Source organism: Clostridium manihotivorum, assembly GCF_004015185.1.
Taxonomy (GTDB): Bacteria; Bacillota; Clostridia; order Clostridiales; family Clostridiaceae; genus Clostridium_AR; species Clostridium_AR manihotivorum.
In genome coordinates this window covers 5,132,348-5,593,720 of record NZ_CP025746.1, presented here as the reverse complement: position 1 = coordinate 5,593,720, position 461,373 = coordinate 5,132,348, and the positions used below count along the sequence as shown (strand labels likewise).

The following is a 461,373-nucleotide window of genomic DNA, read 5'->3' as shown; positions in this document are numbered from 1 at the left end:
TGAAACCAGATGATGAAGTTATGCATTATATTTATATTACAGATGAATTCGAAAAGCTTTTAGGTGCTGTACCTATAAGGGACTTACTTATTAGTAGTAGTGAAACAAAGCTTAAAGATATAATGGATAGAAGTGCTATTAGCATTAAGTATAATCTGCATATTGACGAAGCTATAGAGTTAATAACTAAATATGATCTGTTATCTGTACCAGTTACAGATGAGGAGGATAAACTTGTAGGCATAGTTTTAATTCATGATATTGTGGATGAATTCTTACTCCCAACCTGGAGAAAGAAAGCCAAAAAAGCTGTTTAATATTATTTAAAATTTAGTTGACATTTAATGCAAATGGCATATAATAAAATTAAGATTAATCTTATCAAAATACTCAACTTTAAATGCAAGGAAAAAGTAAAGTATCATAAATGAAGGTTTCAGAGAGGAAGAGATGGTGTGAATCTTCTACTTGGATTTTATGAGAAGTGCGCTTTGGAGCTGGTAGCCGAAATTTTTAGTAGGTGTCCTCGGGAATGCCCGTTATAGCAGGAAAGCATGATAGTGCTTTTTATGAGTGAGATTTTTATCTAAGTAGAGTGGGATCGCGGAGTTTACTTCGTCTCTAATAAGGAGATGAGGTTTTTTTTTATTCTTTATGAATGTTTTCTTAGATAAAGTTGTAGGTAAGTATGCTTGTAAGGCTTAGTAGCAATTATAAGTGGAAGGATAAAAAATCAAGACTTTTCAATAACTATAAAAAGTCAAAGGTATAAAAAGATAACTTATACTATTTATAGCAGTTATCTTTGATATAAATATATAAATTATTAGGGGTATCTAAAAAGAATAAATTATAATTTTGGAGGTAGAGAGATATGATATTCAATAATGCATTAGAGTTACTTGGAAACACACCAGTATTGAAGGTAAACACTTTAACAGGAGAGAATTCCGCAGAAGTATATGTAAAGTTAGAGAAATTTAATCCAGGTGGAAGTGTAAAAGATAGAGCAGCTTATGGAATGATAGAAAAAGCTGAAAGCTTAGGATTATTAAAGGTTGGAGATACTATAGTAGAGCCTACAAGTGGTAATACTGGAATAGCTTTAGCTATGATTGGCAAGCTAAAAGGATATAAAGTTGTAATAGTAATGCCTGAGACAATGAGTAAAGAAAGAAGAGACCTAATTAAAGCTTATGGCGCTGAACTCGTATTAACAGAAGGTGCTAAGGGAATGAAGGGAGCTATTGCTAAAGCAGAAGAATTAGTTAAAGAAAACGGCTATTTCATGCCTCAACAATTCTTAAATGTAGCTAACCCAGAAAAACACTATGCAACTACAGCAGAGGAAATAGTTAAAGATCTACCAGATATAGATGTATTTGTAGCTGGAGTTGGAACTGGTGGAACAATATCTGGAGTTGGTAAGAAGTTAAAAGAGTTAAAGAGTGATGTTACAGTGGTAGCAGTTGAACCTGAAAAATCACCTGTAATCTCTGGAGGTGCTCCAGGACCACATAAGATTCAAGGTATAGGAGCTGGATTTGTTCCTGAAATCTATAACAGTGATGTTGTAGACAAGGTAATTCAAGTTAAGGAAGAAGATTCATTTGCAGCAGCAAGAAACTTTGGAGCTAACGAAGGAGTACTTATAGGCATATCTTCAGGTGGTGCACTTCATGTTGCTTTAGAATTAGCAAAAGAGTATGGACCAGGTAAAAAGATTTTAGTTGTAGCACCAGATGGAGGAGAAAAATATCTTTCAATGGGCCTATATGAATAATATAAAGGTGTGATAACAATTGTTTAAGAACCTTAGGTACGATATAAAAAAGATACTTGAAAATGATCCAGCAGCTAGAAGCTGGCTTGAAGTTTTACTACTTTATCCAAGTGTTCATGCAGTTAATGGACACAGAGTATCTAGTTGGTTTTACAAAAGAAAAATGTTCTTTATAGCAAGACTAATATCCCAAGTAGTAAGATTTTTTACAGGTATAGAAATACACCCAGGAGCTAAGATAGGCAAAGGCTTATTTATAGATCATGGCATGGGAGTAGTTATAGGAGAAACTAGTGTTATAGGCAATGATGTTGTTATATATCATGGAGTTACTCTTGGAGGTACTGGAAAAGATAAAGGTAAAAGACATCCTACCGTTGGAGATAATGTAGTTATAGGAACAGGTGCTAAGGTTCTTGGACCTATAACTGTAGGAAATGGTGCAAAGATTGGTGCAAACTCAGTAGTACTTGAAGATGTACCAGCGGGAGCTACAGCAGTTGGAATACCAGCCAGATTTATAGTGAAAAATACTCCCATAATCGAGATTGAAGATTATAGGGGAAGAAGAAAGAAAATATATAATAATATGGTGATTTAATATTATGGATTTATCAAATGAAATAATAAAGTACTGTGCTTCTCTTGGACTTGATTCAATTGGCTTTGCAGAGTGTAGAGTTTATGAAGAGTTAAGAAGCTTTTATAGCGAAAGAAAAGCTAAGAGTTTAGAAAATGAATTCGAAGAAAAAGATATAGAAAAGAGAATAAATCCAAATAATTATATGAGTGAGGGAAAGACTATAGTATCTATAGCTTTCCCTTATCTGCATGATACGGATTATATAGAAAATGGATTTTCTTTGTATACTAGAGGCAAGGACTATCATAATGTAGTACATAGTTACTTAGAAAAGGTAGTTGGATTTATAAATAGCTTAGGAGGAAATGCTATTGCTTTTACTGATAGCAATACTTTGCCAGAAAGATATATAGCTTATCTTGCAGGTATAGGTTTTGTAGGTAAAAACAATATGATAATTACTAAGAAATATGGTTCTTATGTATTTTTAGGAGAAATAATAACTGATTTGGTTATACCACAATCCACAAGCAGAACCTTTGAAGATATAAAGAATTTTAAAGAATGTGGTATTTGTGAAAAGTGTTATGCAAGCTGTCCTACAAAATCTATAAATTCATATAGTAAGAATCCTAATATCTGTATGTCTTACATAACACAAAAGAAAGAAATTGATGATAGCTTTTTTCCTTTAATGGATGGTCGTATGTTTGGATGTGATAGCTGCCAAAAGGGATGTCCTTTTAATGAACATATAGATTTAACAACTATTGAAGAGTTTTACCCTCTGAACTTTATGCAAGATAATAGTGAGGATAGTATAATAAATATTAATAACTCAGAGTTTAAAGCTACTTTCAAGAATGCCTCTTGTGGATGGAGAGGAAAAAATATTTTAATAAGAAATGCACTTATTAGAAAAGCTTTATATAAACACATGGATATTTCAAAGTATAAACTTAATTCACCGTATTTAGAAGAATATAAAGAACGAATTGTACGCTTTAAAAAGGGGAGATGAAAAAATGAAAAAAAGTACTAAAAATATATTAGACCTATTAAAAGAAGAATATCCAGATGCACAGTGTGAACTGAATTATGGTACTCCTTTTCAACTTCTTGTAGCTACAATACTTTCCGCTCAAACTACAGATAAAAAGGTTAATGAAGTCACTAAAGATCTATTTGAAAAATATCCAACAGTAGATGATTTTTTAAAGATATCTCAAGAGGAATTAGAGGAAAGAATAAAGCAAATAGGACTTTATAGAAATAAGGCTAAGAATATAATGATGATGTGCAGGCAGCTTAAGGAGAATTACAATGGGGAAGTGCCTAAAACTATGGAAGGCATAACTTCATTGGCTGGGGCTGGAAGGAAAACTGCTAATGTGGTGCTTTCAAATGCATTTGGAGTGCCATCTATAGCAGTTGATACTCATGTTTTTAGAGTATCTAATAGGATTGGTCTTGCGAAATCTGAAGATGTATACGAAGTTGAAATGCAGCTTCAAAAGGAGCTGCCTAAAAAAGAGTGGTCTCTTGCTCATCATCTTCTTATATTTCACGGGAGAAGATGTTGCACAGCTAGAAATCCTAAGTGTGAGATATGTCCTATTAAGGAAATGTGTAAATATTATAAGAGTGCAACTAAAAAATAATATAAGTATGATAAGGTTAGCATGTATAGATGGAGGTAGAAGTCCTGATATACATGCTTTTTTTCTGTGTTGATGTTCCTCATATTCGTTAAGAGAGGCAGATGCACAAAAAACTTACTGAAGAAGGTCGGCTATGAGGTCTTTTTACAACTAAACATATGAATATTAAGATAGTTACAAGAACATACAATAATAATAAAAATATGATATTTTTTGAGGTATTAAGAGTAAATAATCAGAATGAGAAGCTGAATTATATCTTTTACTATTATTAAATTAAAATACTAAGCACACTTCAATAAAAACAAACAATTAAATAGCGATAATTGCGATATTTAAATTTTTCAAAATATTATATAAAATAGTATAATTAATAAGTAAATTACATTTTATGTATTAGGTGGTATAATAATATGGATTCACTTATAGATAAATATAGAAAAATATCAAAATATGTAGGATTACAAGATATGCTGATGATTTTATTAACCATAGCGTTTGTAATATCAATAAGTATATTTAATAAGTATAAGGATTATAACTTTAGTGAGGTTTTTATTTCTATAAGATTATTAATAATTTTTGCTGCTTTAATATGTATATACTTATGTTTTTTATACATTTCTCAAGAAGATAATATTATGTTTTTGACAGTTTGTTTTTCCATAGTATATTTTTGTTTTGAGTTTATGTTTAGAGCAGTTCTATTAAGGTTAAATATAAATAATGTAAATAATATATTGGAGATGAGTAATATCAAATATCCATTTGTTTTTGGACCTATATTAAGACCATTAATGATATTACTTTCAATTAAGTTTAGTAAATATAAATTTACGCCTACAATGAAGAAAAGTATATTAATACTTGTAGTAGCCTTTTTTTTAGGAGGGGGGACAGTTTTAGTTGATATATATGTGTTGTTGCCAAACTTCGTATATTTATCAGAACAGAGAATTATTGTGACCATAATAGATACAGTTTTAGTAAATGTGATCGCCTTAATTGTTTGTATGGCATGTAATAAAGATAAGTATTCACATAAGGTAGTATATTACTTAATATTACCGGTTTTTGCTAAGAGTTATAGTTTTTTTTCCAGTGGGAATAAGTCAATATATATGATTGGTTCAGAGGTAATAATACTATTTATTTTAGTAATGCATATAGCAAACATAGGTCTCTTATGGAGCAAAAGAGTTAGAGAAGCATATTCAGGTATTACACAACAGGATATTGAAGTAGTAGCCAGGAATGAATTTGCTAATAGAGAAGTAGAAGAACAGGAAAATGAATGCATTAAGGAAAATGATTTAAGAAATATGAGCGACTTTATACAGTCCTATTTTTTAATTGAAGAAAATATAAAAGATATGCTATTTATAGTTGATATAGAGGGGAAAATTAGCTATGCTTCAAAGTCATTTTTTTCTTTAACTGGTTTTAATGAAGATGAGATAATTGGAACAAGCTTTTTTACAATTACACATCCAGAAGATATTATAAAGGCAAAGCTTCTAATTAGTTTGAAAAAGAATGATATAGTTCCTATAGTTCATAGGATTAAGCAAAATAACGGAAAATACATTTGGACTGAATCGATAGCAGACTTAATTTTTGAAAATGATAATATAACAGGTAAAATTATTGTAGCAAGAGATATAAGTTATAAAAATTTATAAGTTTAGGGGAAGGATAATAAAAATGAATCATAAAAGCCAAGAAAGGCACATTTCATATTTTAGTATTTATATGACATTCATTTTTCTGATTCTTTTACAATATGGTTCTAGTGTAGAAACAAAAATATCAAAATCATATAGTGATGGAATAATACTTGCTGAAGCAATATTGACCCTTACTGCAGCTTTGGCAATCTTGATATATTTAGATACTGTTAAACAAAGTTATATTTTATTCTGTGGCTTATTCTTAATGGTGTTTTTTGGGGTAAAGCTTATGGAAGCTATAGATGTTCTGAGAAGTGGAAATAGCATCTTCAATATGTATAACCAAGATTTTATTTGTACAAAATATACAATTACTAACCTAATAGGGGCCTCTGGCATAATCTTTTGTATTTTTAATGATGACATAACTACAAATATGAATGGGAAGAAACTAAAACTATATTCTGGAATAAGTTTAATAATAGGTGCTATTTTGTATTGTTTAGATGTTAAAGTTGTATATCCATACATATGTAATCTAACTTCCTATGGGAAAAGTGCTATAAGCTTATTAAACTTATTGACTATATTAGTTTTGATTATAGTACTGGTTAGGAAAGAACAAGAGTATAAAGAGCCTATGGTAGGGTTTCTTATAGTAGCTACGCTTTTAGAACTGTTCTACCATATTTATACATATTGTGATTTGGGAAGAAAAACTGTTCTTTTCTATTTTGCGGATATCTATTTTTTTCTTTCGGTTTCTGTAGTTATAATAGGTGTATGCATATGTCTTAAGGAAAGATATAAAGAAGTTGCAGATTCAGCGAAAGAATCAAATGAGGTTAAAAAGGATATTCTTAAGTATTATAAAATTCTTGAGGAGACACCTAATTACGTTTTTATACTGGATAGAGATTCAACTATTCATTATGCTAATACTGCAGTTGAAAATTTCGTTAAATCAAACTATGGCTCTGAAAATATAATAGGTAAAAACGTTGATGAAGTAATTACAGTGAAGAATAAAAAATATTCAATGGATAAGATTAGTAAGGTTGTAGATGTAAAAAAGAAATGGTCTGGTGAAAGTAAGCTTAGAGGGCCAAATAAAATTTTTTATTTTAATACATATGTTAGTGAATTAATAGTAGATGGCAAAACTTTATATTTAGGCATTATGAATGATAATACTGATTTTATAGATATGTCTTTGCAGCTTCAGAAAAGTGAGAAGAAGTTTAGACAGATTACTGATAGCGTACATGACTTAATATGTAAGATTGATGTTGAAGGAAGAATAGATTATTGTTCACCATCATATACGAATCTTTTTGGAGGCAATTATGAAGAGTATAAGAGGGTGCCTTGGGTTCATAATGTTGTTGAAGCTGATATAGATAAGGTACTAGGTGACATAAAGCTTTGCTTTGAGCAAAATAAAACAGTTACAAATGAGTGTAAGATGGAGTCAGGACAAAATACATATATTTATGTTAATTATGTTATCAATCCAGTTGAGGAGAATGGGGATATTGATGGAGCTATTATAAGTGCTAGAAATATAACATATAAGAAGTTAGCTGAAAAGGAACTTAAGGAAAGCGAACGAAAGTATACAGAGATATTTAATATGTGTCCGGATATGATATATGTTCTTGACTCTAAGACTCTAAGAATAACTGATGTTAATCCAGCAATGTGTGAACTTTTAGGAAAGACTAGAGATAGTATACTAAATAGGTATTTAAAACAAGTATTTGATGATATAGACTATGAAAGTGAAATTAATATAATTAAATACTTGAATGAGGGGCTTATAGTTAGAGGGCATGAAGTTTCTTTTTCCTTCTACGGAGAAGCTAGGTACTTGGAAGTAAATTATTCTCCATTAATTGAAGATGGGGAGCTTACAAAGATAATCTGTTTGGCTAGAGACATAACTGAGAAGAAAAAGATTATTGAACTTAAGGAAGAGCATGAAAAGGATAGAAAAAAGTTAGATGAAACACTTCAATATGATCAATTGAAAACAGAGTTTTTTGCTAATATATCTCACGAGCTAAGGACTCCTATAAATGTTATATTCTCTGTTATACAAGTATTGGATTTGTATAGGAATGATCAAAATGAAATAAGATTACCTTATGATAAATATAGTAATGTTCTAAGACAAAATTGCTATAGGCTTTTAAGGCTTATAAATAATTTGATAGATATTACAAAAATAGATGCTGGATATTTAAAGCTAAATTGCGGCATGTACGATGTGGTTAAGATTATAGAAGACATAACTATGTCTGTAGTAACTTATGCAGAAAACAAAGGTATAGATGTAATTTTTGATACCTACATTGAGGAGTTATATATATATTGTGATCCAGATAAAATAGAAAGAATAATATTAAATCTTCTATCTAATGCCATAAAGTTTACAGATAACAACGGTAAGATTTTCGTGCTAATGGAATTATGGGGAGATAGTGTTAGGATATCTGTAAGAGATAGTGGAAAAGGTATCCCTGAGGATCAGTTAGATATTATATTTGAGAGGTTTAGACAAGTAGACAAGTCTTTGGCAAGAGAGCATGAAGGTAGTGGCATAGGACTTTCCTTAGTAAAGTCTTTGGTTGAGCTTCATGGAGGTACTGTAACTGCTAAAAGTATTTTAAATGATGGAAGTGAATTTATAGTAGATATACCAATAGTAAAAATTAAAGAGATACAACAGTCGCCAACAATTATAACAAATGAGGATAATAGGATTGAGAGAATTAATATTGAATTCTCAGACATATATGAGATAAGCTAGATTTTCTATATGCAAAGTTAATTTATACTTGTTCGACAATAGTTGTTTTTGGGGTTTCCTGGCATTAATGAATTAAATAGTTGAGTTATGAATTACATAACACCTTTAACCAATTTAATTAAAGTGATATAATTAACAAGGTTTGATTATATTTATAGATATATATTTTTTATATTCTAAGAAGCTTAAATTAGTATTAATTTGTTTTATTCTTTAGGAGACTATAGTGCATGCCAGATTTTTCTCATAAATTGAGAAAGGAAGCTGCAAAAAAAAATTCACTTAAGCGAATTTTTTATAACTTGAATTTCTATGAGATGTGGCATATGTAGAATATAAAAAATACTAATGTCTTTGGAGGGATTATAATGAGAGTCGGAGTTATAATGGGGGGCATATCCTCAGAAAGAGAAGTTTCTTTAAATAGCGGACAATCTATATTGGCAAATTTGGACAAAAATAAGTATGAGATTATACCAGTTGTCATTGACAGTAAGGAAGACTTATTCACTAAAGTTAAAGATATAGATTTTGCTTTACTTGCTTTACATGGGAAATTTGGAGAAGATGGAACAGTTCAGGCGGTCCTTCAAACTATGGGAATACCTTACTCAGGGTGTGACACTTTAAGCAGTGCTGTTTGCATGGATAAAGATATGACCAAGAAGGTATTAAAGTCAAGAGATATTAGAACTGCACCTTGGTTTAATGTATCTTCTGTAGAAGAGATTGATTATAATAGGATAGAACAACTTGGATATCCAGTAGTGGTAAAGCCCAATAATGGTGGGTCATCAGTTGCTACCTTTGTAGTTAAAGAAAAATCAGAAATAGAAGCTGCAGTTATTGAAGCTTTAAAATGGGACAAAGAAGTTATGATTGAAAAGTATATAAAAGGTGATGAAATAACTTGCCCTATATTAGATGACGAGATGTTTCCTATTTTAGCTATTAAGCCAAAATCATCATTCTTTGACTATACTTCAAAGTACTCTGATGGAGGGGCAGATGAGTTTGTAGTTGAGTTAGAACCATCGTTGCATAAACAAGTTGAAGAAATGGCAATAGCTACTTACAAGGCACTAAAATGCAGTGTATATGCTAGAGTTGATATGATAGTTAAAGATGGTATTCCATATATATTAGAAGTTAACACACTACCAGGAATGACTAAAAATAGTCTTTTTCCAAAGAGTGCGGCTGGTAAGAATATAAGCTTTAGCGGCTTGTTAGATAGAATAATAGAAATATCCTTAAGAGAGCGTGCTTAAGCTTAGAACATCTAAGATGATTGAATAAATTTTGTAATATCGGTACTTTTAATATATCGTGTTGAAATTAAGTGGTTAGTCATCCGATGCTTAGATGATAGATGTATCACTTCGTAATAAAATTTATATTTTTAAATTCCTTCGCCAAAACCCGTGAGAGATTTAAAAATAGCCTAAATAAAAAGTCATGACAGTATGTAATAAGCTGTTATGACTTTTTATTTAGGTCTACGATATGATGTATCTATAGGGAACCTTTATGAAAAACTTAATTTATACTTGTTATAAAATCCCGGCTTCTGGGGATTTTGTGGCATTTATAAATTAATAGGTGAAGTTGGTTCCCTATAAGCATTCTTCCAGTAGTAGATTTAAGATAATATTAAGAATTTAAATAGATAATTATTAAGATATGTTATTTATAATAAAAAATAGATTTCATAAGGTATTGGGTTGAAATTAAGTGGTTAATCATCTGATGTTTTAAGTAGCTTGATAATATAGCATCTCCTATATAATTACTTTATTTTAACGATATTACTAAACATAGCCTAAAAAGTAGGCTAAAATTAAAAATAGGAGTATATAGAGTCAAATTATATGAACTCGATATTAATATTATTCGTGGTAAAATAGTGATAATTAATATTACAGATATATGGTATGCTTATGGTTAGGAGTTATATAACAGAAACTTTGATTTGAAAAGTCAGACGTTGAAAAAGTACTTTAGGAAATAGCGTCTTAGATAGTGCTTTATAAATTATATACAAGAGGTGAGTAATAGATTATGGAGAAAGAAACTATACTTATTGTTGATGATGAAAAGGAAATACGAGATTTAGTAGAAATATACCTTAAAAATGATGGGTTTAAAACTATAAAAGCATCTGATGGGTATGAGGCGCTTAAGGTGCTTGAAGAAAATCATGTGGACTTAATTGTATTAGATGTAATGATGCCAAACCTTGATGGTATAGGTGCTTGTATGAAGATAAGAGAAGAACGCAATACACCAATAATAATGCTATCTGCCAAAAGTGAGGATATGGATAAAATATTTGGTCTTACTACTGGAGCAGATGATTATTTAACTAAGCCATTTAATCCTTTGGAATTGCTTGCGAGAGTAAAATCTCAACTTAGAAGATATATAAAGTTAAATAACAACTCAGTTCCTAAAGCTAAAGATAATATAATTGAGATAGAAGATTTGACAATAAACATAGATACTCATGAAATTGATATTAGTGGAAAGGAAGTGAAGCTTACTCCTATTGAATTTGATATATTTGCTCTTTTAGCAAAGAACAGGGGAAAGGTCTTTTCTATAGAAAATATATATGAGAGTGTTTGGAATGAGAGCTTTATACAATCCGATAATACTGTAATGGTGCATATTAGAAAAATAAGAGAAAAACTTGAGGAAAATCCAAGGAAACCTAAATATATAAAAACCGTTTGGGGAGTAGGATATAAAATTGAAAAATAGAAGATTCTTTAAATTTAGATTGCTTAGATGGATATGGCATTGGAAAATAATGAAGCCTGCTAGAATAATATTCAATATGTTCAGGGCAAGGATGGAAAAGAGTATAAGATTTGAGCTAGTAGTTACTTTTGGGATATGCTTTGTTATAGCATTGATTGCTTATGGGATATCAAATGATATGTTAAGAGATAGCTATAAAACCGCAACACTTGTCTATGATGATAGTGAAATACAGGATAGAGCTCAAAGGTTCTCAAATTATCTTATAAATGTTAAGGATTTATCCCCAGCTGACTCCAATGCAATGAAGAAAAGTGTTGATAGATTTTACGGTTCAGATTCTAATGAAAAGGTGATATTGACAGATTTAGATGGAAAAATAATATACAAGACATCAAATGTTACGCAAACCTCAGTGGATGTCTATGCTACTATAAAGTATGCTATGGAAACTTACTCGAAAAAATCTAGTAGTTATAGTAAATCGGAAGGAAAGGAATTTGTAATATTTTATCCTTTATATATACAGAATGAAAAGATGTATTTATTCATTTTCGCAACTCCACAAGCAAGAATGGAATATAACGAAACCTATTCTTCAGGATCCATAATGGCTATTATTATAGCTGTGATTGTATTTGTTACTAGTTTTATATATATAACAAACAAAAAAATGAAGTATATAGAAGAGATATCTGAAGGGTTAAGAAAAATTGCAGCTGGAGATTTAAAGTTTAGAATAGAGGGAAGAGGAAAAGATGAACTTAATAATCTTGCGGAAAATATTAATTACATGGCTTCTGAAATACTGCATAGGATGGAAGCTGAAAGGAAGGCAGAAAAGACAAAAAATGAGCTTATAACTAATGTATCTCACGATCTTAGAACTCCGCTTACCTCAGTTATGGGGTACATAGGCCTTATTAAAGATGGAAAATATGAAGATGAAGTTCAAATGAGAGAGTATTTAAATATAGCTTTTAATAAGTCAGAGAAGATAAAGATTTTAATAGAAGATCTTTTTGAATATACTAAGTTAAATAATAAAGGCGTAACTCTCTATAAGGAAAGAGTGAATTTGAATGAATTCTTATCACAACTGATAGAGGAACTTATGCCATTATTTGATAAAAGAGAGCTTATGGTTCATAAAAGATTTACTGAAGAAAAGCTAGAAGTTGATTTGGATGTAAATAAAATACTTAGGGCTTTTGAAAATTTACTGGGAAATGCTATAAAGTATTCTTATTATAATACTAATATAGCAGTTAGTTTAAAAAAGGAAGAGGAATATGCACTTATATCCATAAAAAACAAAGGTGATAATATACCTAGAGAAAAACTGGATAAACTTTTCGAGAGATTTTATAGAGCAGATGAGTCTAGAACCTCTGAAAATGTAAGTGGAAGTGGACTAGGGCTTGCTATATGTAAAAATATCATTGAACTCCATGGAGGAAGGATATGGGCTGAGTGTCAGGGAAATGATATAACTTTCTCAGTAATGCTACGATTATAGTTAAATACAATAAATAATTTTAGTTTTTGTAACCTTGCTTGTACAATAATAATACTCTAATACTATGATTATTATTATAGTTGGAGGAACTATGCAAAATAAGACAATGTTTAGTACCTTCGGGGCTGACATAAATGAGTACAAAGAAGGGGTTAACTTCACAGTATTAGCTAAAACCGTAGATTTTTTGTATTTAAGAGCCTCTGGTTCTGGATCAGGAAGGTTTAGGGTAGATAGAAGATTTATTGAGTTTGCTAGAGGATCTAGATCTGTAGGTATACCAGTTGGAGCGTATCACTATGCACTTCCATCAGCAGATTATGCTACTGCGGATAGTCAATGTGATGCTTTTATAGGGGTACTACAAGATGGGTTTGGCCAAGGTGATTATGGAGATTTATTTCCAGTACTTGATGTAGAGGCACCTACTGATAAGTCTATAACAACTACACAGCTAGTAAATTGGGTAGACCGTTTTAGAAAGCGCTTTGAAAGTAAGACAAGAAGAAGACTTATGCTGTATACAGGAGTATTTTTCGTTAATCTATATGATGATCTTAAGGTTCCAGGAAAAGGTTATCCACTAAGTAATATGCCACTTTGGATAGCTATGTATAAAGAAATAGCTGGAAATCCACCTGTTCCACCAGATATTGGAGGATGGAAGAGATGGAGAATATGGCAGTATACAGAAAAGGGAGATATTCCAGGCGTAACTCCACCTGTAGACTTAAATTATGGACCAGATAGTATTGATATGCTGATGCCGCCAACTGATGTGAAAGGACTTTATGCAAGAACGGACAATAAGAATATATATGTTTCTTGGACAAAGAATAGAGATAAGGATCTTTTGGGATATAATTTATTTGTAAACAGCAATTACGCAGGAACTGTAGGGGTAAATGATACTTATTACGTTATACCAAGATCTAAGTTTAATCTACCAGCTGGAAGACCTATAGAAATAGGTATAGAGGCTTTTGATTTTGATGGAGACTTTTCTAAGAAGAGGACTAAGTTTTTAATTCAACCAACTAGAAGTGATGATCCATTGGAATATGGAACCTATTTTGATGATGAATATTTTATGTTTGGTCAAAATGAGGAGTAGTTATATCATGGTAATAAAAATGCCCTTTTTTAAGGGCATTTTTATTATATTTTCTTTTCTAATAAGGCTTGGAATATTATATAGGGACCCTTTATGAAAACTTAATAGTTGAAGTTGGTTCCCTATAGAGTTTGTGAGTAAGCTACTACTAGCTTTAAGGTTTCAACAATTGAATCCATATGAGTTCTTTCATAGGCATGGGAGGCAAAAACACCAGGGCCTATAAGAGCAGCACTTATATCCCATCCAGCACCTAAAGCAGCTGAAGCATCTGATCCATAATAAGGATAAATATCAATCTTGTAATCTATAGATTTATCTTTGCAAACGTCTATGAGCTTCTTTCTTAAATTATAGTCATAAGGACCAGAAGAATCTTTTGCACATATACATACAGCATACTCCGAGGAATTCTGTCCAGGACCAGGAGCTCCCATATCTACTGCTATAAACTCTTTTACATGTTCAGGTAAACCTGCTTTAGCGCCATGGCCCACTTCTTCATAAGTAGAGATGAAGAAATGAGTATTGTATGGTAGCTTTAAGTTATTTTCAGAAATATACTTTATTGCAGTGAGAAGGATTGCTACACTTGCTTTATCATCTAAATGTCTACTTTTTATAAAGCCCTTTTCTGTTACAGTTGCTCTAGAGTCAAAGCATATAAAATCACCAACATTTATTCCTAAAGCTTCTGTATCTTCTTTGCTAAATACTTTTTCATCTATTATAACTTCCATATTTTGAGCTGTTCTTTTTAGTTCTCTAGCTTCATCACCACTTATGTGAACAGAAGGTTTTATAGTTTGAATAGTCCCAGTATATGTTTTGTTATCCAAGGTTTCTATGGTACAGTTTTCTCCATCTATGGAGGTCATCATGAATCCTCCAACTGGTGTGAGTTCTAAGGCTCCGTTGCTTTTTATTTCCTTTACCATTGCTCCTAAGGTATCTATGTGGCCAGAAAAAACTCTTTCGTAGTTCTTGTTTTCTCCCTCGAAACTTACTAAAATTGCACCTTTGTTTGTTAAGCTATATTTAACGTTTAGCTTGTCTAACTCCGAAACTACATATTTCCTAATATTATCAGTATAACCAGTAGGACTAGGTGTAGATAATAAATTAATTAAATAATCTTGTATAACATTTCTATCAAAATTCATTTTATACCCCCAAAAATATTAATATAGTATAAATTATACAACTAAAGATGAGAAAATAGAAATATACAAAATTAATTAAAAAATAAAGTGAAATTATATGATAAATTTTGAAAAATGTCGCACTATAGATAATAGGATATTTTTTTGTAAGTTACTACTAAAAATACGGTTTACAATAAAAGTATATTTATTAATATTTTCTTTTATAGTATAATTAAGAGTACAAAAAAAGTATACCAATCTAATTGTTAAATACTTTAGAAATAATGACTTCTTAGATTTATGAAGAGTAAACAACTTTAGATGGTTCATCTAGAGATGTACTTATTTTATATCCAATATATTTATATTAACTATGATTCATCAGGTCAAGTTGAAGGTAGTAAAGTGTACATCTACATCAAGGAGGAGAAGATATATGAGCAGCAAAGTAAGAAAAACTAAGGCACTTAAATGGGTCGTAGCTGGAACAGTAGCTGTAGTTGTAATTGGATTGTCTGGATTTGGTGGATATGCCATGACGGTAAAGAACCAAGTATCAAAATGGGACAATAAAATATACCAAGGCGTTAAGGTTAATGGTGTAGATCTTTCAGGTAAGACCAAAGAAGAAGCAATTAAGCTATTGGAAGATAGTTTTTCAGGAACTATAAAGCAAAAGAAGCTTGTTGTTAAAGCGTTAGACCAAAGTTTTGAACTTGACTATTCAAGTCTTAGTCCTCAATTTAATGTTCAAGAAGTTGCAGAAAAGGCTATAAAGGAAGGAAAAGACTTATCATTATTTAAAAAGAATGATGTTATAAAAAATGGTCTAGGTAAAGATATTCCTTTAGAGTTTACTTATGACGAAAGCAAGTTAAAGGCTTTTGAACAACAGATTGAGAGTAAGATAAATAAGGATCCTGTAGATGCTAAGCTTACAATAAGTAATGGAAGTATTAGTGTTACAGACGATCAAATAGGGCATAAAATTAAAACCGAAGAACTGGACAAGTTGATTAAAAATAGCATAAATGGAAAATTAGAGGTGAGTTCTGTGGTTAATGCACCTATAGAAGAGACTAAGCCTAAGTATCCTAAGGCTGAATTAGCTAAAATTGATAGCAAGATCTCTACTTTTTCAACTAGTTTTGCTACTTCAAATCCAGGAAGATCAGCAAACGTAACTTTAGCTAGTAGTTTTATAAATGGTAAGCTTTTAATGCCAGGAGACACCTTTAGTTATAATCAGTCTGTCGGAGAAAGAACCACTGAGAGAGGCTTTAAAGATGCTGCTATATTTGTAGGCGACAAGGTTGAACAGGGTGTTGGTGGCGGAATATGCCAAGTTTCTACCACATTATATAGAGCAGCAATGAGAGCTGGTGTAAGATCAACAGAAAGATACAATCATTCTATGCCCACAAGCTACTCGCCAGTTGGACTAGATGCTACAGTTTACTGGGGCTCCTTAGATTATAAGTTTAAGAATACTTATAATTTTCCTATATACATAGAATCCTACACAAGTAATAAAAATGTATATGTTAATTTTTATGGAAATGCAGCAGGTATGGGCGGAAAGACTTATGAACTATTTGCTGAAACTTTAGAAAAATATGATCCTACTATAACCAATGTAAATGATGCTAGCCTTCCAGAAGGGCAAAAACAATGGGATAAGAATCCGGTTACTGGATATAAAGTGAAGAGTTATCTTGTAACATATCAAGATGGAAAAGAGATAGCTAGAGACAACATAGCTACTGATATATATCAAAAAGTTAATGGTGTGTTAAGAGTTGGAACAAAGAAGGCGGCTCCAGTTCAGGCTCAGCCAGTGGAACAGCCTCAGCAAGCACAGCAAGCACAGCAAGCACAGCAAGCTCAACAAGCTCAACAAGCACAACCAACTCAAGCTACTCCCGCTGCTCCGGTTGCGCCAACTCAAGCAGCTCCAAACACTCCAACCACAGCAGGTACTAATCAATAAAATATCTATACTTAAAAAGTCATCCTAATATAGGATGGCTTTTTTTACTGTTATGGAAACTATAAAATTTCTTGTTGTCTAAACCGAGTAGTATGAAGGCTTTAGAGCAGATATTTAGGGTGAACAGTAAAAAAATAAATAATCTAAAAAGGTATTGACATAAATTTAACTATTGCATATAATTTGATTATGTTAAATTAAATTGTATAAAATTAATATTAAGAGGAGAATGAGAATATGATAAAAGAAGTTGTTAACAATAAACTGGAAGAGGTTATGAAAGATTCAAAGAATGTAGTACTAGTAGATTTTTGGGCTACTTGGTGTGAACCTTGTAAGATGATATCACCTATTTTGGATGAACTTTCAGAAGAGTTAGAAGGTAAAGTTGAATTTGTAAAAGTTAATGCAGATCAAAACAAAGAATTAGTAAGTAAATATCAAATATCAGGAATACCTACAATGTTAATATTTAAGCGAGGAGAATTAGTTGACACATTGAATGGATTTAACCCTAAGGTTAAGCTATTGCAAGTTTTAAATAAGTACATATAAGGAAGGTGATTCATATGGAAAGATACGATATAGCTATAATTGGAAGCGGCCCAGCTGGGTTATCAAGTGCTATAAATGCTAAAATAAGAAATAAAAATATTATAGTATTTGGAAACAGTAATTTTAGTAATAAATTAATAAAAGCACCTAAAATCAATAACTATTTAGGTATACCTAATGTTTCTGGCAGTGAGCTTAAAGAACAATTTCAAAAACATCTAGAGCATATGGACATTGAAATTGTAAATGAAAAGATTAACTCAGTTTATGCAATGGGGGATTATTTCACTTTATCAGCTAATGAAAAAATGTATGAAGCAGCTTCGGTTATAATTACTTCCGGTGTAGAGTTTAGTAAACCTATAAAAGGTGAAGAAGAATTACTTGGTAAGGGAGTAGGTTATTGTGCTACTTGTGATGCTCCTCTGTATAAAGGTAAAGTAGTTAGTATAATTGGATATAATAAGGAAGCTGAAGAAGAGGCTGTTTATGTAAGCGAATTGGCAGCAAAGGTCTACTATATACCAATGTATAAGGATGAAGTAGAGTTTAACAGTAGTATAGAAGTAATAAGAAACAGACCTACTGAAATAGTAGGAGAAAAAAAGGTGGAAAAATTGATACTGTCAGAATGTGAAGTTATTACTGATGCAGTATTTATAATAAAGGATAGTGTATCCCCAAGTCAATTAGTACCAGGATTAGAGATGGTTGGGGAGCATATAAAAGTGGATATTAATATGAATACTAACATAGAAGGCTGCTTTGCTGCTGGGGATTGTGCTGGTAAGCCATATCAATATATGAAGGCAGCAGGACAAGGACAGATAGCTGCATTAAATGCAGTTTCATATTTAGATCAAAATAAATAATATATATGTTAAATATTTATTAATTAATATAAATTATTAAATAAACATCTATAAAGGTATTGACATGGAATAAAATACTATATATAATCAAATTATACTAAATTAAATTGCACTCAATTAAACTATATTTAGAAAATATATAAAATAATGATGAAATGAAAAGGAGGAAGCTGGTTAATCTTTAGAAAGCTAAAATGATGCCAGCGACAAAATTATGTCAGTTTATGATTTTAAAGCAAAGACTATCGATGGACAAGAAATATCTTTAGACAAATATGCAGGTAAGGTTTTACTAATAGTTAATACTGCTAGTAAGTGTGGATTTACACCTCAATATGAAGGACTAGAAGCACTTTATAAAAAATATAAGGATCAAGGACTTGAAATACTAGGTTTCCCAAGTAACCAATTCGCAGGACAAGAACCTGGTGATAATGGTGAAGTTAAGAACTTCTGTCAAATAAATTATGGAGTTTCATTCCAATTATTTGAGAAAACAGATGTAAGAGACGAAAACGCTCATCCACTATTTAACTATTTAACTGAGAAAGCTCCTTTCCAAGGATTCAATATGAACCATCCAGTAGGAAAGCCATTATTAGAAGCTTTAGAAAATAACTTCCCTCAATTCTTAGAAGGAAATTCAGTAAAGTGGAACTTTACAAAGTTCTTAGTAGATAAAGAAGGAAATGTGGTTTCAAGATTTGAGCCAACTTCTGAGCCAGTAGAAATGGCTGAAGCTATCGAAAAATTACTATAATAAAAAGTTTTATCATATAAACATATAAATTAAGTTCCGATACAGGAACTACTAAAAAGCACACTTGATAAAGGTGTGCTTTTTTATTGTCTGGGAATCCGCCATGAAAGCTAAGGTCTCACAGACCATAATGAAAAAGCTTTTCTTCTCATAGAAAATTAATAATGTGATAATAAATTAATTTTCATAGCAATTAAAGTATTAATAAATATTAAGAATATGTAATATTTTTATTATGTGAAGGAATTGTAATAAATAGATAGAATTAGGAGAAGTATGAAAAATGTAGTAGGTATAATATACATGTATTAATTTGAATATTATTATCCTATAATGTTTAATGCAAATATATTATTAAATAGGTATTGTTAAGGTATGGTGCTGAAATTACGAAGTTAGTTAATTAATTTCTATAGCTAACTCACATATGATCTACTGTATAACCACTTAATTTCAACTATATTATTAAACATGGCCTAGAATAAATATTTGCTAAGTACAAAAATATATAGAGAGAATATAAAAGGGAGTTTAAGGCATGAGAGAAAGAGAAATTATTAGTAAAGTACTGGATAATCTTAATAAGGTTATAATAGGAAAACAATCTGAGATTAATAATATATTAAAGGGAGTAATTGCAAATGGGCATATCCTAATAGAGGATGTCCCTGGTGTAGGGAAAACTACCTTGGTTAAGGCACTAGCAAAGACAATTGACTTAACTTATAGTAGAATTCAATTTACTCCAGATCTTCTTCCTTCTGATATAACAGGTATTTCCATATATAATCAAAAGAATATGGAGTTTGAGTTTAAGGAAGGTCCTATATTTTCTAATATAGTATTAGCAGATGAAATTAATAGAACATCTCCAAAAACTCAATCGGCACTTCTTGAAGTAATGGAGGAAAATCAGGTTTCAGAGGGAGGACAAACTCATAGGCTAAAAAGTCCATTTATAGTAATGGCAACACAAAATCCCATAGATTACGATGGAACTTTTAGATTGCCAGAGGCTCAGCTTGATAGATTTATAATAAAGGTTTCTTTAGGATATCCATCTTCTGAGGCTGAGGTGGACATACTAGAAAAATACAGAGAGAAAAGTCCGCTAGAAGATTTAAGTAATGTGGTGACAGCTGAGGATATATTATATCTTCAGGATGCAGTAAAAAAAGTGAAAGTGGCAACGGCTGTAAATGAGTATATAGTCAGAATTGCAAATAAAACAAGAGAAAGTAACTATATATCTTTAGGGGTAAGTACAAGAGCCATATTGTCACTTCAGAAGGTTGCTCAGGCAAGTGCGTTACTAAATGGAAGAAACTACGTTATTCCAGAGGATGTAAAAGAAAATGCTGCGTTAGTGCTGAGTCACAGAATAATAATGTCTTCAACTGGAAAAGCAAACGGCTATGGAGAGAGGGAGACCATAGAAGATATATTAAGAATGGTAGAAGCGCCAAGGGTAACTTTCAATGGCTAAAATAAGAATAAGTATAAAATACCTAGTACTCTTGATACTTTCTGCTATATTTTTATATGTTCAGGGAGGTAGCTTAACACATGTTATATTCTATATGTTGTTTATAACCTTTTTGATAAGTTTTATTTCGATAATTATAGCAAGATTTGGCTTAAACATCAGCAATGTTACAACTGCAAGATTTTATACTTGTGGAGAGAAAGAGTATATTGATACTATGGTTAAAAACAATACAATTTTTATTCTCCCTTATTGTAATATAACCAATGAAGGCATAGCAAAAATTAAGAAAAACTATTCAGGTGATGCTGTAACCTTATCTGTTAATGAGCATCGAATAATATCTGAAGAGCTTATCTACATATGTAGAGGAAAGTTTGATTTAGGAACTTATGAAGTTGAACTTAAAGACTTATTTGGAATCTTTAGTTTAACATATAAGATAGAGGGGAAGAAGCAGATTAAGATATTTCCGAGGGTATATGATGTAAGTGGAATGAGCATAAGAGGTTCAGACATTATTGAGAATACACTTTCAGTGGTAACAAGCAAAGAAGATCCACACTCCACAAAGGATATGAGAAAATATAGAGAAGGAGACAGTCTAAAAAGGATAAACTGGAAGGTAAGTGCAAAGCTAAATGATTTATATGTTCGAAACTTTGATACTGTCTCTGGTGAAGAGTTTAATATATTCATTGATATGAATCAAAGCAATTACTTACTTGATCCTTATGGTAAAAATGAAGAGATGCTAATGGACTTTTCAGCCTCCTTGATATATTCTTTCTTAAAGAGGAGTATATCTACTAGATTATTTGTAAATAACCTAAAGGAAGAGACTTTAGAAATAGAGAATAAGATAGACTTTGAAAAGTTCTTAAACTATTTGATCGAGCATAAAAGTGAAGGAACAACACCTATAACTAGCTTTATACAAATGCAAAAGCTAAGGCTTTCTTCTGTAGCTGGAATGGCTATAATAACTCATACCTTATCAGAAAAGCTTCTTACCTTCATGATGGAAAATAAAGAAAGGGGAAATTCCTTTGTTTTATTCTATCTTAAGAGCGAAATAAATGAGGATTCTGTACTTGCTATGAGTAATATTGGGATTGTATGTCATAAGATTGACGAAGAAATCCTTGATGAAGAAGTTGCTGTAAGCATAGAAGAGCTTATAAAAGGGCAGGTGAGCTAGTATGGAGTGGATTAAGGAAAAAAGTTTAAACATTATAGTAAGTTTTTTAAATATATTACTTGTTATCTTGACATTAAGAGCTTGCTTAGATATAGATGGAACTAATTATTTCTTTATAATTATCTTATTCCTTATAGGTTTGTCAATATACTGGGTTTATGACGAGAAGGTCAAGTCATTGGAGAAAAAACTTATATTAACTATGGGCTTGCTTTGCTTTATACTACTTTTAACAATAGTTTTTAAGCTGTTTATCACTTCTTTTGTAGTAAATGGTATAACAAGAAATATGAATTTAATCAATGCTAATATGAGAGCAGGAAGATCCAGTGATTTTTCTCTTATAGAGAATTTGCTGACTATAATTATACCAACTGCAACTCCGATTATCATGTGGATGTTAAAAAGAGGTCTTGCAGACATACTGGTTTTAGTAAATATAATTATAATGACTCTCTATTGGTATTTAGGATACTATGAAGAAATCAATAAGGTAATGTATTTATTTGTTTTTGTAAGCATGGTAACCTATGGGATTAATCATTTTGGAGTCTATATAAAGAAGCTTAAAAGAAAAGAAATTAAAAATAATATAATAAGTTCGAGAGTACTGGCTTCTGTTATAACTTTAGCAGTTGTAACATCAATAGTTATATCAGTAATACCTAAGTCTGCCAGTGGTAGGTTTTCAAAAATTATTACTGACAAGGTTGTTGAAAATATAGCTGACAATGGTGGCAATCTAGGAAATCCAGATAAGTATGGGTATTCCCTAGCTAAGTCAGGTTATGCTGATACCTCTAAAATTTTAGGAGGCCCAATAAGCATAGATGATAGAGAGGCGCTTAAGCTAGAGTATAAAGGAAGTAATAAATCTCCTATATATCTTAAAGGTTCGGTAAAAGATAAATATACAGGATCAGCATGGGTACCTGATTATAAGCAGATAGAAAAGGCTGATAGTATGGATCAATCATATAATAATAGTTTTGTAGGAACAAATGTTGAAACTATGACTATACATCCAGATTACGTAACTACTACTACGCTTTTTGCTCCGTATTATCCATTCTTTGTTAAGTTGAAATATAATAGTGACAATGCTACTTACGTTGATAAGGCCAATGAAGCCTTTTACGCTCAAAGGCCAATCAAGACAGAATATACCATAAATTTTTATTCAAGAAGTGATTATGATACTTTTCTTGATCAAGCTCCAACTAAACCTGAAGCTATCCAAACTGTTGCGTTGTTTAATAATGGTGATTTGTCTAATTACTTGCAGCTACCAGATACTATTACCCAAAGGACTGTTGATCTTGTTAGTCAGATAGTGAAGGGAGCATCTTCAAACGCTGAAAAGACTTATAAAATAAAAGAATATTTAACTAATAATTATCAGTATAGTTTAGATGTATCTAGTGTACCTGACGGCAGAGATTTCGTTGATTATTTTTTATTTGAAGAGAAGAAAGGTTATTGTGTATATTTTGCTACAGCTATGACTGTCATGTGTAGAATTGCAGGAATTCCAGCAAGATATGTGGAGGGATTTAAGGCAACCACTGATAAGCCATATAATAACATGTACAAGGTTACCAATGAAGATGCACATGCATGGTCAGAAGTCTATTTGGGTGGACAACAAATTCAAGGAGATCATGTAGCTAGAACAGTAGTGTTTACTAAAGTGGATACAGCACCTAGTGCATATCAGTATAGACATAAGAAAACAGTTGACAATGACAGTGTAGCTAGTGCTGTTAGCGGAGGCGATATAAAGAGTTCTTCAAGCAATTCTTCAAAGACAAGTATTAAGGATAAGGAACAAGATAATAAATTAGCTTCTGAGGATAAAGCTTATTACTATAAATATATAAAGATTATATTACCTATAGCTATTGTATTAATTTATTTTCTTGTAAGAATAGTTGCTTTCAATTTAAGAAAACAAAAGGTTTATAAATATAGCAGTCTCATACCTTTATATGAATATTCTTTATCCAGATTAAGAAAGATAAAAATAACCAAGGACTTAAGTGAAACTGATTTAGAATTTGCTGAAAATATTAGTGATGAGAAGTTATCGGTTATGCTGAAAGAATTAATCGATAATATCTATAGAGAATTCTATGGAGAAGAAAAGAATCTAAATTATAACAGAAGTGACTTAGTAAATTATATTGAAAGTATACTTAAAGATAATCAAGGAAATATTAAATATGTAATAAGAAAATACGTATTATTTTAGTTAATAGTAGATATACATGTTAGCCAGTCCATAAAGCTAGTATGTATATCTATTGTTTTACTGTCTAGGAAAGTATAAATCAAATCCTTATGTTTTTTGTGAAGGATTACTGGTATAATATTCAAGGATATGAAAATGATAATTTAGTAAGATAAACATAAAAAATATACATAAATAGGAGTATTATATGAGTTACAAATTAGTATGTATAGATATGGATGGAACTTTATTAAATAATAAAAAGAAGATATCAAGTTATAATAAGGAAATGTTGCAGAAAGCCCATGATAAGGGAGTACATATTGTAATAACTACAGGAAGAATCTTCAATAATGCTCTGCATTATTCTAACTTATTGGGTGTTAAGTCTCCTGTTATAGCCACAAATGGAGCTATAATACGAGAAAAGGACAAAGGCGTAGTAATATATAAAAATGCACTTAGTACAGAAACTTGCTTAAGATTGTTAGAGCTATCACAAAAAAGCGGTGTAAAAATGCATTTCTATACCACCGATAGAATTTTTGCCAGCAGTAGATTACATGGTGTAGCACTTAAGTTATTCATGTCTTTACCGTTACCTAAAGATTTAAGACTTAAGATTAGATATGTAGGAAAAAAGGAAGAATGGGAGGAAGTATTCAATCATCATAAGGATGAGTTTGTAAAATGTATTGTTTTTAGTCCTAGCAGAAGCACATTAAAGAATTTTAGAAAAGAGCTTGCAGCCTTTGACGATATAAGTATAACAAGCTCAGGGTCTAACAATGTAGAAATCCTTAATAAGGATGTTTCAAAAGGAAAAGCCGTGGAAGTTCTTGCGAATTACTATGGTATAAGTAGAGATGAAATAATGTGTATAGGTGACAACGAGAATGATATACCTATGATAAAATATGCAGGGCTTGGAGTAGCGGTATCTAATGGCATAAAGGAACTAAAAGATGTTGCTGATTATATAACGGATACAAATGACAGGGATGGAGTAGGTAAGGCTATAGAAAAGTTTATTATTTCAAAATAGATACTAAAGTTTAGGGCTCATTATTTAGTTATATTTGATTAAGATAATAAAATATTGTAATATAATAAGATGAAGCAAAATCTTATAATTTAATGTAACATTTCGGAGGAAATAAAGTGAATCTTAATATAGTTCTATATCAACCAGAGATACCTCAAAATACAGGTAATATAGCTAGAACCTGTGTATTGACTAATTCTAAACTTCATTTAATAAAGCCCTTAGGTTTTAGCTTGGATGAAAAGCATGTAAGAAGAGCTGGACTTGACTATTGGCAATATCTAGACATGGAAATTTATGAAAGTTATGAAGAGTTCATGGAAAAAAATAAAGGCGCTAGAATATTCTTGTCCACAACTCATGCTACAAAGTATTATGACGAAGTTGAATACAAAGAAGGAGACTTCATAATGTTCGGTAGAGAATCATCTGGAGTTCCTGAGAATGTTCATAATGACGTAGATGGAATAAGAGTTCCGATGATAAATACATCAACTAGATCTCTAAACTTATCAAATACGGTTTCAATCATCGCATATGAGGCATTGAGACAAATTGGATTTCCTAGTATGAAATAAATAGGGGGAGTTTATATGGAAAAGATTAAAATAATTACTGATAGTACTGCTGATATCCCCATGGAGTTATTAAAAAAGCATGATGTGGATGTATTGCCACTTCTTATAAACTTTGGAGAGGAAAGTTATCTAGATGGTGTAGAAATAGAACTTAAGACTATGTTAAGGCGTATAGAAGAAGATAACGCCCTACCAACTACAGCTCAAGTTACTCCAAATAGATTTTATGAATGCTATAAGAAGTATTTAGAAGAAGGATATAAGATTATATCCATACATTTATCCTCGGATATGAGTGGAACCTATAATTCTGCATGTATTGCAAGAGATATGTTCGAAACAGAGGATATAGTGGTTATTGATTCTAAGAATGTAACCTCTGGTCTTGGAATAGTTGTATTAAAGGCAATCAATCTGAGAGATAAGGGTGTCAGTTTAAAGGAAATAGAAGAGAAATTAAAATTGACTATTCCTCATATCAAAAGTGCTCTTGGTTTTGAGAGCTTGGATAACTTGGTTAGAGGAGGAAGACTATCTAAAACTGCAGGGGTTATTGGAAGTGTTCTTGGAATAAAGCTCATATTAGAGGTTAAAGAAGGAAAAATGTCAGTTATGGACAAGGTTAGAGGTAGCAAAAAAGCTGCTAAAGAGATAGTAAATACCTTTGAAACCTTGAAGCATAAGAAAGATGAGCCTGTAATTTTATTGCATATTGAGAATCAAGATATTTATGAACCATTAAAAGATTATTTGAATGAAAATAATATTGATTATATTGATGCTGAGGTTGGCTGTACAGTAGGTATACATTCAGGCCCTAAAGCATGTGGATTATTTTTTATTGAGGAATTTTAATTTAGTTATTGATTATTATGGAATAATATATTATGCTAAAAAAAGACAATGTGGTCATTTAGGCCTCATTGTCTTTTTTTTCTACTTAACCTGCCAAATTTTCCTCACCTATGTTCGGAAAGGCAGATGCGCAAAAAAATTTACTGAAGAAAATCACTTCAGCAAATTTTTATTCTTTAGAAAATTATAATTCAGATAAGGTTGTACATAAGTATTTGTATACAGTTTAAATGTAGATATCGGAAAAGAATAAAAAAAGAAATTATGTCGCCTGCCAAATTTTCCTCACCTATATTCGGAAAGGCAGATGCGCAAAAAAAATTTACTGAAGAAAATCACTTCAGCAAATTTTTTGTAGAACCCTGTAACTAGTAGAAATATGCTGGCATTATTTACCGTCAGGTATTGAGAATAAAGATTGCTAAAATATTATATACTTATTAATAGAAGGGAAATCAATAAGTAATAAATAATATTATAATTTACGAATACTCCATGGAGATTAAAGTAGAAATTATCGTGAATAACTATTTTTATTGAGTAAAATTTTAATATTATTAAAATTTTACTAGAAAAATATGATGCCTTTAGATAAATTTAGTAATATAAACGAAAAAAGTGTTTCATTTATGTTTAACGTATGCTATAATGACAACGGGAAAATGTTTACCAAAATATACTTGTGTTACTACAGTTTACAACAGTACTCCAGTTAATGGTTTTAGGTAGCATTTAAGGGTGTTTGTTATATACAATTATTTACTAGGTTTTAAAATATCACTTTTAGGACATGTATATATTAATTATTTGTATTTATAACAGACCTTTTTTTATACTTAAATAAATGCATATCTGTTGTCTGATAGGAAAGTGGTTACATATTTTATTTTCGGTTTCATAATTCTAATTTTAATAAGCAAATGGTTGGTTATATGTTTGTAACCAAACAATATATAAATATTAGGAGGGATCTGTAATGAACAAGAAAAAATTAATTGCTGCTATGGCATCTGTAGCTGTTGTAGCAACCCTATTCGCTGGTTGTGCTAGCAAGTCAAATGACAATAAGTCAACTACTGACAATTCATCTTCTACTAAGAAGGTAATGGTTGGTCTTTCAACTGATGAAGGTGGTTTAAATGATAAGTCCTTTAACCAAGCAGCTGATACTGGATTAAAGAAAGCTGCATCAGAACTTAATTTTACTTATAAAGCTGTTGAATCAAAGTCTAAGGATGATTATGAATCAAACTTAGATGCATTGGTATCAGAAGGTTCTAACCTAGTTGTTGGAGTTGGATTCCAAATGTCGGATGCTGTTACAAATGCTGCTAAAAAGCATAAAGATACAAACTTTGCTATAGTAGATTCTGCTGTTGATGCTTCAAACGTAAGATCAATACTATTTAAAGAACAAGACGGTTCATTCCTAATGGGAATAATAGCTGGTAAGATGGCTGGAACTGGTAAAGTAGGTTTCGTTGGTGGAAAAGACCAAGAACTTATTCAAAAATTCGAAGCAGGTTTTGCAGCTGGAGTTAAAGCTGTTAACCCAACTGCTGCTGAAGATTTAATCGGAAGAAAGACAGTTCAATATGTAGATAGCTTTACTGATGCTGCAAAAGGAAAAGAAGCAGCTAAGAACTTAATAAATGCTGGTTGTACAGTAATATACCATGCAGCAGGTGGTGCTGGAGAAGGTATGTTCCAAGCAGTTCAAGAAGCAAATAAGAATGGTAAAAAGGTTTGGGCTATCGGAGTTGATATGGACCAAGCGGTTACACTTCCTCAATATGCTGATATAATACTTTCTTCTATGATAAAGAAGGTTGACTTTGCAACATACCAAGCAGGTAAAGATATAGTAAATAACTCATTTAAGGGTGGTACTGTAGAACTTGGATTAAAAGAAGGCGGAATTGATATAGCTGGTACTTCAAGCAAGAATACTCCTAAAGATGTTCTTGATTTAGTAGCTAAATATCAAGCAGCTGTAAAAGATGGTAAGATAGTAGTTCCAACAAAGCCAGCTGATGTTAAGAGCTTCTCACCAGCTGCTGTACAATAATTAAATATTTTCTAGATATTAATAAGAGCTAGATGTTGCTACATCTAGCTTTTTTAAAGATTTAAAGACTATTTCCAAGTTTAATTTAGGAGGTATTAACAGTGACAAAAGTGGTAGAAATGAAGGGCATAACCAAAATATTCCCAGGGACTGTAGCCAACGATAATGTTAATTTTGATCTTAATAAAAGTGAAACTCATGTTTTGCTTGGAGAAAATGGCGCTGGAAAGACCACTTTAATGAACATACTATATGGTTTGTACCAACAAGAAAAGGGTGAAATATACGTAAATGGACAGCTTGCTAAGATAACTAACCCTAATGATGCTATAAAGCTAGGAATTGGTATGGTACATCAACATTTTATGCTTGTTCACAATTTTACAGTTGCAGAAAACATAGTTTTAGGTATAGAGCCTAAAAAAGGCTTAAAGGTAGATATGAAGAAGGCAATAGAAGATGTTAAAGCTATTGCAAGTAAGTATGGTTTCAATATAGATCCTAATGAAGTGATAGAAGATATAACCGTTGGTAAGCAGCAAAAGGTAGAGATACTAAAAGCTCTATACAGAGGAGCAGACATATTAATACTTGATGAACCAACAGCAGTTTTAACACCTCAAGAAATTGATGAACTTGGAGTTATTATAGACAATCTAAAGGCACAAGGTAAGTCAGTAATTCTTATCACTCATAAGCTTAAAGAAGTTATGAAGATGAGTGACAGAGTAACTATAATAAGAAGAGGTAAAGTAACAGGTACTGTTAATACAAAGGACACTAATATCGACCAATTAGCGGAGCTAATGGTAGGAAGAAAAGTAAATCTTGTAGTAGACAAGGATGAAGCGAAGGTTGGTCGTGAAATCCTTAAGATAGAAAACTTAAATGCCAATGACAATAGAAAAATTGCTGTAGTTAAGAACCTTAACCTTACAGTGCATGCTGGTGAAGTAGTTGGTATAGCAGGGGTAGATGGTAATGGTCAGTCAGAGTTTATAGAAGCTTTAACTGGTCTTAGAAAAGCGACTAGTGGAAAAATAACTATAAATGGTAAGGATATATTTAATAAGTCACCAAGAATGGTTATGGAATCTGGAGTAGGACATGTTCCAGAAGATAGACATAAAAGAGGACTAATACTTAAATATTCATTATTTGAAAATTCCATTTTAGGAATTCATAGAACTAAACCTTTTAGCAAAGGGGTAGTATTAAACTACAATGAAGTTAGAAAACATTGCAACAAGCTTATAGAAGAGTTTGACGTAAGAACACCAAATGATGAGGTTATGGCTTCTGCCCTATCAGGAGGAAATCAACAAAAGCTTATAGTAGCTAGAGAGATCTCAAAAGATCCAGAACTTCTAATAGTATGTCAGCCAACAAGAGGTCTTGACGTTGGAGCTATAGAGTATATTCATAAGAGAATAATAAAGGAAAGAGATAATGGAAAAGCAGTGCTTCTAGTTTCCTTAGAGCTTGATGAAGTTATGTCTTTATCTGATAGAATAGCAGTAATGTATGATGGACAAATATTAGATATAGTAGATAGAAAAGATGCTACAGAGCTAAAGCTTGGAATACTTATGGCTGGTGGTAGTCTTAAGGATGATAAGAAAGAGGTGAAGGGTCTTGAGTAAAACGGCATCAACGAATAAAGAAAATAAATTATTTGCAATAGTAAAACCTATTTTATTCCCACTAGCAGCTATAGTTTTTTCTATATTCATTTCAGGATTTTTCGTAATATGGGCAAAGGGATACTCAATATTAGATTACTTTACGGCGTTAGGCGACCTTTTTAGAACCATATGGAAGGGATCCTTCGGTAGTGAGATGAATGTATTCAATACTATCTTCTACTTAACACCACTTTTATTTACCGGTGTGGCTAACGCAGTAGCTTTCAAAACAGGTTTGTTTAACATAGGAGGAGAAGGTCAATTCGTAATTGGTACACTTGCAGCAGCTCTAGTAGGTGTTATACCAGGACTACCAGCCTTTATCCATATTCCTCTAATCTTGATATCTGGTATATTGGCAGGAGGCCTTTGGGCGGCAGTACCAGGATATCTTAAGGCAAAGATGGGAACCAATGAAGTTATTAACTCGATCATGATGAACTATATATCAATGTATGTTGCAAACTTTATAATCCTTAGAACTTCCTTTGGCGTTAAAGGAAAGTCTGCATCTCCATTAATAAAAGAAAGTGCAAGGCTTGCTAGATTCATACCAGACTATCAAGCAAATATCGGTGTATTTATCGGAATAGCAGTGGCAATACTTATAACTTGGCTTTTATGGAAGACTACTATAGGTTATGAGCTTAGAGCAGTAGGCTTGAATCCACAGGGAGCTGAATATGGCGGAATAAACATCTCAAAGAACATAGTTCTTGCAATGGTTATATCAGGAGCTATAGCAGGGCTTGGTGGAGCAGTTCACTTAGCTGGTGGTAAGTACTACACAGATGATTTTAGTACTCTTCCTGGTTATGGATTTACAGGTATGGCAGTAGCTCTTCTTGCGAAAAGCCATCCGATAGGATGTATCTTTGCAGCAGTACTTTTCGGAGCTTTAAACAGCAGTTCAAAGGTGCTACAGCTAAATGGTATACCAAAGGAAATAGTTTACCTTATACAATCAATAATAATAATCTTTGTAGCAACAGACTATATTGTTAAGTACTTTGCAGAAAAGAAGAAGAAGGGGGCGATGATCAATGGCTAGTATAAATATAATAATGGAACTGTTATCCTCAACTCTAGCTCTTGCTACTCCTTTAATATTTGCAGGTCTTGGTGGAGTTTTTCAGAAAGATCAGGAGTTGTAAATATAGGACTTGAAGGTATGATGATCATGGGAGCCTTCTTTGGAGTATACGGGTCCTTCCTTACAGGAAGCGCTCTAGTAGGGGTGCTATTTGCCCTGATTGCAGGAGGAGCTATAGCTCTAATCCATGCTTTCTTAAGTATAAATCTAAAAGCAGACCAAGTAATATCAGGTACAGCTATAAATCTTTTCGCTCAAGCCTTAGCGGCTTTCCTTATCTTTAAGCTTTTTGGAAAGGGCGGACAAACAGATGGAGTTACTGGTTTAGCTTATAATATACCAAAAGCATTAAGAAATATGCCTGTATTAGGTAAGTTTGTAGGAGATTTAAACTGGTTTGTTTACGCAGCGGTCATAGCTGTATTTATTGCTCACTTTGTACTTTATAAGACTCCATGGGGCTTAAGAATAAGAGCTGTTGGAGAGCATCCAAAGGCAGCAGATACTCTAGGAATAAACGTATATAAGGTAAGATATATATGTGTTGTGCTATCAGGAATGCTTGCAGGTCTTGGTGGAGCAGCTTTATCCCTTGGAACTACACCACTATACAGAGATGGTATGGTGTCTGGTAAAGGATTTATAGCATTAGCAGCAGTAATATTCGGTAACTGGAAGCCAAAGGGAACTTTACTTGCTTGTTTGTTATTCAGCTTTGCAGATGCGTTCCAGTTAAAGTCACAGCTTCTAGGACTAAACCTGCCAACAGAAATATACTCAGTATTCCCATATATAATAACAATGATAGCGCTAGCAGGATTTGTTGGTAAGACTCAAGCACCAGCAGCAGATGGTGTTCCTTACCAAAAAGGTCAAAGATAGGTTAGGCAGATGCGCAAAAAAAAATCTCTAAAGAAAATCGCTTTAGAGATTTTTTTATTTCATCCATCCATTTATTTAGAAGCTATAGAGTAGCTTAGGATGTTTTTTACTTTTGGTACTAGATACTTTGTGCCACCTATGGATTTTGCATCTTCCATTATCATAGAAACTACTATTTTTGGATTATCCATATTCATTCCTACGAACCAAGAGTTTTCTTTAGCGTTAGGGTCATCTTGGGTGGTTTTAAGCTCAGCAGTACCAGTTTTTCCTCCTATATTTGCTCCGTCTATCTTAGCAAGACTAGCTGTAGCTGAAGGACTGTTTACAACAGCAACAAGATCATCCTTTAAAATAGAGATATTCTCCTTTTTAATAGCTCCTTCCTTCCATACTTTTGGTTTATCCTTGTCGTTTAATTCTAAGATAGGAGTCATAATGTTACCATCATTCACTACGGGACTGTATAAAAATGCGGCTTGTAATGGAGTTATAAGTAGCTCACCTTGACCATAACCTGTATCAGCTAAAAGTTCTTCATTTTTAATAGTATTATTATTAGCTATTTGATTTTTAGCCATAGGGTATGAAAAAGGAAAGTCTTCTCCAATACCGAAGGCTTTAGCGCCTTCAACAAATTTATCAGTGCCTATCTTTAAGGCTTGCTGTGCAAAGTAAATATTGTGGGAGTATATTAAAGCATCTCTTAAGTTTATAGGCTTACCTGGGTCAACCATAGTTGTTATCTTCTTACCTCCCCAGGAGCTATCTTTTTGCCAGCTTGTACCTTTTATGTCTAAGGTTTCATTTGGGTCAATTATTTTGTTATTAAGTCCTATGGATGCAGTAACAAGCTTAAATATTGATCCTGGTGCATAGGAGTTGTTAAATCTACTATCGGACATATCTTTCCATGAAGCATCAAATTTAGTCTTAATGGTATTTGTTTTATATGTGACAAATACATTAGGATCATAAGATGGTGAGCTTACAAGGGAAAGAACTTCTCCAGTTTTTGGATCTATTGCTGAAGAGGCACCTTTTTGGCCGCTCATTTCAGTATAAACTTTTTGTTGAAGTGGTAGATCTATAGAGAGTTTTATGTTTTCTCCAGGTACAGGATCTTTCTTTGTGATTACAACTTCTGTGTCTTTATTTTCTACTTTTCTACTAATATAAAGCTTTAGTCCATCCTGTCCTTTTAACCTTTTTTCGAAAATTTGTTCTAATCCTGCTTTTCCGATAGAACTAGAAATACCATAACCATCCTTTTTGTTTTTTTCTAACTCTTCTGAAGTAATAGATCCAACATAACCAATTAGAGAGCCAATTGCTTCGCCACCATTATAAACCCTTGAAGCCTTTTCAATATACTTTACTCCAGCTATATCCGTAGCTTTTGAAAGCTTATCTTTTTCGTCAAGGGATACATCAACAATTGGAACAAATTCATCTAACTTTTTATCAGCATCCTTAATTTTACTATTTATAAAATCTGGACTTAAGTCGAGAATAGAAGCAAGAGCTTGAACACTGGCATCTTTAGTTGGAAGAAACTTCTTAGGGTGAATACCAAGTGAGGCTACCTTGTCGTTATAAGCTAATTTTATTTGTGATCTGTCTGCTATTTCACCTCTTTGAGCAGTTAGCCTTTGAATTTTTACTTTTTCACCTTTCTCCATCTGAGGAAATATGAGTTTTTCACTCCACTGTATTTTCCATAAGTTATCTTTATCCTTTTTATCAGAGGATTTCACTAATGGAAGGTTGTAACTATCGATGACTAACTTTCCAAAACTGCTATCCATGGATAGATTAAATGGAATGTTAAGTGAGTCCTTTTTTTCCTTGTCAGCAGTGGACAAATCTTTTGCGGTGGCAGTTATATTATTACTTTCCAGGCTACTGTATATATTATTGTATTTATCAGTGAAGTCTTTTTCTGTTATGTAGGATTTGGATTTATCATCCAACATTGCGTACATACCTTTATAGTCTTTTTTACTTAGAGCGGTCTTGAATTTATTAAAGGCATCAGAAGGTTTTTCTTCCTTTGAGCAACCTATAATAAACATAGGAATTAGTAATACTAGAATTGGAATAAAATATTTAAATTTTTTGTTCAATATTAATACCTCCTTTGAAATTTATTTTATGTAATTGTACTGATTTTAATGGCTAATAATATAGCATTTCCTGCATAACCAAGTATTTTAAACGAAAATTTTAAACATAGATAACAATCAAAGTTATTTGATATGTATTATATATGATTTGAAATTTTCCTTCATAATATTATACCATAAAATGGGTATAGGTTAATTAAATTACATAATAATTCAACTAATTTACTAGAATAATAAATTGATATTGTTATAAATTATATGTATATAGATAAAGCACTTCAATATAAAATTGGACATAATAATACTAGGTTTTGATATGTGACTTATTTGTAGTTCAAGGGCGAAGTTATTTATCTTAAGGTTAAATAAAGCATCTAGTTTGGAGGGGGAAATATGAAAAATAAGATATTTAATTCTATTATAGTTATGATTGTAATATCTAGTATGCTAGCTGGCTGTAGTAGCAAGAAAGAAGCCTCATCCAAAGAAGGAAGTAGTAAGTCAAAAACAAAAATATCCTTAATAACTGATGAGGCAGGTACAAAGGATAGATCATTCAATCAAGCTGTATGTGAAGGTGTTGAAAAGGCTTCGAAGCAATTTGGTGTTTCTACAAATATAGTAGAATCCAAAAGTAAGGATGATTTTCAAAAAAGTATAGATACTGCCGCTAAGGAAAGTGATTTAACTTTTGGTGTAGGATATTTGATGGTAGATGCTATTACTAGGGCTGCAAAAAATAAAAGTGATAAGAACTTTGTTATAATTGACGCTCTTGTTGATGTACCCAATGTGAAGTCCGTAACCTTTAATAATGAGGAAGGCGCGTTTTTAATGGGTATAATTGCAGGGAAGATGACTAAGACAAATAAAGTCGGTTTTATAGGAGGAGCTGAAACACCTATATCCGAAAGTTTTGAAGTTGGGTTTGCTTGCGGAGTTAAAGCTGTCAATCCGTCAGCTTTTGAAGCTATCATTAGTAAAAAGAATGTAAGATATGTAGGAACTTTTACCGATAAAGATAAAGCATATTCTTTAGCAAAAGAACTTTATGATAGAGATTGTGATATTATATTCCATGCAGCAGGAACTGCAGGAGAAGGTGTTTTTAAGGCTGCAAAAGAAAGTAAAAAATGGGCTATAGGAAATGATGTGGATCAAGGAGAGCTTTATGAAAAATATACAGATGTTATTTTATCCTCAATGGTTAAGAATTTAGATAAGGTCTCCTACCAGGCTTGCAAAGAAAGCATAGAAGGAAAGTTTAGAGGCGGAGAAAACAACGTGGTTAAGCTTGGGCTTTCTGGAGAAGGTATAGAGATAGCAAAGTCAACCGCCAATAATACGCCTAAGGATATAATAAGTCTTGCAGAAAAATATAAGAGTGAGATAGTTAGTGGTAAGTTTAAGGTTCCAACAAGAATGGAAGAAGCAAGAGAATTTGCTCCACCCAATATAGAGTAGAAGGTAAAATACCCTATTTAGATTAAGTGGTTTGGTAATATGATGTTTTAATGAGCTCACTCATATAGCATCTTCTTCATAACCACTTAATTTCAATAATAATATTAAATATAGACAAAAAATAAGTATTATATAAATTTATCTTGGTTCACCTTTTGTTCATACTTGTTATTTTTGTGATTTTAAAATAAAATTAAATAATAAAGTTGTACATTTATATAATATAGTGAAGAGGTATTTATATGGGGATGGAGTTATCGTTTAAATTAACCCAAGAACAAAGGCTGATTTTAACTCAAAAAATGCAGCTTTCAATAAAAATACTTCAAATGTCTAACGTAGATTTAGTTCAGTACATTGAAAAGGAGTATTCAGAAAATCCTGTTCTAGAAGCAGAGTATAATAATAATTACCAAGAAAAGACTGAGGTAAATGATAGAATAGATTACAAAGAAATAATAAAATACTTGGAGTTTGATAACTATGGTTCTCAAACTTCTTCCAGCTATGACGAAGAAGTATCGCCGTTTATGTTTATTTCATCAAAGAAATCTCTAAAGGATTATCTTCATGAACAAATACTAATCTTAAATATAGACGAATACTTGAAGAATATATGTGATTATATAGTAGAAAGTATAGATGGAAGAGGGTATCTTGATATTAGTTTAGAATCCCTAAGTAAAGAGATAAATATATCTTTGGATTTGGCAGAGGATGCTTTAGCTGTGGTACAAAATCTTGAACCTGTTGGTATAGGAGCAAGGGACTTAAAAGAATGTCTTAAGTTGCAACTCATGAAAAAGGGTATGTTAGATGATATTTTGGATAGTATTGTAAACGAACACTTAGAGGATATAGCTGAAAATAAATACAATATTATTGCTAAGAAGTTTTCTATAAGTGTACAAGATGCTCAAAGATATGGAGATTTAATTAAAACTTTGGAGCCAAAGCCGTCAAGAGGTTTTTATACTGGAGATGAGGAAAGGTTTATAATACCAGATGCTGAGATAAGAAAGCTAAATGATGAATTTATCATAATAATGAATGAGAAGGTTTTACCTAGCCTTACTATAAATCCTTTATATAAGGAAATTATATATCAAAGCAAGGACAAGGATGCGGAGAGCTACGTAAAAGAGAAAATAGATAGTGCTATGTTCTTGATTAAAAGCATTGAGCAAAGAAAAAGTACATTACATAAGGTTTTAGAAAAGATAGTTGAAAAGCAAAAAGGTTATTTTGAAAAAGGTGAACAATATCTAAAACCTATGACCTTGAAGGAAATTGCAGAAGAGCTTGATATGCATGAATCAACTATTAGTAGAGCTGTTAAAGAAAAATATATTTTGATAGCTAGAGGTACTGTGAAAATTAAGGATTTATTTACCACTGGTATACAAACAGAAGGAAATAATGAAGATTTAGCTGTTATTAACATTAAAAAAGCTATTAAAGAACTTGTTGATGGTGAGGATAAAAAGAAACCATTTTCTGATCAAGTTATATGCGATGAATTAAATAATAGAGGAATGAATATTTCTAGAAGAACTGTAGCAAAATATAGAGAAGAAATAGGAATTAAATCCTCTAGCAAAAGAAAAAGATTTTAAATTAAAAATGAATATCTTTATATTCAATAATATTAGTATAATTAAGGCATCACTAATGTATTAAGCAATTAATCTTTAATATTTATAGTGATGTTTTTGCTTTTTATATATGCATTATTGTCTAATGTTTGAATTTTACCAAATTTAATGCATATAACTATTTGAAAAAAATTAAGAGGATTTGTAGTAATATTTTTGGTAAATATTTTCTGAATCAACTTTAAAATCATAATACCTTGGTTTATAATATTATTTGTGGGACATTAAAGTATTTAGTGGGACGTTAGGTGACCGAAGGAGTGTTTATCTTGCAAGAAATATTAAAACTACAAAAAATGATAGTGCCTGAACTAGTGGATTTACTAGAGAAAAGATATAGCATATTAAGGGCAATATACTATAACCAACCAATAGGAAGAAGAATATTAGCAAATATGTTAAGCTTAGGGGAAAGAGTAGTGAGAACAGAGATAAATTTTTTAAAGTCTCAAGGGCTCATAGAAATAAATACTCCAGGTATGACCGTAACGAAAGATGGAGAAGAGATATTAGAGAATTTAAAAGACTTTATCCATGAAATAAAAGGGCTGTCAGATGTAGAGGAATTTATAAGAAAATCCTTAGGTACTAAGAAGGTTATAGTTGTTCCAGGAGATATGGACACTGATCATACCATAATAAAAGAATTAGGGAAAGCAGCAGCTAACTATGCAAAATCCATAATAAAAAGTGATAATATAATTGCCATAACAGGAGGCAGTACAGTAAAAGAAGTAATAGACAACTTTCCTAAGATAAACAACACACATAATATAATGGTTGTTCCAGCTAGGGGAGGAATGGGTAAAAAAGTTGAAACTCAGGCTAATACTCTTGCTGCAAGACTAGCTGAAAGACTAAATGGAAGCTATAAGATGCTTCATGTTCCAGAAAACTTGAGTGAAGAGATTTTAGAAACTCTTATTCAAGAAAGGGAAATTAAAGATGTTATAGATACTATACATAGGGCGGATATACTTATATATGGTATAGGTAGAGCTGACAAAATGGCTCTTAAAAGAGGATTATCACAAGAACAGTTTGATAGACTTAAAAGCTTAGGTGCTGTTGGAGAGGCTTTTGGATTTTATTTTAATAAGGAAGCTAAGATTGTAAGTGTAAATCAAACCCTTGGAATAAATATAAATGATGTAAATAAGATTTCCACTCATATTGCAGTAGCTGGGGGGAAAGATAAAGTAGAAGCTATACTTGCTACAGAGTTAAACAAAGAAAATGGTGTGCTCATAACTGATGAAGGTGCAGCAGAAAAAATAGTTGAAATAATAAAGAAAAGCGTATAATTTTTTTGCTAAAGAAGAAATATAACTATAGGTTTTTGCATTAGACTTAATTTATTTTTCACTAATTTGGCATTAAGTTTTATTACTTAATATTCCAAGTGAGGCGACTTTAATAATTTTTTTACATTTTTTTTTAATTTACTATTTAAAAATTCTATTAAGTATCTTATAATATGAATGTGGGACGTAAAAAACATAACTGGGACGTAAAGTGACCATTAACTTTAGTTCTGTAGTTTATTTATTGTTCTATGCTAATATGGATTACAAATTTAAAATGTTTTAAACTTTAATTACATAATAACTTTAATAAGTTGAAACATTATTAATTTGTAAATAAATTTGTTATAAATATTTTAAATAATATTTTATATAAAAAGTTTTTAGGAGGTAGTTCAAATGGTAAAAATAGGTATCAATGGTTTTGGAAGAATAGGACGTCTTGCTTTTAGAGCAGCTCTTGACAACAAGAATGTAGAAGTTAAGGCAATAAACGATCCATTCATCGACTTAGATTACATGGTATACATGTTAACTTACGATTCAGTTCATGGAAAATTCGAAGGTGAAGTTTCAGTAGACAAGGCAAACAATGCCCTAGTAGTTAATGGACAAACTATAAAAGTATTTGCTGAAAAAGATCCTGCAAACATAGCTTGGGCTTCAGCTGGTGCTGAATACGTTGCTGAATGTACAGGTGTTTTCACAACTGTAGAAAAGGCTTCAGCTCACTTCAAAGGCGGCGCTAAGAAGGTTGCTATATCAGCTCCATCAGCAGACGCTCCAATGTTCGTTATGGGAGTTAACAATGACAAGTACACTAAGGATATGACTGTTGTATCAAATGCATCATGTACTACAAACTGTCTTGCTCCTTTAGCAAAGGTTATAAACGACAACTTTGGTTTAGTTGAAGGTTTAATGACTACAGTTCATTCAACTACAGCTACTCAAAAGACTGTTGATGGTCCTTCAAACAAGGATTGGAGAGGTGGAAGAGCTGCAGCTGCTAACATCATCCCTTCATCAACTGGTGCTGCTAAAGCAGTAGGTAAAGTTATACCTGAATTAAACGGAAAATTAACTGGTATGTCATTCAGAGTACCAACAATCGACGTTTCAGTTGTTGACTTAACTTGTAGATTAGAAAAAGCAGCTACTTATGAAGAAATAAAGGCAGCTGTTAAGAAGGCTTCAGAAAATGAATTAAAGGGTATTCTTGGATACACTGAAGATGCAGTTGTTTCAACTGACTTCATCCATGACAAGAGAACTTCTATATTCGATGCAGAAGCTGGTATATCATTAAACGGAAACTTCGTTAAGTTAGTTTCTTGGTATGACAACGAATGGGGTTATTCAAACAAGTTAATCGACTTAATGATCCACATGTCAGAAGTTGACGCTAAATAGTTTAAACTATTTAAACTGATATAACTCTGTTAGATAACAGAATTTAAGTAATATTATATAGGTCTGGTTTTGTAGTTATGGCTATAAGGCCAGACCTTTTAAAATTTTAAATTATGAGGTGAAAATCCATGAGTTTCAATAAGAAGACAATTGAAGATGTTGAAGTAAAAGGTAAAAGAGTATTAGTAAGATGTGATTTTAACGTTCCTCTAAAAGATGGCGTTATAACAGATGAAAATAGATTAGTTGGAGCACTTCCAACAATAAAATACCTAATAGCTAATAATGCAAAGGTTATACTTTGCTCACATTTAGGAAAAGATGCTTCTAAGTCTTTAGCACCAGTTGCTAAGAGATTAAGCGAAATGCTAGACAAAGAAGTTGTTTTCGCTGCGGATCAAGAAGTAGTTGGAGAAAATGCTAGAAAAGCTGTAGCAGAAATGAAAGAAGGAGACGTTGTTCTTCTTGAAAACACAAGATGCAGAAAAGAAGAAAGCAAAAACGGAGAAGAATTATCAAAAGAATTAGCTAGTCTTTGTGATATATACGTAAATGATGCTTTCGGAACTGCTCACAGAGCTCACTCATCAACAGAAGGAGTTACTAAGTTTGTTGATACAGCTGTATGTGGATACTTAATTCAAAAAGAATTAAAGTTCTTAGGAGAAGCTGTAAACAACCCAGTTAGACCTTTCGTTGCTATATTAGGTGGAGCTAAGGTTTCAGATAAGATAGCTGTTATAAACAACCTATTAGATAAGGTTGATACTATAATCATAGGTGGAGGAATGGCTTATACATTCTTAAAGGCTCAAGGATATGAAATCGGAAGCTCATTAGTAGAAGCTGATAGATTAGACTATGCTTTAGAAATGGTTGAAAAAGCTAAGGCTAAGAATGTTAAGTTCTTATTACCTGTAGACCACAGAGTAGCTGCTGAGTTCAAAGATGTTGAACCTAAGGTTACTGAAGACCAAAACATAGAAGCCGGATTTATGGGACTAGATATAGGACCAAAGACAGAAGCTTTATATGCTGAAGCTATAAAAGATGCTAAGACTGTAATCTGGAACGGACCAATGGGAGTATTCGAATTCGAAAACTTCAATAAGGGAACAGTTGCAGTTGCTAAGGCTATGGCTGATGCAGATGCTACAACAGTAATAGGTGGAGGAGACTCAGCTGCTGCTGTTAATATACTAGGCTTTGGTGACAAGATGACTCACATCTCAACTGGTGGTGGAGCATCTCTTGAATTCTTAGAAGGAAAAGACCTTCCAGGAATAACAGCTTTAAACGATAAATAATAGACTTTATTAGTGTGGGGGGCGGCTTAGGTCGCTCCTTATAAACTAATAAATCTATAATGTTAAAAATAAAAGAATTTAACAATATAACTTTTTATGTTTTTTAAAAGTTAAAAAGATAAGAAGTTAAGAATTTATAGATTCTATGCGGCTTGAGCTTAAACTTGTTAAGTTAAGATCAATGGATGTTATAGAAATTAAAAAATTATGAGGTGAAAGATATGAGAAAGCCAATAATCGCAGGAAACTGGAAGATGCATTACACTGTTGATGAAGCAGTTAAGTTTATAGAAGAATTAAAGACATTAGTAAAGGATGCTAGCAGTGAAGTTGTAGTTTGTCCAACATTCGTAGCTTTAGATGCTGTTAAAAAAGCAGTAGCTGGAACTAACATAAAGGTTGGAGCTCAAAACATGCACTGGGAAGAGAAAGGTGCTTTCACTGGAGAAATAGCTCCAGGAATGTTAGAAGCTTTAGCTATAGATTATGTTGTTATAGGACACAGCGAAAGAAGACAATACTTTGCTGAAACTGATGAAACAGTAAACAAGAAGTTAAAGGCTGCTTTTGCTCATAAGATAGTTCCAATACTATGTGTTGGTGAAAGCTTAGAAGAAAGAGAATCAGGAAAGACAGATGCAGTTATAGAAGCTCAAATAAAGGCTGACTTAGCTGGATTAACTAAAGAACAAGTAGAAGAATTAGTTATAGCTTACGAACCAATCTGGGCTATAGGAACTGGTAAAACAGCTACTAAAGAACAAGCTAATGAAACAATAGCTGCTATAAGAAAGATGGTTGCTGCTTTATTTGGAGCAGAAGTTGCTGACAAGACAAGAATCCAATACGGTGGAAGCGTTAAGCCTTCAACAATAAAGGAACAAATGGAGCAATCAGATATTGATGGTGCTTTAGTTGGTGGAGCAAGTTTAATAGCAACTGACTTCGCAGCAATAGTTAACTATTAAGATCTACCATGTTTAATTAGTACTTTGCAATTAAGATGTGTAGCAGCTTTGCAATAGCATCTTAATTTAATGCTATTATTAAACTTTTAAGATATAAACAATAGTGACAGGCAACTAATACCAATTGTTTGTTGCTATTGTTTTTTATTTTCTAGCATATTATAATTGAGTGTGTAAATCTTATATATTTTATCGTACATAAGATTAAATTAAGGCTATGTTAAAGTATTGAAAGCTTAAATATTTGAATTTAATGCAAGCTTATAACAATGCCTAAGTTAACTATTTATAGTATTTGATTAAGAGAGTTCTCTTAAAATGTATTAATGAATAATGGAGGGTAATATGACTAAAAAACCAGTAATGTTAATGATATTAGACGGATTTGGAATAGCTCCTAAGTCAGAAGGAAATGCTGTAGAAGCAGCTAACAAGCCGAACTTAGATAGATACTTTAATGAATATCCACATACAACTATTCAAGCAAGCGGAATGGATGTAGGGTTACCTACAGGACAAATGGGTAACTCAGAAGTAGGACACTTAAATATAGGTGCAGGAAGAATAATATATCAAGAGCTTACAAGAATAACTAAAGCTATAGAAGATGGAGATTTCTTCGATAATGCTGAGTTAAACCTAGCTGTTGATAATGCATTAAAGAATGATAGTGCATTACATTTATTAGGTCTACTTTCAGATGGTGGAGTTCACTCACATATAGAACACTTAAAGGGATTATTAGCTTTAGCTAAGAAAAAAGGTTTAACTAAAGTTTATGTACACCCATTTATGGATGGAAGAGACGTTGCTCCTTCATCAGGTAAAGGCTTTATAGAAGCTCTAGAAAGCTATATGAAAGAAATTGGCGTAGGTAAGATAGCTACAGTAAGTGGTAGATACTATGCGATGGATAGAGATAACAGATGGGAAAGAGTTCAATTAGCTTATGATGCAATAGTTAACGCTAAGGGTGAAACAGCTAACAGTGCAGTTGAATGTATGGAAAAATCATATAGTGATAACAAAACTGATGAGTTCGTTTTACCTTGCGTTATCTTAGAAGATGGACAGCCTACTGGAAATATCAAAAACGGAGATTCAGTAATATTCTTCAACTTCAGACCTGATAGAGCTAGAGAAATAACTAGAGCTATAAATGATAAGGAATTTGCTGGATTTGAAAGAGAGACTTTAGATCTTACTTATGTTACTATGACTCAATATGATAAGACAATTGAAGGTGTTCATGTAGCGTACAAGCCACAAACTATAACTAATACTTTAGGTCAATATGTTTCAGATAAAGGCTTAAACCAATTAAGAATAGCTGAAACTGAGAAGTACGCTCACGTAACTTTCTTCTTCAACGGTGGAGTTGAAGCTCCAAACAATGGCGAAGATAGAGCTCTTATACCTTCACCAAAGGTTGCTACTTATGACTTAAAGCCAGAAATGAGTGCTTATGAATTAACAGAAGAACTTTTGACAAGACTAGATTCTGATACTTATGATATGATAATACTTAACTTTGCTAACCCAGATATGGTTGGACATACTGGAATTCTTGAAGCAGCTAAGAAGGCTATAGAAGCTGTAGATGAATGTGCAGGTAAGGTAATAGAAAAAGTTCTTGAAAAAGATGGTACTGTATTTGTAACTGCTGACCATGGTAATGCAGAAATAATGATAGACCAAACAACTGGTGGACCAATGACTTCTCACACAACTGAACCAGTTCCATACCTTTGGGTATCAAAGACTGCTAAGGGTAAAGACCTTAGAGAAGGTGGAAGACTTTCTGACATAGCTCCAACAATGCTTGAAGTTATGGGCTTAGAAGTTCCAGCTGAAATGACAGGAAAATCACTTATAAAGTAATCTACGGTTAAAATTAAGGCTATGTTAAAGTACCGTGCTGAAATTGAGTGGTCAATCATCGGATGCTTAGATGAGCTTATTATAATAGCTCGCTCATTTAGTATCTCCTTCATAGCTGCTTAATTTCAATAATGTTATTAAACGTAGCAAAATTGAAAGCTAAAAGCTTCTCCATATATGGAGGAGCTTTTTCATTTTTAAGAAATGTGCAAGTTTAACAACATATAAAATTAGTCCTTTAAAGTAGTTATGCTATGCCGTTTAGATTGTATGTAAAAACAAAATAAAGTACTTTATTCAAATCCTAAATAAATCAACTCTTAAATCCTAAGGATATTCTTTAAATTCTGAATTTTAATTACTATGTTTTGATAAAGAATTAAAATAAGAGGCTTTTTATTGATATATAGCTTTAATAATGGAGGATATATTTATAAAATAATAAAATTATAAAAATATAAAAATATAATATTGATTTAGCAATGTAAAGGTTTTTTTATTTAAAAAATATATAATAATTTTAAAAATATGCAGGAAACATTATATAATTATGCAAAGTTTTGAATATTTATTGACTACATCTTCATAAGTTGTTAATATATAAATAAGTAAAAAACTAACGTTTGATGTAATGTTTTATTAAAAAAACATCGCATTTTTTGATATAACGATAAAATATTTTGAATTTATTAGCTTGTTTGTTTTTGGGGGATTGTCGTTTAAAGGGGGGCTATTATGATTGAATTAGAAGGTTTGAATAAGCATTTTGGAAAACTTCACGTATTGAAAAATATAAATTTATCAGTTAAAGAAGGAGAAAAGTTAGTTGTTATAGGGCCAAGTGGATCTGGAAAGAGTACATTGATTAGATGTATGAACTTTCTAGAAGAGCCTACTTCAGGTAAGGTTATTGTTGATGGGGTTGACCTTACTGCACCTAAGGCACCAGTTACTAAAGTAAGGCAATCAGCTGCTATGGTGTTCCAAGGCTTTAACTTATATCCACATAAAACTGTACTTGAAAACTTGACTTTAGCTCCAATAAAGATACAAAAGGTGTCTAAAGAGGAAGCAGAAAAAACAGGACTTGAATATTTAGAGAGAGTTGGATTAAAACATAAAGCAAATGCTTATCCATCACAACTATCTGGAGGGCAGCAACAAAGAGTGGCAATAGCAAGAGCTCTTAATATGCATCCGAAAATAATACTTTTTGATGAACCTACATCTGCTCTCGATCCAGAGATGATACAGGAAGTCTTAGATGTTATGGTTAGCTTATCACATGAAAAGATAACAATGGTAGTTGTTACTCATGAAATGGGGTTTGCTAGACAAGTTGCAGATAGAGTTATATTTATGGATGGTGGAGAAATAATCGAGCAAGGGACTCCAGAGCATTTCTTTAAAAATCCTACACACGAGAGGACAAAGATATTTTTAAGCAAGATATTAAGATAATTAGGGGGTAAAGCAATGAAAAAGATAACTTCGATTTTAGTCCTTGCATTAACGTTAACATTAGCAGGCTGTTCTTCTGGGCCAAGCAAGACTGCTAGTTCTAGTGGTGGTAAAGATAGTAAGCCGGCAGAAATACAAAAAATAATAGATAGAGGAACTCTAAAGGTTGGTGTAAAAGTAGATGTTCCTAAGTATGGTTATAAGGATCCAAGTACAGGTAAAATTGATGGTTTTGAAATTGATATAGCAAGAGCTGTAGCTAAGAAAATATTAGGTGATGAAAATAAGCTTGATCTTCAAGCGGTAACAGCTAAGACTAGAGGGCCACTTTTAGATAGTGGAGAAGTTGATATGGTAGCTGCTACCTTTACCATAACCGATGAAAGAAAGAAAAGCTATAACTTTTCTGATCCATATTTTACAGATGGAGTAGGTTTGTTAGTAAAGAAAGATTCTGGAATAAGCAGCTTTAAAGATTTGAATGGAAAAAAAGTAGGAGTAGCACAAAGCTCAACTACAAAAAAGGCTTTACAAGCTGAAGCTGATAAACAAGGCATTAAGCTAACTTTCTCAGAATTTGCTAGTTATCCCGAGATAAAAACAGCTTTATCTTCAGGAAGAGTTGATTGTTTCTCAGTAGATGGAGCTATACTTCTTGGATATTTAGATGACAACACTAAAATATTATCTGACAAGTTTAGTCCTCAAGATTATGGTATTGCATCAAAGAAAACTAATACTGAATTGGCAAAAGTCATAAATGAAACCATTTCTGAAATGAAAAAATCAGGTGAACTTGATAAGTTAATTAGTAAGTGGGGGCTTAAGTAATGAACGGACCTTTTGCCTGGTTCAAATGGCAGGCTCTGTTTACTGATTGGAGAGTATTTTTTGATGGTTTCACGATGACACTTAAAGTATCTATATTGGCACTTATTTTATCTTTAGTAATTGGAGTATTATTTGGTATGTTTTCTACTTCTAAGATAAGAGTCTTAGAAGTAATAAGTCGTATTTATGTAGAGTTTATACAAAATACACCATTATTAATTCAAGTATTCTTCTTGTACAATGGACTTCCTCATCTTGGAATAGTACTACCTGTATTTGCTATAGGTGTATTAGGAATTGGGGTATACCATGGAGCTTATATCGCTGAGGTAGTAAGAGCGGGGATAAATTCTATAAATAAAGGTCAATTAGAGGCAGCGTACTCTCAAGGGTTTTCCTATTGGGAAGCTATGAGATATATAATATTGCCACAAGCAAAAAGTATAATGCTTCCTCCATTAACAAATCAGGCTGTTAATCTTATTAAAAATACATCAATACTTTCAATAATTGCAGGTGGAGATTTAATGTATCAAACGGATTCTTGGTCAAGTGGCAACTTATACTATGGACCAGCTTATGTTGTTACAGGGATACTTTATTTAATTATATGCTTCCCATTAACAAGCCTTGCAAGAGCTTTAGAAAAGAATGAAAGTAAGATGTTTAACAGAAATCAATCAGAAGAAGACAAACTTGACTACAAAGAGGAGGCCACAGCGTGATGGGTGAGTTATTTTCTTTTACTAATTTAAAATTCATACTTCAAGGTTTTGGCCTTACGCTTTATATAGCTTTAGTAACCATAATATTAAGTATGATATTTGGAACCATACTTGGTATATTAAGAAGCACCTCTAAGGGGGTTGCAGGTAAATTGTCAGCTCTATATATAGAAATAGTTAGAAACACACCTGCACTCTTATGGATTCTGGTAACGAGGTTTATAGTAAATATGAAACCTGTAAACGCAGGTATATTGGCACTAACTTTATTTACTTCTGCTATAATTGGTGAGATAGTAAGGGGTGGGCTTAACTCTATAAAAAAAGGACAATGGGAGGCGGCTCACTCTCAAGGTTTTACTAATATTCAAACCTTAAGATACATCATAATACCGCAGGCTTTCAAAAATATGATTCCTGCTCTAGTATCTCAATATATTACTGTAATAAAGGACACATCTTTCCTATGGGGTGTAGGAATAGAAGAGGTTACGGGAAAAGGAATGATTTTAATGGGAATGTACGCAAGTACAACTCAAGTATTCCTTATATTTGGAACTATTGCATTATTATATTTTGTGGTAAATTATATCCTGTCATTAACCTTTAGAGCACAGCAACAAAGATTAATATTACAGGTATAAAATTAATTTTGCGGGTAATAATAAAAAAGAGTTGTGGTTGTAAAACTAAAACAATATAGCTGTTAAGACTACAGTTATACTTTCAACTATAGTTAAGGGATTTTTATGAGAAGGATGTTGTATAGTTGATAAATCACTTTATATCACAGTTTAATTGAATAACACAGTAGGGTGCTGATAAAGTTATATATTAAATTTCATAAAGTGATTTATCCGGACTTACAATATCGTATATTATTAACAATTTAATATTTGAATGTTTGTTTGAAAATGTCAGGGGATTATATTTTCAAGCATACATTTAATAGTGATGCTAAATCTCTATGTCCCCCATAGAGTTGCCTCCTAGGTTTATACCTAGGAGGCTATTAACAATTAAAGAAAACTTATAAAAAATTATTAAACTATGATAATCTTTTATAAAGCCCTCATTTCGTTGAAAAAGTAGTTTGCTCTTTTGAGTCTACAAAATTGGGTTCAACGAAAAAGGAATGAACTTTATAGAGTTTTATAAAGTTTTGTCAATGGCTTTTATAATGTTAAATATGAATATGAAAATTTATTCTTTATATTTTTTTATGTAAGAATAGTTTCAATATCGTTATTCCTTTGAGTAAGCACACAATAAAGCATCAGATCACTGGCTGCTTAATTTCAGCAGGTTCTAATAGTTGAAAATGATAAGCTTATTATTAGAAAAACTAAAATTACAAAATTGTAATTTTAGTTTTTATTTTTTTGTAATCTTACTATATTATTATTTTACAATAGAGAAGTTAATGATATAGAACCTTTAAAGGTTTATAAAATGCTATATTATTACAGCATGAGGCTCATTAGTAATTAGCCGATAGAAGTTCTATTATAAATTAGCTCTGTGTACCTAATATGGAACAACCATATGAATTAGGTTTTCAAAATATAAATTTAAAATTGAAAATAAGCTATGGGAGGCCGTTATGGAAATATTAAGAGTTGAGGGACTAACAAAGAAATATGGTAAGGGAAACAATGAAGTTAAGGCATTAAGTGAAGTGAGTTTTTCTGTTGATAAAGGAGAATTTTTAGCAATAGTTGGACCTAGTGGATCTGGAAAAAGCACTTTATTACATCTGCTTGGAGGTGTGGACAATCCTACCTCAGGAAAGGTTTATATAGATGGAGTGGATATGTATGGCTTGAAAGAAGAGGATTTGTCTATACTTAGAAGAAGGAAGGTTGGCTTTGTATTTCAATTCTACAACCTTATACCAGTATTAACTGCGGAAGAAAATATAACCATGCCTGTATTGTTAGATAATAGAAAGCCAGATAAGAAGTATATAGAAGAGATAATGGAGGTCTTGGGAATAAGCGATAGAAAAAATCACCTTCCTACAGAGCTTTCAGGTGGTCAGCAACAGAGAGTTTCCATTGGAAGAGCACTTTCAAATAAGCCTTCAATAATTCTCGCTGATGAGCCTACAGGAAATCTTGACACCAAGAACTCAAAGGAAATAATGGAGCTCTTAAGATATTCAGTTAAGAAATATAATCAAACCTTAATACTTATTACTCATGATCTAAATATAGCAAAAATGGCAGATAGAGTTCTTACTATAGTAGATGGTGAGGTTGCTAGTAACGAGGTGATGGATATATGAGGAAGTACTCGGACATAACAGCAAGATATTTGAAGGAGCATAAGAAAAGAAGTGTTTTGACTGTAATAGGTATAATAGTGTCCATAGCAATGTTCACAGCAATAGGAACTATGTACTATAGTGCTATTAACGGAAGAATGGATCAAATAAAAGCGGAAGGGGGAGACTATGAGGTCAAGTTTATAGAGCTTACAAAAGAAAAGGTTCAGAGCTTAAAAAGTAATGTAGAGATTAAAGGTGGAGGCGTTACTACAAGTTTAGCTAGTATAGAATTTGATACAGACAATAATTCAGTCAATAAAAAGCTTCTTGAAATAAGTGGCTATGATAAGGAGGCTATTAATAATACCTTTAAAGTAAAACTTGTGGAAGGTAGAATGCCTAAAAATGAAAATGAGATAATTGTAGAGAATAGACTTTATAAATTACTAAAGGATAAGAAAAGTAATTTATCTATAACAGGCAAGTTACTTAAAGATGGAAAAGCAACTGATGATAGCAAAACTTATTCTATTGTGGGAAGTTATGAAAACACAAAATCAATGAAAAATAATCAATATTATTCTATAACTTATTTAGAAGGCTTAGACAACCAAGGGAATTACGAGTATTATGCTAATCTGAAAGAAAAGAAAGATAAAATTGCAATAGGCAAAAAGGTCGCAAAGGATACTAATTCTAAGGTTGAGTTTAACAATGATTTATTGTACTTATATGGTCAGGGAGAATTATCCGAAAGAAATGATGCTTTGATAGGGATGTTCGCTATAATTGTGATTTTTATTATAGTATGTACAACTGTAGTTATATACAATTCCTTTAATATTTCTGTTGCGGAAAGAATAAAGCATTTTGGCATACTTAGATCCACAGGTGCCACAAAGAAGCAGATAAGAAGGCTTGTATTTAAAGAGGCTGCGGTTATGAGTATAATATCTATACCAATTGGTATAATTACTGGGTTTATAGGTATATATATAACCTTTTCTCTTATAGGAGCTGTAGATGGAATTCTGGGAAGTAAGCCAAGACTAAATCTTCAAATTATAGGTTTAGCTACAGCTCTAGGGTTAGTGACTATATTTATATCAGTTTTTATACCTGCAATTAGAGCTTCAAGAGTTTCACCGATAGAGGCGGTAAGAGGAGCTGGAGTAGTAAAAAGAGAAAAGTTTAAAAGAAGGAAGGCTTATCTTACAAAGCTTATATTTAAGTTCGAAGGGCAGGTGGCCTATAAGAATATAAGAAGAAGTCCTAAAAAGTTTTGGATTACGATCCTGTCTCTGATGGTATCTGTGGTAATGTTTATTTTCTTTGCAAATTTCTTGGATTATACTAAGAGCATGATTAGTGAAATATACACATCAGCAGCCTTTGACTCAATGTTCTCTAAGGAAGGAGCAGAAGGCTACAATGATAAATTTGTAGAGGATATTAAGGGGTATGAAGGAGTGGGAGAAGTCTATAAGATGAACTCAGCTTCAGTTACTCTACCAGTGGATAACAATAAAGTAAATAAAGATTATTTTACTAATTTAGGTGTAAAGGATAAATTCAATTACTATAAAGATAAAGCATTAGTTACATCCTTTATAATGGGCTATGATGAAAAAGCTTTTAACTATGCTAAGGATAAGCTGAAGAAAGGAAAACCTAGTTATGAGGACTTTGTCAATGACGGCATTATAGTTTTAAATAGAAGTAAGGGGATTGGAAAGAAAAAAAGAATTGATTACAATGAATTAACCAATTATAAATTAGGTGACAAGGTAAAGTTGCCTAGGATAAACTCTCAATATATAAAAGAAAATAAGGTGGATAATGCCAAAAGAATTGTTGATAATGACCAATATATTACATTTACAGTAGTAGGAGTAGTAGATGATGAACCAATGCTACATGAAGTGATGCTTAATGGTGTAGGGTTTATGGTAGCTAATGACAATTATTCTAAGCTCACAGGAGTCAAGGATTATAATACACTTGCAATAAAGTTTGTAAACAAAAGTTCCAGTGAGGAGCTATTTGATAAGTTTACCATAAAGGCAGAGGGAGCTAATGGTAGCTATATTGATAATTATAAAGAAATGGAAAGTACAAGGAAGCTTATGTTTCAAATTTCGGTGCTTATATATGGATTTATAACCTTGATAAGCATTATTGGTATAGTAAACATAGTTAATATAATTACTATAAATCTTCTTGTAAGAAAAAGAGAATTTGCTATATTTAAAGCCATAGGTATGACTAAAAAACAGTTTAAGAAATTAGTATTGTTAGAAGGCATGTTGCATGGTATTTTGGCATCTGTATTTGGAACGGTAGTAGCTTTTCTATTGGTTAGATCGTCTCAACAACCTATGAATAAAGTTATCAATATTGCTTATAACCAAGCCGTTTGGCCTTATATTGTAGGAGTTTTAGGTGTTATAGGTATTACTTTCTTAGCAGCACTTATACCTCTTAGAAGATTAAATGATATGAATATAATGGAGAGTTTACGATTGGAAGAATAGCTAGGATATTTAACATGAAGAATCATTTGATTCCATTAAAGACTTACCTGTGAAACAGTTTAATTGTAACGATATTGTTAGAGCTAATTATGATATTAAGATAGAAACACTAATTACTTTTAATTAGTGTTTTTGTGTATATTTGGTATAATGTTTGTGAGTGTCTTTAAGTTTACATTGAAATATAGAAAGGGAAGTATATGAGAGTTTTACTGGTAGAAGATGATATAGCTTTGTCAATGGGAATGGAATATGCCTTGAAAAAAGAAGGCTTTGAGGTTAAGGTTTGTAAAAATCTTAAAGAGTCAAGAGCGGAGTTTAATAACGAAATAGCGTTGATTTTATTGGATATAATGCTTCCTGACGGTACTGGATATGATTTCTGTCAGGAGGTAAGAAAAGGCAGTGATGTACCTATTATATTCATGACTGCATTAGAAGAAGAGGGAAATATAGTAATGGGATTAGATATGGGAGGAGACGACTATATAACTAAGCCTGTAAGGATCCGGGAACTAGTATCAAGGATAAATGCAGTGGTGAGAAGGAAAGGTGCTGTGAAAGAAGAAACTACTAGCACAATAGTTTCGGGAGATATAATTATAGAACCTTTAAAGTGTAAGGTGTATGTAAATAAAGTAGAAGTTCCGTTTACAGCAGGTGAGTATAGATTATTGCTTCTTTTAATAGAAAACAAGGGAAACGTAATACCTAGAAATACAATATTGGAGAAGCTATGGGACTGTGATGGCAATTTTGTAGATGGTAATACTCTAAATGTCTATATAAAGAGGCTTAGAGAAAAATTAGAGGATGATACTAAAACTAGTAGATATATTGAGACCATAAGAGGCTTTGGGTATAGGTGGAAGGAAGAGGTAAATAGTAATGGAACTTTTCAATAATAGAGAGATTAAAAAATTTACCTTTAAGTTTCTTACACTATTTATATTATTCATAATAGCTATTCAGCTGCTCAATCTATACAATATTAGAAGACTAAATCAAGTTATAATAAAGCAAAATATAGGCGTTATTGGAGCTTTAGTAAAAGAAAACCCGGCCAGTGAAAAGGCTATAGTAGATAATTACACTAAGGGCTATGATAGCAACTACAACTATGGTTTGAGTGTTATGCAAAAGTATTCCTATGACGAAGGCTTAGAAGCTTATAAGAATCCTACTATGAATAGCTTTTACACCTATGGAAGGTATAGTTTGATGTTTTGTACTTTGGCCTTTGGTGTTGTATTCTATTTTTTACTTTTGATTGATATAAAACAAACTTTTAAAAAGATTAAAAGCTTTGCTTTAGCTGCGGAAAGAATAGTTGAAGGTGACTTCACAAATTACTTTGAAGATGGGCGTGAAGGAGATATCTATGTTCTAGGACATCAGTTCAATCAGATGACTAAGAGGCTTAAGGAAAGCATTGAAAAGCTTAATAAGGAGAAGCTAAACCTTAAAGATATAATAGCTGATATTACACATCAACTAAAAACGCCTTTAGCTTCACTTATAACCTTCAATGAGATAATAAGAAACGAGCCTTACATGGAGTGTGAGGAGAGAAATAGATTCTTAGATATGAGTAAAGGCCAGCTTGATAGAATGGAATGGCTAATAAAGAGTTTATTAAAGATGGCAAGGCTGGAAGCAGGAGTAATAAACTTTAATATTAAGGAAAATATAGTGAAGAATACTGTTTTAAAAGCAATAGAAGGAATAGAACTTAAGGCAAAAGAGAAAAATATAACTATTAGCATTAAAGGTGATGAATATGTGACTTTTAACCATGATTCTGAGTGGACTGGTGAAGCATTATCAAACATAGTTAAGAATGCTGTAGAGCATGGGAGAAAATATGGTAAGGTAGAGCTCTCTTGGGACGAAACTCCATTATTTATAGAACTTAAAATAGAGGATGATGGTGCTGGCATTGCTAAAGAGGAAATTCCAAAGATTTTTAAGAGGTTTTATAAAGGGCAATCTTCAGCTAATCCTACAAGTATAGGTATAGGACTGTATATATCTAAAAATATAATCGAAGCTCAAAGTGGTAGCATTAAGGTTGAAAGTAAACAAGGCATAGGTACCAAGTTTATCATAACTTTTTTAAAGCATATAATATAAAAATTCATGCTTTATATACAGTGTAAGGTATGGCTTTTAAAGTACTATTTTTGAAGCTATAGGGTTCCATTACGAAAACTTAAGTTATGCATGTTCGAAAATCGTGGCTTCTGAGGATTTTTGCGGCATGCATAACTTAATAGTTGAAGTTGTAAACATATATAGGGTTCACAGCTGAAAACTTAAGTTATACAAGGTAGTTTCTAGCATATGCTAGCGAATAAATTTCATCTTTCTTAACATTAAGTTCGGTAAAGATATTTTTAATATCTGAAATAAGTTCATAAATAGAAGATCTTACAGATGGTCTAAACAGTTTCGCCTTCAAGTTACGCCATATATGCTCCTGTGGATTCATCATTGGAGAATATTTGGGGAAATTTATTATCTTTAATCGATCTCTATTTTCAAAGTAAAATTTTTTCATAGAGTTGCTTGTATGGTTTTTAGCATTATCCATAAATACAACTACTTTTTTGCCTTCATTTAAGTCAAGCAAATGGCTAATGTGAGATTTTACTTCTTCCGATGTTATTGATTTATTAGATTGGTAGATATCATTAACAGTATGGAAATCATTTAAAATTGAAGTTGAGCCAATAATATTAACACCGTCGTGAGAACCGTTTTTTTCAAGAACAGGGGGATGGCCAATAGGGCTCCAAAATTGACGATTATCTGACTCTACGCTGACGCCAGTCTCGTCTAGTGCATAAACCACTATATCAGATGAAGACTCTAAAGTACTCAGTAGATTTGGCATTTTTTTTAAACTCCTCTTGTTCCTTAATATCTGCTTTTGTTGGCTTAGGTTGAGCACGTTTATAGGATATACCTTGGCAAAGTAAAACCTGCCTTATGGTTTCTTGACACACTCTTATTCCATATGTTTGCTCAACATAATATGATAAAAGGGCACATGTCCATGTATGCGCGGTAAATGCAAAATCTATAGGAGTTTTATTATTCACAACGTATACTATGTCATCGACTATACTAGGTTCTAATTTACTAACAGATCCGCCACGATGATCTACTATGGCTTTGAGCCCAGAACTATTCCAATCAACAATATATTTTACGATTGTAGGGTTGCTCAAGCCAGTGAAAGCCATGATCTCTGGAGTGCTTTTATTAAAATATCTCATTATTATTACAGTTAAAAACGTTCTACTATATTTAGATTCTATGGTGTTTTTTAGCTCAATCAAATTTTCAATTGTTTCTCCGTGTAAGGACTCTATTTTAAAATGTTTTCTACCCATGATATAACCACCTTTCTCCGTACATTTAGTATTTGATAAAGAAATGTGGTTATTCAGAATAACTTAAACTTAGGGCTGGGAACCCTATAAGTGTTCACCAATCTTAAGCTTTAATGAATCTACACAAAGCATTAACCTGATTTTTTATATTATGTGGCTGTACTTTTTGAAATTATTAAGCTTAAGCATTAAAAATTCTTAGCTATAAATAAAAATGATAAATGAATAATAATTATTAGATAGAAGTAATAAACAAGCTAAAAATATGAGAAAAGTTTCACAAAGAATCACTAAATTTATCTGAAAATTACGATTTAAATGTGAATTGTAATGAAAGTTGTTATCAAATGATTGAAAAAGTCTTTTACATGATTTATAATAAAGTTAACCAAATGAGGAAATGCAATAATAATTTACTATAATATAGAATAAAAATATTATTAATGCACAAACTTGTAATAGTTAAATACATTTTAAGAGATAATACTATAGGTATTTATTTACCTATATTAATAAGGAGGAATTTAGAATGAAACAATATGTTGAAATTGTAGATGTTCTTGCAAGACAAATTTTAGACTCAAGATGCTTCCCAACTGTAGAGGTAGAAGTAGTACTTGAAGATGGTACAATAGGAAGAGCTGCTGTTCCATCAGGTGCTTCAACTGGTATCTATGAAGCTGTTGAATTAAGAGATGATGACAAAACTCAATATAATGGAAAAGGTGTTTTAAAAGCTGTTCAAAACGTTAATGAAACAATAGCTACAGAACTAATAGGAATGAATGTTTTCGATCAACCTTTAATAGACAAAACATTAATAGAGTTAGATGGTACTGATAACAAAGGTAAGCTAGGAGCTAATGCTATACTAGGTGTTTCACTAGCAGTTGCAGAAGCAGCAGCTAAGTATCTAGGACTTCCTCTATATCAATATATAGGCGGAGCTAACGCTAAGGTTTTACCAGTGCCTATGATGAACATAATCAACGGTGGAAAGCATGCTGACAACTCAGTAGACTTACAAGAATTCATGATTATGCCAGCAGGAGCTAAGAGTTTTAGCGAAGCATTAAGAATGAGTGCTGAAGTTTATCATTCATTAAAGAAGATATTAAATGATAAGGGTTATGCTACTGGTGTAGGCGATGAAGGTGGATTTGCTCCAAACCTAAAGTCAAACGAAGAAGCTCTACAAGTAATAATAGAAGCTATAAATAAAGCTGGTTACAAGCCAGGTGAAGATATCTTCATAGCTATAGACTGTGCTTCATCAGAATACTACAAAGATGGTAAGTATGTATTAGAACATGAAGGAAAGACTTTAGACGCAAATGAAATGGCTGATTTCTTAGCTGCTTGGGTTGAAAAGTATCCAATAATATCAATCGAAGATGGTATGGCAGAAGAAGATTGGGAAGGTTGGAAGATTCTAACTGATAAACTAGGTGGAAAGATACAATTGGTTGGTGATGACCTATTTGTTACTAACACTGAAAGATTATCAAGAGGAATTCAAAGCAAGACAGCAAACTCAATACTTATAAAGCTTAACCAAATAGGTACTTTAACAGAAACTTTAAATGCTATTGAAATGGCAAACAGAGCTGGATACACAGCTGTAATTTCACATAGATCAGGTGAAACTGAAGATACTACAATAGCAGACCTTGTTGTAGCTGTAAATGCTGGTCAAATTAAGACTGGTGCACCAGCTAGATCAGAAAGAGTTGCTAAGTACAATCAATTACTTAGAATTGAAGAAGAATTAGATGAAATCGGTGAATTCAGAGGCCTAGGTGCATTCTTCAACATTAAGAAGTAATATAAACTAATTGTGAAAAACAGTTACCTTGAGGTAGCTGTTTTTTTACTTTTTGCTTACAACTAATTATTGTAAATAATATCATGGTGTGTTATGATTTATTTATATGCATAGTTTTAGAAGTAAAGCTTAATTTATATTATTATACAGTATATGAACTTTGACTATTATATTCTACTAAGGTATTATTATAGTTAATTATTTTAAGATTGATAGTTGAGTTTATAAGTGTTTATGTGAAGAAGTTCCTACTATTAAAAATTGATTTAGGAGTTCACAATATAAATTAATCTAAAGTTTAGAACATAATAAAATTATTTAAGAAGATGAAAAGCCAATGAATTCAGGAGGTGACCACAATGTATTATAATGTTTTAGTAGCATTAGAAATTATTGTCGGAATAATCATCATAGTATCAGTATTGCTACAACCAAGTAAAGCTGACGCTCTAAGTGGATTAATCCAAGGTAAAAGCGAAACCTTTTTCTCAAAGAACAAGGGTAGAACAAAAGAAGCTGCAATTAGAAATGTAACTATAGTTGCATCAATAGCATTTGCAGTAATCACTTTAGCTCTTAACTTAATATAATAAGTTAAATATAAAGGCTGGTCTTTTTTGACCAGCCTTTATATATTATTATGAGTTTTAGTATTTAAGAAGACTATTTGTAAAAAGCTAGGCAGGGCTTAGAGATGAATTATTAGAAAATAAAAAAACACTAAGGCAAAAGCCTTAATGTTTTCTTATTGTTGTGAATAGCATTAAAAAGAGTGAGGTCGGTTTTGAATAGGAAGTAAGTATCATTAATCTAGTTCTTCAAACATATCTACTGGTTCACCACATATTGGGCAGAGCCAGTAATCAGGTAAATCTTCGAAAGCTGTACCTGCTGGGATATCTTGAGAACTATCGCCAATAGCTGGGTCATAAATATAACCGCATTCTACACAAACGTATTTTTTCATGACTTCCTCCTATGTAGCTTGTAAGATTATTATAATGCATACAAAAATAAATATCAATAGAAAATTATTATTAATTAATAAAATATTCTTTTGTCTTAACTAAGAAGACTTTCTGTTAATTTATCTTTATTTGCTTTAATTAGTTTATCCAATTATAATAAAGATAAATACAAGTTTTTCATAAAATATGCTAATTTTTTATCTCATATATTCTGTATAGGTAGACAATTCAATTACTTTCCTCAAGTAGATGAAAACTTCCTGCATTAAAATAATAAGTTTATTCTAATATGGTGTGTTATTAGATTATGTAATTTTATATATTAATCTATTATTTAGAAATTTAAGGTCTCTCTAGGAAACTTTTTATATTTTTATAGATTAAGAAAAGGTATTGCTATAAAGAGATAATTGAATGGCTAGTAAGTAGTTTAACTATAAAGTATTAAAGATATTATATGGGGAAAAATAAATAATAAAAAATTAAATAGATAATAAAAGGTTCTATTATTAAATACAGCCTAACAAAAAAATAAATAATATGGAGGAATGATGCTATGGGAATAAAGCAAACGCTACTTAGTTTCATGCGAGAACCAGCTTATAGACCAATGGATATTCAAGATTTGGCAACAATTTTTGATATAAATAGAGATGAATATAAGGCTTTTAAAAGAGCTATAAAGACTATGGAAAGAGAAGGTCTTATTGTAAGAACTACTCATGATAGATTCGGACTACCTGAGAGAATGGGGCTTGTAGCTGGTAAGATACAAGTGCATCAAAGAGGTTTTGGATTCGTCATACCTGATGAGGAAGGCTTAAAAGATGTATTTATACCAAGTTCATCAATGAACGGAGCTATGAATGGAGATAAGGTAGTAGCGAAGATACTAAAAGAAGATGATAAAGGCAAGAAGTGTGAAGGCGAAATAGCTCAAATAACTGAAAGAGCCAATAAGAAGATAATAGGGGTATATGAAGATTCAAAAAACTTTGGATTTGTTATTCCTGAAGATAAGAGAGTACAATTTGATATATTTATACCTAGAAATGATAGAAACAACGCCCAAACTGGTGATTTGGTAGAGGTTGAAATAGTAAAATGGCCAGATCAAAGAAGAAACCCTGAAGGAATAGTTAAAGATGTTTTAGGCAAAAAGGGAGAAAAAGGCCTAGATATCCTGACTATAATCAAGAAGTTTGGGCTTCCAGAGGAGTTTCCAGATAAGGTATTAGAATATGCTGAAAATATAGAAGAAGAGATATCACAAGAGGAATACAAGAGAAGAAGAGATCTTCGTAATGTAAGAATGGTTACTATAGATGGCGAAGATGCTAAGGATTTAGATGACGCAGTAAATATAGAAAGACTTCCAGGAGGAAACTATAGATTAGGTGTTCACATCGCAGACGTAACTCACTATGTTAGAGAAAAGAACCCTCTTGATAAAGAAGCTCTTAAGAGAGCAACCTCTGTTTATCTAATAGATAGAGTTATACCAATGCTGCCTAAGAAATTATCTAATGGCATATGTTCACTTAATCCTAGAGTAGACAGACTTGCTTTGAGCTGTATCATGACCATAGATAGAAACGGAACTGTGGTAGATCACGAGATAGTTGAAAGTGTTATAAGGACCTCTGAAAGAATGACTTATAAAGATGTTTCGGCTATATTAAAGGACGATAATGAAGATCTTATAAAGAGATATGATTATCTTTATGATGATTTTAAGGCAATGGAAGAATTGTGCTTAATACTTAATAAGAGAAGAACAAAAAGAGGTGCTATAGACTTTGACTTCACAGAATCTAAGATAATATTAGATGAGCTTGGTAAGCCAATAGAGATCAGACCATATGAAAGAGAAATAGCTAATAGAATAATTGAAGAGTTCATGCTTGTATGCAATGAAACTGTGGCTGAATACATGTACTGGACTAAAACTCCATTTGTGTACAGAATACATGAGGAACCAGACCAAGAGAAGTTAGAAAGATTTAAAAACTTTATATACAACTTAGGATATACAGTAAGATGGGCACAAGACATCCATCCATCAATGCTTCAAGACGTGCTTGAGATGATAAAAGGAAAGAATGAGGAAACTGTTGTAAGTACTCTTCTTCTTAGAAGCATGATGCAAGCTAGATATGCACCAGAATGTGTAGGACACTTTGGTCTTGCTGCAAAGTACTATTGCCACTTTACATCTCCAATAAGAAGATATCCTGATTTACAAATTCACAGAATAATAAAGGAACATCTTCATGGCAGAATAGATGAAAAGAGAGTTGAAAGACTAACTAAGATCGTTGATGTAGCATCTAAACAGTCTTCTGATATGGAAAGAGTAGCACAAGAGGCAGAAAGAGAAGTAGATGATTTAAAGAAAGCTGAATATATGTCTTACAGAATAGGTCAAGAATTTGTAGGTGTGATTTCTTCTGTTACAAACTTTGGTATGTTTGTAGAGCTGCCAAACACCATAGAAGGTTTAGTTCGTATAGCTGATTTAGACGATGATTATTACGTATACGATGAAGATCACTTGATGCTTATAGGAGAAAGAACAAAGAAGATTTATAGATTAGGTGATAGCGTTACTGTAAGATGTTCAAGGGTAGATATAGACAATAGAGAGGTTTACTTTGATATTATACCAACAGAAGAGGAACTTGAAATAGATCTTCCTGTACCAGATGTAAAAGGAATGTTAAATGATATAGATGACGAAGAGGAAGACGAATTTGATGAGTTTGAAGAAGGATATTGGGAAGACAGTGAAGAAAAACACGAAAACCAAAATCTAATTAAAATATAAGTAATTACTTGTATTAACCTCTTAACAATAGATAATACTAAACTTATAAACAGCCACCTTATAAAAATATAATTTATAGGTGGTAAAGTTAAAAATGTATCAATTCAACCTGAAAAGTATTTTAAACTTCTTCAAGTTTCTAATGGGAGAACTTAAAATATAAAATTTAAGTGGATTGATACATTTATTTTAAGTATGTCTACAAAAGATTAGGAGGTAGTACAATGGGATTCTATGAAGTTATTGAAGAAAGACAAAGTATAAAGAGCTTTAATACACAAGGACCTATAGAAAAAGATAAGCTTAACAGAATGATTAACGCAGCAATGATGGCTCCATCATGGAAGAATAATACTAGTTATAAGATTATATTAGTGGATGATAAGAAGGTAAAGGATACAATAGCTGATACAGTTCTAAATGATGACGGACAGGTGTCTAGAGGAATAAAAGATGCACCATTACTTGCAGTGTTTGTAGCAGCACCAGATAAATCAGGTGAGTTAGACGGCAAGGAATATTATCTAGTTGATGGAGCTATAGCAATGGAGCATTTCATTTTAGCTGCTACAGCTGAAGGATACTCAACTTGTTGGGTAGGCGCAGCCAATGAAGCTGATGTTATAAATATCATCGGTGGTCCTAATAATTATAAGCTAGTTGGTATGACTCCAGTAGGAAATAGTGATGAACAAAAAGATCATAATCCTAAAAAGGACTATAATGACTATGTATTCCTAAATAGATGGGATAATTCTTTTGTAAAAAACTTTTAGAATATAAGTAAGATAGTGTAAGTGAAAAATACTACCGCTAGTTTTTGCGGTAGTATTTTTTATTATGTGTTTTAGAGTTAAAAAAACTACTGGCTAAGAGGATGGACCTGACTTTAATTATGTTAAATTACATTGTTGAAATACAGCTTTCATTTTATATTGTATACAGATCAACGATGATATCTAAAGTGCTATGAAAAGTATAATGAAAAAGGTGGTCTTGCTCTTAGAAAATTATATTAGCAAGTCTTAGATTACAATAAATTTGCTATAGGATGATAATTATATTGACAAAAATTGTAACACAACTATAATGTAGTTATGTTACAAGTATAATTACGGAATAGAAAGTGAATAACTTTGAATAATGGGAGTGGTATAGTTGATGTGGCCTTTGAAAAAAACATATTATAGAACTGTTCAAGCCTTTGTAAGAGCAGGAACCAATATAATTAAATTTAAAGAACCTGAATTGTTAGTTGGAGAAGGAGCTATAAATAAATTACCTAAGGTTCTTAAGGATAAGGATATAAATGGGGTTTTAGTTATAGTGAGTAAAACTATATTAAAATCAGGAGCACTAGAGGAATTTTTTAAGGAAATGAAAAGCAAAAATATTGCTTATGAAACTTATGATAGTGTAAAGCCTAATCCTACCATAGAAAACATAGAAGAATGCTTAAAGGTATATAAAGATAATGGTTGCAATGCTATAGTTGCTATAGGTGGAGGCTCTCCTATTGATTGTGCTAAGGTAGTGGCAGCTAGAGCTTCTAATATGAATATGCGAATTAAGGATTTAAGAGGCTTTATGAAAGTGAAAAAGCCTATTCCTCCATTATTTGCAGCACCTACTACAGCAGGAAGTGGATCGGAAGTTACAGTTGCCGCGGTAGTAACTGATTCACAAACTCATGAAAAATATGCTATAGCAGATTTTAAGCTTATACCTGACTATGCTATATTAGACCCTGCTTTAACAGTTGGGGTACCTCCTCACTTAACAGCTGCCACTGGTATGGATGCGTTAACTCATGCTGTTGAGGCTTTTGTAGGAAAGAACGGAAATGATTTTACCGATAGTAAAGCAAAAGAGGCAACTAAGATGATCGTTGAGAGCTTAGAAGCTGTATACAAAGATGGAAGAAATATTGAAGGACGTAATAAGATGCTATTAGCCTCTAATTATGCAGGGCAAGCCTTTACTAGAGCCAATGTGGGATATGTCCATGCAATAGCTCACAGTATAGGAGGCTTATACGGGGTAGCACATGGACTAGCAAATGCTATAATTCTACCAAAGGTATTAGAGTATTACGGGGAAGCTTCTCATAGTAAGCTAGCAGAACTTGCTTTATCTTCAAATATAGGAAATAAAAATGAATCACAAAAAGTCTTAGCAGAGAAGTTTATTAATAAAATTAAAGATATGAACAAGAATATGGGTATTCCAGAAGGAATAAAAGAACTGAAGAGTGAAGATATACCTCTAATTGCTAGAAGAGCGATTAAAGAGGGAAATCCAAGCTATCCAGTTCCTAAGATAATGAGCATTGATGAATGTGAAGAACTTTTAAAGAAGTTAAAATTATAGCATCTAGATTTTATAAATATAAGGATCTGTTAAAGTGCTGTATTGAAATTAAGTGGTCAGTCATCCGATGCTTAGATGAGCTTGCGCAAAGAATTAATATGATTTTGTCATATTCCATGGCTAAAACTGTAAACTCACTACGTTCGAACAGTACAGTTTTACTCTTTATTTAACCATTCACTATTTATAAATCTTATGTATATTAATAATGCCATTAAGATAAAGAGTAAAAAGAGAGAATATGTCGCCTGCCAGAATTTCTTCACATACGTTCAGAAAAGGCAGATGCGCAAAAAATCACTAATGAAGAACGTATTAGTGATTTTTAAAGCCATTCCATCTGAAAAAATCATTTAATTCTAATTGCTCGCTCATATAGCATCTCCTTCATGACCACTTAATTTAAATAGTATTTGTAAAGATAGTTCCAATTAAGCTATGCATAATAAGGTTAATAAGTCTTCTTATATGCATGGCTTTTTTTGTGTGTACATAAGATTATAAAATATTTAGTATTTAAACCTATTAACATTAAGTTGGTAGAACAACTTGTTAGGATACAGTAACAAATAAAACGTATCCTTATGCCAAATTTTCATCATATAGCCTTGAGGAGGTAGATGTTCATAAAAGCTCACTGAAGAAGGAAATTTAAGTTGGAACTACTATACTAAGTTGTTAATATGTTTCCTTAAAAGGATTATTTTGGATTATTTCTTGATTTGTAAACAAATATATACTCCAATATCTCATTTAGAAGCCATTAATATAGTTGAATTAACTACATTTGCTAAGATATGGCTAGCTAATAAATATCACAAAAATATTGAAAATGAGAATAATTATCAGTATAATGAGAGTGAATGTATAGCTGATAATTAATAGTAATTAGGAAAGATTTTTATCTAGAATAAATTATTATGGTTAGAGATTAATTTAAGCTATATATTCTGCAATCATAATACTAATAGATGAGGTGTAAGATGTACAAAGAAGAAATAAAGAAGGTTGCTCACTCTGCAGAGATTAAGAGCGAATATATTAATGATAGTATTTTTAAGTATTTCCTGTTAGCATTTATGGCTGGCTTTTTTGTAATAGTAGGAATAGCACTTTCTTACTCAACAGCAGGCATAATAAATGTAGATGGAAAGCTCTATGGAAAGTTAGCAGTAGGACTTACCTTCTCCATAGCTTTAGGATTAATTTACTTTGCAGGAGGAGAGCTTTTTACAGGCAATTGCTTTGTATTGACAGTGGGGCTTTTAGAAAAGACTATTAGTATAAAGAATACTCTAAAGCTACTTATAGTATGCTACTTAGGTAATCTAGCAGGTTCTATAGTATCTGCATACATATATGTAAAAAGTGGAGCTCCAATTGGGGTTGCTGATAAGTACCTTTTAAAGGTAGCAGAAAGCAAGACCCATTATCCAGCTGATGAACTGTTTTTAAAAGCTATACTATGTAATTTTATAGTTTGTCTAGCAGTTTGGTTATGCTACAGATTAAAGGAAGAAACAGCTAAGCTTATGATGCTTTTCTGGTGTATATTTGCTTTCGCAACAGCAGGTTTTGAGCATTCTATTGCAAACATGGCTGTATTCTCTGCAGCTTTAATACTCCCACATCCAGATACCTTTACCATGGCAGGTGTACTACATAATCTTGGATGGGTTACGCTAGGTAATATCTTAGGCGGATCACTATTCCTAGGCTTACCTTACTGGTATGTTAGCCAAGGGAAAAAGGGCAAGAAATAGATTTAAAAATTATTTAATTAAAGATAGAACGATGTAAATGTTTGAACTTGTTATTAAATGGCTAATATATTATAATATAGGCAATATAATATCATTAGGATGTGATAATTTGGCTAGAAAGAGTGATAATAAGACTTTAGCTGAAAATAGAAAGGCTAGACATGACTATTTTGTGGAAGAAGCCATGGAAGCTGGAATAGAGCTAGTTGGAACAGAAGTTAAATCAATAAGAGCTGGAAAAGCAAATCTTAAGGATTGCTATGCAGACATATATAATGGAGAAATTTATATAAAGAATATGCACGTTAGTCCTTATGAACAAGGAAATATTTTTAATGTAGATCCTCTTAGAGAGAGAAGATTACTTTTGCATAAAGAAGAAATAAGAAGACTTACAGGGCTTATTCAACAAGAAGGCTTAACCTTGATACCTTTAGCACTTTATCTAAAAGGTAGTAAGGTTAAGGTAAATCTAGCTGTTTGTAAGGGTAAGAAGAATTATGACAAGAGAGATACTATGCTTGAAAAAGCTCATAAGAGAGATATCGAAAGACAAATGAAGGAAAAATCAAGATACTAAAAAGTCATGCTCATGAAGAGCGTGACTTTTTTTGCTTTTAAAACTAGTGTAAAAATTTTTTTGGCTAAATCTAGTAATTTCAATGACTTAGATCTGATGTTTAGAAAGTTTTTATCATATAGTTTACGAATTTTTGTATCTATCAATACAAATAAAAATAAGTAGCAGGCCAGTGAGAAATATAGAAAAGATTTTTTTGTGAAAAAAATGTATTTATTAGAGAAAAAATTTACTTTAAATGATAGAAAAGTTCGTAAAAATGGATATTAGAAGGATATTTGTATTTATATGACATAAGAGTTATAATAACCTAGGGTGGTTAACCATAGACAATTTAATAGTCTCTCGGAATTATGAGTGATTATTATAGTCCTATCGGGGTAGCGTACATTAAAAAGTGAATATTATCCAAAGATTTACAGAGAATGTGGAATATTAATAAAAATGAGCATAACTAATAGACATAGCTGCCGCTATGTTTTAAAATAATTATGTATTGATTAAGCGGCTTGCAAAATCAATTTTTTGAGATCTGACTCAAAAGGCAGATCCCAGGCATCGAGATGTTGTAGCATCAAGATGTTATAGAGGCGGCAGTACCACATCTTAGTAGAGCGGTGTCTGCCGCTTTCTAATAGAAAGTCTATTTTTTGTCGTTTATTAGAACGTTCTACGGAAGTTCTTGAATTATATTCTACTTTCCATTCTTTACTATCCCTTGGTGGGATGTTTATCAATCTTGGATTATCTTTCATTGCCAGATGCACCGTTCTCCCGTATTTGGAATCAGAACAAGGGTGTTCGCAGGAACATCCATACTTTCTACTTGTTAGAGGACAATGGAATTTGATACGGTGTTTCTTTTTTCAACACCATCACGATTCATCTTACGGCCTGCTTTGCAGACGGGAATACCATCTTTACCAATGATAAAATCATCTTTATATTTAACTTTGATGCCACGTTTCTCATTCAAGTCAATAAACGGAGTTATTCCTTCTTGCTTGAAGTATTCATAAAATGGCATGGCATCATGAGCAGAGTCGAGAATAATTTTGTCTATTTTAAAGTCATGAAGTAAACTTTTCATGCGAAAAAACGCATGGAGAAATCCATGGGAGTCATGCCTTGAGGCTGGCCCAAACAAAGGGAATACTGGAAGATCACTATCAGAATCAGATGCAACAAACATGTAGAGATCATATCCATGATAAAAACAGTCTCTTGATGAATCCCAGCCGATGTCACAGTCAGGCTGAGAAAAGAATCTATCGCAAGTACAGTCAGTAATACCTTTGGAAATACAATCACATACACGGTGTTTTCGTTCTCTTGCAGAGGTAGCGACTGGTGTGCCATCACCTGCAAGAGCTAAGTTCTCTGTATTGATCAGTCCCTTTTGTATAGAAAGATTAAGAAACTCATTTTTATATAAATTAAAAAGGGAACTATAAGGTTGTTCATCACTTAAAAAGATACTCCTTGTAATTCTTTTAATAGTTGTTCTACTGTTGTCTTTCAACTGGATCAGCTTTTAAACCTTTCTTTTAGGTTTTTTTACAGAAGTTTTTAAAGGTTGTAACTGAGATGAAAGATTGTTATTATCAGAATCCCATAAGCGGCTAAAGAAGTCATAAAAAGTACCAACACCAGGAGTGTCGCCTACTTCAAATCCGCTCAATATAGCATAAAGAGGGTTGATCTTAAGTTGTGCAACCCAATCAGTTACTGAAGTAACTTTAAAATCAATAGATAAAAGATATGATCTATGCATACAAGAAGGATTTCTCGGCTTCGGACCGAAAATGGAATATTTATTTTTCAGATGTATTTCAGTATATGAGAGGTCTAGGTTCCAGAAACGATCAATGATATCCCAGGTAGAACGCGCGATAGCATCCGGATTAGGATAATATTTACGAAGCATTTCAACAACAAATTTTTGATAGGCGGAATGGCCGCCAGAGTAAACAGGTAACATTAAAAATCTCCTCCAATCGAAAAATATACCTTATATTTAAGGGGCGCGTAGCGCCGCATTTTTCGATATTTTTGTCAAGTGCTTTTAACAAAAAAGTGGGGGATTTCAATAAAAAAGGAATCTTTAAGCCAGATAAATCAAGGCTTAAAGATTCCGAGAGATTATTTTATTATAAAGGAGGTGAAAGTTTTGAAATCTAATATAGTAAATAAACTAACGATCCAGCTTAATCAACAATTTTATGATGAAGGTGATATATATATAACTATAGGAATTAAGTTTGGGTTTTCTATAAGGCAAGTATTTATATTACCAAGGGAAGAAATTAAGGAACTTAATCAAGCAAGTGGAGAAGTTTTTGTTAACTACATAGCTTTAATTATGAAAGAAAAGCATAAGATTAATATTAAAGGAAATGTGAAGACCGGCATTACTTATATTTCTATGAAAACTAATAAAGATAGTTTTGATGAACAATTGACATTGCTTTTAAAAGTTTTGTATGAGGATGAAATTGATGAAGAAATATTTAATAAAGCTAAAGAATTAGCAAAGGATAAGTTTTCTTATAACTATAAAAATGTTAATTTCAGAGCCTACTATCATATGATGGAGTTTTCTAATATAAATAAGAGATTTAACTTAAGGAACCTTACAAAGGACTTTTTGGATATAGATGTTCAAAGTTTTAAAGAGTTTTATGAAAATATAGTTATTTTACAAAACAGTATTCTCTTCATAAATGGAGACTTAAGAAATCTAAATGAAAGCAACGCATTTAATTTTATAGAAGGTATTAAGACCCAGGAGCTTTATGTTGCCCCTATAACAGAAGTTATAAATGATTATTTGCAAAGTGATGTACACTTAGTTGATATTGCTAGAGAAAATGTGTCTTTGGGTGGAATAAATTTCAGCTTCTTTAATGAAGAAGTATCAATAACAGAAAAGCAGCTTTTAATATCAATAATAAATCAAGTTATATTTAAAGAAAAAGGACAAGTACTAATCGATGAATTTGATAATAGCTTAGTTTATTTTAATTCAAAGCTAGATATATATAGTACAAAGATAATTGATTATTTAAATGAAGAAAGTATATCAAATGCTAAGGACAGAATGTTTTATCAATTAGCATTCATATTAGAAAAAAGGCCTTATTTATTCAATAAGTACTGTATTGATCTATATTCAAAAGGAATAGACATAGATGAATACTTTGGTCTTTTGAACAAATGTGACTTTGAAATGATAAAAGATATTTATGCAAATGGCAACTTGAAGATAACAGATGCCCATCTGCTATATGTAAAGGAGGTGTAGAATAATGGCTCAGATAATTATTAAGCCTGAAGAATTACAAACTGAGATAACTACTGCTAGAGGCTCAAATGATAAGGTTAAAGCTTTAAAGTATAAGGCTGATAAAAAGTCTATACAGCTTACAAGCATGGATAAGTTTCTAGAATGTTTAGAAGCTCTAAACTCAGCTATAACAAGTTTTGGCAATCTCACAGAAATGGATTTACATACCTTAGAAATAGTTAGAGGTAATTGGATGAAGCTAGATGAAGATTTAGCCACAAAGACTTTTGGTGAGAGGGTAATGGATTCATTGAAAAAATAAAATTTTATAGTATTTTAAAGGTGGAATTAAAGTGACTAGATTAGTAAATAGCAATGTTGCTGAAATTTTAAGTCAAATTAATCAATATAAAAAGACAGTACAAGATGCCTTTTATGAACAGTATAAAAATATATTTATACTTACACAAACCAATAACTTTAGAGGTGAAGGTGCTGATGCATATAAAGAGTATTTATTAAGCGTTACTATAAACTATATTAATACCTTTATCAATATTTCAGAACAGGTTTCAGCTACCATTGAAAAAATGCATAGCAGCTACATTGCTTTAGAAAATTCAGAGCAGGGAAGTATAGATACTTCTACTGTTGAAGAGGTTAGAAGAAATTTAAATAGTAAAAATGAAAAATTTCAATATTTAGTAGAAGAAATTGATGAGTTAAATAGAGAAGCTGCTCAGTATATCTCTGTTAGAGGCTTAAACAGCTCCGATATATCAGCAACTTATAGTAATATAGATACTGAGTTATATAACATTTGTGATGACTTAACAAAGGCCGATGAGGCTGCATTAAAAGAAGCTAATAATCTATTTGAAGAAATAAACGAATTAGCTAATCAACTAAAAACTATAGCCAATGATTATCATAAGGATAAAAAAATATCAGCAGATATGGTAAAGGATATACCGTCTCAGCAATGGTACAAAACAGAAAGTAATAAGAATTTAAGTTTGCTTATGAAGGAAGATCCGTTTTTTTATAGTGCAAATGCAAAATATCGTTCTGAAGGACAGTGGGCTAAAGGAGCAACAAGTGATGTTTATATATATGGGGGATATTCGGCTTACGGAGGAGCATACACTGCGAATACAAATGATGGAGTTTCATCGTTAGATGCAAATGGGTCATTGTTTAATGCATATGAAGCGGCACAAGCTACAAAATACTTCAGGCAAAATGCTAATTTATCCTTAGGAGCTGCAGCAGTTTCTGGAAAGATGGGATTTTCAAAGAACTATATTGGTTTTCAAGGTAAAGGATCAGTGGCTGCAGTAGATGCAAATGCATCAGTTGTATTAGGAACAGATAAGTTCAATGGATATGCTAAAGGTAATGCTACATTTCTTTCTGCTAGTGGTTATACTAACTGCTATGTTAACCCAAGTAATGGGGATTTTGATATAGGAATTGGAGGGAAAGCTACTGCTGCAGAAGCATCATTTAGTCTAGGAACATCTATTTTAACAGTTCCAGCACAAAATAGTTCTTCGCAAGAATATATAGGGGGACTTGTTAAGGTTTCAAAATCTACATCCTTGTTGGCAGGTAGTATAAAAGCTAAGGTTGGGGCTGGTGGGTCTGCAGACTTTGATTTATCAAGCACTAAGGTATTAGATTTTGGAGAAATAAATGTAAATGCGCTTCATGTAAAATTAGGAGGAGCTCTAGGTATTGGATTAGATGTTGATGTTACAATACCAGTACCAACAATTGATTTACCTTGGGAAAGCTAAAATAATGGAGAGTGATTTGAATGAAAAGTATAGGAAAACTATGGTGGCTATTTTCAATAGTAGAGGTTGTATCAACATTTCTTAATCCTTATATAGGGTTTTGGGGATTTATTAATGGAACAGAGTTATTTTTTCTAAGTATTATATTTTTGATTGTATTCACTAATGAAAGAGTTATTGAAAAGCATGGAATGAATAATGTTTTAAAAACATCTATTAAATCATATGGAAATATAATATATATATTATCAGTTATATTTTTCTTAATAAAAACGCTAATAAGTCTAGGTATTTTTATTATAGGATATGCTAATAACGATATAATGGCACCTTATGAGATTTGGAGCAATCCAAAACAAATGAGTTTAATATTTTTAGTACTTGAAATGATTTTTAACGTATTGCTATTGATATCGCTTATATCTAAAGGCAGAAGTATAAAAAGAATAGTTAAAGAATATGAGTAAAGCATATGTTGAGAATAACTAAATTTTGTTTAATATCTAAAGTAATTTGAAATTTAATTGTGCTTTATGGACAGGCAAGCTTAGATAATTAGCCTAAAAGTTTATTGCTAGTGTTGGATGTATATTAATTAAGGTGACATATTAGGAAGTGAATAAAATAGATAAGTTAGGAAAGTTATGGTGGTTATTTGCAATAGTAGGGGTTGCATCAACCTTCCTTAATCCTTATGTAGGGTTTTGGGGATTTATTAATGCAATAGAGTTATTTTTTCTAAGTATTATATCTCTGGTTCTATTTACTAATGAAAAAGTTGTTGAAAAACATGGAATGAATAATGTGCTAAGAGTATCTATTAAATCATGCGTAAATAATATATACGGTTTATCAGTTATATTTTTCTTAATAAAATTATTTATAGGTGCAAGTATTTTTATTGTAGGATATAAAAATAACATTATAGCTGCACCTTATGAGATTTGGAGTAATCCAAAACAAATGAGTTTAATATTTTTAGTACTTGAAATGATTTTTAACGTATTATTGGTAATATCGCTTATTTCTAAAGGTAATACTATAAAAAGGATGGTTAATGAATATGAATAAAGAAAACTTTAAGACTTTAAATAGACTATGTGTTATTAGTGTAATAATTTCCATGGTAATAGGATTCTTCAATCCTTATGAACATTATTTGGCTTTAGCTTTTAATCTTTGGTATCCTTTTGCTATGTTTATTTATTTCATAAATGTAAAGGTTGCAAGAAAAGCTGCAAAAAGTAGTGTTTTTAGAGGAGGCATGAAAACTTATGTCAATGATTATAATCAAGTTATGGGGGGAAAGATCTTAAAAATATTTATGGTAGGAGGACTGTGCTTCTTAAAAATAATGTTTCTAGTTACTGAATTTGTATTTTATTCAGGACAAACTAATATGGTTGTGAACTATTGGGATAATAAGTTTTTGTTGGACAACGCATTGTTAATGTTTATATTATCAACAATAGCTGAAACAGTAGTGGTGGTTATATACTGCATAAGAATCTGGAAAGAAAGAGATCAGGGAGATGAAGCTACTTTATGTCGTTAGAAAGTTTAAAGAGAAGAAGAAGCGAATATAGAAAGAAACTTGCTGAAGAAAAGGCTAAATTAGATGAGTATAGAAAAAAAGCAGAGGCACTAGATGATTTATATAAGAAGATGAAAGAAAAGAAGTCTGACATGAAGGGTTTAGATAAAGATTTAAAAAGTTTTTCTGATGAGTCATATCCATATTGGCAAGGCAATGTATTTAGAAATAGATATGAAGTCAAGGTGAAAACGGATTTAATTGATGATGGCTATGATAAGATGATAGATATAATAGATGCTAATTTAGATGAAATAAATAATGAAAGAACTCGTTATGAAAACTTAGTTTATGAATCTAATGGAATAATAGGACGGATAGAGGAAGCCATAAATTCTATTATTACGCGTATTGAAAATTGGGTTAATTAGGAAGTGATTAAAGTGGCAATAAAAATAAAGGTAGCAAAAGTGCATGAAAGCCAGCTAGGTGATGAGGAAATAAAAAGAGAAGTTTCAGAAGTTCAAGAATTCTTTAATACTACTGATTTTCAATACTCTGAAGGCACTATCAATTTTGTTATGTTAAGAGGTATATATACTCATGTAAAAAGGTCCATGCTTATAGTGGGGGTATATGTTAATAAAACAGATAAGTGTATTCATGGAATAAGCAGTGAATTAAACTTGAAATTCAAAAACCTTAATGCACAGATTTTAACTATTGAGACTATGTTTCCAGAAGAATTTATAGGAAAGCTTGATGTAGATGAAGGTTTACTTATTCATATAGATGTACCGGTCATAGGGTTAGATAAAGATGCTATATTTAATATTAACGACATAAGCGGTGGATTAAGTAATGTTAAGCTTATTATTTAGAGGATTGGACTTAATAAATTTTATAGATAGCTTACGAATAAGGAAAATACAGAGCTACTTCTTTGAGTGGCTCTGTATTTATTTCAAAGGCTAAGAAAAGTTAGCATCAAGATACTTTTTAGGCCTTATGGGTAAATGTTTCTAATGAGATATTTTTTAGGATTTTAGTCATCCTTAGTTACCTGAAGTTCAGCAACTATATCATTTTTTCTATATCCAACGAGATCTTTAAATCTGGAATAAATTTTTAGATTATTCAGAAAATTATCTTCGAAAGCAATTAGCTTTAGATACTTTTCTCCTTCAATAGCTTTTTCTAAGCAGTCAAAAGCTAGGTCTATGCGCCTAAAGATAGAAAAAATCCTACACTTATAATAGTAAGCAATGTAGCAGTTATTATCTAGTTCAATAGCTTTATCTAAGGAAGTTAAGGCTCTAAATAAATCACCTTCAAAGAAGAGTATATTACCAAGTTCGTAGTAGGCCCAGGGGAGAGTGGAGTCTACAGATATTATGGATTCGTACATTCTAGCAGCTGAGCTAAAGTCTTTATTCTCAAAATATAAATCACCAAGTAGCTTAAAAGTATTTACACTTTTTCTATTTATTTTACTATATCGTAAGAGATATTCTTCACACTCATCATATTTTTTCTGAATATATAAACATATACCTTTACCGTAAAGAGCAGCAGGTAAATCTTCATTTATACTAAGGGCCTTATCAAAACTTTCTAAGGCTTTACTCACATTACCAAGAATATAATAACAGTTACCTTTATTAGCGTAAGGTGCTGCAAACTTATCATTTAGTTCTATGCACTTATCAGCATATTCTAAGGCTTTATCCATAAGCTCAGCTTCAAAGTAAGCATAACTTATGTTGTTGTATAGCATACTGCTTTCAATTTTGGCGTCTATTGCTTCATTGCAAACCCTAAGTAAATTTTTTATATCCTTAGTTTCTGTTAATATCTCTATCAAGAGGGAATAGTAAAAATCTTCGTCTAAAATCTTTCGCTTAGCTTCAAGCAAAGAAATGGTTCTATCATAACGTTTCCTTCTATATAGTCTTAAAGCTTTTTTCTTCGTCCTTGTTTTTTCATTGTTTACAGAGTAGTAGAATATAAGCGCGAACATAATCACAGCTACTATTACAAATACCCACTTCATATCGATACCTCCGTTGTTAGTTCATACTCTATTATATGAAGGAAGGTTACAAATTGGGGACAATTAAAATATGATAAAAACTGCTGAAAGGCGCATTATTACTATAAATTCTTATAAATTTAAGAATTTATAAATATATGAAGATAAAAATATATAAATAAGAAAAAATTTATTGGGTTATGCATTGTAGGGGATACCGAATACTGTATTATTAGCTTTTTAATTAATATAAAAATGAGATTTATATACTTAAGCTATTATTAATTCCACATACATCAATTATAAGCAACATTGGTATCAATAACTGTGTTGAAATAAATTGATTAATGCTGTAATATAATATTTGTGATGAGGAGTTAATAACTAAAAAACATCACAGTGAACTTGACATAACAGTCAATAAGGTTTATAATTAAGATTCAGAAAATTAAATATAATAAATTATAGCGTTTGCAAATTCATTACCTATAATATGGGGATGCCTTGGCTTCGACGGGGGTAAGATGGGTTTGATAAGCGAGCCGGGGGAAGCATGGTCCCACGTGATCAACTATGCACTAAATGTAAACGCAGAAGATAATTTTGCATTAGCTGCCTAGTAGCAGCTCGTCAGCCTAAGAGTCCCGCGACTTAGGATCTGGCGCCGACAGCGGGGACCCGAGCCCAGGAAAGCTTTGACCTAGGAACGGAATTTATGAAGCTACTAAAGCAAGAAGCCTGTCTATAGGCGTCTTGTGGAGGGAATGTTAAATTATAGACTACGCTCGTAGAAAGTCAAGCTGGTCTGCTTTCGGACACGGGTTCGACACCCGTCATCTCCACCATTAAAATCCACGACATATTTGTCGTGGATTTTTTATTGGAAAAACAAAATTAAATGTATAAATATGGTATAATTACCGTGTTGAGTTATAGTGCATTTTTGTTTTGGAGGCATATAATGGTGAAAAGTAAAAAAAGAAGAAAAATGAAAGAAAAGATAAAGAGAATGGAGAAGATTAAAAGTGGAAAATTAGTAAGGTTTAATTTATCCAATTCTCCAGTGAAGTATAGGGGATTTAAAGATAAATATAATTATCAAACTAATATACATAATTTGATTTACAAAGATGCTAGTTTTGAAAATGTTAAATACCATGCATCAAATATAACTAAATGTAATTTTAAAAATACAAAGTTACTTGGAGTAGAGTTTACAAGTTGCAATTTAAAAAGTACATCCTTCAAGAATGCTATATTAAGAGATGTTATCTTCTTTAATTGTAATTTGAAAAATACTGACTTTGAAGATGTAAAATATGATAATGTAATTTTTATTTCAACTAATTTAGAAAATGCTAAGAACCTTAATTTGAATAATAAATCTTATGTTTTAAGAACTTATCCTAAAGTCATATTAAATAAAGAATTATGTGAAACTGTTTCAAAGTTATCAGAATGTGAAAAAATATATAAATATCATGTATTACATGTTAAGAAGAATAAAATTAATAGATGGAATTTGAGTATACTTCAAAATTACTATGACAATAGATTACAAAGGGCTCTTGAGGCATTATATAGAAGAAAAAGTAAGTATGCATTTTATACGGTGTATGCATATAGGAGAATGATTGACTCATATTTACATATATGATATATTATAGTTGTCCTGCTCCGGAACAGGGAAACTTGTGAAAACCATATAGACAATTGGGGACACGTTATGTTGGTTAGTATTCGAGGAGGGATGCCTATGGTAAATAAAATTTTAACAGTAATTGCTTTTTTAGGTTTTACGTTAGAACAAGTTTTAAATAGTTCAATCCCATTCCGATTACTCGGGGTTAAATGTAAGCATAATATTTTTAATATACAAATTCAAGGGGAGATTTTAAGGGAGATGTATCGCCTCCAGCATATAAAACCCTAGACAGAAATGTCTAGGATTTTTACCTATTTAATTGAAATAAATCTATCATAAAATTCTTGTTTCTTTTCTAGAAGTTCCTCAGAATACCTGCCATTTCTAGGTGTTAAGCTTTTGTATTCATTTATAATCATTGAAGCTCGGCGCTTTTTACTTTCAATGACAAGATAGGGTTCTATCATTTCTAGAAAGCTTATAGCGTCATTATACTTCAATATATATGAAAAACAATCTCTATGTTTTTCAGTATCATAATTTTTCTTTCTTTTAATTACTCCGGTATTTATTTTGTTTTTAATCCATTGCAGAAGTTCTAAGGTTGTAGAAGCTATGGAAACACATGGAGCATGAAATTCATTGCTATGAAACTTGGTTAGCATAATGCTACCTTCGCCATCAATTATTCCAGCAATATAAGCTTTTTCCTCATTTGTCAGCATAAGTACCTCCGAAAGTGGTATGTATTGGAGTTAGTATAATAATAGTATTATTTACATTTGCTTAAAATTTAATAGTATTTTGATTTTAGTACGTGATAGACATAAATGTTTATGCTAATCTAAAATTAGGTCAAGTGCTCATTGAAAACTAGGTCATTTCTTTAATAAAATATGCTATCTTATTAGCATCATGCTAATAGGAGGGCAAGGGGGAATGATCTGATTGCTACAGAAACAAAAAATTATCTTAAAGCACATTGACGGAATGACAAAACAAGCTATTGAAAAAGAACTACAATGAGTAAAGACGCTGTCAACAAGTATATCAAGGAGTATTAACTTCAAAAATCGGAACTACTACAAACTAATCAAAAACTGGACACATCAGAGTTTATTCAAGCAGTTGTAGAAAAGCCATCTAAAGATCCATCAGAAAGTTTTCTAGTATACTTTGAAGTTTGTTCTTTGATATTTTTCAGCAACGTGGATAGTAGCTTCCTTCGGAAGTACTTGCTGCTATAATATGAATAGTATTATTCTCATCAAATTAATGCAGTATCTTAATATTCTTCAAATTCACATCTCCAAACATAGTTTTTATTTATTATAAGTATAATGGTCTAAGAAAACTCAACAAAAATATGAGTTAAATATAATGAACCTGATATAATAAAAGTATCAAAAGAAAGCAGGTTTTCATTATGAGAAAAAGAACATTCACACCAGAATTCAAAGCTAAAGTAATAATAGAGCTACTAAAAGGCGAAAAGGAGTTGAGCCAGCTGGCAAGTGAACACGAGATTGCTCCAAACCAGTTGCGTAACTGGAAGAGCGAATTCCTCGAAAACGCCGCCAATGCCTTTGATAATAAAAAGGATGAAAAGCTTAAAGAAAGCCTTAAATCAAGCGAAGCGGAGAAGGATGATCTATATAAGAAAGTTGGTCAGTTAACTACGCAGGTTGATTGGCTCAAAAAAAAATCTGAAGAACTCTTTGGACCTGATTGGGAGAGTAAATTTACTCCGCGCCCAAAAAGATAGCAAGGAACTCCCTTTATCCACAGTAGCTGAATTACTGGACGTAAACCGTACCAGTGCATACTACAAGAGTAAAAGTCCGTCTGAAACAGAATTAGCTATAAAAGACTCCATAGATAGAATGCACACTGACAACCCATCCTGGGGCTCCAGGCAGATTTCAAAGCATTGCAACAAGGATTCGATATAGGTAGATTGAAGACTCGCAGGTACATGCAGGATATGGACATACATGCGATCTACCCTAAACCCAACCTGTCCAAGCCTGCTAAAGGACACAAGATATACCCTTATCTTCTTAGGAATGTGGATATTGTAAGGCCGAATCAAGCATGGTCTATCGATATAACCTACATCCGCCTCAAACATGGTTTTGTCTATCTGACAGCCATTATCGACTGGCACAGTCGTCTCATCGTAGGCTGGGAGCTGGACGATACGTTATCCACAAATATGGTTAAAAGCGCTCTTGAAAAAGCCTTTTCTGTTGCTAAACCTGAAACATTGAACTCTGATCAAGGCGACCAATTCACAGGTCATGAGTATATTAGCTTTGTGGAAAACCATAGAGTCAAAATTAGCATGGATGGTAAGAGCAGATGGGCAGACAATATCATGATTGAACGCTGGTTCCGCACGCTCAAATATGACGAAGTCTACCTGAAGGACTATGTTAACATAAGAGATGCCCGTAAGCAGATTGGTGATTTTATCCACAGCTACAATTTTGAAAAGCTCCACTCTGCACTTGGCTATCAAACTCCGGCAGAAAACTACTATCCTGTGCTACTTGGTATTACTGCATAGTGCAACTACATAATGGTAAAATATGGTTCATTGTAAACTTAAATATTTTTGTCTTGACAATCGAGCCACTATAATAATTAATATATCTGTTAATGTAAGCTCATTAGCAGCGGAAAGAATTATAAGAAATAGGATTGCAAATATAGGTAAAAGTACCATTTGCAATCTCTTAAAAAAAAGAAACTCATATAATAGATAAGAGCTCTGTAACTAAAGTTTGTATAGATGATTTTGCAATGAAAAAACGTAGCACTTATGGAACAGTTATGATTGATATTGAAACAAAACATATTGTAGACATATTAGATTCTAGAGAATTAGATAATGTTGTTGAATGGTTAAAAACATATCCTAATTTGGAGGTGATTTCACGAGATGGGGCCCAGACATATGCAACTGCTATAAAGAAAGCTCATCCAAAATCAATTCAAATCAGTGATAGATTTCATATATTGAAGAATTTAACAGACTACTGCAAAAACTATCTAACTAAGATACTGAGTTTTAATGTAAAGTTGCAAAAACAAACAAGCAGAAATCTTAAGCAGGAAACAGCTTACGGTAATACGAGAAAGCTTAATAGAATAAATCAAGCAAATATTCTATATGATAAGGGTAAATCTCCTAAAGAAATAGGATTAGAATTAAAGATGGACATACGTACTGTTAATAAATATCTTTCTCTGGACAAGTCTGAGTTAATTCTTAAGGAAAATGATTCTCCAAATTTAAATCATAAAGAAAATGTTACTAAGAAAGAGAAAAACTTAAATCAAGTTCGTAACTTGCATAAGCAAGGTTACGGAATAAGAGAAATTTCAAGAGAAACAGGAATATCAAGACAAACCGTTAGAAGATACCTTGATAGTAATGCTTGCGCAGTTCACGGCACATTTGGAATTTCTAAAAAATCTCCTTTGTCACCATTTCATAGCATAATTGATGATTTACTTACAAAAGGATATACATTTAGAATAATTGAAGAACATTTACGTTTAAACGGTTATACAGGCTCCGCTTCAGCAATAAGAATGTATTCTACAAGAAAAAGAAGACTAATAAAGCAAGTTATAGATTCTAATTATCTGAAGTATGAATTGATTGATCGTAAATATCTTATAAAATTACTATATAAGCCACTAGATAAAGTCAAGGCTATTTCAATTGAACAATTAGAAGTAATAGGTAAAGAATATCCTATCTTGTCTAAAATATATTTATTGGTAGATTCATTCAAGAAGATTTTATTTAGCAAGAAACCAAACGCTTTAGACACTTGGCTTGAAGATGCTAAGAAGTTAAATATATCTGAAATCAACAGTTTTATTAAAGGATTAACTAAAGATATAGCTGCAGTCAAAAATGCTATCATGTATAAATATAGTAATGGATTAGCAGAAGGCAGTGTAAATAAGATAAAGGTAATAAAGAGAATAATGTATGGAAGGTGTACTTTTGAGACCATACGTAAAAAGGTTCTTTCCTACGAAAGACTTCGTACTTTCAACTAACTTTGGAAAGAACCCAAAAGTACTTGACAATCTACACCGATAATTGAGCTTTCTAAGTAAGATACATCTGTTTGATGCTTCTTTACGATTTCCGGCTCAAATGAGCCGTCACGGTCTCTAGGAACATCAAGGTCAAATAATCCTAAGTCGGACTTCATTGTTTTAAGACTCTTGCCATTTCTACTGTTAGTTGTATTCTTATTTTTATAGTCGTGATTAGCATAACCTAGATGTTCATTAATTTCTCCTTCAAGCATTTGCTGAAGTAATCCTCCAAGCAAATCTTTCAATACATTTTGAATATCCTCAGCTGTTTTTATATTTGGATCCTTAGCAAGCATTTTTATTAATTCATCTTTAGAAAAAGACATAGTCTGTGCTACCTTCATACTGATAATTTATTATATCATCTTCTGAAGTTTACACAGACTATTTTACACTCTCAATAATATCGAGGATACTAATATTTACCCATCTCCCCAGCCATATACCCTCCTAAACATTTTTGTCTAGGGGGTAAACTATTTGATTTTTGCTTTAAACTGTTACTGGATATATTCTTCCCATAAGATTATTTGTATAGGCTAGTTTTCCATCCACAGTTATTACAACAGCACCCATACCATTAATGCTATTGACTCTACGAATAATTGAAGCTGCATCTAATCCAAACAATTTTGTAGTATATATATCACAGTCTAGGGACTTGTCAGCAATAATAGTTAAGGAAGCTATATTGCTTTCTATTGGGTAGCCTGTTTTGCTGTCAAATATATGATGGTATCTACTACCATCCTTTTCAAGCACTCTCTCATATATTCCGGAGGTTACAACGGATTGATCTTTTATTTTTACAAGTGCCACCGCATTGCCTCTTGGTAGAAATGGATTTTGTATTCCTACCTTCCAGTCACCACCTTCAGATGGTGAGTCTCCAAAGACTAGGACGTTACCTCCCATATCTACCATAGCTGAAACAGCACCGTTTTTCTTAAATAGTTCCATAACTTTATCAGCAAAATATCCTTTGGCTATGGCTCCAAGGTCTATTTCAATGCCTTTTTTCAAGAAATACACAGTCTTTTTTTCATCATCTAGTTGTATATTCCCAGGCTTTAAAAGCTCTAGTACCTTTACTATAGCTTCTTTTTCAGGTACATGTGCTTCCTTAAAACCTATTCTCCATAATTTTATTAATGGACCTATTGCAATATTTAAATATGAATTCTCACATAGACTATGATCTTTTCCTATTTTTATCAGATCATACAGTTCCTCATCTACTTCTTGTGGAGCCAAATAAGCTTCTTTTTTTAGCATGGCAAGCTGTGAGTTATCACTGTTGGCACTAAAGACTTCTTCATAGTGAATCAGCAGGTTCTCAGCCTTTTCAGCAAGCTTTTCAGCTGACTCTCCCTTTATATATAGAGAGATTTTTGTTCCCATAAGATATATTATCTTAGTATACTCATTCATCTTGATCTCCTATATTGAAATTATTTTGCCCATGAGCTAGAAATGCATCTATAAGGTCTTTATCAACGGCATTTAGTTTTTTTTCACTGTGATATGCAATAAAATAATCTAAACTAAGCTCATCCATTGGAACTTCATATATATTGTATTCAGATGGACACTCCTTTACATAGATGCTTTCTGGTATAAAGGTCAGGCCTAAATTACTGGTTGCAAGTTCACGAACCGTATTGATTTCAGTGCTTTCCATTATGATTTTGGGTTGCACCTTATAAAGGCTGAATAACTGATCTATCTGCTTTCTTATAGCAGAACCTTTGGAAGTTAGTATGAGCTTTTGACACAGTAGCTTGTTTATATCAATATTTCCTTCTGGAATAATGGCCACGTCTTTCTGATATAGATCACAGCAGCGAGGAATAATAGCACGGTATCTGTGTCTGCCCCAAGTAATGGAGTTTAAGTTAGGAGAAATATTTGTTGAATTTTGTCCAAGCCAAAAATCCAATTCACCATTCTGAGTTAGTTTTTCATTTTTTTCTGGCAAAGCCTCTGAAAGCTCTATTCTACAGTTTGGATGCATATCTAAAAACTTTGGTAAAAAAAGAGGTAAAAGGTAGGTTCCAAGGCTAGGAAGTACTCCTATCTTGATAACCTTGCTATCTATATCTGACACAGCTGATATTTCCCTAAGCAGCTTAGCATAATTATTTTCTATTGAAGTTAAATACTGATAATATATCTTTCCCTGCTCCGTTAATCGATATGGCAGATTGCTACGATTGATAAGCTCACAGTCTAACTGACTTTCTACCCTTTTAATAACCTGTGTCAAATAAGGTTGAGAAATATAAAGTGATTTGGCAGCCTTGCCATAATTACTGTATTTTAAAATGGCATCAATATAATACAAAATATCTTGAGAATAGTATTTTGACATTTAAATCATCCTTTTGTGAAACAATAACGTATTTTTTAATGTGTTTGATTATAACAAATATGTTATCAAACTTCAATAAATAACTATTAGATATAATATACTCAACATGTTAAAATTATATCAAGGAATTATTGAATTATGAAATCATGAAATTTTGAAATAGAGAAAGGGGATTACTATGAAGTATTTAGCAATTGTAGGTACTAACTCAGACGTGTCAACTAATCGTATGCTGCTTCAATTTATGCAAAAGCATTTTTCTAATGAGGCAGAGATCGAACTATATGAAATTAAGGCTTTACCTGCCTTTAATGAGCCAGAGGATACTGATATTCCTGAAAAGGTAGCAGAATTATCTGATAAAATTCTTAAAGCAGATGGAGTAATAATAGCAACTCCAGAGTATGACCATGCCATACCTGCGGTTTTAAAGAGTGCTCTTGAATGGATTAGTTACACTAGTCAAGCACTTACTGACAAGCCTGTTTTAATTGTGGGAGCTTCTCTTGGTACACTTGGTTCTTCTCGTGCACAGGCACATCTTAGACAAATACTTGATTCACCTGAGCTTGCGGCTAGAATAATGCCAAGCAGTGAATTCCTTTTAGGAAGATCACAAGGTGCATTTGATAGCGAAGGAAATCTTATTTATTTAGACAAGCTATCAGAGCTAGATGAAATTTTTAGAGAGTTTCTTCTATTTACAGATATTACATCAAAACTTTTAGCAGAAAAAGCTTTAAATAAAAAAGTAAAAAAATTCACTTGGCAAGAGTAGGAGGATTAATATAAATGAAATTTATAGCAATTGTTGGAACTAGTGCAAAAAGATCATATAATCGTAAACTCCTTCAGTTTATGAAAAAGTACTTTGAGTCAAAGGCAGAAATAGAGATACTTGAGATTAAAGATGTTCCTATGTTTAATCAATCTGATAATCAGTCCTCAAGTGAAGTGATACAGATGTTCAATAATAAGATTACAGAAAGTGATGGTGTTATTATAGCTACTCCTGAGTATAATCACTCAATACCATCTAGTCTTAAGAGTTTAATTGAATGGCTAAGCTTTGATCTTCATCCACTTGCTGGCAAACCAGTAATGATCCTTGGTGCTTCTCTTGATACTCAAGGTTCTTCTCGTGCACAGCTACATCTTCGTCAAATCCTAGATGCACCAGGTGTTGATGCAAATGTAATGCCAGGATATGAATTTTTACTTGGAAGTGCAAATAAAGCATTTGATGAACAAGGTAATCTAAACAATGAAAGAACCATAGATTTCCTAGAAATATGCTTCTTACGTTTTATGCGTTTTGCAAAGATTTCAAATCAGCTAAACGAAGAAGAAGAGTTTACCTTCAAACCAGGAGTATATGAGGTAAGTGCAATAGGGCACAGCGGAAGTCTTCCAATGAAGGTATCCTTTAGTGAGAACAGAATAGAAAGTATAGCTATAAATACAGAGGGCGAGACAGAAGGTCTTGCAGATGTAGTTTTTGTAAGAATTCCAGATAAAATAATCGAAGGACAGACATTGAATGTTGATGCTCTTTCAGGTGCTTCAGAAACTAGCAATGCTGTAATAGACGGTGTAGCAAAAGCAGTTAAACTTGCAGGAGTTAATCCTGACATACTTAAGAGACGTCCAAAGCCTGCTAGCAGCTTAATTAAAGAAGACGAAGAATATACTTGTGATGTAGTAGTTGTAGGTGGAGGCGGCGCTGGACTAAGTGCGGCTGCAACAGCGCTGCAAAATGGTTCAAGTGCTATTGTTCTTGAGAAATATCCAGCAGTAGGTGGAAATACAATACGTTCAGGTGGTCCTATCAATGCTGCAGATCCAGAGTGGCAGATGCAGTTTGAAGAAAATCTAGGAGAAAGACATACCATCGAAGCACTACTAGATACAGATGAGAGCTTGATTCATCCAGAATACATAGATGATTTCCGTGCACTTAGAAAAGAGTTTTCAGCTTACCAGGAGAAATTCGGTACACAAAAGGGACATCTATTTGACTCTCCACTACTTCATAGAATGCAAACATATTTTGGTGGTAAAAGAACTGACCTTAATGGCAACACCATATACGGACAATATGATCTAGTAAAGATACTTACAGACAGAGCTTTAGAAAGTGTTAAATGGTTAGAGGAAATAGGGGTTGAGTACGATAAGAGCATAGTATTTGCTCCTGTTGGTGCACTTTGGCGTCGTGGTCATAAGCCTACCAAAAGCCATGGTTCATCCTTTATACTTGCACTAACAAAATATGTACAAGATAACTCAGGAAAAATCATTACTGATAGCCCTGTAAAAGAATTTATCATAGAAGATGGCGAAATAAAAGGAGTTATAGCAACTGGTGTTAATGGCCAAAAGATAACTGTTCATGCAAAAGCAGTAGTGCTAGCAAGTGGTGGTTTTGGTGCAAACACAAAGATGCTAAAAGAATACAACACTTACTGGAATGAAATTGCTGATGATGTAAAGACTACTAATTCCTACGCTATGACTGGTGATGGAATATTACTTGGTAAATCTGTAGGAGCAGCACTTGTAGGAATGGGCTTTACTCAAATGATGCCTGTAGCCGATCCTGAAACTGGTGAATTATTCAGTGGAGTTCAAGTACCTCCTGAAAACTTTGTAATGGTTAATAAAGAAGGAAAAAGATTTATTAATGAATTCTCTGGAAGAGATGTTTTAACAAAGGCTGCTATTGAACAGGGTGGTTTATTCTACCTTATAGCTGATGATGAAATAAAGAAAACTGCAGCTAATACAAGTCAAGAAAGGTTAGACCGTCAGGTAGAAGCTGGTACTTTATTTAGAGCAGATACCCTAGAAGAGTTGGCAGTAAAAGTTGGAATGGACCCTGCAGTTCTTGTAGACACTATTAATAAATATAATTCATATGTTGATGCAGGCTTTGATCCAGAATTCCATAAGGATACCTTTAGCTTAAAGGTTGAAAAAGCACCGTTTTATGCTACTCCTAGAAAGCCAGCAGTTCATCATACAATGGGTGGACTTAAGATAGACACTAAAGCTCACGTATTAGACGAAAATGATAAACCAATAAAAAATCTTTATGCTGCTGGAGAAGTTGCTGGAGGTATCCATGCAGGTAACCGTCTTGGCGGTAATGCATTAACTGATATATTTACCTTCGGAAGAATTGCTGGTAAAACTGCAGTTGATGAAATGAAATAAAAATAAGAAAAACTTGTTTTAAGCAATCAGATAAATTAAGTAATAGGTATATATATGAGTGTAAAAGCTTAACACAAAATTTTGTTGATAAAGTAATAATAAAGACCACATTGAGGTAATATTCAATGTGGTCTCTAATATTTGAAGATATTTTGTAGGAACTGTTCTTGTAAACTTAATAAAGAAGGGGAAGCCACTTTGTCCCATTCATCAATTTAATTATCCCCTCTAACTCTTCACATAAAGTTTTTGCAAGAGTATAATCATTAGCTTTTAAAGCCAACTCTATTTTGGTTTCAAGAGCTTTTTTGTTTTGTTCAACTTCTAGATAGTCTTTGTCAAAATAATTAGAATAGATCATTTTCCTAAATTTACGTATGCTCATTTTTCTAATTGACTTATCTTCAATGATTAAAACGGAATCCATACAATTTACTATTGAATAGAAATCATGAGAAATCATTAGGATTGAACCTTTATAGTTTTTTAGGGCTTTTTCTAGAGCCACTTGTGAATAGGTGTCTAAATGACTTGTTGGTTCATCAAGAAGCAACATATTTGCTTTACTAGAAGAAAGTTTAGCCAATTGAAGCATATTTTTTTCGCCGCCGGATAAAGTTCCTATCTTTCGATTCATTTGTTCTTCTCCAAAACCATAGGTTGAAATATATTCTTTAATCTGGTCATAAGTCTTAAAACCAGCATCGAAGAATTCTTCATGTATGGTATTAGAATCAGTTATTGTTTTGTCTTGGATTTGAGATAAATAAGCCACTTTAATGTGTTCACTTAACTCAATAGAAATATGATTATTTTCAAATATATCTTGAATAAGAGTAGTTTTTCCAGTACCATTTAAACCTATAATGGCTACTTTATCAGTTGAATTAAGTTCAAAGCTAACATTTTCTAGAAGTACCTCGTCAAAGGCAACACTGTAATTATTAACTTTTAGAGCAATGTCTTCTTCTATAATATTATCTGGAACTAAATCTATATTCACTTCTTTAATATCCACAAAAGGTGCTTTAATTCTACGTTTTTCTAATCTTTCTTGAATTTTAACTCTGGCATTTAGAGTTTTTCCTCTAAAAGATTCAGCATTCTCAGTAGCAATAATTCTTAGTTTATTAATTAAGATTTCGTTTCTTTCAATTTCTGCAGTATCAGCAGCAGCTAGTTCTTGCAATTCAATTTTAGTTTGAAGCAGTGAAAAGTTATAATCAATATAGTTGCCATCGAATTCTTGTAGTTCTAGGTTTTCAAGATGAATAATTTTGTTAAAGCAGTGATTCAATAGATATCTATTATGTGTAATAATTAACATTGTTCCCTTATGTGAATTAATAAGATTTTTAAGGGAATTAAGGTTTTTGAAATCTAAAAATACATCCGGTTCATCCATAATAATTAAGTCTGGATTGGTTAGCATTGCTTTTATCACTTGGATAAGCTTGAATTCACCGCCACTTAGATCAGATATCATTGAATCTTTATGATTCATTAAATTTGCAAGGTTTAAATTTTTATTAATAGTATCTTCAAAAAAGTCCCCATCAATTGCATTGAATGCATCTAGAGCTTGTTGATATTTTTCTAGTAGAGTATCAATATCCGAAGAGGTTTCCATTTCGGTACAGATAGAGGTTATTTCATTTTGTAGTTTAATAAAATATTCTCCTATATATTCGAAAACTGTAATTTCTTTTGTTTTTTCTAGCTGAGAGAATTGACTTACATATCCGATTTTACAGTTTGGGTCCATCTCTAAGGTACCATCGAACATATATTTTTCAGGATCCATAATTATATCTATGAGAGTACTTTTGCCAGTACCATTTGTTCCTATAAAAGCACAATGTTGACCATATTCTAAGGTAAATGAGATTTTGTCATATAGGTCCTTTTGGGGAAATGAGTAGGATAAGTTATCGATTTTTAACATATTAGACCTCGCTTTATAATTAAAAAAGAGCCTATAAGATAAGCACTTTAATATAGTCTTTAGTATTTTAAATGTTACATTATATATTTATGTAATACTTTTTACTAAGGTTAACATTGAAAGCATAACACCTTTTTCGATTAAGTTCAAATCTTTATATAAGCAGATTAGCAAATATCTAGGATATTCTAATATATAATTCATTAAAGAATCTACATGTCATGATGTTGTATGATTTTTTCATTATATATAAATGAAGTATTTCAGATATTTTTTGTAAAGAGAGGAATACTGATAAAGAATTTCTAATAAGAAAGTTTACATATATGAACCTATCTTAGTATATGATACAATGTATTGATTGGTATTTATAAAAAGGAGGATTCAAATGCAAAATTATAAGATGATGATAGCCTATGATGGTAGAAAATATATAGGGTATAATAAATCCAAGGATAATGCGGAAAAGAGTATTGAAGGTAAGTTGGAAGCGATATTATCAAAGCTTTATGAAAAAGATATAGAGGTTATTGGTGCAATTAATACTGATGCTGGAGTACATGCTAAAGGGCAGATTGTGAACTTTATAGCACCAGATAACAAATTAAGTGAAAAAGAAATCTTTGATTATTTTGAAAAATACTTAACAGATGATATTATCATATTATCAGTAGAGGCTGTGGATGAAAGATTCCATAGCAGATATTTAATGAAAAGTGCAACTTATGAATATAGATTATGGAAGAAAGATGCACCTAATCGTCCTTTGTTTGAAAGACATTATGTTCACTTAATGAACCAAACAATAAATGTAGCTAAAAGTAAAGAAGCTGCAAAGTACCTTGTAGGTGAACATGATTTCTTAGCTTTTACTACTAATAAGAAAACAAAGAAATCGGTTAAAAAAATACTTTCTCTTGATATAAGTGAAACCAAAAATGAAATTATTATCATAATTACAGCAAATGGATTTTTACTAAATATGGAAAGAATAATAGTTGGTACATTAATTCAAGTGGGGATTGGTCAATTGCCTGTAAATACAATTGAGAAGGCTTTTAAGTCTAGAGACATGAATGATGTAGGTCATAAAGCTAGTGCAGATGCACTTTGTTTATTAAGCATTCAATACTAATACATATATCTTTTTTAAAATCTATATTATATCTTTACAGTTAGGTATATCACAAATGACATAGATTTTTTTATGATAGTTACCAGCGTTAAGATGGATAAAGGTTACATAGCATAGATGAATTATAGTTAGTGGATTTCAAAGTTAATGCTTTGATTCTACAAGAAACCCTAGACAGCAATGTCCGGGGTTTTTGTCTATTTGAGTAAAATAAAGCTTTCATAAAATTGATGTTTAATTTCAATAATTTCTAAGGCTATAGAAGTAATTGCAACCAATTAAGCGGAGCTTTAGAAGCGATGAACAAGATGGCTTCATTGGTCAAATAACTTTAATAGCTCAACTGTCTTTGCTGACTTATGTGAATTTTTCACTGGAATCTTCTAAGCTCAAGGAGCTGGCGTGCAATCAAACTTTATGACTGCTGTTAGAGGTGTCTTATTTGTGCCTATTTTGATTATAGGAAACATGCTATTTGCTGTTAATGGTGTTATTTGGACTATGACAGCTACAGAAGGTATTTCATGTGTGATAGGAATTATTCTATGGTTAGGGGTTAGACAGAAGGGTATAATAGAAATGTCTGTGAATGAATAAAGAAGATCTAAATAAGTGTAAGCCCAATTAAGGAATAATATTCCCTGTTATGTCTTAATTGGGCTTATGCAATACCAAGTTATTTTTGTATTTGTTCTATCCAATTAAAAAGCCTATGCGTATCTATATGAGCAAAGAAAGACAGTACTTGCTTTGTGGAAAATTAGGACAAAGGATATCAACTTATATGAGGATATTGAAAATTTATTAAAGAAGAATTTCACGCAATACTTAATACTTCATAACAGCTGTAAAGACAGCTCCTTATTAGACTATTATTCAACCAGGTACTCCTCTTAAGTACTAACCACAATAAAGTGGCTTCTAACATCTGGAAAGGAATCAGACATTAAAAAAATTCTTGAACAAATTCAAAGTAGCTTTGATATCAATGTGTTATAATTTAAGAAGCATTAGTTAAGAATTAAAAGGTAATCTATATAAGAAAGTGAGGCTTAGAAGAGAAAGTAATGAGAGATTATTTAAAGTTTTTTGAAGAAGATGAGCATGAAGGTAAAACTTTTAATACAACAGGCTTGTGCATATCTGATAAGCATTATATGGTGAATATAGATTATAAACTAAAGAGCATAATTAAGTTAATTCAAAAAGAACATTATTTTATAATAAACAGACCTAGACAGTATGGGAAGACAACAACACTTCATACTCTTGAAGAAATACTAAAGACTAGATACAAGGTTATAAGTTTAGATTTTGAAGGGTTAGGTTCTGTATTTGATTCAGAAGAAAGTTTTTGTAATTACTTTATGAATGCTATTAATGAGTCTATTGGAGTAGAATTAGATACAGTTTATACATTCGTAGATTTAATTAATAATATAAAGAAAATAACTAGCAACATGGAAGTTATATTGATTATTGATGAAGTGGATAAAGCTTCAAATAATAAGTTGTTTTTAGATTTTTTAGGGATGCTTAGATCATTATATTTAAGTAGAGCAAAAGTAAATGGAACTACATTTAAATCAGTAATTTTAGCAGGAGTACATGATATTAAAAACTTGAAGATAAAATTTAGAGATGATTCAGATATAAGATATAATTCTCCTTGGAATATAGCAGTAAAGTTTGATATAGATATGAGTTTTAATGAATTTGAAATAGGAACTATGCTAGAGGAGTATTCAAAAGAAAATAATTTAGAATTAGATATAGAAAAATTGAGTAAGGAAATATCTAAGTTTACCAATGGATATCCTTTTTTGGTATCTAGGGTATGTCAAGTTATAGATGAAGATATATTAAGAGACAATAAAAGGCCTTGGCTATTAGAGGAAATTCAAAAAGCAGTAAAAATAATAGTTAATGAAAAAAATATGCTTTTTGATGATTTGATAAAGAATATAGAAAATAATAAGGAACTATATGAATGTATATATAATGTACTCATATTAAATATTAATCAAGTATTCAATATAAACAATCCAGTAATAGAACTCGGACACATGCTTGGATACTTAATAGCAGATAAAAATAATAATGTAGCAGTGTCTAATAAAATTCTCAGGGAAGTAATTTATAATTACATGATATCAAAAATGAATGTGACTAATATGAGTTCTTATAATTTTAAGGATAACTTTATAACAACTAATAACGGCTTGAATATGGAACAGATACTTTTAAAATTTCAGCAATTTATGAAAGAAAATTATAGTTCAAAAGATGTTGAATTTTTAGAAAGGCATGGAGTTTTGCTATTTTTGTCATTTTTAAAACCAATAATAAATGGTGTTGGGTTTGATTATAAGGAAGTACAAATATCAGAAGAGAGAAGAATTGATGTAGTGATTCAATATAATCAAAATAAGTATGTTATTGAAACAAAAATATGGCATGGTGACATAGCGCATCAAAAAGGATTAAAACAGCTAAAAAACTATTTAAGCATAGAAGGATTAGGTAAAGGATATCTTTTAATATTTAGTTTTAATAAAAACAAAGAATATAGTAGCAGAAAATATAGCATAGAAGAAAAGGAAATATTTGAAGTTGTTGTGTAGTAATTTATCATTAATAAATATATTGTCTTAACAATTAGAACCATCAAAATGTAAAAATCGTATTTTGGTGGTTTTTTAATATGAAGAATTGAGCCTATAATATTATCTCAGTATCCGACAACATTATAACTATTTATTAAATTTGAAAAGAGGTATGAATATGAACACATTAGGATGGATTGGATTGGGTCATATGGGAACACCAATGGCAACGAATCTTTTAAAAGAAGGAAATAAAGTTAATGTATATAATCGTTCTGTAGAAAAGGCAGTAGCTTTGGTTGAGCTAGGTGCAAATACGATGAGTTCGCCAAAGGAGACAGTGGAGCAATCGAATATTATTTTTATTATGTTATCAGATGCAAATGCTGTAAGGGAAGTATTAATTCAGGACAATGGAGTTTTACAGGCTATTAAGCCAGGAAAAATAGTAGTAGATATGAGTACAATTTCACCACAGGATTCAATATCATTTGCAAAAATGGTATCAGAAAAAGGAGGCGCTTACTTAGATGCTCCAGTATCTGGTTCGGTTGGAGCAGCTCAATCTAGACAGTTAGTCATACTTGTAGGAGGAGATGAGGATGCTATAAAAACATGTACACCTTATCTTAACATTTTAGGCAAGGACATTATATACTTTGGAGATAATGGAAGAGGTACTTCAGCAAAGTTATCAATAAATCTTCTACTCGGGATTATGGGGCAAGGATTTGCTGAAACTTTAGTATTTGCAGAAAAATTGGGTGTGGATAAAGAAAAAATGATAGAGCTGATTTCAAAGTCTTCCATGAATAATGGGCTATTCCAACTTAAGAAAGATATGTATATTAAGGAAGAATTCTTAGCTCAATTTATGTTAGAATTAATGTCAAAAGACTTAGGTCTTGTTAAGGCTGAAGCCGATAGAATGAAAACAATATTACCACTAGGTGAAGAAGTAAATAAAGTTTATATTTCTGCAAAAGAAAGTGGAAAAGGGAAGCTAGACATGGCAGCAGTTTATATGGAGTTAAAAAATATCTGGTAAGAAAAAGTTTATAATGAATTTATGTTGATATATAATAGATATAAAAGATTTTATAGAATTGAGGTGAAAGGTATGGCATTAGCAAAGAATATATCTATTTCATTAGATGAGTTTTTGAAGATGAGAGAAGAAAGTGATAGTATCTTAGAATATATAGATGGAGTAGTATATATGTCACCGTCACCATCTACAAAACATCAAAGGATTTCCAGTAGACTACAAATAAAGATGGGCATTTACTTGGAAGGTAAGACCTGCGAAGTTTTTTCAGCACCTTATGATATTGAATTGAAAAAAGATAAACTTGATGGAACAAAAATAGTTGTACCTGATTTGAGTATAATTTGTGATAAAAGTGGGTTTACGGAAACAAAGTATATAGGAGTTCCATCTTTGATAGTCGAGATACTTAGTCAATCTAATCAATCGCATGACTTAATAACTAAATTGAACCTATATATGAAATATGGAGTACAGGAATACTGGATAATTAATCCTATGTTAGAGTCTGTCACTATATACACATTAAATGATGATGCTATGTATGAACAATTAGATATGAAGACTTCAATAGGAGTAGTAAAATCTAAGGTTTTAGAAGGATTTACTTTGGATTTGAAAGAGATATTTTAGTTAGAGAATTTATTATGAGAATATGAATTAATAAAATTTATTAGTTTGATAGATATAAAAGGTAATAATTTACCATTAGAATAATCACCCCTAGACAGTGATGACTAGGGATGCATAATTTTAAAGGATAAGATATAGTGTAATATTTATAGTCAATAATTTTAAGATTAAAATAGATAAGGAACTAAAGCTATGACAATGGAACTTGAAAAATACTATAATAAGTTTTGTGAAGATAAAAGATTAACCAGAAGGCATGGACAAGTTGAATATATTACTTCTATGAAATATATTCATGATTATTTAGATAATAATAAAGCTGCAAAAATCTTAGATGTTGGTGCAGGAACTGGTAGATACTCTGTACAGCTAGCAGAGGAAGGCTATGATGTTACTGCTATAGAGCTTGTGAAGCACAATCTAGGAGTTTTAAAATCAAAAGGAAGTACAGTAAAAGCAATGCAAGGGACAGCTCTAGATTTATCTAGATTTGATGAAAATACTTTTGATGTTACCTTGGTGTTTGGCCCAATGTATCACTTATATAAGTTTGAAGATAAGGTAAAGGCGCTGGAAGAGGCTAAGAGAGTAACCAAGGTTGGCGGAATTATCTTAGTGGCGTACTGCATGAATGAATATAGCATAATAACCTATGGTTTTAAAGAAAATAATATACTTAAATCTATTGAGAATGGTAAGGTAAACGAGAACTTTCATATTATAGCTGAACCAGAGGATTTATATGATTATGTAAGAATTGAAGATATTGACAAGATAAATGAGGCTGCAGCAATAGAGAGAGTAAAGTTAGTTGCAGCGGATGGTCCTACTAATTATATGAGACCTATATTAAATGCTATGGATGAAGATACCTTCAAGGTTTTCATTGAGTATCATCTTTCTACCTGTGAAAGACCTGATCTTTTGGGGGCAAGTGCGCATACTTTAGACATTTTGAGAAAGAACATATCTTAGTATAATATAACCCACAAGGAAATCTATAATTAACAATTTCCTTGTGGGTTTAATTTATAGCCACATAACCACGAAGCTAAAGCTTTATGAAATATAATAGTGATAGCTTGTCTCTTTATGAAGCTATAAAATAAGATGGTAGCTAAGCTGGATGCTTGCAGATTAATTAATAATATATAAATTTCTATATTATTAATTAAAGTATATCTGTAACACCATTTACATTAGCTTGCTCATTTTCATCTAGTGGAATAACTAAGCACTTCTTACCGTCTATGATTTGTGATTTTATTTGAGATATCTTTTGAGGTTTTACTTTAACTACAATATCATATTCTGAATCAGTAGTATTATCTATACCAGTATCTGTGTCTACCTCAGAAGCAAAGTTAGCATCTAAACTGATATCCAAAGCTGTTTCTGAATTAGCCTCAGAAGCGCTATCTAAATTTGAAGTAGTTTCTTCCAAAGTTCTATTATTATCTGTTTCTACAACTGCCTCTTTTTCTAAGGTCAAAGCCGCTTCCTGTTTTGTTTGTTCCAGTCTTTCTTCTAATATACGAACTTTCTTTTCAAGCTTTTCTTCTTTTTTTCTCTGCTCATTTACTGCAAGAGCTTTCTTATCTATTAGGTTGTCTATTACAGGAGGAGTATCACTAAATTTTTCTGTATAAGTTCTTTCTATTTTTTCAGTGATTTCTTCTGGAATACCACTTTCAATAAGAATTTCTTGAATATTATCATTGGTAAGAACTATAGGTTCAGCATCTTTACCGTTTATTGCTACGTTTTCTTCTACCATGTTATTGAGGGTTTCTTGAATTTCCAACAATATGTGCTCGGATTTTTTGTCATCATAACCAACAGCTTTGCTAATTATAGTTTGGAAAACTTCCTTTTGTTCTGTAGCAGTTTGCTTTGAACTGCAGCCTAGAGCTTCTTCCATTAATTCTGGATGAGTGTCCTTAGCATTCTTAGCATAATACATAATTGAGTGAATATCAGAGCTACGGTCAATAAACGCTGGATAAACAAAGCCAAGATCAGGGGCACCAACTACCCAATCTCTGATACGGGCACCAATTCTATTCTCGTCCTCAAAGTATCCAAGAGCTGGTTTTGAAAGTGTTACTGGGCATATTGCACATAAAATATATTCATATACTTCTTCAGATTCATCTAACTTAGCATTATCTGTAGTTCTTGTAAGCACATCGTAAGCATCGTGAAAAACAAGTATTAAATAGTTACCTGCATAGTCGTAGCTATCTATGATTAATCTATAAAAGTCATCTAGTAGTGCATCATTCTTTAATCCGCTTTTCTTTAATTCCAATAAAGAAAGCTGTTTACTTCCGATACCTCCTTCTTCAAGAGGAAAGTTAAGCTCTAGAAGGTTGTTTCCTACTGTTCCAGATAACACCTTTTTTGCAACTTCTAAATACTTAAAGAATTCTTCTTCTCTTAGGGTTAAAAAGGTTTCTTTAATCTTTAATACTGTATTTTTTTCAGCATCTACATAGCAGCCACACATTTTTGTAAAGGTACAGTCGTCCTTTTTTAAACGTCTTTTCAATTCTAATACATCTTTTTTTCTCATATATATTCCTCTCGTTTCATGAGTTTTACATGGATGTCCACTTTACAATAAAATAGCTTATCCATAGTACAGCTTTAGCAAAAAAATATGCTACTAAATATAGTATAGGGTTCAATGGACAGGTCTGCAAGTGATTAAATAAGTTAACCCATGATAAAAATGTCATGGGTTAGGTAGATTTAGCGAATTTTTATAAATGATTAATTTGTTAAATAATTATATTCCTTGGGCATACATAGCTTCAGCGACTTTAATAAATCCAGCAATATTAGCCCCTATCACTAAGTTATCTTCGTACCCGTATTCAGTTGCAGCTGTACTGCATTTTTCATATATTCCTTTCATTATGGTTTGCAGCTTATCATCAACTTCTTCAAAGGTCCAGGAATACCTCATGCTATTTTGAGACATCTCTAGAGCAGATGTAGCAACACCTCCTGCGTTAGCAGCTTTGGCAGGACCAAAAATGATTTTATTCTCAATAAAAAGGTCAACGGCTTCTATTGTGGAAGGCATATTTGCACCTTCACCAACGGCGTAACAGCCGTTATCAATTAAGATTTTAGCAGAGTTTTGATCTATTTCATTTTGAGTAGCGCAAGGAAGGGCTATATCACACTTTACTGTCCATATTCCAATGCACCCTTCAGTATATGTGGCAGTAGGATGATATTTTATATATTCACTTATTCTTTTTCTTTCTACTTCTTTAATCTTTTTTATTGTATCTAAATTTATCCCGTTGTCATCATAAATATAGCCACTAGAGTCGCTCATAGCTATAACCTTAGCGCCTAATTGAGTTGCTTTTTGATGTGCATAAATAGCTACGTTGCCTGATCCTGAGATAACAACATTAGCACCATAAAAAGATTTACTCTTTGCTTTTAAGGCTTCATTCATAAAGTAACATAGGCCATAACCTGTTGCTTCAGTTCTTCCTAAGCTTCCTCCATAGTTCAAGCCTTTGCCAGTTAGAACTCCAGTAAATTCATTATTTATTTTTTTATACATACCATACATATATCCTATTTCACGTCCGCCAACCCCTATATCTCCGGCTGGTATATCTGTATTTTCACCAATGTGCCTATTAAGCTCTAACATAAAGCTTTGACAAAATCTTTTTATCTCTGAATTTGACTTACCCTTTGGATCAAAATCACTACCACCTTTACCGCCTCCAATGGGAAGACCAGTTAATGAGTTTTTGAATATTTGCTCAAAACCTAGGAATTTTACTATTCCAATATTAACTGATGGATGAAATCTTAATCCACCTTTGTAGGGCCCTATAGCACTATTAAATTGAACTCTAAAGCCACGGTTAATATGCTCTACGCCTTTATCATCAATCCATGGAACTCTAAAGATTATTTGTCTTTCAGGTTCAACGATCTTATCAAAGATTTTATCTGTAACCCATTCAGGATGTTTTTCTGCAACTGGCTCTAGTGATAATAGTACTTCCTTTACTGCCTGATGAAACTCAGGTTCATTTGGATTTCTTCTCAACACATCATCCATTACATTTTTTAATATATTCATTTTTATTTCCTCCGCTAACTATGCTCTATATATTTATATACCTTATAAGGGGAATATATTTTTACAGCTATTAATTAATAGTAACCACTTAATTTCAAAAATATTATTAAATATAGCCTATTTTTAAAATAACATATGTGTAAGTACTTAAGATTTCATTTTAATTTATGCTATTTTTTTAGATATATACTGTTGTAGCTTTGTTAGTCATTAAGAGTGGAGAAAATAAATATAATTTGAAGAAGAGAATAAGCATAAAGAAGGATACTAATTGGCTAGTTTTAGCATGCCAGGAGAAAAAGATCTAGAAAAATGTATAATGAGTAGTTATGGAGTTTTATTTATATGGTTTAACATACTTAAATTTACATATGTAAAGGATTAACATATAATTATGTAAAGGGTATATATATAGGTATCCTTTACGAAAACTTAATTTATGTATGTTCGATAATACCGGCTTCTGGGGATTATCGGGCATATATAAATTAATAGTTGAAGTTGGATACCTATAGGGAACCTTTATGAAAACTTATAATTGGGTTAACTTAATATATGAGAGGTGAATATAATGTACACAAAAATTGATTTGAGTGGTACTTGGGATTTTGAACTAGACGAGAAGAAGAAAGGCATAAAGTATCCTTTTAATGATAAAATCCTACTTCCTGGAACAACATCTAATTCTCAAAAAGGTAAGAAAAATAAAAGTATAGAGGTTGGGTGTTTAACTGATGAATATAAATTTGAAGGATATGCTTGGTTTTCCAAAGAAATTGAGGTTCCTGATGATATTTATGATAAGACAAGCTTTTTGTATCTAGAGCGTACCCGTATTACTACTGTCTGGATAAATAATGTGAAGGTTGGAACCAAAAACAGTCTTTGTACTCCTCATATTTATGAAGTAACAGGGTATTTAAAAAAGGGAAAGAATTTAATTACTATACTTGTGGATAATACAGCTTATCCTACAAAAGGAGGGCATCTAACCTCTCAAGATACTCAAACTAATTGGAATGGGATTACTGGAATAATTGAATTGCAGGTATTTAATAAAGCATATATAGAAGATGTTCAGGTTTATCCGGATATAAGAGAAAAATCAGTTAATATAAAAGTAAAAAGTGTTGGTACAAGCAGTGGGAGTATATCAGTATCAGCAGTTAGTTTTAACAGTAAAATTGGACATGTAGTAGAAGAAAGAAGCTTCAATTTTGATTCAAATGAAATATCTATAGAGTATCCATTAGGTGAAGAGGCTCTACTTTGGAGCGAGTATGAACCTAATTTGTATAAACTTTACCTTAAAATGATTATTGGTGGAATAACAATTGATACAAAAGAAATCACATTTGGTATACGTGAATTTAAGGCCAGCAAAGACAAGTTCGAAATAAATGGGACAAAGACTTTTCTTCGTGGTAAGCACGATGGCATGATTTTCCCACTTACAGGCTTTGCTCCAACAACCATAGATGAATGGCTAAAGGTGTTGCAAATATCAAAAAATTATGGAATAAATCATTATCGTTTCCATACCTGTTGTCCACCAGAGGCTGCCTTTACAGCAGCAGATATGCTAGGCATGTATATGGAGCCAGAACTACCATTTTGGGGAACCGTAACTGATGAAAAGGATGAAAATCATAATCAAGCTGAACAAGATTTTTTGATTAGTGAAGGCTTTTCCATTCTTAAAAGCTTTGGCAATCATCCATCTTTTGTGATGATGTCTTTAGGAAATGAGCTTTGGGGAAGTAAAGAAAGATTAGATATTATACTTAAGAATTATAAAAGTTTTGATAATCGACATCTTTACACACAGGGCTCAAATAACTTTCAGTTTACTCCAGTTATTTTAGAAAATGATGATTTCTTTTGTGGGGTAAGATTTTCAAGGGATAGACTGATAAGGGGATCTTATGCTATGTGTGATGCTCCACTGGGACACGTTCAAAGAGATATGCCTAATACAATGAAGGATTACGACGAAAATATAGCACCATGTTATACTAATTCTGGTGATAATGCTGAAGAAGGTACTGGAGATACTGTAGAGATTCAGTTTGGAACTGGAGTAAAGAAGGTTAGAACTACTAGTTCTAATGATAATCTTATCCCACAGCTTCCTGTAGTGTCCCATGAGATTGGTCAGTATGCAACTTTTCCTAATTTTCATGAAATAGAAAAATATAAAGGGTCATTAAAAGCAAAAAACTTTGAGGTATTCAAAAAACGTTTGGAAGAAAAAAACTTGGCACACCTAGCAGATAAATATTTTAAATGTTCAGGAAAGCTTTCAGTAGCTTGCTATAAGGAAGAGTTAGAAGCAGCCTTTCGCTCAAGGAAGTTAGCAGGATTTCAAGTTTTAGATATTCAAGACTTCTCTGGGCAAGGAACAGCTTTAGTTGGAATATTAGATGCATTTATGGAGTCAAAAGGCCTAGTTTCTCCAGAGGAGTGGAAAAGCTTTTGTTCCGATATGGTGCTTTTAGCCAGATTTGAAAAGTATAATTATGTAGAAAAAGAAAATTTCAACGCTCATATTGAGCTTTGCTGTTACAGAAATCTTAAATTGGAAAGTTTAAGATTATCATGGCGTCTTAAGGATAGCACAACAATATACGAAAATGGTGAGGCTTATATTTCAGGTACTCAAGATAATAATTACATTGATATCTGTGATATTAGCTTTAAGATGCCACAGGTAGAAGGTATGAAAAAAGTTACTTTAGAACTTGAAATAGAGAAACTTAATATTCATAACAGTTATGATTTGTGGATTTATCCAGAGGAAGTTTCTATTGATTATTCAGCTTTAAACATATTTAATGAATTATCTTCAGAAGCAGAAACTTTACTTGAAGATGGACAAAATGTAATTCTTTTGCCAAAGCTTAATGTATTAAAAAACTCTATCCAAGGTTTCTACGCTTCAGACTTTTGGTGCTATCCAATGTTTCGCTCCATTTCTGAAAGCATGAAAAGGGAAGTGCCAGTAGGGACCATGGGCTTACTTATAAAAAATAATCATCCTGTTTTTAAGGATTTTACTTGTGAGGAGTACTCTACTTATCAGTGGTGGAGTATAGTTTCTAATTCACGTTCTATTATAATGGATAGTACTCCAAAGGAATTAAGTCCTATAGTTCAGACCATTGACAATTTTGAAAGAAATCATAAGCTAGGTATGTTGTTTGAATGCAATGTGTCGAAGGGGAAACTCTTAGTTTGTACTTGTGATTTTGATAAAATAATGGATAAACCAGAAGGAAGACAATTCCTGTTCAGTATTCTGAATTATGTACGTTCCAAGGAGTTTAAACCAGATACGGACATGACTATCTCTGAAATAAGAAATATTATTTAGTATAAGAAAAAGTTTTACTAAGGAAATTTTCTATAAAAACGTAAATCACCGTTATGAGCATATAAGTAGGATTTATAAAATTCACCATAGAAATGTGGTGAATTTTTATTTATAATGAAAAAGGTTATAAATTTAATATATACAAATAAAATAAAGATACATTTATACAAGGAGTCATTAGATGAAATATTACTTAGCACCTATGGAAGGAATTACTGGATATATATATAGAAATACCTATGAAAAGTTTTTTCATAATATTGATAAGTACTTTACTCCTTTTATTGTTACCAATAAGGGATCAAGTCTTAAAAGTAAAGAGCTAAGAGATGCTCTACCTGAAAATAATAAGGGAATGAATATAGTCCCTCAAATGCTTAGCAACGATGCAGAGGATTTTATTAATACTTCTAGAAAGCTACAGCAATTAGGATACAATGAAGTTAATTTGAATTTAGGATGTCCTGCAGGAACAGTTGTGTCAAAAAACAGGGGATCAGGATTTTTAGCATTAAGGGAAGAGTTGGACAGATTTCTAGAAGAAATATTTAAAATGGATGATATTAAGATTTCAGTAAAAACTAGAATAGGAAAAACTAGCCCAGAAGAATTCTATGAACTTATAAAAATTTATAATAAATATCCTATGGAAGAATTGATTATTCACCCAAGAACTCAAAAGGATTTCTATGGAAACAAGCCTAATCTACAAGTATTTAAAGACGCAATGTCCTTAAGCACTAATCCTATATGCTATAATGGTGACATTTTCACCTTACAGGATCATAATGAATTAATAAAGGCTTTTCCAGAGTTAAATACTATGATGTTAGGAAGAGGTATATTAGCTAACCCGGGCTTGATGGATGAGATAAGAAGTAATGATAATATAGATAAGAAAGTATTAAAAGAGTTTCATGATGAAATTTTAAGTACTTATATAGAAGTATATAATGATGAAAAAAATGCTATGTTTAGAATGAAAGAACTATGGGGATATATGATTTACATATTTTCTGATAATAAGAAATATGGTAAAAAGATAAGAAAATCACAAAATTTAAGCGAGTATAAGGATGCTGTTTCAAATTTGTTTGAAGAGCAAGAAATAATAAAAGGCGCGGGATTATTTTACTCTTTATAGGCTAATAACATCTAGATATATTGAGCGTTTATCTATTAATTAATAGATTTAAAGTTAAATGGAGCTATGTGCCTATTTATTAGCATGTAGCTTCATTATTTTATGTGTTTTTATTTAGCTGTAGAGGAATATTTTAGTATAATAGTTAGAAGAGGTGATTTTTTTGAATGTTAATTACTTTTTGAGTATAATCTTGTTGGCATCAGCTTTGATCTCACTGCTGTTAGGCTATTTTTCATGGCAGAGAGATAAGAAGTATGCTGCTATAGCTTTAATACCTGTAGCTATTTACTCTTTTGGATATGCCTTTGAAATATTATGTACAAGCATTGAAGCAGTAAAGTTTTGGATTAAAGTAGAATATCTAGGGGTATCTTTTTTACCTGTAGCTTGGTTGCTATTTGCCATTAATTTTAATGGGTATAGAGGGAGGTTTAAAGATAGGAGATTATTTTTACTGTATGTTATTCCTATTATTATATTGGTACTAAACTATACCAATGATTTTCATCATCTCTTTTATAAAAGTCTATCTATGAATACTAGTGGTATTTTTCCTATGGTAGAGATAGTACAGGGGCCTTGGTATTGGGTGAATATTGCATATACGTATTCAATAATGGTACTAGGCTTAATTACTTTTTTATCAGCATATTTTAAGGCTGTATCAATCGTAAAAAAGCAAATGGTGTTTTTAATGATTGCCTGGGTTATTCCATGGGTTTCAGACATAATTTATATGTTTAAAGTTTTGCCATTTCGTTTAGATTTATGTCCCTTCGCATTTTCTATTTCTGGTTTAATTTCTAGCTTTGCTATATTGAAATTTAAGTTGCTTAAAATAACACCAATAGCATTAGAAAAGGTTTTTTCTAACATGTTAGATGGAGTTGTAATACTTGATTATGAAAATAATATAGTGAATTTTAATAACGCAGCTAAAAAGGTTATATCAGAGCTAAAGTATATAGAAGCTGGGGATAAGAAATTTGATGAAGTATTTAAGAATTATGAGGAGTTATTACTAGCGGCAAATAATGATTCTTGTAATGAAAGTATAATTAATATAGAAAATAACAAGCAATTAAAATATTATAGACTTAACATTAATAAAGTATATGAAAAAAATGGTGAAGTCATCGGAAAGATATTAATTTTCAATGATGTTACTGAATTGCTATTACAAAGAGAAGCCTTAGCTGATAATCTGAATTTTATCGAGACTCTTATAGATGCAATTCCTAATCCTATATACTCGAAAGATAAAGATGGAGTATATAACCATTGTAATGCTGCTTTTATAGAATACATAGGAATTGAAAAGAAACAAGTTATAGGGCAGACTGCCTATGAAATATTTGAAAGTGAATCAGCAGAGATTTATAATTACGCTGATAAAAATTTAATGGAAAGTAGAGAAACTCAGGTTTATGAGTCAAGACTTATGCATAGTGACAACACTGAGCACGATGTTATTTTCTGCAAATCTGTAGTTACAAATGAGCATGGAGATAATAAAGGCCTAATAGGAGTAATTCTAGATATTTCGGAACAGAAGAAAAGTAGAGAAAGAATAGATAAGCTAATGACTTTAAAAGAAGCTATGTTAAAGATAGGATATAGCATTAATGAAATATCTAATATTAATGAGTTACTTCAACTGATATTAGATAAGGTTATTAATTGCATTGACCCGAGAAGCTGCGGTTCTGTTCTGGTATTAGATGATGATGAAAATTTAAAGATAGCTGTAGCTAAAGGATATAAGGCAGAGGAAATTGAGAGATTCTCAATAAAGCTAGAAGATGGATGGTTCAATGAAGAAGAAAGATCTCATAAGACAGTAATTGTTAATGATATAGACAAAATTAATCCTACAGGTATGTTGGATACAGAGGATGGAATAAAAATAAAATCTGCTATAAGTGCCCCAATTTTTATAGACGATAAGTGTTATGGTTTTATCAATATAGATAGTGTTTATAGTAATATCTTTGACGAAATAGATAGAGAACTAATGGAATATATGGGTAATCAAGCTTCTATTGCAATATCTAAACATAAACTCTATGAAGAAACTATATATTTATCTAGGTATGATAAATTAACTAATGTGTATAACAGAAGCTATTTTGAGCAAGAAGTGAAAAGTATCATTGCTAAGGATAGCATGGAGGTAAGAGAATTTTTTGTAGTAGTTTTTGATTTGAATGAACTTAAGTTTATTAATGATAACTATGGACATTTAGCTGGAGATGAGCTTATAAGATCCTTTGCTAGAGGACTGACTGGACTTCTTAGAGATTCTGATATTATAGGGAGATTTGGTGGAGATGAATTTGTTGGAGTATTCTTTAATGTAGATTTAGAAAGCTTAACCAATAGATTTGAAAAATTAATCGATGATTTTAGAAAGAATCACATAAGCTTTGGAGGAGAAAGATTTATATGCAGCTATAGTTATGGTATTGCTAATTATCCTAAGGAAGATAAAGAATTTGATAAATTGATAAAAATTGCTGATAGACGTATGTATGAATACAAACATATAATAAAAAGTAAGAACAAGGTAACTAAATAGATACATATTAATGAGATTTTTTTGATAATATTCAATATTGTTGGGGAAAAGATTGAGCATAGTATGTCGAAGGCTAACATAAAGGCCGTAGACTACTTATAACAGGAGAATATATGAATTTTATAGCAATAGATTTTGAAACTGCAAATGAAAAGAGAAATAGTCCATGTTCTATAGGTATAGTGGTTGTAAAAGATGGACAATTAGTAGAGAGAATACATCACTTGATAAGACCTATGGAGATGAGATTTATGCCAATAAACATTGGAATTCATGGAATTAGGCCAGCTATGGTAGAGAAGGAGCCAGAGTTTGATGTAGTATGGGAAAAGATTAAGCATCATTTCAATGGTAACTTAGTAATAGCTCACAATGCTTCCTTTGACATATCGGTTTTAAGAAAAACTGCAGAGCTTTATGATATTGAGCTTCCTACATTTCAATATATATGCACCATGAAACTAGCTAAAAGCTTTTATAAAGGTATTGAAAATGCTAAGCTTAACACAGTAAATGACTTTTTAGGTTATGAGTTTAAGCACCATGATGCATTATACGATGCTCTAGCCTGTAGCAATATACTTCTTAATATATCTGAAGAGCTAAATTGCTGCGATATTGACGAAATATCTAAGCTGCTAGGGGTAACTATAGGATATGTAGATAGAAATGAGTATAAAACATCTTCAACTAAGGGGAAGGTGTATAAAACCTCTAATAAAATTCATGACTATAAAAAAAATAGAGCATTTGATGAATTAATAACAGAGGCTTTTAAAGATGAGGTAGTAGTATTTACTGGAAAATTAAATTCTATGTCCAGGGATGAAGCTATGAGAGTTGTAAGAAAACTTGGTGGAGCTACAGGAAGTTCTGTCAGTAAAAAGACTACTATTCTAGTCACTAATATGAAGGATATAGAGAGTTTACGCAAAGAAGAAATGAGTATTAAGCTTAGAAGAGCAACGGATCTGAAAGCTATAGGTCATAACATAAGCTTTCTAGATGAAGAAGAATTCTTAAAGAGGTTTAAATATATTAAATCATAGTACTCAAATATCATTCAAACCCTGATGTTTCCAATAAATTCTTAACTTGTTATATTGTTTTAAAGTTATAAATATAACAAGTTAAGAACTTTTATTCTTTAGAAGACTATATTTTAGATAAAGCTATACATAACTATATGTATATGCCTTAAATGTATAGATTGGAGAATGAATAAAAAAGAAAAATTATGTCGCCTGCCAAATTTTCCTCATATGCATTCGAAAAGGCAGATGCGCAAAAAAATTATATTTGGCAGATATGGAAAAAAGTCCGCTAAAGATAATCATTTTAACGAACTTTTATACATTATTAATAAAGGTCATATTATAAGCATTTCTAAATTGCTTTGGAGTTAAGTTTTCATATTTCTTAAATAGCTTAAGAAAGTATTTTTCATCAATGAAGCCTAATTCTTCAGCGATTTCTTTTATATTTAAGCTTGAGTTGCATAATAGCTGTTTGGCTTTGGATATTCTTAAGTTATTTATATATTGCTGCATACTCATCCCCATTCTTTTCTTAAAATAACGAGCTAGATATTCTTTGGAAAAGTTGAATTCATAAGATACATTTTGCAGTGATATATTTTGAGTTATATGAATCTTTATCCATTGCAATATTTCAGGTAATATGTCTTCATCCTTAGCATTCTTAACAGAAGAATCAAAGTTTAACAGGACCTGTTCAGTGACTTCTATTAAGAGGGAGGTAAGGTTATAGTTTACACTGTGACTGGTATAATACGTTGATTGCGATAGATGCATCAGTTGCCTGAATAACACATTTATTCTGTCTAAATTTAAGTTCCTTGATATGGTAGGAATAAGTACACTTGAGTTTAAACCATTAAAATAAGGATTACTTTTAGCCATAGATATCTCAGTCATAGCTTCCTCATGATTATAAAGTGTACAATCGTCATTACAATAAAAATGGAGCCAAAAGAAGGAGGTTCCTTTTTCCGAATAGTCATATCCTTTATGGTTACGATATGGTTCTAATAGTAATAATTCCCCTTCCTTTAATTCATACTTTTCATCATCTTGTTCTATATACATAGTTCCCTTATTCATTATAATAAGCTCATAGTTGTCTATGGTTCTCTCCATATGTAACCATTTACTATCAGAAGTGAAGTTACCACAATTAGAGAAAATTAAAGGAGAACTAATATCAGCTTTTAGATATTTCATTGGTCAATTTTCGCCACCTTTTGTTAATATAGTCTACCGACAAGGGATTTTTATTGTGTCATAGTAGTATTGTACAGTGTATTAATTTGTTTGTAAAACTAATATAGTGCACCTTTTAATATTTAAGAAACAATAGACTTTATCCTAAGGTATAGGTGCTGTTGGAGAATTTCATATAGCATCTTCTGTATAACCAGTAAATTTTAATTATATTTTTCGACATAGTCTATAGTTAATAGGATATAACTTATTCTTATAGTATTGAAGTGAGACAGCACATAGAGAATAGAAAGTTACTAATGAAATATTTTTAAAGGGAGTTGAGATATTTATGGAAAAAGTGCAATTACTAGATGGTATATTTAAACAATCTCAAGAGAAAGGCAAAGAATATCTTATTTATTTAGATGCGGATAGACTTTTAGCACCTTGCTATGAAGCGATAGGAAAAAAACCTAAGAAGCCTAGATATGGTGGATGGGAGTCAAAACCTATAAGTGGACATTCACTAGGGCATTTTTTATCAGCCTTAGCTACTATGTACGTGGAAGATAAGGATGAGAGATTAAATGATAAGCTTAAGTACGCGGTATCTGAACTTGCATATCTACAGAGCCTAGATGAGGAAGGATATGTTAGTGGCTTTCCAAAAGATTGTTTCGTAAAGGTTTTTAGTGGAGACTTTAATGTTAATAGATTTGAGCTTGGTGACAGCTGGGTTCCTTGGTATAGCATTAATAAGATTTTTGCTGGACTTATAGATGCTTATGTATTTACAGGTAATGAACAAGCACTTGAAGTAGTTAAGAAACTTTCTGATTGGGCTAAAAAAGGAACTGACAATCTTACAGAGGAACAATTTGATAAGATGTTATATTGTGAGCATGGTGGTATGTGTGAAGCCATGGCAAAACTTTATGAGATTACTAAAAATGAAGACTATCTGCAATTAGCTAAGCGATTTTATCACAAGGAAACTTTAGTTCCTTTAACTGAACTTCAGGATGAGCTAGAAGGAAAGCATGCTAATACTCAGATACCAAAGGTTATAGGTGCTTCAAAGTTATATGAGCTTACAGGAGAAGAAAAATACAAAAATGCTGCTAAGTACTTTTGGAAGGTAGTTACTAAGAGTCGTTCTTATGCAATAGGAGGAAATAGTATAGATGAACATTTTGGAAAGCCAAGCACAGAAAGATTAGGGGTTACTACAGCTGAAACCTGTAACACTTATAATATGCTAAAGCTTACAGAACATCTATTTGCTTGGGAGCATGAGGCTGACTATATTGACTACTATGAAAATGCTCTATACAATCATATACTTGCCTCTCAAGATCCAGAGTCAGGTATGAAGACTTACTTTGTATCCACTCAGCCAGGACATTTTAAGGTTTATTGCTCACCGGACAATTCTTTTTGGTGTTGTACAGGAACTGGAATGGAGAATCCAGGAAGATACACAAGGAATATATACTATAGAGAAGAGGATAAGCTTTTCATAAATCTATATATTGCTTCAAGAATACAGTTAGAGGATAATGGGATAGTTTTAAGACAAGAGACTAAGTTTCCTGAAAAAGATAAAACAACACTTATATTTGAAGAAGCAGAAGAAAAGTTCATGACTATAAATATAAGAGTTCCTTACTGGGTAAGTGGAGAAGTTAAAGTAGTTGTAAACGGCAAAGAAGAGTATACAGGTTCAGAAATGGGATATATAGCTATAGAAGGCAATTGGAGAAAAGGCGATGTTATAGAAGTATCCCTGCCTATGAATGTGCATGTGTATACATCAAAGGATGATTCTCATAAAATAGCCTTTATGTATGGACCTTTAGTACTTGCAGGAGCACTTGGAAGAGAAAACTTTCCAGAGACAGATATTTTGGATGATCATTTGAAGTTAAACCACTATCCAGGAATTGCGGTTTCCGCCTTAGTGACAGATGAATTTGAAAATTGTATAAAGCCAGTTGAAGGTACTAGCTTGAACTTTGAAACTGAAGCCATAGCAGAGCCTGGACATAAAAAATATACTTTGATTCCTTTTTACATGCTTCATCATCAGAGATACACAATTTATTGGACAAGAATGACACCAGAAGAATATAAAAAAGCACAGCTTACTGAAATGGACTATGAAGAAAGCTTAAACAAAGTAACGATAGATCAAGTTAATCCAAATGAACAGCAGCCAGAAATAGAACATAAGCTAAAACAGGAAAATTCAAGCTCTGATTATTCTAGTGAAGCTGGAAAGGGCTGGCGTCAAGCTATGGACGGAGGATATTTTAGCTATGAGATGAATGTAAGAAGTGATGGTGAAGTATACTTAGCAGTGACTTATTGGGGTGAAGATAAGGAATGTTTCATTAATGGATCAAGATATGTTAGAGAATTTGGAATTTATGTAGATGGAACTTTGATAGCAGAGGAACTATTAAATGCTAGCAATCCACAAACCTTATTTAATAAGTTCTATCCTATACCAAAGAGTCTAACTGAAGGAAAGTCAAAGGTTGAAGTCAAGTTCTTATCAAGTAAAGAAAAGATTGCAGGAAGAGTATTTGGAGTAAGGATTACCACAAGTAATGAAGTATAAACAATAATCCTAAGCATAGCTAAAACAATAATTTAAAGTAAAGACTAAAACTCAGGATTTTCACGAGCTTTTAGTCTTTTGTATTTATAAATATAAAATCAAGTTATCAGTAAGATATACAAACTTTTATATGATAGTCATCCTATGCTAAAACACTATAGTGAAAGCTAGATAATTAGCTTGTAATATAATATATTAATAAGCTTTTTGTAAACTCAATTGACGGTGAGTAGATATAGTGTTATTATTAAATGAGAGTTATTATCAATGAGGTGAAATATATGATAAAACATAATATAAAAGTAATAGATATTGTTAATGAAGCAAAGGGAACTAAAACTTATTATTTTGAAAGGCCAGAAGGCTTTAATTGGCAAGAAGGTGCACATACCCATATTGCCCATGTTGGTTTTGATGCTGGTGAAAAGCCTAATAGGGATTTGGTTAGACATATGTCCATAATGACTTTGCCTAGTGAGGGTAAAATTGGGATTACAACAAGATTTCCAAGTTCTCCTTCTCAGTATAAAAGTAAATTAGCTGAACTGAAAATAGGGGATGAAGTGGTATTATTCAAACTAGGCTCTGTATTGACTTTGAGACGTGAAAATAGACCTGTTATTCTACTTTCCATGGGAGTAGGAATTGCAGCCATGAGACCTATTATCCTCTCATATAAAAATGATAAAACTAATGTACCTTATGTTATAAATGTAAATGTAGATTCATCGAAAGAATTTATTTATAGAGATGAGTTAGATAAGCTACAAGACGAAGATTATAATAATCATTGGGTAAGATCTAGGAAAGAATTTTATGAGAAGCTTGAACAATTGGTTGAAACAGAAGATGCTATCTATTATATAGTTGGAAGTTATTTATTTGATAAGGATGTAATACAAAGATTAGTTGGAAAGAATGTTAAGGCTGAAAATATCTTAATAGACAAGAAAGATTGGTCAATAGGGGAATTTTTAGAGAACTAGTTAGGCATTATAATATAAGAACTATATTTCATTACGTTTTGACTATAATAAATGATGATTATGAAGTGAATTGTATCGATACAATTCACTTTTTTAGTTTTTTATGATATTTTATTAATATTATAAATTCGGAAGAAAATAGGAGGTATTGTTGATGAATGATAAATTTGTCTATGCGCCAGGTCCTACTAGTGTGAGAGAAAACGTGAGATTAGAGAGGGCAAAGGCCACTACAAATCCAGATGTTGACGAAGAATTCGTAGAATTTTACAAGAATACTTGTGATAAGATTGGGAAGATAATAAAAACCGAAAACCCAGTATACATATTAAGCGGAGAAGGAATTTTAGGCTTAGAAGCAGCCTGTGCATCTCTTACTGAACCTGGAGATAGAGTGCTTGTATTGGACAATGGCATCTATGGAAGAGGATTTAAAGATTTTGTTGAAATGTATGGAGGTGAAGGAGTACTTTTTTCAGATGAATACAACAAAGCTATAGATATAAATAAACTAAATGAATTCTTAGATAAGGATCATAACTTTAAGTATGCAACTATAGTTCATTGCGATACTCCTACAGGTGTTCTGAATGATTTGTCTAAAATATGTCCTCTGTTAAATGAGTATGGCATATTAACTGTTGTAGATTCTGTTTCAGCTATGGCAGGCGAGGATATAAGAGTGGATAAGTGGAAGATTGATATAGCTTTAGGTGGATCACAGAAAGCTTTTTCAGCACCAGCTGGACTTACTATGGTTAGCGTCAGTGAGAAAGCTAAATCAGCTATGAATAATAGAAAAACTCCTATAACAGGATTTTATTGTAACTTGACCATCTGGGAAAACTACTATAAAGACAAATGGTTTCCATACACTATGCCTATAAGTGATATTATGGGTCTAAGTAAAGCTGCAGATAATATTTTGGAAGAAGGCATTGAAAATGTCCTTAGAAGACATGAAAGATGTGCAAATGCAGTAAGAAAGGCTATAAGAGAATATGGGCTAGAGTTATTTTTATCTGATGGATATTCAAACACCGTTACGGCTGTAAGAATACCAGAAAATATAGGGGCATTAAAACTTAAAGAGCATATGTTGAAAAGTTACAATACTTTAATAATAACTTCACTGAAACCATATTATAATGAAATCTTAAGAATAGGTCATATGGGAGAGAATGCTCGTGAAGATAAGTTAGTTTATGCTCTAAGTATAATTGATAAAGGCTTAAAAGATTTAGGTTTTGAAACAGACAAAAACTTGGTGAGCTTATATAATCAGTATTTAACTGAGTAATTAAAAATCATATATTATTAAGATATTTGTATACCCTGTTGAAATTAAGTGGTCAGTAATCCGATTCTTAAACGAGCTTTATCATATAGCATATCCTTCATGACTACCTAATTTCAATAACAATAATAAAAATAGTAAATAAAGGTGGGGCAAGATAATGGAAATAAATAGAGAGAAAAGTAGATTTACAACCAAATACTTGGTGCAGACAGCGCTACTAATAGCATTGTTTTTTGTAGCAACTTCCTTAATTAAGATTAGATTACCTTTTGTATCTAATGGGGGGCTAGTTCATCTTGGAACTGCAATGTTATTTATAACTGCAATAGTATTTGGAAAGGAAAAAGGAGCCATAGCAGGGGCTATAGGTATGGCAATCTTTGATTTGTCTTCAGGCTGGGCTCTATGGGCACCATTTACTTTTGTAGTAAGAGGAGTTATGGGCTACATGGTAGGAGCTATAGCTTGGAGTGGAAAGAAAGAAGGCAATAGTATTGTGTTAAATATTGCTGCCATTATTTTATCTGGAATCTGGATGATATTTGGATATTACATTACTGAGGGAGTTCTTTACGGAAATTGGGTAGCACCAGTGCAATCAATACCAGGAAATGTTACTCAAATTGTTATAGGTTTAGTATTTGGGTTACCTATTGCTAAGATATTAAAGAGATATGCTAAATATATATAAGAATAAACTACCAATACGAAATCTATATCCAAAACTTATCTGAATTTTGAGAGAAGAATTTGGATATATAAATTGTATTACGAAGTAGTACATCTATATCTTAAAAAGCAATGAAAATATAAAGCTCTAGCAGCAAGTGATCAACTAATTGCTAGAGCTTTAATTTTTAATTTTAATAATAACTTTAGTGAATTTTTTACAAAAGTCTAAATTACATTAATTTAAGGTTCTACTCCATATTTTAATACTCCGGAAAGGTAGCCTGTAACCTTGTTCCAATCTGCATAAGCAGTTGAACTAGAGTTGAAGGAATAGTCTCCAGTTTGAGTATAGTTACTCCAATCAACTTTAGAGACTCTAACTTGAATTTCTACGCTTTGACCAGCTGCAAGAGTACCTGCACCACTAGTGAAGCCTATTTCAACGTAAGAATCTGCACCAGTCTTTGCTGTTGATAACTTACCAAAGGTTCCAGTAACATTGCTTGAGCCTACTGTAGACCAATCGCAGAAGAAGTTTTGTGCTTTATCTGTATCTGCAGTGTAGTAGTAACGTATCTTTACATTTGATAAAGTTATAGAAGATGTACTTGTATTTGTAAGCTTCAATTTTGGATTAAGTGTATTGGAAGAAGCCACTGTAGTACCATTGAATTCTTGTATTTTTATACTTGCAGATTGATCTGAGGAATCTATTATATTTATTCCCATAACAGGATCATTACCTGCGCTAAAATCAAAGGTAAGATTTGTAGTACCAATTGGCTGTTTAGCAAGATAATTTTTAGATATAGTTACAGTATTGCTTGAAACAGTATAGTCTGTACCTGCTACCAATACTGTTGAGCCGTTAGATATTGAATTTAAGGTATTTCCATTTAAGCTCATAGTTACAGATATATCAGTTTGAGCGGAAGCTTTTACATCGAAGGTAGCTGTGGTAGGGGTAATTGTAGAACTTGGAGATATTGTTGTACCTATGCCGCTCATTATAGCATCAATAATACCTTGCTGAGTTACAGCATTGGTAGATCTATTAAATAATCCAAAGCCATATGCACCATTATAACCATTGTCCCAATATACTGGAACAGCACTATACTGTTTTGCTGTAGAGCATACTGCTTTTGCAAAGATAGCACGATAAGTGTTGTTAGTTGAATCAGCACTAGTTTTATCTACTGAGCCATATTCGCCTAGTACAACTGGGTATCCTTGAGTTACAAACTTGTCGTACATAGATTTTAATTGAGCTGTCAAATAATCTTCTTGGCCCCAAGTTGATTTTCTTGAGCTATTGGTAGAGGTTGCTCCCCACTGAGTTATTGTTCCAGATTCTTCTCCACAGAAATCCCAAGGAGAATAGTAGTGAGCGGAAAGCATTATTCTCTTTTCTGAAGCAGGAATTGTAGCTGATCTATAATTGTCTGTAGGAAGTGCAAAACCGTAGTTACCTACTGTATAGTCAATGTTTGTGTTCCAACCAGGTATAAGCAGCCATCTTGCGCTGTTATTGCCGCCAGTTTGTCTTACAGTATCAACAAAGATTTGATTGTAGGCGTTTACATTTGAATAGTAATTAGGGTTAGGTGCACCATAGGTACCATCAAACTCTTCATTCATAGACTCAAATATCAAGCGTTCATTGTAATTTACGAAAGTATTTGCGATTTGCTGCCATACTTTTTGATATTTAGCTTTAATAGTGGTTTGGTCGCTTGAATCGCATAATAGCCATGAACCACTAACAGATTTGTAACCATCACCATGCATATTAATGATTACATATAAGCCTTCGCTGTAAGCATAATCTACCACTTCTTTTACTCTAGCAAGCCAAGTTGGATTAACAGTGTAATCAGGAGCATTTCCTATTGTGTTTAAATAAGAAACTGGAATACGTATTGTTTTAAAACCAGCAGCTTTCACCTTCTGAATTAATGCTTTAGTTATCGTTGGATTGCCCCAAGCAGTTTCACTAGGGGTACCGCTGTTATTTGCTTCAAGCTGGTTGCCTAAGTTCCAGCCTGCACCCATTGAGGAAACAATTTGAGAAGAATTTAATTGCGTAAAATCACTGGTTAAAGTAGTAGCTGCATGAGCCACTACCCCCCAGCTAGGAACAACATTTGCTAATAAGAAAGCCACAACCAGTAGGAATAGTTTTGATGATTTAACTTTTGACATAATAAAACATACCTCCTATTTTCTTTTTAGACTCTATTTAAGTACCATAATATAGCCTTTTTTTATTGAACTAAAATTTGTATGATAATATAAATTGTCCATTTTTTATTCACATAGTTGTAATGCATAAAGGTATAGTTGATTTAGAGACTTTATAAACACTATTTAAAAAGTAAGCAAAGTTGAAAGGTACATTAGTTGCCATTAATACCACTCATTATAGCGTTGATGATTCCTTGTTGAGTTACAGTGTTATTGGATCTGTTGAATAGACCGAAGCCGTACTGACTGTTGTAGCCGTTGTCCCAGTATACAGGAACTGAACCATATTTTTTTGCAGTAGAGCATACAGCTTTTGCAAAAGCAGCACGATAGGTATTGTTTGTTGAATCTGCACTTGTCTTATCTACTGAACCATATTCGCCTATTACTACTGGATAACCTTGGGTTACAAACTTATCATACATTGATTTAAATTCAGAGTTTAAATAGTCTTCTTGTCCCCAAGTTGACTTCTTTGAAGTGTTTGTAGCAGTTGCTCCCCATTGAGTTATATTGCCTGATTCTTCACCACAGAAATCCCAAGGTGAATAATAATGTACGGAAATCATTATTCTTTTTTCTGAACTAGGTACAGTTGATGATCTGTAAGTATCCTTAGGTAGAGCAAAGCCGTAGTTTCCAGCGGTGTAGTCAATGTTTGTATTCCAGCCAGGAATAAGAAGCCATCTTGCACTGTTATTACCACCAGTTTGTCTTACTGTATCAACAAAAATTTGATTATAAGCATTTATATTTGAGTAATAAGTGGTGTTAGGTGTGCCATAAGTTCCATCAAATTCTTCATTCATTGATTCAAAAATGAGATGTTCATTATAATTTACAAAGGTATTAGCTATTTGCTGCCAAGCCTTTTGATATTTAGTTTTAATAGTAGCTTGGTCACTTGAATCGCAGATAAGCCATGAACCACTTACTGACTTATAACCATCACCATGCATGTTAATGATTACATATAAGCCTTGGCTATAAGCGTAGTCAACTACTTGTTTTACTCTAGACAACCAAGTTGGATCGATAGTGTAATTAGGTGCACTACCTATTGCTTTTAAGTAAGATACAGGTATACGGATAGTCTTAAAGCCAGCAGCTTTAACTTTTTGGATTAAGGCTTGAGTAACCGTTGGGTTGCCCCAGGCAGTTTCACTAGGAGTACCATTGTTATTTGCTTCAAGTTGATTACCTAAGTTCCAACCTGCGCCCATAGCTGAAACAATTTGAGAGGAGCTAAGTTGCTTGAAATCAGAAGTCAATGAAGGTGCAGCCTTTGCTACAGTAGTCCAATTAGGCATAGCACTGGTAAATAAAAATGCCATTGCTAATAGAAGTGGTCTAAAGGATTTTATTTTAGAAATCATAATATATTACCTCCAAGTTTTATTTTTTTGCTTTATTAAGGTGCCTTGTTGAAATTAAGTGGTCAGTCATCCTATGCTTAAATGAGCTTGCGCAAAGTTACTAATAGCCCGCTCCTGTAGCATCTCTTTCATGATTACTTAAATTCAACAATATTCCTAAACATAGCTTGTTTTTATATCTGTGTATACTTAGAAAATAAGATTGTCTATGCTAAAGCGCGAGAAGTTAGAATAGTGCCTTTTAGCAACTACGAAAAATAACGTTAATTTATTAATATAGCAAGGGATGGTCTATTGTTTTTAAGTAATAGATTTCAAGTATGGAATTTGTTATGCTAAAAATAGATGTACTAATATAAAAAATATATATACCTTTAAGTTAGCTGAAAAATACTTTAAGAATCGCTTACATATTTGTACTTTATTAATAATTAGTTTATCTTTGGATTAAAAGTTAAATCGGTGTCTAAGAAGATTGTTGGAATTAAAAAGATAATAATAGAGTTAAATTAATAAGTTTAAATTGAGAAATTTGAAAAATAAAATAAATATTATTAATAGAAGTGTGTAAGGTTTATTGAAAATTAGAAAGAATAATCATAAAATATTGCTATTTTATTACTTTGACAATTGCAATTAATGTTACGTAAGAGCTTGCCTATGTTTCACCTCCCTTTATTTTTTTAGATATAATTACTAGTTTTGATACTATACTTACATAATATAGAAAATTTCACCTGATGTAAATAGCAAATTTAATAAAATTTATGTTAAAAACTCTCGATAAATTTATCGAGAGTTTAGAGTGTTATTTTGTATTAAAGTTACCACTTGAAGGCCCTCTAAATCAGTTTCCAACTTTCCTTTCTGATACTGATGTTGTATTTGAATCTTTTGAGATAATTTTTTTTGAGTATTCTATAAACTTTTTAGAAGCGGGAGAAACCTGTTTTAAGGACTTAATTCCTATTCCTAGACTTCTAAAAGAATAGGGTTCAAGAGGTAAGGAGGTAACTTGGTTTGACCATTCTTGAATTATAAGTTTAGGAAGTATGCTGATACCAAGATGGTTTGCAACCATTGATATTATAGCGTAGTCATCTGTTGAAGAAAACCTTATGTATGGTGTAACTTTTGCCTTGGTCAGTGCTAAATGAATGTCAGAGTCAATTCCCTGAGCAGAGATGATAAAAGGTTGATTTTGAAAAGCTGAAATTGAATAGGCTCCACTACTTGGTATAGGAGAGTCTTTTGGCAGTATGGCCATCAGTGGATCAACTTGTAGGGATACCCAATCAAAGCTTTGGGAATCTCTTTGGCTACAGAACCCAAAGTCTACTGTGCTGTTTTCAATCCAAGATTCTATTTCATCTATTCCGCCCTCTTTCATATGAATATCAATGTTAGGAAAATCCTTTTGAAATTCATAGATAATCTTAGGAAGCCAGCTTATAGCAATGCTTGAATAGGTTCCTATGGTAATTGAGCCTGTTACTAAGCCATTTATGCCGTTAATGGTTTGTTCTAGTCGAGAATTGTCTGAAAGTAGCTGTCTTATAAGAGGTTCAATTCTCTTTCCGTTGTCAGTAAGAGATACTCCTTTTCTAGTTCTAATAAACAATGAAAACCCCAATTCAGTTTCTAAGCTTTTTATTATGTGACTCACGCCAGACTGAGTATATCCCAGCTTATCTCCACTTATTGTAAAGCTACCTGTTTCAGCCACATCAGCAAAAAGCTCATATTTTTTAAGATCCAATAAATGCCCCCTCCTTGAATTTTTATGTGATTGTTTTCATGACAAAATTTAATGTCTAGCATGGAAAAGTGTAATTTTACTATTTCTATAATATGTATTATTATATTGAAAAAGCAATAACAATACAATAATATACATTAATTACTTTATACGGAATAGAGTTTAGTGAAAGGGGGTATGGCATGGAGTATTATAATTTTCCGCTTAAGCAACATATAGGTGTAGCTTCGCTTCCTTTGGTTAAGGTAGGACAGTTTGTAAGGCGAGGACAACTCATTGGGGAGAAACCCAAAGGAAACTTGGGAAGCAATATTTATTCCAGTATTGATGGCAAAGTTACGACAGTAACCACTGAATATATTGAGATTGAGAAAAGCTGTGAAAGTAGCCATGATAAGTATATAAGGTTGAAAGCTGAAGATCCACTGGAGCTAATAGAGGAAGCAGGAATTGTTGGTCTAGGTGGAGCAGGGTTTCCTACATATGCAAAGCTTTCAAAACCACTTAAGCTAGGTGGTACAGTTATAGTTAATGCCGCTGAATGTGAACCAATTTTGAGCCACAATATTTTAAGCATTGAGAAGAAAGCAGAGAAGATAATCAGAGGACTCCAAATAGCCATGAAGATTACTAATGCGGAGCATGGAGTGGTGGCTATAAAAGAAAAAAATACAAAAGCTGTAGAAGCTTTAAAAGAAGCTACTTCCAATCATTCTATTGAGATAAGTCTTCTTTCAGATATGTATCCCATGGGTGAAGAGAGAGCTATTATCAGGGAAGTAAAGGGAAAACTACTTGAGGTTAACCAGCTTCCCTTTGAAATAAATAGTATAGTTATAAATGCAGAAACTGCCTACAGGATCTATGAAGCGGTTGATGAGAAGAAACCGTTAATTGATAAGGACATTACAGTAGCAGGCAAGTTAAAGGGAGAGCTGATTCAAGTATTTGAAGATGTTCCTATTGGTACAAAGGTCAAAAGCCTTATAGATAAAGCTGGAGGATGCCAGTCAGAATACGGGGAAATAATTATGGGAGGACCATTTACTGGAAAGCGAACATCTTTAGAGGCAGCAGTAGTAAAGACTACTGGGGGAATTATTGTTACTGAAACATTCCTAAAGGGGCCTGATAAACTTGGACTTTTAGTATGTGCTTGTGGAGAAGATAAAGAAAGATTGCTTGAGATGGCAGAATCTATGGGCTCAGAAGTTGTAGGAATTGAATATTGTAAACATGCAAAGCAAGTGAAGCAAGGTTACAAATGCGAAAATCCAGGAATATGTCCAGGACAAGTACAGAAGGTAATGGCATTGAAGAAAGCAGGAGCAAAAGCAATTTTAATAAGCAACTGTTCTGATTGCACTAACACAGTAATGTCCTGTGCTCCAAAGCTTGAACTGCAAGTGCATCATTGTACTGATAGTGCACTTAGAGCAGTAAATCACAGACTTATAAGAAAACTTAAAAGCAGTTAAAGGTATAAAGGTGTACCACTTCAATTAGTAAGATATTTTAAATCACCTCTAGATTATGAGGGGAGGTAATTTAAAATACAACTTCTATTGGAGTGGTATATATTTTTAGAAAAAGTTAGTTTGTTTGATTAAAATTCATCTAAAGATACACTACTTAGCACCAGGACTTATCAAGATTAATCTTCATGGATTTATCTATACAACTTTCTTTTAAGGAATTAATACAAATTATGATTTTGTTAGAATATTTGATTTATAAATACAAAAATAAATTAAGCAATAGGCATAAAATACTAAGAAAATAGGGGGCTATAAATATGTCAATTAATAAAGAAACCTTGGAAAAACACTTAAAAGATCCTGCAATCTTTTGCTGCCAAAGAAAAAAAGGGTTAAAGATAAGCGTAGAGGACCTAGAGGACCCAACAATATTTGAGGATATGGTTGAATCAGGACTTATGACTTTAAGTGAGGACGGTCTCACTATTGAGCAGGTTTTAGGAAGAACCTTAGTTGTGGATGTTGATGCTCTTACTCCAATAGTCTCTGATATGGTTGATGGAGTTAACTATTCAGAAGGAAGTGTAAAAGCAAAAGAGATAGATGATAAGAAAGAAGATGGACTTAAAAAACTTAATGATGAAGGTCTGATTCATATAGAAATAGAAAAATTGGAAGGTCTAAAACTAGATATACCACTTTCCATGCTTAAAGGGCAAGCTTTAATTCCTGTTAGTGAAAAGGAGTCAGAAGTTACTTTAGAAGATAAGGTGGTAAGAACTTTAGTTAAAAAATATTACAGTGTAAGAGACGTAAGGCTTGGAGAGGAGACTTCTTTTTCAGAAGGAGTATTGACCATTGATGAAGATGTAATAAGTAAAGCTCTTAAAGCAGATCCATTAGTAAAAGGCTTAAAAATGGATATCATTAAACCAGATAATAGGCATGTTTATACTGAAACTATAATGGATGTATGTCCAGTTTCCACTAAGGTTCAAGGTAAGCTAGGAGAAGGAATATCTCACACTTTGGACGGAGTTGTGTTTATGCTTACTGGAGTGGATGAAGATGGTGTTCAGGTGCATGAGTTTGGATCTTCAGAAGGATATTTGGATGAAAAGATGGCTTTTGGAAGGCCAGGATGTGCAGATGAGGAAGATATTATAATTCGTGTTCATGCAACTATTCAGCGTGGAACGGGAATGGAGAGAAGAGGACCTTTTGCAGCTCACTCTGCTCAAGATGTGATAATCCAAGAAGTTAGAAACATAATAAAAAACACATCAGAACCAGTGGCAAAAGAAAAGATATGCAAGGATGTAAAAAAGATAGGACGTCCAAGAGTTGTGCTTATAAAGGAGATAATGGGGCAGGGCGCTATGCATGATAATGTCCTTTGTCCAATAGAGCCAGCAGGTATACAAGGGGGACAAAAAAATGTTGATCTTGGAAACGTACCTGTGATGATGACACCTAACCAAGTACGTGATGGAGCTATTCATGCACTTACTTGTATCGGACCAGCAACTAAAGAGATGACAAGACATTATTTTCGTGAACCACTGGTAGAAGCCTTGGCAGAAGATGAAGAATTAAACTTGGTTGGAGTTATATTTGTGGGAAGTCCTCAGGTTAACGATGAAAAAGCATATGTTTCAGAACGTCTAGGAACTTTGGTAGAAGCTTTGAATGTAGATGGAGCTATTGTTACAACTGAAGGGTTTGGAAACAATCATATAGATTTTACTTACCATATTGAACAAATTGGTATGAGAGGCATTCCAGTGGTTGGAGTATCCTTTTGTGCATATCAAGGACAGCTAGTTGTAGGAAATAAATATATGGATGCAATGATTGAGATCAATAAGGATAAAGAAGGCTTTGAGAACGAAGTTGCAGGTTGCAGCTCTATTACAAAGCTAGATGCAGATAGAGCGATACTAATGCTAAAAACTAAGATGGCAGGTATACCGATAGAACCAGCTGAAGCTAAGTGGAAACAAGAAGTTATAGATAATAATCAAAGAATTGTAGATGAGGTATTAGCAAAATGATTGATCTAAATCCAGTTTTAACTAAGGGGAAGATAGTAGAGATAAATGATACTGCTGTAAAGGTGGATGTGCAGGGGAGATTAGGTACTATATGTGTTCCACTAAGATGGGTATTTACAGATAAAAAGCTTGAGGCAGGTCAGATGGTAGAGTTCTATTTCAGTTATATGCAAACCATATGAAGATGTACCACTTGAATTCTAAGATTATTTTCAATACCCCTGTAGTTTCTAAGAGGAGAATTTGAAATTATAAATTTTAATATGAAGCGGTGTGTCGATAAAATGAATATTTTTTTACTTTACAATTAAAAAAAGAAGGAAAGCTTTAGATATATCAATTAGCGAGGAGGAAGTAAAATGAAACTTACTACAGCAGTAGGATTAAAATCGGAGATATTTGTTCCAGTAACACCAAAACCAGTTTGGACACCACTATCAAAGCCATTAAGTGAATGTAAGGTTGCATTTATTACAGCAGGAGGTATTCATAAAAAAGATCAGAAACCTTTTAATACAGCAGGTGACTATAGCTATCGTCCAATACCATCAGACACTCCAACAAGTGAACTAATGGTTACACATGGAGGCTTTGATAATTCGGATATTAATAAGGATGTAAATGCTATGTTTCCGCTAGATAGATTACGTGAGTTAGTTACAGAAGGCTTTATAGGAAGCTTAGCAGAAGAGATGTACGGCTTCATGGGAGGAGGCGGAAACGTTGATAAGTTTAGAAATGAAACTGGTCCAGAGATTGCAGCAAAGCTAAAGGCTCAAGGAGTAGATATTGTTCTGTGTACTGGAGGCTGCGGTACTTGTCACCGTTCAGCTACTATAGTAACAAGAGCCTGTGAAGAAGCAGGAATGTCCGGTATAGTGATTGCGGCTCTCCCACCTATTGCAAAGCAGCAAGGTGCTCCACGTATTGCGGCAGCTCATGTACCTATAGGTTCCAATGCTGGAGAGCCAAATAATATTGAGATGCAGATGGGCATACTTAAAGATTCGCTTCAGTGCGTAGTGGAATTTGATCATTTTGGACAGACGAAACTGTTGGGGTATGAGTATAGGCATAATGTATAGTGGAGAGTTTAAAGTTGAGAGTTGAGAGTTGAGAGTTGAGAATTGAGAGTTGAGAGTTGAGAGTTGAGAATTGAGAGTGGAGAGTTATTCTGGGGGAGTAGCGTGTTGAAATTTCATATAAATATGCACACTTCAAAGCTTTTATGGGTTTTGAAAGAAGAATTTAAAGATATAAATCTTAGTATGAAGTGTTTCAGCTATAGCAGCTCCTGTGTAATCACTTAATTTCAACAGTAGTATTGGATATAGCTTTTTAAAAAGTTAAATTACATTGAAAAGTTATATAAACTTATAGATACAGGAGGCTGTGATGGAAAGTTTACCTAAGTTACCAAAGGCTCAAAAAACATTTTTTGCAGTTGATTCACATACCATGGGAGAACCCACAAGAATTATATTACATGGCTTTCCTGAATTAGAGGGTAAAGCCATAATGGAAAAGAAAAAATTCCTTGAGAGCAATTATGATAACTACAGAAAAGCTCTTATGCTTGAACCAAGAGGTCACAAAGATATGTTTGGTGCTATAGTTATTGAACCAACCTGTGAGGAAGCTGACTTAGGAGTAATATTTATGGATAGCGGCGGTTATTTAAATATGTGTGGACATGGAAGCATAGGAACTGCCACTGTAGCCGTAGAAACAGGGCTGGTTAAAGTAAAAGAACCTTATACGGAAGTAGTATTAGATACTCCAGCAGGAATAATTAAAACTAATGTAAGAGTTGAAAAGGGAAGAGCAGTAGAAGTAAGTATTTTGAACGTTCCAGCTTTTTTGTATAAAAAAGATTTAAGGGTAGAAATTAAGGGATATGGAATTGTTACAGTTGATATTTCTTTTGGGGGAAGTTTTTTTGCACTAGTAGATTCAGAGAAGCTTGGGATTTCCATTGAACAAAGAAACTTAAGTGTTCTAACTGATTTAGGAATGAAGCTTATAAGAAAGATTAATGAATCAGTTCAAATAACTCATCCGTACTTAGACATCACCAAAGTTGATCTGGTAGAGTTTTACGGAAAGCCAGATAATCCTAAAGCTGATCTGAAAAATGTTGTCATATTTGGTGAAGCACAGGTGGATAGATCACCCTGTGGTACAGGAACTAGTGCTAAGCTTGCCTATCTATATGAAACTGGCAAGATAGCCTTAGGGGAAGAGTTTGTTTATGAGAGTATAACCGGATCTATGTTTAGCGGTAGAGTAACAAAAGAAATTAACCTAGATGGAAGAATAGCCATAATTCCAGAGATCACAGGTAGCGCATACATCACAGGAATAAACCAACTTATCCTAAATGATTACGACCCACACCAATATGGCTTCCTAATAGGTGGGACAGTGGGGACGGAGCTAATGTCCCAAAGTGATTGCTCGGCCATTATGAAAGTAGTTTGATTTAATGCTTATATGAAATAAGGTTAGTAACTTTTGATGGAAATAAGAAATAGAAATTAAGAGTTTAATGTAGTTATAGAAGAAGGGAATATAAATGATGAATTTTAATTATTTCTTACCTGTGAATTTAATTTTTGGTACTGGCAAAATTAACTTGTTAGGTAAAGAAACCTCAAGATGTGGAAAAAAGGCTTTAGTGGTTACTGGGAGAAGCAGTACTAAAAAGACAGGGTTACTTGATAAGGCTCTAGAACTTCTAAAGGTGGAAGGCGTTGAAGCAATTGTATTTGATAAAGTTGATCAAAATCCATTAACCACTACAGCACAAGCTGGAGCATACATGGCAGTGGAAGCAGGATGCGATGTTGTGGTTGGAATTGGCGGTGGGAGTATAATGGATGCAGCTAAGGCCATTGCTTTTATTGCTAAAAATCCTGGAGATATTTCTGAATATATATTTGGAAGAAAAATTGGTGTAGAGGCACTACCTATTGTCCTTGTGCCAACAACTGCTGGTACAGGTAGTGAGGGTAATAACTTTGCGGTTTTAACCAATCCGGAAAATGGAGATAAGAAGTCCTTAAGGACTAACGCCATCTATGCCAAGGCTTCAATCATAGATCCACAGCTTATGGTTACTATGCCTAAGCAAACTATAGCTGCAGTAGGCTTTGATGCCCTTACTCATAGTATGGAAGGTTATGTATCAAAGGCTAGTCAGCCAATCACAGATATGCAGGCTATTTATGCCATGAAGCTTTTAGCAGAAAACTTAAAAAAGGTATATGATGAACCATCGGATTTGGAGGCTTTTGAAAAGGTCACTCTTGCATCAACCTTAGGAGGAATGGTAATAGGAGTAGCTGGTGTTGCAGGAGCTCATGCCTTAGAGCACCCTGTCAGTGGACTTAAAGATGTGGTGCATGGGAAGGGATTAGCAGCTCTAATGCCAGAGATAATACAAAGGTCATACTATTATGCTCCTACAAAATATGCCGTTATATCAAAGATTTTAGGTGGAACTGATGAGAAGGATTGCTCAAAGGTTGTTCGTAAATTTCTTGAAGCTATAAACTTAAGTGTCACCCTTGGAGAAATGGGAGTAACTCATGAGGATGTAGATTGGATGGCGGAAAACTGTATGAAGGTATCTTTGGTATCAGTAAAGAACAATCCGAAGGAATTTACTTTTGATGAAATTAAAGAGATTTATCATGCGTGCATATAGAGAGAGGACAGCTATATTTATAACTTAACTCTTTAAAATTCAGTGTTATTAATGCATGGTATAGAAATTAAGTAGCTAATAATCACTAACTACTTGATTTAAACGATATTGTTAAAACTGAACTAAGTGTATTAATAAGTATTATTAATCAAATATCCGTTAGTTAAGTAAATAATAAATTGAAATTTATGTAATAAGGAGATTTTTGATATGAGATTAAGAGAATCAGACCTAACTGCAGAGGAAGTAAAAGAATTAGTACAAAAATATATGATTGATACCTATGAGAGATATGATTTTATTTGTGAATACTCAAAAGGTATGTATCTTTACAATGAAAAAGGTGAGGGGTATCTTGATTTTTATGGAGGAATAGCTGTAAATAGTGCAGGAAACTGTAATGAAAAGGTTGTTGCTGCCATAAAAGAGCAGGCAGAGGATGTAATTCACACGTTTAACTATCCATATACTATTCCTCAAGCTCTTTTGGCAAAAAAGATATGCGATACTATAGGGATGGATAAGATATTTTACCAAAGCACAGGAACTGAGGCCAACGAAGCTATGATTAAAATGGCTAGAAAATATGGAGTAGAGAAGTATGGAGAAAATAAATATCAAATTATAACAGCCAAGAATAGCTTTCATGGAAGAACCTATGGATCTTTGACAGCTACAGGGCAACCAGATAATGCTTGTCAAATTGGACTAAAACCTATGCTGCCGGGATTTTCCTATGCTGATTTTAACGATTTAGAATCTTTTAAGGAATTGGTTACAGAAGATACCATAGCAATTATGATAGAACCAGTACAAGGAGAAGGAGGAGTGGTACCAGCTACTCAGGAATTCATGGATGGAATAAGAGCCCTTTGTGATGAAAAGGGACTTCTGATGCTTTTAGATGAAGTTCAGACTGGATGGTGTAGAACAGGAAGTGTTATGGCATATATGGACTATAATATAAAGCCTGATATTGTTTCTATGGCCAAAGCTATGGGAGGGGGAATGCCTATTGCTGCAATTTGTGCAAACTCAGAAGTGGCTAAGGCCTTTACAGTAGGTTCTCATGGTACAACCTATGGAGGAAATCCAGTTTGCTGTGCGGCCTCTCTTGCCCAGATAAATGAGCTTTTAGACAATGACTTAGCAGGAAATGCTAGGGAAGTAGGTAACTATTTTATGGAGAAGCTAAGAACTCTTCCACATGTGAAGGAAGTACGTGGTAAAGGTCTTCTTGTAGGAGTTGAATTTGATGCTCCCGTAGGCAAGGATATTAAACATGGCTGCTTTGACAGAAAGCTTTTAGTTACGTTAATAGGAAATTCAATAATACGTATGGTACCACCGCTTATAGCTTCTAAGAAAGATTGTGATAAGGCTTATGATATTTTAAAGGAAGCTGCAGAAGAAGCATATATATAAGCATCTCCCTAGATTATTATATATAATAAAGAGAGTATATCTAAGAAGCATTTTATATTAGAACACACAACAATATCTTTTGATACTATTGTGTGTTCTTTGTTATATAGATTTACTAAGGGTTAAGTATAGTTATTAAAAATACAATATAGAACAATTAAATACATAGTCTAAGTTAAAATATATAACTTATTAAATAAACTTCATTACTTTGATTTAAGTAATTTTCAACAATTGTAACAAGTAAGATACATTATGTTTTTAGGATTGGATATAGTGTAACTTATTTCTTTAGTTTCATTAATTTTACTCGATAATATTATAGACATAATATTTTGGAGGGAAAACATAAATGAAATTCAACACTATTAAGAAAAAACTCATCTTTGCTTTTATACTGATAATATTACTACCTATGGGCACTACCGGTATAATTTCAAATGTAATAATGTATAATAATCTAAAATCATCTTATACGAGCTCTATAGAGAAGTCATTGACTGGAGTAAATAATGTTATAGATGAAACCTATACTGGATATGAAGCAACCTTATCTCAAATAACTGAGAATTCAATAGCAAAATCATCTTTAGTAAATCCTAACGGAGTAATAGTAAAGAAAGAACTAAATGGAACTATTAAAAGCAACTCAAGAATATTAAATGCATATATCGCTACTGAAGATAAGAATATGTATATATTTCCAGAGACTGAACTTCCTAAAGGCTATGACCCTACAGCTAAGTCTTGGTATAAGGATACTATCTCAAAGGATGATATACTTTGGCAGGATGCCTATAAAGATATAGCAACAGGCAAGATGGTAGTGACTGCAACGAAGAAGATATTTGATGAATCAGGTAAAGCAATAGGAGTTGCGGGAATAGATATTGATATAACGAATATTGCAGAGCTATTTAACAATACTCAAATAGAAAAGACCGGTGAGATCTTACTAATGGATAAGACTGGTGTAGTAATAGCCACAAAGAATAAAAATCTACTAGAAAAGAACTTAAACCCTGATAGAGTAAACACCAATGCAGATACTAAGGATCAAAAGATTGATAATGCTTTCAAGGATAAAGCAGAAGTATCTTGGATGAAAGATGTTATGGCTGGAAGTAGTAAGCTTGAACAAACTAAATTTCTAGGAAGCGATAAATTCATATATTCTGTTAGTAATAAGAAATCTGGATGGAAGCTTACCGGAATGATTGAGACAAGTGAAGTATATTCTAAAATTCGCACTACGGTTTTAATATTGACAGGAGTATTTATTTTATTTATAGTAGCAGCTTTATTTGTAGGAGTGTGGATTTCAAGAGGCTTAACTAATCCAATAAATCAACTAAAAGAGGCTATGAAAAAAGGAGAAGCGGGAGACTTGACCATAGTTACTAGTATCCATACTTCTGATGAACTCGGAGAGCTTGGAAGAAGATTCTCTAATATGGTCGATAGTGTTAAGGACTTAGTTTTGTCAGTTAAAGGATCTGCTATTAATGTCCTAAACTTCTCTGAAAATCTTACTAGAAGAGCAGAAGAGGTAACTACTTCAAGTGAAGAGATAGCAAGAGTTATAGATGAGATTGCTAAAGGCGGACAAGAACAGTCCTATGAAGTGGAGAGAGCATCTCAGGTTACAGTGGAGTTTAATAACAGTCTATCTCAAATTAAAGAATATAATAATAATATAAATATTGAAAGCAAAGAGATGGAAGCCAGCAGTATAAAAACAATGGCAGCCTTTAAAGAACTTAAAACAAAGAATGAAAGCACTATAAACGGAGTATCTCAGATTTCTGAAAGCATCGGTGTTTTAGCAAAAGAAACGGAGGATATTGGACAAATACTAAGTACAATATTGAGTATATCCTCTCAAACTAATCTTTTAGCATTGAACGCAGCTATAGAAGCAGCTAGAGCAGGAGAATCAGGAAGAGGCTTTGCTGTAGTAGCCGAAGAAGTGAGATTGCTTGCAGAACAATCAGGGGCTTCTGCTGAAAATATAAGAAATATAATAACTAGAGTTATAGAAACAACTAAAACAGCTGAAATAAACATGGGTAACATTAAGAAAGATGTAGAGAACCAAAACTATGCAGTTGAAACTACTGAACAAAGCTTTGTCTACCTTAATAACTCTATAGAAAACATAATAGAAAAAATTACTGCAATGAATGAAAGTATAGAGGAAATGGTAACTAACAGTAGTATACTTACATCCAATATACAAAATATTTCTTTTGTTTCAGAGCAGTCAGCAGCTGCAACGGAAGAAGTAAATGCAAGTGTAGCTAACCAATTAAATGATATACAGAATGTAAAGGCACAAGCTGATGAGCTTTATGTTTTGGCTCAAACTTTAGAAAAATTGATAGAGAAGTTTAAGGTTTAGCATCTGATTTTTTATTCTTTAGGAATCAACCATGAAGGCTATAGTCATCAAAAAAGTGTGGTGAAAAGTTTGTCTTTTCCGTACAGAATTATAACTTAGATAGAGCTGTGGATAAGTATTTATAGAAAGCTTAAATAAGTATATGGCATTTTTAACAAAGTCATATAATGAACAAAACCATGTCAAACTGAGAAATATAATTTATATAATCTCAAGTTAGCCATGGTTTTATTATTATAAAAATGCTATCATTATTAATTCATAAAAAATTTAATTATAGCTTTGATGCAATAATTGATTTAACAGTAGATGGTAATTCGTCTTGAGCCTCTTTTGATAGGTTGGCTGTCTCTATAGCAGGATGTATGAAAACTTCTACATCTGCAGGTTTTATCTTGTTGCCATTAGCCTCCATAAGCTTATAGGAACCACTAATTGTAACTGGAACTATTGGTACCTTAGCCTTTGTAGCAAGTTTAAAGCTCCCAGCTTTAAATTCACCTAATGGGCCTCCCTTGCTTCTAGTTCCTTCAGGAAATATCACTAGAGAGTGTCCCTTCTTTAATATCTTTACTCCTTCTACTATAGACTGAGCGGATTTTCTTAGGTTGTGTCTATCTATAAATACACAATCCATATACTCCATCCAAGTTCTAAGCAGTGGTACCTTTTTTATCTCAACCTTAGATATATATCCCTTTGGTTTATTTATATAACTCATAAAAAGCGCAATATCAAAATTACTTTGATGATTGCTTATAAATACTACAGGAACATCCTTTGGAATATTATCTTCTCCATGAACTTTTACCCTTGCACCACTCATTCTTACATGGGAAGCTGCCCATTTTGAAGTTATTTTATGTATTTCCTCTTCAAAGGCTTTCTCATCTAACTTATTTTTTAATCTCTTAACTTTATACATCTGAGGTACTTTTACCACAAGGCTGGCAGCAAAATTTGTATACCAAGCAATTGTTCTAAGCATATATATATCCTCCAATTATCAATGTGTTATAAAATAAAATATCTCTAAAAACTTGTTCAAGTATAGGTTTTAAGTATAAATAAAATTTTTTAACTAACCTACAAAGTAAAATTAAGCTTTCTGAAGTAACTCTTAAGCTATTAATATAAGTATTAAGCTTTAGTAACAGATATTTTACACCTAGTATTATACTACACAGTCGGATGGGATTAAATGTATTATTATAAAATTGTATGATTTGCTATAATTAAGCTTAGGATAGTTAGTACATTTTTGTGTATAAACAATTGAGTAACTAAGTAAGGTAGGAGGATTTTAATAAACCTTGAATATAAATAATTTGTTTTTTCATATAAATTATTGTAACATGAGGCAAGCGGATGAACCGTGGAAATATAAAGCTAAGCTTACAAGAACCCTTGATCACCATGAATTGCTACTTGCAACTGGTGGAAAGGGAAGCGTAGTAATTGCTAATAGAAGATACAATGCACAGGCAGGAGATATATTTTATATCCCTGAACATACAATGCAGTCAATAGAATCAGATTTTAATGACCCACTATATTTTATTTCAGTACATTTTTGTTATGCAAATGTATTTTTTAGTGATAATAACTGGTCTGTCAAAAGTGAAGCTAGAGAGCTTCCACTTAGTTCAATAAAAAAGGTTGAAAATATTTATCAGATAAACCACTTGTTTTGGCGTTTGGTAAGCGGATGGTATGCGAAACTGCCAGGATATGAATTTTCTTCGAAAGCTTTGTTACAGCAGTTGATTTTTGAACTATATACAAATGAAAAGGTAGAAAATCGCAACTATTCTGTTGAACTTAAGATAGAGAGCGTAATTAAGTACATGCATGAAAATATAGATAAAAAGTTGACCTTATCACAATTGGCAGATATGGTGAATTTGTCACCTACTTATTTATCAAGAGCCTTTAAAGAAAGGACAGGCTATTCGATAATATATTTCTTTAATAAGTTAAAGATTGACAAGTCTAAAGAGCTTATTATAGATGGAGATAGAAAGATAAAAGAAGTTGCAAAAGAGCTTGGATTTGGGGATGAGTTCTATTTTAGTAGATTGTTTAAGAAAATAGAAGGGGTAAGTCCATTAGATTTTTATAGCAATAATGTCCATGAATTTTAGTATAGTACATGGAATAAAGCCTATCTTTAAGTTATTATATAAGACGGAATCGTTAAAGATGCACCACTTCAATCTGAGAGCTATGTTTAATACTTCCCTAGTTTCTTTAGGAGAATTTGAATATATAAAGCTCAGTATGAAGTGGTGCATCCATAAGTTAAATCAACGAACAAAAGAAAGAAGGCTTTATTTATGAAACTGTGGAAAAGAAATCTAATAGTATGCTGGTTTGGGGTTTTTGTGACTAATATAGGAACCAGTCAGATTGCTCCAGTACTGCCTCTATTTATAAAGCACCTTGGAGTACATAACACAGAAATGATTGAGCAGTTCTCAGGATTTGCTTTTGGAATTAATTATATGCTCTTAGCAATTTTTTCTCCAATATGGGGGCACTTTGCAGATAAGGTTGGAAGAAAGCCAATGCTGCTTAGATCAAGTTTTGGAATGGCTATTGTCATATTTAGTATGGGGTTTGTACAAAATGTGTATCAGCTTATAGGACTTAGAATGCTGCAAGGAGTTATAGCTGGATACACTACAGCTTGCACAACTTTGATAGCTACTCAAACAGAGAAAGAACATGCAGGATGGGCCTTGGGGTCACTTGCTACAGCATCCATTGGAGGTTCATTACTTGGACCAATGATAGGTGGGTTTATTGAAGAAAACCTTGGTTTGAAAAATGTATTCTTTATAACAGGAACCTTAATGATGATCGCTTTTATTACAACACTATTATTTGTAAGGGAGAGCTTTAATAGAGAGGAGAAACTAGTTCTAACTGCTAAGGAAGTTTGGAGACTTGTTCCAGATACAGCTTTGCTTGGAGTGCTTTTTTTAACCTCTTTTATAATAACTTTAGCATTATATTCTATAGAGCCTATCATAACAGTGTACGTAACTCATCTGTCCTCAAGCAGTAAGCATGTGGCTCTTATTTCTGGAATGGCATTTTCAGCATCTGGGTTGGCAAGTATAGTTGCAGCTCCAAGACTTGGTAAGTTATCAGATAGAATAGGACCACAAAAGGTTATATTAGGAGCTTTATTGATTGCTGGAATAATATTTATTCCTCAAGCTTTTGTAAAAAGTTCTTGGCAGCTTATGTGTTTACGATTTGTATTGGGCTTAGCGACTGCAGGACTTATTCCTTCAGTTAATATATTGGTAAAAAGGGTTTCTCCAGATGAACTTACTGGAAGAATATTTGGCTTTAGCATGTCAGCTCAGTATATAGGAGTGTTTCTTGGATCTATTTTAGGGGGACAAATATCAGCTTTTTGGGGAATAAGATATGTATTTTTTATTACTAGCGCTTTATTATTTATAAATGCAGTTTTAGTTTATTCAACAGTTTATAAAAAGCTAAATAAAATTATGATTTAGCTCCGATAGCTCAAATTCAGCATAAAATAAATAAATTGCTATACTTATGTCTTTTTTACAAGATATAAGTATAGCAATAAGTGTTTTAAACTTTCGATGAATCTAAGAAGTTCTATTTTGATAAGTTTTAATATGATTTTTCATAAATATTAATGTAGGCTATAAAGTACTTTTGGATAACTAAGCTTCTATATTTTTAGAGGCTTTTTTCTTATTCATAAACATAGAGAATAATACGCTAAGTCCTAATATACCAACTATGATTAGTATTGAAGTCAATATAGAAATATGTATCTTGAAGGATAGGGCAAGCTTTAAGCCTGTGAATAATAGTACAAAACCTACTCCGTACTTTACATATTCAAAAGTACTTTGAAGCTTCTCAAGTAAGAAGTAAAGATTCCTAAGACCTAATATAGCAAGAATGTTTGAAGTATAAACTATAAATGGGTCTGTAGTTATAGCAAATATAGCTGGTATCGAATCAATAGCAAATAATATATCAGAACCTTCAATTAAAAATAGTATAGCAAATAATGGTGTTGCATGCATTACTTTGCCTATCTTCACAAAGAACTTTTCTCCGTGGAGTTCTTCAGTAACTGGTATGAATTTCTTTAGAAGTTTTATTAGTCTACTATCTTCAACAGATTCTTCTTTTTCTTTATTAGCAACTATTTTGTAGCCACTTATGATTAAAAGAAGTCCAAATACATACAATATCCATTGGAATTTACTTACTACAGCAACTCCTAACAATATAAATATAAGTCTTAGTATTATTGCACCTATGATTCCGTAGTTAAGCACTCTTTTTTGATATTCTCTCTTAATACCGAAACTAGAGAAAACTAAAAGAAATAAGAATAGGTTGTCCACACTAAGGCTAAGCTCAATCACATAGCCTCCTAGGAATTCAAGGGCCTTTGCTGAGCCTAAGTTCATCCATATGAAACCGTTAAATATTAGAGCTATTATGGTAATTAATAAAAAATTTCTAAGTGCTTTTTTTGTACTCATGTTAATCCTCCTAAAAGTTAAATATGTTGCTTAAACATTGAAAAGTCGATAAGACATTCATATTACTAGGTTCAGCTAAGGGGAAAATATACTTTCTTTTACAGTAAAAAAGACTCTGAAACAATGTGTATATACTATTGATATACACATTGTTTCAGAGTCTCACAATTTAAAGCAAAACCGGGATTTTCTCCGTAATGACGATTTTTGCTACTAAAATCTTAGTTTGTTACTCCCTCAGAACCATATTAAATAATATTTTATACTATATACTCCATATAAGCAAGGGTATATTGTATAATTTTTTATTGTTTAATAATCATTATGAAGGGTAAAACCTCATGAAGTATAAGGCAAAATTCATTATTTTTCGTAGAACGTTATATTTTAGATAAAGTTTTGGACAATTATGAATGATTTCTTTAAATTCATATACAAGAGTTCTTATACAATAACTTAATCAGTGTGAGAGCTTCAAGAATATAATAAGATGCTAATGTTAGATTATTGGTATAAATATCTAAAATAAAAGTATAGACAATATGTGGTTTATGTGTATAAAATAATTATACACATGAAATTTTAATATATAATTTTAGATAAAATAATGTTCCAAATGGATAAATAGATATATATTTGTTGAAATTCAAAAAGGTAACTCAGGAAAAAGTAATATCAAATCTAAGTTAAATGGGTGATATAATATGACAAAGTCGGAAGAAATGATATTTAACTATCTAAAAGATAGGTGCAATGAACAAATGAAAAAGGATAAGGATAAGCAAGCAGGCTGCACTACTAAGGAGATTGCAGAAGATTTGGATTTGCAGAGAACAAATGTAAGTGCAGTTTTAAATAAGCTCTGTGCTTCGGGAAAAGTTTATAAGATTAAAGGAAAGCCAACAATCTATGCCATAGCTTTATCTGAAGAGGGGGAACAGTCTATAAAGGCTGAGGGAAGTTTTGAGACGCTTATTGGAAAGCAAGGGAGCCTTAAAAAGTGTATACAGCAGGCAAAGGCTGCTATGCTTTATCCTCCAAATGGACTTCACACTCTTTTGCTTGGCCCTACTGGAGTCGGAAAGACCATGTTTGCAGAACTTATGTATAAATTTACTATAGAGCAGTCTATCATGCCTCACAATGCACCTTTTGTAGCTTTTAACTGTGCGGACTATGCTAACAACCCTCAACTTCTTTTATCACACCTTTTCGGTTCTAAAAAAGGATCCTTTACTGGAGCAGATAAAGATAGACAGGGGCTTGTGGATAAGGCAAATGGGGGGATTTTATTCTTAGATGAGATACATAGACTGCCTCCTGAAGGGCAAGAAATGCTTTTTATGCTTATAGATAAAGGTGTGTATACTCCTTTAGGAGATATAGACAATAAGAAAAATAGCAAGGTACTTATAATTTGTGCAACTACTGAGGATGTTGACAGTACTTTATTAGCTACCTTTACTAGAAGAATTCCAATTACAATAAATGTTCCAGCCTTAAAGGAAAGAACCTTGGAAGAGCGCTTTGAACTTATTTGTGAGTTCTTCAAGACTGAATCCATAAGGATAGGAAAAGAGATAACCGTGTCTACTGACACCATAAGAGCGTTATTACTTTACAACTGTAGCGGTAATATAGGACAGTTAAAGAGTGATATTCAGCTAGGCTGCGCTAATGCCTTCTTAAAGTTCGTGTCTAAAGGCCGTAAGAGCATAGCAGTACATAGTACAGATTTTTCAAGCAATGTAAGACAAGGCTTGGTTATGTATAAGCAGTATTCACAAAGGGTGGATGAGATTATCAAGGATGACACCAAGCTTAGTTTCAACTTTAAAGGTACTAAGCTGCATGTGGATTCTAATAATGGCGTGTTGCCTGATAACTTTTATGACAGCATTGAAAAGAGAATTCAAGAGTTAAAGGATCGTGGTGTTGAGGAAGCTGATATTAATTTCATAATGTCCTTTGACATAAAGAATTACTTTAATAAGTACATAGGAAAGTTTGAGCAAGAGGTTAATAAAGAAGAGCTTTCTAAAATAGTTGATAAAAACATTATTACTATAGTAGAGAATTTTCTAAAGACTGCCTCTGAACAGTTAAAGAGAATATTCCCTACAAAAGTATTTTACGGCTTATGCCTTCATATAAGTTCTAGCATTGAGAGAATAATGCATCAGAAAAATATAGTAAATCATAATTTAACTGAAATAATACAAAAACATGGTGAAGAATATGGATTAGCTTTGATAATAGCTAATAAATTAGAAGAGGAATTTGATATAAAAATACCTGCAGATGAAGTTGGATTTATAGCTATGTTTTTATGCATAGATGATCTAGATGAAGAGTCAGAAGGGAGTAAGCCAATAGTTGTTGTTGCAATGCATGGTAGAAGTACAGCATCTTCTATGGTAGAGGTTGCAAATAAACTGGTTGGAGGCAACAATGTATATGCTTATGATATGAATCTTGATAAAAAGCCTAAGATAGCTTATCAAGAACTAAAGGAGCTTATTATTGAAAATCATCAAGGAGCAGGAGTTATTCTTCTTGTGGATATGGGGTCCTTAGGAATGTTTGGGGAGTTGATAACTGAGGAAACAGGCATAGAGATAAGAGTAATAGATATGGTATCTACATTGTTAGTTATTGAATGCTCAAGAAAAGCGCAAACCAACAATAATATTCATCAGATATGGGAAGAGGTGCAACATTCTATAAGTTTTCTAAGCAACTACAGCACAAGCTTAACTCAGAATTATATACCAAGCAAGGATAATATAATAATAACCAACTGTATTACTGGAGAAGGCAGTGCAGTGAAACTAAAGAACATGATTGAAGAAAGAGTGAATCTAAGTGATAAGGATATACAGGTTATTGCAATATCAGCCAACGATAAAAAGGAGATGTACAACACAATAAATGTTTTATCAAAAGGAAAGAAGATAATTGCAATAGTAGGAACAGTAAATCCTAATATTTACGATATACCATTTATTCCTACTTCAGAATTATTCTTTGATAGCAATTATACTAGAATAAAAGATATAGTCAAAAGAATAAAGACACCAGACGATATCTATAAGGAAATCTTCGAAAGCTTAGAAAAAGAGATAACAGAAATAAATATAATGGAGTTTAAGCCGCTATGTATAGAACTAATAGATGAAATAAGAAGAACTATAACTGTAGATATGGATATTTATAAGGTCTCAGGGTTTATACTGCATTTAGCATGTGCTGTTGTAAGACTTATAAATAATGAGAAAGCTTCTGTATGTACCAGAAGAGAAGAAATAAAGAGTACCTATGGTAAGGAATACGACAATCTCAAAAAGTCACTACTTCCTATAGAGAGGTATTATAATATAGAGTTTTCTCCAGATGAGTTATGTTATATTATTATGATTATTTTTAGTATATAAATAATGAGGTGTTTTTTAAAAAATATATAAATAAAATTGTTTTAATATAGAAGAGGTAAAAAAGAATACCGCTGGTACATAGAAAACTCTTATGAAAAGAAAAGCTGTGCATAATAAGGAAGTCAATCTCCTTATATGCACGGCTTTTTCACTTTATAGGAATTGTGAATGGAATTAAGCCTTTACAGAGCATGATGAAAAAACGTATTTTTAGTAGGAAAATATGAAATAGACCTAGGAATCTTCAAAAAAATAAGAGACTAAATATGAAACTAATAGAACGAGATAATCAGATATGTATAAATTAAATATACAAAATAGAAATGTGTATAAAAATAGCCGTATTTTATTATAGCTTATCAGTATATGTGTATAAAAAAGCATTATACAGATAAATATTTAAGGATATGTGTATAGAAAAAGTATGAAGTGTATAAAAAAAATCTTTTTATAGGTTAAATGATAGCTATTATCCTAGGATTTTTTATTATGAGTATAAAAAAATCACTAATTAATAAAAATAAATGAAATGGCTTAAATAGAGACTTATAAAGCAATATTTATGTAAAGGATTTAAATAAATAACTATAGATTATAAAAATATATTATAATTTATACCAGCTTATAAAAAGTTGGCACAGGTATTGCTATATAAATAAGCGTAAGAAATAAAAAATAAAAAATTTAAATAAATTAATTTTTAGGAGGCATTATTATGAATATTTTATTAGCATGTGCATCAGGAATGTCAACAAGCTTAGTAGTAAAGAAAATGGAAGAAGCAGCAAGTCAGCAAGGTATAGACTGTAAAATCTGGGCAGTTTCTCAAGATGTAGTTGAGGAAGAAATGAAAAAAGCAGATGTTTTATTAATAGGACCTCAAATGAGATTCTTAAAAGCAAAGTTAGAACCAAAGGCTAATGAAGTTGGTATAAAGGTAGATGTTATAAAGCCTATGGATTATGGCAGATGTGATGGCAAAGCAATTTTAGCAACAGCAATTTCTATGATTTCAAAATAACAAAAATATACAAGAGAAAGAAGAGGTACTAAATTTATGGATAAAATAATGGCTTTTCTTGAAAAATACTTAATGCCTATAGCGGATAAGCTTAACAATAACAAATACTTAGCGGCTTTAAGAGAAGGTTTCATGCTAAGTTTACCGCTAATAATATTTGGATCAATATTCGTTGTTATTTCAAACCTACCATATTTAGATAAATTACTAGGTGCAGCTGGACTAACTGAATTAAAGAATTTATTAGGTGCAGCATCAAACTCCACTATGTCAATAATGACGTTGTTCGTTGTATTTGGTATTGGATATAGTTTAAGTAAACAATATAAAGTAGAAGCAGTATATGGTGCTGCAGTAGCTGTAGCAGCCTTCATCATACTAACTCCTACAGTAGTGCAATATGGAAAGACATCAAAAGATGTAGTTGACGGAGTTATAGCATTAGATAGACTTGGTGCTAAGGGAATGTTCGTTGGAATAATAGCATCATTCATATCAGTTGAAATATACAGATTAGTAATACAAAAAAATTGGACAATCAAGATGCCAGCTGGTGTTCCAGATGCGGTTTCAAGATCATTTAGCTCACTTATACCAGCATTTATAACTTTAACTTGCTTCTTATTAATAAGAATAGCATTTACATTTACTCCTTGGGGTAATATACATGACTTTGTTTATAAGATAATACAAGCACCACTTATGACTTTAGGATCAGGGTTAACTGCTAGCTTAATTGCAATATTCTTTATACAATTATTCTGGTTCTTCGGATTACATGGACAGATAATAGTTAACTCAGTTTTAGACCCAATTTGGAGAACATTATCCCTTGAAAACTACCAAGCATTCCAAGCAGGATCAAAGCTTCCTCACATTGTAAATAAGCAATTCATGGATACTTTCACAGTTGGTATGGGTGGTACAGGTATGACTCTAGCAGTAATAATAGGAATAATTATATTCGCTAAGAGTAAGCAGTTAAAAGAATTAAGTAAATTAGCAGGACCAGCAGGTATATTTAACGTAAATGAACCAGTAATATTTGGTTTACCAATAGTTCTAAACCCAATGATATTAATACCTTGGATTGTAGCACCAATGGTTGTAACAGCATTCACTTATATAGTTATGTCAATAGGTATAGTGCCAGCACCAATAGGAGTAGACGTACCATGGACAGTTCCAATATTCTTCAGTGGAACTCTTGCAACAGGATCAATTAAAGGTGGAATATTACAACTTGTTAACTTAGCTATAGTATTCATAATATGGACACCATTCATATTAATGATGGACAAAAAGTACCATAAGGACGAATTAGAAGCTGAAGGTATTAACGCATAGTAGAAAGAGTAGTAAGATAATCGCAGAAATATACGTAATACATAAATTTATTAATATATGATAACGGAGGCAATCAATTATGGAAGATATAAATAGCATAGCATTTGAATTAATATTATACGCAGGAAATGGAAGATCTTGTGCCATGGAAGCTATACAAGAAGCTAAAAAGGGAGACCTTGAAAGAGCTGAAGAACTTCTTAAGGAAGCTACTACAGAACTAGGTAAAGCTCATGGATTCCAAACTAAGCTTATCCAAGGTGAAGCAAATGGAGAATCAAACCCTGTAAACATACTACTAATTCATGCGCAAGATCACTTAATGACAGCAATGACTGTTAGAGATCTAGCAACAGAAATAGTTGAACTTTACAGAGTAAGATAACACCTTAGGAGGACTAAAGATGACGGTTAAATATAAGTTTCCAGAAGGTTTTTGGTGGGGAAGTGCAGCTTCAGCAACTCAAATGGAAGGTGCAGCTAAAGAGGACGGAAAAGGGTTAAACATATGGGATTACTGGTATGAAAAAGAGCCTACTAGGTTCTTTGATGGAGTAGGACCAGAGGTGACTTCAGACTTTTATCATCAATATAAAGAAGATATAAAGTTAATGAAAGAAATAGGACATAACTCCTTTAGGTTCTCTATTTCCTGGGCTAGACTTATTCCTGGTGGAATAGGACAAGTAAATAAAAAGGCTGTAGAGTTCTATAATAATGTAATAAATGAATTACTTTCAAATGAGATAGAGCCATTTATAAACCTATTCCACTTTGATATGCCTTTAGAACTTCAACAAAAGGGTGGCTGGGAAAGCAGAGAAGTAGTTGATGCTTATGCAGAATACTCAAAGATATGTTTTGAGCTCTTTGGTGATAGAGTTAAGAGATGGTTTACCTTTAATGAACCAGTAGTACCTGTAGAGGGCGGATACCTATATGATTTCCACTATCCTAACGTGGTAGACTTTAATAGAGCAGTACAAGTTGCTTATGGAACAATGATTGCAAATGCTAAGGCTATTAAAGAATTCAAAGCTTTACAGCTTGAGGATGCAAAAATAGGAATAGTACTAAACTTGACTCCTTCTTATCCAAGAAGCAGTAATCCTGCTGACTTAAAGGCAGCTAACATAGTAGATTTATTCTTTAATAGAAGCTTCCTAGATCCAGCTGTAAGGGGAGAATATCCATCAGAACTAGTTGAGATAATCAAAAGAGAAGGACTAGTGCCTGAAATGTTAGAAGGAGATAAGCAATTACTAAAAGAAAACACTATAGATTTCTTAGGAGTAAATTATTATCAACCTAGAAGAGTAAAGGCAAAAGAATGTATGCCAAACCCTGCAGCACCACTTATGCCTGACAATTTCTTTGATTATTATGAGATGCCAGGTAGAAAGATGAATGTTTACAGAGGCTGGGAGATTTATGAGAAGGGAATATATGATATAGCCATAAATCTAAAAGAGAATTATGGAAATATAGAATGGTATATTTCAGAAAACGGCATGGGTGTACAAGATGAAGAAAGATTTATAGTTGATGGAAGAGTAGAAGATAACTATAGAATAGACTTTGTTAAAGATCACTTAACTTGGCTTCATAAGTCTATAGAAGAAGGCTGTAACGTAAAGGGTTATCATATGTGGACTTTTATAGATAACTGGTCATGGAGCAATGCCTATAAGAACAGATACGGATTTATCCAATTAGATTTAAAAACTCAAAAGAGAGTTATTAAAAAGAGCGGATATTGGATAAAACAAGTATCAGAAAATAACGGATTCTAAAGTGTATGTAAGACTTTCGCTAGGTTAATAGCGGAAGTCTTATATTCCTATTAAGGAGAAAATAAAATTTTTTCCTAACTAAATCTAGTGATATCAAGTCTTTAAAATAACTAGTTAGGGTAAACAGTAAAAAAAGTTAAGCCGCCTGCCAGAATTTCTAAATATATATTTAGAAAAAGCAGATGGGCAAAAAAGCTCAGTGAAGAAGGCCGCTTCAGCAACTTTTTATTTAAAAAAGTTTGGAGCCTGCATAATAACTATATATTTATATAATTTTATAAATATATAATCATATATTTTGGAAAGATTACATTTAATAAGGAGTAATAGTATTATGGAAAAGAATTATATAGTAGCTATAGATTTAGGTGGAACTAAGATTGCCTGCGCTCTTACAGATTTAGAGGGAAACATAATAAAGGAGAATACTGTTCCTACCGATGCCCATGAAGGTGAGATAAAGGTATTGGAAAGAATAGTTTCAATAATAGAAAAAACTTTAGAGGATAGTAAAAAAAGTGCTTCTGAGGTTAAAGCAATAGGAATCGGATCACCAGGACCATTAGATGCAAATAAAGGTGTTATTTTAGACACGCCTAATTTACCTTTTAAGCATGTAGAAATCGTTAAATATATCGAAAATAAGTTTAATATAAAAACTTATCTAGAAAACGATGCAAATGCAGCAACTATCGGAGAATATTTATTTGGTTCCGGTAAAGGTACAAAAAATATGGTATATATAACTGTAAGCACAGGAATTGGTGCCGGAGCTATAATTGATGGTAAGATCTATAGAGGAGCTACTTGCAATGCATTAGAAATTGGACATACTTCTATTTTACCAGATGGACCTAAGTGTAACTGTGGCAATTATGGATGTTTAGAAGTGCTAGCATCTGGAACAGCTATTGCAAGAGAAGCTAATAAGGCCTTACAGGAAGGTGCAGAAAGTTCTTTAAGAAATTACGAGAAGGTTACCTCCTATGAAGTTTTTAAGGAAGCTGAAGCTGGGGATAAATTAGCTTGCGAGGTTGTAGATAACGCATTAAAATACCTTGGAGTAGGTGTGGCAAATGCAATAACTGCCTTTGATCCTGAAAAAGTTGTAATTGGAGGCGGAGTTTCTATGGTTGGCGATGTGTTATTTAATAAAGTTAGACAAGTAGTAAAAGAGAGATGCTTTAAGGTTTTGAGTGATAACTGTGAAGTTGTTCCAGCATCCTTGAAGACTAAAGCTGGAATAATAGGGGCTGCAGCAGTTGCCATTATTGAAAGTAGATAGAAATTATTATTTCAAACTTTTGGATAGATAAACCTAGTGCTTTCAAGACTTTAGAACTGCTAGTTAGGGGTGGGCAGTAAAAGAAGATACCTTAATCGCCTACCAGAATTTCTTCACATACATTCAGAAAAGGCAGATGCGCAAAAAACAGTTACTGAAGAAAGGTTTGCTTCAGTAACTGTTTTAATTCTTTAGCAAATTATAAGTAGCCGTTTGGCATAACTTAAATACAACTATCTCGAAGCAAGTTTACTCAAATCATATAGTTGGTTTTGGTCTCCAGTTGCTCCATTAAAGCTTCGATTATTAGTTTTGGAATTTGACGATGATGAATTATTCCATTGATTATCTGGTACAAGTTTTCCGTTGGTCTTTATCCAGTTCATAATGTCATTATTAGTGCTTCTCATACGTCCGTTATTTGATACAATAGCATATCTTAACTTACCTGAAGCTACGAAGTCCTTAAATTGTTTAAGAGAAAGTATTTTATCACCTCCACTGTACCCACCTATAGTCATTATTGGTTCTCCTGTCTTTAATATTAAATCTGAAGCATAGGTATTTGCAGAAGGTACTGCCACAAGGTATTGCTCATTTCCTTTGTTAGTTTCTAAGAACTGAACTAACTTTTTTATATTATTGAAGTCAGTGCTTCTACTGCGGGTTTTAGATACTATTTCAAGGCCAGCATAAGGGCTTGATCCGTTTAATGGATAAAATAGTGTAGTAAATGACCATATTAATGGAGCAGTAAGTGTACCTACAAAAGCGATGATTATGACTAATTTGCTTAATGGTGCATATTCATTTGAAGTTGAGGCGACTTTTCCAGCAGCCAGAACAGCAAGTACTATTGAGCATCCTATACATAATATAGCTGTTTCTATACCAGTGAATTTATAACCATCTGATTTAGAGAAGTTTGGATATAAGATTATTACTTCAATAATTCCATTTAGCATAAAGGCTACTGGAAGAAACCACCTTTTCCAACTGCTTTCTTTAAATAGCTTCATCATAGCTTCAAGACCTATTCCAGTTAATGCAGCAATAGGAGGAGCCATAGTAGTCAAATAGTATGAGTGAGTAACATTTCTAGAAAAACTAAAATATGCAAACTCTGTAAGTAGCCAAGCAAACCAGAATATAAGGGATAGTTTTCTAGGATTATCAAATGGATATCTTAGCTTTTCTCTTACTGATGCGGCTATAAAGCCTATTATTGCAAAAGGAAGCAGCCAGGATATCTGATCTGATAGGTTGTCATAATGAAATAACCTTGTTATACCAGTCTTTGAAATAGTGTTCATTGCATTTTGATTTATTGTTGGTGTAGTGTCAGCTTTTTCATTGGTAGTGAATAGAGTTAAGTTTTTTTCTGATTTTGTACTGTTTTTAGATATAGGGTTTTTGTCTTTAGGAGCTGTTTTTTTCTGTGGCGTCTTATTAAGTATATTGTTAAGGCCTACTCTTTCTAATCCATTATGACCTATGATAAGCTGAGTAACGGTATTGTTGGTACTGCTTCCTACAAAAGGTCTATCTGTAGAAGGTATTAAGTCAACTATTACGGCCCAGGAAAAAGACACTACCAGTAGAACAGCTGATCCTAAAAAAAGATGTTTAAGTTTTTTCTTATAAGTAAGTTTAGATGAAAGAAAATATGTTATATAAATAGCTGGAGCGATTAAATAAGCTTCAACCATTTTTATATTAAAACCTATGCCTAAGATTATTAGGCATAAGATAAGATATTTAAGTTTGCCTTCTTCAGCTGCCTTAAAAAGAGGATAGCAGCATATAAGCAGAGCTAACACAAGTAAGTTATCTATAGTATTGTTTCTACTAGCCGCTACGAAAATCGGTGTAATGGAAAGACATAATCCTGAAATAAGTGCTGGTATAGCACCAAAGTTTCTCTTAACTAAGCGATATACAATAAAAACTGACAGAACACCAGCAATAGCTTGAGGAAGAATAACACTAAAGCCGCTAAAACCAAATATCTTAGCAGATATAGCCTGCAACCAAAAACCAACAGGTGGTTTATCAATGCTTACAAAGCCAGATGGATCAAAGGATACAAAAAAGAAGTTTTTAAAGCTTTGCAGCATACTTTTAACACCTGCGGAGTAATAAGTGTTAGCATATCCTTCGATGCTTAAATTGGCAAGGCTTAGTATTGCTGAAAGGACTAATAGTGCTGTTAAGCAGATGGTTTCCCAATTCAGTCGGAATTTTTTATTCAAGGTAAAAACCTCCTTATGTTTATAAATATAAACTTATTGATTTTCCAGATTTAAGTTTTGCTTTGTTGAATGTTTCTTTAAATTACTTTATGTATAAATCAAATTTAGAAATTAATTATTAATCATTATGTGCTTCAAGGAGCCTGTGCAAATAATTATATATAGAGTTTTGATATAACAGAATTAAGATATATTATATTGAAACTATATAAATATTAAAACTGAAAAGTGGCAATTATGTGTTTAATTTGTAAATAATATGTGAATCTGATGTTAAAGCAAGTTATGAGCTTGCATTATACAAATTAGAGTAGTCAGAGTAACCTGCTTAAATGGATATATATAAAGGTTTAGGCTGTTACTTTAATATTTTAGAAACTATTATAATGTTAAAGTGTCTTTGAAGTGTAGTATAATTTAGAGAGTAGTTTATATTTGAAATAATAAGGTTATAAGTTTTAAGGAGAAAATGTTATATGCTCAAGAAATATTATGGACTTTTAAAAAATATAGCATTGATTTTGCTAGGTAATACTATATATGCCTTGGCGGTTACTATCTTTATACTTCCGAGCGGCTTAATTACAGGTGGAACTACTGGATTAGCTTTACTTTTTTATCATCAGCTAGGAGTTCCGATTACTATTTTTGTCTCGATTTTTAATATAAGTATGTTTATCTTAGGAGCATTAGTATTAGGAAAAAAGTTTGCTCTTACTACGCTTATAAGTACTTTTTATTATCCCTTAATTCTAGGTGTTTTTCAAAAGATACCTTCTTTACAGGGAATAACTTCAGATCATTTACTCTCAACCATATACGCAGGTATCATGATAGGATTTAGTATTGGTATAGTAATAAAAGCTGGAGCTTCTACAGGAGGTATGGACATACCACCACTTGTGTTAAATAAGAAGTTTGGCTTTCCTGTTTCTGTAGTTATGTATGGTTTGGATTTTACTATTTTATTATCACAAATGCTATTTGCCAATAAGGAGCAAGTGCTTTATGGAATGTTATTAGTTCTAATCTACACTGTAGTATTAGACAAAATACTTCTGCTTGGACAGTCTAGAACTCAGGTTAAGATTGTTAGCGAAAAATATGAGGAGATTAATCAAATGATTATAAAACATCTGGATAGAGGCTCTACTCTAATTCATGCTGAAACAGGCTATTGCCATAATAATAACTTAGTTGTATTAACTGTTATATCCAATAGAGAACTTCCAAAGCTTAATGAAATGGTGTTATCCATTGATCCTAAGGCCTTTATGATAATCAATAGGGTTAATGAAGTAAAGGGAAGAGGATTTACTATGGATAAGATTTATAAATAGAAGTGCTAAAAACAGCTTACTCAGTAAAATGAAGTAGGCTGTTTTTATTTTTGGCTCTGTTAAAGTACTTTGTTTAAATTAAGTGCTCAGTCATCCGATGCTTAAATGAGCTTGCGCAAAGAATTAATATGATTTTGTCATATTCCACCGATGTATCACTTCATAATGATTTTATATTTTCAAAATCTCTGCTCAGAAACCAGCAGAGATTTGAAAATAGTTTAATGATTGAAGTGATACATCTTTGGCTAAAACTGTAAACTCACTACGTTCGAACAGTACAGTTTTACTCTTTATTTAACCATTCACTCTTTATAAATCTTATGTATATTAAGAATGCTATTAAGATAAAGAGTAAAAAGAGAGAATATGTCGCCTGCCAGAATTTCTTCACATACGTTCAGAAAAGGCAGATGCGCAAAAAATCCCTAATGAAGAACGTATTAGTGATTTTTAAAGCCATTCCATCTGAAAAAATCATTTAATTCTAGTAGCTCGCTCATATAGCATCTCCTTCATGACCACTTAATTTAAACAATACCATTAAACATAGCTAAGTTTTTTGATATCTATTGTGTAAATTTGAAAGAGGTAGTGTCAAAAAAGTAGTTAGCGCTTAGGATAGCATAAACAAGAAATATGGACAAGTTATTTACATAATATGGAATAAGATGTATAATAATGGTAAAATATCGAAGGATATATATTCTATTGTGTATGGAGGGGATTTGATGACAGAATTAACATGGGGAAGATTAGGTAGAAAGCTGTATGATTCTGCTAAGTTAAGCCGTGTGCCAATATCCGGTCAGTTTGAATTGACCGCAAGATGTAATCTCCATTGTAAGATGTGCTACGTATGTAAATACGCAAGTGATAAGGAAGCTATGAGTAAGGAGCGAACCGCAGAAGAGTGGCTAGCCTTAGCTAGAGAGGCTAAAGAAGCAGGAATGCTGTACCTTCTTCTTACTGGTGGAGAAGTATTTTTGCGTAATGATTTTATGTTTATATATTCTGAACTTGTAAAGATGGGATTCCATATAGAGATATATACAAATGCAACAATGATTACACCTGAGATTGCAAAAGCTTTAGGCCGCATACCTCCTTCTAAGGTAGGAATAACTATTTACGGAGCATCCTATGAAACCTATGAAAGGGTATGTGGCAACGGTAATGGGTTCAATTTAGCTCTTAGAGGTATAGATCTTTTACTGGCAGAAGGCATCACAGTATGGTTAAAGACAACCATAGTGAAAGGAAACGTAGAGGATTTTTATGATATAGCTAAGATTGCAGAAGAACGTGGGATAGAACTAGGAATGATAAGCTATATTTCTCCACGTAGAGAAGGATGTGGTACCTTTCCAGAAGCAGAGAGACTATCGCCATTGGAATTAGTTAAGTTTAGAGAAGCTGCAGGTAAATACCTTGAAAGCAAAAGTGGACAAGCTAATAACACCGTTGACGAAAATGGCATAGAGGAGAAGGAGATACAAGAAATTGATGAAGAGATAAAAGAGAAAGAGGCAACATCAAGTAAAGATGCGTTTAATTGTATTGCTGGAAAATGTGCCTTTTGGATAACCTGGGATGGTAGAATGACTCCTTGTGCTCTTATGGATGAGCCATATAGTTACCCTTTTGAACAAGGATTTAATAGTGCATGGGTTGATGTACAAAAAGGCTGTGCCTCAATACCTAGTTGCTATGAATGTCAGCGATGTGAACATAAGGATATATGTATGCCTTGCCCAGCAAGGCTTAAGATTGAAACAGGATTTTATGATAAAGCAGCTCCTTATCTATGTGAGCTTATGAGAGAAAGCTATGCTGGAAAGGAGGTGATTACAAGTGAAGAAGTATGTGAAACCAACCTTTGAAGCAGTTGAATTGAGACTAGAAGAAAGAATAGCTAGATGCTATAACCAACCTAAGCCAAAAAAATCTCATGGAGGTCCAAATTGTGGAGACCATCCTGGAAGAAGAGAACATTGTCCTTCTGGAAGCTAGGTTGAAATAAACTATAAGTCTGTCTTTAGCAAGGCAAGACTTATAGTTTTCTTAAAAAACAAGGAGAAGTTATTATGCAGAAAATAAGTATAGCTGACTTAAAGATTGAGATAGATAGCAACAAAACTCTACAATTAGAGAAGTTTAAACCTTTTGAATGCTTGGACAAGCAAAAGCCGCAGATTATTGTTAAGGTTTCCGCTTCTGAATATATTCCTAAGCCAAGCGGAAAAGTAGTTTTAGATGAAAAAATAGTTTGGGTAAAGAATGAAGACGGAGAACAAGATACATCTGTATATATATGTAGGAAAGAGCCAGACGATATTGCTTACTTACTAAGTACAAATGAACAGTGGAGTAAAGCAAATATATGTTACAAGCAGCCAGAGTTTGATGGTGAATCTGCTGCTACGGGTCCATTAGGTGAGATTTTATTTCGCAACAGACTTTTGTTTAACCAGGGGCTAGTAGTTCATGCATCAGCAGTGGAATATGACGGCAAAGGTATTATTTTTTCTGCTCCTTCAGAAACAGGGAAAACTACTCAGGCTAAACTTTGGTGTGAAAAAATGGGGGCAGAGCTGATAAATAATGATAGGCCTGCTATTAGGATTATAGATAATAAACCATACATATATGGTACACCATGGAGCGGTGAACCTTCAGAATGTAATAACAACAGTGCATCACTTTCAGCAATTATCATGCTTGAGCAAGCATCTAAAAATTATATAGTTAAGCTCAGTACGGAAGAGGCAGTAACAAGACTTATGCCAAGGTGCTTTTTGCCCTATTACGATAGAGATCTTATGAATATTGCAATGAATAATTTAGAAAATTTGTTGAGGCTTGTACCAGTATATTTACTTAAATGTAAGCCAGACCTAGAAGCTGTTGATTTAGTATACAAGACCATATGGAGGGATAATAAATGAAGATTAAAGAGGGATTTATGTTAAGAGAGATTGTGGATACTTGGGTAGTAGTGCCACTGGGAGAGAGGGTAGTTGAGTTTAACGGGATAATGACTTTAAGTGAAACCGGAGCACTGCTTTGGAAGGAAATAGAGAAAGGAAAGGATATAGATTCTTTAGTAGTGTCAATAACTTCTGAATATGAAATAGACGAAGAAACAGCCTTAAAAGACACACTAGAATTTGTATCAAAAATTGAAAGTCATGGCTTATTAGTTCAATAGATATAGGTTGTTGAGCCAAAGTTAATAATATGGAGTGTAGTACCTATGCAGAAGTTCAAAGCTATAAAGTCAGAAGTTTTATTTCCAGTTATAAGGGGAATATTGGATGAGGGAAGAAGTGCTAGGATTACAGTAACTGGCATGAGCATGTATCCTTTCCTGCGGGAGAATATTGACAGTGTTGAGCTGTCAAATACTAATCCTAAAACCATAAAAAAAGGTGATATAGTCATGGTGCTTAGAGACACAAATGAGTATGTTATGCATAGAGTTATAAAGGTAGAAGAAGGCTGTTTTTATATGGTAGGTGATGCTCAGGAAGATATAGAAGGGCCGCTTAGATTCAATCAGGTTTTTGCAAAAGTAAATGCTATATGGAGGCAGGATAAAAGAATAGATGTAGAAAATTCAGTTTTGAAATTTATGTCTAGAATATGGCTGGTTTTACGACCTTTCAGGATTGATATAATTAAAGGTTATAGAGCTTTGCGCAGATAAGTGAGGAATATACTTTGAAAGAAATTCTAATAAAAGTAAGTTGGCTAAAAGAACACACAAAGGGGTTTGTCTTAGTTCTAACATTGCCTCTGATTCTTGAGGTTATACTGTCGGTTTCCAGTGTAGCTATGGCTATTATATCTAAGAATTTAATTGATGCTGCGGAGAATAAGGATAAAGCTTTGCTTATTACTTATGTTGGGCTTTTTATTGGCAGCATAATTATACAATTAGTCTTAGATGGAATCTTGTTATATATTAGAACTCATAATACGGAGTTGATTTCCAATAAGTTGAGAGAAAATCTTCTTATGAGAGTTAATGAAAAGCAATGGGGTAAACTATCAAGATATCATAGTGGAGATATATCCACAAGGATGACAAGTGATATAGGAAACATTACAAGTATCTTGGTAAATACAATTCCGGATATTGTATCTTTAGCAGCTTCTCTTATTGCCTCCTTTTTTGCGTTGTTACTACTAAAGCCTTCTCTTGCAATGATAGCCTTTATATTAGGTCCTATTTCGCTAATTCTTAGCAGGCTATATGCTAGAAAACTAAAGAAGTTTAATGCAAACATACAAAATTCTGAAAGTAGCTGCCGATCTTTTTTGCAGGAAGCTATACAAAACATAACTATAATTAAAACTTTTTGTCTTGAACAATTTATTAATGGAGAGTTTAAAAAGCTCCAGGATAAGAAATATAGATTTGTAATGGGACGGGGGAGAATGACCATAGTATCAAACTCTGCTCTTTCTATAAGCTATTGGGTAGGATATGCTATTGCATTTGCATGGGGAGCTGTTGGAATATTCAATGGATCAGAAACCTTTGGAGCTCTTACTGCTTTTATACAACTTATAAATAAGGTACAAGGACCATTTACAGGACTAGCTTATTCTCTGCCTCAATTAATATCTTCTAGCACATCGATTGAAAGAATAATGGAGCTTGAGAATCTAGAAAAGGAAATAAAATTAGATGAAATTGCTGATTTTACTAGTGTAGGCATTAGATTTGAAAACGTAAGCTTTTTTTACGAAGAAAACAAATATATAGTAAATGATGCGTCTTTGCAGATAGAAGAGGGAGAGACTGTTGCTCTTATAGGACCTTCTGGTAAAGGGAAAACTACTCTTATAAGGCTAATTATGGGGCTGTTAAAACCTAATAGTGGAACTATTTATGTAGGTGATAAAGAGAAAGAATTTCAAATATGCGCATCAACCCGCAAGTTGATTTCATATGTTCCTCAGGGAAATACATTGTTTTCAGGAACAATTATAGAGAACATTAGGATGGGATGTGAGGAAGCCTCAAAGGATGAGGTTATTGAAGCTTTGAGATCAGCTTGCGCTTGGGATTTTATTAAGGATCTTAAAAATGGCATATACACCACAATAGGTGAAAGGGGAATAGGTCTTTCTGAAGGACAGGCACAAAGAATCGCTATTGCTAGGGCTATTATTCATAAGACTCCCATATTATTATTAGATGAGGCTACTTCAGCCTTGGATGCTCAAACAGAAATACAGGTGCTTAATAATATTCAGAACCTTGACTATAAACCAACCTGTATAATAATTACCCATAGAAATACCGCACTTAAGATATGCGATAGAGTAATAACGTTGGAGACAGAGGGAATCGTGGAGATAGGCAATCTTAACTATCAAGCCTCTAATGAGGAGACTGGTTAAAGTTGATATACTACAAAGTATACTAACTTTAACCAGTCAAATTTTTACCTGTGGTTATGACTAATTAAGTAGAACTTTGATGTGTAAAAACTAGTTATTTCTATAAAAATATTTAATCTAGACGTTAGATAAAACTTCTAGAACTTCAACGGTATAGTTTTCACCGGGAGCAGCTACCTCTACAACAGCTCCAGCTTTTTTTCCAGATAGAGCTTTTCCTAAGTCTGATTCTATGCTTATCATCATATTGTCAGGATCTAAGTCCATGGTGGTAACCAAGGTTATAACTGTCTCAAAGTCATCTTCTACAAATCTCACCTTTGCTTTGCTGTTAATACCTAATACTGATTTATCTAATTCTTCATCGTCTATTACAGTTGCTGTTGAAAGCATGGTCATTAAATATTGGATTCGGTTATCATTTTCTCTATAGTTAGCGCAGGCTTCTTTATATTCTGCGTTTTCTGATCTATCTCCATGAGCAGCAGCTTCCAACTTTTCTCGCGCTATCTCAGCTCTTTTTACAGTCATTCTATATTCTAACTCATCTCTTAATTTTTTTACATTTTCTGCAGTAAGTGTGTTGTGCATAAAAAAATAACCTCCTAAGAAAAAACTTATATTAGTATTATATAACAGATATATTTTTTACGCATCTGCCTTTTCTAAACTAACATTAGTAAGGTATTTACAATTAATTATTTATATTCGCAGAGTTTAATAACAGTTAATTATAGATAAGAATCATTTTCAATAGATTCGTTAAAGTAAAGAAATTAACACACGACAATTAATTATAAGTAATGCGTTTAAGAACTTAATTAGTAAAAAAATATTTATGATTAACAAAGGAGGATTAAGGGTTGAAATGGCTTAATAACTTAAAGGTGGGTAAAAAATTATTATTGCTTATAGTGGTTTCTTTAGTGGCATTATTGGCAGTGGCTTCAACTGGGTATTATTATTTATTAGATTCTAAGAAGGCTCTAGATATTATGTACAATGAAAGATTGATGTCTAGTGAGTGGTTAAATGAGGCTAGGATTGATGCTGGTTCGGTTTCAACAGATATTTTTAAGCTTATGATAAATACTGATGAAACCGTCAATAAAGCTTTGCTTAGTGATATAACTACTAAGGCTGAAAGCTTTAACGGATACATAAAAAAATATCAAAGCATAAGATTAGATTCCTTTGAAACTAGTAAGATGAAAGAAGTAGAGGAAAATCTAGCAAAATACAGAGAAGGTAGAAAAGTTGTATTGGATTTAGCTGCTCAAAATAAGAATGCAGAAGCTTATGAATATTATGAAAAAAAATGTAGATACCTATGCAAAAGCCTTTCTAAGCGAGTTGGTGGAACTTGGAAATCATAGTGCTGAGTTTGCAAAACAGATTAATAGTGATAATGCTACAAAGTTCAAAACTGCAGAGATGATTTTCTTTAGTATGATCATTATAGCAACAGCATTAATATTAATCTTGGGTTGGCTTATATCAAAGCGTATTACTAAAAGGTTGTATGACTTTGTAAACTTTATGGGAATATTAGCAAAAGGTGATTTTTCAACTGCTGTAAGTGATGCAAGCCTTAAAGATAAGAGCGAATTTGGACTTGTATCAAATTCTGTAGAGGAAATGAGAATTAGTATTAATGAGCTGATTAAAGAGTTAAATGCTACAATAGAACATTTGGTTTCTTCCTCAGAGGAATTAACTGCAAGTGCTGAACAATCAGCTGAGGCATCAAATTCAGTTGCCAATGCAGTAACAACAATGGCTGGTGGTTCAGAGGATCAGTTATCGTTTGCCAATAATACTACTAAGGTAGTAGAAAATATAGCAGATAAAGTAGGTGAAGTGTCTAAAAACACTAAATTGGTTTTAAATCTCACTGATAATGCTAAAACCTCAGCAAATTCCGGTGAAATCGCTGTTGAAAAGGCTGTTAATCAAATGGATATTATTGAGAAAAAGACTAAACAAGCCTCAGAAATCATAAGTGAATTAGAGGAAAAATCAATAGAAATAGGTAAGATTATAGATACTATTAACAGCATATCTGAACAGACTAATTTACTGGCATTAAATGCTGCAATAGAATCAGCAAGAGCAGGGGAAGCAGGAAAAGGATTTAGTGTAGTAGCTGATGAAATCAGAAAATTAGCTGAGCAGTCTCAAAGTTCTACTAAAGAGATTTCAGATATAATCAGTAATGTTCAAAGCAAAACTAATAGTGCAGTGTCTGTTATGAATGAGAACTCTGAAGAAGTAAATACCGGAGCTAAGGTTGTTACTATTGCTGGCGAAAGCTTTAGAGAAATACTTAAAATGATAAGAGACATATCAGAACAAATAAATAAGATATCCAAAGCTATTAGTGACATAGATGCTGGAACAAAGGCATCAGTAGATTCCGTTAATAATATTCAAAATATAAGTGTAAAGATAGCAGATGAAGCTCAAACCATATCTGCAGCAACAGAAGAGCAATTAGCTTCAGTTGAAGAAATTGCTTCATCTAGTAAGGTTCTAGCTCAGATGTCTGAAGACTTGAAAGTTACTATGAATAAATTTAAAGTTTAATTAATAGTATAATGGCATATATAGATTACACCAATCTATATATGCCATTTTTTACTGTCTAGACTAGTATAAAACTTTTTCATAGCTAAATCTAGTAAATTCAAGTGTTTATAACAACTATTTAGGGTAAATAGTAGAAAAGAGATATTATTCGCCTACCAGATTTTCCTCATATACATTCGGAAAGGCAGATGTACAAAAAATGTTTTCATAAAGGTATTGACTATTATAGATGAAGTGGATATAATAAAAACATAAATTAAACGCTTACATACATTGTGAGGATTGTTACTGACAAGATCAGGCGAGACCTTAATTAATGAGAAGAGAAACAATATCTCTTTTGATTAATTGAGGTTTTTTCATATTTATAAATAAATAAGCAAGGTGGTGAGGGGATAAGAATGATAATAAAAAAGATATTTAACAATAATGCTATTTTAGCTAGAGATCTGGACAATAATGAAGTTGTTGTTATGGGAAGTGGAATTGGATTCAAAAAGAGTGTTGGAGAAACAATAGAAGAGAAACTAGTTGAGAAAACCTTTATACTAAAACAAAAAGATGCTTCTGAAAAATTTAAATTATTATTAGAACATATTCCTTCTGAGCATATAACACTTTGTGGTGACATAATAGATTATGCAAAAAATATGCTTGAGGTTGAGTTAAATGATTACATATATGTCACTTTGACAGATCACATAAGCAATGTACTTAAGTTATTTGATGAAGGCTTCACTAATCCTAACCCGCTAATTTGGGAGATTAAAAAGTTTTATCCTAAAGAATTTAAGGTGGCACTAAAAGCCTTAGATTCAATTGAAGAAGCAACAGGAAAAAGGCTGCCTGAAGATGAAGCGGCTAATATAACTCTTCATTTAATAAATGCACAGTTTAAAAGTGCTTCGAATAAGGTAGAAGATGTTGCTAAGCAAACCAAAATGGTTCAGGATATATTAAATATAGTTAAATACACCTTTAATATAGCCTTAGATGAAAAGTCTATAAGTTATGAGAGGTTCGTTACTCACTTAAGATTCTTCTTTCAACGTTTAAACAAGAAGCAAGAATTAGAGGATACTAAAGAGGATGACTTTTTGCTAAAGCAGGTAAAAGCAAAATATAAAGAGGCATATGAATGTATGCTTAAGGTTGAGAAATACTTAGAAGTAGCTTTATCTGATGAAGAGCAGTTATACTTAACTATTCATATTCAGAGGGTAACTCAAAGATAATTTTATATGGAACTTTGGATTGTTACTGGTAATGCAGGCGAGACCAAATAGATGGTATGAAGGATTATACTATTTATATGGTCTCGCCTTTTTTATATAAAAGAAATAGTTTAAAGGTAAAGCCTAGTGATTTATTTTTTACAGAATTATTTACAATAATTAAAACTAAAAGGAGAGGTAAGATATGAAGTACGAAAGTTTAGCAAAAGACATTATTAAAAATGTTGGTGGTAAAGAAAACGTAAATAGTTTAACTCATTGCGTAACCCGTTTACGTTTTAAGTTAAAAGATGAGAATAAAGCAAATACAGAAGGTCTAAAGAATATGGATGGAGTTGTAACTGTTGTTCAAAGCGGTGGGCAGTATCAAGTAGTTATTGGCAACCATGTACCAGAGGTATACGCAGATGTAGTATCAGTTGGTGGCTTTAGTACAGCGTCAGAAGATAGTAGTTCTGAAGAGAAGCTTAGTCCTTTCAATAAGTTTATAGACATAATATCAGGAGTATTTGCTCCAACCCTTGGAGTACTTGCAGCTACTGGTATGATAAAAGGCTTTAATTCCTTATTTGTTGCATTAGGGTTATATGGAGATAAGTCAGGAACCTATGCTATATTGAATGCCATAGGCGATAGTTTATTCTACTTCTTTCCGATATTCTTAGGATATACAGCATCAAAGAAGTTTAAGGGAAATAACTTCATAGGAATGGCCATAGGTGCTGCACTTGTTTATCCTAAGATATTAGCATTAACCACAGCACAGCCACTATATACTTTATTTAATGGAACAATGATTCAATCTAATGTTAATATAACTTTCTTAGGTATTCCGGTAATACTTATGGATTACTCATCAAGCGTTATTCCTATAGTCTTGGCAGCTTATGTTGGTGCTAAGATAGAGAGTGGATTTAAAAAGATAATACCAGATGTTGTAAAGACTTTCTTAGTTCCTTTCTGTACACTTTTGGTTACAGTTCCTCTAACCTTTATAGTTATAGGGCCAGTTGCAACTTGGGCAGGTAAATTAATCGGAACAGCTACACTAGCAATAATCAATTTAAGCCCTGTCTTAGCTGGTTTATTCATAGGTGGTTTCTGGCAAGTATTTGTTATGTTTGGTCTACATTGGGGATTAATTCCTATAGCTATAAATAATATGGTAACTATGCATTATGATACAGTTTTATCTGCAGCGATAGGAGCTTCCTTTGCTCAAACAGGAGTAGTACTAGCGATATTATTAAAGACAAAGAACAAAAAGTTAAAATCACTTTCAATACCAGCATTTATTTCAGGTATATTTGGTGTTACAGAACCAGCAATCTACGGAATCACATTACCACGCAAAAAGCCATTTATCTTAAGTTGTATAGCAGCAGCAGTAGGTGGAGCAATAGCTGAATTTATGGGAACTAAAGGTTTTATAATGGGAGGTTTAGGTGTGTTTGCACTTCCTAGTTATATAAATCCTCAAGGAATGGATAAAGGTTTTTATGGTGCCATAATAGCAGTAGTTGTGAGCTTTGTTCTAGGGTTCATATTGATGATGGTAGCTGGTTTTAAAGATGAAGAAAGTAAAACAGAAGAAGTAAAAAAAGAAAGTAATGAGCTTATAAGACAAGAAGTAGTAATAAGTCCATTAAAGGGAGAGGTAAAGCCTTTATCAGAAGTAAAGGATGAAGCTTTTTCAAAGGGAGTACTTGGCAAAGGAATAGCGATTGAACCAAAGGAAGGAAAAGTAGTATCACCAGTTGAAGGAATAGTAACAATGTTATTTCCAACAAAGCATGCAATAGGTATCACAAGTAAGAATGGTGCAGAGATTTTAATTCATGTAGGGATGGATACAGTTCAATTAGAAGGAAAATATTTCACTTCAAAGGTACAACAAGGAGATAGCATAAAGATAGGACAGGAATTATTGGAATTTGACATAGACGCGATAAAAAAAGAGGGCTTCTCTTTAATAACACCAGTTATAATAACTAATTCAGATAGATATTTGGATATTATCGAGACTGATAAAAAGTCTATTAATTATAAAGAAGATCTATTAACTGTGATGATCTAATTAATTAAGTATTAGTAAATTTAATAAAATATTTTAAGCAAAGCATAAACTTTAATTTTCTAATTTAGAAAAAATATTGTTTGTTAAGACGATTAAAAATATAATTGGCATATGAAGAGTATTTGTATAATTTTTGAAGTATCATGGCTTAATATATAGATGTATCACTTATTAATAAAAGCTGTACTTTCAAATTACGCTCTTAGAACATAGAAAAGCATAGAAAACAGATTTCGATTGAAGGGATACATCTTTAAATAGTAGGAGGTAAATATTATGGAATTGAATAAATTACCAGAAGGATTTTTATGGGGAGGAGCTACTGCTGCTAACCAATGTGAAGGTGGATATTTAGAAGGAAATAAGGGATTGTCTACAGTAGATGTGATTCCAGCAGGAAAGGATCGTTTCCCTGTTATGCTTGGAAAGATGAACATGTTTGAATGTGATGATGAACACTTCTACCCAAGCCATGAGGCTATAGATTTTTATCATCATTATAAGGAAGATATAGCTTTATTTGCTGAGATGGGCTTTAAGTGTTTTAGAATGTCCTTAGCTTGGGCTAGAATATTCCCTAACGGAGATGACGCTGAACCTAATGAAGAAGGCTTAAAGTTTTATGATGATGTTTTTGATGAGTGTCTAAAATATGGAATAGAGCCACTTGTAACAATAACTCACTTCGATGTTCCAATGAATCTAGTTAAAGCTATTGGTGCTTGGAGAAGCCGTAAGATGGTTGATTATTACGAAAGATTATGTGAGGTAATCTTCGATAGATATAAAAACAAGGTTAAATATTGGCTTACCTTTAATGAAATAAATATGCTACTACATCTTCCATTTATAGGAGCAGGATTAACCTTTGAACCAGGTGAAAATGAGGAAGCTGTAAAGTATCAAGCAGCTCATCACCAACTAGTAGCTAGTGCAAAAGCTACAAAGATAGCTCATGCTATAAACCCTGATTTTAAGATAGGTTGTATGCTAGCTGCAGGAAATACCTATGCAAATACTTGTGCTCCAGAGGATGTATGGAGGTCTATGGAAAAGGATAGAGAAAACTATTTCTTTATAGATGTTCAGTCAAGAGGAGAATATCCAAACTATGCTAAGAAGATGTTTGAAAGACATAACATTTCCTTAAAGATGGAAGAAGGAGACGAGGAAATACTAAAGAATAACACTGTAGATTTCATATCCTTTAGTTATTATTCCTCAAGACTTACAAGTGCTGATCCTAAGGTAAGTGCAGAAACAGAAGGAAATGTATTTGCTACCTTAAAGAATCCTTACCTAAAAGCAAGTGAATGGGGCTGGCAAATAGATCCACTAGGACTTAGAATCACTATGAATTCTATCTATGATAGATATCAAAAGCCACTGTTTATAGTTGAAAATGGTTTAGGAGCTGTAGACAATCCAGACGAAAATGGTTATGTAGAAGATGACTACCGTATAGAGTACCTAAGAGAGCATGTTAAAGCTATGAAGGCTGCAGTAAATGAAGACGGAGTAGAGCTTATGGGATATACACCTTGGGGATGTATAGATTTAGTAAGTGCATCTACTGGAGAAATGAAAAAGAGATATGGCTTCATATACGTTGATAAGGACAATGAAGGCAATGGTACTTTAAAACGTTCTAAGAAGAAGAGTTTTAATTGGTACAAAAAAGTAATTGAAAGTAATGGAGCTGAACTATAAAATAAAACAGGATTGAGTGCATTAAATTGCACTCAATCCTGTTTTTCTTATGTAAATTATTAAGATTATTTAAAATATAAGAATATCAAAGGATTTATTTCATGAACATCGAATATATAGTGATGAATTTGGCGGATTATGTATTCAGATATCGATATATAAACCTTTTAAATGTGATTGGATACAATATTATCAATATTGAGTTTTTAGATAATAACTGTTTTGGGAAACCTATGGAGGCAAAAATGAAAAAAGATTTTATCATTGTACTTGCACCAGATTCCTTTAAGGAGAGTATGACAGCTAAAGAAGCTTGTGAAGCAATGGAAAGAGGAATTAAAAAAGTAAATAAAAATATTAGCTGTATTCATGTACCTATGGCTGATGGTGGAGAAGGGACTATGCAGTCCTTAATAGATGCTACAGAAGGAAAAATATATTCCTTGAAAGTAATAGGACCTTTAGGAAATGAAGTTGAGGCTAAGTATGGTATCCTAGGAAAAGGCCAAGTAGCTGTGATAGAAATGGCCAGTGCTAGTGGTCTTGAGCTGGTTCCTATTGAAATGAGAAATCCTTTAATAACTACAACTTTTGGCACAGGTCAGCTTATAAAAGCTTGTTTAAGCCATGGAATAAAAAGATTAATAATAGGTATTGGGGGAAGTGCTACAAATGATGGAGGGGCAGGAGTAATTCAAGCTCTTGGAGGAAGACTTCTAGATGAGGAAGGAAAGGAATTAGGTTTTGGTGGTGGAGAACTAGGAAAGCTAAGTAATATTGACCTAAGTAGTTTTGATTCAAGACTAAAGGACATTGAAGTTCAAGTAGCCTGTGATGTTACTAACCCACTTTGTGGAGATTATGGGGCGGCTAATGTATTTGGTCAACAAAAGGGAGCCACTAAAGATATGATAATAACTTTGGACAATAATCTAAAACATTATGCACAAATAATAAAGGAAAAGTTGGGGAAAGATGTTTTAGATCTACCTGGTGCTGGAGCCGCAGGAGGGTTAGGAGCAGGACTTATGGCATTTTTAGATGGCAACCTAAGAAGAGGTATTGATATTGTAGTGGAATATACTGGACTTGAAGAAAAAGTAAGAAATGCAGATATGGTTTGGACAGGTGAAGGTAGTATAGATTTTCAGACTCAATACGGGAAAACTCCTATAGGTGTTGCAACAGTTGCAAAAAAATATAACAAACCAGTAATTGCACTGGCAGGAAGAATTGGTGAGGGTATAGAGGTGTTATACGAGAAAGGAATAGATGCAATATTTAGCATCATGCAAGGTGTAACATCTCTTGAAGAAGCTCTTGCTAAAGGTCAGGATAATATTGAAAGAACTTCTGAAAATATAATTAGATTCATGAATATACCTTTCTGAAATGTAGTATATAATAAGAGCTGTTAAAGTACTGTGTTGAAATTAAGTGGTTAGTCATCCGATGCTTAGATGAGCTTGCGCAAAGAATTAATATGATTTTGTCATATTCCATGGCTAAAACTGTAAACTCACTACGTTCGAACATACAGTTTTACTCTTTAGCTATTGTAATCTTTATAAACATTTTATATCTTAATTTAAATATAAATAAAATAAGATGTTTTGATTTCAAAGAGTAAAGAATAAAAAATTATGTCGCCTGCCAGGATTTCTTCACATACGTTGAGAAAAGGCAGATGCGCAAAAAAATCACTAATGAAGAGCAATTAGCGATTTTTTGAGGCCATTCCATATGAAAAAATCATTTAATTCTAATAGCTCGCTCATAGAGCATCTCCTTCATAACCACTTAATTTCAACAATATTATTGAACATAGCTTATAATTTATTAAAATGGAGAGGTTATTTATGGTAGATTTACAGATTAATATAGAAGAAGTAAAAGCAAACGGATACAAGTTTAAATGTAGAACTGCTGGGCTTGAAAGTGAAGGAGAGCCAATTATATTTCTACACGGTTTTCCTGAAAGTTCTATTATTTGGGAAAACATAATGATTAGCTTTGCTAAAAAGGGATATAGATGCATAGCACCGGACTTGAGAGGATACAGCAAAGAAGCTAGACCTAAGGGAATAAAAAACTATACTGTAGAAAAACTTGCAGAAGATGTTATAGCAATTGCTGATGCTGTTGGCTTCAAGAAATTTCACCTGGTTGGTCATGATTGGGGTTCAGCCTGCGGTTGGACTGTTCTAACTATATATCCAGAGAGAGTAAATGATTGGTCGGCATTAGCAGTACCTCATATGGCTGCATATATGAATGCAAAGTCAAATGATAAGGAACAAATGGAGAAGAGCAGATATATAAGACTATTTCAGGTTCCAGTGGTACCTGAAGTTTTTCTTGGAAGTAAGAACTTAGCTTATTTAAAAACTATTTGGAGTGAACACTCAAAAAGAGAGATAGAGGACTATCTAGGTATATTTAAAGACTATGAAGGTCGCAATAGAGTAATAAATTGGTATCGTGCAAATAATAAAATTTCAGTCAAATATGGAGATGTAACTATTCCTACTCTTTTTATCTGGGGCAATAAAGATTTGGCAATAGCCAGGGCAGGAGTAGAAGATGCTAAAAAGTACATGAAGGGTGAGTATAACTTTGTGGAATTAGATGCAGGACATTGGTTAGTTCAAGAAAAATATAACTTGGTGCTTGAGGAAGTATCTAAGCATATAAGGAATCATCCGATAAAATGATATATAGAATTATAACTTTAGGCTCTGTTAAAGTACCGTGTTTAAAGATGGCCTAATTTTAAAGCGATAATCTAACTTAGATTATCGCTTTTTGCTATATAGGAATGGATATGGAGGTAAAGTCTTCAAAAGGTTTGAAAGCTAAAAATAATATATAAGTAAACCTCAAGAATAAACTGATAATATATTTTGAAAAATATGGATATAACCACCGGAAAGCATAGCTAATAAAAAGTTAGGAATAATAGAATTATAAATTTGATTTGTATTAATTATTTGTGAAAGTACATTAAAGCATCGGGTGAAGGGCTACTTAATTTCAACACAGTATTTAAACAGTGCTGAAGATTAATCAATTAACCTTTAATAATATCCATTTAGGGGGCATAACATATGATGAAAAAATTCTCGGATGTTCTACTAGGAGAACCCTTATCCAGTGAGCAGGGAAAGAATGAAAAGTACAATATTCCTTTTGGTTTAGCTATAATGGCTAGTGACGCAGTATCATCAGTAGCTTATGCTGCCCAAGAAATTCTATTTGTATTAATAGTTCTAGGAGCGGCAGCATATCAGTGGTTAACCTGGACTGCTTTTATGATTATAGGTCTTCTTATTATACTTACTATTTCATATATTCAGATTATAAGAGCTTATCCTCAGGGTGGAGGAGCCTATAAGGTAGCTAAGGAAAATATAAGCGATAAAGCTGGATTAGTTGCTGGTGCTGGCTTAATAATAGATTATTTACTTACTGTAGCTGTTAGTGCTAGTGCAGGGGTTGATGCTATTGCATCTGCATTCCCCAATATACAAAGACACAAAGTCTTATTTGTTGTAGTTATTATAGTGATTTTAACTATACTGAATTTAAGAGGAATAAGTGAATCTTCTAAAATTTTTGCTATACCTACATATATATTTATTTTTAGTATGATATTTATGATAATATACGGTTTGTTTAAATACTTTATATTGGGTATTCATCCAGTACCAGCTATGCATAATGTTCACCTTAGGGCAACTGAAGGCTTATCTATATTTCTTATTTTAAGAGCCTTTTCCTCTGGATGTTCTGCTTTAACTGGTTTGGAATCAGTGAGTAACTCAGTTCCTAACTTTCAGGAGCCAAGTCAGAGAAATGCCAAGATTGTAATGGTGCTATTAGCAATCTTGATTTTTTTCATATTTGGTGGAAGCTCAATACTTGCTATTTATTATACAGCAGTACCATTGGAGAATGGTCCTACGGTTATTGCACAAATCGCTACTGGGATATTTCAGCATGGATTCATGTTTTACGTTATACAATTTAGTACAGCTATTATACTGCTTATGGCATGTAACACAGCATACACTGGTTTTCCTATGCTTATGTATATAGTAGCAAAGGACGGATATGCTCCTAGACAGTTTACTACTAGAGGAAAGAGATTAAGTTTTTCTTTTGGCATAGGATCACTATCATTTATTGCTTGTTTGCTAGTTATTATTTTTAGAGCAGATACTCATAGACTTATTCCTTTGTATGCAATTGGAGTTTTTACATCTTTCACCTTAGGACAGTTTGGAATGGTAAAGCATTGGATAAAGGATAAAGAAAAAGATTGGAGAAAAAGTGCTCTCATTAATGGTTTGGGAGCTGCGGTATCACTATTAACTACCATAATTATCTTAGTAGAAAAATTTAGTCAAGGGGCTTTTATTGTAGTAATCTTAATTCCAATTATAATTTTAACACAGCTCAGAATTAGGGCTCACTATGATAAAGTCGCAAAAGGTCTTAGTATAAGTGATATAAATCTAAAAGGTTTGGATTTAAAGACAAAATATACCCATATAATAGTGGTTCCAATAGCTAGTTTAAATAAAGCAGCAATAAGTACGCTTCAATATGCTTATAGTATAAGTGACAATGTCATAGCTCTTAACATCTCAGCTGATATGGAGGCTCTAGAAAAACTAAAACGAAGATGGAAAGAGTTAGATACTGATATTATACTTGTAGCTAAATATTCTCCGTATAGAACCATAGTAACTCCTTTGCTTGACAATATAGAGTTAATTGCAAAAGCGGCAGGGGCAGAAGAAAAGATAATGGTAATATTGCCAGAGTTTATGAGCCATGAGTATTGGGGAGAAGTTCTACATAACCACACTAGCTTGATAATTAGAGAGGCTTTGCTAAGACATCATAATATAGTTGTATCTACTTTCCCATATCACTTGGAGAATCAAGATAACTTAAAGTAAATTTATAATAACTCTGTAAAAGTAGTACTCTAATTTGTATATTGCATTATTGTTGGCTATTACTTAAATGAATAGTAAGTAATATAACGCAAATACATTACAATTAGTATTTAATAAATATATTATGAAGATATGGAAATTTTATTTGCCAGTTACTATTGAAGAATTAAACAAAGTAAAATCTTGTAGATAATATTATATGAACGGTAAAGTTAAATGGCTTGTTTTAGAAAAGATATTTTAATTTATTGCAGTATAAGTTTCATATATTTTTATATATTAACTGTGTTTAAGAACAAGGTTGAAATTATTTAATTATACTCATTTAGGGGGCATAACATATGATGAAAAAGTTTTCTGATGTTCTACTAGGAGAACCCTTATCTAGCGAGCAAGGTAAGCATGAAAAATATAATATTCCTTTTGGTTTAGCTATAATGGCTAGTGATGCAATTTCTTCTGTTGCTTATGCTGCGCAGGAGATCCTCTTTGTTTTAATTGTATTAGGTTCGGCGGCATATCAATGGTTAACTTGGACTTCTTTTATGATAATAGGTCTTCTTGTTATACTTACTACCTCCTACATTCAAATTATAAGGGCCTATCCTCAAGGTGGTGGTGCCTATAAAGTAGCTAAAGAAAATATAGGTGATAAGGCAGGTTTATCAGCAGGAGCAGGCCTAATAATAAGTTATATCTTGACAGTGGCAGTTAGTGCAAGTGCCGGGGCAGATGCTATAATATCAGCCTTTGTAAAGTTAGCTCCATATAGAGTGCTTTTTGTTGTAGCCATAATAATAATCTTGACTATTTTAAATTTGAGAGGAATAAGTGAATCATCAAAAATTTTCGCAATACCTACATATATATTCATCTTTAGTATGCTCTTTATGATTGTGTATGGTCTATTTAAATATTTCGTTTTAAACATTCACCCAGCACCAATGTTTACTCCACCAAGTAAAGCTACAGAAAATTTAACGATATTTCTAATTTTGAGAGCATTCTCATCTGGGTGCTCTGCGTTAACTGGTGTAGAGGCTGTAAGTAATTCAGTTCCTAACTTCAAGGAACCAAGTCAGAGAAGTGCTAAGACTGTTATGATATTACTTGCAGTACTGATATTTTTAATATTTGGTGGTAGTTCAATACTTGCAATATTTTATACAGCAGTTCCAATTTCAAATGGGCCTACAGTTATTTCTCAAATAGCATTTGCTATCTTTAACAATGGGATCATGTATTATGTTATACAGTTTAGCACAGCTGTAATTTTGTTAATGGCATGCAATACTGCATATACAGGATTTCCAATGCTAATGTATGTAGTTGCAAAGGATGGATTTGCTCCTAGACAATTTACCACTAGAGGAAAAAGGTTAGGCTTCACCTTTGGAATTGTTTCTTTATCATTTATAGCATGTTTTTTAGTTATAGTATTTAAGGCAGATACCCATAGATTGATACCTTTATATGCAATTGGCGTATTTGTATCTTTTGTGTTAGGCCAACTTGGAATGGTCAATCATTGGAGAAAAGAACGAGATAAAGGTTGGCAAAAACGTGCTACTATAAATGGAGTAGGTGCTTTTGTAAGTTTATTGACAACAATAATAATCTTAATTGAAAAGTTTAGTCAAGGTGCATATATAGTAGTAATTCTCATACCTATAATTATTTTGATACAAATGAGGATTAAGGCTCACTATAATAAGGTTGCTAAGGGACTAAGTATAAGCGATATAAACCTAAAAAGCTTAGATTTAAGAACAAAATATACCCATATAATAGTTGTGCCAATTGCTAGCTTAAATAAAGCTGCAATAAGTACCCTTCAGTATGCTCATAGTATAAGTGATAACGTTATAGCCATCAATATATCAACTGATATGGAAGCACTAGAAAAGATAAAGCGAAGATGGGCAGAACTAGACACCGATATTATACTGGTAGCTAAATATTCTCCATATAGAACTATAATAACACCTTTGCTTGACAATGTTGAACTAATTGCAAAAGCTGCAGGTCCAGAGGAAAAGATAATGGTAATACTACCAGAGTTTATGAGCCATGAATACTGGGGAGAAGTTCTACACAATCACACTAGTTTGATTATTAGAGAGGCGTTGCTGAGAAACCATAATATAGTTGTATCTACTTTCCCTTATCACTTAGAGAATCATGATGACTCAAAGTAAATTTATAATAATATAATAAAAACATTGCTTTATTTTGTATGTTGTGTTATTGTTAGCTAGTACTTAAATTAATAGTAAATAATATAACACAAATATATTTCAATTAGTACTTAATAAATATAGTATGATGATATCGAGATTTTATTAGTGAGTTATTATGGAAGATTTAAGCATAATAAAATTTCGGAGGTAATACTATATGAACGGTAAAGTTAAATGGTTTAATGGAGAAAAAGGATTTGGATTTATTACAGGAGAAGATGGAAAAGACGTATTCGTACATTTTTCTCAAATAAAGACAGATGGATATAAAACATTAGAAGAAAACCAAGAAGTTTCATTCGATGTAGCTAAGGGACCTAAAGGACCTCAAGCTGAAAATGTTACTATTCTTTAATTAGTAAATATTAACCCCTTAAATAGATATACTATTTAAGGGGTTTTTTGCTATGCTTAAGATCATTAGTAAAAGTACCTTTTTATAAAAAAAGAATTGAACTTTTTTTGTTTTTATACGTTTAATTATTGAAACCGGTGTAAAAAGGGGTATACCTATGAATTTATATAGTTTGAAAGAAGAAGAATTAATAGAGAGAGCTAGAAATGGGGATAAATATGCTTTTGAAATCTTAATTAATGATAGCTTGCCTATTTTAAAAGGGTATATGATAAAGCTTACTTGCAACAGAGAATTAGCAGAAGATATCATTCAAGATGCTTTATTATCTGCTGTTGTTAATATAGATACCTTTGTTCCTAAAGCTAAATTTTCTACTTGGCTTATAAAGATAGCCTCTAATAAGTATAAGGATTACCTAAGAAAAGTAAAAGAGACTGATATATTACTTGAAGTAATTCCGGAAGATTACTCTTTAGAAGATAAAGTAATTGAAAAGAATGAAATTGAGGAAATCTTTAAGATTTTAAAGAATATGCCTGAGGACAAAAGAAATGTCTTTATATTGAAGCATTACTATGGATATAGTTATGAAGAAATAAGTTATATAGTGAATTGTCCTGTAGGAACTGTAAGGTCTAGATTGCACTATGGGATAAAAGAAATTATATCTAAATTTAAGGGAGGCATGTAGCTATGAAGCCTTTTAATAATAATGAGAATATAGATAAGTATTACGATGAAACCCTGGATACAAAAGATGTTGAAGCAATGAAAATAAAGTATGCTTTGGATAAGATGACAATCATAGAAAAGTTGGACCAACAATCTTTAACTAGAGTAGATGTAAGTAAAACTGTTGGAGAAGGATTAAAGCTAAGGAATAAAAAGAAGCTTAGAAGAGAAACCTTCAAGTTCTTATTAGTAGCCGTTATAATAGCTGCTTTTATAGGTTTTATTTATACAAAGATGAAAATAGAAGTAGTTTTTATAAGTCAAATAGGACTTTTGATTATATTACTGGCATTAAATGACATCCTTCTTAAAAGAAAAGTAAGGAGGGAAGTATGATGCTTACAGTTGCACAAATTATTTTTCTCATTATACTTGTAGTTATTCAGGGAACCTTGATTTTTAGAGATGCAATCAAAGATAAGGTTCCCAATCCATGGCTTTGGGGAATTATTGGATTATTGAACATACCTTCATCAGCTATTGTTTACCTAGTATACAAAAAACTTTACTTTAAAAGAAAAAAGTAATTGAAAGCAATAAACATCTTTACATTCAAAACTTCAAAATGTATAATTGATTTGTATTTTGTAAATAAATAACCATAAAATAATAAAGTGCGTTGATAAAGAAGAGTAAATAGAACTTTAAATCAAAGAGATCTAGGGAAGGTGAGAGCCTAGAATTTAGAACTATTGAAGGAAGCTTTGGAGCAATAAATAGAAATTCATCAAGAGTAGTATATTTATGGGGTTATTCCCTTAAAAATAATTAAGTGGATTAAGAAATTAATCAATTTAGGTGGTAACGCGGAAGTAAGTCTTTCGTCCTAATATTATAGGACGAGGGGCTTTTTTTACTGTAAAGAAAAATATAAAAAATTTTTGTTAGCTAAACCATAGTAGTAAAAAAATCGCTTTAGCGAATTTTTATAAACATAAACAATAAAGGAGATGAAGTTAATGAGTTTCGAAAAATTAGCAGAGATAATATTCCCAGAGGTTAAGTACTCAACAGAATATTATATTGAAAAATATCCAAAGAGAAATCTTAAAGAAGGTGCTAAGGTCACTAGATATGCACCAAGTCCAACTGGATTCCAACACATAGGTGGGGTGTTTGCTGCCTTAATTGATGAAAGAATAGCTAGTCAAAGTGAAGGTATTTTCTACTTAAGAATAGAGGATACCGATCAAAAGAGAGAAGTAGAAGGTGCTATAGAGGATACAATAGCTACCATGCATCATTTTGGTTTAGACTTCAATGAAGGAATGACTAGTGAAGATACCTCTAAAGGTGAGTACGGTCCTTATAGACAAAGTCAAAGAGCTGAAATATACAATACTTTTGCAAAAGACTTATTAATAAAGGGATTGGCTTATCCAGACTTTTGTACTCCAAAAGAATTATCAGAATTAAGAGAAAAACAAATAGCTCAAAAGATAACTCCAGGTTATTATGGAGAATATGCAAAGTTTAGAAATATAACTGAAGAAGAAGCTCTAGAGAGAATTGAAAGAGGAGAAAAGTATATCCTAAGATTAAAATCTCCAGGAAATCCAGAGAACAGAGTAGAGTTCCATGACTTAATAAAGGGAGATATATCTTTCCCAGAAAATAATCAAGATGTGGTACTTATAAAGGGAGATGGACTTCCAACTTATCATTTTGCTCATGCAATAGATGATTATCTAATGAGAACCACAGATGTAATAAGAGGCGAAGAGTGGCTATCATCGCTTCCTATACACGTTCAATTATTCGAAGTTTTAGGCTTTGAGCTTCCTAGATATGCTCATATTCCTACGATAATGAAGCAAGATGGTGGTTCTAAGAGAAAACTTTCAAAGAGAAAAGATGCTGAAGCTGCTGTTTCTTACTACAAGGAAGTTGGATTCCCAACTGTAACTGTAATAGAGTACTTACTTAATATTGTCAACTCTACTTTTGAAGAGTGGAGAGCTGAAAATCCTACTGTTGACTACCATGAGTTTGATGTTCAGTTAGATAAGATGAGTAAGAGTGGTGCATTGTTTGACTTAGTGAAGTTAAATGATGTATCTAAGGATCGTATAGCAGCTATGAAGGCTACTGATGTTTATGGTAACTATATAGCTTGGGCTAAAGAATTTGATGAAGATATGTACAAATTAGTTACAGCAAATGAAGCTATGGCTAAGGAGATTTTTAATATAGATAAAGAAGGTCCAAAGCCAAGAAAGGACTTTGCTAAGTGGGATGAAGTTAGGGATAAGATCTTCTACTTCTTTGATGAATTATTCGATAAAGAAGCAGTAGAGCAAGTAGAACTTCCTAAGGGACTTACTTTAGATGCTGCAAAAGAGATAATTGCAACTTATAAAAACGAATTTAACTTCAATGCTGGAAGCCAAGAGGCTTGGTTTGAAGACTTAAAGGAAATAGGAACTAAGCTTGGATACTGTGCTAACAGAAAGGAATTTAAGGCAAACCCTGATCAATTCAAGGGAATGATTTCTGACGTTGCTGGTGCAGTTAGAAGTGCAATAGCTCATAGAAATAACACTCCAGATCTTTATACTATAATGCAAATTATGGGTGAAGAAAAGACTAGAAGCAGATTTGAGAAGTTTTTAGCTCTATAATAAGGATCTATTAAAGAGCCGTGTTGAAATTAAGTGGTCAGTCATCCGATGCTTAGATGAGCTTGCGCAAAGAATTAATATGATTTTTTCATATTCCATGGCTAAAACTGTAAACTCACTACGTTCGAACAGTACAGTTTATTAACGCCATTCCATCTGAAAAAATCATTTAATTCTAGTTGCTCGCTCATATAGCATCTCCTTCATGACCACTTAATTTCAAAAATGTTATTAAACATAGCCTATAATAAGAAAAATCCACTGAAGAATATTGCTTCAGTGGCTCTTATTTTGCTGCAAAAGAAATCATCTAGTTATTTATTATCTAAATAAACTATCGCTTAGGCAGCCTTTTAAACTAATTATTGATTCAATTTAAAAGATGATTTTAATGAAACTATTCTGTTAAATACTAGCTTTTCAGCTGTAGTGTATTTAGAATCTACATTGAAGAAACCGTTTCTAACCATTTGGAACTTATCTTGAGGTTTAGCATCCGTGAAGGCGGTTGGTTCAACAAAGCCTTGAAGTACTTCCATTGAATTTGGATTTATTTGTTCTAAGAAGTGCTTTCCTTCATTTTCTTCTTCATCATCTAATATTAAAGGTTCATATAATCTAAACTCAGCTGGAACGCAAGTTTTAGCATCTACCCAATGGATAGTCCCTTTAACTTTTCTTCCAGTAAATCCAGAACCGCTCTTTGTTTCTGGATCGTAAGTACAATGGATTTCTATTACTTCACCATTTTCGTCTTTGATTATATCGTTGCACTTGACGAAATAGGCACCCTTTAATCTAACTTCATTTCCAGGGAATAATCTAAAGTACTTCTTAGGAGGGATCTCCATAAAGTCTTCTCTTTCAATATATAATTCTCTTGAGAATGGAACAAGTCTTTTGCCTTGAGATTCATCCTTAGCATTATTTTCTATTTCAAGCATTTCTGTTTGATCTTCTGGATAGTTAGTTATTACAAGTTTAAGAGGTCTTAGCACAGCCATAGCTAGTGGTGCTTTCATTTGTAAATCTTCTCTTATGAAGTAATCTAACATTTGAGAATCAACTAAAGAATTAGCTTTAGATACTCCTATAGCAGTACAGAAATTTCTTAAGGCTTCAGGAGTACAACCTTTTCTTCTTAAACCTGAAATTGTAGGCATTCTAGGATCATCCCAGCCATCAACAACCTTCTCATCAACTAACTGCTTAAGCTTTCTTTTACTCATAACAGTGTTGGTCATATTTAATCTTGCAAATTCTATTTGTCTTGGAGCTGCCTCCATCTCACACTCTCTTACAACCCAATCGTAAAGAGGTCTATGATCTTCGAATTCCAAGGTACATATAGAATGAGTCACATGCTCTATTGCATCTTCCAATGGGTGAGCAAAGTCATACATTGGATATATACACCACTTATCTCCAGTGTTGTGATGAGTAGAGTGAGAAATTCTGTATATAATAGGATCTCTCATGTTTATGTTAGGGGAAGCCATATCTATTTTCGCTCTAAGAACCTTTTCACCATCAGCATACTCACCATTTTTCATTCTTTCGAATAAAGCTAAGTTTTCTTCAATTGATCTATTTCTGTAAGGGCTTTCCTTACCTGGCTCTGTTAAAGTTCCTCTATACTCTTTAGCTTGTTCAGGTGAAAGATCACAAACATAAGCTTTTCCCTTTTTTATAAGAAGCACAGCTCTGTTGTACATCTCTTCAAAGTAATCAGAAGCAAAGAAAAGAGAATCCCAGTTACCACCAAGCCACTTAACATCTTCTTTAATAGATTCAACATACTCAGTATCTTCTTTAACTGGGTTTGTATCATCAAATCTTAGATGAGTTTTTCCTTTGAACTCATTTGCTAGACCAAAGTTTAAAAGAATTGATTTAGCATGTCCTATATGTAGATAACCATTAGGTTCCGGTGGAAAACGAGTTATTATCTCGTCGTGTTTACCACTATCAAGATCTTCTACTATTATGTTTCTAATAAAATTAGAAGAATTAATTTCATTTGACATAGTCTCACATCTCCTATTGCATATTTAAATTAAGCTAAGAGTAAATAATAAGAAATAACTCTTATAGATGTACAATTTCATAATAAAATTTATATTTGCGGATTGAAGTTGTACATCTTTACTTAAAATATAACGTATTTTTGATAATCATTATAATTTTAATCTAATACAAAGGAAAAATAAAGATAAAATTGATTAATATATAACTATTAATCTTTTGTAAAACATAAAAATTATAGAGGAATATTGTAATAAAAATGGAAAATAATAAAGATGTTGTAAATTGTAATTTATGTAAGAATGATATATAATAAAGCCACAATATTTTGATTATTACATATTCTTATATAGATGTATAACTTCATATTAAAAATAGTTTTCGGATTGAAGTTATACATCTTTGATAAGTAAATTTGAGTTGGAGGCATAGGAAGATGAGTAGAAGAGATTTTTCAGACCTGGAAGATGAAATTAGAGCCACTGTAAAAAATGCATTCAATTATATAGATATTGATCTTAATAATCTAAAGAAAGATATCGAAGACAAAGCTGAAAATACCATAAACGATGTAAAAGAAAACCTTCTAAATAAGACTCAAAGACTTAACGAAAAGATGAAGGATAAAATAGAAGAAAAAAATAAGTTTTATAGAAGAATGGAAAGAGCTGAAAGAAGGGTAGAAAGAGCAGAACAAAGGATAGAAAAAAGATTTGAAAGAAGAGCTGTAAGAAATTATGTTGATAGAAAACCTTCTGGAAGCGTAGCAGGAGTTTTATATATAGTTTTTGGTGCTATTGGAAGTGTTACCTTGGGAACTCAAGTTATAGCTTATACAGTATTTATATCTTTATATAATAAGTTTTTAATGGCAAACCTAATTAGTATAGGTGTTCTACTAGCTGTTTTATTATTAAGTCTTGGGATGATGTTTAGAGGAATAAGCTTAAGAAAGAGAGTAAGACGGTTTAAAAAGTATGTAGCCTCTCTTGATGGTAACACTTACTGTTCTATTGAAAAGCTGTCTAGATCTATCGGAGAAAATTATAAATTTGTAGTTAAAGATTTAAAGAAAATGATTGATCTAGGTATGTTTCCAGAAGCTCATATAGATGATGAAAATAAATTCTTCATGTTAAGTGACGAGGTTTACGAAAATTATTTAGCAACTCAGGAAGCCTTTAAGAAGCGTAAAGAAGATGAATTAAGACAAAAAGAGAAGATGGAACAAGAGGTAAATGATCCGGAAAAGAAGGAGCTGAGATATGTTGTTGAAACAGGAAATAGCTATATCCAGCAGATAAAGGCAGTTAAGGAATCTATTCATGAAGAGGAAATAGGTTTAAAGCTGGATAGGCTTTACAGCATTGTAGGTCAAATACTTAGCTTTATAGAGAAAAATCCTAAAAAGTTGTCTTCTGTAAATAAGTTTATTAAGCATTATCTGCCTATTACTTTAAAGCTTGTTAATGCATATAAGGAACTAAACGAGCAACCAGTAGAGGGAGAGAATATTAGAAACTCTAAAAAAGAGATAAATAATACAATAGATACTATAAACATTGCTTTTGAGAAGCTTCTAGATGATTTGTTTGAGGATGTAGCAATGGATATTTCTACGGATATATCTGTGCTTGAGACACTATTTACCCAAGAAGGTCTAACTAAAAAAGATTTTGAAAAGTAGATAAAGATGTACCGCTTCAATGGGAAAATCTAAATTTTACTACGAAGTGGAACATCTACATATAGCTAATAGGAGGAACATAGAATGAAAGATGGAATAAACGAAAATGTTGATATTACACCAAGCTTGACCTTTGATCCTTTTGAGGAAGAAGTTAATAATTCTGTAAAGGTTCAAGAAGAAAAAAAGAAAGCAGATGTATTTGATGATAGTTTTTTAACTGAAGAAGAAAAAAAGATGGTCAATGACTTTGTAGATAAAATAGACATTAATAACTCTAATTCGATTCTTAAGTACGGGGTTGGGGCTCAGAAGAAAATAGCTGATTTTTCTGAAAGTGCCTTAAATAATATAAAGACTAAGGAATTGGGTGAGATTGGGGATATGCTCACCAATGTGGTGTCGGAACTAAAAGGCTTTGAGAATGAAGAAGAGAAAAAGGGATTTTTAGGATTATTTAAAAAGACTTCAGAAAAGATAACTCGTATGAAAGCAAAATACGAAAAGGTTGAAGGTAATATTAATAAGATTAGTAATGAACTTGAGAACCATCAAGTACAGCTTTTAAAAGATATAGCTATGCTTGATAAGATGTACGAGATAAATAAGGTTTACTTTAAGGAGTTATCTATGTATATCTTTGCAGGAAAAAAGAAGCTTGAAAAGCTTCAAAATGAGGAGCTTCCACGCTTAGCTGAGAGAGCAACGGCGTCAGGACTCCCAGAAGATGCTCAAGCAACTAATGACTTTATGGCACTTTGCAATCGCTTTGAGAAGAAAATTCATGATTTAGAATTGACTAGAATGATTTCTCTTCAGATGGCACCGCAGATAAGATTGGTTCAAAACAATGATTCCTTAATGTCTGAAAAGATACAATCAACTCTTGTCAATACTATTCCACTATGGAAAAGTCAGATTGTTTTAGCTCTAGGGGTTGCTCATTCTACCAATGCTGCTAGGGTTCAAAATGAAGTTACCAATATGACTAATGAGCTTTTAAGAAAGAATGCAGAGATGCTTAAAATGTCAACTATAGAGACAGCAAAGGAATCAGAAAGAGGTATTGTTGACATAGATACACTTAAAGCAACTAATGAATCCTTAATATCTACTCTTGATGAAGTTCTTAGAATTCAAACAGAAGGACGTCAGAAGCGTAGAGAAGCTGAAGTAGAGCTACAGCATATCGAAGAACAGCTTAAGAATAAGCTTTTAAGCCTTAGAGGGTAAGTTGTATTTAAAGCATCACTGATTGAGTATAGAATAAAGTAAATTAATATGTTCAAGTTTGTAAATAATTTTACATTGCCAAAATAGTCGTTGAAGTCGTTAGCTTTAGCGGCTATTTTTTACCGTATAATTAAATTTAAGGCTATGTTTAATAACTTTGTTGAAATTAAGTGTTTATGAAGGAGATGCTATATGTATAAGATCGTTAAAGCATGGGATGAGTGACTAATTAATTTCAACACAGTACTTTAAAGGAGGCAAATTTAAAAGTTACTTCTGTTATATAAATTATTTAAATGGGAAAAATAATAAATAGTTTTAAATCACTATAAATTTTTACTAGCAGGAGAACTTATATGAATTTATTTAATACCAAACCTTTGGATAGAATAATAAGATTTATAGAAAGATTGTATTATCTTCTCGTAATTTTAATATTATTAGTAGCTTGCTTTAATATATTTTATAGACTGGGAACTTCTCCTATACGTAGCTGGGATGAAGCACGGCATGGAGTAAGTGCATATGAGATGATAAGGTCTAATAATTATATAGTTAATACATATGGATACCTGAATGATTATTGGAACTTAAAACCGCCAATAAGTTTCTGGTCCATAGTACTTGGGTATAAACTAGCTGGATACACTACTTTGGGTTTGAGGCTACTATCAGCTATTGCAGGTTTAGCAACAATATTTATAGTAGCATGGTTTAGTTTTTCTTTATATGGTCGAATTGAATCATTGGTTTCTACTGTTGTTATGACCACCACCATGCCTTATATTATAGACCACTGTGCAAGATCAGGAGACTCAGACTCAATATATGTTCTTTTTTTTACTATAGCAATATTATCATTAATTCTATTTGAAAAAAACAAGAATTGGTTATATGTTTTTGGCGCAGCTTTTGCCTTTGCGTTTCTCACGAAAAGCTGGCATGCAGGAAACATTATAGTTATAGGCATAATATATTTTTTCGTTAGGAAGATGCTATTTAAGATAAAAATTAAATACATTATTGGCGCCATAATAAGTGCTGTAATCCCTGTTTTAATATGGATAATACTAAGATATCAAAGAGATGGACTAAACTTTATAAAGACCATGGTAGGTTATGATCTGATAGCTAGAAGTTCAAGTTGCTTGGAAGGGCATACGGGGGGGCTAACTTATTATGTTGACTACCTTCAAGGAAACTATTTCTACTGGATAGTCGTATTTGTAAGTGGAATGCTATCCTTTTTTATTTTACTTAAAAAATACATTTCAAATAAAAATTATGTAGATGGTGTTACTCTTATGTGTACGTGGGTTCTTGTTCCTTTTATTCTATACAGCATTGTAAAAACTAAAATTAATTGGTATATACTTCCCATGTACCCTGCTATGGCTATAGGGATTGGCATAACTGTGAGTATTATACTAAAGGAACAAGAGAGAAATATATTATCTCAGTTATTTATAATAGCTATGGTAACTTTTTCGGCATATAAATACGAAGTTATAATATCTCAAAATATTTCAATTATAACCATGGATAGTAATCAGGAACTAATGAAGGTTATAGGAAACAACTTAGAATATAAAGGTAAGCCATTATATATGTACAACTGCGAAAGAGAACAAAACGTTTTTTTAAGTGCAGAGCTTTATGCTGATTTAAAGCCAAGTAATGAAGGTCTTGAAGGATTTTTAAAGGATCAAACAAAAAATGCTATGTTATTTGTAACAAAAGATCAGTTCAACAAACTTGGTAATGAAAGGTATAATTTAAAGCTACTTCTAGAAGGTGATGGAGCTTATATATTTATTAAATAGCAATATTGCTAAAAGCTTTTTATGATAAAAAGTATGAGTATTGATACTATATTAAATGTTTTAGTATAGTGTCAATTATTTTATATATATATAAATTGATTATTGATATATAATTTCTCACATGATATATTAAAAATAGGACATTAAGCTTTCAAAAGCTTTGAAGAATGATATATATATGAGAAACCTTAATGGATAACGTAGCTTAAGAAAGTATAAAAGGGGAGAGAGGATGGAAGATAATATGGTATATACTTTAAAAAATATTAAAACATTAATACCAAACTTCATCGGTGCTAATACTATAAAGGCAGCTAATGAATATAGGATTTATGAAACCGTTTATACCGATGATGAGACTTCTAGTAGTATAAATCTATTTACAGCTAAAAGTTTGGAAGATGAGTTTGTGTCACGTCTACCTATTATAAGTTCAAATATAAATGATAAAGTTTCAGCAGAAAATCCTCATCCTGTTTTGGAGGTTGAGACAGGAGAGCATTATCTGTTTTATGGAGATGGAAGAGATGGTATATATGCATTGCATTTAAATCCAAGAAATGGACTAGCTCATATAGAAGGTTTTGGTACTTGTGTTGCCAGAAGACCTAAATGGGTTGGAGAAGCTATAAGTGAACCGTATGTTGTATACAATGAGAAAACAAACTATTATTATTTATTTGTAACTTATGGTGATAAAAATTTGGATGCCAATATAAGAGTAGGAAGAAGCAAAAAGATAACTGGTCCTTATTTAGATGCAAATAATAGAAGTCTCACAGATCCATATGACTATAAAGAGGAAATTGGGTTTATGATATCTTGTGGGTATAGATTTGATGATTCCTATGGAAGAGTTGCAGTGAGTAGACCTTTAGTATTTGAAAGAGAGGATAGTAAGTGGTTATTTCTACAAGAAGCATTTTCTAATAGCAAAGAAAAGGAAAAAAACTTTGAAGTTAGAGAGTTATTATGGACTCCAGATGGATGGCCTGTTATAAGTCCTGAGCCTTACAAAGAAATTCAAGAAGAAACACTAACACTGGAGGGATTAATTGGTCCTTATGAGTTTATTAAACTTACCCCTACTTTGCCTCAGGGAGTTTTCAATTCTGTATCCTTAGATATTTTAGATAAAGAAATGCAAGGTGCAAGCAGTACTAGAAATTCTTGGGCAGTAAAGATGCCTGAATATGCTGAGGGAAGAATAGAACTAGGTGGAAGTATAAGGGGAGCTTGGAAGCTTATAGACTTTCAAACAATAAAATTTACCTATGTAAACTATAAAGAGACTTATATGATAAAGCAAGCTTATGATGATGAACTAGGTAAACCTACTATTATTTTGACTGGAAAAGACACCAATGGAGTAGCTTGTTTTGCAAAAAAATGTGACTTACCAAAGTTTGAGTTTTAAGGAGGATAATAATGGCTAAATTTGATAATTGTAATATAGAATTTCCTAGTAAGCCACCAGTTCCAGTGGCTAAACCAATCTTTGTACCTGGTGAAAAACCACAAGAGCCAGATAAATTAAGTTTATGGGGCTCACATGATCCTGCTATATACCATGACCCTGTATCAGGTAATTATTATACTTATTGCACTGGAGCAATAGCTAGAAGATCCAAGGATATGATTACTTGGGAAAATATAGGCAAGGTTGTTGAGGATCCACCAAAGGAATCCATTGATTGGGTTGGAGATAATGGGATATGGGCTCCAGATATAATTAAGGTAGGTAATGAATACCGATTATATTGTTCTAATTCTACTTGGGGGGTACGTCAATCCTGCATATTCCTTGCTGTAGCTGACAATGCAGAAGGGCCATTTATTCCTAGAGGCTGTGTTTTAAAAACCAGTGAAGATATGCCTGTTAATGCTATAGATGCAAATCTTATAGTAGATGAAAAAACAGGAGAGCAGTACATGGCTTATGGATCTTTCTGGGGTGGATGTCACATAATAAAGCTTGATGAAAACACAGGTTTAGCTGCAGAAGAAGGAATAGGTAAATGTATAGCTCGTAGACCAAAGTGGGCTGATTGTGCTATAGAAGGACCTTATATAAGATATAACCCAGACACAGAATACTACTATCTATTCGTTTCTTATGGATCACTAAAAAGTGATTACAATATAAGAGTTGGAAGAAGTAAGAACGTTACCGGACCATACTATGATGTTAACGGAAGAGATATGAACGACTTAGAGGACTACAAAAATGAAGTTGGATATATGGTTGCCTGTGGTTATCATTTTAATGATGGTCAAGGATATATGGGGCCAGGGCATAATTCAGTTTTAAGAGACTTTGACAATCAGTGGTATCTTGTATGCCATATAAGAGAGCATGATTTTAAGGTCCCTCAAATAGCTACTATGCATGTATATAAAATGTTCTGGACACCAGATGGATGGCCTGTGTTAAACCCAGAATGTTATGCAGGTGAAAAAACTCAAAATATAAGCAAAGAGTTTATTGCAGGAGAGTATGAGAGAATAAAGCTAGTTCCTTCTTATACCTCAAGGAGTTATCAATTCAGTACCTATGACCTTAGCAGAAGACGGAAAGTTTACATGCTGCTCAATTAATGGACACTGGGAATATATTGATGGTACTACAATTGTAATTTCTTATGGTAATATTGTTGAGACATACAAGGTAACTCCAGCTTGGGACTGGCAGCTAGATGAGCCAACCCTTTCAATTACAGGAAAAGATCAATACGGGGTTGCAGTATGGGGAAAGAAGTTGTAGACAGTAAAGAATAAAATTTATTCGGCTGCAAGATTTTTTTCATAGACATTGGGCAAGGCAGATGATAGAGGAAACAACTAGAACTCTGAAAACTTTATAAGTAACACTATTTTTAGCAGTGTTTATATCTAATATAAGCAGGCATAAATCAAGGAGACAACCTAGTTTTATGTCTGCTTATAATTTTTGAAAGTTATATTTAGAGAACACTTACTTAGTAAAAAGCATCTTTAAAGATACTGCTATCATAAATAAGGCAAATCCTTTTTTCAATAAATCAGGAGAGATAACTTGAGCTATTTTGCTTCCAAGTAAAGAGCCTATAAGAACCATAAGGCATATTATAATCCCACCTTTTATATCTACGTTACCCTTCTTGTAGTATTCAATAAAACCTAAAATACCAACAGGAGGAAGCAGTACAGCTAATGAAGTCCCTTGAGCTTTGAGTTGGGTAAAACTGCATAGGTATATAAGTGCAGGAACAATTATTACTCCTCCTCCAATACCAAATAAGCCGCTTAAAATACCAGCCAAGAGGCCAATAACAATAAATAATATAATATTAGACATCTTAATACCTCTCATATTTTTATTTATAGTATTTCACCGAGGTATTATTTTATCTATAGAATTTTAACATTAGCCTTAGACCTATACTCAGAGAGAAATTTAAATAAGTTTACTTATCAAAGCTCAGCTTCTTCTTCCAACGGCCACTTATAAATCTAGTTAGCAATAGTAGGAATCTTACCACATTATCTGCTACCATACATAACCAAACAGCTTTTAATCCAAGGCCAAAGATCCCAACACATAAAAAGGTTGATAGGATTCTGATGCCCCACATAGAGAATACTGAGAAGAAAAATGGAGTCTTTGTATCACCTACACCATTAAATATTCCTTCCAAGATTATGAGAGCACCGAACATTGGCTCAGAGATAGCTACTATACGTAACACTGAGGCACCGGTTCTTATAACTGTAGGATCTTGAGTAAATATGGACATCATAAACTTAGGAAATAAAAAAAGTATACCACCAGTTATGGTCATAACTGCAACTGCAATTCCTATTATTGTAGTAGAGGTATGATGAAGTTTCTTTTCATCTTTTTCGCCTAAAGCATTTCCAGCAAGGGTTGCTGCAGAAGCTTGCATACCATAGCCTGGGATATAGAAGGCTTGCTCTGCAGTAATTGCAATCGAGTGAGCTGCAAGTGCTACTGTACCAAGTCTTGTTATAAGTGAGGTGAATACTACCTGCCCTAGACAGGTTGCAACTCTTTCTAGGGATACTGGGAAGCCTACTTCTATACATTTTTTCATTATTGGCTTATTAAGTCTTATCTTTTGCCCTTTAGGAGATACTAGCTTATTTCTGTATAGGGCAATAAACATCAACGAACCACTTATACAGTGTGCTATGGCCGTTGCAGTAGCAGAGCCGACGACTCCTAAACCTGCTCCATAAATATTAAGTTTAAAGCTTCCTATAGTTAAGCTTCTGCTATCATAAATAAGTATAAAGTTTAAGGCAACATTGACCACGTTCATAATAAGATTAACCATCATAGGAGTTTTCATATCTCCAGTTGAACGCAGTACTGCCCCGAATATTATACTTGAAGCTCTAAATATCATTGGAAGACAAATAATCCCGAAATAAAGAGAGGCATTTCTTTGAATAGAGACATCAGCACCTAGCCATTTAGGTAGAAACGGGCTAACAGACAATGTAATTATTCCAACTATAACACCAAGTACGATAGTTATTAGGATGGACTGAACAGCTGCTATTTTGGCTTTTTCATATTTTTTAGCCCCTATGGATAAAGATATATAAGCTAATACACCGATGCCCATTGCAAAGAAGGGGCTATTTATAAGCCAGGTTACTGTTGTGGTAAGGCCTACAGCAGCAGAAGCTTCAGGACCTATACGTCCTACCATTGCAGAGTCGGCGTATTGTACTATGGTTTGAAGCGCCTGCTCTATAATAGAAGGCCAAGCTAAAGCAAATATGGCAATTATCATATTTTTATTGTTAAGTAATCTTTTTTTTGTTTCAAGCATATGTTGTCCCCATTTTCTTTATATTGTATAAATATTATGCAATAGTTATAATAAGGGGTATAGTAACTATATAGTCAAGAGGTCATATTAAAATGAGTGATAAAATATATCTTTCTACCGGTGAACTTGCCAAAATGCTTGGAGTTACAAAGCAAACTGTAATATATTATGATAAAATAGGTCTAATTTCTCCTGCTAAGAGGGAAAAGGAATATAGATATTACACTTTAGAGCAGGCAGACGAGCTAGATTCCATATTAACATTTAGGGATTTAGGAGTTCCAATTAATGTACTAAAGGATTACCTTAAGGAACGTAATGCTCAAAGTTGTATCGAGATGCTCAGAAAGCAAAAGGAAAAACTTGAATTAGAAATTCAAAAAATGGATAGAATCCGTAAGAAGATAGATGGACGAGCTAGGCTTCTAGAAAAGGTTATTACTGTTAGTGATTTTAAAGCAGTTAAGTTCTCAGAAGAGGAGAGACAGTTATATATGGTTGAAGAATGTAAAGAAGCTGATGAAAAGACCTTTATGGAAAGTTTTATTAAGCTTTGTAATCATTCTAAGCGTCTTCAAATCGATTTTGAGAATCCAGTGTGTAATATAATAAAAAAAGAAGATATCTTAAAGGGAAGCTTCAGAAATACCGCTTATTTCGGTATAAATATATCAGAAAACTTTAATGGAATAGATATAGTAAAGTTTGAGAAACCTGCTGGTATATATGCTTCTACCTATCATCAAGGTTCTTATGAAACTATGTATATTGCTTATGAGAGGCTTTTATCTAGCATAGAGACGGAAGGGTATATTGTTTGTGGTAATGCCTATGAGACTGATTTGCTGAGTACCCTTACCAATCTAGATAAAAATGAATATATGAAGCTTATTTCGATACAAGTTATGAAAGTATAACTTATAATATTTATGATAATGGCTTTTCTAAAGAACCATATTGAAATTAAGTGGTCAGTCATCCGATGCTTTAATGAGCTTGCGCAAAGAATTAATATGTTTTTAGTAAAGGAGAAAGAGTTATGATAGTAAAAAGTGTTACATTTGATGTAAAACCAGAATACATAGATAAATTTATAGAGGCTACATTAGAAAATCAAAAAGGATCTCTAGAGGAAAAGGGAGTAATAAGCTTTGATTTTTTACAATCTGCAGATGAAACAGGGAAGTTTTTGTTATATGAGGTATATGAATCTGAAGAAGCTATGGAGGGGCATTTAAAGACAGAACATTTTAATAAGTGGATAAATACAGTTGAAGAATATTTTTTCAGTCCAAGGGAAAAAACAATATTCATTCCTATTAAGTAAAAAAATAAATAATATTCGCCTGACAGAACTTATTCACATACGTTCAGAGAAGGCAGATGGGCAAAAATATCTCACTGAAGAAGTTCGCTTCAGCAACTCTTTTTATAGATATAACTAAAGCTGTGCAAAATTTATACGAAATATATATAGGTATAATAAATTTAGAATACAAAACTAAATAAGAAATATTATTTATAAGTAAGATAAACTACTTCATAAAGTAACATTGTAAACGGTATTTTGGCATTGGTCAAAATAATTGCTTTGTTCATATGGAGCAGTTTATATTTGTTTAGAGATAAAATATCCATATTAATGAATTAGTGTTAATAGATTTATAATATGGATATATGAGTTTTGTGTGGAATTTATTATTAATTTTTAGAAAATTCCAATTTTGATAATGATTTTCGTTGAATAATCTTTATTAAGATAATATAGTATTAACTAGATATGTTCGCAAAAAAGGAGAGAGAAGATGAGCAATAAATTTGGCAACTTTAGATATTCTTCTAATATTAAGAAATCTATTTTGATTTCCTGTTCTATATTGGCTGACACCTCTACTTTATACATGAAAGAGGTAAAGGCTGACACCATAATTCCTAAGAAAAGTATAGCAATATCACAGGATATTGCTTGGATGCAACCTAGTGCTAATGTAGTAGGTTCAACTATAACAATAGATTTATCTCAGCATTTTAATATGCTTGATAGCAGCAAGCTTGTTATAACTGCATTGTCAAGTGATAGTAATATAATTACTCCAAATGTTAATGGAAGTACTTTAACGCTTAATATCAAGTCTATAGGTATTGCCATAATCACTGTTACAGCGTCAGATGAAAAATCAACATTAGTAGATAAATTTGAAGTTAAGCTGAATAAATTAGGTGATTTAAATGGGGATGGCTTTATCAATACAGCAGATGCATTATTGATATACCGTGTTACTAGTGGTAAGGATATTCCAACCGATGCAGATAAGAGCCGTATGGATCTAAATGAAGATGGAAAGATAACAAATGCTGATGCAGATGTGATTATGAATACTTATTTAGGAAAGCCTAATAGTGGTATATTCTCGAACTCAGCAGTTAGCATAAGAAATATAAATGATGCTCCTATAGCTACCAAGGTATACATAAATGGAAATACAACAGTTGGGCAAACTTTAAGTGGAAACTATAGCTTTATTGATGTTGATAGCGATTTAGAAGGCACATCAACCTTTAAGTGGTATAGAGCTACTAAAGCAGATGGCTCTGATAAGGCGTTAATAAATGGAGCTACATCTAAGCAATATACTTTAGGGGCAGAGGATGGAGATAAGTACATATTCTTTGAAGTTACTCCAAGTGCTACAACTGGTCTTTCAATTCGCAAAGGCATCGAACCAGTATTACTAGATTTCTAGCAAGCAGTTCATGGAATGAAGATTTTTTAATTAAAGCCTTAAAAAAATTAGTTGTAGAATTAATTTGGAGCAAATCTAAAGAAACTAACAAACCAATATACTTTATCATAGATGATACTATTTCTGAAAAAACTAAGCCCTCGTCAAAGGCTAAAAATATTATTGAAAAATGTTCTTTTCATAATTCTCATCTCAAAGGTAAAACAGTGTACGGTCATCAAATTTTAGTTTCATTGCTTTCTTGTGATGGTTTGGTACTTCCTTATTCAATAGACATTTACGATAAGGATTTTATGAGTAAAATAGAACTAACTCAAAAGTTAGTTGAATCACTACCTAAACCTGAAAATAAAGGCTATGTGTTGTGTGATAGTTGGTATAGTTGTAAAGCTATTTTTAATAGTTCCGAAAAAGCTGGTTACAGCTACATAGGAGCTATAAAAACTAATAGAGTAATTTATCCTAAAGGACATGAAAGGCTCGGAGTAAAACTTCATAAATTTGCAACAACACTCGATATAGATGACTTTGACCTTGTCACAGTTAAAGATCAAGAATACTATATTTATAGCTATATTGGAGATTTGAAGGATAGAAAAATGTTACCATTATTTTAAGCTATCCTAAAGATTCCTTCCATAAAGACGGTTCACTAAAAACATTTATAGCATTGGATAACTCTTTAGTTCCCTTAGATATTTTAACTCAATATACTGACCGATGGGCGATTGAGCCATTTTTTAGAGATTGTAAAACTTACTTAGGACTAGACGGATATCAAGTAAGAAGTGAAAAGAGTATCAATAGATATCTTGCAATAATGACTATAAATTATACTTACTGCAAATTATACTCTAATGAATCATATCACTTTAATACTGGATATAAATCAGCCAAGAAAGCTCTAATAAAATCTAAAATAACATATATCTACGAAGCTGCCGCTACCGGAAAGTCACTAGAAGAAATTTTTAAAACATTAAAAATAGCTTAGTTAATCTTTTGGTTATTTAACTGTAAAATTATTTAAGGACTAATTGCAATAACAAATTGAACTAATTTCTATTTATGATATAAACACTTGCATTTACTTAGAGTTTATAAATTTGATCCAGGTGTGATTCAAACAGTTCCTCAGGAGTTTTGTAGTTAAGTATTCTCCTAGGAAGAGTATTCATCCATTCTTCTATGAAAGCAATTTCATCAGAAGTATAGTTTGAAATACGGTTACCCTTCGGGATAAAACGACGTATCAGACCATTATGACGCTCATTAGTACCTTTTTCAAAAGATGAGTATGGATGAGTAAAATATACCTTTGTATCAGTTTCATTTTCAAGTGTGGATAAGTTAGCAAATTCTGAACCATTATCACCAGTTATAGTTTTAAAAACTTGGCTAAACTGGTCGCCAAATAAACTGCGTACTCTATTTAGAGCATCAGTAACAGCTTCAGCGGTTTTAGCATTTAATGTTTACAACCATAGCATATCTAGTTTTACGTTCAACTATTGTAAGAAGTGCGTTATCATTATTGGATTTTTCGCCAATAACAGTATCTATTTCCCAATGACCAAACTCATTACGAGTGTTTATCTCTACTGGGCGATCTGATATGCTAGAACCAAGTTTCTTCTTGTGCTTTTTAACCCTAGCAGGCTTTGTATTTCTACGTAGCTTTATTGGTAAATCAGTATTTTTTACATCTAATAAGCCAAGATCTATATAGTTATACAATGTTTTTGTGCAGACCATTTGAGATCGCTCAAAACTACCGTTAGCGATAGCTCTACCAACACAAGCATCTGGTGACCATGAAGCATTTTTAATTTTATCCACAGTATACTTGATAAATTCACTGCATTTTAAGCGTTTAAAAGTACTGCAGCAGTTTATGCGATTCTTTTTATATACGGCTTCGCCAGTATCGGCAAGGTATATTTCAATGTGCTTTCCTTGCTTAATTTGAATGGTAGTTCCACGACGAATTTCATTTAAAACAGTGTTGATTGGTCTACCTAGTTCCTTTGCTATCCTATAAGCTGAATGGCCATCTTTTATACGAAGCTGGATAATCATACGCTCTTTAAAATTCAAATGTTTATTTTTACGTGATTCTGTGTTATTATTTTGATAGTCCATAGTGATTATCCTCCGTGTATGTTTTGGTTTGGCAATTAAATCATAACACAGAATAATCCACTATGGATTTTTTTATTAGTTCAATTTCATTTTACAACAGGTCAAAATTATTTAAGTAAAAACGCACTATTATAGTAAATATGTTGTTACTGCAACGGATGCAGCAGGAAATGAATCAGCTAAAAACGAAGCTTCTGTTTTAAATGTTGCGATTAGAGCATTAGAAGCTAGTCTTTCTAACAGAAACTTACTAGAAGAAAATAATGTGAATGATGCTTCAATAACCTTAAAGCTAAAAGGAGATTCTTTTAAGAATACTATAGCTTCATCAGATATAGTGTTAAAGAACGGCCCAGCAGGATTGACTGTTAAAAATGTTTCATTTATCGATGAAGGAAATGTAAATGTAACTTTAGCCTTTGATGGTACTGATTTTGATGCAGTTATTAATAATTTTGCTTTAGAAGTAAAAGCAACTGCAGTTGTTAGTGGACAGGCTATATTAACTGACAACCAAATAATAAAGAATTCTAATGATGCTCCAGTAGTAAGTGACGTTAAAGTTACAGGAACAGCAAAGGTTGGAGAAACCTTAACTGCAAGCTATAAGTATTCTGACGATGAAAATGATGCAGAAGGAGCTTCAGTATTTAAGTGGTATAGAGGTTCAAAGGAAGATGGTTCCGATAAGGTATTAATAAGCGGTGCTGAAGCTAGCCAATATACATTAACATCAGAAGATGGAGATAAGTATTTATTCTTCGAAGCTACTCCAGTAGCAGTAAGTGGAGGAACAACTGGAAGAACAGTTATAAGTTCTGCCAGTGAAAAGATTATAATACCAGATACAACTGCGCCAACCGTAGATACAAGCAAGTTTGTATTTACAGATAATACTCCTTTTTCTGACGCCGTTTCAGGAATAGCTAATGCTATATCCGAAGGTGGAGCAACAGTTAAGGCTTATCCATGGGTTGATATTAATAATGACAATAAGATTGATAGCCTAGAGCTACTAAGTCCTATAAATTTAGGCACTAGTTTGGCTGATGGATCAGTATTGCCAGCTAGTATAGGAGAATTAACTCCAGGAAAGTATAAGTACGTAATAACGGCAACAGATGCTGCAGGCAATGAATCATCTAAGAATGAAAGTTCTGTTCTAAGCTTTGCTATAAGAAACTTAAATGTAGCTGTTTCAAATAGAGGAGCTGTAGAAGAGAATAATCTAGAAGGAGCTATTTTAACTTTAACTTTGAGAGGAGATTCTTTTAAGCAAACAGCAGCTTCATCTGATTTTGATTTAAGAAATGCACCAGCTGGAACTAGCATAAAGAACATTTCCTTTATAGATGAGAGTTCAGTAGAAATAACATTAGGTTTTGATGGAACAGATTTTGATGCAACTATTAGTGATGCTTTAGTAGATGTAAAAGCAAGTGCTGTAGAAAGTAATAAGTTTATAACTAGTCAAGATTTAACAATAACTAATTCAAATGATGCTCCATCAGCTAGTGCTGTTACATTAACTGGAACAGCAAGAATTGGAGAAACTCTTTCAGCAAGCTATAACTATGCTGATGATGAAAATGATGCAGAAGGAACTTCAGTTTACAAGTGGTATAGAGCCTCAAATGCAGATGGTAGCGACAAGGTCCTAATAAGTGGAGCTACTTCAAAGCAGTATACATTAGCTGCTGAAGATGGAGATAAGTACATATTCTTCCAGGTTACTCCTTTAGCTGCAAGTGGACAAGAAACTGGTAAAGCAGTTTTAAGCTCAGCAAGCGCTAAGGTAATAATTCCTGATACAACAGCCCCTTCAGTAGACATAAGTAAATTCAACTTTATAAATAATGATGCTCCTACACAAGACAGTATTTCTGGAGTAGCAGGAGCAATCTCAGAAGGTGGAGCTACTGTTAAAGCCTATTTATGGAATGATGCAAATGGTGATGGCAAGATTGATGCGGACGAGCTACAAAGCCCTATAACCCTTGGTGTTAGTACGCAAGATGGCTCTGTATCAGCTAATAACATAGGAGATCTACCAGAAGGCAAATATAACTATGTTATAACTGCTACTGATGAAGCAGGTAATGAATCTGCTAAAAACGATGCGGCAGTATTTAAAATATCAACAAGAAACTTAAATGCTTCAGTATTTGGTGGTGGCGAACTTACAGAAAGTTCTTTATCAGGAGCAACTATAGTGGTTGCTATAAATGGAGATAAGTTCAAAGATACTGTATCGGAACAAGACTTCACACTTAACAATGCACCTGCAGGTGTAGAGCTTGTTGCAGTTGTTCCGTATGATATTAATTCATATATGGTTCTGTTAGATAATTCAGGAGCTGACTTTGATACAGATTATAATAACTTTAGCATTACAGTAAAGGGAAGTGGATTAGAAAGTGGACAGGATATAACTACGAAGCCTATGCCTATAAAAGCAGAAATAGAAGGTCAGGCACCTAATGTAGCTGGACTTACATTTGGCCCAGGAGATGTTGTGGACAATACTAAAGCTTCGGCTCTGCCTGCTGGAACAATAAAGTATGTAGTAGGAGCTGCTGGTCAGTATACTAGACCTAATGCTAATGATTCAGCTTCAGTCTACACTAATATATTAGGAAGTACTACTAACCTTCCTGTTACTAGCGGTCAGCATATATATGCTGTGTCTGTGGATAATTACAACAGAATAAAAGCTTGGTCAGATATAACCCTAACTGATTCAATGATTAAGCAAAGACCACAGGTTGCTGGTATGTTTATATCTGAATATCTGCAAGGCCCTAATGATAGAGTAGCTATTGAAATATATAATAATACTGGAATTAATTATCCAGATCCTAATAATACACCATATACTCTAGAAGTGTATCAATGGGTTCCATCAACAAATAAAATGCGTGTAGTAACTTCACCAGTTTCAGCCTATAACGGAATGGTAAACATAGCAATTAATACTAATTTCTATGACTTATTTGATATAAGCAATGCTACATACTATAACGAAGAGCTTAATATATTCGGAGCAACTACAAACGCCATAGTTTTGAAAAAGAGCGGACAAATAGTGGATGTGCTTGGTGATCCTAATTTTGTTGGAAGCAAGCCAATAGTTGCAGATGGCAATACTGTGGTAAGAAAGAAGGGCATCATCGGTGGATATAACGTCTATTATTCAAAGGAATGGGATGTTTACAACCAAAATATATACCAATATATTGGAAGCCATTCTATATATTAATAGAGGTTTATAACATAACTTAGGAGGATAAAAAAATGAATTATAGATCGAAGTCCTTTAGAAAAGCACTAGGTATTTGCTTTAGCTTAATAATGGTCATCGGATTAGTTTCTTTTTTCGGAATTAAAGCTAAAGCTGTTCAAGCTTTGATAAATACAATGACAAGTAGTAAATTTGCAGTAAACATAGGAAATGTACAAGGGTCTGTTGGCGATGTAGTTGAAGTTCCTATAAGTATAGGTAAGCCAGGAAGTGGAGTAGCATCTTATGGTATGCAGATTAACTATGATCCAGCTACTTTTGAAGTTATGGATATTACTAATAAGTATGGTGAAAGCTCAAGCTTTTGGTCAAACTTTGATAACACTTCGGGATACTTGAAAGCAGCATGGATAGATACTACTGCTGGAGATAAGACTATAAACAGTGCAGCAGAACTTTATGCAGTAAAACTAAAAATTAAATCGAACAATCTTGGAGACAAAGCTCTTACTATAGATGAGAGCTCTCCAAATAACCTGCTTTTTACTGATGCATTAGGAAAAGGATTAGGTACTGAGGTAACAGAAGGTAAGGTTACTGTAGTAAAGAGTGATACTCAATTAGTAGATGAAGCAAAAAATGCATTACAGATAGGATATGCTTATGGTGATAGTTCTAGCAGTGTAAGTAAGGATATAACACTTCCAACTACAGGATCTAATGGTGTTACAGTAAGCTGGTCCTCTAGTAAAGCTGATGTAATAAGTGAAGCAGGAAAAGTTGTAAGACCAACTTATGCTAGCGGAGATGCCTCAGTAACTCTTACAGCTACCTTAACAAAAAATAATATTAAGGAAACTAAAGACTTTAAGCTTAATGTTATAAAAAATAATCCATCAACAAATGCTAATTTGAAGACACTAACTATAAATCAAGGTACCTTAAGCCCAATATTTAATTCAGCTACTTTAAAGTATAGCGTTGATGTAGATAACAATGTTTCAAGTATTGTTGTAAAACCTGTACTTGATGATAGTCTTGCTAATGTTACTATCAATGGTAAGGCTTCACAGGATGCTATAGCATTAAATACTGGAGTAAATACTATTAAAATACTAGTTACCGCTCAAGATAAGAATACTAAGAGAGAATATGTTTTAGTAGTAAACAAATCAGACATTAAGAAAGAAGTAATAAATGCTGATGTTGAAACTGGAAATATAGCTAATGGTTCATCTGTTACTAAGACAACTATTACTAGAACAACAACTTCAGACGGAGTTGTTAAAGACAATGTTAATATAACTGAAGACAATGCAAAGGAAGCTGCAAAAAAGGCATTGGAAAATGGATATACTAATGTACGTCTTTCAGTTCCAGACAGCGATGATAAAGTTTCAGAAGTATATGTTGGTGCACCAAAAGAAGCTTTAACTGAAATATTAAAGAATAAGCTTGACCTTGAAGTATACACAGAAAATGGTAGAATCTTAGTTCCAAGCAGTTCCTTGACTAACTTCAATGACGATCTTTATTTTAGAATTGTTCCAATAAAGCAAGCTTCTGAAATAAAATCTGTACAAGATAGGTTACAAGATGCTTCAGAAATCAAGAAATATGCAAGCAATAGTACTGTAGAAGTTATAGGAAGACCAATGACTATAGAAACAAATATGGAGAACCGTACAGTGACTTTAGTGCTTCCATTGCCAGATTCAATAACAAAAGATAGTAAAGATATACTAAATAATCTTGCGGTTTATGTAGAACACCATGATGGAACAAAAGAATTAATAAAAGGAAAAGTTCTTTCTTATAAGAATGGTGATAAACTTGGTCTTGAATTTACTATTAATAAGTTCAGTTCCTTTACATTAGTTAGCGCTAAAGGACTTGATCAAAAACCTACTTCAAACAATACAACTACCGGATCAGGAAACGCAACTACAGGATCAAGCAATACAACTACTGGGGCAGGAAACACAACTACTGGATCAAGCAATACAAATGCTGGATCAAATAATACCACTAGCAATACATCCGACCTACCTAAGACTGGTGGAGTTTCTACTAGAGATTATGCTATATTAGGTATATTCATAATATTAGCTGGCGGAGTTATGTTATACTCTAACAAAATAAAGAGTATGAGAAAATAATTAATTAAATAGAACTTAGGCATATATAAATTTAAAGTTATATATGCCTTTTTTCTTTGACTTACATCAATAGCAAATGTAAAATTAAAACATATATAGAAAGGTTGTGAATATATGTCCCATATTTCAAATAAAAACGCTTACAAGATGCTAGAGGAAAGAATTAATAGATTTCCTCAAGGGGCACCGCCTTCAAAGACATTGTACAAAATATTAAGTATGCTTTTCACTGAAAAAGAGGCTGAGCTAGTGGCTATGCTTCCTATTAAGCCCTTTACAGTTAAGGCTGCAAGTAGCATATGGAAGAAAGATGAAGTGGAGACAGAAAATATTTTACAAAAACTGGCATCCAAGGCTATTTTGATGGATATTGATCTTGATGGTAAAAAAGAATATTGTTTACCACCTCCTATGATAGGCTTTTTTGAATTTTCTCTTATGAGGACTAGGGATGATATAGATCAAAAAACTTTATCTGAGCTTTATTTTCAATACCTGAATGTAGAAGAGGATTTTATTAAGGATTTATTCTTAGGTACTGAAACTAGATTTGGAAAGGTATTCGTTCAAGAAGGAGTGCTATCTAGGCAGAATGAACTTGAGATAATGGACTATGACAGAGCAAGCAACGTTATAAAAGAAGCAAAGCATATTGCTGTTAGTATGTGTTTTTGCAGACATAAGATGCAGCATCTAGGAAAAAATTGTGATGCTCCTATGGAAACCTGCATAACTCTTGGCAATACAGCACATACATTAAGTAAGCATGGTTATGCAAGAAAAATAGATGCTTCTGAAGGCTTAGATATATTAAACATGGCCTACGATTACAATCTGGTACAGTGTGGGGAAAATGTTAGAAACGGTTCGGTGTTCATGTGCAATTGTTGTGGTTGCTGCTGTGAAGGCATGCTGGCTGTGAAGAAATTTGGATATATGGCACCTATACAAACTACAGCTTTTCTTCCTAAGGTAGTAGAGGAAAGCTGTGTAGGCTGTGGAAAGTGCTCAAAAGCATGTCCGATTGAAGCTATGAAGCTTGATCCTTTAACTAAGAAAGCTGTGGTAGATGAGGGAATATGTCTTGGTTGTGGAGTATGTGTTAGAAATTGTCCAAAGAAAGCCATATATCTTAAACATAGGGAAAAGGAGATAATAACACCTGCTAGTACTACTCATAGGATTGTTCTTCAAGCTATTGAGAAGGGTCAGCTTCAAGAACTTATCTTTGATAATAAAGCACTTTTTAGTCATAGAGCTATGGCAGCTGTTTTTTCGTCTATTTTAAAGCTACCACCGATTAAGAGGGCTATGGCAAGTAAGCAGATGAAGTCAGTTTACTTAGATAAGCTTTTAAGCGATAAGTAAAATACTACATATATAGTTTAGGGGGAAATGAGATATGAAGCCTATAGTTGATGATGTAGGAGTTTTTGCATCTACTGATCCAGTTGCAATAGACAAAGCATGCCTGGATGTTGTTGATAAGAATAATGGTAAAACAGTATTTAGAAGAGGTAGATATACATTAGAATACTCTGAGAAGATAGGGCTAGGAAGTCAGCAGTATGAGCTTATTGAATTGTAGATTATAAGTTCAAAATTGATCTTTTTTAAGATTGGATCTGTTTAAGCATAGCACAAATAAAACATACCCTGATGATATATATTTGGATTATTTCATCAGGGTATGTTTTTATTCTTTCTATCTAAACCTAGTGATAACAGGGGGAGGAAGAGTTATATATAAACCGTTTTATATGCTAGGTTTTTCTCATATGCATTTAGAAATGCAGATTGATAAAGTAGTAACTAAAAAAGGGTTGCTTTAGCGGCTTTTTTAGTTTTGCCCTTATAAGAATTTGCTTTTTTCTTATCAGCAGCAAAAGCAGGAATCAGTGCGGAAGAAATAAAGGAAACTATAGGTACGATTAAGATTACAGCCAAGCTGCCTGTCAGTCCTTGAATAATCTCTACATTGACCATATCCATATTAATAAGCTGATTATAGCTTACATTATAGAAATAAATTATTATAAGCATATTCAAAGATGAGCCTGTAAAGGCTAATATAAGTGTGTTTGCCATGGTTCCCATCATATCTCTGCCTATATTCATACCTGAATTAAACAGTTCTTTTTTGCTTATTTTTGGATTAGAAATATATACTTCTTGAATAGAAGAAGCTATAGAAATACTTAAGTCCATTACTGCACCTAAAGCCGCTATCAATATTCCAGAGAGCAATAAACCTTCTACTTTCATATTAAATTTAGCTGATATCATATTAAGGGTTTCTACATCTTGAGTATTAAATCCATTTAAGTGAGCTAGATTGCCTACTATAAGAGCTATAAATCCAGCTATTATTACTCCAGCTAGAGTTCCAAGCACTGCTGAAAGGGTCTTTGAACTATAACCGTTTAGCAAGAACAGTGTGATACAAGTAACTATGGTTATTATTAAGATTGCAGACATTACTGGCGAGTAGCCCCTGTAAAGCATAGGAATGAATAAAAATATTACACACACAAAGGTAAAGGCTAGTCCTACAACTGACTTGAAGCCCTTACTTCTACCTATGATACAAAGTGCTGCTATAAATATAAGTATGAATAGATATTGAATAGGAGCTCTATAGTAGTTGTAAACTAAAACCTGATTTTGAGTACCTGCAGTATCTATTTCAACTATTATGGTCATACCTTTTTTTACGTATACACTGTGAGTATCACTTAGATAGTTGCTTATATCTTTTGTTTCACCTTTATGTTCACCGGATAATATTTTAACGGTTATATCTTGACTTCCTAACTTGATGGTGCTGCTGTTTTGAAAGTTTGTTAAAGCTTCTTTTTTTATTGTTAAAACCTCAGCTTTTTCATATTTTACATAAGAAGTTTTCCCTTGAGTATTGAAACCTACAGGATGATTACTGTTAAATTTGTATAAAAATATAGCAAACAAAGAGAAGATTACGAACCATATAGCAATCTTTGATAACTTAGAGCTTTTTAACATTGGACTACCTCCATTTATATTTTCTAAGGTTATTTAGCAATCTAGAATATCTTATATAGGGAACCAACTTCAACTATTAATTTATATATGCCATAAAATCCCCAGAAACCGAGATTTTATAACAAGTATAAATTAAGTTTTCGTAAAGGATAGCTATATATGAACAGTTTACCTTTATAATTAACTTTAAACTTCAATATAATGGATTTTTGTAAAGTCTAGGTTAAGTATATATTAAGATTACAATAAATTATAAGATGTACAAAAATTAACAGTAGTTAATACAGCCTTAACTGAAGCTAAATAAAAAGTTAACACAACAGGATTATACTTCCAAATGGTAGCAATTTATAATTATGAGGAGGTATTTATCTAGTGCGAAGAAAATTATTATCATCAATTCTAGCAACAGTTATGGTAGTTTCTTCTTTAATGAGTAATGGAACTACAGTTTTAGCAGCAGATAATGCTGGTAATGGCAATGCAACAAGTTCTGCTGGAAATAGTACTGAAAATATTACAAAGATAGCACTTTCACCAGGAAAAGATCAAAGTGAATTAAACTTTACGTGGTATTCAGTTAAGACCTCAGGTGATTCAGAGGTGCAAATAGCAAAAAAAGCTGATTATGATGGACAAACTTTTCCAGTTGATAAAGCACAAACCTTCAAAGGAAATAAAAATGACGGAAACGACAATTACAGTTCTAATAAAGTAGTAGCTACAGGTCTTACAAAGGCTACAGACTATGTTTACCGTGTTGGAGACGGAAGCAATTGGAGCTCAGTTTATACCTATAGTACAGAAAATCCAAGTGCATATAATTTTTTACTTGCTGGAGACCCACAGATTGGTGCCAGTGGTAATATAGATAACGATAAAAATGGATGGGTAGCTACAATGAATAAGGCGTCAGCTTCCTTCCCAAATTCAAGCTTTTTGCTTTCAGTAGGTGATCAGGTTAATAACGGTGGAGAGATAAACGGAGGAAGTAATGAGGGTGAGTATTCAGCGTATTTTGCTCCTGATCAGTTTAAGAACCTGCCTATAGCAGCTATACCAGGAAATCATGAAACTTATGGTGTAGGACATAATACTCATTTTAATGTACCTAACGAATCTACTTATGGAAGTATAAGCAGTGCTCCTACCGCTGGAGGAGACTATTACTTTACTTATGGCAATACTTTATTCATGATGCTAAACAGCAATGATCTTAACGCTGCAGATCATGAAGCTTTTATGAAGGATGCTATAGCTAAGAATGCTAATGCTACCTGGAAGGTTGTATCTTTACATCATTCTATATATAGTTCTGCAGATCATGCTACAGACGATGATATAATTGCTAGAAGAAATAGTCTTCCACAAATATTCACTAATCTAGGCATAAATATTGTCTTAGATGGTCATGATCACTGTTATACAAGAACTTATCAAATGGTTGGCAATGAACCTAAGGCTCAAGCAAATGATAAGAAGTTTACAGTAACAAATCTTTCAGGTACAGCTTATCAGGATGAAACTGTAGTTAATCCTACTGGAGTTGCTTATATAACAGCAAACTCTGCTTCAGGAAGTAAGTATTATGAAATGCAGCAAGCTAATGGTAAGAGTTATTATGAGGCTGTAAAAAATCAAAGTCATACTCCTACTTTTTCAAATGTGGAAGTAACTGATAACAGTCTTACTATAACAACCTACAGAACAGATAACCTAGAGAAAATAGATAGATATACTTTGGCTAAAAATGATGTTAAGGATGATCCCGCTCCAAAAGTAACAGATATAACTTTTGCGCCTGGTAGCAATGCATCAGAAATGAATTTTACTTGGTATACAGATATAAACTCAAGAGATACAGAAGTGCAAGTAGTTAAAAAGTCAGACTACACAGGTAGCAGTTTCCCTACTGACAAAGCAAAAACCTTCGTAGGAAAGAAATCACAAGGGAACAATAATGGTATATCCAATAAGGTTACAGTTAATGGACTTGAGTTAAATACTGCTTATGTTTATCGTGTTGGTAACGGAGTAAGCTGGAGCAAAGAGTATGACTTTAAGACACAGAATACAAGCGCTTATAACTTCTTATTCGCAGGAGATCCACAGATAGGTGCTAGTGGAGATATAAATAAAGATACTAATGGATGGAAGGATACACTAAGTAAAGCAACATCAGCTTTCAAAAACACAAGCTTCTTACTATCCTTAGGAGATCAAGTTAACAATGGAAAAGAGCTTACTGATGGAAACAATGAAGCAGAATATACAGGATATTTTGCTCCAGATCAATTAAGAAATCTACCAGTAGCAGCTTTTGCTGGTAACCATGAAATGATTAAAAATGGTCACAATACTCACTTTAATGTTCCAAACCTATCTACTTATGGAGCAGTAGCTTCTAACCCAGATACTGGAGCAGATTACTATTTCACTTACGGAAGTACTTTATTCATGGTTCTTAACAGTAATGATACTAACACTGCTGATCATGAAGCTTTCATGAAGGATGCAATAGCTAAGAACCCTAGTGCTACTTGGAAGGTAGTATCGCTACATCACTCTATATATAGTTCAGCTAACCATGAAACAGATGCAGATATTATCGCAAGAAGAAACTCTATGCCGCAGGTATATACTGCACTTGGTATAGATGTGGTTTTAGATGGACACGATCACTGCTATACAAGAACTTATCAGATGGTAAACAATGTGCCTACACCTCAACCAAAGGATGATAAAAAGGCTGTAAACACTCAATCTGGAGCTACTTATCAAGATGAAAAGGTTACAGATCCTACAGGAGTTCTTTATATAACAGCAAACTCAGCTTCAGGAAGCAAGTATTACGAGTTTAAAGAACCAAACAGTCAAAACTATTACGAAGCTGTAAAGCAACAGTTCCATGTTCCAACCTTCTCAAATGTAGAGGTTAGTGATAAAGATCTAACAATAACTACTTATAGAACTGATAACATGGAAATAACAGATAGATACACAATAGAGAAATCCAGTGTAAAAACCACACAAGTGGTAAATGGAGATACAAGCAAGGTATTAGATGCAATAAATAATGCAGCAGATGGAGCAAATATAACAGTTGATGTAAGTGGAAATAAGAATGTTGATAAGCAATTGTTAGATGCTATAAAGGGAAAAAATATAACTCTAACCTTTGTTCAAAATAATCTTCAATGGTCATTTAACGGAAAAGACCTAACAGGAGCTACAAAGAATCTTGATATGACAGTTAATGTTTCTGGACTTAATGGTTCTGCTTCTGCTAATAAGGATGCAATAGCAGCTAAAGCAGGAAATGCTGGTGTTACTGTAGTATCCTTTGCAAACAATGGACAACTTCCAGGAAAAGCAACAGTTAAAGCTAAGTTGGATTCGCAGTGGCTTTCTGATCCAACAAATGCAAAGAAGAGCCTATTCGTTTACTACTACAATGAACAAACAAAGAAACTAGAAAATATAGCTAGTGGTTTAGGAGTACAAGATGGCTCAGTACAGTTTGATATAACTCATAATAGTGATTATGTTATAGCGGATAAGGATATATCAGAACCTGTAGCAATGAGCATAAGTGATGCAAGAGCAAAAGCTTCTGGAAAAGCCATTTTAACAGGTATTGTAACTAATGTTGTAGGAAGCAATGTATTCATGCAGGATGATAAGGCTGGTATCTGCTTAAATAATACTCCTAAAGCAGCAGTGAAAAAAGGAGATAAGATTACAGTTACAGGTGATTTATCAAACTATCATAGCTTAATAGAAATAACTCCTAAAGCAGCAACTGATGTTTCTGTTTTAAGCAGTAACAATACAGTTACTCCAAAGGTTTTAACAATAAGTCAGATCAATGACTCTGTTCAGTCACAACTTATAAGAATTAAAGATGCTTCTTTAAAAGACATAAATACAGATGCATCATCAACTTTAGTTGATGCAACAGGTACTACAGTAATATACAAGATGCCTGCATTAAAGGATATAGCAGTAGGAGATAAAATAGATGTAATAGCTTCTGTAGCACAATATGGAAGCACAGTTGAATTAATGGTTTCAGATCCAAGCGATATAACAAAGGCTGGTCAAGCTGAAGCTAATGCAGTAATAGCAAAAATAGATGCACTACCAGATACAGTTACCCTTGCTGATAAACCAAAGGTTATGGACGCAAGAGATGCATATAATTCATTAACAGACGCACAAAAATCAATGGTAACAAATGTAGATAAACTTGCTAAAGCAGAGCAGGCAATAACAAAATTAGAATCTGATAAAGCAGCTTCTGATGCTGTGACAGCTAAGATAAATGCTATTCCAGCAAATGTTACTTTAGCTGATAAGCCAGCAGTTACTGATGCAAGAAATGCTTACAATGCACTTACAGATACTCAAAAGAGTGCCGTAACTAATTTAGATAAGTTAACTTCAGCAGAAGATGCAATAAAGAAGCTTGAAGCAGCTAATTCAGGAAATACAAACAATAATGGCAGCAATACAAATACTAATACAGGTAGCAACACAAACACTAATAATCCAGGAAATACAAGTTCAAACACTAATACAAGCGGAAATTCAAATGGTTCAACAGCAGCTACTACTAATGGAACAAGTACAAGTAGTAACGGAAGCAGTAATGGAGGTACTACAAGCAGTTCAAATGCAACTTCAAATAGTACATTAAGTTCCATACCAAAGACTGGTTCAATAGTAAGTGCTGGACTTCTGTTAGTTCTAGGAGTTATAGCTATAGCTTCTGGTGTAATGTTTCTTAGAAAAAGAAATGATAGCCAAGTAGCAGAAGAATAACAAAAAAACAAAAGTTGGTCTTTAGTGGGTTTTAACACTAGAGGCCAACTTTTTTTGTTCTTTAATAGTACTGTGTTGAAATTAAGTAGATATCTATTCCATTCTACAATGAGATTTTGTAAAAAGTTAACTTAAACAATATTATTAAACGTAGCTTTTAAAAGAATTAAATAGTTAACTAAAGCAGTACTGTGAGTATTTCTTAGGAGATATACCTACTGTTTTTGTAAAAGATTTTAGAAAGTTACTATAGTCATTAAAGCCACATTTATCGCAGACATCACTTACACTGCTTCCAGAGGCTAATAGCGATTTTGCTATGCTTATTCTTCTTGCAGTAATGTACTTATTTATAGTTGTACCTGTAGTGGATTTAAAAATGCGACACAAATAGGAATTGCTTATAAAAAATTGCTTAGATAGACTGTCTATAGTTATTTCATTACATATATTTGAATTGATATAAGTAAGAATATCTTCAACTAATTCATTGTATTTATAGGAAGTGTCTTTTATTTTATATGCTGCTTGAGCCTGATATATTGAGTTAAGCATAACAAGTAATTCCATAAAGGAACTTTTTTCAATAATATCACTTCCGTAAGCTTCAACAGAGGTTATTTTACTTACATAGTACATAAATCTTTGCTGTTGCTCCTTTGTAAGAGTGATTTTATGATTAAAGCCTTTGGGTCTACAAGAGAAACAGTAATCTAAGTCAGTTTTGTCACTAGAGAGGCTTTTTACAAATTCAGGATGGACTGATATTACTATACGTTCTAGTTTAATTTGTTCGGTTTTACATAAGTAATGACTTTCATATTGGTTGATTACAAATAAATCTCCAGCGGATATATCATAAAACTTGTTATTTATTAAAAATTGCTTGCCTCCAGAGATGGAATAGTAAATTTCATAACAGTCATGAATATGCATATCCATGCTTTTTTCATCCTGATATAAATGTGCTATGGCAAAGCTTTTGTCCTTCATACAGTTTGAAATTGCTTCTTTACAGGAATTTAACTCTTTCAAAAGTAAAGCCTCCATCACTAATAATATTTTGTTAGGATTTTTAATTATAGAGTTTCTAAACTCGGCTTTTAATTTATTGATGCCCCAAATCTCTGAAACACATTATTTTCAAGCAAGTGCAAATTAAGCTCATATAGGAACTCTTCATATTCTTATCACTTTATATTAAAATTTATATTTTCAAATTCTCCTGTCAGAGACCAAAGACGCTTTGAAAATAAATTTTGGGTCAAAAATGCTATAACTTTAGTATAAAATTCTTGTTCAATAATTACAATATTTTATATAAAAAATCACAAGAAATCGAAAATATTAAATGCTATACTTAACCCATAGATAGGCTTTAGATAAGTTTGGAAGAGTTTAAATGATAACATATAAGGAGGAATTGATATGAATATTTTAGATACATTTTCATTAAAAGGAAAAGTAGCCTTAATCACAGGGGCATCTTATGGCATAGGCTTTGCTATTGCAAGTGCCTACGCAGATGCAGGAGCTAAGATAGTATTTAATGATTTAAAACAAGACTTAGTGGATAAGGGGCTTGAAGCTTATAAAGCCTTAGGGATTGAAGCTCATGGGTATGTATGCGATGTTACTAAAGAAGACCAAGTGGCTTATATGATAGCAAAGATTAAGGAAGAAGTAGGAACTATAGATATTTTAGTAAACAATGCCGGCATTATAAAGCGTATACCTATGTGTGAGATGTCAGCAGAAGAATTCAGACAAGTAATAGATGTGGATTTAAATGCTCCATTCATAGTTTCTAAAGCAGTTATTCCTTCAATGATAGAAAAAGGACACGGAAAGATAATTAATATTTGTTCAATGATGAGTGAACTAGGACGTGAAACTGTGTCTGCTTATGCTGCTGCCAAGGGTGGATTGAAAATGTTAACAAAGAATATAGCTTCAGAATATGGTGAGTATAATATTCAATGTAATGGTATTGGACCAGGATATATACAAACTCCTCAAACAGCACCGCTTAGACAGGATGGACATCCTTTTAATAGCTTTATTATATCAAAAACACCAGCAGCTCGCTGGGGAACTACCGAAGATTTAATGGGACCAGCCGTGTTCTTAGCCTCTGATGCTTCAGACTTTGTCAATGGACATATACTTTATGTGGATGGTGGTATATTAGCTTATATAGGAAAGCAGCCACAATAAAGGCTTTTAGCTTTTAGTAAAAGGCAGAAATAGTTGAGTTCAAGCTTACGGAAACTTAATTTATAAATGTTAGATAATACCGGCTTCTGGGGATTATAGGGCATATATAAATTAATAGTTGAAGTTGGATACCTATAGGGAAACTTTATGAAAACTTAATTTATACTTGTTATAAAATCGCGGCTTCTGGCGATTTTGTGGCATGTATAAATTAATAGTTGAAGTTGGTTCCCTATATATGAATTACGTGAAAACATACAATATGACTGAACAGATATAAATTGTTGAATAGGAGAAGTGAAATATGAAAATAGCATTGATAAATGAAAATAGTCAATCTTCAAAAAATGAAATAATATATAGCGCTTTGAAAAAAGTAGTAGAACCAATGGGCCATGAGGTCTTTAATTATGGAATGTATGGAGCAGAGGATCCAAATTCACTAACTTATGTGCAGAATGGAATACTAGCCGCTATACTTCTAAACTCAGGAGCAGCGGATTATGTAATAACAGGCTGCGGCACAGGGGAAGGTGCTATGCTTGCCTGCAATTCTTTCCCAGGAGTTATCTGTGGTTATGTAGTTGATCCTTCTGATGCATATATGTTTGCGCAGATAAATGATGGAAATGCTATTGCAATGCCCTTTGCGAAAGGTTTTGGATGGGGAGCAGAATTAAATCTACAATATGTATTTGAAAGATTATTTGAAGGAGAAAGTGGTAAGGGCTATCCTAAAGATAGAGTTGTGCCAGAACAAAGAAATAAAAAAATACTAGATGAAGTTAAGAAAATAACTTATGTAGATATTTTGACTATACTTAAGAAACTAGATCAAGAGCTTTTAAAAGGTGCTGTAAGTGGAGAAAAATTTAAAGAGTATTTCTTTGAGAATTGCAAGGATAAAGAAATAGGAGATTTTATTAGAGAAATAGTAGGATAACAAGTATATAGGTATCCTTTACGAAAACTTAATTTGTAAATGTTCGATAATATCTGGTTCTGGGGATTATCGAGCATATATAAATTAGTAGTTGAAGTTGGTTCCCTTGTATAATGTAGTTACAACATTTGATAGAAAACATAATGCATTTCTAACGAACAGTATAAGTATTATTCTGATTTCAATTATTAAAATTATAAGCTTTGCTTAAAGTAATTGACTTGTTAATGTACAGTGTTGAAGTTAACTGGTCAGTGATCCCAGGTTTTAATGAGCTTGGCAAAAAAATCAGCTAAAGAAAATCTCTTTAGCTGATTTCACTGCTAAGGTCATTTATATAAAAAGTACTTTCTTTTACAACTAAATTAGTATAGAATAATAAGTGTTATCATTGTTCACGTGCACAATGATAACACTTATTATTTATTTTATTCTTTAGGAAGTTATTTTAGATAAGGCTGTGCATAATTATGCCTATATGGTCTAAATTCATATATTGGAGAAAGAATAAAAAATAAAATCAAGTCGCCTGCCAGAATTTCTTCACATAGGTTTAGAAAAGGCAGATGCGCAAAAAAATTCACTAAAGAAGATCGCTTTAGAGAATTTTTTATAGCCAGTTTATAGATAAAGATATCCCTATGTAGAGCTAATTATATATTCTAATTTTTAAGATCTACTGTGCCCCATACTATTAATAATAGAAAATACCCTATCCCCTATAAATCAAAATCATTGATTAGCTTTAGGATATAGTGTTATTTACAAAGGGATGTCTCTATCTGCAAATTAGGCTTTAGCAGGGAGTGGATAATAATTAAACTAATTAATATTAATTTTATACGGATAAAGATTTATAGATTCACCATAAGCTTTATTTGAAAGATGCGTATTAAAGTGATTTATGTCTATAAAGCTTTCGCTTACTAAAGAACGGACGGTGACTTATATGGCTACAGATATGACCAAAGGTAATATATCTAAACACTTAATTAGCTTTGCCATTCCATTGGTGCTAGGCAATTTATTTCAACTTACTTATAATGCTGCGGATTCTATATTTGTAGGGAGATTTGTAGGTACTAAAGCCTTGGCGGCAGTAGGTACAGCTAACCCTATCATGAATATTGTAATGTTTCTTATAATTGGTATCTGTATGGGTGCATCAGTACTAATGAGTGAGTATTTTGGTAGCGGAAATATAAAAAAGCTTAAGAGAGAAGTTTCTACTACTATGATAGGTGGTTTTATATTTACCATAATTATAATCTGCTTTTGCGTAGTATTTACTAAACCTATTTTGCATCTAATAAGAACTCCTGAAGAGCTTATTCCAGATGCAACAAAATATTTAAGAATCATTTTCTTCGGTTTGATTTTTACCTTTTTATACAACGTATTTGCAGCAACTTTGAGGGCTGTTGGAGATTCAAAGACACCACTTAAGTTCCTTATGATTTCTGCAGTTCTAAATGTAGTTATGGATATATTGTTTTTAAAAGGCTTTAAGATGGGTGTGGAAGGTGCAGCCATTGCAACAGTAACCGCGGAAATGTTCTCTAGTGTTTTTTGTATTGCTTATGTATATTTTAAAGTGCCAATGCTAAGGTTCTCAAGGAAAGAAATTGTGTTGGATAGAGCTCTTCTAAGAACCACAATAAACTATAGCTCTGTTACTGCTATGCAGCAGACCTGTCTCTATGTTGGAAAAGTTTTAGTACAAGGAGCTGTTAACCCTTTAGGAGTACAAGCTATAGCTACCTTCAATGCTGTAAACCGTGTGGACGATTTTGCTTTTATGCCTCAACAAAGTATAGCACAAGCTATGACTACCTTCTTAGCTCAGAATAGAGGAGCTGAAAAGAAAGAACGTATGAAACCAGGACTATGGGCAGGACTTAAACTGGAATCATTGTACTGGGTGATACTATTGATAGTTGTTTATTTTAGTTCAACAAGCCTCATGAAGCTATTTGTTCAAGGAAATAGTGAAGTAGTAGGCTTAGGAGTAAGTTATCTTCAAATGATGGCGTTCTTTTACCTTCTTCCTAGCTGGACAAATGGAATGCAAGGCTATTTTAGAGGAATGGGCGACCTAAAAATGACTTTAATGTCAACTTTCATGCAGATTGTAGGAAGAGTTATTGCTTCATATATACTTGCTCCAAGACTTGGAGTTTCAGGTATAGCAGTGAGCTGTTTCATAGGGTGGATTGTTATGCTAACTTATGAAGTACCTTTCTTTGTAAGAGATTTAAAAAAGAATAAATAATAAATTAAAGTCTAATCACAATGAGTGCAATATTGAACACTAGTGATTAGACTTTTTTGCTTAAAAGCTATAACAACATTTATTTAATACATAACAATAGGCACTTAAAAGTATGTTTATTAAAGAGCATGAAAAAATATAAAAGTAGCTTGAAGCCCCATGAATTCAATAAATTCTTAACTTCTTTTATTGTTAAGTTGTTATATTTATAAAAATATAAGAATTTATAAATATAACAATTTAAGAAGTTTTATTGTTTTAGCTATATTGATGTACATAACACAAAAGATAGGTTGAATTTATAATAAATCTGTGGATTTTTCTTCTACCTTATGTGGTATCCTGTGGATAAGTTTGGTATAGTTGAATCAATGAGATTAATATTATTGGTAGAAATTATATTTAAATAGATTGGGGGAATAACTAAATGAAGGTTAGAGAAAGACTTGAAGCTTTAAGAGAGCTTATGAAAGAAAAAGGTATTGATGCTTATATCATACCAAGCTTTGATGCTCATCAAAGTGAGTATGTGGCAGAGCATTGGAAGAGCAGGCAATGGGTATCAGGTTTTACAGGCTCCGCTGGTACTGTAGTTGTGACTAAGGAAGAGGCTGGACTTTGGACTGATGGTAGATATTACATACAAGCTGAGGAGCAGCTTAAAGATACTGGTATAAAGCTGTTTAGAGCGGTAGATCCAGGGGTTCCTTCTTACACAGATTGGTTAAAGGATAAACTTAAAGAAGAAAGTGTTGTAGGAATAGATGGAAGTGTATTTTCTGTGAATATGGTTAAGGATATGGAAAAGGAATTTGCTTCAAAGGAAATTTCCATCAATATGAAGGAAGATTTGATTGGCGTTCTATGGACAGATAGGCCTGATATACCTAAAAACAATATCTTTGATCATGAAGTACAGTATGCAGGAAAATCTAGAATTGAAAAGCTACAAGAAGTAAGAAAAGAAATGAGAGTCAAGGCTGCAGATTACTATTTGTTGACTTCCTTAGATGACATAGCTTGGCTTCTTAATATTAGAGGAAATGATGTAGCTAATAACCCTGTGGTAACAGCATATGTGGTTGTAACAATGGAAGAGGCACAGCTATTTATTGATATTTCAAAGGTTCCAGAAGCTGTGAAAGCTATATTAGAAGCTGATAAAGTATATGTTAAAGATTATGATGAAGTAGAAAAGTTCTTGCAGCAGATTAAAAAAGAAGAAACCATAATTTTTGATCCTAAAAAAACTAATGCAAGACTTTATAAGGCTATAGATAATGAAGTTAAGAAAATAGAAGAGGATAACATAACAACTAAACTAAAAGCTATCAAAAATCAAGTTGAGATGGATAACTTAAGGCATTGTGAGACAAAAGATGGAGTAGCTATGGTGAAGTTTATAAAATGGCTAAAAGAATCCGTAGGAAAAGAAGTTATCACAGAAGTTTCTGCTTCAGAAAAGCTAGAAAGCTTAAGAAGAGAACAAGCTTTATGCGTAGGACCTAGCTTTGATACAATAGCTGGTTATAAAGATCATGCAGCTATGATGCACTACAAAGCCACAGAAGAATCTCAATACACTTTGAAAAATGAAGGCTTCTTCTTAGTTGATTCAGGCGGACAATATTATGATGGAACTACAGATACCACAAGAACTATAGTACTAGGCAGACTAACAGAAGAAGAAAGGCTGGATTTCACCATAGTATTAAAGGGACATATAGCCTTAAGCACAACTAAGTTCTTAGAAGGAACTACAGGATCAAACTTAGACATACTAGCAAGGCAGCCTATCTGGAATTATGGATTAGACTATAAATGTGGTACTGGACATGGAGTAGGATTTTTCTTAAATGTTCATGAAGGACCACAAAGTATAAGCAGAGTACCTAATGCTGTAAAGCTAGAAAAGGGCATGATATTAACCAATGAACCTGGAATCTATAAAGAAGGAAAGCATGGTATAAGAACGGAAAACATGATGCTGGTAGTGGAAGACGAAGAAACTGAGTTTGGAAGCTTTATGAAGTTTGAGCCAATAACTTACTGCCCAATAGATCTAGAAGGACTAAATATAGAACTATTGACTGCTGAAGAAAAACAATGGCTCAACAGCTATCATAAGGATGTGTATAATAAACTTTCTCCATATCTAAATGAAGAAGAAAAGGGTTGGTTAGCAGGGCAGACTAGAGAAATATAATAATTATAAGTCCATCATGTAGCATTTTTGCATAATAAGTTAACTTAAACAAAGTTCTCAAAAATAGCTTAAATTTTAAAGCCTAAAATATAATAGCCAGTTTTATGGTATTATAGTTTAGGCTTTTATTTAGTAATTAGATTATTTTTACTACAGTGCCTATTGGTACTAAATTAAAAACCTCAATAACATTTGCATTGTACATACGGATACAACCATTTGATATGTCTTTGCCTATGGAGCCTGGATTATTAGTTCCATGGATTCCGTAATCTCCATTTGGGGCATTTAGGCCCATCCATCTTGCTCCAAAGGGGCCACCGGGATTTACAGCTTTATTTATTATTTTGAATGTACCTTTTGGTGTTGGGGTTGATGCTTTTCCTACGGCAACGGTATAAGTTTTAAATACTACATCATTCTTATATAGGGTAAGAGTGTGGGCATCGGTATTAATGGTGATTCTGTAAGTAGCTCTGTAATAATCATAGTAATCTTCAGAAAAATGGTATTCAGACATAATATACTCCTAAAATAAAATTCATATATAATATAGTATTTATTTAAAGGGGTTAAGTGAGCATATCTTTAATAAGTTTCAATTATGGAAAAGTAATCATGGTATATTAGGAGTTTTGTTCCTATATGTCCATGATTTTTTCTGTCTAGGAATACCATATGGAGGCTTAAGGCCTCACAAAAGTATAATGAAAGAGATTTTCTTTTAGTAGGAAATTATAAAAGTTTTTATTAACTAGCCTAACAGTATCAAGGATTTAAAAGAGTTTTTAGGGTAAATAGTAAAAACAAAACTTATTAGTATGCCATATTTTCCTCGTATGTATTGGAAAAGAAATAGGTACAAAGAATCACCAAATTTCAATAATAATAAAGTCTTTTATAACAAAGTTACAATATGAAAGCGATGTCAATAATGATTATCAAATAAATATAATAAATGTAGCTAAATAGGAATTGCTTATGATATTATAGATATATTAAGTAATAGTGATTATTATTTAATAATTATGGTATTATATGTTTTGGTTTTATTTATATAGCATTGGTGGAAAATATTTGTATTTTTAAAAGTTAGAAAGTATTTAATTTGGCATCTAGGTGGGGGAAAAACATGAAAAAGTTTATAATGTTTTCAATTGTTATGGTTTTAGCTGTATTTCTAGGTTATAACTATTTATTTTTGGCTAGAAATAAGGTTTCTACTTATACAGATGATGGAATTTCTTATATATCAAAAGTTGATAGTAAATCCTTCTATGTTTATAGGTATGGTAAATGGGAGAAGTCTTTCATTAAAGGGGTAAATATCGGTGCTGCAAAGCCAGGATCATTTCCAGGGGAATTGGCTATAACAAAAGAAGAGTATTTAAGGTGGTTTAAGGAAATAGCTGCTATGAATGCTGATTCTATAAGAGTTTATACCATTCTTAAACCAGAGTTTTATGATGCTTTATATGAATATAATAGAACTGCTGTTAAGCCATTATACATATTTCAAGGGGTTTGGGTAAACGAAGAGGATATCGCAAAGTTTAATGATGCACATAACCCTGCTATCAAAAATGGATTTGAGGAAGATATAAAATCTCTTATAGATATAATTCATGGAAATGCAAAGCTGCCAGATAAGAAAGGACATGCTAGTGGTACCTATACAAAGGACGTATCTCCCTATGTTGTAGGGTGGATATTGGGAATTGAATGGGACCCTAATTTAGTAGAGAACACAAATAAGGTTAATAAAAACTTAACCAGTTATAAAGGGAAATATCTATATACAGAAAACGCATCTCCCTTTGAGGTGTTTCTAGGTGAAACAGGTGATTATACCATACAGTATGAAATGGAAAAATATAAGATGCAAAGACCTGTTAGCTTTACCAACTGGGTAACTACAGATACCTTAAGGCATCCAAATGAACCTTTGGACAAGGAAGATATGGCGGAGGTTAACACTGAGCATATAAAGAAATTAGATACTTTTAAGCCAGGGCTTTTTGCTTCATATCATATTTATCCATACTATCCTGATTCCATGAATTATCAGCATGAATATGCAGCTTATAAGGACTCAGATGGTAAGGTAAATACATATAAGGCTTACTTAAAGGACCTTATTAAAGAGCATACTGTACCAGTTTTAGTTGCTGAATTTGGTATACCAGCTTCTAGAGGGATGGCACATAGAAGTATATATATGGGGTATAACCAAGGAAATGTAGATGAAAAAAGTCAAGGCTACATGGATGTCTCTATGCTTAAGGATATATATGATACAGGCTATGCAGGGGGGCTGGTATTTACTTGGCAAGATGAGTGGTTTAAGAGAACTTGGAACACTATGGATTTAGATGTAGCAGATAAAAGAGCCTATTGGTCTAACACACAAACTAATGAGCAAGAGTTTGGATTGATGGCTTTTGATCCTGGAGAAAAGAACAGTGTTTGTTATGTAGATGGTGATATATCAGAATGGAAAAAGGATAAGCCCTTAGTTAATGATAACAATCTAAAATTATATGCTAAAAGTGATGAAAAATATCTATATTTAATGGCACAAGTTAAGGACTTTGATTTTAATAAAGACAAGCTTCTTATACCTATAGATATAACTCCTAAGTCTGGCAATCTAAAAGATTTAAATTACAATGTGGAGTTTAAAAGGCCAACGGACATGGTAATACAGCTTGATAAAGAAAAAGGTTCAAGAATAACTGTGGATTCATATTATGATTCCTTTTATTATATGTATTCACATAAGGCTACAAAATCAAATGGTGAGCCGATGCTTTCTAGAAATTCTAGTTATGAAAATAAGAATAGCAGCATATTTAATGCAATGTACTTATGTTTAAATAGAGAATTATTTTTACCACAAGATAAAAAGGAGCTTCCTTTAGAGAGCTATGAGACAGGAAAGTTAGTAGAGGGAAATGGTAATCCAGATAGTAAAAACTTTAATTCTTTAACTGATTTTTATATTAACAAAGAAAATATAGAAATTAGGATACCTTGGCAGTTGTTAAATGTTATGGATCCTTCTTCAAAGCTTATAATGGATGATTTTTATGAAAAAAGTGGTGTAAGTCCTCTAAAGATAAGCGGGTTATATGCAGGAGGCATAGTAATAAGAGGAAACAGTGTGCTTGTTAACAGCGATATGAAGCTTTACAGCTGGAAACAATGGGATATTCCTACATACCATGAAAGGCTTAAGCCTTCATACTACATCTTGAAAGATGAATTTAAGAAGATAGGTAACTAATACAATTTTTAATGTATCTTAGTACAAGCAATTAGTTCATTAAAATTTCTATGGCAAATAGGTGAGCTTAATTTATATGAAAAAGATACATATATAAGATGAAAATAACAAAGGAGAAATTTAAGATGGGGCAATACGTATATCTGTCTATAATATTCTTTTCTATTATAATATTTTTTCTATATATTTATATATTATATGAAAAGCCTATGCAGACTTATAAGTTTAAAAAGATAGAGAAGTATTCTAAAGAGATAATTCCTTCAGTAGATTCTGTAATAAAGGTGATAACTGAAGAGGAACATTCTCTTACTGGACAAAGAAGCATTAAAGCTATTTGCAAGAATAAAGTTAAAAGAGAAATTGTGGAGGAAAGGTTATTATTTCATTTGGGAAATGCAGATGTAAGTTCTAGAACTAATATCATAAACTTATCTGAGCGTATTGAAGTCATCAAATATGAGATTGATAATTTGAAGAATAACAATTACTTTAAGAAAGCATATGCTGCAAAAAGATTAGGTGACTTTAGAAGTAAATTAGCAGTGGAACCACTTCTTGCTGAAGTAGATACAAAGAATAGCGACGTAAAGTATAATATTCTATTATCCCTTGCAAAGATTGGAGATGAAGAAGCTTTTATAAAGGCTTTCGAAGATATTGATTCTGCAATAATTCTAAGTGAAAGAAGTCTAATAGAAATAGTAGACAGCTTTGAAGGAGATAGGGACAAGATTTATAAGTATATGATAAATTCTACCAATAGCTTTATAGCTTCAGTATTTATAAAATCTGCAGGAAATTGCAAGTATAGAGAATTAAGCGAAGAAATTTCTAAGTATTTATATAGTGAAGATAAAGAGCTTAAAATAGCTTCATTAAAAGCTTTAGGGAATATGGGAAGTAAGGAGTACTTAGAAAATATGATAAAGCTTTTAGAAGATGGTGAGTGGGAAGTAAGAGCGGTAGCAGCAAGATCTCTTGGCAACTTTTCAGAGGAAGAAGTTTTGCTTCCTTTAGCTAAAGCACTTTCAGACCAGCAATGGTATGTGAGATATAACGCTGCAACAGCTATACTAAATCATAATAAAGGAATGAGTATAGTGTCTTATGTGTTCCAAGGAAATGATAAGTTTGCTAAAGACATTATAATTTCTGCTATAGAAAATTCTCCTAAAGGGGTTAAGCTTTATGAAAATTCTGAGGATCCAGATCAGGCGGCTTTAGCAGCTGTGATAAGTGATTATAGACAGATGAACACTAGGGAGGACATAGCATGACCTTAGAGATATTGAGACAGATAATTTTACACTTTAATAATTTTATACTTTATTATGTACTTGCTATTAATTCTATATATTTTATTCAGCTTATATTATCAGCCTTTAGTCTATATGACTACATAAGAAAGATGAATTACTCTGACTATAAGAAATATACTACTTCTGATAATATGATTCCTATTTCTGTACTAGTACCTGCTTATAATGAAGAGAATACAATAGTTGATAGTATAAAATCTTTACTAGCTCTTAATTATCCAGCCTTTGAGGTAATAGTTATCAATGATGGCTCTAAGGATGAAACTTTTAAAAGGATTATAGAAGCCTATGATTTGAAGGAGATAACTCAACCGGTTAGATATCTTATAAAGACAAAGAAGGTTAAAGGCATATACAAGAATTTGGATATACCTAATCTTACTTTAGTAGATAAAGATAATGGCGGAAAAGCAGATGCTTTAAATGTTGGGATAAATATTTCTAAATATCCTGTATTCACTTCTATAGATGCAGACTCAGTACTTGAAGGGGACTCCCTTGTAAGGGTAATAATGCCTTTTATAGAAGATAAGGAAACTGTAGCTGTAGGAGGAATTGTCAGAATAGCCAATGGCAGTAATATAGAGAATGGAAAGGTAAAGTCTATTGGTCTTCCTAAGAATAGACTGGCAATGTTTCAAATAATAGAGTATTTAAGAGCTTTCCTCAGCGGGAGAATGGGATGGAATGCTTTAGGATGTCTTCTTATCATATCTGGCGCTTTTGGAGCCTTTAGGAAAGATGTGGTTATAGAAGCTGGTGGCTACGTAGATGATAGCATTGGAGAAGATATGGAGCTTGTAGTAAAAATACATAAGAATTTAAGAAAGAAAAAGGTCAAATATAAGGTGAAGTTTATACCAGACCCTGTTTGCTGGACTCAGGCTCCGGAAAAAGTAAAAGATTTAAGAAGCCAAAGAAGAAGATGGCAGATAGGTCTTATGGACAGCCTGTTCCGTCATAAAGAAATGATATTAAATCCTAAATATGATGTCATAGGAATGTTCGGAGTACCATACTTTTGGGTCTTTGAAATGATAGGTCCTATAATAGAAGTTCTAGGTTATATATTCATTCCTTTATCATATATATTCGGACTTTTAAATACTTCGTACTTCATTTTATTCTTAGTAGCATCTATACTTTATGGAGTTGTTCTTTCCATTGGGGCTGTTTTATTGGAAGAGTATACCTTTAGTAAATATCCTTCAGTAAAGCAATTGCTTAAGCTTTCCTGGTATGGAGTGTTGGAGAACTTTGGATATAGACAGATGACCACCTTCTTTAGAATGGATGCTATCATCAGATTTAAGAAGTTTAAAAACGATTGGGGAAAAATAAATAGGAAAAAGTTTAGTGAAAAAAACTCTGATGAGGCAGAAACGCAAAAAAACATTTAACTCTAATTGCACACTAAAATAGCATCTCCTTCATAACAACTTAATTTGAACAATAGTTTAAATAAAGTCACTTATATATATTGTTTTTAATATTATTGAATATGTGGAATGATATGTAACTGTGCCCAGTGAAACACTAGTATATTTCTGCTTTTTTATAATGAAAGAGGCTTACGTAATTGATATATTTGTACGATAATAGAAATACCGCTGATATTAACAGCGGAATAAAATACTTGAAAAAGGCAAATTTGTCGAAAGGCAAAGACGCAAAGCTATGGGCCTAAACGATTATTATCGCATGGTTGCCAGGTTGCCAGGACTCCTTTTTGGACCATCCCGGCTTTCATAGGGAGGAATTTATATGTCATTGTCAAAGTTTTTCTTATCATTATTCGTATCAGTAGCTTTAATTGTCCCAACAGAGGCAATAGCAGCAAATAAAAATAGTGGTAAGGTAACAACAAGTCCAGTTGTGAACGCTCAAAATTCAACCTGGTTGTGGGATACTCAGCAGATAGTAACAAATGCAGATAATATCTTGAATTTTGCAGCTTCAAACAACGTAAAGAACATATATCTTCAAGTAAGCTATAGCTTAAATTTTGATTATTATAAGGCTTTTATAAGAAAAGCTTCATTAAAGAATATTAGTGTACAAGCTCTAGATGGAGCTCCAGATTGGGCTTCTGACGGAATGGCTTATAAGCAACAGGCGCTTTTTGATTGGGTAACCAAGTATCAAAATTCAGCTCTTGTAGGTGAAAAGTTTAATGGTGTACACTTAGATATCGAACCATATTTAAATTCACAGTATAGTCAAAATATGAATGGTGTTTTAGCTAACTACCAAAGTCTATTATTAAGTGCTATTAATAATTGTAGTATTTTGGGGATTAGTTTAGGTATAGACATGGCATTTTGGTTTGACGGAGTGACTTATAGCAATAAATATGGTACTGGTAACTTAGCTGAGTGGATTATAAAGAATGTAAAGAGTGTAGTTATTATGGCTTACAGAGATACTGCTACTGCAATAACAAGTGCAGTTTCAAAAGAGTTAAGCTTTGGTAAGTTATATGGATCTACTGTTACAGTAGGAGTAGAAACTCAGAAATCAAGTGAAGGCGATACTATAAGCTTTTATGAAGAAGGCCAAACTTATATGAATCAAGAATTGAGCAAAGTTTACACAAGCTGTAGTGGAAATCCTAGCTTCGGCGGATTTGCAATTCATAACGTGATGAGTTGGATGGTTTTAAGAAAATAGTCCTAATGATAAAGCAGGCATCCTAATTTACTGGGTGTCTGTTTTTTACTGCCTAGGAAATTGTGAAATTTTTTCTTAGCTGAACCTAGCATTACCAAGGCTTTGTAGTAGCTATTTAGGGTAAACAGTAAAAAAAGGCTATATTAATTATTATTCACTGCTAAGTGTGGCCATGCTTGGTAGTGTGATATAATTTTACTAGATATAAATATGTGCCACTAACTTAAATCAGAAATCCATTTTCAGATCTCTTCTGTGTTCTTAGAGAAAAATTTGGAAATATAAATTTAAGTTTAAAGTGGTACATTCGTAGAAAAGTAATATGGAGGATAAAGAAAATGGACAAAGCTTTCGTTTATTCAGAGGGTTGCAGTTTTGAACCTGCAGGTGAAGGAGTAAAGAGAAAAATATTAGCATATGGTGAGCAGCTTATGGCTGTGGAAGTGCACTTTGAAGAGGGGGCAGTTGGATTGCTTCACAATCACCCACATACACAACTTTCCTATGTTCTTGAAGGAGAGTTTGAATTCGAAATAGGTGGGGTAAAGAACATTGTAAAAAAAGGAGATACTCTCTATAAGCATCCCAATGTAATACATGGCTGCAGATGTCTTAAGAAGGGCGTATTGCTAGACATATTTACTCCTTACAGAGAAGATTTTATAAAATAAATATAAAAGAATATTGAATTTAAAACCTCACTGAAGCAGTTACTTTAGTGGGGTTTTTATTATGAATATCTTTAATAATATTGTTTAGATTAAGTGGTCATTAAAGCATCGGATGACTGAACACTTAATTTAAACACGGTACTTTAACAGAGTATTTTATTATAAATTAGGTATTCTTTTCAATTTAAGTTTTTTAGTAATTATCCGATATATTTAACTAGAAGCACAGTATTCCTTTGGCAAGTGCATACCATTTCAATATTAAATTAGATTATGCTTTTGATCTGTTTCAACAGGATAATTTAACAGGCTTTTAAAATTGTATTTTCACCTATGCCTCTAAGAACCAAGAGGAATATTGAAAATAGATTTTATATGAAATGGTACATTTTTAGAATTATTGATTTATATATGTTTAAATACGAACTATAACTTTTCATTCTTTAGTATGCTTAATTTTTGTTAGCTCATATACATCCTTATTTTATATGGGAGCAGCCCTTATATATTAAGTTAAAGAATAAAAAGTGATATTAGCTGAGCTATGATCTTTTTACTGCTGAGAAAACACAGGTATGTAAAAAGCCTAGTTAATAGGATATAGCTATTTTTTAAATATGTATAAGTTAAATTTCGACATAGGAAGACTAAGAAATATAGAATGTAAAGTTATTTGTTATTTGGTAAATTATATTTTAGATAAAGCTGTGGGTAAGTATGGGGAGATGTCTTAGATGAATATTTTTAAGAAAGAAGAAAAAGAAAAATTATGTCGACTACAAAATTCCTCACATACGTTCAAAAAAGGCAGATGCGCAAAAAAATTCCACCGAATTATTTGATAAAATCTAGTTTAAAATTAATATTTACTATGATATGATAACTTTATGAATAGTGCAAAAATACTAAATAATTGTCGAATATAATGTAACAAGGGGGATAAAATTTTGGATATTTTTCTAATAATAGGTGTTATTACGGGGCTTCTTGCCATTGTTGTAGGTATGATAGTAAAAGGAGCAAACGTAGCAGTACTATTAAATCCAGCAGCAGCAATCATTATACTTGTAGGTACGGCAGCAGCAGTAATGAATTCCTTTCCTAAGAAAGAATTTTTAAATATTCCTAGATTGTTTGGAATTCTTTTTAAAGGTGAAGGAAAGGACGACCCTGCAGAAGTTATAAAGCAGATTGTAGAAATGGCTCAAACTACTCGTAAGAATGGTTTGTTAGCACTTGAAAGTACTGTGCAGTCAATGGAAAATAAGTTTATGAAAAAAGGCCTAGAAATGGTTGTAGACGGTGTTGAACCGGATGATATAGTAGAAGCATTGGAAATAGAAATTGATGGTACTGAAGAAAGACATAGATTAGGGGCATCTGTATTTACTACAGCAGGTGGTTCAGCTCCTACACTTGGAGTTCTTGGAGCCGTTGTTGGTCTTATAGGAGCTCTTGGTAATCTTAATGATACTGAAAAGCTAGGACACATGATAGCGGGAGCCTTCGTTGCTACACTTTACGGTATATTCTTCGGATACGTTGTGTTCCATCCATTTGCATCTAGACTTAAAAGAAAATCCCATGAAGAAATAAGTATGATGAAGATAATTCTCGAGGGAATACTAGCTATTCAAGCAGGTAAGAATCCTAAGAGTATTGAGGCTAGACTAGTAGGTATGCTAGAGCCTAAAGAGAGAGAAAAATTAGTTGGACAAAATGCTGAGAAATAAAGGAGATAAATGATGAAGAAGAAAAAAGAACATCATGAAGAGCATGTTGATGAAACTTGGCTTATTCCATATGCGGACATGCTTACGCTCCTATTAGCTCTTTTTATAGTTATGTTTGCTATGAGTAAAGTAGATCAACAAAAGCTTCAAAGACTTAGTGCAGAGTTTAGTGTTATATTTTCTGGTGGTTCATCAGTAATGGCGGAAGGTGGGACAAGCTCAACGGCAGTTGTCCAATCAGAAGCAGCAAATGCTGGTACAGCAACTGAAAAGTCTAATACTGAAAAAGAAGAAGATGCTATGAATGAAGTGAAGAAAAACTTAGAGTCAGAAATTCAGAGTAAGGGATATTCTGATAAAGTAAAAATTGAGCTTAATAAAGAGGGATTGGAAATCTCTATACAGGATGCAGTATTATTTAATTCTGGAGATGCACAGGTGCTTAAGACTGTAAACCCACTATTAGTGGAGATATCGAATATGATTAAAGGTTTAGATAATGAAATAAAGGTAGTTGGACATACCGATAATGTACCAATAACTACTAGTAAGTTTAGGTCTAACTGGGACTTAAGTGCTATGCGTGCTATAAATGTAATGAATTTTATGGTTGGATCCGGAGGAGTAAATACTGATAAGATTTCCATTCAAGCTTATGGAGAACACCGACCTAAATACAGTAATGATACAGCAGAAGGCAGAGCAAAGAATAGAAGAGTTGAAATATTTATAATTCGTAAATATACTCAACAGACTCAAACTACTACAAATAACCAGACTAAAACTAATAGTACTACAACTAATCAGACAGAAACAACAACTTCACATGAATAATAAAGAAATAGGCTTGCCTTTAATGGGATAGCCTATTTTTTCCTATTTAAGTAAGGTATAAAGATTTTTAAAGGTGGGTTTATTTATTGCAGAAAGGAACATCCTAATACAGTGAATACTATTAAAAAGGAGCTGAGTAACATGAGTAAAGTGTTGTATATTAAGGCAAATGCAAAGCCTGAAGGTTTATCAAGAACTTATAAGATTTCCGATAGTTTTATTGTGGAGTATATTAAATTACATCCAGATGATGAGGTAATAACATTAGATCTATATAAGGAGGACATTAACTTCCTATCAGCAGAAGATTTGTCAGAGGTTTTTGGACCTAAGACTGAAGAGAGTAGAAAGAATTCAGTTTTAAAATACACCTATCAGTTTGCTGAGGCTGATAAGTACGTAATTGCTGCACCACTATGGAACTTAAGCATTCCAGCAATATTAAAAGCTTACATAGATTACATTAGTGTTACTGGAATAACCTTTAAGTATACTGAACAAGGGCCAGTGGGACTCTTACAGGGAAAGAAAGCTATTCATATAGTGGGAAGAGGCGGTGCTTATTCTGAAGGGCCTGCTGCAGCTTTTGAAATGGGAGATAGATATCTAAGAACCATATTAGGCTTCCTTGGAATAACTGATTTTACTACTATAGCAGCTGAGATGCTGGATGTTATAGGTCAAGATGTTGATGCAATTGTAGGAGATGCAATAAACAAAGCAAAAGAAGCTGCAAAGACTTTCTAAATGCATAACTCAGTATAAATTTTCTGCTAGTTCAACCTAGTAATATGAAAGGTTTAATGTAGATTACTAGAAAATTTATTTTCCAAAAGGCAGTTGAAGTAATAGCTCTAGGTTATTAATCCAACTGCTTTTTTTCATTTCTTAGGAATTCCACATGAATGCTAAAGAACTCACGAAGTATAATGAAAAAGAGCCTGTCTTCTTCGAAGAAAATTATATTTTAGCCAAAGATTTAGATAAAATACACCATGAAGTGGCACCACCTAAGGGATTGCTTTTTAGAAAAAGTATAAAACTAAAATAGCGAGAATACAATTTATCAAGCAATAAATTGGATAAGAGGGAAAATGTCTAAAAAAAGATGTCAAAGAGAACTTTTACAGACTGCTATGGAAGGAATAAAGAATAATTCCATAAAAAAGACTAAGCTTATTTGGTTAGAGGCTTGCGGATGCTCAGGAAATATAATTTCTCTTTTGGATGCAAATAATCCCGATGCTCCATATTTTCTTAGTAACATGGTAGATATAACCTATAATAATAGCGTAATGGGAGCTGAAGGGCAAAGAGCTTTTGAAAAATTTCTTGAAACCTTAGATACAGAGTTTATCTTAGTGGTAGAAGGTGCTGTAACTTCAAGAGATAATGGCTTGTATAACATTATAGCTGAATACAACGGAAAACTAATTTCCGGAGCCGAAGCAGTATCTTTAGCGGCGGGAAAAGCTAAGTATATACTGTCAGTAGGGACTTGCGCTTCTTATGGGGGGCCGTCAGCTGCCAAGCCAAACCCTTCTCAAAGTAAGAGTGTACCTGACTTTTTATCAGATCAAAAGGTAAAAGTCATAAGAATTCCAGGATGTCCTGCTCATCCACAATGGGTGATAAGCACCATTGCACATTTGATTCTCTACGGTTTGCCGGAGTTAGATATTGATGGAAGACCTTTATTTCTATATGAAGCAACTATTCATACTTATTGTTCTAGAAGATCCTTTTTTGATAAGAAGATCTTTGCCAAAAAACTTGGGGACAAAGAGTGTATGTATCAACTTGGATGTAGAGGGCCTATCACTAGGTCAGACTGTCCTTTAAGAAAATGGAATGACAGGGTAAATTGGCCTGTAGAAGATAATACACCATGTATTGGATGTGTAAATAGTGGATTTCCAGATAGCATGGAACCCTTTATCAATTTTCAGTCTGGAGAGAAGCAATGAGTGAAAAAATAGTAATCAATCCTATAACTAGAATAAGTGGTTTTATGCAAATAGAAGTTACCATAGATAAGAATATAGTTGTGGATGCTAAGACAAATGGGCATTTATTTAGAGGCTTCGAAGAAATGCTAAAGGGAAGATCACCTTTTGATGCAATATATTTCACAGAAAGAATATGTGGTATATGCTCCACAGCTCATGGGTTTGTTTCTTCTATAGCAGTGGAAAATGCACTAGGTGTGCAACCTGATAATAATAGCAATATAATAAGACAGATAATGCATGGCTGCGAGTTTTTACAAAATCATATAAGACATTTCTATCAATTTACCATACCTGACTATGTTCAGATTGAAGTAAGTCCAGCTAAGGATCCAGGAAGAAAATATAAGATACCTAGAGAAGTAAATTCAAAAATAAATAATCATTATATTGAGGCTTTTAAATATAGTAGGGCAGCTCATAGAATGCTTGCTCTTTTGGGAGGAAAAGCTCCTCATAATCACGGGATTTTTGTAGGAGGAGTAACTGTCAATCTTGATGTATCAAAACTAATAGAGCTTAAGGCCGCTTTAGCAGCTATAAAGGATTTCATAAATAGTGTCATGTTTGAAGATATAGGTATAATTTCGAAGTATTATACAGAAGACTTTAAAAATGGAGCAGGATACGGAAATTTTTTAAGCTATGGTGCATTTGACAAGGATTTTAATGGAGTTATGGCATATTGTAAAGCTGGAGTGATAATTGATAATAAAAAGGAAGCTTTTGATCCAGCAAAAATAAATGAAGATATAGCCCACTCCTACTACTCAGCCTCAAAAGAAATTTTAAAGGAAGAAGATGCAGCCTGGCAGACCAATATCACCAAAAAGGATGCTTACACCTGGGTTAAGGCGGCTAGATATAATGGGCTTCCTATGGAGGTTGGTCCTCTAGCTAGACTTTGGATTAATGGAAGATATACTAAAGGAATATCAACTCTTGATAGGGTTACAGCTAGAGTAATGGAAGTTAAGATGGTTGCAGATATAATGGAGGACCTTTTAGGAAAAGTAAAACTCATATCTGCGGTACAAAATTCCTGGGAAATACCTATGGCTTCTAAAGGAGTAGGTCTAAGAGATACCACGAGGGGTGCTTTGGCACACTGGATAACCATTGAAGACAAAAAGATAAAAAACTATAACATAATAACCCCATCTGGATGGAACATATCTCCTGAGGATTCTAATGGAAATAAAGGAGTTATAGAAAAAGCTTTAATTGGAACCTATATAGAAGATGTAAAAAGTCCTTCAGAGCTAGGACGTATAGTAAGGTCCTTTGATCCCTGTGTCTCTTGTGCTACTCATATTATCAGTGATAAATATGATGATTTGCTCATGAGGCTTGTATGAGGTTTAAACTAATTGCCATAGGCAATATTCTTATGGGAGATGACGGGGTGGCTCTTAAGATAGTTGATTGTATTGAAGAAAGATTGAAGCTGAGTTCTTTTGATTTAACTTGTGTAAAAGCTGAGACTGACTTTGACTTTGCTTTGGATCATATAGAAGATGGAGATTATGTATTTATTTTAGATAGTACTTCCTTAGGTGAATATTATGGACAAATAACTTTATTGTCTTTACAGGATGCTAAGAGGTATTGCGATAATGTTGAGCTTATACACAATTTTAGCTTAATAAGTCTTATTAATAAAGCAGATGTGAATGTAAACGGAACTATAATAGGTATCAAAATAGCAAAAGTTAGTTTTGACTTGGAACTTTCAGAAGAGCTTAAGAAGAAGTTTAATGCTATATGCAATGAAGTTTATAGCATAATTGAAAGTCAATGTATGAGACTTGGTGAAAGTTATGCATGAGGCATCCATAGCTTTTGAAATATATACAATAGTAACTGATAATGTTAAAGCTTATAAGCTGAAAAAGGTTGAGGCTATATATATAAAGGTCGGGAGCTTCAATGGAATATTTGAAGACTCCCTTAGATTTGCTTTTAAAGCCATAAGTAAAGACTCAGAATGTGAAGAAGCGACTTTGATAATAGAGCACACTGAAGGTTTTGAACTATTGGTAGATAGAATAGAAGGCCAATAATTGAGGGAGAGAGTTATGAAAAATATATTGATAGAAAAAAGAATTCTTCAATCCAATGATGAGTTTGCAGAAAATAACCGAAGAAGATTTGCTGAAAATGGTATATTTGCAATAAATATTTTTGGCTCGCTTGGTGCTGGAAAGACTACACTTCTTGAAAAAACCTTAAGCTTGATTAAAGATAGTACATCTATTGGAGTAATAGAAGGAGATTTGTATACAACCAAGGATGCAGAACGTATAGAGCAAGAAGGTATTAATGTGGTCCAAATAAACACCTGTGGAGCTTGCCATCTGGATGCCTCTATGATAGAAGAGGCAGTAAAGGTAATGAGAATGGATGAACTTGAAACAAGGATGCCTAAGCTTATGTTTATAGAGAACGTAGGAAATTTGGTTTGTCCGGCTTCTTATGATCTAGGAGAAAATACAAAAATTACGGTACTTAGCGTCACAGAAGGAAATGATAAGCCGCTAAAATATCCCTTTATGTTTAAGATTTCTGACATAGTTGTATTGAATAAAATTGATCTTATTAACTTTACTGATTTTGATATACAGGAATTTCGTGAAGATATATGTTCATTAAATAAAAATGCTAAGATTTTTGAAGTTTCTTCTAGAACTGGAGAGGGCGTTGAAGACTTTGCTTTTTATTTAATGAAGCTTATAAAGAATGATGATAAGTACTAAAAATAGTTTTTAAAACTAAGGTGATATTGTGATAAGAAAATTAATTGTGGTGAGAGGATTAGTACAGGGAGTTGGTTTTAGGCCCTTTGTCTATGGTGTGGCTAAAGCAAAGAGCTTAAGAGGTAATGTTAAAAATACCAACGAAGGCTTGATAATTGATGTTGAAGGCAGTAAAGAGGCTATTAATGAGTTTATAGATATTTTAAGTAATAATGGGCCAAAGAATTCTAAGATAAATGAAATAATACAAAAAGATAAAAGTATATGTAATTATGAAGATTTTAAGATAGAGGCAAGTACATCACAGAAAAATGGCTTTACCTATATTTCACCAGATATGGGTACTTGCAATGCATGCTATGAAGAGCTGCTTAATAAAGATAAGCGTAGATATAACTATGGATTTACAAACTGTACGGATTGTGGGCCAAGATATTCGGTGATAGAAGATATCCCTTATGAAAGAGCAGTTACTACCATGAGCAAATTTGAGCTATGTAGTTCTTGTGCCTCTGAATACAAAGATGTTAAGGATAGAAGATTTAATGCGGAGACAAACTGTTGCTCTGAATGTGGACCACAGCTAGCTTTAATAAACTCTATTACAGGACATATATATGAAGAGGAAGTCATAACTAATTCTATAAAGTTAATTAAAGAAGGGAACATTCTATCTGTTAAAGGTATAGGTGGTTTTAACTTAGTATGTGATGGCAATAATGAAAAAGCTATATTAAGGCTAAGAAAAAGGAAAAATAGAAGAACAAAACCTTTTGCTTTAATGATGAAAGATATTGAAACTATCAAAAACTACTGCAAGGTATCCTCAGAAGAGGAAGAAGTTCTTAAAAGTAGTGTAAGACCTATAGTAATACTAGATAAAAGTCATAACAAGCTTCCAGAAGTTATTGCCCCAGGAAATAATACACTAGGAGTGATGCTTCCATATACTCCGCTCCACTATCTTTTATTTCAAGAAGGTATTGAAACGCTTGTAATGACCAGTGGAAACATCAATGGAACTCCTATAATTTATAGCAATAAAGAAGCTATTGAAAAGCTATCTAAAGTAGCTGATTACCATTTAATTAATGATAGAGAAATTTATAATTCTGTAGATGATTCAGTTATAAGATTTGTGTTAGGTAAAGAAAGGGTTATAAGAAGGGGAAGAGGATATGCTCCTACGTATTTTAACAAATCAGGCTTTAAGGAAAGTATTAGCCTAGGAGCATATCTAAAGAATAGCTTCTGTTTCTATAAGGATGAACATATTGTCTTTAGTCAATATATAGGAGATATGGACAACACTGAAACCTTTGCAAGATATGAGTCTACCATGAAAAAGTTAACTGATATTTATAACTTGGTACCTAAACTCATAGCTTATGACCTACATCCAAACACCCCTTTTTATAAATATTTAGACAAACTACCTGGAAAGATGATAGGTGTTTATCATCATCACGCTCATATTGCTAGTGTGCTTTTTGAAAATCAAGTTAAGGGAAAAGTTATTGGCATAGCCTTTGATGGTTCTGGTTATGGTGAGGATGGCACTGTATGGGGGGGAGAATTTCTAATATCAGACTTTAAGGAGTTCAAAAGAGTTGGATACTTGAATTCAGTTGCTATGCCAGGCGGTGATAGAGCTGCCAAGGAGCCAATTAGGATGGCTGTAGCATATCTTTATAAAACTTATAAAGGGGAAGCGGAGGAACAGCTTTTAAGTTTATCAGAGCAATATATAACTGCTAATAGAAAGTTACGTATAAGAAACTACTTGGAAATGATTGAAAAAAATATAAACTGCCCTAAGACTTCAAGCATGGGAAGGCTTTTTGATGCTGTTGCTTATATATTAGGGTTTAGTGGTGAAATAAGCTTTGAAGGCGAGGCGGCTATTTTTTTAGAGAATTTAGCTTGTAGTTTCAAGAAAGCTGAAGCAGATGTAGATGTAGAAGGTTATGCTTTTTGTATAGAGAAACAAGGCGATGCCTATGTGGTTAATACAGATAATATAATTAAGGGAATTATTGATGATGTAAAAAGAAATATAAGAAAAGGTGTAATATCAAGAAAACTCCATAATACAATTGCAGAGATTACAGAGATTATGTGCCTAAAATTATCAAAAGACTATGGTATTAAAGAAGTAGCACTTAGCGGAGGAGTATTTCAAAATAAGCTATTACTAGAAGAAGTTTATGAGAGCTTGAGTAAAGATGGTTTTAAGGTTTATATGAATAGTCAAATTCCTTGCAATGATGGTGGGATTTCAGTTGGCCAAATAGTTATAGCAAATGAAAGGGAGATGGAGTGATTTATGTGTATTGCAGTTCCTCTTGAAGTTATAGAGCTATATGAAGAAGAAGCCTTGGTATCGTACAAAGGGGTAAAAATGAAGGTTAATATATTTCTATTAGAAGAAGTTACAGTGGGAGATTATGTGCTTGTGCATGCAGGTTGTGCCATAGAAAAGCTGGATAAAAAGCAAGCAGAAGAAACCAAACTTCTATTTGATCAAACACTTTCTGAAGAGGTAGAGGAGATATGAAAGCTATAAGCATTGATAGAGACATTAGAATAATGGAAATTTGCGGAACTCATACTAGCTCTATTATGAAAAGTGGAATTAAAGGTGTGCTGCCAAGCAATGTGAAACTTGTTACTGGACCAGGGTGTCCAGTATGTGTTACTCCTCAAGGGTATATTGATGGTGCCATTGAACTAAGCAAAAGGACAGAGGTGATAATTACAACCTTTGGAGACATGATCAATGTGCCTGGAACTTATAGCTCCCTTAAGCTTCAAAAAGCTTTAGGTAATGACATAAGAGTAATATATTCACCTTTGCAAGCCTTAAAAATAGCTTTAGACAATCCCTCGAAAGAAATAGTATTTTTGGGTATAGGTTTTGAAACCACAGCACCAGTTACTGCTCTTGCAATACATAAAGCTAGTATTCAAAAAACAAAGAATTTCAGCGTGTTTTGCACATTAAAAACTATGCCTGGGATTATAAAACATCTAGTAAACTCCGAGGATTTGAGATTAGATGGAATTTTATGTCCAGGACATGTTAGTACCATTATAGGTGAACGATCCTTTAAGTTTATACCAGAGCAATTAAAAATTCCAGCGGTAATAGCAGGTTTTGAAGAAAAAGATGTTGTATCAGCAATTTTTTTATTAATTGATATGATAACTAAGAAAGAAAATAAATTAGAAAACATTTATAAAAGATTCGTGCAATATGATGGGAACAATAAGGCTAAAGAAATTATTAGAACTGTTTTTAAGAGCTGCTCTGCCAATTGGAGGGGACTTGGTAACATTGAAAATAGTGGATTAAAGATAAGAAATGAGTATGAAAGCTTTGATGCAGAAAAGAAGTTCAATATAAAAGTAGAAGAAAAATATTTATCAAAAGGCTGCCTTTGCGAAAGTATACTAAGAGGAAATAAAACTCCAGAAGATTGTAGTTTCTTTGGGAAGCAATGTACTCCAAGCACTCCTATAGGAGTGTGTATGGTTTCAAGGGAAGGAAGCTGTGGGATACATTATAAATATCATGAATTCAGGCTCTGATAAAGTAGTGTATTAAAATTAAGTGAGCAGTACTTATAGGTATCCTTTACGAAAACTTAATTTATAAATGTTCGATAATACCGGCTTCTGGGGATCATTGGCATATATAAATTAATAGTTGAAGTTAGTTCCCTATATAGCTGATCTAATGAGCTTGTATTAATAGCTCGCTCATAGGGCAGCTCCTTTATAACTACTTAATCTCTACAATAGTATTAAATATAGCCTAATATGAAAGAGGAGATATATATGAATATAATTACTTTATATCATGGAAGTGGGGGGAAAGGTACCCATGAGCTTATAGATAATATTTTTTATAAGTATTTTTATAATAAGATACTGGATCAACAAGGTGACTCTAGTATCATAAACAACATAAATGGGAGAATTGCAATTACCACAGATTCATATGTAATAGAACCTATATTCTTTCCAGGAGGAGATATAGGTAAATTATCAGTATGTGGAACAGTAAATGACCTAGCTGTAGTTGGAGCAATCCCCTTATATCTAACTGCAGGGTTCATAATAGAAGAAGGTTTCGATGTTAATGATTTAGAGAAGATTGCAATATCTATGGCTAATGCTGCTAAAAAAGCTGGGGTAAAGATAATTGCAGGGGATACAAAGGTAGTTGAAAAAGGTAAAGGAGATAAAATATATATTAATACTGCTGGAATAGGTAGTTTAAGGAATGATGTGAATTTAGGAATTGCAAATATTGAAGTAGGTGATAAGATTATCGTCAGCGGAACCCTGGGAGATCATGGCACTGCTATACTTTGTAAGCGGCAAGATCTGAATTTTGAGACGGAAATAGAAAGTGATTGCAATGCTTTAAATGGTTTGATCGAAGAAATATTAAATAGCAAATTAAAAATTAGATTTATGAGGGATATAACAAGAGGTGGTCTAGCCACTGTGCTTAATGAGATAACTAATCATAGGGAACAAGGAATATTGTTAGATCAGAACTGTATACCAGTAAGAGAAGAGGTTAGTGGAGTTTGTGAGATCTTGGGGGTAGATCCTTTATATATAGCAAATGAAGGAAGAGTTTTAGTTGTAGTAGCTAGTGAACATAGTGAAAAAGTCTTAGATATAATTAGAAATAATCCTTTAGGAAAAGAAGCAGCTGTTATTGGAGAAGTGGTAAAGGACAAGTATGGTAGGGTGCTATTACAAACCAATATAAGAGGAACTAGAATTTTGGATATGGCTGAAGCAGAGATCATTCCTAGAATATGTTGATAAAGAAGTACCCTTCAGTCTGATTTCTATAGTTTACAATATAAGATGATTTATTGCATACAATTTGGTAATATATTATTAAAGCTACTTACAGAAGTAATATAGTGTAGATATTTAAATAGTATTTAAAGTGTTTTATGTATTACTTTTATATAGAAGGAGAGTATACCTAAATGGATGCAATAATAGAGTTTGTAACTAAGTTTTGGTATTTAATTATTTTAATACTGGTAGCCGGTATTCTAGATCTTTTTATGCCTAAGATAAAAAGAATGCTTGGTGAAAAGCCAGTAGATGCTTATTTATCTAGTTTGGATGAAGAAAAGTATAAGGTGATAAATCATATTAGTTTTGAAGTAAAAGATAAAACTATAAATATAGATCATGTTGTAGTATCCAATTATGGGATCTTTGTTATTAAGGATAATGACTATAAAGGAACTATTGTTGGGGATGAGGCTGATGAAAGTTGGAAGCAAAAACTTCCTACTAAAAGGGAAAAAATATCTAATCCTATACGTGAAAACTATAAAAATATACAGTTGCTAAAACAAGTTACTAGTGAATTTGGAGATTTAGCATATGTTTCAATAATAGATTTCACAACTAATGCAAGACTACAGGTAAAAGCTGAGAGTAAAGTAGTGTATACAATAAACTTAGTAAGTGAGATAAAGAAATATAATGATGAAATAATAAGCGATGTTATGAAAGAAAATATTTATAAAAGGCTTATTGGATATAGTAAAAGAAAAAATCAATAAGTATAAAGAGCTGAAGTTTTAAGCGATAGAAATAGAAAAATAAGATCTTTATTGAGCAAAAATCACTAATGAAATAGCGTTAGTGATTTTTGCTTTAATTGAAAGTGATTGGATGTAATTACCATATATTTAAGTCTTAGGCATATGTTGTAAAAAAATTATGATCCGTAAGAAGTACTTTTATAAAAAAGTATAAAAATATTTATGGTAAATGTATACATTTAATGGATAGTGATGTATAATATGTATCAGATAGTATTTATTTGTGTTTACAATATAATGATATAATAAACTGAGTATAGTAAATATGTTTATTTCAACTTTGAATCTCGCTGTACAGACTTTAATTTAAATTTGGGCTTGGAGATACATTCTATAAATAGTTATCAAGGAAAGGTGGGAGATATTCAAATAATTAATAGTTAGAATGTATGTTAAAGTATATTAAATTATTAATTTCTTAGGGGATGAGAGTATGGGAAAAAGATTAAATTCTATAATTAAAACTATTTGCTTAAGTGTAATCGTTTCAACAACTGCTTTGGCTACTAATATAAATGCAAAAGCTTGTTCTACAACTTCATGTATGAGAAGTATAAATTCCTTGCAGGTGGTAAAAGAAATGAAGCTGGGATGGAATTTGGGGAACACTTTAGATGCAAGCCCTACTGAGACTAGCTGGGGAAATCCTGTCACTACAAAGGCTATGATAGATAAGATAAAGGCTGCTGGCTTTAATACTGTAAGAATACCAATAACTTGGAAAGATCACATAGGCGGTGTTCCAGATTATAAGATTGATAAGAATTGGCTTGATAGGGTTGAACAGGTTGCAGATTATGCTTTAGACAATAATATGTATGCCATAATTAATCTTCACCATGAGGATACATGGCTTGTACCTACCTATGCTAAGGAAAAAGAGGTAACTAGTGAGATTACTAAGCTTTGGAAACAAATAGCTGATAGATTTAAAAAGTATGGAGATCACTTAATATTTGAAACAATGAATGAACCACGTTTGGTTGGGTCGGATTCTGAATGGACAGGTGGAACTGCAGAAGGTAGAGATGTTGTTAATAGATATAATACAGCCGCAGTAAATACAATCAGAAATACTGGTGGAAATAATAAGTATAGGTTTATTATGATACCAACCTATGCAGCGGCGGCTCTTCCTGTAACTTATGACTCTCTTGTAATACCTAATAATGATAAAAGAGTTATTGTGTCACTTCATATGTATTCACCTTATTCATTTGCAATGGATATAAATGGCACATCTTATTGGGGAAGTGATTCAGATAAAGCTCAGTTAGACACTCAATTTGATGCAATATATAATAAGTTTGTAAAGAATGGAATTGCAGTAGTTATAGGTGAATTTGGATCAATTAATAAGAATAATCAGCAGTCTAGAGCAGCGTTAGCTGAGTATTATGTTAGAGATGCTAGAAATAGAGGAATTACAACAATATGGTGGGACAATGGTATCTCCACAGCAGGTCAAGCGGATACCTATGGGATATTTGATAGGCAGAATTTGACCTGGTCATGTCCAGAGGTTAAAGATGCATTAATTAGAGGGGCGTCAAACTAGTATTTAAATAAAGAAGTAGTTACCAATATAATGTTAGTGAAAGGATGACTATTAATTTAAAGAGTTCCCATACTGAAACTTAATTTATACCTGTTGCAAAATTGCTGCTTATAGACATTATAGGGAATGTATAAATTGATAGATGTGTTAGGAACTCTATAAATATAACAACTTTATAAGAGAATATATAAATATATTTATTATTTCGCCGATATAAAAGTTATTGGCGATTTTTTCTATGTTTAACTATATTGATTATATGAAGACTTACATTATATAATAATTTTATAGAAGTACCTTAGTAACAGTAATTAGCTATCACTAATTTGTCCCTAATATATGAAGCAATCTCTATTTATAGAAAAATAAAAATAATTAAAATTGATATTAAATACAAAATATGGTAAAAATATTATATAGGCATTAAATTGATAATATTAAAAAATTTTCTAAAGATATTAAAAACTTCTATGTTTATGTTGAAATGGATAATAATTTATACTTTTGAGTATGTTATTTAAAAATAAGGATGAATTTCTGATATAATAGACAAGGATTATTTTATTCTTTAAAAATTATATCGCAGATAAAGTTTTTGGTAAGTATGTGTATAAGGCTTGAATGTTGGTCTATGTTAAAGAATATAAATGAATTGTGCCACCTGCTAGAATTACTTCATATACTTTAGAAAAGGTAGAGACACAAAAAAATAGAGAAAGCAAAGTAAAAAAAGGTAGCAAATTTAAAGATTAAAACGTAATAATTATTGATCAATTAAATACTTCTGAATATCAGCTTAGATTCATACAAAAATATTATAAAATAGAAGGTTCAAAGAACTTAACTATATGGTATTTACCTAACTCTAAGTTGACCTATAATGGGTTTTAGAAAGAGTAGGTTATTTTTTTGTTCTTTAGAAATATTTATGATCACCACATACAATAATTGTTTTAAAAATTAATCCTAAAACATAGAATGAAATATACCTTTAGAAAGGAGGCATGAATTTAAACCTATAGTAAAATTTTGCTGCGATTATATTGATGTATCACTGGATTACTTTTTAGGCTATTTTAAAATAAGTTTAAAAATGCTTTTGAGATAAGTGCTACGTCTTCAAGAGGAGATGGTATTACGGATAAGAAGAAGAAAAAACGCAATAAAATTGTGATAGGTAGTATAAGTTCTGTTTCTGCTTTACTTGTAATATACTTGGGTATGACAGCATACTTCACAAATCATTTCTATTTTGGTGCTGAAATAAATAGTGTTAGTGTTTCAGGTAAAACTGTCAGTGAAGTAGAAAAAGAAATGCCAGCAAAGGTTGAAGCTTATAAGTTAGAGCTAGATGGTATTGATGGCAAGAAAGAGCAAGTAACTGCGTCTGATATTGGATTAAAGTATAATTCAAACGGACAAGTTAAGAGTTTAAAAGATAAAGAAAATCCTTTTGGATGGATTACAGCAGTATTTAAGTCCAAAGATTATAACGTTACTGCGGGGGTTTCTTTTGATAAAGAATTGTTAAAAAAGAAATTAGATAGCCTATCCTTTTTTGATAGCAGCAAGGTAATTGAACCTAAAAATGCAAGCTTTAAATATGAAAATGGAAGCTATAGCATTGTAAATGAGGTTTATGGTAATAAGATTAATAAAGATGTCTTTGCTAATAAAGTTTCAGATGCAATTCTTAAAGGACAAGAAAAGATAAATTTAAAAGATGAAGATTGCTATGTTAAACCACAATATACTTCAACTTCTCAGCAAGTGACTGAGGCTAAAAAAGTTCTTGATAAATATGTAGCTTCAAAGGTAACATATACCTTTGGAAAAAATACAGAAGTTCTAGATGGTTCAACAATAAATACTTGGCTAAAAGTAGATGACAAACTTCAAGTTACGTTAGACGAGACAAAAGTAAAGCAATATTTAAATAAACTTTCAAGCACTTATGGTACTGTAGGAAAGACAAGAGATTTTACTACTACTTTAGGGAATAAGATAAAGATAAGTGGTGGAGACTATGGCTGGGCTATAAATAGTGCAAAAGAGTCTCAAAGCTTAATAGCTGATATAAAAAATGGTAAGGTTGAAACTAAGGAACCTATATATGCACAAAAAGGTGCATCTTTAGATGGTAATGATATTGGAAATACCTTTGTTGAAGTAGATATGTCAAAACAACATTTATGGTATTATAAGAATGGATCTCTAGTAGCTGAAGGAGATGTAGTTACTGGTAATATAACTGCTAATCATTCAACTAGAGTAGGTGTTTATAGAGTTAAATATAAAGAGAGAAATACCAGCTTAAAAGGTGAAGATTATAATGTTCCAGTTAGTTATTGGATGCCTTTTGATCAAGGAATAGGACTTCATGATGCAACATGGAGAACTACATTTGGTGGTCAATACTACAAGACAACTGGTTCACATGGATGTGTAAATATGCCATTAGCTCTTGCTAAAACTATATATGAAAATATGGATGTAGGTACGCCAGTTCTTTGCTATTATTAAGCTTTTCATAAAGCAACGTTTAGTATTATTTTTTATTATTATACAGGAATTTTTTAGTTTATATTAATATGGGATTATAAATTTATATGATATTGAGCTGTTTGATAATATATATTGTCAAGCAGCTTTTTACTTTATATGAAAGTAGGTAAAGTTTTTGTAAGCTGAGCCTAATAACTTTAAAGGACTATAATGGATCGTTAGGATATAAAGAAAAAAGCCAAGGATTTGTAAATCCCTTGGCTCTTAAGTTATTTATACTAATTCGGAAAGGCAGAGGTGCAAAAAAACTCACTGAAGAAGGTCACTCAATGTCATTAAGTTAAGGAAAGGCTTGCATCACAAATATGTGCTGTGGGTCTTTTTTATTTTTTTTAATTATCACTTGACAGCATTTCAAAAATATGTGGCCGCTTTCACTACCAATTGTTTTAAAGGTAGTGAAAGCGGCCCTTGTAATTAGAGAGAAATTTCAATTACGAGGAGAATACATATGAATACTAAGTCACAAGAATTGAGATCCACTTTATTTGAACTTATTCAAGAGCTTCGCGATAATCCTAAAGAGAATATTAGGAATCCCGACAAGGATTTCCTTAGAAATCGAAAACTTCCCTTTGATAAAATAATTTTTTCTTTGCTAGGAATGGAAGGAAATACTTTAAGTAATGAGCTTTTAAATCAATGGGGATGCTCTATTGACACAGCTACATCGGCGGCCTTTGTTCAACAAAGGGCAAAGATCTTGACTACGGCATTTGAAAAATTATTTCATAACTTCGTTAACAAAACAACAACTGATTATCTATTTAAAGGCTATCGCCTTTTGGCTGTCGATGGATCTGACATACATATTCCAACAAATAAAAACGATTTGGATTCCTTATATGAATTTAAAGACTCTAGGAAACCGTACAACCTTTTGCATTTAAATGCATTATACGATCTTAATCAACATACCTACGAGGACGTAATTGTGCTGAGAAGAAAGCTTTCCAATGAATGTAAGGCATTAACAGACATGGTAGACAGATCTACTATTAAAACTCCAGCAATTATCCTTGCGGATCGAGGGTATGAATCTTATAACAATATGGCACACATTCAACAAAAAGGATGGAAATTCCTAATAAGAATAAAAGATTTTCATGGTCATGCATCAGGTATTTTACATGGATTTGAACTTCCATCTGCTGATGAATTTGATGTTGATATTGATTTAAACCTTACTAGAAAACAAACTAATAAAGTGAAAGAATTGCTTAAGGATAAAAACCATTATAGACTAATTGGGAAAAATAAGACATTTGACTATCTCCCAGAGACAAATAGAAAAAGTGATCCTACAGTAATGTACAAACTACCGTTTCGGATTGTACGATTTAAAATTACTGATGATACTTATGAGGTTGTTGTTACAAACCTAGATAGAACGAAATTTTCACCTCAAACACTAAAAGAACTCTATTTCAAGCGTTGGGGAATTGAAACATCATTCCGTGATTTGAAATATACTATTGGATTGCTACATTTTCATTCAAAAAAGGTGGAGTACATACTTCAGGAAATATATGCAAGGCTAATTATGTACAACTTTTCTGAAATAATTACCCAACACGTAATCATAAAGAAAAGGAACAGGAAATACGACTACAAAGTCAACTTTTCTGTTGCAGCGCATATATGCCGACAGTTTTTCCTTGGTAAAGTTACTCCACCTAATATAGAAGCTTTGATTGCTAGGCACATAACACCGATTCGACCTGGTCGTTCGCGACCTAGAAATATGTCTGAAAAAACATCCGTAAGCTTCATGTATAGAGTAGCATAATAATGATTAATTTAATAGTTTTTTTTAGCGGGATATATGCCTGCTTTATTTGCATGCAATTTTTAAAATTATTTTCTTCATTTCGGTTGAACATTTACAGCTAACTCTGAAAAAAGAAGCTATCACTTTATGTAATAGCTTCTTGAATTCTCTTAACTTAATGCCATTGAGAAGGTCACTTCACTGACTTTTCTATTTGCAGAACAAAGTGCAGCCGATTTCCTTAAAATGCTCTATACGTTCTAGTATTAAAGTTCTAGTACATCTAAAATGCTTAGATAGGCAATCTATGCAAAGATACTTTGTAGCACCCCTGTTGACCAATCTACGGTAAATAGCTATCTCGTCACCTTCTAGTTTCTTATTGCATTCAAAGCAGCATTCATTCATGGCTTAACTACTTTAGCTCTAAATACGGCACAGCTATGAGGTTCTAACTTTAGAGTATAGCTTTCAGTGAAGGTACCAAGGTCTTCATGTTTCCAGAGGTCTCTTAAGCTTAATCCAAAGCCTGAGGAAGTTGGAAGCCCCATATCCCAAAATTGAAGAGACATTTCTCCTGAAGTATCTCCAAAATTAAAGAAACCAATAGCATAGTCTCCGTTAGTTAAAGTTTTTATATAAGCCATACAATTAGAGTTGTTCCATTGAGGAATTGTATAAGCTTGCCTTCCCTCTATGTCTTGATTAATTTCTATAATTTCTTTATTTGTAAGTATGTTTTTAGACGCTTCATTCATTTTCCTTATATCGGATCCTATCATAAGAGGAGAATCCATCAAAGCCCATAGTGAGAAATGAGTTTTGTATTCCTCATCAGTACATCCTCCCAAGGCTACATTACCTTTTCCATACATTCCAACTACCAGCATATCAACATCATTGTAGCAATAAGGGCCACTATAGCATTCTTTGTTTAGTTGTTGAAGAGCTAGATTTTTTATTGACTCCCAGTTATCTTGTATGTCGCCAGTAGATCTAAATATATGAGCGCCAGAAGCTCGCATCCAGTTAAAGGATTCATCGTTGCCCCAGTTGCAAGCACTAAATAATATATCTCGTCCGCAATTACGTAAGGCCATAGCCATTCTTTTGTAAAGTATATGCCCAGGTATGCCATCTGGTTTATAGCAATAGTCATACTTAAGATAGTCTACATCCCAAGATGCAAAGGTCTCTGCGTCAATAAACTCATGTTCAAAGCTTCCAGGGTAACCTGCGCAGGTCATGGTTCCAGCACATGAATACATACCAAACTTTAAACCTTTACTATGGATATAGTCAGCTAAAGCCTTCATGCCACTTGGAAACTTTTCTTCATCAGGTACTAATCTACCTTTACTATCTCTTTGCTTTTTTGACCAGCAATCATCTATTACTATATATTCATAGCCTGCAGCTTTTAGGTTTTGCTCAACAAAAACATCAGCTATGCCTTTAATTAAGTCTTCTGAAATCTCCCAGCCAAAGGTGTTCCAGGAGTTCCAACCCATAGGGGGTGTCTTTCCTATCATAATAAAACCCTCTTTCAAATGTGTTTTTGTAATTGGTTAATACTTGAAATACTAAGGATAAGTAGTATTATTAGTATTGAAGTAATAGTAAAATAGCTACTACTCCAGTAAATAGTACCAATTTATTGTTTGTATATCCATTGATAAATGAAAGGTTAGTTTGTCATTTTGTAACTATATAAAAAATGAAGCTATAAATACTAGTTATGGATGTAAGAGGTGACGATATGAAAGAAGATATCATATTATTAAATCAAAACTTTAAGGAGATTAATCCATTATTATGCGGCTTTGAAGAATGCTATAGTGGCCATGGATTTGGACCAGCATCTAGAGAATATTATCTACTTCACTATATTGAAAGAGGAAAGGGCACATTTACTATTAAGGAAAAGAAGTATAGTTTAAGAAAGGGAAATATTTTTGTTATAAGACCTGAGGAGATAACTTACTATGAAGCTGATAAAAGTGATCCTTGGAAATACATTTGGATAGGCTTTCAGTGTAATACTGAAAGTAATATATTTAAGAAAGCAACCTTTTTGAAAAAGGATATACTTTACTGTCAAGCTGCAGAGTATATTTTTAAAGAAATGCTAGAAGCAAGTAGAATAGAGCAAACTAAAGAAATCTTCTTAACAGCTAAGTTATATGAATTGTTTTCTTTGTTAATAGAAGCTGAAAATACTGAAGATGTGGTTGAATTTCCCAAGGTATATGTTCTTAAAGCTGAAAGCTACATAATGGCAAATTATATGAATGACATAACAGTGGAGGATATTTCAAAATATTTAGGTATAAATAGAGTTTATTTTTCAAGTATATTTAAGAAATTTACAGGAAAGTCCCCTAAACAATATATTGTTGATGTAAGACTTGAAAAGGCAGCAAAGCTTATTGTTAAGAACAACTTTACACCTAGTGAGGCAGCTAGAAGCTCAGGTTACAAGGATATATTTAATTTCTCTAAAATGTTTAAAAAGAAATATGGAGTAGCACCAATTTACTATAAAGACTCAATATAATAGCAATAAATTCAATAAGAGCATTAGTACGTATCACTTTATACTTATATAGATTTGTGATTGAAGCGGTACATCTTTAAATATAGTTTATATAAAAGTAAGGTTATATATAGTAAAAGTATATACAATTATTACTAAATATAAACTATATTTCATCTAAGCGCCTATAAACGTTTACAGGTAAAATCTCCCTGAATATAATCAAAACATGAAGGCAATTTATTAAAATTTGTGAATCATGGAGGGGGAAAAATGAAAAAAGCAAAGTTATTTAAGGCTTTAGCTGTAACCATGGTGTTAGCCATGAGTACATCTTTATTTGTGGGATGTGGAGACGATTCTAGTAAAAATGCATCTACAGACACTTCTGCAAAAAGTATTGAAGACAGTGTAACTCAGGTCAAAACCAAATTGACTAATGCAAAATTAGACGGAGAGAAAGCTCCGGTAGAAGGCACAGTATTGACTACAATGACATCCTTTACGCCGCCGCCAGCTGGTCATGGCAATCCTGCTGTAAACGGAGGACCTGACTGGTCTGTAGAACCAATAATATATGATTATTTATGTGACTATAGTTCACAACCCCAAAAGACCTTTAAACCATCATTACTTGAAAAGTATGAGTTTAAGGATAAGGTATTAACAATGACCTTAAAAAAGGATCTAAAATGGAGCGATGGAAGTCCTCTTAATGCAGATGATTTAATTTGTAATACCTTTATTGATATGACAGTAAACAAGATTGCATATTTTGCTGATAGCGTAACTAAAAAAGATGATTTGACAGTAGAAATTAAGTATAACAAGGATGCAAATTTGTTGCTTGACTATATATTAAAATCTTCAGTAAAATATTCAGCTTCTGAATATGGAAAGTGGGCAGAGCAGTTTAGAGTTGCTTTTGAAAAATATAGAGAGTTTGATGATAACAAAAATTATAAGTTTAATAAAGACGGAGATAAATTAGTAGCTGATACAACAAAAGAATTTAATAACTATCTTCCAGATATCCTTAAGATTAAGTGCTCAGGTGCATATGTACCAACTAAGGTAACATCCTCAGAGACAATATTTGAAAGAAATAAATATTTTAGAACTCCGCCACTAATAGAAAAAATAAGAGGATTAAGACCAACAACTACAGAATCTACAGCAATCGCTTTAATGAACAAAGAGTATGATGCTGAAGGTATGGGAATTTCTCCAGATTTGGCTAAGAAGGTTGCTGAGAACAATAAAGATACAATAAGACAACTATTAGTACCAGAATATAGTTCCTTTGGTTTCTGCTTTAATATAAATAAAGCTCCAACTGATGATGTTAGGGTAAGAAAGGCTATAGCCTACATTGTAGATAAAGCTCAAATCGCACCAGTATCTGAACCAGGTATGAGACTTGGGGATGAATATGGAGTTGGACTTCCTCCTTCAGTTAGAGATAAATACTTATCAAAAGATTTTCTTAAGACTTTAGCTAACTATACTATGGACAAAGATAAGGCTACAAAGTTACTAGAAGAAGCTGGTTGGTCAAAGAAAGGTGGAAAGTGGGTTAATTCAAAGGGAGAGTCTCCAGAAATAAAGATTGCAGGTGTTGGTGAATACCCAGCCTTCGTAGTTATGGGAGAAGCAGCTGCTAATATGTTAAAGGATTTCGGTTTAAATGCTACATTTACTCCTAAAGAAGCTGCAGCATACAACGATTACTCTACATCAGGCGATGCGCATATGGTTGTAGATGGATTTGGAAGTCCTACTAATACTCAACATCCATATGAAGCTTATGATGGAATATGGTGGTATGGTAAGAAGATGAATATAAAGTTCCCTACATCAGGTGGATTAGTATTTAAGGACGAAGTAACAGGCAAAGACTTTAAGTATTCAGAAAAAGAAATGGAACTTTTCAGTGCTAAGGACGATAAGGAAGTTTCAGCTAAGACAGAGGAGTTTGCTAAATTCTTTAACGACAACATGTGGTATCTTCCTGTAACAGAAAAATACTATATATTTAGAATACACAATCCAAAGCTATCAATGCCAGAAGCTAAGACTGGTGAACAGTTAAAGGATTTCTATTGGTCCGGTACAACTTCAGCAATACTTGGAAAGTCCTTAAGATCTGGCCAAATGTACTATATAAAGTAATTAAATAAAAGGAAATAAGTGTATGCCTCAAAAAGAAATTCTTTGAGGCATACTTAAATACATAAGACATGAAAAATAGATAGTAACTGGATATTCGATGTCTTATAAATTCTGTAATGAAGAGCTTAATCCATAAATGAGGGAGGTAAATGAAGAATGAAAAAAATAGTATCTTGTGTATTAACAATGCTAGCATCCCTATTATTAGTATTCTTCGTAATACAAGCAATGCCAGGAAACCCTGTAGATACATTGGCACAAGAATATATAAGGACTAGCCAAATGCCATACGATCAAGCTTTGAGTAAAGCAAAACTTGCTCTAAACTATGATCCAGATATACCTGTAGTTAAAAGATTTGTAACTTACGTAAAGAACATATCCACAGGCAATTTAGGACAATCAATGTCATATAAAGGTCAAGTTAGCTCTATAGTTTTGGGAGCACTACCTTGGACTCTACTAGTATGTTCGGTATCATTATTATTATCTTTCTCTGTTGGAGTAATACTAGGAATTTATGTAGCGTGGAAGAGAAGTAATATATTAGACGGTTTTGTAACTGGATATCAAGCAATATTTGGTTCTATTCCAGACTATATAGTTGCGTATCTGTTAATTGTGTTATTTTCAGTTGCTTTAGGATTATTTCCATCTAAAGGAGCTTACAGCTCTACAGTTGAGGTTGGTTTTAATGCACCTTTCATAATAGATGTTTTGCATCATGCTGCACTTCCTGTACTTGCATACTTTGTAACAACCCTTGCTGGATGGATCATGGGAATGAAGGCAAGCTGTATGTCTGTGCTTGGAGAAGACTATATAAATTATGCAAGAGCTAGAGGTCTTTCAAATAAACGTATTGTTTTTAGTTATGTAGGAAGAAATGCTGTACTTCCTATGGTTACAAGTGTTGCAATTTCTTTTGGAATGATGTTTGGTGGTTCACCACTTATTGAAAATCTTTTTGTTTATCCAGGAGTTGGGTATTACTTATCAACAGCTATATCTAGAAGAGATTATCCATTGATGCAAGGTATGTTCTTAATGATTATTGTTATGGTTTTACTATCAGGATTAGTAGCTGAATTTTTATATACCGTATTGAATCCAAGATTAAGGGAGAAATAGATATGATGAATAGTATTAAGAAGAATGATGAAAATGGATTATTAGATAGGTATAGCAAAGAAGGTAGTTTTTTAAATTCACTTAAGGAATTTTTCCAGGTTATATGGAAAAATAAGATGGCAAGAGTAGGTTTCTTAATATTAATCTTCTTTTTAATTTTATCAATATTTGGTCCTATGATAGTGAAAGCTCCGGTATCTAATTATTTTGATAGATTGAAGCCACCTTCCTCAAGGCATTGGCTAGGAACCGATTATGCAGGAAGGGATATATTCTCCCAGTTTATTACAGGATCTAGATCAGTTTTATTAGTTGCTTTCTATGCTGCACTTTTTTCTATAATATTTGCTTGTACCATGGGTATACTTTCAGGACTAGTAGGTGGAAAGACTGATGAGGCTCTAATGATGATTACAAATATAATTTTGACAATGCCAAGCTTCCCTGTAACTATGGTGCTTTCCATGGTAATAAATGTTACTAATAATGTGCTTTTTGGACTAGTACTAAGTCTCTGGTCTTGGGCAGGGCTTGCAAAAGCTATAAGGTCTCAAGTTTTAGTAATAAGACACAAAGATTTTATAGAGGTTAGCAGAATAATGGGTATAAGTACCTTTAATATAATTGTAAAAGACATAATCCCTAATATAACTTCATTTATAGCTATTAATTTCATTGCTATTATGAAGGGTGCAATAATAACTTCAGTTGGACTTATGGTATTAGGATTAGTTCCATTTCAAGGTAGTCACTGGGGGATGATGATGCAGATGGCTATGTCTCAGTCAGCAGTTTTATATGGTGGACTTGGGCCAATAGTTTATTTCCTAACTCCTATAATGGGAATATTATTCTTCCAACTAGGATGTTATCTATTTGCAAATGGCTTAGATGAAGCTATGAACCCAAGATTACGTAAATAGGAGGGAAAAATAAATGAAACCATTGATAGAAGTAAATAACTTAACAATTGATTTTATGCTGAACAATGGAAAGCTAAGAGCTTGTGATAACGTATCTTTTACTATATATAAAGGTGAAATATTAGGAATAATTGGAGAGAGTGGTAGTGGTAAGTCAACGCTTGCCTCTGGAATATTGAACTTAGTTCAAAATCCAGGGAAAATAACTTCAGGAGAAGTATATTATTACACTGAAAATGATGAAAAGGTAAACCTTTTAGAACTGAGTAAAGATGAATTTAGCGAGTATAGATGGAGTGAAATAGCTACAGTTTTTCAGGCGGCACAAAATGCATTAAATCCTGTATTAAAAATTAAAGAACATTTTATAGAAACTGTACATGCTCATGATGCTAATATGACAGAGGAACAGATAATAACAAGATCCGGGGAAGTGCTTCAGTATGTAAGGCTAGACAAAGGTGTTTTAGAATATTATCCACATCAGTTAAGTGGAGGTATGAAGCAAAGAGTTCTCATAGCGTTAAGTCTTATATTAGATCCCAAGATAATTCTATTAGACGAGCCTACTACAGCTTTAGATGTAATAACTCAATGGTATATCTTAGACCTACTAGAGCAAATACATGATGATCTAGGAGTAACCCTAATATTCTTAACTCATGATATTTCTGTAATATCAGGTATAATAGATAGAATTGCAGTAATGTATGCAGGAGAGATTGTTGAGTATGGAGAGGTTGGAGATGTGTTTGAGGAACCTTCCCATCCTTATACTAAAGGTCTTCTACATGCTATTCCTACGTTAACTGATGATATAACCAAGCGTAAGGCTATTCCTGGCTCACCTCCAAATCTTATACAAGACTTTAAACAGTGTAAGTTTGCGCCTAGATGTGCTTTATATTTGAGTGGACAATGTGAAGGTGAGAAAGAGAAGACAGAGCAATTATACCTAGTAAATGATAATAAATGCAGTAGATGTTATAAGTATGCAGATTTAATAAAGAATGCAGCAAAGGAAGGTGCATAAAATGAGTTTACTTAAGGTTGAAGATACTTCTATGTATTTTGATAATAGAGTAAATAAAAAGCAAAAAGTATGTGTTTTATCAAAGATTAACCTAGAAATAGAAGAAGGAGAAATTGTTGCTGTTGTTGGGGAGAGTGGCTGTGGTAAAACTACATTAGGTAAAATGATTGTAGGTATTCACAAGCCAACCTATGGGAAGATAGTTTATAAGGGAAAAGATATTTCCAAGTTAAGAAGAAGTGAATTCAGAGATTATAGATTAGGGGTCCAGATGGTTCACCAAGATTCTTTTGCAGCTTTGAATCCTAATAGAACAATCTTTCAGTCCTTATCGATGCCTTTATTACAGCATAAAATAGCAAGAAATAAGCAAGAAGCTGAAACTATATTAAAGGAATATTTTGAAGAGGTAGGATTAGTTCCTCAAGAACAGTTTTTATATAAATATCCACATCAACTTAGCGGTGGACAAAGACAGAGAATACTTTTAGCAAGAGCTTTATCTGTAAAGCCAAAGTTAATAGTAGCGGATGAACCAGTATCGATGGTTGACGTATCCTTAAGAATTTCGCTTATAGATTTAATGACTAAGATGAATAAGAAATATAACATTTCTTTTGTATATATAACTCATGACTTAGCTACAGCAAGGTATATAGCTAAGAATGGAAGACTGGTGGTAATGTATTTAGGAAAGGTTATAGAACTTAATAATATTTATGATGCTATAGACAATCCTAAACATCCATACTTTCATGCACTTTTAGCAGCAGTTCCACAAAGTATAGGGAAAAGAAGAGATGGTGGATCAAAAGGACTTCCGTTAAGAACCTTAGATATGCCGAGTATAATAAATCCACCTTCAGGATGTAAGTTTCATACCAGATGTCCTTATTACACTGAAAAATGTGAAAAGGAAGAGCCTGAGTTAGTGGAATATAAGGGAGGATATGTAGCATGTCATTACGTGCAACAGATAGAAAAAAAGCGATTAGAAAGCAAGATAAAATAGAACTATCAGCTATATTAAAATTTATAAGATTTATTCAGGCAGTTTCTTGCGGAATGCTTGGAATATCTCTGATAGGATTTTTTCTTACTAGAGATAATGAAGCAGCAAAAGTGGTTTATTGCATGGTAATTGTAGTTAATTTAATAATTATTCTTGGAGGTATGATACCTATTAGGTATTTAACTAAGAAAAATATTTAGGATACTATAGGGAACCTTTATGAAAACTTAATAGTTGAAGTTGGTTCCCTATATATGTGTTATATAAAAGTGGAGGGAAGATGGAAGAATTTAATAAGATTATATATGCAACTGATGCTAGTTTTTCTAAAGGTGAAATGAATAATTTAATTAAAGGCTATAAAGGAAATTCCTATATAGAGACCTTGATTAATGAAGGGGATTTTATAGATTTTCGATTTGACATACCTCATAGTGGTTTTTATAAAATAGAAATCAGTTATGCACTACCAGGAGAGCAGTCACTTCATAGAATTGCTATAAATAATCAATGCTATGGAAGTTTGAAGTTCGATGCAGCGGATAGTTTCACCATTAAGGAGATATCAAGTTTAAAGTTAGAAGAAGGTATGAATAGTGTAAAGCTAGTAAAACAATATGGTTATGTAAATTTGGATTATATAGCTATACAAGAAGATACAACTTATTTTGTGAGTAGGCCAGAATTTACACTTTCAAATCAAAATGCAACTGAAGAGTGTAAAGGCTTAATGAAGTTCTTCTCAAATATATATGGAAAAGGGATATTGAGTGGACAGCATTGTAATAAAGCTAGTGGAAGTGACCTGGAATATATAAAAAGAATCACAGGAAAGTTACCATCAATATTAGGCTTTGACTTATTAAGTTATTCTTCAGCAACTGATACTGAAGATAGTGATTTTCAGTGTATAGATGAAATTATAAATAACAGAGGTAGTGTGGAAACTGCTATTAATTGGGCAAAAAATACAGATGCTATAATAACCTTGTGCTGGCATTGGTTTTCTCCTATGAATGGTAGAAATAAAAGCTTTTATACTAAAAACACAGATTTTGATTTAAATAGAGCATTAATAACTGGCACAGATGAAAATATAGCAATGATAAAAGATTTGGACCTAATAGCTGAACAGTTAAAGAGGTTTAGAGATAATAATATTCCTATATTGTGGAGGCCACTTCATGAAGCTTGTGGAGGTTGGTTTTGGTGGGGAGCACATGGAAAGGATGCATATATAAAGCTTTACAGGCTTATGTATGATAGATATGTACACCTTCATGAGTTAAATAACTTAATATGGGTGTGGAACTCACCAGATAAAGATTGGTACCCAGGAGATGATGTGGTAGATATAAATAGTATTGACTACTATGCACCACTTGAAGATCATGGACCTCTAACTGTTGAATTCATAAATACATCTAGTATGGCAAATGCAGGCAAACCATTGGCTCTAGGGGAAAATGGACCAATTCCTAATCCAGAAATATTAAAAGCTACAGAAACCAACTGGTTATGGTTCATGATATGGAACAATGTTATTAATGAAGTTCAATGGAATACCAAAGAGGAGCACATTGAATTCTTTAGCCATCCATACATGATTAATTTGGAAGACATTAAAAAGTATAAATAAGTTAATTATTTTATAAACTGGCTGTTGCGCTAAACAATTAGTGCAACAGCTCTTTGCATGAAGAAATATATCTAAAACTGAAGAAATTGAGATCTATATTGTATTTATCCTTACCTTGAAAAAAATCAAGCAGCGCATATTTTATTAAATTACATACTATTCTCTTGTAATATAAGGAAGTGTCAGTTCCATGGATGTACCTTTTCCAACCACGCTATATATTTTAAGGCCATACTCCTCACCATAATTAAGCTTTAATCTCTTATTTATATTTCTTAATGCAATACCTTTATAGTCATTATTTTTATCATTTATATAGTCATTTAAGCTTTGTAGCTCATCTTCTTCAATTCCGATGCCGTTGTCAGATATTGTCAACACTAAGTTGTCTAGAAGGTGCTCTCCCTGAATAATTATTTTTCCATTGCTGCTGCATTCGCTTAAACCGTGATAAATAGCATTTTCAATTAGAGGCTGAATTATCATTTTTATTATTTCACAATTTAGAACCTCTGGAGAAATTAGGTTTTCAATAGAGAATAATTGATCAAATCTTATCTTTTGAAGATAAATGTAATGCTCTATAACGCTTATCTCTTCTTTTAGGGTTACAACATTTATCTTTCTGTTCATGCTATATCGTATAATTGAACCAAAATATTGAGCCATTATTGAAGTATCTAAGTCATCATTTATTTCAGCCATCATATGAATTGATTCTAGAGTATTGTATATAAAGTGCGGATTTATCTGATTCTGAAGCTGTTTAAGTTCTAAGTCTTTTTGTTCCAATTGATTCTTATAGTTAATATTAATTAGATCATTTATCCTTCGCTTCATTTCATTATAGGACTTTATAAGTATTCCTATTTCATCTTTCTTATTGTAAGCGAAATCATTATGTAAGTTATTTTCAACATTTCTATTCATGTTTGCTATTAGTGATTTTAGTGGATTAAATATTCTTTTGTTAAAAAACATATATAGTACTGAAAAAAGAATCATAAAAAATACTATGTTGATGACAAATACAACTATAAATAAGCTGTTTATACGATAAGCATCAAATTTAGCTATCGAGTTGACTAGTGTCCAATTTGTGTTAGGTATAACATTGTAGGAAATAAGATAAGGTGCATTATTTATATATTGAATAGCTGGTCTATTTTTGTTATTTAAGATATTCTTACCTTGTGTTTGAGTGAATTCAATGCTATCTGTATTCATTGTGGTGAGAATAGCAAAGCCTTTCTCATCATAAATGGAAACTATTTGATCAGTAAAAGGTAGATCCTTTTTTACTATGCTGAGAAATTCATCTTTTGGTATGGTGATAAGTAGTAAACCTGTAACTTCCTTAGTTTTAACATTTATTATTTTTCTACATAGTGCTATTAGCTGGCCATCATTTGAAGATGGTGATTGATATATGTTAGCAGTTATAATTTCAGGAAATATAGAGGTATTATTACTTGATTCTAAAGTATCTATAAACCATTTCTCAGTAGCTGGGTTTTTGAGTTTGTCATTTGTATTATTTCTTGTAGAACATACTCCACGACCTTTCAAATCGTAGAGATAAGCTCCATTTATTGAGTCATTCTGTATTAAGAGCATGTCGCATAAATACTTTAAGTAATTGTATTGCTCGATATCATTTACTTTATTGCTAAGAAGCACTTCATGAAGTTTATCTATGTCTGGAATAAGTAAAGGATATTTTGAGATATCAGAAAAGCTAGTTAGTTTCTCTGCTATCTGTTGACTTAAACTTGTATCAAAGTTTTTTATAAGCTTTTCAGTTTTTTCAAACTCATAATTGGAGTAGGAATAGAGACTTAAAGTGGTTATTATAAAAAATATAATGTACATTACTAAAAATATCATCATGGTCAATCGTTTAATAGATGCAGTATTCCGCTGTTTCATAAATTCACCTAACCTAAATTGAAAAAATTGGTAGTAATATTAACAATAAAAAAAGTATATATTTTAAATGTAGAAATTTTAATGTATAATTTTAATATATAGCAATTTTTAGAAATCTTCAACTGAGGAGGAGCAATGAAAATAATTGTTGTAGATGATGATAAGATAATTAGGCTGGGACTTTCAAAAGTAATCGGAAGGCTTTTTGAACACCATGAGGTTATTGCAGATTTTGCTAATGGAGCTACAGCTCTTGAGTACCTAAAAGAAAACCATTATTCTATTGATTTGGTGGTAACAGATATAAAGATGCCCGTTATGTCTGGAATAGAGCTAATAAAAAGAGCTCATGAAACCCTAAAAGAGGTTCCTTTATTTATAGTTTTAAGTGGCTATGATGAGTTTACCTACGTTAGGGACAGTATGAAAGCTGGGGCTTTTAATTATTTGCTAAAGCCTATAAGGTCTGAAGAACTTACTGATATTATAAAAGAGGTAGAAGCAAAGCTTCAAACTAATGAGAAAAACAACAAAGTATTTAATAAGTCTATTGAAGTTTTAAAAAGAGATTTTTTTAAGAATGTATTATTTTCCAATAAGGATATTGCTTCAATAAAGGAAAACTTGCTAGTAGATAATATACAACTGGATGAAGAGTACTTCTATAAGATGATAATAGCTAAAAGAGATCAAGAAGACAGCGATATAATAAAGAAATTTATTGGAAGAGTTATAAAATGTAACAATAAGTTTGAATATTCTTTTTTTAATTATAAAGATTTGATATATATAATTTTTTATTATAGAAACAAAGAAAATAAAAAAGTAGATTCTGTAATGCAGATTATAGATAGTGAAGCAGATTTATTTTTAGAATGTAAAAAAAGTGTATATGTAACAGAAGCTACAGATAAGGTTTGGAAGCTTAGAGAAAACAGTTCATTAGCTAAGAAAATGATTGAGGAGTTTAAAGATAGTAGCGCGAAAAAGTATTTCTTAAGCAATCAGGACAAGCTTTTAGAGGTATTAGATAATGATACCAGTGGAAGAAATAGTTCAACAATAACTTTAGCCGTAAACTATATTAAAGAAAATTACACTAAAAATATAACGTTAAAAGATGTAGCAGATGAAGTATTTTTGAGTCAGAACTATTTTTCTGAATTGTTTAAGAGAGAAACTGGAGAAGGATTTTATGATTTCTTATCCAATTACCGTATAAAGAAAGCAAAAGAGTTACTAATAACTACAAATTTAAAGATATACGAAATAGCACAACTAGTTGGATATAATGATTCCATAACCTTTGGAAGAGCATTTAAGAAGTTGACTGGGGTTACTCCAAACAACTACAGAGGTAAGGACTGAAGTTAATAAGAAGGTTTTGGGACACAAGCTCTGTCCCCGCGTCCCTTGTCCCTTAATAAGAAGGTAGGTGTGTATATAATGAAAAGAAATAGTGTGAATCTGAAAACTATTGTTTTAATATTTGTATGTTTAAGTATCCCTTCTTTGCTGATAATAAAATTTAGTACTAGTAAAGTAAACGCCTCCAATGTAAATGATTTCAAAAGTTCTAAGTTAGAAGGAAACATAACTTTTGTAAGTAATAGAACTGACAAATCCAAAGAACTGAAACAGATGATAGATAACTTTGAGAGAGAAAATCCAAAGGTAAAAGTAAATTTGGAGCTAATTGGAGATACAGAAGAAATATTAAGAAGAAAAGCTTCTGTAGGAGAACTAGCAGATATTACTGTTGTACCCCAGGTAATAAATGTAAGTGACTTTGACAATTACTTTTTGCCGATAGATGACTTGGGGTTTAATGAAGACAATATGTATAATTGCAATACTAATATAGGAAGGCAAGATAAGTTATATGAATTAACAACTTCACTTGCATGGCAGGGAGTTATATATAATAAACAGATATTTAAGAAGGCAGGGATAAGCAGTCTGCCGAAAAATACCAACGAGTTTCTAGCAGTCTGTGACAAGATTAAGAAGCTTGGAATAACACCTATGGCTTTATGTTATAAAGAGCAATGGGGGATGGGGCTATGGTTAGATAGCATTCCATATCTGATAGATAAGGACTTGGAGAGAAAGACCATTGTTCAGTCAATGCCAATACTAGGAGAAGAAAGCTCAGTTTATAAGTCTTTGGAGATATTGCGTCATATAGGAGATATGGGGTACTGCGAAGATGATTTATTCGATTACGATTGGCAACAGTGTAAGAATGATCTAAAAGATGGAAAAGTTGCAATGTTCATATGGAATTCAGACTTTGTAAGTCAATTGGAAGACTTAGGTGCTCCAAAAGATCAATTTGATATGTTTCCTATTCCAGAGACTAAGTATATAAGTATCGGTGGAGATAGTAGATATGCAGTTAGTAAAACAACAAAGTATCCTGAGGCAGCAAAAGCTTTTTTAAAATTCATGTTTGAAGATGATAGATATGCTAAGGCTGTTAATATTAGATCTTCGCTAAAGAATAATGAAGAAAATAAAAAGCTCTTGGCTGATTTGAAGAAGTTTGATATGCCTATAGTTATGGAGGGAGACGTCTATAAATTCCAAAGCAAAGAGGATATAAAAAATCATAATAGATACTATGATCTTAGAAAAATTACTGAATTAGAGGGAAGGTTTGCTCAGCAGTATGTAATATCTAAGGATGTGGGCTCACTTAGGAAGGAAATTAATAAGAAGTGGGATTTTTACAGAGATAATACTAAAGAAAACTAATAGAATAAGTGTCTATGATAAAAAAACTGCTGCCATTTTGGGAGGCCACTGAAAACTTTAGTTTTTCAGTGGCCTACATTTTTGTAAGTAGTTTTTTATATCTTGATATAATTAATGAATCCTTAAGCTAGTATGAGAAAGTAGAAGCTTATTTAACTCAGTTGGTTATAAAGGAGAAGATAAGCTATGAAAAAAATCTATAAATACTTTGCTTTATTATTATACTTGTTATACATTATATATAACAAATATAACTTATATAATAAATGATGAAAGGAAGTGCAGAATGCTGATAAAGATTGATTTTCAAAGCGAGGTTCCTATATATCTTCAATTAAAAAATCAGATTATCCATGGGATAGCAAGCGGAGAACTTCAGCCTGAAGAAAGTTTGCCATCCGTTCGTCAAATGGCTGAGGATATCGGAATAAATCTTCATACTGTGAACAAGGGCTATAACCTCTTAAAGGATGAAGGATTTGTAACCATAGATAGACGTAAAGGAGCCATAGTTAACTCTATACCAATTAGACAGAACGATAAAGCCGCTGATTCGCTAAAGGAAGAATTGAAAAATATTATTGCTCAAGCGTATTGCTTCGGAATTTCTAAAGATGATTTTATCAATGAGTGTAAAAAAATGTATTGTGAGTATGAAAAATAATATTAAGGAGATGGGTTTATGAGTGATGTACTCATTAGTAATGTTGTGTCTATATTTGTTTTATTATTGCTTTATGTATCTTTTCTACTTACTCCTAAGTTAACTAGAAAAGATTTGATTTTTGGGGTGTTTATACCTTTAGATAGAAGTAAGGATGAGGAGATTAGAAAGGTTGCTAAAACCTATTATAGCCAACTAACAGTATTTTCAATAGTTTTCATTGCTTTATATATGGTGGCTTTAAATACTATATTTAAAAATTCTATACTTTTGCTTATAGCAGTTTTAGTTGAGCTTGCAATATATTTTATTATATTTTTAAGTGCCAATAAAAAAATAAAAGAATATAAGTCTAAAAACAATCTTTTAAAGGATAAGAAGCAAATACTTTATGTAAATACAGAGATGTCTCAAAAGCTTAGAAACAAGACTGTATTATCATCTTATTGGTTTGCAATTCCAATGATAATAGCGATAATTAATTTGGTTTTACCTATAATGAACTATGACAAACTTCCAGGTAAGATCGGTGTGCACTTTAATCTTTACGGAGTAGCAGATAGATTTGCAGAAAAATCTATAGGAACTCTTGTAACTAATGGTGCTATGGAGATTATATTAGTGTTCATATTAGCCTTTGCTAATTATTCTATTGCTATAAGCAAGAATAAAATAGATGCGTCTAAACCATCTAATTCAGCCAATCAGTTATATAAGTTCAAAAAGTTTAATTCAATAATGATATATTCTCTAGCGGTAGTTATTACATTCTTTATAACTTTCTTTAATCTTAGTTCTCTAAATATAATTTCTGTAAATTTGCGTGCAGCTGCACCTATAATAATAACTGTATTTCTTATAATAACAATTCTTCCAACGGTTTTGAGTCTTATGATAGGTCAAGGTGGAAGTAATCTTAAGGAGACAGTTAATGAGGAAACTGATAATAGTGTAACAAATGTGGATGATGATGAGTACTGGAAATTAGGCTCAATATATTACAATCCTAATGATCCATCAGTTTTTGTAGAAAAGAGATTTGGTATTGGATGGACCTTAAATTTCGGTAACAAGACAGCTTTAGCTATAACAATAGGGTTCGTAATTCTTATGATTGCTTTGATTGTAGTACCAATGATTTTCTTTTAGTGGTTTGTAACTATAGTTGTCCTTTATGAATAATTAATTTATACATGCTCCATAATAGCGGTTTCTGGGACTATCAGGCATGAATTAATAGTTGAAGTTGGATACCTATATTACATTAAAGGCTTATATAAATTTAAAATTATATATTTATAAATTCATATAAATATATAGTTATAATGAGGCTTTAACTAATATATCCTACTATTAAGTAGCATAACAAGGTGGAGCTTTAACAAAGTCAAATAATTAATTTTAGGGGAGATAAAAATGGTCAGTAATAATGTTATAGTAGCTTTAATAATTAATCTTATCTTTTGTGTACTCTTTCCAATAGTATTATTAGTAGTTTTTAAAATAAAGTATAAGTTCTCAATAAAGACAACCGTAGTTGGTGCAGTGGTATTCATTTTGTTCAGTCAAGTTTTGGAGCATTATATGCATCTAGCTGTTATTTCCAACAAGCTTATTCCTATAAATACAATAGCTTTTGCAATATATGGAGCACTTGCAGCAGGTGTCTTTGAAGAGGTTGGAAGATTTGTTGCCTTTAAAACTATATTGAAAAAGGATACTGAATGGAAGGATGGATTAGGCTATGGAATAGGTCATGGTGGAATAGAAGCTCTTTATTTGGGTGGGCTAAGTATGTTAAATACTGTGATAATTGCTTTTGCTATAAAGAGTAATACACTTGGAGTACTAGCTCAAGGCCAAGGTAAAGCTGCAATTGAAGCAATAAAGGATTCAATCGTAAAATTAACAGTACCAGAAATAGCATTTAGCGGCTTTGAAAGACTGCTAGCTTTTACAATTCAATTGGCGCTAAGCTTTGTTGTGCTATATGGTATAAGAAAGAGAAAAACAATATATCTTTTAATTGCTATATTACTACACGCAATAGTAGACTTTCCAGCTGCCTTATATCAAATGAAGATAATAACAAGCTTGCCTTTAGTAGAGGTAATAACTTGTGCTTTTGCAGTAGTTGCACTTGTTCTTGTAGTTAAAAGTAAAAAAATATTTTCTGAACTAAAGGAATAGAGCAGTTTAAACTAAAATAGAATTATTAGAATTTGAATATATAGAACCTAAATATAGGTACTTGAAATTAAAAAAGTAAGAGGCTTTTGCTTGTAGTAGTCTCTTACTTTTATTGTTCATAAAATATAACTTTATGTAAATGTGCGCTTTATTAAATAAACATAATATAACCTTTTTTCATAGAATATTAGCACACCTTATTTCTTCCACTACGTTTAGCTAGATATAAGGCATCATCAGCTTCAGATAATATATTGTTAATATTCTTTACTGAATCAGGATAGGAGCCTATACCTATAGAAACAGTTATATTTATATGCTTGTTGTTTTCTATAATGAAGTGATGTTTTTCAACAGAACTTCTAACCTTTTCAGCTATTTGCGTTGCGTGCTTGCAATCACAATCTAGCAGTATAGCAGTAAACTCCTCACCACCATTCCTAGAAATAACATCAAAGTTTCTACAGCAATTTACAAGTACGCTGCTTAACTGCTTCAAAACAAGGTCTCCAGACGAATGTCCATAGGTATCATTTATATTCTTAAAATAATCTATATCTATCATTAGTATTGATATAGACTCCTGTTTTTCTAAGGTATTGTTGACTATTTTATTAAGTATATTATCAAACTCTCTTACATTGTTAAGGCCAGTTAAGAAATCCTTTGTTGACTCCAGCTTAAGTTTTCTGTAAAGCTGGTTAGTTTTTGATATGTAAACTAAAATGTAGTATACCAAGATAGATACAATTAAAGTGGCTATTACATAAGAAGCTATTATCTTAAAAAGCAATTCGCTTTTCGATAGAATAATAGAGTACACTATAACCCCATATAAAATATTCAATAAAAACATAATACTGAACTTTTTTATAAAAACTAAGTTGAATCTACATAGTAGAATATAAAAAAGCAATACTACTATTAATCCAATGGAGGCTATTGATGATGGAATGGTAACTCCATAATAGCTCAATCTAAACAATGAAATCATTGATGTTGTTATAACACCAGAAATGGCGCCACCGTAAATGACTGATATTATAATAGCAATAACTCTAAAATCTATATGTGCGATATTTTCTATATTAATTCCATAGAAAACCAATATGCATCCGCCTAAGCCGCAAAGTAGCCCTAGTAGTACTTGTCTTATTATACTAGAGTTCATTTTCAAGATATTATTTTCAAAAAGTTGATTACCTAGGTATAAAAAAGTAATTAAAATCGTAGCATTTATAAATAACAAGCTAATTATAAAGCTCACCTCCTGCTAGCTTAGTAATAAAAATTATATCATAAAACGTGAAATATCAATTAATAAAGTAGTTAGATCAACAGTAAATTTTCGGTTAATATCTTGTAAAGTTGATATTATATAAATAGAATAGGGTGAAGAAATTTTTTCTAATCATAAAGCTTTATGTATTTTGAAAATAGTCTTAATAATATATTTCTAATCAAGGTGATATATCTTTAAACTAGAACTGTATCAATACAATTTATATAAAAAATCGCTATAGTGCTATTCCTATATTGACGATAAGAGTTATAATGATAAAGTGATATTACTATTAGGAGAGGCGAGATAGGACTTACGATTAAGTAATAAATATTTATTATGGTTTGAGAAAATAAGTATTTATTATTTATATTTCGTAAAAGTATATGCTGCTTCTATTTTGGGGCTGTTTTCAAAGAATATATAGTTTTTGGGCAAATCTTTGAGAATATAAACTAAACAATGAAGTGGAAGACTTATAGTATCCTATAAGGTGGCAAAATGAAACTTATTCGTAAAGATGTTATCAGTATGACCCTGCCAATACTTGCTGAGCAATTATTTGTTATGTCTATGGGGATGATCAATACAATGATGGCGGGGCATATAGGAAAAGAAGCTGTTTCAGCAATCGGTATGGTAGACTCAGTTAACAACATATTTATAGCCTTCTTTTCAGCTTTGGCTATTGGAGGAATGGTTGTAGTAGCTCAGTTTATTGGACAAGGAAATATAAAGAAGGCAAATGCAGCTACAAAGCAAGCTTTATATTCTGGAATATTCATAGCTTTTGTAATTACTATTTTTATGTTTCTATTTAAGGAACCTTTGATCAAAGTTCTTTTTGGTTCTGTAGATCATCTGGTTATGAGTTCAACGGATAAATATCTATCAATTACTCTTTTAACGTATCCATTTATAACCATAGATTTAATATGCAATGGAATTCTTAGAGGAGCTGGTGATACTAAAACGCCAATGAAAATTACTATATTTATGAATGTAATGAATGTAGTCTTTACTTTTACACTAATAAACGTTGTGAAGCTTGGAGTAACAGGAGCAGCCTTAGGGATAGCTATGGCTAGGGTTATTGGTGGAATTATTGTGTTAAGTGTGCTACTTAGAGGCTCTAAGATAATAAAATTGACTCAATTGAAGAAATTTAAGTTAGATAAAAGTCTGCTTAAGCCTATATTTTCAATTGGGCTTCCTGCCAGTGTAGAGTCACTTGTATTTAATGGTGGAAAGCTTATAACTCAAATATATATTGTTAATATGGGAACTGCCGCTATAGCGGCCAATTCTATAACTAGCTCAATTGCTGGTATGATCAATATACCTGGAAATGCTCTGTGTGTTACGGCTACTGCTTTAGTTGGTCAGTATATGGGCCGAAATGACAGTGATGGGGCACAAAAAACCTTAGGATATATAATAAAGATTTCAACTACAGCCTTGATAATAATGGCTATAGTATCCTTACCTTTTGCAAGAATTTTACCTTCTTTATATACAAGTGACCAAGAGATAATCAATATCTCCGCTCATGTTATAAGACTAAATTCGTTATTTATTCCGGTATGGTCTATTGCCTTTGTATTGCCAGCAGGCTTAAAAGGTGCTGGTGATGCCAAGTATACTATGATTACTACCTTCATAGGAATGTGGGCCTTTAGAGTAACCTTAGGCTATTTCATAGGGGTATCCCTAAACATGGGCCTAGCTGGAGTATGGATGGGAATGTTCATCGACTGGGTAGTAAGAGGAATACTCTATTTCATAAGATTCTTAAAAGGCAAATGGAAGGGACATGTTGTTATAGGAAAAGATGTAGAACTTACATCTGCATAAAGAATAAAAATTAGAATATATTATCAGTCAGAATTTCCTAATACGCATTTGGGAGGTTCTGGCATATTAATAAAAAATTCACTGAAAAAAATAGCTTCAGTGAATTTTTTATTGTTTAGTAAATTATATTTCATGTAAAGCTGTAAATAAGCATGAGTAGATTGTTCGAAAGTGTATAAAGAAGCAGTGATGAAAATTATGGAAACTGGTAGATTTTTTTAATATACTAAAGTGAACCATATATAACATTTCTCAGTCTTGGTTGATGGTAAGCCTCGAAGTTAGGAAACATCTGCTGCATGTAGACTGCAGACAATTTTTCTTTAGGATCTATCATAACCCATGTACCTGCCATACCACACCAGCCAAATTCTCCAAGAGAACTGTTTGAGCCACCTTTCGCTCTATCTATCATAACTCTAACCCCTAGGCCATAGCCATAACCAGCTTGATAAGACCAGTCAAAGTCTAATAACTGTGCTTCTGTAAGATGATTAGTACTCATAAGTTCTATAGTTTTTTTACTTAATATTCTAGTGCCATTAAGTTCACCACCACAAGCAAGCATCTGCGCAAAAATGCTATAATCCTTAAGGGTAGACAATAAACCAGCACCGCCGCTTTCAAATGTTGCATCAGGTCTATAGTCTCTATCCATATTACTATTTTTTGTTAAGGTACCATCTTCTGATCTATCATAGATATTACTTAGTCTATGAAGCTTTTCATCAGGAATACTAAAGAAGGTATCCTTCATCCCTAATGGATCAAAAATCTCATCCTTCAGAAATTGACCAAATTTTTTATTAGACACAACTTCTATTAATGCACCTAACACATCATGACTATAACCATACTGCCAGTGAGAACCAGGATCAAAAGCTAAAGGAACTTTTGCAATTTCTTTTGAGAAGGTTCTTACATCAAATTTTTTGCCTTCATCATATTTAGCGTTAAGTTTGTCCATTGTTTTCGATAGACAGCGAGCAGTTTCTATATTATCTCCTGTATAGGTTAGGCCAGAAGACATAGTGAAAAGATCCTTTATGGTTATTGGTCTAGAGGCTGGGGAGGTTGAGAGTGCTCCATATGGTGTATATCTATGTACCTGTGGATTTTTGAATTCAGGTAAGTACTCTTCTAAAGGATCATTTAATAAGAATAATCCTCTTTCATATAATATAAGTGCTGCAGTACAAGTTATAACCTTTGTCATGGAGTAAATTCTGAAAATAGTATCTTCTGTAATAGGTCTTTTATTTTCTAAATCTGCAAAGCCTTCAAAGTTTCTATAAAGCTCTTCTCCGTTACGGGATACTGAACAAGAGCAGCCAGCAGGTCCTTTTTCTACAAAACTTTTTAATAGTGGAGTAAGCCTTTCAAACTGGTTCATAGTTATGCCTCCTTTTATATACATGTACAACTTCGTAGTAAATTTACATTTTCAAATTCTCCTCTCAGAAACCAGAGGAACTTTGAAAACAGGTTTCGAATCGAAGTGGTACAGCTTTAAATAAACTACATTAAAATTATACTATTAACGTTTACATATCTCAATGAAATAGCTAACCTAATTCATTGTTTTGTAAGTTTCTATCATAGAAAAGAGCTGGATTTGTGATTAATTCAAATTAGGCTATTAGCTGCTTTCTAGATGTAATATTTGTGAATAAAAGGTCAGAGTGATATAATTCAAACTTGTAGGCTTGAACAAGTTCTAAATATAATATTAAATGAAGAAAGGAAGATAGAAATGCCTATTGGAGTAATAGTTAATTGTTTATCTGTACTAATTGGAGGGCTTCTAGGAGCTATTTTAGGTCATAAGATACCAGAAAGATTAAAAGTAGGGCTTCCTTTAACTTTTGGAGTAGCATCCATGGCAATGGGAGTTAACTATATAGTAAAAATGAACACTTTGCCAGCAGTTATTTTGTCACTAGTGATAGGAAGTGCTATAGGTGAACTTATTAAGTTAGAAGCGGGGATAGAATGGTGTGCTGGAAAAGTAAAGGGCCCTATAGAAAGCCTATTTAAAGGAAATAAAAAAGACGAAGCTTATAAAGAAATTGCTGTAACCTTAGAGACTAGTGAGAAGAATGAAAGAGAATTTATGGAGAAGTTTGTAGCTATAGTTATACTATTCTGTGCTAGTGGAACAGGAATATTTGGTTCATTAAAGGAAGGTATGACTGGTGATCACACCGTTCTTTTTGCAAAATCAATTCTTGACTTTTTTACTGCTGGAATATTTGCAACAGCCTTAGGATACTTAGTAATGACGGTGTGCATTCCACAATTTATAATAATGATAGCGCTATATCTTAGTGCAACCTTTATAATGCCTTTAACAACACCCCCTATGGTTAATGATTTTACTGCTTGCGGAGGAATACTAATGCTTGCAACAGGGTTTAGAATTAGTGGTATAAAAACATTCCCAGTGGCTAATATGCTTCCTGCCTTAGTTTTAGTAATGCCTGTATCACATCTATGGACAAGTTTCATGAGTTAGTATATAGGAACTCTTTATAAGTTTACGGTGTAAACATTTATTTAATTGTAAAGAGATAAGTTCACAGCGGCAACATAAACTTTGGGACTTTTTGTATTAATCAAAAATGTATAATGATTAAATAATTGAATAAACAATTGTAAGAAATGCTATAAATGATATATAATATTTGTAATATAATTAAATATATAATAAAATTATATTAATTCTTTTTGTAAGCACGGTTAAGTATGGGATAACCAGTTAATATAAATATACTAGGTTAGTTGTATTGACAAGGTTTACAAAATGTAATATAATTCCTTTGTAAATGTGTAGGATTGTAACTGTTAAGCAGGCAAAACCTAGATTAGTATAAGAACTCAGAGGAATTTGAGGGCTTATATTAGTTTAGGTTTTTTTATTTTACATGAAATTATACGTTTAATATATTATGTTTAATTTCAACATAGCCTTTAAATAAAACTGAGGATAAGTAGAAGTAATATGATTAAATACTAATTCAAGTGAAAGAATAGAAAAGAAGGTTATGTAGCCTGTTATGACTTTTTCGCTACATTTAAAAGATTTGTATATATAAAGACAACTTAAGAAAAAGTATCTATTTCATGCAATAAATAAGGGGGGGTTAGGATGAAAGTTAAAAAGATCTTTAATAATAATATTATGCTAGCAGAGGATGAGAATTTATTGGAGATGGTGCTTTTAGGAAGAGGAGTTGCTTTTCAAAAAAAACCAGGAGATGATGTCAGCCTCGATAAAGTTGAGAAAACCTTTGTTTTAAATTCACCTGAACTAGCTAATAAGTTTGTTGAATTGATTAATGAAGTACCTCTAAACCATCTTGAATTGACAGACAAAATAATTGCTGAAGCTCAATCAGAATTAAATGTAAAATTTAATGATAGTATATACATAGCATTAGCAGATCATATAAACTATGCCATAAGCAGATACAAACAAGGAATAAATATGAGAAATGCTCTGCTTTGGGAAATAAAGAAGTTCTATAAGAAGGAATTTAGTGTAGCTCTTAAATCACTTAAGCTTATACAATACTACGAGGGGATAAGTTTGCCAGAAGATGAGGCTGGATTTATAGCTTTACACTTTGTAAATGCTCAGCAAGGTGGAGAAGATATAAAGCAGACTATACTTGTTACTGAAATGGTGGAAGATGTATTAAAGATTGTTAAGTTTCATTATAATCTAAATATAGATGAAGGAAGCCTAAGTTATAGTAGATTCGTAACACATATAAGGTATTTTGCTAAAAGACTTATGGCAAAAGAGCTTTCAGCTAGTGATGAAGATTTCCTATATGAACAAATTAAGGAAAAGTATCCACAGGCCTATGAATGTGCCTTGAAGGTGAAAAATTATATACAGAAAAAGTTTGAGGTCACTATAAACAATGATGAGATGCTATATTTTATGCTTCATATAAATAGAGTGACTCAAAGGGAAGAAAAATGAATTATAACGAGTTTGCAAAGGATATATTAGAAAGGGTAGGCGGTATATCGAATGTAAAGAGTGTTACTAATTGCGCTACCCGGTTAAGGTTTAAGTTAAGAGATGCTAAAAAGGTTGATATAGAAGGACTAAATAGCAATAAGGATATTATGGGAACTGCAAATAAAGCTGGACAGTTTCAAATAATAATAGGCACTGATGTGGCACATATTTGCAATGAGGTCAGAAAAATAGGCAATCTTGCTGAAGAGGATATCAGTGAGCACAATGGTATAAAAGACATTGGTGCAATTATTTTAGATACAATATCAGGAGTATTTACCCCTATACTACCTGCAATAACTGGAGCTGGTATGATCAAGGCTCTAATTGCTCTTTTAACAGCTTTTAATTTATTACCAAAAAACAGTGATACCTACTATGTTTTGAGTTTTATAGGAGATGCAGGATTTTATTTTTTACCTATATTTTTAGCTTATACTTCTGCAGTTAAGTTTAAAGCAAATCCATTTTTAGCTATGAGTTTAGGGGCAATATTATTACATCCAAACTTTACAGCGGTAGTCGAATCTGGTAAAGCTGTGAGCTTTTTGGGATTACCTATTACGCTGGCTATCTACTCATCATCGGTAATACCTATTATTTTAATAGTGTGGGCTATGTCATATATTGAAAGATTAGCAGATAAAATCTCACCAAAGCCTATTAAGTTCTTTTCAAAACCACTAATAACTTTACTGTTAGCAGCTCCGTTAGCATTAATTTTTATCGGTCCTCTAGGAACTATAATAGGTGATGGGTTGGCTAATATTATAAACTACGCCAATACAAAAGCTGGCTGGTTAGTTCTAACGTTACTATCAGGAATAATGCCTCTTCTTGTTATGACAGGAATGCATTATAGTGTAACACCAATTGCAATGACAGCAATGTCTAAATATGGCTTTGAGAGCTTGATTGTTCCTGCGATGCTTGCATCAAATGTGGCTCAAGGAGGAGCTTCTCTTGCAGTAGCTTTTAAGACCAAGAATAAATATACTAGACAATTAGCCAGTTCAGCAGGTATAACAGCGGTCTTAGGAATTACTGAACCGGCTATGTATGGAGTGAATTTGAGATATAAAAGACCTTTTATATCGGTGCTAGTAGGTGGAGCCTGTGGAGGGTTTTATTCTTCAATAGTAGGGCTAAAAGCTTATACCTTGGCTTCACCTGGCCTTGCAGCAATACCAATATTTTTAGGATCAGGTTTTAATTTTATCAATGCTATCTTAGTTTGCGTGATATCTTTTGTTGTATCTTTTATATTAACTTTAATATTGGGATTCGAAGATGTTGTAGAGCAGACAGAAGCAAAGAAAAGTATACCTGAGGAAGTCAAGGAGCCTATAGTAGAAATTGATAATCAGCATGCTGTAGATAACAACATTTTAGTAAAGAAGATTGTTATAAAGAGCCCTTTAGATGGAGCTGTTGTAGACTTATCTACAGTGAGTGATGATACTTTTGCTGGGGAAATTATGGGAAAAGGAATTGCAATTAAGCCAGAGGATGGGGTTGTTTATTCCCCTGTAAATGGAAGAGTATCAATGCTTTTTCCTACAAAGCATGCTATTGGTATAACCTCTGAAGAAGGAGTTGAAATACTGATACATATAGGAATTGACACAGTACAGTTAGAAGGAAGGTACTTTGAAAGCTATATTAACACAGGTGATTTGGTTGAGGTTGGACATAAACTTATAGAATTTAATCGTGAGGCAATAGAAAAAGAGGGGTATGAGGTGGTCACTCCGATTATTATTACTAACTCGAGTAAATACTTAGATATAGTAAGAACAAAAAACGCTTCTGTGAAAAATGGTGATGATTTGATGACTATACTATAGTTTTTATCAATACTAAATCTCTTGAAAAATATATTACTACAAAAATTATGTTTTACTTTAAAAATTAGGCTATGTTTTAGATCTTATATCTAAACATAGCCTAAAATTATAGTATTTCTTATATATCACTGCATTCTATAAACTTCACCAGTTCACTATTAAATTTATCTTTCTCTTCCCAAAATAATCCGTGCCCACTATTCTCGAAAGGTACAAGTTTAGAGTTTTTAATTCCTTGTTTTAATGCTATCGCTAAAGGGAAAAGGCATACTTTATCATGTATTCCATGAAGAATTAAAGTAGGTACTTCAATTTTTTTTACATCAGCCAAAAGGTTATCGTCTCTAAATGCTTCAGCAACCTTTGCAGTAGCCCATCCAGATGCTTCTAATCCAAGATGAAAGAACCATTCTGAAAATGCATCACTTATGTTCTGGAAAAAGAACATGTCTGAGAATCTCTTTAACATTTTAGGCCTATCAGCATATGTTTCATCTACAAGTGAAGTTATATCTTCTTTGCTTACTCCTGCCGGAAAATCTGGCCTTCTAGTTACACTTGGAGCTGCTGCTCCAAAAAGCGCTAGCTTTGACACACCGTAGCCTTTATGACGGGACATGTATTTAATAGATATGGCACCTCCAACGGAATGACCTGCTAAAATAAAATTCTTAAGCTTGAACGTATTGACAACGCATCTAACATCATCAGCCAATGTATTATAATTGTAGCCGTCATAAGGTTTATCTGACTTTCCAAAGCCTCTTATATCCATAGCGATACATCTATATCCTAACCTTGGAAGCTCATCTAATTGATATTCAAATAAATTATGGTTTGCTGGCCAACCATGTATAAATAATATAGTTTTATCTCCAGAAGGATTGATATCTTCTACATATATTTTTACATTATCCTCTGTTTTAACGTAATATCCCAATATAAATCTCTCCAAATAAATTACTTCCTTATAGACTATTCAATATGTCTTAGATATGTACCATTTTAGAGTGGGTCACTGATTAGTTAAAAAAAATTAAAAAAACTTTTAAGTTTTTGAAACCTAAACGAGGGTTAATACGTCTTATATATGTGTATTAAAATAGAAGTATATTAAAGTTTTGGATATTCATGCATGTATATACAGTGAAGTTTTAAAATTAGGCCTTTTTAAAGCACTGGGATGTAATTAAAAGTTAATTTAAAAGATGCTTTAATAGGCTTGCGAAAAGTATTAATATAATTTGCTCATAGAAAAAATAAAGAGGAGAAATGCTATGTATTTTGATGAAGTAGGCGATGGTATATTTAACTTAGATGAGAAGATAGCAGTCTTTGAAAATAATATAACCTTAGCTAAAGACGGAAATAAAGAAGCGTTTATAAGTATTATTGAAGAATATAAAGCTGATCTATATAGAATGGGAAGAACGATTTTAGATAATGATGAGGATATTGGAGATGCAATGCAGGAAACTGTTCTTAAGGCATATAAAAGTCTAAAAAGTCTTAAAAATCTTCATAGCTTCAAAACTTGGCTAATCAAAATTATGGTCAACGAATGCAATAATATATTGAGAAGCAAAAAGAGGTTGGTTTTCTTTAATAAAGAAACTGATAAGGAAGAAGCTTATATTGATAACTATAACTTGGAAAAGCAGCCTGTTCTTGAGGCTATAAAAAGTTTAGAACTTAAATATAGAGAGCCGATACTTCTTTACTATTATGAAGATTTAAGTGTAAAAGAGATATCAAAGTGTTTAGGTATATCAGAGGGTACAGTAAAGTCTAGACTGGCAAGGGCTAGGTTTAAGCTATTTCATTTACTAAGGGAGGTAAGAGGTTAATGGAAGAAAAGCTATTTAGTAAATTTATAGAGAGAGAAATAAGTGTTGAAGAGGAATTAAAGATTCCTGATACAATAAATTTTAAGTTGAACAATGCTTATGATGCAATAAGAAATGACACTGAGATCGTGAAAAAGAAAAGTCATAATAGAAAAAATATAGCAATTGCAGCTTCAGTGGCCTTTTTGGTCCTTACAACAGTTGTAGCTACGCCGGCTCTAGCGGACAATATTCCTCAATTAAGAGAGATTTCAGAGCATCTTAAAAATATATATTCTTATAATGATAACTATGTATCTAATGCTGATCTGAAGAATATAAGCAAAACCTATGATGGTATAGAAATTGCTATTCAAGGCGTCATATATGATCAATCAAGCTTGAAGTTTATATATACTGTAACTAGTGATAAGAAGCTTCAATGGGGTGTTCAACTAAGAAAAAACAGCCTAAAGATAAATGGAAAAGAGATATTAAACAAGGCTTACTCCAGTAGAATAAAAACAGAAGACACTAAGATATCAAAAGATGGAGATAAGTTAGAAAAATACGCAGTTATAACCACCTTTGATATATCAGACTTAAAGTTAAAGGATAAGATTGATATAGATTGGAATATAAATGAAATACACACTGAAAATTTCAAATTCGCCCAAGGTGCCTGGGACTTTAAAGTAGAAACCTCAAAAGAGCTGTCTGATAAAAGCTCTAAGGTTTTAAACGTAAATTATAGTAGAGATATAGAGGGCCATAAGTTTTCAATAGACAAGATAATTATTACACCAACAGAAACTAAGATAGTATCTGAATATGATTCTAAATTTAATGAAGAATATGCAAAAACAGGTGAAGAGTATTTGAATAATGTCAACAGTAAGGATTTGCAAGATAAGTTAAATAAATTGAAGTTGATACAATCTCAGATAGGCGTTGATTTGATGAATATTACAGATGAACAGGGAAATAAGATAATTCCTTATGAGTCAAAGATAGAAGATGGAATGATGACTTCAACCTTTTCACCTTTTAAACAAATGCCTAAAAAAATAATTATTACCCCTAGACCTGTTAATGATAATACAACAAAGCCTTATATACCAAGCAAGGATGAATATATATCACTTAACAGCTTAAAAGCTCCTATTACCTATAATCAGGGAGATAATATGACTGTTACAATTAATTCAGTTGAGAGAAATGCAGAGAAAATAAAAATAAATGCTAGTTTCAATGGAGATTTTATATCAGCAAGAGCAGCAGATGCCTTTAAGGTTCTACCTAATGGTAGTACGTATCCAGAAGGAAAAATAATTGAGGATAATAAAGATAAAGTCTCTAGGTATATAGAACAGGCTAACAATAAAAATAATACCTTCAATTATCAATATAGTGTTAACGCTAATCAGGATTATAATATAATAATTTCAAAGTTTGATTTTATGAAGGATAAGCAGATGGTATTTGAGGTGAAATAATGTATGTAAAAGAACTATGGAAAAGACTTTCTATAGTTCTTTTTACTGTTTATAAAGTTATAGAATTTTTTATAACTAAACCCAATGGCATCACTATTATTAAGTAATTCTAAAGAAAATATTTTTAAATCTTATGACTTTAGAAATTAAATAAAAAAACGACCCTATTTCATAAGTTTGGGTACTTGTTTATAGAAATTACAAATAGTAAAATTTATACAAATGAAACTTAAAACAAAGAAGAATGTTACTGCTGATAATCCTGTATTATTATATTTTTCGCAAGCTTGCCTATAAATAGAGGTTATAATAATTAAAGATATAACAGAAACTATAAATTATTTCAAATCTGGACATTTGGGATTTATACGTAATACCCTTAATAATATTTTTATAAATAGGAGGAGTATAGTATGTTAAGAAGGAGTAAAGTCTTATCAGCTTCAATTGCTAGTGGTATGGTTTTTGGAGATTTAACTGTTCCTTCGGTAAGCGTTAAAGCTGCTACCATAGGAAATAGTGGATTCTTAAAAACAAATGGAACGCTAATAAGGGACAATAATGGAACTGGCTCTGTAGTTAACCTGAGAGGTACAAACTTGGGAGGATGGTTATTACAGGAAGGATGGATGTCTCCTCTCGGAGTTAAAGACGAATGGACATTAAGAGAAGCTTTAACAAATAGATTTGGAGAAGCTACTAAAGAAAACTTAATTAATACTTACCAAAGTTCATGGCTTAATACTGGTGATTTAGATAATATAAGAGATATGGGAATGAATTTTGTACGTGTACCTATATTGTATCTTGACTTGATGGATAAGTACGGTAATTGGAAATCAGATCCTTGGAGTAAGCTAGATTGGTTGGTAAATGAATGTTCATCAAGAGGTATATATGTACTTTTAGATCTTCACGGTACTTTTGGAGGACAGAATACCTTTGACAACTGTGGAGAAGTAAATTCAGATCCTCAATTATGGAAAAATAGCCAATACCAAGATAGGACAGTAACCTTATGGCAAGGTATAGCAAATCATTATAAAGGTAACCCTACAATAGCAGGATATGATTTACTAAATGAACCTGATAAAGTTGGAAGAGATCAGCTAAATGGATACTATAATAGGCTTTATCAGTCAGTTAGAGCTATAGATCCAGATCACATAATTTATATGGAAGGACCTTGGGACTGGAATCAGTTGTATGCTCCTTCTGTTTATGGATGGACAAATGTAGTTTATGAAATGCATTATTATGCTATGAGTGGAAATGAACCTAATGATTGGAATGCACAAAATGGTTTGATTGATAGTGCAATACAGGAATTAAAAGATCATCAAAATTCTTGGAACATACCTGTTTATGTAGGTGAATTTTGCGTATATGACTTCGATGACTTATGGGAGAAATTTTTAGGACAACTTAATTCAATAAATGCATCTTGGACAAACTGGACATATAAGATTACTAATGGAAGTAATCATTGGGGATACTTTAAGAGCAACTTTAATTCTGTTCCGGATATATACAATGATAGTGCTGATACGATTTCAGATAAGTGGCAAAAGTTTAATACAGATAACTTTACACCTAATACCTCCTTCCAAAATATAGTTAAGAAGTATACAACAGCTTCTACACCAGTTAATACTGGATATTCATACTTAACAGCAAGGGCTAATGGAAATATAATAAGTGCAGATAACTACGGCAATGATCCACTAGTAGCTAATAGAAGTAGCGCTGGAGACTGGGAACTGTTTAAGGTAATAGATAATGGAGATGGAACTATCTCGTTTTTATCTAAGGTAAATGAAAAATATGTAGCTGCTGACCTTAATAACGGAAATAAACTTATAGCTAGAAGTACTTCAATTCAGCAATGGGAAAAGTTTAAGAAAGTACCACAAGCAGATGGTACCGTAGCTCTTCAAGCAATGGCTAACAACTTATATGTTACAGCAGATTTAAATAACAATGGCGTACTATATGCAACAAAATCCTCAGTATACGGTGCCTGGGAAGCATTTAATATAGTACAGCAATGAGCTGATATTTTATATAACTATTACTAGGATTATTAAGATTCATATATAATAAAAATAAGAATATAATCTACTAAAGTTCTCGAATATTTGTTTAAGAAAAGCACAATACAAAAAAAGCTTCGCTAAAGAAAAACTCACTTTAACGAAGCTTTTTACTGTTTAGGAATTTACATTTTCTGAAGTTCAAAATAGCAATACCAAGGCATTAGAACAGATGTTTAGGTTAAACAGTAAAAAGAAATCTTATTAACCTGCCATATTGTTCTTAGCATCAGCTGGGCTGTATACAGATATATGATCAAGTGAAGGGTTTTTATTTGTATCTGTTGGCTTTGGGAAAATCAGCATAAGCTGATACGTTTTGTTTACATCATAAATTACTATATTTTCAGTGTTAGTCTTATTTATAACTGCAGGTTTACCTAAAGTTTTTTCTACATCATTATATTTTATTATCTTTAGGTTATCTTTAAAGGATCTAACATCAAAGATCTGCTCACCTTTATTTACTCCGAAGTGTACTTTTTTACTAGAATAAACTGCATAACGGCCTTGGCCAGCATAGTCTTGTTTGTCAGGATTTCCCCACTTTTTAGTAACCTCGTTTAATATATTGGTCTTGCAAATAAATTCACATTCAGGAACTTTTCCTTCCTTTGAAAGTGCATAGATATTATTTAAAAGTACTACGCTTTGGCTTGAGACGTTATTTTGTCCCTGAGGCTTATTGGTATTACTTGCATTTGAATTAGAACTATTGTTATTTTGAGATGATGTATTTGAAGTAGAGGAGTTTGAAGTATTTTCATCAGTACTACTATTATTACTATTATTTGCTGCATTATTTGTATTGTTAGTACTTGTATTGTTTTTACTGGTTGAGGAACTTCCGCAGCCAACTAAAAGAGTGAGACATAAGAATGATACTAGAAAAATACAGAGTTTGCTCTTTGATCTTTTAATCATAGATATTCTCCTTATCGTAGGGTGTATTTATAGATTACTACTATATATTTAGCATAAATTAGTATTTTTATGCTTTAAACTATAGCAATAGTAAGTGAAACAACCAGTGCTCATTAATTATACTATCATATTATTATTCTAGCTATTTATGGACATACTACTTGAAAATGAAATTTATCAAAATAAAGCTTCGCAAATTCCTCGAAAGCCTTATTTTGAGTCTAAGGATTGAACTGATATATCTAGGTTTCCAACTTCAACTATTAATTTATGTATGTTTGATGATCCCCAGAAGCCAGGACTATCAAACATGTATAAATTAAGTTTTCATAAAGATTACCTATATAGAGTATGACTCTATAATATATATATTCAATATATCAGTTATTGTTAAAGAGATGAACCGTTAATATTGAAATATACTTTCAAATATTCTAGCGGAATTAATGAGTAGTCTTATTAAACTAATAGTAATAAAATTACAAAAAAGTACTTGACAGGGATAGACTACAAGTGTAGTATTGAATTACAGACTACAAGTGTAAGAAGGTGTTTTAATATGAATGGTTTTCCTAATATATCTAATGCCGAATGGCAGGTAATGAAAGTTTTATGGAGCAAAGCCCCAATTAGTTCTTCCGAAATAATTGATGGGTTGAAAGAAGAAAATAGCTGGAGTCCAAAGACCATTCACACTCTGATAAGCAGGCTTGTAAAGAAGGAGGCTGTTGGAGTGAATAAAGAGGGGAGCTTTAATTTGTACTATCCATTAGTTACAGAAGAGGAATGTAAAAGTGCAGAAACTAAGACTTTTCTTCACAAGGTCTATGATGGTTCACTTAAACTATTACTGAAAAACTTTATAGAAGATAAGCATCTATCTACTGAAGAGATAGATGAATTGAGGAAAATACTTGATGAAGAGAGTAGGGGTAAAAAGTAAATGAACTTAGAAGTTTTGTTTAAAATTATTCTTTCTCTATCTTTTATGGGGAGTATAGTAGCTATAAGTATAATGTTAGTAAAAAGAATATTTAAAACGAAATTAAAGGCTAATTGGCATTACTTAATATGGTTCCTTCTTATTGTCAGGCTTCTAATGCCATATGCACCGGAAAGTAAATTCAGTGTTTTTAATATTTTGAAGCTATCAAGCTACAGCATGTCTACAGACAAGATATCATTTAATAATAAAGATATTGATGCATTTCAAACAACAAACAATCATGATACTTCTAAAAACAATCAGAATAATATAAAAAGCGATTCTCAAGAAAATTTAAAGGATAATAATCATATTTCAAAAACTAATGGTAGTACGTTAGATTATAAAACATTAAGTATAATATGGGCTATAGGCGCAGCTATATTATTTTTAAATATAGTAGTTGTAAATAGAACTTTTGCAATGAAATTAAATCTAAAACCAAAATGTAAGGACGAAAGTACATTAAAGCTTCTAGTTCAGTGCAAGATATCTATGAGCATAGCTAGGGATATACCAATAGTTGATGTGGATAATAATAGTGTGCCATCTATATATGGGTGGATAAAGCCTAGGCTACTTATTTCCTTTGAGACGTTGAGCAATTTATCAGAACAAGAAAAACGGTATATCTTTATGCATGAACTTGGACATCTAAAAAGAAAAGATGTACTTGTTAACTGGCTACTAATTATACTGCAGTGTTTACATTGGTTTAATCCATTAATTTGGTATTCTTTCTTTAAAATGAGAGAGGACTGTGAGATAGCTTGTGATTCCTATGTGTTGTCAAAATTGAATGATTTTGAATATAAATCTTATGGGGAAACCATAATCAACTTAGCAAGTACTATTACCAGAGATAGATTTGGAATAGTTACAACTAGCATGGTAAGAAATAAGTCTAGTATTAAGACAAGAATAAAGATGATTGCTGCTCATGGTAAACATTCTTTTAAGTGGGCGTTGGCTGCAGGAGCATTAATTCTAGTTATTGTATTAGTTGGTATGACCAATGGTAAAGGCAAGGTTTTTAATAAAAATAGTGGACCTCAAGTAAATATTATAGCAACATTAGGTGGATTAACAGATGAAGAGTATGGTGAGGTTGGAACAAAAGAACTGAAAAGTGCTTCAAAAGATGATTTCAGAAAACTATATCTAAAGGTAGAGATTGCCAATGCCAAAAATGTTTCATCTAAACTGCTGGAGGTACCAGAATCAGAGGATATAGTTAAGCCATTAAATAATAGCAACAATAGGTTTTGGTTTGGGCCATCTTCTTATCAGAACAATGATAGTGAAGATTTCGCCACAGCAGAAAGAACTCCTATTATATACTACAAAGGATTAAGTGATGATGAGGTCAAAGAGTTACTTAAGACTATAAAAATAGAGGTTGGATGGACAAACGAAGATGGTAGTGAGTACAGAAAAGAATATTTACTTGGGGATGTATTGAACTTTGATAAATCTAAAGCAGATACATCAGAAACAGCTTCAGAAGAGCAGGCAACGAATTTGGCAAGTAATTTTTTTGAACAATTTTATAATATTGAGTCAAGTGATGCCATAGCGACTCTTCAGCCAACTAATTATGAAAATGCATATATACCCTTTAAGAAATATATGACTAATGAAGCCATATCAGACTTAGTGTCAAATAGGTTCTATTTAAGAAATATTAAATTTAGCGCAGATAATCAAGCTAGGGGAAAGATTAAGAATATAGAATTTGAAAAGAGTTTTAAAGATAGCAAGGAAAATAAGCTAGAAACTAACTTTACTGTTACTATACAGGAAACGTACACCAAAGACAATACAGTAAAAACTGATGAAGAAAAAGGGCGTATAGGACTTATATTTGAAAATAATCAGTGGAAAATAAATACTTTTTCAATAGATACGATGTCTAAACTTTTGAATCAGTCAGTAAAGTGATGAATATGGTAAAAAGGCCTCTGTTCAAGACAAATAATAGTTTTGAACAAGAGGCTTTTCATTTTTGAAGTTACTTTTATATAGTTTTACAGATTTTAATAGCTTATCAATGAAACTAAGCTAGCTTACTCTGGATAAACTAGGTTTTTATCAGTTATTACTAGTAATACTTCTTTTAAGAACTTATTTGCTAAGTACTTAGCCATTGGAAGATTCATATCTAAATAGTTTCCACAATCTCTAGCTGATGCACCAGGAATATCTCCTTCAAATTCAGCTACAAATTGATACATTTCTTTTAATAGTTCAACTATATCCTTTGACTCATAATCACCTTGAAGTATTAAATAAAAACCAGTTCTGCACCCCATAGGTCCAAAGTAAACAGTCTTTGAGGCATAAGTGTTATGATTTCTTAAGAAAGTTGCACCTAAATGCTCAAAGGCATGGATCTCAGCAGTATTCATAACAGGTTCAAGGTTTGGTCTAGTCATTCTTATATCAAAGGTTGTCAGAACTACATCTTGAAACTTATCTTTTCTTGAAACATATACACCAGGAAGTAAATCCAAGTGATTCACTGTAAAGCTCGCGATTTTCTCCATTTATAATCACTCCTACTAATTTGCAATTAATTTAATTATAATACATTTTTAATCTTTAGAAAATTATATTCTACTAAGAACTGTGGATTATCATATTGTTTATATCTTAGTATTCCGATAAGATTAATTTAATACTATCATCTTAAAACCTACTAGTCAATAGATTCATATGGTGATTTATTGAATAAAAAGTAATTAATTGAATGTATCGGTACACTTGTAAAATAAATACATTTAATTATAATTTTATTTAAGTTATCATACATTGGCTCACAGAAAGTCGCTAAGTAATATCAAGATAACTTTTATAAAATAGTTAGGGGTGTAGATATGGGAAGATATGAACTAAATAAGAATCTTGCTCAGATGCTTAAGGGCGGAGTAATAATGGATGTAGTTAATGCCGAACAAGCTATAATTGCAGAAAGAGCTGGAGCTTGTGCTGTTATGGCACTTGAAAAAGTTCCAGCAGATATAAGAAAAGAGGGCGGAGTTGCTAGAATGTCTGATCCTAAGATGATAAAAGAAATACAAGCAGCTGTTTCAATACCTGTTATGGCTAAGGTGAGAATAGGTCATTTTGTGGAAGCTGAAGTTCTAGAGGCTATAGGAATTGACTTTATAGACGAAAGTGAAGTCTTGACGCCAGCAGATGATAAGTATCATATAGATAAGTCTAGCTTTAAGGTTCCTTTTGTTTGTGGAGCTAGAAATTTAGGTGAGGCTTTAAGAAGAATTGGCGAAGGTGCAGCCATGATAAGAACTAAAGGAGAAGCAGGTACCGGAGATGTTGTTCAAGCTGTAACTCATATGAGATGCATAATGGAAGATATAAGAAGAGTGAAAAATTCACCTAAGGATGAACTAATGACTTTAGCAAAGGAATTTGCAGCTCCTTTTGACCTAATACAATACGTATGGGAAAATGGAAAGCTCCCAGTGGTAAACTTTGCTGCAGGTGGAGTTGCAACTCCTGCTGATGCTGCTCTGATGATGAAACTTGGTGCAGAAGGTGTATTTGTTGGATCAGGTATATTTAAATCTGGAGATCCTGAAAAGAGAGCAAAAGCTATAGTAATGGCTACAACTTACTACAATGATCCTAAAATAATAGCTGAGGTTTCAGAAGATTTGGGAGAGCCTATGGTAGGTATTAATTGTGAAGAATTGGTAAGTAAATTTGAAGAAAGAGGCTGGTAGTTGTGAGAATAGGAGTACTAGCCCTACAGGGAGGCGTAGCAGAACATATAAATCACTTAATTAAGTTAAATTGTGAAGCTGTTGAGGTAAGAAAAAAAGAAGAGCTTGAGGGCTTAAATGGTATAATTTTACCTGGTGGAGAGAGTACAACCATAGGAAAGCTTTTAAGAAAAACGGGAATTTTTGATATCTTAAGAAATAAGATACTGGAAGGATTACCAGTTTGGGGAACCTGTGCAGGTATGATATTACTTGCTAAGGACATAGAGAATGATAATGTAAAACACTTAGCAACTATGGACATAACTGTAAGAAGAAATGCTTACGGAAGCCAAATAGATAGCTTTCTAGCAGAGGAGAGCATAGAAGCAGTAGCTAATGAAAAAATTCCTTTAGTATTTATAAGAGCTCCTTTCATCACTTCGGTAGATGATAAGGTGGAGATTTTAGCTAAGATTGAAGAAAAAGTGGTTGCAGCGAGACAGGGAAATATGCTTGTTACGTCTTTCCATCCAGAGCTTACAGATAATCTTGAATTTCATAGATACTTTATAGGTATCTGTGGTAAATATGCCAAATTGTAAATGTTGAATTTAAGTGGTACATTTTTGAGTGGTTCATCTGTTTTAGATGAGCCACTTTAACTATAAGTACTGGAGTTTTAGCATTCTTAAGTGGGTTTAGTAGCATTTAAAAGTTCTTTTAATAGCTTATTAGTATTGCTCTAATATTGTATAATAGATTTAAAAAACAAGCTATGTGGATATTACCTATATAACTTTGAACTTTAAGGAGAGAAACTTTTAACATATGAGGATAAATAAACTTTTAAGTAACTTAGGTATTTGCTCAAGGAGAGAAGCTAATAGAATTATTGAAGAGGGAAGAATAACTGTAAACGGAGCACTCTGTATTCCAGGCCAGTGGGTAGAGTTAGAGGATGAAATACTTATTGATGGAGAACCTATTAAAGAAGAGAAAAAAGTATATATACTACTTAATAAACCAGCAGGGGTTACGTGTACTGCAGCAAAAGATGTGGAAGATAATATAATAGATTTCATTGATTATCAACAATATATTTTTCCTGTTGGAAGGCTAGACAAAGAATCTGAAGGGCTTATACTGCTTACAAATGACGGAGAACTGGCCAATAGTATTCTTGAAGCTGACAACAGTCATGAGAAGGAATATGTAGTGACTGTAGATAGGAGCTTTGATGATAAATTTATTGAGGATATGTCTAAAGGAGTAGATATAGGCGGAGTCATTACTAGGGAGTGTAAGGTAGAACGAATAAACGAGGATACCTTTTCCATAATATTAACTCAAGGACTAAATAGGCAGATTAGAAAAATGAGTAAAGCTTGTGGTTATAGTGTAGTAAAACTTATTAGAATAAGGATATTAAATTTATTTATCGATAATTTGGTCATAGGGGAATGGAGAGATATTACAGAAGGTGAACTAGAAGAACTTAGAAAACTATTGTAATGGCCAATAATGCTTGCTTAGGGAAGAGTATATACAGATGTGCCACTTCATAGTAAAATTTATATTTTCAAAAACACCTCTCAAAACTCAGAGGAACTTAGAAAATAGATTTCAGATTGAAGTGGTGCATCTTTATTAATGTTAAAAATAAGTTATGGATATAGAAGATTATTTATTAGTGGCAGTAAATTTATCACTGTATGAAGAAAGTGTCCTTTCTGTTGCTGCTAATTGCTCGTCCACAACACTTGCATCTTCTATATGATTTATTATAGTAGATACCGTTGTTTTCAAAACATCATCAACAGTCTTTATTTCTTCATTTACTTGTTCTATATTTTTTCTTTGGGTAGATATGGTGTTTATAACTTCTTTTATTTCTTTTTCAACCACAGATATGGAAGATAAACTGTTTTCAATCTTTTCTATAGCTCTGCTTGATGCAGCTACACCCTTGTTTATTACAGTATTAGAGTTATCGGCATTGCTAAGTACAACCTTTGTTTCATTTTCAATACTTTCAATTAGATTAGATATATCGGCAGTACTTTGCTTAGTTATCTCGGCAAGCTTTCTAACTTCATCTGCAACAACTGCAAAGCCTTTTCCTTGTTCTCCAGCTCTAGCTGCTTCTATTGCTGCGTTTAATGCTAGAAGGTTTGTTTGACTGGCGATATTTGTTATAAGTTGAACTACCTCATTAACCTTGCTAAACTTTCTTGCTAGTTCATTTATGCTTTCAGTACTTTTATTATTTTCATTTTCCAAAGACTTTATTATTTCGTCCATTTCTTCGATTGCGTGTTTACCTTCATTAGATTTTTGGACAGTTTCTTTAGTTATTTCTATTAGCTTATTACCTTCAAAGTTAAGATTATCAGTAGAGTCTATTGTTTTTCTAGATAGAGAAGAGATGTTATCCATATGATTCTTAACTGTATCAGTAAGTTCTACTAATACATTATGTTGCTCATTTACAACTTTATGCTGTCCAACGGTTTCACTCAATAATTTGTTGGCAGATTCTATGAATTCAATAGTTTCTTCTCTAAAAACGGAATCATTTCTTTTTACTTCAACATTCTCAGGATTTGATGTAGCTATTTGTGCTTTGCTTTTGTTTTTTCCAAACATATTTAGTACTCCTTAATATTATGATAGTATTTCCATCTAGATCAATATGATTATATATCGTATACAACTTAAATAATCTTTAAATATATTTTCATATGATTTGTCAATTTGGGTATTATATAAAAAAATATATAATCATGTTGTGTAAGTTCATTAAAGTATCCTCTGGTTAACCACTTAATCTCAATTATGCAATTCAATATATGCACATTCATACATTGAAATTTAATTTATTCTTGTTCGAAAATCTAGGCTTCTTTGGATTATATGATCTCAGCTTCTGGAGACCATCAGCCATGTATAATTTGATAGTTGAGTTAGAAATCCTATAGTATAAAATTAAAAATAAAAATCCCTACAATTAATGCAAGGATTTTTAAAAATAATAAACTTTAAATTATATACTATATTTCCTTTGAGTATACTGCTGAGGGATTTGGAGTCAATACTATGAATAATGACATATCTTTATCAGAAGTATTTTTTATGCTAAATACTTCCTTTCCATAGCAATGAATTACATCTCCAGCATTTATGTTATTCAATTGACCATCAACTGTCATTTCTCCATTGCCTGATAGAACATGAACTAAAAGATCACTTTGCTCGTGATTATGAGGTGGTACGCCTTGCCCAGGTTTAAAATTAAGTACGAAGCTTAAAAGCTTATCTTCTTTAAATATTATTTTCTTAGTAATTGAGCTTTCACTAAATGCTATTTTATCGGAAATTTTTTCTATTTTCATTGTAATACTCCCAGATTTAAATTATTTTATATTTTATAGTTTGCATATATTTATTGATTTTATATGGATGTACAGCTTCATTTTTTAATTTATATTTTTACATTGAAGTGATACATCTTAAATCCTCTAGCGAATAATTAAATTATAAATAAAATAAAACTCAAATTCTGTGATTTAAATCAAATTCCTTTTGAAAGTTTTTCTCATAATATTTTTAAAGATATTCTTTGGAAATAAGCAGCAAAAAGGAGTTTTAATTGACTTTTAGAACATAGAAATATATCAATATAAATGTTAAAATTGGTATTGAAGGCGTTTTTTGTAATAATATAAAATAGAAAAGAGTTGATTATTATGAATATTTCAGTATTAGGTTGTGGGAGATGGGGAGCATTTTTAGCATGGTATGTAAGTCATATAGGTCACAAGGTAATGCTGTGGGGAAGAGCTAATTCTGACAACCTTAAAGAATTAAGAATTAATAGATCAAACCAATATTTGAAGTTATCAAGGGATGTTGAATTAACTGACTCTCTGGAGAAAGCAATAACCTTCGGAGATATAATCTTAATTTCTATTAGTGCTCAAAAGCTAAGAGACTTTTCAAAAAGGTTAAAAGAAGTTGGTAATCTAGAAAATAAAAAGTACGTTTTATGTATGAAGGGATTAGAAAGCTCAACAGGAAAGCGGTTGTCTCAAGTATTTAAAGAAGAAATGGGATTTGGAATAAAATCTGCAGTTTGGTTGGGGCCAGGGCATGTACAAGATTTCTTAAAGGGTATACCTAACTGTATGGTAATAGGTTCTGAAGATATTGAATTAACAAAAATCATAGTAAATGCTTTAAATAGCGATTTAATTAGATTTTATTACGGTCAAGATCTTATTGGAAATGAAGTAGGTGCAGCTACAAAAAATGTTATTGGTATAGCAGCGGGGATGCTAGATGGACTGGGGTATAGTAGCTTAAAAGGAGCTTTGATGGCCAGAGGTACTAGGGAAATATCTAAACTGGTAAGAGCTATGGGAGGAAATGATATAACTATCTATGGCTTAAGTCATCTTGGTGACTATGAAGCTACGTTGTTTTCTGAAAATAGTCATAATAGGCAGTTTGGTGAAGATTTTGTAAAAAACATCAAGTTTGAAAAGCTTGCTGAAGGAGTATCCACAATAGAGGCTTTGAGCATACTTTCTTCAAAGTACAATATTGAGCTACCTATATGTAAGGCTTTATATGAAGTTATATTTAATAATAAGGATGCCGCGAAAGAGTTATTAGATCTATTTTTAAGACCAGTAAAGTTCGAGTTTATATAAAGCTGCACTGATTTAATTCTAAATTTGTTTTAGTATGAAGGGATAGATTAATAGATTAAAGTGTATATAGTTATCACATTATACGGTTAAGTCGTAGATGATAGCATTTACTGAATATTTGTTATAATTTATTTAGAGGTGGTTCAAAGATGGAAGAAAACCTTTCCCATAAGATGAATCCTATGGAAAAAGTAGCTGATATTATAACCCTTAAAGTTAATAAGGTAATCCAAAAAGATGGTATTGAACTACAAAAAATCAGGCTAGGTATAGAAATATTTTTAATAAATATTTCAAAGTTCATAATAATATTTTTGATTTCAATAAAACTTAATTTGATATTTGAGACCACAATAATGACAATTATTTTAGGTCTAGTTAGGAGTAAAGCCTTTGGATTGCATGCAAAAAATAGTTTAGTATGTACTATCACTTCGTTAACTCTTTACGTGGCGGGGGGATATGTGAGTAAAATAGCTATTATTGATAAGTATATTATACTTGTGTTATTTTTATTTATTATTGTAGCTTTATATATGTATGCACCAGCAGACACTGAGTATCACCCTTTAATAGGACAAGCACTAAGGAATGATTTAAAGAAGAAAGCAGTTGTAACTGGAATTGTACTAATGGTTATAGCTTTAATAAGTCCTTATAGTGTTATAACAAATTTGATAACTTTAGCTTCATTTTATGAGGTTTTAAGTATATTACCAATAACATATAAAATTTTTAATAGGAGGTATAATAATTATGAACAGTATGAAAAATCAATTAGTTGAAAAGTTAGCTAGCAAAATAGGTGAGGCATCAATTAAGATAAGTGATAAGGCTACTGGAAAATGCATGATCGGATACTTCTATGAGCCAAAGGCTATGCTTGAAATAATAAAAGAACAAAATAAGTAAGCGCATAATGATTCATAAATAATAGGCTTTTCTTATTGGCATAAGTAAGAAAAGCCTATTATTTTTACTTTATACATAATTATAAGAATTTTTCCGTATATATTAGGAAAGATAAATATTGAAAAAAGGTCACTGAAGTAGGTTGCTTCAGTGACCTTTTTAGTGTGCCCAGCATGGGCAACAACTTGGCGGTGAAAGTCCGCTGTGGGCTTGGTAGTGGGAACCACTAGCTAAGGGCAAGGGTGTCCATCGTGAGGTGGAATCTGAAGGAAGCCTAAGGCAAAGTCTCGGTCTGAGGGACACGAACTACATATAAGGCTTACTAGGGACGGACGAGTTTGCTAAACAAAACGAAGTCCTACACTATCCCAATTCCTAGGAGTAAATGTAGCAGATATATGAGATGAAGGTTGTTGTTCTTACCTGGGGAGGTCTGATAGATACATCGCTAACAAAGATGAATTTCTAAGCGGTAACCTACATAGCGATATGTAACTGAACTATCAGAAGTCAGCAGAAGTCATAGTAACTCCGCTAATCGCGATAGCGGATGAAGGACTGAACTTTAGGGAGGTTTTTCAAGTTTGAAAGTTTCGCAGAATACTCAAAGATTGCAGAAAACTAAATATTTAGGCTCTAGTGCCCAAGATAGAGTGGAACTCGAAGATAAGCAAAGAGTGCATAGAGAATTCTCGGCAACTCCAAAGGAGAAAATCAGTGGATTTGAATATGGCTCACTAGAAAGGATATTATCCAAGGATAATATGAACTTGGCTCTTAAAAGAGTAATTTCTAATAAAGGTAGCCACGGCGTGGACGGAATGACAGTTTATGAACTTAAACAATTTTTGAAAACAAACTGGATATCTATTAGAGAAAGTATTCTTAATGGTGAGTATAGACCAATGCCAGTTAGAAGAGTAGAAATTCCAAAACCTAATGGTGGAACTAGGCTCTTAGGTATACCTACAGTTTTGGATAGACTTATCCAACAAGCTATTGCTCAAGAATTAAATAGTATTTATGATAGAAGATTCTCTGAAAGTAGCTTTGGCTTCCGCCCTCAAAGAGGAGCTAAAGATGCAATTAAGAAAGCAGAACAGTATATCAATGATGGCTATAGGTGGGTTGTTGATATGGACTTAGAGAAATTCTTTGATAAGGTTAACCATGATATCTTAATGCATAAATTATCAAGAAGCATTAAGGATAAGAGAGTATTATCCCTAATAAGGAAATATCTTCAGTCAGGAATAATGATAAATGGTGTAGTGGTCAGAAATGAAGAAGGAACCCCACAAGGAGGACCGTTGAGTCCACTATTATCTAACATAATGCTAGATGAACTAGATAAAGAGTTAGAAATGAGAGGTCATAAATTTTGTCGCTACGCGGACGACTGTAATATCTATGTTAAAAGTGAGAGAGCTGGGAAAAGAGTAATGGAAAATATAACAAATTTCATTGAAGGCAAACTCAAATTGAAGGTGAACAGAGATAAAAGTGCAGTAGATAGACCTTGGAAGAGAAAGTTTCTAGGATTCACGCTAAACCTAATGTTTGGTAAAGCATACTCATCTATATCAAAGCAATCATTAAAGAGATACAAAGATAAAATCAGAGAAGTCCTATCTAGATCAAAACCGATAACTTTGGAACAAAGAATAGAAAAATTGAACCAAATTAATATTGGTTGGATTAACTATTATGGAATAGCCAAATGCAAAGGAATAGTGGAGCATTTAGATATTTGGATAAGGAAAAGATTAAGAATGTGTATATGGAAACAGTGGAAGAAAGTTAGAACTAGATATAAAAACCTTAAGAAGCTGGGACTTGAACACTACGAAGCTATAAAGTTTGCCAATACCCGCAAAGGATACTGGCGAGTAGCAAATAGTGCAATATTAAACACAACTCTTACAAATAAATTCTTCTCGGACTTAGGCTTAAAAAGCCTAACGCATCAATATATTAAAATTCATTCAACTTAAAGAACCGCCGTGTACCAGACCGGTATGCACGGTGGTGTGAGAGGACGCTGAATAAAATAATTATTCAGCTCCTACTCGATTGGTTTAAGAGATTAAAAAATGTTATCAAAGTGGACCAATATCAAAGCTTTGGAATAGCTTGCTAAAATATACACTAAAAAGATTATAACTATTACCATAAACTCTTTAGATAGGTTCAGAAAAGGCAGATAGAGAAGAGACTAACTTTGGGAATGTTTTATAAATCAATCAAAAGAAGGTAAAAATACTCGTAAATAAATGTAAAAGGTAAAAAATGTGGTATAATTGGATTTGATGTTTGAATTAAGGGGGATTTATGGCTAATTTTTTTGATATAATAATAACTATTTTTCTTTTATTTATAGCTATAATAAATCTTAATACTTTAAGATTTACTAAGAGAGAAGTTATCACAATAGTGCTTGTAACATCAATTATATCCATACCCTTTGGCTTTTACTTACGTTATCTAAGCATAGTTCCTATAGACTTAATACTTATAATCTTTATTTATATAAAAGAGAAAAAGATAACTATAAGTATTTTGATGCCTCTATTGGCAAACATAATAAGTATAATATCTGATTATATTGTAAGCTGTATTAATGTCTTTGTTTTTAACTTACATATAGTAAAGTACTATGAGAGTGGAATATACATACTATCACTTATTGAAACAATAGCAATCATAGTTATTATAAGTAGATTTATTGGTTATCTGATAGAAAATAAGTTTAAAATTTTTAATGTAGATTTTACTAATAAATTTAGCTTAATAATAATAATTAGTTTAACGATAACATTAATAGTATTTTATACAAATATAGTATTAGGTAGTAAGCTTGGATTTACAGATGAAATACTAAAGCTAAATGGGGTTTTATTCTTTATATATTGTATTTTTCTCGGAATAACGATGAATATATTATTTAAGAGTGTTACTAAGGAATTAGAACTTAAAAATAAACAAGCTCACTTTGAAAGCCTACAAAGATATACAGAAAATCTTGAGAATCTCTATAGCGAAATGAGGGTTTTTAAACATGATTATATAAATATAATTTCCTCTATGATCGGATATATGGAGGATAATGATATGGAAGGATTAAAAAGTCATTTTACTAAAAATATAATTCCCTTAAGTGATGAGATAGGAAGAAGCAGTTCACAAATTGATTTACTTAAGAATATAAAGATACCTGAGATTAAGGGAATGTTGTCTTCAAAGTTAATAAGAGCTCAAGAAATGGGTATAGATGTGAAAATAGATATAGTGGAACCTATTAGTAGCATTCCTATGGGAATAATAGATATAGTTAGAGCATTAGGTATACTACTAGATAATGCAATAGAAGGAGCAGAAAAATGTGAAATTCCTATTCTAAGAGTAGGGTTCGTAAAAAAAGAAGAGTCATTAATTGTGATAATATTGAATAGCTGTCTAGAAGATGTTCCTCCAATATATAAGCTAAATAAAAAAGGCTTCTCAACAAAAGGAGAAAATCGTGGAGTTGGTCTTAGTAATCTGAAGATGATATTGGACAAGTATCAAAATGTCTTTCTAGATACAATTATTGAAGATAATACTTTTTTGCAAAAAGTAACTATAGAAAATAATTAAATATAACTTAGTTTACTAAGCTATTTAGATATTAGAGGTATGGGAGGAATTTATGCTTAAAGTATTTATATGTGAAGATAATGATAAGCATAGACAACATTACGAGAAAATTATAAGAAACACTATTTTGATGGAGAGTCTTGACATGGAAGTCGCATTGGTTACCAATAAATCTAAAGATTTACTTGAATACATAGGGGCCAATGATGTAAATGGGTTGTATTTCTTAGATGTGGACTTAAAAGAAGAGATGAGTGGAATAGCTCTGGCAGCGGAAATAAGAAAACTTGATTCAAGGGGATTTATTGTTTTTGTAACCACTCATAGTGAAATGAGTTATTTGACTTTTACATATAAAGTTGAGGCTATGGACTACATAATAAAGGATAAATACAATGAAGTTGATAAGAGAATAAAAGATTGTGTAATGGAAGCTAATACAAGGCATACCAATAAAAGAAAAGATGGAGATATCTTTAGCATAAAGATAAACGAAAGAATAATAAACATGGAGCTTGATAAAATATTATTCTTTGAAACATCCAAGACTGTAAGAAAAGTTATTGCACATGCTACAGATAGGCAGATAGAATTCAATGGAAAGCTTAGTGATATAGAAGAAAAGTTGGATGATAGGTTTTATAGATGTCACAAATCTTATATTATAAACAAAAATAATATAAAGGAATTAGATGTTAAAAACAGAATAGCCTACATGATAAATGGAGAGGAATGTATGATTTCCAGTCGGTATGTTAAAGGTCTTATTAAATGAATTAATAGATGTTTTTTGAAAAATTCACTGAAGAATATTCTTTTAGTGAATTTTTTGCCTTTAATGAGAAAATAAGAACTCTTGCTATCTTAATATAGTAATTTCAAGAACTTATGATAGTTATTTAGGATAAACAGTGTAAAAGAAACCTTATTTTCTGACATATTACCCATATGGTTGAAATGAAAAAGACTAAAAATAAGTTTGTTTTAAGTTTTTTTGGAACATCATCCAAAATTTTTAGTTGATTAAAGGTGATATCCATAATTTTGAAGTTGCAAGAGTATATCTATAAGTGATAAATATATGCATAAATGATATTAAAAAAATCATTAAATATACGGTTATGATAAAAAAATAATAACTTATGCAGAACTTGACAAAAAATATTAGTTTGATGATACATTTATATTGTAGTAGGCGAATATATTTAGAAATATATGCTTTCATGCTTTTAAATATTTTTTAATCTACAATAGAAAGGAGAAAGACAACTTTAGCTAAATTATAAAGCATTGAGTCAAAGAAGTAGAGAGGTTGTCAAGATTTAAGATGAAGAGTATAAATGTATATAAAGAAGTAGCATTCAATAACCTAATAAAGATTTCCCTAAGTGGGGATAAAAATGAGATAATTAGCACAGTTAAGAATTTCTATGATTATTTAAGAGAAATGGGTATAAGTACGTATCCTCAGATAGCCACCAATAATGATGTGAAGAATGTTAATAAGGTAAAAGTAGAAGAAAGTGAGATATATGTAATCTCAAACGAAGAAGATATAAAAAAAGTATCAGGTATTTATGAGACCTACGAAGAGATGGTTTGGGAAAACGTTGTTATGCTTGAGTATACTGGAGTACTTTTAGAATTTCAGAGTGCTGTAAAAGAGATGAAGGAATATTTAGATAAAAATAAGATGAAACCAATTTCAGGATTTTACACCTATATACCTCATGAAATAAAAGGAACTGATATTTTTACAAGAAAAATAGAGATGAATTGCTTTGTGAGAATTGGGTGAAATTATTAGGGCATATATGTTGAGATAATTAGTTAATGCTAAAAATAATTGCGAACGAATCATCGTTTTATGCAATGTAAACCTATAAATCAATCAATAACCTGAAAAAATAAGTGTTAGTATTGAGAGAAGATATATTTTATCATTTCTGTGGTAAGCACAGTCTCTTAAAATACTAAGACTTATTTTTTTATTAGGATCTGTTAAAGTACTGTGTTGAAATTAAGTGGTCAGTCATCCGATGCTTAGATGAGCCTGCGCTAATTGCTCGCTCATATAGCATCTCCTTCATAACCACTTAATTTCAACAATATTATTAATCATAGCCTTTTAGTAAAGATATATCACTTCAACCCGAAATGGTACATCTATATAATGCAAACACCTATTTAGGGTGTTTCTTTAAAAAGTTAGTAATGTTCTGAGTAAAATCAAAATACTCATCAAATACTTGCCAGGAGCTGGTATTGTCTGGCTTTATTAACACATAAAAAAATGTATAGTTGCCGCTAGGAAATTGGGAGACCATATCTGCCTCTTTAGTAAGCTGCTTAAAAGTATCTACAGCAATTACTTTAATTTCGTTATAATTAACTGTTTTGAGCCTTTCCTGGTAAGGGTAGTATAGAGTATTTTCATTATAGCTTTCACCACTAGGACCCTTAGCCATTATTTGGTTTCTCCACTGATCTTCTCTTAGATTCCACATTTTCAATATATCTTTTTCCACAGCAGCTTTCTCATTAGGATTCATATACATATCTATCTCAGACTTAGTGACTTCAGAAGGATAGTAAATACTAGTTAACTTAGTCTTATTTTGATTTACTTGAGCCACTATAAGGTCCTGTAGAAGTTTTTCTTGCTCATTGTTTGCGGTATACTTAAATACTAACTTTGTTTGAGATTTCTCTTTTTCAAGTGTTTCTTTTTGTGCTGAAGTAGACTCAAGTTTTACATCTTCAGAGATAGGTATATTTGTTTCTTTTATATTGCTACTACAGCTTACTAGCGTACTTAAGGAAATTATTATGATAATTATAGTTCTTTTCATTTTCGAACCTCCTTTACCTTGAATTAATAATATAAGATAGATATTTCAAAGTTATTTCAAAGCGAAGGAATTTTTATTTTAATAGAAAAAATACCATCATTATTTTGAATTGTATAACTTCCATTAATTCGACTGATTATGCTGTCTACAATAAAGAGACCTATCCCATTGCTTGCGATTGAAGTATTGCTGTTATTTTCTACACTATTTTTAATAGATATATTACAAAAGTTATCTTTGTTAAAAATATCTATATAAATACTGCTGTTTTCTTTACCATACTTAATAGCATTATCTAATAGGTTTATGAATAGCTGAATAATGTGATTTTTATATGCTTTTATTGAAGCATCTTCGAGAGTGATTATTAGATCCATTCCTTTATTAATAGCCTGTAATGTCATATCACTTATTATAGTTTCAACAATAGGTTTAATAGATAAAACATTTAGAATCTCATTTCTTTCAGCGGTAGTTCCTTTTGAAATATTCAATAAATCTTCTACCATTATATAAAGTCTATCGCTTTCTGACTTTATTCTTTCAGCAGCATTAGCTACAAACTGAGGATTGTTGTACTCTTCTTCTAAAAGTTGAGCATATAGTTTTATTCCAGTAAGAGGGGTTTTTAACTCATGAGTAACATTATTAAAGAACTGTCGTCTAAAACTCTCAAGTTCCTTTATTGTCTCCATATTTTCCTTTATTGTGTCTTGCATAATATTAAATTTAGCTGCTAAGGTGCCAAGCTCATCATTGCTTCTTATATTTATCGTACTAGCATAAGAACCTTTAGAAATCCTATCTGTAATTTCCATAAGCTTATACAATGGATTAATAATTTTATTGGTCATGTAAGTTGTTATTACTGTTACTATGATTAATGTTAAGAGTAATATTATATTCAAATTGTAAATTATCATATTTTTTTCGTTATATAAATATGTATAGTCATTCTTAAAGTTTATAATTCCAACAAACTTGTTATTAAAGTACAAAGGATAAGAGAAGGAGGCTATATATTTGTTATTAATATTACTGATTGTGGTATATGCTTTATTTAATTTTGCTGACTCTAGATCAGAAGATTTGGTAATATAGATTTTTTCTAAGCCTTTATCAATTGAAAAAATCTCTTGTAAGTTCTTATCTAAAATCCTTATATACTGTTGATTTGGAGTATTGATTACATTAACTAAGCTTCTAGCCTGGTATTCTAGATTTGTTTCATCTAGCGAAAAGTTTTTTATATTTTCATATTCATATATTTGAGATCTAGAGGTTTTATATAGAGAATCGCAATCTTTTTTTATTTTTTCTATATAGGACTTTTCTAGTAAAGAAGTAATTAGAGTATTCAGCAGAAGCATTGTAAATAAGATTATTAGAAAAAAGGTAAATAAGAATTTTGACCTTATACTTTTAAAAACAATCTTCATATTTGTAACCTATTCCGAAAACAGTTGAAATGGGACTTTTACTATTTAACTTTAGCTTTTTTCTAATTCTAGTTATATTAATATCTACAGTTCTATCATCACCATCAAAATCATATCCCCATATTTTTTCAATTATCGTAGCCCGACTTAAAACAATACCTTTATTTTCAATAAGATATATCAATAACTCATATTCTTTTGGACTTAGGTTTGCAGGTATTCCATCTACCAAAACTTCTTTGCCATCCAAGTTTACTACTATTTTTTCAGTAATCTTATAAACACCGTTTCTCTTATAGCTTCTTTTAAGAATTATTTCTATTCGCAGCAGAAGCTCTCTTAAGTCAAAAGGCTTGGTTATATAGTCATCAGCGCCGAGGCCTAAACCTCTTAGTTTATCTTCAATACCACCTCTAGCAGTTAAAAAAATTATAGGGGAGTTGTAGTTATTTAGATATTCTTTGGTAAAAAAGAAGCCATCCTTATTTGGTAGCGTTATGTCCATAACAATCAAGTCTAGCTTTAGGCTTGAAGTAGCCTCTAAAAAACTATATCCTTCTTGAAAACAATAGCAGGTATAGCCTTTTTTGCTTAATACGTATTCTATTCCTTCTAATATGGTAATATCGTCCTCTACTATTCCTATGTTAAACAATAAAATCACCTCATACTTAATTGGACATAAATGAATTACATTATGATCCATATTATACCATGAGATTAATATTAAAAAATAGTGAAATATGCTTGAATATGTAAATGATATCATATAGAATATAATCGAAATAGTCATAAGTATTCAGAAGTAAGCATATATGAGCATATGGAGATGCTTTAAATGAGAAAATAATTATGTTAATATAAATGATACAATAATTGGCATGAAATTTGCTTTAATAAGAGTTAGTATAGTTAATTTAAATAATAGGGGGGGATTTAGATGGTTAAATTTATATGTTTAGACATAGATGGTACATTACTTAATTCAAACCATGAGATTAGCGAGAAGAATAAGGCGGTTATTAAAGAGGTTACAAAGGTTAGAAATATACCAGTAATATTGGTGTCAGCAAGGATGCCTAAAGGAATTAATTTTCTCCAGGAGCAATTAGATATACATGAACCTATAATCTGTTATAGTGGTTCTTTGATACTAGATAAAGAAAAAAACATTCTTTTTAGTCAATATATAGATAATAGTTATATAAAAGATATAGTGTCTGAAGCAAAAAATCTTGATATCCATATAAGCTTGTATAAAGATGACAATTGGTATGTAGAACAACTGGATTACTGGGCATTGCAAGAAAAAGAAATAACCAATATAGAACCTAATGTGGTTGAGTATACCAAGCTGTTAACTCAGTGGAAATTAGAATCACTGGGATGTAATAAGTTATTATGCATGGGAGCTTCAGAAAATATACAAAAACTTAGAGATATATTATTAAAAAGGTTTGATAAACAGTTAAATATTTATCTTTCTAAACCAACTTATTTAGAAATAATGCCTAAGAATGCATCAAAAACCTTAGCTATAAGTTTTCTTTTAGATAGGTACAATATAGAAAAGTCGGAACTTATGACCGTTGGAGATAACTATAATGATATGGATATGCTTGAATATGCTGCGTTTGGAATAGCAATGGGCAACGCACCTATTGAAGTTAAAAATATAGCAAAGGATATAACCTTAACCAATGATGAAGATGGGGTAGCCTGGGCAATAGAAAAATATGTGCTTTGAGGTTGTACCGAAGACGCTACAAAGGATAATTTAGTTGAACATAATATTCTGTTAGCTACTAGGTTTAGTTAATTTGCAGATGATTATGGGGGAGATAGAATGAAGAAAATAGATAAAATATATTGTTATCTAGAAGAAAATACAAGAAAGCTTTCCAAGGAAGACTTATTAAATGATATAGGTTTTACCTCAGTTGATATAGCTGAAGAACTTGGAATGTTGAGGAATAATGTAAGTAGAGAATTAAATGAACTTTTGAGACTGGGTAAGATAATAAAGATAAAGGAAAGACCTGTGAGATTTCTTCCTAAGTCTGTTTTAAAGGAAATATTAAATATTGAAATAGACGAAGCTATAGTTGAAGTTAAGAGTATTAAAGAACTAGTTTGCTCTAATAAAGAAAAAGATCCATTTAAATTGATTATTGGAGCTGAAAAAAGCTTGAAAAATCAGATTGAGCAAGCAAAGGCTGCAATACTATATCCTCCATCAGGGCTGAATACCTTAATAGTCGGACAAACAGGTGTAGGTAAAACTTTATTTGCTAAGATAATGTATAACTATGGAAGGTTCGCAGGTAAGTTTAATGAAAAGTCACCTTTTGTGGTGTTTAACTGTGCAGATTATTATAATAACTCCCAGTTACTCTTAGATCATATATTTGGTCATATAAAAGGTGCTTTTACTGGAGCAGATACTGAAAAGCAAGGCTTAGTTGAAAAAGCAAATGGAGGAATTTTATTCTTAGATGAAATTCATAGGTTACCTCCTGAGGGGCAAGAGATGATCTTCTATTTTATGGACACTGGAGAATACGGTAAGCTAGGAGAAACAGAAAGAAATAGAAAATCTAATGTGCTTATAGTTAGTGCAACTACTGAAGAATCTGATTCATATATGCTGAAAACCTTTATGAGGAGAATTCCAATAACTATAACTATTCCTTCTCTACAAGAGAGAGATAACGAAGAAAAAGTACAGATGATAAGGTTCTTATTACTTAATGAAGCTAGTAGAGTAAATAAACCAATAAAAGCATCTGCAGAAGTAGTTAAGGCCTTGATAGGAAGTGCTACCTATGGAAATATAGGACAATTAAAATCAAATATTCAGCTGACCTGTGCAAAGGGCTTTTTAGATAGTATAAACAACGATAGCGATTATATCGAGTTAGATTTTAAGACTCTAGCTCCTAATATAAAAGACGGATTTTTCGAAATAGGAAGGGATAGACGAGAATTTCAACAATTAGATGCTATTTTGGACTCACCGATTTTTATAAGTCCAGATGGATACCAAAATGTTGTAGACTCTTCTGATTCTTATGAGCCTCCTTTTAATTTGTATAAGCTTATTGAAGATAAACTATCCTTGTTGAAGGAAGAGGGCATGGATGATGATTATATAAATAAATTTATAACCACAGATGTGAACATACACATTAAAAGTTTTTACAATAAATTTACTAAGAATAATGAAAATAAGGATAGAATATTAAAAATAGTAGATAAGGAAATTCTTGAATTTGCCGAAGAAGTTAAGCTCATAGCTGAAAGAGAATTAGGAAGAAAATATAGTGATAGATTTACCTATGCCCTAAGTCTTCATATGAGCGCCTTTTTCAAGAGAATAAAAGAGAAAAAGGGTTATAACCGAAAGAAATACAGTACAGTAAATAGTAACGATAAAGAATATGAGGTAGCTTTAAAAATAAAAGATATATTAAGCGAAAAGTTTAGTGTTTATGTACCAGAAGTAGAAGTTACCTATATAGCTATTCTATTAAAATCAACAGAGGAAGAATACAGAGGTGATGTTGGTATCATAGTAGCAGCTCATGGAAACTCTACTGCTAGCAGTATGGTAAGTGTAGTTAAAGGACTTCTAGGAAATTCAAACATAAGTGCTGTTGATATGCCTCTAGATGTTAGTCCTAAAACTATACTAGAGTTAGTTATCGAAAGAGTCCGTGAGATGAATAGTGGGCGAGGCGTACTACTACTTGTAGATATGGGATCACTGGTAAAGTTTGAGGCAACTATAACTGAGAGGACTGGAATACCAGTTAAGAGCATAGACATGGTTTCCACTCCATTAATACTTGAGGCTGTTAGAAGAGCAAGCATATTAGATATGAGCCTTATAGATATTTATAATTCCTTAAAAGATTTTAGAGGCTATAATAATGAATTAGTTGAAAAAACTTACTTAGAAGACAAGGTCATAGTTACTGTATGCAGTTCAGGTAAAGGTACCGCCGAAAAGTTAAAAGAAATGGTTGAAAAAGTAGTGTTGAATCTAACAGGAGAAAAGATAAAGATTGTACCTGTTGGCATAAGAGAACTAGATAAAAAGATCAATGAACTTCAAAAGCAACATACAGTTTTAGCTGTAATTGGAGTAAAGAGACCAAAGGAAGATGTGCCTTTTATATCTTTAGAAAAGCTTATTGATGCAAACGGGGAAAATATACTTAGAGAGCTACTAAAAAATAATAATCTTTCAATAACCAATAATAAGGATGTGGTATTAAAGGATATATGTGAAAATAGTCTAGAGGAGTTCTTGACTTATTTGAATCCAAAGAAGATAATAGGCACTTTGATGGAGTTTGTGGGCAACCTAGAGCAAGAACTAGGTGTAGTTATGAACAATACAACTAAAATAAGCATTATTAGTCATGTTGCTTATGCTTTAGAAAGAATGATAACCAATGAAGGGTTAAAGTATACTGATGATAAGAAAGCTATAGATATAAATATAGTTAAAGCAGTAGATCATAGCTGCGAGATATTTAAGAGGTATCTAAGATTACAGCTTACTGAAGATGAGAAGTATTTTATCTGTCAGATGATAGTTTAATATTAATTTTTTCTAAGGTTCTCCTAATTAAAAAATAAAATTATGTCACCTGTAATGATTTTCTAACCCACGTTGGGAAAGGCAGATGGCAAAAAAATTCGCTGAAGAAAGTTCGCTTCAGCGAATTTTTTACTGTTAAGAAAAGTAGTAAATTTCTTGTCAGCTAAACCTAGAAATATCAAGAATTTATAACAGTTATTTGTGCTAAACAGTAAAAAAAGGAATATTATTCGCCTGCCAGATTTTCCTCATGTACATTCGGAAAGGCAGATGCGCAAAAAAATTCACTGAAGAAAGGTCGCTTCAGCGAATTTTTTACTGTTAAGACAAGCAAAAATCCTTCATGTATCAAAAATTATTGTTCAAATTGTCAGTTGTATCAAATAACACCAGTTTTGTATCAAAATAAGTGTGAAAAGTTCAAGAATAGCTGAATTATTATTTCTTTGCTCTATCAAATAATCACCAGTATACTAAATTCTTAAACAAAACGAGCAAAAAACTTCATACAAAGGTTTGGCATGATAATTGCTTTAATATAAATGTGAAGATAAGCAGGAGGTGAATGTAATGGTAGCAGTAATAGTTGGAACACATGGAGAGTTTTCTCGAGAGATAGTAAAGTCTTCTGAAATGATATTTGGAAAGCAGGAAAATATAAAATATATAACTTTTAATCCTGGTGAAGGTTCAGAGGATCTTGTAGCAAAGTATGAAGAAGCCATTAAGGAATTGGATTGTGAAGATGGATTAATGGTCATGGTAGATCTTTTTGGAGGAAGCCCCTATAATGCAGCAAGCAGAGTTGTAGTTAATATGGAGAAGGCTGATATAGTTACAGGGGTCAATCTGCCAATGTTGTTAGAAGTGTATGCACTTAGAGATTCGATGAATGTAAACGAATTAATAAAAATAGCTGAAGAAGCAGGAAATACTGGAATAAAGTCATTTAGATCAAATTTTAGTGATATCGAGGAGGAATTATAAAATGGAAATAAGTTTTGTAAGAATAGATGATAGATTAATACACGGACAAGTAGCTACAGTTTGGGTAAAGGAATCAAAATGTAATAAGATAATTGCCTGCAGTGACGAAGTTGCAAAGGATCAACTAAGAAAGACTTTATTATTGCAAGTAGCTCCAGCAGATGTAAAAGCATATGTTTTGCCTATTGATAAGGCAATAGAAGCATATAAAAATCCAAAGTATAACGACTTTAAGACAATGTTCTTATTTACTAATCCAAGTGATGCTTTAAGAATGATTGAAGGAGGTGTGGATATCAAGTCTATAAATGTAGGGGGAATGTGCTACAAGGAAGGAAAAACTCAAATTACTGGTGCAGTATCTGTAAACGATAAAGATATTGAAGCTTTTAAAAAGATTCATGAAAAAGGAATTGAGCTTGAGGTAAGGCAAATAGCAAGTAATCCAAAGGTAGATTTAATGGAAAAATTGAAAGCAAGTGGCTTGATAGATTAATAATTTAGGGGTGAAATAATATGAATACTATTCAAATTATACTAGTTGTACTTATTGCCGCTATTTGCGGTATGGGCAGCGTACTGGATGAAGGACAGACACATAGACCTTTAGTTGCATGTACATTAATTGGATTAGTTTTAGGTGATTTAAAAACAGGAATTATATTAGGTGGTACTCTTGAAATGATGGCTTTAGGATGGATGAATGTTGGGGCGGCAATGGCTCCAGACTCAGCATTAGCAAGTATAATAGCATCTATCCTTGTAATAGTAGGAAAACAATCAATTGGAGCTGGTATAGCTATAGCAATTCCTATAGCAGCAGCTGGACAAGTTCTTACTATATTTGTTAGAACAATTACAGTTTTCTTTCAACATGCAGCAGATAGATATGCAGATGATGCAAACTTTAAGGCAATAGAAATGTGTCACTTTGTAGCTTTATTACTACAAGGTGTTCGTGTAGCTATTCCTGCAGCTTTAGTTGCGGCAGTAGCAGGTACAAGCGTTGTAAATAGCATGCTAGCTGCTATTCCTGATGTAGTTACAAGAGGTTTACAAATATCAGGCGGATTTATAGTTGTAGTAGGATATGCTATGGTAATAAACATGATGGAAGCTAAGTACTTAATGCCTTTCTTCTTCTTAGGATTTGTTATAGCAGCCTTCCTAGGTATCAATCTAGTTGGCTTCGGTATTATTGGAACTGTTCTTGCAATAATCTATATACAGCTTGATCCTAAGTTTAATCAAAAAGTTCAAGTAGTCGATGAGCTCGACGAGCTATAGGGGGAATAATTAATGGAAAAGAAGCTAAGTAAAAAAGATCTTACAAGTATGTTTATTCGTTCATGTTTCTTGCTTGGATCCTTTAACTTTGAAAGAATGCAATCAGTAGGATTCTGTGTAACTATGATTCCTGCTATTAAGAAATTATATGATAAAAAGGAAGATCAAAGAGCAGCCTTAAAGAGACATCTAGAATTCTTTAACACTCAGCCATTCATAGCTGCACCTATAATGGGAGTAACTGCTGCAATGGAAGAGCAAAAAGCTAATGGAGCACCTATAGACGATGGTTCTATAAGTGGTGTTAAGGTTGGTCTTATGGGACCACTAGCTGGAGTTGGTGATCCTGTATTCTGGGGAACACTAAGACCAGTAACAGCAGCATTAGGAGCATCAATTGCCTTGAGTGGAAGCATACTTGGACCATTATTGTTCTTTGTAATCTTCAATGCTTTAAGACTTGCAACAAAGTGGTTCGGATTAAAATATGGATACAGCAAAGGTACAGAAATAGTTTCTGATATGGCTGGAAATAGGTTGAAAAAACTAACTGTTGGAGCCTCAATTCTTGGTTTGTTTGTAATGGGAGCATTGGTATCTAAGTGGACTACAATTAATGTACCATTAGTATTATCTCAATATAAGGGACAAGATGGAAAGATGGTAGTAACAACTGTACAAAGTATATTAGATCAGTTATTACCAGGATTATTACCACTATTATTGACATTTGTCTGCATGAAGCTTTTAAAGAAAAAGGTAAATCCAATGATAATAATATTTGGATTATTTGCAGTAGGTATCATAGGATATGCCTTAGGAGTATTAAAATAAGCTTAAATAATAACTCTGTTAAAGTGCCGTGTTGAAAATAAGTGGTCAGTCATCCGATGCTTAAATGAGCTTGCTCTAACTGCTAGCTCATATAGCATCTACTTCATGACCACTTATTTTAAACAATATTCTTAAACATAGCCTAATTAATAAGTGAAACATTCAAAACTTCAAGTTTTCTAAGGTGATTTAGAAAACTTGGAGTTTTTTGTTCTTTAGTACATTATATTTTTAATAAAATGTAGATAAGTATGTGTAGACAGCCTAAATATAGATATCGGAGAAAGAATAAAAAGAGAAATTATGGTGCATGCCAAATCTTCCTTATGTACATTTCGAAAGGCAGATGCACAAATAATTGCAGGATGTATTTTTTAACCTAAGCTGTTGGTATATAATTACAGTATATGGCGATGGAATATACAAACTATTAATATGAACAAGGTAGTCTATCTGTCCATCTATAGTAAACAAAATGGGGGATGGTAAAATGGAATTAAAAGAAATTATGGAAATGCCAGAAGTAAAAAAAGCGATAGATTATGTATTTGCAGGTTTTATGGAAGATGAGAAAAAAACAAAATTAAAGAGGCATACAACAGTTTTAAAACACCTACTAAAACCCACTAAAATATATTGGAATATTGTTAGTTTTATGTTGTCATAATATGTGTAAAGATGTTATAGCATGAAGTATTATACAATTGGTCAATTCTCAAAATTAGTGGGAAAAAGTATTCAAACTTTAAGATTGTGGGATAATGAAGGAAAGTTAAAACCACATCATATAACAGAAGGTGGACACAGTTATTATTCTGAACAACAAATTAATCAAGTTTTACAAGTGCCACTTGTTAAGAGAACTAAAAAAGTAATTGGATATTGTAGAGTATCAAGTAATAAACAAAAAGATGATTTAGCAAGACAAGTTGAAAATGTTAAAACATACATGATTGCTAAAGGGTACTTATTTGATGTTATTACTGATATAGGAAGTGGAATAAATTACGATAAAAAAGGATTAAATCAATTGGTGGATATGATAACCAATTCAGAAGTTGAAAAGATAGTGATTCTATATAAATATAGGTTGCTGAGATTTGGGTTTGAAATAATAGAAAATCTATGTAATAAGTATGGGACTGATATCGAGATCATAGATAACACTGAAAAAACAGAAGAACAGGAATTAGTTGAGGATTTAATTCAAATTGTTACAGTTTTTAGTTGTAGGTTGCAAGGCAAAAGAGCCAATAAAGCAAAGGAAATGATTAAGGAGCTGTTAGAGAATGATACTGGCGAAGAAAGTTAGAATTATTCCGAATATAGAGCAAGAACAAAAATTATGGCAGTCTGTTGGTACTGCAAGATATATTTATAATTGGACACTTGCAAGACAAGAAGAAAATCACAAAAATGGTGGCAAGTTTATAAAAGATGGAGATTTAAGAAAAGAATTAACTATTTTAAAGAAATCAGAACTTAACTGGCTTAATGAAGTATCTAATAATGTAGCAAAACAGGCTGTAAAAGATGGTTGTAATGCTTATAAAAATTTCTTTAAAGGGTTAGCTGATAAACCAAGATTTAAGAGCAGAAGAAAAAGCAAACCTTCATTCTATAATGATACAGATAAACTAAAAGTTAAAGAAAATTTAGTATTAATTGAAAAAGTAGGTTGGATTAAAACAGTAGAGCAAATACCTACAGATATTAAATATATTAATCCAAGAATAAGTTTTGACGGTAAGTTCTGGTATATATCTATAGGCATAGAAAAAGAAGAAACTATATCAGAAAATACAGATATATCAATAGGTGTGGATTTAGGATTAAAAGATTTAGCAATAGTTTCAAATATAGATAAACCATTTAAAAATATTAACAAAGCTAAAGAAGTGAAAAGACTAAAAAAGAAGTTAAAAAGAAAGCAGAAACAAGTTTCAAGAAAATATGAAGATGGAAAAATTCGAATAGGAAAGGAAGGTGAAAACCGTTATAAATTTACTAAAACTAATAATATTAAAAAAAATCGAAAGAGAATTAAAACTTATTCAAAGAAGGCTTTCAAATATACGTTTAAATCATATTCATCAAACAACAACTGCAATAGTGAAAACCAAGCCAAGCAGAATAGTTGTTGAAGATTTAAATGTAAAGGGTATGCTTAAAAATAAACACTTATCAAAGGCTATACAAGAACAATGTTTCCATAAGTTTATTAGTATCTTAGAATATAAGAGTAAATTTAATGGCATTGAATTTGTAAAAGCAGATAGGTTTTATCCTTCAAGCAAAACTTGTTCTTGTTGTGGCGCAATAAAGAAAGATTTAAAACTTAAAGACAGAGTTTTTGTTTGTCCATCATGTAATGCTCAGATGGATAGGGACAAAAATGCTTCAATAAATCTTTCAAGGTATAAAAAATCAGCATAATATCACTAACAAGATAGTGCTGATATGTACTGTGCGTTACGCAGGATTTTAAGCCTTTGGAGCAACATATCAAACTGGAGTAGTCTTATGACAAAACAGGTTGCGTTGAATAAGGAATAAATCTCTAAACATTAGATTTTAGTAGATTTTATGTAACGGGAATTCATATGTGGCCTAATGCATACGAAGTTATTCTTAAAAATATTAGACAGTATCTGTAAAAGAGCATTTTATGTTGAAAATCTATTTAAATATTATCCTTAGTTATGAGAGGAGTATTTTGTTAGATAATAGTATATGTATAGATATGATAGTATAATTTAATAATCTGCCTAGTATGAGGAGATTGATTAAAAATAAGGATGTTAGGATACTTGCTATCTCTGACATCCTTTTAGATTTAATTTTATAAAGTTATAAATGGCCCGTGACCACAAGCTATATACTTAATATCTAAAGCTGAAAGTGTAGTCTTTATCTCTTCCAAAGCTTCAGGTGATGGTACTTGCTGCAAGGTTACATTATTGATTTCTGCTTCAATATTAGAACTTATCTCTTGCTCTTTAATGGTATCCCAATGGATAAACAAATCACTGCTAAATAACATATTTCTTGAGGTATCTATAGCTAAGATACCTTCCCATAAGTGCATTTCTGAAGGGTATTTAATAAACTTTAAAGTTAAATCTTCTACTTCAAGAACTTCTTCCGGTTTCTTAACTAAAGTCTTTGTGCTAAAGCCAAATCCTTTAAATTGCATTTCAGTAGTATTTGAGCAAATAACTTCAGCTTCAGGAAAGGCTTCTGTTATCAAGTTTATTCCTCCACATTCGTCACTTTCAAAGTGGGAGACAAATATGTAATTTAGTGATTTACCACCTAGTAGCTTCTTTAACTCTGGTATTAAATTTTTTGCAATAATAACATTACCGGTATGAGCCAGCAAAGTTTGCTTACCTAAAACTAAATATTGATTGAAGTTTATAGCTACATTAGGTATAGAATGATTGAACTTATATACGTTTTCTAAAACTTTAGTAATTTCCATTTTCAAACCTCCTCAAGTTATGTACTGCTTTGAATATAAATCTTATCTTACAGCAGTCTAATAAAATATATAATTTGTAAATAAAGCTTTCATATATAAACTTTTCATTTCAATACTATACTAAAATTATCTAAAAAACAAATTATAATTAATGAATCTTAGTGTATGTGCTAAAATAGAAGAAGGTTTTAAAACTAACATATATTTATATGAGTTATTGTAATTAAACAATACATATTAGAAAGGGATTTGATTCAATGAATAATATAAAAATAGAAGAACTAGCTAAGAAGACAGGTCTAAAAATAAGAATAGTTACCTCGGTTAAGAGTTTCGATACATATAATAGTTTTTTCAATATATATGATTCTTTTGATGAGCCATGCAGAAGGATAGTTGTACTGACTAAGTATAATGATTTAGAAGAAGTTTATGATGAAAGTCCAGATGAACCAATAGTTATAGGTAAATGTATTGGAGGAAACTACTGGCTTAAGGAGTACCCGTTGACTACTAATCCTAATAATATTTTGCTCCAGGAGCTATCAGTAACCCAAGAAGTTGCTGATAATATATTAAAGGAATTAGAAGGCTAGAAGTATCAGCTAACATTTGATAGTATCTTATGTATATTAATTAATCCCCATGAATATTGATTTCAGTAAACACTTGATTGCTTCAAGATGATAAATAAAACATCTGTTGAAGCATCTTTTTTTTACTGTAAAGAAAAGTGTAAAATTTTCTATATTAATGCAACGAAACTACTATATATTTTATCTATATCTATATATGTATTATTAAGAGAGGTGATTTTTTGATTTTGAATAATAGCATAGATTACGAATCAATTGATTATTATAAAGAATTTATGCCTATGTACTTGAAGTGCAATAAGAAGCTATATATAACAGCTTTATTTATGCTAAAAAACTCTCATGATGCTGAAGATGCAGTACAAGATACTCTTATTGCAGCAATTAAAGGCTTTAATAAATTGAGGGATAAAGAGAGTTTTGAGCCGTGGATACTAAAAATATTAGTAAATAGATGTAAAAGATTAAAATTTCTAAGGTTTAAAGATGTGTTTACTGAAACAATTATAGGAGAAAACTTTAATTTTGAAAATTATTTGCTTGATTCAATAACAATAAAAGCTGCTATATTAAGGTTACCTTACAAATACAGAGTGGTTATAATGTTACGCTATTTTAATGATTTAACAATAGAACAGATATCTGATATTTTGAGTATTCCAGAAGGTACTATTAAATCCCAATTACATAGAGGAATAAATAAACTTAAGGATATGCTGAAGGGAGGTATATATAATGAGTAAAATAACTGATGAGTACATTATAAATACTATAAAAGATCTAGAGAAAGATGTAGTAGTTCCTTCCTATTTAAATTCCATTGATAAAACCATTGAAATGAGCAAGAAAAGAAAAAATACTTATAGAAAAAGAAATCTTACCTTTGCTTCAATACTTCTAATTGTTATTATAGCTAGTACTTCAACGGTTTTTTCAAAAACATTTTTACCTATATTTAAGTCTGTATTTGCTGATGAAGGTGTATTAAAGGCACAAGTAAATAATAAGTCACAGCTTGTTGATAAATCCGTAGAAGCTGGAAAGGTAACAGTATCTTTGAAAGGTGTTGTTGCAGACGGGATAAGAACTGTTTTAAGTATAAAAATAGACGGTGATAGAATAGACTTTAAAAACCTTAAACTAGAAGGAGTGTATTTGGTTGACTCCACCGGAAAAAAGTATGAAGTGAGTCATTATGGACAAGGAGAGCTTATAAAAAATCAAAATCACTATGAAACTACCATGGAGTTTAATGGTTCTCCATCAAAAGAAACAAAGCTTAAATTGAATATATCTAAGATAAATCATATTGATGGACCTTGGAATATTGAGTTTAATGTCATACCTACATTGCCTAAAAGTTATAATTCTAGCAGTAACTATTCTGATGGCAAAATAACATTAGAAGTTTCTAAAGCTACTTTTTCAAGCACATATACTGTCATAGAAGGAAAAATTCAAGGTAGTGATTTTAATATTAACTCAAAGCTATCAAACAACAATGGGGAGACTGTATCTCAGCTTTCAGGTAAAAAGCTTCAAGATGGAAGTTTTCAACTATATTACCCACCAATAACAAAAACAAGTGATTTAAATTTAGTTATAACAACTCCAGATGGCTTAACGACTCTTGTAAATATGAAAATAAGTACAAGCAATTAAATGAAAATCTAGAGTTTAAGTTTTTATTTGTGCTAATTATATAATCTATAAGAATATAAGGTTTATTAATGGAAAGTTTGATTAAAGATTAAGAGGTAGTAGCAAGATATAGTGAATTTTTATGAAGAAAAGACTCGCTAAAGAAAGGTGCTTTAGTGAGTCTTTTCATTTCTTATACTATAACTTTACATTCTCTAAATTATTTCTTCTATTGTCCAATGGGTTTAAGTTGATATGATGTACCTTCTCCTCTTCAGAAGGATTCATGATTAGTTTGTCTAAGTGAATTCTTCCGCTTGGAGTGTTTGCTATAACTGAAAGATCATCGTTAGTCTTATGTAAAACCCAGCTATAAGTGTCAGTTACTACGTTGCTCAAATCCTCTTTAGAAATAAGAGCCTTTGAAACTACTTTACCATATTTGTCCTTTAGTAGTATAGCAACTGTGCTTTCATCAACTATTTCGTAATCATTTTTTAGATTTCTTTCAACTATTTCAAGATTTGCTTTTCTATTATCTAATGTATCTCCATTTTTATGTTTTATAGGAGCCTTAGGATTAACATCTAAGACAATACTTTGTAAGCTTTGCTTTAATGGTTTTCCTTGTTTATTTCTTTTTGTAGAGCTTATATTTTCAACTACATAGCTGTTAAGATCTTTATTCCATTCAGCAAACCAAGCACCGCACTGCTTAACTTTATCTATATCTGAAGTATCTATAATAGCTGAAACTTTTTCCCCGTTCTTTTTTAATAGGGAAATTGTAGCCATATCTCCATTTACGTCATATTCATTTTGAAAATTTTTGTAATTAGTATTTATAAGAAACACCTCTTTCATATTTTTAGTACGACAACCAGTATAGCACTTTTTTACCGTAAAAGAAAATGTAAAGTTTTTGGCACATAAACCTAGTGAGTTCAAGGGTTAGGATTAAGTTTTATAAGATCTATATTAATTTATTATTTTAATAGCCATGTATAGGGTTCCATTACGAAAACTTAAGTTATGCATGTTCGAAAATCGTGGTTTCTGAGGATTTTTGCCACATGTATAACTTAATAGTTGAAGTTGGAACCCTATAGTAATAATATTGACAATATTTGAGTATTTAAATCCTTAATAGAGTAAAGAAAGATACTCAAGTGAAATCTTTATACTTGCTCAAGCTCAATGCCACTTCTTTTAAATATCTCTAATGAATATTCATCCATTCGATAAGCATTTCTGTAGTAAATTTTTTTGATTCCAGAAGCCGCTAGGGCAAATGAGCAGTTTAAGCATGGAAAATGTGTTACGTAAGCTACACAATCCTTTAGCGCAATACCTTCTTTAGCACAATAAGTTATGGCGTTTACTTCAGCATGTACTGTAGCTATACAGTGTCCATCTCTCATAGTATGACCAACATCATTGCAATGAGGGTGACCTGATAAAGAGGCATTATATCCTGTAGAACAAATACGCTTATCCTTATTTACTATAACACATCCAACATTAGCTCTATCACAAGTAGAACGTGTGGCTACTTTTTCTGCAATATCCATAAAATAATTATCCCAAGATTGTCTATCTTCCAAAAGAATGCACCTCCATTGTTTTCATTGATTATATTGTAACATAATTTCTACTCTTTCTTCGATCTCTACATTTAGGCTGTCTACACATATTTAATATAGCTTTATCTAAAACATGATTTCTTAAAGAATAAAAAACTTCAACTTACATAGTAAATCGAAGTTTTATTGTCGTATTATAAAGTGAATCTATTGGTTGATTTCTCTAAACTGTTTGACAGGTCTACTTGGTGCTCTATGGAGCTATTAGCTTCCTCCATGATAGTGTTGATCTTAGAAAGACTTTGATTAATTTCCTTTGTGGATTGAGAAGTCTTTTCTGACATATCAACAACCACATCAATAACCTTACTTATTTTATCAATAGAAGAATTCATCATTTTTGCAGATGAGGTCAACTCTGAAGATATTTGATTTATAAGCTTAGCATCATTTTCATATTGATCACCGGTCTGAAGTAGTAACACATAATCATCTTTAACATTAGTGTTTAGATAGTGTAATACATCTTGTGAGCTAATAGAAAGATTGCTAAATACTTCTCTTACCTGAGAAACTAACTCCTCGATGTTAGAAATAGCATCAGTAGATTGCTCAGCTAGCTTTTTTATTTCCTCAGCAACAACTCCGAAGCCTCTACCCTGTTCTCCAGCTCTTGAAGCTTCAATTGAAGCATTTAATGCAAGTAAGTTAGTTTGATCAGATATTTCTTTTATGGTATCAGACATCACTTTTATTTCCTCAACAATTTTACCTGCTTCTATAGCCTTTAGAATCTTTTCTTGTTTTTCTTTATAAGTTATACTTGCATGTTCGAGAGAATAAGAAACTTTTTGCTTCATCTCTGAAGCTCTACTGTCCATTTCCTTAGAGGCATTGAAGGCTTCCTTGACCTTATCTAAAAGGAAGTTAGTAGTCTTAAGTATTTCTTGAAGAGATAAATTTGCTTTTTCAGTAGCATTCATCAATCCTAAAGCTTCATCAGAAAGTACTGCGGAGGTTGAATTAATACTGTCTATGCTATGAGCAGAACTTTCAGTAGATGCTAACAATTCATAACTTGAGGTATTTATAGTATTTGAAATCTTAGTTATATCAGATATCAAGGATTTTATATTGGAATTAGCTTTATTTAAGGAATTGCCAAGTCTAGTTATTTCATCCTTGCCAGTAAACTTCAGCTCTTCAGATAAATCACCATTGCCTAGTTTTTCTGTAAAGGCTAGTACTTTCTTTAATCTTTTTAGAACCAACCTGTCGTAGATGAAGACTATTATAAAAACAGTAACAACAATGCTCAATAAAGAAGAGACTAATACACCTATAGTTCCATCAAAAACTCTTGTATCTACCCCGAATCCTTCTAAAGCTTGTCTACTGTTAGCAATACCTATATTAATTGCCTGTCCTATCCTCGAACTTAGAATTTGTACTATTACCACAGCAAGAATTAGTTTAAATTTAATTGAGTATAATGTGGAATTTAAAACCTTTTCTTTAGTACTCATAAATATCCTCCGTAAATTACGTTTTTTATGTAAATTATATAGTATTCCTTAGTTAAAGTATAGTGCTATAAGAGCTGTATATATAAGCAATTAAGTAGTATTGCTGTTAATAGGCTACTTAAATGTAAACAGTGAGAATAACAAGCTTATATGTGGTAAACTGGAAGACTTACATTCCTTAAAGTTTTTCTGAACATAAAAAGTAATTAGTTATCGATTTTATGTATTAATTCATATTAAATATTATTGAAAATCATATTTTTATAGCTTATAATAATACTAAACAATAACTAACAATAATAAGTAATAATAAAGGGAATGTTTTAGGGGAGGATTAAATGCTTAGTGAGAGAATTCAATTTTTAAAGGATGAGCTTTTTAGAGAAAAGCGACAAGTTTCCCTTGAAAGAGCAAAACTTTATACTGAGAGTTATAAAGAAACAGAGGGTGAGCCTGTAATAATAAGAAGAGCAAAGGCTTTAGCTCATATTTTAGATAATGTAGAGATAGAGATAAAAAAAGGTGAGCTTATTGTTGGAGATAGGACTGTTAAGCCAAGGGCAGGAGTAATATCCCCTGAAATGTCGCCTTACTGGATACTGGATGAATTAGAAGAGTTCCCAACTAGAGCTCAGGATAAATTTGAAATAAGCAAAGAAGACAAGGAGTACTTCAAAACAGAATTGTTTCCTTATTGGCAAGGAAAATCCTTAAAGGATTACTGTGAAGAGCATATTCCTCAAAATATAAAGAAAGCAACAGAAACAAAAATAGTGGCGTTAAATCAGACTGATAAAGGTCAAGGACATATAATCCCAAATTATGAAGTTGTATTAGAAAAAGGTTTAGGATATATGATCAGACAGATTGAAGATAAGGTTAAGAGTTGCCCAAAAAATGATTTTTATAAGGCATCATTTATTGTTTTAACTTCAACTATGGACTATATACTTCGTCATGAAGCCATGGCTGAAATCATGGCAAGAGAAGAAATTAACCTAGAAAGAAAGCTTGAGCTTAAAGAGATAGCAAGAATAGCAAGGAAAATATCTTTTGAAAAGCCTGATAATTTTTATGAAGCGGTGCAATTATTTTGGTATATAAGTGTTGTATTTCAGCACGAATCCAATGCTAGCTCTATTTCCCCAGGTAGATTTGATCAATATATGTATAAGTACTATAAAAAGTCCATTGAAGCAGGAGAAGATAAAGAATTATTAAAAGAAGTACTTAGAGCGCTTTATATAAAGTTTAACACCATAGTTGCTTTAAGGAGTACAGAAAGTGCTAGGTATTTTGCTGGTTTTCCTATAGGATATACCATAGTTCTTGGTGGACTAGATGAAAGCGGTAATGATGCAACAAATGAGCTATCCTATCTTATGTTAGAGATTATGGAGGATATAAGACTTCCACTACCTAATCTAAGTATTCGTGTAGGAGAAAAATCTCCAAGAGATTTTCTTATGAAGGCTGCGGAAGCAATAAGAATAGGGATAGGAATGCCCCAGGTGTTTAATGATGAGGTAAATATATTGGCTTATGTTAACAGAGCAGTAAGCTTAAAAGATGCAAGGGACTATGCAGTGGTAGGTTGTGTTGAGCTGTCTATTCCTAAGAAGACTTATGGACTTCATGATATAGCGTTATTTAACTTATTGAAGACAATGGAGGTCACTTTAAAAGAGAATAGAAAAGGCTTTGATAGCTTTGAGGATTTAATTTCTGCAGTTAAACATAATATATCAAAATATGTGAAGGATATGATTGATGGCTCAAATATAGTGGATAGAGCACATAGAGAATGTGCACCAACTCCATTTTTATCAAATTTCATATGTGGCTGCTTAGAAAGCGGTAAAGATATAACCGAAGGTGGATCGGTATACAACTTCTCAGGTGTTCAAGGAATTGGAGGACCAAATCTAAGTGATTCCTTATATACAATTAAGAAACTGATTTTTGATGATAAGGAAATGACTTTAGAAGAACTTATAGATATATTGGATAGTAACTGGGAAGGAAACGAGCCTCTAAGACAAAGGATTATAAACAAATATTATAAATACGGCAATGATATAGACGAGGTAGACTACTTAGGTTCAGAAGTACTTTCCTATTACTGCCAAGAGGTTGAAAAATATAACAATATAAGAGGCGGAAGGTTCCAACCAGGTTCATATACAGTTTCAGCTCATATTCCTTTAGGAGAGGCAGTGGGAGCAACACCGGATGGAAGGAAAGCAAAAGAGCAGCTGGCAGATGGGGGATTATCTCCTATGGTAGGAAGAGATAGAAATGGACCAACAGCAAGTCTTAAGAGCGTAAGTAAGCTTGACAATTATCTAACCTCTAATGGAAGTTTACTAAATGTTAAGTTTTCTCCTGGAGTTTTAGAGGGACAGGAAGGCTTAAGAAAATTAGTAGCATATATACAGGCTTTTAGCAGATTGAAAATACAGCATGTTCAGTTTAATGTGGTTTCAGCTGAGACTTTAAGAGATGCACAAAATCACCCTGAAAAATATCAAAGTTTAGTGGTGAGAGTAGCAGGCTATAGCGCAATATTTGTTGAGCTTGATACTGGTATCCAAAACGACATCATAAATAGAACAGAGCATGTATTATAGACCAGCTAATAATAGTCAAGTAAATTTATAAAAAAATATTTTTCGAAAAAAAGGGTATAGCAAACAAACCGTTTTAAAACACGAACGGTTACAAAAATTGGAATATAGTTAAGCGACCTTGTTTAAAGAATTATTTTCTAAAAACATTTGTTTATGTATTTTAGGATCTCTTTGCTCAAACGGAGTTTGATTTCGGAGAACAGCAAAAATATAATTTATAATCTTATGCATTATAGCTATTAAGGCGATTTTAGGCTTTTTACCTTTCATATTTATTTGATAATAGTCTAATAGAACTTTGTTTATAGGAATTCCATTACGATTGTTACGAATAGATGCTAATGCAACAGCATATAATGCTCTTCGACCGAAACGAGTTCCTCTTTTTGAAATTTTTTATTATCGCCCTTAAAGTTACCTGACTCATTAACTGAACTATCAATACCAAAGAAAGCAACAAGGTGTTTTGGTTTAAGAAAGCCATCAATATCACCTATTTCAGCTATTAAGGTAATAGCTGTTAAGCGTCCTATACCTGGAATTGAATCAATTAAGTTAATATTATCTCTAATTGAATTAGGAAATGTTTCAGAATTTATAAACGTATTAATTTGCTCTAATATAGTATTTATTTCTGATTCAATAGTCTTTATTAAAGTTATAGTACTATCTATTTTGACGGCTAAACCGTCTAACGGTAAGCCAATGATTTTAGCTTCTTTAGCAGCATTAGTCAATTTAGAATATATATTTTCGGCCCATGCAATGCCTTTTTTAGAGTTGGTAAGGAAAATTGTAATTATATCTTCCTTAGGTGCATCTAAAATTGATTGTGGCGTTGGATATTGACTTAAAAGCTCAAGTGAACTTTTAGAGTTAGAATTTGAAAATATAGTATTATATCCAGGAAAAATAACTCTTAAATCAGCAGATAATTTTTTCTTAAAAGTAGAGCAAGTATCTGTAAGTTTATAATATTCTCTTACAAGATTTTTCAGAAGGAAAACATCAAGATCAAGCTTTGAGATAGCTTAATATTTTGAAATTTTCCTATTGTTGCAATAGATAAAGAGTCTTTTTTATCATTTTTCACTTTTCTTATGTCTCCATTTTTGTTAGACTTAGTAACGAGTGGATTGATAACAAATGTGTTATCAAAATTATTATTAAGATAGTGGAAAAGAGATAAGTGGTACACACCAGTGGACTCCATGAAAATTGCCGTTTTCATGTTAAACTCTTCTTCCACTTTTTTTATTTCATTAACTAAGTGGTCGAAACCATTGAGGTCATGTTTTATCTTAAAGGGTTTCTTATGGATATCACCATTCGGAGCGAGTATCGCAACATATGAAAAATCAGCTGAAACATCAATTCCTACTACAGGACTATAAAAAAATTTAGACATTGTATATATCTCCTTTTAATTAAATTTTAGAGATAGAATAGAACTTCCACTCTATCAGATAGCTTATAACCTTGTTTGTGACACGGGTAATTCCAGAATGGAAACCCAACCAGCTAAACATAGAATTCTACCTGATGGAACGATACGCTAATTTACGGGTATAGGTTCTAAAAGACCTCCCAGGAGGGGTACATCTATCTTCTATTCAGGAGTATTATACTAAACTATATTAAATTTGGTTAGATTCCTTTTGGAATTTAAATAAAAAACTATTTAAGATATGAAATGCATAATCCCTATCGGGGCGTAGGCAAAGTAATAAATAAGAATATTAAAAATAATAAGAAGTGTAATGTTCGTTAGAAAGATAAATAGTTTTCTATCAAATGTTACAACTAGATTATACAAGGAGTGGTTACTTTGAAAAAGGCTATAATATTTAATATGCAAAGGTATAGTCTTCACGATGGTGGAGGTATAAGAACAGTAGTTTTCTTTAAAGGCTGCCCACTTAAATGTCCTTGGTGTTGTAATCCTGAATCTCAAAGCTTTGATATGGATATAATGAAAAAGCCTAATCTGTGCATGAAATGTAATAGTGACAGCTTTGATAAGTGCAATATGAAACCAGAAAAATGTCCCACAGGTGCCTTAGAATATATAGGCAAAGAGTATACGGTGGAAGAAGTTTTGAAGGAGGTAAAAAAAGATATTATTTTTTATGATACCTCTGACGGTGGAGTTACCTTGTCAGGCGGTGAGGTGCTAGCGCAACATGAATTTGCATTGGAATTACTTAAGGGATTGAAAGAACTTTCAATAAATACAGCTATTGAAACCTCAGGTTTTGGAAATACTAAAGGATTATTGGAACTAGCTGAATTTTTAGACTTGATTCTATTTGATCTTAAAATAATGGATAGAGATAAAGCAAAGAAAGCACTAGGTGCAGATACAGATCTAATAAAGAAAAATATAAAGGCTTTGGTAGAAAATAATAATAATAAGGTAATACCTAGGATACCATTAATTCCTGGATATACTATGGAGGAAAAAAATATAGCTGAAATTATAGCATTTGTTAAGGAATTAGGATTGAAAGAAGTTCATATACTTCCATTTCATCAGTATGGAAGTAAGAAGTATGAGTATCTCGAAAAAGAGTACAGCTTGTTAGAAATAAAAGCTCCAACAGGTGAAGAAGTAGAGGCTATAAAGCAAAAAATGGAGCAACAAGGGCTAACTGTCTTTGTTGGTGGGAGGTAGCTAAATATACTAGCAGCTCGCTCATATAGCATCTCCTTCATAACCACTTAATTTAAACAATATTCTTAAACGTACTCTAAATATAAGCACTGAATAAAGTGTACAGTAGCAATAAGAATGGAGGAAATAAATATGGAAAAGATTTTATTAACCGGTGAAAATGGATTTTTTGGAACAAGGTTAGCGGACTATTATAGTGAAAGATACAAGGTTATTATAACTGATAAAGAGGATTTAGATATAGTAAATGAAGAAGAGGTGTTGAGAGCTTTTCAAGAAATTAAACCTGATTATGTGATTCACGCTGCAGCTATTGCAGTTACAGACTTTTGTGATAAGAATCCTGAAATAGCTTATAAGATAAATGTTCAAGGAGCTGTTAATGTAGCTAAGGCTTGTAAAGACATAGGAGCAAAGATGGTATTTATAAGCTCAGAACAAGTTTTTAACGGCAATTCTAACAGAGGACCCTTTAGTGAAGAAAACATACCAGTGCCTAACACTATATACGGTGAGAATAAGCTTGAAGCTGAAAAGCTAATAAAGGATATTTTAGAAGAAGTGTGGATTTTAAGATTTACCTGGCAGTTTGGACTTCCACAAAGAGGCTTCAATATGGCTTCTAATATTCTATGGGACACAATGACCGCTATAATGAAAGGAGAAAGAATAAAGGCTCCTACAAATGAGTTTAGAGGAATGACCTATGTATACGAACTAATAGAACAATTTGATAAAATATTTGAGATACCTTACGACACTTATCATGTAGGAAGTCAAAACGATTTAAGCAGATATGAAGTTGTAAAATTTATAATAAAGCAGCTTGGACTTGATTACAGAATGGATGAACTTCTACAAGCGGATACAGAGAAATATAGTGATAGTCCTAGAGATATAAGACTTGATACCAGCAAGATTGCAGAGTATGGAATAAAGTTTGATACTACAGAAAAAGGTATAATTAGATGCTTAAATGAGTTTAAAATTAGGTTGTAGGTTATAAATAAAAAGGCTGCTCCCAGATATATTAACTTGGAACAGCCTTTTTAACTTTTTAATTATTAAATTTCATTGAATTAGAAGCTTTTATCTAGAAGAAAAATGTAAAGTGAGATTTTTAGATAATTAACTGTGCAACTTTTGCAATTTTAATAGCAAGAATAGCATATTTTTAAACCTAAGCTTCCTTTATAATTAATTTGTTAACAGCATAAAAGAGTATATTAGGTATCCAACTTAAACTATTAATTTATGCATGCCCGATGATCCCAAGAAGCCGGGATTATCGAACATGTATAAATTAAGTTTTCATAAAGGTTCCCTATAAGTTAATAAACAATTTAAGAGGTGAATATAAATGATTATTGATAAATTAGATAATGGATATGATTATTATGGATTGGAAGAAAGAATAAGAAAAGCACTGGATTATTTGAAAAATACAGATTTAGCTGAATTAGACCCAGGAAAATATCAAATCGAAGATGATAAGATTTATGTAATGGTTTCAGAATATGATACTAAATCAGCAGAAGGTGCATTATGGGAAGCTCACAAGAAGTATATAGACATTCAATATATGATAAATGGCTCAGAAAAGATGGGCTATACTAATGTAGATAATATAAATATTACTTCTCAGTATGATGAAGAAAAAGATGTTATGTTTGGTACAGCAGATGGAGATTTTGTATCAGTAGAAGCAGGAATGTTTGTTATTTTCAATACACAAGATGGACATATGCCTTCTATATGCTTTGAGAAATCAGAAAAAGTAAAGAAAGCTGTTGTTAAGGTACTTGTTGAGTAGGAAAATAAGAATTTTGGAACTGTAATGCATTGATTAAAATTAAAGATATTAATCTGACAGAATTTCTTTACATATGTGTAGAAAGATCAGATGAGCAAAAATTCACTGAAGAAGATCGCTCAATGTCATTAAGTTAAGGAAAGGCTTGCATCACAAATATGTGCTGTGGGTCTTTTTTATTTTTTTTAATTATCACTTGACAGCATTTCAAAAATATGTGGCCGCTTTCACTACCAATTGTTTTAAAGGTAGTGAAAGCGGCCCTTGTAATTAGAGAGAAATTTCAATTACGAGGAGAATACATATGAATACTAAGTCACAAGAATTGAGATCCACTTTATTTGAACTTATTCAAGAGCTTCATGATAATCCTAAAGAGAATATTAGAATCCCGACAAGGATTTCCTTAGAAATCGAAAACTTCCCTTTGATAAAATAATTTTTTCTTTGCTAGAATGGAAGGAAATACTTTAAGTAATGAGCTTTTAAATCAATGGGGATGCTCTATTGACACAGCTACATCGGCGGCCTTTGTTCAACAAAGGGCAAAGATCTTGACTACGGCATTTGAAAATTATTTCATAACTTCGTTAACAAAACAACAACTGATTATCTATTTAAAGGCTATCGCCTTTTGGCTGTCGATGGATCTGACATACATATTCCAACAAATAAAAACGATTTGGATTCCTTATATGAATTTAAAGACTCTAGGAAACCGTACAACCTTTTGCATTTAAATGCATTATACGATCTTAATCAACATACCTACGAGGACGTAATTGTGCTGAGAAGAAAGCTTTCCAATGAATGTAAGGCATTAACAGACATGGTAGACAGATCTACTATTAAAACTCCAGCAATTATCCTTGCGGATCGAGGGTATGAATCTTATAACAATATGGCACACATTCAACAAAAAGGATGGAAATTCTAATAAGAATAAAAGATTTTCATGGTCATGCATCAGGTATTTTACATGGATTTGAACTTCCATCTGCTGATGAATTTGATGTTGATATTGATTTAAACCTTACTAGAAAACAAACTAATAAAGTGAAAGAATTGCTTAAGGATAAAAACCATTATAGACTAATTGGGAAAAATAAGACATTTGACTATCTCCCAGAGACAAATAGAAAAAGTGATCCTACAGTAATGTACAAACTACCGTTTCGGATTGTACGATTTAAAATTACTGATGATACTTATGAGGTTGTTGTTACAAACCTAGATAGAACGAAATTTTCACCTCAAACACTAAAAGAACTCTATTTCAAGCGTTGGGGAATTGAAACATCATTCCGTGATTTGAAATATACTATTGGATTGCTACATTTTCATTCAAAAAAGGTGGAGTACATACTTCAGGAAATATATGCAAGGCTAATTATGTACAACTTTTCTGAAATAATTACCCAACACGTAATCATAAAGAAAAGGAACAGGAAATACGACTACAAAGTCAACTTTTCTGTTGCAGCGCATATATGCCGACAGTTTTTCCTTGGTAAAGTTACTCCACCTAATATAGAAGCTTTGATTGCTAGGCACATAACACCGATTCGACCTGGTCGTTCGCGACCTAGAAATATGTCTGAAAAAACATCCGTAAGCTTCATGTATAGAGTAGCATAATAATGATTAATTTAATAGTTTTTTTTAGCGGGATATATGCCTGCTTTATTTGCATGCAATTTTTAAAATTATTTTCTTCATTTCGGTTGAACATTTACAGCTAACTCTGAAAAAAGAAGCTATCACTTTATGTAATAGCTTCTTGAATTCTCTTAACTTAATGCCATTGAGAACATCGCTTCAGTGAATTTTTTATCCTTTTCGTTAAAAAATATACAAAATTGATGCTTTAGTTAATATATATTATACTTTATATTAGAGGAAACATTTACAACTGCTAATTTAAGATTAAAATTAGTCGATGATTTTAGGAGGGTGTGTAATGCCATATATTGAAGAGGATTCAAGTCAAGAATTTCAGGATAAACTGAAATATCTAAAACTCCTATCTAATAATTACCCAACTATAGCGGATGCTTGTACTGAGATTATTAACCTACAAGCTATTTTAAACCTTCCAAAAGGAACGGAGCATTTTTTATCAGATATTCATGGAGAGTATGAACCTTTTATACATGTATTAAATAATGCTTCTGGAGTTATAAAGCGTAAGGTTGATGATATTTTTAAGAATATACTAAGTCAAAAGGAAAGAAAAAGCCTTGCAACCCTAATATATTATCCAGAACAAAAAATAGAGCTGGAGCTTAAAGGTCAGCAGAACATTGAAGATTGGTATAAGATAACTTTATATAGACTTATTGATATGTGCAGATATGCATCTTCAAAATACACTCGCTCCAAGGTAAGAAAAGCACTGCCAGTGGACTTTGCATATATCATAGAAGAACTTCTTCATGAGCAGCCAGATAGACTAGATAAAGAGAAATATTATGAGGAAATAGTAAAGACTATCATTAGAGTTGGAAGAGCCAAAGAGTTTATAGTCGCGCTTTCAAAATTGATTCAAAGGCTTGTAATAGATAGACTTCATATTATAGGAGATATATTTGATAGAGGCCAGGTCCTGATATCATTATGGATACGCTTATAAATTATCACTCTATAGATATTCAGTGGGGAAATCACGACATAGTTTGGATGGGGGCGGCATCAGGCAGCGAAGCTTGTATTGCAACAGTACTTAGGACTAGTGCCAGATATGGAAATTTGAGTACTATAGAAGATGGATACGGAATAAATCTTCTTCCACTAGCTACCTTTGCTATGGAGTTTTACAGTGAAGACAAATGTGAAATCTTTAAACCTAAGGTTGACAATGAAAGAGCTTGCAGTGAGAAGGATGCAGAACTTATAGCTAAGATGCATAAAGCCATAACAGTGATACAGTTTAAGCTTGAAGGAGAGATAATTAAAAGACGACCTTACTTCAGAATGGACGACAGATTAATATTAGAGAAGATAGATTATGAGGAAGGCACTATTAATATAGATGATAAAGTATATAAGCTAAGGGACTGTAATTTTCCAACTATTAATCCTGATAATCCATATGAATTAACTACTGAAGAGCTAGAACTTATGGAAAAGCTTAAATCTTCCTTTCTAAATAGTGAAAAGCTTCAGAATCATGTTGGCTTTCTTTTTGCAAAGGGGAGTATGTATTTAAAGTACAATTCTAACTTGTTATTTCATGGGTGTATTCCACTTAATGAAGATGGAAGCTTTAGAAAGGTAAGCATAGGAGCTTCTGGTAGAGAGTACAGCGGAAAAGCTTACTTAGACAGATTAGAGATTTTAGTTAGAGAGGGATATTTTTATAAGAATAATCCTGAGGCTAAGCTCTATGGCATGGATATAATCTGGTACTTATGGAATGGTGCTGATTCACCACTTTTCGGTAAAGATAGGATGACTACCTTTGAAAGATATTTTATAGAAAATAAAGAATCGCATATTGAGAAGAAAAATTATTACTTTGAATTAGAAGATGATGAAAAAGCTTGCAACATGATCTTTGAAGAGTTTGGATTAGATCCAATGATATCTCATATAATTAATGGTCACGTACCTGTTAAGATAAAAAAAGGCGAGAGTCCAATAAAGGCAAATGGCAAGCTACTGGTTATAGATGGAGGCTTCTCCAGGGCTTATCAACCAGAGACAGGGATAGCAGGATACACTTTAATATATAATTCTTATGGACTTTTATTAGTATCTCATGAACCCTTTGAGTCAACCCAAAAGGCCATTGAAGAAGAAAAGGATATTCTATCAACTACAACAGTGTTAGAACAGGAAGTTGATAGAAAGAGAGTTGGAGATACTGATATAGGAGAGGAGCTAAAGGTTCAAATACAAGATTTGGAGTGGCTTCTTGATGCCTATAGGAAAGGTTTAATAAAGGAACAGAGGTAGTAAATAAAGGGAGTGTCGCGAAATGATTAATTTTTAATCAGGAGCGATGCTCCTTTTCGGCTTAAAGAAAGAAATATCCACAAAATTGAAATATCAAATCAATTTTGTGGATATTTTTGAATTTTAAACGCACTTAAACAAACCTAGCGACCAGGTTCCATAATTAGGCAGTAGGTTTTAGTTCATGAAGATGTTTTTGAGTTCTTCCATTTTGTATTTTTGAATGTAATTTATTAATGTTATAGCCAATACAAAGTAAAATAAATTCAGTTTTAACACTAATTTTTCCACGTGTTAAAAATCTATTGAATTCATAATCACTTTTAAGAACGCCAAATGCTCCTTCGACCTGAATAGATCTATTCATTCTTAATTTAGTTCCAAATTCAGTTGTAATATTTCTATAAGATACTTCACGCTTTTCAACAAAAGTTTTTGACACTTGCATCTTTCTATTTCCTTTTGCTTTCGTGCACTTCGATTTATGAACGCAGTTTTCACAGCTTTCACACTCATAAATAGTAACTTCTGATTTGTATCCACTGGCGGATCTTCTATGAGTAATCGAAGTAGGGAGTAACTTTCTATTGTTATTGCAGACATAAAAATCTGATTCGGCATCATATTTCATATTTTCTCTCTTGCTTATATCATTTTTAAAACTTCTTTTTTTCCATTTCTCATAAGTTTGAGGCTTTATGTATGGAATCTGATTATTGGATTCTAAAACAAATAATTCTCTTCGCTTTCATAACCAGAATCTGCAATTACATTATGATATTTATGACCAGTTTTCTCTTCCATATTATTAAGCATAGGTATTAATGTTGATATGTCATTTCTATCATCAAATATTCCGACGCCGGTTACGTATTCACTTTCGACTCCGATTTGTACATTATATGCCGGTTTTAATTGTCCATTTCTCATATGATCGTCTTTCATTTGCATGAAAGTTGCGTCTGGATCAGTTTTAGAATAACTATTTCTATTTGAAAATATAGTTTTGCTGAAATTATATTTTTCTTGTCTCTCTTTATATTCCGATAGTTGTTCTGTCCATTTCTGAATTTTAGTTTTTCTTTTACCTATCCCGTAAACAAATTCTATGTTTCTATTCTCTTTTTCATGTAAAAGCCATTGAAGTATTTTATCAATATCAACTATCAATGTTTCTTTTTCGATACTAAATTCTTTCAGTTCCTCAAGGTTGATATTTTTAACAAGAGTAAGAATTTTATCAAACATTTTCTCTTCATTCTTGTAAATAGCTTTCTTCCAAACAAAAGTATATCTATTGGCATTCGCTTCGATCTTAGTACCATCAATAAATACATTTTCAAATAATATTTCATTATGATTAGCTAAATAATTAACTTGCTGATAAAATAAATCTTCAATCACTTCGTCTGATAGATACTCTTTACGAAATCTACTAATTGTAGTATGATCAGGTGCTTTGCATCCTTTTAATAGCCACCTGAAATTTATATCTCTTTTACATGATTTCTCTATTTTTCTGCTTGAATATATATTTTGAGAATAAGCATAAGATATTATTTTGAACATGATTTTTGGTTCCACTGCCGGTTTTCTTCCGAAGGAAGAGTACGCCTTATACAACTTTCTATAATTTAATCCCTCCAATACATGGCTTAGCAAGCGGACTGAATCATCTTCAGGTATCAAGTTTTCTAAGTTTAATGGTAATACAAGTTGAAAATCATCATTAAACTCGGTATAATTTTTATTGTATGATTTAGTTAGTAGCATAATTTAATTATACAATTAATGTGAGTTCTTCGGAATTCACATTTTTTTATTTCGGCAAAAAAATTGGCTGCTACCAAACTAACTATGTTAGTTTTGCAACAGCCCCTTCTTTGGGTTATGACATACGGAAAGGCATATACACAAAAATTCACTAAAGAAGATAACTTTAGTGAATTTTTTTTATTTTGTAAATAATCTGATAAGTTATATTTTATTTGAAACTAAAATATCTCTAGCTACTCTAACTGCATCAACAAACTTAGCAGCAGTTTCTGTAACTAACTCATAATTGCCGGTGCTAGCACCTTTAGTCAAGTCACTGCCTGTACCAACTGCAATGGCACCAGCTTTAATCCAGTCCTTTACATTGTCAAGATTTACTCCGCCGGTTGGCATGAAGTTACCTTGCGGTATAGGTCCTTTGAAGGAGCTTATTATGGATGGCCCAAAGGCATTGCCAGGAAACACTTTTATGATCTCAACTCCAAGTTCAAGAGCTTCTACAGCTTCTTTAACTGTCATTATACCAGTCATTATGGCAATTCTATATCTATTGCAAAGCTTCACAGTTTCAGGATTTAAACTAGGGCTTACTATGTACTTTGCTCCTGCTAAAATACAAGCTCTTGCAGTCTCAGGATCAAGCACAGTTCCAGCTCCTATAAGTATGTCCTTATCATCTTTATAAATCTCAGACAGTTCTTTTATTATATCTAAAGCACCTGGAACCGTCATGGTTATTTCCAAAGCCTTAATTCCACCTTTTTTTACAGCCTCAACGATCTTTATACCTTCTTCTTTTGAGTTAGCTCTTATAACAGCTACAAGTCCATATTCACTTAACTTCTTTATAGTTTCTAATCTTTGCATTTTACACCTCTAGAGTTTTTAGTATTAGATTTTGTTTTAGAGCATAGTTGAAATTTAGGTGTTGCTAGGGTAGATGTTATATGAACAAGCTATTAGAGTTAAATGGTTTTCTCAGATGTAATGGCGTTAAAAACTGTACTGTTCGAACGTAGTGAGTTTACAGTTTTAGCCATGGAATATGAGGAAATCATATTAATTCTTTGCGAAGTTCATCAAAACATCGGAGGAGCGACACCTAAATTTCAACACAGTGCCTAAACATAATTGTTGGTAATATTATACCCCTGAGTAAGCGGAGAAGCCGCCATCTATTGGGATTACTATACCATTAACAAAGCTTGAAGCATCTTCATTTATTAAGAATAGAAGTGCACCGATAAGCTCTTCAGCTTCTCCAAACCTTCCCATTGGAGTGCTGTTTAGTATCTTATGTGAACGTTCAGTATAGCTTCCATCAGCATTCTTAAGTAATGCTTCATTTTGCTTAGTTACGAAGAAGCCTGGTGCTATAGCATTTACTCTTATTCCAACCTTTGAGAAGTGAACTGCAAGCCACTGAGTAAAGTTTGATATAGCAGCTTTTGCACCTGAATATGCAGGGATTTTTGTAAGTGGAGTAAAGGCATTCATTGATGAAATATTTATAATGCTGCAGCCCTTTCTTCCTATCATATCTTTTGCGAATTCTTGAGTTGGAAGCAGTGTTCCAAGGAAGTTTAAATCAAATACAAATCTTACTCCATTTTCATCAAGATCGAAGAAGGTTATAAGGTCTTCATTGCCTTCTTTTAAGTCTTCTTCATATAAATATTCCTTAGTAGTTGTACCCTTTGGATTGTTTCCACCAGCACCATTTATAAGTATGTCACAAGGACCGAACTTATCTGATACTACTTCATGAGCCTTTTTAAGACTAGCTTTATTAAGCACATTGGCTTCAACACCAATAGCCATTTTACCATTTGCAACAACTTCAGCAGCCTTCTTTTCAGCATTTTCTAGACTTAAATCAAGTATTGCAACCTTTGCACCACATTCAGCAAGGGCATCAGTCCAGGAACTTCCAAGTACTCCAGCTCCTCCTGTTATTACTACAACTTTGTCTTTTAAATCTATATTAAAAGGTAATTTCATCTTATTTATCTCCTTTACTTGTTTTTTCAAGAGCTTCCCATATACCACTGATATACATAGCACCTAATGCACGGTCATATAAGCCATAGCCAGGTCTACCTGTTTCACCCCAGATCATTCTTCCATGGTCAGGACGAAGGTATCCGTCAAAATTATTCTTATGAAGTACTTTCATTATTTCAACTATATCTAAAGAGCCGCAAGGGGAGTAGTGAGCACTTTCTTCAAAGCTTCCATCTTCAAGAAGTTTTACATTTCTAACATGCATGAAGTGAATACGTCCTTGGCTAGAATATTTATCTACCATTTTTACGATATCATTAAAGCTTGCTGATCCAAGAGAACCTGTACAGAAAGTAAGACCATTATATTTGCTATCTACAAGTTTTAAGAATCTATCAAGATTTTTTTCATTAGTTATAATTCTTGGAAGACCAAAAATATTGTAAGGAGGATCATCTGGATGAATAGCCATCTTTATATCACATTGCTCTGCCACAGGGATGATTTGCTTTAAGAAGTATTCTAAGTTGCTCCATAACGCTTCCTCATCAACCTTTGAGTACTTATCAAATAAGTCAGCTAGTTGATACTTAGTGTAGCTGGAATCCCAACCAGGAAGTGATAGTTCACCAGTAAGTGGGTCCATTTTTTCTAATTGCTCCTTATAGTAAACAAGTGCAGTTGAACCATCCTCTAATACCTTATCAAGCTGAGTTCTTGTCCAGTCAAATACTGGCATGAAGTTATAACATATTACCTTAACTCCTGCTTTTGCAAGGCTTCTTATATTTTCTTTATAGTTTTCTATATATCTATCTCTTGATGGAAGTCCAAGTTTTATATCCTCATGTACTGGGACACTCTCTATCACATCGAACTTTAAGTTAGCAGCTTCTACATCAGCTTTTAACTTAAGAATACTTTCCATGCTCCATTTTTCTCCTACAGGAACATCGTAAACAGCAGTTACAATACTGTACATACTTGGGATTTGTCTAATATATTGAAGCGTAACAGCATCGTCAGCCCCATACCATCTAAATGATAATTTCATAATATTAATCCTCCAATTCTAAATAATTTTTTATATTTTTAAAGCATATTCCTTCAATAATTTCTTTTAAGATCTCAGCATCATCTTCGAACTCTTCATCATCTACTAGAGAGCCTATATAACTACACAAAATTCTTCTAAAGTAATCATGTCTTGCATAGGATAAAAAGCTTCTTGAATCTGTAAGCATACCAACAAAGTAGGCTAAGGTACCTTGACTTGAAAGAACCTTTAAGTGTTCATAAATTCCTTCTTTGTGATCATTAAACCACCAAGCAGCTCCAAATTGAACTTTTCCTTGGATACCATCTTGTCCAAAGCAGTGAGGAAGTGATGAAAGCACAAGGTTATCCTTTGAGTTTAAAGTGTATATTATTGTTTTAGGTAGAGCAGCTTCTCTATCCATTGAAGCTATTAATTTCGATAGGTGAGGCGCTATATTAAAATCGTTCATGATATCAAAACCAGCATCAGCGCCAAGCTTTTTGAACATTAGCTCATTATTGTTTCTCATTGCACCTATGTGAAGCTGCATTACCCATTTGTTTTTATCATATTCCGCAGCTAGCATTTTAAGTGTGAAACATTTGAATTTTTCAATCTCTTCAAAGGATAGGTTATTCTCAAATAACCTTTTTCTAAATATTGCTGATACTTCAGTTTCATCAGTATCATAATAGTTTAAGCTTTCAAGAGAGTGATCAGAAAGCTTGCAGCCAACCTGAGCAAAATATTCTATACGTTTCTTCAGTGCAGTTATTAAAGTTTGATAGTTATAAATTTCTACAGAACAGCTATTGGATAAGGTCTTTAAATAATCTAAGTAATCATCCTTTGATATATTAAGAGCCTTATCTGGTCTAAAGGTTGGAAGCGCCTTGAATTCTAGTTGTTTCTTACTTAGTAGTTTATGATACTCTAAGTTATCAATAGGATCATCTGTTGTGCAGATTAGTTTTACCTTAGAGTTATTAATAAACTTTACAGGAGACAAAGCTTCTTCTGATATCTTATTATTGCAGTATTCATATATCTTTTCAGCATTGCTCTCCTTTAGCATTTCACTTAAGCCAAAGAAGTTTTTTAGCTCCATGTTAGTCCAGTGGTATAGTGGACTTCCAATTAATCTTTCACAAGTTCTTGCCCACATTTTAAATTTATCAAAATCACTTGCATCGCCAGTTATATAGGCTTCAGGTACTCCAGCATATCTCAGGGCTCTCCACTTATAGTGATCGAATTCAAGAAAAATCTTAGAGATATTACTAAATACTTTATCCTCATATATTTCTTTTGCTGATAGGTGGCAGTGATAGTCATATATTGGAGCATTTTTTGCAATGTTATCATAAAGTAATTTTGCTGTTTTTCCTTTTAACATAAAATTGTTATCTAACAAGTAATCACCTCGTTTTTATACCTTTATCTGACATTATAAACATAATTAGAATGCCGTTGAAAACAAATACATCTAACTTGCCTTAATTATAAGCTTTATGGCTGATATTAAATATGTTATTATTGCTATATAACTTGCAAAAATTGCTCAGGTAAAATAATATTATTTTTAAATTGTTTATTGAAGTTAAGTGGACAGAGGTCTGATGCTTTAGGCTAAAATAGCTCGGGCATATAGCAGCTCTTTAAGGACTACTTAATTTTAATAAAACAGTAGTTACAGTAAGTTAATATAGATAAAAGATAATATATGTAATTTGAAGTGCTAGAAGTTAGGAGGTGGGGGATAGTGAAGAAAAGAACTCATGAGTATCAAACTCGTCAGTATATGCTATCTAGTGATTATGAGATATATCATTATTTGAATAGCGACATAAGAAATATAAATATACACCACCATGATTTTTATGAAATCTATTTCTTTATAGCAGGAGATGTTACTTATTTAATTGAAGGTAAAGCCTATAAATTAGAAGCTGGCAATTTGGTCTTAATTAATTCCAAGGAACTCCACCAAGCGGTGATAAATTCTGAAGAAGCATACTATGAAAGGATCGTTCTTTGGATAAATAGAGGCTTTTTAAAAAGTCTTTCAAATGAGGAAATAGATCTTTCTCTTTGTTTTGAAGGAATAAATAAAAAAAATGTACTAAGTGTAGATTTTGAGCAACAAAAAAATATAAGATTCATACTTAATAAGTTAGTAGATCTTGAAAACTATAAGGGTTTTGGTTATGAACTTCTTTATAAGGCTTATATCACAGAACTTATGGTGCATATAAATAATCTTACCTTTAAGGAAGATACAGAGTTAGGTGTAGATATAAAGAAAAGTAATCTTATAGATGGAATAATAGAGTACATAAATAATCATATAGAGGATGATATAACTGTTGATGAAATAGCAGAACAGTTTTACTTAAGTAAGTTCCATTTGTCTAGAGAGTTTAAAAAATATACAGGAACCACAATTCATAGATATATAGTTCAGAAAAAACTCATAGAGGCTAAGGAGTTGATTCTCAAGGAGATTCCTATAATTGATGTATACAAACAATGTGGGTTTGGAGATTATTCTAATTTCTTTAGAGCCTTTAAAAATGAGTATGGTATTACACCAAAACAGTATTATGAGGCAATGGTAAAGTAAATTATAGTTGTATTAAAGGATAGAATAATGTCCTGTTGGGTGGAATTGGTATATCATTAACAAAAGTAAAGGGAACAGTGAGGTGAATTGATTAATGAAAAGAATTGATTTGATTCTCAGTAAGCTTAAAGAGATAAAGGTTTCAAAGCCTAATGGAGTATCTGCTTCAGAGCTTGCCGAGGAATTGGGACTTATGAGAGGCAATGTAAGCAATGACTTGAATATACTAGCTAGCGCAGGAAAGGCAGTTAAGATAAAAGGAAAACCAACCTTATTTATAGCAGTGGATGAAGAGAAGATTGAGAATAATACCTCAGTAATTAATAATTTTTCAGAAGTTAACCCTAGTCTTTATACGGCTTTAGAACAGGCTAAGGCTGCTATACTTTATCCTCCTAATGGAATGAATATATTGCTTCTTGGAGAAACTGGAGTAGGTAAGTCAACCTTTGCTGGCTTGATATATAAATACGCCACAGAGATGGGGGTAAGGCCTAAGGAAAGTCCATTTATAACCTTTAACTGTGCAGATTATGCTAACAATCCTCAGCTTTTATTAGGACAGCTTTTTGGGGTGAAAAAGGGAGCGTATACTGGAGCGGATTTTGACAAAGCTGGGCTATTAGAAAAAGCAGATGGTGGAATATTGTTTCTAGATGAAGTACATAGATTGCCAGCAGAAGGGCAAGAGATGTTTTTCACTTTTATGGACAGAGGCTTGTACAGAAGACTTGGTGAAACAGAAAGTGAAAGAAGTGCAAAGGTACTTATTATAGCCGCTACCACTGAAAATCCTGATACAACGTTACTTCAGACCTTTACAAGAAGAATTCCAATGGTAATAACTATACCAGCCTTAAGAAATAGAGGAATAGAAGAGCGATTTAATCTTATAAAGCAGTTTATGTTAGAGGAGTCAGGAAGGCTTGGGAAGAGTATAAAGGTATCAATAAACTCAATAAAGGCATTTTTATTTTATGAATGTAAAAGCAATGTGGGGCAGCTTAAGTCAGACATACAGCTTGCTTGTGCTAGAGCCTATGCTGATTTTTTATCCAATAGAAAAGATGAAATCAGCATAAGCAGTTTGGATTTGCCAAGCTATATAAGAGAAGGATTATATAAGGAAATAGAGCACAGACAGTTATGGAATAAGCTGGTTGACATAAATAAGCGATATTGTATTTTTGATAAAGACGAAGAAAAGATGATCTTCGAAGAGAATAGTTATGATGAGAACATCTATGAGATGCTTGAGATGAAAACGAGGGATCTTAAAGCAAAGGGTATAAGAGGTACAGAATTCGAGAAAGAAATTGAAAATAACATAGAAGATTATTTTAAAAAGTATATTAATAAATTCAATTACAAGGTAGATACAGCTAACTTGGAAACAATAGTAGAGCCTCATATAATTAAGGTTGTTGAAAAAGTAATTAATTTCTGTGAAGAGGAACTAAAAAGAAAGTTAGATAAGCAAATATATTATGGACTAGCAGTTCACATAAATAATGCTGTGGATAGAATAAGAAGAAATAAGAAGATAGAAAACCTAGAGCTTAATAATATTAGAAAACAATATAGTAAAGAGTTTAATGTAGCCATAGATGTCCTAAAAATACTAGAGCAATCTCTAGATGTTGAGATACCTGTGGATGAGGCTGGATTTATAACAATGTTTCTAACCTATCATAATGAGGCGCTTAAGAAATCTTATAATAACGTTAAGATTATTATTATAGCACATGGAGAAACCACAGCTACCTCTATGGCTGATGCAGTGAATGGGCTACTAGGAGCTAATTATTCTAGAGGAATAAATGCACCAATAGACGAGAAACCTCAGATAACTCTGGAAAAGATTAAAGAATACATTAAGCAGAATAATATAGATAAAGAGATATTGTTCTTAGTAGATATGGGATCACTTGCAACCTTTGGAAGAGAGATAGAAAAAGAATTTAAAATAAAGACAAGAACTATTCCTTTGGTAAGTACCCTACATTGCATTGAGGCTACTAGAAAAGCAATGCTTGGTTATTCTTTAGATGATATATATAGAGAAACCTTAGAGGTCAATAATCTATACGATAATAGTTCATTAGATTATATACCAGAAGGCAGCGAGGAGAAGAAGCTTGCTATAGTAACAATTTGTACTACGGGAGAAGGTGGTGCAAAAGCTATGAAGGGAATATTAGAAAGAACTCTTAAGTTTGATAGTAGTCTGCTTGATATAGTTCCGGTGAACTTTATAGGAAAAGAGAATATATATGATAGATTAGAAAAGCTAGCAAACAAATATGAGATATTATGTATAGTTAGCCCCTTTGATCTAGAATCTGATTATATACAGTTTAAGCTAGATGATGTTATAGAAGGAGAAGCCTCTGAAAATATACAAGATTTAATAGATAGAGAAAAAGTTTATATAAAGATGGAGGAAACCTTAGAACATCAATTAAGAAATATCGATGGAAAATCAATAGTTAAGGATATAAAAAGATTCTGTAAGAATGTGACAAAGGCAATGAATATAAAGCTTACCTCAAATGCATTGATAGGAATAACTCTTCATATGGCAGTTATGGTGGATAGATTAAGTGGCAATGAAGTTATTGAAACTTATAGAAATAAAGAAAGCTATATAAGAGAAAACTTAGAATTGTATAGATTGATTAAAAGTGAATGTGCATTGCTTAATACTAAATATACAATTGTTATTTCTGAGGATGAGATATGTTATCTCATGAATCTATTTACTATGAAAAATAAAGCAAAATAAAGCACATTATTAATGTGCTTTGAAAAGTTTTCGAAAAGTAAAGCACATCAATACTTTTTGAAAGCTTTTTTATTTTGCTTTGAAAAGCTTATAAATAGAGGAGTGAAGGGTTTTAGTTAAAGAAATTTATATAATTTCTGCTTTGGCACGGGTCTTGCTTTATATATAAGCGTAAGACAAATAAAAAATGTTGATTAGAAGGTGAAGCAATGGAAACAGTAGATAAAGAACAAATAGTTATGGAACTTATAGTAAATGGTGGTGATGCAAGAAGTAAAGCAATGCATGCTATAAAGCTAGCTAAAAAAGGTGAATTGCAGGCTGCAAAGGATAAAATAAAGGAAGCAAACGAAGCCTTAAACAAAGCTCACAACTTCCAAACTAGATTAATACAAGGTGAATCAGCAGGAGATAAGGTTGAAATAAGTTTGCTTATGATACATGCTCAAGATCACTTGATGAATGCAATCACTGTACTTGATCTAGCACAAGAAATGATTTCTATGTATGAAGAATTTAGAAAGTAAACATTTAGTAGTTAACAAAACAAGCTTGTTTAAAAATATATTCAAAAAAATAATATGAATTTTAGGAGGAAATAATTATGAAATATATTACATTGGTTTGTGCAGCAGGAATGTCAACAAGTATTCTAATGGGTAAGATGCAAGAAAGTGCAAAGAAAAAGGGAATTGAAGCGAAGATAATAGCTATGTCAGAGTCAAAATTCGAAGAGTATGAAGAGCCAACAGAAGTTTTGCTTTTAGGACCTCAAATATCTTATCTAGAAGATGACATAAGAGAAAAATACGAGCCAAAGGGAATTAAGGTTGCAGTAATAGATATGATGGACTACGGTACTTTAAATGGTGAAAACGTATTAAATGATGCACTTAAATTATTAGGTTAATTTTATAGAAAAAGTTAATAAAGGCTAAATTCTAAAGGGGGATTAATAATGGCTAAGCTTGATTCAAAGGCTATTAATAAAAAAATTGCACCAATATTAAATAAAGTTCAAAAAAGTAAGTTGGCAAATGGAATCACTGGAGGAATGATGGTGGCAATGCCAGTAACACTTTTAGGTGCATTTGCTTCACTATTTTTAAATCTACAAATACCTGCATACAAAAGCTTTATCGCTAGCTCTGGAATAGCAGCAGTTTTAAATACATCTATTCAATTTACAACTAACTTCTTAGCAGTGGTGTTTTTAATTACTATTGCAGGTAGTTATGCAAAGCAGTATAAAGAGGATCCAATTTTACCATCCTTACTTGCAGCAGTGTGCTTCTTTGTAGTGACGCCACTTTCTGTAGCTAAAGTGAATAATGCCACAATTACCTCTATACCTATGGATTGGCTAGGAGCAAAAGGTATATTTTCAGCAATTATTATAAGTTTGGTAGCCACAAGATTATATATTTATATCAAACAAAAAGGTTGGACTATTAAGATGCCAGCTAGTGTTCCACCAGTAGTATCCAGCAGTTTCAGTAGTTTAATACCAGGTTTTGCTGTTGCAATACTATTCTTAATTATATCCGGTGTTTTTGCAGCAACTCCATATAAGACTATGCATGCATTTATATATGCTTTTATTCAAACTCCACTTCAAGGTGTTGGTGGAAATATAGTATCAGTTATACTTTTATGGACATTTGCTCAAGTGCTATGGTTCTTTGGTATTCATGGAACTTTGGTTATTTACTCAGTGGTTCTTCCGATATTTACTGCAATGGATGCAGCACAGTTAACTGCTTATTCAGCAGGTCAAGCACTTCCAAATATAACAGGACGTGCATTTGTTAGTACTTATACTGTCAGTGCCAGTGCAATAGGATTTGCTTTACTTATGTTATTATTCGCAAAGAGTAAACAATACAAAACCTTAGGTAAATTATCAACACTACCATCACTTTTCGGTATAAGCGAACCATTGGTTTTTGGTACGCCACTAGTATTCAATGTAAGATTTGCTGTACCATTTATATTCATGAATGCCATCAATCTAATTATTGCTTATGGACTAACTGTTATAGGTATAGTTCCAAGAGTAGCTGGAATGGCTCCAATGAGTGGTATGCCAATAATCTTTAGTGGACTTATGGAAGGAAGCTGGAGGATAGCTGTGCTTCAAGTTGTACTTGTAATTCTAGAAATGGCAGTTTGGTATCCGTTCTTTAGAAAAGCAGATAGAGAAGCTTATGCTTTAGAACAACAAGCGGAAGTAGAAGTAGTAAAGTAATATAGAATTAAGTTCACCTATATATGAGGTGAACTTATCTTTTAAATTAGGCTTTGTTAAAGTACTGGCATATAGCATATCCTTCATGACCACTTAATTTCAACAATATTATTAAACATAGCCTTAAATTAAAATACTCTTGAAGTAGAGTACTGAATATAGCCTAAATCAGTAGAGATAAAAGATAGTTTTTAATTTATTTATAAATTATAGTTTTGTAATTTATAAATGAAAAATAAACTTAGTGCAGTTTGTATTTTGAACTAAGTGACAGAGCTAATCTGTAAATTAGATTATAAAAGTAGGTGAATATAAATGAGGATAATAGCTTTAAATGATAAATGGAGCTTTACAAAAGAAAATAACGAAGTTTATATAGAAAAAGAAATAGAGAAAGCTGAACTAGTTACCTTACCTCACTGCTTTAACGCAATTGATGGACAAAGTGGGGAGGGAATGTTTAAAGGTCAATGTTTTTATCAAAGAAAGCTTGATATTAGTACTGAAGAGTTAGATAAGTATATTTTCTTAGAAATAGGTGCAGCTTCTTTGATCTCTAAGGTTTATGTTAATGGTAAGTTAGCTGGCGGCAGCAGATGTGGATTCTCAATGTATAGAGTGTTTTTGACTCCTTTTTTGAAAGCAGGAGAAAACTTAATATCAATAATTGTAGATAACAGCAGTCATAAAGATGTGTACCCGCTAATGGCTGATTTCTCCTTTTATGGTGGAGTATATCGTGAGGTGAAATTAATTGTCTCAGAGGCACTTCACTTTGATCTTATGGACAATGGAAGAGACGGAATATATTTAACTCAAAGAAATGTAGTAGATGGAATCTTTGAACTTGAAATAAGAGGGACAGTAGTAAACGAGTTAATGGAAACAAAGACTGGTAAGTTAAATTTTAGAATTTTAGATAAAGAGGATAATATAGTATTTGATAAAACCATTGAAGCTGATATTCAAAAGGAGTTTAAATTCAATTTGGTTGAAAAAATCAATAATCCTGAGCTTTGGCAAGGGATAGAAAGTCCTTATCTTTATAGATTAGAGGCTGAAATATACTCAGAAGATATGCTTTGTGATAAGAAAACAATTGAGGTTGGTTTTAGAACTGTAGAGATAACACCAGATAAAGGCGTATTTTTAAACGGAAAACCTATTAAGCTAAATGGAGTTAGCAGACATCAAGACTTTGCTAAGATTGGTAATGCCTTAACCAAAGAACATATGGATTTGGATATGGCAATCATAAAGGAGGTAGGTGCTAACAGCATTAGACTTTCTCACTATCAGCACGATGATTATTTCTATACTCTTTGTGACCGTGAGGGAATGTTAGTATGGGCAGAGATTCCTTTTATCAGTATACCAACTACTATTGATAAAGAAAACAGAAATGCTAAAGAGCAGCTTGAATGTTTAATAAAGCAGGCCTATAATCACACCTCAATTTACTGCTGGGGAGTTCAAAATGAAATAACCATAGCAGTAGAAAATGAAAATACCTATAAGATGGTGGGAGAGCTAGTTTCTACTGCTAAGAGTTTGGATTCAACAAGATTCATAGCTCAGGCCAACATTCATACCGTGGCTAATGACAGTCCATTAAATGGGTTAACAGATTTTGTTGGATATAACCTTTATTATGGTTGGTACTATAAGGAGATTAAAGATCTAGGAATTAGGTTAGATGATTTCCATGCTGTAAGACCTAAAACACCGGTTATGGTTACTGAATATGGGGTAGATACTAACCCAAGACTTCATTCCTACGAACCAACAGTAAAAGACTATACTGAAGAATACCAATTGCTATTCCAGGATAATGCGCTTAGAACCTTTAAAGAGAGAGATTTTGTTCTAGGTGGATATATATGGGCTATGTTTGATTTCGGTAGTGAGATTAGAAATGAAGGCGGAGAAAAAGGAAGAAACCAAAAGGGACTAGTAACAATGGACAGAAAAGTAAAAAAGGACGCCTTTTATCTATGTAAGGCTTACTGGTCGAAGGAACCTTTTGTAAAGCTAGCTGGCAGCAGATTTGTTAATAGACATAAGGAACTAAACCATATTGTAGTGCTTTCTAATCTGTCTAATATTAAGCTATATGTAAATGATAAGCTTGTTGATGAAACAAGTAATAGCGAACCAATGAAATCATTTAAGAATGTAGCACTGTCCCTAGGAGAAAATTGTATTAGAATTGAAGGCTGTGATGGGGAAAATACTATTTACACAGACGAGATGATGTTAAACAGAGTTGATAAAATAGATGAAAGCTATATACTTCCAAAGCAAGAAGAAAAGAAGCATGTAACTAACTGGTTTGAGAAGTTTGATTTGTCTGAAGTTAAAGAGATAGTTGTTAAGGATGGCTATTATTCAATATACGATTCGGTAGAGAAGCTTTATGAAGATGAGCAGGCAAAGGCAGTATTTAAAAAATTCTTTGGAGAAACTGCTGAAGAGCCTAGATTTAAAGTAATGATGGGACTTATTTCAATAGAAGGTATGTCTAAGAGATCTATGTTTAGAATACCAAAGGAACTTTTAGGCGTAATCAACGATGAGCTAAATGTTATTCCTAAGAAATAAAGATGCACTACTTAAATACTAAATCTATTTTCAAAACTCTTCTAGATTCTGAGAGTAGAATTTGAAAAAACAGATTTTAATGTCAAGTGGTACATATATAGATAAGGATGTGGCTTAGTACGCTGATTTTTGTAAGGTACTAAGCTTCAGCAACTTCACTAGAATAAAAATATATAATTAAAAAACTGAACTAAGAGTAGGTGGAAATATAACATGGACGTATTAACCTTTGGAGAGACTATGGTGCTTTTTAATCCACAGTCAAATGGACCACTAAGATATGTTAATAGCTTTAATAAATCTATAGCTGGAGCAGAATCTAATGTAGCTATAGCACTTTCAAGACTTGGACATGAAGCAGCTTGGTTCTCAAAATTAGGAGAAGATGAGTTTGGTAAGTATATTAGAAATGCAATAAGATCAGAGGGGGTAGATACCTCTAGAACAAAATTTACTAATGAAAAAAGCAGCGCTATTCTTTTCAAGGAAAGATTTGGTGGAGAAAATCCTAATGTTTATTATTATAGACAAGACTCAGCAGCAACTACATTAACAGCAGAAGAATTAGATTTAGAATATATTAAACAAGCTAAAATAATTCATATCACTGGCATAACTCCAGCACTGTCTGATAGCTTAAGGAAGGTTGTATTTGAAGTTTTGAGGATAGCAAGAGAGAATAGTATAACCATTTCTTTTGACCCCAATATCAGATTGAAGTTATGGGATATAGAAGAAGCTAAACCTATATTATTAGATATTGCAAGAAGTTCGGATATAGTTTTACCAGGTATTTCAGAAGGAGAGATGCTTCTAGGAACTAGTGATGAAAAAGAAATAGCCAATAAGTTCCTTGACCTAGGCTGTAAGCTAGTAGCTGTGAAGCTTAGTGAAAAAGGCTGCTATGTTGCTAATAGTTCTGGTGGAACTTATGTAAAAGGCTATGAGATTAAGAATCCCGTAGATACTGTTGGAGCTGGTGATGGCTTTGCGGCAGGATTTTTATCTGGAATACTAAGAAACCTAAGTTTAGAAGAGTGTGGACAACTAGGTAATGGAGTAGGGGCTATGGCAACACTTGTGCAGGGAGATATGGAAGGCTATCCATATTTTGAGCAGCTTTTAGCCTTTATGGGAAGGAGAAAGAGTGTGGATAGGTAGTTAAAAGCTCCGATAAATGGGATTAGAATAAGAGTTTGCTTGATAATATAAGGTATCTAACTTCAACTATTAATTTCTACATGCCATAAAGTCCCCAGAATCCGGGATTTTATAACAAGTATAAATTAAGTTTTCATAAAGGTTCCCTATAGTAAATTCTTTTAATAAGCCATGGATTGAAAACTATTAGGTTTATCAATCCATGGCTTTCATAAATATTTTTACAAGTTTATAAGTTACAAATCTGTTGATTAGCCGCCATAACGTAAGTTTGGCTAGTACTGGTTATGGCAATATTTTGATGCATTAAGCAAAAGTATTTGCTAAAGCCTAATTAATGGTTAAGCTTCTTCACATTATTAATGAGTGGAAAGATAGCTCTTTAACCATTTAAGTGCAGGTCTTTCTGCACCTGATGAAGTAATTAAATAGGTGTCAGGTTTCCAAGTTTGGTTTTGTATATATCCCCATAAGGTAATCCCTTTAACATTAGGGTTCTCCCATAGTACTGGGAACTTTTGTTGGTATCTTGCAAGTTGAGTTGAATCATCTCCACTAATATCAAGCTCTGATACATATATAGGTAAGCCTGTTGAGGACAAGGTGTTTAAAACTGTCTTCATTGTGGCTACAGAAACGTTGTCCATATTAAATTGGTGACATTGTATGCCGATTCCATCTATAAGCCCTTTAGATTTAAGGATATTTGCAATTTTCACGTAGTTATTAGCAGCATTAGGGTCACCTATTATACCATACTCATTTAGAAGTAGTTTAGAATTTGGAAAGGCTTTCCTAGCCTGTTCAAAGGACCATACAATCCAATCCCATCCTGTAGCACCATCTCCACCTATTGCATTTCTGTAAGAGGGTTTAGTATGAAGTGGTTCATTTACTACATCAACAAAGGCCGCTCCTGAATATCTTTTACCAGCTGCTTGAATCCACTCAGATACTTCAGCTTTTTGGTCAGCAGCTGAGAGTTTTGAAATCCAGTCTGGTTCCTGAGAGCCCCAAACTAGAGTGTGAAACTTAAATTGAAAGTTCTTACTTTTAGCGTAATTATAAGCAAGATCTGCACCGCTCCAATTCATATTACCACGATTTGCTTCAACAGAACCCCACTTTGTGGCATTTTCTGGAGTTACTTGATTCCAATAAGTGTCGAAGTTAGAAGGAATATTGTTTGATATTATATTGCCTAAGAATTTACTATGGGACATAGCTGCATTTGTATTTTTTGATGTTGACAATGACACTAGTAGAGTTAAGGAAAGAGCTATAGTACAAAATTTTATAATTTTTGTTTTTAACATAATAAACACTCCTTTACATATCCAGTGTACTAGCTTGTACACTGATCGATTTTATTTATTTTAGAAATTGCCAATAATCAATATTGAATAAATTATTTGTGCCGTTACCTACAAATTTAAAGAAAACATTGTGAACTCCAGTGATATTGGATACTGTGCACTGCATTTCTTTCCATTGTTGTGGGCCACCTGTAGAGCCTACATTTAGAGTACCAACTACAGCACCATCTACAGTATCTAAATGTATTTCTATCTTTCCACCAACAGAAGATGCGATGTTAGCTTTAAAGGTCTTAGCAGGAACTTGTCCAAAATCAGCCTTTGATACTGCTATCCAGTCACCATTATTTATGTTTGTAACATCTAGATTAATTCCCCCTGAGGCATGGCATATTTCTGTTGAGATACCTCCATTCCATCCGATAGTCTCTGCTTCATTGCGTATATATGGGTTAAGATTAGTAGTTTGAGGAACTCCAATCATATCAGCATTGACATTCTGGATTTTTCCATCACTGGAATATTGAAGTTTGTTAATATGAGGTGAACGATATCCTTTAGTAATCCCCATAGCTTTTCCTAGAGTTTGTGCATGATAGGTTATATACCATTGATTATTGAATTGAAAAATTGAATGATGGTTGTTACCACCAACACCAAAAAAGCTTCCAGGATTTTTTAGAATAGAACCTTGATAAGTAAATGGCCCCATAGGGTTGTTACTAACCATGTAAGCAATCTCTCCTTGTGCAGGAGAGCCAGCTGGGTGGGTGCCAGAGAAATTTGAACAGTAAGAGTAGTAGTATTTACCATTGTATTTGTGTATACCTGAATCTTCAAACATGAAAGGAGCATCTATTAAAGAGGCACTTCCATCAGTATGAATCATATCACTGCTTAACTTTATAACTCTACTTGATTTTGGATTTGCAATTTGACTTTGAGTAGGTGCATTTCCCCCAGGGATTCCTCCACCAAAATATAGATATGCTGATCCATCATCATCAACAAATACTGCAGGATCAAAAAGCCATACAACTCCATTAACTCCAGGAGTGCTATTAGTAATAATAGGCTTACCAATTGGATCAGTCCATGGACCTATTGGAGAGTCTGAGGTAAGCACCCCTATACTTGAAGCGTCATTAGCAAAATAAAGGAAGAACTTATCTTTACCATTTATTTTTTTACAGGCTGCTGTAGGCGCCCAAGAGTGATTTGCCCATTTTGCAGAGCCGTTAGAACCAGCTACTTGAACTTCACCGTGATCAGTCCAGTTAACCATATCATTAGATGAAATAATGGTTATTTTCTGTATTTTATTATAGGTATTATCAACTACATTTCCATTGGAATCGTATTCAAATTGATCACTTGTCATATAAACATAAACCCTGCCGTTATAGACCATAGCACATGGATCCGCTCCAAACTTATGACTAATAAGGGGATTGGAGTAGCCAGGAACTTTAGCAATTGCACTGGTAGTAGTTGTGGAATTAGCTAAAATAGATTTTTCGGAAAGTAGTTTGTTATTTATAGAGGTATTTTTAGTATTATCAGAATTTAATAAAGGTTTAGCTGTGTCTTGAAGTTTTTTTTCTAGGTTTATATTGTTTGCAGCTGTACTCATTGAAAAGCTAAATATTAAAGACATTGTTAATAAAAAAAGTTTAGAGTGGTTTAACATTTCATAATCATCCTCTTTCTTATTAAATATCAATAAATTTTTGCGATTTATTCCCCTAATCTGCTCTTGGTATCAAAAGCATTACCATATAATTTGAATTTAATATATCACCTCCAATTAAAGTAGATTAATACCATTATTATTACTATTTATGAAAGAGTGACTTGTGGAGTAAAGAGTGCTAATTTGTAATGCAGATAATTGTTTTTATGAGTGTTGGGAAGATTATTAAACCTAATGATTGGATATTTGAAGTTTATATGCTGAAATTTCTACTTCTAAATTGCGGCGAAAAAGAAGCGTGTATGTTAGTTTATAACAAAAATGGTAAAATAACAGTATATATAATATTTTAATACAAACAACATATATTGTAAACGTATTTCTTTAAATTAAGTTACAGTGGTTGCTTTATATTTATATTACTGTTAATTGTATATAAGGGTATGCATATGTTTGACAATAAATTGATTTGTTTTTATATATAGCATTGATTTGTGTTACTATAGATATAATTGTTGTACAAAAAGAGAGCTGATTTCTGATTAGTAGATTCAAATTTATATAGAGAGGAACTACTTCGATACTAAGTTTATTTTTAAAAAATGTTGATTATATACAAAAATATTAGGCAACCTTAAGGTTGCCTAATATTTTATAGTTGACTTTCTCATTATCATAATAATATTAAATACGATTAATATAAAAGAAACTAATGCAAGAACTGTATAACCTACTTTTAATGGAAAAATCATTGATCTTCTGAGCAAAAAGTATATAAGCCCCATAATAAAAGTGAAAAAAACAGTCATAGCTAAAGATATGTAATTCATTCTTATGTCTTTGTTCATAATTAACTCTCCATTTAATATAATTTGTTACGTCTTTCAGTTTAATGAAATTACTTGTGATTATATCATTTAAGAGTAAATAATTCTATGTTATTTATGGCTATTCAAAATTCCGATAGTATTTCTTCGACGCAATATTTAATTTTGGCTATATTTAATGATATTGTTGAAATTAAGTGGTTAAGAGGGAGCTGACATAGGATGACTGACCACTTAATTTCAACACAATACCTTAACAGAGCCTAAACAGTTAATTAATAAAGTAATATGTCCTCAGTATTTAATAACTAAGCCACTCTTTTATCTTTATCTAGAGCTGATTTATTTTTTGTGAATATATTTTTTAAAGCACTTGGAAGTGCAACCATCGCTGGCAGGAATATAGGAAGTAGTATAAAGCAAAGTACTACAAGTCCTGCGATGACAGCTACTGCCAGTTCAGCTAAAAGAACTAAGCCAGAAGGCATAAGTGTAGCAAAGGTTCCTCCAAGTATTATAACTGCAGACATTACCACACCTCCAATATGCTTAGAAGCTAATACTATTGCTTCTTTACGAGACATATTAGGATATTCTTTAAAACGCATCATTATGAATATACTGTAGTCAACTCCTAAGGCTACTATTATTATAAAGGAGAAGAAAGGAACAAAGGAGGAAATACCTTCTAGACCTCTTATATTTATAAATATAAAGTTTAGTATATACATTGCTGCATAGTATGCACCTAAAAGTGATGCTGTTATTACAGCTGGTTCCCAGAAGGATCTAATTACAAGAAGTAGTACAAGAAATACTCCTATAATTACTACAACTGTTGTCTTATTAAGGTCTCTGCTTAAAACATTATTCATATCATTAGTTGTAGAACTCGGACCAGATACCCCAGCTTTGGCATCAGAAAGTACTGAAGCCTTAAGGGTGGCTAAAGTGGTTGCGTTTATTTGTTCAACCATATTACATGCTTTTTCTAAGTATGGATCAGCATCTAACACAACTGTCAGTTTAGTAATCTTCTTATCTTTAGATATGAACATATCTAAGGCTTTTTTGAAATCAGTGTTTGTTAAAGCTTCCTTAGGTATATAGAAGGTTTTATTTGTATTAAGCTGTACCAAGAAGTCATTGGTTTTACCTAATCCATCGGAGATTTGACTTAAGCCTCCATTAATATCAGAAAGTTTTTGTCCAAAGGTACTAAAGCCATTAAGGTCTTCTACTAGCTGCTGCTGACCTACTTTCATCTTTCCGAGGCCATCAGCTACAGTGTTCATATTTGTAACTATTGTAGCTATTCCAGAGGAAGCTTTTCCAAGACCGCCTTGAAGCTGTTTCAAGCCGTCAGACATTTGAGCTAAGCCAGTGCTCATTTGTGAAAGGGCATTATTTGCTGTGCCAAAACCATCTGTTGCGGCATTGTAGTTAGCATTTAATGTCTGAATTCCTTCAGGAGTAATTTGACTTAGGGATGCTGACAATTGTTCTATGGTTTTCTTTATACCTATATAGTTAGGATCAGTGTTAGAATTTGCGTAGTTATTACCTAAAGCTGATACCATAGTTTGCATTTGAGCTAAAGCACTTTTTACTCCTAGAAGAGCCTGTGCCGCTCCTTGGTAGTGGGTGCCCATCTCTTTATAGCCCGATTGCATCTTTTTAAAGTTATCAGATAGTTGTGCTAGTCCACCACTCATCTTTGAGAGATTAGTCTGTATGGTTTCTAGACCGCTGCTTATGCTTTGAGAACCATTTGAACCGCTGTTTAAGCCATTTTGAATTTGAGTCAATCCATTTCCAAGAGCAACAACACCAGCTTGAAGCTTTGCAGTTCCGTCAACCATTTCATTGACCTTTGAGAAGTCAGCAGAAGTAAGTTTGTCAGAGGCTAGTTTTAGACCATCATTAATCTGGTCAACACCATCCTTAGTTTTAGACATTCCATCAGTAACAGAAGGCATTTGACCGCTGATGTAAAAGCCGTCTACAGGTTTTCCTTCAGGCTGAGTGATAGAAGAAACTTTACTTACTCCTTTAATACTCTTAATTCTTTCAGTTAAGTTATCAATTACTCCAAAGTCTTCATTGTTATCTAAAGCTTTATCAGTTTCAATTGCAACTGTAACAGGCATTGCCTGGCCTTTACCAAAGTGGGTTGCTATCAAGTTAAAGCCTTTTGAAGAAGGCTGTGAATCTCCCAGTTCTCCTACAGTATCAAAGTTAAGCTTTTGTTGATGGAAGTAAACTGTTGGTAATATCATCAAAAGAACAACTAATAGTGATACTATAGGGTGCTTGGTTGCAAAAGTTGAGGTTTTACCCCAAAACTTATTTTCACCATGACCAGTAATTTTCTTTGAGGGCCAAAAAAGCTTATTTCCTAAAAGCTTCATCATAAAAGGAGTTAAGGTTAATATTTCAAGTAGCAATATGGATACGCCGATAACTACAACAACACCTGATTGATAGGTTGGTGACTCTGAAAATATTAAACTTAGGAAGGCTATGAATACAGTAAGTATACTGAAGGCAATTGTTTTACCTGCGGTTTTGTAGGTATTTACTATAGCATCATCTATAGAATAGCCGTGAGATAACTCTTCCTTAAATCTATTGAAAAGAAGAATGTTGTAGTCAGTTCCTATACCAAAGAGTATTAGAATAAGAAGCATCTGCGTAAGACTTGTTACTGGAAAATTAGCTTTATCTATTAGCTGTGCAGCGATTCCCATGGAGCATAAATAAGAAAAGGCTACAGCTATTAAGGAGATTAGTGGTGTTACCACTGATCTGAACATTATTACAAGTACCGCTAAAATAAATATCACTGTTAGTGATGCACTTTTTTCAACTCCTGATTCCGCAGATCTTTGATAATCATCGTTTATAAAATCTTCACCGCTAAGATAGTACTCAGCCTTTACATTGGTAAGTTTGCTATTTAACTGCTTTTTGATCTCAGCTACTTCTCTTGATTTTTTATCAAGCTTAAAACTCACCATTAAAGTTGTACCATCTTTTGAAATTAATGATTCCTTAGCTTCTGGCATACTAAAAGGATCTATCATGCTGTTTATGCCAAGCTCATCACTACTGCTGGTCAAAGCTTTTACAGCATCACCGATTTGATTGATTTCAACATCAGATAGCTTATTCTTATCGCAAAAAACTATTATGTCATTGCTGCCTTTTGTAGTATCCATCTTACTTATTATAGAGTCAGCAATTACTGAATGGCTGTCACTGCTTAGGACCTTCTGACCTCTTACTCTAAGTATTGCATTGATGTCTGGCTGAAAGGCTGCTAAGAGAATTGTAGCTATTAGCCAAATAGCAAATATAAAATAACGGCCTTTTATTATTTTTCGCACTATTTATTCCCCCTATTTACATAAATGTTAGCTGCTTTTTTATTTGAAAGTGTTTAGCGGATTATGAAATGTTTTTGTAAGTGAATCTTTTTCCATCTATATAACGGAAAGAATAATCGTTGAGTTAGGTATGATGACTGAAATGAATATACATCCAATACTAGGTTAAGTGAAAAATATAGTTGACTAACCAGTTCTTATCATATAGATGATGAAAGGCAGATTTACAAAAGAAGCTTCCTTTAGCAACTTTATTAATTATAAGTGTGAAGTTATTTGGATGCTAATAATGACAATTAAATAGTCCTCCTCTCTGTATATATTTTTCATAAAGCTAAGACCTATTACATATTAATCATAAGTTCAGCTTATAGCTGCCACAATTGTACCTTAGGGCAGAAATGGATGTACCTTTAGGCAAGGATTGTATGATTACAGTAAATCATATTATTTATGTGAATAAACTTGTAAAGCTTAGAGGCTATTGCCCAAAGGTACAATTGTTATAAGCACATGTTTGATATAAGATTATAGATGTAGGATTCTTAACTCAACTATTAAGTTATACGTGCCCGATAATCCCTAGAAGCCGCGATTATCGAACAAGTATAACTTAAGTTTCGATATAGGAACCCTATAAATAAGTTTTAGAGTTCAGATCCCCATAACGCCAAAAAGGTGGTGAAAACATTGAGAAATATGTTTAAATCAATATTTACACCAGATGTTGCTTCAGAGATTTTTCCTAAATCTCCAGCAGTAGTAGGAATCATTTTGCTTTATCTTGCTACAATATTTATGCCAGATTCCGGAAAGCTTAATTCCCGTGAAATTATAGGAATAACAATAGTTATGATGCTTCAAATGGCATTGTATTGGTTTTATAATAGTATTTTTAAGAACAAGTACTGGATTTATTTTCTTATACACGGAGTAATAACCTTTGACTATGCTATCATATGTCCTCAAGGCTATAAAACTATATTACTTGGATTAATACCTCTTTTTATCATTCAAAGTATGGTAGTTTATAGTAATGCAATAAGTGTTATTATTACCGCGTGCTATTTTTACAGTATTTTTAGTGTAACGATCACTATACTTAGTGGTGTTAATGAGTTAGTACATTCAATGCCCTTGCTTATCGTAATAACTTTAGCTATGCGTATATTTTCAATCATTTTTTTCAATCAGGTGAAGTTACGTATTGAAAGTCAGAAGATTTACCAGGAGCTGGCTTTGGCTTATGAAAAAGTAGAAGAACTGACTTTAATTAATGAGAGACAAAGGGTAGCTAGAGATCTTCATGATACACTTTCTCAAGGTATTGCTGGTACTATCATGCAGTTAGATGCTGTAAATGCTAATTTAAATAAAAACAATGCAAAACGTGCTCAAGAAATAGTTCAAAGAGCGATGGAACATGCTAGAAAGACTTTATCAGATTCTAGGCTTGTTATCGATGACTTGAGAGCTACAGCTACCAATAAAAGAATAAACTTCTCAGAAAACTTAAAAAATGAAATAGTTATTTTTAGAGGAGTATCAGATACTTCGGTAACTTCAAAGGTAGAAGTTGCTTCAAGTATGGCTGCAAGTACAGAAAAGCATATTTTATATATCATAAGAGAAGCTCTAAATAATATAGCAAAACACTCCAAGGCTGAAAATGCTGAGATTGAAGTTATAGAGAATAATAATTCAATAAATATAAACATTATAGATGATGGCGTAGGCTTTGATGTTAGATTAATTGATAGAATGTTTGGACATTATGGAATATTAGGGATGACAGAGCGGGTAAAATTGATAAATGGAAAGATAAAAATAAACAGTAAGAAAAGAAAAGGAACAAGTATAAACATCATTATACCAATTGAGAAAGGAATAGATGATGATGACTAATAAGAGAAGGATATTGGTGGTAGATGACCATCTAATTGTTAGAGAAGGGTTAAAGTTAATCTTTGAGACAGAAGAAAACTATGAAGTTGTGGGAGAGGCTGAAAATGGGGAAAAGGCATTAGAACTAATTGAAGAGCTAAAGCCTGATGTGGTTTTAATGGATCTAAAGATGCCAAAGAGAAGTGGGTTAGAGGCTATAAGAGTTCTGAAAGAAAAAAACAACCCAGTGCCAATAATAATCTTAACAACCTTCAATGATGATAAATTAATCAGAGAGGGGCTTTCACTTGGAGCAAAAGGTTATTTGTTGAAAGACAGTACCCGTGAAGAGCTTATAAGAACAGTGGAATCTAGTATAAGAGGGGAGATATTACTACAGCCAGAAATAAGCAGAAGTATTTTTGGAAGTAAAGATGAACCAGAACGAAGAGACAATCTTATAAATAATTCAATCACAGAAAGAGAGCTCTTTGTTTTGCAAGCCGTTGCAAGAGGCTGTACCAGTAAGCAGATAGCTTTTGACATGGGCATATCAGAAAGAACGGTGAAGGCACACTTAACTAATATCTACGGAAAGCTTAAGGTTGAGTCTAGATCAGAGGCAGTTGCTGTAGCTATAGAAAATGGCATAATTCATGTGGAAAAGTAAGCTGAAGCCGCATGTTTCCAATAAATTCTTAACTTCTTAAATTGTTATAAATATATATTTATAACAATTTAAGAAGCTTTATTTAAAGAGGTACCACTTCAATCCGAAATTTATTCTCAAAACTCCTCTGGGCCATTTATATCATTGGCTATTTGTGATAACATTTACATAAAGGGTAAAATATAGAGTTCAGTACTTTAAAAAGTAATGAGTGAAAATAAGATGGAGGGATTTTTATGAGAAAGTATGATGAAAGTGAAATCAAAAAGCTTCAAGAGGAGACTTCTATAGTTGAGAATAATGGATTAAAGGTTATAGTTAAACCAAGTCCAAAAGAAGATAGGCCTGGGTACATAGATCCAGTAGAGTTGAGTTTTATAGAAGCCGCTAATCAAAATAATGAAAACGGCAGTAATCCAGAAAATATGCCTTCAATGGAAGAATTATTAACAATAATAAGAGATAGTATGGGATTTCCCAATTATAATTTGAATACTGTAGAGATTCACACAAAGTATGAAGAGCTTACAGGCAGCGGAAATAAAGTTGGTTTGTGGCGTTACTATCCAAGAAAGTCTCAAGGAAATAAGAAACGTTCAGCTCTTGTATTCTTCCACGGTGGTGGATGGATTGGAGGAAGTGTCTATACTGTAGAGAATTTTTGTAAGCTAATAGCTGAACTAGCAGATGCAGTTGTATTTAATGTGGATTATTCCTTAGCACCTGAAAAACCATATCCAAATGGCTTGAATGATAATTATTATGCAGTAAAACACATCTATGACAATGCAGAGGCTTATGGTATTGATTCTGATAAGATTTCTGTTGGTGGAGATAGTGCTGGTGGTAACTATGCAGCAGCAGTTTGTCTAAAGTCAAGGGATTTAGGTGACACAAAGCTAGCGATGCAAGTACTTATCTATCCAGCAGTTGCAATAGGAGACGCAAAGGCCCCAGGTTATGAATGGGATGAAAAACTATTTGATATATCAGAAGAGCAAAGTCAGATTATTAGAAATCAATGTCTTGTACTTGGTAAGCCATCAAAGGCTGAAGAAGACTTTATGTCAGGTTCTTATGTGACTAAGGCTGAAGATATTTATACTCCATATGTTAGCCCAATTGTCGCTAAGTCTTTTGAAGGTTTGCCAAAAGCTATAATAGCTGGTGCAGAGTTTGACGGTTTAAGACTTCAAGGAGAGTTCTATGGTAAGCTGCTTTCAGATGCTGGAGTTGATACAACTTGTTATCGCTACAAGGGTATGACTCATGCATTTATAGATAAGTTGGGACATGTTCCTCAAGCAGAGGATCTTTGCATTGAAATCGCTGAGGCTATGAAAAGTCTATAAAAATTTGAAAATTTAGTTCTTAGTATCAACAGAGAATTTTATACTAAGGATATTTTGTTTTAATAAATATAAAAGGCACTTGTGTACAAGGGAGTACATTAGCTATTAAGAGGAGTGAAGTATTTATGTCAGGAATATTTCTAAGATTTCCTGAAGGGAAAGCTAAGGCGCTTACCCTAAGCTACGATGATGGAGTAGAGCAGGATGTTAAGCTTATAGAAATTATGAATAAGTATGGGTTAAGAGGAACTTTTAACTTAAATAGCGGACTTTATGCTCCAGAAGGAACTGTTTATCCTAATGGACAGATTCACCGTAGAATGACTGAAAAAGAGGTTTCTGAAGTTTATAAAAATTCAGGTCAAGAGGTTGCTGTGCATGCCTTAACACATCCATCTCTTACAAATATATCTGTTCCAATGGTTATTAACGAGATTATAGAAGATAGAAAAAATCTTGAAAAACAGTTTGGTCAGATAGTCCGTGGCATGGCATATCCCTATGGAACCTTCAATGATGAAGTTGTAAAAGCACTTAAAAACTGTGGGATAGCATACGCAAGAACAGTGATATCAACTAATGATTTTAGAATACCAAAAGACTGGCTTAGACTCACAGCAACTTGCCATCATAATAGTCCAGAGCTTATGAAGCTTGCAAACAGCTTTATTGAAGACGAGGTAGCTGATCAACCATATTTATTTTATCTATGGGGTCACAGTTACGAGTTTGAATCAGATGATAACTGGAATGTGATCGAAGACTTTGCAAAATATGTAGAAAATAATAAAGAAGTTTGGTATGCAACCAATATAGAGATTTATGACTATATTGAGGCTTTTAATAAACTAATATTTAGTGTGGATGGAGCTAGGGTTCAAAATCCTTCAAGTAAAAAACTCTGGTTTAAGCATTCCTCTGGAAAGCTTGTGGAGATTGAGGCTGGAGAAACTGTTGAAGTTATGGATAGATAATATCTGAGAAACTAATAATATATTAAGGTTAACGTAGTAAGTAATAAAGCTAACATAGCTAGTGAAACAAAAATAAAGGTGTATGATTAACAATTACAGTTAGTTATGTGCCTTTATTTTTTACTGAAAATAAATCATGATGAAGGCAAAAATCCTCACAAAGGTATAATTAGAAAGCATGCATTTTTAGTAGTTAAGTATAAAATGTTTCGGCTGAACCTAGCAATATGAAGGGATGAGAAGAATTTGTACGGATATACAACAATACTCGTCTTACAGATTTTTAATATATATTTGGAAAGGAACATAGGAAAAAAGTGAATTAATCAAAGATATAAAGTTATGTATTTTTAAGACATTGAAACTATTTAAAGAAAGTATTTAATGGTAAAATTATTATAGATTAAAAGATTGATATATGTACTTAACACATATATACAAGGAGGAATATAGAATGAAGATATCTGAAGGTTTAAGTGTACTTGAACTAGGAAACAAAGAACATCAAATGCATCCTACACTTATTTTTGATGAAAATGATGTGATACTGATAGATACAGGTTTGCCTGGACAGTTTGAAAATATTTCTGAGGAAATAGCTAAGGCTGGTGTATCTATTGACAAAATTAATAAGATAATCATAACCCATCATGACATAGATCATATTGGTGGCTTAGCTAGTATTGTTAATAAGGTTAAAACTAAGGTAGAAGTTTTATCCCATGATGGTGAAAAGCCATATATCGAGGGAACAAAAATGCCAATCAAAATGACTCCAGAACGTCTTAACTCTATGTCAGAGGTTGAAAGAAATGACACTATAGAAAAGCTTAAAAAATTAAAAGTTAAGGTTGATAGGACCATAGAAGATTGGGAAGTGCTTCCTTATTGTGGAGGAATAGAGGTTATATATACTCCAGGACATACGCCAGGGCACACTTGTCTTTACTTAAAGAAATATAAAACCTTAGTAACTGGTGATGCATTGAATGTTTTTGATGGAAAGCTTACTGGACCTAACCCTGTGTTTACCTTTGACATGAAGCAGGCTACAGAGTCCTTAAAGAAGCTTTCTAAATATGATATACAAACAGTAATATGCTATCATGGAGGAGTATTTACTGATAATCCAAACCAAAGGATTGCTGAGATAGCTAATATAAACTCCTAAAAAATTAGGGCTGAGCATCAAGTTTTTTTGACAACTAATGCAACAGCCCCATTTAAAAGCACTTAAGAAAAATTATTTATTATTATATTACATCTTCAAGTTTACTAACGTGAATATATTTTTTATCTATATATTGTCCTAAGTAACCACCAATAATTCCTAATATAAAAGCCCCAATTCCACCGGCTAGATAAAGTATAGATAGTTTATTACTTGGTAGTTTGGCTGTAAATCTAGAAACAAAGAACAGAGAAGTTATTACAGAGAATAAAGGATAAAAAGCTACACTTACAATTAATTTCTTTCCGGAACCGTACCCTTTAAAAATTAAGTAGCTTAATAGGTCTGATAATATCCCTGTAAATACTATGGCTAAAGTCATAATAGGGCTAAAAATTGATAAAATCACACCAAGCACAACGGACAGCATGCTTAAAGTACCAAGCTTTGGTGATCTCAATAGAAGCAGATATAGAAGTATAGTAAAATAAAGTGACATAAGTATTATTTTTAATACTTGAGAGTTACCTAGTAAATAGCTAGTGGCATATATGAAACCTCCACCTACTATTAATAATGCTACCGTTACTGCAATTAATGTAAGTCTAGCGGCATAATTCCTCATGTTTTCTCCTAAATGATAATAATTATTATTTAATAGTATTATGTATTATATCATATAGGAAGGTAGCTATTATGTCAAAGTTTTTATTATGGTATATATAGATAAAGATAATTTTGGATGTCATTTTAAGAATAAACTTCGTATGTAAGTTTTACATATTTATTGTAGACTTATAATTATATTTATGTATGAATAAAGAAAACCACAGATAACGCAAAGCACTGTACGCTATCTGTGGTTATTAAAATCCTATTTATATAACTTTCTCTAGTTTATCTACATGGATATACTTACTATCTAAGTAAGATCCCAAAAATCCACCTAATATTCCAATTGCAAAGGCACCTATAGAAAAAATTAGTGAATTACTATTTATGAAGTGAGCTGCTGACTTAGATAATAAAAATGCAACTATTACAGTCAGTAAAGGATAAAAGGCAACAGTTATTATAAGCATTATTCCAGGTCCATAGCCCCTGAATATAATATAATTTACTATGTCAAATATTATCCCAGTGACGGTTATGATAAGCAGTAAGTCAGTATTGAAAACTGATAAAATTACTCCAAGTACTAAAGAAATCACACTGGTGGTACCGATATGGGGACATCTTACAAGTAGTAAATATAAAAGTGTACTAAAATATAAAGAAATTAATGCAATTTCAAATATCGGAGAACTGCCTAGTATATAACTAGCGGTATATATAAAACCTCCACCTACTATTAGTAATGCGGTTATAATGGCTATTGATGTAAGCCTGCTAGAATAATCTCTCATATTTCCTCCATAAATTCAACTATAAATATATAACTTCTTAATTTTTAATAGAATTAGTATACCCTTAATATTTATTATTAAATAATTATATAATCCAATATAACCCTATGTCAAAGGCTTTGTCTACCATGTAAAATCATTCACATTGTACTAAATAGTGGTACATCCTTAGTACTTCAATTATCAATAAATCTTAATGTTTAAAATTATTGATATTAGGAAGAAAAGTAGTACTTATAGGGATTTTTATTGGTAACTAATAATAAGTAGTTGGATATTATATAGAAGGATTAATTTACGAGGAAGAGAGAAATGTATACTAAAGGTGACTTCCATATGCATAGTATTGCGTCTGATGGAGATTGTAAACCCTACGAACTTGTAATTATGGCAAAAGAAAAAGGCTTAGACATAATTGCTATAACTGATCATAATTCTACAGAAAGTATCGAAGAAGCACAGAAAATCGGTGAGATTCTTGGGGTTAAGGTTTTAGCTGGAGTAGAGTTATCAACAAGATACAAAGGCAGAAAAGTTCATGTTTTAAGCTATTTTGATAATGAGGCTTATAGGAATGTTCTATTTCAAAAAGCACTAAGGCATGTAAAAAAGCATCAGATAGAAGCGCTAAAATTACTTATGGGCTCGCATATAAACATAGGTAAGGACAGTGTAAAGGATAGGGTTGATACTAAGACCGGAATTGATATTTTAAGATATTTTGGAGGATGTGTAGTACTAGCTCATCCTGTAAAAGTACGTCAGGAGATAATAGAGGATATACTAAAGCTAGATTTTGATGGAATAGAAGCGATTTACTCTAGAAACACAGAAGAAGATACGGAAAAATATAAGAAGATAGCTAAGGAAAAAGGCTGGTTTTATACAGCGGGCTCAGACTTCCATACGGATAAAAGAATAGATACAAGGCATGGAGACATAGGGCAAGTATCTCTAACTGAAGAAGAGATAAAAATATTTCTTTCAAAGCTTCAAAATATATCATCCTATAATTAAGTATATATGTACCACTTCGTAGTAAAATTTTAAATTCTTCTATAAGGAAACAGAAGAGTTTGGGAAAAAGTTTTCAAATCGAAGTGGTACATTTTTAAATAAAGACTGAAAATTAAAATAATTTGCTAAATTATATTGAATGGAATATATTGTAATATTATACTTATAAATAGATGCTTCTATAGGGAACCTTTACGAAAACTTAATTTATACTTGTTTGAAAATTGAGGTTTCTGAGGATCATCAGCCAGGTATAAATTAATAGTTGGATTAGGAATTCTATATTGGAGAAGTGTATAAGTTAATTATAACTTTAGTCTAGGTTAACTTGTATACTTCTATAGGCAAATTAATATGTTAAAGGGGTTTTTGGGATGAAACTAGTAGTAAATGCAGATGATTTTGGCTTCACTAGAGGAGTAAATTTGGGAGTTTTAGAAGCTTTTAGAGAGGGAATTGTCACATCTACCTCTATGCTGGTAAATGGTCCAGGCTTTGAACATGGTGTACAACTTATGAGAGAACATAAGTGGTTGAAGGTGGGATTGCATTTAGTTTTAACTGCTGGAACACCAATAAGTAAAGGTTTAAAGACCATAGTAGGTGAAAAGGGCGATTTTGAAAAAGATTTCGATAGAATAGAAAACGGTGATGAAGAAGAAATAAGAAAAGAATATAAAGCACAAATTGATAAGTTCTTGAGCACAGGCTTTAAGCCAACTCATATAGATTTTCATCATGGAGCTACTAAAAAAGGTTTAGCTATAGCGGTGGAACTTGCGAAAGAGCTTGGGGTTCCTATGAGAGGACTTACAGAAGAAGCAGAAAAATATATGGATTCAATGGGAGTAATACATTCTCATAATTTCAATAGTAGCTTTTATGATAACAGTGCAAATGAAGAAGAACTGATAAGTATATTGGATAAAAATAAATATCTTACAGAGATGGAATTGATGACACACCCTGCTTATGTAGATAAAGACTTACTTACTTTGAGTAGTTACAACATACAAAGAGCAAATGAACTAGCAGTGTTAAAGAGTGAGAGTTTGATAAAATATATAGAACGAAATAATATAAAGCTTATTGACTTTACAGATATATAATCTTATAAATTGAGAGGTAGAAATGGGAAAAAAAGCTGCTTTTTTTGATATAGATGGCACTCTAGCAAGGTTCAATGGTAAAGAGTTGATTGTTCCAGAAAGCACAAGCTTTGCGCTGAAGGAATTTAGAGATAAAGGCAATCTAGCTTTTATATGTAGCGGAAGGCCTATTAGATTTATTAAAGAACAATTTGAAGAGCAATCCTTTGATGGGTATATAGCAGGAAATGGTACTCATATAGCATTTAAAGGTCAACCTATTTACCATAGATTGATAGAAGCTGATACTATAAGATATCTTATAAAGGCCTTTGATGAACTAGATATAAGCTGCTGCTTCAGTGGAGTTAATGAAGGCTATGGCTACAATATGGATAGGCATAGAATAGAAGAGTTTAATGCTCAATTTAGAGAACAAAACTATATAAATGAGCAATGGAAGGCAGAAGATATAAAAGTAAACACTCTAGATATATTTTATTCGAAAGAAGATAATATAAAAGCTTGCCAGGAGTATTTTAGAGATAAGCTTGTATTTAATACGCATGGTCCACATATGTCGGCAGATGTATCCTTTGTAGAGTGGGGAAAGTCTCATGCTATAGAGTGTTTAGTAAAATATTTGAATATTAAGATTGAAGATACCTTAGCTTTTGGAGACGGATACAATGATGTGGAAATGTTAAAGACAGTTAATTTAGGAATTGCTATGGGCAATGGAGTTGAAGCATTAAAGCAGGTATCAGACTATGTAACCACTGATATGCTTGAAGATGGCATATATAATGCCATGAAGGAATATTCACTTATATAGCTGTACAACGCTTAAGCACAAAGTCATTGGTTTAATAATGTGGTATTTAATAGATTTAAAAGACTCCTCTTGTGATGTTAAGAGGAGTCTTTTTGCTAAGATATAATTAATATGATGTTAATGAAAAATGTTTAAATATAGCTTTATTAATTGATAGGGTTTAGTATAATTAAGAATTTCAAAAATTCATATGTTAAAGAGTTCCTATATAGATACTTAATTTATACTTTTCCGTAAATCCAGGCTTCTGGGGATTTTGCGGCATGTATAAATTAATAGTTTAAGTTGGACACATATATAGATTTACTCTAACATATGGTTCCCATAGCAGTTTTTATATCTTTATCATTTCCAACGGCTCCTTTGATAGCTAAGCTAAGAGCTTTTGTTATTAAAGTCAGATCCATGGATGGAGCGTTATATTTATTTATTACTTGTTGAGGTAAAAAAGGCACATGGATAAAGGTTCCTTTTACCTTAGGATATTTTTTGTCTATAAGATAAAGCAAACCATACATTAAGTGGTTACACACAAAGGTTCCAGCAGAATTTGAAACTGAAGCTGGTATGCCTGAAAGCTTTATTTCCTCCACCATTGCTTTAATAGGGAGATTAGAAAAATAGGCAGAAGCACCATCCTTAAATATAGGCTCATCTATAGGCTGATTACCTTTATTGTCAGCAATTCTTGCATCATCTACGTTGATTGCAACTCTTTCCACTGTTATGTCAAATCTACCACCGGCTTGTCCAACACAAATAACCACATCTGGTTTATTACTTTCGATAGCATCATCTAAAAGTTTTATTGATTCATGAAACACTGTAGGTATTTCAAGTTTAGTTATTTCAGCACCTGCAATAATATCTTCCAACCCTTTTACTGCTTCAAAAGAGGGGTTTATAGCTTCTCCTCCAAAGGGAGCAAAACCAGTTATTAAAACCTTCAAATTCAAAACCTCCTAAATCTTTTATAATGTTAAATTAATTTTATAATAGCATTTTTTAGGTGGATTTCATACCAATATTTGCTGAAAAGGATATCGATAGAAAAGACTTACAAATTCAGCTAAGGTTTTATTTGTATCTAGGAATTAAAGTATCTGATTATAAACAATTGTGTTAATTAATGACTCTGTTAAAGTACTGTGTTGAAATTAAGTGGTCATTAATCTGATGTCTTAATGGGTTGTGCAAAGAATCAATAAATAACTATAAATGGAATTAATTTCTTGATGGCTATGTCATGGCGTGATATAGTATGATTATGATATATCACACCGTGACATAGTTGAAGCTGTACTATTTCAATCCTTAGACTCAAAATAACGCCTTGGACGAACCTACAAAGCTTAACTTTCAATGATTTCACTTTGAAATAGTATGTCTATAAAAATATAGATACAGCTTAACCTTTTAAGGAGACAAATGGATAAAGAGAAAGTTATAAATAAATATTTACCTATGACAGAAACAGCATTCTATATATTGTTATCTTTATATGAACCTAAGCATGGCTATGGAATAATTAAAGAGGTAGAAATGCTGACAGACAAAAGAATAGTTTTAGGCTCTGGAACAGTTTACGGTACCTTAAGTAAGATGGAGAAGGATGGAATAGTTGTTGTTTACTCAAACGAAGAAAGAAAGACTATATATGAAATCACTGATTTAGGTAAGATACTTATAGTATTAGAGATTAAAGGATTAGAAGAATTGAATAATAATGCAAAAAGGCTAGGTGGGAGATTTGATGTATAAAAGAGCATTAAGACCGCTGTGGAGTTATGACATCAAAAACACTGAACAGTGGCTCACTGATATGAGCTTGAGTGGATATAAGTTGGATCATATTAACTTTAAAAATAGAAGTTTTTATTTTATTAAAGCTGATAAGAAAAAGTTGATCTATAGGTTTAGCTATGAGAGAAATGAGAACATAGGTATCTCTAAGAGTTTGATTAAAGACAAATTGGAAGTTATTACTAGCTTTAAAAGGTGGAGCTTGTTGGTTAATGAACCGGAAAATATTGAAATAATGCCAAGCAGAAATAGCATAATTGAGAGGAATGATAGGTTAGTTAGATATGCAAGGATAATACTGTTAGCTTTGACGTTACTATTATTTTTGGGAGCTATGCCTGGATTAATTTTTATAATACTTTTTGGATTACCCATGCAACTTTCCTTAGGAGTAGTCCAACTATCGATTTATTTAATATATATAGTTGTATGGATATTTTCTCTCTATAGTCTTATTAAAATAAACTCTTCAAATAAAAGAATGCTTCAGTTAGAGGACTTGGAACCAGAAGTTAGCTTTATCGGTGATAAAAATATAGAGGATGAGATATATCTTGGAAAAATACCTAAGGTAGTGGTTAAAGTTAAGCTAGGAGGATTTTATTCTCCAGATAAGCTAGAGCTGTGGTTAAAAGAAATGAGCAAGAAAGGCTTGAAGTTATTTAAGGTAAGTAAAAATGGAAATAGATTTTATTTTCTTAATGAAGGCAAAACTAATAGAAAGTATGTTGTGGATTTTAAAAAGAGAGTTTCAAGTGAGTATTATGAGATCAACAGAGAAGCAGGCTGGAAGCTATATTTTACCTCCAAGGAAAGAAGTTACAACTGGAGTATATGGGCCATGGACTATACAGAAGGTGAAGCTGAACCTGTTATGTATAGCAATAAGGAAGATATAGTAGAACATGCAAGGAAGGTTGTAATTTCTTATTCGATTTTATATGCTCCAATTATAGTAATGTATCTTATAGTTTTAGGTTTAACTTCATATATATGTTGCAAGATGAAAATTTCGATATGATATTTAGGTAAGAACATCCATTAATATAAGATAACTAAAATATCCAAACTAGAATATAAAATAAAAATTATAGCGAGGTTTTAAATATGGATATTTTGATTCTTAATAAGATTGCTGGGCATGAAGATGATATAAACGAGTTAAAATCAGCTTTAAAAAAGACTAAAAACACAAGGTTATATAAAAGATATTCTGTTTTACTTAAGCATTTTGATGGATTTACAAATAGAAAAATAGCTGAAATGGAGAATCTAGAAGAACATACTGTTTCTACATATATAAAAAATTATAAATCAAAAGGAATAGATGGATTAAATATTGGCCACGGCGGCGGAGCGCAAAAGAAAATCAATTCACTTCAAGAGAAGCTCATTGTAGAAACTATAACTACAAAAACTCCAGAAGATGTAGGCTTCGAATCTAAAATGAATTGGACTATTGAATTAGTGAGGCAATGGGTTATTAAAGAATTTAATATAAATATGTCACATAGAGGAATAGCATATGTACTTCATAGATTAAATTTAAGTTATACTAGACCTACTTACGTCTTAGCGAAAGCTGATAAAGAAAAAGCAAGAAATTTTTAAAAGTGACTTTAAAGCTTTAAAAAAAATGCCTCAATGGCTTAGTTGATACCATCTTATTTGAAGATGAATCAATGATTAGAGATTATCAAGCAATTCAAAAGAGCTGGTTTATAAGAGGACAACAAAGGAAAATTCCTACGTTCGGTAAAAATGCAGGTGTTAAACTTATGGGAATATTGGATTACGAGACTGGTAACGTATATTGCGAGGAACATGAAAGATATGACGCTAAGATATTTAATGACTTTTTAGAAAACGTACTTAAGCAGTATCCAAAAGGAAAAATTGTTGTGGTATTAGACAATGCTAAGATTCATCATGCAAAGCTGATTCAGCCATTTCTTAATAGAGTTAAAGATAGGCTTGAATTGATGTTTTTACCACCGTATAGTCCAGAAATGAATCTTATAGAGGGGTTATGGGGATGGCTAAAGGCATCTGTTATTAACAATGTCTTTTATAAATCTCTGCCACAAGTTAGAACTGCAATTCAAAAGTTTATAAGTAACATAAATAAGGTTCCTACTCAAACAATAGACAGGCTATGTGTTAGATTGTAGAAACCAATTTGCAATATATATATGTTAACTTTGTAGTTAGAAAACAAATTGATTCTACAAATATACTAATGTTTTTAGTTTTTACCTTGTCCATAATAGCGTATGGTATCTTTCTATTTAGAAGTGTTTTTTACTATCTAAGAATTAAGAAAACTTGTTAAAAGTTATTTTTCTCCAAAGTCGCATCACTTTGATAATAGATTTACTTTCAAGATATATAAAATTTTAGAGATGGATTTTTGGCAACAAGTACTTTAGGATATGTTCAATATATTAAAATGAAGTGGCTATACAGGAGATACTATATGAGGCATATTTCTAAGCTAACAAAAGTTTACATTTCTTTATACAAACTTAACCTTAGCAGCAATACAGATTTAAAGTGGGAGAGTTAATATTAATTCAAGAATAATTAGTGTGAGGTATTAATTATGATAATAAACTCCCATTTAGTTTTTTCTAAAATAATATATAGGAACTGTGTTAAAAAGCTTAATTTTAAGTTGAATAAAAGAAAATTTATGTACGGAAATGTAAAGCCGGATTTCGAGTGCAATACTTCAAATCAGCATCATACTATGGGCGAAACCATTGAAGATGTAAAGAACTATTGTCATAGGCTACTAAATGATAACTTGAGTAAAGATGAATTTTCAATAACACTAGGTATGGTATGCCATTTCATATGTGACTATTTTTGTTTATATCATAGAGAAGAATATAAGAATAAAAGCTTTATAGCACACTTACTTTATGAAGTTTTTCTGCATATAAATTTGAGGCTCATGTTGATTTTAGGTTTGTTGAATAGCAGTGAACAAGATGAATTATATATACAGAATCCGATAACAACCCTAATGGAACTTCAGGATAGCTATCTTAGCTCAAGGGATTCGGTGAAGAAGGATATAAAATATGCTATATTGGCCTCAAAGTTAATTAGTTGTTCTATTATAGCTATTAGTATAAGTACAGAAAAAGAAGATTTTACGGATAAATTGTTAATTTCTAGGGAGTTTTTAGTTTAGAAATTAAAGTAGAAAATCGCCAATGAATAAGTCATTAGCGATTTTTTTGATCTTAGCTATGTTTAAACACAGCATTGATTTTTAAAGTGTTTCGTTTTATAAACAGTTTAAGCTGTGGTTTGAACATTTGAGCTATTAGTTATTCTTTATTATAAGAATCTCACCTTTTTTAAGATTTAAAGTACCATTTGTATTAATTTCCCCACTTAAGTTTTCTGAAGAATATAATACAGTTCCTTTAATAGCTGAAGTATTTACTGATTGGTCAGCTTTATTTCCGTTTATAAATACACTTAGAGTTTCAGAATTGTATTTTCTATTAAAAGCTAGTACATCTGTATTTCCAATATTGATTGGTTCAAAGCTTCCATATCTTAAAGTAGGATTATCATTCCTAAGCTTTATAAAGGTTCTATAGAAGTTTAATAGTGAGTTTTTATCCTTATCTTCTAGATTTACTGCTATTTTTTTATTATCATTGCTTACTGTAGTCCAGCTTGTATTCTTGCTCTTATCTTTATTGTCCCATATAAATGGTTCTCTTATCCTTTCATCTGGCTTTACTCCTGTCATTCCGGTCTCTTCTCCATAGTATACATATGGTGTTCCTGGTAAAGTAAATAGGATAGAAGCAGCTGTTTTACATTTTTCCACTGAGCCCAAAGTACTCATTACTCTGTTCATATCATGATTGGTTAAGAAGGTGCTATCAAGATAATCCTTATTTTTAGATTGAGCAATCGTTTGCATAGATGAGTATGAGGAAGCCAAATCTTTAAAGTTATTATCCTTTACTGCATTTAAGATGTCTGTACCTAAATCAAAATTAAAACATGAATCAAGTGCTGTCAGATAGTTGGAAACAACATCAGTCTTATCAGAAACCTCTCCAACGAGAATAGTATTTTTATTTACGGATTTTACATAGCTACTAAATTCCTTCCACCATTGAAGGTTTTTGTCTAGTTCACCGTCATAGATATGTTTTGCGGCATCTAAGCGGAAACCATCAATACCCATATCAATATAGTACTTTGCGATTTTTTTTACTTCATCTCTAACTTCAGTATTGTCAAAGTTTAAGTCTGGCATATCATCTCCAAATACTCCATAGTAGATGTTATCTTTGCTCTTAGCATGCCAAGCTCTGGTGTTTATAGTTGAAAACTTTTCAAGATTACTTTGATCTTTAGTCCAACTATAATAGTCTCTATATTTACTTGTTTGGTTGTTTAGAGCTTCAACAAACCATGGATTTTGATCACTGGTATGATTCACTACTAGATCCATAACAACAGCAATATCCCTTTTATGAGCTTCGTTTATAAGTGAATATAAATCCTCTAAACTTCCATATTTTTTTCTCACATCATAATAATCAGAAACATCATACCCATGGTAGCTTGGACTTTCATTCACAGGCATAAGCCATATACCAGATACGCCTAAGCTTTGTAAATAGTCTAGTTTTTGTTCAACACCTTTCAGGTCACCGACGCCATCTCCGTTACTATCATTGAAAGAGGCTACAAATATTTCGTAAAATACCCTGTCTTTATAGCTCTTATTTGATGTATAAGCTATCGGCGTAAAGCTTTTGTGAGTCTTATTCAAAAGAGCCTCGTTAGCTTTACTGTCATATTTGGTTTTCGTAGTCCTTGGCAGAAATATTATTACTACTAAACCGATTACAATGGCAGCAGCAATTATCCAAGGTAGTTGCCGCAATTTTTTTAGTTGTCTCATTTACATTCCCCCTTTTATTTACATAATATAAAATTATTATAATTCATAGCAACTATTTCTTCAATTAAAATTATGGCTCTGTTAAAGCACTGTGTTGAAATTAAGTGGGCAATAATACGATGCTTAAATGAGCTTGCACAAAGAATTAATATGACTTTGTCACACTGAAAAAATCATTTGATTTTAATAGCTAGAGTATATATCATCTCCTTCTTAATCACTTAACTTCAACAGTACTATTAAACATAGGTAAAATTAAAAACGTAAAGTTAATTAATAGGTTAGAGCTTAAGGGAGTAATTACTGGCTTTGAAGTGCTCCTCGCGAAATCTTCCAGGCGAAGTACCGAGATATTTGCGAAAGACCTTACTAAAATAATTTTCACCTGAAAAACCAACCTTTTTAGATATTATATCTATGGAGGAATCTTCTCTAAGCATCAGCTCTACAGCTTTTTCTAATCTGATCTTAGTGAGGTAATTCCAAGGTGTAGTTCCAATTAAGGTATTGAAGGTTCTGTTAAAGTGGAACTTGGACATTTGAGCAGCATCTGCTAGTTGATCAAGAGTGAGTTCCTTTGAGTAGTTATCTTCAATAAAACCTATCACCTTATCGATATTTTCAGTGTGCTTTCTGCTTGTATTATCTTCTAAGTTCTGCTTACTTCTATAAAGCTCCATTATAAAATTATACGCAAAAGAAGAGGTTTGATATCCGTCCTTTATATTTTGATTTACAGCTTCCCAATATATTTTCCAAAGGTAAGTTATAACTGAGGAATTAGATGAAAATTTTAATATATTTCCATAAGAAGTTAACAAGCTGTTACACTCATTTATGGAGCCTTCTCCATATAGGTGTATGTATATGAATTCCCACTTTTCACTGCTTTCAGGTAAATAGTAATGGTGATCATCAGGGATTTTTACTAAGAAAGCATCTCCCTTTTTTAGTGAGTATATCTTATCTTTTATTCGTATTTCTCCACAGCCAGATAAGGTATATTGGAAGATGCAGTGCTCATTGTCATCTTGTCTTTTCATACCATCCCAGCTATAGCTTTTAGATTGTCTAAGTTCCCAACCAATTGACTTTAGTTGGTAAGGAGCATTTTTGGGGGAATTTAGAAAGTGAAGCCCGAAGGAATTTAGATATTTTGTAGAATTATCCTGTAGCAATATTTTACCCTCCTGAAGCATTATATTACAATTGTTCCTTAAATATATCAATGATAACATAAAGTTAAGACAAGATGTATACCATTTCTTTATTATATTATTTGTGCATATTTTAAGCAATATTGTACCTTTAATCGATATATGAATGGTTTTTAGCATTGAATGATATGAACTAAGTTGATTAGTGAGCTTATAGTTTTTTAAAAGGTTATTTAAGCTGAAAACATCAAAAAGGAGAGAGTATAAATGGGTAAAAAGTTAGCATTGACACCTCCAATGGGATGGAACAGCTGGGATTGTTATGGTGCCAGCGTAAGAGAAGAAGAAGTAATAGGAAATGCGGACTACATGGAAAAGCATTTAAAGAAATACGGTTGGGAATATGTAGTTGTGGATATACAATGGTATGAACCTACTGCAGATTCAACAGAGTATCATCCTTATGCACCATTAGAAATGGACGAGTATGGAAGACTTATTCCAGCGGTGAATAGATTTCCAAGTGCTAAGGACGGAAGAGGCTTTAAGTCTTTAGGAGATTATATCCATAGTAAGGGATTAAAGTTTGGAATTCATATTCTTAGAGGAATACCAAAGCAAGCTGTAAAAGCAAATACGCCTATTCTAGGCACTAACAAATTTGCTCAGGATATAGCAGATACAAACTCTATATGTCCGTGGAATACTGATATGTATGGGATTGATGCTACAAAGGAAGGCGCACAAGAATACTATAATTCCATAATAAATATGTATGCTGATTGGGGCATAGATTTTATTAAGGTTGATGATTTATCCTTCCCTTATGCAAAAGGTGAAGTGGAGTTATTAAAAAATGCCTTGGATAACTGTGGAAGAGATGTGGTATTTAGCTTATCACCAGGACCAGCTCCTTTAGAAGAAGCTCAGCATCTTATAGACCATGCAAATATGTGGAGAATATCTGGAGACTTTTGGGATAACTGGGAACAGCTTTATAAGCAATTCGATCTACTAGGAAACTGGAATAGACACATGGGAGCTTCACATTGGCCAGATGCAGATATGCTTCCTTTTGGACATATATGCTTAAGAGAACACCAATTTGAAGGAAAAGGAAAGTGGACAAACTTTACAAGAAGAGAGCAAAGAACGTTGATGACCTTATGGTGTCTTGCTAGATCACCACTTATGTTTGGTGGAGAAATGACTCATAACGATCAATGGACTTTAGAACTTATAACCAATGAAGAGGTTCTAGAGGTATTGAAAGGTTCTAGTGATAATAAAGAGCTATACCGTGACGAGGCTAAAGCTATTTGGACTGCAAAGGGAAAAGACGGAGAAACTTATTTAGGATTATTTAATCTTTCAGAAGAGGATAAAGTCATTGAAGTAAACCTAAGTGATTTAGAACTTGAAGGAAGCTTTAAACTTAGAGATTTGTGGGAACATGAAGATGTAGATACTGTAACTGACTCTGTAAGCAATATGATAAAATCTCATGGAGCTAAGTTTTATAGTCTTAAGTAATCAAAAACAGTTTATAACCTATAATGAAGTCCTTAGCAATGTTAAAATATAAACATTATATATATTAATATAAGATCAGCGGAGCTTATACAGTTAGTATAGGCTCAGGCTGATTTTTTTTACTGTTAAAGAAAGTATAAAAATCTCTGCTAGCTAAACCCAGTAATATCAAGGCATTATATAAAAGACTTGAATCATATATGTTTTATAGATACTATATATTTTAATCTTAAGCTAATGAAGAACGGCATTTAAATAAAGAGTAAAAAGAGAGAATATTTCGCCTGCCAGAATTTCTCCACATACATTCAGAAAAGGCATATGCGCAAAAAAAACATTTAATTCTAATTGCTCGCTCATATAGAAAATCCTTCATAACCACTTAATTTCAACAATGCTATTAGACGTAGCTCAATTTTATAATTGCCTTAAAGTACAATTATTACTTCCCTAAGGTACAGTTGTTGCAACTATATATTAGAGGTAAGATAAATGTATAGCAAATATTGTATAGCACATAGATACAAAAGTTAAAAAAGTTTGAGATACTTATGGGATATTAAAATTAAGAGATTAAGAAGGAGGAGCAATGATGAAACTTAATGGAAAAGTTGCAATTGTAACGGGAGCGGCTTCAGGGATGGGAAAAGCTATTTCCATGTTATATGCACAAGAAGGAGCAAAGGTAGTAGCAGCAGATATCAATCTTGAAGGAGCAAAAGCAACTTCTGATGAGATTATAGCAAAGGGTGGAACCGCTATTGCAGTATTGACTAATGTAGCAGTTGAGGAAGATATTCAAAAATTAATTGATACTGCGGTTGAAGCATATGGTACAGTGGATATATTGGTTAATAACGCTGGTATTATGGATAACATGGCTGCAGTGGGAGATATTACAGACGAATTGTGGTATAGGTTAATAGAAGTTAATGCCACTTCAGTTATGAGAAGCAGTAGAAAAGTAATCCCAATTTTCCTAGAAAAGGGTAAGGGAGTAATTATAAATATAGCTTCTGTAGGAGGTATCCGTGGAGGAGCAGCTGGAGCTGCTTATACTGCTTCAAAGCATGCAGTAGTTGGATTAACTAAAAGTACAGGGTTCCAATATGCGAAAGACGGAATACGCTGCAATGCCATTGCTCCTGGACCAATAATGACTAACATCAGTGAAACAATGACTAACATGAATAAGCGTGGTGAGGCAAATTGCAGGACAGCAATGAGTACCATTAAAAGATTTGGTGCATCAGAAGAAATAGCAAAGGTTGCTTTATTCTTAGCTTCGGACGATTCAAGTTTTATAAATGGACAAATTATTGCTGCTGATGGTGGTTGGACAGCATCTTAAAAGTTTATTTGAAGGAATAAAGATCAGTAAAACTATTTGTTTTAGTGGTTTTTATTAATATGAGGAATGAAGAAAAGATCATTAATAGAAGTTACAACTTTTTGAATTAAATAAAAGCGTAAGCAGCTATGCTGCTCACGCCTTTAAACGCTAATTTATTTAGGGTCAATTGGATCAGGCCAATCGCTAGTGGGATAAATACCGCCTATATTACCTATGCTTGTTTTATTACTAAGCACTGGAACGGCAACTACAGCTAGAAGTAAAACACTGATTATTATTTTTGAAGCTCTGTTTTTCAAATTCACTCACTCCTTTTTATGTATTTGTTACTATTATATTACAAATACAATGATTTTACCTCAAATTGGATAAAAAAATTATGAAAGTTTTACAAAAAAGACTCTAGTCGATGCAATAATTTCATAGCTTTGTCACTTTCCTTCTGTGTAGTAGCTATTTGTAGAAGCTTGTGCAGCGCATATTGAATTCCCTCTTCAACATTGTTTGCTTCAAGCGACGCAATCATATAGTTCATCTTCTGCTCAATTCTTTCTAGGTCGTTCTTTTCCTCAAGTATCTTTACTAGTTCTTTGTAATTATCTACTAACATATCAAAACGGCTATATTGTTCTGCTAGGTCAATAGCTAGTTCATATAGCAATATGCTTTCCTCTCGCATACCTTGAGCGTGTAGAATTTTTCCCTTTAAGCCTAAGGTACTGGATAAGAATTTTTTGTTTGTTTCAAGTTTATGTTTTTGCGCTTCAGAGATATAGAATAGAGCTTTTTTATAGTTCTCTATCTTGTAGTAGTACTCCGCTATATTGTTGTAAACAAGTCCTAACAGTGACTTATCTACAGCTCCTACTTCAGGAATAACCTCGAAAAATGCTTTTCCAGCCTCATGGTTTTTATCTGTATCAAGTAGGATAGTCGCCCTCATTACTTCAGCATTAACTAATACCAACTTGTCTGCCTTATCCTTCTTGCTTATTATGTTATTATTTAATACCTCTAGGCATTTATCATACTCTTTTATCTGCCCGTAAACTGTCGCTAAAGCGTGGCTTGCTATATAGTAATTGTCTTGTACTTTGTACTCCTCAGCGTATGCGACTGCTTGTTTATAAAAGAAGATAGAATCATCAAATTGATTAGCCCTTAATTTACATTTACCTAGATAACAGAGCACCTCCACCTGAGGAATGAACTCCCTTATTTCTTTATACTTACCTAGTGCATTGTGTAGATAGATAAAGGCTTTAGAATACTCCATTTCGTTGAGATAAAGTATTCCACTTCTCTTGTATGTGTCTGCCAGCAGATCGTCAAGATTGAAAGACTGCTCTATTTTTATAAGGTCTTCTAGGTGCTTATGGCTAAGAGCTTGTTCTGACTTAAGCTCATTTTTGCAGTAGTACCTAGCGTCTTCTTCAGGAAGTCTTGAAAAGTATTCATCGTCAAGCTCAAGGTTCACGTGAATCCTCTTTGCTATGTCTATAAATTTTTCAACTAGCTTCTTAGAACTTGCTTTACTTACCGTTCTTTTCCCACTTTCCATCATACTAATAAACGCCCTAGTCATATTTTCCCCTTCTAGGTCCGCTTGATTAGCTCTAAACTTTTTCCTCATCAGTTTAATTTTTTCACTTGGAAGATAAAACTCCAAACTACTCACCCCTCTTTACTTATATGCTTATTGAAAGATACATGTACGTATAATTATACCTCTTTTTTATAAGGCGATACACTTGTTTTATGAAAAAATGTAAAATTATTTAAAATATAAAAAATAAAACCTTCAGCCTGTTTGAAATGTTAGGATATTGAAAGCCTTAGAATTATAATAATATAGTCTCTCGGAATTATGAGTGATTATTATAGTCCTATCGGGGTAGCGTACATTAAAAAGTGAATATTATCCAAAGATTTACAGAGAATGTGGAATATTAATAAAAATGAGCATAACTAATAGACATAGCTGCCGCTATGTTTTAAAATAATTATGTATTGATTAAGCGGCTTGCAAAATCAATTTTTTGAGATCTGACTCAAAAGGCAGATCCCAGGCATCGAGATGTTGTAGCATCAAGATGTTATAGAGGCGGCAGTACCACATCTTAGTAGAGCGGTGTCTGCCGCTTTCTAATAGAAAGTCTATTTTTTGTCGTTTATTAGAACGTTCTACGGAAGTTCTTGAATTATATTCTACTTTCCATTCTTTACTATCCCTTGGTGGGATGTTTATCAATCTTGGATTATCTTTCATTGCCAGATGCACCGTTCTCCCGTATTTGGAATCAGAACAAGGGTGTTCGCAGGAACATCCATACTTTCTACTTGTTAGAGGACAATGGAATTTGATACGGTGTTTCTTTTTTTCAACACCATCACGATTCATCTTACGGCCTGCTTTGCAGACGGGAATACCATCTTTACCAATGATAAAATCATCTTTATATTTAACTTTGATGCCACGTTTCTCATTCAAGTCAATAAACGGAGTTATTCCTTCTTGCTTGAAGTATTCATAAAATGGCATGGCATCATGAGCAGAGTCGAGAATAATTTTGTCTATTTTAAAGTCATGAAGTAAACTTTTCATGCGAAAAAACGCATGGAGAAATCCATGGGAGTCATGCCTTGAGGCTGGCCCAAACAAAGGGAATACTGGAAGATCACTATCAGAATCAGATGCAACAAACATGTAGAGATCATATCCATGATAAAAACAGTCTCTTGATGAATCCCAGCCGATGTCACAGTCAGGCTGAGAAAAGAATCTATCGCAAGTACAGTCAGTAATACCTTTGGAAATACAATCACATACACGGTGTTTTCGTTCTCTTGCAGAGGTAGCGACTGGTGTGCCATCACCTGCAAGAGCTAAGTTCTCTGTATTGATCAGTCCCTTTTGTATAGAAAGATTAAGAAACTCATTTTTATATAAATTAAAAGGGAACTATAAGGTTGTTCATCACTTAAAAAGATACTCCTTGTAATTCTTTTAATAGTTGTTCTACTGTTGTCTTTTCAACTGGATCAGCTTTTAAACCTTTCTTTTTAGGTTTTTTTACAGAAGTTTTTAAAGGTTGTAACTGAGATGAAAGATTGTTATTATCAGAATCCCATAAGCGGCTAAAGAAGTCATAAAAAGTACCAACACCAGGAGTGTCGCCTACTTCAAATCCGCTCAATATAGCATAAAGAGGGTTGATCTTAAGTTGTGCAACCCAATCAGTTACTGAAGTAACTTTAAAATCAATAGATAAAAGATATGATCTATGCATACAAGAAGGATTTCTCGGCTTCGGACCGAAAATGGAATATTTATTTTTCAGATGTATTTCAGTATATGAGAGGTCTAGGTTCCAGAAACGATCAATGATATCCCAGGTAGAACGCGCGATAGCATCCGGATTAGGATAATATTTACGAAGCATTTCAACAACAAATTTTTGATAGGCGGAATGGCCGCCAGAGTAAACAGGTAACATTAAAAATCTCCTCCAATCGAAAAATATACCTTATATTTAAGGGGCGCGTAGCGCCGCATTTTTCGATATTTTTGTCAAGTGCTTTTAACAAAAAAGTGGGGGATTTCAATAAAAAAGGAATCTTTAAGCCAGATAAATCAAGGCTTAAAGATTCCGAGAGATTATTAATATTATAGGAGGTGTAAAATGAAGTTTGAAACTATAATTTTAGACTTTGATGGAACTATTGCAGATACTAAACAGAGCATAATATTAACAGTACAAGAAACTTTGAAGCATATTAACATGACTCTAGCTGATGAAGAAGAGATAAAGAAACGTATTGGACTTCCTCTAAAAAATACATTTCAAGATATTGCAGGGTTAGATGGTAAAGAACTGGACGATGCAATAAGGGAGTATCGGTTAAGATATGACAATATATCTTTTGAAACTGTAGAACTTTTTCCAGAAGTAGAGAGTACGTTAAAAGTTCTACATGGAAGAGGTATAAAGCTAGGTGTAGCGTCAAGTAAAGGAAGAAATTCCCTTTCAGTGCTTTTAGAAAAATTAAAAATTTTCTCCTTATTCTCTTTTATAGGTGGAGAGCAAGACGTTTCAAATAAAAAACCTTCTCCAGATATCGTTAATCTTGCTATTAAAGAATTGCACACTTATAATTACAAATCTTTAGTAATCGGTGATACTATATACGACATACAAATGGGGAAAAGTGCATCATGTTCTACTTGCGCAGTGACATATGGTAATAATAGTCTTGAAGAACTTAGTGAATACGCACCTGACTATATGATTGATAAATTTTCAGATTTATTAGATATTGTTGATTAGAAATAATTAATATGAGAATGGAGAATTAATATGGCCTATTATTATAAAGAACCATCAATAACATTTAAAATAGGATTAAGATATGTAAAAGTGAAGGATCAAACAAAGCTCGTAATTGCTATAGATACGATTTAGGTGGAAGCTCAAAACTTGAAAATGTGGAAACTCCATAAATTTAGCGTCAAAAGCTGATTTACAGAGTTTCTGTTTTTTATATTTTATAGGCTCATTTTAAAAGTTTTAGACTTAGAAGGTCCAGATTCTTTGTTTTATATAACTTCAGGCCATAGTGCATAACCGAAATCGAAAATTAGCAGCATGAGGATAAAATATAGAGGGCCAAAACCAATCAGTTTAGGATACTGATTCCAGGTTAAAGCAGTTGTTATCCCAGTTAACTAAGATGGGATTTGATAAAAGCCGATAGAAGCGATAGGGCTTAATACGAAAAAATATACCAGCAGGGGGATGCCAAGACGTAGCATTCTATCCTTCAAAAAGTTTCCAAGGCCTTTCCTGTCAAAGCCATTCACTATTTAATTATTGTTGTGATTGTGATGAATATGAGAAAGTGAAATGGATGCATAGACCAGCATTGCGAAAAGTCCTCCTGAGATTACAGTAAGAGGAAAGCATAATATTTGTAACCAAGATGGAACAGGTGCTTTTCCCAAGATTATAAAAAACATTGTGAGAGCTAAAAAAAGAATAGCGCGTGGAACCATCTTTTTCTGCCATTGTTCCCTTACTTGCTCCTGTAAAGTCTGATCTGTGTGAAGGGACGGTGCATTTTTATCGGCATAAAAGACATAAAAGCAACAGTTTTTGTAGGCAAGATGCCAGCCAACGGATTCAAAATATTTTAAGTATTCCTCTCTTTCTTCTTCTTTAATTGGAGGCAAGTCAATGGCGTATTGTATTTTCCTTGGAACTCCTTGTTTGAGGATTACATGAAACTTCGTGCACGAATCATAGAGCCATCCCTTTGCGGCCAGTTGCTCAAGCTTACGTAATATATATTTTTCATTTGTCATCCATCCCATGAAATAATTTATTTTTTTAAATTGTGCTTTTTTCATAAAAATTAACCTCTCCTTATTTTCTCAATTATATTTTTACTTTGCTGAACAATTTTGGATCTCCGTTCATATTCGTCAACTAGCAGTCGTGTACCTTTTGAAGTTAATTGGTAGGATTTTTTATCAACTTCTGTTATCTCAATCAAGTCCGCACCCAACAGCTTTTTTAAGTTTGTATACATACTTGCGGGTCCTACATCAAAAGTACCAGAAGATATCTCCTGAATCTTGCTCATCAGTGCATAACCATGAGCTGGTTCAGTAAGACAGAGTAAAATATAATATGTTGTATCAGTTAATTGTTCACTTTCAATTGAATTTTTTCGGGACAATTTTGAGCCTCCTTAATATCATTAATGGATATATCATTAATGGATATATCCATTAATGATATAGTAGCATTTGCTTTTGCCACTGTCAAGAGTGATAGGTTAACTTCTTTAAGATTTTTCCAAATAAGGTTCTCCGTTCTGGCTTTCGCAAGGCAACTTTTGACACTATAGAAAGCTACAGAGAACATTATTCTACGACCTAAATAATAATAAGCTTACACAAAAGGACGGAAAGGGCAATAAACTTGCAGAAGCTGTTGGCGGAACAAGTTATAGCAAAGTTTTTACAGGAACACACTTATTATGGAAATACCAGTGATCCGCGACTAAAAGAAGAAATAACTATATATTGTAACCATACTATGCTATTGATAATAGTAATATATTAATGTATAATCCTAAGAAAACATTCAATCATAAAATATGTGATGTATTCAAGTCTATAACTTGGATAAGTTTAGTAATATCGTTGAAATCAAGTGCTTATATAGTAGATACTATACGTGCAAGCTAGGTAATATATAGATAGTTGAACACTTAATTTCAATGAGCTAATGAACTATTTTAAAAGCGTTTATAATTGTTGATATACAATAGTCACGGATGTATAGTTGGAGGAAAATATGATGATAAGAATATGGGGAAAAGTTATAAGAAATAATAAGATAATTTTAGATGAAGTGGCTACTTCTGATAAGGAAGAAAACTATGAGGAAGCGGTAAAGGATTGCATAAATGAACTTTGCGAAAAGTTTGATATAGGAAAGCCTTACTGGCTAGAAACTAATATTAGGGATTTCAATAAAAGAAGGAAAACTACCTTTAACAATGATAATTTTATTGAAGATATTGAGTTTGATAGATTCATAGTTGAAGTTTTAGAAGAAGAAGATAAGAGTTTTAAGTTTTAGTTAAAAAATTGTTATTATAGTGGGAAAAACTTGATATTTATCAGATTTACCAATTTTAAGAGAGCATAGCTCTCTTTTTTTTATGCTTTATAAGCATATCTTAAGGTAGCTTATGAAAACACAGTTGGCATTATATATACATTGTTGACATAATAAGGTATAACGTTTGCAATATAAGTTTTAGACATGGAATATGACAAAATAATATAATTCTTTGAGCAAGATCATTAAACTCTCAGTTTGAGGAAGACTTAGCTTCACCAGGGGGAGTTAGCAAGTGAAGGCTATTAAATTAAAGGTTCAATATAAACAAGCTTGCAAATTACTTGATTAAAGAGAATACATTTTGACGAAAGGGCTGGGGATATTATGATTTGTATTAAAAATGTATCAAAAAGATATAAGGATTTTACTGCCGTAGATAATCTTAATATTGAGATAAAAGATGGAAGTATTTTAGGTTTAGTAGGGCCTAATGGTGCAGGTAAGACTACAACTATAAGCATGCTTATTGGAATTAAGGATCCTTCAGAGGGGAGCATTAGTATCAATGGTAAAACTATCAAGGATAGTGCCATGGAGGTTAAAAGGCAGATAGGTTATGTATCTGATGATGAAAATAAATTCTTAAGTTTAAAGGCTATAGAGTATCTAAACTTTGTGGCAGATATGTATAAGGTTTCTGAGGAAGAAAGAAAGAAGCAAATATTAGGACTAGCTGAAAGATTTGATATACTAAATGATTTAAATACAAGAATGGACAAGTTCTCTAAAGGAATGAAGCAAAAAATAATGATAATATCTTCCTTGATACATAGCCCTAAGGTTTGGATACTAGACGAACCTTTTAATGGGTTAGATCCCCAAATCACCTATGAGTTAAAGTTATTCATGAAGGAATACGCAAGCAAGGGAAATATAATACTTTTATCCTCACACATCTTAGAAATAGTAGAAAATCTTTGTGATGAGGTTATATTGATTAAGAAAGGGAAAACTTTATTTTTTGGAAAGCTTTCTGAACTAAAAAATAAATTTAATAATTCCTATGACTTGGAGAAAATTTACATGGAGGTGTTTAGAGATGACACAATTAAAACTAACTCCTCAAAAACAATTAGTCTCTCTTATAAAGACTAATGTAAGAAGTAAATTGAATTTGACTCTAGGGGAAGAAGGTAGAGGCGGCAAGCTAATAAAGGCAGTTATTTTTATCATTTTTGCTATTAGCTGCATGGAGATTTCTTTTGCAAGAGTATTTAACACTTTACATACAAGTAGAAGCGAAATATTAATGCTTAATTCCATAATAAATATTCAATTATTTATAAGTAGCTTACTTATGCTTAAGCAGATAATTACTACCTTCTATCTAGCTAGTGATTGGAAGGAAATGATTATATTTCCAATAAAACCTGGAAAGCTACTATTTTCTAAAGCTGTTATGAGCTATTTATATAATTCTTTGGTTTCCATATTGGTTGTTGTGTTTTTATTTAGTTATGGTATTTTGGAACATGTCAGCATTAATTATTATTTACAGGTATTTATATACCAAATTATTATTACTGCTGTTCCAGTTGTGTATATTACCTTAATAACCTTAACTATATTCTGGGTTGTGGCCGCAATTAGTAATAGGAAAGCTACTTGGAAAATTGATATTTGGCTTATATTAGTTGATATAGCAGTAATGATACTCACTTATTTTCTTATGAAGTCAGCTTTAATTAACCATATTGTCTTTAATAATTTGTTGCTGTACAGCTTTTTTAAAGAGAGTTTAAGTAAAGCTTTATTTATAAATTATTTCATAGCAATGTCTATAATAACTATTTCAAGTTTTGGCTTTTATAAGCTTGGTGAAGCATATGCTAGTATTATGAAAAGTGAAATCTTTGCCTCAAAAGCCTCTGAAAAATCAGAAGTTGATACAAGTAATTATGATTTTAGACCTAAAAATACTATTATCTCCAATGTGATAAGAGATCTTAAAGTAATAATACAAATACCATCTATTAGATTTAATTGTATAACTTTTAACTTTATGTATTCTATAATCGGTGCCATAGGACTGCTGGTATTTAGAAGACAAATTAGTAATATTATAGTAATTGCACCTAGTTTAAAACCTTTTCTGCTGGTTTTATGGTTGTTAAGCTTTCAAATAGGAAATGCTACGATGATTACGTCATTCTCAAGAGAAGGAAGATCTTTAACTCAACTTAAGGTTTTCCCAGTGGAAAAAAGAGATTTTCTGTTAGCAAAATTCATAGTTGCAATGCTAACTAATATTATTGTATTTATAAGTAGTAATGTACTGATAATGGTATTCTACTCCAATTTTCTTGAATTTTTATTACTTGAAGTCATTGCAGTGACATATATAATTGGAATGACAATAATTTTAATTCAGTTGGATATTGAGAATATGTCACTAAACTGGGTAGAAGTGAAGGATTTATTTTCAGCGGAGCATATTTTTAAAGTTTTAAAGCCATACTTTATTCTCACATTGTTACCATTAATATTCATTGTTATGATTTCTTCAATATTCAAAAGCAAATTACTATTATTATATTTATCTCCAGTGTTTTTGTTAATTACTATATTAGTATATGCCGGACACAGCTTTAGAAAGTTAATAGCTTATAAAGATGCACCACTTTAATCAGATAACTATTTTAAAAAATAATCTGGCTTCTGAGAGGAAAATTTGAAAACATATATTTTAGTATGAAGTGGTACTTCTAGATGAAGTAATGCAAGTAGGCAAACTAATTAATTTATAAAACGCTTATTGTATGAATTGAATACTGATAGTATAATATTGGCATAAGAAAAATATTCCACATAAATAAAATAAAGTTAAAATATTGATACAAGGAGGTATCTCTTAATTGAGATGCCTTTTTACTGTATAGAAAACATAAATATTGCTATAACTAAGCCTAGTAATATCAAGAATTTACAACAGCTCTTAGCGCATACAGTAAAAATAAAACTTATTCATCTGCCTGACGTTCCTCATATACATTGGGAAAGGCAGCTGGGCAAAGTAGGAAAGTAAGCAATAGTTAATAGAAAGGTAAGGTGTGTGTATGTATTTTACTCCTAGAGAAATGGAAAAACTGATGCTTCATTATGCTGGGGAGCTTGCAAGAAAGCGTAAGGATAGAGGGTTAAAATTAAACTATCCAGAGGCAGTGGCACTTATTTGCTCTGAGCTTATGGAAGCGGCTAGAGATGGGAAGACTGTAACAGAGCTTATGAGCTTTGGAACAACTATATTAAAGGAAGAGGATGTTATGGAGGGTATAGCTGAGATGATAGATGAAGTTCAGATTGAAGCAACCTTTCCTGATGGTACAAAACTAGTTACCGTTCACAATCCAATAAGGTAGGTGGAAGTATGAAACCAGGTGAAATCATCGTTAAAGATAGAGATATTATATGTAACGAAGGAAGAAAAACTAAGACTTTAGTTGTAGCAAATACTGGTGATAGACCAGTGCAGGTTGGTTCACATTTTCATTTTTTTGAAGTAAACAAGTGCCTTCAATTTGATAGGGAAGAAGCCTTTGGTATGAGACTTGATATACCTTCTGGCACAGCAGTAAGATTTGAACCCGGTGAAGAAAAGGAAATACAATTGGTAGAGCTAGGCGGTAAAAAGCTAGTATATGGACTTAATGACTTGACTTCAGGTTCTACTGATGAAAGCAATAAAGAAGCAAGTATAGAAAGAGCTAAAGCTGGTTTATTTAAAGGGGTGAAATAGAGATGAGCGTAAAAATAAAAGCAAGAGACTATGCTAATATGTATGGACCAACTACTGGTGATAGGGTAAGACTTGCCGATACAGATCTAATCATAGAGGTAGAAAAGGACTATACTACCTATGGTGATGAGTGTAAGTTTGGCGGAGGAAAGACCTTAAGAGATGGTATGGGACAGTCTGCCTTAGACAAAAGAGCGGAAGGCGTGCTAGATTTAGTTATAACCAATGCCCTAGTTCTAGACTATACAGGCATTTTTAAAGCGGATATAGGTATAAAAGATGGCAAGATAGTAGGCATAGGAAAAGCAGGAAATCCAGATATTATGGATAATGTTGATGAGAACATGATAGTTGGTGCCTCTACTGAAGCTTTAGCTGGAGAAGGGCTTATTCTAACCGCTGGAGGAATAGATACTCATATTCACTTTATATCTCCTCAGCAGATTGAGACTGCTCTTTATAGTGGTATAACCACAATGATAGGGGGAGGAACTGGTCCAGCAGATGGAACTAATGCTACTACTTGTACTCCAGGAGCTTTTTACATGGAGAGAATGCTTGAAGCATCAGAAGAATTTCCTATGAATCTTGGTTTTTTAGGAAAGGGTAATTCTTCTTCTCTTGATGCCTTGAGAGAGCAAGTAGAAGCGGGAGCACTAGGACTAAAATTACATGAAGATTGGGGAAGTACTCCTAAGGCTATAGATACTTGCCTTGCGGTAGCAGAGGAGTATGATGTTCAAGTAGCAATTCATACTGATACATTGAATGAAGGTGGTTTTGTAGAAGATACCATAGCAGCAATAGGTGGAAGAACAATTCACACTTATCACACAGAAGGTGCAGGCGGAGGGCATGCTCCAGATATAATGAAAATAGCAGCTTTTCCTAATATATTGCCTTCATCCACAAATCCTACAAGGCCATATACCGTTAATACTATAGATGAACATTTAGATATGCTTATGGTTTGTCATCATCTAGATAAAAAAGTGCCAGAGGATATAGCCTTTGCTGATTCAAGAATAAGACCTGAAACTATAGCAGCAGAAGATATATTCCACGATATGGGTATCTTCAGCATGCTAAGCTCAGACTCACAGGCTATGGGAAGAGTTGGCGAAGTCATAATAAGAACTTGGCAGACTGCTGACAAGATGAAAAAGCAAAGAGGGCTTTTGCCAGAAGACAAGACTTTAGGTTGCGACAACTTTAGAGCAAAAAGATATATAGCAAAATATACTATAAATCCAGCAATAACTCACGGTATATCCAAGTATGTAGGCTCAATAGAAGTAGGCAAGTACGCAGATTTGGTACTATGGAAACCAGCTTTCTTTGGAGTAAAGCCTGAGATGATAATAAAGGGAGGAGTTATAACAGCTAGTAGAATGGGAGATGCCAATGCATCTATACCAACTCCTCAACCAGTAATATATAGAAATATGTTTGGAGCTTTTGGCAAGGCAAAGTACAAATGCTGTATGACCTTCGTATCCAAGGCTTCTTTAGAAAATGGTAATATAGCAAAGCTCGGTCTTAATAAGCTTGTACTGCCAGTAGAAAACTGCAGGAATATAGGCAAAAAGGATATGGTATTAAATTCAGAGACCCCAAAGATTGATGTGAATCCTGAAAACTATGAAGTAAGGGTCAATGGAGAACATGTAACCTGTAAGCCTATAAAAGAAGCAGCTTTGGCACAGAGGTATTTCTTATTTTAATCTATATGAATAGGAGAAATTTATGTTAGTAGAAAATATATTAGGTACTTTAGAAGAATTCCAGGTTCAAGGAAAAGAGATGGATTTTGTTGACGTAGAATGGTATGAAGTGAACAAAAAAATACTTAAGAAGATCAGTTCCAGCGGTAGGACTGTAGGAATAAGACTGGATGGAAGCAAAAAGCTTAATCATAAGGATGTTCTTTTTAACGATGAGCAGTTTATACTTATAGTCAATATACCTGAGTGTGAAGCTATTTCCATTAAGCCAGCTACCATGGAGGAAATGGGAAGAATATGTTATGAGATAGGTAATAAGCATATTCCATTATTTCTTCACCATGAAGAGATACTTGTACCTTATGATGAGCCTCTTATGAAGCTTTTAGAGAAAAATCATTTTAAGCCAGAAAAGACTGAAGCTAGACTTATAAATGGTTTAGAAACTCATAGTCACAGTCACGGGCATAGTCATGACCATGAGCATCAGTAATCAGTTTTTTACACTGCTTCAAATTGCGGATTCAATATTTCCCATAGGCTCCTACACTCAATCTAATGGATTAGAAACTTATGTCCAAAAGGGAGTTGTTAAGGATACGGCAACCTCAAAGGAATATTTAAAACACATGCTTCAGAGCAGTGTAAAGTATAACGATGGATTAGCTGTAAAGCTGGCTTACGAATATGCTTTAGAAAAGAATATTGAAAAGTTAATAAATCTAGACAATTTGCTTACTTGCTCCAAAGCTCCAAGAGAGATTAAAGAAGGTAGTATGAAACTAAGTACTAGATTTATAAAGCTTGTGAATAACATAAAAGGTACAGAAGGCATAGCCTTGTATGAAAAAGCTATAAAAGAAGGTTTAGCATATGGACAATATGCTATTGCTTTTGGTATCTTTGCTGCAGAGTGCAGTATATCTAAGGAAGAGGCAATAATGGCTTACGTATACAACCAAGCATCTTCTATAATAAATAACTGTACAAAGCTAGTGCCTTTAGGTCAGCTTGATGGACAGAAAGCACTTTTTAGCATGCAACAGGTCATGACGGATATTACCAAGGAAATAGTGGAACTTGATATAGAGTCGCTTGGGAGATGCAGTATTGGCGCTGATATAAGAGCTATGCAGCATGAGGATTTGTATTCGAGATTATACATGTCATAAAGCTATGATGGTTTCAAATCCGTGGAAGATTTCAAAGCTTCTCTTGAGGATTGAAGAGAAGCTTTAAAAACTAATAAGTTATATCAAAATGGTAAAGGAGGAAATGCTGACAATACTTAGCTTGTTATGAGGTAAAAGCAGCATGAAGTTTGAAGATGAGTTATGTTAAGATAGGAATTGCTGGTCCTGTAGGATCAGGTAAAACAGCATTGATTGAAAGACTTACAAGAGAGATGAGCAAGGAATACAGCGTAGCTGTAATAACCAATGATATATATACAAAGGAAGATGCTGAGTTTTTAACTGCCAATAGTATATTACCTAGGGAAAGAATAATGGGAGTTGAAACAGGGGGATGTCCTCATACTGCAATAAGAGAAGATGCCTCTATGAACCTTGAGGCAGTTGATGTAATGGCAAAGAGGTTTCCTGAGGTTCAGATAATATTTATAGAGAGTGGTGGAGATAACTTATCTGCTACCTTTAGTCCAGACTTAGCAGATTCAACAATTTATGTTATCGACGTATCTGGAGGAGACAAGATTCCAAGAAAGGGAGGGCCGGGAATAACTAGATCAGATCTTCTTATAATAAACAAGATTGATTTAGCTCCACATGTAGGTGCTAGTCTTGAAGTTATGGAAAGAGATTCTATAAAAATGAGAGGAGAAAAACCTTTTATTTTTACTGACTTACATCATAGAGTAGGTTTAGAGGAAGTTATAAACTGGATTAAAGAAAATGTTCTTCTTGAGGGCGTGTAATGAATAATAATTACTATAAAGATAGTCATATCAATATAGAAACCTCTGTTAAAAAGGACAAGACAGTTTTAGAAAGAAGCTATTTTACAGCACCTTTCAAGATTATAAGTCCTTTCTATGAAGATGAGCATAATATGATGAAGCTATGTGTTATGAATGTTTCACCAGGTATACTAGAAGGAGATAGGTATTATTTAGACTTTAAGCTTAAAGAAGGCTCTAGATTGCATTTGTATTCCCAATCCTATAGTAAGGTATTTAATATGAAGGAAGGCAACGCCTATCAAAAGCTTCATATAGAGCTAGAGAAGAACAGTAGATTTGAGTATTTTCTTATGCCTACAGTACCATACAGTGGTTCAAATTTCTTTAGCGAAGCAGAAATACATATGGAATCTGGAAGTGAACTTATCTTTAGAGAGATACTATCTTGTGGAAGATATATGTCTGGTGAAAGATTCGATTTTAGCCTCTATTCTTCTAAAACAAAGATATATCATGAAGGAAAGTTGATGTTTTTTGATAATACTTTTTTAGAGCCTAATACTCAGAACTTAGATGAGATAGGCTACTATGAGGGTTATACTCACCAGGCTAATGTATATATAATAAATAATAGAATTGATGAGACTTTTAGAACTTCACTAGTAGAATATTTAGAATGTCAAAAAAATATTCTAGCTGGCTTAAGCAAGAATTGTGAGAATATGCTTACAGTAAGAATACTAGGCAATAGTTCGGATGCTTTATCAAAAATAACTGATAGAATTAGAGAAATTGACTTAAGTAGATAAAGAGTCTTAATATAGACGATGTTAAATTACCATGGTGAAATCAATAGAGACAATATGTAAAAAAGTTCATTGAGAAAATTAGTCTCAGTGAACTTTCTGTTTTTCGCTCTGTTAAAGCATCGTGTTGAAAGTAGTGGTCAGTGATCCTATGCTTAGACGAGTTTGCGCAAAGAATTAATATGATTTCTTCATGACCACTTAATTTCAATAATATTTTTAAACATAGCCTAATTTTTTAGTAAAAACATTAAAAAGCTATTGACTTGGAGTTAACTCCAAAGAGTAAAGTATAAATATGCCATAGGAAAACTTATATACTCATAGTTTAAACTTGATATCTGTTTAGAACCAAGAAAGCTGAGGATGATGATTATCAGGGGAAAATCTCTAATAGAGTATTTTTCTAGGAAAGGTGCAAACTATGTGAATAGCAATATTGCAAATTTTTATGTAGGTAATATATAGTTATCCTTTACGAAAACTTAATTTATACATGTTTTATAATCCCGGCTTCTGGGGATCGTTAGGCCTGTATAAATTAATTAATAGTTGAAGTTGGACACCTATAAAAGTGGCAGAAGCCATGAGCCGGAAAATAACAGTATGGAATTATGGGTATAGGCGAAGTAGCAAATAAATGAAGTGTTGTCCAATATAATATGGATGAAATAATTTTTCGTAATACGAGGAGGAAAGAAAATGGAATATTCAAAACTCGGAAATTCAGATCTTAAAGTTTCACGTCTTTGTGTAGGGTGTATGAGCTTTGGTGACCCTAAAAGCAATTTTCACGCATGGACATTGAACGCTGAAGATAGTGAAACCCTTGTCAAAAGAGCTCTTGAGCTAGGAATTAATTTCTTTGATACAGCTAACACCTATTCAGCAGGTACTAGTGAAGAGTATCTAGGCCGTGCAATCAAGAACAATATTGCAAGAGATAAAGTAGTCCTAGCTACCAAGGTTTATTTCAATGAAGGGAATCTCTCAAAGGCGGCGATACAGCGTGAAATTGACGGTTCACTTAAAAGACTAGGCACTGATTATGTAGATTTATACATCATTCACCGTTTCGATTACAATACTCCCATAGAGGAGACTATGGAGGCACTAGACAGCCTTGTTAAGGCTGGTAAGGTTAGAGCACTTGGTGCTTCAGCAATGTATGGTTACCAATTTCATAACATGCAGATAGCTGCAGAACGAAATGGTTGGACACAGTTTTCTTCCATGCAAAACCACTACAATCTGCTTTACCGTGAGGACGAGCGAGAATTGATTCCTATTTGTAAGGAGCAGAATGTTGCACTTACTCCATATAGTCCTCTTGCTGCTGGAAGGCTTTCACGACTTGAGTGGAAGGCTGATACAAAGCGCAGCCAGACAGATAAAACAGCAGTTTCAAAATATGATAGTACACAAGAAATGGATTATAACATAGTACTTCGTGTACATGAACTTGCTGAGAAGTATGGAGCCACAATGACGCAGATAGCTCTTGCATGGCAGCTTGCAAAGGGAGTTACCTCACCAATTATCGGTGCTACAAAGGCAAAATATTTTGACGATGCTATGGGAGCACTAAACCTAAAGCTTACTAAGGAGGACATAGAGTATCTTGAAGAACCTTATGTTCCTCATAAGATAATGGGAGCACTATAATACTTATATGTCATAAGAAAAAGACTATGAACTACAGCCTCTTAGGAAGGTTCATAGTCTTTTATTTTTTTGTTTAGGAATTTATATAATTTCTAGGTAGATAAACCTATAATGAAAATGAGCTTGTATTCTTAGGATAAGCTCCTTTTATAAGTATTAAAAGTAAAATATTAATCATTTATACCCAAGTGAAGTAGTAGAACTTTATCTTTAAAAACAAACACATAGTCTGCACCAGATACCTCATGAATAAATTTCGACAGTGAGCTATATCCATTTTTTATTCCTGATGCTAAAACTGTTATATGATCTCCATTTATATAATTCGAAATCATATCTATAAAAGCTATTTTTAGTCTATCATCGGTAAGTTTTTGATTTCTAAAAAAGTAGTTATCTAAAGTATAGTATAAAGCTTCCTTCCAATCTTGAATTTCTGTACAATCAAAATCAGAAAGACCTTCCTTAGATACACAAGTCTTTAATAGGAAATCATTTATTGAAGTTTGGTAATCCTTGTTAAGAGGAAGCTCTTCTATAAAGTAATCACAAGCTTCATAGTTATCATTATTAAGTAGTTCAAAAGCCTTTAAATATCCCTTTAATTGATTCAAAATTTCCAACATAATTATCAGTTCCTTATCTTATTTATATTAAAGTTTAAACTCTGTTAAAGTATTCTGTTTAAATTAAACGGTCAGTCATCCGATGCTTAAATGAGCTTGCGCAAAGAATTAATATGATTTTGTCATATTCCATGGCTAAAACTGTAAACTCACTACGTTCGAACATACAGTTTTACTCTTTATTTAACGATTCACTTTTTATAAGTTTTATGTATCTTAATCTGAAGAACATTAAGAATGCTATTCAAATAAAGAGTAAAGAGAGAGAATATGTCGCCTGCCAGAATTTCTTCACATGCGTTCAGAAAAGGCAGATGCGCAAAAAATCACTAATGAAGAACGTATTAGTAATTTTTAACGCCACTCCATCTGAAAAAATCATTTAATTCTAATTGCTCGCTCATATAGCATCTCCTTCATGACCACTTAATTTAAACAATATTATTAAACATAGACAAATTAAAATCAAGCTTGTAGGTTTCCTAGGTATTTAAAACTACTCCTAGCTTCAAACAATTAAACTACAGACATACTACTTCATAACGAAATATATCAAAATAGTGCTTCTATACTCATCGAAAGCTTTATTTTGGGTCTACGAATTGAAGTAGTATGTCTGTTCAGAGTAATAGATACTCCAGTTATATAATCTTAAGAATATATGAAATCATTTAAACTATTGATGATCTTTTTAGTGATTTATATATTTTAATTTGAACTGGTATACCTATAATAAATAATCAAAATACCATATTCAATTATATAATATGAACAAGCTACTTTCAAATGGTTACCAATAATTAATTGGAGCAAACTAAGCAAGACTATGACTGTAGGGCTTATATATCTATAAGGCGTACTCTTCCTTACTCATGAATTGATTGCTTTTTAAGTATAGCCTTATATTTTTTTCTTCATCATTTATAGTAATATTTGCAAACTTATTTCTTATTTCCAGCATATATACATTAGTATCATAAGGTAATTTTCCTATACATCTAAGCTTAAGCTTAAAGTTCTCATCTAAACCCTTAATATTAAATAAAGTGAGGAATCTCTTACAGCGTCCCTTAAAGGCTCTTTCAGGATCAAGGTTGTCTATTTTTGTGCTGTCAAATATAAAATCTATGTTTAAATAACCATTTTCCACATATATATCAGTTTTACAGAATTCATTAACATATTGTCTGTTTTGATTTGCTCTAGATATTCTTGAAAACTCCTCTAGTTCATCTATAAAGGTTAAAAATGCTGAGTCACTGCTAACCTTACTTATTTGAAAACCCTCACTAGTATGGTCAGTTATAGCTATAAGTAATTCAGTTATAATTTCCTTCTTTACGAAATCAAGTTTACTGATCTGTATATTACCTAAATCTCTGTATGCAAAGGGGGTATTGTTAAATATTGATAGCTTTCTAAAGAGTAAAAAGGCACTCATTATACCATGCTGATAGTTTTCAAAATCCTTTGAGTATCTCATGTGGCGTGAATAATCGAATAATAATTGTAGATTAACTCGTCCATTCTTCAAGGTCTCTATTTCTTCCTTTGTTAACTCCAGAAGCTTTGTTTCATCTATCCCTAATATGCTGCCGAGTTCATTTATAATGGCTACCTTAGGAAGTATATGGCTGGCTGTATCTCTATCTCTGTCACCAACATAGAAGATATAATTGTAGCTTAAGAAATTGAGAAAATCCTTTATTAAGTTGGCGTGAATATCTGAATAGTTAAACTGAAAGTCTACAGTATTATTTATGCCGAAATGAGGAAGAATCGATTTTATATTTTTTGTTATAGAGGTTATTTTCTTTATGGGATAACCTAAGTCATGAGTTAAGGCGGTCAAACATCTTAGCGAATCATAGTGACCTTCAATAGATTTCATAATGTCTTCAAGTTCTATAAAAGAATGAAATGCCTCTGTTAAGTTTGTATTTCGAACGGCTTGGCACATCTCGAAAATAAATTCATTATCATTTCCATACTTATTAAAGAATGGTTTAAAATCTTCGTTTTTAATTAGATATTCCCCTAAAAAATATACCCAAAGACAATGCATTGTGTGATCACGATAGAAGGAATCAGAAGCAAAAATAAGCTCCTCAAAGTCTACATATGTATCAAAATAATTGAATAAATCATCATAGCCCCTTCTATCATTATCAATAAAGCTCATGGAAGCTTCAAATAAAAGTTTCCATAGTTTTTTACAAATAGTTATCTTGTTATGCATCTCAGTTTCGCCTCTAAGTTTTAGTATTTCCTTTGAAATATCTTCTTTAAACCAAGGTTTATTTTTCAAAAAATAGATTGTGTCATTGTTTATTTGATCAATATAAAAATCTAAAACTATTTTTTCATCTATCATAATTATGCTCACCCCAAATCGATATAATTACCTATTATAACATTTTAATGAATTATATTCCATAATTTTATTAATATGGGTGTAATTTAACTATTATTTTAAGAATTTGCTTTCTGAGGTGAAAAAAATAATAATTTCATCAGAAAGATATTTTGAAATATCTTCTGCTTTTTATAAGTAGAATTTGTAAATTATTCGGCTCTTTGAATAAACAAGTTATCACATATGATTACTTCAACTTTTGGTGTTTCAATATTTAGTTTACCAAGTAAATATCTGCAGTTATCTATAATAGATTGAGGATCATATTGAGGCTTAAGGTTCAATGCTTCTAATTTAGGTAAGTTCTTAAAACCAAAATCCTTAAGAACTTCTTCAAAGCTTTTAGTTGAGTAAAAGGAATTTTTCACAGAGGTAAATTGAAGGAAAGTATAAGCTTCAACAGTTTGAAGTTCAGAAAAATGCTTATTACAATAATCTAGAAAGTCTATTCCGTTAGGAACAGGGGAGGGGATATTATCTAATATACGTTCAATGTTAGAAATTAGTATTTCTAGATTTTTATTAGCACCTAAGTGCTTCCAGTAAGATATTGCAAAATCATTTGCTGACTGTTCTTCGCTGGCTCCTTTAGTAGCCCAATCAAAGCTTATTTTATAATGGTCTCTTAAAATATGAGTAAATTCATGGATTAGGTTGTACCATTGAAAGTATAGTTTGTGGAATTCTTCTGCAGAAACCGTATCTCCAGAAAATAGTTGGATGAAAGGTGTTTTTAGTTCTTCAGAAGATAAAGACCATAAGCCGGTATAGATTTTTCTGTTACAAATTAATATATCTTTCATTTATGTCTCCTTAGATTTGATCTTTCCATATACATGTCCAATATGGGCTTAGTATAGCTGTCCAATATATCAGCTTCTATGGAAAACCAGCCGTTATCAATTAAATCTTCATTATCAGGATTTGACTTGTCCAAAGTTAGTTCGCCACCAATTATTTTAGCTAAGTAAGTATATTTATAACCATCCTCATATAATAATGATGATATCTCTACATCAAACCCAGTTTCTTCTTTTACCTCTCTTACACAGGCTTCTTCTGGAGTTTCATTTTTCTCTATGCCTCCTCCGGGGAAGTTCCATACTATATCACCTCTTTTAACATATTGCTTTACCATAAGAACTTTATTATTATCGATTATTAATGCTTGTGAAATCATATTTTGTCCTCCAAGTATGTTTTTAAAATTAATTATCTTTAATGGTTCTAAGTATCCTTAAGCCATCGCTTATGCTTCCATCAGGATATTTTATAGGTATTATTGCAGTAAATGTGCACCATACCGAAAAATCGAAAAAAGGAGTATATACGTAATCGCTTATGAGATGTAATTTATTTAATATAAATAATAGGATAATGCTAATTAAACTAAAGAGAATTCCTCCAAACTGGAATAGAATATTATGTAGCTTACTGCTATCAGAAATATCGTCAGGTGTTATACGTCCATAAAAAAAGTACAAAGGGCAAATCTCTATATTTCCTAAGGTTAGAATACTTTTGCCAGAGCCTAAGGTAATTCTGTAATCAGTGATATCATTGAATAGCTTAAGGAAGAATAAATGGCCACATTCGTGGATTAGAGTAATTATAGGCATAAAAATAAAAATTCCTAGTAGTAAAATCATAAACCAATTCATGCTATCGCCCCCAAGTAATATATATTACACATTAGAAATTTTATAGTAAACTACTCCTATTATACAATAAAATGGGTTGAGGTTCATCTAAATATTACATCTTTATATGATAAAAACTATGTAATAGGAGTTTAAGACAGATGATAATTAAGCTGTAATACTTTAATCGTAAATATATTTTCAAAGTTAACATTCACTCACAGAACAGAAGCAGAAAAATAGGAATTTTAATATGAAGTATCATAGATGAGCTTTATTACAAATATAAAAACTTCCAGTTAAAACAAAGGTAAAAGGCACTAAGCAATAGATTGTTAATCTAACTGCTTAGTACCTTTAGGTTATTCAGGTTGAGTAACAATACTTGATGAAGAAGATGCTAAAGATTTACTTAAATTCTTCCTACCATATATACCGCATATAAGCCCAATTAGTACCATGTTCATGATCACGGAGCTACCATTGTAACCGATGAAGGGCATGGATATATATAGACTTGATATTAAATTTAAATTTGACATTATAGGTAGTAAGAACTGAATTGTTAATGCTAAGGTTATGGATTTAAACAAAAGCTTCCCGTAGCTGTTTTTTATATTTTTAGAGGTCTTAAATAAGTTAAATAGTAGTAGGGTAATCATGATAAGTATGGTTATTCCAACTATCCAACCAAAGCTATAGATTATATAGGTAAATATGAAATTGACATTTATTAATGGAGTAGTAGATATAACTTCTTTGGATATACCGTTACCGATAAATTTTGAATTTGATAGTAATAATTGAATTTTTCCAACTACATAGTCCATATTCATATCTCCTTTTCGAGCAAATATAAATATGGATATAAATCTATGAAATCTATAAGTTGCACTAAATATAAAAGTACATATAGAAAAAGTTCCTAGGGCAAGCATAAGAAGAATCAGTTTTTTAGGGATGCCAGAATACATCAATAAACCTACAATAAGGACACAATAGATGACAAATGAAACTTCTTGGTTTGTTAATAAAATGGAGTAGCCTGAAAAACATATCATTAAGAGTAGCTTCAGTATTCCATATTTTGAGTGGTATACCTTTGTGATTAATCCGCATAGCGAGATTATATATAATACAGAAGCTATTGTACTTAAATCAAAAGCTGTACCAAGAAAAATAATATTTCGATTACCATTGACATACTTTCCAAAGAATATGATAAGCCCAATAAGTATAGTTGCAGCTATAAATAGTTGCCAGGAATATTTCTCAAGCTTTCTATAATCTAAAAAATAAACTACTACTCCCAGTATTCCACCTAATATTGTTAATATAATCATCTTCATATAATCATTATAGGATATAATCTTAGGTGCATTTTTATATATTGAGAATTGAACTAATAGCCCTATAGCTATGAAGATAGAACAAATAAATAAGGTCTTATAGTCAGGTCGCCTTTGATATATTTTATTCAGATCAAAGCCAATCTTTTCGCTATCACCCATATGGGCTACTGCAAGCTTAGAGGCTTCTTCGCAGGTTGAGCCTTGAGCTATATATTCCTCCTCAAGCTCTTGTAAGTGGCAGTTTAGCTCTTCCTTTATATCTTCGTGCATCTCTGCACATTTAACTTGAGAGCAAACTTCATCAGTAAACTTTCTAAATGATTTATTTTCTAAGCCCATGTTATTCCCTCCCATAAGCAGCTATCAACAGCATTTTTGTAAGTTTCCCATTCTTCTTTTCTGTTCTTCAGATGATTTAAGCCATCTTTTGTTATCTTGTAATATTTTCTTTTTCTTCCTTCGGAACTTTCTTGCCAGTAAGACTCTACATAGTTATCGCTTTGAAGAGAATGAAGGATGGGGTAGAGGGTCCCTTCCTTAAAAGCAAAGATTCCATTTGATTTCTTTTCGATTTCCTTGATCATTTCGTAACCGTACATGGATTTATCTTTAAGTAAACTTAAAATGATTATTGTGGTGCTTCCTTTTAAAAGCTCTTTACTTACTTTCATCATTGCCTCCTATGCATACCTAGTAAATCTAGGTGTGGTATATATACATAGTAATTCTAGGTATGCAAAATGTCAAGAAATATATGTAAAATAATAATATTTATTACATTTGTAGAGTTTATTAGGTGCATTCTTTCAAGAAGTAAAAAAGAAATAAAGGTAAATTCTTAACAACTTAAATTTTAAACTTCTTAAGAATTTATAGGAAAATCAAGGCTTACAGCAAAAAGCACTGCTTTTATAAGCTAGCAGACTCAAATTTCATCCGATAAAATTTGAAGCTCAAAGCTCTTATAGAAAGCAGTGCACGTATGTTGATTTATATATTATTAAGCAAAAAATATAAAAAATATTATTATTGTTGTTCATTATAGGATTTAAGTTGTTATGCATTCTTGAGAATAATAAGGTTAGAATAGTTTCTTCACAAACTCATCATTTTCCCAAGTTCCAATAATTTTTTCTCCATCGGAATAGATCATTATTCCATCGCCTTCACGGTTGTCTTCCTTCCAAAAGCCCATGAATTGATCGCCATTGTCCCAAATATATATACCGTTACCAGTTTTTGACCCATCTTTCCACTCGCCAACATATCTTTCGCCATCTGGCCAGCTGTATATGCCGTAGCCATTCATTTCATCCTCTACCCAGCTGCCTTGATATAATTCTCCATTGGTGTAAGCTAGAGTACCTTCTCCATGGAACTTGTTATCCTTCCAATATCCTATGTATCTTGTACCATTACTGTATGTAAAAATACCGAAGCCATTCTTTTTACCATCCTTTAGATCTCCATCGTAGCTTCCGCCGTGAGTATGTTGCTCTTCTGTTTGCTCAGATTTTGTGATCTTTAGATTAGCTCCCTTTAAATTCTTAAAATCAAAATTACTCATTGTATTAAATCATCCTTTCCTTTGGTTCAAGTTTATAAAAAAGTCGTTAAGCAACCTTCTTCAATTAGTTCTTTCATAGCTACCTCTTCCAATGGATAATAGAAAAGGCAGGAGAATGAGATTTCTTTTTTTATGTTTGCCTAGTTATCCATTCTAGAACCTTGATACTTATAGGTTTAGTTAGTAATAATTATAGATTCTCAGACAGTAAAATAGATTGCTCATTAAATCTTATGAATTTACTTTTCTTATATAATAGTATACTAATGGATTAAGCAGTTTAATTCAATGTAAATATTGAAAATTATTTTCAAGTGCTAAGGGGATTGAAGTTTAGTGAATATATGGTAAATTATAATTAAGTAATAAATTGAGCAATAAATGTCAGGATTTTTTAGTATTTAGTTTTTATAATTAGAGTAAAGATAAAACTTTCTCTAATTTTTATAAGAGCTTGCATCTTTAGTGAGTGTGCCGAGTTAGTATAATAGTTATAAAAGAGATAGCTTGATTCCTTAGAAGAGGATTCAGAAACATATTGATTTGGTGCCTTTACTGATAATAGGAGGGTAGGTATGGATTATATTGATAAGATTCAACAGTCAATTGAATATATTGAAAATAATCTTAGTGAGAAGCTTCAGTTAGAGGATATTGCAAAAGCTGCATTCCTTTCTAAGTACTATTATCATAGAGTATTTCATAACATAGCAGGGGAGCCGGTTATGGAGTATGTAAGAAAGAGAAGACTTACTGAAGCGGCTAAAGAGCTACTACAAGGGAAAGAAAAGATAGTATATATAGCTTTAAAGTATCAATTTAGTTCGCAAGAAGCTTTTTCTAGAGCTTTTAAGAAGATGTTTAATATTTCTCCTAGCGAACTTAGAAAAAATAAGCAGAGAATATTGATGTACAAGAAACTAGAAGTAGCAGAGGTTGTAAAGACTCCAGCATCTATAGTAAATATAACCTGCAAGGCTGCGTAGTCTAAGTATAGACTATTATTTACCAAGGAAGGTCGCTTCAGCGACTTTTTATGAATTAGAAAAGTTTTTAAGGTAGTAAGTGTTTATTGTATAGCTTAGTAAATTAAGCTATTAATTAAAGTATCTAAGTTGAAGGTTATAGAATTCCTAACTCAACTATTAAGTTATACGTGCCCTACAATCCCAAGGAAACGCGATTATCAAACAAGTATAACTTAAGTTTCGATATAGGAATTCTGTATAGGGAACCAACTTCAACTATTAATTTATACATGCCACAAAATCCCCAGAAGCCAGGATGTTATAACAAGTATAAATTAAGTTTTCGTAAAGGTTCCCTATATAAACACAAACTTATTGAAAAGGAGAGAAAGATATGAGTTATGTACCAATGGTTGTAGAACAAACAAGCAGAGGAGAAAGATCTTATGATATTTACTCCAGACTATTAAAAGACAGAATAATTGTTTTAAGTGATCAGGTTAACGATACTACTGCTAGTCTAATTGTAGCTCAGATGTTATTTTTAGAAGCAGAAGATCCAGATAAGGATATTACCTTCTATATAAACAGTCCAGGTGGAGTTATTACAGCAGGAATGGCTATTTATGATACTATGAAGTATATCAAATGTGATGTATCTACCATATGTATTGGTATGGCAGCAAGTATGGGATCCTTCTTACTTGCAGGAGGAACAAAGGGAAAGAGATTTGCACTTCCAAATAGTGAGATAATGATTCATCAGCCATCTATATCAGGAGGCTTAAGAGGTCAAGCAACTGATTTGAAGATATATGCAGACAATATTTTGAGAACAAAGAAGAGGCTTACTGAAATATATAGCGAGAACACAGGACAACCAGTAGAAAAGCTTCTTGCAGATATGGAAAGAGATAATTTTATGAGTGCTGAAGAGGCTAAGGCTTATGGGCTTATAGATGATATAGTAGAGAGAAAATAAAATTTCTAAAAATCTCATAAAGGTAGATCTAAATTTATACAAAGACAAAAATCATGCATAGACAAGGACTAGGCTCCTAACTTGCATGATTTTTTTATACTATTAATTGATTAATATTTTTTTGTTATACGGTTCGCTGGAACATATTTAGATAATTCCTTAATAAAGTCATCTAAATTAAATGAAATATAATCTTGATATACTCTAGTTATACTAGTGCCATCTTTCCCAATTATATTTACTTCTTTATTGGTTATTAAAACATTCGAAATAAAGCTCCAATCATAAATAACTTCTCCGTAACATTTTCTTAACATCAATCCATTATCTAGGAGGCTTAAACTGCGTTTACCATGTTCAGGCATTATATTCTTTTTAAGTATAGTTAAGGTGTTCTCAGAAAATACCTTGGAATCCCTTAGGATATTTTTTAATATCTTGATAAAGGCAATTGCTATAAATACAGCAGTTATTAAAATATAAATATTTAATCTACTAGGTATTACTTTTTTTGTAGCAGTATAGTAAGAACGCATAAATACAATAAGAATATATAGCATTGGAATATTGATAAGAAAGAGCACTTGCATAAACCTTCTTTTTAAAGCTGAAGTTACTTGCTTATCTTTCTCAGTTATAACTTTTTCATCTACATAATACTCATAACTCATTAATACACCTCTTTAACTATGCTTTTATAGTGTTTTTGTAAAAGTTGATTGAGCTCACTTTTTGAAGCTATAATTTTATTTACGGGTATAACACTAAATAGTAAATTATTATCTCCAAAGATATATAAATACCCATTTGTTATCAGTATCTCTTTAATATAAGTTATATTTACTGATTTGGTGAAGTTATTATTTTGTAACTTTATGCCAGCTTCATCTATATATAAGGTGTTTACATAATTGTTAATAGCAGTTCTTTGAGAGAATGATATTAATAGCATTCTCCATATAATAAATCCTAATAGGTATATTACTGTTATAGATATTAATGAATATATATCAACGAAAAAGCTCTCGAATAGATTTTTGAAAAATTCTACAATGTGATATTCTAAAGATCTATTTTTTTCAGCTCCTACAAACGCGATTAAAAAGGTTTTGTAAAGTATGGGAATCATATATATTAACAATATTTGTTTTACTATGATGCTTAGGCCATAGGATTTTTTAAAGCTACTATCCCTTTTTAATAGAAAATTTGTTATCTTAAGCTTATCTAATATGGATAACGTATATTTTAATTGCAAAACAGTACCTCCTTTATTTGATATGATAAATGGGTTAGTTTTACTAATACTTATTATATCAAATGCACAAATTCTTATAAAGTTCAGTAATTACAATCATATAGAAAGTTTGTAATACTTACATATGTATATATATTGCAAATTGGTTTCTACAATCTAACACATAGCCTGTCTATTGTTTGAGTAGGAACCTTATTTATGTTACTTATAAACTTTTGAATTGCAGTTCTAACTTGTGGCAGAGATTTATAAAAGACATTGTTAATAACAGATGCCTTTAGCCATCCCCATAACCCCTCTATAAGATTCATTTCTGGACTATACGGTGGTAAAAACATCAATTCAAGCCTATCTTTAACTCTATTAAGAAATGGCTGAATCAGCTTTGCATGATGAATCTTAGCATTGTCTAATACCACAACAATTTTTCCTTTTGGATACTGCTTAAGTACGTTTTCTAAAAAGTCATTAAATATCTTAGCGTCATATCTTTCATGTTCCTCGCAATATACGTTACCAGTCTCGTAATCCAATATTCCCATAAGTTTAACACCTGCATTTTTACCGAACGTAGGAATTTTCCTTTGTTGTCCTCTTATAAACCAGCTCTTTTGAATTGCTTGATAATCTCTAATCATTGATTCATCTTCAAATAAGATGGTATCAACTAAGCCATTGAGGCATTTTTTTTAAAGCTTTAAAGTCACTTTTAAAAATTTCTTGCTTTTCTTTATCAGCTTTCGCTAAGACGTAAGTAGGTCTAGTATAACTTAAATTTAATCTATGAAGTACATATGCTATTCCTCTATGTGACATATTTATATTAAATTCTTTAATAACCCATTGCCTCACTAATTCAATAGTCCAATTCATTTTAGATTCGAAGCCTACATCTTCTGGAGTTTTTGTAGTTATAGTTTCTACAATGAGCTTCTCTTGAAGTGAATTGATTTTCTTTTGCGCTCCGCCGCCGTGGCCAATATTTAATCCATCTATTCCTTTTGATTTATAATTTTTTATATATATATATTGCAAATTGGTTTCTACAATCTAACACATAGCCTGTCTATTGTTTGAGTAGGAACCTTATTTATGTTACTTATAAACTTTTGAATTGCAGTTCTAACTTGTGGCAGAGATTTATAAAAGACATTGTTAATAACAGATGCCTTTAGCCATCCCCATAACCCCTCTATAAGATTCATTTCTGGACTATACGGTGGTAAAAACATCAATTCAAGCCTATCTTTAACTCTATTAAGAAATGGCTGAATCAGCTTTGCATGATGAATCTTAGCATTGTCTAATACCACAACAATTTTTCCTTTTGGATACTGCTTAAGTACGTTTTCTAAAAAGTCATTAAATATCTTAGCGTCATATCTTTCATGTTCCTCGCAATATACGTTACCAGTCTCGTAATCCAATATTCCCATAAGTTTAACACCTGCATTTTTACCGAACGTAGGAATTTTCCTTTGTTGTCCTCTTATAAACCAGCTCTTTTGAATTGCTTGATAATCTCTAATCATTGATTCATCTTCAAATAAGATGGTATCAACTAAGCCATTGAGGCATTTTTTTAAAGCTTTAAAGTCACTTTTAAAAATTTCTTGCTTTTCTTTATCAGCTTTCGCTAAGACGTAAGTAGGTCTAGTATAACTTAAATTTAATCTATGAAGTACATATGCTATTCCTCTATGTGACATATTTATATTAAATTCTTTAATAACCCATTGCCTCACTAATTCAATAGTCCAATTCATTTTAGATTCGAAGCCTACATCTTCTGGAGTTTTTGTAGTTATAGTTTCTACAATGAGCTTCTCTTGAAGTGAATTGATTTTCTTTGCGCTCCGCCGCCGTGGCCAATATTTAATCCATCTATTCCTTTTGATTTATAATTTTTTATATATGTAGAAACAGTATGTTCTTCTAGATTCTCCATTTCAGCTATTTTTCTATTTGTAAATCCATCAAAATGCTTAAGTAAAACAGAATATCTTTTATATAACCTTGTGTTTTTAGTCTTTTTAAAGCTGATTTTAACTCGTTTATATCATCTTCATGCCCAGCAATCTTATTAAGAATCAAAATATCCATATTTAAAACCTCGCTATAATTTTTATTTTATATTCTAGTTTGGATATTTTAGTTATCTTATATTAATGGATGTTCTTACCTAAATATCATATCGAAATTTTCATCTTGCAACATATATATGTAGAAACAGTATGTTCTTCTAGATTCTCCATTTCAGCTATTTTTCTATTTGTAAATCCATCAAAATGCTTAAGTAAAACAGAATATCTTTTATATAACCTTGTGTTTTTAGTCTTTTTTAAAGCTGATTTTAACTCGTTTATATCATCTTCATGCCCAGCAATCTTATTAAGAATCAAAATATCCATATTTAAAACCTCGCTATAATTTTTATTTTATATTCTAGTTTGGATATTTTAGTTATCTTATATTAATGGATGTTCTTACCTAAATATCATATCGAAATTTTCATCTTGCAACATATATATTATAAAATAGTTGTGTAAAGTATATGAAAATAATAAAAAAAGTGATTAATATAAATGAGAAAAGGATGAGTGAATTACATGATAACTAAGTTCAATATAAATAGCTTTCTAAAAAAATATCCTTTTGCAGAAGAGGAAATAAGAAAAAATAATATAGATGTAGAAGTTCTAGGAGAAATTTATGAAGACTATATATCTGTTAAAGACACCTACGAAAATCAAGCTGACTTCATAGCTAATATACTTAGAACTCATCCCAAAGTACATTCTGTAAAGTCTAGAATAAAGCAGCCAGGTAGACTGATTGAAAAAGTCATAAGAAAGACAGAAGATAGGAAAAATAAATATAACGATGATTTTCAGTTTACTGTAGATAACTATAAAGAAGAGATAAATGATCTTATTGGAATAAGAGTTATACATATATTTAAGCAAGAGTGGGAGGAAATTCATAAATTTATCCTTGATACCTGGAAGGTAGTGGAGATAACTGCGAACGTTAGAGAAGGTGATGACACTAAGCGCTTTGAAGAGCTAGATATTCAAATTAAATCTAGAAAGTCTGGATATAGGTCAGTACATTATCTTATAGAATTTTACCCTACCAGTCAAAAGGTTATAGCTGAAATTCAGGTTAGAACCATATTTGAGGAAGGTTATGGAGAGATAGACCATCAACTTAGGTATTCTCATAAAGAAATCCCTGAGATATTAGAATCTAACTTGCTTCTATTTAATAGAATATCAGGAAGTGCTGATGAAATGGCCTCAATGATAAATTTATTAAACAGGAACCTGTGTAAGATGGATTCTGATTATAAAACTATGATGGAGCAGAAGGACGAGGAAATAAGAGAACTTAAGGAGCGATTGAGGAAGTCATAACTCAATAGTATTTTAATTCTAATTGCTCGCTCATATAGCATATCCTTCGTAACCGCTGGATTTCAACAATATATAGAAGTAAGGCTTTTTAACAGTGCAGTGTTGAAATTCAGTGATCAGTAATCAGATGCTTTGATGAGTTTGTATACTATTAAACATAGCCCAAATTAAACAATTATTAGATAGAAATTAATAGTTGACACACATGCTTATACATAGTAATATAATATTATAAAACTTAATAAGTGGTAATTAGTAACTTGTAGAGGGAGTAACTTCTTGATAAAGGAAATTTATCAGGAGCAAAGTCGTCAATTCGGATTTTCCCGGCTTTGCTAACAAAGTAGTTTAGTGAGACTCTATAGCTAGAATAAATCTAGCTATAGAGTCTTTATTTTTTGCTTAAAAGTTAATTTCCTTAAGGTGTAATTACAATTAGAAGCATATTGAAAGAAATACAGAAGTAAGGTTTGCAAGATACTTTAGAAAACTGATTTTGATAGAAAGGAAACTAATTGAGGTAATACTAATTTTTTGGGAGGTTTATATTTTGAAAAGTAGTAAAACTATTAAGTATAGCAATGTTAAAGTTAATAAAGAAGGGAGTAATTCAATGAACACTTTTTATAACAAGTCAGTAGAAGATACTATGAAGCTTCTGGAAGTTAAAGAAGGTGGATTAAAAGACTCTGAATTAGATAAAAGAAGAGAAAAGTATGGCTTTAATGAATTAGAGGAAGGAAAGAAGAAAAGTGTATTAGCAGTTTTCCTAAGTCAATTTCAAGACTTTCTAGTTATAATTCTTTTAGTAGCAGCAATTGTATCTGCATTTTTAGGAAAATTAGAAAGTGCCATAGTAATCTTAGTTGTAGTAATAATAAATGCTATATTAGGTACAGTTCAGCATATTAAAGCTGAAAGATCCTTAAGTAGTTTAAAGGCTTTGTCTTCACCAATTGCTAAAGTATTAAGAAATGGAAATAGAATAGAAATACCTTCTAGAGAGGTGGTAGTTGGTGACATAATTTATCTGGATGCAGGTGATTATATTAGTGCTGATGGAAGAATAATAGAAAATTACAGCTTGCAAGTTAATGAAAGCTCCCTTACCGGTGAGTCGGAAAGTGTATTGAAAAATACAGAAAAAATAAATGGCGAAGATGTAGCCATAGGTGACAGAAAAAACATGGTTTTCTCAGGAAGCTTTGTTACCTATGGTAGGGCTGTTGTGTTAGTTACTGATATAGGTATGAATACAGAGATAGGAAAAATAGCTAACCTACTTCAAAATGCAAAAGAAAAGAAAACTCCATTACAAGTTAATTTGGACAACTTTGGAAAGAAACTTGCTATAGTTATATTAGTTATATCAGCGGTTATATTAGTACTAAATGTAGTTAGAGGAACAAGCATTATAGATGCCTTTATGTTTGCTGTATCCTTGGCGGTAGCTGCCATACCTGAAGCCTTAAGCTCTATTGTTACCATTGTTCTGGCTCTAGGAACTCAGAAGATGGCAAAAGAAAATGCTATTATGAGAAGACTGCATGCAGTAGAAAGTCTTGGTAGTATATCTGTAATTTGCTCAGATAAAACAGGAACTTTAACTCAAAATAAGATGACAGTGCAACAGGTTTATACTGATGATAAAGTGATACAAAAAGACCACTTAAACAAAGATGACCAGCTTCAAAAAAAGTTAGTTTTAAGCTCTTTATTGTGCAATGATGCGGTAACTGTTGAAAATAAAGAGATTGGAGATCCTACGGAAGTTGCATTAGTTAACTTTGGAGAAATATATTCCTTTGATGAACTTGTAATAAGAGATAAATATAAGAGAATAGCTGAGGTTCCTTTTGATTCAGATAGAAAGCTTATGAGTACCTTGAATGAAGTTGACAACACGAAGATGATGGTTACCAAAGGAGCTCTTGATGTACTTTTATCTAGAGCTACTAAAATTGAAACCTCAAAGGGTATAGAGCCTTTAACCGATGGTCATAAAAAAGAAATTGAAAAAATCAATAAGGAATTCTCTTCAAAAGGCTTAAGAGTTCTTTCTTTTGGATATAAGCCTCTAGAAGATAAGTCTACTATTGGAATAGAAGATGAAAATGATTTGATATTCATAGGACTCATATCTATGATGGACCCGCCAAGAGAAGAATCTATGAGCGCTGTAGCAGACTGTATAAAGGCTGGTATAAAGCCAGTTATGATAACTGGGGATCATAAGATAACAGCTTCAGCTATAGCAAAACAGATAGGTATATTAAAAGATGAATCGGAAGCTATGGAAGGTTATGAACTTGAAAAATTAAGTGATGAAGAGCTTAAAGCTATAGTAGAGAATATATCAGTTTATGCTAGAGTTTCTCCAGAGCATAAAATTCGAATAGTAAGAGCTTGGCAGGAAAAAGGTAATGTGGTTGCTATGACAGGAGATGGAGTAAATGACGGTCCAGCTTTAAAACAGGCAGATGTAGGGATTGCTATGGGCATAACAGGAACAGAAGTTGCAAAAGATGCAGCAGCTATGGTATTGGCTGATGATAACTTTTCTACAATAGTAAAATCAATTTCAAACGGTAGAAGTATTTATGAAAACATTAAAAACTCAATAAAGTTTCTTTTATCAGGAAATACTGCTGGAATATTGTCAGTTTTATATGCAACCTTATTTGCATTGCCGATACCTTTTGCACCGGTACATCTATTATTTATAAATCTGCTTACTGATAGTTTGCCAGCAATAGCTATCGGACTTGAACCTCATAACAAAAATATAATGGATAGAAAGCCAAGAAATATAAATATTCCTATTTTGAATAAAGAATTTGGTATAGAAGTGCTTCTAGAAGGTCTAATAATTGCAATAGTTACGATGATTTCCTTCCACATTGGACTTTCTACAGGTAATCATGAAGTAGCTATGGTTATGGCTTTCGCAACCTTATGTCTTTCAAGATTATTTCATGGTTTTAACTGTAGATCAAAGCAGTCAATCTTTAAGGTTGGAGTTTTTGCAAATCCATTTGTATGGTATGCAGTTATTTTAGGAGTAGCATTGCTTACTATAGTGCTTACAGTTAAACCTATAATGGGAATTTTTGAAGTAGTTCCTTTAAACCTTTCACAATATATTTCAGTATATAGCTTAGCATTAATACCATTTGTGTTGATTCAGCTATATAAATTAATTTTTGTAAAATCCACTGATTCAGATAAATAATATAAACATTGGTTATTCAACCCATAATATCAACCTACAGTAGATTAAGTGATATTTTAAGTAGTATAAACAAGCTTTCTTAGGAAAAAATATAAAAGATAATTAATAGTATATAATCTAATAAAAATCTTTCATTGTGGCATATAAGACTTTACTGCTTAAGCGGTTCGACCCTAGAAAGTTTTATGTGACAGAATGAATATAGATTTTTAGATTATATATAGTTAATATAAATTTTGATTTATGAAGGTTATGTAAAATTATTATAATTTGAATTTAATCTTAAAACGGAGGTAAAATATATATGGGAACTAAAATAAGCAATACTAGAAAAAAGATGGCTTCCTTAGGATTAAAAAAGAATGAGTATGGAGATTACGTTTATATAGACCCAAATGACAGATTGTCAGAGTTTGTAGCAGTAAAAGGCAAGAAAAAAGAAAAATAGGAGATGATGCAAATGGATGATAATGCAATAAAAAAAGTAGCAGATATTCTAAGTATTTATTCCTATAAAGTTGATGCCTTAGTAGAAGTACTAATAGACAATAATGTGGTCACTAAGGAAGAGATAAATAAAGCCCTAATTAACGTTCTGAACCCTCCACTGATGAATATGTTATAGAGAAATTAAAAGAAAAGATTTTAATTAAATAGAAATATAAAAAAGTCGTATCAATTTAGTAAAAAATTAAATATATATAAAGTATAGAAAGCTTATTATTGCAGTTACCTAAGCTCAGGAGCTGACATATAATACAGACTTTTTATAAAGGGGAGTGTCGCGAAATGATTAATTTTTAATCAGGAGCGATGCTCCTTTTCGGCTTAAAGAAAGAAATATCCACAAAATTGAAATATCAAATCAATTTTGTGGATATTTTTGAATTTTAAACGCACTTAAACAAACCTAGCGACCAGGTTCCATAATTAGGCAGTAGGTTTTAGTTCATGAAGATGTTTTTGAGTTCTTCCATTTTGTATTTTTGAATGTAATTTATTAATGTTATAGCCAATACAAAGTAAAATAAATTCAGTTTTAACACTAATTTTTCCACGTGTTAAAAATCTATTGAATTCATAATCACTTTTAAGAACGCCAAATGCTCCTTCGACCTGAATAGATCTATTCATTCTTAATTTAGTTCCAAATTCAGTTGTAATATTTCTATAAGATACTTCACGCTTTTCAACAAAAGTTTTTGACACTTGCATCTTTCTATTTCCTTTTGCTTTCGTGCACTTCGATTTATGAACGCAGTTTTCACAGCTTTCACACTCATAAATAGTAACTTCTGATTTGTATCCACTGGCGGATCTTCTATGAGTAATCGAAGTAGGGAGTAACTTTCTATTGTTATTGCAGACATAAAAATCTGATTCGGCATCATATTTCATATTTTCTCTCTTGCTTATATCATTTTTAAAACTTCTTTTTTTCCATTTCTCATAAGTTTGAGGCTTTATGTATGGAATCTGATTATTGGATTCTAAAAACAAATAATTCTCTTCGCTTTCATAACCAGAATCTGCAATTACATTATGATATTTATGACCAGTTTTCTCTTCCATATTATTAAGCATAGGTATTAATGTTGATATGTCATTTCTATCATCAAATATTCCGACGCCGGTTACGTATTCACTTTCGACTCCGATTTGTACATTATATGCCGGTTTTAATTGTCCATTTCTCATATGATCGTCTTTCATTTGCATGAAAGTTGCGTCTGGATCAGTTTTAGAATAACTATTTCTATTTGAAAATATAGTTTTGCTGAAATTATATTTTTCTTGTCTCTCTTTATATTCCGATAGTTGTTCTGTCCATTTCTGAATTTTAGTTTTTCTTTTACCTATCCCGTAAACAAATTCTATGTTTCTATTCTCTTTTTCATGTAAAAGCCATTGAAGTATTTTATCAATATCAACTATCAATGTTTCTTTTTCGATACTAAATTCTTTCAGTTCCTCAAGGTTGATATTTTTAACAAGAGTAAGAATTTTATCAAACATTTTCTCTTCATTCTTGTAAATAGCTTTCTTCCAAACAAAAGTATATCTATTGGCATTCGCTTCGATCTTAGTACCATCAATAAATACATTTTCAAATAATATTTCATTATGATTAGCTAAATAATTAACTTGCTGATAAAATAAATCTTCAATCACTTCGTCTGATAGATACTCTTTACGAAATCTACTAATTGTAGTATGATCAGGTGCTTTGCATCCTTTTAATAGCCACCTGAAATTTATATCTCTTTTACATGATTTCTCTATTTTTCTGCTTGAATATATATTTTGAGAATAAGCATAAGATATTATTTTGAACATGATTTTTGGTTCCACTGCCGGTTTTCTTCCGAAGGAAGAGTACGCCTTATACAACTTTCTATAATTTAATCCCTCCAATACATGGCTTAGCAAGCGGACTGAATCATCTTCAGGTATCAAGTTTTCTAAGTTTAATGGTAATACAAGTTGAAAATCATCATTAAACTCGGTATAATTTTTATTGTATGATTTAGTTAGTAGCATAATTTAATTATACAATTAATGTGAGTTCTTCGGAATTCACATTTTTTTATTTCGGCAAAAAAATTGGCTGCTACCAAACTAACTATGTTAGTTTTGCAACAGCCCCTATTTACTGTCTAGGAAATTATAAAATTAAAAATACAATCTATTTAACAATAAAGCATTAACGATAAATGGCAGTTGATGTTATAAATAAAAAAGTATAAAAACAGAAAAAAAGTGCATTGACAATATATGGGATATAAGGTAACATGTAGGTGTAAACAATGTAAATGAATTTAAGACTAATTTATACGTTGCATTTGCATTTGAATATTAATAAATTCTGCACTCAATGTTATATTAACTATATTGATTATTAACAGATTGACGTAATATCATATAGCATTTCTAAAGCCTAATTAATTCTATCAAATTATTCTCTATAAAATGTAATTCACATGAACCTCATAAACAGTACACCTATACAGTTTTATAATTAAAACTTTATATACATAAGTAAATTAACCAATTGTGAAAGGGGGAAAGAATAAAGAATAAAGTCTTAAGAAGCATGCTACTTACAAGAAAAATATAGAAGCTTAACTGTCCTATTTAAATTATTAAAACTAATAATACATTTATCTTAAGGAGGTTACTATTTGTGTTGAAAAAATTTAATAAGTCAATTTCAATTTTTGTAATACTTTTCTTCATGAGCTTTCTTTTACCTGGCATAGCTGCTAAAGCTGTTGATTATTCTAGTGGTATAAGTGTGTCAGGATCTACTGCTACTATTTGGTTTAAATCTAATGTTAGTACTACTTGGGTAAACGTTCATTACAAAGTTAATTCTGGGGCTCAGCTTAATTATTCCATGCAATATAATAGCTCTACTGGAAGATATGAAAAAAATATCGATGTCTCTATAGGAAATAAAATAGACTATGCATTTACTTACAACAATGGAACACCGGCTTATGATACTGCATGGTCTAGCTATACAGTAAGTTCTAACTCAGGTTTGGTAAGTGGAAATATATATACTATAAAGAGTAAGGTTAGCGGAAAGGTTTTAGATGTAAAGGATGGGTCTACTTCAGACGGGGCTAAGATACAACAATGGACAAGTACTGGAGCAACTAATCAACAGTTTAAGGTTATTGATACAGGAAGTGGATACTATAAGATTATAGCAGTAAACAGTGGCATGGCTTTAGATGATCCTAATTTTTCTACATCAGCTGGAACACAACTTCAGCAAGCTGTTGATAATGCCTCAGATGCTCAAAGGTGGCAGATCGTTGATATGGGAAGTGGATATTACAAAGTAGTCTGTAAAGCTAGTGGCTTAGTAATGGATGTATCAAATTCTTCAACAGCTGATGGAGCTGTTGTACAGCAGTGGACTAATAATGGAACAGATGCACAAAGATGGTCTTTTACTGTTTACAACAATCCAACTCCAACAAATGGCTCTATATACTCAATAGCTGCTTCATCAATTCCAACACCAAATGTAAGTGGAGCTGTAAGTGTTAAGGTTATGAATGGAACTAATGGCGCATATGCTGATGCTAATATATACTGGGGCGTTCTAGGTATAAACCCATCAAACGGGAAGTGGTCTTACTTAGATTCAAATGGGAATCTGGCTCCTATTTCAAATGCATTGAATGATGCTTCTGGACATTTAACAAAGAATGGTACAAATTATGCCAATATTTATCATAAGATAAGTGAAACAAACTGGGTTACATTGCCTAAGATAACTTCAGGTAGAATGTTCTTAAGTGTAGGCTCACCTTGCTATATTAAAACTTATGATGATGGATTTGCTGGACCTAATGTAGACAATCCTACAGATCCTAATAGAGATGTGTATTTTGATTTTGTTGAGTTTACTGTTAATGATACTGGATATCATGGAAATACAACGAGAGTCGATGGTTTTGGATTCCCAATACAGCATAGATTAGTCAATAAAGCAGGAAATTATGATAGAACTGTTGGTGAACTAGAATCAGAAACCCGTTCAGGTATATTTACAGAATATCAGAATGAGGTTCCAACAGAATTCAAGTCTTTAGCTGCATTACAGGCTCCATATAGAATAGTGGCACCAATTCATGGGTCCTTTGCAGCAGGTGGGGTAAACGCTAACTATTTTGCAGGATATTCAAGTTATTCAACTCAAGACATATTACTTGGAACAAATGGATTGCAGCAGAATCCTCAAATCTGTGCTGCTATTAATAGACATGTTTATACAGATAATGCAAATTGGAATAATCCAAGTGCATATTATAAAGCTTCACCAGCAAACTATTATGCTAAGTTTTGGCATGATCACAGCATAGATAACCTAGCTTATGGATTCTGTTATGATGATGTAAATCAGCAGGCGTCCTACCTTGAAGTTGGCGATCCTAAAGGACTAATAATAAGAGTGGGCTGGTAAAATATAATTTAAGGTTTAGCAAAGAGTATTCTATAGGGAACCAACTTCAACTATTAATTTATACATGCCACAAAATCCCCAGAAGCCGGGATTTTATAACAAGTATAAATTAAGTTTTCATAAAGGTTCCCTATAAGCTAAACCTTAAATTTCTTGTTTTATTTAAATAGGATTCATAAAATTAGTGTTAGAATCATATTTTACTGTATAGGAAAAAGTGAGTTTTAACTAAAACTAGTAATTTCGGAGGGAAAAATAAAATTTTTCTATAAACAGTAAAAAATAAAACTTATTGCTTGTCAAAACCTCTTCTCATAGGTTCAGAAAAGACAGATATACAAGAAATATTTACATTGAACTAAGGATCAGAAATAGTAAATGATGCTTACTTTTTGCAATGTTCTTGAACAGTTACTAAAGCTTCACCAAATCTTTGGAAATGTACAACTTCTCTTTCTCTTAAGAATTGAAGTACATCTATTACGTCTTTATCATCTATAAGTTGAATCAATCTTTCGTAAGCAGCTCTAGCTTTTTGCTCAGCAGCCATATCTTCATGTAGATCAGCTATTGGATCTGTGGTCGCTTGGATATATGCAGCAGTCCAAGGAATTCCATTTGGATCAGCAGGATAAGCAGCTGTACCATGTACAACGTAATAAGAATCGAAGCCTTCAGCTTTTATTTGTTCAGGAGTAGCTTTTCTTGTAAGTTGATAAATAATTGAAGAAACTATTTCTAAGTGTGCAAGTTCTTCTGTACCGATGTCAGTTAATAAGCCTTTTGTCTTTCCTGTAGGCATAGTATATCTTTGACTTAAATATCTCATGGAAGCACTAAGTTCGCCATCAGGACCACCTAATTGAGTCATGATAATCTTAGCAGTTCTCAAATCAGGTGTTTTGATATTTACGGGATACTCTAATCTTTTTTCATAATACCACATACGTTATTCCTCCATTAAATTAATTTGCTTCTCTTTCCCATGGCCATGGTTCTGAAACCCATTGATCCCAATCTTCTGCAGGTTGAAGACCAAAGTTAGTTAAAGGACCATACTTAGAACAGTATTCTTTCCTTAAGGCTCTTAGTTTTCCAGAAAGATAATTTAGTCTCTCTAAAGCATCCTTGCAATCAGGATGAGTATCTAAGTAAAGATTAAGCTCTACTAGATAAAAGCCAACTTGTTGGATCATACAAAGTAATTTCTTTTGTTCCATCTGTACTACCTCCCGTATTTTTTCTTCTCGTAGGGTCTATATAAATCATTGAATATAGTTCCACGAGAAAAAGCAGTTTTTATATCATAAAGATCTTTAAATGGTTGAGGTACTACATAAGCTTCGGCATAATCTAGCTTAAGCTCATCTTTTATCTTGAATACGTCACTCATAAGACATCCTCCAGTAATTAATATTTATATTTTGTTCTGTATTATATAAATATGAAAAATTTTAATATAGTGACACAATAATAGAAAATATAATTGAATTTGATTATTATTTATTACTTATCAAAATAATTCTAAATTATAGTTGACAAAGTATTTTTTGCTAATTATAATGAGAACAAGCAATTTAATAAAGACCTTATCAAGAGCGGTGGAGGGAAAGGCCCTATGAAGCCCAGCAACCAGTATTTCATTATACATGGTGCTAAGTCCAACAGCATTAGCTGAAAGATAAGTATGCGTGATTTTCATACCTCTTTCAGTAAAGAGGCTTTTTTATTTTCATAAATAAGTTTAATAAATCACTAATGGAAGTAGCATTAGAGATTTTATATAATTAAATAGCTTTATATTTCTTATCAAGAGAGGTTGAGGGACTGGCCCTACGAAACCTCGGCAACCTTCAGATCCATTTATCTGAAAAGGTGCCAATTCCTGCTTTAGGATCATTACCTAAAGAAAGATGAGAGACGGTAGTATTTTTTGCGGTAAATTATACCTTCTTTCGTCATTCAATTGAGAAAGGAGGTATTTTGTTTTTACTGCATATTAAATTATAAAATTATGATAAAAGTTACTTTTATTAATCTGAAGATTTGCAAAATTACAAAAAATATAGCGTCGGGCTTAAAATAAGCTTCAATAACAATACTTTGAAAATATTATTTAAAATGAGGAGAGATTAAAATGAGTGAAGAAAGAAGTTTAAAATTTGATACATTACAAGTGCATGCAGGTCAAGAAGCTGATCCAACAACAGGATCAAGAGCGGTTCCAATATATCAAACTACATCTTATGTTTTTAACAGTGTAGAGCATGGTGCTAACCTTTTTGGACTTAAAGAATCAGGAAATATATATACAAGAATAATGAATCCAACTACAGATGTATTTGAAAAAAGAATAGCAGCACTTGAAGGTGGTGTTGCAGCTCTAGCGGTTGCCTCAGGCTCTGCAGCTATAACATATGCTATCATAAACATAGCAGAAGCTGGAGATGAAATAGTTTCAGCAAGTACTTTATACGGTGGAACATATAATCTATTTGGAGCTACCTTACCTAGATATGGTATCAAAACAGTTTTTGTAAACCCAGACGATCCTGAAAACTTTAGAAATGCAATTACGGATAAAACTAAAGCCTTATATATAGAGAGTATAGGAAATCCAGGAATAAACCTTGTAGATATAGAAGCAGTTGCAGCGGTTGCTCATGAAAATGGTATTCCACTTATTGTTGACAATACTTTTGGAACTCCTTATCTTATAAAACCAATAGACTTTGGAGCAGATATAGTTGTTCACTCAGCAACAAAGTTCATAGGTGGACATGGAACTTCAATTGGAGGAGTAATTGTTGATTCTGGTAAATTTGATTGGGTAGCTAGTGGAAAGTTTAAGGGACTTACTGAACCAGACCACAGCTACCATGGTATAAGATTTGCACAAGATGTTGGTGCAGCAGCATATGTAACAAAGGCTAGAGTTCAACTATTAAGAGATACTGGAGCTGCTATAAGCCCATTTAACTCCTTCTTATTCCTTCAAGGACTTGAGACTTTATCCTTAAGAGTGGAAAGACACGTTTCAAATACAAAGAAAATAGTAGAATTCCTTAAAAATCATCCGCTTGTATCTTGGGTTAGCTATCCAAGCTTAGAAGATAATAAGTATTATGAACTTGCTAAGAAGTATTTCCCTAAGGGAGCTGGTTCAATCTTTACTTTTGGAATTAAAGGTGGTACAGCAGAAGGTAAGATATTTATAGAAAGTCTTAAAATATTCTCTCATCTTGCAAATGTAGCTGATGCTAAATCATTAGTAATACATCCAGCAAGTACTACTCATGCACAATTAAATGAAGAACAACAACTATCAGCAGGTGTTACTCCAGACCTAATAAGATTGTCTATAGGTATTGAAGATGCTGATGACTTGATTTACGATTTAGACCAAGCTCTAAATAAAATCAATAAGTAATTAAAGCCTCCTAATATTATAATTTATATTTAAATATTGCCACTTCATACTAGAAAATAGGATGATGCTCTTTTTAAAAATTGTAAAGAGCTGACTTTTATCTAGTAAAGGAGTGGCATATTTTTTACTGTATAAGAAAGTTATTATACATGAGCAAAAGATATCTGCCATGAATGCACGTATTCGTCAAGGACTTTATGAAGAACTTCTCCTATTTTTGAATAAGCCTCATCACTGAGATTTGCAAGGGAAATCCTTATTGACCATTCTGGTCCGTAAAAGCCGCTTCCACTTAGAAGGACAATAGAAGATTCTTCTGCTAAGCGAAATAATATATCAACAGGTTTATGATTCTTTTGCAGATATTCAGCAAACTCATCTCCGTAGTAATGGCAAGCCCATTCTAGCAGATCAAATTCGGTATAGTAAGCAGCGTCGTATGGATCTTTTCTTAGTTCTAGACCTAATCCATCAAATAATAGTTTTTGGCGACGGTGACATATATCTATTGTTTGCTTTTTGTAGATATTATCTTTATCTAATAAAGCAAAGGTACAGAAAAATGCCATTTGTACCTGCTGAGGAGTAGAAAGCCCTGCGGTATGATTTAACGCCACTTGACGACTGTCGGCAACAACCCTATCTATAAATGGAATATTGTCAGGATCTGAAGATAGATCTCCGTATCTTAATCGAAGCTCTTCTTTAATAAATTCAGGTTGCATTCTAAGAAGTTTATCAAATACGTTTTTCTCATGAAGAGCTATAGTACCTAATCTCCAGCCTGTTACGCCAAAATATTTGGAGAAGGAATAAACTCCAATTGTATTGTAAGGGAGATCTGCCATAATAGATCTGAAGCCAGGTACAAAGGTACCATACACATCATCAGATATTATCATCAAGTTAGGGTTATCATTATCCACTATATTCATTATTAACTTAACTGAATCATTTTTCATTGCTACAGAAGGCGGATTACTTGGATTTACTACGAATAAAGCTTTTATGGATTTATCCTTAAGTTTTTCAAGCTCCGATACCGGATACTGCCATGTATGAGTTCCATCTTCAGTGAGTTCAGTAGCCCTTATCTTAATTACTTCAAAGTTATATCTAGGTAGAAGAGGAATCTCTAAATATGGGGTGAAAATCGGAGTCATAAGTGCTATCTTATCTCCTCTAGAAAGTAGTTCGTTTGCAATTAATGAATCGAAAATATAGCACATAGCCGCTGTGGCACCTTCTACAGCAAATACGTTAAACCTTCCTTCAGGAGGTTTGTTATAGCACATTTCTTGAACAAGGTATTCATTTACTATTTGTTCTATATGTATAAGCATTCTATCTGGACAAGGGTAATTGTCACCTATTATTCCGTCTGCTAGCTCTTGAACCCATTCATCTCTATCAAAACCTTTCTCTAGTATTCCATAATCTATAATCTTTTTTAATAAATCTATACCAGGAGCATTTTTGTTATTTTCAATATAGCTATAAACTCTATCTGCAATACCTTTCTTTTTAGTCATGCCAGCTAGATCGCCTTCATTCCAAGTATTTCTGGTTTCTTGAACAGCAAATAGTCCAAAGTTAAAAAAAGCCTCTCTTGGAGTGGCTGCAGTCCAGTTTGGATTTCCTCTACCTGCATCTAACAAAGTGTGGGCACTTTTTTCTCTTTGCCCATTAGCTAAGCTTATAAGTCTGTTCTTAAATTCAAAAGGACTTATTTTACCATAAATCTTTTCAAGCTCTTCTCTTTGAATGTTGTAATTATCCATATTTTTCTCCTCTCATGAAAATTAAGCTGAAAGTTATATATAAATTCTTTGTGTAAGCCCATTAAAGCATCGGATGATTAACCACTTAATTTCAGCACAGTAATTTAACAGCGCCTATTATATTAATAACAAAATCCTATGTCTTATAATTTCCGATAAGCATTGATATTATTAATTAAGTTTATAATTTGAATTAAACAATTGAGCTGACACTTTGCGGCAAGCTATTAAAGCATCAGATTGGTGAGCATTCAATTTCAACAGGCTATTTTAATAGAGCACAAATTTTATTCCTTTGTTCTAAGAATTTGTAAAGATAAGATAACATATATTTTACTAAGAGATAGAAGAACGATAAATATTATTTAGTGTGAGGTGTGAGAATGAAACAACATTTACTTGGAAGGCAATTAAAGGATATTGAATATGAACATAGGATAACTTTATTATCATTAGTTACAGGTTTGACCAGAGAATACCTTATGGATGAGTACCCAAGAGATTGTAAAAATGAAGAGGAATCGCTTTTAAAATATGGGTATGATGTTAAAGTTGGAGAGCTTATTGAAATTATTCAAGATTATACCGGAAGATTTCCAGCCCCAAGTATAAAAAACAACAATTACGAGGTTACAGTAAAGCTTGAAGATAGCAATGATTCAGAAATAGAAATAAAATCAGGTGTTAAAGAGACTTATTGCGATGCACTGTATGAAATAGTAAAGTTTCTTCTAAAGAATGATTATATTGAACTGGCGTAGAATAATTTATATTGCATACTAAGTTGTTCATAAGTAGCAGTAGAAGTCTTAAATGTAGGTGAATGTGAAAAATAGAAGGTAACAATATGTTCTCTGTAAAAAGTCTTTGCTAGTAATAATATGCATAGGTATATAAAAATTCGCTGAACCTTATTCAGCGAATTTTTATAAGCTTAACAGCATTAATGCTGTTTTATAAATTTGAGATTGAGATGCAAACAGGATTTGAGATGGCTAGTTCCTCCTCTAGCTTAGTTAGCAAGCCAGTTTCACAATTTACCTCGTAGAATATAACTGAGTCAGTGTTTTGGTTTGCAACAATTAAAAACTTTCCGCTTGGATCAAAGGAGAAGTCTCTTGGGCCCTTACCAAAGGTTGAAACATGGTGGATAAAACTGATTAAACCTGTATGTTCGTCTATCTTAAAGATAGAAATGGTATCACTACCTCTATTGGAGGTATATAGGAATTTTCCGTTAGGAGAAATTCTTATTGCTGCTCCAAGATTGTCACCTGAAAAATCTTTAGGTAGAGTATTTATAGTTTGTAGCTTTTCTATGGTGCAATCTTTTGAATTATAAGCATATGCTTCAACATCAGCACTGAGTTCATGTATGATATAGAAGTAATTCAAGCTATTATGAAATATCAAATGTCTTGGTCCTGAACCTGGTGCAGAAGGAATAACAATTTTATTATGTTTGTCCAATGTTCCGTTAAGTTTGTTAAATGGATAGAAGATTGTAGCATCTAATCCAAGATCTACAACGGCTAAAAACTTTTCATCTGGGGTTAATGCACAGTAATGTACATGAGGTTTTTCCTGACGATCAGCAACTATTCCTGATCCTTTTCCTGTATGTTTTACAACTTCTGTAGGTTCAGATAAGCTTCCATCCTCGCATATTCTCATTATAGTTATAGTTGCTTCATGGTAGTTTCCTGAGAAAACATAATTAAAGTTTTTATCAAAGGAAAGGTGACAGGGAGATTTTCCTTCTGCTAAGATTGTATTTATTTCACTAAGAGTGTGGTCGCTTTTTATCTTAAAGGCTCTTGTGCCTCCTAAGTCTTCTTGTTTTATCACAGAATATAATAAGTTTTTTTCTTTACAGGTTGCAACATAAGTTGGATGACTTAACTCTGCTACAAGCTGTAGATTACTTGTCTTACAAGTTTCGTGATTCAATTCAAAAGAGTATAAGCCCTTACTATCACCGTAGGTATAAGTTCCTACGTATACTAGGGAGTTTTTTCTATAATCATTCATAAATTTACCCTCCAATTTACTGTTCAATCATAATAATTAAAATGCCTAATAAAATTATAACTTAGTATAAATAGGTAGGTAAATGAAATATTTACGCTACCTATTTTCTAAAATAGAAAATCTAGCCTAGAAACTCTGGCTTATCCTGATAATCAGAGCGGATAGCTTTTTGAATAATAGTAAACTCCACCTTATCACTTATATCTCCAACAGAAAATTCATATATTGCACCACAGTTTTTGCAGTGTAAAAAGTCTTTTTCCCTAACTTTTTCTCTATTGTCAAACATAAAAGGAGTCTCTTCAGTTCTTCTTATAGCTTTTTCTGAATTGGAACTACTTATATCATAAGTATAAACATAAGTAGCTTCACGTTTTATAACAAAATCTTCACTATCACATTTTTCACATTTTAAGTTTCCATCTATAATCATAGTAACGGTCCTTTCTTCTAAATTGTAAAATCTCTTATAGAAAAATTTTAACATTTCTAATTTATATATATTATTGCTTTAAAAGAGTACTTTTAAACAAATTATATATTTTATCTCTAATGTATTTGAAGAATAATGCATATAATAATCGATGAAAGATAAGGTTTTTTATAACGGTTGATGATAAAATTCATATTTTTCAACTGTCCTTTATGGAGCAAGATGAGTTTTGAAAATGCTTTTATCAGAAAGGTTACAGGTTTATATACAGAGATTTGGTATTGCAATTGTACAAATAATTTGGTAAATTGTTCAATATGAACAAAGGGTAGATATTATGCTATCCATATATAGGGGGAATTATGAAAAAGTTATACTATTTACTTATTTTTATACCAATTTCATTTTTATCTAAAGATGTTTTTCACTTAAGCCCGATATTGTCCTTTATTTTTACTGCTCTAGCTATAGTTCCTTTAGCTGGACTTATGGGAGAAGCTACAGAAGAGCTTTCAGTGTATTGTGGTTCAAGACTAGGGGGATTCTTGAATGCTACTTTTGGAAATGCTACAGAGCTTATACTAGCATTTTTTTCATTAAAAGCTGGACTTCTTGAGGTGGTTAAGTCATCCCTTGCAGGATCGATAATAGGAAATATTTTGTTAGTACTAGGAGCCAGTATGTTTTTAGGTGGGACTAAATACAAGGTTCAAAAGTTTTCTAGAAATAGCATTAACTTTTCCTTAAGCATGCTTACCTTCGCAATAATAGGAGTTATGATACCAGCCTTCTTTACGGATAATATTTCTATTAAAGATGCCAATCCTATCAATTACGAGAGTTTAAGTGTAATGATTGCTGTTATAATGCTGCTAATATATTTAAGCAGTCTATATTTTTCTTTCTTTACACATAAGGATATTTTTGGAACAGAGCATGAAGCACTAACAGGTAAATGGAGTATGAAAAAAAGTATAATAGTTCTCGTGCTAGCAACCATATTTGTAGCTTTTGAAAGTGAACTTTTAGTATCCAGCATAGAACCAATGACTGAGCAATTGCACTTAAGTAAGTTATTTGTGGGACTTATAATACTACCTATAATAGGTAATGCTGCTGAGCACTCAACTGCTATTGTTACTGCATTAAAGAATAAAATGGATATAGCAGTTGAAATAGCCATAGGGTCTAGTCTTCAGATAATACTTTTTGTTACACCGGTATTAGTACTATTAAGTCTTTTCTTTACACCGATGTCTTTAATATTTAATAAATATGAGATGATTTCTTTGGTCTTGGCAGCTATAATTGCTAATAAGGTAGCTTATGATGGAGAGTCAAATTGGTTGGAAGGGCTGCAACTAATAAGCGTTTATGTAATTCTAGCTGTTGCATGTTTTATAGTAGGGTAGGGTACATATATATAAGTAAATCAATAGTTTATCTAAATTAATAGTTGAAGTTGGATACCTATAGAGTTTGAAATTAAGTGGCACAGATAAAAATATAAAATGAGGTGATAAACTTTGGCTAAGATAAATGCAAGAAATAACGATATTTTAAATACTGCAAAGAATAAGACTTCTCCTAAGATATATTCTATGTTGGTTGAGTTAATTAACAGTGGAGAGGATAGTTATGCAGAATTGGTTTTAAAGATTGACTATCTTTTGGAATATGCTAGCTCTTGTATAAAAGATAAAGATTGGGAAGAGGCGAGAGAAAGCTTAAGTAAAGCTAAAAGTAGAATAGAAACTCTAGAGCAGAACAATATAGATACTGAGTACCTTAGATATTTATATGAAGGAATAGAAAGTAAATGTAAAAAGTAGATTTCTTTTTTGCTGTTTTCTGATGTAATAATTTTAAGTTTAATTACATATAGATAAGTAATTAAAGTATTAAAAAATGCTTTTCTGCCAGGAGGAGAGAATATGCCTGATAAGGGAAAGAGTAAAAGTGGTTCATCTAAAAACAGTGATAAGAAGAAAGATACAAAAAAAGGTTCAAAGAAGAAATGAAAAAAGCCAGCAGTTATGCCGGCTTTTTTCGTTTGTCATTAAATTATAAAGTTATTGATAATAATGTGTATAAAACTTAAAGATTTATAGCGTCTTTTTACATTGCAAACAAACTGTAGGTATATTATAATACTTAACAAAACATTAAGGAAAGGTAGATACACAGAAATGATAAAGGATCCTAAGGATACAAGAGTAGTAGTTGGTATGTCTGGTGGAGTAGATTCTTCAGTTTCAGCATTACTTTTGAAGCAGCAAGGCTATGAAGTTATAGGTGTTTTCATGAAGAACTGGGACGAAGAAGATGAAAGCGGAGTATGTACATCTGTGGATGACTATGATGATGTGAGAAGAGTATGCCAAAAGCTTGACATACCATATTATACAGTGAATTTTGTTAAAGAATACTGGGATAGAGTATTTGAATATTTCTTGTCAGAGTATAGAAAAGGAAGAACTCCTAACCCGGATGTAATGTGTAATAAAGAAATAAAATTCAAGGCTTTCTTGGAATTTGCAATGAAAGTGGGAGCAGATTATATTGCTATGGGGCATTATGCTCAGGTTGATTGTAAGGATGGCGAGTATAGACTTCTTAGAGGAAATGATTCTAATAAAGATCAAACTTACTTCTTATGTGAATTGAATCAGTTTCAGCTTTCAAAAAGTATGTTTCCTATAGGACATCTTGATAAGTCTAGAGTTAGAGAAATAGCTGCAGAGTACGGACTTTCTACTGCTAATAAAAAGGATAGTACAGGAGTTTGCTTTATAGGAGAACGAAATTTTGATAAGTTTTTAGATAATTATCTTCCAGCAAAGAAGGGTAAGATAATGAGCTTAGACGGAGAAGTAAAAGGTGAGCATTTTGGGTTAATGCATTATACTCTTGGACAAAGAAAAGGACTTGGCATAGGTGGAGAAGGAGAGCCTTGGTTTGTAGCAGAGAAAGACCTTATAAACAACATATTATATGTAGCACAAGGTGAGAAAAATCCAAAGTTATACTCCTATGGGTTAGTAGCTACTGAGGTAAATTGGATTAGTGATAAAGAAAAGTCCGAAAAGTTTAAGTGTACTGCCAAGTTTAGGTACAGACAAAAAGATCAAAGTGTAACAGTTCATATGAAGGAAGATAATTCCTGCGTAGTAGAATTTGCTGAACCGCAAAAGGCTATTACCCCAGGACAGGTTGTGGTTTTTTATGATGGAGAAGTATGTTTAGGCGGAGGAATAATAGATACATACTTCAAAAGTGAAGAACAACTAAAAAATATAATATAGTTAGTTATATTTTTGCTAAAGAGTGGTTGTTAAAACAGCCACTCTTTATTTACTGTTTTACATAGAAAGTGTTAATTTACTTGGTAGAACGTTGATATTTATCACTTGTATAAAATAAAAACGGTTTAATTAAGTAACAAGTTTGATTTTAAATTTAATATGATTTTATTTACGACAAAAATACATAAATACTTGCAGTTTAAGTAACAAATAAGGTAAAATAAATGTATAATTATGTTGAAATATGATAAAAGGTGCAGAGGATAATCTTACAGCATTTGTAGGAGGGGTCTATATTAATAAAAGCATTTTAAAAAATACCATACAATTAATTGTTTTTATATTAGTAGTATCTATGTTAGGTACTAAGGCTAAAGGCATTGAAAGCAACACAAAATTTAAAAGAGTAGAAATAGAAAAAGGATTGTCTCAAACATCTGCACAAGTAATATTCCAGGATTCAAAGGGTTATATTTGGATAGGAACATCTGATGGTGCTAATAGATATGATGGACAGCAGTATAAAACCTATAAATATGAGCTTGAGGATAGTAATAGTTTAACTTCTAACAATGTTGATGATATCGTACAAGATGATGATGGCTATATATGGCTTGCAACTAGTAAGGGGTTAAATAAACTGGAGCCTAACACAGAGAAAATCAAGAGGTATACAAGTAATTCAAGTGATTCTAAGTCTTTATCAGATAGCAATGTATGGGCATTACTAAAAAGCAGAGATGGCAAGTTGTGGGTTGGAACAACTGCTGGTTTAGACTTATATGATAAAAATACCGATAGTTTCAATAGATATAATAGCAATCCATCAGATGATAATAGCTTGAGCAATGATTTTATAACCTGCTTATTTGAGGATTTGGATGGAGTTATATGGATAGGAACAAAGAATGGTCTAAATTGTTATAATCCTAAGAATAAGAAATTTACTCGATATTTTAGTAACCAATCTAATGATAAGGACGAGGATAGTAATTTTATTACAAAAATTTGCGAGGATAGCAGCGGAAACATATGGGTTGGTACAAATAGTAGCGGTATAAGAAAATATAACAAGTACAAAGGAACTTATACGGAATATAAGAGTAGTGAAGATAAGAACTCAATACCATCTAATAGTATCCAAGCTTTATTTAGAGATTCCCTTGGTAATGTGTGGGTGGGAACTAAGGGTGGATTGAGCAAATATGATAGTGTAACAAATAAGTTCACTAATTTTCAAAATAAGTATTATGATTCTACAAGCCTTGTTAATGATGATGTGGTCAGTATATATCAGGATAAATCTGGACTAATTTGGATTGGTACCAACAAAGGAATAAGCACTTTTCAACCTCATATAAACTTTAAAAATTATACTAAGAATCCAGCTGAAGGCAATGGATTAAGTGATGAAATGGTTGGCGGTATTTATGAAGATGAAGATAATATACTTTGGGTAGGAACTAACTCTGGCAAGCTCAACAGCATTAATAGAGTCACTGGAGAGGTTAAATATTATAGCAGTCAATTGAATTCTAAGATAAATAGCTTAACTGGTGATAAGCAAGGAAATATATGGATTTCAACTGTTGATGGACTTTATAAATTTGATAAAAATACAAATCAATTTAAACTATATACAAAGACCTCAGATGAAAACTCTTTAACAGACAAAAATGTTAAGTATACTTATATAGGTAGAGATGGAGTACTTTGGATTTGTACTAGACAAGGATTGGATTCCTTTGATGAGTCTACAGGGAAGGTTACCCATTATCAGAATATATTAAAAAAAAGTGGAGTATCAGATAATTTTATATCTTACATTTTTGAGGATACGGATGGAGTACTTTGGATAGGCTGTGGATTAGATGGCGGACTAATAAGATTTGAAAAAACATCTAACAATATTAAGATATACAAAAGTAAAGATACTGACAGTAGTTCTATTACCTCAAATAGTATAAAAGCTATATCAGAAGATAAGCTTGGCAACTTGTGGATAGCTACAAATCACGGATTGAACAAGTTTAATAAGGCAAAAGAACAATTTGAAAGATATACTGAAAAAGATGGTTTAGTCAATAATTATGTTTATGGAGTTTTACTGGACGACTATAATAATCCATGGGTAAGTACCAATGGTGGTATATCAAAGTTTGATATAAATAAAAGTTCTTTTGTAAGCTATGATGAGTCAGATGGGCTTCAAGGTAATGAGTTTAATGAATATTCCTTTTATAAAAGCAAATCTGGAGAAATGTTTTTTGGAGGTATAAATGGATTAAGTAGTTTTTATCCTTCTGAAATCATGGAAACAGGGTATGTTCCTCAAACTATTATACAAAGGCTTAAGGTTCTAAACAAAGAAGTAGAGCTTTCAGATGAAATTAAACTAAAGTATAATGAAAATTATTTTAATTTTAATTTCTTTTTGGTTGACTATAAAAATACTGATAAAAATGAATATGCTTATATGCTTGAAGGAGTGGACAAGGATTGGGTATACTCATCTAATAGAAATAGTGCGTCTTATACTAATATTGATAGTGGAACTTATGTATTCAAAGTAAAAGGAAAGAATAGCAGCGGAGTATGGAGTAAACCTGCAAGTGTAAAGATTATAGTAAGTAAACCGCCATGGAGATCAGGTTATGCTTATATGCTTTATTTTCTTGTTTTTGTTGTTATTGTATACTTTATATGGAATTATGTTAGCATACTGGAGAACTTAGTCAAGCAAAGAACTGTTGAGCTTAATAATAAGCTAAAGGAAAATGAAGTGTTATACGCTAAGTTAATAGATAATGAAAAGATTAAAAACAATTATTTTGTTAATCTATCACATGAGCTAAAGACACCTTTAAATGTTATACTTTCTGCAGTTCAGCTTATTAACAACTATGATGGTGATCAAAAGAGGATAGGAAGAGAAAAGTTAAAAGATTATATGAATATTATTGATAGAAATTCTAATAGGCTTTTAAAGGTTATTAATGATATCATAGATTCCTCCAAAATAGAAGCTGGCCAATATAATATAAAAATAGAAGAGGTTGACATAGTTAATCTAGTGGAAGATACCGCACTTTCAATGAAAGATTATATAGAAAGTAATGGTATAGAGCTTATAATTGATCCTGAGGTTGAAGAAAAGAAAATTTTCTGTGATCCTAATGAAATAGAGAGATGTGTAGTTAACCTACTATCCAATGCAGCTAAATTTACGGACAAAGGTGGTAGGATAACGGTTCTGATAAATGATTTGGGAAACTCTGTTAGAATATCTGTTAAAGATACAGGGATAGGTATATCTGAAGAAAATCAACGCATCATATTTCAGCGCTTTGGTCAAGTTGATAGTAAGAGCGTTAGAAATAAGATGGGCAGTGGAATAGGTCTTACTTTGGTTAAGCATTTAGTTGATTTACATAAAGGTACTGTAGAGGTGAAAAGTAAATTAAAACAAGGTAGTGAATTTATAATAACCTTACCTGTAAATCCACAAGAAGATATATAAATTCTTTTGTCGATTCTAATAATAAGCACTTCAATGAAGAGTTGGAGTGCTTATTATTTTTTATAATATATTTTTTATTTGCTTTGCGACTAGTAAGCTATTGATATTGTGAAGGGCGGATATAATTTGAATAAAGCAATAACATATTTGCTTTCAAATAAATATAATATTATAATCAATTAAATCAGGGTGAGTTTGTTGGGGAAAAGGAGAAGCGAGCAGAAAAGTAATGAATGCAGTAACATATACTATAACCAAAATAGAGTTTTTGCTTTCTTGAGTGGCTATATTGCCAATGGTAATGCCATAGTACCATTTGCGACTTCAAACATACAAATAAGTTTAAGAAGTTTTCTTATTGGATTGGCTGTTCACTTAAAAGAAAATGATGGGGAGCTTTTAGATTTTGATAATAATGTTATTACTGATGATCCTATAAATAGGTGTCTGTTTCCTAGTGTAGATGATCATGAAAATAGATTTGTAGGAATACTATCAGTTTATAGCGCTAATGGTAATGCAATTGCACCAAGTCTTAACTACAACATACAGATAAGCTTAAAAACTTTTATAATAGTAATGCTTAGCTATTATAGAGAAGCAATTCCTCAGTTATACTTTAAGAACAATGACTATGTACTTCCTGAAAAAATTAATAAGATACTTGAGCGATTATTTATAGTTGGATAGAAATTCTCTAAGAAGTAAGCTTGAAATAATATAACTAAGGTTGATTATATTATTTCAAATTTTGTATAATGTATATAGGATATTTTAAAGTATAATTTTTGTTAAGATATAAAGTTATAAATATGTAGGTAAATAAAAAACATAAGAATGTAGGATGGGTGATTTTGTGAAAGTTTCAACTAAAGGAAGATATGGACTAAAAGCATTGATAGATTTAGCTATTAACTCAGGCGAAGAAACAGTTACTATCAAAAGTATCTCTGAAAGACAAAATATATCAGAAGGTTATTTAGAGCAAATATTTTGTGTTTTGAGAAGAAGTGGTTTGGTTATAGGAAGAAAAGGGGCGCAAGGAGGTTATTCTTTATCTAAAGCTCCAACAGATATAACAATAGGTGAAATACTTAGAATATTAGAAGGAAGTTTAGTGTTAGTAGATATAAACCATGATAAGGATATTGATACTTTGGAAAAATGCATAAATGATAATCTTTGGGATATGATAAATAAGAAAATAAATAACTATTTTGATTCTATAACCCTTGAAGATTTGGTAAACAAGTATAAGGATAGCACTGATAATATAGTATATTTTATTTAAGATGAAAATTATTATGGATTTTTCTAAAGGGCTTTATTTTAATATAAAGCCCTTTAATGTTAAATAAATATTGTAAGTGAGATCTGTTAAAGTGCAATTGCAAACGATATTAAATACAGTTTGAAATGAGAAAAACAAGAGATGAACTATTAGTGGGAGAAGTTATGTTAAATATTTATATATGTGACAGTAATGAAAAGTCTAGGAAGAATACAGAAGAAATTATTAGTAGAACAATAAAAAAGCACAATATAGAAGGAGTTATTGTAATCAGTACTGCTAAGCCTGAAGATATTATTAATAAAGCTTACCAAGCAAGAGAAAATAATGTGTATATACTTGATACTAAGTTTGAAGGAAATACAAATGGTTTTATATTAGCGAGAGAAATAAGAAATTTTGATATACAAGGATATATAATATTTCTTACAAGATATATTGAACTGATTATGATAACCTTTGATTATAAATTAAGAGTATTGGACTATATAAATAAAGATGATAATTTAAAGGTTAGAAGCAGGCTTGAAGAATGCTTGATAAGATGTAATGATGAAGTTTTAAATATCAAGAAAAAGAGCGATCTAAAAAATATCAAAGTAAAGGTTTTTAATAAGGTTATAAACATTAGTCAATATGATATAGAGTATATAGAAACTATTGATTCTAATCATAAATTGAGAATAAGGACAACAAGTAAAGAGATTGAAGCTTATGGTACTCTCAAGGATATGCAAAAGCAGCTAGATGATAATATTTTTGTTCGTTGTCATAGGTCTTATATAGTAAACTTAAATCAAATTTCAGAAATAGATAAGGGCAAACACTTAGTCATTACTAAAAGCGGCAGTTTATGTTATGTGTCTAAAAGTTTTATGAAGGATTTTTTAGAAAAGACAGAGAAGTTTTAAATGTTGACTCTGTTAAAGTTCTGAAAAAAATCACTTGATTTGAACAATATTATTAAATACAGCTTTAAGGTTTAACAATACTTATAGTTTTAATTATAAATTTAATTATAAATTTAATTATATTAATGTTATTATTAAAACTACATGTCGTAAAGTGTCTTAATTTATACTTTATACAAGATTTTATTTGATTTAAAGATATAGAAAACGATTACAAAAGTATACGGGTGAAAATAATATTCATTGCTGTGTTAATATTAAGAAAATAAATACGATATTAATAGTGTTGGATATTAAATTGAGGTGCTTAAATGAAAAAGGTAATGATTGTTGATGATTCAAGTTTTTTAAGATTAAGCTTAAAGAAGCTATTAGAAGGTGCTGGTTTTGAGGTTATTGCAGAGGCTGCAGATGGTCTGGAGGCTTTAGAAAAGTACAAGACTCATAAACCAGATATAATATCAATGGATATAACTATGCCAAACTTAAATGGTATAGACACTATAAAAGAACTTAAGGCGATAGATAGGAGTGTTAAAATTATAGTGGTTTCTTCATTGGGTCATGAAGATCAAGTAAAGAAAGCTTTTTTAGCTGGTGCTGTCAATTTTGTTGTGAAGCCTTTCAAAGAAGAGTTTATAAAAGAGGCCTTCAGTAAAGTCATATAACTGATTGGGGTGAATAGTTTAATGGGTGAGTCTTTTGATAAAGAAATAATAGAGCTTTATATTTCTGAGACAAATAGTCTTGTTGAGGGGCTAGAAAGAATCTCTTTGGAACTCAGCGAGTGTTCAGTTCTTTATGAGAATATTAATGAAATATTTAGAGTTATGCATACTATAAAAGGAAATTCAGCTATAATGAATTTTTCTGCAATAGCAAATTATGCTCATTCTTTAGAAGACTTATTTGATAAATTGAGGAATCTAAAGTTAATGAATGTGGATTGCTCTAAGATATCAGATTTTATATTAAGCTTTATAGATTATGTATCTAGGCAGTTAGAAGTTATAGAAAATGGGGACATGCCTTCTGAATCTTCAGAGGCGTGTGTCGCTGATATAAAGGGATACTTGTCTCTTTTATGTGACAATATGTCAGAATATTCTGGAAAAAATCACAATCCTGTAGCTCTTTCAACAATGGAGTTTAATATAAGGTTCTTAGATGGATGTGGTATGGAGAATATTAGGGCTTTCACTATTGTACATAATTTGAAGAACTTGGGTAAGGTTATAGACTATAAGCCTAAGGATATTGAAGAAAATGAAAAATCTATGGATGACATAATAAAAGATGGATTTTATATTAAGCTTCAGTGTGAGCACAGTGAAGAAAAAGTATTAGAAACCATAAATGAGATTGCTTTTATAAAAGAAATAGAGGTACTTAAAGATAATAAGGTTGAAGATGTAGATAATACTAGTTCTAGTATTGCAAAGGAATTAGTAGATAAAGAACCAAATACTAGTAAGAAAGAGGCAATAAGTACTGAAAGTTCAGTTGTTGAAAAAACTGTAGAAGATATAAAGAACGAGGGTATTCCTTGTAAGACTAATGAATGTAGAGCAGAAGAACAAAAAAAGCACAAGGTAAAAAATGAGACTTTAAGTGTGGATGTTGATAAGTTGGATTATCTCTTCGACTTAGTTGGAGAAATAGCTATAGCAGAAGCTGCTGTAACAAAGAATAAATTAATTTCGGATATAGAGGCAGAAGAAGATGAAACCTTTAATAAAGCAGTTAGAAATTTAAGAAAGCTTATAGATAACATGCAGAATACAGTAATGGCTATAAGAATGGTTCCACTTGCATCAACCTTTCAAAAGATGCATAGGTTAGTGAGGGACATGAGTAAAAAGCTCAATAAAGAGGTTGAGCTTGAAATAATTGGTGAGGAAACAGAAGTTGATAAAAGCGTAATAGAACATATCTCCGATCCTTTAATGCATATTATTAGAAACTCAATGGATCACGGGGTAGAAGATCCAAAGGAAAGAGTTAAAGCTAACAAATCACCAAAAGGTAAGATTACCTTGGAAGCTAAGAATATGGAGGGATATGTTTGGGTTGTTATAAAGGATGATGGAAAGGGTCTTGATAAGAATAAGATATATGAAAAGGCTGTAGATAGAGGAATAACAAATAAAAATATAGAGGAATTAAGCGATGAAGAGATATTCTCCTTCATATTTGCAGCAGGACTGTCAACCAATGAAAACGTTACCGAGTATTCTGGAAGAGGGGTCGGCATGGATGTTGTAACTAAGAATATTGAAAAGGTAAGAGGAAAAGTAAGTGTTGAAAGCACACAGAATGTAGGAACTACTATATACATAAAAATACCTCTTACGCTGGCAATAATACAAGGAATGTTTGTAAAAGTTGGACAAAGCCAATTTGTTATCCCAACCAATTTTATTAAAGAATGCTTTAGGGAGAGTACCAACGAAATCATTACTGACCATAATGGCAGAGAGATGGTCTATATAAGAGGAAAGACCTATGAGCTGATAAGGTTATCAAATTACTTTGCCATAAATGGTTCAAAGGTTAGCAGTAAAGAAGGAATAGTTATAATGACTGAGTATGAGTCAAAGATAAAATGTATATTTGTGGATGAACTTTTAGGAGAGCAGCAAATAGTAATAAAGCCACTGCCTGAAATGTTTAAACATTTAAAATATATAACTGGTTGCACCATAATGGGAGATGGAACTATATCTTTGATTATTGATATGACTACGATTTAGTTATGGAGGTGGAGAGATGAACAGCTATTTTGAAGAACAAATTGAAGAAAATGATACTATTAGCGAGAAATATATTACTTTCTATATAGACAAGGAGTACTACGCTATAGAAATAAAGTATGTTTTGGAGATAATAGGGATACAACCCATAACAGAAATACCAAAGACTCCAGAGTTTATAAAGGGAATAATCAATCTTAGAGGTAAGATAATACCGGTGATGGATGTTAGAACAAAATTTAATAAAGAGTTTGTTCAGTATCACGAAAGGACCTGCATAATAGTAGTTGAGGTAGATAGAGTTCCTACAGGGCTTATAGTAGATGGTGTTTCAGAAGTATTAAAAATAGAAGACCATATGATATCTGCTGTTCCAAGTCAGGAACATGAACATACCTATATAAAGGGCATAGGAAGAATTGGAGAAGACATAAGGATAATATTAGACTGTAAAGAACTAATAGATGGAATAGAAATATACTAAAGATAAAGAGGGGAAGGTAATTATGAAGTTTTTTAATAATCTTAGAATAGGTACAAAAATAGTAGCTGGTTTCATAATTATAGCATTTTTAACAGCGGTAATGGGAGTATTTACATATGTTAATTTCTCTAAAATAGATAAGGCAGACACTGAACTATATGAGGATAATACAAAAGCAATTTCTAGTCTAGGAAGTGCATCTGTGGCTTATCAAAGAATGAGAGTTAATATAAGGGAATATTTAGATAATGATCAGGCTGGAAAAGAGAAGAATTTATCAAAGATAACAGAGTTAAAGGTAGAAGTAGAAAAGAATTTGGCTGATTTTAAGAAGACAATAAATGATGAGAATAAGACAACACAGCTAGAAGAACTTCAAAAAAGCATAAATAGTACATATGATCTTTGGAATAACGTTATAGTTATGGTTAAAGATAATAAAGTAGATCAAGCTAGACAAGAATTGTTCGTAAATGGAAAAGCTATCGCTTTAGCTACAGATGATCAATTCAATAAGATGGTTAACCTTAATCTAAAAGAAGCATCTAATAAATCTGATGTTAATAGCGATACTGCATATAAGAGTAAGCTTTTAATAATAATTCTTTCGATTTCAGTCAGTGCTATAGCATTAATATTAGGATGGTTTATATCAAGAAGTATAAGTAATCCTGTGAAGAAACTTACTGAAAATGCTAGAAAACTTTCAAAAGGCGATATAGAAGTAGAAAAGGTAGTAATAGAAGGAAAGGATGAAATAGCAGAATTATTTAGAGCTTTCGAAAGTATGGTAGATAATATCAAAGATCAAGCGATGGTTACCGAAAAGTTAGCTAAAGGAGAATACTATGATAGCATAGAGACTAAGTCAGAGAAAGATGTTCTTGGCATTAGTTTAGGAAAGTTAAATACTAATATAAAAAATATATTAGCAGAGACTAATATGCTTATAGATGCAGCAAAAGATGGACAACTTAGCAAAAGAGGAGATGGAAGTAAGTTTAGTGGTGGATGGAGCGTTCTTGTTACAGGAGTTAATGAACTTTTAGATGAAGTGCTAAAGCCTATAAGCGAAGCTTCAGAGGTATTAAAACAAGTATCAAACGGAAACTTGAAGGTAGCTGTTACAGGAGAATATAAAGGTGATCACGCTATAATAAAGAAGAACTTAAATACAACAATAACAAATATAAGTGGTTATATTGACGATATCAGCTATGCACTTACAGAAATGTCATCAGGAAATCTATCAATTGGTATTTCAAAAGAATACTTAGGAGATTTTAGACAAATTAAAGATTCTATAAACAATATAGTTGACTCTTTAAATGGAACCTTAAGAGAGATAAGTGATGTATCAGAGCAAGTAGCTAGTGGAGCAGGTATGATTTCTAACTCAGCTCAATCTATGGCGTCAGCAGCCACAGAACAGGCTAGTGTTGTGGAAGAGATAACAGCATCAATTACTGAAATAGCTTCTCAAACTACTGAAAACTCTGCTAATGTAAATAGAGCTAATAGTATTGCTACAGAAGCTAGTATAAATGCCATTAAGGGAAATGAACATATGAAGGAAATGCTTTTATCCATGGAAGATATAAATAGATCAGCTATAGATATCTCAAAGATTATAAAAGTAATTGATGAAATTGCTTTCCAAACTAATATATTAGCTCTTAATGCAGCGGTTGAAGCAGCAAGGGCAGGGCAGCAAGGAAAAGGCTTTGCAGTAGTGGCTGATGAAGTAAGAAACTTAGCAGCAAGAAGTTCAAAGGCTGCAAAGGAAACTACTGAACTTATAGAGTCATCAATATCAAAGGCTGAGTCTGGAAAGATTATAGCAAATGAGACTGCTAAGGTTTTAGACGAGATAGTAGGTAAGATAGGTTCCGTTGCAGAAATAATGGAACAAATATCGGAAGCTTCAAGTGAACAAGCAACAGCAAGTTCACAAGTAAATCAAGCAATAGAAGAAGTGGCAGAAACTACTCAAGTTAATTCTACAAGTATTGAGGAAAGTGCATCTGCAAGTGAAGAATTATCACTTCAAGCTAATCTTCTTAAGGAAAAGGTTGCAAGATTTAAATTTAAAAACTAGATTGGTTTAGGCATTGAGTTAGTAAAATTAATATTTTACTAACTTAATACTACAAAGGGTATAAAAAATAATATGATTTTATAGCTTTATAAGAATTGCTAGTGGATTTTCCATTAGCAATTTTTTGAGGTGTAGAACAGAATGAAATTTTTCATTCATTAGATGAATTTATATTTCGGATGGATATTTTTATAAATATTAAATATCCATTAAGTTAGATTTTATATCTAGATGTTTGTATAAAAAATTTGAATATAAGATAAAAATATTTAATAGCATATTAAGTTAGATTTGATATAATTATATAAAGATTATGAATTTACTAACATATTTATGTAACAGGTTTAATGACAATTTCTAGTGCTGATATTTATAGAGCACAATAATATATAAATTAATTTTTGAGAGGAGCTGTATTAAATGGATGATAAAATAGTTGATTTTAACGAGCTGAAGAATAAGGCGAAAGACAAGGATGTAGATAAGTTTGAAGAATACATGTATGGGCTGTACTATTCTGTTGCAGAAGGCAAATTATCAATGGCTGACTTCACAAAGAATATTATGAAGTATATGGAGGATAATAATATTTCTCAAGAGAAGTTCTTTAATATGCAAAAGAAACTTATGGAGAGATATGGCTTTGATTCGAGTTTCTTAGAAAATCAAATGAAGGCTTTTGGCATAGACCCTAGTTCTATTGGCAATATTGGGGCAAATCAAAATTATGAAGTCATGAGAAAGACTATGAGTTTTACAGAAAAATATAATGGAAGAACAATTCCTAAAAACGTGATTACCTATAGTATATTAAACGAAGTAAATGACTTAGAGTTAATAATGGAAGGCAAAAATGTTTTACTTAAAAGTAGTAAAAAAATTGATTTGAAAGATGTAGAGCTAAATGAGTTTTTATGTTCTTATAAGAAGCTTCAAGAAGATAATAATTTAAAGATATCTATTTGTGAAAATGTAGCTGAATACGATTATTAAAAGTTTTTTGAAACACTGATGAAATTTCATTGGTGTTTCTTGCTGTATTTTTCTCATGCATATTAGGAAAGGCAGATGAAGAAAAATACTAAATAAAATAGGCTTAGAGATTTTTTCCGGTATACTGGGCTTTGTGAAAAAATATACAATTATATTGTAAATTTATAAAATTATCTTAGAAAACGGTATCTGAAACACTGATTTTTAGTTTATATTATAAATTTGAAAAAAATTATTAAAAATATAGAGAAAATCAGCAATTTGTTATTGATATTTGTACTGTAATATGCTATATTTTTTTACAGTTATAAATCTATCCAGTTATGAATAATTATAACTACTGATGAATAAATATTTGCTTATTTATTCCATCGCGTATTAAATAAAACTTCTTTTTTGGTGCAATGATGCCATTAAGGGGTTTTTCTTTTTTCTAAAATTTATAAATTAAAAAAGAAGGAGTTGTTAAGGTGTGACAGAGGATGTTTTTCTTCAATTGTCAAATGTTAGTAAGAGCTTTGATCGAGGTGAAAATGTTATAAGTGATTTGAACCTTGATATTAGAAAAGGAGAGTTTTTAACTCTACTTGGTCCAAGTGGATGCGGTAAGACGACTACACTTAGAATGATAGCTGGTTTTGAGTCGCCAACCTACGGTGATATTACCATTGATGGAGATAATATGACTAATAAATCTCCACATGAAAGATGTGTAAATACTGTATTTCAAAATTATGCATTATTTCCGCATATGAATATTTTTGATAATATAGCCTTTGGGTTGAAAATGAAAAAGGTGCCTAAGAGTGAAATTAAGAGTAAAGTTGAAGAAATGCTAGCAATGGTCCAACTAGAAGGTTTTGAAAATAGAATGCCTTCTCAATTAAGTGGTGGACAGATGCAGCGTGTAGCCATAGCTAGGGCTGTTATAAATAACCCTAAGGTTTTACTCTTAGATGAACCGTTAGGTGCATTGGATTTAAAGCTTAGAAAGCAGATGCAATTGGAACTTAAGCATCTTCAGAAACAGCTTGGGATAACTTTTATATTTGTTACTCATGATCAAGAAGAGGCATTGACCATGTCTGACAGAATAGTGGTTATGAATAAAGGAAACATAGAACAGATAGGAACACCAGAAGAATTGTACGAGACTCCAAAGACAAGATTTGTTGCTGATTTCTTAGGAGAAACTAATCTTTTGGACGGGGAAGCCATTAAGATTAAGGAGACAGAAGTTCTTCTTAACTTAGAAAAGGAAGAGGATATAATCAGAATTCCTAATAGGGATTATTCTTTAGGCGAGAAGTTTACAGTTTCAGTAAGACCGGAGAGAATAAAGATAAAGAATAAGCCTGAAGATAGTGATGTATGGCTTCAATGTAAATTTAAAGAGAGAATATACATAGGATCAAGTGTTAGAACAATAATGACTTTGAAAAATGGCAAAGAGATTGTTGTAAGTGAACAAATAGGATATGACTTTAAGTTTGAAGACCCAAAAAAAGATATTTTTGTAACTTGGAACCCTAAAAACACTGTTGTTATAAAGGCTTAAAGAGGTGAGGATAATGAAAAAGAAATTTTCAAAAAGTAACCTCTTGGGAGGGATAATTACTACAGCACCAGTAGCTTTATGGATGTTAGGCTTTTTCTTAGTGCCGTTGGTGCTTATAGTTGTTGTAAGTTTTTGTACTAGAGGAGAAGTTGGAGATATTGTTTATGCTTTTACTCCAAGTAATTACACAAAACTTGTGAATTCGCTTTATATAACTATATTCTTTAAGTCTTTACTTATTGCAATATTAACTACTGTAACCTGCTTAGTATTTGGATATCCTTTTGCCTTTATAATAGCAAGAGCTAACAAGAAATTAAAGCCAATACTTTTACTTCTTATAGTACTTCCGTTTTGGACAAACTCCTTGGTTAGAACTTATGCTATGATAATTTTACTTCGTACAGAGGGGATTATAAACACACTGCTACTAGATATGAAAATTATAAGTGCTCCGCTTCACCTGATGTACAACAACACTGCTGTAATAATTGGAATGCTTTATATGATGTTCCCATTTATGGTATTACCTTTATATTCTTCTATAGAGAAGTTGGATGTTAGAGTGCTTGAAGCAGCGGATGATTTGGGAGCTGGCCCTATAAACAAATTCCTAAAAGTAACATTTCCATTAACTAAAGGCGGAGTACTTTCAGGATCTTTGTTGGTTTTTGTGCCTACCTTAGGGTTGTTCTTTATTACTGATTTAATGGGTGGAAGTAAGGTGGTTCTTATGAGCAATCTTATTAAGAATCAATTTTTGACAGCGAGAAATTGGCCTTTTGGAGCTGCAATTTCTGTGGTTCTTATAGTTATAATGATTATAATTATAGCCTTCTATACGAAACTCGGTGGCAAGGTAGATAAAAGGGAGGTGCTATAATTATGAAAAAGAAAAAAGGTAATGTATTAAAGGTGTCTTACGCCTTTTTAATGTATATGTTTCTATATGTGCCTATAATGGTTTTGATAGCATTCTCCTTTAACTCTTCAAAGCTTAATGTTGTTTGGACTGGATTTACCTTTAAGTGGTACCAGAGTTTGATACACAATGCAGGAATATTGGAGGCTGTAAAAAACTCATTTATAATAGCAATAGTAAGTACGTTGATATCCGTTATAATCGGAACCCTTGCTGCAGTAGGGTTGTATAGATATGAGTTTAGAGGAAAAAAGTTTTTGGATACAGTTTTATATATACCTCTAGTCATTCCTGAGATAGTTATGGGGATTTCTCTACTTGCCTTCTTCTCTATAGTAAAGATGGATTTAGGAAAGCTAACCCTTATAATAGCTCATGTTACCTTTAGTGTGGCATATGTGGTTGCTGTAGTGAAGACAAGACTAGATGGCTTTGATAAATCCGTAGAAGAGGCTGCTATGGATCTAGGAGCTAGTGCTTTAAAAACTTTCTTTTATGTGACACTGCCTATAATAATGCCTGGTGTTATAGCTGGAGGACTTTTAGCGTTTACATTGTCTCTGGATGATGTTATCATAAGTTTCTTTGTAGCGGGGCCAGGAAGTGTAACTTTACCTCTAAAGATATTCTCTATGGTTAAGTTTGGAGTTACACCTGAGATAAATGCACTGTCCACTATTATATTGCTTTTTACAGTTGTAATAATAATACTTTCTGTAATTATGAGAAATGTAAATTTGAGCATGAAAAAAGTTGGGACCATACTTACCGCAATTTTTGTGTTGGTTGGAGGTTCTAGTTATGGGGTGTGGGCTTTTGCTAAAGCTAATGAAGCTCCACAACAAGTACTTAATGTATTTAACTGGTCAGAATATTTACCTCAATCTGTTATCGACAAGTTTGAGCAAACCTATAATATAAAAGTAAACTATAGTACTTTCTCATCAAATGAAGAAATGCTTGCAAAGCTTATGGCTGGTGGTGGTCAGTATGATATAGCTGTGGCTAGTGACTTTATGGTTGAGATATTAAAGAAACAACAGCTTATTGAACCGATGAATACAGCCAATTTACCTAATATGAAGAATATAGGTAGTCAGTTTTTAAATCTGCCTTTTGATGAAGGAAATAAATACAGTGTTCCTTATATGTGGCTCGCTGGAATAATTGCTTATGATAGCTCAAAGGTTTCAGAAGGAAGCATAACTAGCTACGCAGATTTATGGAAGCCAGAGTTTAAAGGTTCTCTAACAGTTTTGGATGATGAGAGAGTTATCATTGGTATGACATTGAAAAGATTAGGATATTCCTTAAATGAAACAAGCCCCGAGGCTTTAAAGAAAGCTAAGGAAGAGCTTAAAAAGCTTCAGCCTAATATTAAGTCTTATGACAGTGATAGTCCAAAAACTAGCTTGATAAATGGAGAAGCAAAAGCTATCTTTGCTTGGGGAGCAGAAGCTAGTTTAGCTAGAAGAGACAATCCTAATGTCAAGTATGTTATACCAAAGGAAGGACTTTTCTTACAGCAGGATAACTTCGTTATACCTAAGGGAGCAAAAAACGTAAAGGCTGCAGAGCAGTTTATCAATTTCATAATGGAACCTGAAATAAGCGCTGAAATATCTCAGTATTTCCCTTACGGAAACCCTAACACAGCTGCTTATCCATATATAGGAGACGAAATAATGAAGGATAAAGCTGTGTACCCTTCAGATACTGATCTTAAGAAGGGTGAGTACCTAAAGGATATAGGTGATCACGTAACTGAATTTGATAAGATATGGTCTGAAGTTAAGCAATAGAGCATAGTAGGTGTATTTTATTAGGCAAATTAAAATATAACAAAGATAAAGAAATATCAGACTATAGATCATTATAATGACTAGGTCTGATATTATTTTTTATAAAGGTATGGAATTTTTACTAACTAGACCTAGTGTTTAAAGAGATTAGAAGACTTTATTATATACAGTAAAGGAATGAAACATATTCCATGGGCAGATTTCCTTAACATGGACCATTAAAGTCAGATTAACAAAAATATTAAAAAATTAAGCAAAATATGTTTTCTTATAAGGAATTTTCATTTATTATATTATAGGTGGATGAATTATATAATTGTACTATATAATATTTAAGTATTATAATACTTAAATTAATAAAACTTAAAACAAATATGGCCTATTTATGGGCGAGTACAAATGAAAGGAAATGAGTTAATGAGCATTGGAGTATCTTTTATTTTAAGCATAATAGCATATTTGGCAGGTTCTATACCTACTGGATATATATTGATTAAGAAAATCAAGGGGATAGATATAAGAACTGTTGGAAGTGGAGGTACTGGTTCTACTAATGTTAGAAGAGTTGGAGGAACTTATATATCTCTTGCAACTCAAGTTGTGGATATCCTTAAAGGATTACTCCCAGTAGCAATTACAAGTTATTTGTTGAACAATGGAATTATTCATATTGATTATAATAAAGATATTTTATTAGCTATTGTAGGTATTTCAGCTGTAGTTGGACATAATTACCCTATATTCTTGAAGTTTAGAGGGGGCAAAGGTGTTAATACCACTGCAGGTGTATTTTTGTTTTTAGCACCAAAAGCAATAATAACAGCTGGTGTAGTATTTTTCTTGTTAAAAGTATTAACGTCTATTGTGTCAATAAGGTCTATGATTCTTTCAGTTGTTTTAGTTATAGCAGCTATATTATTTGGTTATTCAACGCCTATAGTTGTTTGTACCGTATTTGCTGCAGCGCTTTTAATCTTTAGACATAAGGGTAATATTAAAAGGCTTATAAATGGAGAAGAAAAATAAAATATGAAATATATTTACCTATAGTGTTTTTTTCTCACATACAATTGGAAAATAATATGGTGTAAAAAGCCACTGAAGAAATTTCTTCAGTGGCTTTTTGTTTCATTTATAAATAATTTTAACACTTGATAAAGTGGTGGATAAGTATCCATAAGAAACTTAAATACTAACGGCAGGGAAAGAAGATACTGTATGTATGTTATGTTGATATGTATAAAATGACACAAAAATATTGTTAAAATTAACTTTTAAATATAAAAAATGGTGATTATTACAATAAAATGTTATATAATTATTATAAACATGATAACTGTGGGTGATATTACGTAAAATGGAGGGGATTTAGTTGGATTTCTTAAACCCTAACGATAAGATAAGACTTATGAGGCATAGATTTAGAATCAATCAGTCTGATTTGGAAGATACAAATATGACTAGAGCTTTTATTAGTATGATGGAAAGCGGAAAGAGAAGAGTAAGCAAAACTAGTTCAGCTATATTGGCCAAAAAGTTTAACTCTATAGCTAATAAGATATCAGTGAAGCTTGATTTAGATGATGAATATTTTTATAGGTTTCCAAAGGAAGATGCAAAGTTTTATTGTGAGAAAGTTATAGCTTCCAATAGTTATAACCATGATGAAATTGAGGAATTTATAGAAGTAGGAAAAAAGTACGAATTAGATGACATTTTAGCTAGGCTATATAAAATAAATGGTGGATTGTATTTTAAAGAAAATAACTTTATGAAAGCTTTTATTAATTTTAGTAATTCTTTAGGAAAGTATAAAGAACTTAATGAGCAAGAGTTTCAGCCATATCTGTATAATGCCATAGGAGTATGTAAAATTGAGAGAAATGAAAATGAAGAAGCTGTGTTTCATCTTCTTCGTGCAATAGATTATGCTAAAGAACAAGAAAATAACCTATACTACATCAAAGCTAGTTATAACTTAGCATTGGCGTATTACAATATAAAAGATTTTGATAAATGTATAGAAATAATAAATAATAATGTACTGGTAACTAATATCAAAGAATACAATATGGATGATAATAATGCAAGAATAGTTAAGGCTAATGCTATGCTTATGAGCGGCAAAGAAGATGAGGCAGTAGCTGAATATGAGGATATATTGATAAATCTTAAGGAAGATGACTTATGTAGAAGGGCTACTATTTACAACAATATTGGAGAGTTTTACTATAATAAAGAACAGTATGAAAAGAGTTTAGAATATATAAATAAGGCTCAAAAAATTAAAATAAAAGATAATAAAGACGATATAGCAACAAATGTGTTAGATTCAAAAGGAAAGCTGTTTTTTAAGCAAGGTCTGTACGATGAAAGTATAATGATATTTGAGCTTGCTATGAGTCTAGCAGAGCAAAACAATCAATTTATAATTATTTTTGAAATATATAAGCACTTAACGAAGGTTTGTGAAGAAAAAGATGATTTAGAAAAATTAGAAGAAGTAACAAATAATTTTTTATCTATTCTAGAAGAAAACCATATAAGTAAAGGTAAGGACTACGCCATATATAAACTTGTGGAAATAGCTATGAAGCAAGGAAAGAATGATGAGGCTATGAGGTTTCTAAAAAGCTTAGGACAAGTTCTGAACAATAGTTAATTTGTATAACTTAAACATTTATATAGAAGCTTTATTGTTAAGAATATAAGATTATAGAAAATAGGAGATGGTTAATGTGAAAAAAAAGTTGTATAAGAAAATAGTAATCGGATTAATAGCAAGTACTTTTATATTACCAGTGGGACTAGCTACTAATCATATTTCTAACAACCTAGTGATGCCAACAGGGGTAGCTACCCCTCATCCAGAATTGTAAAAATTTAAGTGATTAATATTGTGTTTTTTAATAAAATAGTGTTATAATAAAAGCAATTTAGTATACAAGGAGAATATTTTATGAATGCTGAGGTTTCAAACTAAGTAAATTAAATAATGTCTAAATTTTGTTTGAATTGCCTGTTTTTTAGGTTTATTTGTTGTGCAATTTTTAGGCTGACTTAGTGAAACATCATAAGCAGCATTCTTATATAAGGATATATGAGCTGTGCTTGTGCACGGCTTTTTTTGTCTATATAGCTGATTTATTTTTAGATATTATATGTAAGATAATTTTGATTAAAGCATCTATGTGTAGTATTTTATTAAATATCAGTTAGAAGCTTAATAATATTGATAATAGTGGATTAGTTACTTTTTACTTTCTAGGAAAAGCTCACTGAATAAGTTTGCTTAAGCATCTTTTGAAAGGATTAACTTATCTACTTGGTAGTATTGAGCTGATATAGACTATAGGTATAAGTGAAATGATATCTATAATAACAAATAGATATAATGCATTACCTATATAAAATATATCTAAAGGTGTACTAAATTCAATGGAAAATCAATTTTCATAACTTCTCTGGGGTCTGAGAGTAGAAGTCGAAAATATAAATTTTATCATGAAGTACATCTATATATATTCAAATTTAGCTGTAAGTGAAACTTATGTTTCATTTACAGCTTTTTCTATTTTCTGGGGAAGAATAAAATTTTTTGATAGCTAAACCTAGAGATACTACAGTTTCCTTGTGTAAGAACTTAAGGAGGGATTTAATATGGATTTTGTTATGAAAAGTATAGTTTCAAAGAAAAAGCAATGTATTTATTTTAAAAATATTGGAGGAATAAGAATTGAATAGTAAAGCCGTTGAAATATTAGAATTTAATAAAATAAAAGAAGTGTTAAAGGAATTTGCGTTATCTGACTTGGGAAAGAAAAAAATTGAAGAGTTAGAGCCGTATATGGATATAAATATTGTAAGAAGGCACATGAGGGAAACAACTGAGACAAGGGCTATAGTAAACAGAAGTTCTAGTGTTCCTTTACACAGTTTAAAAGGCGTTGATAGTATAAAAGAAAAGTTATCTAAAGGTATGATACTTTCAGCAGAAGAATTAGAATCATTGGGAAGTCTTTTAAAAGATATAAAAAGGCTTAAAAACTTTATGAAGACAAAGGAACAAATAGCTCCAACAGTTAGCTCTTACGCACTATCACTATTTGAGATGGAAGAGGTACAAATGGAGATAGAAAAATCAATTTCAAGAGGTATGGTTGATGATAGGGCTAGTAGCAAGCTTCAAAAGATAAGGAAGAGAATATTTATCTTAGAGGAAAGAATAAAAGCTAAACTAGACAATATATTGAGAAATGATAAATATAAGAATTATATTCAAGATTCGCTGGTAAGTCAAAGAAATGGAAGGTATGTTATCCCTATTAAGAGTGAGCATAAGAGGACCTTTGATGGAAATATCCATGATAGATCTCAAAGTGGTTCAACTGTGTTTATAGAACCTGCTGAAGTGAAGAAATATCAAGATGAACTTGAGCAAGAGCGTTTTGAAGAAGAAAAAGAAGTATATAGAATACTCTCAGAGCTTACTGCAATTGTAGCTTCTTATGAAAAAGAGTTGAGCTTAAATATTGAAGGCATGAGCTATTATGATTTTCTATTTGCTAAAGCCAAATACAGTAAATCAATAGATGGAAATGAAGCTGTATTTAACAATAATAATGTCATTAAAATTAATGATGGTAGACATCCGCTTTTAGGAAGCAAGGCTGTACCATTAGATTTTTCTATAGGTGAAGCTTATAGGGGACTTGTAATAACGGGGCCAAACACAGGAGGGAAAACTGTTGCACTTAAAACCGTTGGACTTCTTAGTATGATGGCACAAGCAGGTCTTCATGTATCTGCTGGTAAGGATAGTGAGTTTGCTATACTAGGAGATATTTTAGCAGATATAGGAGATGGGCAGAGTATAGAACAAAGCTTGAGTACTTTTTCTTCCCATATAAAAAATATAATTGGTATTTTAGATATGGCAGATAAATATACCTTGGTAATATTAGATGAGATTGGATCAGGTACAGATCCTGGAGAAGGGATGGGCATAGCTGTAGCAGTCTTAGAAAGGCTTTATGAAAAGGGGGCTATAATTTGCGCTACAACTCACTATAATGAGATTAAAGACTTTGCCAAGGAGCATGAAGGATTTATAAATGGCTCCATGGAATTTGATATTAATACACTTAAGCCTAAATATAGACTTAATATAGGGAAGCCTGGAGAAAGTAACGCGTTTTTAATAGCTTTAAGGCTAGGAATGGATAGAAGAATAATTGAAAGAGCTCACACTGTGACTTATAAAGAAAATAAAGACTATTCAAGTATAACTTTTGAACAAAAGGCTGTAGAAAAAAGCTATAGTGACAATGAAAAATCAAAGCATTCAGAGCAAGTTATAAAGATAAAAGAATCCAATAAAATAAATAGAAATATAGAGAAGCAAAAGCAAAAACCGTTGTTTGATATAGGTGATTCTGTATTTATAAGCTTTATGAACAGGACAGGAATAATCTGTGAAGAAGAGAATTCTAAGGGTGAATACGGTGTAATGGTAATGAAGAAGAAAATAAAGATAAGCAAAAAAAGACTTTCTAAATATATTAGTAAAGATGAGCTTTATCCAGAAGATTATGATTTTGATATAGTATTTAAAAGTAAGAAATATAGAAAGGTCAATAGACTGCTAAATAAGGGAAATACAGATGGTGTGGTACTTGAAGAAGAGTAATTAAGTCAGTTTTGAAATATTTCTGAAATACCTATTGTGTTTCTGATTTTCTTAATGTAAACTTTCGTATTGTATAGAAAAATTTTCTGTATAAGGTAAATAATGTTCACTTATATAAGTCTAGTAATAGGGGCTAGATGTATCTACCGAGCTACCGTAAAAAGCTCTTGGCTATAGGTGTAATGATGAATCATGTTGGATACAGATGGTACATCATTAAAGTCATCAGTATTTTGGGGAGGATGGTTGTATTATGAAGTATGATATCATTATAGTAGGTGCAGGCCCATCAGGAGTATTTACAGCACTAGAATTAGTTAGACAAAATCAGAATAGAAGTATTCTTATGGTAGAAAAGGGCAAGAGCGTAGATAAAAGACACTGTCCAAAAGAAAAAACCAAGTGTTGTGTAAATTGCAAGCCTTATTGCCATATAACTACTGGTTTTTCAGGAGCTGGAGCTTTTTCTGATGGAAAGCTTTCATTAAGTTATGAGGTTGGAGGAGATTTGCCTGATTTAATAGGTGCAAATGTCGCTCAAGAATTTATAGAATATACAGATAAGATATATCTGGAGTTTGGAGCTGATCCTAAGATAGAGGGACTTGGCCATGAAGAAGAGGTAAAGGAAATAAGAAGAAAAGCCATCGAGGCTGGATTGAAGTTAGTGGACTGTCCTATAAGACACCTAGGAACTGAAAAGGCTCACGAGCTTTATTTTAGAATAGAGAGTTATTTGATAAAGGCAGGAATAGACATAAAGTTTGATACTTTGGTAACAGATCTTATTATAGAGCAAGGCGAAGCGAAAGGTATAAAAATTACTGATGCTTTAACTAAGTCAAATGAAGATATAATATATGGTGACAAGATTATATTAGGTACTGGAAGGAAGGGTGCTGACTGGCTTAATGATATGTGTATAAAGCATGATATAAACCATTATGCTGGTACTGTGGATATAGGAGTTCGTGTTGAGCTTAGAAATGAAGTAATGGAAAAGGTAAATGAAGTATTATATGAATCCAAGCTTATTGGATATCCAGCTCCTTTTAAAAATAAAGTTAGGACTTTCTGTCAAAATCCTGGTGGCTTTGTTGCACAAGAAAATTATGACGATAATATAGCTATAGTTAATGGACACTCCTTTAAAGAGAAAAAGTCAGATAATACAAACTTGGCTATATTAAGTTCTCATAATTTTTCTAAACCTTTTAATCAACCGATAGAATATGGAAAAAAGGTAGCCCAACTAGTGAATATGCTTGGAAATGGAAAGATTTTAGTTCAAAGATATGGAGATATCTTGGATGGTAAAAGGACTTGGGAACATGAGTTGGATAGATCAAATGTTAAGTATACCTTGCCAGATGCAGTAGCAGGAGATTTGACTTCCGCTATTCCATATAGAACCATGACTAATATATTAAATTTTATACAGGCTATGAATACAGTAGTACCAGGCTTTGCAAGTAGTGAAACTCTGCTGTATGGACCAGAAATAAAGTTTTATAGCAATAAAATTACATTGGATGATAAGTTTGAAACTAATATAAAGAATCTTCATTGTCTGGGTGATTCAAGTGGTTGGACAAGGGGACTTATGATGGCTTCTGTGATGGGAGTACTAATGGGAAGATATTTGTGTGAATAAAAATATTGATGAAAGACTTATAAGGGCAATTTCTTTATAAGTCTTTTTTACCAACATTATTTTAATACATTTACATATAAACTAAAAATGTATGCTAATACTATATAGTAAATAGAAATCATTTATAGGGAACCAACTTCAATTATTAATTTATACATGCCACAAAATCCACAAAAACCGAGATTTTATAACAAGTATAAATTAAGTTTTCATAAAGGTTTCCTATAGGAAGAATACAATCTTAAAGTGAAATGATATAATATCTATAAATAATGGCTCTGTCAAAATGCTGTATTGAAGTTAAGTGGTCAGTAATCCGATGCTCAGAGGAGCTTACGCAGAGAATTAATAAACTTAAGAAGCTGGGATTAAATATTTAACATTATAGTATTAAACTTAGTTATATTTAAGATATATTTTATAAGATATGTTTTAAATCAAATCAAATACGACTTGAACTTTGGTAATAGCTAAAAATAGGCGTAAATAGCCGTAATTATAGGGGTAAGTTTAGATGAAAAGAGCAGATGAGAGAAACTTTAGAAAGATAAAAAATCAAATTTCTCAAATTGACGAGATAGTAAGACATACTAAAACCAATGCTTTGTGGGAGCATGAGGCTTCAGTGAGAAAGAAGCTAAAAGAGCTTAATCAATTTAGAAAGGAAGAAATAAGAGACTACGATAAGGTCTATGATCAGTATGTGGAGATCTTGAATTATATTTCCGAAAGACTTCTTGAAGATTATAACAGAAAAAATAACTCTTCTTTTGATTTTTATTCTATAGTAAGAAATAATTTTGAGAGTTATATAAGTTCAGGGATTATCAGTGTTCTTATAGCTGAACATATTCCAAAGATAATATCAAAGGAATTTGATGAGGTATTTCCTATAAATCCTAAGGATGAGTATAGAAGAGCAAGAGCAATAAAAAGAAAGATATTTTTACATCTTGGGGATACCAATACTGGTAAGACCTATAATTCTATGGAAAGATTGAAGCAGTGTGAAAAAGGGATATATCTTTCGCCTCTTAGAATACTAGCCTTAGAGAATTATGAGAGGCTCAATAAAGAAGGAGTTAAGTGTAATCTCATAACTGGAGAGGAAGAGATAATTCACGAGGATGCTAAGCATATATCATGTACTATAGAAAAACTAGATATAAACGAAGATTATGAGATTGCAATAATAGATGAGATCCAGATGATAGATGACGATCAAAGAGGGGCAGCCTGGACAAGAGCATTGCTGGGGTTAAGGTGTAGAGAAATACATATTTGCGGTGCAAAAAATGCCAAGGAATTGTTAGTGGAAATATTAGAAGACTGCGAAGATGATTATGAAATTATAGAATATAAAAGACAAATTCCTCTTATTGTTGATGAAAAAGCTTTTACGTTAAAGGATATTAATCCAGGAGATGCATTAGTAGTTTTTTCTAAGAAAAGAGTTTTGGAACTTGGTATGCATTACTCAGCATTAGGCATGAGGGCTAGTCTGATATATGGGGATTTACCACCGGAGGTTAGAAGAAAGCAGTATGAAAGCTTCATAAGTGGAAGCAGTAAAATACTTATTTCTACAGATGCAATAGGTATGGGAGTCAATCTTCCTATAAAAAGAATTGTATTTATGGATATAAAAAAATTTGATGGCAATGAAGTTAGGTTCTTAAAGAGTCAGGAAGTTAAGCAAATAGGTGGTAGAGCTGGAAGAAAGGGAATATACGAAGAAGGCTTTGTTGCCTGCAGTGGCAGTAATCAAGGTTTCATTGAAGAGAATCTACTTATGGAAGATCAACCAATTGAGGAGGCAGTTTTAGGACCAAGTGAAGAAATCTTAAAGATAAAGAGCTTATCTTTAAGAGAAAAACTGGCCTTATGGAGTACAAAAAAGGAAAAACTCAGCTACTATAGAAAAATGGATGTTAGTGAATATCTAGTTATTCTGGATGCTATAAAAAGCTATAAGATAACGGAGGAAAAACAATGGAAGCTCATGAGGATTCCTATAGATATATCCAATGAAGATATTATGAAAGCCTTTATAAACTACATAGATGAGCATTTTGTTGCTAAAAGTGATACATTGACAAAACCAGGACTTAAATTTTATGATTTGAAAGAACTAGAAAATTATTATCAGAAGATCAATCTATATTATTCATTTTCGAGAAATTTTAAGCTTCACTTTGATGAAGAATGGGTATATGAAGAGAGAAAAAGTGTAAGTGAAGAGATTAATAAAATACTTTTGAATTTATAACAAAAGCTGTACATAATAAGAAAAATAAATATACTTATTATGCACAGCTTTTTTACTGTCTAGGAATTTACCATGAAGGCAAAAGCCATCACAAAAATTATATTTCCAGATTTTCATCATATACATTCCGAAAGGCAGTAATGAGCATTATCTAATGCAGCTTAAGCTGGAGTTTACTGCTAATACCCTAAAAGATTGTTTAGAAGGTATATAATCCACTATACTTATACTTCCATTTGGAATATCAAGTGCAGCTCTATTTTGAAGGGGAATTTGAAGAATTGTACATAAAATTACCTTTATTACAGCGCCGTGGGATACTAGAGCTATATCGCAATTACAATCCTCTAGAAGAGAACTTAAAGCTTTAAATACTCTTTCCTTGAGTTCTATATAGGACTCACCTTCAGGTGGTGCTGTAGCTGCTATATCTTTTGACCATATATCTAAGAATTCTTTGTACTCGGATTTAATTTCTTCCCAAGTCTTGCCTTCCCATTGCCCAAGATTAATTTCCCTAAATTCATTTATTATTTCAGTATTTATATTAAGTTTCTTTGCTAAAGGAGCGGCAGTTTTTATTGCTCTCTTTAAAGGACTTGAAAAAACTCTGCCTATGTTACATTCTTTTAGTAAATCAGCTATAGCTTCAGCTTGTTCTATTCCTAAATCATTTAACTCTTCATCTTTACTTCCTTGATACCTAAATGCTTGGTTCCATTCGGTTTGACCATGACGTATTAAATAAATAAGCAATAAGGTTCACCCCGTTTCCAAATACTAAGAAATAGTAAAATACAAAAGGATTAGTACTTTATATTTTAAAAACTTGAATTTAATTATGAAAAGATAGTTTATTTCTAATTACCTAGATTTCGTACAAATATAATAATTACATTTGACTGTATTTGGATTCCAGTTAAATGAATTATGTACCATAATAATGCAGTTATTTACAGAAAGTTGAATGGATTATTATGTCACTTTGTAAAGACCAATATCAATTAAGCCCCAAAATAAATTCCCATTTTTGGCAGCTTGTATTGGTTATATTTATTAAAAACCCTAAATATTAAGAGTCAATTGTATATATTTAGGCCGGCAAAGTGCGTCAGCAATTAGCTTAGATAGCTTTGTCATTGGTGGAATAATTACTTTGATTCCATCAGAAGTTCTTTTTACAAATCCCTTTATATTGCCAATGCTTTTAATCAATACTCTTACCCCTACATTTTCAAGGTCCGTTCCATAAAGAACGGTCGACTTAAACCAACTTATCAAGTTATGTGTTATAAATACTAGCCATAAGAATCCATATATGCCGTGAAATTTTGAAGTTCTAAGATTTTTTATATGATATATGTTCTTAGCCATCTTAAAGAAAGCTTCTATAGTTTGACGCTTATTATAAAAATGGAATATTTCTACCGGACTCATTTCACTGCTAGTTATGTTGGTTATAAGCATGGAATATTTTAAGTTTCCTCTTTTAGACAGAGTCTGCACCAAGATATATCTAACTCCGCTATTCTGAGGTAGTTCATATACCCAAGCAGCTTCATCAGCTTGAGTATATTTTGAGTAATCTATATCTTTAGCAATAGTTCTTGGTGTTCTAGTAGAATATGCTTTTGTTATAAATTTTAATTTAGGGATTGATCGTAGCTTTTCAATGTTTTCTGTTGAACCAAATCCGCTATCAGTTCTTAATATTAGATTACCTTGACGAAGTTGGTCTTTATATTTTGATAGTATAGATTTTAGCAAATCATCGTAGTGGTCTGTACAATGAGAATTTCCAGAATCTAAAAACATTGCTACAGTCTCAGCCTGATCTCCTGCAAATGCCGCTGAAAGTTGATATCCACTTTGATTCTTCTTTTTAGCAAAATAGCCTTTTTTAGCTAATTCAAAACTTTTACCATTAGCTATTAATCCTGTTTGATCACAATCTACGATAACTCTCTCATGAGAGTTGGCCGAGTTGCTGTGTTCCTTAAAAATACTATGATGAATAGTTTCTAACTGGTTTATACTATCTGAATCAAATCGTCTTATTAATTCGTTAATCTGAGATTGGTCAGGAGCTGTTTCCATGCCGAACATACTCAGCGTTAGCTTTTCTCCAGAAAGTTTTTCGTTGATATCTTTAGTTGTCTCGCAGCCAGTGACAATAGACATCATCGTCGTAATAAGTTTTTGGTAAACAGAGTATCTTACTTCCTTCATCTTGAGCTTAAAGCTCTCTAGCGGACTGAAAACATTAGTGTTAAGACCGAACTGCATAACTGCTGCCAACCAAGTGGAAGTAGTTTCTTCTTTACATGACTCTTGAGTAAAGGTAAAATTATTCATAGGATAATACCTGCCTTTATTAATTTTTCTTCGCAAGAAAATTATACTTCAAGGCTTGGTATTATCCATTTTTTATTTTATGGAAACTATAATATGGAAGACACTAAAATTTCGTTTGTACGAAACTTAGGTAATTATATATTAAAAAAAAATTAAAATATATATAATTTGTAAGATTACACAATACATAAAAAATTACACTAGTGAAGGATGGTAGCATTTTATATTAAAATTAGTAATTGAGTTATACAGCTGTGTTAAATGTTTACAATAATCTTATGAATTCTTATATTTAATATTATGCGTTCAAAGTATTTAAATTATTTGTATCCAGTAATTAAAAAAGTAAGAAGACATATGTTAAATTTGGCTAAATTGAGAGGTTTTCGACTATAAATCGGTAATTATAATAAATAGCATCAGTTCTTCTTGATATATATTAATTTTTTATTAATTTAGAGCGATTTAATGAGTTTGAAGCTTGTCACGCACACTGCTATAATACAAAATTGTTTCATTAATAATTTAGAAATATTTCGGGAGAGGATATTTTATGGAAAAGATAAAAAGAAAGGTCATTGGTGAGCCTTTAAAATCATCACAGATTAAACATGAAAAGTTTAGTATTTTTAGAGGACTACCGATCTTATCATCCGATGCAATCTCTTCAGTAGCCTATGCTTGTGAAGAAATACTTATAGTTCTTATTCCAGTAATGGGTATACTGTCCTATAAGTACTTATTACATGTAACTTTTGCGATCATTGCATTGCTATGCATTTTGATTTTTTCGTATAGACAAACTATTGATAGTTACCCAAATGGTGGTGGATCATATATAGTTTCCAGAGAGAATTTAGGGGTTATGCCTAGTTTACTTGCTGGAGCATCACTTACAACAGATTATATATTGACCGTTGCAGTAAGTTCTACAGCTGGTGTTGCTGCTATTACCTCAGCATTTCCTTCGTTACTAGAATTTAGAGTTCCATTAACTCTGCTTATAATACTTATAATGACGATTGGTAACTTAAGAGGTATTAGAGACTCTGCAAAGATATTCAGTATACCTACATATTTCTTCTTATTTATAACCTTGCTTATGATAGGAGTTGGAATCATAAAATATCTTATATTTGGATATGTTCCAACAGAAGCGGTAAAAACTCAAATGGCAAGTACTGCTGGTGATATGACTCTTTTCTTATTTTTAAGAGCTTTCGCAGCTGGATGTACAGCACTTACAGGTATAGAAGCTGTTAGTGATGGTGTTGCAAACTTTAAAGCTCCAGCTACTAAGAATGCTAAAAGAGTATTAGGTCTATTATTTGCTATAGTTGTTATAATATTTGGTGGTGTATCATACCTTTCAACTATATATCATACATCAGCAGGTGGTGATAGAACTGTTATATCACAAATTGCTGGACAAGTTTTTGGACAAAATAGTATTTTATTCTTCGTTATGCAATTTGCTACTACGTTAATACTTATAATGGCTGCAAATACTGCTTTTTCAGATTTTCCTCTTCTGCTTTCTTTTATAGCTAGAGATGGGTTTGCTCCAAGACAGTTTGCAAAAAGAGGAGATAGATTAAGCTTCTCTAATGGTATAATACTTCTTGCGGTTTCAGCATCAATATTAGTTATAATATTCAAGGGTGAAAATCACTTGATGTTACCTTTGTATGCTATTGGTGTATTTATATCCTTTACTTTATCTCAAAGCGGAATGGTAATGAGATGGGTACGTACAAAAGCTCCAGGATGGAGACATAAGGCTTTTATAAATGGATTTGGTGCTACTATAACATTTATAACCTTAATTGTGATTTCTTTTGTAAAATTCCAGCATGGTGCTTGGGTTGTTATAATATTAATTCCTTCAGTAATGCTTGTTATGAAGAGAATAAAGAGACATTATACTAAGGTTGCTAGACAGCTTAGTTTGGATAATAACTACTTCCCTGTATTTAATAGCAATGCAGCTAAGAGGTTTATAGTTCCAGTAGGATCACTAAATGAAGCTGTTATTAAAACAATAAACTACGCAAAATGTTTATCTGATGATATAACTGCTTTCCATGCTTCTACAGATGAAGAAGAGACTGCAAGACTTAAGGAAAAGTGGGATAAGTACGAAATGGGAATTCCACTAGTAATAAGAACTGTTGATTATAGAGAAGTTGTTAATCCTTTAGTTGAATTTATAGAAAATGGGAACTTTAGACAATCGAAAAAGGATATGGTTACAGTAGTTATTCCTCAATTTAATGCTGAAAAGTGGTGGGGAAATATACTACACAATCAAACAGCGATGTTCCTAAGAACTACTTTACTTAAGAGAAGAAATATAGCTGTTATATCTGTTCCATTTATAATAGAAAATGACTATGCTTCAGGTAACATGGAGAAGGTCATGGAAGAATATACTGATAAAGATTGCTTTAAGGCTAAAAATAATTGCTGCGACAAGCAAGATGAAACACAGGAAACAAATAAGCTTAATAACTAAGCAATGAATAGAAAAAAAGAGTAAAGCAATAAAAAATCAAGATAATAGGAGTAAATCATCGATAATACTGTTTGATTTTGCTCTTATTATCTTAATTGGATATTTTAACATGTAAGTTTTTCTTGTATAATTATAGCAAACATAATTGAATATTTAGGTCTTTTATCAAGAATGGTGGAGGGACTGGCCCTTTGAAGCCTAGCAACAGCTAGCAGTCATTAGCTAGAATTGTGCTAAATCCTGCAGGAGATTTTCCTGAGAGATAACGGATACGCTAAACACATTTAAATTATTTAATTGCGATGTATAAGGCTATTTCTATATCTCTATAGTAATAGCTTTTATTTTTTTATAAAAATTATTTCTATAGAGATATATAGACTATACTTAAGTAAAGTCAGAGGCTTTATAGTATGGAGAATAACATTTTATTGTGATTCTCTATTATTAGCGCAAGGTCATATATAATCAAAGCAGATTTATATATGATTATTATAAAGATGATTTTAGTAATTATTATATTTTTGATAGAAGACTACCTATGGAGCATTTTCTCCATAAAAGGTAGTCTTTTTTACTTTTAACAAAGTGAAAAAAATTGCTGCCTAAACCTAGTAATTTCAAGGGTTTAGAATAGCTTTTTAGGGGAGAAAGTAAAAAAATTATGCCGCCTGCCAGAATTTCTTTACATACGTTTAGAAAAGGCAGATGCACAAAAAAAGCCAAGGAAGGTAAAAAATCAGTATTTTATTTTAGGAGGATGACATGACGATATATTGTGGTAAAAAGATAGTTGGAGCAGATTTAATGAGATATAACCCAAATATTTGTGTAGACATTGCTGATGAGAACTTGCCTAAAATAGGAATTTTAAATCTAATGCCCAATAAATACGACACTGAAAAACAGCTTTTGGAACTATTATCAAGGACTAAACTTGATTTAGAGGTTAACTTTATAAGACTATTAACCCATAGTTCTAAATCAGTTCCTAATGAATATTTAGAGGAAAACTATGAGTTTTTTGATGAAGTTAAGGAAGATATTGACTGCTTAATAGTTACTGGGGCACCAGTAGAAAAATTAGAATTTAATCAGGTATCCTATATAGATGAATTGAATAAAATTATGGATTATATGAAATCAAAGGGGAAAAAATCAGTGTTTATATGCTGGGGAGCTCAGGCTGCACTCAATCACTACTATGGAATTAGAAAAGAACTTTGTGAAGAAAAGGTGTTTGGAATATTTAAGCATAAAAAACTAGAAGAATGTTTGCTGCTTGAAGGAATAAGTGATAACTTTTATGCTCCGCATTCAAGACATACTAGACTTAGAAGTGAAGATATAAGAAGATATAGTGCTTTGACAACCTTGGCTTATTCTGAAGGGGCTGGCGAGTATATTATAGTTGATGATAATTCGCTCTATATACTAGGCCACTGTGAATACCATAAGGAGACTTTAAAAAATGAATATTTTAGAGATCTAAATAAAGGCCTTTCTATAAATATTCCTAAAAATTATTTTGTCAATGATGATCCGTATAATGACATTATTGAAAGCTGGCAAGAGGATGGGGTTAAGCTGTATGAAAATTGGCTTAGGAGATCTTTAAAACTACAGTAAAAAGAAGATTAAGTGGAGGTATATATGAAAAGAATAGCTTTATTGGGATATGGTGTGGTTGGAACAGGACTTGTTGAGTTAATTGAAAAAAATAGAGAGAAAGATGAAAAACTTAATATAAGGGTAGAAGCAATTTTAGTAAAACATAAGGAAAAGCATAATAATAAAAAGCTTAATCAAGTAATAACTGAGGATTGCGAAGAAGTGTTTTCAAAGGATTGGGATATTCTTGTTGAAGTTATTGGTGGAATAAATCCAGCGTATAGTTATGTTAAAAGAGCTCTAGAGCTGGGTAAACATGTTGTTACGGCCAATAAAGATCTAATTGCTGAATATGGTGAAGAGCTTTTTCAAATAGCTAAGGATAAAGGAGTAGCATTGAAATTCGAAGCCTCTGTGGCAGGAGGAATACCTATTATAAAGCCTCTTACTGAGTCTTTGTCAGGTAATGATATAAAAAGCATAAAAGGCATAATAAATGGTACAACAAACTTTATACTCTCAAAGATGTACGAAGATGGAGTGGAGTATGGAGAGGCTCTTAAAGAAGCTCAGGATAGGGGCTTTGCTGAGGCCAATCCAGATGCTGATGTGCTTGGATACGATGCTGCTAGAAAGCTTGCTATACTTTCAACCTTAGCTTTTAAAAAGAGAGTTTTTTGGAAAGACATAAAAGTTGAAGGGATAACATCAATTGATAGTAAAGACTTTGCTTATGCAAAGAAAGCTAATTGTAAGATTAAACTACTGTCTTATAGTAAAAAAGAAGAAAATAGGGTGTTTGCAACAGTAAAGCCTGTACTGATTGACAGTGAGTCAGATTTTTATAGAGTTAATAATGAGATTAACTCTGTTATTTTAAGTGGAGATGCAGTGGGAGAATTGGTGTTTAAAGGCAGTGGAGCAGGTATGCTTCCAACAGCTTCAGCTGTATATGGAGATATTGTTGATCTTGCATTTAATAAAAATAATGTTGTGATAAACAGTTTTTCTGAAGATAAACTAAGTGTAGAACATAGGTCAGAGGAGAAGATACAAAGTCTCATAAGGATTGATACTGACAATAAGAAAGAGCTTATCTTAGAGCTCAACAATAGATTTACTGCTGCAGAACTATTAGATTTATTTGATAATGAGGTTGCTTTATTAGTGGACGGATATACGGAAATGGAACTAGAGGAAAGGTTGATTACTTTAAAGCAATTATCCTATGTTAATAGAGTTAAAAGGATATTAAAGGTAAGCTGATTATCAAATATTTTAGGTAAATTATTTTTCAAATATAATATATGCTACATTTAAACAATATCAATATATAAAGTCATGTATATACGATAAGAAACTAATATACATGATTTTTTACTTTTATTAAACTTATAAATTTCAACAGACTTATTTTTTGAGAGAAATTAAGTAAGATTGTAAATCTTTTAATATTTTTTATAAACTGGTATTATTATTAATATTAACTGATGAAAGTAGGGATGAATGTATGAATAGATGTATGTATGACAAGATAAGACAAACATTAGTTGAAGTTGAGAATAATAATGATATTAATATACTTTATGCAGCTGAATCTGGAAGCAGGGGATGGGGCTTTGAATCCTTAGACTCTGACTATGACTGTAGATTTATATATATTAATAGTAAAGAGTTCTACCTTTCTATTGATGAGGGAAAAGACTATATAGAGTTACCGGTAGATAAAGTTTACGATGTAAATGGATGGGATTTAAAAAAGGCATTAAAAGCCATAAGAAAATCTAATCCAACTGTAATTGAGTGGCTTAACTCACCAATAGTCTATATAGAGAAAGAAGATTTTAAAAAAGAAATAATTGAGCTTTGCAATGAATACTTTGATGAAACTTTAACTATATATCACTATCTTCATATAGCAAGAAAGAAGCTTGATGAGGTTAGAGATGAACAATCCAGTAAATTAAAAAAATACTTTTATATATTAAGACCTTTATTTGCATGCTGTTGGGTTATGGATAATAAATCTATACCTCCTATGGAGTTTGAGCCTTTGTATAAAAATATGGAGCTTAGTATTCAGCAAAAGGAAGAGATTGATAGATTGTTAGATTTAAAGAAAGTAAGTAATGAAAGTGAGCTTATACCAAGGAGTGAAGTTATAATAGCATATTCCGAAGCACTTATCATAGCTTGTGAGCAGTATTTGAAAAACAATAGAAAAGGAAGCAATAAGGATAGTGATAAGTTAAATAAATTTTTTATCAAATGCCTAGAAAGGAAATAAAATGAATGAAAAAATAATAAAAAAGTTAAATTCATCTGACTATGATTTCTTAAGGGATGATCCTAAACTTAGGAATAATATTATTTATTTAGTAGTAAGTGGTTCTTATGGTTATGGAACTAATGGAGAAAATAGCGATATTGACCTTAGAGGTTTCTTAATAGAGGATGAAGAGGTGCTTTTTAAGCTTGGAGCTTTTGAACAATATGAAGATAGAACCAGTGATACTGTAATATATGGATTAAAAAAGTACATTAATCTAGCATTAAGTGCTAATCCTCATGCACTTGAACTATTAGGAATTGAAGATGAATGTATTTATATGATGAACTCCTATGGTAAGCTGCTTCGCGATAACTCAAATTTATTTCTTTCTAAAAGAGTTATAAATAGCTTTGGAAATTATGCTCTTGCTCAATTGCGAAGATTAGAGAACGCCCTCTCAAATAATTCCTTAGATTTAGATGTGAAAAATAAACATTTACTAAATACTTTAAATAAGCAGCTACTAAGCTTTAATGAAATGTATCATACTTTCGATAGTGGAAATATAAACTTATACATTAATGAATCGCCAAAAAAAGATATATACATGGATATATGTTTAAGCAAATATCCATTAAGAGATTTTACAGCAATATATTCTAACATGAATAATATAGTTAGAAGTTATGAAAAATTAAATCATCGAAATAATAAAAAAGAAGAAGTAAAGCTATATAAGCATGCTATGCATCTAGTTAGACTTTTAATTACGGGAAGATACATACTAGAGGGGAATGGAATTAAAACAAGACTAGAAAAGTATATTCCTTTATTCTTAGATATAAGAAATGAGAAATATAGTTTCAATGAAATATTCGAAATTGTAAATTCATGTGAAAAAGATTTTAACTATGCTGCTAAAGAAACTAATTTACCAGATATACCCAATAAAGAACAAATTGAGGATATTATGTCGCTTATATATAAAGGCTTTTATAAGATTAACTGAGTAAGAAGTAAATCTTATCCAACTAATCTGCTATGGAAAAGTAACTACAAAAGGTGTTATAATATTCTTTACTAAATATTATAACGAGGTGAACATATGAGTGGTATAGCTGGAAATGGATGCGAGATAGTAGTTCCATTTAATGAAAGAAAGTCACTTGATGAGATAGAAACAAGTCTGAGAAAGACTTATAAGAAGCATATATGGTCTAAGTTTGTAAGAGCAATTAAGGACTATAAGATGATTGAAGAGGGAGATAAGATTGCTGTAGCAATATCTGGGGGAAAAGACTCAATGCTCATGGCCAAGCTTTTTCAAGAGCTAAAAAGACATGGGCAAATGAATTTTGAGTTGGAATTCGTAGTAATGGATCCAGGATATCATCCTCAAGTAAAGGAATTGCTTATAAGTAACTGCGAATATCTTAATATTCCAATAACTATTTTTGAATCGGGTATTTTTGATATAGTTGATAAAATAGCAAAGGATTATCCATGTTATATGTGCGCAAGAATGAGAAGAGGTGCACTTTATAACAGAGCGAAAGAACTAGGCTGTAATAAGCTTGCTTTAGGGCATCATTATAACGATGTTATTGAGACAACTATGCTTAATGTGCTTTATGGTGGAAACTTTAAAACAATGCTTCCTAAATTAAAGTCAGATAACTTTGAAGGTATAGAGCTTATAAGACCACTGTATTATGTTGAAGAGATGCATATAAAAAGATTTATTCAAAGTGCTGGAATATGGCCTCTAAACTGCGCATGTATGGTGGCTGCTAAAAAGATTGGCAATAAGAGATATGAAATAAAAGAAATGATTGAGAACATAAAGAAGGACTTCAGTGATGTAGAAAAATCTATATTTAATGCAGCGAGAAACGTTAACATGAATTCGATAATAGGTTGGGAAAAAGATGGCGTAAAGCACTCCTTCCTAGATGAGTATGATGTTGAAGAAAATGTTGGCAGTGATGAGAGTACTGAAGTTTAGTAATACAATTAAAATATAGTGGGATAATAATCTTCATAAACTTATTTTACTGTATAGATCAGTAAAAAGATTTATAAGGAGGGTTATTATGGCAACTAGAAAAAATAAAGATAAAAGCAAGCAAGTAGATGAAAGAATAAGTATGGAAATTCAATCAGATGTGGTTCATGAGCATACATCTCATACAGATAATCAACCTAAAGCTAAATATCAAAAGAAATAAGATTTACTTTGAAGAAGTCGTTTTTTCGGCTTCTTTTTTTACTTTTTAGAAGATTATATATTTTTTGATAGCTAAACTTAGCAATATCAAGGCTTTAGGTTAACTGTTTAAGGTAAAAAGTAAAGGATATATCACTTAATAGAATTTCTTCGCATACTTTCAGAAAAGGCATATGCGCAAAAAGTCGTTGAATAAGGATCGATTCAGCGACTTTTTGCTATTTGTAGCTGTAATTATTGGAAAGATTACTGGTGAATAAGTAGCTTTTCTATTGGATATAATTAGAATTGTATATTTTGAGAAACCTATTAACCAAGATAAAGTGTAAGTTGATTGATTGAGTCATATAAAGAAGATAATATAATTTTATTTTGTATTATAAGAATAACCTTAAAACCCGCTTAAATACTATATATTTATATGATTTTATAAATATAAAATTATAACAATTTAACAATATAAAAAGTTTTTATATTGTTATGAAGTTAGGAGAGGCTGTATATGGAAAATAGAGTAGTGGCTACACAGCTTGAGAACAACAAAAACTTCATAAAAAGTAAGCTCGGTAATAGTGGTGATATTACTTTTAGAGATTTTTATATACCAATGTTTGGTGAAAAAAAGGCTTTTGTAGTTTATATTGATGGACTTATTGGCTCTCCAGAAATAGAAGATGTTCTTCTTAGACCACTTATGTCTAGAAAGAATGAATATATAAACCCTGAAGACAGTAATGCATTAGATCTGCTTATAAGTAAAGGAATTATTTCAAAATCAGTGGATAAGTCGAAAGATCTTGAAAAACTTTTAGATAGCTTATTATCTGGTGATACTATAGTTTTTATAGACACCATGGATCAAGGAATGATTATATCCACTCGTGTATTTCAAATGAGAAGTATAGCAGAACCTATAAATGAAGCTAGCTTAAGAGGCCCAAAGGATAGTTTCATAGAAAATATAAGATCAAATACATCGCTTATAAGAAGAAGAATTAGAGATTATGATTTAAGATTTGATGCTATAAAGATTGGTAAAAGAACTAAAACTGATGTGGTTTTAGCATACATAGATACTTTAGTAAATAAAGAGATACTTAAAGAAGTTAATGAAAGGTTAAGTAGAATTGAAATTGATGCTGTTCTTGATAGTGCATATATTGAGGAAATGATTGAAGAGTCTTCTTATACTATGTTCCCTCAAATTGAAATAACGGAAAGGCCAGATAAAGCATGCGCCTCTATACTAGAGGGGAAAATAGTTATTATAGTGGATAATAGCCCTGTTACCCTGATACTTCCTACTGTATTCTGGCAGTTTTTTCAGGCCGCAGAAGATTATTATGAAAGATTTCAAGTGGCAACTTTTATGAGATGGCTTAGAGTTATAGCATTATTTTTGTCAATGACTTTATCTTCAATATATGTTATGCTAGTGTCTTTTCATCAAGAGATGCTTCCTACCCCTCTAGCCTTGAAGATAGCAGCTTCAAGAGAAGGAGTGCCTTTTCCATCAATTATGGAAGCTTTTTTTATGGAATTTATGTTTGAGCTTATGAGAGAGGCTGGACTCAGGATGCCTAAACCAGTAGGGCAGGCAGTTGGAATAGTAGGAGCTTTAGTAGTAGGTGAAGCAGCTGTAACTGCAGGTCTTGTGGGACCTTTGCTTGTAATATTTGTAGCAGGGTCAGCTATAAGTTCTTTTGCAATACCTGCATACAATACATCCTACTCTTTGAGATTAACTAGATTTTTTATACTATTCTGTACTGGTATGTTTGGAATATTAGGTTTTTTAGGATCAGGAATATTTATAACCCTTCATTTAGTATCTCTTAAATCTTTTGGGGTACAATTTTTAGGACCATTAGATCCTTTTATAGCTAGAGGAAAAAAAGATATGTTATTTAAAGCACCACTGTGGAGTATGAAGGGTCGCTCTTCAATATTTAAGCCTCAAGATAGTAATAGGCAGGCTAAGGATGGAAATAAACCAGAGCCATAAAAAATTGAATTTTTATGTAGTTGGAAAGTGGTGAAACAAATGAGGAAAAGAAAATTTATTTGCATACTGTTAGAGATATTTATATTTACATCAATGTTTCAAGGCTGCTGGGATATGAGAGAAATAAACGAATTAGGCTTAGTAATGGCCGTTGGAATAGATAAAAAAGGAGATAATGAATTCTCAGTAACCCTTCAGGTTGCAAAGCCTAATGAAGCAGGAAGTAGCAATCAAGGTTCAGGAAGTGAACCAACCTGGGTTGGAACAGCAGATGGAAAGACTATTTTTGATGCCATAAGAAATGTTGCAAAGATATCTTCAAGAAGAATTATGTGGGCACATAATAATATAATCATAATTGGCGAAGATGTAGCTAAAGATGGTATAACACCATTAGTAGATTTCTTTACCCATAATGTTGAGTTAAGGATGAAGACCTGGGTTGCTGTGGTAAATGGTGATGCTAGAAAGTATATTGAGGCCAAGACAGGAATGGAAAGTATTCCAGCACTAGCCTTAGCTAGACTTTATAAATATAATGAACTTCCAGGAAAGAGTGTAAAGTCGGATATGTTAACTGTATTTAGAGACTATAAAAGTGATACTCAAGAAATGATAATATCTCAGCTTAATATGGTGCCAAGTGCATCAAAAACTGATGCACAGGTGGAACTTGCAGGAGCAGGAGTTTTTAAGCATGATAAACTTGTTGGTTTTTTAACTCCAGATGAAACAAGAGGTATCAATTTTGTTAGACATAAATTAAGAAATTCAATTATATCAGTAGCTTCTCCTTTACTAGATGATAAGAGGGTTGCTGTTGAGCTTGGCAATATAAATACTGACATAAAAACAAAGATTATTGATAATCTTCCTCAAGTAAATATAAAGATTTCTACAGATGGTAATATTGCAGAACAAGATAGACCATCAAATATATCAATTGAAGTTTTTAAGAAAGAAATTGAAAACCTGCTTCAAGCAAAGATAAAGGGTGATGTTGAAGATGCGCTAAGAAAGTTGCAGACAGATTTCAATAGCGATGTGGTTGCTTTTGGAAGAATTATTCATATACAAAATAAAAATGCTTGGAATAAAAACTTGCAGTATAAGTGGAGCGAAACATTTAAAAAGGTACCAGTAAAAGTAGAAGTGAAGGTAGATATAAGATCTAGTTCATTATTCCAAATTCCAATGCAGGATGAAAAAATTAGTGAAGGTGGGCAAAAAATTGAAGGCAAAGATAAGTAAATTGCAATATTTTTTCTTGATACCAAACCTTATGTATGGTAAGGCCATTGGGATAACCTCAGGAATAGTAGTCAGAAAGGTAGGAGCAGATGCATGGACTGCCATGCTTATAGGATTTATAATCGGTACCTTATTTGTTATGTTGTCTAGCATTTTAGCAATAAGATTTATGGATAAGAATATAGTTGAGTTCACTAAAGAACTTATAGGACCAAGAACATCCTTTTTTTTAGGGGTTGTTCTTAGTCTATATTTTATCATATCATTTACCATATCTTGTAATGTTCTAACACTGCATCTGAAGGAGTATTTACTTCCTCAGACGCCATTTATTGTGCTTTGTATATTATATATAGTTTTGTGTACATATGGAGCTTTTTTAGGCATAGAGCCTATAATAAGATTCTCCTTTTTTGGGTTTATAATGACTATGTTAATTAATATAACTATGATTGCAGGTACTATAAATGATTTTAAATTAGAAAATTTGAGACCTATTATGGATAGAGGAATTGTGGCAAATATTATGGCGAGCCCCTATGTATTTATAGATATATCAATGGTTATATTATCAATATTTATAATATATCCCATAATATCTGATAAGAAAGATATAAATAAAATAACCTTTTGGGGATTAATTTTAGGAATAGTTAGTGTAATAATATGGCCGATTTTTGAGACTGGTGTTCTTGGTGCTGATGTTATGAAGCAATTTGTAGTTGTATGTATGCAACAGGTAAGAAGTGCTGAACTTACTCAATACTTACCTAGATATGAGTTGATTATGGTTAGCTTTTTTGTATGGGGATTATTTGTTCAGTCCGTGGTAATGTTGTATTGCTCTATGTATACCATGAAGCAAGTTACAAAGATAAAAAATAATTTATTAATACTACTTCCATTGAGTCTTGTTTCAACTGTTATAACTTATTATCAAGGAAGAGATCATAACGTCTATATAAACTTTCTAAGCGGTATATGGACTCCTATATCATTTGGTTTAGCTATACTAGTGCCGTTAATTTTATTTGTATGCATGATTTTTAGAAAAAATCGTGTTAACAGATGAATAATATTAACAATATAGCTTTACTAATTAGATAGTATTACACTTTATATAATTATATTATTAGAATTATATAAGGTTTTATCCTTATTATTAATCAATTTCTTAAAGGGAAAAAGCCCAGATAATGTTAAAGCATATCTGGGCTAAACTTTTTTACTGATTAGAAAAATATAAAAATTTTTGCTAGTTAAACCTAGTAATTACAAGGGGTTATAACAGCTGTTTAGGTGCTAAGATTGTTTAAAATTAATGAAGCTGAAACTGAATTTATAGAGTACAGTATTATTGGATTTTCTGAGTTGTTTATTAATTCTACTGTCTGTGAAGTGGCTAGTGGAATTATTGCTTGCCCTACTACTAGGTTTGTAGGAGTAGGATGAGTATAAACACTTACATCTACAATTTGAGTTCCGTTGAGTCTAAGAGCTATACTTTCAAGGTTTGTGTCTGAGGCTATAACTATAAATTTAGCTTCATACAAACCAGGAGTTACTATAGTTACAAAGGTTGATATAGGAGTAAATCCAAAACCATTTTGTACTGCACCATTAAAAGGAACAGGAGAACCTGGGTTTACTACACCACCTATATTATTATAGAAATATCCGTAAGCGCTTAAACCTGCGCCAGTAGGACCAGTAACGCCAGTAGGGCCAGTAACACCAGTAGGGCCGGTAGGACCAGTAGCACCGGTAACTCCGGTAGGGCCAGTAACACCAGTAGTGCCGGTAGGACCAGTAGCGCCGGTAACTCCGGTAGGGCCAGTAACTCCAGTAGCGCCGGTAGGACCAGTAGCGCCGGTAACTCCGGTAGGGCCAGTAGCGCCGGTAACTCCGGTAGGACCAGTAGCGCCGGTAACTCCGGTAGGGCCAGTAACTCCAGTAGCGCCGGTAGGACCAGTAGCGCCGGTAACACCAGTAGCGCCAGTAACTCCAGTAGCGCCAGTAACACCAGTAGCGCCAGTAGGACCAGTAGCGCCGGTAGGACCAGTAGCGCCGGTAACTCCGGTAGGGCCAGTAACTCCAGTAGCGCCGGTAGGACCAGTAGCGCCGGTAACTCCGGTAGGGCCAGTAGCGCCGGTAACTCCGGTAGGACCAGTAGCGCCGGTAACTCCGGTAGGGCCAGTAACTCCAGTAGCGCCGGTAGGACCAGTAGCGCCGGTAACACCAGTAGCGCCAGTAACTCCAGTAGCGCCAGTAACACCAGTAGGGCCAGTAACTCCAGTAGCGCCGGTAGGACCAGTAGCGCCGGTAACACCAGTAGGACCAGTAGAGCCGGTAACACCAGTAGCACCAGTAGGGCCAGTAACACCAGTAGCACCGGTAGGGCCAGTAGCACCAGTTGGACCAACAATAGGTTGATAGAATATCTTTAGTATAGGAGGATTGGAGCTTTCCTTAGAAGAAAATGCAGATAATGAATTTGTAACCTCTTCGCAGCCTCTTATTGTTATTCCATAATTATCATAGAAGCCTAAAGCCCAACCTTTAACTAAATCTGTTATATCTATGCCTATATATGAATATTTATCTCCTCTATTTACATCTCTGGTGTATCCTGTAGGTTCAACTGTAGGAGCGTTATTCCATATTACAGAGTTTTCATTAAAATCTTGTGTATTTCTATATATTGTAATTGCAGAATCTCTAAAGGCACAATCTTTTAACTTGATATCATCAACATACAAGTATAAAGTTGCTCTTGATATCATTGTTCCATATGGAATTGTGGGGTTTAAATTGAATTTTATTAAGGTTCTAAATATATTACAATTACAATTATACCTTGTATAATTGCCTACCAACAAAAATGCTGATGATGAGAAATTTTCATTAGGGTTTAAGCTTGAAATATAGGCATCATCAGTTGGTAACAGATTGATATAAGCCATAACTTTAAATCACCTCACTATAGTGATAATATTAGATAACTACATTTGGTATAATATTATTAATCTATAGATTGAATAAATAATGTAGCGATTCTTTCATGATGCAAGCAGTTTGACATGATAACCCAATCTAGAATCTTCTAGTATAGAATATGTAATTTGAAGACAATTTGTGTCTAAATTTGATATAAATTACTGATGTATTAAAGTATATGAATTTATAAGGAGTAGTGATACAATGTGCGGAAGATTTTATCTTAATAAAAACTTTTTAGTAGAAAATACTGAGCAATTTACTTCAGAGCATGGAGAAAAACTTCCTTCTAATACGGCTTTAGTTATGACTTATGAAGAAAGTGAGACTATGAAATGGGGGTTACCTTATGAGAAGACATTGGTGATTAATGCTAGGTCGGAAAGTTTATTTCAGAAAAAGATGTTTTCTGAATGCATAAAAAATAAACGGTGTGTGATTCCAGCAAGTTGGTTTTATGAATGGAAAAACGGTATAAAGTATAAGATTAGTTTAGAAAAAGAGAAAGTTTTCTACATGGCTGGTATATATAATAAATTTATTGATAAAAATGGCGAAGTATCTAATGGTTTTGTCATAATAACCACAGCTTCTAACAATGAAATGAGCGAGATACATCACAGAATGCCAGTGATGTTAAGTGATGATGAGAAAGACGAATATCTAGATCCAGATACAGAAATGCAAGAAATAAAAAAGCTGTTAAAAACTATTGATGATGGAGTACTTGCTATAACTGCGGATAGTGGAAGTGAGCAGTTGACATTATTTTAATAAGAAATATAACTGCAAGGCAAATGTTAGGTAGATGAAGCTTGCTAAGTGTAAACAATATACGAAAAATAACTATGTTACTTTTATATATTAAACTTTTATGGTAAAATATAATAAATTTAATAATAAAATATTTTTTTAGGAGGTAATTGTGGTGAAGAGTATAGTAGATTGTGCTACTTTAAGTAATGGTGTAAAGATGCCATGGTTAGGCTTTGGTACATTTAAGGTAAGTGATGGTAAGCAAGTTGTTGACTCAGTAAAAGAGGCATTAAGACTTGGCTATAGACATATAGATACTGCTGCGGTATATAAAAACGAGGAAGGAGTAGGGTTAGGTATAAAAGATAGTGGAATAGCAAGAGAAGAAATATTCCTAACAAGCAAGGTTTGGAATTCTGATCAAGGTTATGAGTCAACCCTTAAAGCTTTTGAAACTTCTATCAATAAGCTAGGTACAGATTACTTAGACTTATATCTAATACATTGGCCTAAAGCCTTAAATAGAGAAACTTGGAAAGCATTAGAAAAGCTATATAAGGATGGATGTGTAAGATCAATAGGAGTAAGCAACTTTAAAGTTCATCATCTAGAAGATCTGAAGCAGGTATCAGAAATAACACCTATGGTAAATCAAGTGGAGTTCCATCCTCAGTTCCCACAGGACGAAGTTTTAGCTTACTGCAAAAAGAATGATATCCAATTAGAGGCTTGGGGACCATTGATGCAAGGAAAGATCTTTGATATACCTGTAATGAAGGAACTTTCGGAAAAATACAATAAAAGTATATCTCAGCTTGCTTTGAGATGGGATTTGCAAATGGGTGTTGTAACAATACCTAAGTCGGTAAATCCTATTAGAATAGAAGAAAATATGAAAATATTTGACTTTGAAATAACTAGTGAAGATATGGAAAAGATAGCATCTATCAACACTGGAGAAAGAATAGGACCAGATCCAGATCTAATAACATTTTAAAAAATAAAAATTTATATTGATTTTTTCTTCGACATGTTATAACATATTTTGTGTAAGATAAATGCGAACAATTAGTTAACAATTTAATACAACGTTCACATCGTATATGCTTAATAATAAGGATTAAGCGTTTCTACCGGGAGGCCGTAAACTACCTGACTACGAATGTGCAGTTACTTGTAAAATTATAAGAAATACTGTAATTTTATTATTTTCGTAATTGTATATTCCTGGGCAGAAAGTTGCTCAGGAATTTTTTGCTTTTAATGAATCTTTTTATCTGAAAGGATGTATTGTATGAAATTACTCAAGGAAAAGATATTAGCTGATGGAAGAGCTAGAGGGTCAAATATTTTAAAGGTTGACAGTTTTTTAAATCATCAGTTGGATATTAAGTTATTAAATGAAATAGGTAAGGAATTTAGAGCTAGATTTCAAGAAGAAAAAGTGGACAAGATTTTGACCATAGAAGCTTCTGGTATAGGTATAGCAAGCATAGCTTCACAATATTTTGAGTATGTGCCAGTAGTTTTTGCTAAGAAGACTGATAGCCTAAATATTGATAAAGAAGTTTATGAATCACAAGTACATTCTTTTACAAAAAATAAAGATTACAATGTAATAGTTGGAAAAAGATTCCTAAGTCAAGGTGAAAATGTCTTGATAATAGATGATTTTCTTGCAAATGGTTGTGCAGCAGTTGGTCTTATAAATATAGTAAAGCAAGCTGGTGCAAATGTAGTAGGTGTAGGTATTGTTATTGAAAAGGGATTCCAAAATGGAAGAAAAGAAATAGAAAAATTAGATGTTAAGGTTGAATCTCTAGCAATAATAGAAAAGATGGAAGAGGGAAAAATATATTTTAAATAAATATTTAATTTATTAATTTTATACTTAGGGAGGAAGAAATAAATGAAAAGAGTTTTTAAGGTATTGTGCAGTGCAATAGTAGCATCATCACTTCTTTTAGTTGGATGTGCAAGTAAGAGTGACAGCAGTAGCAGTAAAGGTAGTGACAAAAAGCCTAAGGTTGGATTTCTATATGTTGGACCAGTAGGAGATGGCGGTTTTACTTACTCTCATGATCAAGGAAGACTTTATCTTCAAAAGGAATTAGGTGTTGAAACAGTTGCGAAAGAATCCGTAAAGGAAGATAAAGCAGAAGTCGAAAAAGCTATTGAGGATATGATAGAACAAAATGTTACGGTAATATTTGGAACAAGCTTTGGTTTCCAAGAAGGTATGCTGTCAGAAGCTAAGAAGCATCCAGAAGTAAAATTCATGCATTGTTCAGGTTACGAAACTGCAGATAACTTAGGTCAATATTTCGGAAAGATTCAAGAAATGATGTATTTAAATGGTATAGTTTCTGGACTTAAGACAAAAACTAATACATTAGGTTTTGTTGGTGCCTTCCCAATCCCTGAGGTTATAAGAAATATAAATGCATTTACGCTTGGTGCTCAATCAGTAAATAAGAATGTTAAGGTTAAAGTTAACTGGACTAATACTTGGTACGATCCTGCAAAAGAAAAAGATGCTGCAACAGCTCTAATAGATGCTGGTGCTGACGTAATAGCTCAACATCAAGATACTGCAGGTCCACAACAGGCAGCTGAAGCAAAAGGAGTTTTCTCAGTTGGCTATAACACAGATATGAGCAAGACAGCTCCAAAAGCAAATATGACATCAGCAATATGGAACTGGGGACCTTACTATGTTAAGGTTGTTAAGTCAATAATGGACGGAACTTGGAAGTCAGGAAAGTATTGGGGAGAATACGCTGACGGTGTTGTTGATCTAGCTCCATTAACAGCTAATGCACCAGAAAATGCTAAGGATGCAGTAGAAAAGGCAAAGGCTGATATAAAATCAGGTAAAAACAAAATATTTGTTGGACCAATAAATGATCAAAAAGGTGCTGTAAAAGTTGAATCCGGAAAGACTTTAACAGATGATGAAGTTTGGAACATGAACTGGTTCGTTCAAGGCGTAGACGGTACTATACCAAATCAATAATAGACATTATATAAAATTTTGAATTTGAGCTGAAGAATTCTATTCTTCAGTTCTCTTATATTGTGGAGGAAGATATGAATAAGAAACCTTTAATTGCATTAAAAGGAATAAGTAAAACCTTCGGAAAAGTAGCTGCTAATAAAGACATTGATCTTGATATATACAGTGGAGAAATTCATGCACTTTTAGGAGAAAATGGAGCTGGTAAAAGTACTTTAATAAGTATAATCTCAGGAGTGTATATGCCTGATGGTGGTACTATGGAGTGGAACGGAGAAAAAGTAAGCTTTTCATCACCTAAAGATGCAATGAAGCATGGTGTAGGAACCATATATCAGCACTTTAAACTTGTGGAAGCAATGACTGCAAGAGAAAACATACTTTTAGGTCAAAAAGGGAGCATATTTAGGAATGATAAAAAAGTTGATAAAGATATAAAAACTATTATTGAAACCTATGCTCTTGATGTTGAACTTGATAAGTATGTTATGGACATGTCAGTTGGAGAAAGGCAAAACCTAGAGATATTAAAGGTTCTATATAGAGGTGCAAAGCTTCTAATACTAGATGAGCCAACTACTGTATTTACTCCTCAAGAAACAGAAAAGCTGTTTAAAATTATGAGAAAGATGAAAGAGCAGGGATGTGCACTTATATTTATTTCTCATAAGATGGATGAAGTAATGGAGATTTGCGATAAAATAACTATCTTAAGAAAAGGTGAGACGGTAAAAACCTTAGAAAAAACAGATACTAATCCAAAGGAACTTACTGAAGCAATGGTAGGAAGAGCTGTTGAACTTTCTATTAAGAGAGAGGTATGCACTTCAAAAGATAAATTGCTTACAGTAAATAACTTAGTTGTTCTTAATGAAGAGAAATCCGAGGCAGTAAAATCAATATCTTTCGATATTAAAGCCGGTGAAGTTTTTGGTATTGCTGGAATAGCTGGTTCTGGGCAAAAAGAACTATGTGAAGCTATTGCAGGAATAAGTAATGTGAAATCAGGAAGTATTGTATTTGAAGGAGAAAGCTTAGAAGGGAAAAATCCAAGAGAGTTCGTTAAAAGAGGAATAAGCATGAGTTTCATCCCTGAAGATAGATTAGGAATGGGACTTGTAGGTTCTATGGACATGGTAGATAATATGCTGCTAAAAACTTACTATGCTGAAAAAGGATTTCTAATTAATAGAAAGCCTGTGGCTGAAAAGGCTAAAGCTATTAAAGGAACTTTGGATATAAAGACTCCAAGTATTCATTATCCTATAAAATACCTTTCTGGTGGAAATATTCAAAAGATACTTTTAGGAAGAGAACTTAGTTCAAATCCAAAATTATTGATAATGGCATACCCAGTAAGAGGATTAGATATCAACACTTGTTTTATAATATATAATCTGATAAATGAAGCTAAAGCCAAAGGAACTGCAGTTCTGTTCGTTGGTGAGGATCTAGATGTTCTAATGCAGCTTTGCGATAGAATCATGGTAATGTGTGATGGAGCTTCTAGCGGAATAATAAAAGCTGAAGATGCCACTAGAGAAAAACTTGGACTCATGATGGTTGGAGCAGATGAATAGAATTAGGAGGGGATAGCTTTGGCGAGACTTATTAAAAGAGAAGAAATTAATAAAACAACAAGAATAAAAGTAATGGTTATTGCTATATTATCAGCATTCGTAGTATCTGGCATATTTTTAGCTATATTAGGATATGATCCAATAAGTGTATTTGGTTCCATGGTAAAAGGTTCTTTTGGTTCTGCTTATAGAGTAAGACAGACTATAATAAGAGCAATACCATTAGTTATTGCATCTATAGGTATTTCAGTTGCCTTTAAGATGTTATTTTGGAACATTGGCGGAGAAGGACAAATATTTATGGGAGCTCTAGGTTCAGCCTTGGTGGCTCTTAATATGCCAAATCTTTCAAAACCGCTACTATTATTGCTGATGTTAGTGGCAGCAATAGTTTTTGGTGGATTGTGGTCTTTAATAGCTGGTGTATTGAAGGTTTATTTCAATACAAATGAAACTATAATAACTTTAATGCTCAATTATATAGCGTTAAAATTCATAACTTATCTTCAATATGGTCCTCTTAGAGATAAGAAGGCAATGAATTTTCCTAAGATACCTAACTTTTCTGATAATGCAGTATTGCCTAAATTGTTTAACATACATATAGGATGGATATTTGCAATAATTATCGTAGTAGTATTCTATTTTGTTATGAAGCACTCAAAGCTTGGATATGAGATATCTGTTATAGGTGAAAGTCACAATACTGCAAGATATGCGGGAATAGGTATAAATAAAACTATTTTAAAAGCAATTTTTATAAGTGGTGCTCTTTGTGGTATAGTTGGATTTATTCAAGCTTCAGCAGTAAGTGGAACTCTTTCTACTGAAATAACTGGAGGAGTAGGAAATACAGCTATAATAATTGCGTGGTTATCCAATCTGAATTCTGTTGTAATAATGGTAGTTTCAATACTGTTTGCAGCGCTTTTAGAAGGTGGAAATTATATTCAGACTGCCTTCGGTATACCTAACGCGGCTGCATCAGTAATACAAGCACTTATATTATTCTTTGTATTAGGAAGCGACTTGTTTATGAGATATAAAATTTCTTTTAGGAGGAATAAATAATGAATGTGGTATCATTTTTACATGCTGCAATAATAGCTGGAACTCCTCTTTTACTAGCTACCTTGGGCGAAATACTTACAGAGAAGGTAGGAAACCTTAACCTAGGAGTTGAGGGAATGATGCTTCTAGGAGCAGTAATGGGGTTTATAGTGGGATATAGCACTGGTAGTCCATATTTAGCACTTTTAGCAGCTATAGTTGCTGGAGGCTTTGGAGGCTTTATATTTGGGGCGTTAACTGTGACCTTAAGAGCTAATCAAGTTGTTACAGGCTTAACATTAACCATATTTGGTACTGGTATGTCAAGCCTACTTGGTCAAAAGGTAGTAGGTCAAGTTGTTCCAGAAGGAATAAAGAACTTTTTTGCGCCAATGCCTATACCTCTATTAAGTAAGATTCCATATATAGGACCAATACTATTTACACAGGATATATTTGTCTATATATCATATTTGCTAGCTATTGTTATAGGAATTTATATTTATAATACAAAGGCTGGGCTTAACTTGAGGGCTGTAGGAGAAAATCCAGCATCAGCTGATGCAGTTAGTATTAATGTTGGTCTATATAAATATATAAATATTGTTCTAGGTGGAGCTCTAGCAGGTCTAGGTGGAGCATATCTTTCCTTAGTATATGTGCCAGCATGGCAAGAAAACATAGTTGCAGGTAGAGGATGGATTGCAGTTGCCTTAGTTATATTTGCAGCATGGAATCCATATAAGGCAATTCTAGGGGCATATTTATTTGGAGGTTTGGATATAATAGGATTCAGATTGGGGAAAGTTGCGATAAATCAATATTTCCTATCTATGCTTCCATATTTGGTTACTATAGTAGTATTGGTATTTGTTTCAGCAAAAAAATCAAAGAAGAATTCTCCTCCTAAGGGGCTTGGGAATAATTATTTTAGAGAAGAGAGATAACCCAAATTATAAGTTTTTTGTTGCTTTTTTATTAAACCTGTGATATATTCTACTAGATAACTTAAGAACCTTTAAATCAGTCCAGAGAGGCTGTAAGGAGTAGAATATAATTATAGAAATTATTGTATGTTTTTATAACTTCTTACGGCAGTAAGAAGTTTTTTTTACTATTAAGAAAAATATATAAATTTTTCTTAGCTAAACCTCGTAGCATCAAGGCCTTGGCGTAGCTATGTAGGGTGAACAGTAAAGAATAAAAAGAAGAATAAGTCATACTTTTAATTTAGTCCAGAGAGGCTAAAAAGGAAGCGTAAGCTTCCCCAAAACAAAACAGGGGGGATTTTTTCATGGCAAGTAATGTACAAAAGAAACAAGAAGTTCTTAACTCAAAGGTTGGAAGTATAGATGTTAATGATAAGCTTCCGCTAAAGACAGCAATTCCACTAAGCTTGCAACATTTGTTTGCAATGTTCGGATCATCAGTTCTTGTACCAATTCTATTCAATGTAGATCCATCAATAGTTCTATTTTTCAATGGTATAGGTACTCTTTTATACGCCTTCATAACTAAGAAAAAGATACCTGCATACCTAGGATCAAGCTTTGCTTTTATAGCACCAGTTTTGGCTTTAATGGGAAAAAACTTAAGCTTTGGAGAAATCCAAAGTGGGTTTGTAGTAGTAGGTATAGTTTTAGCAGCCGTAGCTATATTAATAGGTTACACTGGAGTTGGTTGGATTAAGAAGGTTTTCCCACCAGCATCAATGGGAGCAATTGTAGCAATAATAGGACTTGAGTTAGTTCCTGTAGCAGCTGACATGGCTGGTTTTGCAGTAGGCGGTTCAAATACAAAAGTATTTAATCCAACTTGGGCAATCATATCAATGATAACTTTATTAACTGTAATATTATGTTCAGTACTATGTAGAGGATTCTTTAAAATAATACCAATACTTATAGGTATTATAGTAGGTTATGTACTTTCAATAGTTATGGGAGTAGTTGATTTTACAACAATAGGGAAGGCAAGTATAATAGCAATTCCTAAGTTTTCATTGGTAAAATTCAATATGACAGCTATAATAACTATAGTGCCAGCAGCCTTTGTTGTTATGGCAGAGCATATAGGACATTTAGCTGTAACAGGAAATATCGTAGGAAGAGATTTAACTGAAGATCCAGGCTTACATAGATCAATGTTAGGCGACGGTTTATCAACTATAATTTCAGGATTTTTCGGATCTGTACCAACAACTACATACGGTGAAAATATAGGTGTGTTAGCAATAACAAAGGTATATAGTGTATATGTAATAATGGGAGCAGGAGCTTTATCGATAGTTCTAGGTTTCTCAGGTAAGCTTGCAGCTATTATAAAGAGTGTTCCAACTCCAGTAATCGGAGGAGTATCACTTCTACTATTTGGAACTATAGCTATAGCAGGGTTCAGAACTTTTGTAGAAGAAAAAGTTGATTTCTCTAAACAAAGAAACTTAATGTTGACTTCAGTAATATTCGTAGTAGGGTTAAGTGGAATAAAGATTACTTTGGGAACTGTAGAAATAAAGGGGATGGTACTAGCAACTCTTGTAGGTGTGGTGCTTAACCTAGTATTCTTAGTATTCGATAAATTAAACTTAATGAATGAATAAGTAGAATAGCTTTATAATATAAAAAAACACCCAATTTCAACAATTATAGTGTAAGATTATTACTTTAAGAAATATTCTTAACTAAGTTGAAGTTGGGTATTTTATACTGTCTGGGCAATTATGAAAACTTTTCTTAAGTAAAATTGATAATATAAAGGCTTTATAACAGCTTTTTAGGTTAAGCAGTAAAAAAGAGAAATGTTATATAGTTTGAATCGATTTTAACATGAGTATATTTTGGCTGAATGAAAGATAATATGTTTTAAGGCTAAGCTTGTAAATTACATATATGTACATAAGTCATTAATGGAATTCTTAGTAATTAATTACCTGTGTTTGATTGTTATGTTAATTAGGTATTATATTTACTATATTGGTTAATTAGACAAATATCATAAAGTTAAAAAAAGGTTAACTTTATGATAATAATGTTAAAAAAGATTAGAATAAGTTATTAATATTAAAAAATGATTGCAAAAGCTAAAAAAGTTAATAGAACTTAACACAATCTTAACAAATAGCTTGTATCATTAATAGAGTTGAGCAAAATAATGTTAAATCATAGGAGGAAGCTATGTTTAATTTATCACCTAAAAACGACAAATTCTTTGATCTATTTATTTCATTTTCTGAAATCATAAATGAAGCTGCACTTGCACTTGATGATTTCGTTAAGTCTCCAAGTGAGGCAAATGAAAAGTATGAACACTTGAGGGATATCGAACACAAAGGAGACGATAAGCTACATAACATTTTAGATGAAGTGAATAACAGCTTTATCACACCTATCGACAGAGAAGATATCTTTATTATCGGAAAAGCACTTGATGACGTTGTTGATTATATTGAAGACACTGCAGCAAGATTTATGATGTATAATGTTAATGAAGTTAACGAAAACGCTTTGTTAATCTCAAAAAACATAGTAAAAGCTAGTGAAGAGTTAATACTTCTAATGAAGGCTTTTAAGAACATGAAGAATACTACTGAAATAAAGAGCAAAATAGTAGCTGTAAACGTGCTTGAAAATGAATGCGATAGAATATTTAGAGAAAGCATGAAAACATTATTTAGTGGAGAAACAAAGGAAATCAAAATAATCATTTGGAAGGATATCTACGAAGCATTAGAGTATGCCATAGATTCATGTGAAAAACTTGCAAATGTTATTGAAGGAGTTGTAACAAAGCATGTCTAGTTCTGTATTAGTAGTAACTGTTATTGTTGTTGTTCTAGCATTAGGCTTTGACTTTATAAATGGTTTCCACGATACTGCTAACTCGATTGCTACCTCTGTTTCTACAAGAGTA

373 protein-coding genes, 1 other RNA gene, 10 pseudogenes, 6 riboswitches and 2 other annotated features (2 of these 392 only partly in view) are annotated in these 461,373 nt (G+C 32.2%); of the genes and pseudogenes, 292 read left to right on the top strand and 92 right to left on the bottom strand.

The window, feature by feature from the left end; translation table 11 throughout:
- The 11 genes and pseudogenes from C1I91_RS24885 to C1I91_RS24835 all read left to right on the top strand — a co-directional run.
- A pseudogene (locus C1I91_RS24885) lies at window positions 1–317 on the top strand (magnesium transporter) (it extends 948 nt beyond the left edge of the window).
- Between the two features lie 79 nt (window positions 318–396).
- Window positions 397–626 (top strand) — a binding site (T-box leader).
- Between the two features lie 248 nt (window positions 627–874).
- The gene (cysK, locus tag C1I91_RS24880; protein ID WP_128215326.1) at window positions 875–1,783 is read left to right on the top strand and encodes a cysteine synthase A; all 909 of its coding nucleotides are present in this window, start codon (window positions 875–877) and stop codon (window positions 1,781–1,783) included.
- A gap of 19 nt (window positions 1,784–1,802) precedes the next feature.
- On the top strand, window positions 1,803–2,384 hold the full coding sequence (epsC, locus tag C1I91_RS24875; protein WP_128215325.1) for a serine O-acetyltransferase EpsC: 582 nt from the start codon (window positions 1,803–1,805) through the stop codon (window positions 2,382–2,384).
- 4 nt (window positions 2,385–2,388) lie between these two features.
- Complete coding sequence (gene queG, locus C1I91_RS24870; RefSeq protein WP_128215324.1) at window positions 2,389–3,387, top strand: tRNA epoxyqueuosine(34) reductase QueG; 999 nt, start codon at window positions 2,389–2,391, stop codon at window positions 3,385–3,387.
- A gap of 4 nt (window positions 3,388–3,391) precedes the next feature.
- Window positions 3,392–4,027, top strand: a complete 636-nt coding sequence (nth, locus tag C1I91_RS24865; RefSeq protein ID WP_128215323.1) for an endonuclease III — start codon at window positions 3,392–3,394, stop codon at window positions 4,025–4,027.
- Window positions 4,028–4,440: 413 nt separating this feature from the next.
- Window positions 4,441–5,709, top strand: a complete 1,269-nt coding sequence (locus C1I91_RS24860) for a PAS domain S-box protein (protein ID WP_128215322.1) — start codon at window positions 4,441–4,443, stop codon at window positions 5,707–5,709.
- Between the two features lie 70 nt (window positions 5,710–5,779).
- Window positions 5,780–8,509 carry a sensor histidine kinase gene (locus tag C1I91_RS24855; RefSeq protein WP_164880653.1) on the top strand — a complete coding sequence of 910 codons (2,730 nt, stop codon included), beginning with the start codon at window positions 5,780–5,782 and terminating at the stop codon, window positions 8,507–8,509.
- Between the two features lie 368 nt (window positions 8,510–8,877).
- Window positions 8,878–9,780: a D-alanine--D-alanine ligase gene (locus C1I91_RS24850; RefSeq protein WP_128215320.1), complete on the top strand. Its 903-nt coding sequence runs from the start codon at window positions 8,878–8,880 to the stop codon at window positions 9,778–9,780.
- Between the two features lie 790 nt (window positions 9,781–10,570).
- Window positions 10,571–11,272, top strand: a complete 702-nt coding sequence (locus C1I91_RS24845) for a response regulator transcription factor (protein WP_128215319.1) — start codon at window positions 10,571–10,573, stop codon at window positions 11,270–11,272.
- Window positions 11,262–12,791, top strand: a complete 1,530-nt coding sequence (locus C1I91_RS24840) for a sensor histidine kinase (protein ID WP_238475890.1) — start codon at window positions 11,262–11,264, stop codon at window positions 12,789–12,791. Before C1I91_RS24845 ends, C1I91_RS24840 begins: the two co-directional genes overlap by 11 nt.
- 91 nt (window positions 12,792–12,882) lie before the next feature.
- The gene (locus C1I91_RS24835; RefSeq protein ID WP_128215318.1) at window positions 12,883–13,905 is read left to right on the top strand and encodes a glycoside hydrolase family 25 protein; all 1,023 of its coding nucleotides are present in this window, start codon (window positions 12,883–12,885) and stop codon (window positions 13,903–13,905) included.
- A gap of 122 nt (window positions 13,906–14,027) precedes the next feature.
- Here the strand turns inward: C1I91_RS24835 and C1I91_RS24830 are convergent, their stop codons facing one another.
- The gene (locus tag C1I91_RS24830; protein WP_128215317.1) at window positions 14,028–15,068 is read right to left on the bottom strand and encodes a M42 family metallopeptidase; all 1,041 of its coding nucleotides are present in this window, start codon (window positions 15,066–15,068) and stop codon (window positions 14,028–14,030) included.
- Between the two features lie 418 nt (window positions 15,069–15,486).
- Between C1I91_RS24830 and C1I91_RS24825 the strand changes: the two genes are divergently transcribed.
- The 14 genes and pseudogenes from C1I91_RS24825 (at window position 15,487) to C1I91_RS24760 (ending at window position 32,350) form a co-directional block, all read left to right on the top strand.
- Window positions 15,487–17,040 carry a VanW family protein gene (locus C1I91_RS24825; protein ID WP_164880652.1) on the top strand — a complete coding sequence of 518 codons (1,554 nt, stop codon included), beginning with the start codon at window positions 15,487–15,489 and terminating at the stop codon, window positions 17,038–17,040.
- 237 nt (window positions 17,041–17,277) lie between these two features.
- Window positions 17,278–17,595 (top strand): thioredoxin, encoded by a 318-nt coding sequence (trxA, locus tag C1I91_RS24820; protein WP_128215315.1) that lies wholly within the window; start codon window positions 17,278–17,280, stop codon window positions 17,593–17,595.
- A gap of 14 nt (window positions 17,596–17,609) precedes the next feature.
- Window positions 17,610–18,467 carry an NAD(P)/FAD-dependent oxidoreductase gene (locus C1I91_RS24815; protein ID WP_128215314.1) on the top strand — a complete coding sequence of 286 codons (858 nt, stop codon included), beginning with the start codon at window positions 17,610–17,612 and terminating at the stop codon, window positions 18,465–18,467.
- A gap of 214 nt (window positions 18,468–18,681) precedes the next feature.
- Window positions 18,682–19,227, top strand: a complete 546-nt coding sequence (locus C1I91_RS24810) for a glutathione peroxidase (protein ID WP_128215313.1) — start codon at window positions 18,682–18,684, stop codon at window positions 19,225–19,227.
- Between the two features lie 538 nt (window positions 19,228–19,765).
- On the top strand, window positions 19,766–20,713 hold the full coding sequence (locus C1I91_RS24805) for an AAA family ATPase (RefSeq protein WP_128215312.1): 948 nt from the start codon (window positions 19,766–19,768) through the stop codon (window positions 20,711–20,713).
- Window positions 20,706–21,914 carry a DUF58 domain-containing protein gene (locus C1I91_RS24800; protein WP_128215311.1) on the top strand — a complete coding sequence of 403 codons (1,209 nt, stop codon included), beginning with the start codon at window positions 20,706–20,708 and terminating at the stop codon, window positions 21,912–21,914. The genes C1I91_RS24805 and C1I91_RS24800 overlap by 8 nt, the downstream gene beginning before the upstream one ends.
- Window position 21,915: 1 nt before the next feature.
- Window positions 21,916–24,165 (top strand): transglutaminase-like domain-containing protein, encoded by a 2,250-nt coding sequence (locus tag C1I91_RS24795; protein WP_128215310.1) that lies wholly within the window; start codon window positions 21,916–21,918, stop codon window positions 24,163–24,165.
- A gap of 187 nt (window positions 24,166–24,352) precedes the next feature.
- On the top strand, window positions 24,353–25,189 hold the full coding sequence (locus C1I91_RS24790; RefSeq protein ID WP_128215309.1) for a Cof-type HAD-IIB family hydrolase: 837 nt from the start codon (window positions 24,353–24,355) through the stop codon (window positions 25,187–25,189).
- Between the two features lie 116 nt (window positions 25,190–25,305).
- Window positions 25,306–25,767 (top strand): tRNA (cytidine(34)-2'-O)-methyltransferase, encoded by a 462-nt coding sequence (locus C1I91_RS24785; protein ID WP_128215308.1) that lies wholly within the window; start codon window positions 25,306–25,308, stop codon window positions 25,765–25,767.
- Between the two features lie 15 nt (window positions 25,768–25,782).
- On the top strand, window positions 25,783–26,622 hold the full coding sequence (locus tag C1I91_RS24780; RefSeq protein WP_128215307.1) for a DegV family protein: 840 nt from the start codon (window positions 25,783–25,785) through the stop codon (window positions 26,620–26,622).
- A 976-nt stretch (window positions 26,623–27,598) separates the two neighbouring features.
- Window positions 27,599–28,690 carry a BMP family lipoprotein gene (locus C1I91_RS24775; RefSeq protein ID WP_128215306.1) on the top strand — a complete coding sequence of 364 codons (1,092 nt, stop codon included), beginning with the start codon at window positions 27,599–27,601 and terminating at the stop codon, window positions 28,688–28,690.
- Window positions 28,691–28,791: 101 nt separating this feature from the next.
- A complete protein-coding gene (locus C1I91_RS24770; protein ID WP_128215305.1) occupies window positions 28,792–30,333 on the top strand; it encodes an ABC transporter ATP-binding protein in 1,542 nt (513 codons plus the stop codon).
- Window positions 30,326–31,426, top strand: a complete 1,101-nt coding sequence (locus C1I91_RS24765; RefSeq protein WP_128215304.1) for an ABC transporter permease — start codon at window positions 30,326–30,328, stop codon at window positions 31,424–31,426. The genes C1I91_RS24770 and C1I91_RS24765 overlap by 8 nt, the downstream gene beginning before the upstream one ends.
- Window positions 31,419–32,350: pseudogene (locus tag C1I91_RS24760) on the top strand (ABC transporter permease). The gene C1I91_RS24765 and the pseudogene C1I91_RS24760 overlap by 8 nt, the downstream one beginning before the upstream one ends.
- A gap of 71 nt (window positions 32,351–32,421) precedes the next feature.
- Here the strand turns inward: C1I91_RS24760 and C1I91_RS24755 are convergent.
- Complete coding sequence (locus C1I91_RS24755; RefSeq protein ID WP_128215303.1) at window positions 32,422–34,476, bottom strand: penicillin-binding transpeptidase domain-containing protein; 2,055 nt, start codon at window positions 34,474–34,476, stop codon at window positions 32,422–32,424.
- Window positions 34,477–34,869: 393 nt separating this feature from the next.
- On the opposite strand from C1I91_RS24755, the gene C1I91_RS24750 reads away from it, so the two are divergent.
- The 15 genes from C1I91_RS24750 to C1I91_RS24680 all read left to right on the top strand — a co-directional run bounded on the left by C1I91_RS24750 (window position 34,870) and on the right by C1I91_RS24680 (window position 54,421).
- A complete protein-coding gene (locus C1I91_RS24750; protein WP_128215302.1) occupies window positions 34,870–35,940 on the top strand; it encodes a BMP family ABC transporter substrate-binding protein in 1,071 nt (356 codons plus the stop codon).
- A 248-nt stretch (window positions 35,941–36,188) separates the two neighbouring features.
- Window positions 36,189–37,556, top strand: a complete 1,368-nt coding sequence (gene rpoN, locus C1I91_RS24745) for an RNA polymerase factor sigma-54 (RefSeq protein WP_205694354.1) — start codon at window positions 36,189–36,191, stop codon at window positions 37,554–37,556.
- Between the two features lie 308 nt (window positions 37,557–37,864).
- On the top strand, window positions 37,865–38,899 hold the full coding sequence (locus C1I91_RS24740) for a sugar-binding transcriptional regulator (protein WP_128215300.1): 1,035 nt from the start codon (window positions 37,865–37,867) through the stop codon (window positions 38,897–38,899).
- 399 nt (window positions 38,900–39,298) lie between these two features.
- Window positions 39,299–40,312 carry a type I glyceraldehyde-3-phosphate dehydrogenase gene (gene gap / locus C1I91_RS24735; protein ID WP_128215299.1) on the top strand — a complete coding sequence of 338 codons (1,014 nt, stop codon included), beginning with the start codon at window positions 39,299–39,301 and terminating at the stop codon, window positions 40,310–40,312.
- A gap of 128 nt (window positions 40,313–40,440) precedes the next feature.
- Window positions 40,441–41,619, top strand: coding sequence for a phosphoglycerate kinase (locus C1I91_RS24730; protein WP_128215298.1), 1,179 nt, complete (start codon window positions 40,441–40,443; stop codon window positions 41,617–41,619).
- A 221-nt stretch (window positions 41,620–41,840) separates the two neighbouring features.
- Window positions 41,841–42,587 carry a triose-phosphate isomerase gene (gene tpiA / locus C1I91_RS24725; protein WP_128215297.1) on the top strand — a complete coding sequence of 249 codons (747 nt, stop codon included), beginning with the start codon at window positions 41,841–41,843 and terminating at the stop codon, window positions 42,585–42,587.
- A gap of 345 nt (window positions 42,588–42,932) precedes the next feature.
- Window positions 42,933–44,468 (top strand): 2,3-bisphosphoglycerate-independent phosphoglycerate mutase, encoded by a 1,536-nt coding sequence (gpmI, locus tag C1I91_RS24720; protein ID WP_128215296.1) that lies wholly within the window; start codon window positions 42,933–42,935, stop codon window positions 44,466–44,468.
- A gap of 735 nt (window positions 44,469–45,203) precedes the next feature.
- Window positions 45,204–45,929 carry an amino acid ABC transporter ATP-binding protein gene (locus tag C1I91_RS24715; RefSeq protein WP_128215295.1) on the top strand — a complete coding sequence of 242 codons (726 nt, stop codon included), beginning with the start codon at window positions 45,204–45,206 and terminating at the stop codon, window positions 45,927–45,929.
- 15 nt (window positions 45,930–45,944) lie between these two features.
- On the top strand, window positions 45,945–46,760 hold the full coding sequence (locus C1I91_RS24710; protein ID WP_128215294.1) for a transporter substrate-binding domain-containing protein: 816 nt from the start codon (window positions 45,945–45,947) through the stop codon (window positions 46,758–46,760).
- Window positions 46,760–47,485, top strand: coding sequence for an amino acid ABC transporter permease (locus C1I91_RS24705; protein ID WP_128215293.1), 726 nt, complete (start codon window positions 46,760–46,762; stop codon window positions 47,483–47,485). The genes C1I91_RS24710 and C1I91_RS24705 overlap by 1 nt, the downstream gene beginning before the upstream one ends.
- Complete coding sequence (locus tag C1I91_RS24700) at window positions 47,485–48,129, top strand: amino acid ABC transporter permease (RefSeq protein ID WP_128215292.1); 645 nt, start codon at window positions 47,485–47,487, stop codon at window positions 48,127–48,129. Before C1I91_RS24705 ends, C1I91_RS24700 begins: the two co-directional genes overlap by 1 nt.
- A gap of 959 nt (window positions 48,130–49,088) precedes the next feature.
- Window positions 49,089–49,772 carry an ABC transporter ATP-binding protein gene (locus tag C1I91_RS24695; protein WP_128215291.1) on the top strand — a complete coding sequence of 228 codons (684 nt, stop codon included), beginning with the start codon at window positions 49,089–49,091 and terminating at the stop codon, window positions 49,770–49,772.
- Window positions 49,769–52,288 carry an ABC transporter permease gene (locus tag C1I91_RS24690; RefSeq protein WP_128215290.1) on the top strand — a complete coding sequence of 840 codons (2,520 nt, stop codon included), beginning with the start codon at window positions 49,769–49,771 and terminating at the stop codon, window positions 52,286–52,288. The genes C1I91_RS24695 and C1I91_RS24690 overlap by 4 nt, the downstream gene beginning before the upstream one ends.
- A gap of 200 nt (window positions 52,289–52,488) precedes the next feature.
- Window positions 52,489–53,193 carry a response regulator transcription factor gene (locus C1I91_RS24685; protein WP_128215289.1) on the top strand — a complete coding sequence of 235 codons (705 nt, stop codon included), beginning with the start codon at window positions 52,489–52,491 and terminating at the stop codon, window positions 53,191–53,193.
- Window positions 53,177–54,421 carry a HAMP domain-containing sensor histidine kinase gene (locus C1I91_RS24680; protein WP_128215288.1) on the top strand — a complete coding sequence of 415 codons (1,245 nt, stop codon included), beginning with the start codon at window positions 53,177–53,179 and terminating at the stop codon, window positions 54,419–54,421. Before C1I91_RS24685 ends, C1I91_RS24680 begins: the two co-directional genes overlap by 17 nt.
- A 187-nt stretch (window positions 54,422–54,608) precedes the next feature.
- Here the strand turns inward: C1I91_RS24680 and C1I91_RS24675 are convergent, their stop codons facing one another.
- Window positions 54,609–55,184 carry a transposase gene (locus tag C1I91_RS24675; RefSeq protein ID WP_128215287.1) on the bottom strand — a complete coding sequence of 192 codons (576 nt, stop codon included), beginning with the start codon at window positions 55,182–55,184 and terminating at the stop codon, window positions 54,609–54,611.
- Window positions 55,147–55,686 carry a helix-turn-helix domain-containing protein gene (locus C1I91_RS24670; protein ID WP_128215286.1) on the bottom strand — a complete coding sequence of 180 codons (540 nt, stop codon included), beginning with the start codon at window positions 55,684–55,686 and terminating at the stop codon, window positions 55,147–55,149. The genes C1I91_RS24675 and C1I91_RS24670 overlap by 38 nt, the downstream gene beginning before the upstream one ends.
- Before the next feature lie 529 nt (window positions 55,687–56,215).
- Here C1I91_RS24670 and eno point away from each other — a divergent pair.
- Complete coding sequence (eno, locus tag C1I91_RS24665; protein WP_128215285.1) at window positions 56,216–57,511, top strand: phosphopyruvate hydratase; 1,296 nt, start codon at window positions 56,216–56,218, stop codon at window positions 57,509–57,511.
- A gap of 359 nt (window positions 57,512–57,870) precedes the next feature.
- Window positions 57,871–58,101, top strand: a complete 231-nt coding sequence (secG, locus tag C1I91_RS24660) for a preprotein translocase subunit SecG (protein ID WP_128215284.1) — start codon at window positions 57,871–57,873, stop codon at window positions 58,099–58,101.
- A 215-nt stretch (window positions 58,102–58,316) separates the two neighbouring features.
- Here secG and C1I91_RS24655 read toward each other — a convergent pair whose 3' ends face one another.
- Window positions 58,317–58,478: a rubredoxin gene (locus C1I91_RS24655; protein WP_128215283.1), complete on the bottom strand. Its 162-nt coding sequence runs from the start codon at window positions 58,476–58,478 to the stop codon at window positions 58,317–58,319.
- A 557-nt stretch (window positions 58,479–59,035) separates the two neighbouring features.
- On the opposite strand from C1I91_RS24655, the gene rnr reads away from it, so the two are divergent.
- The 5 genes from rnr to smpB all read left to right on the top strand — a co-directional run bounded on the left by rnr (window position 59,036) and on the right by smpB (window position 66,019).
- Window positions 59,036–61,306, top strand: a complete 2,271-nt coding sequence (rnr, locus tag C1I91_RS24650; protein WP_128215282.1) for a ribonuclease R — start codon at window positions 59,036–59,038, stop codon at window positions 61,304–61,306.
- A gap of 224 nt (window positions 61,307–61,530) precedes the next feature.
- Window positions 61,531–62,082 (top strand): nitroreductase family protein, encoded by a 552-nt coding sequence (locus tag C1I91_RS24645; protein WP_128215281.1) that lies wholly within the window; start codon window positions 61,531–61,533, stop codon window positions 62,080–62,082.
- Between the two features lie 385 nt (window positions 62,083–62,467).
- Entirely contained in the window at window positions 62,468–63,676 is a 1,209-nt protein-coding gene (locus tag C1I91_RS24640) for an iron-containing alcohol dehydrogenase (protein ID WP_128215280.1), read from the top strand.
- Window positions 63,677–64,659: 983 nt separating this feature from the next.
- The gene (locus C1I91_RS24635; RefSeq protein WP_164880651.1) at window positions 64,660–65,439 is read left to right on the top strand and encodes a formate/nitrite transporter family protein; all 780 of its coding nucleotides are present in this window, start codon (window positions 64,660–64,662) and stop codon (window positions 65,437–65,439) included.
- Between the two features lie 109 nt (window positions 65,440–65,548).
- Window positions 65,549–66,019, top strand: a complete 471-nt coding sequence (gene smpB, locus C1I91_RS24630) for an SsrA-binding protein SmpB (RefSeq protein ID WP_128215278.1) — start codon at window positions 65,549–65,551, stop codon at window positions 66,017–66,019.
- Between the two features lie 829 nt (window positions 66,020–66,848).
- Here smpB and C1I91_RS29265 read toward each other — a convergent pair.
- Both C1I91_RS29265 and C1I91_RS29260 read right to left on the bottom strand, forming a co-directional pair.
- Window positions 66,849–67,541: a hypothetical protein gene (locus C1I91_RS29265; RefSeq protein WP_238475889.1), complete on the bottom strand. Its 693-nt coding sequence runs from the start codon at window positions 67,539–67,541 to the stop codon at window positions 66,849–66,851.
- A 12-nt stretch (window positions 67,542–67,553) separates the two neighbouring features.
- On the bottom strand, window positions 67,554–68,000 hold the full coding sequence (locus tag C1I91_RS29260) for a hypothetical protein (RefSeq protein ID WP_238475888.1): 447 nt from the start codon (window positions 67,998–68,000) through the stop codon (window positions 67,554–67,556).
- A gap of 189 nt (window positions 68,001–68,189) precedes the next feature.
- Here C1I91_RS29260 and C1I91_RS24605 point away from each other — a divergent pair, with 189 nt between their 5' ends.
- The 8 genes from C1I91_RS24605 (at window position 68,190) to C1I91_RS24570 (ending at window position 73,519) form a co-directional block, all read left to right on the top strand.
- The gene (locus C1I91_RS24605) at window positions 68,190–69,323 is read left to right on the top strand and encodes a hypothetical protein (RefSeq protein WP_128215277.1); all 1,134 of its coding nucleotides are present in this window, start codon (window positions 68,190–68,192) and stop codon (window positions 69,321–69,323) included.
- Between the two features lie 4 nt (window positions 69,324–69,327).
- Window positions 69,328–69,627: a hypothetical protein gene (locus C1I91_RS24600; protein WP_128215276.1), complete on the top strand. Its 300-nt coding sequence runs from the start codon at window positions 69,328–69,330 to the stop codon at window positions 69,625–69,627.
- A 31-nt stretch (window positions 69,628–69,658) separates the two neighbouring features.
- Window positions 69,659–71,104 carry a T7SS effector LXG polymorphic toxin gene (locus tag C1I91_RS24595; RefSeq protein WP_164880650.1) on the top strand — a complete coding sequence of 482 codons (1,446 nt, stop codon included), beginning with the start codon at window positions 69,659–69,661 and terminating at the stop codon, window positions 71,102–71,104.
- Between the two features lie 20 nt (window positions 71,105–71,124).
- Window positions 71,125–71,571, top strand: coding sequence for a hypothetical protein (locus C1I91_RS24590; protein WP_128215274.1), 447 nt, complete (start codon window positions 71,125–71,127; stop codon window positions 71,569–71,571).
- Between the two features lie 148 nt (window positions 71,572–71,719).
- A complete protein-coding gene (locus tag C1I91_RS24585) occupies window positions 71,720–72,175 on the top strand; it encodes a hypothetical protein (protein WP_128215273.1) in 456 nt (151 codons plus the stop codon).
- On the top strand, window positions 72,168–72,659 hold the full coding sequence (locus C1I91_RS24580) for a hypothetical protein (protein ID WP_128215272.1): 492 nt from the start codon (window positions 72,168–72,170) through the stop codon (window positions 72,657–72,659). Before C1I91_RS24585 ends, C1I91_RS24580 begins: the two co-directional genes overlap by 8 nt.
- Window positions 72,650–73,069 carry a DUF5082 family protein gene (locus tag C1I91_RS24575; RefSeq protein WP_128215271.1) on the top strand — a complete coding sequence of 140 codons (420 nt, stop codon included), beginning with the start codon at window positions 72,650–72,652 and terminating at the stop codon, window positions 73,067–73,069. Before C1I91_RS24580 ends, C1I91_RS24575 begins: the two co-directional genes overlap by 10 nt.
- A 12-nt stretch (window positions 73,070–73,081) precedes the next feature.
- Window positions 73,082–73,519 (top strand): hypothetical protein, encoded by a 438-nt coding sequence (locus C1I91_RS24570; RefSeq protein ID WP_128215270.1) that lies wholly within the window; start codon window positions 73,082–73,084, stop codon window positions 73,517–73,519.
- A gap of 164 nt (window positions 73,520–73,683) precedes the next feature.
- On the opposite strand, the gene C1I91_RS24565 is transcribed toward C1I91_RS24570, so the two are convergent.
- Entirely contained in the window at window positions 73,684–74,691 is a 1,008-nt protein-coding gene (locus tag C1I91_RS24565) for a tetratricopeptide repeat protein (RefSeq protein WP_128215269.1), read from the bottom strand.
- A gap of 474 nt (window positions 74,692–75,165) precedes the next feature.
- Between C1I91_RS24565 and ssrA the strand changes: the two genes are divergently transcribed.
- From ssrA to C1I91_RS28425, 3 genes are all read left to right on the top strand, one after another.
- Window positions 75,166–75,515, top strand: a transfer-messenger RNA (tmRNA) gene (ssrA, locus tag C1I91_RS24560).
- A 116-nt stretch (window positions 75,516–75,631) separates the two neighbouring features.
- Window positions 75,632–76,327, top strand: a complete 696-nt coding sequence (locus C1I91_RS24555; RefSeq protein WP_164880649.1) for a pentapeptide repeat-containing protein — start codon at window positions 75,632–75,634, stop codon at window positions 76,325–76,327.
- Between the two features lie 99 nt (window positions 76,328–76,426).
- A complete protein-coding gene (locus tag C1I91_RS28425; RefSeq protein WP_164880648.1) occupies window positions 76,427–76,603 on the top strand; it encodes a hypothetical protein in 177 nt (58 codons plus the stop codon).
- Between the two features lie 23 nt (window positions 76,604–76,626).
- Here C1I91_RS28425 and C1I91_RS24550 read toward each other — a convergent pair whose 3' ends face one another.
- The gene (locus tag C1I91_RS24550) at window positions 76,627–77,037 is read right to left on the bottom strand and encodes an LAGLIDADG family homing endonuclease (protein ID WP_128216098.1); all 411 of its coding nucleotides are present in this window, start codon (window positions 77,035–77,037) and stop codon (window positions 76,627–76,629) included.
- A gap of 704 nt (window positions 77,038–77,741) precedes the next feature.
- Between C1I91_RS24550 and C1I91_RS29255 the strand changes: the two genes are divergently transcribed.
- The 4 genes from C1I91_RS29255 (at window position 77,742) to C1I91_RS24540 (ending at window position 80,395) form a co-directional block, all read left to right on the top strand.
- On the top strand, window positions 77,742–78,080 hold the full coding sequence (locus tag C1I91_RS29255) for a transposase (RefSeq protein WP_238475822.1): 339 nt from the start codon (window positions 77,742–77,744) through the stop codon (window positions 78,078–78,080).
- Window positions 78,034–78,267, top strand: a complete 234-nt coding sequence (locus C1I91_RS29250; protein WP_238475887.1) for a hypothetical protein — start codon at window positions 78,034–78,036, stop codon at window positions 78,265–78,267. Before C1I91_RS29255 ends, C1I91_RS29250 begins: the two co-directional genes overlap by 47 nt.
- A 23-nt stretch (window positions 78,268–78,290) precedes the next feature.
- On the top strand, window positions 78,291–78,884 hold the full coding sequence (locus tag C1I91_RS29245) for an IS3 family transposase (RefSeq protein WP_238475833.1): 594 nt from the start codon (window positions 78,291–78,293) through the stop codon (window positions 78,882–78,884).
- A gap of 188 nt (window positions 78,885–79,072) precedes the next feature.
- The gene (locus C1I91_RS24540; protein WP_338032627.1) at window positions 79,073–80,395 is read left to right on the top strand and encodes an ISL3 family transposase; all 1,323 of its coding nucleotides are present in this window, start codon (window positions 79,073–79,075) and stop codon (window positions 80,393–80,395) included.
- On the opposite strand, the gene C1I91_RS24535 is transcribed toward C1I91_RS24540, so the two are convergent.
- The 3 genes from C1I91_RS24535 to C1I91_RS24525 form a co-directional block, all read right to left on the bottom strand.
- The gene (locus tag C1I91_RS24535; RefSeq protein WP_238475886.1) at window positions 80,392–80,784 is read right to left on the bottom strand and encodes a transposase; all 393 of its coding nucleotides are present in this window, start codon (window positions 80,782–80,784) and stop codon (window positions 80,392–80,394) included. The two genes, C1I91_RS24540 and C1I91_RS24535, sit on opposite strands and share 4 nt — an antisense overlap.
- 148 nt (window positions 80,785–80,932) lie before the next feature.
- A complete protein-coding gene (locus C1I91_RS24530; protein WP_128215266.1) occupies window positions 80,933–81,871 on the bottom strand; it encodes an FAD:protein FMN transferase in 939 nt (312 codons plus the stop codon).
- Window positions 81,864–82,811 carry a LysR family transcriptional regulator gene (locus C1I91_RS24525; protein WP_128215265.1) on the bottom strand — a complete coding sequence of 316 codons (948 nt, stop codon included), beginning with the start codon at window positions 82,809–82,811 and terminating at the stop codon, window positions 81,864–81,866. The genes C1I91_RS24530 and C1I91_RS24525 overlap by 8 nt, the downstream gene beginning before the upstream one ends.
- A 178-nt stretch (window positions 82,812–82,989) precedes the next feature.
- Here C1I91_RS24525 and C1I91_RS24520 point away from each other — a divergent pair, with 178 nt between their 5' ends.
- Together C1I91_RS24520 and C1I91_RS24515 are read left to right on the top strand one after the other, a co-directional pair.
- The gene (locus C1I91_RS24520; RefSeq protein ID WP_128215264.1) at window positions 82,990–83,589 is read left to right on the top strand and encodes an NADPH-dependent FMN reductase; all 600 of its coding nucleotides are present in this window, start codon (window positions 82,990–82,992) and stop codon (window positions 83,587–83,589) included.
- Window positions 83,590–83,603: 14 nt separating this feature from the next.
- Window positions 83,604–86,027, top strand: a complete 2,424-nt coding sequence (locus C1I91_RS24515; protein ID WP_128215263.1) for a flavocytochrome c — start codon at window positions 83,604–83,606, stop codon at window positions 86,025–86,027.
- 175 nt (window positions 86,028–86,202) lie between these two features.
- Here the strand turns inward: C1I91_RS24515 and C1I91_RS24510 are convergent, their stop codons facing one another.
- Window positions 86,203–87,972, bottom strand: a complete 1,770-nt coding sequence (locus tag C1I91_RS24510) for an ABC-F family ATP-binding cassette domain-containing protein (protein WP_128215262.1) — start codon at window positions 87,970–87,972, stop codon at window positions 86,203–86,205.
- 388 nt (window positions 87,973–88,360) lie between these two features.
- Between C1I91_RS24510 and truA the strand changes: the two genes are divergently transcribed.
- The 6 genes from truA (at window position 88,361) to C1I91_RS24475 (ending at window position 94,369) form a co-directional block, all read left to right on the top strand.
- Entirely contained in the window at window positions 88,361–89,107 is a 747-nt protein-coding gene (truA, locus tag C1I91_RS24505; RefSeq protein WP_128215261.1) for a tRNA pseudouridine(38-40) synthase TruA, read from the top strand.
- Window positions 89,108–89,524: 417 nt separating this feature from the next.
- The gene (locus C1I91_RS24500) at window positions 89,525–89,704 is read left to right on the top strand and encodes a hypothetical protein (RefSeq protein ID WP_338032579.1); all 180 of its coding nucleotides are present in this window, start codon (window positions 89,525–89,527) and stop codon (window positions 89,702–89,704) included.
- A gap of 470 nt (window positions 89,705–90,174) precedes the next feature.
- Complete coding sequence (locus tag C1I91_RS24490; RefSeq protein ID WP_128215260.1) at window positions 90,175–91,731, top strand: GxxExxY protein; 1,557 nt, start codon at window positions 90,175–90,177, stop codon at window positions 91,729–91,731.
- Between the two features lie 160 nt (window positions 91,732–91,891).
- Window positions 91,892–92,761: an NAD(P)-dependent oxidoreductase gene (locus C1I91_RS24485; protein WP_128215259.1), complete on the top strand. Its 870-nt coding sequence runs from the start codon at window positions 91,892–91,894 to the stop codon at window positions 92,759–92,761.
- Window positions 92,762–92,833: 72 nt separating this feature from the next.
- Window positions 92,834–93,394, top strand: a complete 561-nt coding sequence (locus C1I91_RS24480; protein WP_128215258.1) for a Uma2 family endonuclease — start codon at window positions 92,834–92,836, stop codon at window positions 93,392–93,394.
- A gap of 192 nt (window positions 93,395–93,586) precedes the next feature.
- Window positions 93,587–94,369, top strand: a complete 783-nt coding sequence (locus C1I91_RS24475; protein WP_128215257.1) for a class I SAM-dependent methyltransferase — start codon at window positions 93,587–93,589, stop codon at window positions 94,367–94,369.
- Between the two features lie 196 nt (window positions 94,370–94,565).
- On the opposite strand, the gene C1I91_RS24470 is transcribed toward C1I91_RS24475, so the two are convergent.
- On the bottom strand, window positions 94,566–95,969 hold the full coding sequence (locus C1I91_RS24470; RefSeq protein ID WP_128215256.1) for a DUF4317 domain-containing protein: 1,404 nt from the start codon (window positions 95,967–95,969) through the stop codon (window positions 94,566–94,568).
- A gap of 216 nt (window positions 95,970–96,185) precedes the next feature.
- Window positions 96,186–97,517: an NADP-specific glutamate dehydrogenase gene (gene gdhA, locus C1I91_RS24465; protein ID WP_128215255.1), complete on the bottom strand. Its 1,332-nt coding sequence runs from the start codon at window positions 97,515–97,517 to the stop codon at window positions 96,186–96,188.
- A gap of 571 nt (window positions 97,518–98,088) precedes the next feature.
- On the opposite strand from gdhA, the gene C1I91_RS24460 reads away from it, so the two are divergent.
- The 4 genes from C1I91_RS24460 (at window position 98,089) to C1I91_RS24445 (ending at window position 105,664) form a co-directional block, all read left to right on the top strand.
- Window positions 98,089–100,890, top strand: coding sequence for a glycoside hydrolase family 2 TIM barrel-domain containing protein (locus tag C1I91_RS24460; protein ID WP_128215254.1), 2,802 nt, complete (start codon window positions 98,089–98,091; stop codon window positions 100,888–100,890).
- A gap of 181 nt (window positions 100,891–101,071) precedes the next feature.
- Window positions 101,072–102,034 (top strand): tRNA dihydrouridine synthase, encoded by a 963-nt coding sequence (locus C1I91_RS24455; RefSeq protein ID WP_128215253.1) that lies wholly within the window; start codon window positions 101,072–101,074, stop codon window positions 102,032–102,034.
- Window positions 102,035–102,188: 154 nt separating this feature from the next.
- On the top strand, window positions 102,189–104,615 hold the full coding sequence (locus C1I91_RS24450) for a histidine kinase N-terminal 7TM domain-containing protein (protein WP_338032578.1): 2,427 nt from the start codon (window positions 102,189–102,191) through the stop codon (window positions 104,613–104,615).
- Window positions 104,616–104,728: 113 nt separating this feature from the next.
- Window positions 104,729–105,664 carry an exonuclease domain-containing protein gene (locus C1I91_RS24445; protein ID WP_128215252.1) on the top strand — a complete coding sequence of 312 codons (936 nt, stop codon included), beginning with the start codon at window positions 104,729–104,731 and terminating at the stop codon, window positions 105,662–105,664.
- 300 nt (window positions 105,665–105,964) lie between these two features.
- Here C1I91_RS24445 and C1I91_RS24440 read toward each other — a convergent pair whose 3' ends face one another.
- Window positions 105,965–106,858, bottom strand: a complete 894-nt coding sequence (locus C1I91_RS24440) for a helix-turn-helix domain-containing protein (protein ID WP_128215251.1) — start codon at window positions 106,856–106,858, stop codon at window positions 105,965–105,967.
- A 331-nt stretch (window positions 106,859–107,189) separates the two neighbouring features.
- On the opposite strand from C1I91_RS24440, the gene C1I91_RS24435 reads away from it, so the two are divergent.
- The 4 genes from C1I91_RS24435 to C1I91_RS24420 all read left to right on the top strand — a co-directional run bounded on the left by C1I91_RS24435 (window position 107,190) and on the right by C1I91_RS24420 (window position 112,440).
- Complete coding sequence (locus C1I91_RS24435; protein WP_128215250.1) at window positions 107,190–109,463, top strand: glycoside hydrolase family 127 protein; 2,274 nt, start codon at window positions 107,190–107,192, stop codon at window positions 109,461–109,463.
- Window positions 109,464–109,744: 281 nt separating this feature from the next.
- A complete protein-coding gene (locus C1I91_RS24430; RefSeq protein ID WP_128215249.1) occupies window positions 109,745–110,449 on the top strand; it encodes an FAD-dependent oxidoreductase in 705 nt (234 codons plus the stop codon).
- A 154-nt stretch (window positions 110,450–110,603) separates the two neighbouring features.
- Entirely contained in the window at window positions 110,604–111,749 is a 1,146-nt protein-coding gene (locus tag C1I91_RS24425) for a pyridoxal-phosphate-dependent aminotransferase family protein (RefSeq protein ID WP_128215248.1), read from the top strand.
- Window positions 111,750–111,906: 157 nt separating this feature from the next.
- On the top strand, window positions 111,907–112,440 hold the full coding sequence (locus C1I91_RS24420) for an ECF transporter S component (protein ID WP_128215247.1): 534 nt from the start codon (window positions 111,907–111,909) through the stop codon (window positions 112,438–112,440).
- Between the two features lie 221 nt (window positions 112,441–112,661).
- Here the strand turns inward: C1I91_RS24420 and C1I91_RS24415 are convergent, their stop codons facing one another.
- From C1I91_RS24415 to C1I91_RS24405, 3 genes are all read right to left on the bottom strand, one after another.
- Window positions 112,662–114,626 (bottom strand): cellulase family glycosylhydrolase, encoded by a 1,965-nt coding sequence (locus C1I91_RS24415; protein WP_128215246.1) that lies wholly within the window; start codon window positions 114,624–114,626, stop codon window positions 112,662–112,664.
- A 194-nt stretch (window positions 114,627–114,820) separates the two neighbouring features.
- A complete protein-coding gene (locus tag C1I91_RS24410) occupies window positions 114,821–116,044 on the bottom strand; it encodes a glycoside hydrolase family 5 protein (protein WP_238475885.1) in 1,224 nt (407 codons plus the stop codon).
- An 847-nt stretch (window positions 116,045–116,891) separates the two neighbouring features.
- Window positions 116,892–117,803, bottom strand: a complete 912-nt coding sequence (locus C1I91_RS24405) for a LysR family transcriptional regulator (protein WP_128215245.1) — start codon at window positions 117,801–117,803, stop codon at window positions 116,892–116,894.
- 182 nt (window positions 117,804–117,985) lie between these two features.
- On the opposite strand from C1I91_RS24405, the gene prdC reads away from it, so the two are divergent.
- From prdC to C1I91_RS24365, 8 genes are all read left to right on the top strand, one after another.
- Window positions 117,986–119,281: a proline reductase-associated electron transfer protein PrdC gene (gene prdC, locus C1I91_RS24400; RefSeq protein WP_128215244.1), complete on the top strand. Its 1,296-nt coding sequence runs from the start codon at window positions 117,986–117,988 to the stop codon at window positions 119,279–119,281.
- A gap of 317 nt (window positions 119,282–119,598) precedes the next feature.
- Complete coding sequence (prdA, locus tag C1I91_RS24395; RefSeq protein ID WP_128215243.1) at window positions 119,599–121,335, top strand: D-proline reductase (dithiol) proprotein PrdA; 1,737 nt, start codon at window positions 119,599–119,601, stop codon at window positions 121,333–121,335.
- Window positions 121,332–121,517, top strand: coding sequence for a CBO2463/CBO2479 domain-containing protein (locus tag C1I91_RS24390; protein WP_128215242.1), 186 nt, complete (start codon window positions 121,332–121,334; stop codon window positions 121,515–121,517). The genes prdA and C1I91_RS24390 overlap by 4 nt, the downstream gene beginning before the upstream one ends.
- Window positions 121,518–121,694: 177 nt before the next feature.
- The gene (gene prdB / locus C1I91_RS24385; RefSeq protein WP_128215241.1) at window positions 121,695–122,420 is read left to right on the top strand and encodes a D-proline reductase (dithiol) protein PrdB; all 726 of its coding nucleotides are present in this window, start codon (window positions 121,695–121,697) and stop codon (window positions 122,418–122,420) included.
- A gap of 310 nt (window positions 122,421–122,730) precedes the next feature.
- A complete protein-coding gene (locus tag C1I91_RS24380) occupies window positions 122,731–123,816 on the top strand; it encodes a proline racemase family protein (RefSeq protein ID WP_128215240.1) in 1,086 nt (361 codons plus the stop codon).
- Window positions 123,817–123,913: 97 nt separating this feature from the next.
- Window positions 123,914–125,044 (top strand): iron-containing alcohol dehydrogenase, encoded by a 1,131-nt coding sequence (locus C1I91_RS24375; protein ID WP_128216095.1) that lies wholly within the window; start codon window positions 123,914–123,916, stop codon window positions 125,042–125,044.
- 210 nt (window positions 125,045–125,254) lie between these two features.
- Window positions 125,255–126,469 (top strand): aspartate aminotransferase family protein, encoded by a 1,215-nt coding sequence (locus tag C1I91_RS24370; RefSeq protein WP_128215239.1) that lies wholly within the window; start codon window positions 125,255–125,257, stop codon window positions 126,467–126,469.
- A gap of 352 nt (window positions 126,470–126,821) precedes the next feature.
- Window positions 126,822–128,870, top strand: a complete 2,049-nt coding sequence (locus C1I91_RS24365; protein ID WP_128215238.1) for a methyl-accepting chemotaxis protein — start codon at window positions 126,822–126,824, stop codon at window positions 128,868–128,870.
- A gap of 274 nt (window positions 128,871–129,144) precedes the next feature.
- Here C1I91_RS24365 and C1I91_RS24360 read toward each other — a convergent pair whose 3' ends face one another.
- The gene (locus C1I91_RS24360; protein ID WP_128215237.1) at window positions 129,145–129,858 is read right to left on the bottom strand and encodes a lysophospholipid acyltransferase family protein; all 714 of its coding nucleotides are present in this window, start codon (window positions 129,856–129,858) and stop codon (window positions 129,145–129,147) included.
- A gap of 325 nt (window positions 129,859–130,183) precedes the next feature.
- On the opposite strand from C1I91_RS24360, the gene C1I91_RS24355 reads away from it, so the two are divergent.
- Together C1I91_RS24355 and C1I91_RS24350 are read left to right on the top strand one after the other, a co-directional pair.
- On the top strand, window positions 130,184–131,014 hold the full coding sequence (locus C1I91_RS24355) for an AraC family transcriptional regulator (protein WP_128215236.1): 831 nt from the start codon (window positions 130,184–130,186) through the stop codon (window positions 131,012–131,014).
- 192 nt (window positions 131,015–131,206) lie between these two features.
- Window positions 131,207–132,403, top strand: a complete 1,197-nt coding sequence (locus C1I91_RS24350) for a multidrug efflux MFS transporter (RefSeq protein ID WP_128215235.1) — start codon at window positions 131,207–131,209, stop codon at window positions 132,401–132,403.
- Window positions 132,404–132,583: 180 nt separating this feature from the next.
- Here C1I91_RS24350 and C1I91_RS24345 read toward each other — a convergent pair whose 3' ends face one another.
- Entirely contained in the window at window positions 132,584–133,423 is an 840-nt protein-coding gene (locus C1I91_RS24345) for a TerC/Alx family metal homeostasis membrane protein (RefSeq protein WP_128215234.1), read from the bottom strand.
- Between the two features lie 704 nt (window positions 133,424–134,127).
- Between C1I91_RS24345 and C1I91_RS24340 the strand changes: the two genes are divergently transcribed.
- From C1I91_RS24340 to C1I91_RS24315, 6 genes are all read left to right on the top strand, one after another.
- Entirely contained in the window at window positions 134,128–136,857 is a 2,730-nt protein-coding gene (locus C1I91_RS24340; protein WP_128215233.1) for a sigma-54-dependent transcriptional regulator, read from the top strand.
- A gap of 715 nt (window positions 136,858–137,572) precedes the next feature.
- Window positions 137,573–137,878, top strand: a complete 306-nt coding sequence (locus tag C1I91_RS24335; RefSeq protein ID WP_128215232.1) for a PTS sugar transporter subunit IIB — start codon at window positions 137,573–137,575, stop codon at window positions 137,876–137,878.
- A gap of 36 nt (window positions 137,879–137,914) precedes the next feature.
- Window positions 137,915–139,225 (top strand): PTS cellobiose transporter subunit IIC, encoded by a 1,311-nt coding sequence (celB, locus tag C1I91_RS24330; protein WP_128215231.1) that lies wholly within the window; start codon window positions 137,915–137,917, stop codon window positions 139,223–139,225.
- 79 nt (window positions 139,226–139,304) lie between these two features.
- Window positions 139,305–139,610 (top strand): PTS sugar transporter subunit IIA, encoded by a 306-nt coding sequence (locus tag C1I91_RS24325; RefSeq protein ID WP_128215230.1) that lies wholly within the window; start codon window positions 139,305–139,307, stop codon window positions 139,608–139,610.
- Window positions 139,611–139,629: 19 nt separating this feature from the next.
- Complete coding sequence (locus C1I91_RS24320; protein WP_128215229.1) at window positions 139,630–141,018, top strand: glycoside hydrolase family 1 protein; 1,389 nt, start codon at window positions 139,630–139,632, stop codon at window positions 141,016–141,018.
- Between the two features lie 334 nt (window positions 141,019–141,352).
- A complete protein-coding gene (locus C1I91_RS24315) occupies window positions 141,353–142,303 on the top strand; it encodes an ROK family protein (RefSeq protein WP_128215228.1) in 951 nt (316 codons plus the stop codon).
- A gap of 233 nt (window positions 142,304–142,536) precedes the next feature.
- Here the strand turns inward: C1I91_RS24315 and C1I91_RS24310 are convergent, their stop codons facing one another.
- Entirely contained in the window at window positions 142,537–144,555 is a 2,019-nt protein-coding gene (locus tag C1I91_RS24310; protein WP_128215227.1) for a glycosyltransferase family 39 protein, read from the bottom strand.
- A gap of 476 nt (window positions 144,556–145,031) precedes the next feature.
- Here C1I91_RS24310 and C1I91_RS24305 point away from each other — a divergent pair, with 476 nt between their 5' ends.
- From C1I91_RS24305 to C1I91_RS24280, 7 genes are all read left to right on the top strand, one after another.
- Window positions 145,032–145,895, top strand: a complete 864-nt coding sequence (locus C1I91_RS24305; RefSeq protein ID WP_128215226.1) for a YitT family protein — start codon at window positions 145,032–145,034, stop codon at window positions 145,893–145,895.
- A gap of 731 nt (window positions 145,896–146,626) precedes the next feature.
- Window positions 146,627–147,778, top strand: a complete 1,152-nt coding sequence (locus C1I91_RS24300; protein ID WP_164880647.1) for a radical SAM protein — start codon at window positions 146,627–146,629, stop codon at window positions 147,776–147,778.
- Window positions 147,750–147,908, top strand: a complete 159-nt coding sequence (locus C1I91_RS28420; RefSeq protein WP_160676062.1) for a hypothetical protein — start codon at window positions 147,750–147,752, stop codon at window positions 147,906–147,908. The genes C1I91_RS24300 and C1I91_RS28420 overlap by 29 nt, the downstream gene beginning before the upstream one ends.
- A 74-nt stretch (window positions 147,909–147,982) precedes the next feature.
- Window positions 147,983–148,843, top strand: a complete 861-nt coding sequence (locus tag C1I91_RS24295; protein ID WP_128215224.1) for a hypothetical protein — start codon at window positions 147,983–147,985, stop codon at window positions 148,841–148,843.
- On the top strand, window positions 148,840–149,106 hold the full coding sequence (locus C1I91_RS24290) for a PqqD family protein (protein ID WP_128215223.1): 267 nt from the start codon (window positions 148,840–148,842) through the stop codon (window positions 149,104–149,106). Before C1I91_RS24295 ends, C1I91_RS24290 begins: the two co-directional genes overlap by 4 nt.
- 45 nt (window positions 149,107–149,151) lie before the next feature.
- Complete coding sequence (locus tag C1I91_RS24285) at window positions 149,152–149,604, top strand: S24/S26 family peptidase (RefSeq protein WP_128215222.1); 453 nt, start codon at window positions 149,152–149,154, stop codon at window positions 149,602–149,604.
- Window positions 149,605–149,618: 14 nt separating this feature from the next.
- Complete coding sequence (locus C1I91_RS24280; protein WP_128215221.1) at window positions 149,619–151,310, top strand: ABC transporter ATP-binding protein; 1,692 nt, start codon at window positions 149,619–149,621, stop codon at window positions 151,308–151,310.
- Window positions 151,311–151,427: 117 nt separating this feature from the next.
- Here the strand turns inward: C1I91_RS24280 and C1I91_RS24275 are convergent, their stop codons facing one another.
- Entirely contained in the window at window positions 151,428–151,901 is a 474-nt protein-coding gene (locus C1I91_RS24275; protein ID WP_128215220.1) for a GreA/GreB family elongation factor, read from the bottom strand.
- Window positions 151,902–152,173: 272 nt separating this feature from the next.
- On the opposite strand from C1I91_RS24275, the gene C1I91_RS29240 reads away from it, so the two are divergent.
- The 6 genes from C1I91_RS29240 (at window position 152,174) to C1I91_RS24250 (ending at window position 160,312) form a co-directional block, all read left to right on the top strand.
- Complete coding sequence (locus tag C1I91_RS29240; RefSeq protein ID WP_238475884.1) at window positions 152,174–152,686, top strand: MCP four helix bundle domain-containing protein; 513 nt, start codon at window positions 152,174–152,176, stop codon at window positions 152,684–152,686.
- The gene (locus C1I91_RS24270) at window positions 152,619–153,896 is read left to right on the top strand and encodes a methyl-accepting chemotaxis protein (protein WP_238475883.1); all 1,278 of its coding nucleotides are present in this window, start codon (window positions 152,619–152,621) and stop codon (window positions 153,894–153,896) included. Before C1I91_RS29240 ends, C1I91_RS24270 begins: the two co-directional genes overlap by 68 nt.
- Before the next feature lie 404 nt (window positions 153,897–154,300).
- Window positions 154,301–155,134: a BglG family transcription antiterminator LicT gene (gene licT, locus C1I91_RS24265; RefSeq protein ID WP_128215219.1), complete on the top strand. Its 834-nt coding sequence runs from the start codon at window positions 154,301–154,303 to the stop codon at window positions 155,132–155,134.
- A 184-nt stretch (window positions 155,135–155,318) separates the two neighbouring features.
- Window positions 155,319–157,211: a beta-glucoside-specific PTS transporter subunit IIABC gene (locus C1I91_RS24260; protein ID WP_128215218.1), complete on the top strand. Its 1,893-nt coding sequence runs from the start codon at window positions 155,319–155,321 to the stop codon at window positions 157,209–157,211.
- Between the two features lie 276 nt (window positions 157,212–157,487).
- Window positions 157,488–158,921, top strand: a complete 1,434-nt coding sequence (locus C1I91_RS24255; protein WP_164880646.1) for a 6-phospho-beta-glucosidase — start codon at window positions 157,488–157,490, stop codon at window positions 158,919–158,921.
- Window positions 158,922–159,166: 245 nt separating this feature from the next.
- A complete protein-coding gene (locus C1I91_RS24250; protein WP_128215217.1) occupies window positions 159,167–160,312 on the top strand; it encodes a glycerate kinase family protein in 1,146 nt (381 codons plus the stop codon).
- Here C1I91_RS24250 and C1I91_RS28415 read toward each other — a convergent pair.
- Complete coding sequence (locus C1I91_RS28415; protein ID WP_164880645.1) at window positions 160,293–160,457, bottom strand: hypothetical protein; 165 nt, start codon at window positions 160,455–160,457, stop codon at window positions 160,293–160,295. The genes C1I91_RS24250 and C1I91_RS28415 overlap by 20 nt on opposite strands.
- Window positions 160,458–160,780: 323 nt before the next feature.
- On the opposite strand from C1I91_RS28415, the gene C1I91_RS24245 reads away from it, so the two are divergent.
- The 8 genes from C1I91_RS24245 to gltX all read left to right on the top strand — a co-directional run bounded on the left by C1I91_RS24245 (window position 160,781) and on the right by gltX (window position 169,839).
- Window positions 160,781–161,635 carry an alpha/beta fold hydrolase gene (locus C1I91_RS24245; RefSeq protein ID WP_164880644.1) on the top strand — a complete coding sequence of 285 codons (855 nt, stop codon included), beginning with the start codon at window positions 160,781–160,783 and terminating at the stop codon, window positions 161,633–161,635.
- A 393-nt stretch (window positions 161,636–162,028) separates the two neighbouring features.
- Complete coding sequence (locus C1I91_RS24240; RefSeq protein ID WP_128215215.1) at window positions 162,029–163,888, top strand: APC family permease; 1,860 nt, start codon at window positions 162,029–162,031, stop codon at window positions 163,886–163,888.
- A 341-nt stretch (window positions 163,889–164,229) separates the two neighbouring features.
- Window positions 164,230–166,086, top strand: coding sequence for an APC family permease (locus C1I91_RS24235; RefSeq protein WP_128215214.1), 1,857 nt, complete (start codon window positions 164,230–164,232; stop codon window positions 166,084–166,086).
- Window positions 166,087–166,285: 199 nt separating this feature from the next.
- Window positions 166,286–166,483, top strand: a complete 198-nt coding sequence (locus tag C1I91_RS24230) for a cold-shock protein (protein WP_128215213.1) — start codon at window positions 166,286–166,288, stop codon at window positions 166,481–166,483.
- 157 nt (window positions 166,484–166,640) lie between these two features.
- The gene (sigY, locus tag C1I91_RS24225) at window positions 166,641–167,177 is read left to right on the top strand and encodes an RNA polymerase sigma factor SigY (RefSeq protein WP_238475882.1); all 537 of its coding nucleotides are present in this window, start codon (window positions 166,641–166,643) and stop codon (window positions 167,175–167,177) included.
- A gap of 2 nt (window positions 167,178–167,179) precedes the next feature.
- The gene (locus tag C1I91_RS24220) at window positions 167,180–167,554 is read left to right on the top strand and encodes a hypothetical protein (protein ID WP_128215212.1); all 375 of its coding nucleotides are present in this window, start codon (window positions 167,180–167,182) and stop codon (window positions 167,552–167,554) included.
- Window positions 167,551–167,745, top strand: coding sequence for a hypothetical protein (locus C1I91_RS24215; RefSeq protein ID WP_128215211.1), 195 nt, complete (start codon window positions 167,551–167,553; stop codon window positions 167,743–167,745). The genes C1I91_RS24220 and C1I91_RS24215 overlap by 4 nt, the downstream gene beginning before the upstream one ends.
- Before the next feature lie 83 nt (window positions 167,746–167,828).
- Window positions 167,829–168,050: a binding site (T-box leader), on the top strand.
- 127 nt (window positions 168,051–168,177) lie between these two features.
- Complete coding sequence (gene gltX, locus C1I91_RS24210) at window positions 168,178–169,839, top strand: glutamate--tRNA ligase (protein WP_128215210.1); 1,662 nt, start codon at window positions 168,178–168,180, stop codon at window positions 169,837–169,839.
- 362 nt (window positions 169,840–170,201) lie between these two features.
- On the opposite strand, the gene C1I91_RS24205 is transcribed toward gltX, so the two are convergent.
- Entirely contained in the window at window positions 170,202–171,866 is a 1,665-nt protein-coding gene (locus C1I91_RS24205; protein ID WP_128215209.1) for a glutamine--tRNA ligase/YqeY domain fusion protein, read from the bottom strand.
- Window positions 171,867–172,300: 434 nt separating this feature from the next.
- Here C1I91_RS24205 and C1I91_RS24200 point away from each other — a divergent pair, with 434 nt between their 5' ends.
- The 6 genes from C1I91_RS24200 to C1I91_RS24175 all read left to right on the top strand — a co-directional run bounded on the left by C1I91_RS24200 (window position 172,301) and on the right by C1I91_RS24175 (window position 179,371).
- A complete protein-coding gene (locus C1I91_RS24200; RefSeq protein ID WP_128215208.1) occupies window positions 172,301–173,551 on the top strand; it encodes a 5-bromo-4-chloroindolyl phosphate hydrolysis family protein in 1,251 nt (416 codons plus the stop codon).
- An 84-nt stretch (window positions 173,552–173,635) separates the two neighbouring features.
- Window positions 173,636–174,784 carry a toxic anion resistance protein gene (locus tag C1I91_RS24195; protein ID WP_128215207.1) on the top strand — a complete coding sequence of 383 codons (1,149 nt, stop codon included), beginning with the start codon at window positions 173,636–173,638 and terminating at the stop codon, window positions 174,782–174,784.
- 356 nt (window positions 174,785–175,140) lie between these two features.
- Entirely contained in the window at window positions 175,141–176,607 is a 1,467-nt protein-coding gene (locus tag C1I91_RS24190; protein WP_128215206.1) for an ArnT family glycosyltransferase, read from the top strand.
- 232 nt (window positions 176,608–176,839) lie between these two features.
- Complete coding sequence (locus C1I91_RS24185; protein ID WP_128215205.1) at window positions 176,840–178,024, top strand: glycoside hydrolase family protein; 1,185 nt, start codon at window positions 176,840–176,842, stop codon at window positions 178,022–178,024.
- 11 nt (window positions 178,025–178,035) lie between these two features.
- Window positions 178,036–179,205: an arabinan endo-1,5-alpha-L-arabinosidase gene (locus tag C1I91_RS24180; protein ID WP_128215204.1), complete on the top strand. Its 1,170-nt coding sequence runs from the start codon at window positions 178,036–178,038 to the stop codon at window positions 179,203–179,205.
- The gene (locus C1I91_RS24175) at window positions 179,162–179,371 is read left to right on the top strand and encodes a lipocalin-like domain-containing protein (protein ID WP_128215203.1); all 210 of its coding nucleotides are present in this window, start codon (window positions 179,162–179,164) and stop codon (window positions 179,369–179,371) included. The genes C1I91_RS24180 and C1I91_RS24175 overlap by 44 nt, the downstream gene beginning before the upstream one ends.
- 210 nt (window positions 179,372–179,581) lie before the next feature.
- Here the strand turns inward: C1I91_RS24175 and C1I91_RS24170 are convergent, their stop codons facing one another.
- Entirely contained in the window at window positions 179,582–179,944 is a 363-nt protein-coding gene (locus C1I91_RS24170; RefSeq protein WP_128215202.1) for a sulfite exporter TauE/SafE family protein, read from the bottom strand.
- A gap of 109 nt (window positions 179,945–180,053) precedes the next feature.
- Window positions 180,054–181,448, bottom strand: coding sequence for an MATE family efflux transporter (locus tag C1I91_RS24165; RefSeq protein WP_128215201.1), 1,395 nt, complete (start codon window positions 181,446–181,448; stop codon window positions 180,054–180,056).
- A gap of 92 nt (window positions 181,449–181,540) precedes the next feature.
- On the opposite strand from C1I91_RS24165, the gene C1I91_RS24160 reads away from it, so the two are divergent.
- The 4 genes and pseudogenes from C1I91_RS24160 to C1I91_RS29875 form a co-directional block, all read left to right on the top strand.
- Entirely contained in the window at window positions 181,541–182,365 is an 825-nt protein-coding gene (locus tag C1I91_RS24160; RefSeq protein WP_128215200.1) for a MerR family transcriptional regulator, read from the top strand.
- Between the two features lie 122 nt (window positions 182,366–182,487).
- The gene (locus C1I91_RS24155; RefSeq protein WP_128215199.1) at window positions 182,488–182,775 is read left to right on the top strand and encodes a putative quinol monooxygenase; all 288 of its coding nucleotides are present in this window, start codon (window positions 182,488–182,490) and stop codon (window positions 182,773–182,775) included.
- A gap of 478 nt (window positions 182,776–183,253) precedes the next feature.
- A complete protein-coding gene (locus C1I91_RS24150) occupies window positions 183,254–184,192 on the top strand; it encodes a dockerin type I domain-containing protein (protein ID WP_128215198.1) in 939 nt (312 codons plus the stop codon).
- Window positions 184,156–185,186, top strand: a pseudogene (locus C1I91_RS29875) (IS701 family transposase); the annotation flags it as partial. The gene C1I91_RS24150 and the pseudogene C1I91_RS29875, both read left to right, overlap by 37 nt.
- Window positions 185,187–185,283: 97 nt before the next feature.
- Here the strand turns inward: C1I91_RS29875 and C1I91_RS24135 are convergent.
- A pseudogene (locus C1I91_RS24135) lies at window positions 185,284–186,334 on the bottom strand (IS30 family transposase).
- Between the two features lie 265 nt (window positions 186,335–186,599).
- Between C1I91_RS24135 and C1I91_RS24130 the strand changes: the two are divergent.
- The 4 genes from C1I91_RS24130 (at window position 186,600) to C1I91_RS24115 (ending at window position 193,322) form a co-directional block, all read left to right on the top strand.
- On the top strand, window positions 186,600–189,593 hold the full coding sequence (locus C1I91_RS24130; RefSeq protein ID WP_164880643.1) for a hypothetical protein: 2,994 nt from the start codon (window positions 186,600–186,602) through the stop codon (window positions 189,591–189,593).
- 35 nt (window positions 189,594–189,628) lie between these two features.
- On the top strand, window positions 189,629–191,734 hold the full coding sequence (locus C1I91_RS24125) for an immunoglobulin-like domain-containing protein (RefSeq protein WP_128215194.1): 2,106 nt from the start codon (window positions 189,629–189,631) through the stop codon (window positions 191,732–191,734).
- Window positions 191,735–191,848: 114 nt separating this feature from the next.
- Window positions 191,849–193,102, top strand: coding sequence for a 4Fe-4S dicluster domain-containing protein (locus tag C1I91_RS24120; protein WP_128215193.1), 1,254 nt, complete (start codon window positions 191,849–191,851; stop codon window positions 193,100–193,102).
- 34 nt (window positions 193,103–193,136) lie between these two features.
- Window positions 193,137–193,322, top strand: coding sequence for a DUF362 domain-containing protein (locus C1I91_RS24115; RefSeq protein WP_238475881.1), 186 nt, complete (start codon window positions 193,137–193,139; stop codon window positions 193,320–193,322).
- A gap of 224 nt (window positions 193,323–193,546) precedes the next feature.
- Here the strand turns inward: C1I91_RS24115 and C1I91_RS24110 are convergent, their stop codons facing one another.
- The gene (locus C1I91_RS24110) at window positions 193,547–194,755 is read right to left on the bottom strand and encodes a YibE/F family protein (protein ID WP_128215192.1); all 1,209 of its coding nucleotides are present in this window, start codon (window positions 194,753–194,755) and stop codon (window positions 193,547–193,549) included.
- A gap of 375 nt (window positions 194,756–195,130) precedes the next feature.
- Between C1I91_RS24110 and C1I91_RS24095 the strand changes: the two genes are divergently transcribed.
- Complete coding sequence (locus C1I91_RS24095) at window positions 195,131–199,579, top strand: metallophosphoesterase (RefSeq protein ID WP_238475880.1); 4,449 nt, start codon at window positions 195,131–195,133, stop codon at window positions 199,577–199,579.
- 174 nt (window positions 199,580–199,753) lie between these two features.
- Here the strand turns inward: C1I91_RS24095 and C1I91_RS24090 are convergent, their stop codons facing one another.
- The gene (locus C1I91_RS24090; protein ID WP_128215191.1) at window positions 199,754–200,614 is read right to left on the bottom strand and encodes an AraC family transcriptional regulator; all 861 of its coding nucleotides are present in this window, start codon (window positions 200,612–200,614) and stop codon (window positions 199,754–199,756) included.
- A gap of 393 nt (window positions 200,615–201,007) precedes the next feature.
- Here C1I91_RS24090 and C1I91_RS24085 point away from each other — a divergent pair, with 393 nt between their 5' ends.
- The 4 genes from C1I91_RS24085 (at window position 201,008) to C1I91_RS24070 (ending at window position 207,217) form a co-directional block, all read left to right on the top strand.
- Complete coding sequence (locus C1I91_RS24085; protein WP_128215190.1) at window positions 201,008–201,796, top strand: gluconate 5-dehydrogenase; 789 nt, start codon at window positions 201,008–201,010, stop codon at window positions 201,794–201,796.
- Between the two features lie 304 nt (window positions 201,797–202,100).
- Window positions 202,101–202,739 (top strand): RpiB/LacA/LacB family sugar-phosphate isomerase, encoded by a 639-nt coding sequence (locus tag C1I91_RS24080; RefSeq protein ID WP_128215189.1) that lies wholly within the window; start codon window positions 202,101–202,103, stop codon window positions 202,737–202,739.
- A gap of 949 nt (window positions 202,740–203,688) precedes the next feature.
- Window positions 203,689–205,011, top strand: a complete 1,323-nt coding sequence (locus tag C1I91_RS24075; RefSeq protein ID WP_128216091.1) for an MATE family efflux transporter — start codon at window positions 203,689–203,691, stop codon at window positions 205,009–205,011.
- Between the two features lie 427 nt (window positions 205,012–205,438).
- Window positions 205,439–207,217, top strand: coding sequence for an aminopeptidase P family protein (locus C1I91_RS24070; RefSeq protein WP_128215188.1), 1,779 nt, complete (start codon window positions 205,439–205,441; stop codon window positions 207,215–207,217).
- Between the two features lie 136 nt (window positions 207,218–207,353).
- Here the strand turns inward: C1I91_RS24070 and C1I91_RS24065 are convergent, their stop codons facing one another.
- A complete protein-coding gene (locus C1I91_RS24065; RefSeq protein WP_128215187.1) occupies window positions 207,354–207,737 on the bottom strand; it encodes a L,D-transpeptidase in 384 nt (127 codons plus the stop codon).
- A 612-nt stretch (window positions 207,738–208,349) separates the two neighbouring features.
- On the opposite strand from C1I91_RS24065, the gene C1I91_RS24060 reads away from it, so the two are divergent.
- The 22 genes from C1I91_RS24060 to C1I91_RS23960 all read left to right on the top strand — a co-directional run bounded on the left by C1I91_RS24060 (window position 208,350) and on the right by C1I91_RS23960 (window position 234,061).
- Window positions 208,350–210,503 carry a family 2 glycosyl transferase gene (locus tag C1I91_RS24060; RefSeq protein WP_128215186.1) on the top strand — a complete coding sequence of 718 codons (2,154 nt, stop codon included), beginning with the start codon at window positions 208,350–208,352 and terminating at the stop codon, window positions 210,501–210,503.
- A 125-nt stretch (window positions 210,504–210,628) separates the two neighbouring features.
- Window positions 210,629–211,783: a HEAT repeat domain-containing protein gene (locus tag C1I91_RS24055; RefSeq protein WP_128215185.1), complete on the top strand. Its 1,155-nt coding sequence runs from the start codon at window positions 210,629–210,631 to the stop codon at window positions 211,781–211,783.
- Window positions 211,780–213,225: a glycosyltransferase family 2 protein gene (locus C1I91_RS24050; RefSeq protein WP_128215184.1), complete on the top strand. Its 1,446-nt coding sequence runs from the start codon at window positions 211,780–211,782 to the stop codon at window positions 213,223–213,225. Before C1I91_RS24055 ends, C1I91_RS24050 begins: the two co-directional genes overlap by 4 nt.
- Before the next feature lie 234 nt (window positions 213,226–213,459).
- Window positions 213,460–213,546: riboswitch (cyclic di-GMP riboswitch) on the top strand.
- Window positions 213,547–213,589: 43 nt separating this feature from the next.
- A complete protein-coding gene (locus tag C1I91_RS24045; RefSeq protein ID WP_128215183.1) occupies window positions 213,590–214,495 on the top strand; it encodes an amidase in 906 nt (301 codons plus the stop codon).
- A gap of 338 nt (window positions 214,496–214,833) precedes the next feature.
- Window positions 214,834–215,166 carry a cupin domain-containing protein gene (locus C1I91_RS24040; protein WP_128215182.1) on the top strand — a complete coding sequence of 111 codons (333 nt, stop codon included), beginning with the start codon at window positions 214,834–214,836 and terminating at the stop codon, window positions 215,164–215,166.
- 947 nt (window positions 215,167–216,113) lie between these two features.
- Window positions 216,114–216,899, top strand: a complete 786-nt coding sequence (motA, locus tag C1I91_RS24035; protein ID WP_128215181.1) for a flagellar motor stator protein MotA — start codon at window positions 216,114–216,116, stop codon at window positions 216,897–216,899.
- A gap of 12 nt (window positions 216,900–216,911) precedes the next feature.
- Window positions 216,912–217,733 (top strand): flagellar motor protein MotB, encoded by an 822-nt coding sequence (locus tag C1I91_RS24030; protein ID WP_128215180.1) that lies wholly within the window; start codon window positions 216,912–216,914, stop codon window positions 217,731–217,733.
- Between the two features lie 141 nt (window positions 217,734–217,874).
- Complete coding sequence (locus tag C1I91_RS24025; protein ID WP_128215179.1) at window positions 217,875–218,480, top strand: FMN-dependent NADH-azoreductase; 606 nt, start codon at window positions 217,875–217,877, stop codon at window positions 218,478–218,480.
- A 154-nt stretch (window positions 218,481–218,634) separates the two neighbouring features.
- Window positions 218,635–218,784: a hypothetical protein gene (locus tag C1I91_RS28410; protein WP_164880642.1), complete on the top strand. Its 150-nt coding sequence runs from the start codon at window positions 218,635–218,637 to the stop codon at window positions 218,782–218,784.
- Between the two features lie 43 nt (window positions 218,785–218,827).
- On the top strand, window positions 218,828–219,700 hold the full coding sequence (locus tag C1I91_RS24020) for a hydrogenase small subunit (RefSeq protein WP_128215178.1): 873 nt from the start codon (window positions 218,828–218,830) through the stop codon (window positions 219,698–219,700).
- On the top strand, window positions 219,697–221,100 hold the full coding sequence (locus C1I91_RS24015) for a nickel-dependent hydrogenase large subunit (protein WP_128215177.1): 1,404 nt from the start codon (window positions 219,697–219,699) through the stop codon (window positions 221,098–221,100). Before C1I91_RS24020 ends, C1I91_RS24015 begins: the two co-directional genes overlap by 4 nt.
- Window positions 221,097–221,570 carry a hydrogenase maturation protease gene (locus C1I91_RS24010; RefSeq protein WP_128215176.1) on the top strand — a complete coding sequence of 158 codons (474 nt, stop codon included), beginning with the start codon at window positions 221,097–221,099 and terminating at the stop codon, window positions 221,568–221,570. The genes C1I91_RS24015 and C1I91_RS24010 overlap by 4 nt, the downstream gene beginning before the upstream one ends.
- Complete coding sequence (locus C1I91_RS24005; protein ID WP_238476059.1) at window positions 221,554–221,805, top strand: hydrogenase maturation nickel metallochaperone HypA/HybF; 252 nt, start codon at window positions 221,554–221,556, stop codon at window positions 221,803–221,805. Before C1I91_RS24010 ends, C1I91_RS24005 begins: the two co-directional genes overlap by 17 nt.
- A 15-nt stretch (window positions 221,806–221,820) precedes the next feature.
- Window positions 221,821–222,498 (top strand): hydrogenase nickel incorporation protein HypB, encoded by a 678-nt coding sequence (gene hypB, locus C1I91_RS24000; protein WP_128215175.1) that lies wholly within the window; start codon window positions 221,821–221,823, stop codon window positions 222,496–222,498.
- A 28-nt stretch (window positions 222,499–222,526) separates the two neighbouring features.
- Entirely contained in the window at window positions 222,527–224,821 is a 2,295-nt protein-coding gene (hypF, locus tag C1I91_RS23995) for a carbamoyltransferase HypF (protein ID WP_164880641.1), read from the top strand.
- Between the two features lie 3 nt (window positions 224,822–224,824).
- Entirely contained in the window at window positions 224,825–225,055 is a 231-nt protein-coding gene (locus tag C1I91_RS23990; RefSeq protein ID WP_128215173.1) for a HypC/HybG/HupF family hydrogenase formation chaperone, read from the top strand.
- A complete protein-coding gene (hypD, locus tag C1I91_RS23985) occupies window positions 225,052–226,089 on the top strand; it encodes a hydrogenase formation protein HypD (protein ID WP_128215172.1) in 1,038 nt (345 codons plus the stop codon). The genes C1I91_RS23990 and hypD overlap by 4 nt, the downstream gene beginning before the upstream one ends.
- A 249-nt stretch (window positions 226,090–226,338) precedes the next feature.
- Window positions 226,339–227,343 (top strand): hydrogenase expression/formation protein HypE, encoded by a 1,005-nt coding sequence (gene hypE / locus C1I91_RS23980; protein WP_128215171.1) that lies wholly within the window; start codon window positions 226,339–226,341, stop codon window positions 227,341–227,343.
- Between the two features lie 173 nt (window positions 227,344–227,516).
- Entirely contained in the window at window positions 227,517–228,107 is a 591-nt protein-coding gene (locus C1I91_RS23975; RefSeq protein WP_128215170.1) for a nuclease-related domain-containing protein, read from the top strand.
- 475 nt (window positions 228,108–228,582) lie between these two features.
- On the top strand, window positions 228,583–229,707 hold the full coding sequence (locus C1I91_RS23970) for a glycoside hydrolase family 5 protein (protein ID WP_128215169.1): 1,125 nt from the start codon (window positions 228,583–228,585) through the stop codon (window positions 229,705–229,707).
- Between the two features lie 1,170 nt (window positions 229,708–230,877).
- The gene (locus C1I91_RS23965; protein WP_238475879.1) at window positions 230,878–232,230 is read left to right on the top strand and encodes a L,D-transpeptidase family protein; all 1,353 of its coding nucleotides are present in this window, start codon (window positions 230,878–230,880) and stop codon (window positions 232,228–232,230) included.
- Between the two features lie 493 nt (window positions 232,231–232,723).
- A complete protein-coding gene (locus tag C1I91_RS23960) occupies window positions 232,724–234,061 on the top strand; it encodes an IS4 family transposase (RefSeq protein WP_128215168.1) in 1,338 nt (445 codons plus the stop codon).
- 386 nt (window positions 234,062–234,447) lie between these two features.
- On the opposite strand, the gene C1I91_RS23950 is transcribed toward C1I91_RS23960, so the two are convergent.
- A complete protein-coding gene (locus C1I91_RS23950) occupies window positions 234,448–235,575 on the bottom strand; it encodes a glycoside hydrolase family 27 protein (RefSeq protein WP_128215166.1) in 1,128 nt (375 codons plus the stop codon).
- A 227-nt stretch (window positions 235,576–235,802) separates the two neighbouring features.
- On the opposite strand from C1I91_RS23950, the gene C1I91_RS23945 reads away from it, so the two are divergent.
- The 8 genes from C1I91_RS23945 (at window position 235,803) to C1I91_RS23910 (ending at window position 244,489) form a co-directional block, all read left to right on the top strand.
- Window positions 235,803–236,600: an AraC family transcriptional regulator gene (locus tag C1I91_RS23945; RefSeq protein ID WP_164880640.1), complete on the top strand. Its 798-nt coding sequence runs from the start codon at window positions 235,803–235,805 to the stop codon at window positions 236,598–236,600.
- A 252-nt stretch (window positions 236,601–236,852) separates the two neighbouring features.
- Entirely contained in the window at window positions 236,853–238,751 is a 1,899-nt protein-coding gene (locus C1I91_RS23940; RefSeq protein WP_128215164.1) for an ABC transporter substrate-binding protein, read from the top strand.
- A 156-nt stretch (window positions 238,752–238,907) separates the two neighbouring features.
- The gene (locus C1I91_RS23935) at window positions 238,908–239,882 is read left to right on the top strand and encodes an ABC transporter permease (RefSeq protein WP_128215163.1); all 975 of its coding nucleotides are present in this window, start codon (window positions 238,908–238,910) and stop codon (window positions 239,880–239,882) included.
- A gap of 2 nt (window positions 239,883–239,884) precedes the next feature.
- Window positions 239,885–240,805, top strand: a complete 921-nt coding sequence (locus C1I91_RS23930) for an ABC transporter permease (RefSeq protein WP_128215162.1) — start codon at window positions 239,885–239,887, stop codon at window positions 240,803–240,805.
- Window positions 240,806–240,818: 13 nt separating this feature from the next.
- Window positions 240,819–241,838, top strand: coding sequence for an ABC transporter ATP-binding protein (locus C1I91_RS23925; protein ID WP_128215161.1), 1,020 nt, complete (start codon window positions 240,819–240,821; stop codon window positions 241,836–241,838).
- Window positions 241,816–242,850, top strand: a complete 1,035-nt coding sequence (locus C1I91_RS23920; RefSeq protein ID WP_238475878.1) for an ABC transporter ATP-binding protein — start codon at window positions 241,816–241,818, stop codon at window positions 242,848–242,850. Before C1I91_RS23925 ends, C1I91_RS23920 begins: the two co-directional genes overlap by 23 nt.
- On the top strand, window positions 242,796–243,050 hold the full coding sequence (locus C1I91_RS23915; RefSeq protein WP_128215160.1) for a hypothetical protein: 255 nt from the start codon (window positions 242,796–242,798) through the stop codon (window positions 243,048–243,050). Before C1I91_RS23920 ends, C1I91_RS23915 begins: the two co-directional genes overlap by 55 nt.
- Before the next feature lie 80 nt (window positions 243,051–243,130).
- Window positions 243,131–244,489 (top strand): glycosyl hydrolase, encoded by a 1,359-nt coding sequence (locus C1I91_RS23910; protein WP_128215159.1) that lies wholly within the window; start codon window positions 243,131–243,133, stop codon window positions 244,487–244,489.
- A gap of 156 nt (window positions 244,490–244,645) precedes the next feature.
- Here the strand turns inward: C1I91_RS23910 and C1I91_RS23905 are convergent, their stop codons facing one another.
- Window positions 244,646–246,418 (bottom strand): sensor histidine kinase, encoded by a 1,773-nt coding sequence (locus tag C1I91_RS23905; RefSeq protein ID WP_128215158.1) that lies wholly within the window; start codon window positions 246,416–246,418, stop codon window positions 244,646–244,648.
- Between the two features lie 135 nt (window positions 246,419–246,553).
- Here C1I91_RS23905 and C1I91_RS23900 point away from each other — a divergent pair, with 135 nt between their 5' ends.
- From C1I91_RS23900 to C1I91_RS23880, 5 genes are all read left to right on the top strand, one after another.
- Window positions 246,554–247,786 carry a response regulator gene (locus C1I91_RS23900; protein WP_128215157.1) on the top strand — a complete coding sequence of 411 codons (1,233 nt, stop codon included), beginning with the start codon at window positions 246,554–246,556 and terminating at the stop codon, window positions 247,784–247,786.
- A 78-nt stretch (window positions 247,787–247,864) separates the two neighbouring features.
- On the top strand, window positions 247,865–249,175 hold the full coding sequence (locus C1I91_RS23895) for an ABC transporter substrate-binding protein (RefSeq protein WP_128215156.1): 1,311 nt from the start codon (window positions 247,865–247,867) through the stop codon (window positions 249,173–249,175).
- A gap of 286 nt (window positions 249,176–249,461) precedes the next feature.
- Window positions 249,462–249,839, top strand: coding sequence for a GntR family transcriptional regulator (locus C1I91_RS23890; protein ID WP_128215155.1), 378 nt, complete (start codon window positions 249,462–249,464; stop codon window positions 249,837–249,839).
- 18 nt (window positions 249,840–249,857) lie between these two features.
- Window positions 249,858–250,988 (top strand): DUF1648 domain-containing protein, encoded by a 1,131-nt coding sequence (locus tag C1I91_RS23885; protein WP_128215154.1) that lies wholly within the window; start codon window positions 249,858–249,860, stop codon window positions 250,986–250,988.
- A gap of 267 nt (window positions 250,989–251,255) precedes the next feature.
- Window positions 251,256–252,029, top strand: a complete 774-nt coding sequence (locus C1I91_RS23880; protein ID WP_128215153.1) for a YhfC family intramembrane metalloprotease — start codon at window positions 251,256–251,258, stop codon at window positions 252,027–252,029.
- A 187-nt stretch (window positions 252,030–252,216) separates the two neighbouring features.
- Here C1I91_RS23880 and C1I91_RS23875 read toward each other — a convergent pair whose 3' ends face one another.
- Window positions 252,217–253,200 carry a diguanylate cyclase gene (locus C1I91_RS23875; protein WP_238475877.1) on the bottom strand — a complete coding sequence of 328 codons (984 nt, stop codon included), beginning with the start codon at window positions 253,198–253,200 and terminating at the stop codon, window positions 252,217–252,219.
- Between the two features lie 612 nt (window positions 253,201–253,812).
- On the opposite strand from C1I91_RS23875, the gene C1I91_RS23870 reads away from it, so the two are divergent.
- Window positions 253,813–255,165 carry an MATE family efflux transporter gene (locus C1I91_RS23870; protein ID WP_128215152.1) on the top strand — a complete coding sequence of 451 codons (1,353 nt, stop codon included), beginning with the start codon at window positions 253,813–253,815 and terminating at the stop codon, window positions 255,163–255,165.
- A gap of 226 nt (window positions 255,166–255,391) precedes the next feature.
- On the opposite strand, the gene C1I91_RS23865 is transcribed toward C1I91_RS23870, so the two are convergent.
- Complete coding sequence (locus C1I91_RS23865) at window positions 255,392–256,558, bottom strand: serine hydrolase domain-containing protein (protein WP_128215151.1); 1,167 nt, start codon at window positions 256,556–256,558, stop codon at window positions 255,392–255,394.
- Between the two features lie 360 nt (window positions 256,559–256,918).
- Between C1I91_RS23865 and C1I91_RS23860 the strand changes: the two genes are divergently transcribed.
- From C1I91_RS23860 to C1I91_RS23850, 3 genes are all read left to right on the top strand, one after another.
- Window positions 256,919–257,680: a DUF554 domain-containing protein gene (locus C1I91_RS23860; protein ID WP_128215150.1), complete on the top strand. Its 762-nt coding sequence runs from the start codon at window positions 256,919–256,921 to the stop codon at window positions 257,678–257,680.
- Between the two features lie 633 nt (window positions 257,681–258,313).
- Window positions 258,314–259,156 carry a BglG family transcription antiterminator LicT gene (gene licT / locus C1I91_RS23855; RefSeq protein WP_128215149.1) on the top strand — a complete coding sequence of 281 codons (843 nt, stop codon included), beginning with the start codon at window positions 258,314–258,316 and terminating at the stop codon, window positions 259,154–259,156.
- A complete protein-coding gene (locus C1I91_RS23850; RefSeq protein WP_128215148.1) occupies window positions 259,153–261,045 on the top strand; it encodes a beta-glucoside-specific PTS transporter subunit IIABC in 1,893 nt (630 codons plus the stop codon). The genes licT (C1I91_RS23855) and C1I91_RS23850 overlap by 4 nt, the downstream gene beginning before the upstream one ends.
- Window positions 261,046–261,163: 118 nt before the next feature.
- Here the strand turns inward: C1I91_RS23850 and C1I91_RS23845 are convergent, their stop codons facing one another.
- Window positions 261,164–261,985, bottom strand: coding sequence for an alpha/beta fold hydrolase (locus tag C1I91_RS23845; RefSeq protein WP_128216086.1), 822 nt, complete (start codon window positions 261,983–261,985; stop codon window positions 261,164–261,166).
- A gap of 337 nt (window positions 261,986–262,322) precedes the next feature.
- Here C1I91_RS23845 and C1I91_RS23840 point away from each other — a divergent pair, with 337 nt between their 5' ends.
- The 3 genes from C1I91_RS23840 (at window position 262,323) to C1I91_RS23830 (ending at window position 266,418) form a co-directional block, all read left to right on the top strand.
- Complete coding sequence (locus tag C1I91_RS23840; protein WP_128215147.1) at window positions 262,323–262,892, top strand: RNA polymerase sigma factor; 570 nt, start codon at window positions 262,323–262,325, stop codon at window positions 262,890–262,892.
- Entirely contained in the window at window positions 262,892–264,367 is a 1,476-nt protein-coding gene (locus tag C1I91_RS23835; protein WP_128215146.1) for a DUF4179 domain-containing protein, read from the top strand. The genes C1I91_RS23840 and C1I91_RS23835 overlap by 1 nt, the downstream gene beginning before the upstream one ends.
- Window positions 264,368–264,780: 413 nt before the next feature.
- Complete coding sequence (locus C1I91_RS23830) at window positions 264,781–266,418, top strand: cellulase family glycosylhydrolase (protein ID WP_128215145.1); 1,638 nt, start codon at window positions 264,781–264,783, stop codon at window positions 266,416–266,418.
- Window positions 266,419–266,664: 246 nt separating this feature from the next.
- On the opposite strand, the gene C1I91_RS23825 is transcribed toward C1I91_RS23830, so the two are convergent.
- Window positions 266,665–267,384, bottom strand: a complete 720-nt coding sequence (locus C1I91_RS23825; RefSeq protein WP_128215144.1) for a YjgB family protein — start codon at window positions 267,382–267,384, stop codon at window positions 266,665–266,667.
- 559 nt (window positions 267,385–267,943) lie between these two features.
- Here C1I91_RS23825 and C1I91_RS23820 point away from each other — a divergent pair.
- Both C1I91_RS23820 and C1I91_RS23815 read left to right on the top strand, forming a co-directional pair.
- Entirely contained in the window at window positions 267,944–268,327 is a 384-nt protein-coding gene (locus C1I91_RS23820; RefSeq protein ID WP_128215143.1) for a BlaI/MecI/CopY family transcriptional regulator, read from the top strand.
- Window positions 268,328–270,310 carry a M56 family metallopeptidase gene (locus C1I91_RS23815; RefSeq protein ID WP_128215142.1) on the top strand — a complete coding sequence of 661 codons (1,983 nt, stop codon included), beginning with the start codon at window positions 268,328–268,330 and terminating at the stop codon, window positions 270,308–270,310.
- A 125-nt stretch (window positions 270,311–270,435) separates the two neighbouring features.
- Here the strand turns inward: C1I91_RS23815 and C1I91_RS23810 are convergent, their stop codons facing one another.
- On the bottom strand, window positions 270,436–270,915 hold the full coding sequence (locus tag C1I91_RS23810; RefSeq protein WP_128215141.1) for an S-ribosylhomocysteine lyase: 480 nt from the start codon (window positions 270,913–270,915) through the stop codon (window positions 270,436–270,438).
- 330 nt (window positions 270,916–271,245) lie between these two features.
- Here C1I91_RS23810 and pdxS point away from each other — a divergent pair, with 330 nt between their 5' ends.
- The 3 genes from pdxS to C1I91_RS23795 all read left to right on the top strand — a co-directional run bounded on the left by pdxS (window position 271,246) and on the right by C1I91_RS23795 (window position 273,609).
- On the top strand, window positions 271,246–272,115 hold the full coding sequence (gene pdxS / locus C1I91_RS23805; RefSeq protein WP_128215140.1) for a pyridoxal 5'-phosphate synthase lyase subunit PdxS: 870 nt from the start codon (window positions 271,246–271,248) through the stop codon (window positions 272,113–272,115).
- 2 nt (window positions 272,116–272,117) lie between these two features.
- Window positions 272,118–272,699 (top strand): pyridoxal 5'-phosphate synthase glutaminase subunit PdxT, encoded by a 582-nt coding sequence (pdxT, locus tag C1I91_RS23800; protein WP_128215139.1) that lies wholly within the window; start codon window positions 272,118–272,120, stop codon window positions 272,697–272,699.
- A gap of 226 nt (window positions 272,700–272,925) precedes the next feature.
- Window positions 272,926–273,609, top strand: coding sequence for a pseudouridine synthase (locus C1I91_RS23795; RefSeq protein ID WP_128215138.1), 684 nt, complete (start codon window positions 272,926–272,928; stop codon window positions 273,607–273,609).
- Window positions 273,610–273,777: 168 nt separating this feature from the next.
- On the opposite strand, the gene C1I91_RS23790 is transcribed toward C1I91_RS23795, so the two are convergent.
- Window positions 273,778–274,743, bottom strand: a complete 966-nt coding sequence (locus C1I91_RS23790; protein WP_128215137.1) for a methyl-accepting chemotaxis protein — start codon at window positions 274,741–274,743, stop codon at window positions 273,778–273,780.
- A 404-nt stretch (window positions 274,744–275,147) separates the two neighbouring features.
- Window positions 275,148–275,489, bottom strand: a complete 342-nt coding sequence (locus C1I91_RS23785; RefSeq protein WP_128215136.1) for a cupin domain-containing protein — start codon at window positions 275,487–275,489, stop codon at window positions 275,148–275,150.
- 354 nt (window positions 275,490–275,843) lie between these two features.
- On the opposite strand from C1I91_RS23785, the gene C1I91_RS23780 reads away from it, so the two are divergent.
- The 7 genes from C1I91_RS23780 (at window position 275,844) to C1I91_RS23745 (ending at window position 283,155) form a co-directional block, all read left to right on the top strand.
- Window positions 275,844–276,809, top strand: a complete 966-nt coding sequence (locus C1I91_RS23780; protein WP_128215135.1) for an NAD(P)H-dependent glycerol-3-phosphate dehydrogenase — start codon at window positions 275,844–275,846, stop codon at window positions 276,807–276,809.
- A 149-nt stretch (window positions 276,810–276,958) separates the two neighbouring features.
- A complete protein-coding gene (locus C1I91_RS23775) occupies window positions 276,959–277,594 on the top strand; it encodes an accessory gene regulator B family protein (protein WP_128215134.1) in 636 nt (211 codons plus the stop codon).
- Window positions 277,566–277,721 (top strand): cyclic lactone autoinducer peptide, encoded by a 156-nt coding sequence (locus C1I91_RS23770; RefSeq protein WP_128215133.1) that lies wholly within the window; start codon window positions 277,566–277,568, stop codon window positions 277,719–277,721. Before C1I91_RS23775 ends, C1I91_RS23770 begins: the two co-directional genes overlap by 29 nt.
- Before the next feature lie 584 nt (window positions 277,722–278,305).
- Entirely contained in the window at window positions 278,306–279,715 is a 1,410-nt protein-coding gene (gene ltrA / locus C1I91_RS23760) for a group II intron reverse transcriptase/maturase (RefSeq protein ID WP_205694242.1), read from the top strand.
- 337 nt (window positions 279,716–280,052) lie between these two features.
- A complete protein-coding gene (locus tag C1I91_RS23755; protein WP_128215132.1) occupies window positions 280,053–281,357 on the top strand; it encodes a sensor histidine kinase in 1,305 nt (434 codons plus the stop codon).
- A 52-nt stretch (window positions 281,358–281,409) separates the two neighbouring features.
- Complete coding sequence (locus C1I91_RS23750) at window positions 281,410–282,132, top strand: LytR/AlgR family response regulator transcription factor (RefSeq protein ID WP_128215131.1); 723 nt, start codon at window positions 281,410–281,412, stop codon at window positions 282,130–282,132.
- A 552-nt stretch (window positions 282,133–282,684) separates the two neighbouring features.
- Window positions 282,685–283,155, top strand: coding sequence for a hypothetical protein (locus C1I91_RS23745; protein ID WP_128215130.1), 471 nt, complete (start codon window positions 282,685–282,687; stop codon window positions 283,153–283,155).
- 385 nt (window positions 283,156–283,540) lie between these two features.
- Here the strand turns inward: C1I91_RS23745 and C1I91_RS23740 are convergent, their stop codons facing one another.
- The 3 genes from C1I91_RS23740 to C1I91_RS23730 are packed head-to-tail and all read right to left on the bottom strand — an operon-like array spanning window position 283,541 to window position 286,303.
- Window positions 283,541–284,209, bottom strand: coding sequence for a hypothetical protein (locus C1I91_RS23740; protein WP_128215129.1), 669 nt, complete (start codon window positions 284,207–284,209; stop codon window positions 283,541–283,543).
- 56 nt (window positions 284,210–284,265) lie between these two features.
- Window positions 284,266–285,579 (bottom strand): sensor histidine kinase, encoded by a 1,314-nt coding sequence (locus C1I91_RS23735; protein ID WP_164880639.1) that lies wholly within the window; start codon window positions 285,577–285,579, stop codon window positions 284,266–284,268.
- 52 nt (window positions 285,580–285,631) lie between these two features.
- Window positions 285,632–286,303, bottom strand: a complete 672-nt coding sequence (locus tag C1I91_RS23730; RefSeq protein ID WP_164880638.1) for a response regulator transcription factor — start codon at window positions 286,301–286,303, stop codon at window positions 285,632–285,634.
- 285 nt (window positions 286,304–286,588) lie between these two features.
- Here C1I91_RS23730 and C1I91_RS23725 point away from each other — a divergent pair, with 285 nt between their 5' ends.
- From C1I91_RS23725 to C1I91_RS23690, 9 genes and pseudogenes are all read left to right on the top strand, one after another.
- Window positions 286,589–287,395, top strand: coding sequence for a Cof-type HAD-IIB family hydrolase (locus C1I91_RS23725; RefSeq protein ID WP_128215126.1), 807 nt, complete (start codon window positions 286,589–286,591; stop codon window positions 287,393–287,395).
- A 99-nt stretch (window positions 287,396–287,494) separates the two neighbouring features.
- The gene (locus tag C1I91_RS23720; protein WP_128215125.1) at window positions 287,495–290,257 is read left to right on the top strand and encodes a sigma-54-dependent transcriptional regulator; all 2,763 of its coding nucleotides are present in this window, start codon (window positions 287,495–287,497) and stop codon (window positions 290,255–290,257) included.
- 570 nt (window positions 290,258–290,827) lie between these two features.
- Entirely contained in the window at window positions 290,828–291,244 is a 417-nt protein-coding gene (locus tag C1I91_RS23715; RefSeq protein WP_128215124.1) for a PTS sugar transporter subunit IIA, read from the top strand.
- A gap of 1 nt (window position 291,245) precedes the next feature.
- Entirely contained in the window at window positions 291,246–291,740 is a 495-nt protein-coding gene (locus tag C1I91_RS23710) for a mannose/fructose/sorbose PTS transporter subunit IIB (RefSeq protein WP_128215123.1), read from the top strand.
- Window positions 291,741–291,760: 20 nt separating this feature from the next.
- Entirely contained in the window at window positions 291,761–292,531 is a 771-nt protein-coding gene (locus C1I91_RS23705) for a PTS mannose/fructose/sorbose transporter subunit IIC (RefSeq protein WP_128215122.1), read from the top strand.
- Window positions 292,532–292,543: 12 nt separating this feature from the next.
- Complete coding sequence (manZ, locus tag C1I91_RS23700) at window positions 292,544–293,365, top strand: PTS mannose transporter subunit IID (RefSeq protein ID WP_128215121.1); 822 nt, start codon at window positions 292,544–292,546, stop codon at window positions 293,363–293,365.
- Window positions 293,366–293,855: 490 nt separating this feature from the next.
- Window positions 293,856–294,032: a hypothetical protein gene (locus tag C1I91_RS28405; RefSeq protein WP_164880637.1), complete on the top strand. Its 177-nt coding sequence runs from the start codon at window positions 293,856–293,858 to the stop codon at window positions 294,030–294,032.
- Between the two features lie 21 nt (window positions 294,033–294,053).
- Window positions 294,054–294,677 carry an IS607 family transposase gene (locus C1I91_RS23695; RefSeq protein ID WP_128215120.1) on the top strand — a complete coding sequence of 208 codons (624 nt, stop codon included), beginning with the start codon at window positions 294,054–294,056 and terminating at the stop codon, window positions 294,675–294,677.
- A pseudogene (locus C1I91_RS23690) lies at window positions 294,655–295,801 on the top strand (RNA-guided endonuclease InsQ/TnpB family protein). Before C1I91_RS23695 ends, C1I91_RS23690 begins: the two are co-directional and overlap by 23 nt.
- A gap of 406 nt (window positions 295,802–296,207) precedes the next feature.
- On the opposite strand, the gene C1I91_RS23685 reads toward C1I91_RS23690, so the two are convergent.
- Complete coding sequence (locus C1I91_RS23685; RefSeq protein ID WP_128215119.1) at window positions 296,208–296,849, bottom strand: oxygen-binding di-iron domain-containing protein; 642 nt, start codon at window positions 296,847–296,849, stop codon at window positions 296,208–296,210.
- Between the two features lie 257 nt (window positions 296,850–297,106).
- On the opposite strand from C1I91_RS23685, the gene C1I91_RS23680 reads away from it, so the two are divergent.
- From C1I91_RS23680 to C1I91_RS23670, 3 genes are all read left to right on the top strand, one after another.
- Complete coding sequence (locus tag C1I91_RS23680) at window positions 297,107–297,445, top strand: hypothetical protein (RefSeq protein WP_128215118.1); 339 nt, start codon at window positions 297,107–297,109, stop codon at window positions 297,443–297,445.
- A 221-nt stretch (window positions 297,446–297,666) separates the two neighbouring features.
- A complete protein-coding gene (locus C1I91_RS23675) occupies window positions 297,667–298,188 on the top strand; it encodes an RNA polymerase sigma factor (RefSeq protein ID WP_128215117.1) in 522 nt (173 codons plus the stop codon).
- Entirely contained in the window at window positions 298,181–299,107 is a 927-nt protein-coding gene (locus C1I91_RS23670; protein ID WP_128215116.1) for a DUF4179 domain-containing protein, read from the top strand. Before C1I91_RS23675 ends, C1I91_RS23670 begins: the two co-directional genes overlap by 8 nt.
- A gap of 177 nt (window positions 299,108–299,284) precedes the next feature.
- Here C1I91_RS23670 and C1I91_RS23665 read toward each other — a convergent pair whose 3' ends face one another.
- The 3 genes from C1I91_RS23665 to C1I91_RS23655 form a co-directional block, all read right to left on the bottom strand.
- The gene (locus C1I91_RS23665) at window positions 299,285–299,881 is read right to left on the bottom strand and encodes a hypothetical protein (RefSeq protein WP_164880712.1); all 597 of its coding nucleotides are present in this window, start codon (window positions 299,879–299,881) and stop codon (window positions 299,285–299,287) included.
- A 383-nt stretch (window positions 299,882–300,264) separates the two neighbouring features.
- A complete protein-coding gene (locus C1I91_RS23660) occupies window positions 300,265–300,690 on the bottom strand; it encodes a deoxycytidylate deaminase (protein ID WP_128215114.1) in 426 nt (141 codons plus the stop codon).
- A 173-nt stretch (window positions 300,691–300,863) separates the two neighbouring features.
- Window positions 300,864–302,195 (bottom strand): methyl-accepting chemotaxis protein, encoded by a 1,332-nt coding sequence (locus C1I91_RS23655; protein ID WP_128215113.1) that lies wholly within the window; start codon window positions 302,193–302,195, stop codon window positions 300,864–300,866.
- A gap of 338 nt (window positions 302,196–302,533) precedes the next feature.
- On the opposite strand from C1I91_RS23655, the gene C1I91_RS23650 reads away from it, so the two are divergent.
- Window positions 302,534–304,825 carry a formate C-acetyltransferase gene (locus tag C1I91_RS23650; RefSeq protein ID WP_128215112.1) on the top strand — a complete coding sequence of 764 codons (2,292 nt, stop codon included), beginning with the start codon at window positions 302,534–302,536 and terminating at the stop codon, window positions 304,823–304,825.
- 108 nt (window positions 304,826–304,933) lie between these two features.
- On the opposite strand, the pseudogene C1I91_RS23645 reads toward C1I91_RS23650, so the two are convergent.
- Window positions 304,934–306,233, bottom strand: a pseudogene (locus C1I91_RS23645) (IS110 family RNA-guided transposase).
- 420 nt (window positions 306,234–306,653) lie between these two features.
- On the opposite strand from C1I91_RS23645, the gene C1I91_RS23640 reads away from it, so the two are divergent.
- From C1I91_RS23640 to C1I91_RS23620, 7 genes and pseudogenes are all read left to right on the top strand, one after another.
- Window positions 306,654–307,499, top strand: a complete 846-nt coding sequence (locus C1I91_RS23640; RefSeq protein WP_128215111.1) for a [formate-C-acetyltransferase]-activating enzyme — start codon at window positions 306,654–306,656, stop codon at window positions 307,497–307,499.
- Between the two features lie 132 nt (window positions 307,500–307,631).
- On the top strand, window positions 307,632–308,498 hold the full coding sequence (locus C1I91_RS23635) for an SDR family oxidoreductase (protein WP_128215110.1): 867 nt from the start codon (window positions 307,632–307,634) through the stop codon (window positions 308,496–308,498).
- A 361-nt stretch (window positions 308,499–308,859) separates the two neighbouring features.
- A complete protein-coding gene (locus tag C1I91_RS23630) occupies window positions 308,860–309,312 on the top strand; it encodes a NanQ anomerase/TabA/YiaL family protein (protein WP_128215109.1) in 453 nt (150 codons plus the stop codon).
- Between the two features lie 304 nt (window positions 309,313–309,616).
- Window positions 309,617–309,751, top strand: a complete 135-nt coding sequence (locus C1I91_RS29490; protein ID WP_275051636.1) for a hypothetical protein — start codon at window positions 309,617–309,619, stop codon at window positions 309,749–309,751.
- A 195-nt stretch (window positions 309,752–309,946) separates the two neighbouring features.
- Entirely contained in the window at window positions 309,947–310,249 is a 303-nt protein-coding gene (locus C1I91_RS29235) for a transposase (RefSeq protein WP_238475876.1), read from the top strand.
- A complete protein-coding gene (locus C1I91_RS29230) occupies window positions 310,237–310,950 on the top strand; it encodes a transposase (protein WP_238475875.1) in 714 nt (237 codons plus the stop codon). Before C1I91_RS29235 ends, C1I91_RS29230 begins: the two co-directional genes overlap by 13 nt.
- A gap of 322 nt (window positions 310,951–311,272) precedes the next feature.
- A pseudogene (locus C1I91_RS23620) lies at window positions 311,273–313,269 on the top strand (fructose-1,6-bisphosphatase).
- Window positions 313,270–313,432: 163 nt separating this feature from the next.
- On the opposite strand, the pseudogene C1I91_RS23615 reads toward C1I91_RS23620, so the two are convergent.
- A pseudogene (locus C1I91_RS23615) lies at window positions 313,433–315,042 on the bottom strand (IS1182 family transposase).
- 204 nt (window positions 315,043–315,246) lie between these two features.
- A complete protein-coding gene (locus tag C1I91_RS23610) occupies window positions 315,247–315,912 on the bottom strand; it encodes a bifunctional 4-hydroxy-2-oxoglutarate aldolase/2-dehydro-3-deoxy-phosphogluconate aldolase (protein ID WP_128215108.1) in 666 nt (221 codons plus the stop codon).
- A gap of 102 nt (window positions 315,913–316,014) precedes the next feature.
- Here C1I91_RS23610 and C1I91_RS28400 point away from each other — a divergent pair, with 102 nt between their 5' ends.
- Window positions 316,015–316,170, top strand: a complete 156-nt coding sequence (locus tag C1I91_RS28400; protein WP_164880636.1) for a hypothetical protein — start codon at window positions 316,015–316,017, stop codon at window positions 316,168–316,170.
- Window positions 316,171–316,188: 18 nt separating this feature from the next.
- Here C1I91_RS28400 and C1I91_RS23605 read toward each other — a convergent pair whose 3' ends face one another.
- The 3 genes from C1I91_RS23605 to uxaC are packed head-to-tail and all read right to left on the bottom strand — an operon-like array spanning window position 316,189 to window position 319,502.
- Entirely contained in the window at window positions 316,189–317,046 is an 858-nt protein-coding gene (locus C1I91_RS23605; protein ID WP_128215107.1) for an SDR family oxidoreductase, read from the bottom strand.
- A 1-nt stretch (window position 317,047) separates the two neighbouring features.
- A complete protein-coding gene (uxuA, locus tag C1I91_RS23600; protein WP_128215106.1) occupies window positions 317,048–318,103 on the bottom strand; it encodes a mannonate dehydratase in 1,056 nt (351 codons plus the stop codon).
- Between the two features lie 4 nt (window positions 318,104–318,107).
- A complete protein-coding gene (uxaC, locus tag C1I91_RS23595; RefSeq protein ID WP_128215105.1) occupies window positions 318,108–319,502 on the bottom strand; it encodes a glucuronate isomerase in 1,395 nt (464 codons plus the stop codon).
- Between the two features lie 348 nt (window positions 319,503–319,850).
- On the opposite strand from uxaC, the gene C1I91_RS23590 reads away from it, so the two are divergent.
- The 7 genes from C1I91_RS23590 (at window position 319,851) to C1I91_RS23560 (ending at window position 329,506) form a co-directional block, all read left to right on the top strand.
- Entirely contained in the window at window positions 319,851–320,711 is an 861-nt protein-coding gene (locus tag C1I91_RS23590) for an AraC family transcriptional regulator (protein ID WP_128215104.1), read from the top strand.
- A gap of 94 nt (window positions 320,712–320,805) precedes the next feature.
- Window positions 320,806–323,496, top strand: a complete 2,691-nt coding sequence (locus tag C1I91_RS23585; protein WP_128215103.1) for a sigma-54-dependent transcriptional regulator — start codon at window positions 320,806–320,808, stop codon at window positions 323,494–323,496.
- A 209-nt stretch (window positions 323,497–323,705) separates the two neighbouring features.
- Window positions 323,706–324,023, top strand: a complete 318-nt coding sequence (locus tag C1I91_RS23580) for a PTS sugar transporter subunit IIA (RefSeq protein WP_128215102.1) — start codon at window positions 323,706–323,708, stop codon at window positions 324,021–324,023.
- Window positions 324,024–324,100: 77 nt separating this feature from the next.
- On the top strand, window positions 324,101–324,406 hold the full coding sequence (locus C1I91_RS23575; RefSeq protein WP_128215101.1) for a PTS sugar transporter subunit IIB: 306 nt from the start codon (window positions 324,101–324,103) through the stop codon (window positions 324,404–324,406).
- Between the two features lie 48 nt (window positions 324,407–324,454).
- Window positions 324,455–325,744, top strand: a complete 1,290-nt coding sequence (locus tag C1I91_RS23570) for a PTS sugar transporter subunit IIC (protein WP_128215100.1) — start codon at window positions 324,455–324,457, stop codon at window positions 325,742–325,744.
- A 315-nt stretch (window positions 325,745–326,059) separates the two neighbouring features.
- The gene (locus C1I91_RS23565) at window positions 326,060–328,345 is read left to right on the top strand and encodes a glycoside hydrolase family 2 protein (protein WP_128215099.1); all 2,286 of its coding nucleotides are present in this window, start codon (window positions 326,060–326,062) and stop codon (window positions 328,343–328,345) included.
- 213 nt (window positions 328,346–328,558) lie between these two features.
- A complete protein-coding gene (locus tag C1I91_RS23560; protein ID WP_128215098.1) occupies window positions 328,559–329,506 on the top strand; it encodes a sugar kinase in 948 nt (315 codons plus the stop codon).
- A gap of 359 nt (window positions 329,507–329,865) precedes the next feature.
- On the opposite strand, the gene C1I91_RS23555 is transcribed toward C1I91_RS23560, so the two are convergent.
- The 4 genes from C1I91_RS23555 to C1I91_RS23540 form a co-directional block, all read right to left on the bottom strand.
- Window positions 329,866–330,822, bottom strand: coding sequence for an endo-1,4-beta-xylanase (locus tag C1I91_RS23555; protein WP_128215097.1), 957 nt, complete (start codon window positions 330,820–330,822; stop codon window positions 329,866–329,868).
- Between the two features lie 55 nt (window positions 330,823–330,877).
- Window positions 330,878–332,479, bottom strand: coding sequence for a glycoside hydrolase family 43 protein (locus tag C1I91_RS23550; protein WP_238475874.1), 1,602 nt, complete (start codon window positions 332,477–332,479; stop codon window positions 330,878–330,880).
- 680 nt (window positions 332,480–333,159) lie between these two features.
- Window positions 333,160–333,363, bottom strand: coding sequence for a hypothetical protein (locus C1I91_RS23545; RefSeq protein WP_128215096.1), 204 nt, complete (start codon window positions 333,361–333,363; stop codon window positions 333,160–333,162).
- A 287-nt stretch (window positions 333,364–333,650) separates the two neighbouring features.
- Window positions 333,651–336,731 carry an MMPL family transporter gene (locus tag C1I91_RS23540; RefSeq protein ID WP_128215095.1) on the bottom strand — a complete coding sequence of 1,027 codons (3,081 nt, stop codon included), beginning with the start codon at window positions 336,729–336,731 and terminating at the stop codon, window positions 333,651–333,653.
- Between the two features lie 699 nt (window positions 336,732–337,430).
- Between C1I91_RS23540 and C1I91_RS23535 the strand changes: the two genes are divergently transcribed.
- The 5 genes from C1I91_RS23535 to C1I91_RS23515 all read left to right on the top strand — a co-directional run bounded on the left by C1I91_RS23535 (window position 337,431) and on the right by C1I91_RS23515 (window position 342,782).
- Window positions 337,431–338,636, top strand: coding sequence for a sensor histidine kinase (locus C1I91_RS23535; RefSeq protein WP_205694353.1), 1,206 nt, complete (start codon window positions 337,431–337,433; stop codon window positions 338,634–338,636).
- Complete coding sequence (locus tag C1I91_RS23530) at window positions 338,629–339,285, top strand: response regulator transcription factor (RefSeq protein WP_238475873.1); 657 nt, start codon at window positions 338,629–338,631, stop codon at window positions 339,283–339,285. Before C1I91_RS23535 ends, C1I91_RS23530 begins: the two co-directional genes overlap by 8 nt.
- Before the next feature lie 236 nt (window positions 339,286–339,521).
- Window positions 339,522–340,637 carry an alpha/beta hydrolase gene (locus C1I91_RS23525; RefSeq protein ID WP_128215092.1) on the top strand — a complete coding sequence of 372 codons (1,116 nt, stop codon included), beginning with the start codon at window positions 339,522–339,524 and terminating at the stop codon, window positions 340,635–340,637.
- Between the two features lie 125 nt (window positions 340,638–340,762).
- Window positions 340,763–341,611, top strand: coding sequence for a polysaccharide deacetylase family protein (locus tag C1I91_RS23520; protein WP_128215091.1), 849 nt, complete (start codon window positions 340,763–340,765; stop codon window positions 341,609–341,611).
- Between the two features lie 454 nt (window positions 341,612–342,065).
- On the top strand, window positions 342,066–342,782 hold the full coding sequence (locus C1I91_RS23515; protein WP_128215090.1) for an MBL fold metallo-hydrolase: 717 nt from the start codon (window positions 342,066–342,068) through the stop codon (window positions 342,780–342,782).
- 82 nt (window positions 342,783–342,864) lie between these two features.
- On the opposite strand, the gene C1I91_RS23510 is transcribed toward C1I91_RS23515, so the two are convergent.
- Both C1I91_RS23510 and C1I91_RS23505 read right to left on the bottom strand, forming a co-directional pair.
- Window positions 342,865–343,407, bottom strand: a complete 543-nt coding sequence (locus tag C1I91_RS23510) for a hypothetical protein (protein ID WP_128215089.1) — start codon at window positions 343,405–343,407, stop codon at window positions 342,865–342,867.
- A 253-nt stretch (window positions 343,408–343,660) separates the two neighbouring features.
- A complete protein-coding gene (locus C1I91_RS23505) occupies window positions 343,661–344,188 on the bottom strand; it encodes a hypothetical protein (protein WP_128215088.1) in 528 nt (175 codons plus the stop codon).
- A 336-nt stretch (window positions 344,189–344,524) separates the two neighbouring features.
- Here C1I91_RS23505 and C1I91_RS23500 point away from each other — a divergent pair, with 336 nt between their 5' ends.
- The 3 genes from C1I91_RS23500 to C1I91_RS23490 all read left to right on the top strand — a co-directional run bounded on the left by C1I91_RS23500 (window position 344,525) and on the right by C1I91_RS23490 (window position 347,128).
- Window positions 344,525–345,205: a PHP domain-containing protein gene (locus tag C1I91_RS23500; RefSeq protein WP_238475872.1), complete on the top strand. Its 681-nt coding sequence runs from the start codon at window positions 344,525–344,527 to the stop codon at window positions 345,203–345,205.
- 374 nt (window positions 345,206–345,579) lie between these two features.
- Window positions 345,580–346,314, top strand: a complete 735-nt coding sequence (chbG, locus tag C1I91_RS23495; RefSeq protein WP_128215086.1) for a chitin disaccharide deacetylase — start codon at window positions 345,580–345,582, stop codon at window positions 346,312–346,314.
- A gap of 22 nt (window positions 346,315–346,336) precedes the next feature.
- Window positions 346,337–347,128, top strand: a complete 792-nt coding sequence (locus C1I91_RS23490; RefSeq protein ID WP_128215085.1) for an HAD family hydrolase — start codon at window positions 346,337–346,339, stop codon at window positions 347,126–347,128.
- A 308-nt stretch (window positions 347,129–347,436) separates the two neighbouring features.
- Here C1I91_RS23490 and pcp read toward each other — a convergent pair whose 3' ends face one another.
- Window positions 347,437–348,078, bottom strand: a complete 642-nt coding sequence (gene pcp, locus C1I91_RS23485; protein ID WP_128215084.1) for a pyroglutamyl-peptidase I — start codon at window positions 348,076–348,078, stop codon at window positions 347,437–347,439.
- 478 nt (window positions 348,079–348,556) lie between these two features.
- Between pcp and C1I91_RS23480 the strand changes: the two genes are divergently transcribed.
- The 4 genes and pseudogenes from C1I91_RS23480 (at window position 348,557) to C1I91_RS23465 (ending at window position 352,130) form a co-directional block, all read left to right on the top strand.
- Window positions 348,557–348,889, top strand: a complete 333-nt coding sequence (locus tag C1I91_RS23480; RefSeq protein ID WP_128215083.1) for a PadR family transcriptional regulator — start codon at window positions 348,557–348,559, stop codon at window positions 348,887–348,889.
- The gene (locus C1I91_RS23475) at window positions 348,882–349,952 is read left to right on the top strand and encodes a DUF2812 domain-containing protein (RefSeq protein ID WP_128215082.1); all 1,071 of its coding nucleotides are present in this window, start codon (window positions 348,882–348,884) and stop codon (window positions 349,950–349,952) included. The genes C1I91_RS23480 and C1I91_RS23475 overlap by 8 nt, the downstream gene beginning before the upstream one ends.
- Before the next feature lie 86 nt (window positions 349,953–350,038).
- Window positions 350,039–351,102 (top strand): annotated as a pseudogene (locus C1I91_RS23470) (IS630 family transposase).
- Window positions 351,103–351,605: 503 nt separating this feature from the next.
- Window positions 351,606–352,130 (top strand): zinc dependent phospholipase C family protein, encoded by a 525-nt coding sequence (locus tag C1I91_RS23465; RefSeq protein ID WP_238475871.1) that lies wholly within the window; start codon window positions 351,606–351,608, stop codon window positions 352,128–352,130.
- Window positions 352,131–352,265: 135 nt separating this feature from the next.
- Here the strand turns inward: C1I91_RS23465 and C1I91_RS23460 are convergent, their stop codons facing one another.
- Together C1I91_RS23460 and C1I91_RS23455 are read right to left on the bottom strand one after the other, a co-directional pair.
- Window positions 352,266–353,876, bottom strand: a complete 1,611-nt coding sequence (locus C1I91_RS23460; RefSeq protein ID WP_128215080.1) for an alpha-amylase family glycosyl hydrolase — start codon at window positions 353,874–353,876, stop codon at window positions 352,266–352,268.
- A gap of 281 nt (window positions 353,877–354,157) precedes the next feature.
- Entirely contained in the window at window positions 354,158–355,054 is an 897-nt protein-coding gene (locus tag C1I91_RS23455; RefSeq protein WP_164880635.1) for an AraC family transcriptional regulator, read from the bottom strand.
- A 246-nt stretch (window positions 355,055–355,300) separates the two neighbouring features.
- Between C1I91_RS23455 and C1I91_RS23450 the strand changes: the two genes are divergently transcribed.
- Both C1I91_RS23450 and C1I91_RS23445 read left to right on the top strand, forming a co-directional pair.
- Entirely contained in the window at window positions 355,301–356,566 is a 1,266-nt protein-coding gene (locus C1I91_RS23450; protein ID WP_128215078.1) for a glycoside hydrolase family 27 protein, read from the top strand.
- A gap of 592 nt (window positions 356,567–357,158) precedes the next feature.
- Window positions 357,159–357,917 (top strand): glucose 1-dehydrogenase, encoded by a 759-nt coding sequence (locus C1I91_RS23445; protein ID WP_128215077.1) that lies wholly within the window; start codon window positions 357,159–357,161, stop codon window positions 357,915–357,917.
- 155 nt (window positions 357,918–358,072) lie between these two features.
- Here C1I91_RS23445 and C1I91_RS28395 read toward each other — a convergent pair whose 3' ends face one another.
- The 4 genes from C1I91_RS28395 to C1I91_RS29225 form a co-directional block, all read right to left on the bottom strand.
- Window positions 358,073–358,219, bottom strand: coding sequence for a hypothetical protein (locus tag C1I91_RS28395; RefSeq protein WP_164880634.1), 147 nt, complete (start codon window positions 358,217–358,219; stop codon window positions 358,073–358,075).
- Window positions 358,220–358,308: 89 nt separating this feature from the next.
- Window positions 358,309–359,589: a helix-turn-helix transcriptional regulator gene (locus C1I91_RS23440; RefSeq protein ID WP_128215076.1), complete on the bottom strand. Its 1,281-nt coding sequence runs from the start codon at window positions 359,587–359,589 to the stop codon at window positions 358,309–358,311.
- A gap of 345 nt (window positions 359,590–359,934) precedes the next feature.
- Entirely contained in the window at window positions 359,935–360,627 is a 693-nt protein-coding gene (locus C1I91_RS23435; RefSeq protein ID WP_128215075.1) for a transposase, read from the bottom strand.
- A 274-nt stretch (window positions 360,628–360,901) separates the two neighbouring features.
- Window positions 360,902–361,417, bottom strand: coding sequence for a hypothetical protein (locus C1I91_RS29225; protein WP_238475870.1), 516 nt, complete (start codon window positions 361,415–361,417; stop codon window positions 360,902–360,904).
- A 186-nt stretch (window positions 361,418–361,603) separates the two neighbouring features.
- On the opposite strand from C1I91_RS29225, the gene C1I91_RS23415 reads away from it, so the two are divergent.
- The gene (locus C1I91_RS23415; protein ID WP_128215074.1) at window positions 361,604–362,248 is read left to right on the top strand and encodes an HAD family hydrolase; all 645 of its coding nucleotides are present in this window, start codon (window positions 361,604–361,606) and stop codon (window positions 362,246–362,248) included.
- Window positions 362,249–362,784: 536 nt separating this feature from the next.
- Here C1I91_RS23415 and C1I91_RS23410 read toward each other — a convergent pair.
- Both C1I91_RS23410 and C1I91_RS23405 read right to left on the bottom strand, forming a co-directional pair.
- Entirely contained in the window at window positions 362,785–363,327 is a 543-nt protein-coding gene (locus C1I91_RS23410; RefSeq protein WP_128215073.1) for a DUF2812 domain-containing protein, read from the bottom strand.
- 5 nt (window positions 363,328–363,332) lie between these two features.
- Complete coding sequence (locus C1I91_RS23405; protein WP_205694251.1) at window positions 363,333–363,659, bottom strand: PadR family transcriptional regulator; 327 nt, start codon at window positions 363,657–363,659, stop codon at window positions 363,333–363,335.
- A 623-nt stretch (window positions 363,660–364,282) separates the two neighbouring features.
- Between C1I91_RS23405 and C1I91_RS23400 the strand changes: the two genes are divergently transcribed.
- The 11 genes from C1I91_RS23400 (at window position 364,283) to C1I91_RS23350 (ending at window position 374,467) form a co-directional block, all read left to right on the top strand.
- Entirely contained in the window at window positions 364,283–364,570 is a 288-nt protein-coding gene (locus C1I91_RS23400; RefSeq protein ID WP_128215072.1) for a hypothetical protein, read from the top strand.
- A 369-nt stretch (window positions 364,571–364,939) separates the two neighbouring features.
- The gene (locus tag C1I91_RS23395; RefSeq protein WP_128215071.1) at window positions 364,940–365,710 is read left to right on the top strand and encodes an ABC transporter ATP-binding protein; all 771 of its coding nucleotides are present in this window, start codon (window positions 364,940–364,942) and stop codon (window positions 365,708–365,710) included.
- On the top strand, window positions 365,655–367,241 hold the full coding sequence (locus C1I91_RS23390; RefSeq protein ID WP_128215070.1) for a hypothetical protein: 1,587 nt from the start codon (window positions 365,655–365,657) through the stop codon (window positions 367,239–367,241). The genes C1I91_RS23395 and C1I91_RS23390 overlap by 56 nt, the downstream gene beginning before the upstream one ends.
- Window positions 367,242–367,671: 430 nt before the next feature.
- Window positions 367,672–367,974 carry an urease subunit gamma gene (gene ureA / locus C1I91_RS23385; RefSeq protein ID WP_128215069.1) on the top strand — a complete coding sequence of 101 codons (303 nt, stop codon included), beginning with the start codon at window positions 367,672–367,674 and terminating at the stop codon, window positions 367,972–367,974.
- A gap of 8 nt (window positions 367,975–367,982) precedes the next feature.
- Window positions 367,983–368,351 carry an urease subunit beta gene (gene ureB, locus C1I91_RS23380; RefSeq protein WP_128215068.1) on the top strand — a complete coding sequence of 123 codons (369 nt, stop codon included), beginning with the start codon at window positions 367,983–367,985 and terminating at the stop codon, window positions 368,349–368,351.
- Window positions 368,352–368,353: 2 nt separating this feature from the next.
- Window positions 368,354–370,075, top strand: a complete 1,722-nt coding sequence (ureC, locus tag C1I91_RS23375; RefSeq protein WP_128215067.1) for an urease subunit alpha — start codon at window positions 368,354–368,356, stop codon at window positions 370,073–370,075.
- A gap of 22 nt (window positions 370,076–370,097) precedes the next feature.
- On the top strand, window positions 370,098–370,568 hold the full coding sequence (ureE, locus tag C1I91_RS23370; protein ID WP_128215066.1) for an urease accessory protein UreE: 471 nt from the start codon (window positions 370,098–370,100) through the stop codon (window positions 370,566–370,568).
- On the top strand, window positions 370,555–371,247 hold the full coding sequence (locus tag C1I91_RS23365; protein WP_164880633.1) for an urease accessory protein UreF: 693 nt from the start codon (window positions 370,555–370,557) through the stop codon (window positions 371,245–371,247). The genes ureE and C1I91_RS23365 overlap by 14 nt, the downstream gene beginning before the upstream one ends.
- Before the next feature lie 155 nt (window positions 371,248–371,402).
- Window positions 371,403–372,011 carry an urease accessory protein UreG gene (gene ureG, locus C1I91_RS23360; RefSeq protein WP_128215064.1) on the top strand — a complete coding sequence of 203 codons (609 nt, stop codon included), beginning with the start codon at window positions 371,403–371,405 and terminating at the stop codon, window positions 372,009–372,011.
- A complete protein-coding gene (locus C1I91_RS23355; RefSeq protein ID WP_128215063.1) occupies window positions 372,011–372,805 on the top strand; it encodes an urease accessory protein UreD in 795 nt (264 codons plus the stop codon). Before ureG ends, C1I91_RS23355 begins: the two co-directional genes overlap by 1 nt.
- Window positions 372,806–373,504: 699 nt before the next feature.
- Window positions 373,505–374,467: an aldo/keto reductase gene (locus C1I91_RS23350; protein WP_128215062.1), complete on the top strand. Its 963-nt coding sequence runs from the start codon at window positions 373,505–373,507 to the stop codon at window positions 374,465–374,467.
- A 170-nt stretch (window positions 374,468–374,637) separates the two neighbouring features.
- Here the strand turns inward: C1I91_RS23350 and C1I91_RS23345 are convergent, their stop codons facing one another.
- The 8 genes from C1I91_RS23345 to C1I91_RS23310 all read right to left on the bottom strand — a co-directional run bounded on the left by C1I91_RS23345 (window position 374,638) and on the right by C1I91_RS23310 (window position 382,068).
- Entirely contained in the window at window positions 374,638–375,081 is a 444-nt protein-coding gene (locus C1I91_RS23345; protein WP_128215061.1) for a hypothetical protein, read from the bottom strand.
- Window positions 375,082–375,940: 859 nt separating this feature from the next.
- On the bottom strand, window positions 375,941–377,467 hold the full coding sequence (locus C1I91_RS23340) for a hypothetical protein (protein WP_128215060.1): 1,527 nt from the start codon (window positions 377,465–377,467) through the stop codon (window positions 375,941–375,943).
- Between the two features lie 191 nt (window positions 377,468–377,658).
- A complete protein-coding gene (locus C1I91_RS23335) occupies window positions 377,659–378,312 on the bottom strand; it encodes an ImmA/IrrE family metallo-endopeptidase (RefSeq protein ID WP_128215059.1) in 654 nt (217 codons plus the stop codon).
- The gene (locus C1I91_RS23330) at window positions 378,309–378,689 is read right to left on the bottom strand and encodes an NUDIX hydrolase (RefSeq protein WP_128215058.1); all 381 of its coding nucleotides are present in this window, start codon (window positions 378,687–378,689) and stop codon (window positions 378,309–378,311) included. Before C1I91_RS23330 ends, C1I91_RS23335 begins: the two co-directional genes overlap by 4 nt.
- 28 nt (window positions 378,690–378,717) lie before the next feature.
- Window positions 378,718–379,170: a hypothetical protein gene (locus C1I91_RS23325; protein ID WP_128215057.1), complete on the bottom strand. Its 453-nt coding sequence runs from the start codon at window positions 379,168–379,170 to the stop codon at window positions 378,718–378,720.
- Between the two features lie 341 nt (window positions 379,171–379,511).
- On the bottom strand, window positions 379,512–380,840 hold the full coding sequence (locus C1I91_RS23320) for an FtsW/RodA/SpoVE family cell cycle protein (protein ID WP_164880632.1): 1,329 nt from the start codon (window positions 380,838–380,840) through the stop codon (window positions 379,512–379,514).
- Window positions 380,831–381,172 carry a PadR family transcriptional regulator gene (locus tag C1I91_RS23315; RefSeq protein WP_128215055.1) on the bottom strand — a complete coding sequence of 114 codons (342 nt, stop codon included), beginning with the start codon at window positions 381,170–381,172 and terminating at the stop codon, window positions 380,831–380,833. The genes C1I91_RS23320 and C1I91_RS23315 overlap by 10 nt, the downstream gene beginning before the upstream one ends.
- A gap of 410 nt (window positions 381,173–381,582) precedes the next feature.
- Entirely contained in the window at window positions 381,583–382,068 is a 486-nt protein-coding gene (locus C1I91_RS23310; protein ID WP_128215054.1) for an MORN repeat-containing protein, read from the bottom strand.
- A gap of 575 nt (window positions 382,069–382,643) precedes the next feature.
- On the opposite strand from C1I91_RS23310, the gene C1I91_RS23305 reads away from it, so the two are divergent.
- Together C1I91_RS23305 and clpP are read left to right on the top strand one after the other, a co-directional pair.
- Complete coding sequence (locus C1I91_RS23305) at window positions 382,644–383,054, top strand: helix-turn-helix transcriptional regulator (protein ID WP_128215053.1); 411 nt, start codon at window positions 382,644–382,646, stop codon at window positions 383,052–383,054.
- Window positions 383,055–383,430: 376 nt separating this feature from the next.
- Window positions 383,431–384,018 carry an ATP-dependent Clp endopeptidase proteolytic subunit ClpP gene (gene clpP / locus C1I91_RS23300; protein ID WP_128215052.1) on the top strand — a complete coding sequence of 196 codons (588 nt, stop codon included), beginning with the start codon at window positions 383,431–383,433 and terminating at the stop codon, window positions 384,016–384,018.
- Between the two features lie 110 nt (window positions 384,019–384,128).
- On the opposite strand, the gene C1I91_RS23295 is transcribed toward clpP, so the two are convergent.
- The 6 genes and pseudogenes from C1I91_RS23295 to C1I91_RS23270 all read right to left on the bottom strand — a co-directional run bounded on the left by C1I91_RS23295 (window position 384,129) and on the right by C1I91_RS23270 (window position 387,687).
- Window positions 384,129–384,689: a hypothetical protein gene (locus tag C1I91_RS23295; protein WP_128215051.1), complete on the bottom strand. Its 561-nt coding sequence runs from the start codon at window positions 384,687–384,689 to the stop codon at window positions 384,129–384,131.
- A complete protein-coding gene (locus C1I91_RS23290; protein ID WP_128215050.1) occupies window positions 384,689–385,276 on the bottom strand; it encodes a hypothetical protein in 588 nt (195 codons plus the stop codon). Before C1I91_RS23290 ends, C1I91_RS23295 begins: the two co-directional genes overlap by 1 nt.
- Before the next feature lie 149 nt (window positions 385,277–385,425).
- The gene (locus tag C1I91_RS23285; RefSeq protein WP_128215049.1) at window positions 385,426–385,914 is read right to left on the bottom strand and encodes an IS630 family transposase; all 489 of its coding nucleotides are present in this window, start codon (window positions 385,912–385,914) and stop codon (window positions 385,426–385,428) included.
- A gap of 25 nt (window positions 385,915–385,939) precedes the next feature.
- Window positions 385,940–386,311, bottom strand: coding sequence for a helix-turn-helix domain-containing protein (locus C1I91_RS23280; protein WP_128215048.1), 372 nt, complete (start codon window positions 386,309–386,311; stop codon window positions 385,940–385,942).
- 8 nt (window positions 386,312–386,319) lie between these two features.
- Window positions 386,320–387,379: pseudogene (locus C1I91_RS23275) on the bottom strand (IS630 family transposase).
- 86 nt (window positions 387,380–387,465) lie between these two features.
- A complete protein-coding gene (locus C1I91_RS23270; protein ID WP_128214155.1) occupies window positions 387,466–387,687 on the bottom strand; it encodes a hypothetical protein in 222 nt (73 codons plus the stop codon).
- Between the two features lie 198 nt (window positions 387,688–387,885).
- On the opposite strand from C1I91_RS23270, the gene C1I91_RS23265 reads away from it, so the two are divergent.
- The 4 genes from C1I91_RS23265 to C1I91_RS28385 all read left to right on the top strand — a co-directional run bounded on the left by C1I91_RS23265 (window position 387,886) and on the right by C1I91_RS28385 (window position 392,549).
- Window positions 387,886–388,692, top strand: coding sequence for a RelA/SpoT domain-containing protein (locus tag C1I91_RS23265; RefSeq protein ID WP_128215047.1), 807 nt, complete (start codon window positions 387,886–387,888; stop codon window positions 388,690–388,692).
- A gap of 613 nt (window positions 388,693–389,305) precedes the next feature.
- Window positions 389,306–391,924 carry a calcium-translocating P-type ATPase, PMCA-type gene (locus C1I91_RS23260; RefSeq protein WP_128216081.1) on the top strand — a complete coding sequence of 873 codons (2,619 nt, stop codon included), beginning with the start codon at window positions 389,306–389,308 and terminating at the stop codon, window positions 391,922–391,924.
- Window positions 391,925–392,228: 304 nt separating this feature from the next.
- Window positions 392,229–392,372: a hypothetical protein gene (locus C1I91_RS28390; protein ID WP_164880631.1), complete on the top strand. Its 144-nt coding sequence runs from the start codon at window positions 392,229–392,231 to the stop codon at window positions 392,370–392,372.
- Between the two features lie 12 nt (window positions 392,373–392,384).
- The gene (locus C1I91_RS28385) at window positions 392,385–392,549 is read left to right on the top strand and encodes a hypothetical protein (protein WP_164880630.1); all 165 of its coding nucleotides are present in this window, start codon (window positions 392,385–392,387) and stop codon (window positions 392,547–392,549) included.
- Between the two features lie 305 nt (window positions 392,550–392,854).
- Here the strand turns inward: C1I91_RS28385 and C1I91_RS23255 are convergent, their stop codons facing one another.
- Window positions 392,855–394,465 (bottom strand): IS1182 family transposase, encoded by a 1,611-nt coding sequence (locus tag C1I91_RS23255; RefSeq protein WP_128210696.1) that lies wholly within the window; start codon window positions 394,463–394,465, stop codon window positions 392,855–392,857.
- Between the two features lie 643 nt (window positions 394,466–395,108).
- On the opposite strand from C1I91_RS23255, the gene C1I91_RS23250 reads away from it, so the two are divergent.
- Window positions 395,109–396,905 (top strand): RICIN domain-containing protein, encoded by a 1,797-nt coding sequence (locus C1I91_RS23250; protein ID WP_205694250.1) that lies wholly within the window; start codon window positions 395,109–395,111, stop codon window positions 396,903–396,905.
- Between the two features lie 385 nt (window positions 396,906–397,290).
- On the opposite strand, the gene C1I91_RS23245 is transcribed toward C1I91_RS23250, so the two are convergent.
- The 3 genes from C1I91_RS23245 to C1I91_RS23235 are packed head-to-tail and all read right to left on the bottom strand — an operon-like array spanning window position 397,291 to window position 398,298.
- Entirely contained in the window at window positions 397,291–397,851 is a 561-nt protein-coding gene (locus C1I91_RS23245; RefSeq protein WP_128215046.1) for a manganese catalase family protein, read from the bottom strand.
- Between the two features lie 19 nt (window positions 397,852–397,870).
- Window positions 397,871–398,125: a spore coat protein CotJB gene (locus C1I91_RS23240; protein ID WP_128215045.1), complete on the bottom strand. Its 255-nt coding sequence runs from the start codon at window positions 398,123–398,125 to the stop codon at window positions 397,871–397,873.
- A 5-nt stretch (window positions 398,126–398,130) separates the two neighbouring features.
- On the bottom strand, window positions 398,131–398,298 hold the full coding sequence (locus C1I91_RS23235) for a spore coat associated protein CotJA (protein WP_128215044.1): 168 nt from the start codon (window positions 398,296–398,298) through the stop codon (window positions 398,131–398,133).
- Between the two features lie 193 nt (window positions 398,299–398,491).
- Window positions 398,492–398,593, top strand: a riboswitch (SAM riboswitch).
- Between the two features lie 115 nt (window positions 398,594–398,708).
- A riboswitch (SAM riboswitch) is annotated at window positions 398,709–398,825 on the top strand.
- A 217-nt stretch (window positions 398,826–399,042) separates the two neighbouring features.
- Between C1I91_RS23235 and C1I91_RS23230 the strand changes: the two genes are divergently transcribed.
- A complete protein-coding gene (locus C1I91_RS23230) occupies window positions 399,043–400,335 on the top strand; it encodes a homocysteine synthase (protein WP_128215043.1) in 1,293 nt (430 codons plus the stop codon).
- Between the two features lie 143 nt (window positions 400,336–400,478).
- On the opposite strand, the gene aspD is transcribed toward C1I91_RS23230, so the two are convergent.
- Window positions 400,479–402,116 carry an aspartate 4-decarboxylase gene (gene aspD / locus C1I91_RS23225; RefSeq protein ID WP_128215042.1) on the bottom strand — a complete coding sequence of 546 codons (1,638 nt, stop codon included), beginning with the start codon at window positions 402,114–402,116 and terminating at the stop codon, window positions 400,479–400,481.
- Between the two features lie 383 nt (window positions 402,117–402,499).
- Here aspD and C1I91_RS23220 point away from each other — a divergent pair, with 383 nt between their 5' ends.
- Complete coding sequence (locus C1I91_RS23220) at window positions 402,500–402,877, top strand: hypothetical protein (RefSeq protein ID WP_128215041.1); 378 nt, start codon at window positions 402,500–402,502, stop codon at window positions 402,875–402,877.
- A gap of 193 nt (window positions 402,878–403,070) precedes the next feature.
- On the opposite strand, the gene C1I91_RS23215 is transcribed toward C1I91_RS23220, so the two are convergent.
- Window positions 403,071–404,147, bottom strand: a complete 1,077-nt coding sequence (locus C1I91_RS23215) for a lactonase family protein (RefSeq protein ID WP_128215040.1) — start codon at window positions 404,145–404,147, stop codon at window positions 403,071–403,073.
- Between the two features lie 121 nt (window positions 404,148–404,268).
- Window positions 404,269–404,634 (bottom strand): hypothetical protein, encoded by a 366-nt coding sequence (locus tag C1I91_RS23210; RefSeq protein WP_164880629.1) that lies wholly within the window; start codon window positions 404,632–404,634, stop codon window positions 404,269–404,271.
- A gap of 308 nt (window positions 404,635–404,942) precedes the next feature.
- Between C1I91_RS23210 and cax the strand changes: the two genes are divergently transcribed.
- The 21 genes from cax (at window position 404,943) to C1I91_RS23110 (ending at window position 433,829) form a co-directional block, all read left to right on the top strand.
- Complete coding sequence (gene cax, locus C1I91_RS23205) at window positions 404,943–405,992, top strand: calcium/proton exchanger (RefSeq protein ID WP_128215038.1); 1,050 nt, start codon at window positions 404,943–404,945, stop codon at window positions 405,990–405,992.
- A 114-nt stretch (window positions 405,993–406,106) separates the two neighbouring features.
- On the top strand, window positions 406,107–406,412 hold the full coding sequence (locus C1I91_RS23200; protein WP_128215037.1) for a hypothetical protein: 306 nt from the start codon (window positions 406,107–406,109) through the stop codon (window positions 406,410–406,412).
- A 357-nt stretch (window positions 406,413–406,769) separates the two neighbouring features.
- Window positions 406,770–407,885: a tRNA 2-thiouridine(34) synthase MnmA gene (gene mnmA, locus C1I91_RS23195; protein WP_128216079.1), complete on the top strand. Its 1,116-nt coding sequence runs from the start codon at window positions 406,770–406,772 to the stop codon at window positions 407,883–407,885.
- A 244-nt stretch (window positions 407,886–408,129) separates the two neighbouring features.
- Entirely contained in the window at window positions 408,130–411,405 is a 3,276-nt protein-coding gene (locus C1I91_RS23190; RefSeq protein ID WP_128215036.1) for a ligand-binding sensor domain-containing protein, read from the top strand.
- Between the two features lie 198 nt (window positions 411,406–411,603).
- On the top strand, window positions 411,604–412,095 hold the full coding sequence (locus tag C1I91_RS23185; RefSeq protein ID WP_128215035.1) for a hypothetical protein: 492 nt from the start codon (window positions 411,604–411,606) through the stop codon (window positions 412,093–412,095).
- A gap of 166 nt (window positions 412,096–412,261) precedes the next feature.
- Window positions 412,262–412,696, top strand: coding sequence for an RrF2 family transcriptional regulator (locus C1I91_RS23180; RefSeq protein WP_128216078.1), 435 nt, complete (start codon window positions 412,262–412,264; stop codon window positions 412,694–412,696).
- A gap of 125 nt (window positions 412,697–412,821) precedes the next feature.
- Window positions 412,822–413,607, top strand: coding sequence for a LytR/AlgR family response regulator transcription factor (locus C1I91_RS23175; RefSeq protein ID WP_128215034.1), 786 nt, complete (start codon window positions 412,822–412,824; stop codon window positions 413,605–413,607).
- Window positions 413,608–413,918: 311 nt separating this feature from the next.
- A complete protein-coding gene (locus tag C1I91_RS23170; protein WP_128215033.1) occupies window positions 413,919–414,275 on the top strand; it encodes a response regulator in 357 nt (118 codons plus the stop codon).
- Between the two features lie 21 nt (window positions 414,276–414,296).
- Window positions 414,297–416,360: a chemotaxis protein CheA gene (locus C1I91_RS23165; RefSeq protein WP_128215032.1), complete on the top strand. Its 2,064-nt coding sequence runs from the start codon at window positions 414,297–414,299 to the stop codon at window positions 416,358–416,360.
- 16 nt (window positions 416,361–416,376) lie between these two features.
- On the top strand, window positions 416,377–416,844 hold the full coding sequence (locus C1I91_RS23160) for a chemotaxis protein CheW (RefSeq protein ID WP_128215031.1): 468 nt from the start codon (window positions 416,377–416,379) through the stop codon (window positions 416,842–416,844).
- 22 nt (window positions 416,845–416,866) lie between these two features.
- Window positions 416,867–418,942: a HAMP domain-containing methyl-accepting chemotaxis protein gene (locus C1I91_RS23155; protein ID WP_128215030.1), complete on the top strand. Its 2,076-nt coding sequence runs from the start codon at window positions 416,867–416,869 to the stop codon at window positions 418,940–418,942.
- A gap of 420 nt (window positions 418,943–419,362) precedes the next feature.
- Window positions 419,363–419,935 carry a DUF3867 domain-containing protein gene (locus tag C1I91_RS23150; RefSeq protein WP_128215029.1) on the top strand — a complete coding sequence of 191 codons (573 nt, stop codon included), beginning with the start codon at window positions 419,363–419,365 and terminating at the stop codon, window positions 419,933–419,935.
- A gap of 472 nt (window positions 419,936–420,407) precedes the next feature.
- Window positions 420,408–421,493, top strand: a complete 1,086-nt coding sequence (locus tag C1I91_RS23145; RefSeq protein WP_128215028.1) for an ABC transporter ATP-binding protein — start codon at window positions 420,408–420,410, stop codon at window positions 421,491–421,493.
- A gap of 13 nt (window positions 421,494–421,506) precedes the next feature.
- Window positions 421,507–422,376, top strand: a complete 870-nt coding sequence (locus C1I91_RS23140; protein WP_128215027.1) for an ABC transporter permease — start codon at window positions 421,507–421,509, stop codon at window positions 422,374–422,376.
- 2 nt (window positions 422,377–422,378) lie between these two features.
- The gene (locus tag C1I91_RS23135; RefSeq protein ID WP_128215026.1) at window positions 422,379–424,217 is read left to right on the top strand and encodes an extracellular solute-binding protein; all 1,839 of its coding nucleotides are present in this window, start codon (window positions 422,379–422,381) and stop codon (window positions 424,215–424,217) included.
- 399 nt (window positions 424,218–424,616) lie between these two features.
- Window positions 424,617–425,243: a glycerol-3-phosphate 1-O-acyltransferase PlsY gene (plsY, locus tag C1I91_RS23130; protein WP_238475869.1), complete on the top strand. Its 627-nt coding sequence runs from the start codon at window positions 424,617–424,619 to the stop codon at window positions 425,241–425,243.
- A 346-nt stretch (window positions 425,244–425,589) separates the two neighbouring features.
- A complete protein-coding gene (locus tag C1I91_RS23125; protein ID WP_128215025.1) occupies window positions 425,590–426,879 on the top strand; it encodes a tetratricopeptide repeat protein in 1,290 nt (429 codons plus the stop codon).
- Between the two features lie 76 nt (window positions 426,880–426,955).
- The gene (locus tag C1I91_RS28380) at window positions 426,956–427,096 is read left to right on the top strand and encodes a hypothetical protein (RefSeq protein ID WP_164880628.1); all 141 of its coding nucleotides are present in this window, start codon (window positions 426,956–426,958) and stop codon (window positions 427,094–427,096) included.
- A gap of 857 nt (window positions 427,097–427,953) precedes the next feature.
- Entirely contained in the window at window positions 427,954–429,906 is a 1,953-nt protein-coding gene (locus tag C1I91_RS23120) for an endonuclease MutS2 (protein ID WP_128215024.1), read from the top strand.
- 90 nt (window positions 429,907–429,996) lie between these two features.
- Window positions 429,997–430,100: riboswitch (purine riboswitch) on the top strand.
- A 59-nt stretch (window positions 430,101–430,159) separates the two neighbouring features.
- Window positions 430,160–431,560, top strand: coding sequence for an NAD(P)/FAD-dependent oxidoreductase (locus C1I91_RS23115; RefSeq protein WP_128215023.1), 1,401 nt, complete (start codon window positions 430,160–430,162; stop codon window positions 431,558–431,560).
- Window positions 431,561–432,074: 514 nt separating this feature from the next.
- Entirely contained in the window at window positions 432,075–433,829 is a 1,755-nt protein-coding gene (locus C1I91_RS23110; RefSeq protein WP_128215022.1) for a helicase-related protein, read from the top strand.
- Between the two features lie 147 nt (window positions 433,830–433,976).
- On the opposite strand, the gene cobC is transcribed toward C1I91_RS23110, so the two are convergent.
- Together cobC and C1I91_RS23100 are read right to left on the bottom strand one after the other, a co-directional pair.
- The gene (gene cobC / locus C1I91_RS23105; protein WP_128215021.1) at window positions 433,977–434,585 is read right to left on the bottom strand and encodes an alpha-ribazole phosphatase; all 609 of its coding nucleotides are present in this window, start codon (window positions 434,583–434,585) and stop codon (window positions 433,977–433,979) included.
- A 309-nt stretch (window positions 434,586–434,894) separates the two neighbouring features.
- The gene (locus C1I91_RS23100; protein ID WP_128215020.1) at window positions 434,895–436,184 is read right to left on the bottom strand and encodes a transposase; all 1,290 of its coding nucleotides are present in this window, start codon (window positions 436,182–436,184) and stop codon (window positions 434,895–434,897) included.
- 553 nt (window positions 436,185–436,737) lie between these two features.
- Here C1I91_RS23100 and C1I91_RS23095 point away from each other — a divergent pair.
- From C1I91_RS23095 to C1I91_RS23055, 10 genes are all read left to right on the top strand, one after another.
- Window positions 436,738–438,699 (top strand): APC family permease, encoded by a 1,962-nt coding sequence (locus C1I91_RS23095; RefSeq protein ID WP_128215019.1) that lies wholly within the window; start codon window positions 436,738–436,740, stop codon window positions 438,697–438,699.
- A gap of 159 nt (window positions 438,700–438,858) precedes the next feature.
- A riboswitch (SAM riboswitch) is annotated at window positions 438,859–438,968 on the top strand.
- Between the two features lie 496 nt (window positions 438,969–439,464).
- The gene (locus C1I91_RS23090) at window positions 439,465–440,328 is read left to right on the top strand and encodes a homoserine O-acetyltransferase/O-succinyltransferase family protein (RefSeq protein WP_128215018.1); all 864 of its coding nucleotides are present in this window, start codon (window positions 439,465–439,467) and stop codon (window positions 440,326–440,328) included.
- A 24-nt stretch (window positions 440,329–440,352) separates the two neighbouring features.
- On the top strand, window positions 440,353–441,576 hold the full coding sequence (locus C1I91_RS23085; protein ID WP_128215017.1) for a homoserine dehydrogenase: 1,224 nt from the start codon (window positions 440,353–440,355) through the stop codon (window positions 441,574–441,576).
- 244 nt (window positions 441,577–441,820) lie between these two features.
- A complete protein-coding gene (locus C1I91_RS23080; protein WP_128215016.1) occupies window positions 441,821–442,597 on the top strand; it encodes a nucleotidyltransferase domain-containing protein in 777 nt (258 codons plus the stop codon).
- A gap of 1 nt (window position 442,598) precedes the next feature.
- Window positions 442,599–443,591, top strand: a complete 993-nt coding sequence (locus tag C1I91_RS23075) for a DNA polymerase beta superfamily protein (protein ID WP_128215015.1) — start codon at window positions 442,599–442,601, stop codon at window positions 443,589–443,591.
- Window positions 443,592–443,687: 96 nt separating this feature from the next.
- Window positions 443,688–444,587, top strand: a complete 900-nt coding sequence (locus C1I91_RS23070) for a tRNA 2-thiocytidine biosynthesis TtcA family protein (RefSeq protein ID WP_128215014.1) — start codon at window positions 443,688–443,690, stop codon at window positions 444,585–444,587.
- A gap of 88 nt (window positions 444,588–444,675) precedes the next feature.
- Entirely contained in the window at window positions 444,676–444,810 is a 135-nt protein-coding gene (locus C1I91_RS29485) for a hypothetical protein (RefSeq protein ID WP_275051635.1), read from the top strand.
- Between the two features lie 501 nt (window positions 444,811–445,311).
- Complete coding sequence (locus C1I91_RS23065; protein ID WP_128215013.1) at window positions 445,312–446,814, top strand: spore germination protein; 1,503 nt, start codon at window positions 445,312–445,314, stop codon at window positions 446,812–446,814.
- Window positions 446,815–446,853: 39 nt separating this feature from the next.
- A complete protein-coding gene (locus C1I91_RS23060) occupies window positions 446,854–448,065 on the top strand; it encodes a Ger(x)C family spore germination protein (RefSeq protein ID WP_128215012.1) in 1,212 nt (403 codons plus the stop codon).
- A complete protein-coding gene (locus C1I91_RS23055; protein WP_164880627.1) occupies window positions 448,046–449,137 on the top strand; it encodes a GerAB/ArcD/ProY family transporter in 1,092 nt (363 codons plus the stop codon). The genes C1I91_RS23060 and C1I91_RS23055 overlap by 20 nt, the downstream gene beginning before the upstream one ends.
- A gap of 223 nt (window positions 449,138–449,360) precedes the next feature.
- On the opposite strand, the gene C1I91_RS23050 is transcribed toward C1I91_RS23055, so the two are convergent.
- On the bottom strand, window positions 449,361–451,028 hold the full coding sequence (locus C1I91_RS23050; protein WP_128215010.1) for a DNRLRE domain-containing protein: 1,668 nt from the start codon (window positions 451,026–451,028) through the stop codon (window positions 449,361–449,363).
- A gap of 238 nt (window positions 451,029–451,266) precedes the next feature.
- On the opposite strand from C1I91_RS23050, the gene C1I91_RS23045 reads away from it, so the two are divergent.
- From C1I91_RS23045 to C1I91_RS23000, 10 genes are all read left to right on the top strand, one after another.
- Window positions 451,267–451,836: an SOS response-associated peptidase gene (locus tag C1I91_RS23045; RefSeq protein WP_128215009.1), complete on the top strand. Its 570-nt coding sequence runs from the start codon at window positions 451,267–451,269 to the stop codon at window positions 451,834–451,836.
- Window positions 451,837–451,990: 154 nt separating this feature from the next.
- Window positions 451,991–452,815, top strand: a complete 825-nt coding sequence (locus C1I91_RS23040; protein ID WP_420808442.1) for an aldo/keto reductase — start codon at window positions 451,991–451,993, stop codon at window positions 452,813–452,815.
- Between the two features lie 80 nt (window positions 452,816–452,895).
- A riboswitch (purine riboswitch) is annotated at window positions 452,896–452,998 on the top strand.
- A 114-nt stretch (window positions 452,999–453,112) separates the two neighbouring features.
- Window positions 453,113–453,685: a xanthine phosphoribosyltransferase gene (locus C1I91_RS23035; protein WP_128215008.1), complete on the top strand. Its 573-nt coding sequence runs from the start codon at window positions 453,113–453,115 to the stop codon at window positions 453,683–453,685.
- Window positions 453,686–453,727: 42 nt separating this feature from the next.
- Window positions 453,728–454,834, top strand: a complete 1,107-nt coding sequence (locus C1I91_RS23030) for a BMP family ABC transporter substrate-binding protein (protein WP_128215007.1) — start codon at window positions 453,728–453,730, stop codon at window positions 454,832–454,834.
- A gap of 74 nt (window positions 454,835–454,908) precedes the next feature.
- Window positions 454,909–456,414, top strand: coding sequence for an ABC transporter ATP-binding protein (locus C1I91_RS23025; RefSeq protein WP_128215006.1), 1,506 nt, complete (start codon window positions 454,909–454,911; stop codon window positions 456,412–456,414).
- An 18-nt stretch (window positions 456,415–456,432) separates the two neighbouring features.
- A complete protein-coding gene (locus C1I91_RS23020) occupies window positions 456,433–457,485 on the top strand; it encodes an ABC transporter permease (RefSeq protein WP_205694249.1) in 1,053 nt (350 codons plus the stop codon).
- Window positions 457,485–458,411 carry an ABC transporter permease gene (locus C1I91_RS23015; RefSeq protein WP_164880626.1) on the top strand — a complete coding sequence of 309 codons (927 nt, stop codon included), beginning with the start codon at window positions 457,485–457,487 and terminating at the stop codon, window positions 458,409–458,411. Before C1I91_RS23020 ends, C1I91_RS23015 begins: the two co-directional genes overlap by 1 nt.
- A gap of 347 nt (window positions 458,412–458,758) precedes the next feature.
- Entirely contained in the window at window positions 458,759–460,063 is a 1,305-nt protein-coding gene (gene uraA / locus C1I91_RS23010) for a uracil permease (protein ID WP_128215004.1), read from the top strand.
- Between the two features lie 574 nt (window positions 460,064–460,637).
- Complete coding sequence (locus C1I91_RS23005; protein WP_128215003.1) at window positions 460,638–461,261, top strand: DUF47 domain-containing protein; 624 nt, start codon at window positions 460,638–460,640, stop codon at window positions 461,259–461,261.
- A protein-coding gene (locus C1I91_RS23000) for an inorganic phosphate transporter (protein ID WP_128215002.1) crosses the window boundary here: on the top strand, window positions 461,254–461,373 show its start. 879 nt of this gene lie beyond the right edge of the window; 120 of the gene's 999 nt are visible here — the first part of the coding sequence; the start codon lies at window positions 461,254–461,256; its stop codon lies off the right edge, out of view. The genes C1I91_RS23005 and C1I91_RS23000 overlap by 8 nt, the downstream gene beginning before the upstream one ends.

What these genes read in the sequence shown, in the direction of transcription:
- C1I91_RS23095 (WP_128215019.1), top strand. Translation starts at nt 436,738, where the DNA reads ATGGAAAAGATAAAAAGAAAGGTCATTGGTGAGCCTTTAAAATCATCA.
- C1I91_RS24485 (WP_128215259.1), top strand. Translation starts at nt 91,892, where the DNA reads ATGAACACATTAGGATGGATTGGATTGGGTCATATGGGAACACCAATG.
- C1I91_RS24255 (WP_164880646.1), top strand. Translation starts at nt 157,488, where the DNA reads ATGGAATTGAATAAATTACCAGAAGGATTTTTATGGGGAGGAGCTACT.
- C1I91_RS23960 (WP_128215168.1), top strand. Translation starts at nt 232,724, where the DNA reads ATGAATACTAAGTCACAAGAATTGAGATCCACTTTATTTGAACTTATT.
- C1I91_RS23410 (WP_128215073.1), bottom strand. Translation starts at nt 363,327, where the DNA reads ATGAAAAAAGCACAATTTAAAAAAATAAATTATTTCATGGGATGGATG.
- C1I91_RS29245 (WP_238475833.1), top strand. Translation starts at nt 78,291, where the DNA reads ATGCAGGATATGGACATACATGCGATCTACCCTAAACCCAACCTGTCC.
- C1I91_RS23865 (WP_128215151.1), bottom strand. Translation starts at nt 256,558, where the DNA reads ATGAACCAGTTTGAAAGGCTTACTCCACTATTAAAAAGTTTTGTAGAA.
- C1I91_RS24335 (WP_128215232.1), top strand. Translation starts at nt 137,573, where the DNA reads ATGAATATTTTATTAGCATGTGCATCAGGAATGTCAACAAGCTTAGTA.
- prdB (WP_128215241.1), top strand. Translation starts at nt 121,695, where the DNA reads ATGAAACTTACTACAGCAGTAGGATTAAAATCGGAGATATTTGTTCCA.
- C1I91_RS24645 (WP_128215281.1), top strand. Translation starts at nt 61,531, where the DNA reads ATGGGATTCTATGAAGTTATTGAAGAAAGACAAAGTATAAAGAGCTTT.
- C1I91_RS24300 (WP_164880647.1), top strand. Translation starts at nt 146,627, where the DNA reads ATGACAGAATTAACATGGGGAAGATTAGGTAGAAAGCTGTATGATTCT.
- C1I91_RS24565 (WP_128215269.1), bottom strand. Translation starts at nt 74,691, where the DNA reads ATGAAGTGGGTATTTGTAATAGTAGCTGTGATTATGTTCGCGCTTATA.
- ureB (WP_128215068.1), top strand. Translation starts at nt 367,983, where the DNA reads ATGAAACCAGGTGAAATCATCGTTAAAGATAGAGATATTATATGTAAC.
- C1I91_RS24045 (WP_128215183.1), top strand. Translation starts at nt 213,590, where the DNA reads ATGTCATTGTCAAAGTTTTTCTTATCATTATTCGTATCAGTAGCTTTA.
- C1I91_RS23255 (WP_128210696.1), bottom strand. Translation starts at nt 394,465, where the DNA reads ATGCTACTAACTAAATCATACAATAAAAATTATACCGAGTTTAATGAT.
- C1I91_RS23775 (WP_128215134.1), top strand. Translation starts at nt 276,959, where the DNA reads ATGGAAGAAAACCTTTCCCATAAGATGAATCCTATGGAAAAAGTAGCT.
- C1I91_RS24530 (WP_128215266.1), bottom strand. Translation starts at nt 81,871, where the DNA reads ATGAATGAGTATACTAAGATAATATATCTTATGGGAACAAAAATCTCT.
- C1I91_RS24325 (WP_128215230.1), top strand. Translation starts at nt 139,305, where the DNA reads ATGGAAGATATAAATAGCATAGCATTTGAATTAATATTATACGCAGGA.
- C1I91_RS23335 (WP_128215059.1), bottom strand. Translation starts at nt 378,312, where the DNA reads ATGAAAGATATATTAATTTGTAACAGAAAAATCTATACCGGCTTATGG.
- C1I91_RS24215 (WP_128215211.1), top strand. Translation starts at nt 167,551, where the DNA reads ATGATGCTTACAGTTGCACAAATTATTTTTCTCATTATACTTGTAGTT.
- gltX (WP_128215210.1), top strand. Translation starts at nt 168,178, where the DNA reads ATGAGTTTCGAAAAATTAGCAGAGATAATATTCCCAGAGGTTAAGTAC.
- C1I91_RS23530 (WP_238475873.1), top strand. Translation starts at nt 338,629, where the DNA reads ATGACTAATAAGAGAAGGATATTGGTGGTAGATGACCATCTAATTGTT.
- tpiA (WP_128215297.1), top strand. Translation starts at nt 41,841, where the DNA reads ATGAGAAAGCCAATAATCGCAGGAAACTGGAAGATGCATTACACTGTT.
- C1I91_RS24470 (WP_128215256.1), bottom strand. Translation starts at nt 95,969, where the DNA reads ATGAGAAAAAAAGATGTATTAGAATTGAAAAGACGTTTAAAAAAGGAC.
- C1I91_RS23015 (WP_164880626.1), top strand. Translation starts at nt 457,485, where the DNA reads ATGAATGTGGTATCATTTTTACATGCTGCAATAATAGCTGGAACTCCT.
- C1I91_RS24640 (WP_128215280.1), top strand. Translation starts at nt 62,468, where the DNA reads ATGTGGCCTTTGAAAAAAACATATTATAGAACTGTTCAAGCCTTTGTA.
- C1I91_RS23480 (WP_128215083.1), top strand. Translation starts at nt 348,557, where the DNA reads ATGGATAAAGAGAAAGTTATAAATAAATATTTACCTATGACAGAAACA.
- C1I91_RS24235 (WP_128215214.1), top strand. Translation starts at nt 164,230, where the DNA reads ATGATGAAAAAGTTTTCTGATGTTCTACTAGGAGAACCCTTATCTAGC.
- C1I91_RS23860 (WP_128215150.1), top strand. Translation starts at nt 256,919, where the DNA reads ATGCCTATTGGAGTAATAGTTAATTGTTTATCTGTACTAATTGGAGGG.
- C1I91_RS29490 (WP_275051636.1), top strand. Translation starts at nt 309,617, where the DNA reads ATGAATACTAAGTCACAAGAATTGAGATCCACTTTATTTGAACTTATT.
- C1I91_RS23695 (WP_128215120.1), top strand. Translation starts at nt 294,054, where the DNA reads ATGAAGTATTATACAATTGGTCAATTCTCAAAATTAGTGGGAAAAAGT.
- C1I91_RS24010 (WP_128215176.1), top strand. Translation starts at nt 221,097, where the DNA reads ATGAGGTTTAAACTAATTGCCATAGGCAATATTCTTATGGGAGATGAC.
- C1I91_RS24510 (WP_128215262.1), bottom strand. Translation starts at nt 87,972, where the DNA reads ATGTTAAAAATCGATAACTTATCCTACTCATTTCCCCAAAAGGACCTA.
- hypD (WP_128215172.1), top strand. Translation starts at nt 225,052, where the DNA reads ATGAAAGCTATAAGCATTGATAGAGACATTAGAATAATGGAAATTTGC.
- C1I91_RS24685 (WP_128215289.1), top strand. Translation starts at nt 52,489, where the DNA reads ATGAGAGTTTTACTGGTAGAAGATGATATAGCTTTGTCAATGGGAATG.
- C1I91_RS24790 (WP_128215309.1), top strand. Translation starts at nt 24,353, where the DNA reads ATGAGTTACAAATTAGTATGTATAGATATGGATGGAACTTTATTAAAT.
- C1I91_RS23070 (WP_128215014.1), top strand. Translation starts at nt 443,688, where the DNA reads ATGAGTGGTATAGCTGGAAATGGATGCGAGATAGTAGTTCCATTTAAT.
- C1I91_RS23670 (WP_128215116.1), top strand. Translation starts at nt 298,181, where the DNA reads ATGAGTAAAATAACTGATGAGTACATTATAAATACTATAAAAGATCTA.
- C1I91_RS24275 (WP_128215220.1), bottom strand. Translation starts at nt 151,901, where the DNA reads ATGCACAACACACTTACTGCAGAAAATGTAAAAAAATTAAGAGATGAG.
- C1I91_RS24410 (WP_238475885.1), bottom strand. Translation starts at nt 116,044, where the DNA reads ATGATTTCTAAAATAAAATCCTTTAGACCACTTCTATTAGCAATGGCA.
- uraA (WP_128215004.1), top strand. Translation starts at nt 458,759, where the DNA reads ATGGCAAGTAATGTACAAAAGAAACAAGAAGTTCTTAACTCAAAGGTT.
- C1I91_RS24390 (WP_128215242.1), top strand. Translation starts at nt 121,332, where the DNA reads ATGATTGATCTAAATCCAGTTTTAACTAAGGGGAAGATAGTAGAGATA.
- C1I91_RS24710 (WP_128215294.1), top strand. Translation starts at nt 45,945, where the DNA reads ATGAAAAAGATAACTTCGATTTTAGTCCTTGCATTAACGTTAACATTA.
- C1I91_RS23170 (WP_128215033.1), top strand. Translation starts at nt 413,919, where the DNA reads ATGAAAAAGGTAATGATTGTTGATGATTCAAGTTTTTTAAGATTAAGC.
- hypB (WP_128215175.1), top strand. Translation starts at nt 221,821, where the DNA reads ATGAAAAATATATTGATAGAAAAAAGAATTCTTCAATCCAATGATGAG.
- chbG (WP_128215086.1), top strand. Translation starts at nt 345,580, where the DNA reads ATGAAACTAGTAGTAAATGCAGATGATTTTGGCTTCACTAGAGGAGTA.
- C1I91_RS23100 (WP_128215020.1), bottom strand. Translation starts at nt 436,184, where the DNA reads ATGAATAATTTTACCTTTACTCAAGAGTCATGTAAAGAAGAAACTACT.
- C1I91_RS24775 (WP_128215306.1), top strand. Translation starts at nt 27,599, where the DNA reads ATGAACAAGAAAAAATTAATTGCTGCTATGGCATCTGTAGCTGTTGTA.
- C1I91_RS23785 (WP_128215136.1), bottom strand. Translation starts at nt 275,489, where the DNA reads ATGAAAATAGAAAAAATTTCCGATAAAATAGCATTTAGTGAAAGCTCA.
- C1I91_RS24165 (WP_128215201.1), bottom strand. Translation starts at nt 181,448, where the DNA reads ATGCTTGAAACAAAAAAAAGATTACTTAACAATAAAAATATGATAATT.
- C1I91_RS23975 (WP_128215170.1), top strand. Translation starts at nt 227,517, where the DNA reads ATGGATGCAATAATAGAGTTTGTAACTAAGTTTTGGTATTTAATTATT.
- gdhA (WP_128215255.1), bottom strand. Translation starts at nt 97,517, where the DNA reads ATGAATATATTAAAAAATGTAATGGATGATGTGTTGAGAAGAAATCCA.
- C1I91_RS23565 (WP_128215099.1), top strand. Translation starts at nt 326,060, where the DNA reads ATGAGGATAATAGCTTTAAATGATAAATGGAGCTTTACAAAAGAAAAT.
- C1I91_RS23810 (WP_128215141.1), bottom strand. Translation starts at nt 270,915, where the DNA reads ATGGAGAAAATCGCGAGCTTTACAGTGAATCACTTGGATTTACTTCCT.
- C1I91_RS23110 (WP_128215022.1), top strand. Translation starts at nt 432,075, where the DNA reads ATGAAAAGAGCAGATGAGAGAAACTTTAGAAAGATAAAAAATCAAATT.
- C1I91_RS23270 (WP_128214155.1), bottom strand. Translation starts at nt 387,687, where the DNA reads ATGGATATTTTGATTCTTAATAAGATTGCTGGGCATGAAGATGATATA.
- C1I91_RS24575 (WP_128215271.1), top strand. Translation starts at nt 72,650, where the DNA reads ATGTCGTTAGAAAGTTTAAAGAGAAGAAGAAGCGAATATAGAAAGAAA.
- C1I91_RS23940 (WP_128215164.1), top strand. Translation starts at nt 236,853, where the DNA reads ATGAAAAAAGCAAAGTTATTTAAGGCTTTAGCTGTAACCATGGTGTTA.
- C1I91_RS23355 (WP_128215063.1), top strand. Translation starts at nt 372,011, where the DNA reads ATGAATAATAATTACTATAAAGATAGTCATATCAATATAGAAACCTCT.
- C1I91_RS23310 (WP_128215054.1), bottom strand. Translation starts at nt 382,068, where the DNA reads ATGAGTAATTTTGATTTTAAGAATTTAAAGGGAGCTAATCTAAAGATC.
- gpmI (WP_128215296.1), top strand. Translation starts at nt 42,933, where the DNA reads ATGACTAAAAAACCAGTAATGTTAATGATATTAGACGGATTTGGAATA.
- C1I91_RS23265 (WP_128215047.1), top strand. Translation starts at nt 387,886, where the DNA reads ATGATAACTAAGTTCAATATAAATAGCTTTCTAAAAAAATATCCTTTT.
- C1I91_RS23075 (WP_128215015.1), top strand. Translation starts at nt 442,599, where the DNA reads ATGAATGAAAAAATAATAAAAAAGTTAAATTCATCTGACTATGATTTC.
- C1I91_RS24250 (WP_128215217.1), top strand. Translation starts at nt 159,167, where the DNA reads ATGAAAAAAGATTTTATCATTGTACTTGCACCAGATTCCTTTAAGGAG.
- C1I91_RS23500 (WP_238475872.1), top strand. Translation starts at nt 344,525, where the DNA reads ATGCATAGTATTGCGTCTGATGGAGATTGTAAACCCTACGAACTTGTA.
- hypE (WP_128215171.1), top strand. Translation starts at nt 226,339, where the DNA reads ATGAATATAATTACTTTATATCATGGAAGTGGGGGGAAAGGTACCCAT.
- C1I91_RS23030 (WP_128215007.1), top strand. Translation starts at nt 453,728, where the DNA reads ATGAAAAGAGTTTTTAAGGTATTGTGCAGTGCAATAGTAGCATCATCA.
- C1I91_RS24415 (WP_128215246.1), bottom strand. Translation starts at nt 114,626, where the DNA reads ATGTCAAAAGTTAAATCATCAAAACTATTCCTACTGGTTGTGGCTTTC.
- C1I91_RS23135 (WP_128215026.1), top strand. Translation starts at nt 422,379, where the DNA reads ATGAAAAAGAAAAAAGGTAATGTATTAAAGGTGTCTTACGCCTTTTTA.
- C1I91_RS24205 (WP_128215209.1), bottom strand. Translation starts at nt 171,866, where the DNA reads ATGTCAAATGAAATTAATTCTTCTAATTTTATTAGAAACATAATAGTA.
- prdC (WP_128215244.1), top strand. Translation starts at nt 117,986, where the DNA reads ATGGAGTATTATAATTTTCCGCTTAAGCAACATATAGGTGTAGCTTCG.
- C1I91_RS23245 (WP_128215046.1), bottom strand. Translation starts at nt 397,851, where the DNA reads ATGTGGTATTATGAAAAAAGATTAGAGTATCCCGTAAATATCAAAACA.
- C1I91_RS24075 (WP_128216091.1), top strand. Translation starts at nt 203,689, where the DNA reads ATGGCTACAGATATGACCAAAGGTAATATATCTAAACACTTAATTAGC.
- C1I91_RS24270 (WP_238475883.1), top strand. Translation starts at nt 152,619, where the DNA reads ATGAAAAAAAATGTAGATACCTATGCAAAAGCCTTTCTAAGCGAGTTG.
- C1I91_RS23210 (WP_164880629.1), bottom strand. Translation starts at nt 404,634, where the DNA reads ATGTTAAAATTTTTCTATAAGAGATTTTACAATTTAGAAGAAAGGACC.
- C1I91_RS23585 (WP_128215103.1), top strand. Translation starts at nt 320,806, where the DNA reads ATGAAAAGAATTGATTTGATTCTCAGTAAGCTTAAAGAGATAAAGGTT.
- C1I91_RS24500 (WP_338032579.1), top strand. Translation starts at nt 89,525, where the DNA reads ATGACTGCTGTTAGAGGTGTCTTATTTGTGCCTATTTTGATTATAGGA.
- C1I91_RS24695 (WP_128215291.1), top strand. Translation starts at nt 49,089, where the DNA reads ATGGAAATATTAAGAGTTGAGGGACTAACAAAGAAATATGGTAAGGGA.
- C1I91_RS24050 (WP_128215184.1), top strand. Translation starts at nt 211,780, where the DNA reads ATGACCTTAGAGATATTGAGACAGATAATTTTACACTTTAATAATTTT.
- C1I91_RS23415 (WP_128215074.1), top strand. Translation starts at nt 361,604, where the DNA reads ATGAAGTTTGAAACTATAATTTTAGACTTTGATGGAACTATTGCAGAT.
- C1I91_RS23260 (WP_128216081.1), top strand. Translation starts at nt 389,306, where the DNA reads ATGAACACTTTTTATAACAAGTCAGTAGAAGATACTATGAAGCTTCTG.
- celB (WP_128215231.1), top strand. Translation starts at nt 137,915, where the DNA reads ATGGATAAAATAATGGCTTTTCTTGAAAAATACTTAATGCCTATAGCG.
- C1I91_RS23915 (WP_128215160.1), top strand. Translation starts at nt 242,796, where the DNA reads ATGTCATTACGTGCAACAGATAGAAAAAAAGCGATTAGAAAGCAAGAT.
- C1I91_RS23520 (WP_128215091.1), top strand. Translation starts at nt 340,763, where the DNA reads ATGTCAGGAATATTTCTAAGATTTCCTGAAGGGAAAGCTAAGGCGCTT.
- C1I91_RS23175 (WP_128215034.1), top strand. Translation starts at nt 412,822, where the DNA reads ATGAGAAAAACAAGAGATGAACTATTAGTGGGAGAAGTTATGTTAAAT.
- C1I91_RS23220 (WP_128215041.1), top strand. Translation starts at nt 402,500, where the DNA reads ATGAAACAACATTTACTTGGAAGGCAATTAAAGGATATTGAATATGAA.
- C1I91_RS23720 (WP_128215125.1), top strand. Translation starts at nt 287,495, where the DNA reads ATGAAGAAAATAGATAAAATATATTGTTATCTAGAAGAAAATACAAGA.
- C1I91_RS29260 (WP_238475888.1), bottom strand. Translation starts at nt 68,000, where the DNA reads ATGTTACCTGTTTACTCTGGCGGCCATTCCGCCTATCAAAAATTTGTT.
- C1I91_RS24370 (WP_128215239.1), top strand. Translation starts at nt 125,255, where the DNA reads ATGAGATTAAGAGAATCAGACCTAACTGCAGAGGAAGTAAAAGAATTA.
- C1I91_RS28410 (WP_164880642.1), top strand. Translation starts at nt 218,635, where the DNA reads ATGAATGCTAAAGAACTCACGAAGTATAATGAAAAAGAGCCTGTCTTC.
- C1I91_RS24420 (WP_128215247.1), top strand. Translation starts at nt 111,907, where the DNA reads ATGGAAATAAATAGAGAGAAAAGTAGATTTACAACCAAATACTTGGTG.
- C1I91_RS24825 (WP_164880652.1), top strand. Translation starts at nt 15,487, where the DNA reads ATGAGCAGCAAAGTAAGAAAAACTAAGGCACTTAAATGGGTCGTAGCT.
- C1I91_RS23080 (WP_128215016.1), top strand. Translation starts at nt 441,821, where the DNA reads ATGAATAGATGTATGTATGACAAGATAAGACAAACATTAGTTGAAGTT.
- C1I91_RS24715 (WP_128215295.1), top strand. Translation starts at nt 45,204, where the DNA reads ATGATTGAATTAGAAGGTTTGAATAAGCATTTTGGAAAACTTCACGTA.
- C1I91_RS24380 (WP_128215240.1), top strand. Translation starts at nt 122,731, where the DNA reads ATGGAAAGTTTACCTAAGTTACCAAAGGCTCAAAAAACATTTTTTGCA.
- C1I91_RS24730 (WP_128215298.1), top strand. Translation starts at nt 40,441, where the DNA reads ATGAGTTTCAATAAGAAGACAATTGAAGATGTTGAAGTAAAAGGTAAA.
- C1I91_RS24170 (WP_128215202.1), bottom strand. Translation starts at nt 179,944, where the DNA reads ATGTCTAATATTATATTATTTATTGTTATTGGCCTCTTGGCTGGTATT.
- C1I91_RS23315 (WP_128215055.1), bottom strand. Translation starts at nt 381,172, where the DNA reads ATGAAAGTAAGTAAAGAGCTTTTAAAAGGAAGCACCACAATAATCATT.
- cax (WP_128215038.1), top strand. Translation starts at nt 404,943, where the DNA reads ATGAAAAAGTTATACTATTTACTTATTTTTATACCAATTTCATTTTTA.
- C1I91_RS23870 (WP_128215152.1), top strand. Translation starts at nt 253,813, where the DNA reads ATGAAACTTATTCGTAAAGATGTTATCAGTATGACCCTGCCAATACTT.
- C1I91_RS24025 (WP_128215179.1), top strand. Translation starts at nt 217,875, where the DNA reads ATGAGTAAAGTGTTGTATATTAAGGCAAATGCAAAGCCTGAAGGTTTA.
- C1I91_RS24800 (WP_128215311.1), top strand. Translation starts at nt 20,706, where the DNA reads ATGGCTAAAATAAGAATAAGTATAAAATACCTAGTACTCTTGATACTT.
- C1I91_RS24435 (WP_128215250.1), top strand. Translation starts at nt 107,190, where the DNA reads ATGGAAAAAGTGCAATTACTAGATGGTATATTTAAACAATCTCAAGAG.
- prdA (WP_128215243.1), top strand. Translation starts at nt 119,599, where the DNA reads ATGTCAATTAATAAAGAAACCTTGGAAAAACACTTAAAAGATCCTGCA.
- C1I91_RS23365 (WP_164880633.1), top strand. Translation starts at nt 370,555, where the DNA reads ATGAGCATCAGTAATCAGTTTTTTACACTGCTTCAAATTGCGGATTCA.
- C1I91_RS23850 (WP_128215148.1), top strand. Translation starts at nt 259,153, where the DNA reads ATGAATTATAACGAGTTTGCAAAGGATATATTAGAAAGGGTAGGCGGT.
- C1I91_RS24690 (WP_128215290.1), top strand. Translation starts at nt 49,769, where the DNA reads ATGAGGAAGTACTCGGACATAACAGCAAGATATTTGAAGGAGCATAAG.
- C1I91_RS28400 (WP_164880636.1), top strand. Translation starts at nt 316,015, where the DNA reads ATGGTTTTCTCAGATGTAATGGCGTTAAAAACTGTACTGTTCGAACGT.
- C1I91_RS24230 (WP_128215213.1), top strand. Translation starts at nt 166,286, where the DNA reads ATGAACGGTAAAGTTAAATGGTTTAATGGAGAAAAAGGATTTGGATTT.
- C1I91_RS23160 (WP_128215031.1), top strand. Translation starts at nt 416,377, where the DNA reads ATGAACAGCTATTTTGAAGAACAAATTGAAGAAAATGATACTATTAGC.
- C1I91_RS23825 (WP_128215144.1), bottom strand. Translation starts at nt 267,384, where the DNA reads ATGATTAAAAGATCAAAGAGCAAACTCTGTATTTTTCTAGTATCATTC.
- C1I91_RS23900 (WP_128215157.1), top strand. Translation starts at nt 246,554, where the DNA reads ATGAAAATAATTGTTGTAGATGATGATAAGATAATTAGGCTGGGACTT.
- C1I91_RS24185 (WP_128215205.1), top strand. Translation starts at nt 176,840, where the DNA reads ATGGAAGATAATATGGTATATACTTTAAAAAATATTAAAACATTAATA.
- C1I91_RS23400 (WP_128215072.1), top strand. Translation starts at nt 364,283, where the DNA reads ATGATGATAAGAATATGGGGAAAAGTTATAAGAAATAATAAGATAATT.
- C1I91_RS24490 (WP_128215260.1), top strand. Translation starts at nt 90,175, where the DNA reads ATGAGAGATTATTTAAAGTTTTTTGAAGAAGATGAGCATGAAGGTAAA.
- C1I91_RS23755 (WP_128215132.1), top strand. Translation starts at nt 280,053, where the DNA reads ATGGCTAATTTTTTTGATATAATAATAACTATTTTTCTTTTATTTATA.
- C1I91_RS23830 (WP_128215145.1), top strand. Translation starts at nt 264,781, where the DNA reads ATGTTAAGAAGGAGTAAAGTCTTATCAGCTTCAATTGCTAGTGGTATG.
- C1I91_RS23610 (WP_128215108.1), bottom strand. Translation starts at nt 315,912, where the DNA reads ATGCAAAGATTAGAAACTATAAAGAAGTTAAGTGAATATGGACTTGTA.
- C1I91_RS24180 (WP_128215204.1), top strand. Translation starts at nt 178,036, where the DNA reads ATGGCTAAATTTGATAATTGTAATATAGAATTTCCTAGTAAGCCACCA.
- C1I91_RS24780 (WP_128215307.1), top strand. Translation starts at nt 25,783, where the DNA reads ATGGAAAAGATTAAAATAATTACTGATAGTACTGCTGATATCCCCATG.
- C1I91_RS23905 (WP_128215158.1), bottom strand. Translation starts at nt 246,418, where the DNA reads ATGAAACAGCGGAATACTGCATCTATTAAACGATTGACCATGATGATA.
- C1I91_RS23230 (WP_128215043.1), top strand. Translation starts at nt 399,043, where the DNA reads ATGAGTGAAGAAAGAAGTTTAAAATTTGATACATTACAAGTGCATGCA.
- C1I91_RS23740 (WP_128215129.1), bottom strand. Translation starts at nt 284,209, where the DNA reads ATGAAAAGAACTATAATTATCATAATAATTTCCTTAAGTACGCTAGTA.
- C1I91_RS23685 (WP_128215119.1), bottom strand. Translation starts at nt 296,849, where the DNA reads ATGGAAATTACTAAAGTTTTAGAAAACGTATATAAGTTCAATCATTCT.
- C1I91_RS23035 (WP_128215008.1), top strand. Translation starts at nt 453,113, where the DNA reads ATGAAATTACTCAAGGAAAAGATATTAGCTGATGGAAGAGCTAGAGGG.
- manZ (WP_128215121.1), top strand. Translation starts at nt 292,544, where the DNA reads ATGGAAAAGAAGCTAAGTAAAAAAGATCTTACAAGTATGTTTATTCGT.
- C1I91_RS23350 (WP_128215062.1), top strand. Translation starts at nt 373,505, where the DNA reads ATGGAATATTCAAAACTCGGAAATTCAGATCTTAAAGTTTCACGTCTT.
- C1I91_RS24020 (WP_128215178.1), top strand. Translation starts at nt 218,828, where the DNA reads ATGTCTAAAAAAAGATGTCAAAGAGAACTTTTACAGACTGCTATGGAA.
- ureE (WP_128215066.1), top strand. Translation starts at nt 370,098, where the DNA reads ATGTTAGTAGAAAATATATTAGGTACTTTAGAAGAATTCCAGGTTCAA.
- C1I91_RS23945 (WP_164880640.1), top strand. Translation starts at nt 235,803, where the DNA reads ATGAAAGAAGATATCATATTATTAAATCAAAACTTTAAGGAGATTAAT.
- C1I91_RS24220 (WP_128215212.1), top strand. Translation starts at nt 167,180, where the DNA reads ATGAAGCCTTTTAATAATAATGAGAATATAGATAAGTATTACGATGAA.
- C1I91_RS24110 (WP_128215192.1), bottom strand. Translation starts at nt 194,755, where the DNA reads ATGTTAAAAAGCTCTAAGTTATCAAAGATTGCTATATGGTTCGTAATC.
- C1I91_RS24155 (WP_128215199.1), top strand. Translation starts at nt 182,488, where the DNA reads ATGATAGTAAAAAGTGTTACATTTGATGTAAAACCAGAATACATAGAT.
- C1I91_RS23885 (WP_128215154.1), top strand. Translation starts at nt 249,858, where the DNA reads ATGAGTGATGTACTCATTAGTAATGTTGTGTCTATATTTGTTTTATTA.
- C1I91_RS23950 (WP_128215166.1), bottom strand. Translation starts at nt 235,575, where the DNA reads ATGATAGGAAAGACACCCCCTATGGGTTGGAACTCCTGGAACACCTTT.
- C1I91_RS24305 (WP_128215226.1), top strand. Translation starts at nt 145,032, where the DNA reads ATGCTCAAGAAATATTATGGACTTTTAAAAAATATAGCATTGATTTTG.
- C1I91_RS24475 (WP_128215257.1), top strand. Translation starts at nt 93,587, where the DNA reads ATGACAATGGAACTTGAAAAATACTATAATAAGTTTTGTGAAGATAAA.
- C1I91_RS23815 (WP_128215142.1), top strand. Translation starts at nt 268,328, where the DNA reads ATGAACTTAGAAGTTTTGTTTAAAATTATTCTTTCTCTATCTTTTATG.
- gap (WP_128215299.1), top strand. Translation starts at nt 39,299, where the DNA reads ATGGTAAAAATAGGTATCAATGGTTTTGGAAGAATAGGACGTCTTGCT.
- C1I91_RS24340 (WP_128215233.1), top strand. Translation starts at nt 134,128, where the DNA reads ATGACAAAGTCGGAAGAAATGATATTTAACTATCTAAAAGATAGGTGC.
- C1I91_RS23085 (WP_128215017.1), top strand. Translation starts at nt 440,353, where the DNA reads ATGAAAAGAATAGCTTTATTGGGATATGGTGTGGTTGGAACAGGACTT.
- C1I91_RS23155 (WP_128215030.1), top strand. Translation starts at nt 416,867, where the DNA reads ATGAAGTTTTTTAATAATCTTAGAATAGGTACAAAAATAGTAGCTGGT.
- C1I91_RS23115 (WP_128215023.1), top strand. Translation starts at nt 430,160, where the DNA reads ATGAAGTATGATATCATTATAGTAGGTGCAGGCCCATCAGGAGTATTT.
- C1I91_RS24080 (WP_128215189.1), top strand. Translation starts at nt 202,101, where the DNA reads ATGAAAATAGCATTGATAAATGAAAATAGTCAATCTTCAAAAAATGAA.
- C1I91_RS28405 (WP_164880637.1), top strand. Translation starts at nt 293,856, where the DNA reads ATGGAATTAAAAGAAATTATGGAAATGCCAGAAGTAAAAAAAGCGATA.
- C1I91_RS24440 (WP_128215251.1), bottom strand. Translation starts at nt 106,858, where the DNA reads ATGAAATATCTAAAAGCTGATATTAGTTCTCCTTTAATTTTCTCTAAT.
- C1I91_RS24365 (WP_128215238.1), top strand. Translation starts at nt 126,822, where the DNA reads ATGAAATTCAACACTATTAAGAAAAAACTCATCTTTGCTTTTATACTG.
- cysK (WP_128215326.1), top strand. Translation starts at nt 875, where the DNA reads ATGATATTCAATAATGCATTAGAGTTACTTGGAAACACACCAGTATTG.
- C1I91_RS23745 (WP_128215130.1), top strand. Translation starts at nt 282,685, where the DNA reads ATGAAGAGTATAAATGTATATAAAGAAGTAGCATTCAATAACCTAATA.
- C1I91_RS23525 (WP_128215092.1), top strand. Translation starts at nt 339,522, where the DNA reads ATGAGAAAGTATGATGAAAGTGAAATCAAAAAGCTTCAAGAGGAGACT.
- C1I91_RS23840 (WP_128215147.1), top strand. Translation starts at nt 262,323, where the DNA reads ATGTATTTTGATGAAGTAGGCGATGGTATATTTAACTTAGATGAGAAG.
- C1I91_RS23920 (WP_238475878.1), top strand. Translation starts at nt 241,816, where the DNA reads ATGCAGCAAAGGAAGGTGCATAAAATGAGTTTACTTAAGGTTGAAGAT.
- C1I91_RS23715 (WP_128215124.1), top strand. Translation starts at nt 290,828, where the DNA reads ATGGTAGCAGTAATAGTTGGAACACATGGAGAGTTTTCTCGAGAGATA.
- C1I91_RS23510 (WP_128215089.1), bottom strand. Translation starts at nt 343,407, where the DNA reads ATGAGGAATTATGCCGCTAGACTTACATTAATTGCAGTAACGGTAGCA.
- C1I91_RS24125 (WP_128215194.1), top strand. Translation starts at nt 189,629, where the DNA reads ATGAATTATAGATCGAAGTCCTTTAGAAAAGCACTAGGTATTTGCTTT.
- C1I91_RS24700 (WP_128215292.1), top strand. Translation starts at nt 47,485, where the DNA reads ATGGGTGAGTTATTTTCTTTTACTAATTTAAAATTCATACTTCAAGGT.
- C1I91_RS23680 (WP_128215118.1), top strand. Translation starts at nt 297,107, where the DNA reads ATGAATAATATAAAAATAGAAGAACTAGCTAAGAAGACAGGTCTAAAA.
- trxA (WP_128215315.1), top strand. Translation starts at nt 17,278, where the DNA reads ATGATAAAAGAAGTTGTTAACAATAAACTGGAAGAGGTTATGAAAGAT.
- C1I91_RS23535 (WP_205694353.1), top strand. Translation starts at nt 337,431, where the DNA reads ATGTTTAAATCAATATTTACACCAGATGTTGCTTCAGAGATTTTTCCT.
- C1I91_RS24580 (WP_128215272.1), top strand. Translation starts at nt 72,168, where the DNA reads ATGAATAAAGAAAACTTTAAGACTTTAAATAGACTATGTGTTATTAGT.
- C1I91_RS24320 (WP_128215229.1), top strand. Translation starts at nt 139,630, where the DNA reads ATGACGGTTAAATATAAGTTTCCAGAAGGTTTTTGGTGGGGAAGTGCA.
- C1I91_RS23045 (WP_128215009.1), top strand. Translation starts at nt 451,267, where the DNA reads ATGTGCGGAAGATTTTATCTTAATAAAAACTTTTTAGTAGAAAATACT.
- rnr (WP_128215282.1), top strand. Translation starts at nt 59,036, where the DNA reads ATGGGAATAAAGCAAACGCTACTTAGTTTCATGCGAGAACCAGCTTAT.
- C1I91_RS23395 (WP_128215071.1), top strand. Translation starts at nt 364,940, where the DNA reads ATGATTTGTATTAAAAATGTATCAAAAAGATATAAGGATTTTACTGCC.
- secG (WP_128215284.1), top strand. Translation starts at nt 57,871, where the DNA reads ATGTATTATAATGTTTTAGTAGCATTAGAAATTATTGTCGGAATAATC.
- C1I91_RS24680 (WP_128215288.1), top strand. Translation starts at nt 53,177, where the DNA reads ATGGAACTTTTCAATAATAGAGAGATTAAAAAATTTACCTTTAAGTTT.
- uxuA (WP_128215106.1), bottom strand. Translation starts at nt 318,103, where the DNA reads ATGAAATTATCATTTAGATGGTATGGGGCTGACGATGCTGTTACGCTT.
- truA (WP_128215261.1), top strand. Translation starts at nt 88,361, where the DNA reads ATGCAAAATTATAAGATGATGATAGCCTATGATGGTAGAAAATATATA.
- C1I91_RS23770 (WP_128215133.1), top strand. Translation starts at nt 277,566, where the DNA reads ATGAACAGTATGAAAAATCAATTAGTTGAAAAGTTAGCTAGCAAAATA.
- C1I91_RS24430 (WP_128215249.1), top strand. Translation starts at nt 109,745, where the DNA reads ATGATAAAACATAATATAAAAGTAATAGATATTGTTAATGAAGCAAAG.
- sigY (WP_238475882.1), top strand. Translation starts at nt 166,641, where the DNA reads ATGAATTTATATAGTTTGAAAGAAGAAGAATTAATAGAGAGAGCTAGA.
- C1I91_RS23285 (WP_128215049.1), bottom strand. Translation starts at nt 385,914, where the DNA reads ATGATTAGAGATTATCAAGCAATTCAAAAGAGCTGGTTTATAAGAGGA.
- C1I91_RS24705 (WP_128215293.1), top strand. Translation starts at nt 46,760, where the DNA reads ATGAACGGACCTTTTGCCTGGTTCAAATGGCAGGCTCTGTTTACTGAT.
- C1I91_RS24260 (WP_128215218.1), top strand. Translation starts at nt 155,319, where the DNA reads ATGAAGTACGAAAGTTTAGCAAAAGACATTATTAAAAATGTTGGTGGT.
- C1I91_RS29485 (WP_275051635.1), top strand. Translation starts at nt 444,676, where the DNA reads ATGGCAACTAGAAAAAATAAAGATAAAAGCAAGCAAGTAGATGAAAGA.
- C1I91_RS24795 (WP_128215310.1), top strand. Translation starts at nt 21,916, where the DNA reads ATGGAGTGGATTAAGGAAAAAAGTTTAAACATTATAGTAAGTTTTTTA.
- C1I91_RS23005 (WP_128215003.1), top strand. Translation starts at nt 460,638, where the DNA reads ATGTTTAATTTATCACCTAAAAACGACAAATTCTTTGATCTATTTATT.
- C1I91_RS24460 (WP_128215254.1), top strand. Translation starts at nt 98,089, where the DNA reads ATGTACACAAAAATTGATTTGAGTGGTACTTGGGATTTTGAACTAGAC.
- C1I91_RS24295 (WP_128215224.1), top strand. Translation starts at nt 147,983, where the DNA reads ATGCAGAAAATAAGTATAGCTGACTTAAAGATTGAGATAGATAGCAAC.
- C1I91_RS23665 (WP_164880712.1), bottom strand. Translation starts at nt 299,881, where the DNA reads ATGGCTACAATTTCCCTATTAAAAAAGAACGGGGAAAAAGTTTCAGCT.
- C1I91_RS24535 (WP_238475886.1), bottom strand. Translation starts at nt 80,784, where the DNA reads ATGAAGGTAGCACAGACTATGTCTTTTTCTAAAGATGAATTAATAAAA.
- C1I91_RS23320 (WP_164880632.1), bottom strand. Translation starts at nt 380,840, where the DNA reads ATGGGCTTAGAAAATAAATCATTTAGAAAGTTTACTGATGAAGTTTGC.
- C1I91_RS23475 (WP_128215082.1), top strand. Translation starts at nt 348,882, where the DNA reads ATGTATAAAAGAGCATTAAGACCGCTGTGGAGTTATGACATCAAAAAC.
- C1I91_RS24830 (WP_128215317.1), bottom strand. Translation starts at nt 15,068, where the DNA reads ATGAATTTTGATAGAAATGTTATACAAGATTATTTAATTAATTTATTA.
- C1I91_RS24445 (WP_128215252.1), top strand. Translation starts at nt 104,729, where the DNA reads ATGAATTTTATAGCAATAGATTTTGAAACTGCAAATGAAAAGAGAAAT.
- eno (WP_128215285.1), top strand. Translation starts at nt 56,216, where the DNA reads ATGAAACAATATGTTGAAATTGTAGATGTTCTTGCAAGACAAATTTTA.
- C1I91_RS24850 (WP_128215320.1), top strand. Translation starts at nt 8,878, where the DNA reads ATGAGAGTCGGAGTTATAATGGGGGGCATATCCTCAGAAAGAGAAGTT.
- ureG (WP_128215064.1), top strand. Translation starts at nt 371,403, where the DNA reads ATGAGTTATGTTAAGATAGGAATTGCTGGTCCTGTAGGATCAGGTAAA.
- C1I91_RS23725 (WP_128215126.1), top strand. Translation starts at nt 286,589, where the DNA reads ATGGTTAAATTTATATGTTTAGACATAGATGGTACATTACTTAATTCA.
- C1I91_RS23445 (WP_128215077.1), top strand. Translation starts at nt 357,159, where the DNA reads ATGAAACTTAATGGAAAAGTTGCAATTGTAACGGGAGCGGCTTCAGGG.
- C1I91_RS23460 (WP_128215080.1), bottom strand. Translation starts at nt 353,876, where the DNA reads ATGAGACAACTAAAAAAATTGCGGCAACTACCTTGGATAATTGCTGCT.
- C1I91_RS29230 (WP_238475875.1), top strand. Translation starts at nt 310,237, where the DNA reads ATGGAAATTCTAATAAGAATAAAAGATTTTCATGGTCATGCATCAGGT.
- C1I91_RS24150 (WP_128215198.1), top strand. Translation starts at nt 183,254, where the DNA reads ATGAGCAATAAATTTGGCAACTTTAGATATTCTTCTAATATTAAGAAA.
- C1I91_RS23925 (WP_128215161.1), top strand. Translation starts at nt 240,819, where the DNA reads ATGAAACCATTGATAGAAGTAAATAACTTAACAATTGATTTTATGCTG.
- C1I91_RS23545 (WP_128215096.1), bottom strand. Translation starts at nt 333,363, where the DNA reads ATGAACAAAGACATAAGAATGAATTACATATCTTTAGCTATGACTGTT.
- C1I91_RS28425 (WP_164880648.1), top strand. Translation starts at nt 76,427, where the DNA reads ATGGTAAATAAAATTTTAACAGTAATTGCTTTTTTAGGTTTTACGTTA.
- C1I91_RS23390 (WP_128215070.1), top strand. Translation starts at nt 365,655, where the DNA reads ATGACACAATTAAAACTAACTCCTCAAAAACAATTAGTCTCTCTTATA.
- C1I91_RS23140 (WP_128215027.1), top strand. Translation starts at nt 421,507, where the DNA reads ATGAAAAAGAAATTTTCAAAAAGTAACCTCTTGGGAGGGATAATTACT.
- pdxS (WP_128215140.1), top strand. Translation starts at nt 271,246, where the DNA reads ATGGGAAGATATGAACTAAATAAGAATCTTGCTCAGATGCTTAAGGGC.
- C1I91_RS23515 (WP_128215090.1), top strand. Translation starts at nt 342,066, where the DNA reads ATGAAGATATCTGAAGGTTTAAGTGTACTTGAACTAGGAAACAAAGAA.
- queG (WP_128215324.1), top strand. Translation starts at nt 2,389, where the DNA reads ATGGATTTATCAAATGAAATAATAAAGTACTGTGCTTCTCTTGGACTT.
- C1I91_RS24810 (WP_128215313.1), top strand. Translation starts at nt 18,682, where the DNA reads ATGTCAGTTTATGATTTTAAAGCAAAGACTATCGATGGACAAGAAATA.
- C1I91_RS23605 (WP_128215107.1), bottom strand. Translation starts at nt 317,046, where the DNA reads ATGAAATTACCTTTTAATATAGATTTAAAAGACAAAGTTGTAGTAATA.
- C1I91_RS24670 (WP_128215286.1), bottom strand. Translation starts at nt 55,686, where the DNA reads ATGGGTAGAAAACATTTTAAAATAGAGTCCTTACACGGAGAAACAATT.
- C1I91_RS23930 (WP_128215162.1), top strand. Translation starts at nt 239,885, where the DNA reads ATGATGAATAGTATTAAGAAGAATGATGAAAATGGATTATTAGATAGG.
- C1I91_RS23750 (WP_128215131.1), top strand. Translation starts at nt 281,410, where the DNA reads ATGCTTAAAGTATTTATATGTGAAGATAATGATAAGCATAGACAACAT.
- C1I91_RS24060 (WP_128215186.1), top strand. Translation starts at nt 208,350, where the DNA reads ATGAAAAAGTTTATAATGTTTTCAATTGTTATGGTTTTAGCTGTATTT.
- C1I91_RS23325 (WP_128215057.1), bottom strand. Translation starts at nt 379,170, where the DNA reads ATGAATTGGTTTATGATTTTACTACTAGGAATTTTTATTTTTATGCCT.
- C1I91_RS24520 (WP_128215264.1), top strand. Translation starts at nt 82,990, where the DNA reads ATGAAGTATTTAGCAATTGTAGGTACTAACTCAGACGTGTCAACTAAT.
- C1I91_RS23505 (WP_128215088.1), bottom strand. Translation starts at nt 344,188, where the DNA reads ATGAGAGATTATTCTAGCAGGCTTACATCAATAGCCATTATAACCGCA.
- C1I91_RS23635 (WP_128215110.1), top strand. Translation starts at nt 307,632, where the DNA reads ATGGAAAAGATTTTATTAACCGGTGAAAATGGATTTTTTGGAACAAGG.
- C1I91_RS23050 (WP_128215010.1), bottom strand. Translation starts at nt 451,028, where the DNA reads ATGGCTTATATCAATCTGTTACCAACTGATGATGCCTATATTTCAAGC.
- C1I91_RS23970 (WP_128215169.1), top strand. Translation starts at nt 228,583, where the DNA reads ATGGGAAAAAGATTAAATTCTATAATTAAAACTATTTGCTTAAGTGTA.
- C1I91_RS23025 (WP_128215006.1), top strand. Translation starts at nt 454,909, where the DNA reads ATGAATAAGAAACCTTTAATTGCATTAAAAGGAATAAGTAAAACCTTC.
- C1I91_RS23780 (WP_128215135.1), top strand. Translation starts at nt 275,844, where the DNA reads ATGAATATTTCAGTATTAGGTTGTGGGAGATGGGGAGCATTTTTAGCA.
- C1I91_RS24085 (WP_128215190.1), top strand. Translation starts at nt 201,008, where the DNA reads ATGAATATTTTAGATACATTTTCATTAAAAGGAAAAGTAGCCTTAATC.
- C1I91_RS24190 (WP_128215206.1), top strand. Translation starts at nt 175,141, where the DNA reads ATGAATTTATTTAATACCAAACCTTTGGATAGAATAATAAGATTTATA.
- C1I91_RS24290 (WP_128215223.1), top strand. Translation starts at nt 148,840, where the DNA reads ATGAAGATTAAAGAGGGATTTATGTTAAGAGAGATTGTGGATACTTGG.
- C1I91_RS24240 (WP_128215215.1), top strand. Translation starts at nt 162,029, where the DNA reads ATGATGAAAAAATTCTCGGATGTTCTACTAGGAGAACCCTTATCCAGT.
- C1I91_RS24480 (WP_128215258.1), top strand. Translation starts at nt 92,834, where the DNA reads ATGGCATTAGCAAAGAATATATCTATTTCATTAGATGAGTTTTTGAAG.
- C1I91_RS29255 (WP_238475822.1), top strand. Translation starts at nt 77,742, where the DNA reads ATGAGAAAAAGAACATTCACACCAGAATTCAAAGCTAAAGTAATAATA.
- C1I91_RS24285 (WP_128215222.1), top strand. Translation starts at nt 149,152, where the DNA reads ATGCAGAAGTTCAAAGCTATAAAGTCAGAAGTTTTATTTCCAGTTATA.
- C1I91_RS23990 (WP_128215173.1), top strand. Translation starts at nt 224,825, where the DNA reads ATGTGTATTGCAGTTCCTCTTGAAGTTATAGAGCTATATGAAGAAGAA.
- C1I91_RS24655 (WP_128215283.1), bottom strand. Translation starts at nt 58,478, where the DNA reads ATGAAAAAATACGTTTGTGTAGAATGCGGTTATATTTATGACCCAGCT.
- C1I91_RS24115 (WP_238475881.1), top strand. Translation starts at nt 193,137, where the DNA reads ATGAAGCCTATAGTTGATGATGTAGGAGTTTTTGCATCTACTGATCCA.
- C1I91_RS23705 (WP_128215122.1), top strand. Translation starts at nt 291,761, where the DNA reads ATGAATACTATTCAAATTATACTAGTTGTACTTATTGCCGCTATTTGC.
- C1I91_RS23090 (WP_128215018.1), top strand. Translation starts at nt 439,465, where the DNA reads ATGACGATATATTGTGGTAAAAAGATAGTTGGAGCAGATTTAATGAGA.
- C1I91_RS23630 (WP_128215109.1), top strand. Translation starts at nt 308,860, where the DNA reads ATGATTATTGATAAATTAGATAATGGATATGATTATTATGGATTGGAA.
- C1I91_RS24245 (WP_164880644.1), top strand. Translation starts at nt 160,781, where the DNA reads ATGGTAGATTTACAGATTAATATAGAAGAAGTAAAAGCAAACGGATAC.
- C1I91_RS23060 (WP_128215012.1), top strand. Translation starts at nt 446,854, where the DNA reads ATGAGGAAAAGAAAATTTATTTGCATACTGTTAGAGATATTTATATTT.
- C1I91_RS24030 (WP_128215180.1), top strand. Translation starts at nt 216,912, where the DNA reads ATGAAGAAGAAAAAAGAACATCATGAAGAGCATGTTGATGAAACTTGG.
- C1I91_RS28385 (WP_164880630.1), top strand. Translation starts at nt 392,385, where the DNA reads ATGGATGATAATGCAATAAAAAAAGTAGCAGATATTCTAAGTATTTAT.
- C1I91_RS23340 (WP_128215060.1), bottom strand. Translation starts at nt 377,467, where the DNA reads ATGATAGATGAAAAAATAGTTTTAGATTTTTATATTGATCAAATAAAC.
- C1I91_RS23235 (WP_128215044.1), bottom strand. Translation starts at nt 398,298, where the DNA reads ATGAGTGACGTATTCAAGATAAAAGATGAGCTTAAGCTAGATTATGCC.
- C1I91_RS24055 (WP_128215185.1), top strand. Translation starts at nt 210,629, where the DNA reads ATGGGGCAATACGTATATCTGTCTATAATATTCTTTTCTATTATAATA.
- C1I91_RS23560 (WP_128215098.1), top strand. Translation starts at nt 328,559, where the DNA reads ATGGACGTATTAACCTTTGGAGAGACTATGGTGCTTTTTAATCCACAG.
- C1I91_RS24855 (WP_164880653.1), top strand. Translation starts at nt 5,780, where the DNA reads ATGACATTCATTTTTCTGATTCTTTTACAATATGGTTCTAGTGTAGAA.
- C1I91_RS29225 (WP_238475870.1), bottom strand. Translation starts at nt 361,417, where the DNA reads ATGTTACCTGTTTACTCTGGCGGCCATTCCGCCTATCAAAAATTTGTT.
- C1I91_RS23575 (WP_128215101.1), top strand. Translation starts at nt 324,101, where the DNA reads ATGAAATATATTACATTGGTTTGTGCAGCAGGAATGTCAACAAGTATT.
- C1I91_RS23935 (WP_128215163.1), top strand. Translation starts at nt 238,908, where the DNA reads ATGAAAAAAATAGTATCTTGTGTATTAACAATGCTAGCATCCCTATTA.
- C1I91_RS23735 (WP_164880639.1), bottom strand. Translation starts at nt 285,579, where the DNA reads ATGCTTCTGCTGAATACTCTAATTACTTCTTTACTAGAAAAGTCCTAT.
- C1I91_RS24375 (WP_128216095.1), top strand. Translation starts at nt 123,914, where the DNA reads ATGAATTTTAATTATTTCTTACCTGTGAATTTAATTTTTGGTACTGGC.
- C1I91_RS23295 (WP_128215051.1), bottom strand. Translation starts at nt 384,689, where the DNA reads ATGAGTTATGAGTATTATGTAGATGAAAAAGTTATAACTGAGAAAGAT.
- C1I91_RS23880 (WP_128215153.1), top strand. Translation starts at nt 251,256, where the DNA reads ATGGTCAGTAATAATGTTATAGTAGCTTTAATAATTAATCTTATCTTT.
- C1I91_RS24835 (WP_128215318.1), top strand. Translation starts at nt 12,883, where the DNA reads ATGCAAAATAAGACAATGTTTAGTACCTTCGGGGCTGACATAAATGAG.
- C1I91_RS23240 (WP_128215045.1), bottom strand. Translation starts at nt 398,125, where the DNA reads ATGGAACAAAAGAAATTACTTTGTATGATCCAACAAGTTGGCTTTTAT.
- C1I91_RS24360 (WP_128215237.1), bottom strand. Translation starts at nt 129,858, where the DNA reads ATGCTTAGAACAATTGCTTGGTATACAAATTTTGCTGCCAGCCTTGTG.
- C1I91_RS24600 (WP_128215276.1), top strand. Translation starts at nt 69,328, where the DNA reads ATGGCTCAGATAATTATTAAGCCTGAAGAATTACAAACTGAGATAACT.
- C1I91_RS24515 (WP_128215263.1), top strand. Translation starts at nt 83,604, where the DNA reads ATGAAATTTATAGCAATTGTTGGAACTAGTGCAAAAAGATCATATAAT.
- C1I91_RS23330 (WP_128215058.1), bottom strand. Translation starts at nt 378,689, where the DNA reads ATGATTTCACAAGCATTAATAATCGATAATAATAAAGTTCTTATGGTA.
- C1I91_RS24120 (WP_128215193.1), top strand. Translation starts at nt 191,849, where the DNA reads ATGTCCCATATTTCAAATAAAAACGCTTACAAGATGCTAGAGGAAAGA.
- C1I91_RS24555 (WP_164880649.1), top strand. Translation starts at nt 75,632, where the DNA reads ATGGTGAAAAGTAAAAAAAGAAGAAAAATGAAAGAAAAGATAAAGAGA.
- C1I91_RS24860 (WP_128215322.1), top strand. Translation starts at nt 4,441, where the DNA reads ATGGATTCACTTATAGATAAATATAGAAAAATATCAAAATATGTAGGA.
- C1I91_RS23065 (WP_128215013.1), top strand. Translation starts at nt 445,312, where the DNA reads ATGGAAAATAGAGTAGTGGCTACACAGCTTGAGAACAACAAAAACTTC.
- C1I91_RS24750 (WP_128215302.1), top strand. Translation starts at nt 34,870, where the DNA reads ATGAAAAATAAGATATTTAATTCTATTATAGTTATGATTGTAATATCT.
- C1I91_RS24425 (WP_128215248.1), top strand. Translation starts at nt 110,604, where the DNA reads ATGAATGATAAATTTGTCTATGCGCCAGGTCCTACTAGTGTGAGAGAA.
- C1I91_RS24040 (WP_128215182.1), top strand. Translation starts at nt 214,834, where the DNA reads ATGGACAAAGCTTTCGTTTATTCAGAGGGTTGCAGTTTTGAACCTGCA.
- C1I91_RS23555 (WP_128215097.1), bottom strand. Translation starts at nt 330,822, where the DNA reads ATGTTAAAAACAAAAATTATAAAATTTTGTACTATAGCTCTTTCCTTA.
- C1I91_RS24065 (WP_128215187.1), bottom strand. Translation starts at nt 207,737, where the DNA reads ATGTCTGAATACCATTTTTCTGAAGATTACTATGATTATTACAGAGCT.
- C1I91_RS24590 (WP_128215274.1), top strand. Translation starts at nt 71,125, where the DNA reads ATGAAAAGTATAGGAAAACTATGGTGGCTATTTTCAATAGTAGAGGTT.
- C1I91_RS23820 (WP_128215143.1), top strand. Translation starts at nt 267,944, where the DNA reads ATGAATGGTTTTCCTAATATATCTAATGCCGAATGGCAGGTAATGAAA.
- C1I91_RS23165 (WP_128215032.1), top strand. Translation starts at nt 414,297, where the DNA reads ATGGGTGAGTCTTTTGATAAAGAAATAATAGAGCTTTATATTTCTGAG.
- nth (WP_128215323.1), top strand. Translation starts at nt 3,392, where the DNA reads ATGAAAAAAAGTACTAAAAATATATTAGACCTATTAAAAGAAGAATAT.
- ureC (WP_128215067.1), top strand. Translation starts at nt 368,354, where the DNA reads ATGAGCGTAAAAATAAAAGCAAGAGACTATGCTAATATGTATGGACCA.
- C1I91_RS23190 (WP_128215036.1), top strand. Translation starts at nt 408,130, where the DNA reads ATGATAAAAGGTGCAGAGGATAATCTTACAGCATTTGTAGGAGGGGTC.
- C1I91_RS23910 (WP_128215159.1), top strand. Translation starts at nt 243,131, where the DNA reads ATGGAAGAATTTAATAAGATTATATATGCAACTGATGCTAGTTTTTCT.
- ureA (WP_128215069.1), top strand. Translation starts at nt 367,672, where the DNA reads ATGTATTTTACTCCTAGAGAAATGGAAAAACTGATGCTTCATTATGCT.
- C1I91_RS23305 (WP_128215053.1), top strand. Translation starts at nt 382,644, where the DNA reads ATGGATTATATTGATAAGATTCAACAGTCAATTGAATATATTGAAAAT.
- C1I91_RS23890 (WP_128215155.1), top strand. Translation starts at nt 249,462, where the DNA reads ATGCTGATAAAGATTGATTTTCAAAGCGAGGTTCCTATATATCTTCAA.
- C1I91_RS24805 (WP_128215312.1), top strand. Translation starts at nt 19,766, where the DNA reads ATGAGAGAAAGAGAAATTATTAGTAAAGTACTGGATAATCTTAATAAG.
- C1I91_RS23655 (WP_128215113.1), bottom strand. Translation starts at nt 302,195, where the DNA reads ATGAGTACTAAAGAAAAGGTTTTAAATTCCACATTATACTCAATTAAA.
- plsY (WP_238475869.1), top strand. Translation starts at nt 424,617, where the DNA reads ATGAAAGGAAATGAGTTAATGAGCATTGGAGTATCTTTTATTTTAAGC.
- C1I91_RS23550 (WP_238475874.1), bottom strand. Translation starts at nt 332,479, where the DNA reads ATGTCTTTAATATTTAGCTTTTCAATGAGTACAGCTGCAAACAATATA.
- C1I91_RS23490 (WP_128215085.1), top strand. Translation starts at nt 346,337, where the DNA reads ATGGGAAAAAAAGCTGCTTTTTTTGATATAGATGGCACTCTAGCAAGG.
- C1I91_RS24635 (WP_164880651.1), top strand. Translation starts at nt 64,660, where the DNA reads ATGTACAAAGAAGAAATAAAGAAGGTTGCTCACTCTGCAGAGATTAAG.
- C1I91_RS24345 (WP_128215234.1), bottom strand. Translation starts at nt 133,423, where the DNA reads ATGAGTACAAAAAAAGCACTTAGAAATTTTTTATTAATTACCATAATA.
- C1I91_RS23215 (WP_128215040.1), bottom strand. Translation starts at nt 404,147, where the DNA reads ATGAATGATTATAGAAAAAACTCCCTAGTATACGTAGGAACTTATACC.
- C1I91_RS24845 (WP_128215319.1), top strand. Translation starts at nt 10,571, where the DNA reads ATGGAGAAAGAAACTATACTTATTGTTGATGATGAAAAGGAAATACGA.
- aspD (WP_128215042.1), bottom strand. Translation starts at nt 402,116, where the DNA reads ATGGATAATTACAACATTCAAAGAGAAGAGCTTGAAAAGATTTATGGT.
- C1I91_RS23835 (WP_128215146.1), top strand. Translation starts at nt 262,892, where the DNA reads ATGGAAGAAAAGCTATTTAGTAAATTTATAGAGAGAGAAATAAGTGTT.
- C1I91_RS23150 (WP_128215029.1), top strand. Translation starts at nt 419,363, where the DNA reads ATGGATGATAAAATAGTTGATTTTAACGAGCTGAAGAATAAGGCGAAA.
- C1I91_RS23580 (WP_128215102.1), top strand. Translation starts at nt 323,706, where the DNA reads ATGGAAACAGTAGATAAAGAACAAATAGTTATGGAACTTATAGTAAAT.
- C1I91_RS24455 (WP_128215253.1), top strand. Translation starts at nt 101,072, where the DNA reads ATGAAATATTACTTAGCACCTATGGAAGGAATTACTGGATATATATAT.
- C1I91_RS24315 (WP_128215228.1), top strand. Translation starts at nt 141,353, where the DNA reads ATGGAAAAGAATTATATAGTAGCTATAGATTTAGGTGGAACTAAGATT.
- C1I91_RS24815 (WP_128215314.1), top strand. Translation starts at nt 17,610, where the DNA reads ATGGAAAGATACGATATAGCTATAATTGGAAGCGGCCCAGCTGGGTTA.
- C1I91_RS24070 (WP_128215188.1), top strand. Translation starts at nt 205,439, where the DNA reads ATGAAGGTTAGAGAAAGACTTGAAGCTTTAAGAGAGCTTATGAAAGAA.
- C1I91_RS24160 (WP_128215200.1), top strand. Translation starts at nt 181,541, where the DNA reads ATGAGTGATAAAATATATCTTTCTACCGGTGAACTTGCCAAAATGCTT.
- C1I91_RS23435 (WP_128215075.1), bottom strand. Translation starts at nt 360,627, where the DNA reads ATGTTTGTTGCATCTGATTCTGATAGTGATCTTCCAGTATTCCCTTTG.
- C1I91_RS23710 (WP_128215123.1), top strand. Translation starts at nt 291,246, where the DNA reads ATGGAAATAAGTTTTGTAAGAATAGATGATAGATTAATACACGGACAA.
- C1I91_RS24525 (WP_128215265.1), bottom strand. Translation starts at nt 82,811, where the DNA reads ATGTCAAAATACTATTCTCAAGATATTTTGTATTATATTGATGCCATT.
- C1I91_RS24015 (WP_128215177.1), top strand. Translation starts at nt 219,697, where the DNA reads ATGAGTGAAAAAATAGTAATCAATCCTATAACTAGAATAAGTGGTTTT.
- C1I91_RS23795 (WP_128215138.1), top strand. Translation starts at nt 272,926, where the DNA reads ATGAGGATAAATAAACTTTTAAGTAACTTAGGTATTTGCTCAAGGAGA.
- C1I91_RS23450 (WP_128215078.1), top strand. Translation starts at nt 355,301, where the DNA reads ATGGGTAAAAAGTTAGCATTGACACCTCCAATGGGATGGAACAGCTGG.
- C1I91_RS23790 (WP_128215137.1), bottom strand. Translation starts at nt 274,743, where the DNA reads ATGTTTGGAAAAAACAAAAGCAAAGCACAAATAGCTACATCAAATCCT.
- mnmA (WP_128216079.1), top strand. Translation starts at nt 406,770, where the DNA reads ATGATAAAGGATCCTAAGGATACAAGAGTAGTAGTTGGTATGTCTGGT.
- licT (WP_128215219.1), top strand. Translation starts at nt 154,301, where the DNA reads ATGATAATAAAAAAGATATTTAACAATAATGCTATTTTAGCTAGAGAT.
- C1I91_RS23895 (WP_128215156.1), top strand. Translation starts at nt 247,865, where the DNA reads ATGAAAAGAAATAGTGTGAATCTGAAAACTATTGTTTTAATATTTGTA.
- clpP (WP_128215052.1), top strand. Translation starts at nt 383,431, where the DNA reads ATGAGTTATGTACCAATGGTTGTAGAACAAACAAGCAGAGGAGAAAGA.
- C1I91_RS24195 (WP_128215207.1), top strand. Translation starts at nt 173,636, where the DNA reads ATGAAAGATGGAATAAACGAAAATGTTGATATTACACCAAGCTTGACC.
- C1I91_RS28415 (WP_164880645.1), bottom strand. Translation starts at nt 160,457, where the DNA reads ATGTTCGAACGTAGTGAGTTTACAGTTTTAGCCATGGAATATGACAAA.
- C1I91_RS24675 (WP_128215287.1), bottom strand. Translation starts at nt 55,184, where the DNA reads ATGCCAAATCTACTGAGTACTTTAGAGTCTTCATCTGATATAGTGGTT.
- C1I91_RS23875 (WP_238475877.1), bottom strand. Translation starts at nt 253,200, where the DNA reads ATGAACTCTAGTATAATAAGACAAGTACTACTAGGGCTACTTTGCGGC.
- C1I91_RS24175 (WP_128215203.1), top strand. Translation starts at nt 179,162, where the DNA reads ATGACCTTAGCAGAAGACGGAAAGTTTACATGCTGCTCAATTAATGGA.
- licT (WP_128215149.1), top strand. Translation starts at nt 258,314, where the DNA reads ATGAAAGTTAAAAAGATCTTTAATAATAATATTATGCTAGCAGAGGAT.
- rpoN (WP_205694354.1), top strand. Translation starts at nt 36,189, where the DNA reads ATGGAGTTATCGTTTAAATTAACCCAAGAACAAAGGCTGATTTTAACT.
- C1I91_RS23570 (WP_128215100.1), top strand. Translation starts at nt 324,455, where the DNA reads ATGGCTAAGCTTGATTCAAAGGCTATTAATAAAAAAATTGCACCAATA.
- C1I91_RS24350 (WP_128215235.1), top strand. Translation starts at nt 131,207, where the DNA reads ATGAAACTGTGGAAAAGAAATCTAATAGTATGCTGGTTTGGGGTTTTT.
- C1I91_RS24200 (WP_128215208.1), top strand. Translation starts at nt 172,301, where the DNA reads ATGAGTAGAAGAGATTTTTCAGACCTGGAAGATGAAATTAGAGCCACT.
- C1I91_RS23650 (WP_128215112.1), top strand. Translation starts at nt 302,534, where the DNA reads ATGCTTAGTGAGAGAATTCAATTTTTAAAGGATGAGCTTTTTAGAGAA.
- C1I91_RS28390 (WP_164880631.1), top strand. Translation starts at nt 392,229, where the DNA reads ATGGGAACTAAAATAAGCAATACTAGAAAAAAGATGGCTTCCTTAGGA.